Consider the following 461,373-nt stretch of genomic DNA (forward strand, 5'->3'; position numbering starts at 1 on the left):
AGGACGCAGCGAAATATTAATATCTGCTCTTAATGAACCTTCTTCGAGTTTTCCGTCTGATATTTCTAGGGCATTAACAGTTTTACGAATCATATCAATATACGCTACCGCTTCATCAGCATTTTGTATTACCGGATAAGTTACTATTTCAATTAATGGAGTTCCAGCTCGATTGTAATCAAGTTTAGTTCCTTCGTGATCGTGAATTTGTTTAGCTGTATCTTCTTCCAAATGGATACGTTCAATCAAAATTTCTTTTAATCCATTTGGGGTTTTAATTGAAATTTTTCCATTTTTTCCAATTGGTCTGAAAAACTGAGTGATTTGATACCCCTTTGGTAAATCAGGGTAAAAGTAATTTTTACGATCAAAGTGAAGTTCATCATCAATTTCCATGTTTAATGCTTTAGCAAAAGCAAGAGCAAATTTAACTGCTTGTTTATTGACCATTGGTAAAGTACCAGGATATCCTAAATCAATTTGATTAGCACAAGTATTTGGAGACAGGTTAAAATCTACTTTAGCCGGAGAGAACATTTTGGTTTGAGTTTTAAGTTCAATATGAATTTCAATTCCAATAATTGTTTCAAAATTATTCATTTGTTTCTCCTAATGTTTTTTCAATATATAAAGCATAATTTAATAATTTATTATCTTCATACAAAGCTGCATCAATAGTTAAATTAAATGGCATTGCATCTTTAGTGCCGAGTGGAATTGATAGAGAGGGATTCCCAGCTAAATTTGCACCAGTTAAAATATAATCCATGACATCATATGACTTTTTATCCTCAATTAATGGAGAAATTGAAGCAAACGAAGGGTAAATAAGTACATCGCCCATTTGATGAAGTGATTTTAAATAATCTCTAATTACTCTACGCACTCGCATTGCTTTAATAAAAATTTCTTCTTGATTTTCACTGTATAAGAAGTAACTTCCTAGTACCAAACGCTCGCTCACCATAATTCCAAAGTTTTGACTTCTGGTTTTGGTCATAATTTCAATATAATCCTGTCCGTTAATTTTATTTCCAAAGCTAATTCCAGTTAAATTAGCTAAATTTGAAGAAGCTTCTGAAAAACTAATCACTTGATAAACAGGTTTAATACATCTGAGAATATCTAAATTTGGTTTAACTAACTCAACTTGAATGTTTTCTTTTTGAAGTTTACTAATTAATTTATCAAATGCTTGATTAACCTCAGGGTCACAAAATTCAGAAAAGTCTAAGGCTACAATTTTTGATGGTTTTGTTTCTACAAGTTCATTTAATTTCACTTGTACTGTGGTCATATCTTTAGAATCAACACCGTATAAAGTTTTAGAAACTAAATAAATATCATTAACATTATGAGCAAAATAAGCCACTGTATCAAGCGATGAAGCGTAAGCAAATAATCCATACCGAGAAATAGCTCCGTACGAAGGTTTAAAACCAATAATTCCATTATATGAAGCTGGAAGTCTCACACTATCACCTGTATCGCTTCCTATTGCAAATGAAATATTTTTACTAAAAGTAGCAACTGAACCAGAAGAACTACCTCCTGATAATCTTGTATGGTCTTTTGGATTGGTAATTAATCCAAAAGCACTATAGGTTCCAGTTCCACCTAAAGCTAGTTCATCATTGTTAACAGTTGCAACTAATAAAGCGCCATTTTTTAATAATTTTTCAACAATTGTTGCATTATATGAAGGTTGAAAATTTTCTAGAATTTTTGAAGAAGAACGAACAAATCCAGTTTTGGTTGCATAGACATCTTTCAAAGTAAAAACAGCATTATCAAGCAAACCAGTTCCTAATTTTTCTTTTTCAAAAACCTTTATTACTGCATTATTTGTGTCTTTTTGTAATTCTAAAGAAGCCTTTTTAAAATCTCCTAAAACTTTTAATTTGAGATTCATTATTTCACCACCTTTGAAGTAATGATAAAATCTTGGTCTTTGTCTTTAGCATTTTTTAAAATATCTTCTTTAGAAATTGAAAAACTATTATCAACACAATCTTCTCTTAAAAAATCAACAAGAGGAGTTTCATTAATATGCGAAAGTGGTGCCACATTATCTAAATTAAGCTTGTCAAATTTCTTTAATTCATTCTGAATATTATTTCAATTTTCAATAATTTTATCTAAAACTTGTTCAGTTGGTTCGATCATTAAAGAAGCAACAATTTCTTTTAATTTTTCTTTAGTAATTTGTTTCATCATTCTCCTATCATTTAATTGGTGATCAAAACTCTTGATTGTTTAAATAGCTTAATTCACCAGGTAAATCTTGAAATTTTAAATATCAAGAATGCAACATTAAGCGATTAGCTTTTTTACCACCGTACTTTTTATCTCCGTAAATTGGAGCATTTAGGTATTTAAGTGTTAATCTAATCTGATGTTTGCGACCAGTTAAAATCTGAGCAATTTTGCGATTACCCTCAAAGTAAAATTGAGTAATTCCTTCTTTTGAATTTTCTCTTGGTCTATTTGAAATTTTACTTTTTTGAGTTTGAACATCTTTGTAAAAGTAGAGTTTAATCGTTTGTTTATTCGGAATAAAATCAGACATAAATTGGTATTTTTTAATAAACTTATGGTGCATTTGATTTAGTATTTTAACACTTTGATAATTCTTAGCATAAAGAATAATCCCGCTAGTTTCTTTATCTAATCTTCCAACATGACTAGGGGTAAAACTATCAATTTTTTGAAAATTTAAATACGCTAAAACTTGTTTATCAAGACAATTTCCATCTCCGTGAACGCTAATTCCACTTGGTTTATTAAGAATTAAGATATTTGCGTCTTCATAAATAATGTCTAATTGTTCGTTAAAGTGATTTAAGTCTAATTCATCTGATTTTTGTGGGTCGTAGATTTGGTAAACAGTGATAATATCGCCCTCATTAACCTTATAGTTTTTATCAATCTTACGATTTCCGTTAATTTTTATGTCTTTTTTACGAAATATTTTTTCAATTTTACTTATTGGTAAATTGGAAAAATATTTTTGTAAGACTTTAAAAATTGTCCGTGTTGAATCGTTTTTTGTTGCTACAAATTCAATCATTTTACCTCTCTTTCTTGTTTAATTAAATAAAAAAAGCACCCGAGATTTTTAGTCTTCTCTTTGGCTTGTAAATAAATCAAAATCAGAGTTTTCACTTTCTAAATCATCAACGTAATTGAAGTCATTCATTTTTGGTAAATCACGCATGGTTTTAATACGAAAATGATCAAAAAATTTATTAGTTACTCCATACAAAACAGGATTTCCTGGTGTTGGAGAAATTCCAACCTCTTCAATAATTCCTTTTGCAACGAGTGTATTAACCACTTGTTCTGAAGCAAGTCCTCTAATACTATTAATTTGACTTTTAGTAATTGGTTGTTTATAAGCAACAATCCCAGCAACTTCAATCGCTGAATTAGAGAGTCTTTGTTTTTTAACAACATTAACCATTTTTGAAACATAATCTTTAACTGTTTCGCGAGTTGCTAGTTTATAAATCTCATTAAAAGAAACAACCTTTAGCCCTCTGTCTTGTGAATTAAAATCCTTATGAAAATCGTCCATTACCTTTTTAGCCTCAGCAATTGTGTTTAAAGAAAAAATTTCTTTCACTTGTTCAAGATTTAAACCATCATCACCTTGAATATATAATAAAGCTTCTAGTATTTTATTTTTCATTAAATTCACTTCCTTTTTTAATTATAAGATCTCCAAATTGATGTTCTTGTATAATGATTAATTGTTGCTGACGAGCTAAGTCTAAAATTGCTAATAGAGTAATGACAAAATGACCAATTGTTGGTTGAGTAAAGACCATTTCAAAAGTGACTGTTTCATTTTCTTTGAGTAAATTTTTAATAAAACGAAATTGATCTGCAGGAGTTAATTTAATAGTTTCTAGAGTGGTTTGACGCAATTTTTGTGCATAAACACGCTCAAACATTTTTCTTAATACCGTGATTAGTTTGGTTGGATTTGAATAACCATCCAAACGCGAATCATCAGAATCAGCGATAAAATCTTCAATATTACTTGGTTTTTTAATAAAAATTTCTTCACGCTGAACACGAAAACTTTTTAATGCTTCTTTTACTTCTTTAAATTGTTGATATTCGACAAGCTGATTAATTAGATTTTCTTTTTCTTGTTGAATTTCTTCAACATGTTCAGGTTCTTTAAGCACTGTTTTAGCTTTTAGATCGATTAAAGTTGCGGCCATAAGCAAGTAATCACCGGCAATATCAATTTCATTTTCTTCAAGTTGCTTAATAATTTGTAAATATTGAGTTGCTAATTCAGCAACATCAACATCAAAAATACTCATCTTTTTATCTTTGATTAAAGCAAGTAAAAGATCTAAAGGACCATCAAATTGATTAATTTTAAAAGTATATTCTTGGACACTATTGTTCATTGTATTTATTCATTTCTTCTTGAATTAAGTTTTTAATTCTTTGAGCTATTGCTTTAGCATCTTGGGTTAAGTAATTTGCTGGTTTAATTGGTTTTAAGAAAGAAACTGTAATTTTTAATCTTCCTCTTCTTTTTTTATTTTGAGCGTTTAAAGAGTTGATAATAGCAACCGGAACAATGGTTAAATAATTGCTACCAGCAACTTTAAAAGCCCCTGATTTAAACTCTCCTAATGTTTCTTGTTGAACTCGAGTTCCTTCAGGAAAAACCACACCAATAGTTTTATTAATTTTAATAAATTCACCAAATTCATTTAATTTTTGCAAGGATTCTCTAAAATTATCTCGATCAATTACAGTTGAATCAGTAAGATACAGCAATCTTTTGACGAGAAACTTTTTCTCAAGCTCCTTTTTAGCTAAAAAGTTAACAATTCTATTTTTACTTCCTGACTCAAAATCCTGTTTTTCAAGAGCCGCTAAAAGAGCAACTGGATCCATATTTGATTTATGATTAGCTGCAATTAATGTACCACCACTTTTAGGAACATTTTCAAACCCAACAATTTCTAAATCAATGTTATTAAGTTTTAAAACTTTTTTAGAGAGTTTTAATAAATAATCATTTCGAGCCTGAGCACTGACTGACTGGTCGTCTTTTTTATATTTTCTGTACATTGAAGAGATTTTTCTTATTCGGTGCAATCAAGGTAAAAAAGTAAAAATCTTTTTTAAGGTTCGACTAAATGCTATTTTCTTCATACTTTTCCTTATTTTTAACAACCATAGCAATCACGTAATCATCTTCATGTGAAATACTAATACTAAAGTTGTTAAAAGTTCATTTACTATTAATTTTAATGAGATTAATTTTAGAAAATTGATCATAACTATTATCACTTTTAAAAATAGCTTCTTTAATGGCTCAACTTCTTGCTAAAAATAAAGGTTGCTGTTCGAGTGGTGTGTTTTGATATTGGAATATTTCTGCTTGAGATAAGATTTTTTTAACTAAAGATAATTTTGCGTCCTTAAAACGTGAAATTTTTGCTATATCCACCCCTATATTCAGCATATTTTTATTATATAGAAAAAACACATTTTTAAGTTAAATGAGATATAAAAAAGTGCTCAGCACTTTTATTTAAACCTGGACACGCAAATTGGAGAGCGTGTCTTTTTAATTTATAATTAAAACGAGGTATATTATGAGTCAATTGAAACCTGAACAATGATTAAAGTGGTTTGAATATTATGAAAAGTATCAAAATAACGAAATATCAAAAAGTGAATTTAAGTTTATCTCTATAAAGGAATTTAATAAGAACTTTCAAGATGATCAGATAAGAAGATATTTCAATCGTAAATACAATGATTTTTTAAAAAACAATGATGTGATTTATAGTAAAACTGGTAAGTCACCAAAAAAGGTAAAGGTAGTGGGAGACCAAAGAAAAAACAAAAATCGATTGAACCAAAGTCCCTATGGATCAGATAATTAAAATTCTTGAAATTTACGAAGAAACTTTCGAGGAAAACAATATAAATGTTGACATTAGTAAAATAGAAAAGAAGGAATTTGCAAAAAGCTTGCATTTAACCAATTTAGAATTAGTTCGTCAACTTATTATTATCAAATTAAGAATAAGCAAAAACCAATCAAGCACAACACAAAACAATTGCAAATAGAAGAAATTATTACTAAATCTTTCTTTGAAAACAAAGAAAATTATGGAAGAGAAAGATTATCTGTTTATATTAAAAGAAGATACAATATTTACATAGAACCCAGAAAAATCGGCTGAATCATGAAAAAATTAACTCTTATTTGTCAAATTAGAAAAGCAAGAAGAAAACTAGAAATCAAAAATACAAATGTACAATATCCAGATTTAGTAAAAAGAGATTATAACGGTAAAAATGCAAATATAATAGTACTGATGTAACATATATCAAAGCGCCAAATGACGTGAATGAAAATCACGTTTATTTATCTGTAGCTATTCATCATCGAACTAAAAAATTATCAATTGACAAATTGCTAAAACAAACGATGTTAACTTAGTATTGTCTCATATTAAAAACATTAAATTTAATGATAAATGAATCATCCATTCTGACCATGGGGTTCAATATTCTTCTAAACTCTTTGTTGATACAATTAAAGAAAATAACGGAATAATATCAATGGGTAGAGTCTGAAATTCATTAGACAACCGAGAGGTAGAATATTTCTTTTCAAACATTAAAAGCGAATGTTTGAATAAATTAAATTACAGCAAAATAAATTATCAAGAACTTAAAAATGAAATAGAAAATTACATCAATTGATATAACACTGAACGATATCAATCAATATTAAAATGAAAAACACCTCAAGAAGTTTGAGGTGAAACTATAAATATTTAAAAGATTCCAAAAAACTTGTCCAGGTTTATTTTTCGATTGTTAAGTATATTTTAAAGTTCCCAAAAACCTCTTTTTTGTCTTGTTTTTTTTGAAATAATTCATATTCAAAGAAATATTCTTTTCCATAATCAAATTTATGTTGAATAATTTGAGTGTAAAAATCCATTTCTCTACCAATCCCTTCAGGAGTTTTTAACTCAAAAATATTCAAAGCACTTTGGTTTGGGTCTAACATAATATAAAGTGTTGTAGGACCGGCAAAAATATTAATTATTTGATTTGAAATCTCAATCCGATTAGCTATATTATGACTCGGTTCATAGAAAGAAAGCACCTCAAATTCTCCATCTTGTGTGATTTCTAATGGAGCACTAAATTCAATTTCTTTTTCATTATCATTTTGAAATACAACTGATTTAAATTTAATTTTCATATTGATTTAACCTTTTAAAAATTATTTCTTTACCAAATAAGTAAATTGCTTTTGCTAATTCTGGTCCGTGTTCTGCATTGGTGGTTGCAATTCGAATAGGCATGAATAATTTTTTACCTTTTACCTTTAATAATTGTGAAGTTTGGTCAATTGTTTTCTGAATATTTTCAACCGAAAATTCACTTAAATTCTCTTTAACGAGTTTAAAAAATGTTTGAATTACTAACAATTGCTCAGAGTCAAATTCATTCTTTTGAACTTGAACATTTTGATAATTATGCAAATGTACTTTTAATTCATTTAAAGTGGAACAGCTTTCTTTGAAAGTATTAACAAAAAGATTTAGTCATTCTAGTGAATGTTCGTTTGAGTTTAAATAAGGAACAATAACTGAAGTTTCAAGCTGTTTTAAATATTGTTTTGAAAATCAGTTCATTTTATTAATATCAAATTTAGAAGGAGACTTTGAAAGTCTTTCAGGATCAAATTTTTTAATCAGTTCTTGTTGAGACATTAGTTCTTGAGCATCAGCAGAAGTTCAACCTAAAAGGGATAAGAAATTAAAAATTCCTTGAGACATATAACCTTCTTTTTTGTAATCTTCAATAAATTGTTTAAGACTTGTGTCTCTTTTTGAAAGTTTTTTACCTTCCATATTAGTGATGATAGTTAAATGTCCAAATTGTGGAGTTTCTCAATTTAAATATTGATAAACAACGAGTTGCTTAGGAGTATTTCCAATGTGCTCTTCTCCACGTAAAACGTGAGTGATTTCCATATCATGATCATCAATTACTACTGCAAAATTATATGTTGGGTATCCATCCGATTTAACAATAACCCAATCAGCTATCTCGCTTGAATCAAATGAAATTTCTCCTCGAACAATATCATTCCAAGTAAGCTTTTGATCTTTTGGCATTTTCAAACGAATTGAATATTGTCCATTTGCTTCTCGATTTTGTTTTTCTTGGTCACTAATTTGCAATCAATTTGGATTATATCTAAATGAAGAAAACCCTTTTTTATCCGATTCTTCTTTTTGTTTCTCGAGTTCTTGTGCTGTATCATAAGCTTTATAAGCAAACCCTTGATTAATTAATAATTGAGCAATTTCGTTATAACGATTTAATTTTTCACTTTGTCTATATGGTTTGTATTTTGGATTTGGATTTAATGGACTTTCATCAGGGATAATTCCAAGCCACTCTAGATTGTTTAATTGTGATTCTTCGCCTCCAATTACGTTTCTTTTTACATCCGTATCTTCAAGACGAAAGATAAATTCACCATCAAAATGTTTAGCAAATAAATAATTAAAAAGAGCAGTTCTAGCCCCGCCAATGTGTAAATAACCGGTTGGACTTGGTGCATATCTAGTTCTAATTTTTTTCATATGTCTCCTTAAAAAGAAAGTATATAAATTATATAATATACTATTTTTATAGTTTGCTTAATTCGATAAATTAAACAACATTTTTACATTTTCAATTTATTTATTCAATTTACCATAAAAAGTGGTGTAATTATAGAAGACCCATTTTTAAAAGGGTTTTTAATTTTTTATAGAGGAGGTTGATTTGTTTTTTAATAAAAAAGATCAAGATTCAGAATCAGAAAAACCTCGAATAATCGAAAAAGCCAACACTGTTTATCGAAAAACCAAAATGTCTAATTTTGGTTTAAAGTTAAATTACTTTTATTCATACTTACCAATGTGAAAATTAATAGCAATTACAGTAGTAACTGCAATTTTCTTTGGTGTAATTAGTGTGTTTTTTGTTAAAAATGTTGGAATTTATAATTTTGGATTAGCTGCCTTTGGACAAGCTATTGCTCGATTAATTGTTGTTAAAATTGCTGGTAGTGTTTCACCTGCTTTATCTAATGCAATTGATCAATTGGTTTTTTGATTAGCATACATAATCCTAAGTATTCCGATTTTTGTGCTTGGATATCGAAAAATCGGAAAATTATTTGGAGATTTAACTGTTATTTTTCTTGTTGTTTCTTCGCTTGTTTCGTTTGGGATTGGTTTTATAGACGGATCAAATGATGTTTATTTAATTGGAGATTTTGCTAATCAAAATGTTAAAGACTTAATTAAAGAAATTAGTACTCAAAAACCGAATAATCCAATTTCAGAAAGCTTATTAAAGCTCTCCCCTCTTTTACCTCTCAGTTGACAAGAAGGCGGGAATATTATCGCTTTAATCATCATAGCTATTGGATATGGAGTTATTTTAGCTTGAATTTTCGCACTAATTCAAATTATTGGTGGAACTGCAGGAGTTACAGGAATTATTGGGGAATGATATTCAAATAAAACTCAAAAATCATTTGGTGTTATTTCAGGGTACTTAAACATAGTAATTATTTTTATTTCTGTTGCTGTCGGTTCTTGATTGCCAGGTTCATTATATATTCAAGAAATTTCCAAATTCTCAAATGGAGCAATATTATCAGCACAATCAATCCAAACCCTTGAATTCTTAAAAACAAGAGCTTGAAGTTTTGAGTTTTATTTATCTCCTAACTTTATTGCTACATTTATTACTAATATAGCTTACATTATTGTTTTAAATAAAATTTACCCTAAATTCAAACTTGTTAAGGTTGAAATTTTTTCAAAAAAATATGATTTACTCGAAACAAAAATTTCCAACGATCGAAAGATTGTTATTAAATTAACCTCATTTGTAACCCAATCAGACAAAGATCAAGAATTTACACATGTTTTAAAAACGGTTACATTATTTAGACAAGTACCAAGAATTCTTAAGAAAATTCACCAATATGATCCGGATGCTTTTGTTGCTATTTCAGAGGTTTCAAGTATTGATGGTTATATTTATTTACCAACCGAAAAATTTTAAATAAAAAATGGTAGGACCATTTTTTATTTGTAAAATTGTGGATATAAGTCTAAATTAAACGAATTGTTTTCATTATTAAATTGATTAATTAAAGAATAATCAAAGCCCTTTAAACCACCAATTTTTATATTATTTAAGGTCAATATTTTCTTATTTTTTCTTAAATCAATCATGTCTAAAATTAATTTAACTTGACCTAAATGTTCCTGGTCGGTTTGAATACTTTTTATTTCAAGATAAAGTGGAGTGTATCCTTGAGAGTTTTCAAAATTAAATAAATAAGAATTTAAAATTACAGCTACTTGAGCAACTATTCAATATAATGGATCTTGCCTTAATAAATTATCACCAAATTGACTTGGTTCAAAATCCTTCATTTTATTTCCGTTTCAAATACTAGCATTATCTTTATTAAGATATAAAAAATAGTCAAATATTTTTTGAACTTTTTGTTCAGAAAACTTTTCTAAATCTAAAGATGAATTTATTTTCATTTCATTATCAACAGCAAATTGAGCAAAATTGTTCAATGAATAATCAGGAATGTCTTCAAAATTTAAATTATCAGTTGTATAATAACCGCTTAAAATGTGGTGATGTTTACTGAAATCAATTGAATATCACTTATAAGCTTGTTCTTTAGAATCATGAACTTGAACCGGAAAAACTAATGATGAATTATTTAAAGGTAAATGATCAGGAATTTGGAAGGATTTATCCAAATCTATTGACAATTTTTCTTTTAAATTAGGAGAAGAGATATTAAGATAATCCTTCAAGTATTTGAGCAATACTAAAAGTCCTTTAGAAGAAATTTTTCTTAATATCGAAGTATTTTCAATAATTGTTTCATAAGAATCGATTAGTAAAGGATTATTTTTAAACAAAAGATCAATATCATTATATTTTTCATTTAATAAAACTTGAGAGTCATTAATTGTTAAATCAAAGTTTCGATTTCAAGTTTTTCTTTGATTAAAATCACGAAAATTAGGGAGAAAAAATTTCACTTGTTTTCAATTAGGATATAAATCTTGATTTTGTTTATTTTTTAAGGATATTAAGACTGTTTTATCATTGTTAAAAATCATTTTTACATAATCTAATTCTTTGATATTAAATGCTTTTAGATAAAAAGTGAAAATTTTTTCAAAATATTCTTGTTGTTCTGGATTTTGTAAAAAAGCTTCAAACCTAATATTGGCTAAACTTATTCAATTAGGGAGTGCAAGTTTAAATAAATTTTTATTTGCGATAATATCAAAAATAGCATATTGAAGATTTGGAAAAAAGGATAAGTTATCAAATTGTTCTTTTTTCACCGTATTTAAAGAATTTACTGAGGAAAAAATTCTTAACTCTTGAGCATTAATATTATTATTTTGATAAAGTAAAGCAAGATTTTGGTTTAAATCTTTTAAAAAGACTTCTTCTTTTTGCTTTCTTAAATGCTCAATTTGAATGCTATTGTTTGATTTACTTTCCTTAAAAATTAAATTATTTTTAATTAAATAATTTAATTGTTCTTTATTAAATATTCAATCAAACAATTTCGGGTTATATTCCTTATTTTCTTGTTGAGAATTTGAACACGAAACACTAAAAAGTAGTGCACTATTTATTGATAAGCTAGCAAACAAAAACTTTTTAAATTTCATATATTCCTTTATAGTAATATTATAGCAACAATATTAGAATAATACCTTAAATCGTGCATAAAAAAAGATGCCTTACAGCATCATATGGTGCGCGAGGAGGGACTCGAACCCTCATGCCGGAGGCACTAGAGCCTAAATCTAGCGTGTCTGCCAATTTCACCACCCGCGCAGACACAACATAAAAGTTGCAAAAAGTTAAAAAAAAGGCATTCAATTGCCTGGTGCCGTCTATAGGGCTCGAACCTACGACCTACTGATTACAAGTCAGTTGCTCTACCAACTGAGCTAAGACGGCATGGTGGAGAATAAGGGACTCGAACCCATGACATTCGCCTTGTAAGGGCGACGCTCTCCCAACTGAGCTAATTCTCCAAAAATGGCAGTCTGTACGGGGATCGAACCCGTGCGTGCATGGATGAAAACCATGTGTGTTAACCTCTTCACCAACAGACCATAATGGCGCCGATTATTGGGATTGAACCAACGACCAACTGGTTAACAGCCAGCTGCTCTACCGCTGAGCTAAATCGGCAAGTGTGTTTAGCTTTTAAATTATAACAAGAAATTTATTTTTTATAAATATTTAAATAATATTTTCAATAATGCACAACGCCCGTCATTCGTTGCTTTATAATATTAACATAAAAAATTTAAAAATTAAAAAAATTCTTTTTCATATGTTGAAAAATTTAAAATTATATACATTTAATTGTTTAAGAACTTTATAATATTAATAACATATTTATATATTTAATTTACAGGAGTAAAAAATGACAATAAAAGGTATTGGTGCTTCACAAGGTGTTGCAATAGCTAAAGTTTTCAAAATTGAAGAAATTGAACTAAGCTACAACAAATCAACAACAAATCCTGAAGCTTCACTTAAAAAATATAATAATGCACGAAACACAGTGATTGAAAAAATTAAAAAATCAAAGGAACTTGCTAAAGATCCAGAACATGCTGCTATTTTTGATGCTCACTTAAATTTTGTGACCGATGAATACGCAATTAGCAGTATTACTGATTTTATTCAAAATGAAAATTACTCATCTGAATTTGCTATTGAAAGTTTTTATAAACAATTTGCTGAAATGCTTTCAGGTTTAGATGAATACATGCGTGAAAGAGTTGCGGATGTTTATGATGTCTCAAAAAAACTTATTCAAGCTATTCTAGGGATTGAAGAACGCGATTTAACTGGTATTAATGAAGAGGTTATTATTGTCGCTGAAGATCTTTCACCCTCACAAACTGTGCAATTAGACAAACAATTTGTGAAAGGGTTTGTAACTAACATTGGTGGAACCACTTCTCATACAGCAATTATGGCTCGTAGCTTAGGGATCCCTTCAGTAGTAGGAACTAATGTGATTATGGAAAAAGTTAATAATGGAGACATTTTAGCTTTAGATGGAAGTACAGGAACAGTTGTTGTTTCTCCAAATGAAGAAGAAATTGAACATTTTAAGAGAGAAGAAAAAAAATACAAACTTTATCTTGAGAGATTAACAAAATTAAAAGGCCAACCATCAGTAACTGTAGATGGACACCACATTGAAATAGCTGCAAATATTGGAACTCCTAAAGATTTAGAATCAACTTTAAGCAATGATGCCGAAGGAATTGGGTTATTTAGATCAGAATTTTTATACATGGATAATGATAATTGACCTTCTGAAGAAGAACAATTCCAAGCTTATAAAACTGTTGTGGAAGGAATGAAAGGAAAAAGAGTTGTCATTAGAACTCTTGATATTGGTGGAGATAAAACTCTTAAATATTTTAAATTTCCAACTGAAATGAACCCATTTTTAGGGTATAGAGCAATTAGATTTTGTTTACAAAATCCTGAAATTTTCAAAACTCAGCTTAGAGCTTTAATTCGAGCAAGTGAATTTGGTAATGTTGCAATTATGTTCCCAATGATTACTAATGTTAAAGAGTTTTTAGATGCAAAAGAAATGTACTTTCAAGCATATGAAGAAGTGTACTCGAACAACAAAAACATTGCTCCAAAAGATAAAATTCAAGTCGGATTAATGATGGAAACTCCAGCGGCAGCAGTCTTATCAGATCAATTCTGTAAATATGCAGATTTTGTGTCAATTGGTACAAATGACTTAATTCAATATTCAATGGCCGCTGACCGCATGAACGAAAATATTTCGTACTTATATCAACCATTAAGCCCTTCAATTTTAAGACTCATTAAAATGATAATTGATGGAGCTCACAAGCATGGTAAATGAGCAGGTATGTGTGGAGAAATGGCTGGAGACCCTAAAGCCCTTCCTCTTTTATTAGGTCTTGGACTTGATGAATTTTCAATGTCAGCTTCAAGTGTACTTAGAAGTAGAGAACTTTCAAGAAACTTAAGCTACCAAGAAATGAAACAATTAGCAAATAAAGCAATTGATTTAGACACTGAAAGTCAAGTAATTGAATTGTTAGAACAGACATTGAACAAATAGGCTATGGCCTATTTTGTTTATAATTTAGTGTATGAGAAATAGTTTCACAACTCAAATTAAAAGAGAAATTATTAAGGGTAAAAAAACTAAAGATATTGACCCCTTTTTATTAGGTCTTTTAATTGTTTTTGCTCCTTTAAATCAACACAGCAAGCAAATTGAAGTTAAATATACTACTCAAGAATTTAAAAATGAGATTATAAAGTTACTTTCAAAATTAAAAGTACCATACACATTACCACAAAATTCAGGTAAAAAAATTATCATTAACACTGACGATCCTTTTTTTGAGCAAAATCTTTATGATGTTATTTCACTTCGGTTACTTGATTTAACACAATTTTTTGGTGGTGTTTTCTTTGCTGGAGGTACTATTTCAAATATTGAATCCAAATCATATTTTTTATATCTCAGTGCAGAAAATAAAGATAATTTAATGAATGTGCTCGAAATACTGAACATGTATGAATTTAATTTTAGATATCAATTTAAAAATAATAAACACACTATTTATATTCGGAGTATTGATAGAATCATTGAATTTTTATCAGCAATAGAAGCAAAAAAAGCTTATTTTGAGTATTTAGATCTTAAAATTAAGCGTGATATGAAAAATATGATTAATCGCATTAACAACTTAGATTTTGCTAACTTAAAAAAAGTTGCTTCAAGCTCAATTAACTATGTTGAATTGATCAATTATGTTTACAAATATAATTTAGAAAGTAAATTTAATGAAAATGAACTAGTTTTTCATCGTTTACGTTTAGAAAATCCTGGACTTTCGCTTCGGTATATTGTGGAAATTCTTGAAGATGAACATAATATTTTCATCACCAAAGCGGGACTAAATCATTGAAACCGAAAACTTAAAAAAGTTGTCCAAGAACATCAAAAATTAAAAAATAAATAAACAATTCATAAAATTACGGATTTAATTTAATTTGTTATAATTTTTAAGATTTAGTATAATTATGTCTATACAAAACAACTTTTATGTTAGGAGCTGTTTATGAATGAAAAATTACAAAAATACAGCAATGCCTATGAGCATTATAGTAAACGAAAAGTTAAGAATAAAATTATGGATAAAGCCGTAAGAATTAGTCTTATCAAAAAACTAAGAAACTTAATGTTTGGTTCAGCGATTGAAAACGAAGAACAATATGAATCTAAAGAATGAAGCAAAACAGCAAAAATTTTATTATGAATCTTTTGTATTGTTTCACTTGTTTTACTTTCAGTTTTCATTGCATATTTAGCTGATTTCTTTATTTACAAAGATACTGAATTCGATGGTCTTTTATTAACAAAAGCTCAAAGATTCCACGGAATCTTATGAAGACACTTTTAATCAAATAATTCAAAAACAAAAAGCAGAGAAAAAATCTGCTTTTTGTTTTATTCCATTTTTCGAAAATAAAAATCAGCTGATCAGACTGATTTGTATTATTTTAAACTAAACCTTTGTTTTTAAGGGTTTTAATAGTTTTAGCTGAAACTCTAAGAGTTTGCTTACGTCCACCAATATTAACTTTAATTTTTTGTAAATTAACATTGAACTTACGTTTTGAAGCGTTCATTGCGTGTGAACGAGTATTTCCTGACATAGGACCTTTACCGGTAAGGACATCTCTTCTTGCCATAATTTTTCCTTTCTAATTAGCTAATTATATACGGTTTAAATAAGTAAAAAAATTATACTAAAAAACAACAAAATTCCAACAATTTACTCAAACCCACAAAATTAGGTTAAATAAAGCGTTATTTTCGCACAAATAATAAGCTATTAGTGTCTTTTTGTTATAATTAAAAAATATCAATCTCATTATTATTTTAGCGTTCAATTTAATAATTTTGCATAAGGAGAACAATGCAGCAAGTTAATATATTTGCCCTTGGTGGGCAAGATGAAAATGGCAAAAATTGCTATATTTTTGAACATAACAACAATATTTACATTGTTAATTCGGGGGTTAAAATTCCTATTAATTCAAGTAATGGAGTCGATGCATTGATTCCAGATTTTACTTATTTAGAAAAAAATAAAAAGAGAATTAAAGGTATTTTTATCACTGATATAAAAAATGAAAGCTTTAGTGCACTTCCTTGGTTAGTAATGAAAATTCCTGGAATTAAAATTTATACTAGTGCGTTTAACAAAATTATCATTATTGATAGACTCAAAAAGTACAAAATTGATGAAAAAAGTTATCAAATCCAAGTTATTAACACTGACATTAAATTTGATGATTTAATCGTTAGTCCAATTAAAGTGGCCGGGAGCATTCCTGAATCGCTAGGTTTTAATTTCACTACTCCAACCGGTTCTTATGTGTTCATGTTTAATTTTGTTGAAGGAAATTTAGGTCTTTACGGAAATTTAAACTTTCAAGAGCTTGGTAAAAATCTTTCAAAAAATTCAATTAATGCACTTATTTGTGATGCAGGAAGAAGCAATGCTTTAGGTCGTGCAATTGAAAAACTAGAACTCCCTGATTTTATTAAACAAGTGTTTTTAAAAGCTAGTAATGAAGAAAGAATTATTGTTGGAGCTTACGATGAAGATATGGTGCAACTCCAACAAATTCTTAATATGGCCTTAATCACCAAAAGACCTGTGTGTGCGTATGGAAAAACATATGGTCAATTTATTTATTTAATTAGCAAAATTTCAAAAGATTTTCCGCTTCCTGAAATGTTTGACTATCGTCAAATCAATAAATATAAAAATGCTATTGTTTTAGTTACTGGCTCAATTGAACGTTTATTCCTAAGATTTGTCCGTATTACTGCTAAACGTGATGTGTATTTAAAACTTAAAAATACTGATAATGTAATTATAATGGCTCATCCTGTGAATGGACTTGAATCATTTGCGGCCGCTACATTAGATGAAATTGCTAAAATTACATCTAAAATTTACGACATTTCAGAAAGCCAATTTTATAAACATCACCCAAGCAAACAAGATATTGCTAATTTAGTGCGAGCACTCAAACCCAAATATTTATTACCAGCACAAGGTTTATATCGTTATTTAGTGGATGCTGCTAATTTTATCAATAGTGATGAAATTTTATCAAAGCACACCAAAACCATTGTGCTGTTAAATGGTAGAATTGCACATTTTACCGATGAAAAACTTTTCAGTCAGAATGGAAAAGTTAGCGAAATTGGAGATACTATTATCGATGGATTTGGAATTGGTGATATATCTTCAGAAGTAATCGCAGAGCGTGAATCACTAGGCCGTGAAGGAGTGATTATTATTAATTTACTATATTCAACAAAACAAAAACGAATTGCTAGCGAATTGTTTATTGATTACATTGGAGTTATTGATGAAAAAGATAAAAGCGAAGTTAATGAACTCATCAAAACAGTCTTAATTAATGTTATTGAAACTAAAGAATTTACTTCAATGAAGGATTTAAACGAAAAAATCCGTAAAGCAATTCGTAAGAAAATTTATAAAGTAACCGAAAAAGATCCAATGGTGGTTTTGGGGATTAATAACATTTAAAAAGTATGACAAAACGAAAGCTTAATAATTTATTAAATTTATCTTTAATTGAAAAAGAAGCTAACAAAACTCTTTTTACAGTCACTACCAAAAGAAAAATCTTGATAATATCACTTTTGTTTGTTAATGTAATTTTTCTTTTGCTCACAATTACAGCAACATTTGTGAATAATTCAATTTTAAATATTATTTATAAGTATTCGCTGAATCTTACGTTTGGTAATCTTATTTATCCTCTTATCATTTTGCTTTTTATTTGATGAATCGTGCTGTTGCTTGAACATAAATACTATCAAGATACATTTGCTTGATTAAACAAACACCAAAAGATTTCTTACGAAACATTCAAGCAAATTATCTGCAAGTTTTTGTGGTATTTATTTATAGTTATTGCTATTAGCGATTATTTAATTTTATATTTTCTTAATAATACTGATAAAGAATTTGAAATGAAATACACCATAAAAAGTGTACAAATATTATTTGAGAATGGTTTTTGAAAGCATGTAGCACTTAGTAAATATGCAACTTTTGATTTTCGACATATTGGATTTATTATCGAACCCTTAATTAATTTACTTTATTTAATTGGTTTTTCCTGAATTAGTGTTTTGGTCTTTTTAATCGTATTAATCGTGCTTTTTGGATTAGATATTTATTATGTATCTTTATTCAAAAGACCAATTCAAAAACTTAATCAGTTAAATCTAAGAGAATATTCGCAAAAGGTTCAAAGTCACACAGAAATCATTTGTAATACACCCAATTTTCAGGTTTATATTGATTTTTTATTTAATGCAAGCAAGATTTTTAAAATTGAATATTGAAATTTATCGTTTTTGAAAGTTGAAAAATTAATTCTAAAGACTTTGAAAAGACAAAATATAAATGATTTAACATTTTTAAACGTTAAATCACAATTAAAGCAAGAAGATACATAAACAAAACTCAAATTAATGTTTAATAAACAAGAATTTGAATAAACGAAATTTAAACATTTTAACTTAATAATGAAAGGAAAATCATGAAAAAATTACTTTGAAAACAAGCACAAAAACTTATTGAAGCAAACAACAATAATTTAATTTTTTTAGCATTTACAGTTGAATGGTGTGGAGATTGCAAAATGATGAAACCAGTTATTAATCGCTTATCATCAAAATATGCTCAATACAAACAACTTTCATTCATTGAAGTTGACGCTGAAGAAGCAAATTTATTAAGAGATCCTAACACTAAATGAGAGGTTTTAAAAGTTCCAACATTTGTGTTACTTAAAGGGAATAAGATTGTCGAAAAAGGATATGAATACATTCCTGAAGAAGTTTTAATTGAATGAATTGAGAAACGAATTTCCTCTACTTTTTAGGCTTTCAGCGCATTTAATATATAGAAAAAATACTATGATACAACAAAATATGGGGTAAATTTTAAAAACCCTATTTTTTTGCTTATCTTTTTTGTCTTTTACCTTATAATTAAAAAGCAACTATAACTATGAACTATAAGGTTGTTAATGAGCCATAAGTTGTCAAGGACTCATTAAGTTTTTATAGGGAGTTAAGTTCAAAAACGAACAAAGGAGACAACATGAACAAATTAAACGTCAAGGTAAAAGGATTTGATCATGCACTTGTAGATAGTGCTGCTAAAAAGGTGTATCACACTGCTAAAGCTGCTAATCTAAAAGTTAGTGGTCCAATTCCGCTTCCTACTAAAAGAGATGAAATCACAATTCTTAGATCAGTTCACGTTAACAAAAAATCACGTGAACAGTTCGAAAGTAGAACTCACCAAAGATTAATTGTGGTTGATGAAGCTACTCAAGAATTTACTGATAAATTAAACAGACTTGAACTTCCATATGGTGTTGCAGTTCAAGTAAAAACTTCAAAATAATTAAAATTAAGGAGAACATATGAAAGGAATCTTAGGCCGTAAAGTTGGAATGACCCAGATTTACACTGACCAAGGATATTCAATTCCAGTCACTGTAATCGAAGTTCAACCAAATGTTGTATCAAAAGTCTTGACTCAAGAAAAAGACGGTTACGTGGCTACTCAACTTGCTACAGTTGATAAAAAACCATCACGTGTTAATAAACCTGATGCTGGTCAGTTTAAAAAAGCTAATACAACACCTAAGCGCTACGTAAAAGAAGTTCGTAATATGTCAGGTTATGAACTTGGACAAACAGTATCAGCTGACATTTTCCAAGCTGGAGAACTTGTTGATGTAACAGGAACTTCAAAAGGAAAAGGATTTGCTGGAACTATTAAAAGACATAACCAACACATTGGTCCTAAATCACACGGGGGCGGAGGTGGAAGTCAGCCTGTTAGACAAACCGGATCACTTGGAGATATTTCAGGGAACCGTGTTTACAAAGGAATGACTATGCCTGGGCACCTTGGACATGTTAAAACCACTGTTCAAAACCTTGAAGTGGTTAAAGTGGACATGGAAAATGGATTACTTTTAATTAAAGGATCAATTCCAGGACCAAAAAAATCACTTGTTGTTGTTAAACAAGCAGTTAAAGGATTACCAAACAAAGAAGCTATTAAACTTGTTGATATTAAAGAAGTTCTATTGATGAACGAATTAGTTGAAAAAGCAAAAAAATACCACATTGAAGTTACCGTTGGGATGCATTCAAATGAGCTTGCACAATTAATCGCTGATGCTGAAGCTAAAGAAGAAGGAGAAAAATAAGATGGCTCAAACAAAATCTAAAGCTAAAGTTTCTTCTACTCCAGTAGCAGTTGCTAATGATGCAACAATGGAAAAAGTTCAATTTGATGCAAAACTTCCAGCAAGTTTATTTGCCAGCGAAAAAATTTATGAACAAGCTATTTTTGACACTATTCTTTCAGAAAGAGCTTCACGTAGACAAGGAACTCACCAAGTTAAAAACCGTGCTGAAGTTTCTGGTTCAGGGAAAAAACCTTGAAGACAAAAAGGAACCGGTCGAGCACGTCATAGCTCAATGCGTTCACCAATTTGAGTTGGTGGAGGGAGAGCGTTTGGTCCTCAATCAGAGAAAAATTACTCACTTAAAGTTAATAAAAAAGTGAGATATAATGCTTTTATTTCAGCACTTACTTTACTTGCACAAGATAAAGCAGTGCTTGTAGATGATTTAAAATTACAAACCATTTCAACTAAAGCATTAAACATTAAACTTAAAGAATTAAAATTAGCTCACTTAAAACATGTATTAGTTGTTACTGAAGATTACAATGTGTTTAAATCAGCGAACAACTTACCTAATGTTCAAACTTCAAAAGCTCATTCACTTAGTGTTGAATCACTTGTTGGAGCCGATGTGATGATTATTTCACACGAAAGTTTATCAATTTTAGAAGGGAAGGCTAGATAATGGAATTAACAAAAGTTCTTCAAGCTCCTGTGTTAACTGAAAAAACATATCAACAAATGTCAAATGGAGTTTATACCTTTAAAGCTGATTATCACGCAAATAAATTTCAAATTGCTAATGCAGTTGAGAAAATTTTCAAAGTTAAAGTTGAAAAAGTTAACACTATTAAAGTTGATAAAAAACCCAAAAACGTAGGACGTTTCCACGGATTTACCAATAGATATAAAAAAGCTATGGTAACTCTAGCTCCTGGACAAGAAATTAACTTCTTCCCTAATGAAGATGTTAATCCAACCAAAGAAAAAGAGCAAAAAGATAAAGAGGAGAAAAAAACATTAGCTTCAGATGTAGAAAGACGTGTAGCAGCTAAACTTGCTTCAAAAAAACAAACAACAATGAAAAATAAAGCAAAAACAACCAGCTCTAAACCATCAATGCATCGTAAAGTTGGGGGTGGAGAATAATTTTGCTTATTCAAAACCATACAAATAATTAAACAAAGCGGAAATATGCTTGCTTAAAAGAAAGATCCGCAACTATTTTTAAGCAAAGGAGAAAAGACATTTATGGCTATTAAATATCATAAGCCAACTACTAATGGTAGAAGAAACATGTCTTCTCTTGATTTTAAACAAAATTTATCTGGTCATGCACCTGAAAAATCACTCCTTGTGATTTTGAAAAATAATGCAGGTCGTAATAACCAAGGTAAAATTACTGTTCGACATCACGGAGGACGTGTTAAAAGATTCTACAGAATTGTAGACTTTAAACGTAATAAAGATAATATTCCAGCTGTGGTTAAAACAATTGAATATGATCCAAATAGATCAGCAAACATTTGTTTACTTGCATATGCAGATGGAGAAAAAAGATACATTATTGCACCTAAAGGAATTAAATTAGGTCAAAAAGTGATTTCAGGAGAAAATGTTGATATTGTTGTTGGTAATGCCTTACCATTAGCAAATATTCCTGATGGTACATTTGTACACAACATTGAAATGCAACCAGGAGGAGGAGCAATTATTGCTCGTTCAGCTGGAACTGCTGCCCAAATTCTTGGGAAAGATGACAATGGAAAATACGTTGTATTAAAACTTAAATCAGGTGAAACACGTCGTATTTTAGCTCGTTGTCGTGCAACAATTGGTACTGTTGGAAACGAAGAACATTTACTGGTTAATGTCGGGAAAGCCGGAATTAACAGACACAAAGGAATTAGACCTACCGTTCGTGGTTCAGTTATGAACCCTGTGGATCACCCACATGGGGGAGGGGAAGGGAAACAACCTGTTGGTCGTAAAGCCCCTCTTACCCCTTGAGGTAAAAAAGCTCTTGGAGTGAAAACTAGAAAAACTAAGAAATCTTCAAATAAACTGATTATAAGAAGAAGAAAGGATGCTAAATAATGGCACGTAGTCTGAAAAAAGGTCCATTCGCTGATGACCATTTACTCAAAAAAGTAGATGCCATTCTTGAAGGAAAAGCACCTAAAAAACCAATCAAAACTTGATCAAGACGTTCAACTATCTTCCCAAGTTTTGTTGGTTTGACTTTTGCAGTACACAACGGAAAAGTATTTAATGAAGTATATGTAACCGATGATATGGTCGGACACAAACTTGGTGAATTTTCACCAACCAGAACATTCTCAGGTCATGGTGCAGATAAAGGTAAGAAAAAATAATGCAACAAGCCAAAGCACACGTTAAACTACAAAGAGTTAGTGTTTCAAAAGCTAAACTTGTCGCTAATCTTTTCCGTGGGAAAGATGTGAAAATAGCACTTTCTTTATTACACAATACCTCAAAAAAATCTGCTCGTATTTTCATTAAATTACTTAATTCAGCGATTGCAAACGCTACCAATAATCATGGAATGGACGCATCAAAATTATTCGTTAAAGAAGTTTATGTTAATGAAGGTCCAACCTTAAAAAGATTTCAACCAAGAAGCCAAGGTCGTGCTTATTCAATTTTTAAACGTACATCAAACTTATCAATTGTTTTAGAGGAGAGAAACTAATGGGACAAAAGGTCAATCCAAATGGATTCCGTTTTGGAATTACCAAAACACACAATTCAATCTGATTTGCTGAAAAAGCACAATTTGGAAACAAATTAGTTGAAGATGCTAAAATCTATAAGTTTTTTGATAAATATGTACGTGAATACCAAATTGGTAAAGTAAATGTTCAAAGAAACCAAAAAAATAGAGTTAATGTTGTTTTACATTCTGCTAAACCTGGAGTAATTTTAGGTTCAGAAGGAAAAAACATTCAAGAATTAACTCTTAAACTAAAAAAATATTTAAAAAACAAACACCTTGATGTTAATTTACAAGTTATTGAACTTAAAAACCCAGATCTTAATGCTAGATTACTAGCTGAAATGATTGCTCAAAAACTTGAAAACCGTGAAAGATTCCGTACCGCTCAAAAAATTGCTATTCGTAGTGCAATGCGTAATGGAGCTAAAGGAATTAAAACTGCCGTTTCAGGTCGTTTAAATGGTGTTGACATGGCTCGTACTGAAGGATATTCAGAAGGAGAAATGAAACTTCACACCCTTAGACAAAACGTTGATTATGCTACTGCTACAGCTCGTACCACTTATGGAGCTATTGGAGTTAAAGTTTGGGTTTCATTAGGTGAAATTTTGGAAGGAGATAAATAAAATGCTTCAACCAAAAAGAACCAAATATAGAAAACCATTTCTAGTAAAACACGACAAACGTAGAGCTACTAAAGGAAACACTGTTGCTTTTGGGGAATTTGGTCTTCAAGCTGTAACTAGTGCTTGAGTTGATGCACGTCAAATTGAATCAGCCCGTATTGCTGCTACTAGACATATGGGTCGTGAAGGAAGTGTTATCATTCGGATCTTCCCGCATTTTTCAAAAACTTCTAAACCAATCGGGGTTCGGATGGGATCAGGAAAAGGTGCACCTGAAAAATGATATACTGCTGTTAAAGTTGATACTGTTATGTTTGAAGTATCAGGAGTTTCAGAAGAAATAGCTCGTGAAGCTTTAAGACTTGCAGGACATAAATTACCGGTGAAATGAAAAATTATTACAAGAGAACACGAAGGGAATAACTAATGCTATATAAAGATTTATTAAACAAATCAGTCTCAGAACTCCAAACATTAGTAAGAGATCTTAAAGCTGAACTTTGAACATTAAGATTCCAAAACACCACCGGTTCTCTTGATCAAACCCACAAAATTGATCTTATTAAAAAAGATATTGCTAGAGCACTCACAGCCTTAAGTGAAAAAGGAGCTAAATAATGATTGAAAGAAATACAAGAAAAACATTAGTTGGTACAGTCGTTTCAGCTCACAAAACACCTAAAACCATTATTGTTGCTGTTGACACTTATAAAAAACACCCACTTTATTCAAAACGTTTCAAATCAACTAAACGTTTTGCTGTTCATGACGAAAATCACCTTGCTAAATTAAACGATTCAGTTGTGATTATGGAAACACGTCCACTTTCAAAAACCAAACACTTTCGACTTGTTTCAATTAAACAGTCTAATGAAGGGAGCAAATAATGCTATTAGAACTATCTAGAGCAAATGTTGCTGATAATTCAGGAGCCAAAGAAGTTGGAATCTTTAGAATTCTTGGTTCAAATAAAAAAGTGGCCAAAATTGGTGATGTGGTTATGTGTTCAGTCAAAAAAGCCATTCCTAATGGTGGAGTTAAACAAAAACAAGTAGTTAAAGCAGTTGTGGTACGCTCACGTTACGGAATTTCGAGAGAAAATGGATCATATATTCGGTTTGATGAAAATGCTGTAGTACTTTTAAAAGAAGATGGAACTCCAAGAGGAACACGTGTTTTTGGGCCAGTGGCTCGTGAAATTCGTGAAAAATATCCAAAAATTGTTTCTCTTGCACCTGAAGTTTTATAATTAAGGAATTTTTATGAAAGTTAAATTCAAGAAAAACGACGAAGTTATTGTAATTGCAGGAAAAGAAAAAGGGAAAACAGGAACCGTTTTAAAAGTATTACACGACAAAAACGCAGTTATTGTTAAAGATCTTAACATTGTCACCAAACATAACAAACCTTCACAACAAAACCAAGATGGAACTATTACCACCAAAGAAGCTCCAATTCACGCTTCAAATGTAGCATATCTTGTTAAAAAAGAAACTAAAGACAAACCAGCACAATATAGTAAACTTGGTTACAAATTTACCAAGGAAGGCAAAAAAGTTAGAGTAGTTAGAAAAACTAAGAAGGAAATTTAATTATGCTCAAGAATATTTATTTAGAAAAAGCAGTTCCTGCACTTAAAGAAAAATTTAATTACTCTTCACCAATGCAAGTTCCACGAATTGAAAAAGTGGTACTTAATATGACAGCTGGAAAAGAAGTTTCAAACTCAAAAGCGATTGAAGAAGTTTTAAATGAACTTACTTTAATCGCTGGACAAAAACCATTTCAAACCAAAGCTAAAAAATCAAACGCTTCATGAAAACTTCGTGAAGGAATGCCTATGGGAGGGAAAGTTACCCTTCGTAGAGAGCGTATGTGAGAATTTTTAGACAAACTTATCAACGTTGCAATGCCACGTATTCGTGATTTCCGTGGTGCAAATCCTAAATCATTTGATGGTAGAGGTACCTTTGCTTTAGGAATTAAAGAAGAAATCATTTTCCCAGAAATTGAATTTGACAAAATCCGTCGGATCAAAGGACTTGATGTGATTATTGTCACCACCGCAAAAACTAATAAAGAAGCTAGAACATTACTTGAATTAATTGGTGTTCCATTTGAGAAAAAAGGAGATAAATAATGGCTAGAAAAGCACTTATTGAAAAAGCAAAACGCCACCCTAAATTCTCATCTCGTGCGTACACACGTTGCGAATTATGTGGTCGTCCACATGCGGTTTTAAGAAAATACAAAGTATGTCGTATCTGCTTTAGAAACCTTGCACACGAAGGTAAAATCCCAGGTATGAAGAAAGCGAGCTGATAATTATGTTTATTACAGATCCAATTTCAGATTTAATCGTGCGTATTAAAAACGCTAACGCAAGAAAGCACAAAACCGTAGAAATTCCATTCTCAAATAAAAAAGAAGCAATTGTCAAATTAATTCAATCAGAAGGTTACATTCATTCTTATTCAGTTGAAGGTGAAGGAATTAATAAAAAATTAGTTCTTACCCTTAAATATAAAGGTTCTCAATCAGCAATTATTGGAATTAAAAGAGTTTCAAAACCTGGACTTAAAGTTTATGTTAAGTCATCAGAAATTCCTACTGTTTTATCAGGATATGGAACAGTGATTATGTCTACTTCAAAAGGACTAATGACTGGAAAAGAAGCTAAGAAAGAAAATGTTGGTGGCGAAGTCGTTGCCTACATTTGATAGAAGGGAAGTGTTATGTCACGTGTTGGAAATCGTATTTTAACAATTCCTGCTGGAACTAGTGTTACTGTTGATGGGACTAAAGTAACCGTTTCAGGAAAATTAGGAACTCTTAGTAGAGAATTTAGTTCAAAAATTGCTGTTTCAGTTCAAGACAACCAAGTTACCACAGTTCGAGCAAACGAAGAAAAAACTACTAAACAATTACACGGAACCACCAATGCTCATATTGCCAATATGATTACTGGTGTTTCACAAGGTTTTACCAAAGAACTTGAAATTAAAGGGGTTGGGTATAAAGCTACATTAAAAGGAACTCAATTAGTTATTTCAGCTGGATACAGTCACGAAGTTACCTTAGAAGTTCCTGCCAATGTCAAAGCTACTTTAGCTAAACCAACTGAAATTACCTTGTTTGGAATTGATAAACAAAGCGTAACTTCATTTGCTGCTATTGTGCGTAGTGTGCGTAAACCAAGTGTGTATTCAGGTAAAGGAATTTCGTACAAAGGCGAAAAAATTAGACGTAAAGAAGGGAAAACTTCTTCTAAATAAGAAGCAAGTTAGGTGAATAACATGGCAAAATTATCAAGAAATAAAGCTCGCAAAGCTAAACACATTCGCATTCGTCAAACACTTAGCGGAACTTCAGATAAACCACGTTTAAGCGTCTATAAATCACACCAAAACTTTTATGCACAATTAATTGATGATTCAAAAGGAGTTACACTAACTAGCATTTCAACTCTTAAAGATTCAAACTACTCAGGAAACATTCAAGCTGCTAAAGAACTTGGAGCTAAAATGGGTCAAGCTGTTCTAGCTCTTGGAATTAAAGAACTTGTTTTTGACCGTTCAGGTTATCTGTACCATGGAAGAGTCAAAGCATTTGCTGAAGCCGTTCGCGAAAAAGGAGTTAAATTCTAATGGAAAATCAAAAACAAGCAACCAAACCAGTTGTTGGAACTAAAGAGGTTAAATCACCACATCCAAAACCTGCTAAACCAACAACCCCTCCAGTTGAAGAAAGAAGAAACTTTAGAAATCCTAAAGTTAAAACCGATAAACGTCCTAACAAAGATGACCGTCCAAGAAGAACCCGTGGATTTGAACAACCAGTTTCAGAATACTCAGAAAAAGTTATTGATATAGCTAGAGTTACCAAAGTTGTTAAAGGCGGAAGAAGATTTAGCTTTAGTGCCTTTGTAGTAGTTGGAAACAAAAAAGGTAGTGTTGGATTAGGACACGGAAAAGCTAATGAAGTTCCTGATGCAATTAAAAAAGCCATTAAAGACGCTCAAAATAACCTTATTGACGTACCACTTGTTAATGGAACTGTTCCACATGAAATTCAAGCTAAATTCCTTGCTTCAAGAGTAATGCTTAAACCTGCTTCAAAAGGAAAAGGGTTAATCGCTTCAGGAACAGTGCGTGCAGTTACTGAATTAGCTGGATATACTGATATTGTGACTAAAACATATGGTTCGCGTTCAAAAGCAAACACTGTTAAAGCAACTCTAAAAGCTCTATCACAACTTAGAACAGTTGAGCAAATTGCTGAAATTAGAAATAAAGATGTAAAGGACTTAATCTAATATGTCAATTAAATTACATACATTAAAAGCAACCGAAGGTTCACGGAAAGAAAAACACCGTAAAGGTCGTGGACATGCCGCTGGAAAAGGAAAACAAGCTGGTAAAGGACAGTCAGGTCAAAACAAACGTAAAGGACACAGATTAGGATTTGAAGGGGGTCAAACTCCTTGATTCCGTAGAATCGGAAAACGTGGATTTACTAACGTGAATCATTTAGAATTCCAAGTAGTTAATTTAAAAGATTTAGAAGCTAAATACCAAGATGGTCAAGAAGTAACTATTGAATCATTATTTGCAAACAACCTTATTAAAAGAACCTTACCAATTAAAGTTTTAGGGAATGGAACTTTAAGTAAAAAATTAATTGTTCGTGTTCATCGAGTTTCAAAATCAGCGCAAGAAGCAATTATTGCTGCTGGTGGACAAGTTCAAGAATTATAATTACATTCAATTTCATTAAACACAGCTTGCTGTGTTTTTATTTATCCTTAGTATAAAAAAATCATCTCAATTCTGAGATGAATGATAGTTCTTAGAGAGATTAAATTAATTGTTTACATTCTTTTTACGGGTATAATTGTAAATTTTTTCGACTAGTTCTTCTTTAGAAAGTTCTTCATATCCATAAATTCCTAATAATTTAGCCATTTCGTGCAATTGCTTTGTTTTAAGTCCAAGGAGCTTATTAATTTCTTTTTCTTTTTCTAATTCAAAAGCACTTTTTGTATTTTGATTTGTTGCACTAGAGTTTGCATTATTTCATTGTTCTGGATTTTGTGTATTTGAATTAAAGTTATCTTGATTAAAAGGGAAATCAAATCCAAATGGACTTTGTTGCGAGAATTTTGTAAACTGTTCATAATGTTTCTTTAATTGTTCTAGTCTAAAAGCTCTAACAAATGCAATTTTAATTGTGTATAAATGAGCTGAAACAATAATAATGGTAATAATTGATGATAAGAAATTAGTAATCATTAATGCTAAAATAGCAACAAATGGTTCTTGAGTAGCTATACTCCCTAAACTCGCAAATCTACTAACTCAACCAAAAGATCAACATGAAGTAACGAAAATAAAGATATTGCTAGTGTGCAGTCTCATAAAATTTTGTTCTCTATAACCAATATATACAGAGCGAACAAACAATACGTTTGCTATCAGTAAAATTATTGTTGGAAATATATTAGATAAAAATAGTGAATTTCATTCTCCAGCACTTGTTTCAATTTTTGCATTATTTGGTGAAACTGCAGATGCTATTTCAAAAAACTTGTTAATAATATCATTCTTATATACTACTATTAAAATGTTTATAACCACATTTAATAGGAATAAAATAAAAATCGCAATTCCATTTAGGATGATAAATTTTCTAAATTGACTTTCTTTATTCCATAATTCTTTAATAGAATTTAGTTCTTTAAATTTTGTATCGTAAATACCAAACATTTTTCCCCTAACTAAATAGTTGTGTAAAATCAAAGTTTGCTACATCAAATTCTCTTGGTGGTTTTGCATATAAAACAATTTTATCTTTTGTAATTGGATGTACAAAAGATAATTTATAGGCATGTAATCTTTGATTAAAATCATCAACCTTTCTTCCGTATACCGGATCCCCATAAACTGGATTTTTAATATATGATAAATGAACTCTGATTTGATGGGTTCTTCCAGTTTCAAGTGTGCATTTAACCAATGTTTTAGGTAAATTATCAATATAAAAGGTATTTAAAGTTTCTACATGAGTAATTGCTTCTTTAGCATTATTGTTGGTTACGCACATCATTTGACGGTTTTTAATATTTCTACCAATTGGTAAGTTTAATTTTAATTTTTTCTCTTCTAAAATTCCATCAACAATCGCAACATATTCTCGACTAATATCATGATTCTTAAAATCGCTTGATAGTAATTGATGAATGTGATTGTTTTTAGCAATAATTAATAGTCCACTAGTATCTTTATCTATTCGATGGACAATTCCAGGTCTGAGCAATCCATTAGTATTTGATAAATTGTTTTTAAAATGATAAAGCAACCCATTAACTAATGTTTGATCTAAATGACCTGGTGCTGGATGGACAATTAACCCTGAAGGTTTATTAATCACAAATAAATGTTCATCTTCATAAACAATATCAATGTCCATTTTTTGCGGTTCAAGTTTAATTTCTTTGTCTAAAAGCTTAACTATTTTAATCTCTTGTCCTTCACGGACAATGTATTTAGGTTTAATTACATTATTATCATTAACATAAACTGCTCGTTGTTGGATTAATTCTTTAATATCATTACGCGAAATTTGACTATGATCACTAATATATTTATCAATTCTTTCTTTATATTGAACTTTAAGCAATATCATGTTATCTTAATTATACCGATTTTAAAAAAATAAGAAAATAAATTTAGCAAATTACCACCTCCTTTGCTAATTTAATTTATTGAAAATTTTTGAAAATTTATTCATTTAAGGACAAATTTTCAATAAAAAATCAACTTTCTAAATGTAGTATGTAGTTTATTAATTTATAATTAAAATAATATCAAAAATTTATCAAGCATAGGGAGATAAAGTGACTCAAAAAGAACGTAAGAACATCCTAAAAAATATTGAGGTTTGAAAAAATAGACTGCTTGATTTGAGCATGAAAAACCAATCGATTAATTACCGAAAAACAAAATCACAAACTGTTGAAATTCTCAGTCCAAGTATTGAGACTTTTTTAAACAAATATTATGGACTGAAAAATCTTCAATTTGCCAATTTATTTGGAAATGTACCCAATGAAGATGAAGAAGAAATCGGAGTTAGAAGAGTTAAAGGGAAGCGTGTTTCGTTTGGAATTGAACTTGAACAAAAAGATAAATATTTCAAAAATGAAATATTACCTTTAATTTCAGCTTTTCAGAAAAAATACAAAGGAAACTATTTATGTTCAAATCTTTATGATGGTGCTCAAAATAGAAACCTTTCTAATTTGATGAAAAAGTCTAATTTATTTAAAGAAGAAAACGGGATAAATGTTTTATATTTTGCTGTTGGTTTTTTAGAATGATACGAAAATAAAGAATCTGATGATAAACACTTAGCACCAATTTTATTTATACCAGTTGAGTTGTCAAAAGATGCATATAATTCACCTTATAGAGTCAATTTTCTCGATGATGAATTCTTACTTAATGAATCATTTATTCAAAAATTAATTAATGATTACAACATTAATTTAAACTTTAAATTCGAAGCTGAAAAATCAAATTACGAGCTTTTTGTGGATTATAAAAACTTTATTCTTGAACAAATTCAAAAGCTCAATGACAAGAGATGAAAAATTATTGAAGAAATTGATTTAGGAATTTTTTCTTTCTCTAGAATTAACATGGTTAAAGACCTTGAAGAAAATACTGAAAAAGTAATTAATAATCAGTTTGTTAAACTAATTTCAGGTCTTAATGATCCAGTTGAAAACATTCAATTTACCGAAAAAGACATTGATGATGTTGTGGATCCTTCACAATATTTTCATACTTATAATGCCGATTCATCTCAAGAAATCGCTATTCAAGCAGCTATTGCTGGGAAAAGCTTTGTTCTTCAAGGGCCACCAGGAACTGGAAAATCACAAACCATTACCAATATTATTACCGAATTAATTGCTCGAGATAAAAAAGTTTTATTCGTTGCCGAAAAACAAGCAGCTCTTGAAGTAGTTTACAATAATTTAAAGAGAATTGGATTAAACGATTATGTTTTACCAATTCATAATACTAAATTAGATAAAAAAATTGTTTTACATGAGCTTGCTTCAACTCTTGAAAAAGGTCAACATAACATTTCGATTGAAGATAATTTTCATAAAGATGCAGTTAATAAATTTACTATTTCACACCATGAATTATTAAATTATCCACAAGGTTTACAAAATATTTTTCAACCAATTAACAAATCAATTTATCAACTTTATGGAGCTTATTTTAAATATGCTAAACACCCTGAAATTGTGTTTGACATTCAGGATGTTGAGAAGGTTTCTGAAAAAGAATTATTAAAACGCAGAAAGTTAATCGATTCATTCCATAATGCCTTAAACATTAATGATTTTGATATTTCAAAAAACGATTGATATGGATTAATTTACGAAGAAATGTCACTAAAAATGAGGGAAAAAACCGGTGACAACTTAATTCAATTTAGAGAAACCATGCATAATGCGATTGCTTTTGCGAACCAATATCCATTCTTAAGAATTAAAAAAGATATCTTCTTAAAGAGTGCTTCAATTTATAAGGACGTACTTAATCATTTAACTAAAATTTCGTCAATTAATTCAACTATTATTTCAAACCCTAACATTGAAGTAGATGTTGAACATTATAATTCGTTAGTTCAAATTCGCGGACAAATTGAGGAATTAAAATCTCGGATTAAACATAAATATAATCTCGAAGTAATTAATTTAGATGCGGTAAATTACAAAAACCAACTATCTTTTTTTAGTACATCTTCAAAAAGATTCTTTTATCCAGGGTATAAAAAAATCAAAAACAGAATTTATACCTACAAATTAAGTGATGAAAAATTAACATATACTGAATTAATTAACCTTTTCAACATTATTGAAGAAATTCAAGAAAAAGAAAAAGAATTTAACGATATTAGCAAACTTGTTAGTTATCGTGTGCCCTTGAATGAATTTTCGTTCTTAAAAAGCACCCATGAACACATTGATTGATTTAATACCTTTAAACAGTTATCAAATTATCTAGAATGGGATTCTAAAGATATTTATCATCTTTTTGCATTTGCTCTTTTACATAAAGACAAAGCAATTGACTTAGCAACAGAATACAACAAGATTTATCAAAAACTACAAGAACACATTAATATCTTTAAACAAGACTTTAATACTGAATTTTTTGATATTGATTCATATACCTTTGAAACACTTGATAAAAAATTAGATAAAGCCATTCATAATCATGAACATTTAACCACAATTTTAGAGTTTAATCGTGTTTATAAATTAATGAAAGAAAATCATTTACAAGAATATGCTGATGCATTAATTCAAAGAAATATTAGAGAAGATTACTTTGCAATTTATCTTAGAAGATTTTATTTACTATTGATTGATAAATACCAAAGCGAATTATTCCCAGACTTTAATGGTGAAGTCATGGACTCGATTCGCAAAACTTTTGCTCAATCAGATGCCATTATTCAATCAATGGCCAAAACTAAAGTGGAAATGTCAATTATTGAAAAAATTCCAAATTACAATAGTATTGAAGGGCTCAATTCAGAAGTCTCAATTCTAAGAACCGAAGCCAATAAATCAAGAAGAATTATTCCGTTCAGATTATTGTTTGATAAAATTCCAAATTTAATCACTAAACTTAAACCATGTTTAATGATGTCACCACTTTCAGTTTCATCTTTACTTAAAAACTCAAACTTAGAGTTTGATGTAGTTATTTTTGATGAGGCCTCACAGGTACGCCCCGAAAATGCTATTGGTGCTTTGTCAAGAGCTAAACAGTTCATTATTTCAGGAGATAAGGAACAACTTCCGCCAACAGATTTCTTTGCTCATTTTGACGAAGATGATTCATTAGATGACAATTCATGGGACACTACTGCTTTTGATTCAATTTTAGAAGTAGCCAATATTGTCTTACCAACTATTAAACTTAAATGACACTACCGTAGTAAGTTTGATGAATTAATTCATCCTTCTAATAAAGAAATTTATAATGAACTAATTACCTTCCCAGCTTCAAAAATTCCTGGTAAATTTGAAGGGGTTTCACACGAACATGTTCGTGGTCAGTTTATCGATTCAGTTAACCAAGTTGAAGCTGATAGAGTTGTTGAATTAGTGATTGAGATTATAAGAAAATACGGAACTAGAAGAACTATAGGAGTAGTTACCTTTAACACTCAACAAAGAGATTTAATTGAACGGAAAATTAACTTACTCAGACGTAAAACAACTGAATTTGAGCATTTCTTTAATGCTTGAGAAATTGAAAAATTCTTTGTTAAAAACATTGAAACAGTGCAAGGGGATGAAAGAGATATTATTATTCTTTCTGTTGGTTATGGACCTAATGCTAAAGGAATTATGACCATGAACTTTGGTCCATTGAACCAACAAAACGGATATCGTCGACTAAATGTTGCTGTAACTCGTGCAAAAACAGCTGTAATTGTTGTTTCATCATTCTTAGAAAATGATATTGATTTATCCAGAACCAATTCGCGTGGAGCTAAATTCTTGAAAAATTACATTCGTTATGCTTCTTCAAATAATAAGCAAATCGAAGAAACTCAACAATATGTATCTGAATTTGACTCACCATTTGAAGATGATGTGTACAATGAACTAAAAGATCTTGGTTATAATGTAGTTAAACGGATTGGTGCTTCAAGTTACAAAATTGATTTAGCGATTTTAGACCCTAAAAAACCTGGACATTATATTCTAGGAATCGAATGTGATGGTTCAGTTTACAAAACTTCACGTTCAAGTAGAGATCGAGAAATTCTTAGACAAAGAGTGCTTGAAGGTAGAAAATGAAATGTTTATCGTATTTGATCAGCTGATTGATACAAAAATAAAAACAAACAAGTCGAAAGATTGAATAAGTATATTGATCAATTAATCAAAAATAAAACTACTAAATCTATATCAAATGATATAGATGCTCTTAAAATCAATGTCCCAGTTGAAATTAAACAAAAAGAAATTCAAAAAATCCAATTTAATCACTATCCAAATTATGATGAATTATTTGCTCAAATTCAAAAATCTAACCCTCAAACCAGAACCGATTTTATGTGAGCTTTGATTAGTGAATTGAGTCCAGTCCACTATGATGAGTTAAAAAAATTCGTTCCACGAATTTTTGGACGAAAAACTTTTACTGCTATTCTTAAAGAAGAGCTTGATGCAATGTTAAATGAATTATCACAAAAAGACTTAATTGACTTTGAAGCTGATTTTATCGTAGCAAAAGACCAAACCATTGAATTTAGAGAGTATGATAAAAATTCATCTAAACGTGATTTTTCTCGGATTCACTTAAGTGAGGTTGAACACTTTTTAAAAACTTTCATTCACGCAGCTAATAATTTAAGCTTAAATGAAATTATGATGACTTTTAGTAAATATTGTGGATTTAATACAGTCACTCCTGTATCAAAAGACCTTATTTTAAGAGCTATTGATAACTTAATTAAGAAAAATTTAATTCAAGTTAACGATGATGTTATCTACCTTTACAAAGAAAACAATCTTTAAAAAATTAAGCAACTGCATGAGCAGTTGCTTTTTGATCTAATCATGTAATTGGAATACTTTTTGCATTAATTTTATTAGTTTTTTCAGTTTTCTAAGAGCAGTAATAGTACAATTAAATTGTTATATATACTTGTTTAATAAATTTAGTAAAAGGAGAAAAAATGCTTATAGGAAATTCACAAGTTGCTAAACAAGCAATTGAAAAATATGATTCAATTATCATTTTTCATCATATCCGACCTGATGGTGATTGTTTAGGTTCCCAACACGGTTTAGCTGAGCTAATTAAAACCAATTATCCCGAAAAGAAAGTGTATTGCATTGGAGATGACGTTGGTGTTTTAGATTTTATGCAATATAACTTTACTGACGAATCACAAATTGATTTTACCAACTCACTTGGAATTGTAGTTGATGCATCATCTGGTGATCGAATCGAAAAAGCTCAATTGTTATATGAAAATAAAACTACAGCAAAATTACGAATTGATCACCACCCTAACGATAGTGATATTAAGTATGACTATCTTTGAGTTGATGAACATTATGTAGCTGCTGCTGAAATGATTGCAATGTTAGCATATGAATCAAATTGGAAGATATCAATTAAAGCTTCTGAATACATTTATTTAGGAATTAATACTGATTCAGGGAGATTTTTATATCCAGATACCAGCGCTCGTACCTACAAATTAGTAGCCTTTTTAATGGAAAATGGATTTCATCCAAAAAAAATTCTTAAGGAGCTCTCAAAAAGAACTTTTAAAGGAATTAAATTTATTGGTGAAATTCTTACCGGATTTAAAAAATCAGGAAGAGTACTTTACTACGAAATTACCCAAGAAATTTTAAAAAAACATGATTTCAATTCACTTGAGGCAGCTATTTATGTGAATGAACTAGCCAATATTGAAGACAATTCATGTTGAGCTTTATTTATTCAATTAGAAGATGGAACTGTTCGTGGTCGTTTGAGATCAAATGGACCATTGGTAAATAAGGTTGCTAAAGATTTTAAAGGCGGTGGACATGATAATGCCGCTGGAATTACTTTAGATTCTTGAGAACAAGTCCAAGAAGTTTTAGAACAATTAAACAAAGAAATTATTAGATATGAAAGTGAGACAAAATAATGCAAATAGGTTCATTAAAAGAAGCAGTTAGTGAATTATTAAAATATGATTCGATTGTGATTTTTCATCACATTCAACCAGATGGAGATTGCTTAGGTTCGCAACACGGACTTGGAGAAATGTTAAAAACTAATTTCCCTGAAAAAAAGGTGTATTGTGTTGGAGATGCCAATGGTTTATTCCCTTTTTTAAACATTCAAATGGATGAATATCCTAGTGATGAAATCCTTAAAAAATCATTAGCAGTGATTGTTGATGCTAACTATAAAGAAAGAATTCACAGTCGTGAATTGCTTGATAAAAATATTTTTGCTCGGGTTTTACGAATCGATCACCACCCAAATGAAGATGATTTAGGTGATAATGTAACTAGATGAGTTGATAGTTCATACATTGCCGCTGATGAAATGATTGCTCAAATTGGACATGACTCAAACTGGAAAATTACTCCAAGAGCAGCTAAATTCTTATATCTTGGGATTATTACTGATTCAGGAAGATTTTTGTTTAGCAACACAAGTGCAAGAACTTTAAGATTAGCGGCCTTTTTATATGAACATGGACTTGAACCAGATTATGTGCATGTTAATGTTTATAAAACAAGTATAGAAGATATCAAATTTAACGCTTGATTAACATCAAGTTTAAAAACTCGTCAAGGTGTTGCTTATATTCAAAATACCTATCAAGACACCATTGATAGAGGTAAAACACCTGAACAATCATCTCGTCCTAATTTAATCGCAAGTATTGAAGGACACCCTATTTGAGCACAATTTATCGAAGGATCAGATAAAAGAATTCGTGTTGAACTCAGATCAAATGGCCCAATTGTAAGAAATGTTGCTCTTAAATATGGTGGCGGAGGTCACTTAAAAGCTTCAGGTTGTGTTTTAAATTCATGAGATGAAGTTGAATCAGTTATTAATGATTGCGTTTTAGAAGTTCAAAAATACTTACAAAAAGAAAGTAGATAAAATTGATGTACTGAAAAGACACTAAGGGTTCTTTAGAAGTTATTACTGGCCCAATGTTTGCTGGTAAAAGTGCTGAATTAATTAAACGTCTAACAATTTTAAAGATTGCTCAAGTTAAATTCTTAGTTTTTAAACCAGATTTTGACACTAGATTCGGTGATGATGTAATTGTAAGTCGAACCGGATCAAATGTTAAAGCAATTTCTATAGCAAATGCTAATGATGTTTGAAAATATTGAGATGATAATGTTAAGGCGGTTGCTTTTGACGAAGCTCACTTCTTTGACGAAAATATTTTTCAAGTTATTAATCGATTAATTTCAAAGGGTGTGAGAGTTATCGTTTCAGGTCTTGATATGGATTTTGCGGGAAAATCCTTTTCAATAACCTCTGAGCTCTTAGCTCAAGCTGATTATGTGTCTAAGCTTAAAGCAGTATGTATGAAGTGTTTTGAACAAGCTTCTCTTTCGTATCGTAAAGTTAAATCAAAAGAAAGACATCTTCTAGGGGATTCAGAATATGAAGCCAGATGTCGTCAATGTCATAAAGTTAAATAAAACATAATAAACAAAAATGCACAATTTTTTCGTGCATTTTTGTTTATTTATAACCCAATTTAGCTAATTCTTTTTCGTTATTATTTCATTTATCAGCGATTTTAACTTTTAGATTTAATATTACCTTACTTTGGAATTGATGCATCATTTTGTATCGAGCATTTTGACCTATTTCTTTAATTTTTGATCCTTTAGCACCAATAACCATACCTTTTTGAGATGCTTTTTTAACATAAATAATTGCTTCAATTTGAATTAAATCATCTAATTCTTCAAACTCAATAACTTCAATTGCGATTGAATGTGGCAATTCTTCATATAGAGAGTTAATTGCAGATTCACGAATGATTTCTTTTGCTAAAAAACGCATACTTTTATCTGTAACATAATCAGCATCATATTGAGCATGGCCTTCATATGTATAAGATTTAATCATTTTGATTAATGAATCAATCGATTTCAAATCATTTTTCGAAGTAGAAAGAATGTGTTCAAAGTTATATTCCTCGATTTCTTTGATTTTTTCTACCAATAATTGTGGATTTTTGCTAATCTTATCAATTTTAGTAATTACTGCAATTTTGTGTGGGACTTTAGAAATTTTTTCTAAAATCATTTTATCCCCAACTCCAATTTTTTCATCAGCAGGAGTAAGAAATAAGAGAAGATCAATATCTTTGGTGGTACTAAAAGCGTTTTTATTTAAAATTTCACCTAATTTATTTTCAGGTTTATGAATTCCTGGAGTATCTGTAAAGATAATTTGATATTCATCATCATTATAAATACCAGTGATTTGATCTCTTGTTGTTTGTGCGACATCTGTTACAATTGCTACATCATAACCCACAATAGCATTTACTAAAGTACTTTTACCCACATTTGGACGACCAATAATTGAAACAAAGCAAATTTTCATTATTTAATATCACTTTCCACAATACTGAAAGGAACTAATTCAGCTACTGTATTAACTCTTACTTTTGTTGTATCGTTTGAGTATTGATAAACTTTTGCTTGAGGCAGCATAAATTCAGTCATAACTTGTCTGCAGCCCGCACACGGACTGATAATTCCTTCTTTTTTACTAATAATATGAATTTCCTTAAAAGTACCAACTTTTGCTCCGTATGCAACTGATCCAAATAATGCACTTCTTTCTGCACAAATCCCTGAAGGGTATGCAACATTTTCAACATTAACCCCATAGTATTCATTCCCGTTTTCATCAATTGCACATGCAGCAACCTGAAAATTTGAATAAGGAGCATACGCTCTTTTTAACAACTCTTTTAATTTTTTAATCTCCATTTTTTACTCTCTACCAATTTTTAGTGGTTTAAAAATTTTGTCAACAATTTTGTTCATTTCAATTCTTTCTTTTTCATCTTCGTGGTCATAACCAGCTAAATGTACCAAACCATGTGTAAATAAATAACAAAACTCTCTTTTTATTGAATGGTTAAATTCAATTGATTGTTCAACCATTTTGTCATAACAAATAAATAATTCACCCAATAAAACAAATGGCAATTGGTCATAAAGAGGACGATCATAATATCCAAACGAAAGAATATCGGTAACATAATCTTTATTCCGATATTCTTTGTTTAAGAGTTTAATTCTTCTTTTAGAAACGACTTTTACATCTAGAAATATTTGTTTGTTAATTTTGAAGTATTTAGCAAAATTTTTAAGAATCTCATTCATTTCATAATCAAAATCAATATTGTGTCTAGTTCTATTATCAAAAGAAATTTCATGAATAGGTTTCTTCATGTTGAAATTATAAACTTATTTAGGGAAAATGTGTTTTAAAATATACTGTCAAAATGTTGTTTTACCAGAATTATAGGTGCAATAAATTTCAAAAATATTATTTTCTTTCATTTTTAAAAGTAGCGAAGGAGATGTGATTTTGATTTGATTCTCATTCAAAACATAACTGAATTGATATGTAGATAATTCATTTTTCAATTGAATATTTAATTCTGGATTAGAAATAATTTCGTCAGCTTTAACTCCATTTAAGAAAATATCATCATATTCTCTTCTGATATAGACCTTTTTATAAGAATTTATTTGATAAGTGAAAGAAACATAAGACATAAAAACAAAAATTACCAATAACAATAATAGTATAAAGATAACAAGACTATATTGAGACGTGGTTTTTCTCAAGATACACCTCTTTTGAATTTTCAAATATAAATTTATTGTTATGACTTATTTCGATAATTAGTGATTGATTAATTTTGTTATTTAAATAAATTTTTATTTCATTAAAAAATGAATCGCTTAAATTATCAAAGGCTTCATCAAACAGATAAAGTAAATAATTTTTGCTAATAATTTTTAGAAAATTAACAACTTGAACTTCACCACTTGAAAGTTCACAAAATCTTTTGTTTTTAATGGAGTTAATTTTATTTATCAATTCATCCGAAAATTCATTCAATAGTTTGTTTATGTTCGAAAAATCAAGATACTCATTTATAAAAGTTTGAGATAAAGGACTCTTATTTCCAATGTAAATAATGTTACTTTTTACAGCTATATTATCAAAAATATTTGTTTGAACATTATTAATCTTAATTATTCCATTGCTTGGATTTAAATTTCCACTTAGTATTGCTAAAAGTGTTGTTTTACCAATACCGTTTATCCCCTTTAAATGAGTATTTTGGTCAATTACTAAACGTTGAATATTTAGAGCATTATTATTTTGTTCATATTGAAAATCAACATAAGATAATTCTATTTTTTTAATATGAGTAAATTCATTTGATAAATCTTGAATTTGAGAATTGATTTTTGGTTTGAAAAAACGAAGCAATATTTTAGCTGTTTTATATTTAATATGCAAATTAAATAAAGGTCAAAAGTTTTGAGTTGATTTAGTTAGTAAACTAGCTGCTGTTAGCACAAAGATTAAATCCACTAAAGTTATATTTCCTTTTCAAATTTCAAATGAACCCAAAAATAAAACAATAAAAGGACCCAGAGTTTCAATAATTGAAGAGATAGAAAATACAGTTTCAGAAAGATAATTCGTTTTTAAATAATAGTCTTGCATTTGCGAAAATTGTGTTTGTATATTTTTATAAAGCTTATTTTCTATCTCAATAACATTAATAGAATTGACATAATTGTAATATTCTTCGATATTTGATGAAAGAGCAATATTTTGCTCTAATATCTTTTTGTAAGAATTGTTATACCAATTTTGCATAAATAAACTGATAAAAAAGTTTATCAAACAATAAATAATCAAAGTGTAAAGCAATATTAAATTAATTGTATAAATCATCAATGAACCAACAAGTAAATATATTAAATTGGCAATAACTGAAGATATAAAGGAACTTTTATAAGCTCAAATTGTGTCAATAGCAGAAATTCTGTTTAAAAATTCACTTGAGTTTAATTTACTTATTTCTTTATAATATTTACTTTTCAAACTTTTTAATAGCTCTAATTTTTGATCATTTGAATAATTGGTAATTTTAGTTAAAGATCATTTATTCGTTAAATATTTAAACGTTTGTTGAACAATTAAGATTCACAAAACAAAAACTGCACAAAAATACAAATATATCTCTAAATTATAGGGAATGATTTCGGAAAAAATATATTTTGTCATCAATGGAATAAGTAAAATAACAAACAATTCTAACAACTTGCTTAAGAAGTTAAACACTTGCATTTTTGTAGCATTAAAGCTATTTTTTAGTGATGAATAATTCTGAATTTGTTCATTTTTTGAACTATTATGAACTTTAATAGCTGAAAAAGCTACAATAATATTTAAGAAAATTTTTTTAAATTCTTCTAAACTCATTTTTATCTTTCCTTGAGCAGGATCTATGTAAAAAATATGGGAATTAGTACACTTTTGAATAATAATCATGTGTTGATTATTATCTTTGTTTATGATTGTTGCAAACGGGAATTCTTCAGAATTTAATTTTGTTAGTGTCTCAATATCGCAATTCAAAACTTCAATACTTAGTGAGTATTGATTAATTAGTCTTTGCAAGCTCTCAAGTGAGATACCATTATTTTGATAAGTTGCATTAATTTTCAGTTCATCTAGGGGAACTTTTTGACCATGAATTAGTTCGATAAAGTATTGAGCAACCACCAAAGAACAATCTCGAGAATCTTTTTGATATTCCATAGCTTTTATAAAATAAATTTAAATCCAAAAATTTGTAAAAAAAGAAAATAACGAGTTTTTTCTATCTTCAAAATTTGCATAAAAAAGTTTATAATTTTAATAGCACACTTAAGAGGTAATTTATGAAAAAAGTAGTTGCATTTGCAAGCGATCATGCTGGTTTTAAGCTAAAGCAAGAATTAATTAAGTATCTTGAGTCATTAGGATATGAAATAGTTGATTTAGGTCCTAAAACTGACCAAGTTCCGGTCAGTTACGCAACTCAAGGAAAAGAACTTGCTGAATATATTGATACCAAAAAACCTGATTTTGGAATTGGGATTTGCGGAACTGGATTGGGAATTTCGTATGCTTTAAATCGGCACAAACACATCCGAGCAGCTAGAGTTGTTTCGATTGAGGATGCAAAACTTGCTAAACTTCATAACAATGCCAATGTTTTGGTCTTTGGGGGTCGTCAAATTTCTACACAACAAGCTCAAAAAATCATTGATGAATATATAGCGACTCAATACGAAGGTGGAAGACACCAACAAAGAATTGATGAATTAGATATGTAATCTAAAGTCATATTTTTCAACAATATAAAGGAAAATACTCTTAAATTTGTTATAATCGAAAATATAATTATTAATTTTATTAATTTAGTTAGGAAAAATATGAAAAGAAAATTAGCTTTATTCTTATCGTTTTTTGGTGGAGTAATTGCTCCTTTATCTCTTGCTGTATCGTTTAGTCCAGCAACAAAAATCACAACCACACAAGCAACAAGTACAACTCCAGTCACTCAACCAGAACAAAATCAACCAGTTTTAACACTTCCTGCAGAAGAACTAGCTAAAATATCTTTAATTAAAGAAACAGTTTCAACCAGTGAAAAACTATTAAGAATGTCAGAAGGAGTTCTTGTTCTTTCGAAAAATTCAATTAAAGACAAAACATCAGATCAAGCTTCAAGCGATGATGTTTACCTTGAATTTGGAAGTCTATTTTCAGATTTTTCAAAAGAAATTAATAAGAAAATTACTCTTGTTTCTTCAGAAGGAAACGAAGCTAAATTCTTAGTTAGCCTTTCTAAAACTCTTTCAAATGGTCAAGTTGTTTCTTTTGCTAGAGAAGTAATGATTAGTGGATATAAACAATAAAATTTATTTTAAAGATTAAAAAAACATTCACGAGAATGTTTTTTTATGCGAAATTTGTTTAAATAAGTTTATCAAAGATATCATCACCAGTTTCAAGTACAATATCAACTCCAAAGTTTCGAGCCACAATATTTCCTAATGTTCCAAGTCCATTAAAAGTATCTAATACTTTTGGAGATGTAAATGATTTTGAATAAATAGTTGCTGGCAAAAATTCTCTAGTGTGATTAAATCCAGGATAAAGTGGATCATTTCCGTGATCACTAGTAATAATTAATAAATCATCTTCTTTTAAACAGTTAATAAGTTTAGTCAGTTTAACGTCAAAATCAGCAATATTTTGTGCAAATCCGTGCACATTACGTCTGTGTCCAAAGTGTGAATCAAATTGTACTAAATTAGTAAAGATAAATTTATTTTCACTTTGCTCTAAAACAAGCTCAATAGTTTTATCCATTCCAACCGCATCGCTTCCGCTAGGAATGTGTCTAGAAATTCCTTGGCCCACAAAAATATCATTAATTTTACCAACTGAAATAACTTCAACCCCCTTTTCAACCAATCTGTTTAAGATTAATTTAGGAGGTTTATTAGCATAATCATGACGATTAAAGGTACGAGTATAATTACCGGCTTGACCAACATATGGACGAGCAATAATTCGACCAACATTTCATTCAGGTCTAGATGAGCAAATTTCACGAGCAGCCTTAGCGTATCTGTATAAATTATCTAATCCAGTTCATTCTTCATGAGCACAAATTTGGAGCACTGAATCCATTGATGTATATACAATAATTGAACCATTGTCTTTCTCTTGTTGAGCTAGTTCGTTAATAATGTCTGTTCCACTAGCTGCTTTATTTCCTATGATTTTACGTCCATCAAAAGCTTTTTCAAGTTCATTAATAAGTTCTTGTGGAAATCCATTTTCAGTAAAAGTAGGGAAAGGTTCTAGTGTCTTAAATCCCATCATTTCTCAGTGTCCAGCTAAAGTGTCTTTAGCATTTGAAACTTCTTGCACTTTAGCTACATAAGCAAGCGGATTTTTAACATGATAATTACCTTGTAAATCGCTAATATTTCCAATTCCTAATTTCTTCCATGTCTCAATTTTAAACTCATCAGCCATTGATGCCGAACGAATGGTATTGGCTCCACTATCACCAAATGATTTTTGATCTTTGTCACTACCAATTCCCAAACCATCAGTAATAATCATGAAAATTCTTTTAAATTTTGGCATTAATTCTCCTTTGCAAAATTCTTATTTAAATTTTAAACATTTTTATACAAAATAGACGAAAAACAAACAAATGATTGTATAATTTTATCGCTGTTTATTGTCTTAAGCAATAGGCAGCAAAAATAAGTTTGTTTTTTAGGTTTAAAATCACAACAATTTTTATTTCATTAGTCGTTATTTTCAAAAAGCACATTCTTATTTATAAAACCTTTTATTAAACTAAATTATCACCAAGTTTAAATAAATATCGCCCTTCTTTCTATAAGGTTTTATAAACGATTATCTAAAGAAATTGTGTCTTTTGATTTTTAAAAAAAGTGAATAAATAATCAAAAAGCAGCCCAGCTGCTTTTCTTTTTGCTTTATTTAAATAAGGCTTTTTGTTTATCGGATAGTTTATTGTACTTGATAATAACAATTGCTTCAGGACCAGTGTGGATTGAAATAACTGGTGGGATATCCGAAATTAGTGGTTCAATGTGATATTTTTGGGTAATGTGGTTAATAAAAGTATTGATTTCTTTATTTTGTGAATGCAAAATAATTAATTGAGTGTTATTTATTTGTTCTTGGTTTAAATTATCCAATTTAGATTCAATTGAATTAATTACAGTTCTTAAAAAAACGCGACCAATTCCTTCTTTTTCTAACTTACCATTTTCAAATTTAATTATCGGAACAATTTTTAATAATGTTGCAACAGCTGCTGCACTAGCGGTTAAACGGCCACCCTTGACTAAAAAATGATTATATTTAGGAATTAAGGTGACTGAAGCTGGATTTTGATTGTTCTCAATTATTTTAATTGCTTTTTCAACTTCAAAACCACGTTCAATTAATTCTTCAAACTCAATCACTTTTAAGCTAATTAACTGAGCAACATATAGTGATTTGATTATATAAACGTTTTGAAAATCACTAGAAAAATTAATCAAATTTTGATATTCCCCTGATAAATGTTCTGAAAGTGGAAATACTACTACCGCTTGATATTCTTGCGAAAGTCTCTTAAACAAGTCAATCACATACCCAATGTTAGTTGAACTTGTTTTAGCTCCACTTGAATCTTTAGAGAAAACATTAAAAAGATTCTTGCTGGTTATATCAATTCCATCAAGATAATTTTTACCATCAATTTGAATGTTTAGTGGAAGATAAAATCATCCACGCTGTTTAGCTTGCTCTTCTGTGAGTCCACACGAAGAACTTACAACAATAGCTATCTTTTTCATATGTTCATTAATTATAAAAGATTTAATGTAAAATATAATATTATGATTTTAGTCCATAAATTAAGTGATCAATTTAATAATTGTGCAATTGTAACTATTGATACACGAATTAAACCAACCAAGCAAATTAAGCATGAAAATTATGTCTTTTTTGTCAATAACAATAATCAAGTTAATTCAATTAATGTTTTTGATGATAAAGAATTACTTAATTCGAGTGAAAAAAGTTTTTTCGCTTTAAATGAGCATATAAGTCAAAAAATTAAACAAATAGCAAGCAGGCTTAACCTTATTGTTAATGATGAGAAAAAGTTTGTTTATGCTCAAATAATCAAACGTGAGTCACATCCAAAAAGCGAAAAACTATTTGTTTTAACTTTATTTGATGGTACAAAAGAGTTTCAAGTTGTAACCAATACTCTTAATTCGACACAAGATAAAATTCTTGCTGTAGCACTTCCAGGTTCAATTAATGCAAGTGGATTAGAAATTGTAGCAGGTACAATGCTTGATGTTAAGAGTGAGGGAATGCTCGTTGGATATTCAAGTTTAGGATTACCAGGTGAAGGGTTGCTTTTTACTAAAAAGGAAAACATAGGAGAAGAAGTCATTTTTTAAATTATGAATATTATTGAAGATTTACAAAAGCGTGGTGTTTTTAAACAAATTTCTAATTACGATAAATTTCTTAATCTACCTGAAAATAGTGGAGTTTATGTAGGATTTGACCCCACTGCAGAAAGTTTGCATTTAGGAAATTACATTCAAATAATTAATCTGTTAAGATTTAAAAAATATGGATATAAAATCATTGCTATTTTAGGTGGAGCAACCGGAATGATTGGAGATCCATCGTTTAGAGACTCTGAAAGAGTTTTACTTAATGAGCAACAAATTAATCATAATAAAGCAAAAATTAAACGTCAGCTTGAAAAATTTGGTTTTACCGTGGTTGATAATTATGAATTTTACAAAGATATGAGTATTATTGACTTTTTGAGAGATGTTGGTAAATTAGTTAATATTGCTTACATTATGTCAAAAGATTCCATCGCTTCACGGATTGAAAGAGGATTGAGTTTTACCGAGTTTTCATATCAATTAATTCAAGGTTGGGATTTTGTTCAGGTTTATAAAAACCATAATGTTAAAATACAATTTGGTGGGTCGGATCAATGAGGAAACATAACCACTGGACTTGATATGATTTCTACATTATTCGGTTCAAATCATCAAGCAATCGCTCTCACATCACAACTTTTAACTGACCAAAATGGACAAAAATTTGGAAAATCAACTGGTGGTGGAAATAATTGATTAGACCGAGAAAAAACTAAACCATATGATTTATATCAATTTTTAGTTAATCAACCAGATTCAGAAGTGCAAAAATTATTAAACTGATTAACTTTTATTGAGAGTGATCAAATTGAGCAAATTATGCAAAAACATTTTGAACAACCCTCTTTAAAGTTAGCTCAAAAACGTTTAGCGTACGAGGTTATTAAAGATATTCATAGTGAGCAAGATGCTAAAAATAGTGTTAACATTAGTGAAATCTTATTTAATAAAAATTTGAATTTAAACAATTTTACATTGAGTGATATTAAAAGCATTGAAAATGATTTAAAAACTCTTATCATCCCTTCTAATACTAATTTAGTTGAGTATTTAATTGCAAATCAAATTCTTAAATCAAAACGCGAAGCACGTGAATTTATTCAAGTTAAATCGTTAAGAGTTAACTTAGAACCAATTAGTGAGGATTATCATCTCAATTCTAAGTTTTTTGATAATCAATACGCTTTTTTAAATATTGGTAAAAAACAATTCTATTTAATCAAAATTTCTCAATAAAACTTGCATGAGTAAGTTTTATTTTTTTCTTATATTACCAAAAAGGTATATAATAAACATATTACTAAATAGTAATATAAGGAGAAAAATGAATAAAAAAATTAAGTGACTGTCACTTGGTTCAATCTCATTAGCACCGATTTTTGTTGCTATAAGTTGTAATTCACAGTCGCAAACACAACCAAAACCAGGTACTACAGTATCAGAAAACGTTTACAAATCAAGTAAATTAAATCAATTAAGTTCTCAATTTTCAAATTCTAAAATTAACGGATTACCAGAAAATGATAAAAAAGTAATTAATTCTTTAATCGAATTATTAAAAGATAATGATCAATTAATTGATACATATACCAAAATCACTAAAAATGAACCAGATTCATTAACTGGAAAACTTGGAGAAGTCTTTAATTTAGTTGATGGAAAGAATAATGAAAATTCTATTATTAAAATTACCCAAAAAATTGCTTCAAAAATTAAACCAAACCTCAAGGAAGGTAAAGAAGCACTAAGTCAAATTAACAAAACTTTTGAACATGTTGTATTTAATAAACTTGAAGATTTAACTGCTGATTTAAGAGAAGTTTTTGGAGAATATCCTAAAGACAAAATGGAGGAAAGTTTAATAAAATTAGCGCAATATGTGATTCAAAAATCTGACAATAAATCAGAAATTCAATATGCTAGTGAAGGTAATCTTCCTTCAAATCAGTATTTAAGTAATGTTTTAAATGAACTTAATCAAGAAATTGCTAATGTTTACTTTGACGAACATTATTTTGACGAAACCCAAAAAAATAGAACCCCTGATTCAATCTTAGAAAAAGATTTTTCATCTGACACAAAAGAAGATAAACACGACCATGAACAGGGAGAAAATCATGATGAAAATGATAATGTTAAAAAATCAAATCAACCAAAGTTCGAAGCAAAACATTTATTAACTCAACTTAATGAATACAAAAAAACCGGTTCTTTTTCAGATAAACTTAAAAACTTTACTGAAAAAATAGAAACTCAAATTCATGAAGATATTAATCTTCCACCTAACCCAGAAACCATTGATTCTGAAGAAGATGTCATGAAAAAACACTCGCACGATCACGATCATGAACACGAACATGAAACTGATGAAGAAAGTCACTCACACTCACATGCTTTAGCTAATTTAATGTTTGATTTTTATCAATCAGCTCAAATTTTAGTTGAAAAAGTTTCAATAACCGAATTAATTGAACAACTTAAAAACTACAATAAAAGTTTAGATCAAAACCATAAAATTGATACTGAAATTCAAGAATTATCTGTTGGTTTAGAAAATCTTAAAAAAGAATTTTCAACTTCGTTAGCACAAAGTGAAAACGAATTTATTAAATCAACTATGGTACAAACTGAAAAATTAGAAAAATTAATTCAAAAAAGTGCTCAATTAGCAAATATTAAACTTAATAATACAAAAACAAAACTAGCAAACGAAGAATAAAACCAATATGGTATGGAATTAATACCACTATGGTTTTTCTTTTTTTATGATAAAATTTAAGTGCTAATTTTAAATACATAATTCTAGTTAAATAGCTAGAAAAGGTTATTTTAGCACTAAAAATCATTTTTTAAATAATTAAGATATAAAATTTTATTTTAAAAAATATATTTGATCCCAATTTTTTGGGTTTTTTTGTTTTAATAGTATTTTTTTGCTTTGAAAAGATAATATATTTTTTGATTTATTTAACCAATTTATTCTTAATTTGTTAATTTTTAGTTTAAAACAGATTTATTTTTATACATTCAGAATTGTACAAATAATTTGATTTAAGTTATTTGTACAATTATTTAAGAGAAAGGTTATTTTTTATATATGTCCAAAACTAAGATTATTGCTCTAACTGGTGGAGTTTTTTCGTCCTTGGGGAAGGGACTTGTTTTAGCTTCGATTGGTAGGATTTTACATACTCAAAAATTTAAAGTCGCTACCTTAAAGCTTGACCCTTATTTAAATATTGATCCTGGAACTATGTCTCCAGTTCAACACGGTGAAATTTTTGTTACTCATGATGGAATGGAAGCAGATTTAGATTTAGGTCATTATGAACGTTTTTTAGATTATCCAATTTCAAAAACATCTTCACTATCAGCTGGGCAAATTTATCACCAAGTATTAACTAAAGAACGCGAAGGTACTTATTTAGGAAAAACAATTCAAATCGTACCACACTTTACAAATGAAATTCATGAACGAATTAACAAAATTATTGATAGTGATCCTGATTTAGATTTCTTACTTATTGAATTAGGTGGAACTGTTGGTGATATTGAATCTTCACCATTTATTGAAGCTTTGCGTTCATATAAGTTTTACGATTCATCTCGTCAAATTTGTTTTATCCACGTTTCTCCGTTGATTAGGTTAAATATTGGAAATGAAATTAAAACCAAACCAACTCAACATTCAGTTATGAAACTAAGAGAACACGGAATCATCCCAAACATTTTAATTTTACGTACCAGTTATCCATTTGATCAACAATTACATGAAAAAATTGCTTTATATTGCAACATTGATAATGACAAAATTTTCTATTCACAAGATGTTGACAATATTTATCTATTACCTCAATTGTTGTACGAGCAAAAAATTCACACTAAAATATTTGAATTTTTTAAATTAGATGATCCAAGAACTAAGAACGATTTATCATCATGACTAACCTTTACTGATAGCATTGTTAAACCTAAAAAAAATACCTATAATGTGGCTCTTGTTGGAAAATACGTTCAATTAGCAGATTCATATTTATCGATTATCGAATCATTTAACCTTGCCAGCTATCATTTAGGAATTGATCTTAAATTAACTTTAATTGATGCTACTAAGATTGAATCATATAAGCAAGCACAAGAAATGCTTGGTTCTTATGATGGGATTTGTGTTCCATATGGTTTTGGAAGTCGAGGAATTGAAGGAAAAATGTTTGCCATTCAATATGCAAGGGAGCATAAAGTCCCATTTTTAGGAATTTGTTTAGGAATGCAATTAGCTGTAATTGAATATGCTCGAAATGTATTAAATCTTGCTCAAGCTAATTCAACTGAATTTGACGTTCAAACGCCACACCCACTCTTTACTATTCAACCAACTTTTCATAACACCAATCGTTTTGGTGGTACCTTATCTTTAGGAAGTTCTCAAGTTACCATTAAACCAAATACCTTAGCAAGCAAGGTTTATCAAGCTCTAAATATCGTTGAACGTTACCGTCATAGATATGACTTTAATCCACAATATTTAAAACAATTCAACGATGGAAATTTTGTTTTTTCAGGAATTAATAGTGCTGGAGCAGAATCTTTAATTGAATTAAAAAACCATCCATTTTTCATTGCGTGTCAATTCCACCCAGAGTTTTTATCTAAACCACTTAAACCACATCCTTTATTTGTTGGTTTATTAAGTTCATTAATGAAAAAATAATCAATACATCCCGTATTTTTGGGATGTTTCGTTTCCGTGTATAAAAATATAATTGAAAATTAAGGAAGAATTATTCTGAAACTTTATCTATATCATGTTCTGAATTTTTCTTTAATATGGTAAAATTTAAATGCTAATTTCAAACGGACAGGTTCTAGTTGAAAGACTAGACTATGGTGGTTTTAGCGCTAAAACAATCGTAATTTGACAACACGTTTATTTTGAAAAAAACATATTACGAAATTATTTATACAATCATAAAATTTTATTAACAAATAAATAAAATAGAAAGGATATTATTATGGCAAAACTAGAGTTTGATCGTAGTAAAGAACACGTTAATGTTGGTACTATTGGACACGTTGACCACGGGAAAACTACATTAACAGCTGCGATTGCAACTGTTTTATCTAAGAAAGGGCTTTCAGAAGCACGTGATTATGCTTCTATTGATAATGCACCTGAAGAAAGAGCGCGTGGAATTACCATTAACACTGCTCACATTGAATATGAAACTGAAAAACGTCACTATGCACACGTAGACTGTCCTGGACACGCCGATTATGTTAAAAACATGATTACAGGAGCCGCTCAAATGGACGGAGCTATCTTAGTTGTTGCTGCAACAGATGGTCCTATGCCTCAAACACGTGAACACATTCTTTTATCAAAACAAGTTGGTGTTCCTCGTATTGTTGTTTTCTTAAACAAATGCGATATGCTTGAAGGTGATGAAGAAATGATTGAGCTTGTTGAACTTGAAATTCGTGGACTTCTTTCAGATTACGGATTTGACGGAGACAATGCACCTATTATTCGTGGATCAGCACTTAAAGCACTTGAAGGTGATGCAAAATACGAAGAAAAAATTATGGAACTTATGGATGCTGTAGATACTTACATTGAAACACCAGTTAAAGAATTTGAAAAACCATTCTTAATGGCTGTTGAAGACGTATTTACTATTACCGGACGTGGAACTGTTGCTACTGGACGTGTAGAACGTGGAAAATTAACACTTAACGAAGAAGTTGAAATTGTTGGTCTTAAAGCTACCAAAAAAACAGTTGTTACTGGGATTGAAATGTTCCGTAAAAACCTTAAAGAAGCTATGGCTGGAGACAATGCAGGTCTTTTACTTCGTGGAGTAAACCGTGATGATGTTGAACGTGGACAAGTTCTTGCTAAACCAGGATCAATCGTTCCTCACACTGAATTTGAAGCTGCAATCTACGTGCTTAAAAAAGAAGAAGGTGGACGTCACACTCCATTCTTTAAAAACTATAAACCACAATTCTACTTCCGTACAACTGATGTTACTGGAGGAGTAGAATTTGAACCTGGACGTGAAATGGTTATGCCTGGAGAAAATGTTAACCTTAAAGTTAAACTTATTGCTCCTATTGCCGTTGAAGAGGGAACTAAATTCTCTATTCGTGAAGGTGGACGTACTGTTGGTGCGGGATCAGTTACCAAAATTCTTAAATAATAATGTAACCAAAAAGGAACAGTTCTCACTGTTCCTTTTTGTATGATTGTTGATTAGTTAAAACAACCCACCAAAACCACCAGATTTTAATTTTGAACGCATTTCAACCATCCGTTTAGACATAGCATCAAAATCTGAGAGTAATTTATTAAACTCTTGAGCACTTCTTCCACTTCCTTTGAGAATTCTTTCCTTACGTGAAGCGTTTCGAAGCAACTTAGGATTATTACGCTCTTGAGCAGTCATTGAGCTCATTAACACTTTGTATACTTCTAGTTTCTTTTCAGCTCCTTCGAGTTCTTCCTCTTTTATTCTATTAGCAAATTGTCCTGGAAGCATTTTAAGTATTTTTGAAAACTTACCTAATTTTTTAATTTCATTAATTTGATCAAGTAAATCGTTTAAATTAAAACTCCCTTTAAACATTCGCTCCATCATATTACTTGCCTTATCAACATCAATTGAGCTTTCCACTTTTTCAATCAAACTTAACACATCACCCATTCCTAAAATTCGATCAGCCATACGGTCTGGGTAGAATAAATCTAAATTGGATACTTTTTCTCCAGTTCCGATAAATCTAATCGGAAGATTAAGCACTTGTCTGAGTGATAATGCTGCCCCTCCACGTGCATCTGAATCAAGTTTAGTAATAATTGAACCTGTTAACTTTAAATGTTCATTAAATGTGGTTGCAACATTAATAATATCCTGTCCTGAAAGAGCATCAGCTACAAAGAAAATTTCGCTTGGTGAAGCGATTTTTTTAACTTGCACTAATTCTTGCATTAATTTTTCATCAATTGACAATCGACCAGCAGTATCAATAATAATAAGATCGTTTTGGTTCTCTCTAGCATGCTCAAGTGCATTAGTTACAATTTGTTCTACTGGGGTGTTAGTTCCTTGTTCAAAATAATCTACATCAATACTTTTAGCTAAAGTTACTAATTGATCAACAGCAGCCGGACGATAAATATCAGCAGCTACTACTAGTGGTTTTTGAACATATTTTTTCTTTCTTAAAAAGAAAGCTAATTTAGCACTTGCAGTGGTTTTTCCTGAACCTTGCAACCCACACATCATAATAATGTAGGGTTTTTTATTAATTTGAATTTCTTGAACTTTATCACCTAATATATGCAATAATTCTGAGTGAAAGATTTTTACCATTGTTTGGTACGAGTTTAATTTACCTATGACCTCACCTTGATTTAGAGCTTTTTCTTTAACATTATTAATAAACTCTTTTACTACTTTTAAGTTAACATCAGCTTCAAGCAGTGACATTTTCACTTCGCGAATTACTTCTAAAACATCTTGCTCGTTTAGTTGCACTTTTTTCGAAAGCTTAGCTAAACTTTTTTGTAATCTTTTTTCTAAAAAATTAGTCATGTTCTAATTATACTTAATAAAGGATTAAACTGATATTTTCTGACTCTTAATTTATTAATTTTGTAAAATTTTGCTAAAATATATTTACTATTTAATTAATTTATTAATCAATCCAAAAAGGAATAATATGCGTAAAGTTGTTAGAAGAAAAAACAAAGAACGTGCTGAAAAACGCGCCCATAAACTTGCACTTGAATTGGCACGTGAAAAAAGAAGAGCACTAAGAGCACAAGAAGCAAACTAATAAAACAATAATTAATGATGTCAAAAAGCAAACAAACAATTAAGTTTGTTTGCTTTTTAGTTCTTGAATAATTTGATTTATTTCTTCAATATTTGCGTCTAAAATTCTGGTTTTATAAGTATCTTTTTCTGGTTGCGAACCAGTATTATTTAACTGAATTGCTTCTTTTTTCAGGTTAATAAGCAATTTAACTTGTTTAAATAATTTTTGAAATTTTTCTTCAGCTATTTGAGTGGAATCATTTATCCCAATAGCTGATAATTCGTTTTGATATTTATTAGTTAACGATGAAGAAAAGAAATTTGAATCATTGATTAATTCTTGAATATTAGCTGAATTATATTTAGGAAATTGTTCTGTTTGTGGTTGGTCATTGTTATTTTTGTTATATTTTTGTCTTAAAACAACAGTATAAGTAATAATTCCAACTCCAACAAGTGTGGTTGCAAAAACTAAAGCAACAATCGGAAATATTCTTTTTCATTTCATAGCTTAAATTATAAATTATTTAACTTATAAACACAATTTTTAAGTCTCAACAAACTTAAAATATTAATCAGACTTGAGCTCATCTAAAAAATAATCAAAAATTTCTTTAATTAAATCGTGTGGAATTGCACTTGCTGGACCAGCTTCAGAAAGTTGTTCATTAACCATTTTATTTCTTTGATTGTAAACTTTTTCACTTCGCATCACAAAATCCATTCCACCCATTCCAGAATTTACATTTCGAGCTTTAATCATTTTTCGTAACGAAGCAAGTCCGATCATGCGACTATCTAATGAACGAGGTACTTTAATATCAGGATCATCCTTTAAAACATAATATTTTACTCCATCAATCTCTCTGATTTCATAAGGAGGCTCAATTCTACCTTTTTTCAGACTCATTTTGACATTTGAAATAAAATTAGTTGGTTTTGATGTGAAAAATCCGTATTTTCCTAATGAAGCTTCATTAATAAAACAAGTTTTAGGATTGTAAAAATCCTTGCGATTGTATTTAATGTACTTTCACATTAGTGAGTGTTTAGGGTTTTCAATGTATCACACTTTGGGTTTATAATATTTAATTAATTCAATGGTATTATTAATACAACGCTCACCTAATCTTTTAATAAAAAGCTGTACCTCAGCTTTGAGATTTTTGGTGAATCCACCCTTTAATTCTTCGAATTCTTCAATGCTTCGTTCAGTTAATTCTGTTCGAGTTCCGTCTTTATATTTTCAAAAACAAGTTCCACCATGTTTCATATTTAACACACAGCTAAACGATTGACACAAAGGACTTGCAACGATAATATCCGGCTTAGGATACTGTTTGAATATCTGGACAATATTATCTTGCGATAAATCAAATTGATAGTGATTTGGACGAGTGGGTTCAGTTACGTCAAAAGTATGTACATCGAAAAGCTCTAAAAGATTATTTTCTTTTAGAGCATTGTATACACTATTTTGACCCCCACCAAAGAGGTCTCAAACCACTAATTTCTTCATATTATCTCATTTCGTTATGGTAAAAGTTAATTAAATCATCAATACTTTTTAATTTAGTATTGGTTTTTAAATAATTATTAAACTGTTCCTTTTGTTGTTCGTTAAGCGAGTTAAAGATATTAATAATTGTTTCTCTACTTAAAGCTTTATCAGAATCATGAATGCTATTATGACATATTTGACAAAGAGGGAACAGGTTAATTTTGTTGTGAATAATCTCTCAATCTAAATATTCTTTAAAATTCATTTTAAAATATTTGCGAGGAACTAAATGATGGATATCTAATGGTAAATTCAAATTAGTTCCTTTTAAAGCTTCTTTTGTAGCAATTCAATTTATTTTCATTCGACACAAATCTTTATTAAAATTGTGTATTAAACAAGAATTGTTAAAATATTTTATTAAATCCTCTTTATCTTCTCTTTGAATAGGTGGATCAAACCTTTGAATGTTAGTGTATGTATTATAACTTTTAGGGTCTATTTTTTCAATAAAATTTAACATTTCGATTAAAAAATTTACATCAAGATGATTATCTAAAACAGAAATAAAGTAGAATTTTTCTCTAGCCTGGTTAGTTTTTGATTTTTGGGTTTTCTTTGCTTGCAATCCAGGGTTTTTCCAAAAGCTCATTAATTCGCTAAAATCAAAATTTATAAAACTATTACTAGAATTTGTTGAATGCGGATAATCCTTGAACGAATTTGAAGAAAAAATTAAATATTTATATATATTTTGAATTTTTAAACCAGAAATTAATAAACATCTCTTCCCACTTTTTGCCAAATTTAAAAACGAATCACTTCTAATTCTGGTTTTATTTGGTGTTTTGCTATTACTCATTGATTGAATGTTAACATATAATATTTCTTGTGCTTGTAGTTTAAAATTATCAATTAAAATCTTGAAAAGATTTGAATTCTCAAATTCTTTTTTTTGTTATTTTATGAACTTTTAAAAAGTTAAGTACATCTTCGTATGTTCTAGTCATATTCACTTAATTATAAACAAAATGTATTTAGATTATTTACTATGTTTTTTAAACAAAGATGATAAAATAAAAAAGCAATAAACATTTTAATTGCAGAAAGTAGAATTCACTTCTCACCTGATGGCCAATAGCCTTGGGTTTTGCTACAATTAAATGTATCAACAAATGGTCAAAAGTTTTTTGATACCTTTTTTAGTAGAGAAGTGGGGAACCACTTTATTTTATTTTTAAGGAGTAATTATTCAAAGTCAAAGAAAACAAAAAAGACCTACTGCCGAGCACTACGTTGACCGTGCTATTCCATTTAAACAAGTATTTTTAATTGGTTCAAATGGTGAACAATTAGGTGTTTACTATACAGTAGATGCTATTGAAAAAGCAAAAGACGAGCGTAAAAACTTAGTTTTAATTGCAACTGAGCCAAAACCAATTGCAAGGATTTTAGATTACGGCAAATTCAAATACGACCGTAAAAAGAAACAAAAAGAAGTTAAAGAAAAGCAAACTAATGTTCAAAATCGCGAAGTTCGTCTCACTCCTTTTATCGGTGATAATGATTTAATGGTTAAGAGTAAAAAAGCTCGCGAATTCCTGCTTAAAGGCGATCGGATTAAAGTTTCACTGAAATTAAGAGGACGCGAAATCGGAAGAAAAGATTTAGGGTTAGCAACCTTAGATAAGTTTTTCAAAACACTTGAAGATATTGCTGAAATCACTAAAGAAGCTAAACTAGTTAACGATCGTTTCTTAGACATGAATCTCCAACCAAATAAACAAAAAATCGCTAAATATCTTAAAGAATTAAATTCTAATAAGCAAAACGAAGCTAAAGAAGGAGAAAATAATGCCAAAGATGAAAACTAAAAGTGCTCTTAAAAAGCGTATTAAAGTCACTGGGACTGGTAAAGTTTTAAGAGAACAAGCTTACCGTTCACATTTAGCACAAAATAAATCAACAAAACAAAAACGTCATGCAAGAAAATCGGTTCTAATGTCAAAAAGCGACCTTAAAAGATTTAAACAAATGTTCTAATTTTGATTGTTTTATTTATTTTTAATCACATATGAATTTAAAAAATCATACATAGAAAGGAAATAATTATGGCAAGAGTTAAAGGTGGAACAGTTACAAGAGCAAGACGTAAAAAATGATTAAAGTTAGCTAAAGGGTACTTTGGACACAAATCAATTGGTTATAAAGTTGCCAAACAAGCCGTTGTTAAATCATGGACATACGCTTTTAGAGACCGTAAACAAGTTAAAAGAAACTTTAGAAAATTATGAATTGCACGGATTAATGCAGCAACCAGAATGCACGGAATGAGCTATTCACAATTTATTAATGGATTGAAAAAAGCAAATGTTAACATCAACCGTAAAATGCTTTCTGAATTAGCAATTGATCAACCAGATACATTCAAAACACTAGTTGATTTAGCTAGAAACTAAGCAAATAATGAGACAAAAGCACAATTTGTGCTTTTTTGTTACCTTTATGTAAAATTTATTATTATTTAATAGATGTGAAAGACAATTCTCTTTATTAAAAGTTTATTATTAACCTTACTAAGTGTTTCATGTGCTAGTGCACATATTTATATTACACCTGAAACAAAAGTTTCAGTCCCTTTTAATGAACAAACTAAACTAAACAAAGGTCAAGTACTCCAAATTTACGATGGAGATACAATCTTAGTGAAAACTGATAATGATACCGTTTCATTACGTTTTTACGGGATTGATACACCAGAGACTTTTAAAGATTATGCTGAGCAGAAATTAGCTCAATATGAAGATTTTTATGCCCAAAAAGCAACTAAGTATTTACAAAGTTTAATTTCAATTAATTCAAATATTTATTTCAGCAAGGAAGGGATTGGTAAATATAAACGTACAATTGCAATTTTATATACTAACCCTAATCCTAAGAATATAAAAGAATCACTAAATTATAAACTGGTCGAACAGGGTCTAGCTCGTGTTGCTTATATTTGCTCAAGCAAATGTTCACAATATAATGTTAAAAACGATTTTCAAAGAGAATTTTTATCGCAAATTTTACAAGCTCAAAGCAATGCAAAAGAGCATAAAAAGGGATTTTGAACCCACTTGGTTAAAGAAGTGTTTTATAAGAAATGAACTCAAAAATAATTGTTTTGAAGCTTAATTTGTAAAGCTTAGAACCTTTTGTTTTTACAAAAAAAGAATACAATTTATATTAATGTTAAAAGATAAACTTAGTTTATTTAATAAACCAAAACGATACTATTATTTATTTGGACCAAAGTTTCGTGATCTTGGTCTTTTTCAACGTTGATCAATTAAAAAAATGGTTGTTGTAGCAATGCTAATCGCTATTTCAGTAGCATTTACCATTATTTCTTCACAAATTGTTCCAATTGCTTCAATTCCAAGTTTTAAAATTGCTTTTATTGGGTTACCAGTAAAAATCACAGGGTTCATTTTTGGACCTATTATTGGTTTTTTTGTGGGATTAATTGCTGATTTATTATCACTTTTATTTGTCCCTCCAGTAACTTATCATGTTTTATATACACTAGCAACTGCAATGAATGGTTTAATTGCAGGAATTGTTGGTTGATTCTTTATTCGTTTTTTAAATTATGTTTTTAATAAGAAAATTAAAGCCCGTAATTATGAATATAAAATTTGAAGATTAAGTATTAAGCTAAATTTAGTAATACAAACTAAAGACGATAAAAAAATTCAAAAAATTTCAGCTCAAATTATTAAATATCGTAATTTAAGAGATTTTGTTTTACGTTATGGAATTAGCGAAAGATTAAAAACTATTTATATGATTATTTCAACAGTAATTATTATTAGTATCATGGTTTCTGTCATTACTATTGGATTACAAATTCCTGATGAATCGTTCAAAAATATTCCTGTAATTAAAGGAAAAATTCCTGTTTTAACTTTTATGATTACAGGTTATAGCGTAATGTGTTTATTTGTAATTATTGGGAAATATTACATTGGTGCAACCAAATATTTTGTTTTTGCACCAATTATTGTCTTTTCGTCAATTTTAGAGTTTGTTAACCTTCCGATTTTAGCACTAGCTGATTCGCTTGGATTAGGTAATGGAACCAATGAATTATTATTCTGAATTATCAGCCGAACTGTTTTTAGTCCGATTAAAATTTGATTTAACATTTTTGTTATTTACTTTTCATATTCAGTCATTTATAGATTAGTAAACAAAAACAAAGATAACACTTACAATTAGCATTAAAAAATATGGAAAAAGAAAATTTAATTTTAACAATTTGAAATATGTTTGATTATTCAACTCAAAACGGAATGAACCGTTTTTTGAATATTCCTCGAATTGATATTTATAAAAACACTCCAACAGCTTTTTATATTGATTCAACATATAACAATTTTTCTTATTCATTCTTTTGAGAAAATTTTATTAAAAAAACTAACAATACTATTTCGTTTTGATTTCAAGAAACTGAAAACAAAACCCAAAATGTTTTATTTAAAAAAGAAGAAATCAAAAAATATGTCAGCTATTTCAAACTCAAAAATATCATTCAAGAGCAAGAAAACCATTTACCTATTTACAAAATCTGAAAAGATTGTCTTAAAGATTACAATAATGACCTAAGTGTAAAAGTTGAGCTCAAAAAGATTTTTACTCTTTTTGAAATTCCGATTAAAAACGCTTTTTATAGCATTTTATTTCAAAAATCTGAAAATATTATCAATTCAAATTCTGAAATAATTCGAACCATGCAGTTTTTGCAAAACAATATTAAAACCAAAGAAACAACCCTTACTAAAAAACATTTATTAGAATTAATAGAAAGTTTTAATAAAAAAATTATTCTCATTCAAAATGAATTATTTAATCAATATTTTGAAATTTTTGACGAATTAATTTCGCACTTAAATATATATGAACAAAACGAATGGTTAGAAAATAAAACAAATCAAGAACGAGAAATTAAAGATTATCAAATTCAACTCAAATATTTGAATGACATTTCTCGTTCTTCAATTCAAAAAGTTTATAATGACTTAAAAATAAGAAATACCTTAATTGAAATTGATTTTTATAAAAAATATAAAAATAACATTTCTTGACAAGGAACCAATCAAATTAAAGTTATTAAAAAACATTTAAAAAATCAACTGCAAACTTTAAAAAATCATCCAAAGAGATATGGAAGTGACCTTTTTGCTAAAACTCATTTATATCGAAATCACTTTTATATCAAGTCAGTTTTAAAATTATGAAATGCTTATGAACACAAAATTAAATTTGCTTCAAATGAGCAAATCACCCAACTTGATAAAATGATTATGAATGAGAGATTGTTTTTTAATGTTGTAAGTACTAAAAATATTTATCATGCTTCAATTCTTAAAAAATATTTTACTTACAAGACCATTGAAAATGATTTTAACAAACTTGCTCAACCGATTTATGAAATTTCAGAAAACAGCCAAACTCAAATTCAAGACAAAATTAATAATTTGCAAAGAAAGTTGTCTAAACTCACTAAAAGTCATTTCGAACAAACTCCACTTAAACGCAATGTAGCTAAAATTAAATCACTTGAAGAGAAAATTAAATTAGCTCAAGCTGATTTAAGGTGAAATAAATCATCCGAACTTAGGTTATACAAAAGCAAATTAAAAACTAAAAATTTAAAAATCAAACATTTAATGACAAGTGTAAAGAAAACTCTTAAAGGTTCTATAGCATTTTTTAAATATATCAGTGAACTAATTCACATACATCATGATAAAAATGATATTTTATCTGACCAAGAATATATTAACTTTGAAAACTTTTTCACACAATATATCGATATAGAAATCTTTAATGACTTTATTATTTTACTTAGTAACTTTAGTTTAAACAAAAACAAAGATAGCAACAAATTTATTAATTATTTTTTAGGAGTTTCTAAATTTGTTAAATCGATTAAATATTTATCAGTCAATAGCATTAACTTATTTTATCCATTCAAAGAACTCAACTTTTTAGAAGTAGCCAAGTTAGAATTGGTTAAATATTATCTCAATGAAAACAAAATTATTTTCATTGAAGATGATCCTGACATTAAAAACCATAACATTAAAAACGAGTTTTTCAGAGTCTTTAAAAACATTGCTCAGGACAATGATATTAATTATATTTTTCTCACTGAAGATGCACCATTTTTGTTTGAAAATTTTGAACATGTTCACATTTTTTACAACAATACAGCAATTGAAGGTGGGAACATTAAAAGTATTTTACAAAATCCTTTACATCCACTTACTAAAAAAATTATTAACAAAACCGCAACTAAAAACAATTCACTAAATAATATTTTGGAAGATTATATTTTTAATGAATTAATCACCCCAGATCGCAGCAATTACCATTATATTTACAGTAAATATGGTAATTACAAAAAATGACAAAATTCGCAAATTGACGTTCAAAAAAACTTTACCAATTTCCAAGAACAATCAATTAATATCAAGTTGGATAAATTTATTGATGAAAATCTTTCAAGCTTTTTTGAAAACTTGGAATTTGAATTAACCAATTTTTCAAAACGCAAACCGCTTATTCGTAGATTTTTACCCAGTGATTTCAAGGAAAATAAATCAAATCCAGTCGAAAATGAGAACTCATTTTAATACCAATGAATTGGTATTTTTTCAATTAATCCAATAAAGATTTAAAACTGGTAAAATATAATTACAATCTATATTTAAAATAGATATGTCGTAATTGAACAAATTACAAAGGAGCAACAATGACACCACACATTAGTGCACAAAAAGGAGAAATCGCTAAATTAGTGATTATGCCTGGAGACCCCAAAAGAGCCGAATTTATTGCTCAAAATTACTTAGATCCTGGGTATAAATTAGTTAATTCAGTGCGTAATATGCTCATATTCACTGGAACATACAAAGGAAAACCAGTCACTATTGCTGGAAGTGGAATGGGCTGCCCTTCGATTGGAATTTACTCATACGAATTGTTTAAATTTTATGATGTTGATACAATTATTAGAATTGGATCAGCTGGTTCATATTTAAAAGAGCTTGGTTTATATGAATTGGTTTTAGCTACCGAAGCATATGCAGATTCAGATGCATTCAGAAGACTTGCACTTGGAAAAGAAGGTAATATTGCATATCCTTCACAAAAAATTAACAAGCAAATTCAAAAAATAGCTCAAGATTTAGATATTAAACTTAACTTAGGAAGAGTTCATTCTTCTGATGTCTTTTACTCAGTAATTCCGCTTGCAAAAAGAATTGAATTATCTAAATCAATTGCTGTTGAAATGGAATCATATGCACTGTTTACCAATGCAGAATTAACTGGTAAAAAGGCCGCTTGTTTATTAACTATTTCTGATAATTTAATCACTAAAGAAGAAACAAGTGCTAACGAACGGCAAACAGCGTTTACCAAAATGATGGAGATTGCTTTAAATTTAGCTAAATAAAATGCGTGTAGTTGACATTATTGACAAAAAGCGTCTCAATCAAGAACTTAATGAGGATGAAATTAAATTCTTGATTAATTCATATGTTCAAGGAAGTGTCCCGGATTATCAAATGAGTGCTTTTTTAATGGCGGTTGTATTTAATTCAATGAGTAGCAAAGAAATTGCTTATATGACTAAATATATGATTCATTCCGGTGATACACTTGATTTAAGTTCGATTCCAGGGATTAAGGTTGACAAACATTCTACTGGAGGAATTGGTGATAAAACCACTTTAGCTGTTGCTCCAATTGTAGCAGCTTTAGGTGTTCCAGTAGCTAAAATGTCTGGTAGAGGACTTGGTCATACTGGTGGTACCATTGATAAACTCGAATCCATTCCTGGATTTCACGTTGAATTAAGTGAACAAGAATTTTTACAACAAGTCAAGTATTATTCGATTGCTATTATAGGACAAAGTAAACAATTAGTTCCAGCTGATAAAAAACTATATGCTCTGAGAGATGTAACAGCTACAGTAGAATCAATCCCGTTAATTGCTTCAAGTATTATGAGCAAAAAGCTTGCAACCGGAGCAAATGCAATTTTACTTGATGTAAAATGCGGGAATGGAGCATTTATGAAAGACCTTTCTTCAGCCCGTGAACTTGCTCAAACCATGATTAATATTGGAAAAGAGCTCGGTGTTGATGTTCGTGCTGAAATCACTAACATGTCTCGACCAATTGGATGTGAAATTGGAAATAAAAATGAAGTTCTCGAGGCAATTAGAACCTTACAAGGAAACGGATCAAGTGATTTTGTTGAGTTAGTTTATTCGTCCTGCGCAACTATTTTAATGCAAGCCAAAGTGACCAATAATTATCATAAAGCACAAAAAATGGTTCAAGAAGTCATGAATAATGGTCAAGCTCTTGAAAAGTTCTATCAGTTCATTGAGCTTCAAGGTGGAGATGTAAATGTACTCAAAAGTGAGCAATTTTGGAATCCTAAGTATAAATTACAAGTTTTTGCACATCAATCAGGATATTTAGAAATTTTTAATGCTCTGACTTTTGGGATTGTTTCAATGAAACTAGGAGCCGGTCGAGCTACTAAAGAAGCAAGTATTGACTTTGAAGCTGGAATTACCTTGAACAAAAAAACTAATGAATATGTTCAAGTTGGGGATCTTTTATTTACTCTTTATTCTTCAAATCCAATTCATTTACAACTACTTGATGAACTTAAAAGCGGATATAAATTTAATCCTGCACCAATTCCAAACCAAATTATTTTAGAAAAACTACAATAAAGGATAATAATGAATTACAATCAAATGATCGATCATACTTTGCTTAAAGCTGAAGCCACAAGCAAAGACCTTGATAAATTAATTAATCAAGCCAAAGAATATAACTTTAAAACCGTTTGTGTGAATTCAGCAAACGTTAAATATGTGAAAGAAAAATTAGCTAATTCATCAATCGGAATTACAGCAGTAGTTGGTTTTCCGCTTGGAGCAATGATTACTCAAGCCAAAGCTTTTGAAGCTAAACTAGCTATTGATCATGGTGCTGATGAAATAGATATGGTAATTAATATTGGTCGCTTTAAAGACGGTGATTATGAATATGTTCTTAATGATATTAAAAAAGTTAAAGAAGCTTGTGGAAACAAGATTCTTAAAGTAATTATCGAAACAGCATTACTTACTAGTGCAGAAATTAAAAAAGCCAGCGAAATTGTCCTAAAATCTGGAGCTGAGTTTATTAAAACCTCAACTGGATTTAGTTACCGTGGTGCTACTCTTGAAGATATTCAAATCATGAAAAGTATTGTCGGAGATAAAGTATTCATTAAAGCAGCTGGTGGAATTAGTAATATGAACGATCTTATTGCTATGCACAATGCTGGAGCATCCCGTTTTGGAACTTCACGCTCAGTAGCAATCATGAACGGAAAAGACGAGAAAAAAGGATATTAAAAATGCAAAATTGCATTTTTAATGTAACATTTTGACAGAATCACGCTTGATAAAGTTATAATAATTATATCAACAACAAACATAGGAGTATCATTATGGCAAAAGTTTTATTTTTAGAAGGAAACCTTAGTAAAAGCGAAGTTTCATATTCTTCACAAATGCTTTACGAATTCAAAAACCAATATGCACAAGCTCATCCACAAGATGAGTTGGAAATGATTAATTTAAATGACACTGAATTTGCAAAAACTTTCTTGCACTTAAGTAATTTTCCAACTTTTTGAACTGAAGTAAATGCTGACAAATGGATTAGCAAATTAAAAGAAATTGATAAGTTAGTTATTTCATGTTCAATGACTAACTTTGGACCAAATTCCGTGGTAAAAAACTTTATTGACGGAATTGCATTAGCTGATAAAACCTTCTCGTACAAATATTCAAAAAAAGGTGAAGCGATTGGATTACTTGATCATCTTTCAGTAATGATTGTTGCTTCTCAAGGAGCACCAAGAGATTGGTACTTATGAGGTAGCCACATTGAATGATTAAAAGGGACATGAAAATTCCTTGGAGCTCACACCATTGATACTATTGAAATTGCCGGAACTAAAATTGAACCAATTAAAAGTTTAAAACCAGCTGAATATGCTTTAAGTCAAAAAGAACAATTAGCCGTTAAAGCACAAAAGTTTTAATCAAATTTATCAAAATCCTATTGAAATAGGATTTTGATAATGTTTCCCAGTTACAGGTGTTAAAAAAACATTAATATCTATTAAATGTGGATAAATAAATTAAAAATTGCTATGGATCAAATTGATTTTAAGAGCAAAAATAGTATTGGTTAAAAACCAATACTATTTTTTAAATTATTTTGCTTGATGTTGAGCAACAAATTGTTTAAGTTCATTAACTTTATTTAAACGTTCTCAAGTAAAATCAACATCATCACGTCCAAAATGTCCATAATACGATGTTTCAAAGAATTTTGGTTTGCGTAAATCAAGTGCATTGATAATTCCTTTAGGAGTTAAGTCGAACAATTGTTCCACAGCCTGTTCAATTAAACTTACATCGACCTTATTAGTTCCAAAGCATTCAACCATAATTGAAACTACTTGAGCTACTCCGATTGAATATGCAATTTGAATTTCAACCCGATCAGCTAAACCAGCAGCAACAATATTCTTAGCAATTCAACGAGCAGCATAAGCCCCTGACCGATCCATTTTAGTAGCGTCTTTACCCGAGAATGCTCCTCCACCATGCCGAGCTGCTCCTCCGTAAGTATCCACAATAATTTTTCTTCCAGTTAATCCAGTATCTCCTAATGGACCACCGATAACAAAATTCCCTGTTGGATTGATTAATAATTTCTCAGGTAGAGATAAATTATATTTTTGAACAGCTTGAGTCAGAACTTGATTTTTAATAAAATCTTCAAATTGTTCTTTATTATATTTAGCTGAGTGTTGGATACTAAATAAAATAGTATCAATTTTAGTTTGCTCAGGATCAGTATAATCTAAAGTTACTTGCGATTTCATATCGGCTTTAGCTCATTTAAATTGTCCACTCACACGATATTTATCAGCGATTTTGACAATTTCATTAGCTAGCATAATTGCAAGTGGCATATATTGAGGGGTTTCATTAGTAGCATACCCAAACATAATCCCTTGGTCTCCAGCACCAAGCTCTCCATCTTCTTGTTTGCTAAGTTCAACCCCTTGGTTAATATCACTTGATTGTTCTTTAATATCAACAATAATGCTGGTTTTATATGAGTAATAACCCAATTCACGTAAAATGTTTTTAGCTATTTCAATCACGTCAACATCAACTTTAGATTTGACCTCACCAGCAATCACAATCATATTTCCTGATGCTAAAGTTTCTATCGCTACTTTAGCATGTGGATCTAAGGTTAAATATGAGTCTAAAATGGCATCAGAAATTTGATCACACACTTTGTCTGGGTGACCTCTTCCAACCGATTCACTTGTAAATAATTTTTGCATAAAAAAATCTCCTTATTAAATTTGTTTAAAATTAGCAGGAGAGATTAGAAGAAAGCATGTTGGATTTCTCCCTGACTATCCACCTTACTTAAAAGGTTGGCAACGGTCAATGCTGTCAAGCTACCGTACTCTTAATGCTAATTTTGATTATAATTATAACATCAAAAATGCTTATTTACCAAAAGCTTTTTTATTTAAAAATAGTCAAATTTAAATTTAAATTTTGATAAAATAAAAGTGGCATTGAATTGCTACAAATATTTTTATGAGTAACATCTAAACAAAGGAGCATTAAATGATCTTTGCTAAAGCAACTCTTTATCAAGTTAAAGAGGAAAAACTTAAGGGTTTTATTGATTATATTTACATTTTAACCAAGAAGACCCGTATGTTATCAAATAATTTATCATTTGAATATGGTTTTAATGGCAAGGATATTGTTCTATTCGAAAGATGAACTAGTTTTTTAGAATACCAGAATCACATTAAAACTCAAGAGTATTCAAAAGAACTTTCAACCTTAGAAAAAATGTCAAAAGATGTTGTTGTTCTTTACCAAGTTGACACAGTATCATAAATAGCTAGCATCACTTTCAGGGTGAATCATTTTGCTAGCTATTTTTATTATTTTATTGTGTTAGTTTACTTTTTAAAAGCACTTAAGCACGTTCTAAAATTTGGTACTTATAAATTTGTGGAAAAGATATGGAAATAATGGAAAATAAAATCCACAATTTAGATTTTAAAAAAATTCTTATTGATATAATGAGTATATAAAAAATAGACTAGAAAAAACATAAATACAAAAGACACAAATTCACAAGACAAGGAGAAATTTAATGACTTCAAAATTTAAAAAACTTATTTTAGGAGCTTCATCAGTTCTTGCTAGTTCAAGTTTTATGCTCTCAGCAGGATGTTCAACAACACCATCATCTAATGAAGGAGGTTCTGGTAATGAATTTTCATCAAATCTTACTGAAAGACAAGTTAATTCAAAATTAGGAGCCAACCCAGATAACAATAGTAAACGTTTTGATGCAAAGGAATCAGACAAAATTAAAATTGGTATTACTTGATCTGATGGTAGACCACAAAAAAAGGCGCTTGAAGCAATTATTAATGTATACAATGATTTAGTAAAAAATAAATCTGCTGATGTTGCTAAAGATGCTAAAGAAGTAGAAATCCAATCATTAGGTTCTGGATATTCGGCAGCTGATGATAAATTACTTATTGATCTTAACACTAAAAATGAAAATCTTTATAATTTAATTTTTAATTATCCCCCTATTGCTTCACTTTTAGCTCAATATAATATGCTTTTAAGTTTTAATGATGAACTCCCAGAATACAATACTGATATTTCTCAATTCTCAGATCTTTTCTCAAAATCAAATGATCAAATTGAAAACGTTAAAAATCAATCAACATACGTGATTCCATTCGCTAAAAGTACACATGCTTTTGCAGTAAATGCACCTGTACTTAATTATTTAATTGATGAAATGGTTAAAGCAGGAGCTAAACTTGCAACTGATCAAGCAACAAAAGACTTTATTGCTGAATTAAAAACAAAAGGTGAAGGCGACAAACCAGGTGTTATTAAAAAATGAGGAAGTCCAAGAACTGGAGTTGCTATTACCAATCTAGAAATCTCAAAAGCAACATTTGAAAACTATAAAGATCTTTTAAATTTTGCTAAAGAAGCTCAAAAATTATTTGAAAAATCATATAACAATGGTAAAGCTGTTGATGCATCACCACACGTTTTTGGTATGACAGATCCTGTTTCTTTTATGCAAGAAACAGTTTATTCAGAAGTTGGTGCAAAAGATGAAGATTCAATTTCGTATTCAACAAGAGTAGGTGGAGTAATTAAGACTAGATTTACTGGATTACAAGGTAATGGACCAGCTAATGCAAAGTTTAACGGAATTTACAATGAACTTGTAGATGCAGTAAAAACTGGTGCAGTTAAAATATGACCTGACGGACAATATCCATCTGATCAACAAATTCAACACAATGTAGCATTTTCAACTGGTTCAACTTCAGGTTTTGAACATAACTATGTTAGAGATGGTGTCTCAGCTTTTATTAACGGTGGAACATTAAGGGTTGTAGATGATTCGACTAATAATGGAGATATTATTTCTATAAATTCAAAAGAAAGCAATTCAAATGGAGATAAATTAGTAAAATTTGGTAAATTTAACAATTTAATTTACAAACCAAACTATCAACCTAAAGCATTTAACAAAGAAACTAAAAAATCCGAACCTGGTGATGAAAAATATAATTTAATTCTTGATACTGAACAAGATTTAACAGATTTTAATAATGCAATTTCTAATTGACAAGAAGGTGATTTGCTTGTTAAAATTAGCAACTATAATAAGGATAATAGCGAATTCAAAAGTATCATAGAAAAAGCAAAAACTGAAAAAGCTTATGCCGGAATTGCTCGAACCGCACTTTTAGATAAAGATAAAGCTCCAAAATTCTTGTTACTTTATATTAAAGGTGGAGCTAATATACAAAAAGTCACAGATAAAAACAATAAAGAATCTGTAAAAGTAACATACAAAGATAATATATTAAAGGACATACTTAATAAAATAGGATTTACTAAAGAAGGTCAACAAGATCAATTAAACAAAACTGAATTAATCACTTTAAGAGAACCGTTAAAATGAAAAAAAGAAAATAAATACAAAATCGTTTTTGGACAAGGACCTTTTCTTATGGGAATACACACAAACCGTAGTGGAGATCGTGCTACCAAAGCATTTGTTAAATGATTAACTACAAGCAAAAAATACAACTTCACCTATGATCCTAATGGTAAAAAGGAAGTAATCAATGGCACTCCTATTGAAGTGTTTGATAAAAAAGCCTCATATTTAACAGCAACTAAAGATTTGAGCAATGCTGATCAATTATTTGCTGGTGAAAATAAATTCCTTGAAATGGCTGCTGGATTATACAAAGAAGCATCAACTTCAAAAGACTTTAAGGTTTATGAAGAACCAGCTTCATCTAGAGGTCAAGCGTTCAGAGATAGCGTTAACGCTGCCTTTGCTTCGATTCAAAAAGCAGCTAACAACAACAATAGTACAGCACTTGATTACAGTAACTTTATCGCAAAAATCAATTTCCCTAAACAAAATTAATATATTGGGTTAAATTCAACAAAAAATAAAATTTACTTAGATAAATTTTATTTTTTGTAAAATAGGAAAAATTATGAAAATTTTGAAAAAATTATCTCGTTCTTGGCTTTGTTTTTTAGGTACATCATTACCAGTTTCTATGCTAATTTCGTGCTCAAACTCATTAAATAGTACACAAGACACTAAACCAGTAGATTTACCAAGTTTCCAAGATAGTAAACAAGATGTTAAATTTGATTATTCTCTTTTACCTAATGGTTCGCTATATTATTTTGATTATGATAAACAAAAAATTAATCAATATATAAAACAAGGTCCTGCGAATCAACAAAACCAAAGAAGAGAAGAATACATTAGAGCATGACAAGAAGCGTTTGAACAGTATACAGATGATTTTAAAAAAAGAAGTAAAAATAAATTATCACCAAACTTAAGTGTTAAAACAGCATTGAAAAATTTTTCATTGAATAGTGACCAATTTAATAATTTAATTCCATCTTTAGATGAACAATTTTTAGGAAAAACTGCAACATGAAAATTTAAAAATTTCTCTTATTCAATTAATAAAAAAGAATACGTTGAAAAAAGTAAAACAGAAACAGAGTCGGATAAATTAGTATCTCAACTTCAACAAGATACTGAAATTCCAATTGAAGTTAATTTGCAATATTCTTTATTTGTGGATGATAAAGAAATTCAGGATATGTCAATTACAGTTCCTCATCAATTCCAAACACAATTAACCAAAAAATTAGGAGATGTATACAAAAATTTAAATATTAACTTAGATGAATTACCTAAAGTTAATATTAATTGAGAAGCTCCAGGAATTAAAAATAATTATTTTGATGGAAAAATTGTTTCTGTAGCTGATGGAGACACTTTGACTATTGAAGTTACTGATGATAAAGACAACAATTTAGGAATTAAAGTTGGAAAAAAAGTAAAAATTAGACTTTCGGGAATTGATACACCTGAAAAGGCACTTGACCAAGGAAAAACAATCGCTTCACCATTTGAAAAAGCATTTGCAGAGATTTCAACTCAGTTTGCTAATAAATTAAATAACACTGAATTAAAAAGTGGAGCTAAAGTTGGTGATAAGGTAAGATTAGCATTTTATGGTGGTATAGATGCTTTTGATAGAGTCTTAGGTGATGTGTTTTTTGGTGACAATTATGAATACTCATACAACTTATCAATTGTAGCTCAAGGATATACATTACCATATGTAAATACTGATGAATGAAAAAATAATATCAACGAGACAAATACTTATGCAAATTTATTATTCCCATCAATTTATAAGTATTTCAATCAAGCTATTGATGATAAAAAAGGATTTTTTGAGTTCTTTAACTCCCCAAATGATGTCCAAAACTTTGTCTATAGAATTAAAACAAACGGAAAATGAAGACCTTTTTGATCAAAAACCGAACCAGATTCTCCATCTGGTAGAGTTGTAGATTTCTTAGAAAAACACCAGTAAAATAAGGAACTAAAATTAAATAGAATATGAAAATTATAAATAGAATTAAAGACTATATCGGTCTTTTAACAGTTAAAGATTCGCAAGATTATCAACAAGTACTGGATGAATATAAGCAGCAATATTCAAAAACAAATCAAGAGAAAATTCCAGCAATTGAGCTTAAAAATCTTAATATTGATTTTGGTGAAACATTAGCTGTAGATAATGTTTCATTCAAAATTCCAGAAGGTAAATTAGTAACCCTTTTAGGACCAAGTGGAAGTGGTAAGACAACAACTTTAAATGCTATTGCGGGTCTTTTAACTGCTACATCAGGAAAAATTCTCTTCCGTGGTAAAGATGTTACCGATTTTACTCCACAAAAGAGGAAAATTGGTTTTGTGTTTCAAAACTATGCTCTTTATCCGCATATGAGTGTATATGCGAATATTGCCTTTCCGCTTAAAAACGATACCGAATGACAATATAAAACATTTATGAAACGGATGAAAGCTCGAAACGACATTCGTTGCATTTATCTAAAAGCTTTAGGAGCAAGTGAACAGGAAATTGCACAACTTCAAGATGCATACCTTGATTGAAGAATTGCTCAAAAAGTTGCTACTACAAAATTAGATGAAAAATATGCTCAATTAGTTGCTGAATACGAAAAAGCTAATACTGAGTATAAAGTTGTTCGTGTTCACGAAATCTCTGAATTATCTTTATTATCAAAGAATGTGTTAAAAATTCATGAAGATATTCGCAATGATACTAAAAATAAAATTAGAGAAATTAAAGAGCAATATAAATATGCACTTGCTAATAATGAACTAATTGAATCAGAATTAGTTCCTTCTCAAGTTGTAGAAAGTTTTGATCAATCTCTTTTAAAATTTCAAAAAAACTTAGATGAAGACAAAGCAAAAGAGCTAGAAGCTCAACTGCTAGAAGCTAAGACAAAACTTTTAATTGAAGATTTAAGTAAAGTCACATTACAACATCGAATTTCAATTATTAAATTAGAAGAAAAAATTCAGAATCTAATCTCTAGATATAATTACGAAGTTAAATCAAAGAAAATTCTTGAAAAATATAAAATTCTCAAACAAGAAACAGATATAGCCAACAGAGAAGCAAAGAGTGCTTTTAAAAATGCACTTAAAGAAGATCAAGAATACCTAAAATTAGTCGATTTAAATAAAAATCTTAGATATTATGCTCAAAAGCGTTTCATTAATTTAATCAATCAAATTGAAACTAAGTATTCTTATAAAGAAAAACTCAAAGAAGAAAAAGCTTTAGGCAAAAGCATTTTATCTGAAACTGAACGTGAACAAGTTAAAGAGTTGGCTAAAAATGATATTCCTTTACGTAAAGCAATTCATAATGAAGTTATGGAAGTGGCTAATCGGGTTGAGATTGTTAAAATTCTCCAGAAAAAACCAACCCGTCTTTCAGGAGGGCAACAACAAAGGGTGTCAATTGCTCGAGCAATTGTTAAAAAACCACAAATTCTCCTTATGGACGAACCGCTTTCAAACCTTGATGCTAAGTTGAGAATCTCGACTCGTCAATGAATTAGACAAATTCAACAATCACTTGGAATTACGACTGTATTTGTGACACACGACCAAGAAGAAGCTATGTCAATTTCAGATATTATAGTGTGCATGTCGACAGCTAAAGTGCAACAATTAGGTTCACCAATGGAACTTTATAATAAACCAAAAAACCAATTTGTAGCACGCTTCTTAGGAATGCCTGAAATGGGACTTTTCCCCTCAGAATATAAAGACGGAAAACTTTATGTTGCTTCAAAACATATTAAAGGCGTTAAAATAGCAAACAAAGATCAAGCTTTATTAAATGTTGGTGTTCGTTCAGAAGACTTTGTCATTAAAACTAAAAAAGACAAATATGATTTTACTGGAACTGTTTTAGTTAAAGAAAACTTTGGGAAAGAAAGTAAATTAGTTATTGAGATTGAAAATATTGGACAAATTAACTTTTTAATTGATAATAATGACAATTATCAGATCGGTGATTCAATTTACTTTGATATTCCACTAAAAAAACTGCATATTTTTGATGCATTAACTGAGGAGAGAATAGAATATGAGTTTAATTAATCCTCAGTCATTGTCTAAAATAGCCCAAAAAGTACCATTTTCTTATAAATGGGTATTAAAGAAAATGTCTTTGCTCAAGGGAACTTTATCTTATTCGATTTTAGACAAAAAAACTAATATAGCTGTTCCTTTATTACTTTTATCACCTGGAATTATTCTTCTTTTAGGTTTCACTATCATTCCAATGGGACTAAATATTTATAATTCACTAACTGATAAAGATGGTAATTTTACTTTTCAAAATTATGCAACTATTTTAACCGATTCTCGGTTTGCTATTGGAGTTAGAAACTCCTTTATTTACGGTATTTTTACTCTTCCGATAATTATGGTAATTTCACTGGTAATTTCATCGATTATTGCTAAACTATATCGCAAATACGCACGCGGATTTTGACAAACAATCTTCTTTATGCCATATGTCACTAATGGTGTAGCCATTTCGCTTATGTTCATTCAATTCTTTAGTCCAAACGGGATGTTAAACTCAATTTTAGGGATCAAAACTCCTTGACTTGAATCGGGTGAACAAGGGGGATTTGAAGCTTTAATTGCTATTATGATAAATGGAATTTGAAATGGATTAGCTTTTAATATCCTTATTTATACTACCGCTATGCTTTCGGTAGATAAAAACTTATACCGTTCAGCTTCAATTGATGGCTGTTCAGAAGTTAAACAGTTCTTTGCAATTACTCTTCCTTCAATTCGTGGAACTATCAATTTTATTGTGACTTTAGGAATTATTGGTGGATTAAAAGTGTTTCCATTAGCATTATTTGATAATAACGCAAATCAAGCCTTTAATAACGGTGGAGCTTCAATCTTGTTGTTTGTGTACCTACTCACTAAATTAGGAGAAACACAATTATCCGGAGCTGCAAGTATTGCATTGTTTATTATTGGTGTAACGTTTTCATCAATTATTCGTGGTGGTTTCTTATTAACACAAGTTACATTAAATAACTTAGGAGAAAGAAATGTTTGAGTTAAGACTAAGAGCTAAACAATATTTTATTAATAAGAAACTTAGTAAAAACCAAGAACGAGTTTCTTCTCAAGTTCGTGAAAAAAATCTTTATGCAGTAATTTTATCTAGTATTGCTAAATTACTTGTTCTTTGTTTTTTTGGGGTTTTAATTATTTTCCCGTTTGTGTTTATGATTTTAGTTTCGTTTATGAACGATTCAGAAGCAGACTCACTTCAAATTTCGTTTACCTTAATTCCTTCGTTTTCGAAAGGTTCAACTTATATTCCTAGTCATGGGATTGAAATTAAGGATTGAGCTGACATTGCTAAAAATACTTATAATAGAGCATTAAGTAGTGGGTACTGAAGTGCTTTCATTCTTACTACAGCCAATGTGCTTGTTTCAGTCTTTTTAAAAATATTTGTCACATCATTAATGGGATATGCCTTTTCAATTAGAAATTGAAAAGGAAAGGGAGTGCTTTGATTTGTTGCACTTGCACTTCTTGTCCTACCCGAAGTTGCACTTCTTTCAGGGCAATACTATGTTATTTTAAAAACAGGTTTATTTAAAAACTTCTTCTTGTTTGTCATTGGAGTTGCTGCTCCTTTTGCTGCTAGTGTTTTTAATACTGTTATGTATAAAAATGCCTTTGAAGCAATTCCGGGTAGAATTAAAGAAGTTTCGCTCATTGATGGTTCTTCAGGAGTTAAATACTTTTTTAAAATTGCTCTTCCAATGGTATTACCAACCACAATTACCGTTATCATTCTTACTGCTTTAGCTTCGTGAAATGCATATTTATGACCATTAATTATTTCTAATATTGATGGTACTAGTTATGAGGTTATTTCAGTGTGATTATTTAAAGCTGGATTAGATCCTGAAGACACTAATGTTGCTCAACCACATGTCTCAATTAATGTTAAATTAGCTGCTAGCTTAATAGCTATTTTACCAATGTTCATAGTTTACTTATTTGCTAAAAAATGAATTATGAGAGCTGTGTCAAGACAAGGATCAACAATTAAAGGATAAGTATGAAAAATTACAAGCGAAAAGTTATTATTTGAACAATTTTGTCAATATTTTCTTTAATCATGATATGTGTGCTTTCATATGTGATTAATTTTAGTCAAGCTACTTTAAATGCTACAGCCAAAGTTAAATTAGATTTATCGATTTTATCAACATACAATCTGGTTATAGCTTACTCAATAGGGGGGTTGTCATTCTTTTGTATTATTTTTGTGATTGGTTCAATCATTTCGTATGCTGGAATTAGATCATGAAAATATTCAGAAATGTTTTAAAGTATGAAAAAGAAAAATATTTTTAAAACCCTAATTGCAGCGTTTAGTGTTAGTGTTGCCTCAATTAGCACGGTTTCGTGTCTTTATGAATCGCACCCAACTGTTATTTTTGCAAAGTCATATGCCTACAATAATCCTTTTCTTAAAAAACCACGTATTGCTTCTAAATATGGAAACAACTCGTTAATTAAATTTGAAAATGATTTATTTAATAAACCCAATTTGTTTTTATTCTTAAAAGATGTTAATTACCTCTTTGAAGGTACTTATACTATTAGTAACGAAGAATTGCAAAAAACTATTAAAAACGCAGTTATAGTGAGTGATAATCATTTTGAAAAAAATCCACAAGCAATAAAACAAATTACCAAACCTCAAATTTTACAATTCTTTAATCAAGAATTTGATGAATTAACCCAATTATTAGATAAATATCAACAAACTTCAGGAGCTAAAAGTTTAAAAGATCTATTATTGATTAATTATAGCCTTGATAAAAATAAAGGTAAATATAGTGATGAAGAAAAAGAAATTTATGATAAATATACATCAATAAAAGATTTTGCTTTTTTTGATGTTCGGGATGAAAATAAAATTGCTACTGAAGCAAAAGTTAGAGAGGTTGTAGAAAATTATTTAAAAGATACTCCATTTTATTCAGTATATTTAGAAAATAAAAAAATTCCATCTAATGATTCTGAGTCAATGTTTAAAGTTGAACGAAATAAATTAAATGAAATAGTTAACATTTCATTTTTGTATAACAAAAATAAAATTCCGTACAATTCAATTCCGTATAATCGCTTTCTTGATGTTGCTAAAATAATTAAACCTAATTTTAATGCTGTAGAGTTGCAAGATTCAATTGGAGCATATTTAAAAGTGTTTGAATACATGAAAGAACAACATTTTACGATTGATGATAAAGCATCGTATGGTATGGGAATTGGATTTGAACCTACATTTTTACTAGAAGGAACAAATCCTACTGATGGTGAAAAATCAGATAGTTTTAAATTATTTTCAGATCAATCAAATATTAATGCTTTAACTCCTCAAGCTGAAAAATTAAGAAAAGAATTTTTCGCAGACCCAGATAAATTCTTTGATTCGCATTTAGAGTTGATTAATTATAGTTCACTTGATGATATTTTACGTAAAGTCAAAGACACTAAGAATAACATTGAAACAAATAAAGACCCATCTGTTATACCCACTTTAAGAACTTTATATAATAAATTTTCAAATGAAGCCATTGAATTGCAAAGTAAATTAGATAATTTTTTAACTGCTTATAAGAATCTTAAACTCGCTCAAGAACAAAATGCCCCACAATCACAAATTGCTCAAGACCAAGCTAGAGTTGAAGAGTTAAAAAAACCTTTTCTTGATGATATTCAAAAAGCAAGAGATATTCTTTCAAATGGAACTGAAACTGCTCGAACCAATATTCATCACTTTGTAGAGCTTTATGCTTACTTTTTGTTCACTCTAGGAACCTATAAAGTTCAAATTATCAAGGGTACTCACCAATACCCTAACGATACTGAACCACGTGTAACTTATTGATTAGAATTTTTTGATAAAAAAACTAATCAATGATACATGGTTGATCTTTACAAAGGGTATTTATCATATCAAAAAGATTCGCCATTTAGCTACGTTCCAGAGAATGAATTATACACTCAATTACCAAGTGGTTATACTATTGACCCAGAATTTGTGCAAGTTGCACATGTTAAATAATATGATTAAACCAAATTCAACGAATTTGGTTTTTTATTTAAATAATCTTACTCGATAATATAAAGATTTAAAAGTTTGACATTTCAGCTTAACCTTGAGTTATAATAATTTTAAGATTATGCTTAAGATTAAGAAAATGCTACTTGTTTTTAGTTCTTTTTTACCAATCAGTTTAATAGCTTGCAATGTAACAAATTCAATTCAAATCAGTGATAATATTCCTATTTCTGAAAAACCCACCCCATTAGACCCAAATCCAATATTCTCTCAAGAAAACCAACCAAAAGATCCAAAAAATAAACCAAATCAACCAGTTCTTGAAATTCCAAAGGAAAAGAGCGACAATGCACCAATTATTTCAATCCCAGAAAAACCTAGAATAGCTAGACCAACAAGAAACATAGAATGAATTTCACCGCGTTTAAATCAAACTCAAATAAATCAGTTAAAAAAGTGAAAAACTAAATTAGATAAAATAAGCTTAGATGCTAAAACCATTCCTTTATCACAAGAATTTTTTGAATCAATAAACAAATTTGTTAGCTTTATAAAGCGAGCAAAGTTAGATGGTGATTGAACCTTATTAAAAAACATAAATCCAGATGATTTCTTAGAACATTACAGAGTTTTTAAAGAAGAGTTTTTAAAGAAGAGTTTTTAAAACCAAATGAATTAGTTTCTAGCAATCAAGATAAGCAAGAATGAATAAAGGCCTTTAGAAATATATCTAAAAAAATTTCAACTGTATATGGGTATGAAGACATAAAAAATGATTTTTACATTTATAAACTCAAACAACTAATTAATTTATATGAAAAACATCCATACTATCTGCAACCCCTTGTAAGATTAAAAAAACTCTTATCTTATTATCAAAATCATTATCATGACATTGTTAAATTTCAATGAGGAATTGATGAAAATAACAATTTTTCCTTAGATCCAAGCAAGTACTATAGTGGTGGATATACTTTTACTTTTCTTGATAATGAATTTATTCTTAATTGAATTAAATACTACCATCGTTGAAATTGAATTTTTGTCAAAGACAAAGATAAAATCACTAAAATTCAAGATCAAGATATTCAAGCTTTACAAATAAATCCAGATTTTAAAGATGATCCAATTCTGATTGAATATATCAAAAGACAAATCAATTTTCAACCAGAAAGATATAAAGGAGCTTTACGAATTGATTTAAAACACCCTGAAAATGTTGATTATAAGCAATCCAAAAAATTTGCTGATAATTTTGACATGCTTTATAATTCTGAAAATTACAAAGAATACCAAAAGCAAAAAGAAGAAATACCTGCACATCTTAATCAGATAAAATCAAAATATAACTTTACCAATAAAGACGATTATACATTTATTCAAATAGGGAATAAAGAATATTCAGAATTTGTTTCAATGAAAGGGATTGATTATGAAAAATTTGTTAAATATAGAAAAGAACCAGATTTTGTAGAAAATAAAGTTCCTTACAATAATTTATTGTGAAAAAAACCTAATTTATTTTCTGATGGATTATATCGATTAATAGATACTGAATTAATTAACCCAAAGCACGAAAGAGTACAAGAACAAGATTTGAAAGTAGATTTTTCGTTTCGATTAACCGATCAAGAAGCAAAAGATCTTGACAAAGATGTTTGAATTAATCCAATTCCAGAATACAAAAAATGATTTAATCATTGAAAAGAAGTTTTACCTAATATCATTAATAAAAATTGAGATACTAAAACTAAGATTAAGGCAATAGCTTATTATATTGCTACAAATACAACCTATTTATCTCCAATGAAAAAGCGATTTAACTACAATGGGTATGGATTTTATAATCCTGCTCAAATTTTCACTAATGACCCAGAAATTCAATGTGTTGGATATTCAATGAATGTGGCCGCTGCACTTACCATTTTAAATATTCCGGTCAGAATTATGACCGGAGGATATTTTGGAGATCCCTTGTCAACAGTTGCAGATGGTGGACATGCTTGAAATGAAGTGTTTATCGATGGTAGATGAAAAATAATCGATTTAACCAATTGAGATAAAATAGAGACCTATCACAACACATACGAACTCAATGATGACACTGATTTATTTTTAGAACGTAGTTCTGAGTGAATGAATCAATATAAACTTGATATAGACTCTTATGAAACAACGATAATGCTTTATCAAAATCCCAAAGAATATGAATATCAAGATTTACCTGATAGTCTTTAGTTCGCAAGCAAAAACTAAACTAACTTAACATTTATAAATACTCTTAAAGTTAGTTTAATCACCCAACTTTAAGAGTATTTAATTTTTTATTAAATAAAAGCCTGATGTTTTCTAAGTATTTTCCTTTTAAAACAAAAAGAGCGGAAAATTATTTTCCGCTCTTTTTTAAGAAAATTAAAATTTCGTTATTTTGATTGATTAATTGAAATTATGCTATTGTTAATTATAAATTCCTTAATTTTATCTTTTAAATCGACTTCTTTGTTTTGTTCTACTCATTTAGCGATTGTTAGTGAGTAATTTTCGTTAAAATATTTTTTGATTTCAAGACCTGATTGATCTAAATATTTATCATCCGTTCATTTTAAGTAAAGACCACAAAAGAATCTTAAAAAATAAACAGTAAAAGAGAAAATAGCTCTTTTGTTACCGTTTCTTAATTCATGTTTTTGAACTAAGGTTCAGATAATGTATACTAATAAATCGATAGTATTTTGTTTAGTTTGATCTTGTTGTACATAGGAAACATAAGCATTATATGCTCCTAGAACAGAAGTTAAAAATTTATTCATTGATAATTTATCAAACGGTTCATCAGATAATTGACTCGCAAATTCAAATGCGTTTATAATTGTATATTCTAATAATTTGTCAAATGTTTCCTCGTCTAAGTACCCAAAAGACATTTCGATTAAAGCGTTATTATAACCGCTTAAAGAATAATAAATTTTATTACCTCCAGATTGCTTGAAAAACCTAATTTTATTTGTTTGAAAATTATTTGATAAATACAATTCTTTTTGAGCATTCAATGATTTTTCGTTTAAATAAACAACTAAGTTTTTTCATTTAATAGGTTGTTTGTGCATATTTTAAAAAAGATATGAATTTATAATTACATTTTCCCAAGGTTTTTAATCACCTGAGCATAAACTTCTTTAGCTGGATGTTTTTCAAATGCTTCATTTTGTCTTTTTGCATTTTCTAAAAACATTTCATAAGTTATATAATTAGCTTTTTTATTCTTGTTGTTCATAAAACTCCTTTTACATTAGTTTTTAATTAATATTAAAGCTTAAAACCTTATATATTTAAATTTTAAACAATTATTTTCATATTAATTTAATAAAAACTTTTTTAAAAAATCAAAAAAGAGAAAATTAACGTATTAGTCTCATTTTGCTTTATATTTTTTAAATTTTGTCCTCTTAATTTAAGCTTACTTAATTCATTTACTAGTTTATGTTTTATAATTAAAATAACTATGGCAGAGCTTAAAATACTATTTTTCGGTGATGTTTTTGGACAACCAGGAATCAATACTCTTCAGGCAACATTACCAGAATTAAAAGAACAATATCAACCTGATTTTATTATCGCACAAGGAGAAAATGTTTCAGGTCGCAAGGGCCTGAATTTAAACGATTATCAAAAACTCAAAGAACTTGGAGTTAATGCAATTACCATGGGAAATCATGTTTGAGCTAATGAAGAAATTTTTTCTTTTATTGAACACAGTGATATTATTCGACCCTTGAATATTAATCAAGGATACCCTGGTGTTGGAGCAAAAGTTTTTAAGATTAAAAACAAAAAACTTTTAATTATTTCACTGATGGGAATTACATTTAATCCCTTGTATGCACCTTGAAAACAAGAAACCGCTAATAATTTTTTTGATGCTTTTGATGCTGAAATTCAAAAGCATGAATATGATTATATCTTTGTTGATTTTCATGGTGAAACTACCAGCGAGAAGAATGTCTTTGGATTATATGCAGATGGAATTGCGCATGCAATTTGTGGAACCCATACCCATGTGCAAACTAGCGATGCTAGAAAATTACCTAAAGGAACGCTATTTATCACTGATGTAGGAATGTGTGGACCGCAAGATAGTGCCATTGGAGCTAATTATGAGCAAGTATATAATAAGATGCGCTTTAATTCAAAACAACGGTTTGAGGTAAGTCCCAACCCAACCCAACTCAATGCTGTTCTTTTAACTTTAAACACTAATAAACAAAAAAATAAGATTAAAACTATCAATTTGAGAAATGTATTAGCTTAGCTAATTTTTTTATCCATTTTTTCAAAAAAATGTTTTTGTAAAAATTTTTTATATGTATAATTAAAAAGCTACAATAGCAAAAAAGTTCTTTGAAAACTAGATATATAACAATACATGACAGTCAATTTTTTCGAGAGTTTGATCCTGGCTCAGGATGAACGCTGGCTGTGTGCCTAATACATGCATGTCGAGCGGAGTTTATTTATAAACTTAGCGGCGAATGGGTGAGTAACACGTACTTAACGTGCCCTTTAGATTGGAATAACGCTGAGAAATTAGCGCTAATGCCGGATACTTATTATTAACGCATGTTAGTAATATCAAAGGAGCGAATGCTTCACTAAAGGATCGGGGTGCGGAACATTAGCTAGTTGGTAAGGTAAAAGCTTACCAAGGCGATGATGTTTAGCGGGGTTGAGAGACTGAACCGCCACACTGGGACTGAGATACGGCCCAGACTCCTACGGGAGGCAGCAGTAGGGAATTTTCCACAATGAGCGAAAGCTTGATGGAGCGACACAGCGTGCAGGATGAAGGCCTTCGGGTTGTAAACTGCTGTTATAAGGGAAGAAAAAATAATAGAGGAAATGCTATTATCTTGACGGTACCTTGTCAGAAAGCAACGGCTAACTATGTGCCAGCAGCCGCGGTAATACATAGGTTGCAAGCGTTATCCGGAATTATTGGGCGTAAAGCGTCTGTAGGTTGTTTATTAAGTCTGGCGTCAAAACTTGGGGCTCAACCCCAAATCGCGTTGGATACTGATAGACTAGAGTTATTTAGAGGTTAATGGAATTCCTTGTGAAGCGGTGGAATGCGTAGATATAAGGAAGAACACCAATATGGCGAAGGCAATTAACTGGGAATATACTGACACTGAGAGACGAAAGCGTGGGGAGCAAACAGGATTAGATACCCTGGTAGTCCACGCCGTAAACGATGATGATTAGCTGATGGACACCATTAGCGCAGCTAACGCATTAAATCATCCGCCTGAGTAGTATGCTCGCAAGAGTGAAACTTAAAGGAATTGACGGGGATCCGCACAAGCGGTGGAGCATGTGGTTTAATTTGAAGATACGCGTAGAACCTTACCCACTCTTGACATCTTTTGCAACGCTATAGAGATATAGTTGAGGTTAACAAAATGACAGATGGTGCATGGTTGTCGTCAGCTCGTGTCGTGAGATGTTCGGTTAAGTCCTGCAACGAGCGCAACCCTTATTCTTAGTTACATGATCTAAGGAGACTGCCCAGGTAACTGGGAGGAAGGTGGGGATGACGTCAAATCATCACGCCTCTTACGAGTGTAAGCAACACACGTGCTACAATGGATAGTACAAAGAGAAGCAAGATGGCGACATGGAGCAAATCTCAAAAAACTATTCTCAGTTCGGATTGAAGTCTGCAACTCGACTTCATGAAGTCGGAATCGCTAGTAATCATGGATCAGCTACGCTACGGTGAATACGTTCTCGGGTCTTGTACACACCGCCCGTCAAACCACGGGAGCTGGTAATGCCTGAAGTCGGTTTTGTTAACTACGGAGACAACCGCCTACAAGCAGGACTGGTGACTGGGGTTAAGTCGTAACAAGGTATCCCTACGAGAACGTGGGGATGGATCGCCTCCTTTCTACGGAGTACAAAGATAATTCGTTGAAGAATTATTTACCTGAATAAGACTATTTTAAATACCGTTATGTACATTGTCAATAGTCCAATGATATATCTAGTTTTGAGAGAGCTTACTCTCATATGTTCTTTGAAAACTGAATAGTAAAGATATTAATTAATATAACAACGACATCAAAAAAACATTTTTTAGTCAATTTGTTTTGTGATACCGAGTTGAGAATTATTAGCAATAATAATTTATTAAAATGTCTTTGAATACATCAACAATAGGAAAATACATAACTTTTAAATAAGTAAGAGTTTGTGGTGGATGCTTTGGGTCTGGAAGTCGATGAAGGACGTGATTACCTGCGAAAGCCTCGTGGAGCTGGATATACGCTACGATACGGGGATGTCCGAATGGGGAAACCTAATTAGAGTAAAGTCTAATTGCTAAGCAATGAATATATAGTTGCTTTTGACGAGAGACGTTGTGAACTGAAACATCTTAGTAGCAACAGGAAAAGAAAATAAATAATGATTCCACTAGTAGTGATGAGCGAAAATGGAAAGTTCTCAAACCAACATATGTTGGGGTTGTAGGACTATCTACATGAAGTTACAAAATTTTGTCATAGCAAAATTAGTTGGGAAACTAAAGCACAGAGGGTGAAACTCCCGTATGCGAAATGACAAAATCTTCTGATAGCATCCTGAGTAGGGTGGGAGCGTGAAACCCTGTCTGAATTAGTAGGATCATCCGGTAAGATTAAATACTAACCAGACACCGATAGCGAACTAGTACCGTGAGGGAAAGGTGAAAAGAACCCCGGGAGGGGAGTGAAAGAGATTCTGAAACCACTTACTTACAATTAGTCAGAGCCCGTTAATGGGTGATGGCGTACATCTTGCAGTATGGATGGCGAGTTATGTTATCATGCGAGGTTAAGTGGACAAAAGCGGGTCAGTAGAGAAATCGAGTCTGAATAGGGCGCATTAGTATGATGACATATACCCGAAACCAGGCGATCGATTCATGAGCAGACTGGAAGCTTGGTAATCCCAAGTGGAGGGTCGAGACCGTAGTACGCTGAAAAGCGCCTGGATGACTTGTGAATAGCGGAGAAATTCCAATCGAACTTGGAGATAGCTGGTTCTCCTCGAAATAGCTTTAGAGTTAGCGTGTGATGTTAAACTTTGGTGGTAGAGCACTGAATATGGAATAGTACCGCGCCTAGCGGTACTGACTATAATCAAACTCCGAATACCATTGTGTATTATCATGCAGTCGGAACCGGGGTGCTAACGTCCCGAGCTCGCGAGGGTAACAACCCAGATCGTCAGTTAGATCCCAAAATTGTGTTAAGTCAGAAAGGTTGTGGGGTTTCATAAACAACTAGGAGGTTGAGCTAGAAGCAGTAATCCTTTAAAGAGTGCGTAATAGCTCACTAGTCAAGAGACCCTGCGTCAATAATGTAACGGGAGTAAACACAATACCGAAGCTCACGGGTACATTTATGTACGTTAGAGGAGCGTTCTAAACGCAGTGAAGTCAGAGCGTGAGCACTGGTGGAGCGTTTAGAAGTGAGAATGCTAGGTATGAGTAACGATTCTGTAGTGAGAATCTACGACGCCTATTGGGAGAGGTTTCCTGAGCGAGGTTCGTCCACCCAGGGTTAGTCAGGACCTAAGGAGAGGTGAAAAGCGTATCTGATGGACAACAGGTTAATATTCCTGTACTTTCTGCAACAAGTGATGGAGTGACGGAGAAGGATAGCACTACCCATTAATGGATTTGGGGTAAGCTTTAATTGGTGAACATAGTTAAATGCGTGTTCTATAACCAAAAGGAGTAATGCATGAACTCGTAAAAGAGTTTAATTGTGTGATTTCATGCTTCCTAGAAAAGCTTCTAAGCGTTATAAAGTTGCAGATACCTGTACCGAGAACGGACACACGTTCCCAAGATGAGTATTCTAAGGCGAGCGAGAAAACTAGTGTTAAGGAACTCTGCAAAATAACCCCGTAAGTTCATGAGAAGGGTGCTTATATTTAATAAACTGCACAGTAAATTGTGAGGGCGACTGTTTATCAAAAACACAGCTCTCTGCTAAACCGCAAGGTGAAGTATAGGGGTGAAGCTCTGTCCAGTCTTGAAGGTTAAGCGGATGCGTTAGCTTAATGCAAAGCGTTGAAGTGAAGTCCGGGTGAACAGCTAGTATGACTATAACTAGTCCTAAGGTAGCGAAATTCCTTGTCTACTTAAATACTGACCTGCACGAAAGGCGCAATGATCTCTCAACTGTCTCAACACTAGACTCGGTGAAATTATGGTTCCAGTGAAAACGCTGGATACCCGCATCAAGACGAAAAGACCCCATGGAGCTTTACTACAACTTCGTATTGAAACTTGTACCTAACATGTGTAGGATAGGTGGGAGACTGTGAGATTAAAACGCTAGTTTTAATGGAGTCATCCTTGAAATACCACCCTTGGTATGTTGAGTTTCTAACCTGCTACTGTAATCCAGTAGGGGGACAGTGCGTGGTGGAGTAGTTTGACTGGGGCGGTCAGCCTCCTAAAAGGTAACTGGAGGCGTTCAAAGGTACACTCAATATGGTCAGAAACCATATGTAGAGCGCAAAGGTAAAAGTGTGCTTGACTGCGAGACCTACAAGTCGAGCAGGTGCGAAAGCAGGACTTAGTGATCCATACTGTACGTCATGGAACTAGCGGTCGCTCAACGGATAAAAGTTACCCTGGGGATAACAGGACTATCTTGCTTAAGAGATCGCATCGACAGCGAGGTTTGGCGACCTCGATGTCGACTCATCGCATCCTGGAGCTGGAGTCGGTTCCAAGGGTTTGGTACTGTTCGCCAATTAAAGCGGTACGCGAGCTGGGTTCAGAACGTCGTGAGACAGTTCGGTCCCTATCTGATGTGGGCGTTGGGATATTGATGAGATCTGCTCTTAGTACGAGAGGACCGGAGTGGACGTACCGCTGGTGTTCCAGTTGTTTCTTAAAAGCATAGCTGGGTAGCTAAGTACGGAAAGGATAACCGCTGAAAGCATCTAAGTGGAAGCCTCCTCAAAGATAAGTATTCCCTTGAAATTCCTTATAGACTATGAGGTTGATAGGATGGAAGTGTAAGTGTAGTAATACATTCAGCTGACCATTACTAATAAATTGATCGGTTTAAAAGTTAAGATGAATTCAAAGTCATTTTAATAAGTTATTATCGCCAAATTACTATTCAGTTTTGAGAGAGCATACGCGTCATAGGACGCATTTTTTATGCTTTTGTGAGATTAAAACGCTAGTTTTAATGGAGTCATCCTTGAAATACCACCCTTGGTATGTTGAGTTTCTAACCTGCTACTGTAATCCAGTAGGGGGACAGTGCGTGGTGGGTAGTTTGACTGGGGCGGTCGCCTCCTAAAAGGTAACGGAGGCGTTCAAAGGTACACTCAATATGGTCAGAAACCATATGTAGAGCGCAAAGGTAAAAGTGTGCTTGACTGCGAGACCTACAAGTCGAGCAGGTGCGAAAGCAGGACTTAGTGATCCGGCTGTACGTCATGGAACGGCAGTCGCTCAACGGATAAAAGTTACCCTGGGGATAACAGGCTTATCTTGCCCAAGAGATCACATCGACGGCAAGGTTTGGCACCTCGATGTCGGCTCATCGCATCCTGGAGCTGGAGTCGGTTCCAAGGGTTTGGCTGTTCGCCAATTAAAGCGGTACGCGAGCTGGGTTCAGAACGTCGTGAGACAGTTCGGTCCCTATCTGATGTGGGCGTTGGAATATTGATGAGAGCTGCTCTTAGTACGAGAGGACCGGAGTGGACGTACCGCTGGTGTTCCAGTTGTTTTGCCAAAAGCATAGCTGGGTAGCTAAGTACGGAAAGGATAACCGCTGAAAGCATCTAAGTGGGAAGCCTCCTCAAAGATAAGTATTCCCTTGAAATTCCTTATAGACTATGAGGTTGATAGGATGGAAGTGTAAGTGTAGTAATACATTCAGCTGACCATTACTAATAAATTGATCGGTTTAAAAGTTAAGATGAATTCAAAGTCATTTTAATAAGTTATTATGCCAAATTACTATTCAGTTTTGAGAGAGCATACGCGTCATAGGACGCATTTTTTTATGCTTTTTACCCCTAAAAATGTCAGTTTATAACTTTTTTACAACATAATAAGTATTTAGAACATTAATAAAAATTTTCTAAGTTAAAATGTTTATGCTATAATTAAAAGACAAGCAAACGAGCTAAAATATTTTTAATAAAAATGTTTTACAAAATAATATTTTTAGATATAATAAATATGCACTTATTAAAGTGATAAGTGGAGAAGTAGCTCAGCTTGGCAGAGCGCTACGTTTGGGACGTAGTGGTCGCAGGTTCAAATCCTGTCTTCTTCACCATTTATGGGGGGTTAGCTCATTTGGCTAGAGCGCCTGCCTTGCACGCAGGAGGTGGTGGGTTCGAATCCCATACTCTCCACCATTTATGGCACTGTAGCTCAGTTGGTTAGAGCATCCGGTTCATACCCGGAAGGTCATGAGTTCGACTCTCATCGGTGCTACCAAAAAACCAACGCTGTATTTTGGACCTATAGCTCAATGGTTAGAGCAACCGGCTCATAACCGGTCGGTTACAGGTTCGAGTCCTGTTGGGTCCACCATGTGGGTGATTACCCAAGTCTGGCTGAAGGGACTAGTCTTGAAAACTAGCAGGGGCTTCACGGCCCGCGGGGGTTCGAATCCCTCATCACCCGCCATTTGTTCTTTGTTTAAATTTAATATCGCGGAGTGGAGCAGTTGGTAGCTCGTCGGGCTCATAACCCGAAGGTCATAGGTTCGAATCCTGTCTCCGCAACCATTATGGTCCAGTGGTAAAGTGGTTAATACGCCTCCCTGTCACGGAGGAGAACGCGGGTTCGATCCCCGTCTGGACCGCCATTTATGGCCCTGTAGCTCAGTTGGTAGAGCAACAGATTGAAGCTCTGTGTGTCGCTGGTTCGATTCCTGCCGGGGCCACCATTTAAAATCCTCTTTTTTACTTGCTAATTGATTTAGTAATTAAAAAAGAGGATTTTTCTATTCATGCAAATAGTTAACATAAAACTAATTTAACGAGTGTATATCATTTTTGCTTTTTTGGTATAATTTAAATTAAATTTAGTACTTAAGGAGGGAGCAGTGAAACGATTATTTAAAAAGCTATTATTCTTTAATAGTGCGATAATTCCTGCTTCTTCGTTTTTTTTAATTTCGTGTACTCAAAGTCAACAATTTCAAATTCAAGAGCAAATTGCTAGTACTCTAGCTCAAACTCCTTATTATCAAATAAGACCTATTATTTATATTCCTGATAAGGATAAAGATTTAAACAATTACACTGCCGAAGCACTTGATTGCATGCGTTTTATTCAAGGAAACTCATTTAAGAGTAATGGTTATACTTATCGTTCAGAAGTAATTAGCGTTTTTCAAAACGTAGCGAGTGATAGTGCTGAGATTAAAACTCGTTGAACTATTGATGAATTACCTAATATTATTAGTTATCCAAAAACCTTTAACATTAGTGGTTTTAAACCTATCCCAATTAATCATAAACATTATATTCGAACCGATCAAATTCACATTTCAAATCAAGAGTGTTTAAACAAATATAATGGACAAACAGGAGCATAAAATGATCGATTATAAACAAACTTTAAATATGCCTAAAACTGCTTTCGAAATGAGAGCAAATTTAACTATTAAAGAACCTAAATATCGTCAAATGTGGATTGATAAGCAAATTTATCAAAAGCTCTTACAACGTAATAAAGCAAATCAAACATTTATCTTACATGATGGGCCCCCATACGCAAATGGAAATTTACATTTAGGTCATGCTCTCAACAAAATTTTAAAAGATATTATTGTTCGTTATAAAACTATGAGTGGATTTTATTCACCATTTATTGCTGGATGGGATACTCACGGATTACCAATTGAGCACAGAATGCTTAATGAAGCTAATTTAAACCAACACGAATTATCAGTCTCGCAATTACGTGCTAAAGCAACTCAATATGCTTTAGAACAAGTTCAAATTCAAAAAGAGCAATTTAAACAATTATCTTTACTAAGTGATTTAGAAAACATTTATATCACTTTAGATAAAGAATATGAAGCTAAACAATTAGAATTATTCAAAAAAATGGTCATGGACGGGTTAGTGTATAAAGGACTTAAACCAGTGTATTGGTCACCTTCATCACAAAGTGCTCTTGCTGAAGCTGAAGTTGAATACCAAGATGTGGTATCACCTTCAATTTATGTGGCTTTTGAAATTGTTCACTCTGATTTTGAAATCATTAATCCTGGAGATTATGTCATTATTTGAACTACTACTCCTTGAACTTTAATTGCTAATGCTGCTGTTGCACTGGGAGAAAATATTGAATATGTTAAAGTTTCTGTGAAAAATAATAATTATATTATTGCTAGTGAATTGCTTGAAAAAGTTGTTCAAGTTCTTAATTGGGAAAATTACCAGGTAATTAACTCATTCTTAGGAAAAGATATTAGCAATGTGCAATATAAAACACCAATTTTAGATAATATTGCTCCCCTTGTATTGGGACACCACGTGGTTACAGATGCAGGAACTGGCTTAGTTCACATTGCTCCTTTATTTGGTGAAGATGACTTTTTAATTGGTAAAAAACATAATCTCAATATGATTATGCACATTTCTGATGATGGTCACATTGAAAACACAAACACTCAATTTGACGGAATGTTCTATCATGATGCTAATAAGTCAATTTCAGAATTTTTAGGTGATAAAATGCTTGCATTTGCTCGCATGAAACACTCATATCCGCATGATTGGCGTACTCACAAACCAATTATTTTCCGTGGTACTCCACAATGGTTTGTTTCAATTGATAAAATCAAAAATCAAATCATTGAACAAATTAACACTCAAATTACTTCATATCCAGATTGAGGTAAAAAACGATTACTTTCAATGATTGAGAACCGTTCAGATTGAACTATTTCACGTCAACGCTCATGGGGTGTGCCAATTATTATTTTCTATGATGCAGACAAAAATCCTGTTTTAGACGAACAATTATTCGATCATGTTATTAATTTAGTTAAACAACACGGAACTGATGTGTGATTTAATTGAATAACCGAAGAGCTTTTACCAGAACAATACAAAGGTAAAAACTTTACTCGCGAAATGGATATTATGGACGTGTGGTTTGATTCAGGTGTTTCTTCACTTGCAGTAAATATTGATAATCAAACCACTCCATATGATGTGTATTTAGAAGGAAGTGATCAATATCGTGGATGATTTAATTCATCAATTATTAACGCAGTTGCTTGAAATGGGAAAACCCCATATAAAAACTTAATTTCACACGGATTTGTTCTTGATGCTAAGGGTGATAAAATGTCTAAATCTAAGGGCAATACCATCTCTCCAATGGATGTAGTTGCTCAATCAGGTGCAGACATTTTGCGTTTATGAGTTGCTAATAGCGAATATTCAAATGATGTTTCAATTTCAAAAGATATTCTTAATCAAAACAGCGAAATTTATCGTAAATTACGCAATACTATTCGTTTTATGCTTGCTAATTTACAAGGATACAAATTCCAAGGAAAGATTGAGCTCCAAGGAATTCATCTCTACATTAATGAACAATTGAAAAAAATTAAAAATAAAGTAATCAAAGCATATGATGACTATAAATTTATCAATGTGATTAAGTTAATTAATCATTATGTAGTTGAATTATCAGCCTTTTATTTATCAATTATTAAAGATATTTTATATGTAAAATCACTTAATGACCCTCAAAGAGCCATGGTGTTACATAATTTATACTTGATTAATGAATTTCTAATCACATCTTTAGCTCCAATTCTTCCAACTACCGCTGAAGAAGCGTATGATTTTTTTGAAAAAGAAAACAAACACGAATCAGTCTTTTTTGAAAGCTTTTTCACTAAACAAGAAAACATTAACACTAAGATTCTTGAATTATTTAAAAATGAATTCTTCCCTCTCAAAGATCAAGTTAACATTCTCATTGAACAAGCAATTCAAAACCAAGTAGTAAAGCGTTCAAATGAATTAAAACTAATTCTTCCAGAAAATGTGAGCGAATTTATTAAAAATCTTGATTTAAAAATGCTCATGCAAGTAGGAGATGTTCAATACGGTTCTAAACTCAGTGTGGAAAAATTTGATTCAAATAAGTGTTTAAGATGTTGAAATCACTTTTATACTAATCAAATGCAAGGTGATATTTGCATTAGTTGTGCAAAAACAATCAATAGCTTAGGAACTGCAAATGAATTATAAAATTCCATACCAATTAATGATTAAATGGATTAAGAACATTAAAATCAATCGCAAAGTTATTTTATATAACTTTATTCTTTTTGTGAGTGTTTTTACTGTTTTATTATTAATTGATCAACTGACCAAAACTTTTATTTTCAAACACGGGAATGTATACGCTATAAATAGCAATGGAGAATTTATATTACCTAATGGTAAAATAGGAAGACCTGAAGATATTTATCCATCCGAACCAAGTTTATGAACTAATTGAAAAATAATTGGATTTCGAAGCGTATGGCACCATGGGGTAACTCTAGTAAAAAATCCTAATTTTACTCTTATTCAAATTATTAGTGTTCTTATCTTTCTTTTAGGATTACATTTACCTTTGTTTACAAACAAAAAGCATAAAATGCTCTTTACTTGTTTAGCAATTATTGCTTCAGGTGCATTTGGTAATGCCCTTGATCGTTATATTTTTCTTGATCATGTGAAAGATATTTTTTACTTTCCTTTTTTTGATAAAGGTACCTTTAATTTTGCTGATGTATGCATTATTTTAGGAATGATTATTTTAATTGCGTATCTAATCATTAGCTTTATTGTTGATCTTGTTAAAGAAAGTAAACAAGAAAAAGAAGAAGAACTTGAAGAAAATAAATTGATTGTTCAAATTAGTGCAACTCAAAAAGAATTAAATCTTTTAACCAACAAACATATTTTACCGACCCGTCGGAACAAAAAACTTTTAATCTCACGTCGAAAAACCAAAATTTCTCGACACAAACACACTTTAAAATAAAAATATGAATTTAAAAAGTAAACACTATGAAAAATGAAAGAAAAAAATTTATAACAATATCTACAAATGAACATTCTATAGATACTGATTCAACGAGTGATTTAAAATTATTAGATTACAAAATGGGTGAGTATTTACTCAATAATAAATCTGAAAGAATAAATCTTAAAGAGATTTTTCAACGTTATTGATGAAAAGTGCTTTTAGTTTTACTCTCATCATTTCTATTTGTTTTTGCTATTCAAATTTTCCTTACTCGAGGGGATACAGTTCCTACCGGATTTAGTGGTTTTCCAACCTTACTAATTATTCTATATCCTAAAATTGGTCCATATTTTGCATTAATCTTTTTTGGGGTCAATTTACCTTTATTTGCAATTTTTTGAAGAAAAATTAAGAAAAGCTTTTTATATCTAACTATGCTCTTTTTAATCTTTTCAATTTTAGCTAATATTGTTTTAAGTAATGACAAAGTGGTTGAATTCATTACTTCTGTTGTTAACTTAGTTCCTGATACCTTACGTCCTGAAGAATTTTTTGACTCTAATGGTGTGATTAAACAGAATCTAAAACAAGGTTTTGAACACTTTGGTGTTCCAACTGATGGTTTGGATAAAGTTAAAGAATACATGAACGATTCATACCAAAATAAAATTGATTTACTTAAACTTCAATGATATAACGAAGGTAAAACCTGACCATTCTTCCTTTACTGTGCGATTGGAGCTTTCTTTGTAGGACTTTCGGCAAGTATTGCATGAATGGGAGGAGCTTCAAGTGCTGGAACTGATATTATTGCTTATTACTATGTAACTAAAAGAAAAAAATCAGTTGGAGCAGCCATTGGTATTGTCGCAACAACAATGGGAATTATGTTCTTAGTAGTTTGAGCCTTTCTCCAACCTAATATTGCTTCAGCAGACCAAATTAATTATCGAACTATTATTGGAGCTAGAGAATTAGCCACCTTCTTATTCATCTTAGTTGCTAGTGCAACCATTTCAATAGTTTATCCAAAATACAAAAAACTTAAAATGGTGATTGTCTCAACTCAAATTGATAAAATTGTCCAATACTTTAAAACCATTGAATACTGACATAGTTACCAAATTGTTGACTTTAAGTCAGGATATGACGGACAAAATAAATATAAAATTGAAACGGTTGTCTTATTATTTGAAAGCAAAAACTTAATTCACGATCTCAAATTAGTTGATCCAAACGCTTGAATTTCACTTACACCGGTGAATTCAATTATTGGAAAATTTGATACTCAATACGTGGATCAATAAAAACCATATAACCACAAAAGACCTAGTAAAAAATATTACAAGGTCTTTTTTATTTATTTAACTTTTTACTACTTTTTAATATAATTGATTTTAACAATTGATATTATGAACAACTCAGTACAACAAAACAATACCCAATCAAGCTCAGATGTATTAAGCAAGAATAATTTTATCCAAACAGATCATTCCAAGTGTAGTTTAATCTTATCAGATTACAAAATGGGTGAATATTTAGCTCATCATAAGCCAGTTAAACTAACTTTAAATGTCCTTTTTCAACGCTATTGGTGAAGAGTGTTATTAGTCCTTGTATCAGCTTTTTTATTTAACTTTGCGATTCAAATTTTCTTATCTCGCGGAGATACAGTTCCTTCAGGATGAACAGGGATTCCGACATTGCTTCAAATTTTAATTCGTCAATTACGTCCTTATTTTGCGTTAATTTTCTTAGCAGTCAATATTCCATTATTTATTATTTTTTGGAAAAAAGTCAAAAAAAGCTTTTTATATTTAACCCTAACCTTTATGGTCTCACAAATTTTAGCTAACCTAATTTTCACCCAACCAATTATTTATGAATTTATTACATCAATCATTAACTTAGTTCCAGATGATATTAATGTTAATGTTTTCTATTCAGATCCAACTAGTGGAGCAATTCATCCAAATTTAACTAGTGCAATAGAAAAAATCGGAATTCAAACAAGTGCTAGTGAAGGATTTAAAGATGGAATTTATTATCTCAAACCTGAAAACTTACAAGCTTGAATTAATGATCATTACACTGATAAAATTGCTTTATTAAAAATTCAATGATACAGCGAAGGACGCACCTGACCATTTTTACTTTATTGTGCTCTAGGAGCCTTCTTTGTCGGGATTTCAGTTTCACTTGCATGAAAAGCTGGTGGCTCAACTGGTGGAACTGATATTATTGCTTATTACTTTGTGACCAAAAGAAAAAGTTCCATTGGTGGATTATTAAGTTTGTTTGGAATTATTACAGCAACTATCTTTTTACTTATTTGAGGATTTGTCCAACCCAACATTGTAGCTAAAACCCAAAAATACACTACTATTTTTGGAGTGAGAGAATTATCAACATTCACTTACATTTTAATTAGCAATATTGTGGTTTCAATAATTTATCCTAAATACAAAAAAATTAAAATGGTGATTGTTTCAAGCGAAATTGATAAAATCGTTGAATACTTTAATACCATTCACTACTGACACAGTTATCAATTTGTTAGCTTTAAATCAGGGTATGATGGACAAACTAAAACTAAAGTAGAAACAGTCGTTTTATTATTTGAAACCAAAAACTTAATTAGTGATTTGAAATTAATCGATCCTAATGCTTGAATTTCAACCATTCCAGTTGGAAATGTGGTCGGAAAATTTGACACTCAATATGTTGAGCAATAATAGCTTTTTGAGCTATTATTTTTTTATTTTACTTTTTAAACCAAAAATTTATTACTTAATGAGAAAGGAGGGTTAAAATGAAACTCAATCAATTAAGTAAACTTGAATATAATCAATATCAGCACATTTTTCCAGGATTTGCAATTACAGCTTTACTTACTGCAATTCCATTAATTATTAATTCCATTGCTCCAATTGTTGGATTGATTAAATCTTCACTTTCAGTTAGCGGAGAAATTAAAGACAAAACTAATTCATATAAATGAGATAATTCCAAAAGCCTTGAAAAATCAAGCTCAAATAGTTTAAATAAATACATTAGTTTCTAAGTTCTTAGTGTATAATTACAAATGTTACTCTAAGTAACCGTACCAAAAAGGTTTTAAGTGCATTTAGCCACCTTAAGGACGAGCCAACTTTGGAGGTATTTGCATGATCGCAATTATCGAAACAGGTGGTAAACAATTATTGGTTAAGGAAGGTCAAACCATCTTTGTTGAAAAACTAGAAGGAGAAGAAGGAGCAACAGTTTCATTTGATAAAGTGTTGCTTGTTGATTCAAAAATTGGTCAACCTTATGTTCCAAACGCAATCGTACAAGGTATAATCGAAAAACAAGGTAAAGCAAAGAAAATCGTGGTATATCGTCACAATGCAAAGTCAACTCACAAGAGAAAACTTGGACACCGTCAACCATACACAAGAATTAAAATTACATCAATTCAAGGATAGGACTTAGAAAATGGCAAAAACAAAAGCCGGTGGTTCGACTAAGAACGGCCGTGATAGTCATAGCAAGAGACTCGGTGCTAAGTTAGGTGATGGACAATTTGCAAGTGCAGGTTCAATCATTTACCGTCAAAGAGGAACTAAAATATTCCCTGGTGTAAATGTTGGACGTGGTGGAGATGATACCTTATTTACTAAAATTACTGGTTATGTAAAATACGAAAGCAAAAGAAACAGAAAATATGTTTCAGTTTACCCTGAAAAGCAAAACAAAATGTCATAATTGACATTTTGTTTTTTTATTCAAGAATCATACATTCACTAATCATGGTTACTAATTGAACACCATTTTTAATCAATTGGTTGTTGTATCCATTGATTTTTTGGGACGGAAAGCAAAAAACATCTTTATTTAAATTTGCAAAAGCTGAGATTAAATTTTCTGCTTTAGTATTATTTTGCGTTGAGAAAATAATTAATCTTTGACACAAAGCTGCAATAAATAGATTGCTAGTTTTAAAACTGGATCTTCGTGGATGATCAAAAAAAGGTGTTAATGTGATATAAAGTTCATTTTCAGTAATATTTTCTTGGTCTACTTTATTTAAATCACTTTTAAGCACGTAAATAATTTTAGCTCCTAGTTTTTTGAGCTTATCAATAAGTGGTTTTTCACTATTAAAATAATTAGTTACAATCACACAATTACGGACAATTTTCAAAATATTTGAGCTCATAAAAAGATCATTTTCTTCTTCACTAATCAAATAAACCTTTTGTTCGTGAGCTAGCAAATCAAAATTTCCTTTAGCAAAAAATCCGATCGGTGGATATTTATAAAAAAGCAAACTATCTGGAAATAAATCATCATACATATCAATAAACCTAATTTGGTACTCTTGATATAAATTAGATATTTTCTCAATCTCTTCATCCACATTTTTCAGTGGTTCTCGCATATTTTTGTAAATAGTATATGTATCACTTTTGAATTTGTGAGCAAAATATAATAGTAATTTATTCATAAAACCTCATTAAAACAATAAGTATTTTGTTAAAATACTCAAATAATAAACAAAAGCGATATTTTTACACTTTATCAGTAGATTCAACAGCTTGATAAATTCATTTGCAAATTTGGACTTAAGCAGAATTTAATATAATTTAACTATACTTAAAAGACCAATATAAGGAGAAATCATGAAAATTGCATTTTTTGACGCAAAAGGAAAACGTAATAAATATTTAGATCAATTCAACAATAATCAGCATGAATTTATATATTTTAAAGAAAATCTTACTTTAGATACCATTGATAAAGTGAAAGGATTTGATGCAATTGGTGGATCGGTTAACACTAAATTTAATAAAGAACTTTTAGAACAATTACATAAAAATGGAGTTAAATTTTTACTTCAAAGATCAATGGGATATGACAATATCGATCTTGAAGCAACTAATAAATTAGGAATTGAGGTATTTCGAGTTCCTAATTATTCAGCTGAAAGTGTTGCTGAAATGGCGGTTTTAATGCTTATGACACTCAATCGTAATTTACTAATTGCCCACAAAAGAGTTTCTGCTTATAATTTTACAAGTACTGGACTACTCGGGAAATGTATTAATAATTCAACTGTTGGGGTTATTGGTAGCGGAAGAATTGGACAAGCGTTTATCAAAATTATGCAAGGAATGGGAGCGAAAATTTTGGTATTTGACGAACCGCTTCAAGCAAGCAATCCTGAATTAGCTCAAAAATTAGGATTTGAATTTGTCACTTTTGACCAAATGCTGAGTCAAAGTGATTTTATTTCGCTCCATGCTCCGTTACTCCCTTCAACTAAACACATTATTAATGCTAAAGCGATAAGTAAAATGAAAGATGGAGTCATTATTGTTAATACTGCTCGTGGAGAAATGATTGATACTAGTGCAGCATTAGCGGGTCTAAAAAGCGGAAAAATTCGTGGACTAGCTTGTGATGTGCTTGAACGTGAACAAGGAAGATTTTTCATTGATCATTCCGCTGATAAAGATGAGTTTGAAAAACTCGATCCAGAATGAAAAGAACTAATTCAAATGGATAATGTCCTTATCACACCACATTATGCATATTTAACCGATGTAGCACTTAGTCAAATTGCTAAAATTACTTTAGATAATGCTAATGCAGCTCAACGTGGAGACTTTACCAATACATTAAAATTAATGCCAGATGGTAAAGTTCATAACGGTTAATATGAAATCATTAATTTTCAAAAAGCTCTTTTCTTACTTTAAACTCACTTCCAAGCAAAAAGCTAATGCACTGGTTCCAATTGATATTTATACTTGACTTACCCACGGATTAAGTGAATTTTTTGGAACCTTATTACTTTGTTTTGGACTTGCGGGACTAAGTATTAATATTTCTGGTCATACACTTGAAAAATGAGCTTTATTAAACAATGGACTGGTTGGTTTTTTTACTGGATTTATTGTTTTAGGTCTTTGTTTATTAATTTTTATTCGCTGAAGTTGTGATCTGAATCCGATTGTAAGTATTACTCGGTATTTAAAAGGAATGCATAATGGATGATACACTTCATATAAAGTATTTATCCAATTTCTCGCTTCAATTGTTGCTGGAAGCTTTATCTTTTTAATCGGAACATCCACCAATGCAAACGGATTAGCTAATCAACCAATTGATACATACGCAGCAGCTCAAAAAATCTTTTTAGTTGAAATTCAAACCATTAAACCAAGTTTAAACTTAGGGATTATAGTGATTTTTTTAACTGAATTATTGATTTGTTGTTTATTATTATTTGCCTATTTTTCAGCCATAATCAAAGAAAAATATCGTATTTTCATGATTTTGGTAATCATTTCAATGTCAATGTTACTTGGAATAAGTGGTGGGAGTTTTGCAATGAATCCAGCTCGCGGATTAGCTCAACAACTTCCAACATTATTCTTATATAGCACTGGGAATGCTCATGCTGAGCAAGTTATTAATAGTGTTTCAATTGCAACAGTGACCATGATTTTAGCTGATTTATTTGCAAGTGTATTTTATGTCTTTTTACAAGGATTTAATGAACATTATTTCAATCCATTACTTCATAAAATCATTAAATTTAAAAATACTCAAACTAAATCATTAATCTCAAATAATGAATTAAAAAAACTTACCGATTCATCACAAGAACAAAAAAGTTAACTCGTTTAAAGAAGGTTATGAACCTTCTTTTTTACGACTTTGTTATAATATAAAAACAGAGAAAATATGTCCGACCAACTTAATCAAATATTTCAAGAAAATGATCATTCAACATCATGAATAGACAATGGAATAACAGCTACAATTATTGCAATTGTACTGATTTGTTTCTTGCTTTTAAGTATTATTTTTGCTTATTTAATCTTAAAAACAAGACAAAAGAAACGAAAAAAAATTGGATTTAAATTTGAAGAAAAAGTCAATGCTTTGGTTAAAAAACTAACCAAACATAGTTTATTTACTCATGTAAGTGGTGCTTTATATCAATATAATTCCAAAATGTATGAAGTTGATGGTTTATTAGTAAGCGAGTCATTAATTGTAGTTTTAGAATATAAAGCTTTTAATGGAACCATGACTGGTGATGGAGCAAGTGAATATGTCGAATTAAGTTCAAGTGGTGGAAAACGAATGAGCTTTAAAAATCCTGTTTTACAAAATGAAAAACATATTCAACATATATGGAAAACAATTGGAAACAAAATTCCAATAGCTTCATTAATTGTGTTTCCAAATGATTTAAAAATCAAAATGTCTAATTTAGATAAACACGTTATTTTAACGAATTTATTAACTCTTAAATATCATTTAGCTACTTTAGAAAAAAGCGCCAAGCAATTACCACCCAAGGGTAAAAAGGATGTCATTCTTCATACTCTAAAAATAGCTAAAATCAAAACTCATATAGAAAATAATCAATTTAAGCAAATAATTAATAAGGAGAAAAATGTCTAATTTAAAATCAGCAATTCAAATAGTAGCAAGTGAACTTAATATTACCCCAGAACAAGTACAAGTGGTCTTAGATATGCTTTCAAGTGGAGATACAGTAGCTTTTATTTCCCGTTATCGTAAAGATGTCACCGGGGGACTTAGTGATGAGCAAATTTATAAAATTGAAGACTTACACAAATACCAAAGTGAACTATTTAAGCGTAAAGAAGCAATTTTAAAAATTTTGCAAGAGAAGAATTTATTAAGTGAAGAGTTAAAAAATAACATTCTTCAAGCTCAAAGTAAAGCTGAGCTTGAAGCAATATATCAGCCATATAAAGAAGGTAAAATCACCAAAGCTAGCGAAGCAATTGCATTAGGACTTGAACCTCTTGCTAAAAAGATTTTATATAACAAAAACAAAGATTTTTCTCCGCAAAAAGAAGCTCAAAAATATTTAAATGATAAAGTAACTTCAATTGAACAAGCACTTGAATTAGCTAATTACATCATTGCTCAAATTTTTTCTGAAGATTTAGAATTACGAAAAAAATTCAAAGAACGAATTATTCAATATGGATTTATTAGTACCCTAAAAAATCCAAAAGTTGAAGATGAACATGAAACTTTTAAAATCTATTATTCATATAAAATCCCAATTAAATTAATTAAAAACCATAATGTAATGGCAATTAACCGAGGGGTAGAGAATAAAATTCTTAAATTAAGCTTTGAATATAAGCAAGAATTCTTATTAGACGATATTTTGTGAAAATATGATCGATACAAAATTAATCGTACTTTAGTTGAATTAGCCGCTCAAGATGCTTTAAAAAGATTAATTTTACCGAGTTTAGAAAGAGAAATTTTTAACGATCTTTTTGCTCAAGCTGAAAGCAATTCAATTATTTTATTTTCAAATTTAGTTGAAAAGATATTAAACGGACCTTCTGTTTCAGGACATAACATTATTGCGATTGATCCGGCTTTTGCAAATGGATGTAAATTAGCTCCTTTAAATCAAAACGGAGAGCTTTTAGATGAAGTAGTGAAAATTTTTCCTCCCTTTGCTGCCAAATTTACATCTGCAAGAAATGTGGATAATGCTACAAAAATCACTCTAAATTTAATTAAAAAACATAATATTAGCATTATTGTAATAGGAAATGGCACTGCTTCTAGGGAAACTGAAAAATTCATTAGCGATTTAATTGCTCAATATCAATTAAATGTTAAATATGCAATTGTTTCTGAAGTAGGAGCAAGTGTATATTCAGCAAGCAAGAGTGCTCGTGAGGAATTTCCACATTTAGACGAGCAACAACGAAGTGCTATTAACATTGGACGTAAATATTTAGATCCTTTAAACGAACTGATTAAAATTGATCCTAAATCACTTGGAGTTGGACAATATCAACACGATGTAGATCAAAAAGAATTACAACGTTATCTTGATTTTAAGGTTCAAAAGGTGGTTTCTTCAATTGGAGTGGATTTAAATACAGCTACTAAGGAAATTCTTACTTATGTCCCAGGTTTATCAAATAAACATGCTCAAAATATTGTTGAATATAAAAAAGAAAATGGAGTTTTTAATAACCGAAACGAACTTAAAAAAGTGAAAGGAATTGGTGCAAAAACCTTTGAGCAAGCAATTGGATTCTTGCGAATTTTCAATTCGAAAGAATTTTTAGACAAAACTTTTATTCACCCAGAGTCATATGCACTCACTAAGCAAATTATTAGCGATTGTGGACTTGAACCAAATGAAAATGGAATCAATGTTTCACATTTAAACATTGATGAATTGGTTAATCTATATGCAAGTAATGTGTACCAAATTGAATTAATTTTAAATGCTCTCAGTTCACCAACTAAATTAATCCGTAATTCTAAAGATGGTTTTATTTTAAAAGATTCTATTATCAATGATGAATATATTCAACCTCAAATGCACATTCAAGGAACTGTTTCTAATGTTACTGATTTTGGAGTATTCTTATACATTGGAATTAAAACCAGTTTATTTATCCACAGCTCAAAATTACAATTAAATAAAGACCAATCTCCAATTGACCTCTATTATCCAGGGATGGTGTTAAATTGTATTATCGAAAGTGTTGATTTAAAAAACAAAAAAATTTCAGGTATTTTAGCTAATTAATTTTTATTCAACTAACAAATACTCAAAGCAGTATTTGTTTTTTTACAATTAATAACATAATTAGGTCTTTTATTTTATCACTTATTCGCTAAAAATGTGGAAAGTGATATAATAAAATTAATATTTTATTATAAAGGACTAAATATGGCTCAAAATAAAAATAAAAACGAAGAAGAAATTAAATTATCTTTAGAAGAAGATAAAGAATACGAATACGAAGAAAACAATCGAGTTGTTTTTAGAAAAAAAACAGCAAAATTAATTCAAGAAGAATTTGAAGAGGAAATTCCTCAATTAAAAGAGCAATATCAAGTTCAACCCCAAATTATTGAAGAAGCAACCGAAAGTGTTGCTCCAATTGCAATTGATAATGAAATGAACACTTCGTTCTTAGAATATGCTATGAGCGTTATTGTATCACGTGCTTTACCTGATGCCCGTGATGGACTAAAACCAGTGCATCGTAGAATTTTATTTGATATGAGCGAACTTGGAATCACTCCTTCAAGTCAACATCGTAAAAGTGCTCGTATTGTTGGAGATGTATTAGGGAAATTTCACCCACACGGTGATTCTTCAGTCTATGAAGCTATGGTGCGGATGGCGCAAGACTTTTCAATGCGTTATCCACTAGTTGATGGTCATGGTAATTTTGGTTCAATCGATGGTGATGAAGCTGCTGCTATGCGTTACACTGAGGCAAGAATGTCTAAAGTAGCTGCTGAAATGCTTGAAGGAATTAAAAAAGACACTGTTGATTTTGTTGATAATTACGATGCTAGCGAAAAAGAGCCTGAAATTTTACCTTCTCGTTTTCCGAATTTACTAGTTTCTGGAGCTACTGGAATTGCTGTTGGAATGGCCACAGAAATTCCACCACATAATTTAGGTGAAGCCATTGATGCTACTATTGCTTATGCTAGAAACAAAGACATTAGTACTAAAGAATTAATGGAATATATCAAAGGACCAGATTTTCCAACTGGAGCTATTATTTTAGGAACTAAAGGCATTTATGATTCTTATGAAACTGGAAAAGGAAAAATTCCAGTTCGTTCAAAATGTCAAGTACAAGAATTTTCAAACGGTAAATCCAAAATTATCGTTACAGAAATTCCATATGCCATTAAAAAATCAACCATTGTTCAAAAAATTTCTGAATTGCACAAGGATAAAGTCATTGAAGGAATTTCAGATTTACGGGACGAATCCAACCGTGAAGGAATTCGGATTGTAATTGATGTTAAAAAAGGAGTTAATCCACACATTCTATTAAATAAACTATATCAAAAGTCATATTTACAAACCAATTTTAATGTTAATATGGTTGCTCTAGTTAACGGGGAGCCAAAATTATTAAATCTTAAAGATGCACTTGAAGTTTACTTGCAACACCAAAAAAGAGTGGTTACTCGTCGTTTACAATTTGATTTAAACAAAGCTCAAGAAAGAGTTCATATTCTTGATGGTTTAAAAATTGCTATTCAAAACATTCGTGAAGTAGTTGACATTATTCAATCAAGTAAAACTGATGCTCAAGCACAAGAACGTCTAGCACAACGTTATGAATTAAGCGAAAAGCAAACTAAAGCTATTTTGGATATGTCACTCAGAAGACTAACCGGTCTTAATTATGAAAAAATGACTCAAGAAATTGATCAATTACGTCAAGAGATTGCTTACCTTCAATCAATTTTAGAATCTGAAGAAAAATTAATTCAACTTATTATTGATGAATTGAACCAAATCAAAGAGCAATTTAATGATGAACGGAGAACTAAAATCGATTCTTCAGCAGTTGGTGTTATTTCCGATGAAGATCTTATTGCTGAAGAGCAAATTGTCATTACCAGCAGTGTGAATGGATATGTAAAGCGTGTTTCTTTATCTGAATATAACACTCAAAATCGTGGTGGAGTTGGTTCAATTAGTATGAAAACTTATAATGATGATGATATTAATACCATCATTCATACCAGCACACATACTGATTTATTATTATTTTCAAACAAAGGAAAAGCGTACAAAATTCGTGCTCACCAAATTCCTCAAGGATCAAAACAATCTAAAGGAATTCCGTTTATTAACATTATTCAAAATCTAGATGTCCAAAACGGAGAAAAAATTATTTCAATGCTTGATATTCCTGATTATAGCGAAAATACTTATTTAACAACGGTTACTAAAAAAGGGATTATTAAGAAAAGCCCGCTTATTTCATTTATTAATGTACGAAGAAATGGACTTAACGCTTTTAAACTTAATGAAGGTGATGAATTAGTTCGGGCATTTATTGCTTCAAATGATGATTATATTTTAATTGCTAATAATCAAAAAAGCATTGTAGTGTTCCGTGCCGATTCACTTCGTTCACTTGGTCGGGTTGCGATCGGAGTTAAAGCAATTCATCTTGAAGATGATCAACACGTTATTTCAGCTTCATCAAGCTCAGATGGAGAGTACATTCTTTCACTTGGAAGTCAAGGATACGGTAAATTAACTAAGAGTGATGAATTTAGAATTACTAATCGTGGAGCCAAAGGAGTAGCTGGAATTAACTCAGATAAAGCTGGTCATTTAGTCTTTGCACGTTTTGTTTCACTAGCAGATGAATTAATCATTATTACTACTAGTGGTAACACTATTCGAATTAAAATTAATCAAATTTCACTCACTTCACGTAATACCAAAGGAGTCAAAATAATTAACCTTAAAGAAGGTGATGAAATAGTTGCTGTTGATGTCATTAAATCAGAAGAACTAGAGCAAACCCAAGAAGAAAAAAATCAGGAAATTTAATTTCCTGATTTTTGATTGCTTTCCATAATTCGTTCAATTATCTGTTCTAAACTAACATCATTACTTTGAATTGAATTTAAAAATTCTTGAAATTGTTTAATCGAACTACTTCCTTGAACTTTTCCAAAATAATTGTCTTTTGGTTTATAAACTAGCATAGTTAATGTCCTAATTTCGTTATTAGTAGTAAATAATTTTTCTTCTTGTAGTTGTTTAAATCGTTTAACATATTGATCATAAGCATGGAGCAATCTCTCAGTTTTTTGTGGGTCAATATCATTTTTAGCTGATTTAATTTCGATTATTACAATATGTACTTTCTTTAGGATTAAATATAAATCAGGAAAACTTTTTCTTACTTGAACATCATCATTTGTTTCCTCTATATACTCATATGAAACTCCCCCAGATGTCTGATTTCGATTTCATAGAGTCATGTTTTGAAGTACTTTTTTCTTTAATCTTAAAACCCTATTTAATTGTTGTAAAAATAAGGTTTCACTATTGGAATCTAGAAAAAGTTTATTATATTTATTTGTTTCATAGGGGAACTTTTCTTTGATGTTTTTAGTGATTTTGTATATATGTTTCTCATTGAATTGATCATAAATTTGTGAATAATCCTGGGCAATTTCCTTAATATCAATATTATATTGAGGATCCATATGTATATTTTTAACATATTGATGATACTTTTCTTCAATTAAATGGATTAATTTTTTATAAATAATATACTCAAATCAATCTTGATCAAAATAATCAAATTTGATGTTTTTTGATATTTGTTCATATTTTTTAAGCAGATAATTTGGTTCTAAAATATTAAAATATTTTTCCTTTAGAACCCTGTGTTTGTTAACAAAAATACGTAATTCAACTTTATTATATAATTTTGAAATAATATATACACTTTGCTCATTCTCAGATTTTTGAAAAATATTCTCCTCTCCGATTAAAAACCCATTGTCTTTATAATATTTTATAAATTCAAAAAGAAATGATTCTATGTCAGATTTATTAATTAAAAAATCTAATTCATTTTGATAAGCTATTCTATCAAAACTCTTTTGGTTGTTTTTAACATTGATTTTTCCGGTAAATAATTTAAAATTAAGTTCTTTGATTTCGTCCTTGAGTTTTCAAGAAATTACACTATTATTAATTGTTTCAGATACATTTGAATAAATATAACATTGATTTGCGATACTATCATGTTCTAGAATTTTGTTAGGATTTGGATTACGTTTAATTCTTCCGATTGTTTGTATATTGAGAATTTTTGAGTAAACTCTTCTTAACTGAACTAACATACAAGCACGAGGAATATCTCATCCGGTTGCTGGTCCAACTTTAAAGAAAATAACATCAATACCAGAATTATTAGCTGATAATTTTTTTAAAGTAATTTGCTCTCTAGTATTGGTTGAAGTTTTTTGTTCACTAAAATACTTAGCTCAAGTTAAACCGTTTTGTTCAATAATTTCAATGTATTTCCGAATATCTTCTTCTAATTGTAAATCAGCTTTTGAATTACCTGAACCCTTACTATTTCTCAATTGAATTAACATAGCTGGATTAATTCCTCTGAGATATTCATTGTTATCATCACCATATTGTTGCTTAATTTCTTTAAATTTTTGACAAGCCACATGTAAAACTTGTTCATCATCTACAGAGTCTAAGTCCTGCAAATCAACATTAAAGTGAACTTGTTTTTTTAATAATTGCTTGGTTTTATCTGTAGCTAAGTCGTTTTCAGTAATTTCAACAAGATTTATATCATCATGGGGAGTGGCAGTCATTTGAATTGAAAACGAAGCAACATCATTGGCTAATTTTTCGAAATTAGCAATTCCTTGATCATTTACAGCTCGTTCGTCAGTACCAATATGAGCTTCATCACGAATGTAAATAAGTTCAACGGAATTATCGTTCTTAATTTCTTCAAAGAAAGCATTTATAATTTCATATTGTGTAAAAATTCTTCCACTTCCAAATGATGATTTACCAACAACCATAACATCACAACCTTTATGTGTAAAATTAAGATTGTAATCTCTTTTTCTACTTTTTTTATCACTAGAAGGTGATTGGACATTTTTGATAATTAAGTTATTATTATCCAATGAAGATTGATATTGATTGAGTTTATCAGTAAATTGCAAAGGTAAATTTGCAGAAGAAATGGTTGCAATTAAGAAAAATAATTTCTTGTCAATAGTTTTCTTGTTTAGAATTTCATCTATTACATTTGCAATCATGAAAGTTTTCCCACTTCCAGTTGGAGCTTTAAAAATTATCTTTTTGTTCTTTGGGTTTAAAAATCTTTTTTCTCAAAAATGTAATATTTGACTTACTGCTCTTTTTTGAATTTCTGATAGCTGAAAGTCCATTATTGTTCTCCCATAGCTTTTAAAGCTCTTAATTTTGTTAAGATTTTATCGCTTGAGAGAGAAAAGTTTTTAATTCCAAAATCAACAAGCATTTGATTTACATCATGGAGCAAATTATCAAGTTTTTCTTCACTTTGTAAACCCATATTTTTATATTTAACTTCAAAAACATCTAAGTTTGAATTGAATGATTTATTTTTATCTATTCATTTAAACTTTTCTTTACTTTTATGACCTTTTCCCTTATTTATTCGATAAAGTCGCTCGTATGTTATTTTATAAGCAATTTTATTCTGATTATTTGTTACAAGAGTATAGCTTCTATTACCACCCTTTTTTCTATTTAATTCCAAAACAGCTTGTCCAGTTGTCCCTGAACCAGCATAAAAATCTAAAATTCTTGAATTTTCAATTGAAAAAATATCGATTAAATGAATTAGTAATTTTACTGATTTTGGATAGTCAAACTGTCTTCCGGTTAAAATAGCCCCAAGTGCTTCAGTACCATTTTGAGAGTTTCCGTGTTCTTTTTTATCAATTAAAAGTGTATTTAAGTAATTACCAGTGAATATACCAAATATATCAGTGTCTCAATTATTATCTATTCCCTCATTTAATTTATCATTATAAATAACAGAAATTGGAGTCACTCCTTCTTTAGCCTCAGAAAGAAATAATTTTCGTCTAAGCATTTTACCTTCTGAATATATTCTGTTATCTGCGATCATTTCGTATATTTCTTCTTTAGTAAATGCTCAAGACTTATCTTTAGTTGGTCTGTAAATTTTACCTTTAAATTCAATTTCAAAATCTTTTTCAGGAATATATGCTTGCGCTGTTAGAGAAACTCTATCTCAAGGACCTCGAGGGTCGTTATCTCTATTTTTATATTGTCCTAATTGCTCCTTTGTTCTTTTGATTAATTTAACATTAATTTTTTGAAGATTTTTAGCATATGCAACAACATATTCATGATTTGTTGATATAAATTTTGCATTGTTTTTAGGTGCTTTTACTCTTGCGAATACAAAATTAGCAACAAAGTTTTCTTCACCGAAAATTGTGTCCATTAGTACTTTTAGGTATGCTTGTTCATTATCATCAATTGAAATTAAAATAACTCCTTGTTCACTAAGAAGTTTATAAGCAAGTTCTAAACGCTCTTTAAGCATATTTAATCAACCGTTTCGACTGAATTTATCACGGTATATAAATTTCTTAGCGTCAATATTTTCTTTATCATCTGCAATTCCGTTTCCTTCCAGTGCAGATCTTTCAGTATTGTATGGAGGATCGATATAAATTACATCATAACCGTAATTATTCTCTCTCTCTCTCTCTCTCTCTCTGCTTCTATAAAAATAAGATTTTTAAGAGCATCAAAATTTTCCCCAATAATGAGGGTGTTTTGTGTAGAGTTTTCATCACCTTTAAAAGAAAACTCTTTGTTTTTAGTAAGGTACGAGATAGTATCTACTTTACTTGTTGGAGCTACATCGAAAGTAAATCCGATTTTAACTCTTTGAATCAGCAATTGATATACTTGTTGAATTGTTGATTCATTAGCATTTTTATTATTTGCAACATCAACTAAAATCTGTTTGATTAGTTCTTTTTGATCATTGTTCAAGTTACTTTTGACAATTTGATCAACTTTTTCATGGTAACTTTTTACCAAATCTTTTAATTTATTCATTTATCCTCCATAAAATTATGTAAAAATTATACCTATTTCAGCACTGTAATAATAACGTTTGTCAAATAAAATACTAAAAAAAGAAAAGAATAACCTTTTGACAAGTTATTCTCTAAGTTTTATTGATTTATTAGCATTCTTAAGTAAATCAATTTCATTTGGAGTTAATAATCGATATTCCCCAGTTTTAAGCTTTGGATCTAATTTCAGTCTACCAAATGAAACTCGCTTTAAGGAAACAACTTGTTTTCCAATTGCTTTAAACATTAGTTTGACTTGATGAAACTTACCTTGGTATATTGTTAGAAAACAAGTATTTTCACTAATCTTAGAAAGTTTGCCCGTAACTCAAACATCTTTTGATATTTGAACACCTTGTTCAAATATCTTAGGATTTATATCTTTTAATGAAGTGTTTAATTGAACGTAATAAGTTTTTTCAACGTGGTTTTTAGGGGTTAAAAGTTTATGACCAAGCTCTCCATTATTAGATAAAATAATTAATCCTTGTGTATCTTTATCTAAACGTCCTCAAATTTTGAGTTCTTTTTTAGGAAACTGATCATCAATTAAATCTAAAATTACTTTTTCATGCTCATCAACATTAGCACACAAGTAACCAGAAGGTTTGTTTAACATAATGTAAATATCTTTAATTACATTTAAAGGTTGATTATTGATACAAATTTGGTCGTTTATTGAAATCTTTTGACCAATTTTTGCAACTTGGTTATTCACAAGGACTTTTGCTTGAGTAATTAACTTTTTAATTTGCGATCGTGAGTAATTAGTGTTTTGAGAAATGATTTTTTCAATCCTATTCATTAGTTCCTAATATTTGATTTAATTTTTCTTGCAATTTTTGTGCTTGCTCAGTATTATTTATAAATTTAAATAAATTAATTGATTCATTTAAAACTCAAATTTGTTTGAGTTTATCACTAAATTGACCAAAATTAATTTCTAAATCATAGTTAGCTCAAAACTTAATGTATAGAGCATATAAAAGTTCTTTATCAGTTGGTGAATCAATGTTAAATTCATCTAGATATTGATTAATAAATTTAAATCCTGAAGTTAAAACCGGAGCTGCATTTGTGCTATTTTGAATCGCATTATAAAGCATTCTTCCTACCATTGTAAGAATTTTTAGGTCTAATTGACCTTGTGAGATTGTACTATTATTTACAAAATCATTATCTTTAATTAATTCTTGATTTGCTTCATAAAAATTACTTTTAATAAATGTTTCAAGGTTATCATTATACTTAAATTGATCTTGTAATTTGGTAATTGTTTGAGTGATATTTTGTGAGTTTAATTGCACTAATTGTGTTGAAAAGTTTTGAGTTTTTAAAACTGCTTCAAGATTAATTGTAATTTGACCATTATATTTAAACAGACAGGTCTGACATGGAATTTTTTCTTTTGTTTTAACATAATGAATGTGATTTAAAGGGATAGGTTTAAATCCACGCATACGATAAGTTGTCGAATAACTGGCTGATAGATTGGAATTTTTAACTTTTCAAAGCACCTTGACATCAGCAACCCCTGAACCAGGATTTTGAATTACTTCAGCAACGCTAGATGTTAAAGTAATTCCTTGACTTGGATTATTAATTTCCACACCGATTAGTTTACCCATACAATCTAAAGCTTCTGAAGTGTAATCTTTTAAAGTATCACCTTGCTTTAAAAATTCTACTTTTGGTTCTTGATTTTTTAATGGAGTTGCCTTTAAAATTTCCACAATTTTATTAGTTTGTTCAAATTCAGCTTGCTTATCTTGTGAAGCACAAGAAATAGCTAAAAATGCACTATTTAACAAAGAAGATGGAATAATCAAGTGTTTGAATAATTTTTTCATAATATATTATTTTAATTGATATCTTAATTTTGAAAAGAAAAAAGAAAACACGTCTTGGTACCTAAGACGTGTTTTAAACCTATCTAAAAATATATTTGATTTTATCATCTTAAATTTGCATATAAGCAGAAAATATTCAAATTTAAGTTATACTAAATCTTTATATTTTGTTTGTTAATCGATTTTGATAATAATTAACTAACTTTTATTAACTTGTAATCTTTAACTTTTTTACTTTTCAACCTTATGAGACGCGAACGAGCTAAAATAACGATTGATTTTTTGAGAATTGTACGAAATAATACTTTTAATACCACGAAAGGATTTCAACGAGACAGAATTTGAGACCGGGAACGCTTGAGAATGTTTTTTAACTTATTATTAAATTTTATGAACTATTCAATAAATATATAAAGGAAATTAAAAAAATGAAATAAACAAAATTTATACTCTAAAAACCCTAAGAAAGGATCCAAAAACGATCAGGGGACCTATTTGATACGAAATTTTGGACTTAGAAAAGAAGGAGGTATCCTATAATCTATAATTTATCAATAAGAAAGGAGAATATTACATCAACTTTGATGAACCGTGCACTTAAAATAATTTTAAAATCAAATGAAAGAGATAACACTCTTTAGAAAATTAAAAAAGGAGTAATGAAAACATAAAAGTAATAATTGTTAAAATAGAACAAATTAATAAAAAAGATAGTGACAACCATAGTTTTATTGTCATTAAAATTATATAAAAGTTTCTCGTTAAGAGAGTTAAAACACTTGTTTAGTTAAAAAATATAAATTTTTTAACTTTTACAAAAAATAAGCTCATTTTTTGAGATTATAGGTTCTTGGATAATTTGTTAAATTAGATTATTTTTATAATTTTTGATTTAAATACTCATTATTGGAATTAAAAATCAGAACAACAAGTTCTGATTTAGGATTATTTTTTGAGTAAGTCAAACATGTTTTTCTTGTATACTTCAACACCAGGTTGATTAAATGGATTTACTCCAAGTAAATAAGCGCTCATGGTGACAGCTCGTTCAAAAAAGATAAATAAAGCTCCTAAAGTTTGTTCGCTAAAATCTTTAATAGTGAAATGAATATTTGGAACGTTTCCTACATTTTTATGTGCGTTAATTGTGGCACTAAGTACAGTATTGTTCACATTATGTAAATCTTTTCCGTTTAAATATCCAAGTTTATCAGGATCGTTATAATCTTGCTGCAAGGTGATATTTTGGTGAGGGTGTTCAACTGATAAAACCGTTTCAAATAAGATTTTATTTCCATCTTGCACCATTTGTCCCAGTGAGTGTAAATCAGTTGAATATAGTGCTGAAGAAGGTCATAAACCTTTACCATCTTTTCCTTCGCTTTCACCAAATAATTGTTTCCACCATTCAGCAAAATATTTCATTTTAGGTTCATATGCAACCATTAATTCAACAATATATTTTTGTTTTACGTGTAAATAATATCTTAATGCAGCATATAAATAAGCTGGATTTTTACTTATTAAGTCACTACTTAATTCTTGGTTGGTAATTGCTGCTCCTTCAAGAATTTCACGCACATTAATCCCGGCACAAATAAATGGAAAAAGTCCAACAGCAGTGAGAACTGAAAAACGTCCACCCACATCATCTGGAACAATAAGTTTGGTGTATCCTTTTTGAGTTGCAAGTTCATTAAGCAATCCCTTGTCCTTATCAGTAGTAGCAACAATAAAATTAGCTGCTTGCTCAATTGGGAGATTTTGTTGCTTCATTTGCAATTCAAGCAACATACGAAACTCTCTAAAAGCCACTGAAGGTTCTAGGGTAGTTCCGGATTTAGAAATGATATTAATTGCGAATTTTTTATCTCTAACATAATTAAGTTTAGACACTAATGCACTCGCTGAAAGGTCGTTTCCAGCAAATAGCAGTTCCATTCGTGGTTTTTTGAGTGAATAAGGTCCGTAAATGAAATCATATCCAGTTTTAGCACCTAAATATGAACCTCCAATTCCAATTACTACAACTACTTGAACTCCTTCTTTTTCTCATTGTTCAGCCTTTTGGTGCATTAATTCCATTTCTTTTTGGTCATAATTATGCGGTAAATCATACCAACCCAACCAATCTTTTTCAGCAACAGTTTTATTTAAAACATCATGATGAATTTGCGAAACTTTTGCTTGTAAATAACTTAACTCACTCAAAGCGTTTTTTAAAGCATGGTGAGTATTTAATTTTAAATATTTTAAGCTCATTTAATCCTTCTTTCAGGTTTGGTTATATTTATTATAATTATATTACAGTTGCTAATCTTTAAGTCGCACGATTAGTGAAAATAGCTTGTTTTTAAAAATGTAAAAAATTTTCAAAATAGAACTCAAAAAGGTATAAAATCTTATAAGCAAACAACAGGAGGCGCATTTGAAGCAGTTTATTAGAAAAAACACTGTGGATGTGGCTTTTTTATTTTTTTTATTTCCAATCTGAACAATTCTAGCTATTGTAGCTTATTGACACATTGGAAGTTTCTTTGGGTTTGCTATTGGTTCTTTAATTGCTTATTTATCAACTAAAATAAATACTATTATTTCGCTTTTGCTTAGTTTTAGATCAAAAAGACAAGATGCGATTAGATTGATCATACTTAAAAACTTTATCTTTTTTTTTATTATTGGATTAATTATTTATTTAAGTATTCAAATTAACGGTATTTATGTTTTGAAAAATCAAGCTAAACCAATCTCTAAGTGAGCATATGTTAATAATCCGATCAATATTATTGCATTATTAATCGGAACTTCGATTATTATTCCAATATACACTTTAGAGAACATAATAGAAAAATATTTGATAAGGAGGTGAAATGAATAATATCGCTGATAAACTATGAAATTGAAATCAACCTCAATTATTATCGCTTATTATTACTGTTTTAATTGTGCTAATCTTTTCAATTGTTGCATATAAATCAATTAAAAAAGTAAAACCTAATCAAGCTCCTAAAGGTGCAGCACTAATTACAGAAATGTACTTAGCAAGCTTAGACCAAATGATTGATGAAAGCATTGAAGATAAAATGCCTAGAGCTAGACATTATATAGTAACTTTATTTACAATGCTTTTAGTTGGAAACCTTCTTTCGTTGTTTGGTCTAGAGCCAATTTCAACTTCATACTCAATTCCACTTACATTATGTATTGCAACATGATTAGGAATTTTTGTGGTTGGATTTATTTATCAAAAACTCAGATACTTAAAAAAATATCTTAATCCTTTTGAAGCAATTGGAGCTATTGCTCCACTAATTTCGCTAGGATTTCGTTTATACGGAAACTTAATTGGCGGTGGAGTGGTCTTATTCTTACTCTATTCATTGTTTGGATATTTATGAGAATTATTACCAAATTTAAGTGGGCACCAATGATATTTCATCGCCCCAGTGATTACTCCAGTCTTTCACTTTTACTTTGATATTTTCGATGGATTAATCCAAACGTACGTGTTCACAATCTTAACATTAAGTTATTGAACAAACGAGGTTGGGGAAGAACAAGCTTCACAACCAGTAAAAAATAAAACAAATAGTTTTAAACGTGTTAAAGTTAGCCAAAAATTAAAGGCAATTTATTAATTATTAGGAGAAATTATGTTATCAAACATTACAAAACTTTTACAAGAAGCAACCGGAGCTGTTACAAATGCAGTTAATAATGCCACTGCAGGAGCAACTGAAACTGCAAAAGAAACTGCAACCAATGTAGCTCAAAATGTCCAAAGTTCTGGATTTGGTTCAATTGAAGCTGGTCTTGTCGCTGTAGGTGCAGGGATTGCTATGATTGGTGCATTTGGTTCAGCTATTGGCCAAGGATTCGCTGGAGGGAAAACCATTGAAGCCATTTCAAGAAACCCAGAATCTGAATCTAAAGTTCGTAAAATGTTTATTATTTCTGCTGGGATTACAGAGTCAGCTGCTATTTATTGTTTAGTTATTTCATTTTTAATCTTCTTCCTTGGAAGAAGATAATTTTAAGGATCCACAATGATTCAAAACGCAGTTAAATTGTTAGCTGAAAATAATTCATTTGATCAATCTACTTCACTTCAACAAGGAATTGCAGAGAAATTTGAAGCAATCTTTCCAAGTATTCCATTAATGATTGCAACAATTATTGCATTTATTGCAATTTCAATCATTATCTATGTCTTTTTACGTAAACCATTGCAACAAATGCTTAAAAAACGAAAAGAATTTATCCAAAGCAATATTGATGAATCGATTAAATTTAAAGAAGATATGATTGCAAAACTCAATCAAGCCAATGAGAATTTAGAAAATTCAAATAAGCAAGCTGAAGTTATCATTAATCGAGCTAAATTAAAAGCTGAGCAAATTGTGCTTAATTACATTGCTAAAGCTAAAAACGATTCTAAACAATTAATCGAAGAAGCACATTTAGATATTACAAAGCAACAACAAGAATTCGAACAAAATTCCCGTGAAATTGTGGCTCAAACTGCCAAACAATTAGCTGAAAAAATTTTGCAAAAAGAAATTTCTCAATCTACCCAAGAAGAAATTATTGAAGCATTTTTACAAGATGACAATCTTAAAGGGTTTGAATAATGCTCGATAAATCTAGTGTTAAAGGATATGTAATTGCTATTTTCGAATTAGTCAAAGAATCAAATAAACTTGAATTAATTCACCAACAAATGAATCAATTACTCGCTATTATCAAAAGCAATTCAGAGCTAATTCCTTTTTTAAACAATGATTTAATCGAAAAATCAGATAAGATTGAATTAATTGATCAAATTCTGGTTGATTTTGATCAATTAATTGTTAATAGTGTTAAAGTGATTATCGAACGAAAAAGCACTGGTAGATTAAAAAAAATCATTACTCATTATTTAAAATTATCTAACCAAGCACTAAACATTTCATTTGTCAAAGTAATTACAGCTAAACCAATTTCTAGTAATCATTTAGCAAGAATTAAAGCTAAATTACAAAACCAATATAAGAAAACTTTTGAAATCAAACATGTTGTAGATCCTTTACTAATTTCAGGATTTAAAATTGTTTTTGATAGCAAAATTATTCAAAGTAATTACCAAAACGATTTAAATGAACTACTTGGAGCTATAACTAACAAAAAATCTAAAGGAGATAAATAATGGCTATTAAACTTGATGATATCTCAGTGATTATTAAAGATCGTATTAAAAATTATGATTTGAAAATTGATCAATCTGAAATTGGGAAAGTTGTGTCAATTGGTGATGGAATTGCTCTGGTTTCTGGAATTGAAAAAGTGATGAACTCAGAAATTGTGGTTTTTGAAAATGGAGTTTACGGATTAGCTTTAAACCTTGAAGAAGAAGTAGTGGGAATTGCTTTATTTGGGGAAGCTAACTCAGTTTCTGAAGGTGATGTAGTTCGGCGTACAAATAAAGTTATTTCCGTGGAAGTAGGAGATGAATTACTAGGTAGAGTGGTTAATGCACTTGGGCAACCAATTGATGGTAAAGGCGAAATTAAAGTAAGCAAAACCAGAGAAATTTTCAAAGTCGCTAGTGGAGTTATGTCTCGAAAAGAAGTTAATCAACCACTTGAAACCGGGATTATCGCAATTGATTCAATGATTCCAATTGGAAAAGGACAAAGAGAACTTATTATTGGTGATCGTCAAACTGGAAAAACTGCTATTGCAATAGATACCATTATCAATCAAAAAGGAAAAGATGTGTATTGTGTGTATGTAGCAATTGGACAAAAAAACTCTACAGTAGCACAAATTGTGAAAAAGCTTTCTGATTCAGAAGCTCTTCAATACACTACCATTGTTGTTGCTGGAGCGAGTGAATTAGCACCACAACAATATATTGCTCCATATACAGGAGTGACCATTGCTGAAGAATGAATGTCAAAAGGAAAAGATGTGCTCATTGTTTATGATGATTTATCAAAACACGCTACAGCATATCGTACTTTATCTCTTTTACTTAGAAGACCTCCAGGACGTGAAGCGTATCCAGGGGATGTATTCTACTTACACTCACAATTACTCGAACGTGCTGCTCGTTTAAATATGCATTATGGTGGTGGTTCGATTACTGCTCTTCCAATTATTGAAACCCAACAAGGCGATATTTCAGCTTACATTCCAACCAATGTTATTTCGATTACTGATGGACAAATTTTCACTCGTGAAGCATTGTTTAATTCAGGTCAAAGACCTGCAGTAGATGTAGGTTTTAGTGTTTCTCGGGTAGGTTCAGCAGCTCAAACTAAAGCTATGAAAAGCGTGGTTGGTTCACTCAAATTAGAATTAGCTCAATATAATGAAATGCTTGCATTTGCTCAATTTGGTTCAGATCTAGATGATTCAACAAAAACTATTTTAGACCATGGAGCTAAAGTTTATGAATTGCTCAAACAAGAGCAATATCATCCAATTTCTCAAGCTGCTCAGGCAATTATTTTAGTTGGAGTCAAAGAACGCATTATCAACCCACTTCCTAAAAACAAAATTCACGAATACCGTGATTTAGTGCTTAAAGAAATTGAAAATAATAAACTGTTAAACATTACTTATAAAGAAATAGTTGACTCAACAGTCATTTCATCAGAAAACTATGAAATTATCACTAAAGCTTTAGTCAAGGTTGTGAAAGATATTATTAAAACCATTCCAAATTATGATGCTAAAATGTACAAACCAATTCCAAGTAAATTTTTAAACTAAAGGTGCATTATGTCAAATTTAAACGCACTTAAAAATCGTATTTCAGTTGTTGGTAATACTAAAAAAATTACTAAAGCAATGCAATTAGTAGCAACTGCAAAATTACAAAAATCAAAAAAAGATTTAGAAAATATTAGAAATTATAAAAATTTACTTGAAGACACATTTAATGAGCTCATGAAGAATGTTTCACTCAAGGAATTAAATGAAATCTTTCCTTTTCAAAACGAGAGTTCAAAAAACTTATTCATCATTATTTCATCAGATTTAGGACTTTGTGGTTCGTATAATTCAAATATTTACACTCAAATTAATCAGCATTTAACCAGCGAAGATTTAGTTATTTTTGTTGGAGCTAAAGCTTACTTATACACACATTCTTTGGTTAAAAGTAAAAACATTGTGCAAAAATACTTTGCTTATGGAGATAATTTTAATTACGCTCTTGCTGATTCGATTAGTAAGGATGCACTTGAATTATTTTTTGCCGGAAAAATCAAAACAATTAACATCATTTACACTGATTTTGTCAATAATATTATTCAAGAAGCAAAAACTGTTCAATTATTCCCGTTTATTGTCCAAGGAGATAAATCTTCAATCACAGCAAATGTTGAATTTTATCCAAATGCTGAAACCATTTTAAAAAATTCAATTCCACTTTTTATTAGTAGTATGATTTATTCATTTGGAAATATTTCCAAAATTTCAGAAATGGCCTCAAGACGCAATGCCATGGAAAATGCTACTGAAAACGCTAATGAACTAATTAAAGAATTAGGATTAGAATTTAATAGAAAACGTCAAAGTTTAATTACTCAAGAAATTACCGAGATTGTCTCTGGAGCAGATGCAACTCAAAATTAATTAAAGGAGAAATCATGTCAAAAAACAAAGGTGTTATTGTACAGATTTTAGGGCCAGTTGTCGATGTACGTTTTACAAATGGTAAACTCCCAAAACTTTTAAATGCTTTAATTGTGGAAAAAGAACATCAATTATTCACTTTAGAAGTCGCACAACATATTGGTGATGATACTGTTAGAACCATTTCAATGGTTTCGACCAATGGTCTTCAACGAGGAATGGAAGTACTTGATACTGGGAATGCTATTTCCGTTCCTGTTGGGAATGATGTTTTAGGAAGAATGTTTGACGTTTTAGGAAATCCAATCGATGATCAAGAAATTAGTAAAGATGTAGAGCGTTCTCCAATTCATGCTCCAGCTCCTTCATATGAAGAGCAAAAAAACTCAAGCGAAATTCTAGAAACAGGAATTAAGGTCATTGACTTGTTAATTCCATATGCAAAAGGTGGAAAAATTGGACTCTTTGGTGGAGCTGGAGTTGGAAAAACTGTGCTTGTGCAAGAGTTAATTAATAACATTGCTACTGAGCATAATGGACTTTCAGTATTTGCTGGAGTTGGTGAACGTACTCGTGAAGGAAATGACTTATACTACGAAATGAAAGCAGCTGGTGTTTTGGATAAAACAGCTCTAGTTTTTGGACAAATGAATGAACCTCCAGGAGCTAGAATGCGTGTAGCTTTAACTGGGTTAACTATGGCTGAATACTTTAGAGATGTTCAAAATCAAGATGTGCTTTTATTTATTGATAACATTTTTAGATTTACTCAAGCTGGTTCAGAGGTTTCTGCACTTTTAGGAAGAATGCCCTCAGCTGTTGGGTATCAACCAACTCTTTCAACTGAAATGGGACAATTGCAAGAACGAATCACTTCAACAAGAAGAGGGTCAATTACTTCTGTGCAAGCTGTTTATGTTCCTGCTGATGATTTAACTGACCCAGCCCCAGCAACCACCTTTACTCACCTGGATGCTAAAACTGTGCTTGATCGTGGAATTGCTTCGCTTGGGATTTATCCAGCTATTGATCCGCTCGAATCTTCTTCTAGACTCCTTGACCCATTAATTGTGGGGATTGAGCATTATCAAGTGGCTCAAGAAGTGGTTAATATTCTTCAACGTTTTAAAGAGCTCCAAGATATTATTGCCATCCTTGGGATGGGAGAACTTTCTGAAGAAGATAAGAAAATTGTCGCTCGTGCTCGGAGAATTAGAAACTTTTTATCACAACCATTTACTGTTGCTGAAAAATTCTCAGGAATTAAGGGACAATATGTTCCGTTAAAGGAAACCATTCGTAGTTTTAAACTTATTTTAGCAGGAAAATTTGACGAATATCCCGAAGAATTGTTCAGATATGCCGGAAGCATTGATGATGTAATCCAAAGAAATGAAAAAAGATTAAATAATGGCCAATAAAACTTATTTAACAATCACTACTCCTAATAAAATTTTCTTTAGTGGTGAAACTGAAATTGTGACCTTAAAAATCGCTGACGGTTATATTGGTATTATGCCTAATATTACTCCTATTTTCTCAAGTATTGAAACTGGGAAATTAACCATTGGATATTCAAATAATCCTAATTCAATTAATTGCTATATTGGTAGTGGTTTAATTTATGCTGATAAAGAAAAAGTTAATATTATTACCGACGATATTATTAAAGCTGATGATATTGATCTTGAACGAGCCAAAAAAGATCTTGCTGTTTATGAAGCGGCGATTCAAAAAGCTAAACAAGCATCCTCAGCTGATACTCAAAAATTTGAGGTTAAACTTAAAAAAGCAATTAATCGGATTGATATTTATAATCAATATCACAAATAACTAGTTCGCTAGTTATTTTTTATCACTTTTTTTGATAATATAAAAATATGAGTAAATTTTTAATAGCTATTAAATCCAAAATTAATTCAGATGCTAAAAAGCTTAAGTTAGTTTTATTACTTGACAAGCTTTTTAGTGGTTTAATTTTACTTTTAAATTTATCGTTTTTAGGATTAGCAATCACAGCTTTAGTAATTATTAGTTTGCAATCTAAAACTCAAAAAATCACTGATACAACTTCATTTTACATTCTAATTTCGCTAGTAGTATTCATTATTGCCTCGTTTATACTTACTTTAGTGATTGCTATTTACAAGGTTAATGGTCATTTTAAACGTTATAAAAAAGTCAAACAAACAGCTATTGATCTTAGCGTTAAATACAAATACAAGGTCATCACCAAAGAAGAATTTATTAATTATTTACAGGCATTAATCCAAAAATTGAACAAAAAAGAAAAAATCATTGTTAAAAATATAGTCACCAAACAACTGACAGGAGCAAAATAATGAATGTAACTCAAATTCATGAAAAGATAAGGAGAGAAAATTATCTAAAACTCCTTATTTCAGGTTTTTTCTACTATACACTTAATATTATTTCGATAACCTTGGTGTTTTATATTGGGATAATTGGAGTTATTTTCATTGCTTCAGTTAATGATCAATATCAAAGTGGAATCAATCCATACAAAGTAATGTTTCCAAATTTAACCAAAGGAGCTAATTATATTTTACTCACTAGCATTATTAATGCCGTAATTTCACTAATTTCGGGATTATTATCATTTTTTGTAATTAATGATTATTACAAAAAACAAAAATCAATTCGTCAAAAACTTCAACTTGAATACTTATTATATTTAGATAAGGTTTCTTTTTATAAAGAATTATCAACCAAAGAAAGAGAATATTTATTTTATAAACGAATCTGTTTTTTAGCTAAAAAAGACAAATATGACCGTGAATCGTTAATTAACAAAGAGGTTAAACATGAACAAAAAAGAAAATAAAATCAATGAGCATGAATTATGTGATGACATTATTAAAAATGCCAATAAAAAATATTTAAAAAGCTATTATATTTTTGTTATTTTAAATGTTGTTTTAATTTTTATCACCGCTGTTTCGATTATCTTAAACTTATTTGCTTTAAGATATAATCCTTTCCCAGAAAAGACCATGATTTATTTCATTTTATTATCATGCATTTCGGTAGTCATTGCTTTTTTAACTTCAGTACAAACTTTTTTAAGTATTAAAGATCAAAAAGATTCAATCAGTAATAATATTCAAATTAAAACCCAAATTCTTGCTAAAATGAGCTCAAACGAACCAATTACTCGCGAAGAAATTGATAATATGTTCAATACTCTTTAAAAAAGAGATAACCAAAAATCTCTTTTTATTTTACAATTTTGGGATTGAAATAATTGTTTATAATATATAACAATATTATGACAAAGAATAAGTGAGCCATTTTTAGTGATGTTGACGGAACAATTTACTCGTTCCCTGATAAACAATTAACTCAAACTACCCTAGATAAAATTATTGAATTAAAAGAGAAAGGAGTTCCATTTATTTTAAATACTGGGAATCCTCCATACAAAAAAATTCAAACTTTAGCAGATAAAACTCATGCACCCTACATTGTTTCTTCTAATGGTGCTCTAGTTTTTGATAATGTAAATAAAAAGACCATTTTTATCGAAAAAATGCCTCTTGAAGAAGTGAAAAAAATCTGACAAATTGCTGAAGAAATCAACGCAATGCTTTATTACTTCGGAACTGATCAATACTATGTAAAAAATATGCCTAAAAAGTGATTTGATTTTTTAGTTGATTTTACTGAATACAAAGATTTTAAAACCCACGGAGAAATTGTTGAAGATATCCATAAAATTGAGGTATACGGTGAACCTGAAGATGTTGAAAGATTTTATAAAATTGCTCAAACTAGAGATATTAATCTTAATATTATCAACTTAAATACTCACATTGAAATTACTAAAAAAGGAATTTCAAAGGCTAGTGGAATGAAATGAGTTTGCGAAAATGTATTAAACATGGATATTAAAGATGCCATGAGTATTGGAGATTCTCCAAATGATATTTCCATGTTAGAGGTATCTAATTATTCATATGCAATGGATAATGCTGACTCGTTAACTAAAAAAAGTGCTAAATTTTATACCTCAGACGTTAGTCAAGATGGATTAGCTGAAGCTATTGATGATTATTTATACCGTAGTGATTTTGAATTGAAAAGATTAGTGTCACAAAAAGGAAAAAAATAATTAATGCTAACAACACAACAAACTATTTATTTATCTATTATTGCAATAGCAATATTAGTTTTTTTTATTCTTTTAGGACTTTTAATTACAAATTTAGCGATTAAAAGATTTGTAAGTAAGCTTGAAAATAATTATTTAACTGTGTCCAGAGAGCAGAATAATTTCTTTAATTCGCTAAAGAGATTTCGAGCATTAAAAGAGCAAAATACTAACTATAAACAGAGCTATCAATCTTTATTAGAACTTGAACAAGTTGTGAATATTCAAAAAGAAAACATTGATAAAATCTATGATCAAATATATCAATTAATCAAGCTAAAAAAACTTATTACAGCTAAAAAAGTGTTTAAACAATTTCAACAAGCTTTAAGTGTTTTTCTTCAATCTACAGCAAGCTCACTAAAAATTATCCAAAAAGTTAACTCAAATTGAAATAATTATGACGGAGATATCACTGATATTTTAAACAAATTATCTATAGCTAGAGAATATCTTAATAAAAATAAATTTATATTTAAAAATACTTATGACTTTATAAAAGTTCAAATTGATCAATATAGCCAAAGAATTAGTTTTATCGATAATCAATGAAATAATCAAGCTAAATTTGAAAATGTGGGAAACTCAATTTCAAATTTACTGATAGATTTAGAAAATTTATTTGAATATTTAAACAATTGTAAAATTATCGAATTTTCACTATTTCATGATTTACCAACACTCTTCAAAGAACAAAAAATTCAAGATCCCAATAATTGAAATAGCAAAATTTTTCCATCAAGGAAAAAATATTTTTATAAAGTTCAACAAAAATTCACACAATACCAAGTGGATGCGATTAAAACAGAAATTATTAATTTTTATAGATATTTTCATGAACTAGAGATTGATAATTTTAAAACCAAAACATTGTATTTTTTAAAAAGCGTAGTGTATGAGCAAGTCCAAAATCTACATTTTCAGGTTGAAAAGAATTTTTATCAACTTAATATAAATGATGAAATTCTTAAAAAAGATTTAAAATCAACAAGTATAAATTTACAAAAATTAGAGCAAAAAGAATTTGATGATTTTATAGATTTAGGAATTCATGTAGTCAGAGTTCTTTGAGCGATTAATGAAAAAATAATTAATATAGAATTTAAGAAAGCTTATGAACAAATATTAGAAAATAATTTTGAACAAGAAATTAATACAAGCTTAAATTTATATTTTGAAATCATGCAAAATAAATATTTATTTGCCACTGAATATCAAGAAAATCTTCAACAACTTAAGAACATTTATGAACATTATTTTACTGTTGACCACCCTTTTGTTAAAGTAGAAAAGGTTTGAAATAGATGAATTGAATTGATTAGTTATTTTGTTGAAGAAATTGCAATTAATGAGCAATATGAGTATTTTTTCGATTTAACCTATGACTTTATTAATCAAAGTGATAAAAACGTTTTGCAAATTAATGAAGAGTTAAAGCATCAGATTATCTTTTTAAAACAAAAGCATCAATATAAAGAATCGTTTAAATTGTTACAACAAATTCTTAAATAAAAAGGAGGATCCTTATGTTTAGTAAAATTTTAATTCGTTATGGGGAGTTAGTTCTTAAAAAGAAAAATCGTAAACAATTTACAGACCAATTAAGTGCTAATATCCACAAAATTACCGGACAAAAACCAAGAGTAGAGTTTGATCGCATGTATTTAGATTATTCACTTGAATCAATGAAGAAACTTGAATATGTTTTTGGAATTAGTTCTTATTCACCAGTTATAGTTGTAGAAAATAATGTACAAAAATTTAGAGAAATTGCATTATCTTTAATTAAACCATTTACCCAAACTTTTAAAATAGCTGCTCGTCGAAATTACAAACAGTTTGAATACAATTCAGATCAAATTAACCATTTATTAGGTTCTTATGTTCTTAAAAACACTAATTTAAAAGTGAATGTACATTCACCAGACCAAACAATTTATGTGGAAGTTCGGAGCAAAGAAACTTATATTTTTAGTGAATATTTTGCTGGACTGGGTGGATTACCAACAGGGAGCAGTGGGAAAGGTTTACATTTAATTAGCGGAGGGTTTGATTCTCCGGTTGCTGCTTATTTAATGATGAAACGGGGGGTAGAATTAGAATTTTTATCTTTTCTAACTCCACCACAAACTGATGAAAAAACTCGAGATAAAATTTTGAACTTGGTTAGTGTTTTATCGAGATATCAAGGCTCAAGTATCTTGCATTTTGCTGATTATTCGAAATTAATGAATTATATTTCTCTAGTTTCTAAAGAAGCATACAAAATCAATTTAATGCGTCGTAGTTTTTATCGCATTGCTGACCAAATTGCAATGAATAAAAAACTTTTGTGCATTTCCAATGGTGAAAATTTAGGTCAAGTTGCTTCGCAAACGCTTGAATCATTAAACGTGATTAGTTCAGTGACTCAAAAAGTGATTTTAAGACCATTGATTACATATGATAAAAATCAAATTATTGATTTATCTAAACAAATTCACACTCATAATATTTCAATTATTAAAGCAAATGAAACCTGCGAATTATTTGCTCCTAAAGCTCCAGTAACTCGTCCAACAATTCAAATCGCAAGTCAATTAGAAGGTGAATTAAAAATGTTCAATCAGCTCGAACAAGAGCTAATTGAGCACGGAATTGAAACTTTAAAAATATTACCTAAATACGAGTAGAACCAAAAAACCCAAGTGCAAGAAGAGTGATTAAGGTAACTAGTGTAGCTAAAATAACTAAAATAGAGAGCACCCCGAGTGCATAACCCAATCTTTCTTTAAAGTGAATTTTAATATCTTTATCGCTAAAGTTTCCTACCTTTTGGATTATTTCTTGAGCTTTATCTAAATTATCTTGAGTACTTTCTTCTTCAATGTGCTTAAGTTCTTTAGTAAGAGTATTTTCGTTTTGAATTCCTAAATTAACTTTTTTATCGATAAAATCTGCATCATCGGCAGTTTGGTCTAAGGATTTTAACCTATTAATAAATTCTTTTGTTTTTAATAGAATTTGTTTCAAAGGTTTCATAGTGTATATATTTTACCAAAATAAATTGAAAAAAGCACCTTTATAAGGTGCTTTTAATGGTCACTTTTGAAATGGTACGTCCTAGAGGATTCGAACCTCTGACCCAATGGTTAAAAGCCATTTGCTCTACCTGCTGAGCTAAGGACGCAGGTTTGGTGCCCAGGACTGGACTTGAACCAGCACAGTCTTTCGACCGAGGGATTTTAAGTCCCTTGCGTCTACCTATTCCGCCACCTGGGCCTATTCGTATTGGTAGCTTTTCAATTATACACTTTTTTAAATAAATTAAGCATTTTTTAAATGTTTTTTATTTAACTCAGTAAAGTGTATTAATATTATACCACTAGAGCAAAAATTAAAATTAAATTTTTACATATCTTTTATATTATAATTAGATTAATAATTCTTATAAAAGATGAAAAATAACAGAGGAAAATTATGATTAACGTAAACGAATTTAAACCAGGAATCACTTTTCAAGATGAAAGTGAAATTTACGTTGTGCTAGAAGCTCAACATTCAAAACAAGGACGTGGACAAGCCAATGTAAAAGCTAAAGTAAAGAATCTTAGAAGCGGGTCAATTACTATCAAAACTTATACTGGTGGTGATAAAGTTAAACGTGCTCATATCGATAAACGTAAAATGAACTATTTATATTCAGACGGAAGCAATATTATTTTAATGGATAATGAAACTTATGAACAAGTTGAAATTCCAGTGAAAAATGTTGAATGAGAATTAAACTTTTTAATTGAAAATAGTGAAGTTCAAATTCGTAAATTCCAAGATGAAGTACTTGACATTGAACTCCCAATAAATGTGGATATTAAGGTTGTTGAAGCACCTGATGCAGTCAAAGGAAATACTACCACTAACCCACAAAAGAAAGTAGTTTTAGAAACAGGATTTGAACTTGACACTCCAATGTTTATTAAGGAAAATGATATTATCACCGTATCAACTGAAACTGGAAAATACGTAGGAAAAGCTAATAAATAATGAATTGAATTAATGTGTTTTACAATCACCAACAAGAATATATAGTTAAAGAGAGTGCTATTTTAGATGCAATTAATAATGTTTTTAGTGAATTTAAACATTTTAAATTGCTTAAAACTCCTAAATTAAACATTGATGAGCAACATTCGAATGTAGACATTTATTTAGATCTACAGGTAACTAAAAAGGCTTCTAATAATTTATATTCTTGTGTCGAAGAAATTACTAATTTAATCGAACATTCAGTAAAATTACTCATAGATAAAAAACCTCGAAACATTCAAATTTCTCTTAACAATTTATAGCGAAAATAGCATCTATAAAGTATGATATACACCCCTTTTAAGTTAGCATTTGCTGTCTAACTTTTGGGGTGCATATCAATATAGATGCTATTTTAATTCACTTGATTAATTTTATTAAATTTAAGTGCATTAGGAATTGCTTTGCTTTTAGAAGGGTTTTTCATACTTAAAGCTTGTAAAATTGGGGTTGCAACAATATCGTTATTTAAAATACCGATTGCTAGTCCACTTTTACCTTGAATTAAATATTCAACCGCTTTAATTCCCATTAATGAGGCTGTAATCCGTTCTTGCGCACTTGGAGCTCCACCACGTTGAATATGGTTCAGTGGGTTAATTCGAGTTGCTCAACCAGTAGCTTTTTCCAATTCGCTTTCTAATTGTTTTAAATCATAATATTTCTCAGAAACAACAATTAAAACACTTCTGCGACCTGGTTGTTCAACTAATTCTTTGGCTTTAGCAACAATTTCTTGTACACTAGGACGATACTCACTTGTTGCGATAATTTCAGCTCCAGTAGCTAGACCTGAATAAAGAGCTAAATCACCACAATGATTTCCCATTACTTCAACAATCATAATTCTTTTATGTGAAGTAGCAGTATCACGAATTTTATCAATTGCACTAACAATTGTGTTTAAAGCTGTATCATACCCAATAGTAATATCTGATGAAGCAATGTCATTATCAATAGTTCCTGGCAATGCAATGGTTTTTACCCCAGCTTCATGGAGTGTTTGTGCACCCATATAACTACCATCACCTCCAATAACCACTAATGAGTCAATTTGGTGTTTTTTCAAATTTTCAATAGCCACTTCTCGCACTTTTGGATCCTTAAATTCAGGGAATCGTGCTGAATAAATAGCTGTCCCACCTCTTGAAGTGTATTGTGAAAGTTTTAAAGTATCAGCTTTGTGGATTTGATTGTGATATAGACCTTTATATCCTTCAATGACAACATAAGGGTCTAAATTATTTGCTTTAGCACTTTTAGCTATTGCTACTACAGCAGAATTCATCCCAGGAGCATCACCTCCCGAAGTTAAAATAGCAATTTTTCTCATTTGATTTTTCCTTATTTTATTATTTAATACTATCAATTAAGTTTTTTAATAAACAAACTACAGTCATTGGTCCAACTCCACCAGGAACTGGAGTCATTGCTGAAGCTTTATTTTTGACTGATTCGTAATCAACATCACCATAAATTTCATCAGGAATTTTTGCATCTAAGTTGGTTCCAACATCAATTACAATCACCCCTTCTTTGACGTTGTTACTTTTAATATAGCGAGCCACACCAATAGCAACAATTAAAATATCAGCGTTTTCTATACCCTTAATTCCTGTGTTTTCGTCAAAAGTTGCCACACTAGCACCACGACGTTTGATAATGTGAGCAAGTGGTTTACCCACTAAGTGACTACGACCAACTACACAAACTTTTTTATTTTCAACCTGAATATTATATTCGTGCATGAGTTCTAAAACAGCACGAGCTGTTGCTGGAACAAAATGTTTACCAGCTTCATTATATAAAGCAAATTCGTTTTTAGTGCTTAATCCATCAACATCTTTATCATATGGAACAGCATCTAAAATAACTTGTACTGGAATATGAGGAGGAAGTGGAAGTTGGACAATAACCCCATCAGCCCAATCGTTTATATCATCCATTTTTTGTAATAAACGATTTTGAGATATTTTTTCAGGAAACTTAAATAATTGGCCTTCAACTCCAATGTATTCACATTTTAAGAGCTTTTGTTGAACATACTTATCTGAAGCAGGATTATCACCGACTTGAATAATGGCCAAACGTGGCTTACGGTGATAGCTTAATTCAGCTAGTTCTTTTTTAAGTTTATCTAACTCTCTCTTGGCTAATTCTCTTCCACTTAGTATTTGCATTTTAATTCCTCCTGATATTTAGCTAATTGTTCTTGATATTTTTGCAATTTATCTTTTTCAGCTTGCACTTTGTCTTTTGGGGCTTTCTTAACAAAATTTACATTGCTTAAAATATTGCTTGCTCGCTTAATTTCACTTTGAACAAATTTGATTTTTTCTAGCAATAGTTGCTTATTCTTTTCTTTTAAACTCGCTTGCATTTGAATAAATAAATTATTATCACTTAATGAAATTAGAAAATCTGTGTTTTCAACATTATTTGCATATGCCATTGAGTTAATAATCTCGATCATGTTTTGATCTAAAGGTTTTTGTGTGTGATAATTAATCATTTCTTTTTTAGAAATTTGATTTAATTCACGGTATTTTCTTATCTCAGTGACAATTTCAATAATGTTATCAATGTATTGAGTTTGTTTGCTACTCCGAATTATTGGAATTTGATTATCCAGTAATTCAGCACCAAAAAGTTCACTATAAATTCGATCAGTGATAAATGGCATAAATGGATGTAAGATAATTAATGTTTTTCTTAACACTTCCAGTGCATGTTTTTTGGAAGGATTATTTTTAATCATTTCTATATATCACCCACTTAAATCATTGAATAAATAATGTTGAATTTTGCTTCCGACAATAGCAAAATCATAATTTTTCATAGCTTTATTAATCTCTTTATTTAATAAAGCTAATTTATGATTAATTCAATAATCTGGATCACTTTTAACCTTATTTGTATTATTTAACGAATTAATAAAGTTAGCAATATTTCATAATTTATTATTAACCCTTCAAGCACTTTGGACTTTTTCGGTTGAAAACTTAATATCCATTCCAGGTGAAGTGTTTGTAATTAAAAACCATCTTAAAGCATCTGAACCATATTCTTGAATCATATCCATTGGATCGACCCCATTATTCAGGGATTTAGACATTTTTTGTCCGTATTGATCTCGGATTAATCCGTGAAATAATAAGTGTTCAAAAGGTTTTTTGTGCATAAATTCTTTACCGAATAAATACATTCTAGCGACTCAAAAGAAAATTAAATCATATCCAGTGACTAATAGCGAAAATGGATAGAATCGAGCTAAATCTGAATTTTGATTTGGTCAATTTAAAAAGCTAAATGGAGCAATTCCTGAAGAAAATCAAGTGTCTAAAACATCAGGGTCTTGTATTCAACCTTTACCAGGGGATTTTTCTTGAACTTTAATATTCCCATTTTGGTCATATCATGCAGGAATTTGATGTCCTCATCAAAGTTGACGAGATATGTTTCAATCATGGACGTTTTGAATTCATTTTTTTAGAGTTGCTTTAAAGCGTTTTGGATAAAACTTAACAGCTTGTTTGGTGTCAAGTTCATCTAAAATAAGTTTTGCAAAATGATCCATTTTAACAAATCATTGTGGGAGAACCAAAATTTCTACTGGTGTTTTTGAACGTTCGCTTAATCCTACATTTGAAACAGTATCTTCAATTTTTAAAATTTTATTATTATCTTGGAGGTATTCTGCAATTGCTTCACGAGCTTGGAAACGCTCCATTTTATCAAAAAGAGTACCTGGAGCGTTGATAAATCCATTTTTATCAATAGTTTCAACAATTTGCAAATTGAGTTTTTGAATAATATCAATATCAGCTTCAGCGTGAGCTGAAAGTTTCATTACTCCAGTTCCAAAATTTGGATCAATATAATCGCTTGCTAGCACAGGAATTAATTTATTTGTCAGTGGATGAATAACGTTTTGTCCTAAAAATTGTGAATATCGTTTATCTTTAGGATTAAAAACAAGTGCCACATCACTTAGTAATGTTTCAGTTCGAACTGTAGCAATAGTTAAATAATTGTTCGAATTTTCAAGCTGATAATTAATATAATACATTTTTTGAGGAGTGGGTTGATTATTAACTTCAATATTTGAAAGAGCAGTTTGAAGCTTAATATCTCAATTAATTGCACGTACACCGCGATAAATAAAACCTTTATTGTATAAATCGATAAAAACTTTATTAACTGCTTGATTTGCACCTTTATCTAAAGTAAAGCGTTCTTTCGAATAATCCAAAGCTAGTCCAACTTTAGACCATTGTTGACGAAAAACTTGAGCATATTCATCTTTTCATTCTCAAATTTTGTCAATAAACTTTTCCCTTCCTAAGTCATGTCGAGTAAGTCCGCTAGTTTGATAGAGAACATCTTCAACTTTACTTTGAGTTGCAATTCCGGCATGATCCATTCCAGGAAGCCACATCACATCAAACCCTTTAAGTTTTTTATAACGAATGATTGTGTCTTGAATATACACATCTAATGCGTGTCCAAGATGTAATTTACCAGTAACATTAGGTGGAGGAAGGAGGATTGAAAAAGGTTTTTTGCTTGAATCATGGGTCATAAAAAATTTATTTTTAACCCATTTTTGTTCAATTCCGGCTTCAACTTTTTTATGATCATATATTTTATTCATACTCACCCCAAAAAAGAAAAAAGCACTGCTTTTTCTAAAAAAACATATAATATTAATTAATGTTATAATTATACCTTAAAAAGCGTATTTTTAGCTTAAAGGAGCTTATGAAAACCAAATCATTACTTAAAATCGGAGCACTTAACTTATCGTTTGTTCCTTTGATAGTTTCTTCATGTTCTAATTCAAAAACACCTGAAATATTAAAAAGGGAAGCAAAAGCGTATGACCTTATTCCTCCAGTTACAGAAAATACCCCTTTTAAAGATGCTTTAACTAATTTAAAAGAAAGTCTTGAATCATTTATACCTTTATCGTTTAGTTTTACAAATAAAACTAATACTCAGGAAAAACAGGCATTTAATATTGCTGATACAAATTTTGTCAATGAAGCTGAAAACTTATATAAGAGTGCTGAGATTATTTTAAGTCTAATAAATAAAGATAATTTCTTTGGATTAAATCGATCACTTGTTTCTTCTGTTGTTGAGTTTTTGGATAATTATGATAAAGTTCAAGAAATAGCTAAGAAAATATCATCCAGTGGAAAATTTGAAAAAACTAATTATTCGAAAAACTTTGAAATAATTTCAAAAAATTATATTAATACTCTCTTTTTGCTACAAAAAAACCAATTGGATTGATTAAAAACCCTTACTTTTCCTATTATTGATGAAGCAATTCAAAAAAATTCACTAACTAAAGAAAAAAAGGATAAACTGTTAGATTCAAAAAACATTTTAGACCAAATCGTTAAAGATTACAGAGCTGCTAAAACCTATTTTTTAGAAAATCGTATAGATGATAGTAAAGAAATTAAACCACTTAATGATGATGAAAATTTCAATAAACCATTAAATCAAGCATCTGATAAGAGAGAAGAATATTTAAAAACATTTTCAGAATTAGCTGTTAAAGGAAATATAGCCCGAGCTCAAACAGTAAAAAGTTCATTTGCCTTACCACGTTTTACTCGAGCTGAGTTTTTTAGCCCAGAAAACGAATATGAAAAACCTAAAACCTTACAAACATCAACCAATAAAAATCCTAATTCAGAGACTATAGAAGAAAATATTCAACGTATTTTTGGTAATAATGCTGATGAATTAAGAAAATTCATACAATTGCAATCTAAAGAAGAAAATTTCCTTGGTAATCATACTTATTTAGATGACATTAAACCAGATACTCCATTTAAATTTACACTCCCTAACGAAGTAAATGGAGTATCGTTTAAAAGCGAACATTCTGGTTGAATCTACAAAAAAGAAAACGGAAAATATCCAGTTTTTGATTTTGATGATGAAGATGATGCAAATTATACTCATAAACTTAGTGATGTTTTAAATCAATATAATGGTGATTATTTAATTAGAATTAATTTAAACTCTGCATATTTAGAACGTCTCGGAAAGGCCAATAGCTGGTTGTATGATGAGTTAAATAAAAAACTTATAGACCAATTTAAACAAAAAAATCCTGAAATCTTAAAAGATATTGTAATTAAAACGCTTGCTCAATTTCAATTTGTTCCACAAGTATCTAAAGATGGACAATTGGATTTGCGTTTTCAACTTGTTGATAAAGATTTTAAAGTTTTTAAAGAACCGGAATTTTATTTTGGTTTAGATGCAGTTAAACCTATTTGAGGTTACTTTATTACTAAAAATAGAGTGTCCCCAGAAGATATATCATATGATTTTTATATTTCACTCACCAAAGAACAATATGCAAAAGCCTTTATTAGACCAACAAAGCCAGACCAACAAATTTCAACTAATATTCAAATTATTAATTAATAACAAAAACCCCTTGAAGGGGTTTTTGTTATTTGTATTGAGAGTGGTATAACTCAAAATAAAATCCTTTTTTATCCAATAATTGTTGATGATTGCCACTTTCAACAATTTCACCATTATTAACTACCATAATGACATCAGCGTTTTTAATTGTTGATAAACGATGAGCGATAATAAAAGAGGTTTTATTTTGAGTTAAATGACGAATTGAATTTTGAACAATAATTTCAGTCCGCGAGTCAATACTTGAGGTAGCTTCATCTAAAATGAGCAGGTTTTTATTACTTAAAATAGCACGAGTGAGTGAAATAAGTTGACGTTCACCTTGTGAGATATTTTGACCATTATTTTCGACTACAGTATCATAATCATTAGGAAGAGTCATAATAAAGTGATGAATATTAGTGAGTTTAGCCGCTTGAATGACTTGCTCCCTTGAGACATTATGGTTTCCGAGCGTTAAATTGTCATAAATAGTTTCATTAAATAGGAACGAATCCTGAAGCACAACAGTCATATGTTCACGTAACATGCTAGTTTTAATGTTACGCAATTCATTTCCATCGATTAAAATTGATCCTTCATTGTAATCGTAAAACTTGCTTAATAAGTTGATAATAGTGGTTTTTCCAGCTCCAGTTGGTCCAACAAAAGCCACAACTTGACCAGGTTTAACTTTAAAAGAAGCATTCTTAAGTTGATAGGTTGATGAATCATCTAAATATTTAAAATAAACATTTTTAAACTCCACTTCACCTTTAATATTATCAATTTCAATATTTTCGGGTTCACGTGGTTTAAAATTAAGTTCACTTAATTTGAATACCCGATTTGAAGAAGCTGTTCCAACTTGAAGCGAGAAGACAATGTTTAAGATTCCGTTAAATGGAGTAATAAAGTTTCAATTTAACGAGACAAAAGTAACAATCAAGGCCGCAGATGCAGTTCCATCCGAATTAGATCCAAATCCGGCAATTCCATATACACTAATTCCTTTCACAAAAAATACAGCAGCTATTGCTGAAATAACTAAAACTAACAAGTTTGAAACCAATTGAAATCACACCTCAAAAAAGCGAGCTGATGTATCACCTTTAAAAGCAATATTACGAATTTCTTTAGTAATTTGTTTAAGACCTTTATACACTTGTTCTTGACGATCAAATGAATTAGTTACTTTAGTGTTAGTTAGCATTTCTTCAACGTATCCATTCATTTTTCCGAATGCATTTTGATTAGCTACAAAGTATTTTTGTGATTTTCCTACCACAATAAATGAGACAAAAAAGAGAAATAATGACACAGGAACCACAATAATTGTGAGCACTGAAGAAACAAAGAGCATAGCAATAATGCTTAAGAGAATGTTTCAAAAGTTAGTAAATAATTGCGTGGTAATTTGAAACAAAGTGTCATTAACACTATTAATATCATTAATGATAATAGAAATAAGATTTCCAACTTGTTGCTGGTCATAATATTTAATTGGTGTTTTGGAAAGTTTGTGCATAATTTGTGCACGGAGTCTAGTTCCAAGTCCATAACACACTCGAATATATAAATAGCTTTCAATATACCTAAGAACACCGTAGACAATAAAAGCTCCAGCCAATGCACTTAAATAAAGTGAAAAGGAAGTTCAATTAAAATCTTGTAATTGCAGTTGACCTTTAGCATAAGGTTCAAAAAACTTTTGGACAATAATCCCAATTAAGGCACTCCCTGCAACATAAAAAACAGCATTGAAAAAAGCAAAAATATTTCCTAATATCAAACGTTTTTTTTCGGCTTTAAGATAGTGAAAAATCGTCTTTAGTGTTTTTAACATTGAAAAGGAAGTATCATAGTACTTATCAATGTCACTGATTTTTTTCTTACTTGACATTTATCTATAACTCCTTTTAATGCATGGTTTGGTTTAAAAATACTTGATTGTATCAATTACATGATTCAAGTAATTGATTATGAGTTCCTTGTCCAATAATTTTACCTTTTTCAAGGACAATAATTTCATCAGCATGTTTAATCGAATTAATTTTTTGCGAAATAATGATAGTAGTGCATTGATAATATTTTTTAATATTTTCAATGAGATTTTTAGTAGTAATGTTATCTAAAGCTGAAGTTGAATCATCTAAAATAAGCACTTTAGGATTTAATAACAAAGTACGAGCAATCGAAAGGCGTTGCTTTTGTCCACCTGAAAGGTTTTTGCCACCTTGAACAATTTCGTGATCAAGTCCTTTTTCAAATCCATAAACAAATTCAGCAGCACACGAAGCTTTTAGTGCAGTATCAATTTCCTTCATGCTCGCATTTGGTTTGGCAAATAATAAATTATCACGAACAGTACCAGTGTAAAGTAATGCTTCTTGGTACACAATTCCCACATTTTGATGGAGATCTTTTGTGTTAATTTGATTAATTGGAAAATTAGATAAAGTTACTTTACCCTCTTTGAGATGCATATTGTTGACAATTAAATTAGCAATAGTACTTTTACCTGAACCAGTTGGTCCGATAATTCCTAAAGAACCTTGTCATGGAATTGTGAAATTAATATTTTCAATTGCGTATTCTTTAGAGGTATCAAAATATTTAAAATTAACATTTTCAAATGCAATGGTTAAATTATTTGGATTAATTTTATGTCCCCTTTGGACAAATAAATTAATGTGATGATGATCATGGATTTCAAAATAACGTTTTGCTGAAACTTTAGCTTTAACCATTGTTCCAAAGAATTGTGCAAAAACGATAATTCCAAGCGAAATCAAGACTTCATATTCAACAAAAATATTAATTTTAGCAATTAAGTTAGGAATTTCATCTGGTTTATTATTTAATTCCAAAAGTCTATATCCACCAATTAAGTAAATTAGTGCTATTAAGGCATTGATAATTACAAAAAAAGCAGGAGTTCCGATTGAAATATATTTTCAAACTTTGCTTTCAACCTTGTATCAACGATTATTTGATAAATCAAATTTAGCTCTTTGTTTGCTTTGTAAATTGTATACTTTAATTACCCGAGCACCATTGATTGTTTCACTAACATCTTTAGTAATATTATCTAAATTAATTCTGTTTTTTGAAATTAATTTACCACTTTTAATAAAAATAAAAATTAATATAGCAGCATTAATTGGAATAGCAATAATAATTACTGAAGACATTTCTAAATCGGTTAAAAGAGCAAAGATTAAACCAATAATAATAAATAAAGGGGCCTTAATTAATGCACTGGTAGCACTAATTAAAAAGTCTCAATATTGAGCAATATCATTTGAAATCCGATTAATTAAACTTTCTTTAGTTAAGTTAGAAATATCTTTTAAGCTTAATTTTTGGTACTTTTTAAATAATGCATTGCGATAAAACATTGAAGCTTGTTCACCGGCTCAAGTTGTAATTAAAACCGCCACAATATTAGCTAATACCGTCAAAATGATAATAGTTAATGTTATAGCGGTTAATTGAGTTAAGAGAACACTTTGACTTGAGTTGTGCATTATCGTTGTGTTAAATAGCTTGACAGTGAATTCTCCACTTTTTCCGCTTTGAGTTAGAATAGCAAGAAATTGCGCAAGAAAAATCGGAATAATCATAGTTCCAATAATATTAATTAAAATGCAACAAACACCATAAAAAAATAACATCTTAATTTTTAACGGCAATAGCTTGAACATTTTAAGCATACTTTTTCTCCTATCTAGCTTATGTTTTATTATATCAAAATATAGTTAAATTATCAATATATGAGAGTTTATTTTACACGATAAATGAGCACAAAAATCAAATTTAAAAATTAATATTTTTTAAATTAATTATTCATCTTTTTAATAAAATTGATACTATGAAAAACTCAATCAAATTTATTATCAAATTATTAACAAAATTTGTGTTAATAAATTTTTGTTGTTTGCAATACCCTAACTTAAGATTCATCACTGTTGAATATAGTGATGACATTTTTGATACTGCCTCCCCTATTGTTTTAGTTAGTTAATTAAAAGAATAGAAAGGAAACATAATAATAAATGGAAACAAATAAAGCACATTCGCCACAATCTAATGGCGATTTTAAAACCAGAAATCGTGCTAAAAGTGACAATATTGTTGAATTAATTGATGTTGTTAAAGAATATGATGAAAAAACCGTTTTACAAGAAGTAAATTTAAAAATTAGAAAAGGTGAATTTGTTACCTTGCTTGGTCCGAGTGGAAGTGGGAAAACCACAATTTTACGACTTCTTGGGGGATTTGAATGAGCTACACGTGGAGAAGTCAAATTCAATGGACTTGATATTAAAGATCTTCCTCCGCACAAACGAAACTTATCAACTATTTTTCAAGATTATGCATTATTTCCACATTTAAACGTATGAGGAAATGTTGCTTTTGGACTTAAACTTAAAAAAGTTCCTAAAGAAACTATTAATGAAAAATATATTGAACTTTTAAAACAAAAAACTCAAAAGTGAACTAAAATTGCTCAAGAAAAAATGCAAAAACTTGATCAATTACAATTAGAGTACGAACAAAAGCTTGAAACTTTAATTCCAGGAACTAAAAAATGGAAAAAGATTCAAGACTGACTTGATGATTCAGATTTTACTTATTCATATTGAGAAAGTTATGTGCAACAAAAGCGTTTAAATTTTGAAAACAAATATTTTAAACGTAAAATGACTCGGCAAGAACTTGAAGATAAAATTAGTAAAATTCTTGAAGTTGTTGGACTTAAAGGAAACGAAGAAAAAGCAATTTCTCAATTATCCGGAGGGATGAAGCAACGTGTTGCTCTTGCTCGTTCACTTGTACTTGAACCTGAAATTTTGCTTTTAGACGAACCACTTTCAGCTCTAGATGCTAAAATTAGACAAAAAATGCAAGTGCTTTTAAGAAGTATTCAGAAAGACCTTGGGATTACCTTTGTTTTTGTAACTCATGATCAAGATGAAGCACTTGAGCTTTCAGATCGTGTTGCTGTCATGCGTGATGGTAAAATCGAGCAATACGATACTCCAAAGATGATTTATGATTATCCAGTTAATATTTGAGTAGCTAAATTTATTGGAGATTCAAACATTTTTGACGCTAAATTTGTGGAAGAAGATAAAGTAAAACTTCTAGGTAAAGTATTTAAAACTATTCATCGTCAAAAAGATTTTCAATCTAATCAAATCCTTGATGCACTTATTCGTCCAGAGGATATTAATATTACAACTGAAACTAAAAATCCACAAGATAAAATCATTGGAAAAATTTCGCACATTACTTATCGCGGAAGTTACTATTACATCACTGTTCAAACTCAAGATAAAACTCAAATTTATGTTGAAACAGCTGATAAATTCGAACAAGGACAAACCGTTTATTTAAGTTGAACCATTGATTCAATTCATTTAATGAAAAAAGACAGTAAGTGAGATTACCAAAAAAATGTTTTTTAACTTAATCAATAAACTGAATCTTAGTAACTTGAATAAAAAAACTCTCTTGTTAATTCCGTATTTTTTAGTAGCTTTATTTTTGATTTTATTACCAATGATTTTAATTTTATCTAAGGCTTTTGCTAATAATGGTGATGGATTTAATAATTGAAATCTTATAGCAAGTCCACATACTTGAAATATTATTTGAAGAAGTTTATTAATTGGAATTTTTGCATCAATCATTTGTTTAATTATCGCACTTCCATATGCATATTTTGTAGCTACAAGTAAATCAATACTCTTTAGAACCTATGCAATTAGTTTAATTGTATCACCCCTAATTATTTTCACAATTGCTCGTATTTATGCTCTTAGAAGTTTATTTCAGCTTATTTTTGCTGGTAATATTAATTCACTTAACTCGCTTTGATTTATCATTTTAGGATTGGTTTATTTAAATCTTCCTTTAATGATTATGCCTTTATATACTGTGTTTAGAGATATGCCTAAAAACATTGTTGAAGCAAGTAGTGATTTAGGAAATAATACTTTACAAACCTTTTTTAGGGTAATTATTCCTTACGGAACTAAAGCAATTTTAAGTGGATTTGCAATTATTTTTCTTGCCAGTGCAACCACTTTTATTGTGTCAAAAAAATTACTTCCAAACTCATCGCAACTTCAATTAATCGGAGATGTGATTAATGAAAAAATTAACCCAGGGAATGCTTTTAATCTTTCGTCAGGCTCAGCCTTAGTTATTGTAGTTAGTAGCATTTTTATTTCTATTTATGCTTTTGTGTTAATTGTCCCAAGAATGATTTTCTTTTTCAAAAAAGGAGCTAAATATGAGTAGATTGGTTGCGTTTGTTAAACGTTTTTATGTATATTTAATTCTTTTTTGTGTCTATGTACCATTGGTATGTGGAGCTATTTTTAGTTTTAATAAAACAATTAAAGGTCAATATAATTCAGTTTGAGTTGGATTTACTTACGAAGGTTGAAAAACCCTTTTTGATGAACGAAGAGATGTAGCTTTTGTTAATACTTTATTAATTGCTATTATCGTTTCTTTTTTAGTTGTTGTTTTATCAATTGTTAGTTCTTATGCTTTGTATCGACAAAAAAATAAATTAATCAAATCTTTTGTTAATTCAACCTCAAAAATTCCGCTGGTTAATCCTGATAATGTGACCGCTCTAGGGTTAGTGCTAGTCTTTGGGTTGTTTTTTGGAATTATTGGAGTTGAAAGAGAAGGGTTAGTTAGAGTAATTGTTGGACATACTGTTATGACTTTACCTTACGGACTATCTCTTGCTATTCCACGGAGCGAAAAGTTCAATAATAACTTATATGAAGCTGCACAAGATTTAGGTTACAATAAATTTTTTGCTTGGTTAAAAACTTACTTTATGTACATGATACCTTCAATTGTTTTAATTGTTGTAGTTTCGGTAGTATTAAGTTTTGATGATTATATTATCACTCACGTAGTTTCAAATGTTTCAACTCTTGGGACTAAAATATATGAAGGTGAATTTAAACCTTGAGGATTAGTGCTTGGAACAATTATTTTATTCTTTGTTATTGCTGGAAATATTTTTTACACAGCATTTAAGGTTAAAAAAGGAAAATAATTGATGAGAATAAAATTATTAAAAAAAATATTATTTTCAAGCATTCCTTTTGCACTAACCGCTGTTTTAGGCTCAATTTTATACTTTAAACATAACAATAGCTTTAAACCAAGTTTTTATAATTACAAATCATATATGTCAAGTGATAATATTAAAAATATTGGAAAAAAATTTGAATATAAAGAATTCGATTCGCTTCAAGAATTTACTCGTTCATTAATCGATAATAAAGCAATTGCTGGAATTGGAAGTGATTTTCAAGCAGCTGAATTAATTAATAATAAGAGATTATCAACTATTGATTATTCAGTTCTCTTTGATGACGCAAGTTTAAAAAATAACAAACAAAGAACTAAAAAATATTTGCAATTACTGATTCATCCAATAGTTTGAAAGCATTTAAATAGCTATGATGAATATTTAAATAAAGATATTCAAAACACTAAAACTCAAGATGAACAAATTCACTTATGAGAATACTTTTTTCCTTATTTTATGCAAGATTCTGTTATTGCATATAATATTGTTAAAAATCCAGTTAAACCTGAGAATGTTACTCAAGATGGTGCAATTGACTTTTCGAAATATCAACAACAATACAAAGATAAACTTTTTGACATGTCAACAATATTAAAAATCCTTAGTCAAAATAATTTTCAATATTGAAATATAACCGATGCAAACAGGGATAACATGGTCTATGGTTCGACTTATTGAACCTCACCGGATAAAAATGGTGATGAAAGAATCAATAAACACTCAGGCGCAGTAACTGAATTAACTTATGCTAAGTTAATTGATTCTTTTGTAGAGTTAATAAAAGATAATACTGGTTTTTCAGTTAATAATACTGAACACATTAACTTTTTAGGCGATGGATTAGCAATTGTTAATAATTTAATTCATCCAAAACTAAAAACTAATGTTGCAATTATGTACAATGGTGATGCTATTGATTCATACTATGGTTCTGATAATATTGATGGTGTTGAAGATGGAAATATTCGAATTGTGCGACCAAAAGGAAATTTGCTCTTAGTTGATGGGTTAGTCATTTCTTCTAAAATAAGCACTCAATCAGCACAAGAGGTAATTAAAAATCTTAGAGGGAATATTTATCAAGAATTACCAAAAATTGCAAAAATAATTCGTGAATTAGAAAAAGAAAACCCACATTTTTTAGATACAATTAACTCACACACCATTAAAATTGTTCAAGAAAAAATCATTGCTAATTACTGAAAAGATCTTCAACAAACATATTTTGAACAATACTTTAAAGATTCAGAAGAATATATGTTAAAAAATCTGCAAACCTTTATTCAAAATATTTACAAAGATATTGATTTATCAAGTTCACAAAATCTTGATAAATTTAATCAATTTTATAATACAAACTCCAGCAAAGATTCAGATTTTGCAATTAACCCTTATCCATTCTTTGTTGGTGAATATTTAAAGACTCAATTTAATGCTCAATTTGAGTCTTTATCAACAAAAATTGCTAACTTTTATCAAAGTGATAATGCGACAAATCATGAAGAATTCCTAAAAATACTTAAATCACAATTAAGTAATTCTTCAGGATTTGACTTTGTTTTAAGTATTTTAATTAATGAATTTAAAACTTGAATTGAATCAGAAGGTTTTAGCGACAAAACAAAAAAATCTGCTGAACAAATAAAAGAATTTTTAATTGATATTGTTGCTTGAAAAATCGCACTTGTAGATATTTCTTCAGATCAATTATCGAATCAAATATCAGAAAAATGAAAAAATCTTCAAAACTATGATTTTATTAATTATGATCCAACCTTAAATATGGATTATGAATTTATTCGTCGAAATTATTTTGCTAATTATATTGATAAAATCGACCAAAACGCAATTAAGATTTATGATATCCAAGTAAATGATGGAATTGATCGTGTTGCAATTAAACCAATTGATAATCAATTACGAAGTTTAGTTGCTGATTATTACTTTAAAAAGACCAAAAATTAAGCATATAAAAAATGCTTAATTTTTTATTTTTGAATCAGCAAAAGAAATACATGTTTTTACAATATAAAATATTGTAAAATTTTAACATGAAAAAACTTAGATTCAACTTTTCTCGGATTTTGTTTTTTATCTTCTTTTTTGCACTATTTGCTGGTTTTATTAGTGCAGTTATTTTCTTAATTTCACACGTTAATTATTTATATTTTTATTTATTAGTGGGAGTTATTTATGTACTTAACACTTTAATAGTGTTTATTATTTATACCCAAAGAAGACCAACTGGAGCTAAATTAAGTTGAATCTATTTTATTTGAATTTTCCCTGTTGTGGGTCATTTACTTTTTTTAGTCTTTGGATTAATTTTTAAAAATAAAAATGAACAAAAAATTGCTAAAGAACCTAAGTTTCAAATTAGTTACTATCAACAAAATAATGATTTACAATCATTACATCGCTATCCAAATGAATTATTTCATTTAGAAAAGTTAGATAATAATTTTTCATTACCTGGAGATATTGAATTTTTTGATGAAGGATATTATTTTTATGAAGAATTATTCCAAGCATTAAGAAATGCTAAAAAAAGCATTTATATTGTTTCGTACATTATTAAAAGTTCAGAAATCTTTGATCAATTAGAAAAAATCATTAAACAAAAACTCAAGCAGAAAGTAAAAGTTAAATGAATTTTAGATGATTTTGGAGTAACTGTGTTCCCAAAACGCAGAATTAAACGACTTAAAAGTAAAGGTCTAGAATTTCAAATTTTAGGAAAAATTTACTACCCACTAATTAATTCAAATAGCTTTTCAAGAAATCATGAAAAACTCTTTATTATTGATTCTGAGTGCGTATTTACTGGAGGAAACAACATTTCAGATGAATATGCTTCTTTATCAAAAAAATATGCTCATTGAGTTGATATTAATTACAAACTTAGTGGCCCAATTATTAATAAATATAATTTACATTTTGCTAAGTTTTGAAAAATTATTTCAGGAAAAGATATTCCAGACTTACAAGAAAGTTTATACAGAGAAACAAAGGATATTTCTGTTTATAAAAACGACGTTATTCAGGTAAGCGATTCACCAAATTTAGATTATTCAGTGGCTGAGTATTATTGAATTAAGCTTATTAGTAACGCTAAAAAAAGCATTAAAATTGCAACTCCATATTTTGCTATTTCTGAATCCTTAAAAACAGCAATTATTTTAGCTTTAAAAAGTGGAGTAAAAGTAACTATTTATTTCCCTGGTCTACCAGATAATAAATGAGTGCACAAAATTTCTCTTGCAGAATTATCGAGCTTAAAAAAATATGGTTTGATAATAAAAATTTATAATCAAGTTTTTATGCATTCGAAAATGGGTCTAGTTGATGAACAAATAGCTTGAAGCGGTTCAACAAATATGGACAATCGAAGCTTGTATTCACAATATGAAAACATGGATATTTTCTGTGGACAAGCTGTAAGTAAAATTAATCAAATTTTTAACTCTTATGATTTAAGATCGTTAGAGCTACACGAATTACCAGAATTTAATTCTAAGAATAATAAATTTGAAAAATTTATATTTGATTGATTAAAACCTCTAATTTAATATAATTTAAATTATTATGATAATTTAAAGAGGTTTTAAATGAAAAAGAAATTAATATCAAGTTTATTGCTCTTAAGTTCACTAACTACTGGTTTTGTATCAGTATCTTGTTCAAATCAAGAAACCCCCGTGCAAAATCCATCAAAACCCCAACCTGATCCAGGTCATCCAATGAATGGAGGTGGAGGAACAAACAATATGACACCCCAGAATCCACCGGATCAAAACCCACAAAACCCAGGAGTAAAACCTACTATTCCGATAAAAACTCCCTCAAATCCAAAAGATGAAAACCAACCGAAAAATCCTGGTTCTGATGGTTCAATACCCTCGAATCCTCCTGAAAGCAAGAATCCAGCACCCCAACCACCTACTGGTTCTTTTGGGAGCTCAAATAATCCTGGAACAGATATCAATAATCATGCTTTTGATATTTCATTCGACACTAGGGAAAGGTCGAATAAAGAAAAAGGAGAAAGTGATTTTGTTAATGGTTTAATTAAAATTTTTGAATTTATTAAATCAAAAAACTATGATCCTAAATTAAAAATAACAGTTAATTACACACGACAAGATACTGAAGATAATAGAAAAACAATAAAAAACTTTTTAATAAAAAATAACAAAACATATTCTATTTATGATTTAATTGGTGATGATAAATTTGATCTAGCTTATTCAAGTGAACCTATGCCTACACGAAACGGTTCACATGATTCCATTAATTTCTTTAAAAATAATTTCGAAAAAATTAAAACAGATTTGATAAATGCAGCAGAAAAATTTCCTCCTGATGATTCAAGATTTAATTCTTCTCAAATTGGTGGTGCACTTTATTTAGAATATACAGGTTTTTTTGCTCAAGGTGCAACGAAAGAAGAAATTCAATAGAAAAATGAACTCGTTTTGAGTTCATTTTTTTGTTTATCTAACCGAATTATCTAACTTCTAAGATTGAATCTTGTAGAGATACTTCTTTATCTAATTCTTTAAATTCAATTGTTTTGTGTTTGCTTTCGTCTAATATAACAACAATTACTGAGCTATTTAAGTTTTGTTCTTGTAAAAGTTTTAAATCAACTTGAGCGAGTAAATCACCTTTTTTAACAACATCTCCAACTTTAACAAAGCTTTCAAATCCTTGTCCTTTTAAGTTAACAGTGTCAATTCCAATATGGATTAAGATTTTAACGCCTTGTTCAGTTTCAATACCATAAGCGTGTTTTGTATCAAAGACAACGTTCATTGTACCATCAACTGGTGCATATACTTTTCCAATTTGCTCATCTGAGAATTGAATAATAAATCCATCACCCATTAATTTTTCTGAAAAGACACCGTCTTTAAGTTGAGTTATATTCATTACTTTTCCATTAGTAACCGAAGATACAGTTACTGGAGTTTCAAGTAATGGAAGGTTTTCATGAGGATGAGTTTCCATATGTATTTGCATAGCTTTTTTACTCATCATTTTTAGTTCTTCCATTTTTAGTTTTGAAATTGCATCACGTGAATTTCTAATCTTAATATTTAATTGCTCAGCAACAGGTCCAAAAATAGCCTGAACTTGTTTTTGTCCTTCACGTTTAATAGCTACAGCTCCATATTGTTTAAGTTTTGCTTCGTCAACAATTGATGAATCTTTAACGTCATATCTTAATCTTGAAGCACAGTTATTAAAGGCTGTAATATTATCAAGTCCACCAAATGCTTCAACTATTCCTAAAACTTGTGGATCAATTTCAGACATTCCTTTTTGAGCATCTTTACTTCTTTGGTAATCAGCTTTAGTAAATAATCTTACTGTTTCTCCTCGACCAGGAGTTTTAAGGTCTTTACGTTTGATTCATCAGTAGAAGAATCCAAAGTAAATTGGGATATAAGCTAAACCAACAACAAATATTCAGTAGAAGTGAGTTCCTTTTTGAACCGGAACCATTCCATAGATGATTAAGTCTAAGAATCCACCTGAGAATGCTTGAGGAATGTGCACGCTAAGTAGATTTGCTAACATAAATGAAAGTCCACAGAAGAATGCATGAAATCCTCAGAACAAGAATGGTGATAAGAATAAGAATGTAAATTCGATTGGTTCGGTCACTCCTGTTAAAAGAGTTGTAACCGCACTAGGTACTACGGCACTAATAGCTACTTTTCTATTTTCTTTAGGGGCCGCAAAAATCATTGCAGCAGCTGCGGCCGGAAGTCCTAAGATCATAAACGAGAATTTACCATCTAAAAATCTTCCTGCTTTAATTCCGAGTTCTTTAGACATAAAGTCAAATAGAGGAGTTGCAGCACTATGATCAAATACTTTTGTTTGTTCGTTATAAATTGGATAAACAACTGTATTAAAATTGAATTTAATAATATTAATAGACATTGTTGAATCACCAACGTATTTGTTTGGTTCTGCTGAAACAGCTCTAATTAGTGTGTTTAAGTTTTCATACGCAGAACCCTTATTGGCATTTGCAATTTCAGCAATAATTCCTTGTTTTTGTCCTTCAAGTACTTTAAGTCAGTTGTTAAGACCAGCGTTTAAATCACCTCCAGCATTTGAGTATCAGAGTGGTGAATAGAAAGCGTGGTGAAGTCCAAAAGGAACCAAACTTCTTTCTATAACACCAAAAATTAACGACTCAAAACCATAAGGTACTTTTCCAAGTGAGTTTCCGAATACACTTAACCCAAAACCGACTCATGGTCAAAAGATTAAGAAGACAAAAGCAAGTAAAGCACAGGCAGGAACGCTAATAATAGCAACGAATCTTTTACCCGCAAAGAACGAGAAAATTTGATGGAATTGAACAGTGTGGAATTTATTGTAAAGGTATTGAACTAAAAGTCCAACAGCTAAACCACCAAAAACAGAAGTTTGTAATGATCTTAAACCAATTGTTGTTCCCACAGCACTTTTAATAGCTTGCGGATCCCTTCCTGCTCCTCCGAATAGAACATTAAATCCTTCGTTTGTTTTTTGTTTTGCTTCTATTAACACTTCTTTGTAGAAGAAGTTCAAATTTTTTCCTTCGTTTGTAAGAATTGAAGTAACAGGTGTACCATCAATCGCAAGAGGAACTATGTTTCCGTTTTTTTGTATTTCATAAACTGTATTATCTTTAATAAACACATCAAAACTTTTGTTGTCAACAGTTCCGTTAGTAGATATTGGTATTGAAAACGTATAAACATTATAGTTTCCGTTTTCGAATGATTGAGTAACTGGTGTGTTAACTGGAGTAATGAATACAGATTGAATTGCTATGAATACACCAAAACCAATAATCGTTGCAAAGACACCAACTCCGGCCTCGTCAGTAAACGCTATAACAAAAGCAGCAGCGAATAATAATGGTAATAATGAAAAAATTGGATCACCTAAACTTTGAATAAATAATCCAAATTTTTTCAAACCTTCGTATTCACCAGCATTACTTGCTATAGCAGCCCCAACACCGAGCCAAAGACCAGAAATAGCCATAATGGAAATAGGTAACATGAAAGCACCAGAAATTTTACCAAGTGTTTTTCTTAAATTACTATTTCCACTATTGTCTAAATTCTTGTTCTCTTTTTTCTTTGAAAAGATTGATTTAAACTTATCAAAGAAATTACTAAGTGAATTAGTCATTTTTTTCCTTTCTATTTTAATTTCAATTCTAATTATAATTAATAATGATTAAAATAGGTATATTTGCACTCTTTTTTACGAAAAAAATGGAACAATTTCCATTTTTATGAGTAATTTGTAAGAATTTTTATAAATAGTGAGATGCTAATAACAAATGAACAAATAGAAAAGAAAATCGGTGAGTTATATTTTAAACGGTTTCAAGAAGGAATGTATAAACCAGTGTTTTCGTAGCGAAAATGTTTTTTTTCAGGATGGTTTTCTCTAAATTGTTTTAATTGTTTTTCTTTAAAAGCTCTCAGTGCTTTAAGCGATGAAATTTTGTAATAAAAAATAAATAAAATCCCTAAAAGAAAAAATAAAACACTAAAGACAATGTAAATAACTAGATCCATAGTTCCTTTCTACCTTTTATCATTCGGGATGATAAAAGGTTGCTCATTTTGATTATTTTGCAAATGAAGATCAAAAAAGTCGTGCAATTGTGGATCAACAACATCCACATTTAAAAAGATTGGTCGAATTGAATTTTGATTTTTGAACGAAAAAGCTTTAAGAATTTGAGCTTGAATAACAAAAGCACTATTAATATTTTGCTTGTATTCAGCAAAATATTTCACCGGAATAATTTCCCCTTCAATATACACTAAAGAACCCTTGGTTAAATAATCACGAACAAATGATGCAGTTTGGTTTCAACAAATAATTGGAACGAAATTAGTCTCTTGCCCTTTGTTTGATACAGCAATTCAAAAGCGAGCATGATCAACACGATTCATGGTTTTGGCGTAAAAAATCATTGAGCTAATCCGACCTAAAAGCATTGCTTTGTTCATAGTGCAAAATTATTATATCAAATTTTTAAGCTCAAAAATCGCAATAAAAAATGTACCTAAGTACATTATTGTTGTTTTGTTTTGTTAACAAATTCATCTAAACGTGAGCGTTTTCTTGCTCCTTTGTTAGGGTGGAAAACACCTTTAGACACAGCTTTTGCAATTACAGAATGAGCTTTAGCAACTAATTCGGTCGCTTTTGAATCATTAGCTAAAACAGCTTCACGTGCTTTACGAATAGCGGTTTTAACTCTTGATTTCATTGCTGAGTTTTTTATCCGAGCAGCTTCCATTTTTGCAATGCTTTTGATTTTAGATTTAATGTTTGCCATTTAAATCCTCCCTTTTTCTAAAATGTTGAAAAATCTTCTATATTATACAAAAAATAATCCCTTTAGGGATTAATTTTTAAATTTTCCATAATAGTAATCATCAATAAAGGTTCGCAATTGATCCGAAACAGGATTAATGGCTTTATGAGATACAAAAGCGTGTTTTCATTGATCTTTAACAGTAAATATTTCAATCGCTTTTTTATCGATTGTATTATCTTCAAGAACAAAATAATTCCGCTTGATTAATTCAAATTCTACTTCCTTACTTGGGGTATAGTTAACAAAATTAAAATTTTCTAAATCAGGATATTTAACTATAAAAATTTGCTCATTGTATCTTTTCTCACTAAAATTAATAAATGATAAAAGATAAATCAATTGATCAATATATTCATTTAATGGAGCTGTAGCTTGAACAGTTTGATTAATTTCATTTCGTTGATTGTATAAATTCAAAACACTTACAAGCATTTGCTTTTGAGTGTTATTGATTTTAGAAAGATAATTTGTGTAAAGTTCTTTAAAGTTATACAAATTATCATCATTATAAAGAGTCTTTTGATAAATTTGGACTAAAGCACTAATTATTTGCTCTTTAGTGTTAGTGTCTTGTTGATCGAGAAAAAGATTTTGTAAATACTCTTTATAGTAATTAGAGATAATTGCAACGGATGCTTGTTGTTTAATTTGAGGATCAAATTGAGTTTTATTATCAGTGTTTAGTTTGTTATATTGAGATACTATTTGACCTAAATTTGGATAAAAAGTTTTCCGCATTAATCGATAAATTGGGTCTGTATGTTCTTTTTTCAGTGCTTTAGAAATAATTACACCATCAATCAATGTTAAATTATCTTCAGGACGAATAATGGAAATTGTACCATCTTCAACTTTAGAATTATTATCGCTCGAATATCAAGCATCTAAAGCATCCCCATTGAACATTAAAGCTACATCGGTTGGTTTTGCTCCATCATTTTTCGGTCAAATTAAATCGGTTAAAAGTTTAAGACCATCTGGATTTAAACTAACATGCTCAGGATTTGCAAATCCATATCCTGTTGATTTTTGAACTAATTCGTTAAAATTATTAATTAAAGTTTTGTAATTATTTTTAGTAACAGGCTGACCATATAATTGTTGATTATCTTGCTCAAAATTATTAGAATGTTCTCAATAAGACGACCCAAAAAGAACATTATTTCGCACTGCGTCAGTAATAGTTAAGTTTTGAAAACCATTGTTAAATAAAGTGTTAAAAATATTAAAAAATGAATATTTTTTAAAATTTTTATGCTCTTTTTGGAATAATTTTTCTTTGTTTTGCTCTAATAATTTATCAACTTTGTTCTCATCTTTAAAAAGTTCACCATTTTGGTTGATTTTACTCGGATTAATTCCAATGACAACATCTTGGATATAATAAGGAACCATATATTCTCACAAATGACGAGGTGTTTTAAATGGTTTATTGCTTTCATCGTACTTTAAATATTCATCATATGAAATCAAATGTTGTCAAGCACTCGGAGTATATATGGTTTGCAAAATAGTTTTTAGTTCTTGTTCATTTTGAATCGGTTTATCTAATCCAAGCAATTTATTAAAGTCAATTTTTTGAAGCAAATCTTTTTTAATCAATGAAGCAATTTGAAAATCACTTCCAATTCCAGCGTAAGTTTTATTATTGATAATTGCACGTGAAAATTCAGCTACCTCATCAAATTCTTTGTATTCAAAAGCATTATCAATTGTTTTGCGATTTGTAGGACTAATATAGGATTTATAATTTCAAAATGAAGGGTAAAATGGGTGTTTTTGTTTATATATTATAGTTGTAATTGCAATTGATATTATTGATGTGAAAGAGATCAAACCAATTATTATTTGTTTAATTTTGCGTTTTAAAGTGAGGTTAATCTTATGTTTTTTCATCATTCCTTATCTGTATGATTTTTTATATGTAATATTTTAAAAAATAAATCTTAAAAAATCTAAAAAAAATTACTTTTTTATCTGCGAAATTTGAAGATAAAAGCAAAATTAGTTTTCTTTACGAGTATAATTTAAACTATGAAAAAAGAATTAAAACAAATTCAAATTTGGAAATCATTATACAAAAACGCAAATTTGGACCTTTCTTTTTTAAACTCTGATGCAAACACAATTTTAAATAATGAGAAATTTTTCCATAAACCTAAACCATCTCATTTAGGAATTGAATTTAACGGAGATTCTTTATACGGATATAGTAACTTAAATTACTTTACAATTGTCTACTTAACCAAAGCTTTTTATGAATTTTATCTCTCGAGTAAGAATTCTCCCAATATTGCAATTTATTTTGATTCTAGTATTGAGCAAAATATTAGATCTAAAGTAGTTTTATATTTAAATGCTAAAAAATGCAATGTTTTTGTATTTGAAGATCAAGAAGTAACTCCTAATATTGTCAAAACGTTAACTTTTAAAGATATGGAAATGAGTTATTTATTTTTTGAGAAAAACATCTTAACACAAAAAAGTTATATATCCATTTATCATGATGAAACTGAATTAAGTGTCTTAGATCAGCAAATTTTAATTGATCGTTTTTATAATGATCAAGAAATAATTAATTTTGGATATGATGATATTCCGACTTATATTAATTTAGAAAAATTATTATTTCTAAATCAAAGTGCTAATAAATCAAATCAAATAGGCTCATTTTTTAGGAACGAAGAATTTAAAACTGTTATTTTAGTACAAAATGCTAACGAAGCTAAATATATCAAATCCTTTCTTAACCAAAGTAAAATTAAAGCAAAAATTTCAAGTAATTCATATTTATTTAATTACTATAATTCAATTAAAAGATCAATTTTTAAGCCTTTGTTTATTTTTGATAACTTTTTAAAGTATGAAAGTATTTTTTTAATCAGTGCTGATAATCGTTTGAAAGTTTTTATTAAGCAAAAGAACAAATTTAGGCTCTTAACCCAAAATCAAATAGCATATTTGTTTATTAAAAACGAAATTTTAAATTGAAGAAAATCACTTTTTAAAAAAATTATAGTTCCAATTGCATGTCCACAAATTCTGATTGAATTAATTGAATCATTCAATTTTACACCTGTACCAATTAATTCATATTCACATACTTGAGAATTAGTTTTTGGGTTTGAAAACAACACTTATTTATGTCAACATCAAAAATTATTACGCTTTAGCAATATTTTAATGCTCTTAGCACTCATTGATATGTTTTCTCGTTATAAACAAAACAATAATTTACTCAATTTAAAACTTTTCAAAATGAAAGAGCAATTTGCTAAAAGTCTTTTTCTTAGCAAAAGCTTAAAGATAAATCTAGAGCAATTAAAGATTGTTAAAAACAATATACTCTCTAAAAATGGGCCGATTAGTAAAAAAATAAATATTGTAAGTATAGAGCAGATTAATTATCATTTACAAAATCAAGAATATTTGTGAACTATTAAAGCCAAAAGTAATCGAACAAGTTCAAATATCTTTGCACACTGAACTATTAGTTATAATCATTTAAATGGATTGCTAAAAATTGATAGTGAATTTAACCTGGATAAAACAGTTGGTTTACTTAACAAATGAAAACTAAAACGTATTAACAACAAATTAATCAAAAGATTTAAAGCAATTTTATAGAAACAAAACAAAAGCACAATTTAGTGCTTTTGTTTTAATTATCATTACTATTATATGGACGGAGGTTTTCAATATTAGTTTCAACAATCACGTTTTGACCAAAGGTTTCCACAATTACCTCGGCTAGATTTGAATCTGAACTAATACTTTTAATAGTTCCTTCAGTTCCTTTGTATGCTGTGCTTTCAAATACGACCACATCACCTTCTTTTAGAGCAAAATAGTTTCTGTCAGTTTCAAAGCGTTCAAGAGCTTCTTTTTCCTTGATGAGCGATTTTTTAATTTCTCGTTGAGTTACCGGAGTTGGTTTAGCTCCTTTACCCGAAGAACCAACTAACCCAGTGACGTATTGAGTGTTTCTAATCACATATCAAGCTTTATCAGTCATATCCATTTTGATAAAAATATACCCTGGATACATGTTCACTCATTTAATTTTATATACTTCACCACTTAGTTTTTTTTCTAATTCTTTATTAGTTAAAGTTGGTTTTTTAAAAATTTTAAACGCACCATCTTCGGTAGCGTTTGCATCAAAGTTATGAGCAACTTGCTCAGCGATAATTCTGTTTTTTAACGCTTCTACAACCACATCTTCTTTTCCGGTGATGGTTGAAATCATATATCAATTAAATTTTTGCACAGGTTCTCCTTTAGATTAGACTATTTGATGTTCATATTTGAGTAAAAACAAATGAAACGAGAAAGACAAAAGCAGTAACAACTAAAGTAAAAATCAATATTTTGATAAATGAAGAAATATTAGTTTTATTTGAAGGTCATTTAACTCTTTTTATTTCTTTAACTATTTTTCGAAAGAAATATCTTTTCCGTTTAGGTGGTTTGATTTCCTCTTCTTCATTGGTAAAAAGTTTATTCATTTTTTAAACCTCTTCTTTATGAGATGTGTGTTCTTTGCAGATTGGACAAAATTTTTTTAAAACAACTCGTTGCTCATTTCCGTTGCTTTTATTGGTCACATAGTTCTTTCTGCGACAATTTTCACATGCAATTGATATTTTACTTTTCATGTCTTTTTATTATACAATAAACAGAAAAAACTCACTTTCAAATAAAAACATATTTAAATTAGTTTTTTGTTAAAATAAAAATACTATGACATTTGAAAAAGAATATGAAATTATTGTTGTTGGTGGAGGGCATGCTGGTGTTGAAGCGGCTTTTGCTAGTGCAAATAAAGGACATAAAACAGCTTTAATTATCTTTGATAAAACTCGCATTGCAATGATGCCTTGCAATCCATCCATTGGAGGACCAGCTAAAGGAATTATTACCAGGGAAATTGATGCATTGGGTGGAGTTCAAGGATACTTTAGTGATTTAGCAATGATTCAAATAAAAATGCTCAATGAATCTAAAGGACCAGCAGTGCGTGCAATTCGTGCTCAAATTGATAAAGATAAATATTCTGAACTAATTTTAAAAGCTGCTGAAGCTCATCCAAATTTAGAAATTATCGAAGATACAGCAATTGAAATTTTAGTTAACAAACACAATCAATTTCAAGGAATTAAACTTGAAACTATTGGAAATATTAAAGGATTAAAAGGAATTGTTACCACTGGAACTTATATGAATTCACGCATATTACGCGGAGAAGAGGTTAAAATTTCTGGTCCAGATAATTTAAAAACTACCCCAAAATTAAGTCAATCAATGGAACAACTTGGATTTGTTCTTCAACGGTTAAAAACCGGAACTCCATGTCGAGTGTATGCTGATTCAATTGATTTTTCCAAAGTTGAAAAGGAACAACTTGATGATTCACAATTGCATTTTTCAAATCGTTCAAATGTTAAACTTGATAAACAAGTATCTTGTTATTTAACTTATACCACTGAGAAAACTCATCAAATCATTCGTGATAACATTCATCGTTCAGCAATGTACTCAGGATTAATCGAAGGAGTTGGACCAAGATATTGCCCTAGTGTAGAAGATAAAATTATGCGTTTTCCAGATAAAGAACGCCATCAAATTTTCTTTGAACCTGAAACTGCTGATGGAACCATTATCTATGTTAATGGATTAAGCACTTCATTACCAATTGATGTTCAAGATCAAATGATTCGTTCAGTTCCTGGACTTGAAAATGCTCGAATTCAAAAATGAGGCTATGCTATTGAATATGATGCAATTGACCCATTACAATTGCTTCCAACATTAGAAACTAAAATTATTAAAGGTTTATATACCGCTGGACAAATTAATGGAACTAGTGGTTATGAAGAAGCGGCTTGTCAAGGACTAATTGCTGGAATTAACGCTGCTCTAAGTTTGGAAGAAAAAGACCCATTAATTTTATCTCGTTCTGAAGCGTATATTGGGGTTTTAATCGATGATTTAGTTACTAAAGGAACTAAAGAACCTTATCGTATGCTCACATCTCGTGCGGAATATCGTTTATTATTAAGAAATGATAATCCAGATTTAAGACTTGCTAAACACGGAAACGAAGTTGGGTTGGTTTCGAATGAAAATTATCAAAAAATTGTTGATAAATACCAATTAATTGATCAAAAAATAGAGCAATTAAGCAAGGAATTTATTTCATCAAAAGACCCAGTAGCGATAAAATATGGTATTTTAAACGGAGTTTCATTACTTAAAGTAATTGCTCGTCCAGATGTGGAGCCAAGTTTAATTTTAGGTGATTTTCCATATATTGGAGAATTAACCACTAAAGTTAGATTAGATGGATATATCAAAAAACAAGAATCACATGCTCATAAAATTAGCAAGTTAGATAATTTTAAAATCCCAAGCGACATTGATTATACAAAAGTACAAAATCTAGCTACTGAAGCTCGCCAAAAGCTTGAGCAAATTAAACCTTTAACTATTGGTCAAGCATCGCGGATTAGCGGAATTAATCCAGCAGATATTCAAATGCTTATGTTCCATATTCAGACAATTTACGGTAAGAAATAATGAAAATTAACATTATTGCTATTGGAAGTTTAAGTAAAGAATTTCAAGTTTTGTATAATGATTATGTGAGGAAAATTTCATTTTTTGCTAAGATTAATTTAATCCAAATTAAAGAACAAAAAAATGATAATATTACTCAAAAAATTACAAAAGAAACTGAGTTAATTTTAGAAAAAATACCCAAAAATTCTCAAGTTATTTGTCTTTCCTTGCAAGGTAAACAAGTTTCTTCACAAGAATTTGGCAATTATTTCTTAGATACTGATAACATTACTTTTATCATCGGTGGTTCAAATGGAGTTATTGAAGAACACTTTAAAAATAAAATTTGTTTTTCGAAAATGACTTTTCCACACCAATTATTTCGAGTTATGTTAGTTGAACAGATATATCGCTCATTTACCATTAAGCACAATATTCCTTATCATAAGTAAAATATTATTTGTTAAAAATATCAAAAAGTCAACATAGAACTTACTTTAAAAAAAGTAAGTTCTTTTTTTCACAAACCTAAAATATGTGTTAAAATATTTTTTTCGTTCTTATTTTTGTTCTTAATTTTTTATGAAAATAATTCTCTAACGTTAGATTTTATAAATTTTCGTTCTTATATCTAAACTGATAAAAATTAACAATTCATTTTTATTGATTTACCAAAATCATCGAAAACTCATAAAAATAACTTTGAGGTGTATTATGAAAAATCCAAAAAAAGTACTCACTTACTTAAGTGTGACAACCGGGGTAACTGCAGGTGCTAGTTTGGTATCTGTAGGTGTATTGTTATCATTACACAGTTCTTATAAAGCACCCCACCAACAAACTTACTACTTTATGGAACTCCAAAAACAAATCACAAAGAGTTCAAATGCATTAAAATTACTTTCACAAAAACAACAAAATAACGACAAAACCACAAAACTTTCCTCAGAAGTTGATTATGCAAATCGACTTTTAACTAACGAAAACTCAAGCATTGTATCAATGCTTGAACAAAGAAACAAACTTAAAACAGAAACCATAAAAACACTTTTAAGTGTTGAAAATGATCTTAATCAAACAAGAAATCTTGTTGATGAATATTGTTCATTAGTTAAAGATGAGGATTTTCAAGAAGCTATTTTAACTTCAAGAAATCAGGTAATGACCCAAATATCATTCCAAGAAAATAAATCAAACGCTCTTAATTCATTTTTTCAGGCACTTGATCCACTAATTTTGCAAGAAAACGAATTTTTAATTGGTTTAGAAACCAAAATTTGGACTAATCATAAAGAGCTTATGAAAAACAATTCTAGTAAATTTAGTACTCAGGAAAAAAGTGCTCTTTTATCAACTATTGATCAAATTTTATCTTTATTAGCTCAACCGACATACTCACGAGATGCATTAAATGAGTATGAAAAAGTTTATGATCAAATGGTTGATAAGCTTTCTCTTATCAAAGAACAAGAGAATGAATCCCTTAATAAATTCTTAGAAAATGTGATTAGAGTTGAAAATGAATTAAACGATTTAGCAATCGATCGTTCAATTCTTGATAATTTCATTCAACAAATTAATAATTATAAAGATATTGCTCTAAACCCAACTCCAAGCTTAGCGATTGATAAGGTCTTAGAAATTGATTATTTAAATAATTTATTTAATAATCAATTAGAGATTTTAATCAAAGCAACACCGGATATTAACAAACTAAAAGAAACTTTATTTTTAAGTTTGGAGAATTTAAAATCGGTTTCTTCGAGTTCAAATGTTCAAAAATTGGTAAATTTGCAAGCGAACAAAATTTTAAAGGGAAAAAATAAAAGCAATATTGAAGTTTTAAACAGTATTTCACACTCGATTAATTTAATTAGTGCAGTGACAAATATTGAAAACTTAAACAAAACTATTCAAAATAAAATTCACGAATCTTTAAAAAGCAAAAATCTTAATCAAGCAACTGCTCAAATCTTTAATGCACAATTAAAGGATATTTTAAATTTAAAACTAAATAATATTGATGAATATTTGCTTAAACTTAATAAACTTTACAATGACATTAATGATAATGTCCTTTTAACTTCGCTATTTAAAAATTCTCTCACTAAATTAAATGATCAAGTTTTACAATGTCTTGATAAAGGATTTAATGTAGATAAGAAAATTCTAAGTCAAATGACTTTTGATATTTCTCGCTTACTTAATTCAAATCCTTCGATTAATGAATTAAATAATACTTTAAGAACTCAAATTAATCAATTTAGAAAAATCAACCGTGCTGAATTAAAGAATTGATATGATTTTGCACTTTCGATCCTTAACACTGATAATGATGTTGATTCTCAAATCAAAGAAAAATTTGATTTTCTAAATTCTAAAGCTCTTGCATTTATTTCAAAAAATTCAGTTCCTATCAAAGAAGAAATGCAAGTTTTAATTAAACAATATCGTGAAGAATTTGCAAAAAGCAACATCAGTAAAGAACTTTCAAATATTTTGCTAAAACACACTCAAGCAAAAGAACAAGTTATAAAAGTGTTTGCTAATCAAAACTTAAATATTAATTCAAAAATTGGAAATCAAATTATTAACCAAATTGACGAATTACAAAAACAAGCTAAAATTCTGTCTAAAAATCCTAATTTATTATCAACACAAAAACAGGAACAATTATCAAAAATTATAAATCAACTTAACAATATTCAACAAACTGCTCAAATTTTTAAAAATATTGAAGGAGAAATTTTAATCGCAGATCAATTATTAGCATCTTCAAGTGATAAGAAATTAGAGCAAAACATTTTAAAACAAGAAACTTTTGAACTTGAACAAGTCAAAAATAAAATACTCGAGTCTATTGAACAAACAATAAATATTGATGATTTAAATGATTTATTTGTTCAACTAAATCATGCGATTGAAGATTATAAAAATAGACAAGCTCAATATCAGGGTGGAGAATTCTTAAAAGAAAACATTAAAGAAATTAATCGTGTTTTCTTTCCTTATTCATTGGGTGGAGCTCCTACTCGTATGCAGTCAAAAATGATTGATCAAATTAACATATATCACCGAAAATTGTCTCAAAAAACTTTAAGCATTCAAGACAGAAATAGTATTGTTCAAGAAGTTGATGACTTGATAAAATCGCTAAATTGAGCTAAAGAGTTAGAGTTGAAACACAATCAATTAAAAGATTTAGTGAACAACAATGAAACTAAAGATTTTGGTTCATTCAAACTAGAAGCAGAATTTAACCAAGTGAAAAAATTTAGTAATCAATTAGATCAAGAAATAGATAATTTTTCTACTTTTAAATTTGATAAAAAACAAATTCAAATTAAATTAAAAAATCTTAATAATGAATATGAAAAACTGTCATTAGCTATTGCAATTGGACTTTTACAAAAAGCAAACCAAGAAATTCAAGATAACAAAATTAACGATAGTAAATATGAAAATAAAAGTATATATAACCAAATTAATGCTTCAATTGTGGAAATTCAGAATCAAACAAATAATTTAATTAATAACCCTGATAAAACTAAAGATGAAGTGAATGAGCTAACAAAAACTATAAAAAGTTATTTACCTTTAGCTCAAGCTCTTAAAGCAAGTGCAAGTAAATTGATAAGTATTGATCAAGACCTAAACCCAATTACTTATACTAGTTTAGTTAATTCAATTATTAAAAAACCAATTTATGGTGAATTAAATGAGCCAACTAATAGTTTGATTAATTTTGGAGATTCAGAACAAGTAATTAAACTGAAAACTCAAATTTTAAATGATGAATTAACAAAAGTTCCTGAACGACTTGAGGCTGAAAACAAGCTAAAATCGCTGAAAAAAGTTTATTTAGATAATCAACGCAGCCACGTTATTTTTGATTATGCAATTACAATGTTTGACGATAAGATCGATAATTACAAAAACCAAATATCACAATTTTACATAAGCAATGCTAGTTTATTAATGTTGCGTGATGAAATTGATTTTTACATTAAAATAGAAACAGCAAACAAACAAGCGATCCAAAAACAATGAGATGATGTTCAAACACTTAAAACAAATTTAAAAAATAAATACGAGCAAGCTAAAAAAGTTGATGGTTTGTCTGACACAATTTATACAAATGCAATTTTTGCTGAGTTTGATACTTTAAAAGATAAGCAAGATAAAAATGGGAAAAATATCACTTCAACTCAGCAATTGCAAGATAAACTTAATCAACTAAAACTTGCATATGCTAAAGATTGTTTTGTCAATGTTTCAGACCAGTTAAATGAACAACTTAAATCATGAAATTCTTATTCAAGTGAAATTAAAAGCAATTATATTAATGTCTGGACTGAATTAATAACTAATTGAAACAAGACAATTAAACAAACAGTAATTCAATATCAAGATAATTGAGAAATAGCAAAAATTAATCAGGATTATCAAAAAATATTATCTTTAAATGCACTAATTATGCAGTTAAAAGTAATTTTTGATTATTTGAATTCTCATTCATATAAGTTTTCAGAATTTAAGACTCAAAAACCTATAAACTCTTTATTATCTAAACTTAAAAACAAAAATAATTATTCAGGTGATTCATACATCCAAAACGCACAGAGCATTATTGCACTAAGAGATGAGTTGAGAGACTTATATTTTGATAATGTTTCAATTCAAGATGTTCAATCAGGTCAAGAATCAAAAATTAATCAATATAAGCAAGCAATAAATGCAAAACTTGCATTAGCAAGTGGAAATATTGATTCAAATTTACAAAAACAAATTAATTCTAAATTAATGGATTTAATTAATAAAACCAAGTCAATTAAAACTAAAAATGATTTAAGTAAGATTGATTATGAATTAAGCAATATTCAATTTAATGATCAAGCACTCAAAAAGCTTGCAATAGTTACTAATCAAGCTCAAAAATTAGTTGAACGAAACCAAAATATTCCTTCTGAACAAGTCGGAAAACAATCAATTATCAATTTAATTTCAAATTTATATAGCTCTTATTCAAGCAATTATTTAGAGCTAATGGCTTCACAAACAAGTTCAAAAGCAAAAGAACTTGAAGATAAAATAGCATTATTTGAAAAATTTACTCAAGTGTACGAAAAAGTAAATGATGCAAAAAGTAAAATTCCAAGTGATTATGACAAAATACCAGAAGCAAAAACTAAACTTGAAACATATTATGACTTTTTAATCACTAGCTTAAATAGCGGATTGATTACTCAAGCTAAACTTTTAAATTTTGAAAATTCTTTGGTTTCAGTAAATAAATTAATCACTGTTCAGGTTGATAAAATAAACATTCAAAATCATGTATCAAATGAATCTGAATACACTAATTATAAATACAAAAATAAACAAAGCTTTAATTATGGATTTATTAAAGATGCTCAAAATCTTGCTCAAGTAATTTTAAAGAGCATTCCGAATAATCAAAATAATGCAACTGATATAGACACTGTGCTTTATCCAACTTTAGTTAATCAATTTCAAAATATTCATAACTTATATATTGCTCGTAAAAATTCTCTTAATTTTATTTATAAAAACAAGAACAATGCTATTGATTCAGGAATTAAAACTAAACAAGTTAGAAAACTTAGTTTGAATAATCAAATTAATCCACAATTCTTAGAACTAAAAGAAAAATTAGATGACTTTTACCACGATCAAGCACAATTAATTGCAAATGCACATAGCATAAATGAATTAACTAATATTAATTTAAATATAGCTGAGTTTGATCTGTTCTTTGATCAATATATGCAAATTGCCCAACTCATTAACATAGCACAAAATAAAATGAAAGCTATTAGCAATCATTCAAATCAAGCAAATGTTCAGGATACATTAACTAAATTAAACGATCAAATTAATAAAGGTAAAAGTTCTTACTTTAATAACAAGAATAACAAAGAACTTGAACAAAATATTTGACTTTTAGACACGTATATTGCACGTTTAGAATTAGCAAGTACAATTGCACAAAAACTTTCTCAACTAGATAATTTTAATTCTAAACAAGGAGAAAACGAATTTTTAAGTCAGCAAGCTAAAGTTCCATTGAAAAACATATTAAATCAAGTTTTTCAAGAGTTAAAAACTAATCCAAGTCTTGAAAATAAACAAGCTTATCAACTATTATTAGATAAATACGTTAAAGGTGTTTCGAATTATTCATATGCTATTGCCTTGATTAATTCAAAAATTCTTCAATCAAACATTTATAAAGCTCAACAATATTTAAACTCTTACAAAATTAAGATTAAAGCAAACCCAAATTATGAACCTTTAAATATTCAAACTTTATATTCAAGGCTAGAAAGTAAAATTACTCAAGCTTTAAATTTTTTACACGGTACAAATGGTGATGAAACAGAAAAATTAAGACTATCAAGCGAGCTTTACAATACCAATAATGGTGTTTTAGACTTAATTCTTCAAGCTCAACAAGCTAAAGCTAGAACAATCTATCAAAAGCATTTAAAATTAAGTCAATTTATTGCTCATAATTTTACTAATAGCAATAATTCTGTGATATTAAGCGATTATCAAACTATTGCTTTAGATCCAATTCAAACAATTGATGTTTCTAGTCCAAGTAGATTAGAATCGTTTAATAATGATTTAGTGTCAGCGCAAGATAAATATGATGATCAAATATTAGCGATCTTTAAATGAGAAGCTAATCGTTATAACTCATATAAAGATAAATTTAATCAATTTTATAATTTCTTAAATAATCCATCAACAGCAAACGTGGATAAAAAGTTAATTTTGGAAGTAAGTGGAATTACTCAAAGTGAATTAAACTCATTTAATCGAGCAATAAATCCAGAATCATCAGATACTCTCCATAATAATGCTAAAGCATATGCTCAAAGACTTAGTCAAAATGATAATAATCTTAAAGCTTGATTAAAAACTTTTAAGCAAAATGAACCAATTCAAGTACTTGCTAATGTTGCAAATGAGTTTGCTCATTATTATTCAAATCTTATTTCAATTAAATCAATTCCTTCGATTTTGATTAATTTCAGTAACTTGAATAGAATAAAAGAACAATTAAGTGATAATGGAAATATAAATATTCGCAAATCACTTAAAAGCACAAATTCTGAGACTAATGAGTTAGCAAACAAAATTAATAAATTTATAAATGAACTTGATTTGTTCACAACAGATAAGCAAAACAGCATAAAAAATAATTCTTTCCAAGACAATATTTCATTTGCTTCTTCAACTCCACAAGAGATTTTAAATCGAAGAAGCACATACTTTAATACATATAAAGATGTTGTGATATCTCTAGCTAAAGCAAAGGAAAAATTACATAATTTAGTCTTTGGAGAATCAGAATCAGACAAAGCAACCTTACAAAAAGCTTTAACTAATTATATAAAAGGAACCGAGCAATTTAAAGGTAGAGCAAATCTTAATCATTTGATTGAAAATATTGCTAATTCAGAACAAATCAAAGAAATTGATAATGATCCAGAAGATAAATTCAAAGTTGTAAAAACCGAATACAACAAACTTGCTAAACCAGCTTTAGAAAGTGTAAATGAGTTAAATTCATTGTCAAAAGACACTGCTAGTGATGCACAAATTTATAATTCAATTACTAAAGGATATGATTTAGCATACAAGTTATTTGAATGGACAAATAATTCAAGAAATACTAGTTTATTTTTTGATTTTCTCATACAAAAAGAAAATCAAAAAGCTAACTTTGAAGATATTGTAGCCAAAGAAAGTACTACATTAGAAAAATTTAGGGATACACTTGAAAATAATGATATTGAAGAAGAAACTATTCAAATTGATGGAAAAGAATATAAAGCTAAGAAAATTAGTTCACAAATTAATGCAAATGGTTCGAATAAAATTGGTGATTTGTTTAAAAAATTTAACAGTCTTAAAAACACTAAATTAATTTTTAACTCACAAAATATAGAGGTATATGTTTATAAATCAACAACTAATAGTAATGATAAATATATCACTTCACGTTTAACTGTTGATCCTAGAATTAAAAAAGGTTTTATAAATCTTTACTTTAGATATATTAAACCAAGTTCATTAACTAAGCAAAATAGTGCTTTTTCAAATGTTGAAAGTTTTGGAATTAAGTTTGAAAATGTAGGGATTTCATTTAAAACTTTAGATACCTTTGTAATTACTAAAGATAATATCAAGAATCAACAAAGTCTTGAGGAAACTCTTTTCACAGCTGAAGAAGCAGGGTGGAACAATCTTCAAGCACCGTCTCGTATATTCAGTGCTTTTAATAAATATTCACTAGCTAAAGCAATCGATGATAATGTTGAGTTTTATACCGAAAAGATAGACGAAGACATTAATGCTGAAAAATCTAATACAACAACCTCCTCACCTGAGTTTAGAATTAAGGTTAAATTAACCGCTCCTTATCAAAATTTTAAACAGTGAGGAGAAAAAATCTATTGAAAAACACTAAATCCGAATTTTGTGTCTGATAGTGGTCTCCAATATCAAAATAGCGATAATTACGTAATAGGTTTTATTAATAAAAATCAAAGAAATTTATATAACTGAAACGATAATTATCAATACAAATATAACCAAATTAAAGACAAAGATAAAAATTTATTATTCTTACCATTTATCATTGGAATACCAATGAAGAGGGATGGTGAAACCGAAAGAGTGTTAATGGTGATTTCTTGGCAAATTTTAATGCGTTTTGATAAGAATGCTACTAAGGATCCACAAAAAATATCACTCGGTAATGAACAAGTTTTAAAGCGTGTTTTCTTCTTTAAAAGAAAAAACCCTAATGGTTGAAATTACAATAAAACTAATACTGATGATGGTTTATTCACATATATAATGAGCAGAATTAAATATAGAGATCTTGAAGGTTTAACATTCAAAAAAATGGACGGTCAATTTACAAGTGGAAATTCAAGACTATGAGCACAAGATCCTAATATTGAAATGAAAGAAGATATTTCTGGTAAAGATCGTGGTCCAGGAACTAATGATTTTTATAAAGCAATTGGAGAACAAGGTTTCTTCAATATTAAATTTAAATTACATTAATTAAGTATTAAAGGAGTAATATGGTTAAAAACAAAAATAGTAAACTTAAAAAATCTCTTCTTTATTCAGCACTTTTAGTAGTACCAGCAACCACTGCTAGTTTAGGTGCAACTTTATTTACAATTCACTCAAAAGAAAATATGTCTCAGTCAACAGTTTATGGCAACTTTCTTGAAAGTGAAAGCATATTTAAAATTTATTCACCATATATAAAAGCTGATAAACAAGCAAAAGAGAAAATTGAACATTCTTATAATCAAGCTAAAAATGATTGAAAATCAAAAGAGAAAAGATTAGTTGAAAAATTAGATATTCTCGATAAAACACAAGAACTTGTTTTTGATTTTTATATTAATCATATCAACAAGATTCAAATCCAAGACCATGAACCTTTGGTATTTTGAAATAAAGTCATTTCCAACCAAGAAGCCCGGATTAGAGAATTAGATTTAAAGCAACAATTTTCAAACCAAAAAGAAAGTAATCGAGCTCATTTTTTTAGTCTAGTAAATACTAATAATATTCAAGCAAAACAAGATTGTTTAAAGAAACTTTCAAACCAAATTACTCAATTAGTTTCATCACAAAATGACATTTTAAATCCATTTATTAATCTTCTTGAGACTTCAACAAACAAGTTAGACAATTTACCTTTTAATGGACTTAAGAAGGAATTAAATTCAACTTTAATTCCATTATATTCACGGATTATTAGTTCAAATGTTCGTGTAAATGAAGTGGAAATTGCATCCCAAGAGACACATAATCAAGTTACTAAATTAGAGCAAATGCTTTTAAATTCTAAAAATGAGATCGATCAAATTAATCAATATTTAAATTTAATTCAACCTTTTGTCAATAATTTTGCTTATTCACAAAAAGAAAAAGATAATGTTCAAAACTTTCTAAACGCAACTAAAATTCAATTAGATATTGCATCTAATAAAGCCGATATTAATCAAATTTACAACAATATTATTACCTTTTATCAACAAATTTCCGATACACAGAAAAGTGTTACAGAAATTAAACAAGTCATATCAAAACTTAGTGATTATGTTGCGCAATTCAACCCTTTACTTAATTATAATAAGCAAGTAATTAACTCACTGATTATTAAAACAGCTTTAATTAACAACAAAAAACAACTCATTTCAGCTAAAAGCGATTTGTTCGGTGAATTTTACACACTTCAGTTTTCAAGTCAATTACTTGATGAATTAAATCATAAAATTAAGCAAGCATTTGACAATCACATTATCAATAAAGGTAAATTTAATTCATTAAATGGACAAATTCAGAATATTGTAAATCAAAGAATGAATACTAAAAAGCTTTCTCATCAATTATTTACCTTTTACAACTCTTTCACTAAAGAGTTTGAAGAATTAACCGTAGTTAATAAAGAATTAAAACTCATTCAAACACAAATTTTGCAGATTAATAGACTGAAGTTTACCAGTGAACATATCAAAAGCAAGTTAAATAAACTCAATAATGAAGTAGTGAAAACTTATTCAAACATAGTAAGTGTTTCATTTATAAAAGCAATTAAAAATCAACTTAATGAAGAATTAAGAAACACCTTAAGAGCTAACCTAAAGGAATTAATTAGTTTGTTTGAAACTCAAGTTAAATTGGTCAGAGATTTAAACAATGCCAACAACAAAGAACTTTTAGAACAAGCACAAGAGTTTAGTACTCATTCACTTGAAATGAAGAGTGATTTTAATCCAGTCTCTTCAAGTCGACTAATTGAAAGAATTGTTCTTTACAATAACAAAATACAAAACTTAGTTAATGTCTATAAGCAAGCTCAAGTTCAAAATCTTGCAAACTTTGCTAATGATTATTTAAAAGAAGTCTTGTCGAATAATAATGCTAACTATATTCCTACAATTAATGAACAAAAACGGATTGATTTATACAATATTTACAAAGATAAACTAAATCAAATTCGTGACCAAATTAGCAAAGGTAAAGGTGAATTATCTTTAGAAATTGAGCTTGAAAATATTACTCAAAAGCTCTATAATCTCACTTACACTGGAACACATTTTCGTAAATTATCACAACTTGAGCAAGCAGCTAAGCAAATGATAAAACAAAAACAAACCCATGCAATTTCAACCTTAATTAAACCTTACATAGATAATGCAGTTAATCTTTGTTCTCAAGTACAGGGTTTATTCGAAAATCCAAACACTACTTTAGAACAAGTTTTAAGCTTGCATCAGCAATTAGATCGAGCATTAAAAGATTTAAACCAAGCTGATATTAAAATTTTAATCCAAGCTAAAGTAGAAGAATTAAAAACAGAAATTGACATCAATTATCAAGAAAATTATTCAAGTTTGGGTGCAAAAATGTTGTTTAACCAATACACTCAATTACTTGATCAAATCCAAGATTCATTAAATCAAGATACAATTCAAAAGATTCCAACTAAAGTTAATCATTTAGTGTCATTAATTCCTGATTTATATCAACTTGAAGTTAATTCAAAAGAATTATCTAAAATTATTTCGCTCAAAAATTCATCTCTTTATACTGGAACTAAAACCAGGGGAATTATTAATTTTGCAAAAGAAGAGATTAAAAAAGCAAGCCAGATAATCAATTCAATCAACTTAACTCCTGAACTTGTGAGTTTACAAGAATTACAAAAAAGCAAAAATAAACTACTTGAGCTTCAAGTTTTGATTGGAAATACTTATAACCAAGAGAAAATTAGCACAATTAACCAAGAAATTCAAATGAGTGCTCCAACCCAAAGCGGTGGAGCAAATGATATTTATCAAGAAAACTTAACTAAACTTGATAATTATTTAAGCAATCAAAAATCAGCTGAATTAGCTGATAAAATGGAAATATTAAAAGAACTTGCTAATGTTTCAGCAAACTTATTAGCTTTATATAATTTGTATAATGTCGATGATTCAAAAGATTTATCACTACATATTTTGAAACTATTAGAAAATAATTTTCTATCTGGTCAAGATACAAGAGAACAAATTCTTGTTAAAATCAAAAACCTTAAACAAGCTTGTCAAATTATTAAAGCTAAAAAGACATTTTTAGAAGTTGCTCAAAAATTAAAGAGTATTTTACAAGAAAATCAAGATTGGAAGATCTATAAAGAACTTAAAGTTGATAGTGATTTAATATCACAAAAAATCAACTCAATTATCAAAAATGATGATTTAACAATAGAGCAAATTCAAGCCGAAAAAACTGATTTTGAAACTAAAATTAAGTTATATAAAAATCAAAAAATTAATCTTTTAAGCTCATTAAATCAAGTTATTAGTCTAGTGGATAGCAAACAAATTAACTTAGATAATAACATTATTAAACTAACTAGTGCTAATGAAAATTATCAATTTAACACTTATTATCCAAAAGTTAAAGAACAGTATGAAAGTGATAAAAACTCTATTCACTGAAATAATGTTGATAATAATGACATTAAGAATTATTTAACAAAGCTTGAAATTGGTTATTTAAAAGATTTTGCTTTAAATAATCTTAAAGATATTCAAAGCATTGTTAATTCAATTAATTCTAATAATTTGCAATTAAAAAACAAAATTGAGAATGCTCAAAAATCGTTTGATAATTGAGTAAAGAGCAAACTAGAATCAATTAATCTAACAATGGAAGAAATTGAACACATAAATCAAAAGATTACTCAATTTTTAAATTTAATATCACTTCAAAAACAAGTTTTAAGTTTTATTACTCAAAATCAAAATCAATCATCTCAAACTCTTCAAAACGCTATTAATGCTTCAATTGTGGATATAAGTAAATTAGACAATATTAATTCTCAATATTTAGCGTTAAACCAAAATTATCTTAGCCAAGCAGGGTTAAATGAAATTAAAGCTAATATTCTTGCAATTTTAGAAAATGATGATTTAAGAAATGGTGCATACGGAATTGTCAAAAGTTTTTACAATCAAATCGCGAGCACCTTTGATCCTATGTCTATTACAAAGATGAATAGTTATGTAGATAGTGTCAAAACTTTAGCTAATTCAAGCACATCTTTAGAACAATCTAAAGAATTACTAAATCAAGTTATTTCAGTTAAAAATAAGATTTATTCAATTGCTCAATTAGCAATAAAGGTAGGAATTAGTCTAAACACTCTTATCAATATAAACACTAACAATGTATATTTATCAAAACTTAACGAACTTATCAACCAAGCAAGAGAAAATTATTTTACTCAATCACATGATAACAACATTGAGTATTACCAAAATCTAAGCAATCAAATTTACTTTACAACTCAAAAGTTAATCGCTTTTGATGTTTTAAGCTCAAAAATTAGTCAAATTAGAAATATTATCAATAAGTCAAGCTTTAATTTAAGAAGTTTAAATGGTAAAAATGGTTTAGAAAAACTAAAAGAGTTTAATGATTATTTAAATGATTTTGAAAAATCTGCTTTAAACCAAGAATATAATTCCCAGGCAGTTACTAAAATTAACGACTTAACATTTAAAGTAAACGAGTTAAAAAATATCATTCAAGCAGATGAAGAAACATTACTTTTTGGCACAAGTTTAGCAGTAAATAATTTTGCTATTTCAAAAACAGATTTAGATGATGTGCTTAAAATAGTTTGAGATAGTTTACCAAAAGATAATCATCAAAGTGCTCAAGAATATCAATCTGCAACTCAAAACATTGTTAAAAATATTTACGCTCAAACAGCATTAATTAAAAGTCGCAACATTTACCGACATGAGAATGCAATTAAAATTAACTCTTTGAAAGAAGACTTGTTTGAACCTTTAGTGCACAATGATTTTAAAATTGCTTTAACTAAATTTCTAGATAATCTATATAAGCAAAACCAAATTCAAAATACTTTGACCATAGCTCCAAATCAAAGTGGAGAGTTAAATATTATTCGTCAAAAAATTAATCTTGTTCAGGAAAAGTTAACAACTTTAAAAACACTAGCAAGTAAGGTTTATCAACTTAATGAATTAATCAAGAAAATCAATACTAATCAAACATTAGTAAATAATGTTAAAAGTCAAGCTCTTGAGTTAATTCAACGAGCTCAACTTTATTACGATAATACTGATAAAATGAGCTTAGAAGGTGAAAATTCAATTGAAAAAATCCTTGAACAATTAGAAAATATTCACTTGAGATTAAGCTTATTAAATACTTATGATCAAGTTAAAACTAAATGTGAAACAAACGAGCTTTTAAGCGACAATGAAAAGCAAGTTATTAACACTAAACTAAACCAATTTATTACTTTATACAATGCTCCAAATGCTAATTTAAAGCAATTATTTAATACTTACTTTGCACCAGCAGAACAAGTTCACTCAAATAAAGAGAAAAATTTACTCATTGAATATGCATTAGATAATGCTATTAAACTTAAAGCAGAGTACAAACGAGCCTTAAATTATATTACTTTCCAAGATGCTCAACTGGATAATGCAGCTGTAACAATTAAGTTTAACCAACTTAATGCATTGATTAACGGTGCAAATGGTGTTATGACTACTCTTGGTAATGTGAATAATAATGAACAAGCTAAAGTTCATTTACTTAACGTTATTAAAAGTAATATTGATCAATTAATTAATGCAAAACGTGAACAAGTTAAAGAAACATTAACCTTGAATAATGAACTTAAAAGCTATTTTGATAAGATAGTTAGCAAGGTAAATCCAAATACGACAATTACTTATATTGATGGGTTTATTCAAAAAGGAATAAATGATTTAGAATCAATATCTTCAAGTTTAAATGATCTTTCATACTTGCAAGCAAATGCTTATTTATCACCAGCTCAATCAGTGACCAAAGCACAAATTTTTGATTTATACAATAAAGTTAAAGCAAAACTAGTAAACATTCAAACTAATGTTCTTAATTATGTTGATGAATTTAGAATTGATAAAAAAGCAATTTGAAGTGGAGCGAACTTACAATTATCAGCTTATAAACCGCTTTTAGCACTAAAAGAAAAAATTGCATATGCTTTAAGTTTAGATTTTAGCAACATTAATAATTATTCAAGTAAAGTTGATCTTTTAATAAACCTCATTGAAGGAGATTATCAAAAAACTATTAATGATTTTATTAAGTATGTTAAAGAACAATTTGCTCAAAAATTTGTGTCTGCTAATTCAAAAAACGGAACTGGTTTTTATGTGAATTTAATCAATAAATTAGACCAATTAAAGCAAAATATCAAGCAAAAAGGAAAAAATTTATACAAATATAATCAAGTTGAAGAACTTGAAAATCACTATGATAGTTTTAAGAAAGAGTTTGAAAATGCTAATAACATTTATGCTTTATTAGCATCTAAAAATAATGCATCATCATTAGCTAATTTTGCTAATCTAGTTAATCAATTAAACTTCAGCTTTTTAAATTTACAAAAAGCAATTAAAAACACTCTTGCAAAAACAATGTCATTTAATCCACTTGAAAGTGTTTTTGCTGATCTTTATCAAGAAATAAAGTATCAAACCACATCAACTGATACTAATGAAATTAAAAAGCAATTTAACGAGTTTAAAAACTCAATTCAAGTAAAAATTGAGCAAATTGATACATCAAATAATTTTGATTTTGGTTCACTAAATCAGAATAGTAATTTAGCTCAACAATTATTTGAGCTAATCCAAGTAATAAATGAATATAATGACTGGATTAAAAAAGATAAAAACAATAGCTTATTATTCAAACAACTAGAAGCAAATCCAAGCATAACCAATCCACTTGCTCCAAGTGAAGATGGATTGAATCAAAAATATGATCAAAAATATAAAGTCATTATTGCTAATGAAAATATTACCAGAAAGAAATTTACTCAAACTTTTGAAAAATTAGCAAATAACAGCTCAAATGACTTGGTTGAAATTGATAATAATGATAGCTTCTTAGCAATGTTTAAGCAATTTGCTTTTACAAGTAAGGACATTGAAAAAGCAAGTGATTTAAAATCAATTTTCTCACCATTAAAACTCAAAGTTTACATTAAAAAATATGATCCAAATGGTTGATTTAATCTTATCCCTTCAAGTAAAGAAGAAGTAGACCGTCAGTCTCTTAAAGCAAAAATTGTGTATAAATACGAAACTAATTATGTTGATGTAGGTCAAGAACAGGTTGAAAAAGAAGTAGTAATAACTTTTAAAACTCTTGATACTATTGCAATTCCAAGAGAAACATCAAGTATCTTCATAAGCGACCAAGAAAAAGTTGGAATTAATGCTAAATATGAAGTAATTGATGTTGATGAAGCTGGTTGAAATATTGCTCAGGTCACTGATGCAAATAGTGAGCAAGCTAAAAAAGTAAAGGAGCAAGTGATTACCAAAGTTTATAACAAAATGAAAAGTGCTATTTTTGGAATTAACAAGAATAATAGCAATCCCACAAAGGATGGAGAAATTGTTCAATTTAAACCAGAGTATCAAAATTCGCTTAAGGACACTGAGCAAAATATTAGATATACCACAAATTCTACAAATTCAAGATTGAGTGCATTTTTAGATAAGAATAATCGAGATAAGAATGCTCAATATGGATTTGATTTTGAAAATCAATTATCAATCCCGATTACTTATAATGTTTCATTAACTTCTACTAAAGACCATGAAATCTTAAACATCATCCCACTTGATAAAGAAAAAGGATTTGCTTTCTTACAGCTCAATGGTGGTGTTATTACTGGGTTTCCAACATATGGTAAGAGAAATGGGCAAGAAAAACCTGAGTCATATGAATACTTTTTACGTGCACGTGATGGCGGTGATGTTTATAACATTTATAACGACCATGCTTGATGATGAACAACTCCTATTAGCAAACTTCCAACTGGACTTAATCTCAACTTATATACGTTTAATATTGATTATGATCCAATTACAAGAAAAGTTTATTTCTACAATTCATGGACTGAAAACACTCTTCTAGTGATTAATAAAGATAAACTTGCAGCTTCAATTAAAAGTTATATGAATAATAATTCTCTTAAGCAAAGTGAAAAGCAATTCTTACAGACTTTATCAAATAAATTTGGAACTCAACCAAAGAATTATCGTCCAACCCCAGATGAATTAGCAAAAACATTTTCAATTTTTGCCTCGTTTAGTGATCAAGTGTTTAAAAATGTTATTTCAAATGCAAATCGTTGATTAATAACCTTTATTTATGAATCACTTGGAGCAAATCCGATTTTACCAATTACTGGTGGAGAAAGCACAGTATATCGAACAAATAAAGATGATCCAACAACCGCAACCTTAAAACCATTGCCTAGTGCTGATTATAAACAAAAAACAAATGAGCTTATTAAAGCTTCAGCAAGACAATCATTATATGCTGCTTGAATTAACTCGTTCTGATTCAAAATCCGTTAACCAATGGACAAATACATAGGAAAAAAGCACATTTATGGAAAAAAGCATCAACCTTTAAAATTCGATGCTTTTTTTCTGCAAAAATTTCCACATTAGTGGAAATTGGTGTTTAAAAACGTTCGATTTACGTGCTAAACATGATATTTACTATATAATAAAAAATAATAAATTATTTATAGCGATTAATATAAAAAAATGAGGTGTATTATGAAAAAATCTAAAAAAGTACTAACTTCTCTAGCTGTTACAGCCGGTGTAACTGGAGGAGGAGCTTTAGTATCTGCTGGAGCATTGTTATCTTTACACAATTCAGTCAATGTTAAACGTAAACAGACATACTTTTTTATGGAATTGAAGAATCAAGTTGAAATAACTCAGTCATCATTAAAATCGCTCACACAAGAACAATTAAGCAATGAAAATATTAAAAATCTTTCGCTTGATGTTGATTATGCTAACCAACTTTTAGCTAATGAAAATTCTTCGATTGGTTTGATGCTTATTCAAAGAAACAAACTTAAACAAGAAACTCCAAAAGCACTGCTTGATGTTGTTAATGATATAGAACAAGAAAAAAATCTTGTTAATGAATACTATTCTTTAGTTAAAGATGTTGATTTTCAAAATATGACTTCAGGAGCCAAAGATAGAGTAATTCAAGCACTTTCTTCTCAATCAAACAAAGCTCAAGCACTTGAGTCCTTTTTCCAAACCATTGATAAGTTTATTGCTCTGCAAAATGATTATCAATTTGAATTAGAAACTAAAATTTGAACTAATCACGAACAATCAGTCAAAAATATTTCAACCAAATTTAGTGCTCAGGAAAAAAGTGCACTCAATTCAACCATTGAACAAATTTTATACTTACTTCATCAACCAACATACTCACGTGATGCTATTGATGAATATAACAACATTTATGAAGAAATGATTAATAAGTTATCTTTAAACAAAGAAAAAGAAAACACATCACTTAACAATTTCCTTGAAAATGTAATTCAAGTTCGCAAACAAGTTAATGAACTTAAAATTGATGATTCACTTAAAAACAACTTTTTAGAACGGATTGATAATTTTAAAGCAATTGCTTTAAACGATTCGCCAACATTAGCTATTACCAAAGCTGAAGAAATTGTTTATTTAAACGGTTTGGTGAACAATTCGTTAAGTGCTTTAATTCAAGAAACCCCCGATTTAGATAAATTACGTGTAAAACTTTCACAAGATTTAGCTAATCTCCAATCAAATAATTTTATTCCTGCGGTTCAAAATTTAATAACTAATCAAATTGAAAAAATTCAATCAAACCCAACTCAAACTCCAACTGACCTTTTAAACAGCATTGCTCAAGTAAATGATTTAACAATTACTGTTAAAAATATCGAAAAATTAATCGATACCATTAACACTAAAATCAATCAATACTTAAATGAAAAAAACCTTGCTCAAAGTGATGGACAAAAGTTTGAAAAACAATTAAACGATATTGTTGAGTCAAAATTTGATAATACTAACGAATATCTCACTCAATTAAATCAATTGCACAATAACATTTATGACAATGTGCTTTTAGGTAGTGTTTTTAAAAACTCGCTCAAAAAGATTAACGACCAAGCAATTGAAGCACTTGATAAAGGATTAAATGTTAATAAAGATGTTTTAAACAAAATGTCAAATAATATTTCAAACCTACTTAACTCAAATCCTTCAGTTAAAGAGCTTAATGATACTCTTAGAGTTGAAAGTCATCGTTTAAGAGATATTAATCTTACTGAATTGAAAAATTGATTTAACTTAGCTGAGCAAATTTTAAATACTGATCTTGAAATTGATTCAAGCATTAAAGAAAAATTAAGATTTTTAAATACTCAAGCAAGCAAACAATTTCCTGCAGAAAAGGCCGCTATTCGTGGAGACTTACAAATCTTAATTGCTCAATACCGTGAAGAAATTGCTAAATCTCACATTAGTGAGGGTCTTCAAAAGACCTTATCAAAATACGGTGATACTCGTCAAGCTCTTTTAAAAGTTTTCCCAGAACAAACCAATGGTCAAATTGATTCAGTTTTTGGTGCTAAATTGTTTGAACAAGCTCAAGAACTGGCAAAACAGGCAAAAATTACTGCTCAAAACCCAAACTTAACTCAAGTTCAAAAAGAAAGAAGATTCCTTGATATTCAAAATTCATTAGATCAAATCGAGAAAAATGCTCAAACTTTCAAAGAACTTGAAGCTAAAGTAGCTTTAGGAGAACAAACTATTGAATCTTCAAATGGTAAAAAATCTGAACAAGCTTACTTAGAACGTGAAGCTTTAGCAATTACTCAAATAAAAACCAAGATTCTTCAAGCTTTAAACGATCCTTCTAGTGTAAGTGATTTAAATTCTTTATCTGATCAAATGGATCAAGCAATTAAAGATTACAAAGATAAACAAGCCGAATATCAAAGTGGTCAAGCTCTTAATGATTACTTTAAACGAATCAATGATCTCTTTGCTCCTTATTCGCTTGGTGGGAAACCAACTTCAATGCAACAAAAACTGCTTGATAAACTCGGTTCTTATCAAAAAGCACTCACTTCAACTACCTTAACTAAAACTGAACGTGATTCAATTAATGATCAAATTCTCAAATTAATGGATGTAGTCAATTCAGCTCGTGACCTTGAAGTTAAAAATAATGATTTAAAAAATCTGGTTAAAAATACTGAAAATAATGATTATGCAACCTTTAAACCTACTTTATATTTTAATCTTGCTAAAGCACTCAATCAAGAAGTAGATACCTTTTTAGTTGATTTATTTAATCCTGATTTTGATTCAGTTAAAATCAATAGTTATATTCAAAGTTTAACTAATCAATATTTATCTCTTGCTCTAGAAATTTCTGGTGCTTTGTTACAAAAAACCAATAAATTAATTCAAGATAACAAAATTAGTGATCAAACTTTAATCAATCAAGAACCTTACAATCGCATTAATGCTTCAATTGAAAGTATTAATACTCAAGTTAATACTTTATTGAACATGCAAAATAGAACTCAAGCTCAAGTTGATGAACTTGAAAATACCATTAAGCGCTACTCAAAGCTAGCTATAGCACTCAAAGCTAGTGCTGATAAATTAACAACTATTAACCAAACAACCAATCCAATTGCTTACAAAGCACTAAAAGATTCAATTATTGATAAACCTAATAATGGAGGTGCTAACGAACCAGCTAATAGTTTAATTGCGTTTGGTGATCTTCCTGATACTATTGATTTTAAAACTCGAATTTTAACTGCTGAATTAGATAAAAATTCAACTCGAATTCAAGTTGAGAATAAATTAAAGAATTTACAAAATATTTATGGAGCAAACGAGCGTAATCACGCTATTTTTGATGATGCAATTCGAGCTTTTGATCCCAAAGTAGTTGATTATCAAAATCAATTAGGACAATTTTATGCAAGTAAGGCTAACCTGACTACTTTAAGTCAAGAAATTGATTTTTTCATCACTCGAGAAATCACCACTAAAAACGCAATTCAACAAGCTTGAGATAATGCTATTGCTTCTAAAAATCGCTTAAAAGGTGAATACGATCAATTAAAACAAACTGATGGAATTACTAATTCACCCAAAACAGATACTGTCTTTAATGAATTTGATAATTTAACAAATGCAGTTGATTCAAATGGTAAAAAAACTACTTTAACCATGAATCTACTTGCTAAATTAAACCAACTTGAACTAGCATATGCTCAAGATTCATTTACCCATACTGCTCAACAAATTAGCACTAATCTTAATCCGTTTAATTCATATTCAACCCAAACTAAAAATGGTTATAGTGATAGTTGAAAAAATATTCTTACTACTTGACAAGGTGCATTGACTCAAACTGTTAATAATTATTCAGTTGATTTAGATTTAAGCAAAATTAAGCGAGATTATCAAAAAATCTCAGCTTTAAACGCCTTAATTGTCCAACTGAAAGAAATTTTTGACTATTTTGACAATAATTCTTTATCTGATCCAAGTCAAAAGAACATTGATGTTTTAACCACTCAACGTCCAGGAAACACACTCTTTGCTAAACTTAAAGATACTAGCACATATACAAGCGCTACTAGTGATATTTTATATAATCAAACTCCAATTAGTATCATTACTCTTAGAAATGAATTAAGAAACGTTTATCTCGATAATGTTTCAATCGAAGAAGCAAAAGCTTCACAATTAACTAAAATCAAAACTTACAAAATGAGTATTGATGATGCACTAAATATTATTGCAAATAATATAGATACTGCTTTAAAAACTCAAATTGATAACAAGCTTGATGATTTAATTGTTCAAACTAATGCAGTTCAAACCAGAGACCAATTGACTAATATTGATGATATGCTCAGTGACATTCAGTTTAAAGAAGAAAGTTTAAAACTTCTTGCTAAAAAAACTAAACAAGCTCAAACCCTCACTGCTAAGAATAATTCAATTCCACAAACTCAAACCGGTAAACAAGCTCTTGTGACTGGAATTAGTAATACTTACACAGGGTACACAAATAATTATTTAAATCTTAATTCAGATCAATTAGTTACTAAAGAAAAAGAACTTGAAGATCAAATTGCTTTATTTAATAAATTTGTTCAAGTATACGATTCAGTTGATCGTGCAAAACAAAGTTTCTCAGTTACATATGTTGAAGGTACTGGAGCTCAAGGTACTGCTGCCGCTGGACGCACCAAAATGATTGGATTTTTAGACCATTTAATTGAGCAATTAAATCAAGGAACAACTACTCAAGCTAAATTATTTACTGTCCAAAATACTTTAGATGTTGCACAACAATTATTAACCTTACATGAGGAAAAAATCAATATTATTAATACTCAAGTTGCTAATGAACATAAATATGATAATTTCACCTATAAAAGTGGAGCGACAGCCGCTAATTATGGGTTTGATCACGATGCTAAATTACTAGCGGATACTATTTTAGCAAGCATTCCTGATAATAATAAAACTGCTACAGATATTTCAACCCAATTAAATCCAAATTTAACATCTCAATTTAAAAGTGCACTTGATTTATATTTAGCTCGTAAAAACGCTTTGGATTTTATCTACAATAATGGTAATAATCCAGCTGATAAAGGAACTAAAACTAAAGAAGTTGATCAATTAATTAACAATATGGGTCAAGTTGAGACTAAGTATGCAACCTTAAAAGGAAAAGCTGACGATTTCTTCCATACTCAAGCACAAAAAATGAAAGATGCAACTGATCGTTCAACTATTGATGCTGCTATTTTAGAAGCAGTTGAAACTGACGTTTTCTTTGAAAAATATAAAACCATAGCTGAGCTTATTGATACTGCAAATCAAGCTACAAATAGTATTGCTACAAATCTTAATTCTGATGTAAACGTTACTGCTTCAATTAATAAACTGAATACTGAAATTACTAAAGCTCAAGGATATTATTACACATCTAAAAACGCTCAAAATCTTGATAATAGCATTTTCTTACTTGATACATATACAGCTCGTTTAAACTTAGCAATTGCAGCTGCTAAAAAGCAAGCAGAATTAAACACATTTCCTTCGACTCCAGGAAATGGTGAGTTTTTAAGTCAAGGAGCTAAGACTCCGCTAGCAAGCATTATTAATCAAGCATTTACTGATTTAACCACAATTCCAGAAACCAAAGATAATTACGATAAATTACGGGAAAAATATCTCACAGGTTCAGCAGATACTTCATATAGCATTGCCTTTATTAACTCAAAAATTCTCCAATCAAATATTCAAAAAGCTCAAGAATATTTAAATTCTTATAATACTTTAAGTAATAATGGTAATAATGATTATGAAACAGTTCCTATTAAAGCTTTATACACTAATTTAGCAAATAAGATCACTGAAGCAACTTCAATTTTAAATAATACTGCACATAATGAAACAGATAAATTAAGAGTAGCAAATGAGATTTATAATTCAAACAATGGAATTTTGGATCAAATCTTTGCTGCTGAGCGCGAAAAAGCTAAACAAGCTTATGCTCTTCATTTATCGCTTGATAAATACATTACCAATAACTTTACTGACCCGAATATTTCTCCAAGACGGTCAAATTACGAAAGGGATGCTCTAAAACCACTTGAAAGTATTGACATTTCAACAGCACAAAAATTAGAAACTTTTAATACTAAACTAGTCCAAGCACAAGAAGAATATCAAGACCAACGGGTAGATTTATTAAAATGAGAAGCTAATCGTTATAACTCATATAAAGATAAATTTAACCAATTTTATGATTTTATCAACACTGGAACTAGCAATGGAACTAGTAAAGAATTTGTGCTTGAAGTAACTGGAATTAGTCAAGCTGAATTAGACCAATACAATAGCTTAATTAACCCTCTTGTTTCAGATACGATTCGAACCCAAGTTAGAGATAATGTTAATCGAGCAAACGGAATGAGAAATGATATTAAAAACTGACTTAAAACTCAAGTTGATAACACTGTAATTGAACAAGTGGTTAATGCTGCTGATGAGTTGTATAACTTTTATTTAAATCACATTTCAATTAAATCAATCCCTTCGATTTTAGTTAAATTTAGTAATTTAACTAAGTTTAAGGATGAATTAACTGATAATCCAAATCCTGCAATGGAAAATGTTCGTAAATCACTTAAAACCACTCATTCAGAAACTGGAACATTAGCTACTCGAATCAATGAGTTTTTAACTGAAATGAATAGCATTTCAAATACTGCTCAACAAGATATTCGCGATGAAGTTCTTGAACCCAACGTTTCATATGCTAATGGAACTCCAGCTAATATTACTACTCAAAGAAATAATTACTTTATGCATTACCAAAACTTAGTAATCGCTCTAGCAAAAGCTAAAAGCAAGTTACTGGAATTGGTCTTTGGAACTAATGCACAAGATACTAATACTCTCCAAAAAGTACTCACTAAATTCCTTGATGGAGCTAATAATTACGATGGTCGTGCTAGTTTAACTAATCTGTTGAAATATCTTGCCACTCCAACTCAAGCTAATCCCAACATTGCTCCTGCCCAAGATCGATTTAGATCAGCTAAAACCGAGTATGCTAAAATCTCAAATCCTTCAGTACAAAGTAAAAATGAATTAAATGCTCTGCAAAAAAACAGTGCTAGCGATATTGATATTTTTGGGGCAATTACCAAAGGGTTTGACTTAGCATTAAGATTATTTGAATGAACTACCGATTCTGAAAACACAGATTTATTCTTTGACTTTTTAACTCAAAGTGTAAGTGGTACATTTAATTATGCCAACATACTTGCTAAAGAGGAAACAACCTTAGAAGCCTTTAAAAACGTCATTACCAACAATAGCATTACCGAAGAAAATCTTAATATTGAAGGAACTACTTTTAAAGGAAAAAAACTCAATCCTTTATTTAATCCTAACGGAACTGGAATGCTTGGTAATTTATTCGACAGATTTAACATTCTTAAAGGAACCAGTGCAATTTTTAACACTTCTAATGTCGATGTGTACATTATCAAACCTAATACTACCAATGCTGAATATGTTGCTTCACGTTTAACTTCAGATCCTCAAGTTCGTAAAGGATTTATCCAACTTTATTTCAAATTCCACAAACCTAATAATATTACTGATGCTAATAGTTCTTTTAGTAATGCAGATGGTTTTGGAGTGAGATTTGAAAACATTGGAATCTCATTTCATACCTTAGATGCTTTATTAATCACTAAAGAAGACATTCGTGATTCAGCTCATTTAGATCAAAAACTTTTTACAGCTGAAGAAGCTGGATGAAACAACCTTGAAGCACCATCTCGTATACTAAGTGCATTTAACAAATACTCACTTGTTAAAGCTATTGGAGATAATACTAAATTTTACGTAGAGAAAATTAACGAAGGTATAGATGATCCAATTTCTGCAAACACTAACTCTACTCCAAACTTTAGGGTTAAAATTAATTTTTCTAATCTATATAAGGGATATCAACAAATTGGAGTTCAAATTTTTTGAAGAACCTTAAATCCAAACTTTGTTTCAGATACTGGAATTCAATATCAAAACACTCCTGCTTATAGCACTGGACTTATTTCTCAAAAAGATCAAAATCAATATAATTGAGCTAATACCTACCAATATCGTTTTAATGCTCAAAAAGATCGAAACAAAAATCTACTATTTCTTCCGCTTGTTATTGGTGTACCAATGTTTTTACCAAATTCGAACGGTGAAATAGTGTTAATGGTGCTTAGTTGAAAAATCTTAATGAGATTTGATAAAAATAATACTTCAAACCAACAGATAATTTCACTAGGAAGTGACGATTCTTTAAGACATGTCTTTTTCTTCAAACGTACCAGTGCAGGAAGACGACATTTTACTGGTCAGAGAGAAAACGAGGACTTTTTCGAATATACAATGAATAAAATTAGTTTCAGGGATTTAGAAGGATTATCGTTTAAAGACTTGAGTAATTCAAATTTATGAGGACCTGATCCATATGTTGAAACAATGGATAATCTTTCTGGAAAAGGTGGAATTGGAACGCCAGAATTTTACAATGCCATTGGACAAAATGGATGATTTGATGTTAAAATTAAACTTCACTAATTTAAGGAGATAATCATGATAAAAGTTAAAAAAACTAATATTAAAAAAGCAATTCTAATTTCATCCTTAATTACAGCTCCAGCGGCAGTGGGTTTGGGTGCGACATTATTTATGATTCACTCAAAGGAACAGGTCAATGGATTAACAGTATATGGAAACTTCCTTGAAGGTGAAAATAATTTCAGACTTTATTCTCCATTTATTAATGCTTCTCAAGAAGAAAAACAACAAATCGTTGATACTTATAAACAAGCTAAAGAACAATGAAATTCAAGAGATAAAGGATTACTGGAAAAACTAGCTATCCTTGATAAAGCTCAAGAAACTGCTTTTAATTTTTATATTGATTACATCAACCAACTTGAATTTAAAGACCAAGAACCATCAACTTTTTGATCGAAAATTATCCTTAATCAAGAAGCAAGAATTCGTGAACGTGACTTACAAGAACAACTAACTCAACACAAAAAAGACCAAACTTTAAAATTCTTTAATGTTCTTTATAGTGCTGATAATGCACAAAAACAAGAATATTTAAAAAATCTTTCTAGTGTGATTAGTAATTTAGTTGTTTCACAAAACGAGAAATTAAAACCATTTATTCAATTGCTTGAAGAAACTTCAAATCAAATTGATACTCTTCCATTTCAAGGACTCAAAAAAGGTGTTGTTTCATCATTAAATCCTTTATATTCACGGATTATTAGTGCTGATATTCGTTTAAACGAAGTGGAAATTGCTTCACAAGATACTAATAAAGAAGTGTCTAAACTAAATCAAATTCTTGATACCTCAAAACGAGAAATTGATGAAATCAATCAGTATTTAAAACAAATTGAACCATATGTAAACAATACTGCTTATAATCAAACCGAAAAAGATAATGTTAAAAAATTCCTTAATTCAACTAAAATTAACTTAGATTTAGCTTTAACTAAAGCTAATATTCAACAAATTCATGATAGTGTTATTACCTTTTATCAACAAATTTCAGATACCCAAAAATCTGTTTCAGAAATTAAGCAAGTTATTCGTGAATTAAGTGATTATGTTAATCAATTCAATCCATTATTAAAATTTAATAAAGACGTTATTAATCAATTAATCACTCAGGTAACCAATATTAACGACAAAAAAGAACTTATTTCTGCTAAAAGTGATTTATTTAGTCAATTTTATGCTTTAAAATTCACGGATCAATTAATTCAAGAATTAACTCAAAAAACTAATTCGACATTAGAAAATAACATTATCAATAAAACTAAGGCCACTTTAATCAATTCACAAATTCAAGCGATTATTGACCGCAATTTACCGACCAAACAGCTTGCTGATGAGTTATTTGCTTTTTACAACACTCAAACTCAAGAGCTTGAAGATTTAACCTATCTAAATAATGAATTAAAACTAATTCAATCACAAATTGAGCAAGTTAAGAACTTTAAATTTAGTAATGAAGATATTAAAAATCAACTCAATGAGCTCAAAAACCAGGTAATTAAAACTTACTCAAGTAATGTTACTGTTCCTTTTTTAACTGCGGTTAAAAATAAATTAAACGAAGCGTTAAGAAACATTTTAAAAACTAATTTAAAACAATTAATTGCTTTACTTGATACTCAAATTCGAATTGTTAAGAATTTAAATAAACCAATTAATGCAATAGTAATTGACGAAGCTGAAAAATTAAATCAAGCTTCACAACCAATGGTGGAAGATTTTAATCCAATTCCTTCGATTGATTTAATTAAACAAATTCAACTTTACAATATTAAAGTTCAAAATTTAATCAATGCAAATAAACAAAGTAGTGCTGAAGATTATTCAAAATTCACCAATGATTATTTGAAAGAAGCTTTTTCAAATAATGATCCTTCATACGTATTTAGCCAACGTGAGCAAAAACGGATTGATTTATACAACTCTTATAAAAAACAACTCGATGATTTCCGTGCACAAATTAATAATGGAAAAGACAATGCTGAACTTGAATTAAAAATTGAAAGCATTGCTCGTAAATTACAAAGTCTTACTGATACAGCCAGTGATTTCCGTACGCTTTCATTACTTGATAAACAAGCTGAACAAACCATTAAAGAAAAACAAACGAATCCAAACGCTATTTTCTTCCAACCATTTATTGACCAAGTGGAAAGAGCTCGTTCACAGCTTGATGAATTATTCGCTAATCCATCAGCTAGCAAAGAACAAATCGCTCAAGCACATGAAGTTTTAGCAAAAGCTCTCAAAGACTTAAATGAAGCTGATGCTAAGATTTTACTTGAGCAAAAAATTGCTCAATTAAAAAGTGCAATTGATAATAATTACCACAATGACCTTTCTAGTCCTGGAGCAGTCACATTATTGGATAAATACAATCAATTGGTTCGAAATGCTCAAGATGTTTCCGACCAAGAACGTACTAATAATTCAATTTCATTGGCTAATAAATTAATTGATATTGTTCCACATTTATATGAAATGGAACTGAATAAAAAACGTTTATTACAAATTATTGCTGAAAAAACTTCAGCTCAATATACTGGAAATAAAACTAATCAAGCTATTAGTGTTGGTCAAGCAGAAATTGTTAAAGCCGATCAATTAGTTGCTCGATTAAACAGTGGAGATATTATTCCAAATGCTCAAGCGTTTGAAATTGAAAATGGTGAACTCTTTAAACGTGGAGATGAAATTTTACTTGTTTATGAGCAAGAAAAAATCGAAAAAATCAATGAGCATATTCAAGCAAGTGCTAGAACACAAACTGGTGGAGCTAATGCTATTTATAATAACTCACTTTCAAACGTTAACAATTTTGCTAATGTTCAAAAAGCTCAAATTAATTTAGAACTCGCTAAACAAGCTGGTCAAAAAATGGAGCTTTTAAGAGATTTAGCTGATCTGTCTTCACAATTATTGGATATTTATAATCAATATAATGGAACTAATGCCACTCAGTCATTAGCTGATTATGTTGCTTCAGTTCTCAGTAATAATGATTTATCAGTTGGAGATGAAGATAGCACAATTAGTGCTAAAACTAAAGCTTTAGGTAAAGTTAAGGATGTTGTTCAAGCTAAAAAAGAATTTTTAGACGTAGCAAGCAGACTCAGAGCTATTTTTGAAACTAACAAAGATTGAAAAATTTACTCACCTCTTAAAAGTGATATTAGTACTACCAATCAACAAATTGATACAATTATTTTTGATAACAATTTAACTGTTGACCAAATTAATTCTCACAAAACTCAGTTTGAAGCTAAAATAAAGCTTTACGAAACTAGAAAAATTAATTTACTTAATGAATTTAATCAAGCAATTGATGCTGTGGATGCTAAACAAGTTTCAATCGATGCTGATATTGCTAAGTCTTCAAGTGTTCATCCACACTATAGTTTTGCTACTTATTATAATGTTGCAAAAAATGAATATGCAAATGCTAAAACTATCAATCAAAAACCTTTTGTTGACACTAATGATATTAAAACATATGCAAGTAAATTAGAAATTGCTTTTGAAAAAGACAATATACTAAATCAGCTTAAAGATCTTGAGAATACTGCTAATCAAGCAAATTTTGGAAGTACCAATTTACACAATAAAATCAAATCTTCACTTACTAGTTTTGACAATTCACTTAAAGCTTCTTTAGCTTCAAACAATTTAAGCTTAAGTGATGTAAAAGAAATTCAAAGAAAAATTGATCGCTTTGTAGAATTGTTTAGTTTACAAAAACAAATTGCTGATTTTGTTAGTCAAACTCCAAGTCGAATTACTAATTTAACAACCTCAATTGAAACACTAAAAAACGATACTGAAAGTTCATTAATTGCTATTTCTGATACTTATGATGAAATTGATTCTAAATACCAACATTTAAAAACTACTTTTGATAATGAAGCACCTATTCAAGAAATTAGAGAACGGATTATCAATAAACTTGATAGTGATGGTGCTAATACTGGAATTAAGGGTATTAAACAAATACTCACTGATGCACTCGGTGCTACATATGATACTGATATTAACGCTAAACTAAAAACCTATCTCGATAATGCTCAAAGCATAGCTAAAACTAGCACATCTAGAGATGAATTAAACCAACTTTCAACTCAAGTTGATCATGTTCGTGATGAAGTTCCTGCACTTGCAAGTCTAGCTAAAAATGTTGCTAGTGCACAAAATATTCTCACCACTAATAGTAATACTCACAATTCAAATCTAGTTAATGCTTATTCATCTAAACTCAGAGCTTTTAATACTCAAGCTAAAAATAGCTACTTTAAAGCTCAACCAACTCAAGGTGGAAATAATGTTGCCTTTTACACTGATTTAAGTACCAAAATTGATTTTACTGGTAAAAAATTAACCGCTTCAAGTGATTTAGCTAATAAATTAAACGACATTAATACTATTCTTAATAAAGCTACATTTAATCTCCAAAACCTTAATAATGAACCCGGATCAAGTAAACGAGCTGAAATTAATGCTTATTTAGAGAGTTTTGAAACAGTTGCAAATAATGATGAATATACTCAAGCTGCTGTAGATAAAATTACTTTACTTAGTGCTAAAGCTGTCTCGTTTAAAGATCTTATTAACGCTGATGATGAATCTCTTGCTCAAGCCAATAATCTAGCTACAAGCAATTCAGCGACTTCAATTGTGGATTTAAATGATATTCTTTCATTAGTGTGACATAGTATTCCAAGAACCAATCCTTATCCTAATTCTGTACTCGGAAAACAAGCTGGGAATACTTATTCAGTTAATGATTTATTTGATTTAGCCAGTGCTAATACTAAAAACGCTCAAGAATATAATGCTCTTGCTGAAAAAATCGCACTAGAAGTGCGCACTCAAACTCAAAGTATTTTAATGCGAAACACATATCGTAAAGAAACTCATACTCAAATCGAGAATCTCAAACAAACTCAATTTACTGCATTGGTGCATAATGATTTAAAAAATGATTTACTATCATTCTTAGATACTTTAGATAATCAAAATAATAACAGTAAAACATTCAATGATGCTCCAAATAATCTAGGTCAATTGAATCAGATTAGAGCTAAAGTGACCATAATAAATAGCAAATTAGATCAATTGAAAACACTAGCTGAAAAAGCATATCAATTAAATGATACTGCTAATAAAGTTATTAGCAATGATTCATTAGTAACTCAAGCTAAAACCCAAGCTCAAGCACTTATTACTCAAGCTAAAAGTTACTTTAATAATACTGAAAAAATGAATCAAACCGGAAATGATTCTATTCCAAGTCTTAGTACTCAAATTGAAGATCAAAACTTTAAATTAACATTACTTTCAGAATATGAAAATGTCAAAAACCAACTTGGTAGTGATACTGTTCTTGAACAAAATGAAAAAAATGTTATTCAAGCTAAATTAGATACCTTTAAAAATGAATTTAATGTCCCAAATTCAAATGCTCGCAACTTATATAACACTTATTTCAGAACTGTTCAACAAGGCGATACTGCAGATGCTAAAAATAAATTGATTAAATATGTACTCGAAAATGCAATTAATCTGAAAAAAGAATATAATCGTGCATTAACTTTTATTGCGTTAAAAGATGCAAATCTTGATAGTGCTACAGTTACCACTAAATTTAATGAAATTAATAATTTAACTACTGGAGCTAATAGTGTTTTAACTAAACTTTCACAAACCAACAATAATGAAGAAAATAAAATTCAACTTCTTAGCTCACTTAAAGCTAATATTAGTGCATTAATTCAAGCTAAAAAGGATCAAATTACTGAACAATTAAATTCTAATAATGAAATTAAAACATTCTTTGATTTAACTAGTCCAAGCATTGCTGCTGGTAGTACATATGTTGAAGGATTCCAAGAAAAAGGAATTGATCAACTTACAACCGCTAATAATAACAAGGATAATTTAACTTATTCTGAAGTAAATATTTATTTAGCTGATGCTAAATCAGTAGCTAATTTACAGATTTTTGATTTATATAATAAAGCAAAAAATGCAGTTGAAAATATTCAAACCACTGTTAACGATTATGTTAATGCTTTTGCTCCAGGTCAAACCGCAGTTCGTTCTGGTTCAAATTTAAGTAATGATTCTTATACTAATATTGTTGGTCTGAAAGACTTAATTGATAATGCTTTAAGTGCTAATTTTAGTAATATTAACAATTATTCAAGCAAAATTGATGGATTAGTTGGAATTATTAGTGGAAATTACCTGGATGTTTTCAATGAATTTACAACTAGTCTTCAAGATAAATTTGCAGAAAAATTTGGAGATGGAAATCAAGGTAATCCGTTAGGATTTTATACTAATTTATTCAGTACTTTAGACCAATTAAAAACCAATTCAGTCAGTGGAACTCAAAACTTATACGAATACAATCAAGCTGAAGAACTTGAAAATAAATATGATACTTTTAAAAATGAGTATCAAAGTGTGCTAGCCCAATATCAATTAATCAAATCAAAAACCGATGCTGGATCACTTGCTAACTTTGCGACTCTAGTTGATAAATTAAATAAAGAATTATTGGTTTTTGAAACAGCCATTAAAAACACCTTAACCAAAGCATTAACCTTTAATCCACTCGAAGATGTCTTTGCTGATTTATACCAAAACATTCGTTTTTCACAAACTTCTCCATTCACTAGTGCAATTAAGACTGCTCTTGAAACTTTCAAAACTGAACTGAGAAATTTCATTAATAGTTTTAATACTGATGCAGCTACTTTTGACTTTACAAGCATTGATTCAATTTCTCAATTACCAAGTCAAATATCTCAATTGATTCAAAAATTAACTGAATATAAAGATTGAATCAGACAACCAAGTAATAAAAAAATGTTATTAAATGCTGGATTAGAACAAAATCCAAGCAAAATCAATACCTTTAAACCACTTGATGCAACTCTTGATGCTGAATTTGATAAAAAATACAAAGTTATTAGTACTAATGCTCAATTTACTAGAAAGAAATTTGAACAAAGATTTAATGACATTGTTGCATCAGCAGCTCCACAAAGACCTGGAGCAAGTGGTGGAGCAACCCCACTCAATAAAGTCGAAATTGATAATAATAATTTATTCCTTGAAATGTTTGATCAATTTGCTTTTACCGACAAAGATGTCAAAGATGCTAGTGATGTTAAATCAATCTTTTCACCACTCAAATTAAAAGTATATATTCAAAAATTCAGTGTAAATGGATGATTTGAATCAGTTATACAAACTCAAGATGAAGTTGACCGTCAATCACTCAAAGCTAAAGTTGTTTATTCATATGAATCCAATAATACTGATATTGGACCTTTAGAAATTGTTAAAGATGTAGTTATAACCTTTAGAACGTTAGATACTATTGAAATTCCAGGTGAAACTTCAAGTATCTTTATTGACGGCAACAAAGTTGGAACAAGAGCTCGACTTGAAGTGATTGATGTTGATGAAGCTGGATGAAATATTCCACAAGCTTCAAATAACGCTGCCACAAACAACCAAACTAAACAGCAAGTTATTACCAAAGTGTACAACAAAATGAAAGCAGCTATTTTCGGATTAAATAGCCAAAACACAACCCCAAACACTGATATAATCACTCCAAATAATAACTATATTAATAGTTTAACAAGTACCCAGGACCCAAATCTTACTAATGTAAGATATACCACTAATAATAATCGTGCTCGTTTAAGTGCTTATTTAGATAAAAATAATCGTAATTTAGCTAATCGAAGATATGGATTTGATTTTGAAAACCAATTATCAATTCCGATTACTTATAATTTATCACTGACCTCAACTAAAGATTATGAAGTTTTAGATATTCTCCCTATTGATAATGAAAAAGGATTTACTTTCCTACAATTAAACGGTGGATTTGTAACCGGACTTCCTGGAGCTGGTAAATCTGACCCTAGTTTAACTAATAAACCTGAATGATATGATGCTATTCTACGTGGTAGTGGATCGGGGTTTGCTAACATTTACAATAATGGAAATAGATGATGAGAAACTGCCCCTGATCATCTTCCAACTGGAATTAATTTAAACTTATATTCATTTAATATCGATTATGATCCAAGCACAAGAAAAGTGTATTTCTATAATTCGTGAATTGAAAATGCACTCTTTGTGATTAGTAAACAAGAATTTTTAAATGCTGTAAATCAATACAAAAACAATAATAATTTAAGAGCTTCTGACCGTACATTTTTAACTAATCTAGCAAATAGTTTTGGGAATAATCCAGCTAATTATCGTCCAACACCTGAAGAATTATCAAAAGCTTATTCAATTTTCACCTCATTTAATGGTAATATTTTTGACAATTCTAATGCAGACCATTGACTTCCAACTTCGAGAAATACAGCTCTAGGAGGAAATCCAGTGTATGCTATTTCAGGTGGACAAAGTACTGTGTATCGAACTGATCCAAATAATCCATCTACTACTATCTTAAGACCAGTTCCTACACGTGATTTTGCAAACACAGGAAATCAATTAGTTAAAGCTTCAGCTCGAAACTCATTATATTCAGCTTTAATCAATAAATTCTGATTTAAAATTCGTTAATAACCATTTCTAAACAAGAACAAAAGGTTTTGTTCTTGTTTTTTTTGACTAATAATTTCAGCAATATACTAGCTTTAGAAACAAAAAACCAATAATAATAAGCAAAATGTGGAAATGTTTTGATATTTCAGCGTTAAAAACAGGGAAAAGCATAAAACTTAAGTATAATTTTAGTATATTAATTAATCTAATTAAAGTATTGGGTAATTAATATAAAAATTAAAAAGAGGTTATATAAATTGAATAACTTAGAACAAACCAAAACCAAAGATTATTCAAAACAATCAATCATCCTGTGGATGATTGTTATGCTTGGATATCTTTTATTCGTTGTAGACTGATTTATTATTGCTAAGGTAGGTGGAAAACCAACTGCAATTGGATCAGCTGCTCTAAATCCTGGATGAAGCTCGAGCTTTTTTGTTGAATCAGCTGGGCAAATTGCTAATGGAGCAACTAATTGGACAATTACTTTATTAAGGGTAGTCGGTTCAATCCTTTCAGGGATTTTAGTTGTAAAATGGGGACACCGTAAAGCAGTTATCTTTATGATTGCTGTTATGTTACTATCATTTCCAATTTTATTTATCGGAACACCACTTGGTGGTTCGAACCAATTAACACTAGTTCGTGCTTATAATCCAAGCGAAGTAGCAAAAGCTGGTGTGACATTAACTGGAGCTAAAGCTGGTGATTTACTCGGACCAGTTAAAGACTTACAAGATGGGACTTTAATGCTTGCTGATGGAAGTATTGCTAAAGCTGTAGTTGGACTTGATGGAAAAGTAATTGGAACTTCTTCTTCAATTGCAGGATACTCATTATTTATCATTTTCAGAACCTTTGTAGCTGTAGGTGGAACCACCTTGATTGCATACTCGCAACCAATTATTGCAACTATGAAATCTGATCGAACCAAATCATTATTAAATAACTCAAACCAATGAGGATTTAATGGGGGGGTTATTGTTACCTTTCTTCCATTCCTTTTTCTTTCGTTTACTACTTTTGCACAAACCTATTGATTAGCATTTGTGTTAGGAACCTTAATTTTAATCTTCACCAACTTAGTAGTATTCTTCTTTTTATCAAGACCAATTCAACACCTTTGACCACAAGCTAAAAAAGATAGTGATGAAAAACTTGATATTAAGGGATTATTATCTAAAAAAACAACTTGAAAATATATCTCAATGTTTGGAATTTGATTAATTCTTGTTGTTATTCCTTTAACAGGAACATACTGAAATGCATTAAAACAAATTAGTCCTCTTGGATTTGAAGGTGAATTAGAAGGTGGACCTTTCACCTTTAATGCGGCCTTTTTAGGTTTAGTGTGAGTGTTAGGATTATTATTTGGATTTAGCTGTATTGCCGCCTTTGCTAAAACCATTTACAAACGAAAAGCATTTTTAACTTTAACTTATTCAGCAAGTGTCTTTTTCCTTGTTTTAGTAGTTATTACTGCTGCTACTTTAGGAACATCAAGTACTACTGGAATGGTTTTAATTGCTTTATTTACCTTTATTGGTGGTGGATTTGCTTGAGGTGCTTCAGGAATTACTCTTGTACTCCCACATGAATCTAAAGAAATTGACAAACGTTATATTGCTTTAATCTTTGGATTTATCTGAGGATTTGGATATTTAATTTACACTATTTTTGACGCAAGTAATACTGTTATTTATGATCTTGGTAAAAACTCAGCTCTTCCACTAAAAGACCCACATAGACATTATGTTGGAGCTACCATTGGATTAACACTATTCATTCTTGTGTGTGCTAGCGTAGTCTTTATTATTCGTACCTTACCGGAAAGTTACTACAATAAAGATGGTCAATTAGTGCAATTAACCAAAACCTGAAGATGAAATGATTGAAGATTTATTGTTGCTAATAAAGCTAAAAATCGTCATGCTGAAATCTTAAAATAAAGTAAACTAAAAACATACAATCACAAAAACAGGAGCAATCCTGTTTTTGTTTGATAATTTATCACTTATTAGTTAATTGGTTTTATAATTTAAGTATGTGAGGTAGAAAAACAAGAAGAATTTTACAACTTGAAGAATGATTAGCTCAGCGAGAAACAATAATCCAAGAGCATGAATCTTTATTATTAAGCAAAGAGACAACAATCAAAGAATTAAATGATTACGTTCAAGCCCAAGAACAAGAAATTCAAAAATTAAATAAAAAATGAACTTATTTTTTCGAATTAGGTCGTACCCTTGATTTAATAAATCCTTGAATATCTACTTACGTAGAATTATTAAATAAACTTAAAAGTAAATATGGGTTAACTAATTTTGAAAATTATAGTGAATTGCATATTAAAGATTATGTTCAGAACGAAAAGATTGATGAATTAGGTGTTTGAAAATATCAGCGTCATCATATTCATGAATTTGTTGTTAGTGGAGCGATAATTATTCAAAATGAAGAATGATATCACCAAGGTTTATCATTAATTGTTTCTTTTGAAGAACATTGTTTATTGCATTACATAATTGTCATGGCAGGATTCACTAACCCAAATGATGGAATGTTGTTTCAAACTAAAACAATTCAAAGATGAGATCAAATTGTAAAAGAACAATGTGAAATTTTTGGAATTAAATACGTAAAGAATTGAACCAAGTATTTAGTAAGTAATAAAAATTAAATAATATTTAAAAAACTGAATTAGTAACTAATTCAGTTTTTTTTATATCTTTTAATTGAACTATTTTTCTTGTTTGAGTTGATTTAAAATAGCATCAATTTTCATTCCATGGTTAGTGACTTGATCAAGCTCAAAAGTAATTACAGGAACTTTACGTCATGTTAAACTTTTAGCTAACATGGAACGAACAAATCCAGAAGCATTATTGAGTGCTTGAATTCCTTTTTTAGTGCTTTTAGCTAGCGAAACAAATACTTTTAGGTGCGATAAATCAGCAGAAAGCTTTGCATCCACCACCACTGGATCAACCACATTGACATTATTAATATCACGAGCTAAAATATCAGCAACTAGTTGCATGACTTGAGATTCTTTACGAGATAAATTCACGTTATTCATAGTTTAATTATACTTATTTATCAAGATAATGATGCTTATTAAACTTGTATTAAAAAATAAATACAAGTTTAATAAATTAAACATTAAATATTTAAAAGCTCTGTCGGATCAATTTTAAATTGAAGCATATTCGCTGTAGGTCTACCGTTATCTCCACCTTTTCTCTGCATTGTGACTTTTCCAATTTTTACAGAACCTTTAGGACTGATTTTAACTTTTCCATCAGATAGATAGTTATTAATTACCTGATTTATATCTTTTAAAGCTCATTTAAAATCCTGATTTACTTTTTGTGCAACCAAAACTCATTCTGCTGATAATTCTCCTCTTCCTTTCAATATATCTGATATTATTAGCAATTTATTGTTGTTCAATCAATCTAATAATAAGCTTCTTTCGCTCTGAGAAAATTCATCAATAAACATCCTTCTTTTGTCTCTTGTATCTAGCTTATAAGGTGGTAATTCACCAGTAAAGTATTGTAATATTTGATATACATTTAAAGGAATATTTCACAATTCTCGATAGCTTTTCAATCATCTTTTATCAACTTGATTAAAACCTTTTTTATTGCTCACTAATTTAACTTGGATATTTTCATATTTTAGGATTTTCTCGGAAAACATTTGAATTCTTATATTTATATCTACCTTATATCCATTGTTAATCACAATCGCTTTTAAATATTTAATTTTATCTAATTGATATTGCATTATCGACAATCAATTTTGAGCTTGTTTATCGTTTTGTCAATTATTGAACTTTTCGACAATGTATTTTTCATTTTTAAAACCTTCTTTTGCAGTTTTAGAACCCAAACTAATTTTATCCATATTCACCTATCTGTTTATATTTTTCAGCATTGCTTTAGCAATACTTTCAATAACAGTAACAGTCATTGCATTACCTGCTTGAGACAATATTTTATTGTTGTTTAATTGATGTTTTTTGACTTTTTGAGCAATTTTTTTAGGAAAACCTTGTAATAATAGTGCTTCATATCCATTAACTTTTATTAGTTTGTTATCTTTAATATATAGTAAACCATGACGACCATTTCTTAGTGTTGGAAAAACTTTTTCATAAAACCTTAAATCTGATTGGCGCCAATCAATAACATAGTTTTCTAAGTTTAAAATCTGCTCATTAGTATATTTATTTTGATTATATTTATTTGCTAAATATTTTTGAAAAGTGGGGTTGTTAATGTCTAATTCTAAATCATTATTTTGATCTATAAAATAATTAAACGGTTTATCGGAAGAATGTTTAATTGGAAATGTAAATCTTCCATTATCATATTCTTTTTTAAAACCAACCAAATAAATTCTTTCTCTCATTTGAGGAACACCAAAATTAAGACTATTTAAAACTTTTGCATAAACATTGTAACCAATCTCCTCAAGTTTAGATTTAATTATTTTAAATGTTCTTCCTTTATCATGATTTTCAAGTCCCTTAACATTTTCTAGGATGAAATATTTTATATTCTTTTGTTTTAAAATTTCAATTAATGAATATATTATTAAACCACGTTCATCATTAAAACCAGTACGTTTTCCTGCAATTGAAAAACTTTGACAAGGAAAACCCGCAATCATAAAATCAAAATCAGGAAGTTGACTAATATCCAATTTAGTAACATCACCATAATTTTGATTATCATCAAAGAAAAGTTGGTATGTTTGAGCAGTTACTTTATCTATTTCACTATGTCCAACACAAATTAATCCGCTCTTTTCAAGCCCGATTCTTCCTCCACCAATTCCTGAACAAAAATCAAAAAATTTCAACATATATTTCCTTTATTTTCTAATTAAGAACCAGGTATTTTTTTAGGTTTTCCTGTGTCTAAAACACTTTATTTTAATTATACAGAATATTTTTTTTACATTTAAACCTGGACATGCAAATTGGGGTGTGTCCAGGTTTATTAATTTAAAAGTATCTATTTTATTCTCGGAATAGAATTATCATTTATAAGATATTTATATTTATTATCATCAATAAATTTACTGAAAAAATAATCAATTTTATTTATTATAGTCGGAAAGTCTAAAAATTTCACCTCTGAAAATTCGTTAGTATCCAAACCTATATTTAAAACATGTTTATAATCATCAAAATCATAAATTTTAGGAAGAAAATTAGAGGACAAATTTTCCATTATTCTTTTGGTTTTTGCTAATATACAGATATATTGAAATTCTTTATCTATATATTGTGTATTATTATTAGGATGAGCCATAGAATAATGTTGATTAGGGGTTATCGAAATAAGATTTTCAACATAATCTGCTATTTCCGGATAAATAGATTGAGGAAAAATGTGATGAGTTTGAGTAGCTTCAAGAAATTCTGTTTTTTGTGCTACTTCTGAAAGAGAGCGATAATACTTTTCGTTGTATTTTTTAACAACCTTTTTAGCTTTATTGACTGCATATTTAGAAAGAGCTCATGATTTAATTTGATTTATCGAAGGTTCATATTCCTCTCTGGTTAACGATTTACCTTTTCCGCTTAATTCATCTCTTCAATTAAATCTATTATATTGTAAATCACTTAATGTAATAATTTTAGATGATATTCTACCTCTTTCGGTACCCAATTTCTTTAATTTAAAAGACAAAGGATTAATAATTTTTGTAAATATTCTTCCACATTCTGTTTCTTTGTTAATTTTTGTATTTTCTATTGTAAATTGAATAAATTTATTTCTTAATTCTTTATAAGATTCCTTATTTTGTAATTGAAAAAAGTCTTCAAAATATTTGTACAAATCACTATCTTTCAAAACTTTAGTTATATATTCACACAAAAAGTTTAGTGCATTTATAGGTTTTAAGGAGATAAAGTATAATAGCTCTCTATTATGAATTTTGTAGTAATATCTATTGTTTTCTTTTCTTGTTAATAATATTTTGCTATATGACAATAATTTGATTGGTTGACCAAAATATTTATCATATTCATTAGATGCTTTCAACTTTGGATCAGGTTTAGAAAAAATTTCTATAACATTACTTCTTGAATATTCGCTATATCATATGTCTGAAATACAAAATTCAGTGTCATTTTTCTCTGTATATTCAATTATACAATCGGCAATTATAGTTAGAACATCAAAGGTGCATTTTTGATCTATTCACCTTGCGTCTTTAGTTTTTCTAACATCATAATCATGTTGATTTAAAAAATCACTAAATATATTCATATTATTACAATTCCTTATTAATTCCAAATCAATAAACACTCATATTATCTATGTTAAGTGATCGTGTTTGAAAGTTCGTGGCAATTGAATAAAATTGTCTAAATTCATTACTAGAAATATATTTTCTTTGTCTTTCGTTCAATACAAAATCATATTTCTTTTGTAATATCGCTACCGAACCATTTGTAATATAACCAATTTCCTTTTTTAAAAGTCTTGGATAGTAAGTCATATTAGGAGCTAAATAAACATTTTTTTCATTTATGAATTTATAAGTTGTTAATTTTTTAGCTATTTCTTCATCTACATAGCAATCATAATCGGGAATATTTATAATTTGAGAACCATCATCACTTATGTTTTTAGACTTTATTACTCTTATTTGATTCTTTTGTTTTTTATTTACTAGAATCTTATTTGTAATTTGTCGATCTCTAAAAACAGAGAAAACATTAAATATAAATTTTTTATAAACGTTATCAAAAAAGTTGTTTCTGTAAATCACCCAATAAGGAAGTTCATTTGAAAAAATATAGTTTTTTTTCTGGTTTATTTCAATATTTTTAGTAATTGATTTTATAACTATATTTTCTGTTTTTTTAGACGTAATAATTATATTAACTGTTTCAATTAGCACACCTTTAAAACCTAATTCACCAAAATCAATTATAGATTTTATATTTCTTTTTTTTAATTTATCTCTCGTTTCTGTATATTCTGCAGTGTTCAATAAATTTTTAGGTAATATTAATGATATATTTTCAGAATCGTTTAACGCCTTTTCTAAAAACAGACCAGCCAAATTAAAAAGTTTATTGCTGTAATTAAATGTCTTTTTATAGTTTTTGAGTTGATCTAATTTCATTTTTGTAAAAGGTGGATTTCCTATTATTAAATCAAATTTATTTTCAAAATTAGTCATTAGATAATCTTTGTTAACATATTCGATTTCAAAATTATCAGGCACAACACCTTTATCGAATATTATTTTTAAAATATCAATTATATCTGAATCGATATCAACAACAACAACTTTAACTTTTTCTATATGCGAATATTTTTTAAAGATAATTGGTAAAAAATTCCCTGAACCTACAGATGGTTCCAGGATTGAGATTTCTTTTTCTTTAAAATCAGGAAGATAAGATGCTATATTGTTTAATACTTTTTTTGGTGTATAAAACGCAGAATTAAATTGTCTTTTTGTGTTCGATAATTCAATAATTCTAGTTAAATTATTAAACAAAATTTTTTTCTTATTATTTTTAACAAATTTTTTTAAATTACTAATTTTATATAATTCTTCATCTTGAATTAATTTCTTTATATTTTTTATACTTATTTTTTCTTTATTTAAGTATATTTTTATGTTTTCTGCTATTTGTCTAAAAACTTCTGTCGGTACAGCTTCACCTATACTTTGTCTAATGTTTAATTCTTCTTTTTTTGATATTTTTTTCTTTTCATCATTCGATTTGGAATTTAATTCTTCTAAAGATAAATCTAATCATTTAAATTTCTCTGGAATTGTCATCATTTTCATTAGTTCACTGATAGAAAAAACTCTATCCTGTGTCGGGTGAATTGTATTTTGACTTGCTATTTGATCACTCCTTGTGTGAACACAAGGTGCAACTCTGTCAAAACATTGTCTTGTATATTTGTCCCCGTTTTTAGATTTATTAATTAATATTTGTCCATTTAAAATTTTGTGAGGTTTTCTTCAATCTTCAATATTATCGAATGCACTTTGACCTTCTTTTATACCACTTATTCAGTCTCTCATGTGAATTGGGTACTCTCGAAAACTATGATAAAAATTGTTTTTATCATATTCACCTCAATTAAGTATTGACATATTACCAATGACTTCTCTTAAGGTTTTTTCTTTTCTGAAATTTGGAAATAATTCTAACGGTATAATATTCTCGCTTTCGGATTTGTGAACACCAATGACAAGTGTTCTTGTTCTCGAAGAATTAGAACCATAATTTTTAAAATTTAAAACCTTTTTTTCAATTAAAAATTCAGAAGACAATTCCGATTCTATCATTTCGCCAATAGACACAGTTTTATCATTGTATTTACACATTGTTTTTCAGAAACTAGAAACATTTTCGAAAACAAAAAATCTAGGAAGAATTTTTTTTGTAATTTTTACACTTTCAACTATAAGACTATTTCTATTTATTTCGTTATCTTTTTTCTTGTGATTCGCTACACTCATTCCTTGACACGGGGGAGTGGCTATAACAACATCAACTCTATCGTTTCCTTTTCTTTTTCATAAATTTATTTCATCATAAATTTTCTTTTTTGTTTGTTCAATAGTGATATCTCCACTTATATAACCAGATTCATATTTACATTTATTATTTATCCTTTGAATTTGCAATCTTTTATTTATTAGTTCATTTGTAGCGATACACTCAAAATCCTCCATTTTAAATCCATAACATCCAATTCCGGCCGAGGAAAATAATGATATATATGTTGGTTTATTTTTAATCACTTTTTGCCTCCGTTTAATTAAATAAAATTTATTTATATTATCAATAACTTTTATAAATAAAAACAATTATTAATTTGTTTTAAAAAAACAAATTAATAATTTTTAACTAATTATAACAAAAATATAATTAGTTGATCAACCCTTAAAGTTAAAATTCATTTTCTAAGTTTTGTACAATTAACGAAAATTAGATAAAAATTATTTAAGGAAATTAATTCTGTATTTTGAGTAGCTAAGTCTTTTTAATTTAACTTTGCTTTTATTACAGTAATAAAAAAATAAATTTACCAATAGCACTTTAAGCTTGTTAATCAAGATAAAATACTTTTTATTTACGCAAAAAATTTCTGATTTTAAGAGTTAAAAGAAATATTCATGCCTTTTTTAAATGTCAAACTTCCAAAAATTTTAGTAATTAGTAATTAAAACTTCTATTGTTTCATGAGAACTAGCTTTGGATTGATAATTTGAATTATTGTAATTAAAATTTAAAAAATGAATCTTACAACCTAGTGCCCATTTAGTTAAAGTAAGATTCATATAACCTTTGTGGACAAGTACATTAGAAAGAGCAAACTTAATTCCTCTTTCATTCAGTTTATCTAATTGCATAATCAGTTGAATTTCATCTTCGTATGTTCAACCACCATTTTCGTTATAACTTGCCAAGGAAATTAAGTATGGTGGATCAAGATAAACAAAATCATTAACATTATTAATATTTTCAAGAACATTTATAAAGTCTTTATTCATAAACTCAATATTTTTGTTTTGCAGAGCTTTTCAAAAATTAATTAATTTATTTTGCATTTTCAAATTGAAATCTCTTTTACCGGTTGGGGTGTTGAAAAGACCAGAACTATTAAATCTAATTTGATTATTAAATCCATATACTAATAAAAGATAAAGCATTAAATTTTTATTCGGTTTAAAAACCTGATTATTGTAATCCTTTCTTAATTTTAAATAAGCATCATTGTTAATTAATTTAAGTCCAACTGAAGAATCGGTTTTGTAATATTTATAATCAAATTTTTGAGTGTTAGACAAAACATATTGAGATATTAAGGTCTGAATTTTTACTAGCATTTTATCTATATCATTGTTTTTAATGTATTTGAAAAGCTCGATTAATGGTTTTTGGATATCATTAATAATAATTTTGTTTGCTTGAACATTTATTGCAACATTAGCTCCACCTGCAAATACATCATAAAAAGTGTCAATGTTTTTAGGAAAAAAAGGAAGGATTTGGTTTAATAATTTATATTTTCCACCAGAATAATTAATCGGAGATTGAATATATTCTTTCTTTTTCTTTACTGTACATAAGTAAAACAATTCTTTATGGTCTTGAATTTGTGTTTTCCCAGTTGTAAATACCCTAAAAGGAGTTTCGAATAATTGGACTGAACCCCTTTTTAGTAAACTGTGCAAAATTTGGTCACTTGAAATTTTAGCGTTTGAACGACTTGCTCCTTTTTGATCCATATTATTATAAGAAACCAAGATATATTTAGCATTAATATTTTGAATTAAATCATCAAAAACTAAGGGCGCTTTTGATTTGGAATACATTGATTTAATATGGTCTCTATTAACCATTTTTTTAGCAACACCGACAACTTCAGGTTGCTCTCAGTTCACAATGTTTTCAAGAACATGATATGCATCTCCGTATTGTCTTGAGTTGTAAGGTGGATCAATGTACACTAAATCTGCTGATATTTCTCTTACTAATTCATTAGCATCCTTGCAAAAAATTTCATGTCTAATGTTCTTTTCAAGTCTTGGTATTTTAAGAACAATCTCTTGAACTGTATCCATTTTCTTTCGATATGTATCATAATGTCCAAATGTATTAGCAACCTTATCTATAGCATAAACTAATGAAGTTAGTAGAATTGCTTTTTCGCGTTCGTTAAGCTGAAAATTTTCAATTTCTTGACGAATATATCAAATTTTTCTTGCGTTTTGCAACGAAAAATACTTATCACCAAAATTAATTGAAACGTAATTATCTTGAGAAACTTGGGTTTTATTAAGTTGGTCTATTATCTGTGTAATTTTATCAATATCAATTTCTTGATTTCCAAATCAAGTTTGATAAGCGACAAAGTTAGATTTAAGTATATCGTTGACAATTACTTTTTTTCTTTAGAACGGAATAAATTGGCCACAACTCCAGTACCAGCAAAAAGATCTGCCACAGTTGAAATATTTGATGTATTTTGCTCAATAATCTCATTTATAAAACTTAATAATTTTTGTTTAGAACCCAAATATCTTCTATTTGAAATATGCAATTGATTTTCACGTGAACAATCGTGACAATCGTCAAATTTTTGTGATTTTTGAGTTGTTTTTGTCTCATAATAATTCACGTTAAAACCTCCATCTTTTTAAGCTAATAAAAGGATTATACCAATATTCTTATTGTAAAAATTGTGTATCTTCATAATTACAATTTATATTTGATAATTTGTAATTCACTTTGCTTTTTATCAACAAAAACAAAGAGACGGAAATTTCGTCTCTTTAAATTTTTATTGTTTTAAATGTAATTATTTAGCTTTAGAGTAAGTAATTAATTTAGGATTGGCATTGTATTTTCTACCTTCCTTAGCTTGTGATTGTCCATTTAAAATAACAGCATCAGCTGAAAAAGAGTTGTTAATTTTGAAAATACTTTGACCAACACCATAATAATCTACTGGAACTTGTAAAGCTTCAAATTGTTGAATTTTTTGTGGATTAAACCCACTTGATACAACGATTTTATAATCATTTGCTCCAGCATCATCAAGTGCTTTTCGCAAACGAATAATTTGCTCAGGATTAACACCAAATTGTGGTGTTTGATTATCAAACATATGGTCGACCATATTTTTAGATGTATCAATTCGCACACCTCAAACTTTATTTCCGAGTGCATTTCACACCTTAAGCGAATCATTGATTACATCATTATTATAATCAACCAGAGCAATTAATTTTGAATTTGGAAAGTGCTTGTGATAAGCTTGCGTTGCTTGAACAACATCACCTCCAAATCCTTGGATTAAAACATGGGGCATAGAACCAAATACTTGTTCATCATTTTGGATTTTTAATCCCATTTTTTGAGCTAATGTGGAAACTAGTTTTGCTCCACCTACTGATACAGCGTATCCATCAATTTCTTGATTAATATAATGGTCAGCTCGATCTCCCATAAAGATAATTTCTTTATGCTTGGCTGCTTTTTTACAATGATACATATTAGTTGCTAATGAAGTATTTCGGGATAAAATTCCATCAATCAAACCCTCTCAAATCCCAAATTCATGGTACGGACCGATTAATTCTAACACTACATCCAGACTATTAATATGAGAACCTTCTGGGAGGTACTTAACAATATATTTACTGGTATCAGTTTCTTCTTGGAGTAACTGGAGCACTTCATTTATTCCGGCTAATATTGCATCGTCTTTTCGCTGGAAAAATTGCATAGTAATGATATTATTTGGACGTTCTTGTTGCAATATTGCTTTGGTTTTTGCAAAGTAACTTGCAATATATTTTTCTTTATTTAACATTGAAAACTCCTTGGAGTTTCCGACTATTTTGTTTCTTTATTCAGACTATACTGTCGGTTTAGGAATTCCACCTAATCGTGCTTAAAAAAGTACAAAGACTATTACTTCCGGTTTAGATTTTCACTAAGTCAGGAAACCTATTAATTTGTATAAGTATTATAAACTTTTTCTTAGCTAAAATTGCTTTTTCAACAAAATTAGGATTAAAAAAGCAGAATTTTTACACAATGATTTAATGCACTTAAAAATTTAAAATGTTAAAATTTAAATGATTAAATAATTATATTTACAACTTAAAGGATGAAAAATTATGATTAAAACACTTAATGATATTTCGGTATCAGGTAAAAAGGTAATAGTGAGAGTTGATTTAAACGTTCCAGTTAAAGATGGTGTAATTACTTCGGTTAAAAGAATTCAAGCTGTTGTGCCAACCATTAAAAAACTTGTGTCAGAAAATGCTAAAGTTATTTTACTCTCACATTTAGGAAGAGTTAAAACACCAGAGGATTTACCAAAGCGTGATTTAACTCCGGTAGCTGTTGAATTAGCAAATCAATTAAATCAAACTGTTACTTTTGTTAAAGCAACTAAAGGTGAAGTTGTTGAAAAAACTATTAACGAAATGGAATTTGGGGAAGTAGTCTTACTTCAAAATACTCGTTATGAAGATTTAAACAACAAAGCTGAAAGTAAAAATGATCCTGAACTTGGAAAATATTGAGCTTCACTTGCTGATGTGTATGTTAATGATGCTTTTGGAACTTGTCATCGTGCACATGCTTCAAATGTTGGGATTAGCACATACATTAAAGAATCAGCAATTGGTTATTTAGTTGAAAAAGAAATGCTCGCAATGCATAAAGCAATGGACAAACCAGAACATCCATATGTGGCTATTGTTGGAGGTGCTAAAGTTTCAGATAAAATTCAAGTTTTAGAAAACCTAGCTAAAATCGCTGATAAAATGATTATCGGTGGAGGAATGGCATATACCTTTAAAAAAGCTCAAGGCTATTCAATTGGTGATTCGCTTGTTGAAGATGATTTTCTTGAACTAGCAAGAGAGTTTCTTGCAAAATATGGTGATAAAATCGTCTTGCCTCTTGATCACTTATGTACTCGTGAATTTGCTAATGTGCAACCCGAAATTCAAGGATATGGAATTGAAGAAGGATTTATGGGAATGGATATTGGTCCTAAATCGATTGAATTATTCAAAGAAGTGCTTCAAGGTGCTAAAACCGTTGTATGAAATGGACCAGTTGGAGTTACTGAATTTGATAACTTTAAAAACGGAACATTAGAAGTGTGCAAAATGATTGCTTCACTTGAAGGAGTTTATTCAGTTGTTGGTGGAGGTGATTCGGTAGCAGCGGTACAAAAACTTGGAATGGAAGATAAATTCTCACATGTATCAACTGGTGGAGGAGCAATTTTAGAAATGCTCCAAGGACGTAAATTACCAGGAATTGAAGCAATTCAGAAAAAAAGTTTCTAATTTAAGATTAAAATCTAAACCTTTGGGTTTAGATTTTATTTTGCAAAAAATAAATGCTTTAATGTATTATTTAAATTATGAAAAATATAATTGACGTAAAAATTGAAATTCAAAAAGATTCACGAATTAAATATGAATACAATCGCAAAACTGGACAAATTGAAGTTGATCGTATTTTAAGAGGTGATTTTGTTTATCCAGCTAATTATGGATTTATTCCTAACGCACTTGACTGGGATGGTGATGAGCTTGATGTGCTTGTGTATTCATCAGAACAATTTGCTGTTGGCTCAATGCTTAAAGCAAGAATTATTGGAGCGATGAAAATGATTGATGATGGAGAAACTGACACTAAATTAATCGCAGTACATGCTGATGATTATCGTTTAGATCACATCAAGGAACTTGACGATTTACCACTTCCATTTTTAGATACAGTGAAACAATTTTTTAGCACATACAAAAACTGGAAACGTGTCGGAATTACCAGTGTAAATGGTTTTGAAGATACTCAATGAGCTCTTAATGAATATGCTGAATGTGTTGAATTAATGAATCAATATGGTTCAATGGATAAAAAAGAATTCATTAAATTAATGCAAGAAAAGCACCCAGAAAAATATACTAAGTAATAAACAAAACTACAGAATTTTGCAAAATTCTGTAGTTTTTTTAAGGTATGAAAACTAAAACAAAATGCCATAAAAAAATGGCGGAACAGAGAGGATTCGAACCTCCGCGGGAGTTGCCTCCCCTACAGTCTTAGCAGGACCGCCTCTTCAGCCACTTGAGTACTGTTCCACGTTTAAGCTTTATAATTATACCTAAAAAAAAGAGATATCAAAAGAATAAAATTTAATACCCTTTTAAATATTTTTTGAGGTGTTGAAAAAAAGTTAAAATATTTATATTTTATTAGACAAAAAAGCTATAATTTAACTATGAAAACAAAGAAATATAAATTACTTAAAAATTGTTTACTGTTAGCAACACCACTTACCGTTTTTGCAGCATCAGTGTCATGTTCTAATTCAAATGAATCAAAACCAGCACCTGCACCAACCCCAGCTCCAAGTACCCCAGGAAATGGAACAGCTGATCCAAATAATGGAGGAACTCAAGGTGGAGGAACTCAAGGTGGAGGAACTCAAGGTGGAGGAACTACACAACAAACCCCTCCAACAAACCCAAACCCAGGAACCTCAACTGGATCGGGTACAGGTACTGGTGAACAAAAACCAGGTGAACAAGCCAATTCAGGAGAAGCTACAGGTCCAACAACAGGTGAGAAAAAAGATGAGTCTTCAACTACTGGTAAACCTCAAACTGTTGAATCTCAATCGTTAAAAGCAGAACTTTCAAAACTTTCACTTTATAATCAAGAGTACAATCAACAAGATTATGATGCTTATTTTACTAATTTAGAAAATAGAAAAGAAGAGTTCACTAACAAAAGTTATGGAGCAGGTGATGAATTTCATAAAGAAATTCCAGCAAATCCAGGATTCACTGATGCTCAATTCACTAATGATTTAACTACTTTAAAATCATATTATTCACAAGTTCAAGAATTATCAACTTTATTAGAGACTAAACCTGAAGCAGTTTCAAAATTTTTAGAATATAAAAAAAATGATTCTAATTCAATTTTTAAGGTTTCTGGTGATACTGTTTCAGTTGATTTCCAAAAAATAAATGCTCTTTCAAATAAATTCAATAATCAAAACTTAGAAAAAGTAAAACAAAATAACGTAGGACCAATCAAAAATTGAGCACCTATCCCTCCATTTTTTGGTGGTAACGGAATTAACATAGGTAACGGAAATATTAGTCTAAATAAATAATAACAAATCATTTTGTATGTTTAATAACCAATAAATACACTATTTATTGGTTAAAAATTATAATGAAACAAAAGGAACAATATGTAATATTGTTCCTTTTGTTCATGATTTTATTAAATCTTTAAATGTGAATACTGTTGATTATCTTTGTATATTTCTGGATAGTATTTTGATAAATAATGCAATGCAATTTTTTTAAGACTAATTGCATTAACCAACATTTCTGGTCTAATTAAGTTTTGACTTTCAATTGGGTAAAAGTTTTGTGCATAAGCATATTCTTCTTTGAATTCTGACTCTGTAATCTCAATGTTTAATTTAAGTCTAAAAAGCATTTGTCAAAAGAAATTATAAATAGTTGCAACAACATAATCAGCTGGGTTCCCTTGAAAATCAGGTTCAAATTTAATATGTGTCAGGTCGTTTTGAACTAAATCATCAGGGATTTCAACAACCTTGCTATTTTGAATTACTTGATTAATAATGTTGGTTCCATATTGAAATAATGCTTCATTATAAATTTGAGTTCGAGTTGTTTGATAAATATCATCCTTTACATCTTGTAAATTCTTAAAGTTTTTTCCTAAGATATCTTTAGCGTTTTCATCAGTAATAGGTTGGTTTTTAATGTATAATGCATTATCAATTTCAAAAATCAAAAGACGACCTAATTTATCGCTTTCAAATTTTTCTCCAATCTTTCTTCCTAAAACTAAGTTTTCTAAAGGTTGATTCTCACGTTTAGAAGCATAAATAGTGTTCATATGTGCTTGTTGATTATCTTTATCGCTCACTTTAACTGTTACTAATTGACCTTCTTGAATTTGTTGATCTTTTTCTAGATAAAAACGAAACGCATAATCTTTAATAAAATTTTGAATGAATTTTTGAATGGTTTCTTCATAATTTTCTTGCATATGAAACTTGTCTTTTGGTTCAAAATCAACATTAAAATTATCAATATCTTCATAATAATAAATTTTAAATTCTACATTTAATTTTTCAGGAGTGCATTCTTTTTTAATATCCATTGGTCTAAAGTAAATAATATTATCTTTTTTACTTAAATAAATGTTTCAAACTTTTTGCATTTCAGGCATTATGAACATGTTATAAGCATATTCTAAAATCTTATCCTGGGTAATTTTTAAATCTTTATCCTCTTGAGCTTGTTTTTGGAGTGCTTTTAAGGCATTACTTTGATAATCAATTCAAGTAACTAAATCAATGTGTATTGGGTGTGTTAAAAATTTCATTAATCCTCACTTCTTTATTCTTAATTTTACTAACATATTGAACATTTACTTACAAAATGTCAAATTAAAATAAAAGATGCTTTATTGAGCATCTTTGAGTAAGAGATTAAACGATTTTTAGAACAACTTCTTTGGAAGAATGTTTACCGTGTAAATTATCTCTTTCTACGTGTATAATCTCGATATTTTCGTTAGCCTTGGTATGGGTACCGTGTTTGTGCCCTCTGCGATAGCTTTTGATTAATCCGCTTAAATCATCAAGTGAGTTTGCTTGAGCAACAATTTCTCCACTTGCAACTAATTTAGCTTTATATTTGTACATATTTATTAAACCTCCGAAAATGATTATATCTACATTTTAATTATATAAAATTATGGTTCGGATTGATAAAAATGGAAAATTTAGCATATTTTCCAGGGGTTAAATCTTAGTTATTAATTAACCAAATTACTTTAAAAAATCCAAAGTTAAACGAACTATTTCTGATTGTTAAACACTTTTTAAAGTAGTTCAATATTATTTTCAGAACAGTATTGTTTAGTTTGCTCGTCTCAAGTAGACACTTGAACTTCACCAATGTGTTTTTTCTCTAATAAAAACATTGAAAGTCTACTTTGTCCAATTCCTCCACCAACTGTAAATGGAAGTGTGCTTTGGTAAATTCCGTTATGATATTCACCGATTTTTGAATCATCAATATTTAAGTATTCTTTTTGTTTAGCAAGTGCACTGGCATCAACTCTAATTCCCATTGAAGAAATTTCTAAAGCTGCATCATTGACTTTATCATAAACAATTAAATCCCCATTGAGTGTTCAATCATCATAGTCAAAAGCTCTTTTTGAGTGCTCAACACCATCAGGAAGTTTATATCCAACCCCAATAACAAAGAATGCTTTATGTTTTCTAGCAAATTCATTTTCACGTTGTTCAGGAGTTAAATTTGGATATAAATCATATAGTTCTTGTGCAGTGATAAAGGTTAGTTCTTCCGGTAAATCATAAACAAGTTGAGGAAAGTCTAAAATAAGCTCTCTTTTAACAAATTTAATTGATTCATAGATTTTTGAAACAGTAGCTTTTAAAAAAACTACATTCCGATCTGATTGGTCAATAATCATTTCTCAATCTCATTGATCAACATAATATGAGTGTTTATAGTCAAGTTGTTCTTCGCGACGAATGGCATTCATATCAGTGTAAATACCTTCGTACTTAGCAAAATGATATTTTTGAAGTGCAGTACGTTTCCATTTTGCTAGTGAGTGTACGATTTCGTGCTCTTGGTTAATTCCTTTTGGGAAAAAGGTTACTGGAGTTTCTCCGTTTAATCCATCGTTAATTTTTGAATCACTTTTAACAAACAAAGGAGCACTAACTCTGGTTAAGTGTAAGCGTTTGTGCAATTGCTTAGTGAAGTCAAATTTTAAATCTTGAATTGCTTGTTGAGTTTGTTTAATATTTAATTTTGATTTATACATTATTGTTCCTTATTTTAAGATATCTTCTAATTGCTTTTCGTTTAAAATTTTAACACTTAAAGAGGAAGCTTTATCTAATTTACTTCCAGGATTTTCACCAGCTAATAAATAACTTGTTTGCGAGCTCACTGAAGAAGAAACTTTAGCTCCATTTGAAACTAAAAGATTTTTGTAATAATCACGAGGTTTTGATAAAGTTCCAGTGATTACAAAAGTTAAACCTTGTAATTTAGTTCCTTTTTGTTGTTTTTGATAATTTAATAAACGATCTAATGTAGTTAATAAAGTCTGATTTTGTGCTTGTTTGACAAAAAGTTTAATATTATCAACTATAACATTTCCAATGGTATTAATTTGAGTTAATTGTCCCAAATCCATGTTCATTAAATCGGATAATTGTTCAATTTTATCAGCGATTAATTCAGCTACTTGAGCTCCAACGGTTTTAATACCGATAGCAAATAATGCTTTAGCTAAAGTGGTATTTTTTGATTTTTCAATACTTGCAATTAACTTAATCACTTTTCTTTTTCCAATTTTAGGCAAGCTTTCTAATTGTTCTTTTTTAGTGTTAAGCTCAAAAATATCTAGGATGTTTTTTAAAAGATTTTCCTTATAAAACAAGCGAATATTTTCTTCACCTAAATCAACAATGTTTATTGCATCACGTGATACAAAATGCACCAATGAGCGAATGATTTTTTCTTGACACTTTTCGTTTTCACACATTTGGTCGACTAATTCTTTGTTTTCAACCAATAAACTATCACACGAAGGACATTTTAAAATTTTAGCAAAAACATCTTTGGTATTTTTTTGAACTAGTCCAATTACTTTAGGAATAATTTCACCTGATTTAATCACTTTAACTAAGTCTCCAATATTTAATTTCATATTGCTAATGTATTCATAATTATGAAGTGTAGCTGATTGCACAGTGGTTTGATTTAACTGTACTGGACTTAGTTTAGCTAAATAAGTGATTTTACCTGTGCGTCCTACTTCAGCACTAATATCTAAAATTTGGGTAATTGCCTCTTCAGTTTCATATTTAAACGCAATTGCATATTTAGGAAATTTTGATGTAAATCCTAATTGTTCTCATCAAGTAATTTGATTAACTTTAATCACAAAACCATCGCAATCATAGGCCAGATTAGGTTTAATATCTTTAAATTCATTTATTTTTTCAATCGCTTGATTAATATTATTAGCCTGATATATGTACTCATTGGTAATGAAACCATGTTCTTTTAAGAACAGTAATACCTCAATTTGAGTATTAATATTATGAGATTGAGGATCAACTATTTCATAAACAAAATAGTTTAAGTTTCTTTGTTTTACAATTGTTTCATCTAATTGCCTTAAGGTTCCACTAGCAGCATTTCTCGGATTGGCAAATAATTTTGGAACGCTATTTTGATACTTAAAGTCAATTCAATTACTTTGAGCAAATAAATTTTCCACTTGCTCATTAAACTCAATAAGCAAGTGTAAATTTTCTTGTAAATTCGCTTTTAATGCTTCACCTTGATTTAATAAAGTTTGAAATGGTTCTAATTTATCAAGCAATAATAAATTTTGTTCAGTTTGATTTAAAAATGCTTTTAAATTTTTTAAAGCATCCAAAAACTTAGTTTCTTGAATAATTCTTTGATTTGCTTGATTGTAATTTTGCTTACTTAAATACACTTCTCCACGAATTTCAATATCATTTGGATAATCAATCTGTAATGGAATTCCTTGTATTTGCTTGATATTTTGAGTGACCACTTCACCTGTAATTCCATCACCACGAGTTACTGCACGAATAAGCTCACTATTAGAGTAATGGAGTGAAATTGATAAACCATCAATTTTGGGTTCAAGACTATAAGTATGTTGGTCTAAGCTCACTTTTTTCACATCATTGTCAAATTTAATAATATCTTCAATTGAATAAGCTTTATTAAGCGAAAGCATTGCTTTTTCGTGTGCGAACTTAACAAAGCGATTTGAGTTAGTGGCTCCAATTTTTTGAGTTGGAGAATTTTTACGCACAAATTCTGGGTATTGAGCTTCAAAAGATACCAATTCTTGATATACTTGATCATATTGAGCATCTGAAACACTTGGGAAATCCAAATCATAATATTCATAATTTCATAAATTAATTTGCTCAATAAGCTCATTCATTTTCTTTTTGATAAAATTTACTTGCTCTTTAGTGTAATTTTTCATTCTTTAATTATAAACAAACGACTTATATTTTGGTAAAATTAATAAACAAACAAAGGAGCAAAATGGGAATAAAAGCAGGAATTGTGGGTCTTCCAAACGTTGGTAAAAGCACCCTTTTTAGTGCACTTACTAAAAAGCAAGTAGAATCATCGAATTATGCTTTTACTACCATTGAACCAAACGTTTCAACTGTAGCTCTTAAAGATGAGCGCTTGGAACAACTTGCTCAAATTGTTCAACCGAATAAAATTGTCCATGCAACCTTTGATTTTGTTGATATTGCAGGTCTTGTCAAAGGAGCTTCCAAAGGTGAAGGTCTTGGGAATAAATTTTTAGCTAATATTCGTGAAGTTGATGCAATTATCCACGTTATTCGCTGTTTTGAAAATAAGGATATTGTTCATGTAGCCGATTCGGTTAATCCAGTTAGAGATAAGGAAATTATTAATTACGAACTCATTTTAGCTGATTTAGAAACTATTAATAATGTCTTAAATAGAGTTGCTAAAAAAGCTAAAAGTGGAGACAAACAAGCTCTTATAGAGCAAGGGGCGGCTCTTAAAATTAAACAAGCACTAGAAAGCGAAATTCCTGCTCGTGATGTTGAATTAAACCAAGAAGAATTGCACTATATTAAAGGTTATCATTTATTAACCTTAAAACCAGTTATTTATGTTGCAAATTTAAGTAATGAGCAAATCACTAATTACGAAAATGATTTACTTTTTAGTGCTTTAAAACAGTCTTTAAGCTCTAAAGATAAATTAATTCCTATTTCTGTTCAACTTGAAAGTGAATTAATTTCACTTGAAGATGAAGCAGAAAAAAATGAACTTTTACAAATGTACGGAATTGCTAAAAGTGGGTTAGATATTTTAACTAGAGAAGCATTTGATTTACTTAATTTAGAAACTTACTTTACAGCTGGAGTTGTTGAAGTTAGAGCATGAGTTTATCAAAAAGGATGAGCGGCTCCAAAATGTGCCGGAGTGATTCATAGTGATTTTGAGAAAAAATTCATTAAAGCAGATATAATTAGTTTCGCGGATTTTATTGATTATAACGGAGAGCAAGGTGCTCGTAATGCTGGAAAACTTCGTTCTGAGGGAAAAAATTATATAATGCAAGATGGTGATATTTGTCATTTTAAATTTGGTAAATAACCATTTTTTATGGGGGTTTAGTATAATGGCATTATAGCAGTCTCCAAAACTGATGATAAGGGTTCGATTCCTTTAACCCCCGCCAAATGTGTAAATGTTGATACAACTGTATCAGCTTTTTTATTTTAAACACAAAAAGATAAGAACAATCTTATCTTTTTGTGTTCTCTTTCATCCAAAAGCTACACGTAAATGGTTCGTATAATTGACCACTTCGTTTATCGGTAATACTTTTAAAAGAATAGTTGATTTTCAACAAATATTTTTGATCATTATAAATTTTAGTAATTTGGTTTGGTTTTGTTATACATGATATTTTAATTTTGGGATTTTCTTGTCCGTAATATGTGTCTTCTTGCATTTTTTGTAAAGCTATATTTCATATCGTTTTACTTGAATAAAAATTATTATTAATCATTTCATCTTGCTCTAGATTAAGATTTAATGAAAACTTTATACAAAGCCAGTTACTTATAAACCTACTAAACGAGAATAAAGCTTTAATTTTATCTACAAAAAAGAAAATACTTTGATTAGTGGATAATAAATTATCAACATCAAAATAAATTTTAATTTGTGTTTTTGCAATTAATTTCAGAACTTTTCTTTGCTTATTTAGTTTAGGAAAGTCATTTTCATTTCAAAGAAACATTAATTTTTGAGCTTGTAGGATGTTTGGTTTAAGCAATTTGACAAATTTATAATTTACCAAATATAAAGCTTGAAAATTACCATTAAATAATCTTTGGAAAAAATCAAATCGAATTATCTCAAATTTTGTTTTTGTGTTGTATTTTTGTTTAACAAAATCAAGGATAACAAAATTTTGAATATCAACTGATTTTGATAATTTATCGATAAATGTTTTGATTTTGAATTGTTCATATTCACTTAGAATTACTGAATTGCTTATTTTTATGTTGAATCTTTGCTTATTTAAACTTCTAATAAATTCAGATAAATAATCTAAATTATCAATTTTTTCCATATTTAAATTTTCAATAATTCACAACGATAAGCTAATTTGTCTAAAGTTAATGCTCATCCAAGTTTTAACTTCTTTTTTATGTAGTGCTTTAATGAAATTAAAATAAATGAGTATTTTGTTTTTAAAGTCCCTATTAAGAATTTGATTCTTGGAGCTATAATCAATAATAAAAGTGAAAATATCATTCAAAACAACTTCAAATAAACGATTGGACTTAGAAGTTAAATCTAAAACTTCTTTTAAGTATTGATGAATTTGATCGGGATTGAGATGACTAAAAATTTTTTTATCAATAAAGATTATATTTTTGTTTAATTTATTAATCATTCAATCCCTTATTAGAAAACGATTTAATTAAAAAAGTTTCAAAAATAATTTGATTATCAACTTGAGTAGATTTAAATAATTGTTCAAGTTCAGCAAGTTCAAATATTATGTTAGTAATTTCTTTTTTAGTATATTTTTGCAATATTATTCTAGCTTTTTTTATCCTAAATTCGTGGACTTTCAAAAATTCAGCTATTTTTATAGTATCTCAATGTAATTTTTCTAAATGATATATCTTATTAGCAAGGATGAAAACATTTGCAATTTGAGACACTAAAGATATCTCGTCATTTCCCTCATATTTTTTTTGTTTATAGTTTTTTCAAATAAGTGCAAAATCTTTAGTTTCAATTGAATTAGCAAAAGAAAACCGATCATCAAGAATATATTTCCCAATTGATTTATCAATTACATCTTTAGTGATAGTTTTAGTTTCTATGAGTAATTTATTAATTTCTTGAATAGTTACGCTTAAATTATTTGGAAGTTTTTCGATTAAATACATTAAATTAGATACTGAAATTTCAGCACCTCTTGCTTTGATATATTTATTTAATTCTCCAGGAAGACTTTTCTTATCAATCTTATTGCAATGAATTATTTTTTTATTTTGTTCAAAAGCTTTTGTAAGTTTAGTTTGTGGTAATTTGTCTTTTCTTAAAATAAAAACTAATTTATTTATTTGCTCTTGTGGAATTAAATTAATAATTTTTTCTTCAAAAAAACGTTGTTCACTTGTTAGATTTTTATTTAAAAATAATGGAAAATTTTCCACAATAATGAGTCTTGGTTCATCAAAAAGTGAACTAGTTTCTAAACTGTTAAAAATATCACTGATTTGATATTTTTCACTAAAAACAACATATTGTTCTTTATATTTTGATTTTAATTGATCCAGTTTTTGATCGATAAAAAAGTTTTCTTCACCATAAATTAAAAGCATGTTTTAATTATATATTATTACTAGAGAGCTTTAATTTTCTAATTAATAATCAATAAATGAAAAGTACGTTTAAAGACTTAACGCTTCAAAACAAATATTGATTGGTTATCTCTAGGAGAATGTAAAATGAGATTAAGACAAAGAAATTACTTAAAAAATCAAAGATTCAATAAAGCATTGCAACAAATGGTCTTAATCAGAATCCAAAAAACAACAAAAAGACATAAAGCTCAATAATTGGAGTTAAAAGAAGAGAAACAATAAATGATATAGGATAAAACTTTTGGATAAAAAGAAATACTAGTAAAGCTGAAAATGCTCAAATCATAAAATAATTATTGAGTATTTGTTTATAATTTGAAGCTTTACAAGTGTTTAAATAGATAAAAGCACTTAATAAAAATGAAAATCAAAATCCTAGTGAATAAGAATACCAGGGATTTAGTGTTAACGAGATTAAGGCAACTCATATAAGCATTTTGAGTTTTAATTCTTTGCTTGGAGTAGCATTTTTCAGTGAGTATATTTCTAAAAAGACAATCAATAAAATTGCTTTAATTGATGAAATAGTTCAATTACAAAAGGCAAAATATATCACCATAACAAGAAAAGGAATTCACTTAAGTAGTTTTACTTTACCAAAGATTATTTTAAGAAAACTAATAATTAAATTAAAGTGCATCCCACTTAAAACAATTAAATGTACAATCCCTATAAAGTTATATTGAGCAAGTACATCATCTTGAGAATAACCAAATAAAAGGGTTCTGACCAGTTGTTCAAAGGCTTGATAATTAAATCAATCTAATCCAAAAAACCACGATTTTCAAGTGTTTTGGTAAAACATAATGGAAGTAATGTTTAACTGATGGAAAACTCCTTTATCTTTAAAAAACGAGTATTTAGGATCTAATAAAATAACTTTTGCTTTAATTGAATATTGAGCATTGAGTGTTAATTGACTCCATGTAGCTTTTTTAAAAACTAAATAATCCCTAAAATAAGAATCTTGAAAAATGAGTGTTTTTGGTGAAATCTTTTTTAAAGTAAACACTTGAGTTTTTTCTGCTAAAACAATGGAATTAATATTAAACTTTCAAAAAACAAAAACACTTACAGAAAACAAAGTGAGTAATATAATTCACTTTCAATGCACAGTAGAATTTAATAAGATGATTAAAACCACTAAAATTCATATCATCAGACTTGAATAATTTATTTGAATTAATCAAGTCATAGTTAATGGTGCAATTAAAAAGAGCAATGTAATTATTCCAGAATTAGGAAGCTTTGTAATTTCTTTAAATTTACTGGTCCAATTCCAGAAATTTTGAGTATATCATCTCAAGTTGGGGTTCCTTTATTATTCTTTTTATAGTTTAGTAGTGTTTTAATTATTCTAGTTGAAATATCTAAGCGTTCAATTTGTTTAGCTGAATTAAAATCTTTTCACTTGAGAAAATAATTCTTTAACGGAACAAAGATAGGTTCTTTAGTGGAAGCTAATTCATTCAAATTAAAGCTAGAAATGTCTGAATTAGAAATCATTTTAGCTTTAAAAAAGAGCTCTCGATATGTTAAAGGAGTATTGCTATAAATAATCCCTGAGTTTTCTACTGCACCTGAAATACTGTATTTATATGTAGTTTGTTCTTTAGGTTGATTTGGTTTAATGTGATTGAATTTGGTCAGGTAAATCCAAGTTAATGGAAGAGCCATGATTGGAATGATTATAAAAATTAATTTATTCAGTTTTCATTTCATCGCACTTATGTAATAAGAAATTTATTCAAGTGCATAAAAAAGAAATTTTACAAGCTTTTTTCTTTATTTTATGTGGTAAAATAATTTTACATCGGCCAGCAGCTGCATTTATGTAGAGGAAAGTCCGTGCTAACACCACCTGCAATGGTGGTAGTGTTCATGTTAGGTCTAATAAACCTAAGCCTAGACGACTAGTGCCACAGAGACGAGCAAAGTGAAACGCGGTAAACTCCATGAGTTAGAAACCCAAATTATGGTAGGGGAATTTTGACTAGGAATCCAACAAAGTCAAAAAGTGTATCTTGGTACATTAGATAAATTGCTGGCACTGCATTGCAGTACAGAACACGGCTTATAGATGTTAAAAACAATCCATATGGATTGTTTTTTTGCGAATAAAATGAGCTCATTGAGCTCATTTTATTCAAAATAAAGTGGAATATATACAAAACATAATAAATAATAAAAAGTATATGTATCGTTAAGAATATCACTGTAATAACTTAATATAACTCTTTGCTTATCAAGATGAATTCTAGCATTAATTTTCATAAAACTAGCAATTCCAGCAAAATCAAAAATCACTGATTTTTCTTGATTACTTGAAGTTAGTTTAAAGCTACTAATTAATGTTCCTTGTTTATCTTGTGTTCTTTTCACTAGCAATTCTTGTGCGTAAGGAGAAAAGATTCTAAAGATTGATTGACGATCATTTGAAGTGAGTTTAAATGTAGAATTGAATTGTTTATTTTCTAATTCAATAGTTTTTAGAGTGTTAAATAATTTATTTTTCAAAGTAAATTTATTATTATCTAAAGATCAATCAAAACTTTTTTCTCCCATAAAATCAGTATATATTTTTATTACACCACGAAAAACGTTTTCCTGTTGTTTTCCGTTTTTTGAATTCACAGTATATTGTCAGTGTAAATAATAATATTCAATTGGGTATTTATTATCTATTAACCAAGTAGCAAGTCGAGTTGCAGAAACTAGTGTAGGTGGAGTTTCGCAAACGGGTTTAACTAATTGCAAATCACCTCTACTCAAACCACCAACTGGATTTAAATTTAATTTTTCTAAAAAATGAGAATCATTAGGTTCTACATATTCAATTTCTGGGGAAATATTTTTGAATGCTTTTTGATAAATTTGCTCTGATCTTGATAGTTCCCTAGTGATACTATTGTTAATATTTTGTTTAGTTTTAAAAAATTTGCCTCAAAAAATTGAACCGATAATAATAAAAATAACAGCAAGCACAAAAACAGCTATCATTCCATATAAACCTACTCTATTTGAGTTGTTTAAAAGAAATTTTAAAGTACCAAGTATTGCACCGACTAATAAAATTCCACCCAAGAAGAACGAAAATATAAAAACAGTTTTCATCTTTCTTAAATCGTCAATTAATTTATTAGTAAAATATTTGTCGACTTTCTCAACAATTAACGGATAAATGGTTTCGTCACATTTACTTTTAAAAGTATCAAAATCTAAATATTCTTTGATAATTTTCATTTTATTAACCTATTATATTAAAAGTTAAATTTAACATCTTCTCTTTTAGCAGCTGAAGCTTGATATAAAGGTTTAGTCGAAAGACCTTCAAATGAAGCAACTACTGAATTTGGTCAGGTAAAAATTGAGCTATTAAATTCATTAACATCCATATTGTAAATTCTTCTAGCCGCAGCAATTTCTCTTTCTAAGTACGCTGATTGTTCCATTAATTCTTTGAATAGATTTGAAGATTTAAGATCTGGATAATTTTCAGATACAGCAATTAAACGTCCAAAAATACTGCTGTTTAATGATTCAATTTGACTTGCGTTAGCAGTTGGGTTTGAGTAAATTAATGAACGCATTTGAGCGAATTGATTTACCATATCTTCTTCTTGTTTTTTATATGCTGAAACTGCATCAGCAAGTTTGGTGAGTGTATCAAAACGTTTGGTAAGTTGTACATCAATCCCTGAAGCAGAATTGTTGATTTTGTTTTGCATTTGTAAAAATTTATTTCTTTTAATTACATAAGGAATACCTATTGTAGGAATAAGAAGTAAAATAAAAATAAATTTTCCTAAAAATCCTGATTGAACTTTGATTGTTCTATTATCAGCAGCAGGATTAAATTCTTCAGTATTTACTGGGTTTTGGTCGAATAAGTTTGACATTTTTTGAACTCCTAAATTATTTTTTAATAATATATTGCAATTATAAAAGAAAATTACAAAATAGCACATTAATTGCACAATATTTATTTTATATTAAAGCAAATATTATTAAAAAAGATTTTAGATTTTAATTTTTAATAATATAATATCTTACACACGAATTTGTTAATTCGTTTATTTTTAAGTTTTCTTTTTTATATTTATAACATATTTTATATAATGATAAATATCGAAATTAATAATAAATGCAAATAGGGTTATAAATATGAAGAAGATTAAAAAAAGTTATGTTATTTTATCAATGGTATTAGGGAGTGTTTCAACACTTTCGCTTGCTTCTTGTACTACTTCAATTACAAAATCTGATAATAAACCAACTTCTCCAAATACAGAAGCTTCTGGCACTTCAAAGGGAAATAATTTACAAAATAACCAAAATCCAAACAATAAAATAAAGGACGAAAATTCAAAAGAAAAAGGAAGCCAAGAAAAAGGAAGCCAAGAAAAAGGAAGCCAAGAAAAAGGAAGCCAAGAAAAAGGAAGCCAAGAAAAAGGAAAGCAAGAAAAAGGAAAGACAAGAAAAAGGAAGTAAGAAAAAGGAAGCCAAGAAAAAGGAAGCCAAGAAAAAGGAAGCCAAGAAAAAGGAATAAACAATTCTAGAGAATGAGCTAATAAACTAGTTGATAAATTTGAAGTTGTTTCTTATGATAATATTAAATCCGAAGTAGAGTATAGTCAATCCAAAGATTATGAAACAGTTAGATTCAGAAAAGGGAAAAATAACATTTTCATTAATTCAGCAGGTCAACAAAAAGAGTTAATTAGACTTAAACCAGAGTTTGATCTTTCGAAAATTACTTTCGAAAGATATGAACCAAGAAAAACCAGAGGTAAAAATAATAAAAAAGCTCAAGCATATGATTATTTAAGTGGTTTGATTGACGATGAAAAACAAACGATTACTATTTCATATCAGTACAATAACCAAGAAGAGCAATTGATTATTAATTATGCTACTTCTACCTCAAGTACTATTGCACAAGCTCCTTTAATTCAAGAAACCAATGATGATTCTCCAATTACTAATTTAACCACTACCAGCGATGAGCATTATTCATACACATACAATCCTAATGATAATTATTATGCATCCTTAAACGGTCTTTCAGGAATGCAATTATTCCAAAAAATCACCCAATTACAAACTCAAAAGCATAGAAATACCAATTATAATCAATTACCTAATTTTTATAATTCGACAAGTGCATTTAAAGATATATATTTTGAAAAAGATAACAGTATTTTGGATATTTATTCAGAAAATCCAAATGGAAAAGATCCGTATGTTTTTAAAAGATACGCAACCAAAGGAGGAGCAAACGAAGGGGATGGAACCAATCGTGAGCACTTAATTCCACAATCGTGATTTGGTAAAATTGAACCGATTAAAAGTGATGCTCAATTTGTATGACCAACTGATATTAAGGTAAATGCAATTCGAGCTAACTATCCACATGGAATGGTTGTTAGTTTGAATCAAAAAACTCAAAATGGTTCAAAACTAGGTACAAATGCAAATGGAGAAATAGTCTTTGAACCAATTGACACATTTAAAGGGGATGTAGCTCGAGCATATTTGTATTTTGCAATTACTTATAATCAAAATGATATTCTCCAAGGAACACATAATATCTTTCAAAAACCATATCCGTACATTAAATCTAATTTCTTAAAAACTTATTTACAATGAGACCAACAAGATCCAGTTGATTTATTTGATGTCAATCGAAATAATGCTATTTATAAATATAATGGATTAAGAAATCCGTTTATTGATTATCCTCATTTAGCTCAAAATCTTTTTGGTGAGCACCCCAAACCATTTGTTAATCAAGGTGTGCTGCTTAATGTCCAACCAATTACCAAGTAATGAAAAAGTAAGTTCTCACTTACTTTTTTTCTCAGTGGAATTTATTTCACTGATTTTTTAAAAATATACAAGTATATTTTTCAAGTTTTCTTTTAAAGAATATAATATTAAATTAAATATATAGAGCTAATTTTACAGAAAGGAACATATGGATGAAGTCTTAAATCGGAATAAATGGATTTTTTGACAATTACTCAAGGGTTATCGTGGCTTAACTCTTGTCAATATTTTATTAGTTATGCTTGAAACAGTTTGTAATGTCATGCTCCCACTTTTAATCGGACTATTAATTGATCATGGATTGCAAGCAAAAGGCAAAGATTCCTTAGGAAATGATATAAATACCACCAATTTAAACGAAGTTTTAAAATATGGTGGTTTATTAGTCTTGTTTGCTTTTTTAGGTTTATCGCTCGGATTAACATCAGGTTTTGTTGGTTCAAAAGCCTCAGCCGGATTGAGTAAAAATATTCGCTCAGCACTCTTTGCTCAAGCAAGCAAATTTTCATTTGAAAACATTGATAAATATAGTGTAGCAACATTAATTAACCGGATGAGTAATGATGTTACTAATATCACCACTGCTTTTAATCAAATGATTCGAATTCCGTTTCGAGCGACTTTTTTACTCATTTTAAATTTAATCTTTTCAATTACCGTTAGCCCACAATTATCGCTAATGTTTTTGGTGATTTTACCTATTTTAATCTTTTTTACTAGCTTGATTTGGTGAAAAACTTATCCAGTTTTTAAGAAAATGTTTGTTGTTTACGATGATTTAAACCAAAAAATTCAAGAGAATTTACAAGGAATGAGAACCATTAAATCGTATGTAACCGAACAAAAAGAAGCTAAAAGCATTTTTGAAAAAGTGACTAAACTTACTAAAATTAATATTTACGTTGAACACGGATTGGTTTTAGGAGTTCCAGCTTTTATGCTTCCAATTTTTACAGCAACACTATTTTTAGGTGGATATGGAACACATTTAATTTTAGATCGAGTAATAAGCACTGGAACATTGCTTTCGTTTTCGTCATATATTTGACAAACATCAGTTGCAGTAACTATGTTCATTGGGGTAATTGGTCAAATAGTTATCGCTGCTCCAAGTGCACGAAGAATTAGTGAAGTAATTCGAGAAATTCCTTCAATTGATGAAAATTTAAATGGTTTAACTACCATAAATAGTGGAAATGTGGAATTTCAAAACGTTTCATTAAGATATTCAAGTAATCGAGGAGAAAGTTTAAGAAACATTAATTTTAGCATTCCATCAGGTCAAACACTAGGAATTGTGGGAAGAACAGGAGCTGGAAAAACATCATTAGTTTCATTGATTGGACGTTTATATGATGTCTCTGAAGGTCAAGTACTTGTTGATGGACATAATGTCAAGGAATACAACATTCATTCATTAAGAGATGCGGTTTCAGTTGTTCTTCAAAAAAATAATCTTTTTAGTGGAACCATTAGAGAAAATTTGCAGTGAGGTAATCTAAATGCAAGTGATGAAGAAATTTATCAAGCTTGTAATCAAGCAGGAATTTTAGATTTTGTGCTTTCACTTGAAAATAAACTTGACACAATAGTTTCTCAAGGTGGTGCTAATTTTTCAGGTGGGCAAAAACAACGTCTTTGTATTGCTCGTGCACTATTAAAGCGTCCGAAAATTTTAATTTTAGATGATTCAACATCAGCTGTTGACACTAAAACTGAAAAACACATTCGTCAATCTTTAACTAATTCAATCAAAGATTGTACTAAAATCATTATCGCTCAAAGAGTTTCGTCAGTAATCGATGCTGATCAAATTATTGTTATTGATCAAGGTGAAATTGTTGCTCGAGGAAACCATCAACAATTAATTGACAATAATGAATTTTATCGCTCAATTTACAATGCTCAATTAAATGCAGGGGGTATTAATGAGAATTAATTTTCAAGGAAAAGATAGTTTAAAAAACACCCCAACAGTTAAATTAAGTTATGCAGAAAAGAAAAAATTCTTTTTTAGACTGATTAATTTAGTGTGAAAAGATCATAAAATGATTATGAGTTTTGTTCTTGTTTTAATCGTTTTATCAAATGTTGGATTACTCTTTAATCAAGTTTTTTTAGGAAAAATTTTAATTGACGGATTATTAACTGATCCAAAAACAGGTGGAATTATTGCTAAAGAAAAATTTGATTGGATTAAGTTTTATTGGATGATGGCTCTTGGAGTAGTTTTATATACTGCTGGAGTGTTATTTAATTTTTTATACCAATGAATTATTGTTAAAATTACCTTTAAAACTATGGCTAAATTAAGAATGGATTTATATGTCCATTCGCAAAAATTACCAATTAAGTTTTTTGATCAGAATCAAAAAGGAGAAATTTTATCTCGTTATACTAGCGATATTGATACACTTAGACAATTTATTTCTAAATCAATTCCAGTCTCAATTAATGCAGTGATTACATTAATTAGCTCATTTGTTGTGATGATGTGATTGAGCTGAATTTTAACCCTAATCACTATTACTTTAGTTTTTGTAATTTTATATGTAATGAAATTTTTGGGTCAAAAATCAGGGAAATACTTTAAAAAACGTCAAGAAATTAATGGTCAATTAATCGGATTTGCTGAAGAAACTTTTAGTGGATTAAAAGTGGTAAAAACTTTTAACCAAGAAAATCAATCGGTTGCTAAATTTGAAAAAATTAATAATGCTTATTACAAATCTGAAAAGAAAGCTAATCGAATTGCTAATTTATTATTCCCAATTGCATTTAACTTAGGATTAATTATTTTTGCTAGTGTTTCTATTATTGGTGGAGTAATTATTTCCAATGAGTCAAGTAGAAACTTTTTTGGTCTAACCGTTGGGATTTTATTCTCGTTTGCACAATTTTCAAGGTCATTTGCATTCCCGTTATCTACTGTGGCTGAACAATCGAATGTTATTATTATGGCTTTAGCTGGTTCAAAAAGGGTTTTTGATATTTTAGATCAAGAACCTGAAATTAATCAAGGAAAAGTCACCTTAGTTAAAATAACTAAGGATTTAGAAGGTAATATTATTGAAAAAGATACCGAAGATCTTTTCAGCATTTACGCATGAAAAATACCAAATCAAAACGGTGGGTTTGAATATAAAGTAACTGATGGGAAAATTGAGTTTAAAAAAGTTTCATTTGGATATGATTCAGATAATTTAATTTTAAAAAATATTTCATTAATCGCACATCCAGGACAAAAAATTGCTCTTGTTGGACCAACTGGAGCTGGAAAAACCACTATAACCAACATTTTAAACCGTTTTTATGAAATCCAAGAAGGTGATGTTTATTTTGATGATATTAATCTTAAAGATATTGACAAAACTTCACTACGTCAAGCCATTGTTATGGTGCTTCAAGATACCCATTTATTCAGCGAAACAATCAAACATAACATTGCTTATGGAGCAGATACTGTCCAAGAACAATTGTTGTACACTAGTGCTGATACTGCTAATATTTCCTATTATATTAATAATTTAAAACACAATTATGAAACTGTTTTATTTGATGGTGGAAGTGAATTATCACAAGGACAAAGACAATTACTTTCAATTGCTCGAGCTGCATATCAAGACGCTCCAGTGGTCATTTTAGATGAAGCAACTTCAAGCATTGATACAAAAACTGAACAATTAGTTCAAAAAGCAATGGATAAACTCATGTCTAGACGGACAAGCTTTGTGATTGCACACCGTCTTTCAACTATTAAAAATTCAGATGTGATTTTAGTACTTAAAGATGGAACAATTATCGAACGTGGAAGTCATGATCAATTAATTGCTCAAAATGGTTATTATTCAGCTCTTTGAGCTAATTCAAAGATTAATCAATAAGAAGAATGATTTAAAAAGCAAGAATAGTCTTGCTTTTTATTTTGATTTTTGTGGATATTGAGAAATTAAAAAACAAAGCTACTGAATTATTGGTAGCTTTGTTTTAAGAAATCTAACATTAATTTTTTTAATAATTTAGCTTATTCTAAAAGTACGTTTTCTAAGACATCAACTGATTTTAGAATCAATCATCTGAATTATTTTTTAAATTTTTTGAAGATTTCTCATCTTGATACTTTTTTTCTTGGTCACCTGCTTGAGGGTATGTAAGAAATTCATTCACTTCTCTAGTCTCTCCATTTGAAGAATACTCTGAGGTTTTTCCAATGAATGAATGGTGTTCATGTGAGTGTGATTTTTCTTCGTGTGAACTTCTTTTTTCTCCAAAGACATTTTCGAGTTTTTCAAGTTCTTCAGGTAATTTATCCGAAGGTTCTTCAGTAAAATAATTATTAAAATTATATTCTTGAGTTTGGGTTTGACGATCAAGGGGATGATATTCAACTTCATGAACTATTTCGGTTTGTTTTTGCACTACTGTGTGGATTGGATCGTTCATTGAATCACCTAGCACACTTGGTTGCTCTTGAATGTGAGTTTGTTCTTCTTTATGGTGTAAAGGAGCTGTATAGCTATTAAACACCATTTGTTCATCACTTTTTAGTGTTGAAGCGTTTTTTTGTTGTTGAAACTCATTAAATTGAGCATCTGCAAATGAAACAGCATCATTATCTTGAATGAACGGTTGTGTAATGGTTTTAGCATTTTGATCATTGCTTCCAGTTACAATAATTGAAACTTTAAATAATTCAGCATTATCTTTAAGATCAACTGGTTCATATCCAATAATTGTGTCAATTCCACCTTCTTCGCTATCTCTTGAAGCTTGGAAAATTTTATATACTCGATCAACAGCACGGTCAATTTCGTTAAGAGTAGCTTTTTTATCAGTTTGAATGTTAATAATCATTCTTGAAGCTTTTGTGATTGGTTTTTCATAAAGTTTTTGTTCAAAAGCTTTTTCTACTGCTTTTTCAGCACGATCTTTCCCAATTGCTGTAGCAATTCCAACCATTGATAAACCACCATTAGTTAACATTTTTCTAACGTCAGCATAATCAATGTTAATAGTTCCAATTCTATATAAAACATCATGGATTGCTAAAATAATATTTTTAAGGGAGATATTAGATAATTGTAATGAATCACTAATTGGTACATCTCCATAGTTTCGGCTTAGTTTGCTATTTGATAAAATGATGTATGAATCAACAACTTGAGCAAGTTTTTGGATTCCTTCATCAGCATATCTTCTTCTTTTTGGACCTTCATAATCAAATGGAGTTGTAATTATTGCTAATGTTAAAGCTCCATTGTTTTTAGCTGCTTCAGCAATAATTGGAGCAGCACCAGTTCCAGTTCCTCCACCAAGTCCAGCAGCGATAATCACCACATCAGCGCCACCGATTTTTTCTTGGATTTCAGATAAACTTTCTTTAGCGGCTTTAGCTCCAACTTCAGGATCAGAACCAGCTCCTAAACCACGGTTATCTTTACCTAAAGCAATTTTGTTTTGGCAATCATTTGAAGCTAGGGCTTGAGCATCAGTATTTGCAACGATAAATTCAACATTTTTGAATTGCTCTTTATTCATCATTTGAATGGCGTTGTTTCCTGCACCACCAACTCCAACAACTTTTAAGACAATTCCAGCGGTGTTACGATCAATGATTTCTTGATTTTCCTGGTTTGCATTCTCAATTTTCTTTTGATTTGCATGCAATTCGTCGTACATATTTTCTCCTTCTTAAAGTAATTTTCAATTGGCAAATAATTCTCTAAAAAGGAGAAATCTTTGCTTTTTGGTATGTTTTACGTCATAATGACTTGAAATGGTATGAGCATTATGATGTTCTTTAAACACAAAAGCTTGAACAAGATTCATAATGCTAATAGTAATTGGTTCTTGTGTTTTTTGAAGTTTATTGCTTAGTGAAGCTTGATTTTTTCATAAAGTTAAAAATCCTAAATTTGAAGGTAAAAAGTATTTTTTCTCGAAATAATTATTCATTCAATCTGATTCACCACTAAAAGAAAGAGTGTTTAATTTTTCAGGATCAATATACCTTTTTCCGACAAATTCTTTCATTTCTAGCTCTAAAAAATCAGTGTACATTTTTAAATAAATATGAGCTTCACTTAAATTTTGATCAGTTCAAATTTGAGTATTATCATTTTGATTAATAATGTATTTGACTTTATTTGTGATGTGTTTAAAAGTTATGTTTTGCTTGTGAGCTATTTTATGAATTAAATTATCAGTACCCACTAGTAATTTTCTATAGCTAATAATAGCTCCATTGTAAACTAACTTTAATAAAGTACAATCTTTATTATTTTCAATTGATAAATTAACTCCATACTCATTTTTCAAAGCTACTGAACGAACTTGACTGGTTAAAAAAACATGAAATTTTTGAGCAGGTATGCTTTGAAATAACTTGAGTATTCTTATGTATTTGTTACTGTAATTTTGGTAACAAAAAGAAGTTTTAGCGAGTATTTTAATAAATTTTTTACCCTTTGGAAATTGATGATAAACCTTAATTTGACCATTTGATTTATATAATAAATATTCATAAGTTATTTTAGTTCCAATTAATTGATAATTGTGAGTCTTGATAAACTCATCAACTTGTTTTTGAACTAAGTGCTCAACAGCCTCTTGAGCATCATCTAACTTAGCAATATCTTGGCTTTCCAGGGTAGTTTTAATCAACTTAACATTAATATTTTCAAATTGTGAATCATCAATAATTACATTAATACTAAGGTGTTTGTTTTCAATTAAAGAAAGTTCATTGTCTATATCTTTAAGTAATTTTTCAATATCACCAACATTGCTTGGCCGAGTAATGTTGAGTTGTGGTTTGGTTTTGACTAAGTAATTGCCATTTACTTGTTCAAGTAAATCAAATGCTATTTGTTCATTTGAAATATGAAAATTACCAAATAATCTAATCACAATGCTCCTTTCGTAATTATTTTCTATATAACACCCTTAGTTTTGCGCTTCTTGAACGTTTGTTTTCTTGAATCTCTTCATTTGAAGGATATATTTGTTTAGCGATGTAATCTTTTTGTGTAAAGATTGGTAGTTTAGCCGGAACTTTATCTTGGATAAGATTTTTAAAAAAGTTCTTTACAATTTTGTCCTCAATTGAGTGAAAAGTTATTATCGCAAGAACAGCATCATGCTTAAGCAAACTAATTGCATCATTAAGCATGATTTTTAATGATTCTAATTCATTATTTACTTCAATTCGAATGGCTTGAAAAACAGCTTTAGAAGGATTTTTTTCTCGAATTAATTTTGCTGGATATGCACGTTTAATGGTGTCAACCAGTTCAAGTGTGGTATTAATTGGACGATTTTCTACAATAGCTTTCGCAACTCTTTTAGAGAGCTTTACATCAGCATAATCTCATAGAATTTGTGCTAATTTTTCCTCACTATACTCATTGACTACATTTCATGCACTTAATGCTTGAGATGTGTCCATTCGCATATCTAATTTGGCATTTTTATTATAGCTAAACCCTCGCTCTGAATTATCAACTTGAGGAGAAGAAATACCTAAATCAGCAATAATTCCATCAACAGCAGTTACCCCTCGCTTAGCTAATTCTGATTTTATATTTTGGAAATCACTTTTAATTAGCTCAAAACACGAGTTTGTTTTACTCAATCGATGTTTTGCGTATTCGATCGCAAAATCATCTTTATCAAAACAATATAACTTACCGTTTGATAGCTTTTCTAAAATTGCTTGAGAATGACCTCCCATTCCCAATGTGAGGTCAACATAAATGCCATTAGATTTAATTTTTAATTGAGAAATTGTTTCATTTAGAAGAACTGAATAATGCAATTTATTATTCATTATCTTCCATTTTTGAAATTTCTTCAGCTAGTTTTGCAAGATCACCATCTTGATAAAGATTTTCAAATGCTTGAAAAGCTTCTTTTGATCAAAGTTCAATGATTGAACCAGTTCCTACAAAAACAACTTCTTTTTGGATAGAAAGTTTATCAATAATAAACTTAGGAAGCGAAATTCGACCTTGTTTATCAAGATTAACTTCAACAACATTGCTCATAATAATTCTAGTTAAATGTCTAACTTTTGAATTGAACTGAGACTTATTTTGAAGTTTTTTGGTGTACGCACTAAAGTTTTCAATACTTCTAAGCTCAAAGTTATTATCAAGCCCTAAAGTGATAAAAAAACTACTTCCAAGTTGGTCTTTATATACCGATGGAAGTACCACACGGTTTTTGTCATCGATTGCTCGAGTGTGTTGTCCGTACATACCACTTCCCCCCACTATCCACCATTATTTTACAACATTAATATCTACTTATTTTAAAAAAATAAAAATTTTCAATTTTGTCATCAAAATTATGGAAAATTATCCAAAAAATCTCAAAATTTTTTCAGATATTAAGGAAAAATCTTATTACTAAAGTGGAGAAGAAAAATATCACCTTTGGAAGGTGATATGACAATAATAAAAAACTAAGCTTTATTATTTGAACCAAATTCATGAATTTTATCTCTAACAACCTGACACATTGCCTTATAACCAGGGAAATAAAGTTTTCTTGGATCAAAATTTTTCCCTTGTAAATCTTGACCTGAAATAATAAATTCTCTAATTGCTTTGTGGTTTGCTTGTTGCAATTCGGTATTAACGTTAATTTTAGTAACTCCTAAAGAAATTGCTTTTTGAATTTGGTCAGATGGAATACCGCTCCCTCCGTGAAGAACAATACCAATTCCAGCTGCTTGTGAAATACGTTCAAGGGTTTCAAAACTTAATGATTTTCAAGTTTTTGGATATGGACCGTGAATGTTTCCGATTCCAGCAGCTAAAACGTCAATTCCTATCGAAGACATTTTTTGGGCTTGTTCAGGATCGGCAAATTCACCATCTCCAACAATTCCATCTTCTTCTCCACCGATAGTACCAACTTCAGCTTCGAATGAATATCCTTTTGCTTTTGCAATCTCCACAAGTTCAGATGTTTTTTGGTAATTTTGTTCAAAAGGTAAATGCGATCCATCAAACATTACTGATGTAAATCCAGGTGTATTTAAAGCCTTTTTAACCCCTTCGTATGAACCGTGATCAAGATGTAAAGCAACCGGAATTTGGATGTTAAGCTCTTGGATAAGAGCTTGAACCATTTCGCTTACAACTTTAAATCCACCCATGTATTTTAAAGCTCCCTCGCTAGTAGCGATAATTACAGGCGAATTTTCCTCTTGAGCAGTTAATAAAACTGCTTTTGTTCACTCTAAATTATTAATATTAATGTGTGGAACTGCGTATTTTCCTTGTTTTGCTTTTTTAAGCATTTCAGATGCATTTACTAATGGCATACTTATTTACTCCTTTTTTAGAAAATTTCTATATTTTTACTTTGTCATGTTCCGTCTTGATTTCTTTCAAAACGTCTGTCAACAGTTAATAATGTGTAAAGCTCACCGATTTTACGTTCTCTAACTTTTTCGTATGAAATTTCTTCAGAAACAAAATTCAAAATCCAGCTTTCTTTGAGTTCGTCCTCAACGACTTGAAAAATTTCTTCAAATGCAAATTTTTGTAAAGTGTCCTTTGAAATTACATCAATTGCAATATCTAACATTGTTCTCATACAATCCTTTCTCAATTGATTTTATTAATATTTTAAACTAGTTCATTCAAACTATTGCTTATTTATCGAAAAATCAAGATGTTACATTTTATCTGGTGCACTCACACCAATTAAATTTAAACCAAGTTTTAAGGTATTTTTAGTTGCTAAAACAACATATGCTAAAGTATTTTCATTTTGGGAACCGATAATTTTAGTTTCAGCGTAAAAACTATTAAATGACTTAGCTAAATCAATTAAATATTGAACCATTAAATTGACCTTATATGTATTAGCAATGGTCTTGATTAATTCAGGGAATTTATCTAATTCTAGTATTAATTTTTGTAATTTAGCTGATGTTTTAAACGATTCGTTGATACTAGTTAAATTAATTTTATTTAATAGTGAAACTGCTCTTGAATGTGCGTATTGAACAATAAAGACAGGGTTTTTTTGGTCTTTTTGATTTGATAAGTTAATATCAAAATCAAATTTACTATTAACTTCTCGACTGAGCATGGTAAAACGAACTGCGTCAGTTGAACTTTCTTCAAGTAAATCACTCAAAAAGACACTCGTTCCTGCTCTTTTGGACATTTTGTATTCTTGTCCATCTTTGAGCAGTCTAACTAATTGAACAACCAAAATTTCAACTTTATCATCCGAATAACCTAAACATTTAAGTGAAATCTTCAATCTATTAATATAACCTGAGTGATCAGCCCCTCAAACATTTAAAAGTTTTTCAGCTTTTTGAGCTTTAGTTAGGTGATAAGCAATATCTGGAAGTAAATATGTATAAGAACCATCTTGTTTGATTAAAACTCTATCCTTATCATCGCCAAATTTTTCAGTTTGTAAAAATAAAGCACCATCTTTAAGATAAGTATGTTCTTTTAAATTATTTAAAACTAATTCAATAGCTTTTTGTTCATACAATGATTGCTCACTGAAATATGTATCAATTGTCACGTTAAAATCAGCTAAATCTTTTTTAATTTTATCTAAAAGAATCCCGATGCAAACTTGTCTAAATTCTTTTGTGTCTGTTTTATGTACAAATTGGTCATTATATTGCTTCTTAATTTCATTAGCAAGTCAGATAATATCTTCACCTTTGTATGAAATTTCAGGGAATGGCATTTTAATTCCGAAAAGATCATGATATCTAACTGATGTTGATTCAGTTAATACATTAATTTGATTCCCGGCATCATTAATGTAATATTCTTTTTCAACATTATGTCCTGCGTGAATTAAAATTCTACCTAAAGAATCTCCAAAAGCAGCACCACGGGCATGACCTACGTGCAAGAATCCTGTAGGATTCGCTGAAACAAATTCTAGGTTAATTTTTTGACTTAGAACTTGATTTTTACCATAGTTTTGATTTAATTGAGAAATTTGATAAACCTTTTTAATTAATACTTGATTACTAATTACCAGATTGATAAAACCGGGTTTAGCTACATCTATCTTTGCAAAAAATGTGTCTTTTTGTAGTTGTTCTTGAATTTTATAAGCTAAATTCAAAGGAGAATCATTAAAATATTTTTTGGCTATAAAAGCAACATTAGTAGCGAAATGATAAGTTGTTTGTTCTTGATTTAAATCATCAGGAACATTAGGTGAAGAAAGATTGTAATTTAACGATTCAATTTGCAATTTTTCATCTAGGACTTTTTCGTTTTTTAATTGTCTTAAAATGTTGTTAATTTTATCTTTTACTTCCAAAAATAGGGACATATTCCTCCTTATAGTCTTTTAATTATATAAGAAAAAAGCGATTAAAACCATATATAATTATATTTATGTTTTACAAAATTTATGTATGTGGTCCAACGGTTTATAATAGTGTACATATTGGGAATATTAGACCCATTTTATCAATGGATCTAATTTTAAAAGCAGCAAGAAATTTAGGCAAAAAATTTTATTTTGTCCACAATATTACAGATATTGATGACAAAATCATCAATCGAGCAATGCAAGAAAATGTTTCTGAAAAACAAATTGCTCAAAAGTACGCTCAAGAGTACCTTAGCTTACTTGAACAATTAAATGTAAACACTATTTCTAAAATTGAATATGTAACTGAAAATTTACAACACATTGATAAGTTTATTAAAAACCTAATTATTAGTAAAAACGCATACATAGATAAAGATAAGAACGTATGATTTGATGTTGAAAAAAATCAAAAACAATATGGTTTAGTTTCAAATCAAAAGCTTGAAAATATGATTTTTGAAGATACTCAATATCAAAAGAAACATCCGTCAGATTTTGCTTTATGAAAAACAAAAACACCTGGAATTCAATATCCATCATCATTTGGATACGGTAGACCTGGATGACATACTGAATGCTGTGTGATGATTTATAAAAATTTTGGTTCACAAGGGGTAGATGTTCACGGAGGTGGTACTGATTTAATTTTTCCGCATCATGAAAATGAAAATATTCAATTTCAAGCCTTGACCGGAAATAAAATAGCTAAAAAATGACTTCGCACTGGAACATTAAATTTAAATGGAATTAAAATGTCTAAATCATTAAACAATGTGATTTTAGCAAAGGATTTTATAAACATTCATGGTGCTGATGTTTATAAATTTATTTTACTTATGAACTCAATTACTGGGATTATTAATCTAGATGATAATGCTATTTATAATGCAAATAAATTAATTAATAAGATTACTAAAATTTATTTTAAAGTATTTAGATCACAAGTTTCAAACATTTCATATGACCAAGAAACATATAATCAAGCTATGAATTTTATTCTAGATTTAAATTTTTCTAAATTTATGAATTTAACCCACGATCTTATTAAAAAAGCAAACAATAATCCCAAAGACGCATTAACTTTGATTAAAATTTTTAATTCAATGGATTTTAATTTTAAAAATATTAATTATCAAGAATGTTTAGACTTATACAAACAATGAGAAATACTCAATTCCCAAAAAAAATACGAACAAAGCGACCAAATTCGAAGTCTTCTAATTAAGAAGGGAATTTTTTAAATGAATAAATTCATAATCAGTGGTAAAAACTCTGTGCTTGAAGCTTATAATAATAATTTACCCATTTTAAAAATTTTATTATCCAAAAAAGAAAATGCAATCTTCTTTGATAATAAAAAAACAATCATTCAAATTGTAGACACACAAGCTTTAAATTCAATTACTAAAGAAAACCACCAAGGATTTGTTGCTTTTTTACAAGAGATTAACTATAAAGATATCAATTATTTAATTAAGCATAAACCCAAAGGTGTTTTAGTACTCGATAAAATCCAAGACCCACATAATTTAGGAGCAATCATTAGAACTGCTAATGCAGCCGGAATTAAAGATATTATATATCCTAAAGAAAATTCTTGTGATCTTAATGCAACAGTATTAAAGGTCGCAAGTGGTGGATTTGTCAATATGAATTTTTACCGTGTTAATTCTATTAGTGCAACAATCACTAAGCTCAAAAAAGTAGGTTTTTGAGCTTATGCTACAATTTTGACCCCAAATTCTCTCAACCACACCAAAGTTAATTACAATACACCTTCACTTTTAATTATCGGTAATGAAGCAAGCGGAATTTCAAAAAGTGTTCTTGCAGTTTGTGACCAGAATGTTCACATTAAACAATATGGAAGCGTTCAATCGCTTAATGCTTCTGTGGCTACAGGAATAATTCTTTTTGATTTTGCTAGCAAAATAAATGAAGAATAAATCCTACGTTTACCGCGAAGATTTACGAGATGAAATTATTAATTATTTTAAATTACATAACTTTATAAAAATCAGATGATCACATTTATTGAGCTTAATTTACGAATTTATTAAATATAAAATTCGTTCACTAGCACGCAAAATTTTATATTTACATTCATTTAACAACGGTATTTGTGAAGATGAAATTCAAAATTATATTTACTCAATTTTGCTTGAAATTATTGAATATTGAAAGAATTTCCTACATATTCCTTTTGAAGCATATTTTTGAAATACAATCAAATTGAAAATGATAAATTATATTAACAAAACCAATAATCGACAGTTTGATTTTGAGGAAAAGGTAGCTAATAAAATTAGCAATTTAAGAGGAATTTTCTACAATTATGATTTGAAAAATTCAACTAATGATAATTGTAAAATTTATAATTTAGATTTTCTTAAAATAATTGCTTCAGATTCTGAATATGAATTTTTAAAAAGTTCAATCAATAAAGAATCATCTGAATCTGAACTTTATTCTACATATCAAAAGAATAAAATAATTCGTTCAATTAATTTTAAAATTCAACAGTTTCAGAAAAATAATTATTAACACACAGGAATCAAGATGGAAGATAAATTTGCTAACATACACATTTTTAGCACCGATACAGTTACTGGAATTGGTGGACCGATTAGTTCTAGAACTTTAGACTTATTGTACGAGCTTAAAAATCGACCACGATATAAAAAAATCATGATTTTAGTATCATCAATTAAACAAGCTCAACAATTTAAACAATGGAATAACCAAGCAACTCAAGTGGCTCAAAAATATTGACCCGGAGCTTATAGTATCATTGTTAATGACCAAGGTTTTCGAATGCCTAATAATCAATTATTATTAGATTTTTTAGACCAAAATGGACCAATGTATGTGACTAGTGCAAATTTATCCGGAGATAAACCAATTACTCTTAAGCAAGCAAAGGATATTTTTCCACAAATAAAAAATGTGCATGATTTTGGTCAATCCTCAGGAAAACCAAGCACATTAATTAATTTAGATAAAAATTTTGAAATAACAAACAGAGATTAATTCTTAATAATTTAAATAACAAATCAATATTGCTAGTGAAGTGCTAAATCCAACGATTATAAATGAATAAAAACTTTTATAAGTGTGATTTTGTTGCTCTTGCTCTTGTTTTTGTTTGATTGCTAAATCACGAAGTTTAGCATCATCAGCACTCAAATTTCTTAACATTGCTTGTCTATCTTTGTGTTTGGTAATGTTTTTTAAAAAACTATTTTTTCCAACTACTACAACTAAATTTACTAAAAAAGAAATAGCAAAAGCGATAATCAGTGCATCGATTAATTGTTGAGACTTTGAAAAATCATATCCTCTATAGTATGCTAAAAGAATAACTATACCCACTAAAATAGCGTGAAAAAAGATTATTAAATAAAATTTAATTGTTCTGATTTCATGTGCAAAGCGGTGCACTAAATAATTTAATAATTTTTTCATCTCTTCTTTCTAATTGAATAATTAAAATTTAATGTATTTTAGATTAACTTTAAAGCTTGCAACTCTTTGCAAGCTATTTTATCTAATTATAAACGATTAAAAGTTGCTCTGTCCCCAAAAAAGCAATTGCTTTTTTATTTAAAATAAATTATTATAATTTATAAAATATGCCAGAATATCCAGAAGTAACCGTTGTTAGAAAAACTTTACAAAATGAAGTTAAAGGATCAAAAATTATTGATGTGAAAATTTTTGATTCTAAATTTATTAAAAATGCTTCAGCACAAGAATTTATTGATTTTGTAAAGGGCGAAATTATTAAAGATATCTCAAATGTTGGGAAATTTTTAGTTTTTCATTTAAGTAATAATAAACGTTTTCTTTCACATTTAAGAATGGAAGGTAAGTACTACATTAGAGATGTTCAAGTCTTAGAAAATTATCATTACAAGCATGATTATTTATACTTTTATCTTGAAAATAAGGGAGTTTTAGCTTACAATGATACTCGAAAATTTGGAAGTTTTGAAATTTTAGATGCTTCACAAAATCATTTAAGTATTCACGAAATTAAAAATTTAGCTCAATTACCTGGATTTGTAAATGTTGACCAGCTTTACCAAAAGCTACAAAAATCAAATAAATCAATTAAAACTATTTTGCTTGACCAATCACTAATTTTAGGAATTGGAAACATTTATGCTGATGAATCCTTATATCATTGCAACATTTTTCCCATGACAAAAGCTAAAGATCTTTCAAAAGAGCAACTCACTCAATTACTTAACGCTGCTCAAGTAATTATGGATGCAAGTATTCATGCTGGCGGAAGCTCAGTGCACTCATACAAAGCAGTTAATGGAGTAATAGGAACATTCCAAAATGAGCTCAAAGTGTACGGACAAGCTAAAAAAGTTTGCATGAAGTGTAAAAAATCTGAAATTAAAAAAGTCAAATTAGATTTTAAACCAAACGGAAGAGGGACAAGTTATTGTCCTGTGTGCCAGAAAGATCCTTATGAATAAAAAATTAATTATAGTAGTTGATATGCTTAATGGGTTTACTCATTTTGGGTCTTTAGCTAGTGAGAATATTCAAAAAATCATTTACCCAATTGAGCAAGAGCTTGCTAAAGGAGATGATGTAATTTTCGTATGTGATGCTCATAGCGAAAATGATTTAGAATTAAAACAATATCCAATGCATTGTAAAAAGAACACCCAAGAATCCCAAATAGTCCCAGAATTACAGCGTTTTGTCACTGAAAACAATGTTTATTATAAAAATACAACTAATGCATTTTGAGAATTGTTAACATTAAATATTTGGAATAAATATGACCAATTTTTAATTGTTGGATGTTGTACAGATATATGCGTTTTACAATTATCTTTATCAATTCGTACTTATTTTAATAAGATTGCTATGGATAAGGAAATTATTGTTTCTTCGTCTTTAGTTGCTACTTATGATTCGCCGAATCATAATGCTCAAGAATTTCATCAATTTGCTCTTAAATTAATGGAACAAGCAGGAGTAAAAATCATTTAAAATGTTTAAAAAGGTTTCAATTGACCTGCACGGTTATGAGTGAATTGAGGCTCAAAATAAAATTTTGCTTTTAATTGACGATTTAAAAAAGTTTAAGGTTGACCAAATTTTGTTCATCACTGGAAAAGGAACACGAGCATTAATCACTCAAACCACTAAGTTACTTGATGATTATTTTGTTACTTGAGAATTGGTTAATAATAATGGTGCAGTTTTAGCTTATTTACCCAGTCAATTTGATCAATGTGAATATGAGCAAATGTTTGAATCGCAAGAACAAGCCAGTCAACAAGATGTAGAAAATATTTTTAACGAATTTTTACAAACACTTAAAAACGTAAAATAAGCTATAATGAATTTATGAAAGCCAAAAAAAGTTTATTTAAATTAGCAATGAAAGATGCAAAAGGTCAACTTAAAAAAGGAAACATTTTTATGTTGGCTACAGCATTTATTTTAGGAAATGTTTTTGGGGCATTAGTTTCATCATTTGCCAATGACATTTTAATGGGGATGATTACTTCAATTGTTGGACAAAACGATTTAGATAAATTAAGTTACAAAGCAATTAAATATGGAAAATTTCTCGGAGCTTTAATTTACTTTGTGGTCGTTTCATTGTTTGTGTTTGTCTTTTTATGAGTTTATTTTAGTGTTATGAGACTCAAAAAAACTTACTTAGACAATAACGAACAACCTAAAGAACCAGAAAAAAAACCTGCTCCAACCACTGATGAATTAATCCTAGCAGAATTAAAAAATATTAATCAAAAACTCAATAAAGAATAAGGCCTAAATCAAGGTCTTATTTTAATGTTAAGTTTATTTTTTTTAAAGTTAAAAAAAGCTATAGCTTTTTTAAGTTAAAAGTTATAATTTAAAAATGAATAATGTAGTAGTATAAAAGGAGAAATATGTTAAAAGTGATTTCACACCCATTGATTGATATTAAACTAAGTAAAATGCGTTCAGTTGAAACTGGCCATTTAGTGTTTAAAAACAATCTCAACGAAATTGCATCACTTATGGTTTACGAAGTGATGCGCGATTATCAAACCAAGCAAGTTGAAATTATGACCCCATTAAATGTCAATTTTGCTGGTAAAGATTTTGATAAAGAAATTATTATCGTCCCAATTTTACGTGCTGGATTAGGAATGGTTGATGGTTTAATCCAATTAATGCCTCAAGCTAAAGTTGGACACATTGGAATATATCGAAACGAAAAAACCCTTCAACCAGTTGAATATTTTTACAAAATGCCTGAAGTAAGTAAAGATTCAAAAGTAATCGTGGTTGATCCAATGCTTGCCACAGGAAATTCAGCAGTTGATGCTATTAACACCCTTTACAAAGACGGATTTACCAATGTTGAATTAGTTTGTTTAGTTGGAGTGCAAGAAGGTGTCAATAATGTTGAAAAACATTTTGGGAAAGATTTTAAAATTTATCTTGCAGCATTAGATGAAAAACTAAACGAACATGGTTATATTGTTCCTGGTCTTGGTGATGCAGGTGATCGTATTTTTGGAACTAAATAAGAATGCAATCTAAATCAAAATCAAAAACACAAACCGATTATCGGTTTGTTTGTTGCTCCCAACCCATTAAATCTTGGAAACAAAAAGATTCGCAAACTTACATTAAATATGGAATTAATGATTACCGTGATATTTCTAAAATTGTTTCTTGTGGTCTAATTCTTGCTTTAGCACTCATTTTTAGTGCTATTAGTAAATTTACACCCAATGTTTTTAACTTTTTGCAATTTAATTTTTCGCTCATTCCAATTTTATTTGGATTTTACGTTGTCGGGTGGAAATATGGATTAGCTATTATTTTTATTAACTTTTTAATCGCTCCTTTATTTAGCTCGTCAGGACAAAGTTTTGATATTCGCTACTTAGGTCAATTTAATTTGCTTATTTTGCATTTAGTCTTTGTCTTTGTGCAAATCTATTCATTTAAATATATTTTAAAATTAGTCAATTTAAGAACAAAAGGGAATCATAATCAAAAAAATAAATTATTAAAAATCTTAATTGCTTATGCGCTCTCAATCACTTTTACTACCATTATTACTACATTAACCTTAAGCACTATTAACACTTTCTTTATTAATTTAGCTTATTTCCAACTCTTTTTTAAAATTCCATTTTCACTTCAAGCAACGATTGATTCATACCCAAGTTTTAAATTTTTATTTTTAAATATTAATAATTATTTTGCTGGTTCATACACTTTATACGTTATTTTCAATATTATTAACCTTTCGCTTAATTTAGTTATTATTACATTGATTTGAGCTTTAGATTGAAAAACCCGTGTCATTAGTAATTTAAAATACAAGCATAATATTTTTTATTAATTTTACATAAGGAGATTTATGGACAAAGAATATAACTTTTGAGATATTGATGCTAAATGGCAAGCGTATTGAAATCAACATAAAACTCATGAACCACTCGAGAACTTTAATTTACCAAAAAAATACATTTTAAGCATGTTTCCGTATCCAAGCGGAAAAATTCACATGGGGCATGTGCGTAATTATTCAATTGGTGATGTCATAGCTCGATTTTATCGTCGTAAGGGATTTAATGTTTTCCATCCATTTGGATGAGATGCTTTTGGACTTCCAGCCGAAAATGCGGCTATTAAACACCAAATTCATCCTTCAACATGAACATATCAAAATATTCAAGCAATGGATCAAGAAATCCAAAAGCTTGGAATTTCGGTAGCGTGAGATTATGAACTGATTACTGCTGATTCAAGCTATACTAAATGAGAGCAGTTTCTTTTTATCAAACTGTGAGAAAAAGGTTTAATTTACAAGCAAAAAAGTTCTCTTAATTTTTGTGAAAATGATAATACTGTTTTAGCTAATGAACAAGTGATTGATAATAAATGCTGACGTTGCGATAATCAAATTATCCAAAAGGAATTAGAAACTTATTACCTTAAAATTACTGCTTATGCTGATGAATTATTGCAAGATTTAAAAACTCTTCAACAACACTGACCAGATCAAGTTCTTTCAATGCAACATAATTGAATTGGTAAAAAACAAGAATACAAATTACTACTTAAGGTAACCAATATCCTTGATAATAGTACACTTGAAATTCCAATTTACGAAAGTGATTTACAAAATGTTCTCAATGCTGATTTTATCGCTTTAGGTAATTCGCACATATTGGTAAAAAACTTACTTGATCAACAAGTTTTTAATCAACAAGAAAACCAAATAATTGAACGAATTAATTCCAATCTTAATAATAAAATTTTTATCGATAAGCTCGCTTTAAAATTACCTTATCGTGCTCAAATTGAGAATACTAATATTAGTTTAGATTTATATTTAACCGATTTTGCAAGCATTAATTTAAACAAAAATATTCAATTTGTCACCAATACTAATAAAACTCATTTAGCTTTTATGCAAGCTAACCAAATTGCAATTGTAGACAAGCAAAAACGCACAATTGCTCAAGAAAAATTTAATCTTGAAACAAAATATAATTTAAGAGATTGAGGAATTTCACGTCAACGATATTGAGGGACTCCAATTCCTTTGATTCATTGTCAAAAATGCGGAACATTACCTGTAAATATTAATCAATTACCAGTTACATTACCAGAAAATGTAATTTTTAATGGACAAGGCAACCCGCTAGATAGTGCTCTTGAATGGATTAATACAACCTGTCATGTTTGTGGTTTAAATGCAAAACGCGAAACCGATACTCTTGATACATTCTTTGAATCAAGCTGATATTTTTTAAGATACACCACTCCTCCTCAATTGCGTGAAAGCACAATTTTCAGTAATAAACATTTAAATTATTGAAATCAAGTAGATGAATATATCGGTGGGATTGAACATGCTATCTTACATTTATTGTATGCGCGTTTTTTTACTAAAGCTTTAGCTGATTTAGATTTAGTAACCTTTAGAGAACCATTCCAAAATTTACTAACTCAAGGAATGGTACTTAAAGATGGTGCTAAAATGTCCAAATCTAAAGGAAATACCGTTGAACCTTCGACTATTATTGATAAGTATGGAGCTGATACAACTCGTTTATTTATTTTGTTTGCTGCTCCACCAAGCAAAGAATTAGAATGAAGCAATGCAGGAATTAACGGTTCGTTTAAATTTATCAAACGATTATGAGAACGTTCATTTGAAGTTGATTCAAAATGCGATTTTAAAAATATTATTCACTCACAATTGACCGAACAAGAACAAAAAGCACGTCATAAACTCTATTTAGGACTTGTCAAACAAAATGAAATTTTTTTAAATCGTCAAAACGAATACGCTTTTAATACTTTAATTTCATGAACAATGGAAACACTAAATGAATATGATAAAATTAATAATCAAGTATTAATTACTGAAATGTTTTATGTTATGCTTAACATTCTTGAACCATTTATTCCGCATTTTGCTTGAGAATTATCGCACCAATTTTTTAATTTAAAAAATTTATACGATTTTTCTATTGATTCAGCAGCACTAGAAGTTTGGCAAATTTCATATGCTGTTACTATTAATGGAAAAGTTCGTTGCGAAATTTTAGTTGATAAAAATACTCCTAAAGAGCAAATTCTACAAATTGCCAAGCAACAAGCTCAAAAATGATTGAGCAATGCGACCATTGTTAAAGAAATTTTTATTCCAAACAAATTAATCAATTTTGTTGTGAAACAATAAAACGAAAGAGAAAACCAATGCAAACCAAACCAAACAAAAAAAATAAAAAAGTTCATTACATTACCACTGATATGGATAATGTCGCTTTCCCAGGAGCGATTCACTCCTTTAGTATTGATATAAAAAAAGAACCAGCTAATAAAGCAAGGTTAGAATTATTTAAAAAATTGTATTTAGTGACACATTCAGATACACTGAATGAGTTTACTGAAAATTTAGCAATTGTCTATCGTGCAGGTCAATTTGAGAGCTATCCAGAAGCAAACCAAACCATGCAAGAATTTGAAATTGGTAAAGATATAGATACTGATTTAAACTTATATTCAACTGGTTTATATGTAAAAGTGATTGAAATTTTAGAAAATAATAATGAATACATTATCATATACAAAGCATTAGCACAATTTGATGTTTATAACGTCAAATCAGCTATTGATTTAATTACTGATAATGAACCAAATAAAGAAGTAATCACTAAAAATTTAGCTTTGGGGAACCCAGATTTTGAATTAACAGCTTTTTCAGATTTAAAAGATCATATTAAGGATTTACAAAAAAATAATTTTGCTAAATTATTTAACGAATTTATTGAAAAAACTAATGGTGGTAAAGCTGAATTTACCAATTCAATTTTTCAACGTATTCCAACTGATAAAGAACACGCAACCACAATTAAAGCAATTATTAAGTTTTATAGTAATTATCCTGACTATAACACATCTAACCCAAGAAGTTTAGAATTTGAAACTGAATTTACCATTTTTAGTTTTCTAAGCAAGCTAGTGGCTCCAAATATTTTAAAATACAAATTCTTATACGAATTTCATTGAGATTCATTTGATGAGTTTAATAAAACTGTACAAAAAAACATTTTATTTTTAGTTTCAATTGAACATAAAATCAACCGTAAAATTGCTACAAAACTTAACGAACAGCAAGATGATTATATGCTCAGAGAGCGTTACAAAACGCTTAAAGAAATGGTAGTTAAGGATGAAGATTTAGACGAATATCAAGAAATCCTTAAGAATACTAAGCTCTCAAAACGCTATCCAACTTGAATTCAAAAATCAATTGAAAAGGAAACTAATCGGATTTCTGAAATGATGATTACTTCTCCTGAAGTTAATATCACTAAAACTTACATTGATTTAATGAAAAAACTTCCTTGAAGATTAACGCAAAAAGAAAAACTTGACATTGGTAAAGTGCAAGAAACTTTAGATAAATATCATTATGGACTTGGTGAAGTAAAAGATCGCATCATTGAACATATTGCAGTATTAATGAAAGCAAAACGAATAACCGATGGAAATAACAAAAAACGAATTAGTATTGATAAAAATACTGAAATTGATCTTTCGTTATTTAAAGAGAATGAAAACGAACTCGTTTCATTTAACAATGTTCCAATTTTAACTTTAATTGGACCTCCAGGGACTGGAAAAACTTCATTGTGTAAAGCTATAGCTGAAGCTCTTGGAAGAAAAATGGTTAAAGTTTCATTGGGTGGAGTGCGTGATGAAGCTGAAATCCGGGGACATAGAAAAACATATGTAGGAGCTATGCCTGGAAAAATTATTAAAGCAATTCAAAAAGCCAAAATCTCAAACCCGATTATTTTGCTTGATGAAATTGATAAAATGTCTTCAGATGCCATTAAAGGAGATCCAGCCAGTGCTATGCTTGAGGTACTTGATCCTGAGCAAAACACCAAATTTCAAGACCATTACCTTGAGCACGAATATGACCTTTCCAAAGTTATTTTTATTGCAACTGCTAATTACTATGAAGGAATTCCCGAGGCATTATTAGATCGGGTAGAGTTAATTGAGGTTCCAGCGTATACTTTAAGTGAAAAAATGCAAATTGGACGCAAACATTTGTTACCAAAAGTAATTGAACAATCATACATTAACGAAGAATTATTTGACCTTTCTGATGATATGCTTAAATACATTATCAAGCATTACACTCGAGAAAGTGGAGTTCGTGGATTGAAAAAAGTTCTTGATAAAATCGCTCGAAAAATTAGTAAGCAAACCGAATTTGATAAAAACATTACTCACTTTACTATCGATACTAAAGCATTAGATGAGTTTTTAGGTCCAATTATTTATAATACCGAAAAACCTGAGCCTGAGTATGGTTCGGGAGTGGTCAATGGACTTGCTTATACATCTTATGGGGGTTCATTACTTCAAATTGAAGTGAACATTTTTCCTGGAAAAAGCGAGCTCAAACTAACTGGTTCACTTAAAGAAGTAATGCAAGAATCAGCCATGATTTCGCTTTCATATGTACGAGCTAATGCTGATAAATATGGAATCCAAGACTTTAATTTTGATGAAAACATCATCCATATTCACGTCCCAGAAGGAGCTACTCCAAAAGATGGTCCAAGTGCTGGGGTCACCTTTACAACAGCTATTTTATCAGCAATTAAAAATCAACCAATTCCTACAAATTATGCTATGACTGGTGAAATTACCCTACGTGGAAGAGTGCTAGAAATTGGTGGATTAAGAGAAAAATCATTTGCAGCATATCAAAATAAAATTAAATACGTTTTCATTCCAACTGATAATCAAAGAAACTTGTTAAAAGTTTCTAATGAAATTAAAAGCAAAATTGTTTACATTCCAGTTGAAACTTATGATGACATTTATAATGTTCTTTTCCTTGGACAAGAACCAAAACAACAAATTATTACACCTGAAAATGCAGAATAATTCTGCATTTTATTTTTCTAACATATTATTCTATTTGAAAGAATATTTTTATGATAAAATTATTTATAAATTCTTTGTATATAGTTACAAAGAATAAGAACTTTAATATCTATGAAATGTGGATAAATGTTTTTAACTTGTAAAATTTACTCTATTTATAAGTTTAAAAAAGATTTTAATTCAGCGAAGAGGACTTTAACATGAGTACAAGTAATAATCAAAAACCTTTTAACTCAAAATCATTTTTGTCTTTTGGGATTAATTATATTGCTGGTTTTGGATTTGTTGCCACTGCAATGTCACTATTTTCACTTGGAGTATTGTGGATTTTAGTTTTTGCAATCTGTTCTTTGATTGCTTTTGCCGTCATGTTATCTTTTTCAAAAATGTCAGAAAATTTGAGCGACCGTTTTGGAGGTCCATATATTTACGCTAGTGAAGCATTTGGACGAAAATCTCTGGCTTCAAGAATGTTTGTCTTTCTCACTGGTTGGAATAATTATCTCGGACCTTTAATGTATTCTGCTGCGGCTCCTTTATTTCTTATTGCAGTTTTTGCTGATTTTATAGATACAAACAACCCTGGAGCAAAGTGGGGTTTAATTATTGGCGGATTAGTTATTTTTATTTTCATAGTTTTTATCTCAACTTTAGGTTACAAATTAAGCAAAGGATTGGTTTTATTTTTTGCTAGCATTAAGTGATTAATCATTGCAACTTCAATGGTTTTTGCTATTGTTTTAATCGCTCAAACAGCCGGAATTGGATTTTCAGAAAACTACGTTTTATCATATAAGAACACACCAAATCAAATCAACTTATCTAAATTCATTACCATAACCACTTCTTTTTTCTTTTCTTATGTTGGATTAGAAGATATTTCAACTATGTCTCCCGAAGTTAAAACTAAATCATTTAAGAAAATTTTAAATTTAATTTTCATTATTGTTTTTGTAATTTACGGAGTTGGACTATTAATTTTTAGTGGTTTACCAGTTGGAGATAATACATCACCAACAGCAACAAAGATTAAAAGTTATTCAGATATTTATCGAGCTGTTGGTGGAGTCACTGCACTTTCATTTTTTGCCATTGGTTCACTTTCAAACTCAATTGCTTCAAGGATTTCGATTACTTTAGCAAATTCATTTAAACTTGTTCCTTTATCAGAAGATGGTTATTTGCCTAAATATTTTCTTGTGAAAAATAAGAAAAATAAATTTTCAAGAATCATTTATTTAACTTTAATTCTTACATTAACTTTAATGTTTTTAATCTTTTTTGTCTCACTAGCGAGTGGTTCAAGCGATTTTAATTCAGCAGTTTCTAAATCTGCTTCCATTGGTGGAGCAAGTGCCCTTGTGCAATATTTTTTAGCTTTTATTACCTTTTTTGTTTATCACTACAAAGGAAAATTAAAAGACAAAAACAATTGAAAAAATATTACTTCTTTAATTATTCAATCCATTTCCTTAATTTTAGTTCTAATTATTTTGTTTTTATTCTTTTTTCCAATTGACACAAAAATTGTTAATGGAAAAAACGTTGTGTTCTTAAATTGAACTATTCAAAATACCCTTAATATCACCCTCTATCCATTGGTTTTATTACTTGGTTATCTTTTGTTTTTTCTTGCTGAACGAAATTCAAAAAACCAAACTCAAAATAATTTAACTTCAATTCAAACTTCTCGAACCCATACTTTAAAGCGAAAACACCAATTTTTCAGTATCTCTTTATCAAATAATCTTGATCAAGAAAACACACAAAAGACCAATTAAAAAGCTAAATTTTAAGGCTTTGTAAAATAAACATTGTTTATTTAAAATGGTAAAATTATTAAGCAAATTATTTATTATTAATTAGAGTTTATTATGAGTACAGATATTAATAAAAAACCTTTTAGTTCCAGACAATTTATTGGGTTTGGAATTAACTTTATTGCCGGATTTGCATTTGTTGCAATTGTGTTATCGTTATATTCAATTGGACCGTTGTGAATTTTAGTTTTTGCAATTTGTTCCTTGATTGCTTTAGCTGTTATGCTTTCGTTCTCAAAAATGTCCGAATCCTCACCTGAACGTTTTGGTGGACCCTATATTTATGCTAGTGAAGCATTCGGGAGAAAAACACTAGGGGCTAGAATGTTTGTGTTTTTAACAGGATGAAACAATTATGTTGGTCCTTTAATTTCTTCAGCTACAGTTCCTTTATTTTTAGTTTCAGTCTTTGCTTCTTTTATTGATACCAATAATCCTGGAGCAAAGTGAGGTTTAATTTCAGCTGGATTATTTATCTTTGTCTTTTTAATCTTTATTTCAACTTTAGGTTATCAATTAAGTAAAGGATTAATTTTCACTTTTGCTTTTATTAAATGATTAATTCTTTTTAGTTCACTTATTTTTGCTATTGTTTTAATCGCTCAAACAGCCGGAATAGGGTTTTCGGAAAATTATCTATTAACTTATAACAATAAACCAAGAGAGATTAGTTTATCTAAAATTGTGGCAATATCAACTGCGTTTTTCTATGCATATGGTGGTTTTGAAGATCTTGCATGTATGTCTCCTGAAGTTAAAACCAAATCTTTTAAAAAAGATTTAAACATTATTTTTATTATTGTTTTCATTATTTATGCACTGGGAATTGTTGTTTTTAGTGGTTTACCAGTTGGTGAAGGTTCTTCGCAAGCATCAATAAGAATTAAAAATTATGCAGATGTTTATCGTGCTATTGGTGGAATTGTCGCACTTTCATTTTTTTCCATTGGTTCACTTTCAAACTCAATCGCTTCACGCATATCAGGATCATTAACCGCTTCATATAAATTGGTTCCTTTATCAGAAGATGGTTATTTACCTAAATATTTTCTTGTGAAAAACAACAAAAATAAATTTTCAAGAATCATTTATTTAACTTTAGCTTTATCATTAGGGTTAATGGTACTTATCTTTTTTGGATCATTAATTAATGACAAAACTGATTTTGATTTAGCTGTTACCAGAGCTGCTGGAATAAGTGGAGCAAGCGGATTATTTCAATATGTGCTCGGTTTTATTACTTTTTTTGTTTATTATGGTAAAGGAAAAATTAAGGATAAAACTAATTGAAGAAATATCAGTTCATTAATTATTCAAATTATTTCTCTTATTTTGATTTTGATAATTTTATTAATATTCTTTTTCCCAATTGATACAAAAGTTGTGGACGGAAAAACAATCGTTTTTTTGAATTGAACTATTCAAAACACCCTTAATATCAGTCTTTATCCAGTTGTTTTACTACTTGGATATATTATGTTTTTTATCGCTGAGCACAATGCTAAAAAAAGCAATCACAATAATTTAACTTCAATTCAAAATACTCGTGCTCATGCATATAAGCGAAAATATCAATTTTTTGTCCTTGATTCATCTAATCAACTTAAACAAGACAGCAATCAAATCAGTCAAAGTTCCTAATAATTGAACATTTAAAGATAAAAATGCATTTTTCGTTAAATACATATTCCTAACCAGGAATATGTATTTTTATGATAAAATAAAGATACAATTTGTATTAAATTAAAAAGTAGTCAAAAATGAGTAAAATAACTTCATATCAAAACAATCAAGCAATTTATGATCAACAAAAAGCCCTAGAATATTTAGATACCATTAAAACATTTCTCAAAAATAAGGTCAAAAAAGCTAATGCTCAAGGAGTTGTGGTTGGAATTAGTGGAGGAATTGATTCTTCACTAGTTTATACCATTGCCAAGCAAACCTTCCCTAATTCAACCATTGGGGTAGTTATGCCAATTATCAACATGACACCAAGTGATTTAAAACACATTAAAGAATTAGAGCAAGCAACCCAAAGCACTTTTATGGTTAAGGATCTCACCCAAACCTTTAAAAGTATTTTAAGCGAACTTAATGTAACCAATCATTTAGCAATTGCTAATATTAAACCTCGTTTACGTATGACAACATTATATGCAATTGCTCAAGAAAATAACTCATTGGTTTTAGGAACTGATAATGCTGATGAAGTGTTTGTGGGATATTTTACTAAATATGGAGATGGCGGAGCTGATTTATTACCAATTAGTAAGCTAACTAAGGGAGAAGTGAGATTTTTAGCTTCATTACTTAATGTTCCACAAAGTATTTTAGATAAAGCTCCTTCAGCTGGACTTTGAGAAGGACAAAGCGATGAAAATGAGCTTGGTTTTTCATATGAGCAATTAGATTTTTACATTAATCATTTAAACAATCCTCAAAGCATTCAAAAACATATTGAACCAAAAATTGTTGATAAAATTGAAAAATTACACAAGAATTCACAACATAAACGAGATAGAGTTTATACACCCAAAAACGTTAAATAGGAGATAAAAATATGGCCGGACATTCACATTCAGCAAATATTGCTCACCGCAAAAATGCTCAAGATGCTGCACGGGGAAAAATTTTCCAAAAACTTTCTAAAGAAATTTTTGTTGCCGCTTCAGGAGCTGGAGGACCAGACCCAGAAAAAAACCCAGCCCTTAAATTAGCAATTTCAAAAGCTCGAAGCAAAAATATGCCTAAAGATAACATTGAACGTGCGATTGCAAAAGCTAAGGGAGATAAAGGAGCTTCTGCTTTTGTGGAAACAGTATTCAATGCCACTGTTGCTGGAGGAGCAACTTTTATTGTAGTAACACTTTCAGATAATTTAAATCGGGTAAAGTCAAACGTTCAATCATATTTCAATAAACAAAATGCAACTTTAGGAAAAACTGGACAAGTTCCATTTGCTTTTGATAAAAAAGGAATTATTGAAATTGATAAATCTTTAGTTGATGAAGAAACTTTAATGCTTATTGCTCTTGAATCCGGTGCTGAAAACATTGAAACTACTGAACAAAGTTTTGTTATTACCTCTTTGTCTGAAGATTTTACTAATTTAAAAAATGCACTTGAAGAAAATTTATCAATTAGCGATTTTATTCAATGTGAAGTAACATATTTACCAAATATGTACGTTGAATATGATTCAGAAAAGCAAGCGAAATTGCTTGAATTTGTTGTTAAACTCAAAGAAGATGATGATGTTCAAGAGGTTTATCACAACATTGCAATTACTCAATAATGAATCAATTTTTAGTAGATATTTATAACCAATTATGATTTTTAACTTCAAGTTCATGAGCAGCTAAATTTATCATTGTGCTCATTTTTTTAGCTATATTACTCTTTATTCCAATTACTATTTCGTTTTTATTTCCTTTATTAAAAAAACAGCTTAAACCAAGTTCAAAAGTTTATTTATATGCTTTTACTACTGGTTTTTTTCTCATCATGTCGACCTTTGGTTTTATGCGTGAATCGCTTGAAATTTCTTCGGTTTATTCAGATGCTCAAATTCCAAGTTCACAAAATAATCGCAGTTTGCTTATTTATGGCTATAACATTTTACTTGTCGGTGGTGGAGTCTTTTTTGGGGTTCTGATAGCGTACTTTGTTAAATTTGTTATTTCATATCGAATTAATCAAAAACTCATGCAAGTTCGTAAACTCCAAGTGTTTGTCCATGAACATTCAGATGAACATGGACATGTACACACTCATGAGCATCCGACCCATATTTTTAGTAATGAAGATAGTGCAGAAGTAATTCAAGATACACTAACAGATAAAGTTGCAGCAAAGTTTAAAGTCATTGCACTTGTTCTTTTGCTCACTCACCGTATTCCAGAAGGTCTATTACTTGGATATAACATTAACCTATTATTAGAAGGAAAAAGCAACTCACTTTCGTTCGTGTTTATTTTTAGCTTGATTTTGCACTTAATTCCCGAAGAAATGGTTTTTTACTATCGTTTAAGAGATAGTGGTTTTAGTAAGTGAACATCACTTGCTATTTCGATATTAGGATTGTTTTTATTTCTTCCATTTATGCTCATTGGAGCATATTCAGGAAATTTTATTGATTCACTTTGAGAAGCTCGATCATTTATTTTTGCTGCTATAGGTGGAATCTTTTTGTTCACTTCCTTAGTGGAATTTTTCCCTGAATTTTACCATTATAATATGGAGAAAAAACGTTGATTTAAAGTGATTTTAACTCTATTTATTGGGGTAATTAGTGCAGTAGTATTGCTCTCAATTCACACTCACCAAGTATCTTAAACAAAAACCTGCACTGCAGGTTTTTTTATCTTTTAAGCTTTAATGATATTAGCTATTTGAATATAACTTTTGGTTATTTAATAAAAAGTCGTTTGTTTCTTTAAAATTTAATTTAGGTTTAATCTCTATTTGAGTGCTTTTTGGTACTACAAGTATTTGATAAAAAATATTCGGTGTTTTATTGTCAAGACGATTGAATTTTTCTTCACTATTATTTAAAAAATTAAAATTCAATTCTCTTGCATTAACCAGTGCTACTTCTATTTTTGATGAATTAGAATTTGATAATTTAACCAATTGATCTGGAGTGTTTAGCGAAAATGTCTTTCCTGTTTGAATTGAACGTTGCACGATAATATTATAATTTTCTAGTGCTTTGTCTAATTTATATCCTCCTAAGTGATTTTTCTCAAAATCGTTTAGGATTGATGAATTAGTTAAAGATTTCCCTAGTTTTTGTGCAACTTTTTGAATCGGATTAGTAATAAATTCATTAAAGTCATTAGTGTTTTTGATAATCTTTATCTCAGAATTTAAAGGTAATTCACTTACAGATTCATCAGTTAAATTATTTAATATTGAATTTTGTATAAATAAAATTTTTTCTTTGTTTTGTATCTTGTTTATTTTTTCTCAAAGATCATCATTATAATATCATTTATAAAACTCATCTACATCATAACTATATTTATCGTAGAGATTACTTAATAATTGTTGATTTTCTTCTTTAGTTGTCTTTTTGACTGTAAATTCTTTATCTTTAGGAATTACAATAACATTAAATACACTTCTATTAGGTTTAAATGAGCTTGTATTGATATCATCAAATTTCTGATATTGCTCAATTTCAAACGGATTGATTCATAAAACATTTACATGGTTTTCTGTTTCTTCTTTGAGAGCGTATTTAAAACCAATACCAGAACGATTATCAATTGATTCTAAAATGAGAATCTTGTTATCTTTTAGCACATTCTCAATACTTTGTCCATTTAAAAAATCATTTTCAAAGATTTTTGTAATTTTCTCATCAGAAAGAGTTTTATCAAGGTTGAGTTCTTGATATAATGAATTAATTTTATTAATAATGTGATTTGAAAAATCTTGTTTTGAACTTATTAATTGTTGATTATCTTTTAAAAAATTGTATTTAAAGTATTTTTTATAGTTATCCTTTAATTTTTTAGGATCCTCTTTATCATAGGCTCTTTTACTTAAACTTTCAACAAATTGATCAAAAATCATACTATTATTAATTTTGACACCCTGATCATCTTGTTTTATTCTAATTAAATTAATAAAATAAGGTATTTTATTAATCATTTTTTCTAAATAAAGTTTTTTATCAATTTTTTCATAATAGCTTTTGTTATTTAATAAAAAGTCATTAGTTTCTTTAAAGTTTAATTTAGGATTAATTTCTACTTGTGAATCTTTAGGAACTACAAGTACTTGATAAAAAATCATTGGTTTTTTATAAAACGATTGAGAACTTACTTTAAAATTAAAAATCAATTCTCTTGCATTAATAAAAGCTAAGTTTATTTTTAATGAATTAGAACTGGGTAATTTAACCAATTGATCTGAATAGTTTAATAACAACTCACTTCCTTTTTTAACTGTTCGCTGTACTAAAATATCAGAAGTTTTAAGAACGTCATCTAATTTTTGACCATTCAAATAATTTGTTTCAAAATCATTAATCACTTTTTCTCTAGACAAAGAGGTTTTTAGTTTTTGAGCAACCTTTTGCATTGGACTGGTAATGAATTCATCAAAATTATTAAAATCTTTTATATTCTTTACCTCAGAATTTAAATATAATTCATTTAAAGATTCATCGTTTAAATTATTTAGCAATAAATTTTGTTTGTATGTAATTCCTTGTTCGCTCTGTATTTTATGTATTCTACTCGAAATACCAGAGTTATAATATCAGTCATAAAATTGTTCTGCTTTGTAATTATATTTGTGATATAAATCACTCAACAATTGATTGTTTTCTTCTTCACTTGTATATTTGATTTCAAACTGTTTATCTTTTGGAAGTAAAATAACATTAAAAACGTACTTTTCAGGAATAAAGTCTGTTGTTTGAGTAAAACCACCAATTTGCTTAATTTCAAATGGATCGATTTTTAGAATATTTATATGATTTTCTGTTTCTTCTTTGAGAGCATATTCTAGTCCAATAGGGGAACGATCATTATTTGATTGTAAAACAAGAATCTTGTTGTTTTTCAATACATTTTCAAGACTTTGTCCATTTAAAAAATCATTCTCAAAGATTTTTATAATTTGTTCATCAGAAAGAGTTTTAGGTAGTTTAAGTTCTTGATATAATGAATCAATTTTATTAATAATATGATTTGAAAATTCTTTTTTTGAATCTATTAATATTTCTCTGTTTTTTAAAAAATCATATCTAATATATTTACGAAAATTTTCTGTTTTTTTCTCATCAGTTACATCCTCGTCTACAGATAAACCTTTATTAAATAAATCTTGTACAAATTGATCAAAAATTATACTATTATTAATTTTGATGCCCTGTTCTTCTTGTTTTAATCTAATTAAATTAATAAAATAAGGTGTTTTTTCTCTTAAACTTTCTAAGTAATCTTTATTTTGTAAAAAACTAAATGAACAAGATGCAGTAATCATTGATAATACTGGTGTACCAATTAAAGTAATTTTAAATAATTTATTCCTCAACGACATATGTAAATGCTCCTTTATCAGGTACTGAATTATTAAATAAAGCAGATTTATATTTTTTTACTGCAAGTCTATATAGACCACCATCAGTAACTTTATATTCTAATAACTCATCATTAGATTCTATCGAAGTAGAACTCTTAACAGTTTCTCAACCTATACCAGATACATATTTTTGTAGCAATAAATCATAATCTGAAAATTTAGTATCTTGTCTTTTTAAAGCTTCTGCTTGTTTCAATCATTCAGTATTACGGTGTGTTTGATATCAATTTGCAGTTTCTCTGTTTAATCGATCACCTTCAATTGCATTAGCGACTATACCACCAATAGGGAATAAGAATCATCATCAATTTACATTAGGATTATAGGTAGGTAGATTTTCTTGTTTCTTAAGCAATCCAGCATTAAACATTCAAGAAAGTGAAGCTTTTACGGTTTTGCCTGACAAAACATAAAATCGTGATTCAGCAACTATATTATCATTATGTTTATCATTAAAATTAACACTAAAATGTCTTAAATTATCAGTAGCTTTTTTCATTTTTTCAAAGTCAGGAATCCCTGCACCGTATTTATTGCTAAAACCATTTGATTTTTTTACTTGTTCATCATCATTAGTAGAAATTGAAGAAGCACTTAAAATACTTTTAATTGCTGGAATTCTATAATCATCATTATCTAATCATGGTCTAATTCGCAATAATGTCGATATAAGTCCTGTCACAACAGGGGCAGCAAAACTTGTACCTTCTTGAATTCCTTCGAAACCTTTAAATTCATAAGAACCAGGAGCAACTACAAAAGGTTTAGCTAGACCATCTAAAGATGAATCAAGTTTATAACTTGAATAATCAGCTAATTTATTATCACGAATATCATTTTTATAAGTCCTATCAAGTGCTCCAACAACTATTGAATTATATGATAATGAATATTTGTTTATTCAACCACGTTTTATATTAGTTTTAGGAATTGTATTTTTGCTGTCATTTCCGGATGAAAAAACATTAACAACACCATATTTTCTTGAAAGATAGTCAACTATATAAGCTCATTCTGCATAGGTTTTATTTTCTCAATCCCTTGCTGCACCATAGCTGTGATTAATAATTTTGACTTTTTTATTTCTCACTAACCCTTCAAGCCTCATTTGTCATTCAGCATCTGTTGTAAATTGAGAAAAATAAAGTTTTGATTGGACATCAATACCTTCATCTCCACTTGCAATTGAAGAAACCTTAATTCCATGATCGATTTTTTCATTTTCTTTACCTTCTTCTTTTACTAACGATTCAACTTCATTATGATTAAAATTATTAGTTAAATATTTCGAAGGTATAAAGTTTTTACCAAACTCTAAAACACCTACTGAATGTGAATTTCAGCTAGCTGATTTTATGTCAAGATCTCTCTGTTTACTGAAATTAACCGTTCTAAAAACATCATTTTTATTTAAAATGTCGTATCTCTTAAAATAAGCAAAAGGATCATAACTAAAATTATTATTATAATTGTATAAGTTGGAATAACTTAATTGTTTTGTATTGTTAGAAAGATTATTTTTGTATATGATAAATTTGTAAATATTTTGATTTTCTTGCAATTTTTTTACAAAATTTTCCCTCTCGCTTTCGTTATTAAAGTAGAACCAAACAATTGGTGTCTCTTTACTTACTATAAAATCTTTAAATTTTACTTTTTTGTCTTTAATTAAATTAACAAAATTGAGATTTTGTTTTTCTAAATATTCTGAATTTGATAACTCATTGAAATTATCATATTTATGATTTAATAATAACTTTAATTCAAAGTCATTATTAACATTTGTAGCACTTGAATTTGTTGATTGGTTTTGAAAAAAGGCTTCTCTTACTTCAAATTTTGGATTTTTAATTCCTTCATACCACTCTTTTTTATTTGTATTTAAAATTGCATAAACTATAGATGCAGAAACAATAGCTCCTAAAGTTAAAATAGCTGATGCATTGGTAATTCATTTTATTTTTCATTTCATTTTATTGCTTCCTTTTTATTTGTTGTGTTTTATATTTAATAATAAACATACAAAATAGATTTTTAATATCTTTATTACTATACTTAAATTATAAAACTTTCAAAAAGACCTAAAAAAAGTTCCACAAAATCTTTATAAAAATGTGATATTACAAACTAGGACAGGAAAATTGGACTTCCTATCCTAGTTTAATTAGGGTTGTTTTTATTTCTTCGATTTATGCTCATTGGAGCATATTCGGGAAATTTTATTGATTCACTTTGAGAAGTTCGATTGTTTATTTTTGCTACTATAGGTGGAATCTTTTTGTTCACTTCCTTAGTGGAATTTTTCCCTGAATTTTACCATTATAATATGGAGAAAAAACGTTGATTTAAAGTTATTTTGACCCTATTTATTGGGGTAATTAGTGCAGTAGTATTGCTCTCAATTCACACTCACCAAGTATCTTAAACAAAAACCTGCAGTGCAGGTTTTTGTTATCTTTTAAGCTTTAATGATATTAGTTATTTGAATATAACTTTTGGTTATATACTAAAAAGTAGTTTGTTTCTTTAATGTTTAATTTATAATTTCTTTCTAATTGACTATTTTTCGGTACCAATAGAACTTGATAAAAAATCTTTGGTGTTTTATTGCTAATAGGATTTAGTTCGTCCTTATTGGTATCTAAAAAATTCAAATTAAATTTTCTCGAATTAACAAGTCCTAAGTTTGTATTTGGTGAACTAGGATTTGGTAATTTGACTAATCGATCTGGATTATTTAATGAAAATGTGTTTCCTTTTATAATTGACCGTTGTACTATAATATTAGAATTCTTAAGTACATCATCTAATTTTTGACCGTTTAAATAATTTGTTTCAAAATCATTTTCGATCACTTGATTAGTTAAAGATTTTCCTAGTTTTTGAGTCACTTTTTGCATTGGATTGGTAATAAATTCATTAAAATTATTAGCATCTTCTATAATTTCTATCTCTGAGTTTAAAGGTAATTCACTTAAAGATTCATCAGTTAAATTATCTAGTAGTAAATTTTGTTTGTATAAAATTCCTTGTTTGTTTTGTATAACATTTATTTTTTCTGAAATATTTCAATCATTATATCAATCATAAAAATATTGTGCTGTTCCACCATACTTAAAGTGTAAATCTTTTAATAATGAATCGTTTTCTTTTTTAGTGGTCTTTTTAAGTGTAAAGTCTTTTTCTTTTGGAATTAAAATAACATTAAAAATATTTCTATTCAGTTTACTAAGTGGTCCTATATTCATATTATAAACTTTCTCTTCTTGAGTAATTTCCAATGGATCGACTCACAAAACATCTACATGTTTTTCTTTTTCATCTGTCAGAGCATATTTAAAACCAACAGGAGAACCATTATTAATTGATTCTAAAATGAGAATCTTGTTCTTTTTTAGTACATTTTCAAGATTTTGTCCATTTAAAAAATCAGTTTCAAAGATTCTTGTAATTTCTTTATCAGAAAGAGTTTTATCAAGTTTAAGTTCTTGATATAACGAATTAATTTTGTTAATAATGAGATTTGAAAAATCTTGTTTTGATCTGATTAATTGTTGATTATCTTTTAAAAAATTGTATTTAAAGTATTTTTTATAGTTATCCTTATTTTCGAAAGCTTTTTTATTTAAGATTTCAACAAATTGATCAAAGATAATACTATTGTTAGTTTGAACTTCGAAGGGATGTTCTAACGATCTTATTAAATGAATAAAATAAGGTCTTTTCTCTTTTATAGCTTCTAAATAAAGTTCCTCGTCACTTTTTTGGTAATAAATCTTGTTTTTTAATAAAAATTCGTTTATTTCTCTAAAGTTTAGTTTATTTTTAATTTCCACTTGAGCACCTTTCGGAACTACAAGTACTTGATAGTAAATTTTTGGTTTTTTATCATCGTATATTTCGCTATTACCTAAATTAAAGAGGAATTCTCTTTCATTAACGAAACCTAAATTTATTTTTGATGGATTAGGATTAGATAATTTAACCATTTGATCTGGATAATTTAATGATAATATATTCCCTTTTTTAATTGCTCGTTGCACTATAATATTAGAATTCTTTAGTACATCGTCTATGTTTTTTCCATTTAAATAGTTTGTTTCAAAATCACTAATGACCGCCTCTTCACTTAAAGGGTTGTTTAGTTTTTGAGCAATTTCTTGCATTGGATTGGTAATAAATTCATTAAAATTATCAACATTTTTTATAATCTTTAATTCAGGATTTAAAGGTAATTTGTTTAAAGACTCGTCATTTAAGTTATTTAAAAGTAAATTTTGTTTGTTTAAAATCCCTTGTGTATTTTGTATTTTGCTTACTGCTCATGGAATACTAGCACCAAAATGTCAGTCAAAAAACTGTTCTACTTTGTAATTATATTCGTGATATAAATCGCTTAATAATTGATTGTTTTCTTCTTTAGTTGTATATTTAAAATTTAACTTTTTATTTTTCGGAAGTGAAATAACACTAAAAACAGGTTTTTCAGAAATAAAATTTTGTGCTTTAATATTACTATAATTTTGATTAATTTCAAATGGATCAATTCTTAAAATATTTATCTGGTCATGACCCTCTTCTTTAAGATTATATTCTAAACTAGCAGCTGAGCGATCATCATCTGATTGTAAAATTAAAAGATTGTTATTTTTTAAAACATCTTCAATGCTTTTACCATTTAAAAAATCATCTTCAAACATTTTTGTAATTTGTTCATCCGAAAGAGTTTTATCAAGCTTAAATTCTTTGTACAATGAATTAATCTCTTTAATAATATGATTTGAAAAATCTTCAACTGAACTTATTAATATTTTTCAATCTTCTGCTTTTAAAAAATTATAACGATGATATTTAATTTTTTCCTCAGATGTATAGGAACCATGATGCGTATTAAATAAAGTTTTAACAAATTGATCAAAGATAATGCTGTTATTTGTTTTGATTCCTTGTTCTTCTTGTTTCAATCTTATTAAATTGATAAAATAAGGTGTTTTTACTTCTAAGTTTTCTAAGTAGTTTTTCGATAAAAAACTAAGTGCGCAAGATGTAGTAATCATTGATAATGCTGGTGTACCGATTAAAACTACTTTAAATAATTTATTCTTCAATGACATATGTAAATGCTCCTTTATCAGGTACTGAATTATTGAATAAAGCAGATTTATATTGTTTTACAGCAATTCTATATAGACCACCTTCGGTTATTTTATATTCTATTAGCTCGTCATTAGAACTTCCTGATGTAGAACTTTTAACAGTGACTCAATCTTTACCACTTTCGTATTTTTGTAACAATAAATCATAATCAGAAAATTTAGAATTTTGCCTTTTTAAAGCTTCTGCTTGTTTCAATCATTCAGTATCACGGTGTGTTTGATATCAATTTGCAGTTTCTCTTTTTAATCGATCACCTTCAATTGCATTAGCAACTATACCACCAATAGGGAATAAGAATCATCATCAATTTACATTAGGATTATAAGTAGGTAGATTTTCCTGTTTATTAAGCAATCCAGCATTAAACATTCAAGAAAGTGATGCTTTTATAGTTTTACCTGAAGAAACATAAAAACTATTTGACTCATTAACTATCTCGCGTTTATCGTTAAAATCAACGCTAAAGCGTTTTAAGTTATCAGAAGCTTCTTTCATTTTTTCAAAGTCAGGAATCCCTGCACCATATTTATTGCTAAAACCGTTTCTTTTTGTTGTTTGTGTATTGTCATTAGTAGCAATTGCAGAAGCACTTAAAATGCTTTTAATTGACGCAAGTCTATAATCATCATTATCTAATCATGGTTTAATTCTTAATAATGTTGATATAAGACCGGTTACAACAGGTGCTGCATAACTTGTTCCTTCACTCGTTGTACTTTTAAATTCATAATGACCAGGAGCAACCACAAAAGGTTTAGCTAAATCTTCTACAGATGAATCGAGTTTATAATTTGAATAACGGTCTATTTTATTATTACGAACATCTTGTTTATAATTTTTATCAAAATTTTCAACAACAATAGAGTTATACGATAAAGCAGAATTATTTATTCAACCATGTTCGATTTGACTTTCAAAATCTATTCCATCATCGTTTTCATTTCCGGAAGCAAACACATTAACAACACCATATTTTCTTGAAAGAAAATCAACTATATAACTTCATTCTGAATAGAATCTATACTTTATATCATTAATAGCTCCATAACTATGATTGATAATTTTGACATTATTTTTAATGAGTTCTTCCAGTTTTCTTTGTCATTCAGCATCTGTTTCAAATTGAGAAAAATAAAGTTCAGAACGAGTATCAATACCTTCATCACCTCCTAGAACAGAAGAAACTTTAATTCCATGTTCTCTTATTGTTTTTGTTTTATCTTTTACTAACAAAGTAAAACCATTATGACGAAAATTATCAGTATCAGATGCTGGAGAATAATCTTTATTATAAACCTCTAAAACACCTACTGAATGCGAATTTCAACTACCCGAATCTAAATCACGCTTTCTTTGTTGACTAAAATTAACTGTTTTAAAAACATCATTCTTGTTTAAAATATCATATTTAGTTAAATCATTACCACTGTTATAACTAAAATTATTATGATATGAACTTGAATAATTTAATTGTTTTTTATTATTTGGAAAATTATTTTTGTATACAATAAATTTGTAAATATTTTCATTTTCTTGTAATTTTTTTGCAAATTGTTCTCTTTCGCTTTCATTATTAAAGTAGAATCAAACAATTGGGGTTTCTTTACTAATTATAAAATCCTTAAATTTTACTTTTTTGTCTTTAACTAGATTAACAAAATTGAGGTTTTGTTTTTCTAAATATTCTGAATTTGACAATTCACTTAAATTATCAAATTTATGATTTAATAATAATTTTAATTCAAAGCTATTTTTAACATTTATAGATCTTAAATTTGTTGATTGCTTTTTGTAAAAAGTCTCTCTAATTTCAAATTTTGAATTATTAATTCCGTCATACCATTCTTTTTTATTGTTATTTACATTAGAATTTGCATAGGCTATCAATGTAGAACCAATAGCTCCTAAAGTCAAAATGCTTGACATTTTTATTATCCATTTTGTTTTTGTTTTCATTTTATTTCTTTCTTTTTACTTTTGCAGTAATTTAATATTTAATAAGAAACATACAAAATAGATTTTTTCAATATTTTTTCTTACTATACTTGAATTATAGAACTTTAAAAAAGAAATAAAAAATTCCTCATAAAAGTTTTATAAAATACTAAGTATTCAATGATTGACTTATTTTTAAGTAATCAAAAATGCTTTTGACAGCAAAAAACAAAGGATTTAGTCCTTTGTTTTTGTCTAATTTTAGATATTTATCACATAAGCCAAGCAAACCTTTTGCTTATTTAGTTGATTTTCTTATATCCTGAGTTTCCCAGTTACAGGGTTTAAAAAACCGTTTATATCCAATAAATGTGGATAAACGGTTTTTTATTTGCTATTAGTTATAAATTTTGAATCATCAAAATTAAATCTTCATATAATTTTCAACTTTTAGTAGTTGATTCGTTTTTATCTTTGAATATTCTAACAACTTCATCTGTGTGAGAATCTTTAATTGATGTAAATGTTAGAGTATTTAATGCTTCTAAAATATCAAATTCACTAAATTTACTAATCACTCCATTTTTTAAATAGAAACGTTTAAGTTCATAGATAAGATATTTTAGAACAAATAACGAAATAAAGCACAACAAGATATGACCTTCAATGTGTTCTGGTGTGTATACAAACATTGGTCTAATTGAAATATTTGATTTTAAAAGTCTAAAATTACTTTCAATCATTCATTGATTAAGATAAATTTGAATAATTTCACTAGCTTTGAAATCTATTAGTGATGTTTCGTAAACGTAAATACCGTCAAATTGTTCATCATAACGAACTTTATCAATGTCAAGAACATATTTTGTTTCATTTGTCAGTTTAAAGTATTTTGCTTTCTTAGAACCTAAAGCTTTTTTAACGTTGACAGTACCATCTTTGTTTTGCATTTTATAAAAGTTGTCTATTTCTACTTGTCTATTATGTTTATCTACTTGAGCTCGTTTTTTACTTACTGAAATTACTTGCTTTCTGTAATAAAGGGTTGGATTATCCTTTTGGTGCTGAACTACCATTTGACGCTCTTTGTATTTATAATCATCATTTTGAACAATGTAATCACTATTGTTTAAAAGATATTCTTTATATTTTTTAGAACTAACTTTAGCACGATACGAAATAACAAAATTAATCTTGTTTTTCTCTAGAAATTTAATATTTTCAACCGAGCTCATGCCTCTATCAGCGACTAAAATAAGCTTATTTTGTGGAAATAATTTTTTATATTCATCTATAAAAGGAATTAATGTTTTTACATCTGCTGTATTTCCAGGAAAAACCTTATAAAAAACAGGAATTCCTTGTTGATTACAGGCCATTCCTAAAACAACTTGATCTTCTTTAAATTTTCCATCCTTTGAATAACCAGGATATTTTAATCCGTCTCTTTGAAAACTTTCAAAATATATTGTTGTAGCATCAAAGTATAAAAGTTCATTTGAACCTAAATTAGAAAGAATTTGGTTAGTTTTATAAATTATAGTTTCTTTGTTTTTGACTAAAATATCTAAAAAACGATAAAAGCTATTTTTTGAATAATCAAGATCCAAGGTTGAAAAATCTCTTTTTTTGTAGGTTTGAATAATACTATTAGGATTTGAAATTCTTGTACTTATCATGTACTTAAAAATTTCATCCATACCTTTGTGCTTTCCGAAAAACATGTTTTCAGTTAGCTTCATTTTATCGATGAATCTATTAACAATCTCAAAACCAGCAAGAGCTTTTTCAGTTTTTGTTTCTTCTTTAGAATTTAAAGCATCATCAATAACAAACTTTAAAAATTCGGGTTTGGTTTTTTCATCATAGATTTTAATTACTCTTTTAATGATAGATTCATAATCTTTATTAATTGCTTTTAAATTTTCTTCATTTCCTAAACTTAAAATATTAAAATTCTTCCTTGATTTGTTTTTATAACCGATATATCCAATATTTTTGTATCTCTGTCCCCTTTTTCCATATGTAGTAAAAAGCATTAGTTTCATAAATACATTATACCATAACTAATAGCAACTAATACCTAAAAAATTTATTTTTTTATATTACGTAGTAATATAACTCTTTAAAAAAGAGTAAAAAATCCTGAGATTCTGGGAAACTCAGGAAAATGCTTTTGACAGCAAAAAACAAAGGATTTAGTCCTTTGTTTTTGTCTAATTTTAGATATTTATCACATAAGCCAAGCAAACCTTTTGCTTATTTAGTTGATTTTCTTATATTTTTCCGGAATGGAATTGAGATTAATATGACAATATCCAAATGGATTTTTGTTAAGATAATCCTGATGATAATCTTCAGCAAGAGTATCATCAAGGACGTTTAAAATTTCAATGTAATTATCCTTTTTCTCTTGAGCTTTAAATTCATTATTTAATAAATTAAAAATATGTCTTGTATCTGGGTCTTTGCTATAAATTCCGATTCGATATTGAGCTCCTTTATCATTTCCTTGCTTGTGGTATGAATATGGATCAATAATGCGTAAAAAGAGTTCAAAAATATCTTTTTCGCTCAATTTAGTACTATCATACACTACTTTCACTGCTTCAACATGCGAAGAATTGTTACATACTTGCTTGTATGAAACCCCTTCAAAACCACCATTGAGATAGTGGACACTAGTTTTTAAGACTCCGTTTATTTTTTGAAAATAAGCCTGGACACCTCAAAAACATCCACCAGCTAAATAAACTTCTTTTTGCATAATAACCTATACTTTCTCTTGTTTTTAAACAAGAATAATTTAAAAACGTTAAGTATTATTTTACTAAGATTTTAATTCAAAACGTTTACTTAAATATTATAAATGACATTATTTAAGTAATAAATTTTATCGTTAGTGCATGTGCCTAATATCGTTAATTCTGGAAATTTTTAGATTTTTTTCCATATCCTGAGTTATTTTAACCTATTTTTTCACTTAATTTTAATATTTCTAATTCATTTTCGTACAGAAAGAATATCATTATTTATGTATCTACATATTTTTGGTTTTCCAACTATGATATGAAGATGAATTAATTAAAAATACAAAAACAAATTTTTTTATTTTTTTAATTAGAAAAATATATAAAAAAGGAGGATAATGAAAAAATTTGCAAGAACTGTATTAGGAGATATTGATCCAAAAGAATTAGGTGTTGTGGATTGTCATGATCACTTAATTAAAAACTATGGACCTGAAGCACATGAACATCCAGATTTTGTAATGCTTTCAATTGATGCAGCAGTACAAGAAATGGAAGAATACATTGCTAAAGGTGGAAAAACCATGGTTACAATGGATCCACCTAATGTGGGTAGAGATGTACATAAAATGTTAGAAATCGCTGAAAAACTAAATGGTAAAGCACACATTATTATGGCCACAGGATTTCATAAAGCTGCTTTTTATGATAAAGGAGCTTCATGACTTGCTTTAGCACCAATTGATGAAATTGTCAAAATGGTTAAAGCTGAAATTGAAGAAGGGATGGATGAACTTAACTACAGTGGACCTGTAGTGAAAAGATCTAAATCTAAAGCCGGAATTATTAAAGCTGGAACTGGATATGCTGCTATTGATCGACTTGAATTAAAATCACTTGAAGTAGCTGCTCGTTCAAGTATTGAAACTGGAGCACCAATTTTAGTGCACACCCAACTTGGAACTATGGCTTATGAAGCGGCTCAACACTTAATTGATTTTGGAGCAAATCCAAGAAAAATTCAATTATCACACTTAAATAAAAATCCAGATAAGTATTACTATGAAAAAATTATTAGCGAACTAGGTGTTACATTATGTTTTGATGGACCTGATCGTGTTAAATACTACACAGATGCTACTTTGGCAGAAAACATTAAATATTTAGTTGATAAAGGATATCAAAAACACATTACTTTATCACTTGATGCAGGTAGAATTCTTTACCAAAGACACTATGGGTTAACAAAAGGAAAAGAAACCTTTGGTTTAGGATACTTATTTGACAGATTTATTCCTTTACTTAAACAAGTTGGAGTAAGCGAAGAAGCAATTCAAGACATTTTAGTAAACAACCCAAGAGAAATCTTAACATTTGATGAAAAAAGAACTTTTGATCCTTCAAAAGTTAACCCAAGAGTTTTAGAATTAAAAAAACTTTTAAAAGTTAGTTAATCATTTTAGCTAACATCCATTTTAAAAAATCTTTAAAAGGAAAAATTAGATGATTAATAAATTAGACAACAAGAAGAAAAAAGGTCTAATCATTGGTTGGTCAGCATTTGTTATTATCAACCTTATCATTATTTTGGTTACTGTTTTAGTTAAAGCAGGAGTTCCAACTTATTATGATGATAAAAAAGAAGTAATAAAAGGTATTGTTGCTTGGTCGAGCGATGCTTTTAGTAGAGCTTTTTCGTTCTTATTTAATAATGTTTACTTAAACAACTTCTTTAGGTTACCGGCTGTCCTACTTGGTTTCCTTACCTTTATTGGATACCTTACCATGGGAAGAGGTTTAAGACAATCAATTATTGGTGCTCTTAAGACAATTGTTGGATTCTTACTTTTAAATATCGGTTCAGGAGCCTTAGTTGGTTTAGCTAAACCTGTTTTCCTTGGAATTCAAGCAATTGGTAAAGGTAATACAGGAATTGTTCCTCTTGATCCATATTTTGCTCTTTCAAGTGCTGATACATTCTTTAAAGGTGTTGTCACAGGAACCGATTACACTTCAATTATTTCATTTGCCTTTATTTTAGGTTATGCAATTAATATTGTAATGGTAGCTCTTAAAAGATGAACTAACACAAACAGTTTAATGATCACTGGACACGTTATGATTCAGCAAAGTGCTGTTGTTACTACAATTCTTTATATTGTTCTATTCGGTAATTTAAGAATCTTTACTGGTTCAATTCCTGTTGGACATCAAATTGGAACCATTGTTATTTCAGGTCTTGTGCTTGGAGTATACTGAGCAACTGCTTCAACTGCCACTATTAAAGGAACTAATGTAGTTACTCAAAATGCTGGTTTTTCAATTGGGCACCAACAAATGTTAGCAATTACTACTACATATAAATTAGGAAGATTCTTCGGTAACAAGGAAGATTCAGCTGAAACTAAAAAATTACCTTCATACTTAAAAATCTTTGAAGACAATATTTTTACTCAAACAATTATCATTTTAATCTTGTTCTTAGTCTTATTTACTGTTTTATTATTAGTAGCACCTAGCGGAACTGTAATTGACAAACAATGAAATAGTTTCGTAAATCCTAATACTATTGACGATGAAGTAGCAAAAGCACAACTACTTGATGGTTTAACAGATAAAAGATTAAAATCTGACTTAAACTTTACTATTTGAAACGGTGCATTTGGATCTAGTGCAAACTTTGTTGTTAACATTATTGGTGGATCGCTTAAAATTGTTGCGGCATTACTTGCAATTATTACTGGTGTTAGAATGTTCATTACTGAACTTCAACAATCATTCCATGGAATTAGTGAAAAAATCATTCCAGGAGCCGTTGTAGCTGTGGATGTAGCAGCTGTTTATGGATTTGCGATTAACTCAGTAACTTTTGGGTTTATTTCTGGGGTTATTGGACAATTTCTTGGGGTAGGAGTTGTAATTGGATTATCAACAATTCCAGGACAAAACTTCACCTTTATTGCCATTCCATTATTCATCACCTTATTCTTTAACTCTGGTTCGCTTGGAGTTTACGCAAATGCTAGCGGTGGGTGAAAAGCTGCATTAATCCTACCAGGATTAATCGGATTCTTAGAAATTATCATTATTTCATTTGCATCAAGAGCAGTTTCAAACACAGCGGGTGGTATTCAAGTAATGCGTGGTACCGAAATTACTCACGGAATCATTTCGCCAGTACAAACTGGATTCATCGGTATGGCCGATTGAAATATATTCTTTGGTTTATTAATGTGAATTTCATCATACAATTCTATTGTTGGTTGAATTTTAGTTCCACTAGCAATTATCGGTATGATTGCACTTGGATTAATTTCAGACAATGGTTCACAAACTAAACCAACATTCTTACAAAAAGTTCTTAGAATTAAACCAAAATTAGTTAATAGCTAATTAGGAAAAAGATTAGCTTATGCTAATCTTTTTATTTATAATTTAAGTAATTAAATCAAACTCAAACAAAGGACAAATATCATGGATAAAAAATTAAAAATTATCGCAGCATGCGGAAACGGAATGGGAACTAGCATGCTTATTAAATTATCAGTTCAAAATATTATGAAAGAATTAGGAATTGATGCTGAAGTTGATGCTCTTTCAATGGGACAATCAACCGGAATGACCAATTCAGTTGATATTATCATTTCTTCAAAACACTTATCAAGTGAATTTAACCACAACCAAAAAGCTAAAATCGTTGGAGTAACCAATTTAATGGACAAAAACGAAATTAAAGAAGCTCTTAAAGTTGCACTTAAAGAATTAGGTTTTTAATTATGGGAAAAATTAATTTAGTTGAAATTTTAAAAAAATACGACACAGTTAATGTACAACTAAACGCTAAAGATTGAAAAGAAGCTGTTAAACATTCAGTTCAACCTTTAATTGATAAAGGTTTAGTTGAAAGTAGATATTATGATGCTGTTGTAGAAAATACCATTAAATATGGACCATATTACATTGTGGCTGATTATTTTGCTATGCCACACGCTCAAAGTGAGGCTGGAGTACTTAAAAATTCATTTTCATTAGTGACATTATCTGAACCAGTTTACTTTGAAAATGACGAGCGCCCAGTTAAATTATTAGTTGCTCTTGCAGCTACTAGTGCTGAAGTGCACACTTCTGAAGCTTTACCCCAAATTGTGAAAATCTTTGGTGACCCTGCTAATGTTGAAGCAATTATTAAGGCCACAACCAAAGAACAAGTACTCGAATTAATTACTAAAATCGACCAACAAGCATCAGATTTATAAAAAAACAAAATAAGAGAGGAAGAAAATATATGGCTTTACCTTTATTACAAATTGCTCTTGATAATTTAACTACTCAAGACGCCATTGAATCGGCTCGAAAAGCTGCTAAATATATTGATGTTATTGAGGTAGGAACTATTCTACTGGCTTCGGAAGGAAAACAAGCAATTGCTGATTTGAGAAAAGCGTTCCCAGACAAAATTATTGTTGCTGATGGGAAAATTGCTGACGCAGGAAAAGTATTTGCCAAAATGTTTTACGAAAATGGAGCTGATTATATCACTGCCATTTGTGCTGCTGAAAACGCAACCATGGATGATTTAGTCAAATATTCAAAAACTTTTGATGGAAACAAAGAAGTTCAAGTGGAAATGACCACAAACTTTAGCTGAGAACAAGTTGAGAGTTGGAAACAAGCCCAAGTTCCTCAAGTCGTGTGACACCGTGCTCGCGATGCTCAAGCGGCTGGAGTTAAATGAGGAGAAAAAGACATTGAAACTGTGCGTAGATTAGCACAAATGGGATTCAAGGTCACTGTAACTGGTGGAGTATCAGTTGAAGATATTAAATTATTTAAAGATATCCCAATTTACATTTTTATTGCTGGTCGTTCAATTCGTGATGCTAAAGATCCTGAGGCTGCAGCTAAGGAATTTAAAGATGAATTTAAAAAATACTGATCATAATCCAACTCGTTTTTTAGGAATTTACGAAAAGGCCATTAATAATAAATTTGATTGAGCCACTAAAATAGATATTGCCAAAGCAGCTGGTTTTGATTTTATTGAATTTAGTGTCGATGAATCAGATTTTCGTCTTGCAAGATTAAATTGAACCAATGAGCAAATTAATGAGCTCAGAGAATTATTAATTGCTAAAGACTTTTATTTCAATTCAATGTGCCTGAGTGCACATCGTCGTTATCCATTTGGTTCAGCAAATCCACAAACACGGGCTAAAGCACTAGAAATTATGGAACAAGCCTTAATTCTAGCTAAAAAACTGGGAATTAGAATTATTCAGCTTGCTGCTTATGATGTATATTATGAACCTTCAAACCAAAGTACTAAAGAAAACTTTATCAAAGGAATGAAACTAGCAGCTCAGCTAGCTCAAAAATACAGTATTACTTTAGCCTTTGAAACTATGGATACTCCTTTTGCTGGAACTATTAGTAAATGTTTATCATTTTTAAAACAAATTGACTCACCAATGTTTTACATTTATCCAGATTTAGGAAACTTAAATCAATTTACCAAAGATATTGAAAACGAAATCTTTCTAGGAAGTGATAAAATTGTTGCTTTTCACTTTAAAGATACCCTTCCAGATAAATTCAAAGAGGTCCCTTGAGGACAAGGAACTGTTGATTTTGTGCACTCGCTTAAACAAATCAAACGCAATAATTTAAATGTTCCCATTTTAATTGAAATGTGATCAAAAAATCAGGATGATGAAACACCTGAGCACAATATACAATTGCTTAAACAAGCTAAAGAATTTTACCAAACCCAATGAAAGAGAGCTAAAGGTGAATAAAAGCGAAATTGAACAATTAAAACAACAAGTATATGAAGCAAATATGCTTTTATACAAATATAAACTAGCCATTCATACTTGAGGAAATGTTTCAGGAATTACCAAGGATCGTAAATTAATGGTGATTAAACCTTCTGGAGTGAGCTATGAAAGTATGACACCAGAAGATATGGTGGTTGTGGACATGGATAATAATGTCATTGATTCCAAATTAAATCCATCAAGCGATACTCCGACTCATACCTTACTTTACAAAGCTAATTCTAATATTCAAGGAATAGTACACACTCACTCTCCTTATGCGGTAGGATTTGCTCAAGCCGGGAAAGAAATTAAATGCTTTGGAACTACACATGCAGATAATTTTTATGGTTCGGTGCCATGTACTCGTGAACTTACTGATGAAGAAATTAACGGAGCATATGAACACAACACTGGGTTAGTCATTATTGAACATTATCAAAAAAACAATCTTAGTTTTGAATCAACTAGTGCTACTCTAGTTAAAGAACACGGTCCATTTGTGTGATCGATTAAAAATCCTATTGATGCTGTGAATTTAGCTCTCACCTTAGAAGAAGTTGCCAAAATGGCAATTAACACTCTTATTATCGATCCGCACAAAGAACAGGCTAATAAAACCTTACAAGATAAACATCACTTTAGAAAACATGGTCCCAACGCATATTATGGTCAAATTAAAAAATAGTGATTATGATTACCTCTTTTTTGATTTAGACGGGACCTTACTAAATTCAAAAAAACAAATTTTACCTAGTTCTCAACAAATTATTGAGTCTCAAAAAAAACTCAATAAAAAAATGTCAATTATTACCGGTCGCCCACCATATTTAGCTAAAGAAGAATTTTTGACATTAGATTTACACTATCCAGTTATTTGCTGTAATGGTGCATTGATTTATGATTTTAAAAACAATCAAATCATTGATAAACATCCAATTAATGTTCAATCTGCTCAAGCTGTTTTTGATATTTTAATTAATAATAATGTCACCTTTTTAATTTACACTACTAAAATGATGCTTGGATTTCATAATCGTAATTCTTTACCCAAGTGGTTTGAATGAATTATCAGCACAAATAATGCTCGCAAAGTGCAAAATCAATTTCATTTTGAACAAAAAACTTATGCTCAATGAAACCAAGAACAATTTAACATCAATGAGCATGAAATTGTTAAGTTTTTAGTGATTAAATCTGATAGTGAAACAAAGGATCATGTTAATGCAGTTATTCAATTAAAAGAGATACAACACATTTACATGATTAATTCACAAGAGCGTGTCTTTGATATTATGCCAAGTAATATTTCTAAAGGTCAAGCTTTGCAAAAATTAGCTCAATTATATAATATTGATCTTAATAAAACGATTGTTTTTGGTGATGAAGAAAATGATGTTGCTATGTTTAAAGTAGCTAAATATTCAGTAGCTATGGGACAATCTAAAGATTTTGTGAAGCAACATGCTCAATTTATCACTGATTCAAATGATAATGATGGAATCTATAATTTTTTAACACAGATAGGGGAAAATGAGATACGTTAGAAGAGTTAAAATTAATAAGATGGATAATGGTTTTTGATTGGTGCCATCAATCCAGAGACTTTTAACCCCTAAATCTAGAAATTTTGCCATCAAACATGCTCGAACGCTGTTTGATTTAATCGAAAAAAACGGTTTTGAGGACGATGATATTATCTTTTCTTTCAACGGAGATCCTCAATTTCAACTCTTTAATTCATTAATGAGATACCGCGGATATAATTTTGAATTACCATTACACAAAATCAAACAAATGAATGATAATGAATATATTGATTGAGAGGTAATTCCTAATTTAACCATTCGCTTTAATTTTAAAAGCATTCAAACCATTTATTCAGGATATATCTTCTTTTTCAAAATTAAACACTTTGAGTATTTATACACCAAGTATAAGCATAAAGATGATAAAGTTATTTTAGAATGAACTCGTTTTGGTTTCCACGCTCTTTAAATCACAAAAATCATTAGCACATGCTAATGATTTTTTAATCCCTAAAAACGTGTATAAAAACAGAATTATTATAATTCTGTTTTTATTAAACTAGGACAAGTTTTTTAGACTTTAATAAAAAATATTATAAGCTTCTCAAATTTCTTGTTGATTGTTTTCTTTTCGGTCTCCCACTACCTTTACCTTTTTTAGGTGATTTGCCAGTTTGACTGTAAATAACGTTAGGATTTTTTAAGAAGAGTTGATACTTTTTTGATGCAGTTCTAAAAACTTCAAGGTCATTAAAATTTTTCCCAAACTCTTGGGTCGCAATTTCGACAAGTTGTTTTTTGTGATTTCAAAAGTTCTATATTTTTGTAATATTCAAAATATTTTAATCATTGTTCCGGAGTAAATTGTTTCATATGATTCCTCTAAATAATTATAAATAAAAGGACAGGATGTGTAAACCTGGACACGCAAATTGGAGAGCGTGTCTTTTAATTTATAATTAAAACGAGGTATATTATGAGTCAATTGAAACCTGAACAATGATTAAAGTGGTTTGAATATTATGAAAAGTATCAAAATAACGAAATATCAAAAAGTGAATTTAAGTTTATCTCTATAAAGGAATTTAATAAGAACTTTCAAGATGATCAGATAAGAAGATATTTCAATCGTAAATACAATGATTTTTTAAAAAACAATGATGTGATTTATAGTAAAACTGGTAAGTCCCCAAAAAAGGTAAAGGTAGTGGGAGACCAAAGAAAAAACAAAAAATCGATTGAACCAAAGTTCCTATGGATCAGATAATTAAAATTCTTGAAATTTACGAAGAAACATTCGAGGAAAACAATATAAATGTTGACATTAGTAAAATAGAAAAGAAGCGAATTTGCAAAAAGCTTGCATTTAACCAATTTAGAATTAGTTCGTCAACTTATTATTATCAAATTAAGAATAAGCAAAAACCAATCAAGCACAACACAAAACAATTGCAAATAGAAGAAATTATTACTAAATCTTTCTTTGAAAACAAAGAAAATTATGGAAGAGAAAGATTATCTGTTTATATTAAAAGAAGATACAATATTTACATAGAACCCAGAAAAATCAGGCTGAATCATGAAAAAATTAACTCTTATTTGTCAAATTAGAAAAGCAAGAAGAAAACTAGAAATCAAAAATACAAATGTACAATATCCAGATTTAGTAAAAGAGATTATAACGGTAAAAATGCAAATATAATAATACTGATGTAACATATATCAAAGCACCAAATGACGTGAATGAAAATCACGTTTATTTATCTGTAGCTATTCATCATCGAACTAAAAAATTATCAATTGACAAATTGCTAAAACAAACGATGTTAACTTAGTATTGTCTCATATTAAAAACATTAAATTTAATGATAAATGAATCATCCATTCTGACCATGGGGTTCAATATTCTTCTAAACTCTTTGTTGATACAATTAAAGAAAATAACGGAATAATATCAATGGGTAGAGTCTGAAATTCATTAGACAACCGAGAGGTAGAATATTTCTTTTCAAACATTAAAAGCGAATGTTTGAATAAATTAAATTACAGCAAAATAAATTATCAAGAACTTAAAAATGAAATAGAAAATTACATCAATTGATACAACACTGAACGATATCAATCAATATTAAAATGAAAAACACCTCAAGAAGCTTGAGGTGAAACTATAAATATTTAAAAGATTCCAAAAAACTTGTCCAGGTTTATGTCCAATTTTCCTGTCCTAGTTTATTTTTAATTATTTTTTTAAGATTGAGAACTTCCTGTGTTTGAACTTGTTCCTGAGTTAGTTGTTGTACTCATTGATGAACTTGATGATGAACCATTCATTCCTTCGGTTGTTCCTGAGTTAGCCATTGTGGTGCTTCCTGAAGATGTTGATTGACCACTGCTTGAACTTGTAGTTCCGCCTGATTGTGTAGAGGAAGTACCTGTCCCTGATGTTTGAGATGAATTTGAATTGCTATTAACAGGTTCTGCTGGTTTTAAACCAACTAAACTTCCACCATTATTGTTTTCGCCTGTTGTTGAACCAGCAGCTGAACCTGAATTGGTTTGTCCACCAGTACCTGTACCCGATCCGTTTGAGGTTCCTGGATTTGATTGTGTAGTTCCTCCACCTTGGTTTCCACCAGTATTTGGATTGGTTGTTCCAGTTCCGGTTCCAGTTCCGGTTCCAGTTCCGGTTCCAGTTCCGGTTCCAGTTCCGGTTCCAGTTCCGGTTCCAGGGGTAGGTTTACTTTCCTTAGAATTGCTACATGATACTGATGCAGCAATAAAAGCCATAGGTGTCCCTAAAAGCATTAAACTTTTCAATATCTTATTTTTATTCATAGTTAATATTATATAACTAATTTAAATAAAGAGTAAATTTAACTTTTTATTTAATCAGACTATTAATTTTTTACTACATATAAAAAAGCGAAAGAGCAAAATTTGTGTATATCGTGTATAAAAACAAGACAAGAAAGAACTTTGAATGAATATTTAAGGAAACTCTTGTTTCAAGGTTTTTTGTCTAAATTTAGGATGGATATCATAGTACTAATAAAGTTTTTAATTTTATAATGAATCAATAAATTTGTTAATTGATTCTTCGAATTCTTTGGTTCTATATTCTTTATTAAAAAATGGTAAACCTATAATTTTATATATTCCTTGTTCAGAATTTATCAAATTAATATTTCTATTTATTTCTAATATCAATCTCTCTTTTCAAGCGTCATGTTCTAATAAATGCGACCCTTTTGCTTCTATAAAACCTTGATGTGTTAAGATAGTATCACCATTTTTGTTTTTAACAAAAAGCAAAAAATCAGGTTCAAACCGTTCTCCATTTTCAAATGAAAATAAAGCTAATTCTGGTATTCTTTCGTTTTTGACAACAAAAAATTCATCTATTTTCTTTTCAATTAATTTAGGTTCAATATATACTTTAAAGTATTTAAGAAACTCTTTTTCTTCACTTGTTCCGTAATTATCTTCAAACGGATATCATTTTTGATCTTTTAAATTTAATCGATATTGTTCGTTTATATTATTGTTTTGAGAATAACCTGTTCCACCGTTTTTATCGATTTTTTCAAGATAAATCTTTTTATTTTTTAATACTTCTTTCAATTTAACTGATTTAAGTTCTTTAGAACCAACATATTCATTTTTTGAAGATGATATGTGTGAAGAAATTTTTTCAAGAGCTGATTTAACCGCAAAAAAGATATCTTTTCCTGTCAGTTTGTTTTTATAATAATTAATTTCAAGATTAGAATTTCCAAGATATGCCTGAGAAGTTAAAAATTCTTTTAAACTAGTTAATTGTGGGTATTTTGCTTTTAAAAAATTAAAACTTAATCCCTCAAAGAAATCAATTGCTCCAAGCAAGATATTTAAAGGAACTTCATTAAATTTAAGAGATATTCTATTCGAAATCTCTATGAAATTTATTTCGTTCTTTTCGTCAAGTAAATTGTTGATAATTCCTTTTCCTGATGAAACAGTGTATGTATAAGTTTTGTTCATTAAACTAGGTTCTAATGAATTTATTTTATCTCTCTTCTTGGGCTGTCTTGTGTTGGTGTAAACAAGTGTTTGTTTGTAAAAATCACTAATGACAAACTCATCTTTAAGTTTATATTCAAGTGTAATTGGTTCAGATGCTTGCATACCTGTTTGAATTAGAGCTTGTTTAAGTTCAGAAATGTATCTTGAGTCATTTTTACTATGAAAATACATTGTTTCTAATAAGCGATTTTTATTAGTAATATCCAAATCATATTTTCTCTTAAATTTATCTTCAGGATTGTAAACAACAAATGGACAATAACGAGCCCCACGACCAATTAATTGAGCTTCTTTAATCGTATATTTTCCAATTTCTCCCGCTTTACCACTTGCTTGTCTTGTATCATATAAACGAACAATATCAAATAGATTTAACACGTCTCAACCCTCATTGAGCATATCTACAGTAAATATAACTCTGATTGGATTATCAGAGTCCTCGAGCGAATTAACTAACAATTGATTCTCTTTATTATTATCAGAAGCACCATTCATAATAATGGTATTTTCCTTTATAAAGGAACTTTTAATTGAGTGTTCTAAAATTTCTAAACTATCATCTTTCTGCTTGAAGTAATTAATGGCATTTGTTAGAGCTTGTACTCCTACTAGTTCCAAGTTTTTCAACTCATGGGCAGTTAATTGTTTTAGTTTAGTAAAAAAGTGCTCGTAAAATTGTTCGGATTCAACAATTTTTTGTGCTTTAAGCATAATGACGGGTTTAATATTAAGTTTTAAATCAGCAAACAAGAATTTTCGATATTCACTCATCACAAGTGCAATTAAAGTTCGAGTTCATAAATCTGTATCAGTAGCAAAATTTTGAAAATCTTTAGTGTATCCACTTTGTCTAAAAGATATTAATGGATAATTAAACACAATTTTATCTAGATATTTAGCTTTAACATTTTTGTCGTTTAGATCGCAAGTAGCAGTAAATTCAAGCATTATGTGTTCCTTATTACTAGAAAAAACAAAATTTACCGAAGATTCTCAACTATTTTTCTCTTCTTGCTGACTTTTGGTTAATTTTTTGGTTAAAGAATTTATGTGATGACTTTCATCTGAAATAAAAACAATTTTATTATTTTGAAAATCTTCCGCTGTTAATGAATTTTCTTTGGGTTCAGATAAGTCAATATGGAGTTTTTGAGTAGTGGTAAAAATTATTTCAATGTCATCATTATTATCAAAAATATTACTACTGAAATTATTAACTCTTTTTATATTTATTTTTTTCCCTTGAAATTGTACATTTTCGTTAAATAAGTATTTGTTTGAGCGTGGATTAGTAAAGTTTTCAATCGTTTTTTCAAGCACATTTGTTTGATTAACAAAGAATAAAAATTTCCGATATCCTTTAGTATAAAGAAACAAAATCAATCCGGCCATAATAATTGTTTTTCCGCTACCAGTAGCCATGTGGAATAGTGTATGAATCTTTTCCTTTGAGTAATTTTCTTGATAATGGCTTAAAAAATTTCGAAAAGCATTCAATTGATATTCTCTTAATTCTATTTTTGTAGATAATCCCTTTTGGATAATTTCTGGAATTTTAATTTCTTTCTTTTTTTCTCTAAAAAAATCCAATTTTTCATGTAAGAAATGGTTATTCATTTTAAATCTCCTCATAAAATGATTTAGTGAATTTTTTATCCGATTCATTGACATTAAATGTTTGATCGTCAATATCAGAATAATTTACATATAATTTGTTTTTATTTACAATAGAGATTAGTGCTTTTTTCTTTTGTTCTAAAGTTAATTGTTCAAAGATGTTATCAATTTCTTTTAATTCTTTTTGCACAATATATGGAACAATACGATCATCAGAATATATTTGATTTTTAATATTTAAAATTGTTTCTTGGTTTGCTGATTGAATTTTATTTATAAATTCCTGAGCATTTTCCAGCAATTCACAATATACAAATGACCCTCCGCCTTTTCAATTGTATTTTTTCGAGATTCCATAATTCTCACCTTTAAGTACATTTTTCATTCTTTCAAGTGTGACATTGGTAATATAGTCCATTTGCTCAATTCCTATATATTGACGTTTCATTTTATGAGCAACTGCAGCTGTAGTTCCAGAACCTAAACAAAAATCTAAAACAATATCATTTTCCTTAGAAAATATATCTAGGTAAAATTCAATATATGATTCTGGTTTTTTACCGTTTCTAAATGAAACACCGCCTTCATTAGACATTTGATTGTATTGTTTTTGATAATCTAAAAAATTAGGATAAGGTTTTAAAGTTTTGTCACTAGAAAGAGGCACTCCTTGATAATAAGCTCCGTTGTTACGATTTACTCTTGGAGACTGAAAAATCCGATAACCTAGACCGTCATCACCTATCGAAGGTGCAACAAAAATAAGTCCTCCTTTATATTTTTGAGGATTTGATTGTATTAAAGGTTCAATATATTGGGTGTAAAACCTTCCGCTACTATTTCCTTCGCGTAAACCCCCACCAATGTTATATTTTCTTAATCCACCAATATGCCCTTTACTTTTGATGATTTTAACTTGATTAGGTTTATAAACGGAAATTTCAACTTGACCATCTTTTAAAGATACTTTTTCAAATGGTTCTTCAAGAAAAGATACATCATACTGATAATCATCAATTGTTTTGTCCTCTTCTTGTTTAGGCATTTTGAAATTAGCTTTTTTAGAGTAAACTAAAGTATATTCAATGACATCATTGAAATCTTTATCTCCTTTTAAAACCCTACCAGGATTTCGAACTAATGTATTGAAATCTAAAATATGTTTTCCATCAGCAAAAATTTCATCTACTAAAACCCTTAAATAAGGAAATTGATGAAAGCTTATTTGAATTAAAATTACTCCATCATCAGAAAGCAATTGTTTTGCAATTTCTAATCTATTTTTCATAAAAACCAATCATGTTGAACGGTTAAATGAATCATTATATGCAAAACCATCACTCCCTGTGTTATAAGGAGGATCAATATAAATACATTTAATTTTACCTTGGAATCGCTTAAGTAAACTTGTTAATGCAATTAGATTATTACCTTTAATGATTAAATTATCGTTTTCATTAAAGGTAATATTTTCTTCAATCTTTATATGATTAGAGTGTTGAACTCCGGTGTTGAACTCCGGTGTTGAACTCCGGTGTTGAACTATATCTTCTCTTGTTAGTGAAAACTTTAGGAGCAAGCAATTTGCTTACATTTTCAAGAGATATTATTTCATTGTAAAATATTTCATTTCTCTTTTCTTGATCTTTTTCTTGACCACCTTCAAGAACACAATCTTTATATGGAAAATCTAAAACAACATCATTAGTTTTTGAAATGAAATTTCCATTATTAGAAAGCCCGATCTTATTTGCATAGCTTGTGTATGAATCCGGTAAAAATTCCTTAGATTCGATAAAACGGGCAAATTTTTGTTTATCAAAAACCAATGTGTCATTAATTTGTGTAAAAAAAGCATTTTTAACAACTTCATTATCTAATAATAAACCAATTAATTGCTTATCCATTTTTATCACATCACTAGAAACAATGGTTTTAAGTAATTTTCCGTCTTCTGCTTGATATTTATCTTGTGTTTTTAATAGATCTTCAACAAGTTTAAATAAGTTTTTATTCATTTTTCTCCCACTTTAAATTACTTTTTAAAATATGAATATTCTTATATCATTTTTAATATTTTTCAGGTATGTATTTAATCAAATTTATACCATAGATTTTACTTTTGAGATTGATTTTAGTGGAAATATTATTTAAATATACAAAATATGTTGTAATACCTTAATTAAGGTATTCTTTTTAAAACAAACATTTTTAATTTATAAAAAACTTAATGATTTTTATGCATTAAAATTATCTAGAATTTACTGAATAAATACAATATTTAAGCAATTAAATACATTACATAACTTTAACAATCTTCAAAAATCAAGGGGTCGCAAGTATTTAACAAAGTTTTATCTTTTGTTTTGTAGAAATTTTTTATGCATTTTAAAGCAAACACAAAACTTATAGCAACATATATTGTATAATTCCTTTCAATATATATTTATTTTTAAATTCTATTAAAAGCTATAAAAAAACAAAAATACAATTCTTTATTTACCCAAAAAGTTTGTTTAAAATAGTGCTATAATTTAAAGCATATAAACTGAACAAATAAAATACATTGAACAAATTATGATTAATAATATTGGAGATTCAACATGAAATTAAAAAAGAGACTTTTTGTAGCATCACTTTCAATAGGGACTTTACCTTTGTTAGGGATTGCTTGCAATGCTACTCAAACAAACAAAGAAAATTATTCTTCAACCACTAGTCCTACTGTAAACAGTGAAACATCAACCAAAGTAACTTTAACTCAAGCGGTTACTACTAATAATACCGATAATATTGCGACCAATAAAATCGATGAAGAGCAAAAGAAAGTAGTAGATAGATATAAAAAACTTATCAAAGATGCTAAAAAACTTGCTACTCAAAGCAACAATTCAGAACTATTAAATTTAGAATTATTATGATTCTATTTAGCTTCTAATGAAGATGAAAATCAATTCTTTTTAAACATTAATACCATTAAAAACTTTTTCGCTACTTTAGCAAGTAAAGATGAAACTGCTATGATTGAAACTAAAGAACAATATGAATTTTATGGTCTTGATTTATTTGTTCAAATGGAAGCTAAATTCAACAAAGCACTTAAAGATATTTCAGGTCTTAACGAATTTGATTCTCCAGAAACATCTCCTTTTGTAGCTAACGATTTAAATCAAGTAAAAGCTCAAGTCGATGCTCTTAAAGCTGAAGTTGATAAATTACAAAACCTTTCAGGTAATGCTGATGCTATTAAAGATAATGCTGATTTTGAATACACTCATGTTACATCTAATGCTAACAATACCAATAATGATAACAAATATAAATACGTAATTGCTTTAGTAAGTAGTGCAAATCAATATAATCAAGTTAAAAAACAAGTTGAATTTGAAACTAAATATACAGGATTAACCGAAGAACAAAAAAGCAATGTTTTATTATTGAAACATTATCTTGAAGCAACTAAAGATGATCAAGACGGAACAAAAAAAGTTGCTTTCCTTAAAGTTTTAATTTCATCTGTGTCTAACCAAGGTAGCTCAAGAGATAAACAATATCCTTTAGACGAAGAAAACAAGGATATGCAACAAGTTTCTGAATTTTACAAATTTGTAAATTCAAAAGCTTCAGCACTTGATGTTAATAGCACTGAGCAATACCACGCTGCACAATTAGACCAACTTAAAAATCAAGTAGCTAAATATAGTGCAGTACTTAAAAAAGTTTATGAATTTTTCTTTGATTACAGCATTAATAGACTTTCAGGTTCTTATGATAACAAAAAAACTTCAAGCGAATTAATGAGTAAAGTTACAGAAAGAATTAATAAATACAAAACATACAGAAACTTAGATTTATTTACTAATCTTGGTTTAAAATCACTTGCACAGGATAAAGCAAAACTTGATGCTTACTATGACCAACTTGAAACCTTAAATAATGCACCAAACGCTACAAGTGATGCAGCTACAGAAGAATTATTCTCAAGTGTTTCAGATCCTGAATACTTCAATAGTAATCTTGGTGCAGAAAAAACCACTGTTTTCTTAATGTTAAGTAACCTAGAAAGATTTGATGCTCTATTTAAAAGATTTGAAGATAATAAAACTCTATTAGATGAACTAAAAGATCAAGCAAATAAACTATTACCATACGTTAGTGATGTGAACGGTGAAGAAAATGCTGAACGTTTAAACAAAGAATTTGGAGACCATTTCTTCGCTTCACCTTTTGATAAAAACAAATTAGCTAAAGATCTTGAAGATATTAAATCACTATACAAAAAAGCTCAAGAATTATATAAACAATTAAAAGAAGCTGATTCATTTGACAAATTAAAAGAATTTCAAACAGCATTTAAAGACGCAGCTAAAGGATTTGACGCAGCTAAAAAAGTTTATGATACAGCATTAGAAGATTTAAAAAATGCTGAACAAAACAGTAGAAAACAAGTGATAATTAACAATAAAGCTTCATTTGAACAAGAAAAAGAAGACTTCCTTGATTTATATGCAGAAAATGCTGGTGTTTCAGATCCAGCGGTAGTAGCTGCATATAAGTTGGTAAACAATGTTAGATTTTCGCTTTCAGCTTTATATATCGGGAAAGACGTTAATAAAGACGATGAAAATAATAAAAAAGCACAACTTGAATTAGCGCAAGCATACATTAATCTTGTTGGACCTGCTTTATCAACACCACTTAAACCTCAAGATAATTTAGGATATGACTTAATTATTACTTTAAAAACTGATATTGATAAAATTTGATTCTACTCAGAATCACTTAGAACAAAATGAAATCAAGTTTATAAAGCTTATGTAAATGCACTTAATGCATATCATGCAAAAACAGCTAATCCTACTCCTGCACCAACACCAACTCCATCAAATACTAATTAATCAACTCAAACCATTTTTACACAAAAATCAGAGTAAAAACTCTGATTTTTATTTTAATTTTTTATATACAAATTAAATATTTTATTGTATAATTAATTAGCAAGTTAGCAAGCAAATTTTGTTATTTTGGCACCATAGCCAAAAGGCCAAGGCACGAGTCTGCAAAACTCTGATTACGGGTTCGAGTCCCGTTGGTGCCTCCAATATTATGCGCCCGTAGCTCAACTGGACAGAGTGTTAGGTTACGGCCCTAAAGGTTGCGGGTTCGACTCCTGCCGGGCGCGCCATTTCATTTTAAATGCTTTTAATTTTTGCCACATTGAAAAATGTGGTTTTTTAATCAAAACTAATTAAACAATCAAGTGTAAAAAATAACCCTGGGGTTATTTTTGTTTGATAATCCTACGATATACCAATTTAGGTATGCTTTTTTGGGTTGAACTTTTAATTCGTAAAATTCTTCGATAAATAAATCCAATGGTTGGTGCAATAAATAAACTAATTGCACATAAAATAATGTTAAAAATGACAATTAAATATTTACTATCTCCCTGGTATCCCAATGGACGATAAAATGATACTTGCGAATAGATAACTATTCCCCGACTAATTTCAGAATCATCAACCTTAAAGTTAGTATAGTATTTATAACCAATAAAATAAATAGCAATAGTAAAGAGGTAATAAAAGAGTGGGAAAATAATTAAAGCTCAAATATGAAGATTATCAATTTCAAGTTCTTTACGGAGCAAAATAAGCATAACCATAGCAATAAATGGAGCCACCGCATGGTATATAACTGATTTAATTTCGCTAAATAAACTTAATTTTGTAAATTGCTCAGGATCAATAATGACACTTAGTCAATACATTGAACAAGTAATGCTAATATATACAATCGAAGCAAAAAACATCACTTGAGCTTTTTTGGATTGTTTATAAAATGGGAAAGTAGCTAAAGTAATTGCTAAATACACATTGGTCATAAAGGTAAATCAATAAGTTGATCCACCCCAAAAATCCTTGGTAGCATTAGGGTAAATTAAATTTTCTTGCTCAGGAGTAAAAATTTGCTTATTAGTTTCTATAATATGCTTAACTGCAGTAAAAACTTTAACATTTTCCAAGGAGACAAAGTGTCATTCAAGCAGAGTTAAAATAACCACATCTAAAATAAGGGCAATTCCAATCGTGTAAACCATTCAATCTAAACGAGTAAATTTTTTATATTTTTTAACAATTTCCTCAATACTTTTATGCATATTTAATTAAATTATATAAAAAAACGCCTAAGCGTTTTCTAAATGGTCAAGATTTTACTTGTAATGGTGCCCAAGACAGGACTTGAACCTGCACGGATTGCTCCACTAGATCCTTAGTCTAGCGTGTCTGCCAATTTCACCACTCGGGCCTGTTAGCTTATAAATTATAATACAAAAACACCAAATTCAAACAAAAAGCTTGTCCTTTTTGAGTTCTTATATAAGCAATCAGCCATTATTAATCACCAACTTTCACCTGATTTAAAAAAACTGATTATTTCTTTTGATAAAAAAATTTTCTAGGTATAATTAAAAAGCAAACACACTTATTTTGCGTTTTAAGTTCTTTGAAAACTAGATATATAACAATACATGACAGTCAATTTTTTCGAGAGTTTGATCCTGGCTCAGGATGAACGCTGTACTGTGCGCCTAATACATGCATGTCGAGCGGAGTTTATTTATAAACTTAGCGATGAATGGGTGAGTAACACGTACTTAACGCGCCTTTAGATTGGAATAACGCTGAGAAATTAGCGCTAATGCTGGATACTTATTATTAACGCATGTTAGTAATATCAAAGGAGCGTTTGCTTCACTAAAGGATCGGGGTGCGGAACATTAGCTAGTTGGTAAGGTAAAAGCTTACCAAGGCGATGATGTTTAGCGGGGTTGAGAGACTGAACCGCCACACTGGGACTGAGATACTACCAGACTCCTACGGGAGGCGAGCAGTAGGGAATTTTCCACAATGAGCGAAAGCTTGATGGAGCGACACAGCGTGCAGGATGAGCGCTTCGGGTTGTAAACTGCTGTTATAAGGGAAGAAAAATAATAGAGGAAATGCTATTATCTTGACGGTACCTTGTCAGAAAGCAACTTGGTAACTATGCGTCAGCAGTACGCGGTAATACATAGGTTGCAAGCGTTATCCGGAATTATTGGGCGTAAAGCGTCTGTAGGTTGTTTATTAAGTCTGGCTGTCAAAACTTGAGAACCAACCCCAAATCGCGTTGGATACTGATAGACTAGAGTTATTTAGAGGTTAATGGAATTCCTTGTGAAGCGGTGGAATGCGTAGATATAAGGAAGAACACCAATATGATGAAGCAATTAACTGGGAATATACTGACACTGAGAGACGAAAGCGTGGGGAGCAAACAGGATTAGATACCCTGGTAGTCCACGCTGTAAACGATGATGATTAGCTGATGGACACCATTAGCGCAATGAACGCATTAAATCATCCGCCTGAGTAGTATGCTCGCAAGAGTGAAACTTAAAGGAATTGACGTGGATCCGCACAAGCGGTGGAGCATGTGGTTTAATTTGAAGATACGCGTAGAACCTTACCCACTCTTGACATCTTTTGCAACGCTATAGAGATATAGTTGAGGTTAACAAAATGACAGATGGTGCATGGTTGTCGTCAGCTCGTGTCGTGAGATGTTCGGTTAAGTCCTGCAACGAGCGCAACCCTTATTCTTAGTTAAATCATCTAAGGAGACTGCCCAGGTAACTGGGAGGAAGCGTGGGGATGACGTCAAATCATCACGCCTCTTACGAGTGTAAGCAACACACGTGCTACAATGGATAGTACAAAGAGAAGCAAGATGGCGACATGGAGCAAATCTCAAAAAACTATTCTCAGTTCGGATTGAAGTCTGCAACTCGACTTCATGAAGTCAGGATCGCTAGTAATCATCGATCAGCTACGCTACGGTGAATACGTTCTCGGGTCTTGTACACACCGCCCGTCAAACCACGGGAGCTGGTAATGCTCGAAGTCGGTTTTGTTAACTACGGAGACAACCGCCTACAAGCAGGACTGGTGACTGGGGTTAAGTCGTAACAAGGTATCCCTACGAGAACGTGGGGATGGATCACCTCCTTTCTACGGAGTACATACATAATTCGTTGAAGAATTATTTACCTGAATAAGACTATTTTTAAATACCGTTATGTACATTGTCAATAGTCCAATGATATATCTAGTTTTGAGAGAGCTTACTCTCATATGTTCTTTGAAAACTGAATAGTAAAGATATTAATTAATATAACAACGACATCAAAAAACATTTTTTAGTCAATTTGTTTTGTGATACCGAGTTGAGAATTATTAGCAATAATAATTTATTAAAATGTCTTTGAATACATCAACAATAGGAAAATACATAACTTTTAAATAAGTAAGAGTTTGTGGTGGATGCTTGTAGGTCTGGAAGTCGATGAAGGACGTGATTACCTGCGAAAGCTCTCGTGGAGCTGGATATACGCTACGATACGGGGATGTCCGAATGGGGAAACCTAATTAGAGTAAAGTCTAATTGCTAAGCAATGAATATATAGTTGCTTTTGACGAGAGACGTTGTGAACTGAAACATCTTAGTAGCAACAGGAAAAGAAAATAAATAATGATCCCACTAGTAGCATGAGCGAAAATGGAAAGTTCTCAAACCAACATATGTTGGGGTTGTAGGACTATCTACATGAAGTTACAAAATTTTGTCATAGCAAAATTAGTTGGGAAACTAAAGCACAGAGGGTGAAACTCCCGTATGCGAAATGAGCAAAATCTTCTGATAGCATCCTGAGTAGGGCTGAAGACGTGAAACCCTGTCTGAATCAGCCGGACCATCCGGTAAAGCTAAATACTAACCAGACACCGATAGCGAACTAGTACCGTGAGGGAAAGGTGAAAAGAACCCCGGGAGGGAGTGAAAGAGATTCTGAAACCACTTACTTACAATTAGTCAGAGCCCGTTAATGGGTGATGGCGTACATCTTGCAGTATGGATTGGCGAGTTATGTTATCATGCGAGGTTAAGTGGACAAAAGCGGGTCCGTAGAGAAATCGAGTCTGAATAGGGCCGCATTAGTATGATGACATATACCCGAAACCAGGCGATCGATTCATGAGCAGACTGAAGCTTGGTACGATCCCAAGTGGAGGGTCGAACCGTAGTACGCTGAAAAGCGCCTGGATGACTTGTGAATAGCGGAGAAATTCCAATCGAACTTGGAGATAGCTGGTTCTCCTCGAAATAGCTTTAGAGATTAGCGTGTGATGTTAAACTTTGGTGGTAGAGCACTGAATATGGAATAGTACCGCGCCTAGCGGTACTGACTATAATCAAACTCCGAATACCATTGTGTATTATCATGCAGTCGGAACCGGGGTGCTAACGTCCCGTACCGCGAGGGTAACAACCCAGATCGTCTAGCTAAGATCCCAAAATTGTGTTAAGTCAGAAAGGTTGTGGGGTTTCATAAACAACTAGGAGGTTGCTTAGAAGCAGTACCATCCTTTAAAGAGTGCGTAATAGCTCACTAGTCAAGAGACCCTGCGTCAATAATGTAACAGGAGTAAACACAATACCGAATGCCCACGGGTACATTTATGTACGTTAGAGGAGCGTTCTAAACGCAGTGAAGTCAGAGCGTGAGCACTGGTGGAGCGTTTAGAAGTGAGAATGCTAGGTATGAGTAACGATTCTGTAGTGAGAATCTACGACGCCTATTGGGAGAGGTTTCCTGAGCAAGGTTCGTCCACCCAGGGTTAGTCAGGACCTAAGGAGAGGCTGAAAAGCGTATCTGATGGACAACAGGTTAATATTCCTGTACTTTCTGCAACAAGTGATGGAGTGACGGAGAAGGATAGCACTACCCATTAATGGATTTGGGGTAAGCTTTAATTGGTGAACATAGTTAAATGCGTGTTCTATAACCAAAAGGAGTAATGCATAGAACTCGTAAAAGAGTTTAATTGTGTGATTTCATGCTTCCTAGAAAAGCTTCTAAGCGTTATAAAGTTGCAGATACCTGTACCGAGAACGGACACACGTTCCCAAGATGAGTATTCTAAGGCGAGCGAGAAAACTAGTGTTAAGGAACTCTGCAAAATAACCCCGTAAGTTCGCGAGAAGGGGCTTATATTTAATATACTACAGTAAATTGTGAGGGCTGACTGTTTATCAAAACACAGCTCTCTGCTAAACCGCAAGGTGAAGTATAGGGGTGAAGCTCTACCCAGTGCTTGAAGCGTTAAGCGGATGCGTTAGCTTAATGCAAAGCGTTGAAGTGAAGCTCGGGTGAACGGCTACTGTAACTATAACGATCCTAAGGTAGCGAAATTCCTTGTCTACTAAATACTGACCTGCACGAAAGGCGCAATGATCTCTCAACTGTCTCAACACTGAACTCGGTGAAATTATGGTTCCAGTGAAAACGCTGGATACCCGCATCAAGACGAAAAGACCCCATGGAGCTTTACTATAACTTCGTATTGAAACTTGTACCTAACATGTGTAGGATAGGTGGGAGACGGTGAGATTAAAACGCTAGTTTTAATGGAGTCATCCTTGAAATACCACCCTTGGTATGTTGAGTTTCTAACCTGCTACTGTAATCCAGTAGGGGGACAGTGCGTGGTGGGTAGTTTGACTGGGCGGTCGCCTCCTAAAAGGTAACGGAGGCTGTTCAAAGGTACACTCAATATGGTCAGAAACCATATGTAGAGCGCAAAGGTAAAAGTGTGCTTGACTGCGAGACCTACAAGTCGAGCAGGTGCGAAAGCAGGACTTAGTGATCCATACTGTACGTCATGGAACTAGCAGTCGCTCAACGGATAAAAGTTACCCTGGGGATAACAGAACTCATCTTGCCTAAGAGATCGCATCGACAGCGAGGTTTGGCGACCTCGATGTCGTACCATCGCATCCTGGAGCTGGAGTCGGTCTCAAGGGTTTGACTGTTCGCCAATTAAAGCGGTACGCGAGCTGGGTTCAGAACGTCGTGAGACAGTTCGGTCCCTATCTGATGTGGCGTTGGAATATTGATGAGAGTCGCTCTTAGTACGAGAGGATCGGAGTGGACGTACCGCTGGTGTTCCAGTTGTTTCTTAAAAGCATAGCTGGGTAGCTAAGTACGGAAAGGATAACCGCTGAAAGCATCTAAGTGGAGGCCTCCTCAAAGATAAGTATTCCCTTGAAATTCCTTATAGACTATGAGGTTGATAGGATGGAAGTGTAAGTGTAGTAATACATTCAGCTGACCATTACTAATAAATTGATCGGTTTAAAAGTTAAGATGAATTCAAAGTCATTTTAATAAGTTATTATTCCCAATTACTATTCAGTTTTGAGAGAGCATACGCGTCATAGGACGCATTTTTTTATGCTTTTTTACTCGTAATATAAATATATTAAGCATCCTTAATTATAATTTTGCGACCTGAAAAATAGTATTTAATATACTGAAAAAATAGATACAAATTTAATAATTAAAGATATAATATAGAGTATGAAAAAAATTCAATTATTCAAAAAATTATTCATTTTATTAGCTCCTGCTAGTGCTCTAGCAACTGCTGTTTCGTGTTCAAGTGTTCAATATTCAAACACATCAAGTTCAGAAGTTAAAACTCAACCTTCTAAATCACAAATTACAACCACTCTTCAAGAAAATGTTCAAACAACTCCAGTAAATCAAACACAACCAGATGGTACTACACCAACTACCCCAGAACCTACAAAGCCTACTACACCTACACCAACAACTCCAGGTTCTACTGATACAAAACCTCAATCACTCTCAAAGGAAATTTCAGGAATTTCACGTTTCATTAACGCAAAACAAATTACACCTACAAAACCTACACCAACACCAATAGCTATTACTTCTTCATTCTTTCCAGGTTTTCCTTCGTTAAAATTTTCTAAAGAAGAAACCGAAAAATTCAAAGAAAGAGAAGAAAAAATTGAAAAAGGTTTATTATACTATGCTCCTGGGTTTGAACACTTATTCCCACAAATTAACTTACCTTTTGATAGATATGAATTACCTACAACAACTTCTGAAACTACACAAAACAACAATTAATTTTTCTTTTACATAATTAAAAACGATCAGACTTAAACTAGTTCTGATCGTTTTTAATCAAATGGGGTTTGATTATTAAGTAAAGATAAAAAGATTTTTGTTCAATATAAAAACGCAATGACCATACCACATGATTCTTCTTTAGTATTCTCGATAATCACGTTCATTCATTTAATATCTGGATTAATCGATTCACAATAATTGAGAAATGCTTTTTGTGAAGCTCTTTGAAAATCACTGAGTGTTAACAAATCAAAATCACTTAAATTATCAATGCTATTAATGTCCGATGTGAATTGAAAATCGTAATTAGGATAATTAATTTCAAAATTAATTAAAGCTTTTGAATTATGGTTATTTCCACTAATAATGGTTTGAATCCCAAACGAGCTATCATCTGTAAAGTCCAAATAATCATATCAAGCATCAAGATGAGGATTCAAAGTATTAAATTCGTACGCAAACAATTTACAAAGCTTTTCGGTTTCTTTAAAATTAGAAATAAAGGTAATTGTGCTAAATTTGTTCGTGTGCAAAAATCAAGCAAATTTAAAAGCATCATTATCTTTAATTTCATTATTAACAAACCGTTTTAATATTTTACAATACCCACGGACAAATTTTTTAATATCAACTCCTTGAGTTGCGATTAGAAATAAAACCAAATCAGAAAAAGCAACAAATTTATGATGAATATCATCAGTGGTAAAAAAGATATTAGCTCGAATTAATTGCTTATAAAACTCACTGAGTGATGTGTTATATTTTCCGAGATAAAAAATATTATTGTTTAAGATTTTTTCATCATTATTTGGACTTAAAAAGGTATTTGTGAATTGATAGTAACTATTCAGTTCTTGATAGCTCCCAAAATAATCAGTATAAATAAAACCAATTTTACAATCTTGTTTATTTTGAAGAAATTCAAGTTTTCGAGTCAATCAATCACTAGAATGATTAGTATCAACAAAAACACAGTTAATTTTATATTCTTGATATGGATCAAAGACACTTAAGACAAAGCTTTTAATTGCTTGATATTCTTTTTTAATTTGCACACTTGCAAAAATAATTAAATCAGTAAATCCTTTTTGATAAAAATGATTAACTAGCTGAATAATTTTATCTACTCCTGATAGATAAAAATTTTCAGCAATTTCAGAAAAAGCTAAATATTCAGAATTATCAAACTTTAAAGAATTTAATTGATTTAAAACTCTCTTAAAAGTTTCAAAATCATACAAAGTTTCTGAGTCTGCGTTTTTACTTTCAAACCGAATATTTGAGCGTCTAAGTTTTGGAATTTGCATTAATATCCTCTAGAGTTTTATTTAATAAATTACCAAAACCTTTTTTAGTTTCTTCTAATTTAAAATAAAACGGATCAACACAAAAATTAGGATGATTCATAATAAATGAACCAAAACCTTTTTTAGTTTTAGGGTTATAATAAGAAATATAAAAATTAATTACATCATTAATTTTAAAAATATTTTTAATTTTACTTTTGGCCTTATCACTAATTTGATTAGCAAAAATAGTGTAAACATCACCATTTTTTGTAATCACTTTAATTAATGAATCAGTAATTTTAGTTACTTTTCCAATTCCAATCTCAAGTTTTTTCTTATTCATTCTTCAATTATATTTTGTTTTTACTTTGAGTTTAAAAAAACTTAATCAACAATTAATTCACCATAACACTAAGAAAGCATGTAAAAATATTAATTTTTATCTTTATAAAATGCGTGCAAAAATTTAAAAATAATTTATAATTTAACATATACTTACTTAATACCAATTTTAATAAAGATTACACTGCTAATAATCCAGGGAGTGTAAAGGAGAATAATAAATGAAAAGATTACAATGTTTATATAAACCACAAAACAACAGAGAATATCCTTGAGCATTAAAACATCCTAAAGTATCGCAACCACTTGCTCTTTTCAAAACTCGTAGAGATGCAATGAACTGATTCTTGTCAAAAGAATTAGAGTGTGCAACTTGATTCCAAACCGAAGAGAAAATTTGAGGTGGATTAGTTCTTGCTGAAAAAGTTGGTGATAATTTTGAATACGAGCTTAATGTTGATAAATTTGATGGTGGTTTAGATTACGAAAAAACAGCTGATGAATTAAATATTTTCACTGATTCTGGTTTAAGAGACAAAAGAAGTTCAGCACAACAATTAAGATATTTAACTGATTTTAAACCAGTTTACAAGGACATGGAAAACATTGAACCTTACTTCCCTAAAGATGATGATTTTGTCGCTCCTAAAAAATCTAAAAAAGACTTAATTATTGAGTCATTAAACAGAGAAATTGAAAAATTATTACTTGAACTTTCAAAATCAGGTGACAAATATTCAAGCGAAATCGAATCATTAACACTTAGATTAAACGATGAAAAAACCGATAAATCTGAACTTTTAAAGGAAATTCAAGAATTAAAACGTAGAAGCGAAGTAGTTGAAGTTCCGGTTGTTGAAAAGGAAAAGGTTGTAGTAAAAGAAATCATTAAAGAAGTTCCAGTACCAGTTGAAAAAATTCTTTACAGAGAAAAAGAATGTCCAAGCACAGGAACTGGATCATGCCAAAGAACTGTTAGATTTGCTCATATCGAAGAACTTGAATTGAATAGACAAATTGAAGCACTTGGTTTATATGCTCACAAATTACAATTAATTAATGATCAAATTAAAGAACCTGTTAAGATTTCAGAACATGAATTTAGCGAAATTAGAAGCAATTACGTTCCAGCAATTAAGTTTACTTTAGATTTAGAAGAAAAAATAATCAATCCATCACGTAACACTGAATTAACTTTTAAAATCGTTTCACAAATCATTAACAAAGAAATTGATATTTTATTAAGCAATCTTAAAGTAGATAAAGATCTTGAGTATTCATTAGAACATGCTATTTATGTTTTTGATACCGATGAAAAAACCAATCTTACATTACAACAAGCACTTTCATTTGTTGAATATAAAGATCTTTATGTATCTTTTGTTTCAAAAGAAGATTACAAACACGCTATTTTTGTGCACGAAAGTTATGAACACTCTAGAGAACTTGTTCTTTTAGAAACTTTCAAAGACTCTAAAAAAGCTAGTGGAGTCCAATTAAAATCAATTAATAAGGTTGGACTTGGATTGATGGTTTTAGGACATTTAATCCTATTTATTATATTGGTTATTCTTGCAGTTGTAGTATCTCAATAATGACACAAAACACCTGAAAAACGGTGTTTTTTTCTTGGATTTAGTTCATGTGATTTTTAATTAAAAATGGTAAAATATAAGTTATGCTTAAAGACAAGATGCAAGAATTGGTCAATCATTTAAAAAGCACAGGTTTTGTGTACCAAGGAAGCGAAATTTATGGTGGTCTAGCAAACACTTGAGATTATGGACCAATTGGATCTTTGCTTAAGGACAACATTGAAAAACTGTGAAAACAAGAATTTATTTTCAAAGAAAAAAATAATTTTTTAATTGATTCTAAAATTTTAATGAACCCACAAGTATGAGTTACATCCGGTCATGTTGCTAATTTTTCTGACCCATTAATTGAGAATAAACACAACGGAAAACGTTACCGTGCCGATAATTTAATTTCACAAATTGACCCAACTTTAGTTCCTGAGAAAATGACTTTTACCCAAATGCAAGAATATTTGCAAACACATTTAACCACATATGAAGGTTCTCCAGCGATTTGATCTGAAATTAGACAATTTAACTTAATGTTCGAAACTTCGCAAGGAGTATTGGTTAATTCTAAATCTAAATTGTACCTACGTCCTGAAACAGCTCAAGGAATTTTTGTTAACTTTAAAAATGTTCAAAGAAGTATGCGTGCTAAATTACCATTTGGAATTGGACAAGTCGGGAAAAGTTTTCGTAATGAAGTTACTCCTGGGAACTTTATCTTTCGCACGAGAGAGTTTGAACAAATGGAACTAGAGTTTTTCACCAAACCAGATCAGGCCAATACCTGGTTTGAATACTATGTTAACAAAGCATATGAATTTGTTAAATTACTTGGAATTAAAGAGCAATCAATTCGGATTCGAGCTCATGAAACCCAAGAACTAGCTCATTATTCCAAAGCAACTAGTGATATTGAATTTAACTTTCCGTTTGGTTGAGGCGAATTATTAGGAATTGCGAATCGTGGAGATTTTGATTTAAAATCACACATGCAAGCAAGCGGAGAATCGCTTGAATATTTAGATCCTCAAAGCAATGCAAAAATCATTCCTTATGTCATTGAACCTTCAATTGGATTAGATCGCTTGATGTTAGCTATTTTAATTGATGCATATCAGGTCCAAGAATTAGAAAATGATTCACGGATTGTACTCAAATTAGACAAACAAATTACCCCATATAAAGTGGCTATACTTCCGCTGGTAAAGAAATTAGACCAACCAGCTCAGCAAATTTATCAGGATTTAATTAACTCAGGAATTTCAACAACTTATGATGAAGCTGGTTCGATCGGAAAAAGATACCGTCGTCAAGATGCGATTGGAACTTATTGATGTGTCACTGTTGATTATGAAACTATAAATGATCAAATGGTCACACTAAGAAACCGTGATACTATGGAGCAAATTAGAGTTTCAATTAATCAATTAAAAGATTACTTATAAAAAGAAAGGTCTAATAATGAAAAACATTTCAAGCAGCACCATTGATTTAATTATTAGATCTTCAAATATTGTTAATATTATTTCCCAATTTATTTCCTTATCCAAAAAAGGAAATAATTATGTTGGTATTTGTCCTTTTCATGCTGATCGTTCTCCAAGTTTAACAGTATCACCGAGCAAAAATATTTATAAGTGTTTTGCTTGTGGACATTCAGGAAATGTGGTTTATTTTGTCAAAGAATACAAAAAAATAACTTACGCTCAAGCTTTAGAATTTTTAGCTCATGAAGCTAATTTACCAATTGATTTTACACAATTTAAAGCAGTCGAAAAAATCGCTCGAGATGAGCAAAAACAAAAACTATATGACTTATTAGACACAGTAAATTCTTATTTTAAACTCAATATCACAAACGAACAAGCACAAAAATTTCTTAACTTTCGTAAAATTAATCAACCCCAAATTATTGAAAAATTTGACTTAGGATATGCTCCATTAAGTAATTACACGGATATTTTAAAAACCAATCAATTATATTCAGATTTAGATTTGAATAAAGCTGGAATTATTAATGATGATTTAAATTTAATCTTTAAAAATCGGGTGATTTTTGGAATTAGAAACCAACATAATGAAATTGTTGGTTTTAGTGGACGCTCTCTAAGTGATGATAAAAAGTACGCTAAATATTTAAACTCCCCTGAATCAGAGATTTTTAAAAAATCTCACATTCTTTATAACTTTAATAACGCTCAAGAAAGTGCTTTTGAAAAACGAGAAATTATTATTGTTGAAGGATTTATGGACGTGATCGCTCTTTATCAAGCACAAATTGTCAATGTAATTGCATTAATGGGAACAGCATTAACCAATCATCATTTACGCTTATTAAAAGATCTCAAGGTTATTTTATTTTTAGATAATGATAGTGCTGGTCAAAGTGCAACGATTAAATCTTTGATTAAACTAATTGAAAATAAATTTGAAGTTGAGGTAGTGATTAATAATTTTAATAAGGATCCTGATGAAATTTTAAATAACCATGGAGTAAGTGTTTTGGTTGACATTTTAAACAATTCTCGCAAAAATGGTGCTCACATTGTTTATGAAAATCTCAAAACTTTATATCGCTTAAATCATGGGAACGTGGATATTAATTCAGTTAATTTTGGTTTATTAAAACAAAATTTAGTTAATATTTTTGGAAACGCTTTAACTAAAACCCAAGAAATTATCCAAGAACGTTTTGTTAATGAATTTAATATTCAATTAACATTAAACAATAACAAACCATTTATTAATAATTCAAATGTACCTAAACATCCATTGATAAGAGAGTACAAACGAACTAACTTTTCACTTGAAAAATCAGTTATTTACGGAAATGTCAAAATGGAAGTGCTCTTGGCGTGCTTAGCTAATTATCAACTCAGGGATTTAGTAAACAAAGATATAGAAAACCAAAATAACGGGAAACTTGATAAAGTGCTCAATCAATTTTCAATCTTTGCCAATGAAATGTACTTTCAAAATGATCAAGAAGTTAATTTAGAACAAACTTTTCGAGAAATCTTATCACTAAATTTAAATTATCATATCACTGACCAAACCCAAAATCAAGTCATCAAAGAGCAATTTATCAATAAAATTCAAGAGCAAATTGTCCTTGCGTATCAAAATTTAAACCCTCAAGAAGTTACTAAAGAAATTAATGAATATTTAATCAATCATCAAGAACAAATCAATAGTATTAGTGCAAAAAATTTTGAACACAATTTATATCTTAAATTATTAACCAAAAAATTACTTTTTAAAAGAAGTAAAGAATATCATAGGTTATTAGACAAAATCGAGAGTAAGCATGGGCATGTACCTACATTTGCATTAGAATCATGAACTAAGCGGAAACAAATAAAAAAATAATTGGAGTATTATGGAAAAATATAAGTTAGTATTAGACATTTTAGATAAAGAATTAAAAGCTAAAAAGAAAAAACATTTCAATCAAGAAGAAGTTTTTGATTTTTTATTGAAAAAAAATATTATTATTGACGAAGAAAGTTCAGACGAATTATTTGACTTACTAAGACAAAAACAATACATCAAAGATGAAGTGGATTTTGGGGATGAAGATTTTGCTTCATTAAAAGATATTAAGTTTCAAATTGAAACTGATAAAACTCCAAAGAAAAGTACCAAAAAAGCACCTAAATCTAAAAATCAAAAAACCGATTCAAGTGCACAAAAAACCCATGATATAGACGAAAAACTCGATTTTGACGATACTTTATTAGATGAAGATGAAGATTTTGACGATGTTATAGATGATGAAGAATTTTTGGATTTAGAAAACTTGGATGAAGATTTTAGTTCAAGCGATGAAAATATTGATGATGAAGAAGAAGATGAAGAAATCGAGAGTGAGATTGACGATGATTTTGATAGCGAAATGGGTGAAGATGATGAAATTGATTTAAGCAACTTAAGTCTAAGTGATTTTGAAGCTGAAATTGATTTTAATGAAGATGATTTAACAAAAAAACGTAAATCATTACAAAATAAACTTACCGAAACTAATGACATTGTTAAATGGTACATGCGTTGAATTGGGAAATATGGTGAATTATTAAGTGTAGAAGAAGAAAAACGTTTAGCTACTTTGATTGAAAAGGGTGGTTTTAGAGGTAAAAAAGCTCGGGATAAACTGATTCAAAGTAACTTACGATTAGTGATTAATAATGCGAAAAAGTACAAAAATAGGGGACTTTCGTTTATTGACCTTATTTCAGAAGGTAATGCTGGTATTTTAAAAGCTGTGCAAAAATACAATGTACATAAAGGATTTAAATTCTCAACTTATGCCACTTGATGAATTCGCCAAGCAATTACACGTGCTGTTGCCGACCAAGCTCGTACCATTCGGATTCCAGTACACATGGTTGAAACAATTAATAAAATATCTAAAATTGAACGCGAATTGCAACAAGAATTAGGGACCGAACCAAGTGATGAACAAATTGCTGAAAGATTTGGTCAAGGATATACTCCAGATAAAGTTCGTTACATTCGTAAAATTAATATTGATCCAATTTCACTCGATAAACAAGTAGGAAAAGAAAATGATTCAAGCTTTAGTGACTTTGTTAAGGATGAAAATGTAATTAATCCGGTTGATTATGTAGCACAAGAAGAACTAGCTGAAGTGCTTCAACAAATTATTGATGATACTTTAGAACTAGATGAAAAAGAATTAATTTGCAAACGATTTGGAGTTGGTAAAAACGATAAAGGTGAAAGCTACCGAATTCACTCGCTCGAAGAATTAGCACGTGAACGTAATGGAGTTTCAAAAGAACGGATCCGTCAAATCGAAAACAAGATTTTACGTAAAATTAAATCTAATTCCAAGCACGGGAAAAACCTTAAAGACTTTCTTAAAAACTAGCTAATGAAAATTAAACAATTTATTGATTATTTAAATTCTAAATATCCTAATGAGAATAAAGAAATTTGAGACCCCTCAGGATTTTCGATTAAATTCAATCAAGCCACAAAACTAACTGGAGTTGTATTAGCAATTGATTTAACCAAAGAAGTTTTACAAAGAGCTATTGAGCAAGAGTGTAATTTAATTATCACTCATCATCCGTTTTTGTTCGAAACAAACAGACAAATAGAATGAGCAAAATCACCCTACAAACAAGAGCTTTTAAATCGAATAAAACAACATAAAATTTTCGTGTATTCAATGCATACGAATTATGATGCTGATTTATTTGGAACCTCATATCAAATTGTTAAATATTTAGGACTTGAAAATCATTTTGAATATGGTTCACCAAAATATAGTGCTTGTGTTAGTGTGAATTTAACTTTTAATCAATTAATATCTAAAATCAAAGAAAAATTAAATCTCCACGATTTTCGGACTAATTTTAGTAAAAATAATTTCAATCAATCACTGAAAAGAATTGCATTTTTAAGTGGAAGTGGTTATGTGGGAGATATTAACCAATTTCATTATCGTAATTATGATTTAATTATTAGTAGTGATTTTAAGTGAAGTGATTGGGTTAATTTTGACCAAATTCAAGCTAAAGTTCTCGATATTCCTCATTTAGATGAACAAGTTTTTGCTTGACATATGCATGAAATTATTTCTCAAAAATTTCCAAAAATCAAAGTTTTGATAGTTAATCTTAAAACTCCTTTTTACAATCTCAACTAAGATAACAATTGTTCAAAAAATTGTTATTTTTTTATTAAGAAAAAAAATCTTTGAAAATTTCCTGTTTTTGTTTATAATAAGAGTTTTCTTAATTTTCTTTTTGGTATAATTTTCATATATTTTAATATTATACTTATTGAAAAAACATTAAAAAGAAAGGTCTTATGAGCAAAAGAAGTTACAACAAAAAGAGCTACTTAAATAAAATTCATGCTTGATGAAGAGCTGCTAATTACTTAAGTCTCGGTCAAATGTACTTAAAAAATAATCCGCTCTTAATTGAAGAGCTAAAACCAGAAGATATTAAACTATATCCAATTGGTCACTGGGGTACCATTCCAGGACAAAACTTAATTTATGCACACTTAAATCGTGTAATTAACAAATATGACTTGGATATGTTCTACATTGAAGGTCCAGGACACGGTGGGCAAGTTATGATTTCAAACTCATATCTTGATGGTTCATATACTGAATTATTCCCTGAAATTACACAAGATTTAAGCGGAATGCAAAAATTATTCAAACATTTTAGCTTTCCAGGTGGAACTGCTTCACACGCAGCACCTGAAACACCAGGCTCAATTCATGAAGGAGGAGAGTTAGGGTATTCAATTAGTCATGCAGTTGGTGCAATTTTAGATAATCCTAATATTATTGCAGCAACAGTAATTGGTGATGGAGAAGCCGAAACTGGGCCATTAATGGCCGGATGGTATGCTTCAAGTTTTATTAACCCAGTTAACGATGGAGCGGTATTACCAATTTTACACCTTAACGGTGCAAAAATTTCAAACCCTACAATTTTAGCCAGAAAAAGCGATAGAGAAATTTCGCAACTTCTTGCTGGATTTGGATGAGAAGCTATTTTTGTTGAAGCAAACGTAGGTGATGAAGAGAAAATTCACTCACTCATGGCTTCAAAATTTGATAAAGCTATTACAAAAATTTTAAAAATTCAAGCTAAAGCACGGAAAGGAACTGCCGAAAGTGCAACCCGTCCAATTTGACCTGCTTTAGTTGTGCGTACTCCAAAAGGATGGACAGCACCAAATAAAATTGATAATTTAACTATTGAAGGAAGCTTTAGAGCACACCAAGTTCCTCTTGGTGTGAGTGCTGAGAATCCAAAAAAAATACCTGAATTAAAAAAATGATTACTTTCATATAAACCACACGAATTATTTAACTCAGACGGTTCATTTAAACAAGAATTTGCTCAAATTGCACCTAAAGGTCTTAAAAGAATGGCAATGCATCCGATTACTAATGGGGGTGTAAATCCACAACCATTAGTGCTTCCTGATTGAACTAAATTCGCTCTTAATAGCAAAAGAGGTGAAATGAAAGCTCAAGATATGGTAACTGCAAGTTCGTATCTTGCTGAAATTATTCGTCAAAATCCTAAAAACTTTAGAGTCTTTGGACCTGATGAAACTAAATCAAATCGTTTATTTGATGTTTTGAAAGTAACTAATCGACAATGAATGGAAAAAATTTACCACGATCTTGATGAATCACTTTCTCCTGCGGGAAGAATTATTGATTCACAGCTTTCAGAACATCAAGCTGAAGGAATGCTTGAAGGATATGTTCTAACCGGAAGACATGGATTTTTTGCTAGTTATGAATCATTCCTAAGGGTAGTTGATTCAATGCTTACTCAACACATGAAATGAGTTGCTAAAACCAAAAAAGTAAGTTGAAGAAACGATTATCCATCTCTTAATATCATTGCAACCTCAACAGCTTTCCAGCAAGACCACAATGGATACACTCACCAAGATCCAGGTATTTTAGGACATTTAGCAGATAAAAAACCAGAATTAATTCGTGAATATCTTCCTGCTGATTCAAACTCACTTTTGGCTGTTTTAGAAAAAGCATTTAAAGAAAGAGATGTAATTAATTTAATTGTAGCTTCAAAACAACCAAGAGAACAATGATATTCAGTTGCTGAAGTTGAACAAATGGTTAAAAATGGATATAAAGTAATCGAATGAGCTTCAACCACTAAACGAAACGAAGAGCCTGATCTAGTGTTTGTTGCTTCAGGGACTGAACCTAATCTTGAGGCTCTTGCGTCAATTTCATATCTTCATAATTCATTCCCAAACCTAAAAATTAGATTTGTCTATGTTCTTGATTTACTTAGATTAAGACATCCAGATGTAGATCCTAGAGGGATTTCAGATGCTGAATTTAATTCAGTCTTTACTAAGGATAAACCAATTGTGTTTGCATTCCATGGATTTGAAGGTTTATTAAGAGATATTTTCTTCCTTAGAGATAATAAAAACTTATATCCACATGGATACAGGGAAAATGGTGATATCACCACATCTTTTGACATCCGTTTAATGTCGGAAATGGATCGTTTCCACATGTCAATTACTGCTGCCAAAGCTGCTCTTAAATCACAATCAATTAACTTTGTTAACCGTATGAAAAACAGAATTGCTGAGCATAAAAAATACATCCAAGAACATGGAATTGATATACCAGAGGTAAGAAACTGAAAATGAGAAGGGTTAAATAAAAAATAATATGCTTAAGTAAGGTTTACAACTAGGAATGTATCTAGTTCTATAAACCTTACTTTTATATTATTGTTTTGCTATAATAAAGAAATGAGAACTCCAGTGCATAGTGCAAAAGAAGCTGAATACATTTCAAAATTAATTAATATTAAGAATACATATAATGATATTAATAAATATATTGCTTCAGAGTTGTTGATTCGTAATAAACAAGGAATTTATATCGAAAAAGCCTACAAATTTTGTATTGAAATCGGAGTTTCACCAAGCGCATTTACTTTTTTTGCTCGTAAAATCGGTTTAATTAATGTTAAAGAAATTTTATATATTCACAATTCTTTGATTGAAAATAGAAAAGTTAAAACCAAAAAAGAAAAAAACAACCTAGCACATGATGTTGCTCAATTAATTAACTCAAGCAATAAAATTTTGTTAATTGGAGTTTCAGGAGCAACATGAATGAATATGGATTTTCATATTCAATTATTACGTATGAATAAAAATGCTATTTATGTCACTGGTAAATATGAACAAGTTGGATTAAGCAAAATTCTCACTCCTCAAGATTTGATTATTGTTAACAGCATTTCGCTTCAACACGATTGGATGATTAATATTATGCAAAATAGTTGTGCTAAAATTGTGCTTATAAGTTCATGACTACCCAAAAATATAGTTAATAAAATCACTATTTTTGTCGAAATAATTACCAATGAACGACAAGATGGACTAAGGGTTTTTACTAGTGAAGCTCGTGAAAAATCACTTAATTTTTTCAATAATGTATTAAGAGAATTACGTGAAGATTCAGATAATTTTAATTATTTAACCAAAAGTTCATATCGTAATTAAAATAAATATCCACAAAAATACGACAAGAAATTTTCTTGTCGTATTTTTATTGAGTTTCAATGCTGGTGTATTTTTGATAAATCATTTGCTTTATAACTTGAGGATTGTTTTCAGTGTAAAGCAATTTAACTAGTTCATCATCTAAAGACCATAAACTAATCATTTGTAATACATCAAGTTGACAATCACTATCTTGTTTAGGAGTACCTAAAATTAATAATAATTTTACATCTTGTTTATCACTGGCATGCCAATCAACACCTTCTTTAATTCGAGCAATCGAAATAAACGGTTTAAGAACTGTTGATGAGACTCCATGAGGAACAGCAATTCCGCCGTTTAATGCAGTCGTCATTAAATTTTCACGATATAAAAGAGCATCAAAAAACTTTTGAGCATTTTCCACATATTTATTTTTTTCAAGCAATTCAGATACTTTATAAAGAGCTTGATCATGATCTTGTGCAACTATATCAAGAAAAATACTATCTTCTGAAATTAAATTTTTAACTAATAATTCCATGTTAAATCTCCTCTTTGCTTGGCATTGATGTTAAACAAATTGCTCCTGGACCTGTGTGAATACCGATTGCTGCTGGAGTAATTTCTTTATTTAAAATTGGTAAATATTTAGTAGCTTGGTCAAATTTTGTATTAATATCTTTGTCAAGTCCTCAAATGATTTGGTACGAAGGGTTTTTTAAATTTTTGGCACTTTCAGTAACTTTTTCGATTAATTTTTCAATTGCACCTTTTTGAGTACGTTTGAGAGCAGCAACTGAAACAGTTCCTTGAGAATCATATTTTAAAAGTGGAACCATTTTCATTGTAGTAAGTAATAATTTTTTAATTCCTTGTAAACGACCACCTTTAATTAAATGCTCTAGATTAGCTGGTAAAATGTAGGTTGAACACTTATTTACAAAGCTTTGAATACTCTTTTTAACCTGATTAATATTTTGAGTTTTTTGATAAATTTCCTTAGCAATTTCAATTACTCTTCTAATTTGTGAACCAACTAAATTGTTTTTAATGATATGAATATTATTATGCTCTTGTGAAAGTGAAGCAATATATTTAGGAGTTGAAGATAAATGCTCACTTACTCCGATAAAAATAGTATCATCATAATTTTGTGTACAATAATTCAATGTATCTTGTATTAAAGATAACTTAGGTAATGATGTTTTGCAAGATTGCGATTGTTCAATTTGCTCGAGCAAATTGATATTGTTAATTGTCTCTTCATTAATCATTTGACCATTTATTTCTACTTGTAGCGGTAATAGATGATAACCTAATTCTTTTGCTTTAGCTTGGGTAATACAAGCAAATGAATCAATTATAATACCTAATTTTTTCATAGCATTATTATACTTTAAAAGAGTTTAAATAATAGCTTTAAAAGTATTATTAGAAAGAAAAATGCACAAAAATTTTTATTTTGATTAAATTTTACATAATTCTTATTCCTTGATTGTAAGGAGGATTATGTTAATTAATAAAACAATTTTAAAAAGAGTACTATTTATCACTGGAGGAGTTTCGGTCTTTGGAGGAAGTATTTTAGGAACTGCCCTTGGGATTTTGAAACACAAAAATTCACAATTAAAAACCAAAGAAGGAGAAATTGTTTCGCTCAATGCTCAAATAAAAACTCTTAAAACTGAAATTTCGGTATTACAAGAAGAGAATAACAAACTTAAAAATGAAGTTTCTTCCCTTGAAAGTATACTAAAAATAGTCAATGCAGCTAATGATTCATCAAGCGGTGAAACAAATGGTTTATTAAGCAAATTAATTAGCACCACTGAAGAAACATCAACTCAATTACTGAAAAATAAAGATTATCAGCAATATTTAAAAACTCATTTAAATAAACTTAAAAAATCTTTATTAGTCAGTGTTGAAGTACTCTTAGATAAATTAAAAAAATTAGATTTAGCAAATTCAAATGATTTTAAAAATAAATTTTTAACCACAAAAATCAAGCAATTAGAAGAATTGATCGCTAATATAAATAAACTAGAACTTTCCAACACTGACAAATTCAAGGATAATGCTCATTTCTTAAACGAATACCAAAAAAGATATCATGATTACAATTTAGAATTAATTGATAATCTCAATTCACAAATTAATCAAAGTAAAAATGAAATTAATGAATTAAATTTAAAAATGAGTTCTACATCAGAAAAACTTCAACAAACTGTTGCTAAAAGCATTCAAACAACCTTGAATTTAAATGAAAACATCACCGTTTTAAAGAATTATGTTGATTTATTGCTAGAAAAATCACTCAAATTAAGTTCTCAAAAGGTTGATGATGAATTTAAAGATAATTTAGACAAATTATCTAAATCTTTAGGTAATTACCAAACATTTTTACAAGAACAAATCGAAATAACACGTAAATCGCTTCAAAAAGCAGTTAGTGAAAATGATTATTCAGATTTATTAATTTTAGACACAGATATTTATTCGTCCAAAATTAAGTACTGAACTCAATTAACAACTAATTACAGTAGTTTAGCAATTAATATTTATCTAGACTTTTATGAACAAAGTCTTAAAACAATTGGTGAGAAAAATGCTGAATTAGAACAAATTAAGCAAGAAAAAGAGCAATTAAATGATGAACTCAACCAAGCAAATAGGGATAAAACTGCAGCATTAGCTAATTTAAAAAAGCTAAAAGAAAGTCTTACAACATCATTCAGAAATTCATTAAACAATATTATCATTTCACTTAAAAATATTGATGCTGCAATTAAAGCTTCAGATGCAACTCAAAGAGATCAGTTATCACAACGTTTAAATCAACAAATTGTTAATTTAGAAGCTTTAAGAGAAGAATATTCGAGCGATTCATTTATCACTCGATACGAACCATTTGTTGAAAGTGCACTTAAAACGGCTGATCAAGTAATCCAGGAATATAAAGATAATATCTTAAATAAACTTAAAAAAGATTATAAAACCACCAAGGAGCAACTTGATAAAAGTAATAAAGAGCTCATTGAAATAAAAAATTTATTAAGCTCAAAAAGTGACCAACTTTCTGTAGTTAATGCTCAATTACAAAAAGCTAACCAAAGTCTTTCAGAAAAAGAGAAAGAATTAACAAAAACCACAAAAGAATTACAAGAAACACGGACATTTTTGGCTAATGTGAAAAGTGAGAAAAAGAAATCTCTAGCTGAACTTTCATCCACAATTAATGAATTCGAAAGAAGATACAGTTTATTAAAAATAACTGCAAACAGCATTATTGAAGAAGCGGTTAAAAACCGAATAAATGTTAATAAATTACGTTTATTAATCAATAAAGTTTTTTCACCAAGAAACTCACAAGATTTCACTCAAATGACTAATTTATCAAAAGAATACCTTGCACATTATTCAAGTATGTTAGATGAAATGGTTCAATTGCATAGACAAGTTATTGCTCAAAAAATTGATGAACTAGGTCAAAAAGATAAAATAATCGCAACTAAAGATAAAAGTATCAATGATTATGACAATATACTTTCAAAAATTAAATTACAACAAGATAACAAAAAATTACAAGAAGAGAATTTACAACTTCAAATCGATAATCAAAAAGAGCAAATTGATCAATTAAACGATACAATCGATAGACTCAAACAACAATTTACAGAAGGATTAAACTTATCAAAAAGCAAAACAGTCATCAATACCAAAGTACATGATGATTATGCAAAAACAATTAAATTTAACAAAATTGATCCGCTTGCTAAACATGGAGCTATTCCGCTCATTCTTACTCATGATCAAGTCGATACATATCAAATTAAACCAGGTAAAACAATTAGAATATTTTATTATAATAAAGCCTTAAAAAGAATGGAAAGTAGGGTTGTGACTACACAATATCCATCGGTATCAATACCTAATGAACTATCTGGTATTGATAATATGGTATTTTCAAGCTTGTATATTGAGACGTGAGATACTGCTACTACAGGAAGTTTTAAAGAGGAGCATTACGAATACTATAAAGCAGATGTCAAAACATCAGGTACTTATTTTGAAATTTCTTATTTAAATGGAACTTTAACCGTTAAAAATCACGTAAGACTCGAAATTAGAATAGGTAAGAGTATTTCAACATTACCAAAAGATACTGATAGAAACTTAAAACATGAAGGAGCAAGATTTCATGGTGGAACAGTTAGTTCTAATTTAGTGTTTGTGTGTGCAATTTCTGAATAAATTTAGCTTATTTTTCATCTTCTTCATCAATATCTAATTGCTCATCGATAGTTTCAAAAAGCATCTTTTTAATCTGATTAATTTGCTTATTAATTTTAACTTGTTCTTTTTTGCTTTTAGTTAGCTCTTGGTTATTAGTTTCTAATTCATGATTTGGATTGATTAAATTACGTTTTTCTTTGTTAGAAAGGAATTTTATTTTAAGCTTACTTAATCGAGCATCGCTCTTTTCACCAAGATAAAGAATAGTTGGAATAATAATTGGATTTCTCCGTTTTTCTTTATAAAATAATCCAGATAAACGTTCAATAACAATTTGATCAAGTTCTTGAGTAGTTCATTTAGGGTTATTTTTAATGATATATAAAATAGCACCATGTGCAATTCGTTTTGCTTCTTCAACTAGTTCTTTAGAATTTTTAACAAAAAAACTTCCCCGAGTTATGATTTGTGGACGAGAAACAATGTTATTTTTCTTTCTATCGATTAAAAAGGTAATGTTTAAAAAACCGCTATCCTTAAGTTGTTGTCTTTCGCTTAACATTTTTCCAGTTACGCTTAAAATTGAATTACCATCAATATATAAAGGTCCATAATTAACTTTTTTATTGGTTTTTGAAATGGTTTGATTATACATTTCGTAGATTGTTCCTTTTTCAATTACGATCACATTTTCTGGTTTAACACCATTATCAATGGCGGTTTGTCCATGAACAATACTCATACGGTATTCACCATGATATGGTAAAAAGTATTTTGGTTTAGTGAGTTGAAAAATTTTATCATGCTCTCATTTATAAGCGTGTCCTGATGTATGTAAATAACCATCACTTCCATTTTCTTTAATGATTGCACCCAGCTTATATAAACGATTAATTAAAAGCTCAATAACCATACGGTTTCCTGGGATTGGACTTGAAGAAAATAAAATTAAATCACCTTTAGTAATTTTAACTGAAGCATGTTTTCCATAGCTCATTCTTGAAAGAGCTGCAAGTTGCTCTCCTTGTGAACCAGTGGTTAAAATTAACAAGTCCGAATCTTTAACATTTGAAAGTTGTTTTTTATCAACAAAAACATCATTAGGAACATTAATATATCCTAATTTGCGACCAATTTTAACACCTTGAATCATTGAACGACCAAAGGTAATTACTCTCTTTTTTAATTTAGCGGCTAGTTCAATAATTACTTTTACCCTAGTTAAATTGGAAGCAAAAGTAGTGACAATAACTTTTTTCTTAGCTTGTTTAATATGATTTTCAATATCAATTAAAATATCGCTCTCACTTGGAGAGTGATTAGGTCTCATTGCATTTGTTGAATCGCTAAGTAGTGCGGTTAATTGTTCATCACCTATTTGCTTTAAACGTGCAAAATCAGTTAAATTACCAATTGGAGTGTAATCAAAACGAAAATCTCCAGTACACATTAATGAACCATGTGGAGTGGTGATTCGAACTCCAAATGCATCTGGAATTGAGTGTTGAGCAGTCCAAAAATCAACGCTAACATGACCTTCAAATTTATGAACATCTCCCTTTTGAATTTCAATAAATTCAACAGGTTTTTGAATTTTGTGTTCATCAAATTTTAATTTCAGATACTGAATTGCAATGCGAGGAGCAAAAATCTTGTTTAAACTAGTCTGTTGTACTAAATAAATCACACCGCCGATGTGATCTTCATGTCCGTGAGTGATGAATAAAGCTTGAATCTTTTTATTTGGTAACTTTAAATATGAATAATCAGGAATAATTCCTTTTACACCGGTATTATATGTGTCTGCGAACTTAATTCCTGCATCAATTATAAAAATATTATCCTCTTGTTCAATTAGTAACGTTGATTTTCCGATCTCTTCAACACCACCAAGAGGAATAATTCTTGTTGGGTTCATAAAACTCCTAAGTTTTTATATATTGTACATTATGGATTTGAATGTGAATTTAATTAAACCTTAAAAGGTCTAATAACTTTTTAATTATAAACGAGTATATGAAAATTAACTTATAAAAATTTCATATTTTTAAAAAATGTTTAAGTATTTTGTGGTTATTAGTTCTATTTTGTTATAATTCCAAGTAATATCATTCATTCAAAATCATTCAAAAACCAAGGGAAGTAAAATGAAAAAATCTTTAATTAAATTTTCAAGTTTTTTAGTTGCTTTAGCAATTCCATTTACTGCTTCAGCTTCATATTTAGCAACCAAAAATTTCCAAGCGCAAGAAGCACCACAAAATCCACCAACAACACCTAGTGCACCAGGAACTGGACAAACAACCACTCCAGTTGCTAATGAAAATACAAGCACACAACAAGAAACAGTTCTTAAGGTACAACAAGAACTTTCAAAATTCTTGCAAACTGTTCAAGTTTTCTTTTCAAACAATGAAGTTCAATTTACTAAAAATGCATCACAACTTCAAAAAAGTGATGTAGCATTAAAATACCAATTAAGTGGGTATGAATTAATCAACAGAGAAAACGTTACTGTAAGTTTTGATTTATTAAGTAATAAAGGCTTTAAAACAACATTAGCAAATAAAAACACACTTAAATATGTAAATGATCTTGCTGATAGCGGAAAAGCAGTAGTTGCTGTTTATGCTACATATAATAAAGATAAAACTCGTGCAAGTCTTGTTTCGTTCAAGCATCTTGAAGGATTACAAAAAGAAGCAAATCACACAGTATTAGTTAATGTAGATTCAATTTATGAAAGTGTTAAAGAAACTAATGAATTTAAAGTTTCTACAGACCAATCACTAGAGCAGACCAATCAATTCTTAAACGATAATGCTACACCTCAAGGTTCATCAAATTCAAGATTACCAATTGTATCAGTACAACACTACAAATCGTTTGATGTTAAAGATTCAAATGATCAAATAATTGAGTATGGATTTGGATTTTCAAGATTTTCAAATAAATCCCAAAATCACATTTTCAATCTTAAAAAAGACTTTTTCGAAACCATTCAACTTGTTAATAGAAAAGGAACAGTTGATTCTAAAAGTGCTGAAAATAAATATATCGTAGCTGATTATGATATGTCAAAAGGTGTAATTACTCTACACATTCAGAAAAAAGATGGTTCTTCACAAGATCTTAAAATTTACATTAAATAATGATTACAAAATTGAACTTTTAAGTTCAATTTTTGTTAATTAAATTTATATTTTACATCTTTGCTATATAATTGTTAGATATGAAAAAGCACCCACTAAATCCACAATTTTTAGACCAAGACGATATTGAGTTTAATTTACTCAAAACATTAGCTTTAAATGATAATACCAATTTAGAAATAGATTTTAAGTGGTTGCATAAAAAACTTAAACTTAAAAATTCTCAAAATAATATTGACAATAATTTTCAAACCCCTGTATCACTTAAATTGAATGATTCATTGATTTTAGAACAAAGAAACTTAATTCAAAGCAATCTTGATCAAGTTAAAATTAAACTTCAAGAGCAAGAAGTGTTTTGATTGGATAAAGTTGACTTTAATACGAATGAATTTAATGATATTTTAAAAAATTATTTAAATAATGATTCAGATTCTAAGAAAAGTCAAAATGATGAACAATTAGAAAATATCATCGTAATTAACAAATTTCAAATTTAAATCCAGGGGGTTTTATGAAGGTAAATATTGCAATTGATGGCCCAGCGGGAGCTGGCAAGTCCACTGTGTCTAAAGAAGTTGCTCAGAGACTAAAATACACATTTATCAATAGCGGAAGTGTTTATCGAGCCATTGCTTATAACGCTTTACAACAAGGAGCTAATCTTAAAAATAAAGATGAAGTTTTAGCAACCTTGAAAAGAGGAATGATTCAACTTGAACCTGATGAAAATGTGATTCTAAATAATCAAAATATCACAAAAATTATTCGGAGTGAAAACATTTCATTAGCCACTCCAATTGTTGCAAAAATTCAACAGGTTCGAGATTTTGTTGTCGAATTCATACAAGAAATGACTAAAAAAGAAAAGGGATTTATTATTGACGGGCGTGATACAACCTTTAAAATAATGCCTCATGCTGAATTGAAAATATTTCTCTGGGCCGACCCTAAAGAACGAGCTCAACGTCGCTATTTACAAAATCATGAAATGGGTTATGAATCGAGTTATGAGGAAGTGCTTTATGATATTAAACAACGAGATGCCCAAGACATGAATCGAGAAATTGACCCACTTCATAAAACTGAGGATTCAGTTTTAATTGATTGTACAGAAATGGAAATAGAAGAAGTGATTCAAAAAATTATTGAATTAGTTCATCAAACAATAAAGGTCAAATATGCGTAATACTATTGCTATTATTGGAAAACCAAACGTTGGTAAAAGCACCCTTTTTAACCGTTTAATTGGAAAAAAGGTATCTATTGTACACGACCAACCTGGTGTTACTAGAGATCGCTTGTACGAAAAAATTAACTGAACAGGAAAAGAAATTAAAATTATTGATACAGGTGGAATTGAAATTGAAAATCGTCCATTCCAAGACCAAATTCAAATTCAAGCTAAAATAGCTATTCAAGAAGCTGATGTGATTTTATTTCTCTTTGATGGAACTAGTCAAATTACTAATGACGATCTCTTTATTATGAATATTTTACGTAAAAGCGACAAACCAATTATGGCTGTTGCTAATAAATTAGAAAGTAACCAAGATTTTGATTACAGTTGATATAAACTTGGAGTTGATGATATTTTTCCAGTTTCAGCATTGCATGGTGAAGGTCTTGGGGACGTCATGGACAAAGCGGTTGAATTGCTTGATTTTACTGATGTAAAAACTGAAGATTTATTTAATTTAGCTATTATCGGTAAACCTAATGCTGGGAAAAGTTCACTATTAAATAATTTATGTAACGAAAACCGTTCAATTGTTTCAGAAATAGCTGGTACTACTCGTGATAGTGTTAAATCAATTGTTCAAATTAATAATCAAAAATACAATATTATTGACACAGCTGGAATAACTAAAAAAAGTAAATTAATTGAAAGTGTGGATCATTATGCATTAATGAGAGCAATGAGCTCGCTTGCTGAAGCTGATTTATCCTTAATTGTCCTTGATGCTACTCAAAAAGAAGTTTCACACTTTGACGCACGAATTATTGGATATGCTCTTGAAAACGAAAAACCCATTATTATTGTAATCAATAAATGGGATTTAATTGAAAAAGAAACCAATACAATGGCTCAATATGAAAAAACTTTACGTAATAAATTTCATTTTGTTCCTTGGGTTCCGTTTGTTTTTATTTCAGCTAAATACAATCAGCGGATTAATAAACTGATTCAAACTCTTACTGAAGTTAGAGAAAACCTCCAGCGAGATATTAAACCATCACTTTTGTCCAATTTAATCCTTGAAACTCAAATGATCCAAAAAGCTCAACCTTATAATGGTGGAAGATTAAACGTTTATTATGTTCGGAAAGGACTTGCTAAAATACCTACCTTTACATTTTTTGTCAATAATAAAAAATATCTCCATTTTTCATACCAACGCTTTTTAGAAAATCAATTAAGACAAAACTTTAATTTTAAAGGGTGTCCATTAAAATTAATTTTTAAAAACAAAAACGGACTAGAATAAAAAATGATAAGAATTTAACTTCTTATCATTTTTAAATAACTAAATTAAAGCTAAAATTGTGGTAATAAATTTATTTAGCCTTTTTCTCAAGACGTTTGTTAAATTTATCAATTCTACCTGTTGCTTTAGCTTGTGAACGGTTTCCTGTGTAAACAGGGTGGCATCCTGAACAAACGTCAACACTAAATTGTTTTCTTACTGAACCAAATTTAAAGGTTTTTTGGCAAGTTGAACAAGTAACATCAACTGAATGGTATTGTGGGTGAATATCTTTTTTCATGTGTTATATTCTCCTTATTATTTAGAATAGAACTCAACAATTAAAGCATCTTTAATTTCTGAGTGCATTTCTGTTCTTTCTGGTAAACGATCAAATGTTACGCTAAATTCTTTTCTACTCAATCATGCTGATGCAGCTTTTGCTTCAATTGAAGCAAGTACTTGTTCATTTTTAGTTAATTTATCTTTCATTTTAACTACATCACCTACGTGGACAAGCATTGAAGGAATATCAGCTTTTTTACCGTTTAAAGTAAAGTGTCCGTGGTTAACTAGTTGACGTGCTTGTCTACGGGTTGAAGCAAATCCCGCACGATATACCACATTATCAAGTCTTGATTCAAGGAGTTGAAGTAAGTTAGTACCAGTAACTCCTTTTAATTTCATGGCTTTTTGATATGCCTTACGAAGTTGTTTTTCGCTAATTCCAAAAGTGTGTTTTACTTTTTGTTTTTCATAAAGGTGAAGTCCATAATCTGAAAGTTTGGTTCTTTTGTTCCCGTGTTGTCCAGGAGCATAAGTTCTTTTTCTTCCCTTAGCAAACTCTTTTCCTGTTTCAAGAATTGAGTATCCTAAACGACGAGAAATTTTAAATACAGGTCCTGTATATCTTGACATGTTTTTCCTCTTTTCTGCATAAAAGAGAAAGTTTATTTCTAATTAGCTAATTGTGCTTTAATGAGTTCAGTTTTGCAGCGTACTTACTATCAAATTTAAAACAAAGCAAAATTATCACTAATCATAATAAACTGCTGTAATTTATGCTTTTTTATTTTACCAAAAAATTCAAAAATTAGCATTTTTTTATCTGTACTTTATCTATAAAAAAATGACAAAAATGGTAATATTTAAAAGTATATAAATAAGTTCTTAATAATAGCTATTTTTTCTTTGAAGGAGCCCTAAATGGAAAATGTAAAAACAAGAAGAAGAAGTCGTATTGAAATTATTCAGATTTTATATAAATTTGAACTTTTTGATGAACCAATTAATATTATTGAAGTGTTTGAGAATTATGATTTTTTAGACCAAGTTCAATTAAAAAAAATCAAATCAATTGCTCAAAATTACACTTTTATTAAAAAAAGTTTAATGAGTTTAATTAATGAAAGTTGAACGTGAGAACGAATTTCACCATTAACCAGGGCTATTATTATTAACGGTGCCAGCGAATGTTTTTATTTACAACCTAAAATTGTGTTTAATGAAGCAGTGGAAATTACCAAGGTGTTTTTTGAACCAAACCCAATTAAAGATGAAAAGGGTAAAATTATTAACCAACATGATATTAGACAGTACAGATTTGTGAATGCTATCTTGCAAAACTTTTACAAATTTTTAGTTCAAATGGAAGTTAGAATCAACAATGAAAATTCTTAGAATGTTCAAAAATTATTTAAAAATTCGCAAACAACGAGCTTATTTTTATTTTTGAAAAAATCGACTTAACTTTACGGTTAATAAATTTACCCAAATGGGGTTAATTAATAAAACCTTAGCTGAAGATTGGATTACATTTGATGGGCATAAATGGAATAATTTAGACGATTTTATCGAGCAATTTAATGTAAATTTATCATTTCCTGATTATGTCTCAGACCAACACCAAGAAATGATAAAAAACTTTTACATTTTCTTTTTTTATCAACTTGCCTACAAAACCAATCAAAAGAAAATTAAAATTGTCTTTTTAAAAAGGCAACCCTATTTAAAAAAAGATAAATGTAAAGTAAATCATTTCAAAAGAGTGCATTATTACAAATTTTTAGACCAATTTACCCAGTTTGAAAATTACAATTTAATTCTTAGAGAAATTTTACAAAAAATCTTATAGGAGATCTGTATTCATGGATTACAAAAAAGACTTTCCGGCCGCTCAAAAAATTACTTATTTTGATTCAGCGGCCTTAGTATTAAAACCAAAAATATCCATTGATGCACTTACTAATTATTACCAAAATATCTCTATTTCATCTCGCACAGCTGATACACCATTAGGAAATTTGGTGAATAATACTATTAATTCAGTGAGAAAAAAAGTGGCTCAATTAATCAATGCTCATGAACGAGAAATTATTTTTACCAGCGGAACTACTGAGTCTTTAAATTATATTGCCAATATGCTTGAGCAAATTATTAGTAAAGATGATGTTATTTTACTTAGTGCTTATAACCATTCTTCCAATATGATTCCGTGAATTGAATTAGCTAAAAAAAAGCAAGCTAAAATTCACATTAGTCAAGATTTAGCTAATTCAATTACTGACAAGACAAAAATTATTGCTTTTGCTCAAGAAACTAATAATTTTAAGCAAGAGCAAGATATGGAACTTATTTATCAAAAAGCTAACCAAGTGGGCGCTTATGTGATTAACGATTGTGCTCAAAGTATTGCACACCAAAAGTGTTCGCTACAAAATTCACACGTTATTGCATTTAGTTGTAATAAGTTTTACGGTCCAACTGGAATGGGGGTTTTAGCAATTCAATATGATTTGCTTAAACAACTTAAACCCACAAAATTCGGTGGTGGATCAGTTAGTGAAATTAATCCAAACCAAACCTGAACTATTAAAGATACAATCGCAAAATTTGAACCAGGCACCCCTGATTTATCCGGGTTTTTCATGTTTGATAAATCACTAGATTATTTTAATAATATTGGTTATGAAACAACACAAAAAATTTTGCATGAATTAAGTATTTATTTACATGCTCGCTTAAGTAAACTTAAAAACGTTCAAATTTACACAAACCCAGGTGATTATATTACTTTAATTAATGTTAATAATATCAATGCTCAAGATGTAGCGACATACTTAGGAACTAAAGGAATTTACACCATTGCCGGTATTTTTTGTGCACATTATTTGCGTAATATCAAACCAAATTATTCGTATTTAAGAATTAGTTTAGGGATTTATAATACTAAAAAAGACATTGATAAATTAGTTTATCATTTGAAACATGGAGGTGATTTTTATGGATTTTAACCCTAACCAAGCTCGAGAAATTATAATGAAACATTACCTTAATCCAAGCAATAAAAACCCTTCATTTGCAGCTCAAGGAAAGACTTTTTTTAGTACTACATGTGCAGATAAGTTAATTTTAAAAACTCAATTTGAAAATGACATTTTAACTCAAGCAAGTTTTGATGGACATGGGTGTGCTATTTTTATTGCTTCAACTGATATTTTATTATCGACCTTAAAAGACAAAACTAAAGCTCAAATTGAACAAATTTTACAAACTTACAAAAGCTTTATTATGCAAGAAAACTTATCAAAAGAACAAATTAAATTATTACAAGATTTATGAGTTTTTTACAATGTTAAAACTCACCTTAATCGCACAAGTTGTGCACTTTTAAGTGCTGAAAATATCTTAAAATAGCCAATGAAAAAATCTTTTATTTTTCACATTGATTTTGATTCTTATTTTGTTAGTGCTTTACGTTCAATTAGACCTGAGTTAAAAGGTAAACCCGTTGCTGTTGGTAAATTTGGACCTGGGTTTGTCGCAACTTCAGTTAGTTATGAATTGCGGTCAAAAGGGGTTAAAGCCGGAATGCTCAATTATCAAATTTCAAAAATAGAACCTCAAACAATTTTTGTTGAAGGGCATTTTGATATTTTTACCAATATTTCAACTAATATTTTTCAATATTTAAGCAAAAATTATTCACCTTTAATTAATGTTGCTTCAATTGATGAATGTTATTTAGACTTAACCGATCAGGTTTATAGTTTTGAACAAGCATATAAACTGGCTCAAAAAATCCAAAACGAAGTTTTAAGGATTTTTGATATTCCAATTACAATCGGAATATCTTACAATCTCTTTTTTGCAAAAATGACTACAAACATTTCTAAACCGTTTGGAATCGGGATAACTACACCACAAAACTATGAACAAAATTTTTTTAATCTAGATATTGGAAAATATTACGGAATTGGTAAAGCTTTTGCTGAAAAATTAAAAAGTTTAGGAATTAAACGAATTAAAGATTTATTAAGCAAAAACATAAATGATTATCAAATGAAGAATATTTTTGGAATTATTTATCGTCAATGAATTGAAAATTTAAATCCTAATCGCTACGATAGAATCGTATTAAAGAATTCGCTTCCCAAAGGCATTGGTAATGAAATTACGTTTATCCATAAAAACATTGATTATGAGGAAATTCTTAACCAATTACGTAATGTAGTTTCACTTGTTTCACTTAGATGTAAAAGACAAATGTTAGTTGGAAATGTGATTGTACTAGTAGTTCGTAATGAAAATAAAAAATGAGTAAGTAAACAAGAGAAAATCACTCAATATACCAATGATTTTGAAATTATGTTTACTAAAGCTAAACAATTATATCTAAGCAATTTTAGCGAGAGCAAAATCATTGGAATTGGAATTAGATTAAATAATTTAATTTATGAATTTAATCAAGAAATTAACTTTAACTTATTTGAGGTGTCAAATAACCAAAATTTAACCAAATTAAGTCATTTAATTTCTTCAGTAAATCGAAAATTAAATAAACCAATCTTATATACTTTAAAGCAGTATAATGATTTAAAGAATTTAGAAAATAAAACGAATAAATTTGACCTAGAAGGTTTTACTTTTAAGAAAAGATAGGTGGGAGAGATGAAGAAAATTGCAATTTATGGTGGAAGCTTTGATCCTGTTCACAAAGGTCATATTAGTGTAGCAAAATATGTAATTGAACAATTACAACTAGATGAATTATATTTTGTTCCAGCAAATAATTCCCCATTTAAGAATAAGCAAAAATATAATAATCCAATACATCGCATTAACATGCTCAAGCAAGTACTTGAAGATAAAATGTTTATAAGTGATTTTGAAATTAAACGGGGTGGGACATCTTACACCATTGATACGGTCAAATATTTTAGTCACAAATTTAAAAATGATCAATTATTTTTAATTATTGGAAGCGATCATTTACCAAAATTAGATAAATGAAAAGAGATTGATCAAATTGCTCAATTAGCAAAAATTGTGGTAATAAAGCGAACTAAAAAGATTAATAAAATTAATGCAAAAAAATATAATGCATTAATTTTAAATAATCCGTTATGAGATTTTTCTTCAAGCGAATTCAAACAAGGTTATTTGGATAGTGTGAACGACAAAGTACTTGATTACATTCAAACACATGGATTGTATTTAGAAAAAATCATTCATTCAATGTTAAGCGCTTTAAGAGCTAAACATTGTATTAATACTGGACATTTTGCTGCTGAAATGGCAAAAAGATTTAATGTCGATGCTCGAAAAGCTTACCTAGCCGGAATATTACACGATATTGCTAAAGAGTGAGACGAACAAGAATCAAGAGCGTATTTAGCACAATTTGAACCTGAGTATGCAAATGTTCTTAGTCATGAACTCCACCAAGTGTGTGGTTATACTTGAGTTAAGCACCAATATAAATTAAAAGACATTGAAATTTTACATGCTATTTTAGTGCATACAACCTTAGATGATCACACTGAAGAAAACATCATTTCTCCACTAGACAAAATCTTATTTATTAGTGATAAAATTTCACCAGGACGCAGATTTGTTGGGGTCCAAAAACTTCGCGAGCTAGCTTTTAAAGATTTAGATTTAGCTTTTAAAAAAGTGGTGGAATATGTTTATCAATATAATATTGACAAAGGTGTTAAGTTTTCTCAACGACAAGAACAAATATACAGAAAGTATTTAAAATAAATATGACAGCAAATTTACAAAGGGTCCAAAAACTCCTTGCTCAAGCCGGAATTGCTTCACGTCGTGAAGCGGAAAACTTAATTAATGCTCACCGAGTAACAGTTAATGGAAAAGTGGTTCATCTTGGTGATAAAGCTTCTTTTAAGGATAAAATTTTAGTTGATAATAAGCCCATTTTTCGTGAAGAAAAGGTTTATTTTGTATTAAATAAACCACCTAAAACCGTTTGTACTCTTAAAGATAATTTTAACCGTACTATTGTTACTGATTTAATTAATACTCCTTACAAAATTTTTCCAGTCGGAAGATTAGATTATGATACAACTGGAGTACTTTTAATGACAAATGACGGGGATTTAGCTAATAAATTAATGCATCCAAGTTATCAAATTATCAGAGTATATCGTGCTCGTTTAAATGAACCATTAACTAAAAATGAACTCAAAAAACTTAATGGTCCATTGATTATCAATAATACTCAATCAAATCAACAAATTCTTCAAGCTGGACCGAAAAGCTATTTTGTGATTCTTAAAGTAGGAACTTATCATCATGTTAAGAAAATTTTTGAAACAGTTAATAAACTAGTTATTAACCTTAAAAGAGTTGAATATGCAGGAATTACTGTTGAAAAACTACCAATTGGTCACTATCGCAAATTAACATTTAAAGAAATTAAGGATTTAAAAAACCTTGTTCGTTTAAAAGGAGAACAAAATGCTCAAAAAGATTAAATTTTTATTAATTCCCACATTTATTGCTACTACAACAATATCATCAGTTGCGTGTACTAGTGATTTTGATAGAGAAAATAAAAATAATTTAGCTAGTTTAAAACTTCAAGCCCAGGAAAATTTACAACAATATAATCGTTATTTTAATTCAATTAACTCATTTTTTACAAACCAAAATGCTCAACCAAGTCAAAACTTTGCTTTTTATTATAAAGATATTCAATCAAAAGCTCAAAGTTTTGTTAATGCACTAAATGAGTTTAATAAACTGATTAAAGATACCAATCAAACATTTAATTTAAAAAATCAAATCAAGGAACAATTCTTCAAAGAATTAAATTTACAAGAAAATGAAATTAAATCTTATAATGATGCATTTTTCCGTTTTAATGCTATAAATGAAGAATTAGGATTAATTGTTCAAGATCGTGTTTTTAAAACTGAAACAAATATTTTCCTTGATTTTCAAAAGCAATTAGATTTTTTAGTTAATACTAAGTTCGGTATCTCTCCACTTTATGATGAATGGTTTAGCAATTCAAAACTTTCTGAAGCTAAACAAGAATATAAAAACAAATGGTATAACGAAAACTTAAAATCAATTAACTATGGTCAATTGCAAAAAAGAGTTCAAGTCGATGGTAATAACAATACAATCATAGAACATACTCATGCAATTGGAAACGTTGTCAAAGAATGAAGTGTAGTGGTTGCTAATGTTAATGATTCAAGTGCGATTAAGGAAATTAAAAGCTTAATTGATTTTTTAAATGAAAACAAATCAAGAATTAATAATGACAAAGTTTCTGAAACTTTAGCATTGATTAACACTAGCTATGATCAATTTCTAAATTCAGTTAAATCAATTACTGATCAGTTTGATGGTTCATATCCATCAAGCACATTAGTTGGGTTTTTTGATGAAAATTCAAATTTTTCAAATTTATTTAAAATTTGACAAAAAACAAACGAATTGTATGTTAATTTAAAAGGTTAGTTTTGATGTATAATTAAAAAAATAATACAATTAACAATAGTTCTAAAAGCTTCCTTTTGCTTTCACAAAAGGAAATCTTATGAAAAGGAAATTGATTAAAACAATACTATTTTTACTAATTATCCTAGTCCCTGTAGGAATCGGAGTAGGTGTTTGAGGTGCGTATAATGGACCTTGAGCAAAAACTAAAGTAGTTGCCAGTCCAAACAATCAAAATCAGAATGTAGAACCACCTTCTGCAATAGAAAAAGAAATATTAGATGAATTAAACAGCATTCCTGAAGAAGAACATCCAGATTCGGGAATAACTCCAAATAATCCAACTCCAACCACCTCTACCAACCCAAAACCAACAAATCCTCCTGCAAGCATATCAACCGATAAGACAACACCACAACCACAACCAATCTTAAAACAAGTAAATGACCAAGTAAGCTTTGATTTACAGTTAAATATTATTGACAAAGACAAAGCAAAAGAATCTAAAAAGCAATTTTTATCTCAATTGTCGCAATTATTTGACTATTTAGAAACTAAAAATTTTGATGAAGAAGTTAAAGTTAATATCAACTTCACATTACTTAAGAAAAAATCAACCCTTTCAAAGAAGAGTGTTGAATATAGTTCTAGCAAAGTTTATACAGCTGGTCAATTAATGAGAAAATCACGTTTTATCAATTTTTTAAACAGCATTCTTGATAAGACTTCTCAAGTTACCGGAACAGTTAAAGATTGATTTAAAAATCATTATAAAAAATTTTTTAGAGGATTTTTAATCGGTGCTTCAGTGGTCAATACAACAGCTGGTATTGCCTTAGCAGCCGGACTCAAAGCAAGCATTGTTACTTCTAAAATTATTTCGTTCTTTATCGATCGCTTATCAGAAGGGGTCACACCAAGAGAGATCTAAAAAACTTATTTACACATTTTTAGGATATTAAAGTTTTTCAAATCAATCCGAGAAATCGGGTTGATTTTTTGTTGTAAAATAGCTTTAATTTACAAGTAAATTAAAGGATTAAGAAATAAAATAAATTAGTATAATTAAAAATACATTATGAAATCAACCAAACAAATATTCGATTTTAAAACCACTGAAATGAGAATTGCTCAAAGAGCGCTTAAAGAGATTAATAAGTTAGAAGAACAAGTTTCCAAACTAAGCGATCAAGAGCTCAAAGAAACCACTAATATTTTTAGAGAAATGTTAAATGATGGTTACACCCTTGAGCAAATTAGAAACGATGTTTTTGCTGTTGCACGTGAAGCAACTAAAAGAGTACTTGGAAAACGTCCGTTCGATGTGCAAATGCTCGGAGGGATTCTTTTAGATTTAGGTTCAGTTGCTGAAATGAAAACTGGAGAAGGAAAAACCATTACTTCAATTGCTCCAGTGTATTTAAATGCACTCTTAGGGAAAGGAGCTATTGTTTCAACTGTTAACGAGTACCTTAGTGAACGTGATGCTAAAGAAATGGGTGAAGTTTTTAACTTTTTAGGGTTAAGTGTTGGAATTAACAAAGCTCAAATGCAACCAAATGAAAAGCGAAAAGCCTATGCAGCGGATATTACTTACTCAGTCCATTCAGAGCTCGGTTTTGATTATCTTAGGGATAATATGGTAGAAAAAATGAGCGAAAAAGTCCAAAGAGGGTTGCAATTTTGTTTAGTCGATGAGGTTGATTCTATTTTAATTGACGAAGCAAAAACTCCGCTTATTATCTCGGGTGGACAAACTCAAGATTCATCAACATATTTTCAAGCTGATCAATTTGTACGCACTTTAGCAAGTGAAGATTATTTAATTGACGAAGAATCAAAAGCAATTACATTAACTCACTCTGGGATTGCTAAGGCCAATAAATTTTTCAATGTCAAAAGCATTTATGATATTGAAAATTCAGAAACTGTGCACTTAGTCCAAAACGCTTTACGGGCACACAAAATTATGCGTAATAATGTTGAATATATCGTTCGTGAAGGAAAAATTGAACTTGTCGATGGTTTTACTGGAAGAATCATGGAAGGTCGAAGCTATTCAGAAGGTCTCCAACAAGCAATTCAAGCCAAAGAAATGGTTGAAATTGAACCTGAAACCCAAACTTTAGCTACCATTACCTACCAAAACTTTTTCAGAATGTTTAATAAACTATGTGGAATGACTGGAACCGGAAAAACCGAAGAGCAAGAATTTATCGATATCTACAACATGAGAGTAAATGTCGTCCCAACTAATAAACCCATTATACGGATTGATGAACCAGATGCTATTTTTGCTTCGTCAATCGATAAATGAAATGCCGTAACTGCTAAAGTGCTTGAGTTATATCAAAAAGGTCAACCAGTCTTAATTGGGACTGCTCAAATTGAAGATTCAGAAGAACTTCACAAACATTTACTCCAAGCTGGTGTTCCTCACACAGTTCTTAACGCAAAGCAAAATGCTTCTGAAGCTGAAATTATTTCACATGCTGGAGAGGTTAAAGCAGTTACCATTGCTACAAATATGGCTGGTCGGGGAACTGACATTAAACCTTCACCAGAAGCCTTAAAACTCGGTGGATTGTACGTAATTGGAACTGATAAAGCTGAATCACGTCGGATTGATAATCAACTTAGAGGACGTTCAGGGCGTCAAGGGGATATAGGGACTAGCAAGTTTTATATCTCAATTGATGACCCCTTAATGCAACGTTTTTCAAATTATGATTCATTTAAAGAAGCTTATGCTGATGCTCATGGAGCTGAAATCACTAATAAAAACTTGCGTTTTGCCTTTAATCATGCTCAAAAGAAAATTGAAGGATTTAATTATGATTCGCGAAAATCAGTGCTTAATTATGATGATGTTATTCGTCAACAAAGGGACTTAATTTACTCGCAAAGAGATTTGATTTTAGATGCAACAGATCCCAAATTTATTATTGAAAAAATGATTAAACACACCACTAATTCAATTGTTAACTTCCCGGCTTATAAAGGAAAATATTCGTATAACTATCATGAGTTAGTTAACTTTTTAAACCAAAATATCGGTGGATTGATTGCGTTTGAATTTTCACTCAAAGAAATTAGTCACATTTATGAAAAAGACCTTCCTGAGTATATTTCCAATGTCATTATTCAAGCATACGATAAATGAAGAACTAATGCTTTAAAATCATATTTAGATTTAGAAATTTTTGAAATCGAAAAACAAATTATTTTATCAACTTTAGACTCAAAATGAAAACGTCATATTAATAATATGGATAAATTGCGTTCAAATGTGAATTTAGTGCAATATTCGCAAAAAAACCCATATCAAATTTATACCCAAGAAGGAACTCGTATGTTTGAAGATATGGTTGAAAATATTGCCTTTGATGTTATGTTACAAATTTTCTCAAACCGTCTTGGAGCTCATTCGATTATTACTCGTGAAATGGAAGAAGACCCTGTTTTTCAAGAAATTTATCAATCATTCACTCGAAACAATACCGATTTGAACAAATCCCCAAGTGAACGTGAGCAAGAAATTGTTGATCTTTATAAAAGTGTTAAAGCTCGCATGGAAGAAATTACCGCAAGCTTAAGCATGTATGATTATAACCCTGAACCACAAGAAAGTTCAATTAGTATGAATGACAATCAACCTGAACAAACAAATGATATTATTGATCATCCACTTGAAGACACTTCAGTTCAAAATGTTCAAGAAGATGACAATGGAGAAAAATTATCAATTCTTCCAATTAATGAAGCGTTTAATAATACATTAAATCCCAATTATCAAGTTCCAGGTAGTGATTTAGATAATCCATCAAATAAAGAAGCTCAATAATTTTGAATTATAGTATAATGATACTGAGCCGACATTGAGTTTTGAAATTCTTCAAAAGTAGTGTCAAAAAGTCTGTTTGTTCAGACTTTTTCTTTACATTTTAAGAGCATTTTTATATAATAACAAGTAATATATCCTTAAGGAGTAATAAGATGTTAGAAGTACAGAATTTAAGCAAGATTTTTAGTGATAAAAAACTATTTGAAGGGGTTAATTTAAAATTCACTGAAGGGAACACATATGGAATTATCGGTGCTAATGGGGCTGGAAAATCAACTTTTTTAAAAATTCTCTCAGGTCAAATCGAAGCAACTAGCGGAAATGTGATTATCGAAAAAAATAAACGTATTTCTGTTCTTTCGCAAGATCATAATGCTTATGATAATTTAATCGTTACCGAAGTTGTAATCATGGGTAATGATCAACTTTACTCAATTAAAGAGCAAAAGGACGCTATTTATGCCAATCCTGAAGCAAGTATGGAAGATTATGAAAAAGCGGCTATATTAGAAGAAAAATTTGGTGAATTAGGTGGGTGGACTGCTGAAAATGATGCTCAGGAATTACTATCAAACTTAAGTATTCCTAAAGATAAATGAAATGCTCAAATGAAAGATCTTAGTGCAAATCAAAAAATTAAGGTACTTCTAGCAAAAGTATTATTTGGAAATCCTGATATTTTAATTATGGATGAGCCAACTAACCACTTGGATTTACGTAGCATTAAGTGACTTGAAAATTTTCTAATTGAGTACGATAATGTGGTAATTGTGGTTTCACACGATAGTGATTTTCTCGATTCAATTTGCACTCATATTGTTGATATTGATTTTAATGAAGCTAAAATTTATACTGGAAATTATTCGTTTTGAAAACAATCTTCTGAATTAGCTCGTGAAATGATGAAGCAATCAAATCTTAAAAAAGAAGCTCAAATCGAAAAGCTTAAAGATTTTATTGCTCGTTTTAGTGCCAATGCGTCCAAATCTCGCCAAGCAACATCACGGAAAAAATCGCTTGAAAAAATTCAACTCGACGAAATTAAACCGTCAAATCGAAAATATCCTTATGTGCGTTGAGAAATGAACCGTGATCATGGGAAACAAATTGTTACTGTTGAGAATCTAACTTATGTTAATGAACACGGTCAAACCTTGTTTGAAAATCTTAATTTCAGCTTAAAACCTGGAGAAAAAATGGTTATTATTGGTGAAGATGATATTGCTAAAACTAAACTTTTGGCAATATTAGCCGGTGAATTAAAACCAACTAGCGGAACAGTTACTTGAGGACAAACCATTAAAACAAGTTATTTTCCTAATGATAATGCAAAATATTTTGACTCAGATTTAAACATTTTAGAATGAATTTCAAAATGACCTTTAGAAAATACTCTTGAAGAAAATAAAGATGTATCAGATTCGCGTATGCGAGGATTTTTAGGAAGAATGCTCTTTTCAAGTGATTCAGTTTTTAAAAAAGTTAACGTCACTAGCGGGGGAGAAAAAGCTCGTTTAATGTTTTCGAGAATGATGCTTCTTGAAAGTAATTTTATTATTTTAGATCAGCCACTAGATCACCTAGACACTGAAAGCATTGATTCAGTGATTGAAGGTGTTAAACAATACCGTGGCGGAGTTATTTTCACCACTTATAATCGTGCATTTGTCAATCAATGTGCTGATGTTATTTTAGAACTTAAAAACCCACAGGAAAGTTTCTTATTCCGTGGAACTTTAGAAGAATACGAACAAGCAATGGAGTATTAGTGAATCGTTTTTTTGTCCAAGAAAAAGTCAATGAACATTTTATTCTATCTCCAGAAACCCTTAAACATTTAAAAGTCATTCGTGCTGAAAATAAGCAATTTATTTGCATTTATCAAAGCGAATTTTATTTATGTATTTTAGAAAATAATCGTGCTAAAATCATTGAAAAAATGACTAATAACCACGAAAATCCGTTTGAAATAGTTTTAGCAATATCTATTATCAAACTCGAACGCTTTGAATGAATGCTTCAAAAAGCAACTGAATTAGGAGTTAGCACTATAATTCCAATGCAAACACAATATTGCAATAATGATTTAGTTAAATATAAATTCAATAAAAAGATTGAACGCTTTAACACTATTTTACAAAACGCAGCTGAACAATCATTTCGCAACAAAATCCCGAACTTAACTCCAATTCATAGCTTTGAGCAAGCACTTAATTATCCAATTAAAAATAAATATTTAGCTCACGAAAAAACTAACAATACTCAAACATTAAATCAACAAATTAATCATGAATGTATGTTTTTGATTGGACCTGAAGGCGGATTTTCAAACAGTGAAATTAAACAAGCGCAAGCTTTAAATGTCCAGATTGTATCATTAGGTAGCCGGATTTTACGCTCAGAAACCGCTGCTCTTTATTTACTATCGCAAGTTAAAATGTATTAAAAACCATTTTTGGTTATACAAAAATGGTTTTTACATCTTTAAGTAATGATTCTTGCTTTAATGAATTTGTTTTGTGTTTGTTTTTCAACTGAATGAATAATTAACATTTTTTCAATTTCAATACCAACTGAAGGAAAATCAATAAAAATTTTAGCTTTATAATTTTTAATTCGATCATAAATTGACTGATAACCAATATCAGTTAATTTTAAATTTGGAATTCCTTGAACAGTTAATGAAATATATGATTCATGGGTTGAGCATACGACATTTGAAATTTGCTTATTGCGTGTTAAAGCAATAAATGATTTAACAGTATTGGAATTATTAAATGAAACTTCAGTTTTTTCGTAATTAATTCCTTTTTCTTTGCAAGCGCGTTCAAACCCAGCGAAACGATCTTTTTTCTGGATTGAAGATAATTTAGCATCTTCTAAAAATAAGATTCGTGGTTTGATTTTTTCTGAAGTGTCTAAGGTGTTAATTAATGCAACAGTCAAGTCGTAAAAGGCATTGGTTTCATCAATTTTAATTCAATTTAAGCCAGTTACTTGGTGGTCATAAATTACAATTGATACATCAGAAATTTCGCGTAAAAAAGTAAATAAGTTTTCATCTCGCTCTGGGGTGAAAATTACCATTGATGTTGGTCTCATAGAAAGAATATAACGTACAGTTTCAATATATTCTTCAGTTGTCCTACCAGTGAAAGTTATATTAACTTTACGATTGTTTTTCTTACACGCTACTACAATTCCGTTCACAATGGATAAATAGATATTTTGAGTTCATTCAGGCATAATAATAAAAATCGAGTGGTCTCGTCCACGAATGAGTCGTGCACCATGATTTGGGTAATATTGATACGATTTAACAATTTCTTCAATTGTCTTTCTAGTTTTTCCAGATACATATCCGCCGTTATAGTATCGACTAATTGTTGAAATTGACACTCGAGCTTTTTCCGAAATGTCCTTATATGAAATCTGTTTACTTTTACTCATACGCTTATTATATATGAAAATTTTTCTGTTTTTTTTCATATTTTTTAAGGTTTGCATAAAAAAATCTTCCTTTGGAAGACTAAATTATTAACGTGAAAGGCCTTTTTACATATATTTTGGCAAGCAGAGACCTAATGTCTCACCCTTGTTTTGCAACAAGCATTAGTAAAATTATAGCACAAAAATTTTAATTTAAATATTTTTATTATTTAATAAAGCTGTCTTTATTCCCTAAATAATACGCAAATTTAGTAAAATATAACAATATGGATAAAAATAAGATTCGAAATTTTTCAATCATTGCCCACATTGACCATGGTAAAAGCACACTTGCTGATCGGATTTTAGAACTAACTAATACCGTTGCTAAACGTGATCTGAAAGCTCAATTTCTTGATTCAATGGACCTTGAACAAGAACGTGGAATTACTATTAAACTTAATGCTGTGCAATTAAAATATCAAGATTATATTTTTCATCTTATTGACACACCAGGGCATGTTGATTTTACTTATGAAGTTTCGCGTTCATTAGCAGCTAGCGAAGGAGCACTTTTATTAGTTGATGCTACTCAAGGAATTGAAGCCCAAACCTTAGCTAATGTGTATTTAGCACTAGAAAATAATTTAGAAATTATTCCAGTAATTAATAAAATTGATCTTCCTAGTGCTGATGTTGAGCTAGTGAAACGTGAAATTGAAGAAGTAATTGGAATTCCGACTGATAATGCCATTTTAGTTTCAGCAAAAACCGGACAAGGAGTAGATGAGCTTTTAGAAGCCATTGTTCAATATATTCCTTATCCGCAAAACGCTGATGATAATGAACCACTTAAAGCATTAATTTTTGATAGTTATTTTGATCCATATCGTGGAGTGGTACTTTTAATTCGGATTTTTCAAGGTCGCCTTGCTGTTGGTGATAAATTTAAATTCATGTCTCATAATACTAAAGCTGAATATCACGTCATTGACCTTGGGGTTCGCAACCCACACGAAAGTAAAAAAGATTTTCTATCTGCTGGAGAAGTTGGTTGAGTTAGTGCAGCCATACGTGATGCTAAAGAAGTTTCAGTGGGAGATACAATCACTTTAGTAGAAAACCCAACTGAGCAAGCTCTTCCTGGTTATAAAAAGATGAAACCAGTCGTGTTTACTGGATTTTATCCAATCGATACTCGTGATTATTCACTCTTAAAAGAATCACTAGAAAAAATTTCGCTTTCAGATTCTTCAATTACTTGAGAACAAGAAACTTCAAAAGCCCTTGGTTTTGGATTTAGGGTTGGTTTTTTAGGAATGCTTCACATGGAGATTTTACAAGAACGCTTAGATCGTGAATATCAAGTTGGAATTATTGCAACAGCTCCTTCGGTAGAATATAAAGTCACTTTTACTAATGGTAATGTTGAATTTATTTCTAATCCAACAATGCTTCCAGATCGTACTTTTATTGAATATATTGAAGAACCATACATTGAAGCAAGTGTTTTTGTACCAAATGAATATATCGGAAATGTGATGGACTTGTGTCAAAATCAACGTGGAGTATATAAAGCACTTGAAGTGATTGATGATAAGCGAACTCGGATCATTTATGAACTTCCACTTGCTGAAACTATTTTTAACTTTTTTGATCGTTTAAAAAGTTCAACCAAAGGGTATGCTTCCTTTGAATACGAATGAATTGGATATCGAATTAGCGATTTAGTTAAAGTGGATATTTTACTTAACGGGGATAAAGTTGATGCTTTTTCAATTATCACTCACCGTGATAAAGCTTATGAGGCAGCTCGAGAATTAACTAAGAAACTTAAAGATGCAATTCCTCGCCAAAATTTTGAAGTTCCAGTTCAAGCTACCATTGGTGGGAAAATTATTGCTCGTGAAACTATTAAAGCATTTCGAAAAGATGTTACCGCTAAATTATATGGTGGGGATGTTACTCGAAGACAAAAGCTTCTTAAAAAACAAAAAGAAGGTAAAAAACGCATGAAAAAACTTGGTTCAATTGAAGTTCCTCAAGAAGCGTTTTTATCAATTTTAAAAACAAATACCGAACCAAATAAGTAGGAGAAAACATGAAAAAACCTAATTTAAAAGATGATTTTTATGAATATACTAATCAAGCTTGATTGAAAAAAGCAAAAATTGAACCCGATAAACCTTCAATTTCAGCCTTTGGAGAGCTAGATAAAAAACTTAACAAACAATTAATTGCTCTAGCTGATGAATTAGCCTTAAATACAAATCAATTAACCGGTCCAATGAGTGAATTTGCTAAGTTTTATAAAATGTTTAAAAATTACAAAAAACGTAATTCATTAGCAATGACTCCAGCTAAAGCATTAATTAGTGAAATTGAACAATTGAATAGTTTTGACGAATTAGCACAAAAATTAGTCTCAAAACGTTCGCAATGAAGCTATTTACCAATTAGTTTAGAAGTAGAAGATGACTTTGTGAATTCATCAATAAAGGTCTTATGACTCGGTGAGCAATCAATTATTTTACCTTCAAAAGAATATTATGAAAAAGCTGATGCTAAAAAACACTTAAAAGTGTTCAAAGAAATGAGTATTAAACTCTTAAAAGCTTATGGATATACTCAAACTAAAGCAAATGAACTAGCAAGAAGTGCAATTGAATTTGATAATTTAGTTAAAGATTATGTCCTTAGCTCGCTCCAAAAGGCTGATTATACTAGTTTATATAACATGACTCCATTAAGCGAATTACAAAGCGTTTCAAGTTACTTTAACTTAGAAAAAATAGCTAAAGAAATTGTTGGTGATAATGTCTCAAGCATTGTGGTAACTAATAAAAATTATGTTCAAAATTTAAATAAAATTTACAATCCATCCACATTTAATGGGTATAAAGCGATGTTAATTATTAACAATTTAATTAATGCCTGTGCTTATTTAACTGATGATTTAAGAATTATTGCAACTGAACTAAGAAAATCAATCACTGGAATTGATCGAGCAATGAGTAATAAAAAATATGCTTTTAAAAGCTCAGAAAAATGGTTTAATAAACCATTTGGACTAGCTTATGCTCAAAAATATTTTGGACCTCAAGCTAAACAAGATGTTAAGAATATGATTACTAAAATGATTGAGATTTATAAAAATCGTCTCAGTAAAAACGATTGATTAAGTCAATCAACTAAAGAAAAAGCAATTTTAAAGCTCTCTAAACTTGATGTTATGGTTGGATATCCAGACAAAATCCGTCCTTACTATGAACAATTCAAAGTTAAAACATATGCACAAAAATCAAACTTACTCGAAAATGTGCTTGAGTTTCAAAGAATTATGCAAGCATATCAAGATTCGCTTTATTTAAAAAGTGAAAGCAAAGAATACTGAGAAATGTCACCAGCTTTAATTAATGCTTATTTCCACCCAATTAAAAACCACATTGTCTTTCCAGCAGCCATTTTGCAAGCTCCATTTTACAGTATTGAACAAAGTTCATCAAAAAACTATGGTGGAATTGGAGCAGTAATTGCTCATGAAATTTCACATGCTTTTGATAATAATGGTTCACAATTTGATGAAAATGGTTCATTAAATAATTGATGAACCGATGAAGATCGAACTAAATTTAACTTGAAAAAAGAGCAAGTAATTGAATTGTTCGAGGGATTTGATACTGGAATGGGACTGGTAAATGGAAAATTAACCGTTTCAGAAAACATTGCTGATTTAGGTGGGTTTGATTGTGCACTAGAAGCTGCTCAAGGACAAAATGATTTTAATGCAAAAGATTTTTTCACCAATTGAGCAACTATTTGACGTAACAAAGCCAAACCTGAATATATGACTTTATTATTAAAAACTGATGTTCATGCCCCTGGAAAAGCCCGTGCTAATGTCCATTTAAAAAATAATGATTTATTCTACAAGGTTTATAACATAAAACCACAAGATAAAATGTATATTGTACCTGAAAAAAGGGTAAAAATTTGATAATAAACATTTAAGACAAGAAAGATTTCTTGTCTTTTTTACTCATTTTTAAGTACTTTCAACCATTTATTTAATATAATAAAATTATGTACGCAAAGAGCAAGTTCAAATTATGGTTTTATACTTTCATTACCTTTGGTTTAATTTGGATTAAGTGAAAAAAACAGCTTAAACACCAAAAAAATACTATCTATCAAGTTGATAAGTTACCCTTTAATAAAGATGTTTTTTTAGCTTGTTTTGCAGACCTCAAACAAATTAAATCACTTGAATTAAAACCTTCACGAGTTAATATTATTTTTTATCAATCTCCACAAGTTAACGTGAAAAAACTTAAATCACTCAAAGGAATTACTGGTATTTTAGTTAACTCAAGCAAACTATCAATTATTTTAGGTGAATTCTCGCAAGCAACATATAATTTGCTCCATCAAGCATCATCATTGCAAGGAACTTAAAATGAAGCGACTAACTAATTTATTTAAATTTTTATCCAGCGAATCTAAATTAAAAATCATTATTCACTTATATATGTGTTCTAAAGCAGAATGCGATGTCCAAACTCTTTCGGAATTGTTCAACATTCGTCAAGCAAATTTATCTAAACATCTTAGTGCACTTCGTAGTGCTAATGTGATTAAAACTAAAACCAAAGGGATTTACGTTTATTATTATATAAACAAAGATTTTTGTAATCAAAACCACGAATTATTGGATTTAATTGCCAAAGAACCTAGTTTACAAAAATATGCTTGTTCTTGTAATAATCAAATGATTCATAGTCATTAAATTAAAATATAAGCATGGATTGTAAAATCCATGCATTTGTCCCAAATTATATTTTATATGTCCCAATTGATAATAAGCAAGCTAGTGAAGAATTTGAATACGATTTAAAAGAAGCTAAAGCACGTGATTCATACAGAAAATGAGATAATGTAAAACACATTCGCGAAAATTTTAGAACACCTAAAAAAGGAACAAAACAACCAAAAAAAATATATGGAGATGGTTTTTGAGGAATAAGCATTAAAAGAAAAGAAAGACTAAATAGACCAGATGGTCAAAACATAAAATTTTCAGTAGTAATAACTTTAAAAGAAGTTAATGGAAAAAATAGATATAAAGATTTTATTCAACAAGCTTACGCAAATAATTGATTTGTCAATAAAATTGATATTGAAAGTCAAACTGAAATTTATAACCTTTCTCAAACAGAACTAAAACTTGAATAAAATACGTATAAACTTGGAAAATGTAACAACATACAAAAGAGCGAAAAGTTATTTCGCTCTTTTGTATGTTGTTTTTAATCGTGAACGGGTTGTCTTTTTCTGATTCTTCTTTTGTAATTCGATTATTTTCTTTTTTTCTTTAAGAAGTTTTAGTAAGAATACATATATGTATTATTCTTTCAGGGGTGACATCAGGGGTGACATCAGGGGTGACATCAGGGGTGACATCAGGGGTGACATCACTTTATCTTCCTATATTTGATGTAGACTTTGTTTTTATTGTTCTTTTTCTTGTTTTTCTTCTCAATATCCTTTTTGCCCGTCTTGAACATATTTAATATTTTTGATTTTTTTAATTGTACGATTTAATTGTTCTAATACTAAATCCTGTAAAAGAAGCTAACTCTTCTTTTGTGATTCGATTGTTTTCTTTAATTTTCTCTTTAATGAAGTTTATAAGTAATATACCTTTGTATTGTGATTTTTGAGGGACATTGGTTTCGCCTCCTACCTTTAGTGTGGATATTTTTTGAATTGGAATAGTTGTTCTGAAAATATCACCATCTTCAAAAATTGGATTTTCACCAGAATAAAGGCTAGTGTATTTTGAAGTATTTCTCATTCCTGAACCAAGTTCATCGACAAGACCTATTTCTCTAAATACTTTTGAAATTGATGGATTTTTTGGATCAGAAAAAAATTTTTTAAAATTTAAAACTCCATATCCTTTTGATATGTTACTATTTTCGATCACAATATTTTTATCACTTATAGTCATTGTAGCTGCTAAACCGCTTGAGTAATCTCTGTGAGCGAGTGTGTTAGAAATAATCTCACGTAAAATTAAATCTCGGGCATTAATTCTTTGAATACCATCAAGCACAAATAAATCATTTAAATGTTTTTGTCCAAAATCCATTAATTGCTCATAGCTATCAATTAAATTAGTAGTAATTACTTTCCGATCATCATAACGTTCTGTATTGTTTACTCTAAAAATAGCATCATTTTTATAATGAGAAAGGACTGAAGCGATTAAATTATCTGTTCCGAATAATAAAATAGCGGCTAAAGTAATTCCCTCTTCTCTTGTATCAGAGTCAATTAAAATTAGGCCAGCACTTCGTAAAAGCTCTTCATCATTCATATCTTTTCATTTATGATTTTTATTTGTTGCAGATGCCATTTTACGTGCTTTTTCAATTAAGTCTTTATTTAAATCTTCAATTTTAAGTTTAGGATACACTCTATCAACAAAATATCGGTGTTGTCTGCTAGCATATAATTTAAAAATTGCTTCTTCATTGTTTGTGATATTAATATCAGCTTCATTTGAACGAATAAATATTTGACCATTATTCCGACGAATTTGTAAGCCTTTAGGTACATTGATATAAATAATCTTTTTGTCATCAACGTCAATAACTTCAGGAACTAAATTAAGAGGTGGATTTATTTTTTGAGCACTATTAATTGTGGTGATAAATTCAGTGATCATTTTATCTACTGACTCTGGATTTACTCCATTAATTTGTTTATTATCATCAACTCCTAATATAATATATCCACCAAAACCATTATTAAATGAACACACTGTGTTGTAAACATTTTTATTAATTGCTTTTTCTGACTCTTTAAATTCAATATCAATTCCTTCGCCTTTTTGGATTAATTCCTTTAATTTATCTACATCCATATCAACTTCTATTAAATATATTGATATCATTTTAATTATATAAAAAATTCATTTGTCCTTAAAATATGGATTAAGCATGGATTAATCTTCTTTACATTCGTCCTAATGTAGGTTTATCCTGAGTTTCCCAGTTACAGGGATTAAAAAACCTTTTACATCTATTAAACGTGGATGAAAGGTTTTTTATTTGCTATTAGTTTATAAATTTTGAATCATCAAAATTAAATATTCATAGAAATAATATTTTTCACTCTCAAAAACATTATTTCTTTTGAAATTTTCAATACCCTGTTTTTCCTGTTTTTGTAAATTTTAGATTTTTTATTTTTTAATCCTATAAGCAATAGTTTTAACACTAACTCGTGCACAAAAAGCTAACTAAGCTCGTGTAATTTTATTATCTTCTTTTGATTTTCTCTTTAACGAGTTTAGAAATAATATACCTTTGTATTGTATTTCATGAGAAACATTGCTTACTGCTCTTACTTTTAGTGTAGATGTTTCGGAACTTTTGTAGATCAGGTGGAAAATTAAAACTTTTAGCAATCTCATGTAAATATCCTAGTCCAGTTTTTCTTCATTAGGATAAGATTATGTTTTATTCGTGATTTTCTAAGTCATCACAGCTAAAACCTTCATAAGTATTAAATGCTAATTTATATAAAGCGACTAAAATATCAGTATCTATATTCTTTAACTCTTCAATAACTGTATCTTTTTCAACCCGAGATGTTTTATTTTGAGAGACGATTTTACGAATTGTGATTGGTAATTGTTCACAAAGTGATTTAAATGAATTTTTGTCTCCAGTAACTAATTCATAAAATTTATCAATTGATATTCTTCTAATATATTCATTAGTAGCTTGCTTAATTTTATCTACTGTGATTACTCAAGGTATATTTTGTGATTTTTTAGCTATAACTTCAACTAATGCACAAACACTTCTATTTTTATCTTTTGCATTTAATAAATGATTCTGCATTTTTAGAAATGTTTTTTGTGATGATGAACTATTCATGGTGTTGTGTTTATTTTTCATTTCGACATAATAAGTTTTATCATCACTGTTAAATATTATGTCTCAACCTTGTTTTGGTACTATGCAATTTTTGATGTACTTAAATATATTTTGGTGAAAATAACCAATAACATTAGTATTGGTTTTGTCTCTTTGTCTATGTATTTCTCATTTAATAATTTATTCAAAACTCTTATTAAAAACGTTTTTGTCAAACAGTAATTTAATAGGATCAATTAAATTACTGTTTAATTTCTCTAAATTTATTCCTTTTAATGCTTCTTGATACTGTTTTATAGTACTAGCAACGTGCTTTTCAAAATCTTCTTGTAGAATGAAATTAAGTTTAAATTCTTCCGTCTTTTTGCATTTTCTCCAATTGTTCAAATATTTTTAAACCGACTTCTTTTGCTAAATTGCACGGAACAGCGTTTCCTACTTGTCTATATTGAGAACTAACAGTTCCTGTGAAAATCCACTCATCTGGAAATGATTGAATCCGTGCATTTTCTCTTACAGTGAACGGTCTAACTTCAGTTGGGTGACAACGATCAGTTTGTTTCATTTGAGGTGTAGTTAAAACGGTTAGTGATGGTTCGTTTAGACTTAACCTTCTCAAAATACCAGTGCGTCCACCTTCCATATCTCAACATGATTTCATGTAGCTTTTAGCAATATTAGCAGGAATATCTTTTCAATAACCACCAGGAGGAACTAACTTAAATATTTCCTCCTTGGTTTTTGAATAACGTGCTCCTATACTTGGGGGAACATTATCTAAAACGTCAGAAAGTACAGGTTTATATTCGTGCTTCAAAGGAAAGGTAAATGAGTTATTTTTGGCTAAATCATTTCTAATACCAATAACAATTAAACGCTCTCTTTTTTGTGCGACTCCATAATCTCAAGCATTAAGTACATTATAAAATATTTCATATCCTTGACTTTTAAAAATGTTGATTATGGTTTTGAACGTTCTTCCTTTATCATGCGATAAAAGTCCTTTTACGTTTTCAAATAAAAACATTTTAGGTTGTAATTTATCCAAAAATACAGCATAATGATAAAACATTGTTCCACGAACGTCGTTAAGTCCAAGTCTTTTTCCGGCATAACTAAAACTTTGACAAGGAGCTCCTCCTGATAATAAATCAAGTTCTCCCTTTTTAAAATTAAATTCTTTTTGTAGGTCTCTTTGAGCAACAAGTTCAATATCTTCACAAATAACATTTCATTTAGGTCGATTGGTTTTTAAAGTATTGGCAGCACTTTTATCGTATTCAATTAACCCAATATGTTTAAAACCCGCTTGTTCAAGTCCTAAAGCCAAACCTCCTGCACCAGCAAAAAGTTCGATACTTTTGAATCTATTACTCACACGCCCTCCTTTATATTTAGATTAATTGCAAAAAGCTCAAAAGTAGTTTTGAGTTTTTACTACTATAATAATAGAAAAATACTAAGTAGTTTAAAAAAATAAAGATAATTTGTATATTATCATCAATTCCTATTAAATATATTAATTGATATCATTTTAATTATATAAAAAATCCATTTTTCCGTAAAATATGGATTAAACACGAATTTATCCATTTTAGAATCACCTAATTTAAGTCCATTATTTTACTAAGTTCATTGGCATTATCTAAAAGTAAGGTTTCATTTAATTTAATATAGTTTTTTTCAATAGTTTCAATCCTTTTATGTCCAGTTCATAGTTTAAGCTTGCTTAAACTAATATTTTTCAAGACAGCATCAGTAATAAAATGTGTACGGAGACTATGCGAACTAAGTGGAGCTGAGAAATTAGCTCCTTGAAGATGATTTAAATGATTGGCAAATTTAGTGAAAAAACGCATAGTATATGCATAACTAAAACTACGTGGATTGAGTTGCTGATAAATATTATATAATCCTGAACTGAGTTGAAATGGGCGCTGATTACCATTTTTAAAAGCTTTCATAATACAATAATAAGTGTTGTTTTTGGTATTAAGTTTAAAATTATTGCTTTTAAGCACAGCAATTGCTTCAGCTAAACGACAACCGTTATTAAACAAAAATTTAAAGATAAATTTTTGGGTTTGATTAATTTTTTTAAGATACTGTGATGGAGTTGGATTTTCTAATTGTTCAAAAATAATTTTTAGTTCATGCTCAGTAAATGCTCTGCGGTGCACTTGTTGAGTGATATTGATTTTGGTTAAAGCATTTGGATCAAGCTTAGGATAATGAGCTGGTAGACTTGCATTTAAACTTTTAAATAAAGCTTTAGTAAAATTAATAATTGTTTCTTTAGTTCGTTCACGTGCATTTAGAGCACGAAAATAATTATTAATCGCTTGATAATCATATAAATTAAAACTAATAATGTGTTTACGAAGAAGTGCAAACTTATTTTTTAAAGTAATTAAATTGTCATGAAGTGGTTGTAAATGCTCAAAAAGCTCTTGAGCTGTAAGTTTTAAAAATGGTTTCATATTGACCTTTCAGATAATAATTAAAAAAATATTTTAAAGCCATCAATTAGATCTAGCAGAATAATTTTGATATTGTATTAAATATAAAAGGATTAAAACTTTAGCTTACGGTTGCTAATACGAACAAAGATAAATTAACTTATTCGCAAGTGAATATTGCTTTACAAAAAGCACAAGCCGTGTTTAAAACTCAAATTTTTGAATTGTATAAAAAAGCTCATGACCAAGTGCTTAAAATTCAAAACAAAGCAAGTGATTATTGAACTGATTTTGATGCTACCCATGTAAGCACTCGGAACGGAGCTGGAATTAGTACTAATGATTATGCTCCATTGTTACAATTAAAAGGATTAATTGATACAGCATTGGCTCAAAGTTTAGATTCAATAGATAATTATGCAAGCAAAATTGATGCTTATATTAATGCAATTACTCAAGGAAACACCAATATTATCAGTACCTTTGTTAATACTGTTAAAGAGCATTTTAATGTGAAATTTTCAAATACAACACAATTAAAAGGTTTTTATCCACGTTTATTTGAAGCACTAGCTCCACTCACTAAAGCAGTTCCTGGAAAAACTCTTGATCATTATCAATATAATGATTTAGGGTCGCTCGAAGCTCAATATGACGTGCTGAAGAGTCAATATGATGTCATTAATATTTTTTATAACAATATTATTAACAAGGATGATTCCAACTCACTAGCCACCTTTGCAATGCAAGTGGATCAATTAAACCAATTGTTTGTAAACTATAATAATAGTGTTAAAACCCAAGTGGATGCTATTTTACTTAAAAACCCATTAATTCCAGTCTTTGAAGATATTTATACTGGAGTTAGTTATGATGATAATAATCCAGCAACTGAGCAATTGCGAAATGATTTTGCTACTTTTAAACAAAATATTACGAATTGAGCATTACGAATTCATGAAATTGTAGCTAAAAACTTTGATTTTGGTTCACTCAATGACCGAAGCAACCAAGGAAATGATATTTTCGGAATCCTAAACATGTTGCATGAGTATAAGGATTGAATTTTTGATAATAAAAATGAATTGCTCCACCCATTAGAAATTGATCCTAATCGAACTAACCCTCTTCCAGCGATAGGAACTGGACTTGATACTAATTATGATAAAAAATACAAAGTCATTACTGCTAAGGACAATTACACTCGTAAGCAATTCATGGAACGCTTTGAAGAAATTGCTCAACGAAATGCAATTAACAATGCTTCAGGGAATAATAATTTAGTGCGAATTGATAATGATAATAACTTTTTAGAAATGTTTGAGCAATTTGCCTTTACTAACAAAGATATCATTGTTGCAAATGATGTTAAATCAATCTTTTCTCCATCAACCTTTAAAGTGTTTATTGAAAAATATGACACTAATAATAATCAATGATTCCAAGTCGTTGATCGTCCGAATGTACCTGAAGTTGATCGCAAGTCACTTAAAGCTAAATTAGTCTATCAATACGATTCAAATATTCCTGGTTTTGGTCAATTGCAAACCACTAAAGAGGTGGTATTAACTTTTAAAACATTAGATATAGCTGAGCTACCAGCTCAAAATTCATCTGTATTTTTTGTTCCAGGAGTTGGGTTTGATCAAAAATACGGATATAAAGCTAAAGTGGAAGGTTTAGATGTAGATGAAGCTGGTTGAAATATTGCTCAAGTAACAGACAAAAAGGATCCAAATTATGAGAAAATTAGAAAAGAAGTTATTTTAAAGGTGTACAACAAATTTAAAGCAAGTGTCTTTGGTTTAACCAATTTTGGTCCAAGTCTTGCGTATACTCAAGTTAATAGTCAAGGAGTGTTTACTGAAAAACCAGACCAATACGCTAATACAATTTATAATAATACATTACATTTACCTGAATTAGATACAGTTGATTCAATTGAAGATTCCTTAAATCAAAATCAAATTAGTGCATATTTTTCATATGCAGATACAAGAAAATATAACAATTATCCATATTTCTTTGACTTTGCTAACCAACAAAATATTAACGTAACTTTTAATACTTCGTTAAGTGTTAATAAAGAAGATGAATACTTAAGAATATATCCTGTTGATGAAGAACAAGGATTTGCGTTTTTACAAATCCAAGGTGGTCGTTTAACTGGACCAGTAACTAAAGGGGATAATAGTGCAGATCCGCATTCTCCACAAAGATATGATGCAAGAATTCATGGAAATGATTACTTTGCATATCGTGGTAATAAAGAATGATGAAATATTCCAACCAATAAATTACCAACCGCTGTCAACCTAAACTTGTATAAATTTAATATTGATTATGATCCAATTGCAAGAAAAGTTTATTTCTATAATTCGTGATTAGAAAATGAAGTATTGTTACCTGATCCGAGAACCTTTGGGCAAAAAATTAGTCAATTCCTAGCTTTAAATTTACATTCAAGAAGAGACGATACTCGCTTCTTGAATACGATAGTTCAAGGATATACCACACAACCAAATACATATATTCCTAGTCCGAGAGATTTAGCTCATGCAATAGCTATCACTTCAGCTAAACCTCATCTCATTTATTCTGGTGCAAGCGGTACAGGACAAAGTGGTTTTGGATTCTTACAATTACCAAAAACTAAGGATACGGCATTAGGGACTTCACCAATTTATCCAGTAAATGGGGGTCAAGCTCCTCTTTACCGTATTGATGCTGATAACCCTAAAACAACTGAATTATATCCAATATCAAAAAATGCTTTTTCAGGAAATATTGATATTGAATTACTAAAGAAATCAGCTTATGCACCGCTTTATTCAGCATCCATTAACAAATTCTGATTTAAAATCAGAGAACGTTAGATTTTTAAACGATTCATACAAGATATAAACTAATAGCAAATAAAAAACCGTTTATCCACATTTATTGGATATAAACGGTTTTTTAATCTCTGTAACTGGGAAACTTAGGATAAGTTAAAAAGACATGCTCTCCAATTTGCTGTTCAGGTTTATTTATTATTTAACAAAGCTTTTTTCATAGCAATAGCAACAGCTTTAATCATAGGTACAGCAACTGAATTACCAAATTGTTGATACATTTGAGTCCTTGATACAGGAACAATAAAATCATCTGGGAAACCCATTAATCTTTTTAATTCTAGTTCACTAAACATTCTCAGTCCAGTTTCTCCATCTTTAATAAAAGTACCTGTTAAACGTTGGATTTTATGATAGCTAGAACATAAAGTATTAACTTGAATTTCTGAATCAAAGTTAATAATTTGCGGTTTCCCATCGTTCTGCTTAAATAAATAACTTGATTGTAAATGTTTTGAAATCGAATAACCCTTAGGATTATGTTCTAAAATCTCTTTTATTGGTTTTTTATAGTTTTTGTCTCCTTCAGGAATTTGGAATTCATTAATATTTAAATCATGTCTAAATCCAATAATTAAAACTCTTTCTCTTCTTTGAGCTAGTCCGGAATTTTGAGCATCTAAAACTTTATAAAAAACTGTATATTTAAGTTCTTTTAAATTTTGAATAATAATTTTAAAAGTATTCCCATTATCACTACTTAACAGTCCTTTAACATTTTCAAGTAAAAACATTTTAGGACGTTTTTCTATTAAAATACGTAAGATATCAAAAAATAAGGTTCCTTGCGTTTGGTGAGCAAATCCTTCTCTTTTTCCAATATGGCTAAATGGTTGACAAGGGAATCCAGCTAATAAAACATCGTGATCAGGAATACTAGATTCATGAATTTTAGTAATATCTCCAAATGGAATTTCACCAAAATTAGCTTGATAAGTCTTTATAGCGTATTTATCTCATTCAGAGCTAAATACACATTTAGTATTTTTGTCTTCAAATCCTTTTCTAATTCCACCGATACCAGCAATAAATCAATAAAAGTTAATTGATTATTCTTGTGATTCTTGTTTGGAATATTAAATTGTAAAACGTTTTGTTTTTCTTGTAATGATTGAATTCCTGTTTGGATTAATTGAGAAATTTTTTGACTAAATGAATTAGTTCCCTCAATTTATAATTGTTCAATTTGTAAAATTTGGTCATTTGATAAATATACATTTTTTAGCTGTTTTTTTCTCTCAAACACCCATACTCTTACGACCAGAACCTTTTCTTACACCACCACGCATAATTAAATCCTTGCTTAAGTTACTATTTATAAATTTATCCGTATATAATCCTGTGTTTTTAATTTAGAAAAAACACCCTTTTTTAATATTAAAAAAGGGGTGTTTGGATTTTGATTTATATCTATCTAACTAGAAACTAACGTTCTCTAATCTTAAATCAGAATTTGTTAATGGATGCTGAATAAAGAGGTGCATAAGCTGATTTTTTTAGCAATTCGTCATCAGCATTTCCTGAGAAGGCATTTTTTGATATTGGAACTAATTCAGTTTGTGTTGGGTCACCGGGATTAAGTCAGTAAAAAAGGGTTTGACCTCCATTTACTGGGTAAATTGGTGAAGTTCCGAACGCAAAAGCAGCTTGAGTAGGTAATTGATGAACTACACGACCACTTGCTCCTGTACCACTTGCTCCGAAATATATAAGATTTGGGTATGCTGATGCAATAGCTATTGCATGAGCTAAATCTTTTGGGCTAGGAATATATGTATTTGGTTGTGTGGTATATCCTTGAACTATTGTATTTAAAAATTGAGAATCTTCAGTTCGTAAAGTGACATTATTATTGGTTAATAAAGTTAAAAATTCATTAATTTTTTGTCCAAAGTTTGTTGGGTTGGGTAACAATACTTCATTTTCTAATCACGAATTATAGAAATAAACTTTTCTTGCAATTGGATCATAGTCAATATTAAATTTATACAAGTTTAAGTTGACTCCAGTTGGTAATTTATCGGTTGGAATATTTCATCATTCTTTATTCCCACGATATGCAAAGTAATCATTTCCATGAATTCTAGCATCATATCTTTCCGGAGAATGTGGATTTCCGTTTGGATTTCCTTTAGTTACTGGTCCAGTTAAACGACCACCTTGGATTTGTAAAAACGCAAATCCTTGTTCTTCATCAACAGGATATATTCTTAAGTATTCATCTTCTTTATTAACACTTAATGAAGTATTAAAGGTAACGTTAATATTATGTTGGTTAGCAAAGTCAAAGAAATATGGATAATCATTATATCTTGTTATGTCTGAATATGAAAAATATGAACTAATCCGATTTTGACTTAAAGAACCTGTAGTTTTAATTGAATCAACTGTATCTAATTCAGGTAAATGTAATGGGTTATTATAAACTGTGTTTTTATATTGGTCTGGTTTTTCAGTAAACACCCCTTGATTATTAACTTGAGTATATGCAAGACTTGGACCAAAATTAGTTAAACCAAAGACAGTTGCTTTAAATTTGTTGTACACCTTTAAAATAACTTCTTTTCTAATTTTCTGATAATTTAGGTCTTTTTTGTCTGTTACTTGAGCAATATTTCAACCAGCTTCATCTACATCTAAACCTTCCACTTTAGCTTTATATCCGTATTTTTGATCAAATCCAACTCCTGGAACAAAAAATACAGATGAATTTTGAGCTGGTAGCTCAGCTATATCTAATGTTTTAAAAGTTAATACCACCTCTTTAGTGGTTTGTAATTGACCAAAACCAGGAATATTTGAATCGTATTGATAGACTAATTTAGCTTTAAGTGACTTGCGATCAACTTCAGCTACATTCGGACGATCAACCACTTGGAATCATTGATTATTATTAGTCTCATATTTTTCAATAAACACTTTAAAGGTTGATGGAGAAAAGATTGATTTAACATCATTTGCAACAATAATATCTTTGTTAGTAAAGGCAAATTGCTCAAACATTTCTAAAAAGTTATTATCATTATCAATTCGCACTAAATTATTATTCCCTGAAGCATTGTTAATTGCATTTCGTTGAGCAATTTCTTCAAAGCGTTCCATGAATTGCTTACGAGTGTAATTGTCCTTAGCAGTAATGACTTTGTATTTTTTATCGTAATTAGTATCAAGTCCAGTTCCTATCGCTGGAAGTGGGTTAGTTCGATTAGGATCAATTTCTAATGGGTGGAGCAATTCATTTTTATTATTAAAAATTCAATCCTTATACTCATGCAACATGTTTAGGATTCCGAAAATATCATTTCCTTGGTTGCTTCGGTCATTGAGTGAACCAAAATCAAAGTTTTGAGCTACAATTTCATGAATTCGTAATGCTCAATTCGTAATATTTTGTTTAAAAGTAGCAAAATCATTTCGCAATTGCTCAGTTGCTGGATTATTATCATCATAACTAACTCCAGTATAAATATCTTCAAAGACTGGAATTAATGGGTTTTTAAGTAAAATAGCATCTACTTGGGTTTTAACACTATTATTATAGTTTACAAACAATTGGTTTAATTGATCCACTTGCATTGCAAAGGTGGCTAGTGAGTTGGAATCATCCTTGTTAATAATATTGTTATAAAAAATATTAATGACATCATATTGACTCTTCAGCACGTCATATTGAGCTTCGAGCGACCCTAAATCATTATATTGATAATGATCAAGAGTTTTTCCAGGAACTGGTTGAGTGAGTGGAGCTAGTGCTTCAAATAAACGTGGATAAAATCCTTTTAATTGTGTTGTATTTGAAAATTTCACATTAAAATGCTCTTTAACAGTATTAACAAAGGTACTGATAATATTGGTGTTTCCTTGAGTAATTGCATTAATATAAGCATCAATTTTGCTTGCATAATTATCTATTGAATCTAAACTTTGGGCCAATGCTGTATCAATCAATCCTTTTAATTGTAACAATGGAGCATAATCATTAGCACTAATTCCAGCTCCGTTCCGAGTGCTTACATGGGTAGCGTCAAAATCAGTTCAATAATCACTTGCTTTGTTTTGAATTTTAAGCACTTGGTCATGAGCTTTTTTATACAATTCAAAAATTTGAGTTTTAAACACGGCTTGTGCTTTTTGTAAAGCAATATTCACTTGCGAATAAGTTAATTTATCTTTGTTCGTATTAGCAACCGTAAGCTCATCAATTGCATGTGCTTTAAAGTTAGAAACATACGGATCAGCAACATTATTTGGATTAAAAATAGTTGTATGTTGATCCACGTATCCTTTAACCTCATTATCTTTGGTTAATTGACGGCTAATTTGATCTTTTTTAGCTTGAATTAATTGATTAATTTTAGTGGTTAAATCATTTGTTAAAGTAATCTTGGTTGCTTCATTATTATTAGTATCTTTATTAGCATTAATTGGTCCATTAGCATTTGAAAGTTCTTGTTCAATTGCATTAAATTTACTAATTACATCAGTATCGTCAATATTAGTATCTTTAAAAGTTAAATATTCTTGAGCTTGGGTGTAAGCTTTTTTTAGTGCAATAGCATTTTCAAGCACATATTTAATCAAGTTATTTTTTACACTAGCATTTTCGTTAGCTCCTACAGTATTCACTTCTCTAAAGTATTTATTAAATAATTCACTTGGAGTATGAGCTTGGGCTCCAGTAGCATTATATTCAGTATTAAAATTATCTAACTTGGTTTGAATAACTTGTTTTTCTTGAGTATTAAGCGATTTATCATTATGGAATAAGTTCGAAACAATTTGATAAGTTGATAATAAATTCAAACGTTCATGTGCATCTTGAATTTGAGCTTGTAAATTAGCAATAGAATCATTTCCAGTAGCATTCATTTTCTCTGTATCATTGTAATAAGCTGCTGCTTGAGTGCTTAATTGAGTAGCTTTTTGTTTAGCACTAGTAACTGTAGCATCAGTTGTGATGATACGATTGTTTAAATTGTTTAGTTCAAAGACTTTTTGAGCTAAGGTTTTTAACTGGTCAAAGTGATTTTCAATGATTACAACTTTAGCGTTAACTTTATTTAACTCACCTGTTTCATTAGGACTAACAGTGTGTGAGGTAGCACTATTATTAGTATTTTCTAGTTCGGTTAAATAAGTTAACAATGAATCTTTAAATTCATTGTGCACTAAAGCGGTAAATGGTTTGTTACGAAGAGCTTGGATTTTAGCATCAGTGGCTTTACGGTAAGTATTGGTTTTTTTGATTTTGTCATGCTCAGTAATAATTTCACGATTCATCTTTTCGCTTAAAGCATTATATTCCTGAGCACCAATCACATTAGCACCAGTTAGATTAAATAATTGACTTACATCATAAGTATTTCCAGTTTGTTTTCCAAGTGTGAAAGTACTATTTGAACTTGCTTGAGGAATAGTATCTCACACTAATTTAAGTAATGATTTAATATCAGTAGCATTAACTGGAAGCGAAGCATCAGCTCATTGATTAACAGTCGCAAGAACAGTATTGTCTAAATCAATTAAATTTTTAAATGATTGTGCTTTTTGCACTAAAGTATCAATATCAGCTACTGCTTGAGCAGTAAAAGTATCATTTGTTGCACTTGTTTCAAATGAAGTCAAGTAATCGTGTAATTGAATTGATTTAGTTAAACCACTTTGATTATCAATAGTTCGTAAATTAAAGACTGGATTATCAATCACAGTTCTAATTTCTTTCAATTTGCTTGCGAGTTGATCTGCTTTAGCAATTTTTTGACCAGTAAAGTTCACTTTATTAGCTAATTCATTGTAAAGTGTATTATTATCACTTGTGCTATCTTTTAAGTAGCTATCTTTAGCTTGAGCAATATATCCATTTAGTTTAGATGAATAAGAATTAACTAGAGCTGAATTATGATTGGTTAGAGCATTTAAATGGATTTGAGCTTGCGAAACAGCTTGAGCAAGCTGAGCAAGTGCACTCACCTCTCGTTTAGCTTTATTAACTTTATCTAGTAATTTTTGTAATTCAGGCGCAGTAACATTAGCTTTGGTAGCTTGTTCAATGCTAGTAACAAAATCATTGAGTTTGGTAGTAACACTTGGATCGTATGCAACACCTAATGCATCGGTAAGTTGTTTAACCAATCCATTAGCACCTTTGGTTGGATCATCATTTTTTAAAGCTAAAATAATAGCTTCACGTAATTTTTCAATACTTAAATTCTCTTTGTCAAAAACAGCTTTTAATTGATTTAAACGAGTTGTTAAATCATCATAATCACTATCTGAAGTTGGAAGTGTATTGTTAAAGGTTTCTTTAAGAGTTTTAATCGAAAGGGTTTGTAAATCAGTTCGTGCTCCAGCAACCTCTAATTCTTGCACGTGATCAGCAACTCGTTTTTCAAGTGAAAAAATTTCTGAGAATTGTTCCACTTTTTGGACTAATTTTTGTGCTTGTGCAAGCGTTAAATCATTTAAAGATAATTGAACATTTAAATAACTTTCAAATTTAGTCAATGCTCCTTTAGCACTATTATGTAAATCACTCGAACCATAATTATTTGAATTAGCAAATGTTTTAATATCTTTGAGTTTGTTTGATGCTAGTTCTTTTTGGTACGCAACATCTAGTTTTAAGTCATATTTTTCAATATCGTGAGTATCAACATGTGCACGTTGATTTACTGTTTTATCGGTATTAAAAGTATTTTTAACAACATTATAATAAGTATCAAAAGTATAAGTAGGATTGCTTTGTTTTAACTTAGCTATATTAGCATCTAATAATTGTGAAATCTTTTTCTCAATATTGCTTACAGCTTGGTTAAATTGTTGTAATAATAATTCTTTTTGACGAGTAAAGCTATTAATATTAGCTGATAGTTCGACTTTTTTAGCACGAACTTGCTCAGCAGTAAGATTATTATCAAAAATAATTGAATTAGTTTGCTCTTTGATTAATGAAATTTGACGGTTTAAAGAAGCGTAAATTTTTCAATTTTTATTAGTGTTTAAAATTGCTTCTAAATTATGATATTCGTCTAAATATTCTTTTTTAGCACGAATAATTTCTTGCGCATTAGTTAAAGTGACAGTTTTGTTAACAATTATATTATCTTCATCAGTGCTTAAAAGCTCATTATTTGATAATAAATTATTAATATATTCAGCTAAACTAGTGGTATTTCCAGTATTGTATTGATTATAAAAGTCTAATAATTGTGATGAGACTTGAGCTAAATCATTTAGTTTTTCGAGTTTTTGAGCAGCTTGAGTTGCTCTATCAAGAATTAATTCAGATTTTTTAATAGTAGCATAAGTATTAATATGTTCAAGTGATGTTTTATAACGAGTATTAGCTTGAGTGGTTTGGGTTTTAGCAGTAGCTTGAATTTGATTATTGAGTTTTTCGATTTTATCTTGCTCATAAGCAAGTAAAATTTCATTTCCTCTAAGCAAAAGCTGGGTTTTAGCATTTTCAAACGCTTGCAGATTCGGAATGTTTGAACGATCATTCAAACGAGCTACTAAAGCATCAGCCAAAACAATTTCGTCCCGTCCAGCTTGAATTGCTTGAGTAGTTTTATCACCCTTGTATGGAGCTGAATTTTTGTCTCCAATAATGTCTAATAAACGTTTTTTATTTAATTCTAAATCAAAAGCAACTGGAGTAATTTGAGTTAATTGATTTGCTAAATCAATGTTTTGGTTCGTTTGAGCTGAGTTAGAAACATCTTTAGCATCTTCAAGTAATTGTTCATATTGTTTACGAATAGCATCAGCTGCTGGACTTGAAGCTCCGTTTGGTCATTTTTGGTCAATAGCATTTTTTAAATCTTGGTTTTTTTGATCAAAAATAACTTTAGTATCAGCTTGATTTAAGTCTTTAAGAGCTTTATTAAGTTGATTAATTAAGTCTTGAATTTGTTCTTTAGAAGCATTAGGGTCAGCAAAAACAGCTCCCAGTTGTGAACGAACTTTTTCTAATTCATCGATAAATGGTTTTAAAATAGCTGCATTTTCACTATTTAATTTACGATTAATAGTTTCTTGAGCTAATTTATCTAAATTTGATAAATCCCTAAAATCTTTAGCTGTGTCAGTGAGGTTTTTTAACTTAGCAGTAATTTCCTCTAATTCTTTGAAAATTGCTGGATTTCCATCCCCTTTATTGATAATATCTCTTAATTCATCTAAACGTTTTTTGTGCTTGTTATATAAATCGATTCGTTTTTGTTCATTTTCAGTTGGAACATAATTGGGATTATTATCCGAAAAAACTACCCGTAAATAATCATCAGTAAAATCCGAAATACTTTCAGTAAGGGTTTGCTTGTAAGCATTAATTACGTTTTGAAGTTTAAAATCATATATTTTAATTTGTTCAATTAAAGTTGCACTTGGAACTAATGAAAAATCTTCAGTCATTGGAAGCGTTTGTTCATTAAGTTTTTTAACTTCATCTAAAATAGTTTGGTTAGCTGGATTATCTAAGTTTTTAAGTAATTTAGATTGTTCATCCATTTGATTGATTAATTGCTTTAAATCATCTTTAAAGATTAATCTCAATGCTTCATTGAGTTTTTTATTAACTGGAGCTAAATAGGATGAGCTGACATCGTTAGAAAAACTTTTCACAATTTGGTTTTCTAATTCGGTCAGTTTATTTTTAATATCCTCATTAGTAAATGCTAATTCTTTTACTTGTTTACTTTGTTCTTGTAATAATTTAAGCTCATTATTTAAATAATCAAGCGAATCTAATTCGTTAATTTGCGAATTATAAAAAGCAAACATTTCGCTAGCTAATGCTTTATTGTTAAGTTTTCTGCTTAAAATAGCATCAATTTGTGAATTCGCAATTACGGCTTTACTTTGTGAAATTAAATTTTGTTCACTAGCAGTTTTAACCTTGTCTTTGAGTTCTGAAATTAATTCATTAACAAATTTAAGTGAATAGTATTCACTAAAAACATTTGCTTTAGCTGAAATAAGTCCATTTTTATCACTAATAACTAGTGCACTATTAATTTGTGCACGAATGAGTGCTTTATTATATTCTAAGAGTGGATCAAATTCATCAATATATTGGTTTAATCCTCGAATTACATCCTTAATTTCTGAAGCACTTCGACTAGCATCAGAAATTTGTTGATAGAAAGTAACCAAGTTGGTGCGAATTGAATTAATATCAGCTTTATTCAGTGCTAAATCTAAATTAATTTTAGTTGAATCAAGGAATTCTTTAACGTTTTCTTTTTGTTTATCTGTGTAGGTCACACTTTCAGTGTAAGGTTCAATTAATTGTAAATACTCTTTAATATCATTAATATCACTTTGAGAACTTTCAAGTACTTGATTAAGTTTTTTTACTTCTTTATTAGTATCTTGTGAAGCAATTTGAACCTCGTTTAAACGAATATCACCACTAATAATTCTTGAATAAAGTAATGATAATGAACTGGTTGGTTCTTTTTTGAGTCCTGGGAATAAAACTTGATCCAGTTTATTTGAAGTTTCTTGTAATAACTTAATATATGGTTCAAGTTTTTGGTTTTGTTCGACTACTAGTTTGGAAATTTCTGTTGATAATGTTCTTAAGTATTGAGCTAATTGCTCACTACTTGCAGTATAAAGTACACTAAAGAATTTGATTGATTGGTCTTCTTTTAATTGAGTTAATTTGTCTTTAAGATCTAATTCACGAATCCGACCTTCTTGATTGTTAAGTACCTTAGTTCAAAAGACAGTTGGTTCTTTGTCTTGAAATTTAGCTAAATTGAAATTATCAATGTAAAAGTTAAAGCTAGTCTCTTGTGCTTTATCAAGAGCAATTAGTTTTTCACTGAGTGATTTATCTTTATCTTTTCAAATATTTTTAGCTTGTTGATATCCTTGGATAATATCAGCTTTAGCTTGATCACTAGTTTGGAAATATGGAGCATAAATTTTAAATAAATTTTCTCCCTGGAGCATGTTTAAATAAACGTTATTATTGTCCACGGCCTCATTTGAATGAATTGACAATAAAGTCAGTCCTAAACCTATTGCTACTGGTGCAGCAATAGCTGAAGTGATTAATATTGCTTTTTTAGTTTTTTTCTTTAACATGTTGTCTCCTTACTAATGAAGTTTAAATTGAATATTAAATACTCCATTACCAATTGCTTGATAGAATTCATCTGTTCCAATTCCTTCTCCACCAACTGGTTGAATGACGGTATTATCTTTGTCAATTAATCGATCTTTGTTTCATAATTCAGATTCATGTAAATCATCAAAACTTAATCCAACTAAGTCACGATATTTGATTTTATTCATTACGTGTTGATAAAATTTAAGATCTTGTTGAGTTGCATCGGATAATATTCCGGTACCTGAACGTTTAAAAACAAAGACATGACGTAATACAGCATCACTTCCAAGTGAAATATTTTCTTTGCTATTAACAAGATTTGAACTAAATCGATTAACAATTTGTCATGATAAAACCATAAATTCATTTTCTTTAGTTTTCTCATTTTGAACCGGGATTCCAATTACAAGTGGTAAAAAGACTATGTTTTTGTCTTGGTCTTTTTGTGCTTGATATTTATATTGATATAAACTATCTCAATTAGATAAATTATTGTCATGGTCATTTAGAATTGAACGACGATACCTGGTGCTTTCTTGATATTGAACATTTTCACCACTAGTAACATTTGGGTCTAGGGTTTTTCAGAAAATAAAATCTCGAATTTGTTTATATCCCTTGAACGGTTTTTCTAAGCGAACTTTAACTTTAAATTCATCAGGGGAATCTTGGAATGCAGTTAATGTTGGAGTCCCAGGATTAATTGGACCTGATGGTGGATTAGAACCAGCATTATTACCTGAAGTAACATAATCTACAAAGTAATCTTTATCAGAATTAGAGGTTGCTTTTTTAAGTGTTGAATAGCGAGTAAATGCATCAGCTAAAAAATATGGAGCTTGTAAGTTAGTTCATCCAGCTTCTTCAGCGGTAAAAAGTGGTTGATCTAATGCTTTTTCGTTTTTAATATTTTCTTTATCAATAACAAAAATATCTAAAGTTTTAAAAGTAATTCCAACATTTTCAAACTTAATTCCAAAAGGTTTTACGTCATTAAAAGCACTATTATCTTGAGTTACTGTACTTGTTGGTAAATTAAATTCAAAATAAAGATTAATATATCCTCTACGAATTAATGGATCAGAAATATTAGCTTGTTTAATGTATGGTATATCAGGTGCACTTTGATTATTTTTACGTGGTTTATACATGTACACTTTAACATTATCACGATTAAAGACTGTTCCATTTCCTTTAAGAGCGTTGAATTTTTTGAAAATATGTTCTAATGCAGCATTAACAAGTCCTGGTTGAGAATTATTAGTGAGTAATTTAGCATCATAAGAAATGTGATTAATCACTATTTGTGATGTAGGAACGGAACTATCATTTAATTCTCTGATTGTCCGTTGAATGATTGCATCATCACTAATTTGAATATCTTCAAAATTAAATTTATTATCAGGAGTTTTCTCAAATAATCATTCAAAGAATAAATTTTCGTTTGATGAAATATCCATTCATTCTTTCAGGGTAAGTGTAGTTGAGAACGCTTTAATTAAGGCACTAAAAATATCTGAAATACTTGAAGTGGTTTTATCAAGTTGACCAAAGACAGTTTCAGCTTGCTTAGCTGGATCTGAGAATTTTTTATACTGTTCTTTAACAACAGCAAATTTATCATTAGCACCAGTTTGGTTTAATTGCGAAGCATCAGCAATGTATTTTAAAATATTATCTAAAATTGCTCGTCCAGCATAATTAGCATTCCCAATTAAATATTTGTGCAAGAAGTTTTTCAATGAATGTTCATCTGTATCACTAGTTCCAAAGACTAACGCTTCAAAACCTTTTTCAATTTTAGCAATTGATTCAACAATTGTTTTGTAATTACTTAAATAATTAGCACGTTTTGTTAATATATCTTGTGGTGTTGTACTCGAAAAATCAACATTACTTTCATTAACATCATTTTGTAATTGCTGTTCAATTTGTGGATTGACATTATTTAAACCAGAGTTAATTTTACCTCGATTATCAGAAATATTAGCATCTTGTAAAGCTCCAATTTCTTGTAAAGCATATCCAACTGTTTTTTTACCATTACTATTAGAAGGTGTTAGTTCATCATTAATACCTTTATATTCTGCTCAAGAAAGTAATAAATTCGGTACGGATGAAATAAGTACAATTTCTTGAAAATCAGATAAAAATTCATTAGCCACTGAGTGGAGCTCTTGAATGACTGAGTTGACATTAATAGTGTCAAATCAACTTAAAATATCTGAATCAGTACCTGTAAGGTGAGTAATATATTCAATAGCATGTGCATAAGGAGTGTCTGGACTTGTTCCTTGTAATTTCGCACTAGCACTATCTAAATCAGATTGACTAATTCCAGTAACTTTTAAAACTAAAGATTTATCAATTCCATTAAGATTGTTTTGGTTTAAAAAATTAGTATAGTCTGAGAGTTTTTGATTAAACGAATTGTAACGGTTTGCTTCTCATTTATAAACAGCTAAAGCTTGTTGTTTATATTTTTCTATCGCACTATTATAAGCAGTATTTAATTGCACTAATTTGTCCGGAGTTGAAGTGTCCGGAGTTTCTAGCGGATCAAGTGCAACAGTTTTATAATCATTCATTTTAGGTGAAATTCCTGCATTTGTGTTGATATATGCAGTGGTCATATATTTATCCAAGGCTAAATGGATATTGAAACGATCACGCATTTTATCATTAATAGCTTGGAAAATTTTATCTAAAGCTCCATTATTTGAATTATACAATTCAGATGCTTTAGCTAACTTGTCATTTTCATTATGATTATTTTCATTTAAAGTGGTAGTAGCATTAGTGATTTTAGTTTCTAATTCATTGTAAAGATCTTTAATATTTTGTGGTTCATATTGTGGATTATTAGCTAATTGTGCTTTATATGAAGTCAAGTATTGTTGTGCTTTAAATATAGCAGCTTGAAGTTGTTTTGAATGTAAGAAAGCTGTTGGATATGATTCAAGCGATGAACCGGTGATGTATTGTTGTAATAAACGATTGTAATTTTCCTCTGTTTCAAGACTAGAATCTGCTTTGAGTTGTTCAAACGGTGTATTTAAAATCTTTTTCAATGGAGTTTTAGCATCATTGGTTAAATATTCATTATTCCCTTCAGTAGTATTAAAACTATCCAATTCATCAAGTGCTTTAGCTACTTGTACCGCTAATTCAAGTCGAGCTATATAAGTTTTTAAAAAGAAGATATTATTATCTAAAAGAACAACATCTTTTTGGTTGTAGTAATATCTTTCACCTTTGGTAATTTCAGCGTTCAGCTTGTTCATAGAATCAGTGACATTATCATTTTGTTGAACGCTAGCATTATTATTGCTGATTGCAGCTTGTGCGGCTTTAGCTTGTGCGATTAGTTGAGCAATTTGTTTATATTTTGGAAAGAAAACATTAGTTTCTGAAACACTTCGAATTGCAGTATCAATTGCTGAAATGCTAGTTGCATCTTTAATACTTTGTGCTTGAGTGTGGAAAAACATATCAGCTTTACTTTTTAAAGTTGTAAATTGAGAATCAATTGCATTAGTTGTTGCATTAGTAATCATTTCAATTTGTGTGGTACGAATACCTTTTTGAGCTTGGACTTGTCCAGTTTTGTAAATTAAATCCAGTGCTCCTTTACGAGCTGAATAAATATCGTTATGATGTGCAAACGAATTAACTAAGTTTGGATATAAAGTATTTTCAATATCTAAAGCAGTTTGGTTTGTGTTTGGAATGCTCATTAAAATATCATCAGCAAGAGTTTGAGCATCTTTGGTGAATCCAAAACTTTCACTATTGGTTCCATCATAGTTAAAGTTTTGGTATGAAGAATCTTGATTGATAGTACCTTGAATAGCAATCTTACCAATTTGGAGGGTGGTTAATTTATTTAGTGCACTTAATGAAGACGATACATCTAACAACTTAGCACGAGTCACTGGGGCTGTGTTAAGCATAGTGAGTAAGTTATCATAATAAGCAATCATTTTTTGTTTACCCTCTGCACCAGTTCCATGAGTTCCAGTTCCATCTGGATAAGAATTAGGAACGGTTGCTTTTTGGGTAGTTGCTTTTTTGTACACAGTGGTAAAGTTATCGAATAATTCACGTTTTTCTTGTAAATCATTTCCATAACCAATTAATTGCTGTACAGTTAATTTCAAGTAATTGTCAGAGTAATTGTCAGATATAGTCTTAATTGAATCTAGAATTGATTTCTTACCTGTTTCGTTTGCAGGAACATTAGGGTTTGCATTCACTAAATCTTGTGATTGTTTGGTTTGACGAGCTAATTCAATAAAATGTTGCTCTTTTAATTTTAAATCACTTAATTCATTGTCAATTGAAACTAATTGAGTTCTGTCAGTAACACTATTATTTTGAGTTAATAATGTGTCTAATTTAGCTATGATTTGAGTCTTTAAATTAGTATCAATATCGGTGTTTGAATTGAGTGTGTTTTCAATATTTTTTTTATAATCGCTAATTTTTTTAGCTTGAAATGCTTTAGCTTTTTTCAAGTCAACAACCTCAAAGAATGCATTTCTTAAACTATTTTTTATGACAATGGTTTCATCTGGACTTTTTCCGTATAAAACATCTTCTGAGTCAGAAGTGTAATGGTTAGTATTGCTTAATTGAATAAATAATTGATTATTTGGATTTTGGGTATTAATAATTTGATAATTGTTTTGACCTGCACCAGTTTCGGTAATATTAAAGAGATCAAAAATATCTTTAAGTTGGTCAATTAATAAACCAATTGAACTAAGTTTAGCATAATCATTTTGAATTTTTAATAAATCATCTAAATTTGTAAAAGCTTGCACTTTCTTATTTATAGTATTAACTCAACGAGTAATTCCAGTTTTTCATTTAGTTGGATATAAATCTTTAAATGAAGAATCATAAGTGTCAAATGAAGTTAATTTAGCAGTAATTTCACTTGATTTTTTAGCAAAAAGATCTTTTGCATAACCAAGCGGAAGTTGATTGAGTTTTTCGTACAATTGATGGGTTTGGGTTGTAAACTTATTATTTGCATCTTTTTGGTCTTTTAAAGTATCAAAAGCAGTAAAAATTTCTTCTGTTTTAGGAATTGAAGTTAATTGATCTCCCATTTTACGTTGATTGTAATCTTTTTGCAATTGAGTTTTTAAAGCTATTGCTTTATCTCAATCAGCTTGAATAGCGTTTTTAGTTTGAGTTTCAAGGTTAATTTCAAGGTCAATATTATCACGTAAAATCTCTAAATCACCTCGACTTGAATAGAATTGATTTAATTGATTAGTAAAATCAGTGATTTTAGAATTTCAATTTTGGATTGCAGTATCAAAAATAACCCGATTTTTTTCATCATTACCATAAATATTTTTAAGCTTATTAATATTATTTTCAACTTCAATTCGGGTATTGGTTTTAGCTAATTCGTTAGTTAAAATACGGGTTTTAAACTCAATTACAGACACTGAATCACCATAATTAATTAAACTATCAGTTGGTTCGTTAACTCCTCCGCCACTTGGTTTTTGGGTAATTGAATCTAATAAGAGTTTGCGTGATAATGGATTGGTGGCTTCAGAAACTTGAGCTAGTTTATCAGCACTTGCTTTGAGTGCTTTAGCTTGGTTAATGTAATTTTTTAATTCATTATTTAATTCATCTACTTGTGCTTGAGTTTTACTTGAAGAAGCAATTAAGGTTGTAGTTTTAGTATTAAGCGATTCAATTGAAGTATTAATTGAAGTATAAGGTGTTTGAGTTGTTAAGTTTGAGTCTGTGATTTTAAACGCTTGAATCTGAGCATTAGTTTTCTTTAATAAAGCAACTGAAATTTCAAGTGCTAGAGTATTTGCTTGAGCTTGAACTTGTAAAACTTTAGTTTCAATTTCACTACGATTAAACGGAGCTTGAAAAGCTTGAATAATATAATCATCAATTTGTTTAGTTAAGGTTGTAGCTTTAGTATATTCACTTTCAGGTTTAAAAGTAGCAAAATCAAAAGATTGTGTATCTTTGATTAAATCTTTTAATCCATTATTATTTACTTCAAGGTCTTTAAATGATTTAACTACATCAATTAATTGAGTAATCTTGTCATTAATTGCATCCCGTTCAGGATTGGTTAAATTAGGATTGGATAATTGATCCTTGTATTCATTTAAACGATCAATGATTTTTTGTTGAGTTGGAGTTTTTTTACCAGGTGGAGCATACGGAGCAAACACATCATCAATTTCTTTAAACTTATCATCTAAAGCTTTAGTTGATTGATAAACTGCTTGTTTGTCTTTGTAATCTTTAATAGCTTGATTTAATTGATCAACAATTTGATCGACGTTTTTAGCATTTGAAGCATTGTTTAAAGCATCAAATCCTTGATTTTGAAGTTGTTTAATGATTAAAGCTTCTTTTTGTAAATAAGCTTGTTCAGCTGGTTTTCCATGTGAAGATGCTAAAGCACTATCACCGGCTGCAATTGATGCTTCAAGGTCTTTATAGCTTTGTGCATTATTAGCAATATTATCTAATTGATCACGAATATTTTTTAATTGTTCTTTCTTTTGTTCTTCAGTAAGATTTGGATTACGTGAAACAATTTCAGCTTGTTTTTTTAATTCATCAATTTGCTCGATTAACTTAGTTCCAAATGGTGAGTTAACAAGTCCTTGCTCTCCTCCAAAAATATTTGACACTTGTTCTTTGATTTGCTCGTGTTTTAATAAAGTTTTTTGGAGCTCATCGCTAATTTTAGCTAATTCAAGTTCTTTTTTATATTCCCCGATTAGATATTGTAAATCTTCACGAATAGCAGCTGAATCATCAGTAATTAAAGGGGCAGCTTTAGTGTTTAATTCAGCTAAGCGATCTTTAATTTCTTGAATTGCAACGCTAGTTCCGCTAATGGTTCCAAGTGCAACTTTGTATAAATTTCTTAACTCAACACGGTTAATTTGTCTTATTTGGTCACTTTTAACTCTAAGAGCTTGATTTAAATCTTTTAACGAAGCAGAATTATTAGTTAAACCATCAATTGAACTAATAATTTCTGTAAGAGTTTTTCGATCGCTTCCAGGAAGTTCAAAACCTTTTTCCAATGATACAATAGCTTGCTCTTTAAGGGTTTTAAGGGAATTTTTAAAAACAGCACCTAATAAGGTATTGTCATAAATTTTGTTATAAAGGTCGTTTAAATTTATTAAATATTGATCAATATTTTCGTGTTGATCAGCAATAATGGTGTTTAATTGTTCATTAAAAGCTTGAGCATCAGCTTGGGTGATGCTTTTGTCGTTAACATATTGAGTAGTTTTATCTTTAATAGCTTTGATTAAGTCTTGTAAGTTTTTAATCGAACTTTGTAAATTATTAGTTTGTGAAATGTAATTTAAAACTTCTTCAGGGTGTTCTTGAGCTTGTTTTTGGATTTGTTCCACTTGTTTAAGAATTAAGTTTTTAAGCTTTTCGTCCACATTCATTAATTTGAGTGCTTGAAGAAGTTGTGATAATTGTTCAAGGTTTTTAGTTTGATCAAGCTCATCGCTAGTAATTGATCCAAGTTGATTATTAACTAAAGTATCTAAATAAGAAATTTCTTCAGCTTTAGTTAAAGATAGAGTTGGAACAGGACTTAAGGCCATTTGCTTATATTTTTCAATACGTTCAAAAAAGTCCTCTTTAATTTCTTGTTTAACGTTTAACAAACCAATTTCATTTCTAACTCTAATGACATTGTCTAAAAAACGTTTTAAAGTTTTGTTTTCATCAGTTTTACTTACACTGAGTTTTTGCACAATTTGATCATAAAGTTTGCTATACTCAATCAATGAATCACGTGAATATTGAGGTTGAGCAAGTAAGTTGAAAATTTGTTCAATAGTCGAAAGCAGAGTACTTTTTTCTTGTGCAGTGAGTAATTCTGAGCTATTTTTTGCAATTTTGTCAAATTCAGTTCAAATTTTAGTTTCAAGCGCAAACGAAAAATCATTTTGACGTTTTATAAATTTATCAACAACATTATAAAAATTATTTAAAGTCGAAGTATTATCCGAAGAATTCAAAGCACTTAAAACAGTCTCTTTAGCAAGTGATATGCTCTTTTGAAAGTCAACATCTTTAACTAAAGAATAATACTGTTCAACTAGTTTTTTAACTTCTTGAACATCTTTAACCACACTAAGTAATGCTTTAAGAGTGTCTTGCTTAAGAATATTTCTTTGGTTAAGCATTAAAGCAATTGAAGAATTTTCATTAGCTAACAATTGTTTTGCATAATCAATTTCATTAAAAAGAGCTTTTACTACTTCAGGATTGTCTTTGTTTTTTTCTGATACTGAGTATTTATCTAGTTTTTCTTGGCTGTCTTTAAGTTCTTGTTGAAGTCCAGCAAAGAAATATGTTTGAATATGTGGGACTTTGTAATTACTGTGAAGCGAAAGCATAAACCCAGCAGCTACTAAAGCACCAGCTCCAGCAATTCCAGCAGCAGTACCTAATGCAATAATTGTTTTTCTTTGATTTTTCATATTTATCTCCAAAAATTTAATATTTTTAAATGTTTGTTTATCTTAGTAAGAATACTACTTTTAAATATATTCTATTCGAGTTATATGAAATAAAAGTGTATCTAAATAACTATACACTATATATATATATATATAGAAAAAAGTGTAATAAGCAAAGACAGAATCATCAAAAGGAATTAAATAATTTATTTATAAATTTAAAATTGATCATCTAACCACGTTTTACAGGTATAAAAGTCAATAATACTTATATTTAAATAGTTAAAAATTAATAATTTAATCAAATCTTAATAATTGAAAACATATTCGGTAATAATTGTTTTTAATCGTCATTTATGACTGATTCTATGACAATTTGTAAAAATTACAATTTCTTTAAATTAAAAAAGAATGGAGGTAATCTTAATTTTTAACTCACATCAAAGAATTTTTTTGTATTTTAAAAACAAGTTTAAGATCTTAATTGATTAATTAAATGATGTTTGTTCTTTTGTTTTTGAACAAATTTAATAAAAAATGATTTAGGTTTATGAAATAAAATTAGTTATTTATTTATAAAGAAAGTATCAAAATTAAATAAATATTTCACTCAATGATGATAAAAAATCAAACAAATTTTAGCTATTTGGATTCTAACCAAGAATCCAAATATAGTTACACTTTTTTAAGTTATATTAAGAAATTTTACAATATTTCTAATAAATTAAAAGTTAAAAAAGCTAATTTATGGAATAATTTCCAGGAATTAAGAAAATGATTTATATGATTTTGTATACAAAATCATAATCTATGATATCTTAAAAAAATTATTTATTGAATATTTTTTATATTTTTTGAATTTTGCTAACATGCTCTGAATTTCATTACTCACGTTTTTAGCTCAATAATGATAAAATATTAAATATAAAACGGATGATTACCCAAGTCTGGCTGAAGGGACTAGTCTCGAAAACTAGCAGAGGTTTAACGACCTGCGGGGGTTCGAATCCCCCATCATCCGCCATTCCAAATATCAAAAGCTGATAAATTGTATATCAGTTTTTTTATTGCTCAAGGTAATTCAAAAACACAAAAATCAAGCACTTCAAATCCTGTTTTTGTACGATATTAAATAAGTACTGATTTTTTATCTTATAATAAAATAATCAGAACTAAGTAACTTAGTTCAAACGTGAAAAGAGGTAGTGAATATGGATTATCAAACAATTGCATTAGATGCATTAAAAAGAAAATTTCCAAATCATACTCAAACTGATAATCAGGTTGTTTTTGATATTAATAAAAATAAAATAGTAATTGACTTTGCTAAAAATAAATGATTTATCGAAAATTTTGATAATCTGGGACACGAAAGAATTACAAACTTGGGTAAAGAAGAGAATTGGTCGGTAATTATGTTAGTGTCATTATTACTTGATAAAGGGTATAAGTTAAAAGATATTCACCTTGAAAAAAGGTGACAATTAGGAAGAGAAAATTCAGGATATTGTGACGTTTTAATCACAAAAAACAATAAACCTTATTACTTATTTGAAGTTAAAAGTCTCAGAGAATTAAATAAGTATGTCTCACTAAGTAATGATAAATATACTAAACAAATTTTCACTTATCTTTTTCAAGAAAAAAATATTAAAGTAGGAAGTTATTATAGTTATAACTTTCTAAGTGATACTAACGTTTTTTATAATATTTTCATTGATAATTCGCTAAAAAACGCTGAATCTATGGAGCAAATGTTTGATAATTGAAACAAAATTTGAAACAAAACAGAATTTATTCTAAATAATAATTTGTATGATTATGAACTCAAAATTCTCACATATAAAGATTTAAAAAGAATTGACCACAGTAGTGTTAAAACTATTTTTAACAAGTTTTTAACTATATTACGTCAAAATAGCGTCTCAGATAAATCCAATGCATTTGATAAAATGATTAACCTTTTTATTGCTAAAGTGTTTGACGAACTGCAAGAAAATAAACAATTTAAAATTAATAACCAGACAATTGTCGGAACACGTTTTCAATATATTGATAATTTAGATGATGACTTAAGTTTTTTAAAACGTCTAAATGACTTGTACAAACAAGGTATGAACGTTTATATGAAAAAGGAAATTATCGATTATTCAGACGATCAAATTGAAAGCATTTTATCACTAAATTCTAACACAGAGCAAAATCTGATACTTCGTAAAATGATTGATGATTTACGACTAAAAAAGAATAATGCCTTTTCGTTTATTGAGGTTTTTGATGATAAAACATTTGCTGAAAATAATCAAATTTTGAAGGAATTAGTTTTATTACTTCAAGAATATAAATTTAAATATAATAATAAACACCAATTTTTAGGTGATTTCTTTGAAGAACTTTTAAACACTTCATGAAAGCAAGAAGCTGGACAATTTTTCACTCCAATGCCAATTGTTGATTTTATGATTCATGCACTTCCTATTAAACAAAAAATTCTTAGTAACATTCAAAATTCTGAGAATGAAATTATTCCAAAAATGATTGATTATGCTAGTGGAAGCGGACATTTTATTGTGGCATATATGGATTATGTTCAAGATTTTATTAACTCTATAAAAATCAAGGCAACTCAAACAGTTACTAAAAAACTTAATAGTTATAAAATCAATCCATTTAGCTGAGCTAGTCAAGCGATCATAGCTATTGAAAAAGATTATCGTTTATCCAAAACTACTAAAATTTCAACCTTTTTAAACGGTGATGGAGATGCAATTATTATTAACGGTGATGGAATTAATAAATTTAATTCGTCTGAATATGCAAATACTTTTCTATATTCAAATGAAAAAGAGAATAATATTTTTGATTTTGTTATCGCAAATCCACCTTATTCGGTTTCAGGTTTTATGAAAAACGTTAAACTGAACGGAATTAATCACCAAGATTTTGAATTATTAGCTTTTTTAGACGATAAAGCGTCTGAAATTGAGATTTTGTTTATTGAGCGCACTAAGCAATTGCTTAAAGAAAATGGATACGCTTCAATTGTGCTTCCACGTTCATTTCTAACCGCATCTCAATATTTACATGCTCGAAATTACTTGTTAAAACATTTTAAAATTGTTTCATTATTCGAAAGTGCTGATATGACATTCAGCGGAACAACAACTTCTCCGATTATTTTATTTTTACAAAAAATAGAGCAAGATTTAAATAATCTAAATTATGATTTATTGATTATTAATTCTCCAAAAATGGTCTTTAAATCTAGTGCTGAAGAAAAGAATTTTTTAGGTTATTCTTTTAGTTCTAATCGAAATAAACTAGGAATTAGTATTTTAAATAATAATCTTGTTTTAAATTATTCTCCTATGATTAATGAGTTTATTACCACTAATAGTGTGAAAAAGTTACAAAAATATGCTTTTATTAAAAATATTAAAGATATTTTAGTTCAAAATAAAGAACAAAGTGCAAATTTAATATATCCACGCTTTCAAGCTCCTTTGGGTGGTTTTGTCTCGATAGGTTCAATTGTTGATGAATTTAATCCTGATATTAATATTGAACATTTAGATAAAGAAAAGATTAAATACATTGAGATTTCAGACCTAAAACAAGGGAAAATTGTACTTCAAAACAATAAGAAAGTCCGTTCAACTCGTTTAGCTCAAAAGGGAGATATTTTGCTTTCAAGCATGCCAAATAGCAATAAAATAGCAATTTGTGATGATACGTATTATATTTCAAGTGCAATTTATGTGCTTAGAATTAAAGACACTAAAATCAGAGATAATTTATATGAATATATTTTTCATAACAAAAATAAAATTATTGATGATATGAATGTTTTTTTAGATGGTTTTAAGATTACATATGGAAAAATTAACGAATATAACCTTAAAAACAATGTTTACGTTAAAAAAGATCAAATTTTTTAATCTCAAAAAACAAAAATTAAAGTGATAATTCTTAATAATCACTTTAATTTTTAAACTTGATTTTTTATATGCACAAACTGATATTATGCTGTATAAGTTTTCTTATTCTTTTAGTTTGTGCGTCCAAAATTAACTAGTATTTAGGTATAATTAAAATACTTTTTTGTAGAAACAATTAGAAAGGGTTGGTATGAGAAACAGTTTGAAATACGTCAATGGTAAAACAATGATATTAAATCATAAAAACGTTTTAGATCAATACTTTACCAAACCTGAAATTGCTCAAGATTTGTATAACAAAACTAAACAAATTATCTCTAAATATGAGGATATAAGTAAATATACTTGAATTGAACCTAGTTGCGGAGAGGGAGTTTTTTTGGATTTACTTCCAAAAGAAAGTTCAATTGGAATTGATATTGCACCTCAACGTGATGGTGTTGTCGAGAGTGATTATTTAAAATATAAGCTACCTGAAAATAATTTTATCGTTATTGGAAATCCTCCATTTGGTCATAGAGGTGTACTTGCACTTGAATTTATTAATTACTCAAAAAATGCTGATTTTGTGTGTTTTATTCTTCCAATGTTCTTTGAATCTAAAGGAAAAGGAAGTGTTCGTTACCGAGTAAATGGTTTAAATTTAATTCATAGTCAAGTGCTTCCTCGTAATTCATTTTACACTACTAACCAACAAGATGTTGATGTTAAATGTGTCTTCCAAATCTGATCAAAAAACTATACCAATCCTAAGATTCATAATTTTAATTGATATAGTTTACGAGATAAAAATCCTTTTTCAAAATATTTAAGTGTGTATACTGTTTCGACCGCAAAAAACCGTGAGTGTGGGAAAAAATGAATTTTTGAAGAAAAGGCTGACTTTTATCTAGCTTCAACTTTTTATAAAACTAATAAAGTAGTTTATGACTTTAAAGATGTCAAATATGGTAGTGGGGTTGCGATTAAAATCAATACTACTAAAACCCGAGAAATTGCTAAAATTAAACGAATATTCCAACAACAAGATTGAGTCAATTATAGCTCACTAGCAACTAATTCATGTCGGCACATTGGAAAAAGTCATATTTATGAACTATTGCTTGATAATGGATTTAAAAAGGAAGATTAAATGAGCGAAAAAGAATTATTGTTAAAAGTAATTGAAGCTAAATACATCGAGGAAAAACTTGATCAAAAAGATAAAAACAATATCTTTTGAAAAATTCAAGAGTTTGAAGCTAATGCGATTGGAACTATTGGAGAACGTTTTATCAAACAACTTTTAAGCAGTTGAAATATTAATTTTAAAGATGATAAAGAGGATAAAATAGTTCATAATGAATATGATATTTGAATTGAAAATCCTTATAAAATTTTGCTAGAAATCAAAACTGCACGGATGGGTAAAAAGAATTTAACCTTTCAATTCAATGGAATTAATCCTAGTTATAATTATGATTATTTGATTTGCGTTGGAATTACTCAAAACGATGTTTTTTATCAAATTATATCTAAAAACAATCAAATTAAATATGTGCACGATAAAACAAAACGTGGTTATTGGGTGCAAATTAATAATAATGAGAAAAAACTGGTTCAAATGAACCCAGGAAATGCAGTTAATTATAAATTAACTCTTAATTTAAATCAAATGAAACAAATCCAATATTTTAAACAAGAACTCTTTTTTCTTTTAAAAAATAATTAAACATTTTAAATTTCTATGTGACTTTGAGTTTGGTATTGATTAAAATGGTTCGTTGTTAGGTGAATATAGATTTTGTTTTTTGACCTTTCTAATTATTTTTAAAACAAAAAAATCACTAAATCCAATAATAAAAGAGGAACCTTTTTGCAGATTTAGAGATTTTATATAAGATAATTATTTTATTTTTTAAACAGTTTGTTACCAAGCTTAATGTATTGTGTAATTAGTTTTTCTACATAACTAAAACCAAGTTGATAAAAGTTGTTTGAATTTAAATCCACACGAACTTTTTCCAAAATTTTAAGTGGATCATCACTTCCACCAGCACTAAGGAAATTCTCAATGTAATTTTGCAATGCACTTGCTCCATTTTGTTTATATTGAGCAAAGAAATAATTAGCTACTAATTGTCCAATAGCGTACTTATAAACGTAAAAATCGTAATAAAAGTGCGGAACATAAATGCAAGCAAAAGTATTTTTCTCTGAGTATTTAAAGTTTTTAATTAAAGTATATTTTCTACTGTTATTAAAATAAATTTGGCTGAGTGATTTAAAGCTCGAAGAAGCTTTTCCAGCTTCAATTGCTTTATATAAATCATATTCATAATTTGATCATTCGACTTGTCGCATGACTGTGCCGATAAATCCATTAATCATGGTATTGAGGATTTGAAATTTGAGTTTGTCGTTATTTGAATGTTGTAATAAATAATCAAAAAGCATTAATTCGTTGAAAATAGAAGCAATTTCAGCTAGAAAAATTGGATATTCGCTATTAGCAATACTTTGACGAGTGTCGGAAAAATATGAGTGCATTGAATGCCCTAATTCATGCGCTAATGTTTCCACACTTTCTAAATCACCATTAAAGTTCATTAAAATGTATTTCTTTTCAATACCGTATGATGAACCAATTGAATATGCTCCTGAACGTTTCGAATGAGCTGGCATAAAATCAACTCAATTCTCGTTTAAAGCTTTATGAATTTGAGTATTATATTCAGCTCCAAATGGTTTAAAAGCTTGAGCAACTAAGTCTTTAGCTTCATCAATAGAATAAGAGGTTTTAACTTTAACTAATTCTCTGCGTGCATCTCAGGGATGATATTTTTCCTTGAATTTAAGCTGATAAAACTTTCTATGAGCTTGTTTGAACTTATAAAAAATGTTTTTTCTGCTTGAGACTTCTTGGTATAAACGTTGTAAAATGTCATCACTTACTTTATCACCATAAGTAAGCATTTGAGTTGCACTAGCGAATTTACGTAATTTAGCATCAACAGTAATACTTTTAAAGTGTTGATACAAAAGAGAAGCTAACGATTCTTTGTGCTTTAAGAATGCGTTAATATAGTTAAAATGTGCTTGTTTTCTTAATTGAGCATCGTTAGATTTTAAAAATTCAACTCGATTAGTTGGATTAAGTTTGTATGTTTTTCCTTTTAAATCTTTAATGGTTCCATAATCTAATTCACTATTAGTTAAAATAGAGAATACTGAGGCTAAAGATGATTTTCCAAAGGCTTGCTTTTGAACAAATTCTTCCACTTCATCTGAAAGTTTGTGCTCATAATCTAAAAGGGTATTTTCAATTGCATGTTTATATTCTTTGAGCGATTCATGCTCTTTTCAAACTTTCATTTTGTCTATATTTTGGTAAAAGCGATTGGTTTCACTTCCGAATTGTTCCATTAATTGTTCATTGAGAAAATCAAAATCTTCAGCTAGCTTTTTAAATTGTGCATTAACCACGTTAGTTGAAATGTAATTAGATATATAATTTTCAATTCTATATTCTAGAGCGGTTAATTGTTCAGAAAGCTTAATATCATTTAAATATTGCTCTAGTGAATTATATTTAGAATCTTTAATTGCAATTCGTTGTTCAAAAACTTGTTTGTATTGCTCAATTAAATGTTCAATACTTTGTCCTTGTAAAATATGTTCCAAATCAAAACGATATTGCTTGGGAATATCTTCATATTTACTATATTGCTTTATCTTCATAGTATAACACCTCAAAAATTGAAAAACAAGGATTGTTGCAAGCGATAAATGTTGCAAAAATCCTTGTTAAATATGATTAACAAAATTTTACAAATATTTAGCGCCAATGGTTACCCAAAGAGTAGAAATCTTTTATGTTTTTCTACCAACACTCAAAGTTGCCACTTTAAAATGTTTCGGCTTTTATACCCTTTCACTAATTTACGCATGCCTGCTAGATTAGTTACTGATGTTAAAAGCTCCTCTAATGTTTTGCATCAAACCTAAAGGTTGTCCTTTAAACAAATACATTTGTTTGTTTTTCATTGATAATTATAAACTAAATTGATTTTTTTCAAACAAAAAGAATAAAGCATCAATTTGATGCTTTTATGATTGAATAGGTTTATTTAGAAACGAATTTTTAAAACTTAAAGTGTCTGAGGTTCGCACTTTAAAGAGAATATTTGGGTCTCTTAATCCATCTTTAGCTTCATTTTTTGCAATTGGATAAATAGTAAATGAGAATTGTGCATTACTGTTTTCTTTTGGATTAACTATTTTACCAAGACTATCAACTTTTGGAGCATTGCTTCCAACTCCACTTTGACGATTGATATCTTTTGAATTGATATCAATAGTCGGAACTCGAATTGATGTTCAATTATGTGTTTTTTGATCGCTTGGATTGTATTTATCTAATTTAGTTTCAAAATAATCTTTTTTAGAATTATAAAATCCATTTGCATTTCAGTTTTTAGTTCCTGATGCAATCACTGAAATATGCACTTGAGGCATTCATGAACCATTTTTACGATATTCGCCAGTATAACCAATAATTTGTCCTTTAGTTACCTTAAGTGGGGTTTTAGGAGTGATTGCTACTTGCTGTTTGGTAGTTGAATCTAATTTGGTTGCATAATGATCCACGCTAGCAGTTTTCCCACTTCCTAGTTCAATTTGAGCTTGAGAAATACCTAAAGCAGTATTATTCAATGTTTTCTCTTGATCCAAACGTAAAAAACTAAGATAAGCATATTGTGAATCCTTAAAGTAAAGTTCTTTTTCTCGTGGTGAAAGGTTTAAATCAGCAACCTTAACTCTCATTAATAAAGCAGTTCCAAATCCTAGAGCATTTTTAGAATCATTCTTCTTATCATTTCACACAATTGCTAGAATTTCACCATCATATGGAGCAACAATTGGTGTTTTGCTTGGAGCAAGATAATCTTCACCTAAACTGAGAATATATGGATATGAAGGACTTTTTGAATAAAACGATCTTAATTCATCATATCCACCACTAAATAAGTTAGTTCCATACTGCGTGAATAATTGTTCATTAACGTGACTTAATTGTGGTAATGTAAAGTCGTTAAGCACAAAGTTATATGCTTTTAAATTGTTTTCTACAAAATCATTTTGTAGAAAATTAGCATATTTGCCAAGTCCTATGTGTTTAGTGAAGGTAAATTCTTGTGAATCGCTTGCACTTGTTATCTTAAAAGTAAATTTAGCATTCTTAGCGTCAATACTTTGATAATTAATTAATTTTAAATCACTAAATTGCTCTGGCTTATAAAAACTCAAATCACTTAAATTTAAGTTTTTAAAATTATATTCAGCTAAATTACTATCCTTAATATTGACCTTAATCAATCTAGCTAATTGTTCATTGAGTAAAAATGAACTTAAAGCAGTATTGTGATAGTCAAAATCAAGCGATACATCTGTTCCAATATTGAGTTGTGATTGATTGTCAATTTGTGCAATAATTTGTTCTTGTGTTGGTGAAGTTTGACCATTTTGCTTTAATTTATTAATTGCTTCTTGCACTTGGTTTTGATTATTTGAAAGTGCAACTCTCAGTGAAATTAATGCTTGATTTAAGGTTGAATTAAATGAAACATTATTGACAAAAACGTTAGTAATGATATGCTCATTTGTTCACAAATCATTAATTTTATCCTTAACTTGGGTTGGTAAATTAATTTTAAAGATTTGATTTAGCTGTTCATTTGATAAATCACTTAACTGATATTTGCTAGTTAGTTCAGTAACAACACTTTGTTCTCCAAGTGTTAAAGTTGGTTTGTTTGTGCTCAATAATTGTGTTAATTCGGTTAATTTACTTGTTAATGTTTTTAAATTATTATTTGTATTAGTTCCGAGATTATCAATAACAAAATCAATAATTCTGCTTTCGTATAAGCCTTTATTTTTGTCTAATGTATGACTAATTTCAATCGGGATAATTGTTTGAGTAATGTTATTAGGGTTTTGACGAATATTGTGATGTTGAATATTAAATGCTAATTGTTCAATTAATGCTTGATAATTTGGAAATGTTTGTTTAATTAAGTTTTTAAGAGCTGAATCACTAAATTGAACATGTTGACCAATATAATTGTTATTTACAAAATCATTAAATTCAATATCAGCTAAATTAGTATTTTGTGGAAATGATAAAAATGTTAAAGCAGAAGTATGATTAAGTTTTGCTTGAATTTCATCAAGAATATTGCTAGATGAAACTTGATTAGTTAGGGTAATATTGTAATTTACAGTTGATGGCGTTGGTTTAATAACAGGATTATTATTATTATTATTAGTTGGACCTGTGTTTGAGTTAGTAGCTGGTTTAGGCTCAGGCTGGTTTATAGGTTTGCTCGATTGATTTTGTGATTCATTCATTGAATCACTATTTTCGGACTCTTTAGTTTTATTTACGATTGTTGGATTGGGTTTTGATACATTGGTATTAGTTGGTTTTGAAGGAGCATCTGAAGAAGTTGTTTTACTTGCTTGGACTGGTTTTTGAGTTTTAGGAATGGGATCGGAATTTTTTGTTTCTTGAGGTTTTGATGGTTTGGGGTTATGGATGTTTGTTTTCTGTGGGGCGGAAGGTTTAGGAACAGGAACTGGAACTGGATTTGGATTTTTAATTTCTTGTTTTGGTAGAGTAGGTTTTGCAGGTGTTATTGGGGTTGATGGTTCTGTTTTTGGTTGCTCAGGTTGAGTTATTGGAGTAGGTTTTTTCTCATCTTGTACTGGTTTATTATTATCAATTGATGAACTGGTACACGAAGCTAAGACAAGAGTTGTTGAAACACCACTTAATACCGAAATTGGTAAAATGAATCTTTTAAATATCCTATATTTTTTCATAATTTATATTCCAATCATGTTATTTGATTATATTTTAAAAAGTACCCAAAAAAGCATCTATGTAGATGCTTTAATGTTAACTATTGTTCAATTTTAAATAATGAATCAATATCAAAAGCGTAAGTTTCTTTACTACGAATTTTAAATAAAATGTTTGGATCTCTTAAACCGTCTCTAAGTTCTTTATCTTGAATCGGAAGAACAGCAAATTCATAATTACCTTTACCGTCAGCTTTTGGGGTTAGAGTTTTTCCGGTTTTAGGGTCAATCGCTGGAGATTTTGGATTAGTTTGATGAGCAAAATCGGTTGAACTGCTTAAAACACCTTGAGCTCTAATTCCAGCTCAATTAAATTTTTGACCTTCAGGAGTGTATGATTTAAGTTTTGATTCATAATAATCTTTTCGTTTAGAATAAAATCCGTTCTCGTTTCAGGTTTTAGTTCCTGAAGCAGTTACCGCAATATGCACGTGTGTCATTCAACCACCATTTTCGCTAGTTTTACCAATATAAGCAATAGTTTGTCCTTTGGTAACTTTAAGTGGATTGGTTGGTGTGATTGGTACTTGTTTATTTTTTTTAGGGTCAAGCACGGTTGCATAAGTATCTATAGTAGTAGTTTTACCTGATGTGGTATCTCTTTTTTCAGAACTAATTCCTAATTCTTGATTATTAAATGTAAGTTCTTGATCAAGGTGAATCATTCCAATGTAAGCGTACTCTGAATCTTTAAAGTACATTTCTTTTTCGCGTGGAGAAAGATTTAAATCAGCCACTTTAACTCTCATTAAAAGTGTTGTTCCAATTCCTTCAGCAAGATTTTTAGCTTGATCAACATAATCATGATAAACAATTCCTAAAATCTCTCCATTGTATGGAGCTATTATTGGGGTTTTTTCGTTCGCTAAATAATCCTCTCCTAAGTGAAGTTGATATGGGTATCTTGGTGAAGAAGCATAAAATCCTCTTAATTCATCATATCCACCACTAAGAATTTTGTTTCCGTAAAGACTGAAAATTTGTGCATTAACTTTAGTTAGATCTTCTCTAGTAAGTGGTCCAGTGATAAAGTTATATGCTTTTTGGTTTTCTTCAACTAATTCTTGTTTAAAAAATTCAGCAAATCTTCCTAATCCAACGTGTTTGGTAAATGTGTATGTTTGCTTAGTTTTAGCATCTGTGGCTTTAAAAGTAAATTGTGCGTTTCTTGAATCAATAGCTTGAAAACTTTCAACACTTAAACTTGAAAATGCTTCTGGTTTATAAAAGCTAAAATCGTTTAAATTCATCGTTTTAAAATTATATGTAGCTACAGTTCCATCTTTAATATTAACCTTCACCAAACTTGCAAGTTGTTCGTTAAGTAAAAAATCACTAAGTGGGGTGTTGGTATAGCTAAAATCAACTTTAACATCAGTTCCAATGTTTAATTTAGATTGTTTACCGACTAACTCAAGCAATTGTTCTTTGGTTAATTGTTTGGAAGCGTTTTCACGTTCTTTAAGAATTTCAGTAACTTGGCTTGAATCATCTGAAACTGCAACTCTAAGTGAAACAATTGCTTGATTTAAGGTTGAGTCAAATGAAACATTATTAACAAAAATGTTAGTATCAATTTTATCTGCATCTCAAAGTTGATTGATTTTTTCTTTAACTGAATCAGCTAAATTAATTTCAAATAATTGGTTTAATTGTTCGTTTGATAAATCTTCTAAACGATAGTCTTTAAGTACATCTAAGACTGCTTGTTTATCACCCTTAACTGATACGCTTGGTTTATTAGTGTTCAATAATTGTGTTAATTCATTTAATTTATTTGTTAATTTTTCCAACTTAGGATCAATGGCTGAACCTAAGTTATTAATGGTAAAATCAATAGTTCTAAATTCATATAAATGTTTATCGCTATTTAAATCATGAATAACATCAATTGGAATAATGGTTTGGTTGATATTATTAACATTTTGACGAATATCGTGATATCTAATTTTGAATTTTAAAGTGTTAATAAAAGTTTCTTTGTTTGGAAATTGCTTTTTAAGCATGCTTTTTAAGGTGTTTTGGTCAAAATTAATATATTGTCCAATGTAATTATTACGTACAAAATCATTAAATCTAATTTTGCTTACATCCACATTTTCTGGGAATTTAAAGAATTCTTTTGAAGAAGTTAAATTTAATTTTTCTTGAAGTTCATCAAGCATATTGCTTGATGAAATATTGCTTGTAATGTCTGCTTTTAATTGATTAGAGTTTTCAACACTAGCACAAGAAGCTAGCACAAGAGCACTTGAAACACCACTAAGTACTGAAGTTGGTAAAATAAACTTTTTAAATATTCTGTATTTTTTCATAGTTTTATCTAACTTAATCCTCTCTTTGGATTGTGCTTTAGAGCACATATATGTTTTGTTTAACAATTAATCGACTATAAATTAATTGTTAGTTCAATACAAGTCTTATTTAGTTTTATATTAGCTTAAAAATTTAAATTAAAATTTAATGCACATTTTGGCATCAATAATTAATTTTGGTACTTTATTTATGTGCATGTAGTGAAATTTTATTGCTCTTAACTTAAATTATTAAGCAATAAAGAATGATAAATGGGAAACTAATAGAAACGAAGATCAAACTTCTAAAACCAGAAAAGACTTGTATTAAATTGATAATAATTATTTCTGATTTATATCAACTACTATTATACAAGAATAACCAAATATTAATTAATTTTCAAATTAAAAGAGCACCTAGTGTTTAGGTGCTCATAAAATGTGATTATTCATTAAGTTTAAATAATGCATTAATATCAAAAGTAAAAGTTTCTTTACTACGGATTTTGAATAGGATATTCGGATCTCTTAAACTATCTCTTATTTCAAGTTTTTGGATTGGGAAGATAGCAAATGAATATTTAACTCCGCTATCAATTCCTTTTTTGTTTGCATCTAAAATCGGATCTCCAGTTTGAGGATTAATTTTAGGGGTTGCTGAATTGGTTTGACGTTTTTCATCAAGTTGGCTATAGTATACTCCTGGTACTCTAATTCCAGCTCAACTATGTTTGCTTAAGTCTGGATTTTGTGGGTCATATTTATTTAATCTATTCTCGTAATAATCTTTTTTAGCAGATCAAAATCCATTTTCATTTCAATTCTTGGTTCCTGAAACTACTGTGGAAATGTGAGCATGAGTCATTCAACCACCATTTTCACTTGGATCACCAATATAAGCAATTACTTGTCCTTGTTTAACTTTAAGTGGGTTTTTAGGAGTAATTGCAACTTGTTTGTTGGTTTTTGGATCAAACACAGTTGCGTAAGTATCAACAGTTTCATCTGATTGTTCGACTATTTTATTGTTAACAATTCTTCTAATTTTGCTGGTTTGATCAATTTGTTGCGAACTAATTCCTAATTCTTGGTTTTTGAAGGTTAACTCTTGATCAAGGTGAATAATTCCCAAATAAACATATTGAGCATCTTTAAAGTACATTTCTCTTTCTTTTGGAGAAATATTTAAATCAGCGGTTTTAATTCGCATTAATAAGGTTGTTCCAATTCCTTCACCAACATGTTTAGTTTTATCTTTGTAATCATGGAACACTATTCCAAGAATTTCACCATCATATGGAGCAATAATTGGTGTTTTTCGTGGAGCTAGATAATCTTCTCCAAGGTGCAATTGATATGGGAATTTTGGTGAAGAAGCATAAAATCCTCTCAATTCATCATATCCACCACTAAGAATATTGCTTCCGTATTCGCTAAAAATTGATGGATTAACTTTAGAAAGATCTTCTTTGGTTAATGGTCCAGTGATAAAGTTATATGTTCTAGGATTTGCTTCTTCAAAATCTGATTTAAAAATATTAACATATTTCCCTAATCCTAAACGTTTAGTAAATGTATATTCTTGTTTAGTTTTACTATCAATTACTTTAAAAGTAAAATCGGCATTTTTAGCATCGGTTGCTTTAGTTTTTTCAAGCTTTAAACCTGAAAATTGTTCTGGTAAATAAAAACTAAAATCGCTAGGATTCATTTCTTTAAAGTTATATGTAGCAACTGAATTGTCTTTAATGTTAATTTTAATTAATGAAGAAAGTTGTTCGTTGAGTAAAAATGAACTTAAAGCAGTTTGTGCATAATCTAATTCAACCTTAACATCATCTCCAATATTAAGATTTGAAAAACTTCCAAGTCCTGTAACAAAATCAGCTCGAGTGAGTTTTGGATCTTCAGGTTTACGATTTTCCAAAACTTTATCTACTTCGGTACTATTATCCGAGATTGCAACTCTAATTGATACAAAAGCTTTGTTTAAAGTTGAATCAAATGATATTCCATTGACAAATATTTTAACCATATAATGATTTTTGTCTCAAAGGTCATTTATTTTTTTATCCACAACTTCTGGTAATGTAAGTTTGAACAATTTATTTAATTGCTCATTTGATAATTCATCTAAACGATAATCTTGTAAAACTTGCTGAACTACTTGCTCATTTTCGACTTGAATTGTTGGTTTATTTTGCTCAACTAATTGAGTTAAATTATTTAATTCGGTAGTAAGTTTTTGTAATTTAGGATCAGTTGCTGAACCTAAATTATTAACCACAAAATCAACAGTTCGATATTCGTATAAGTGTTTTTTACCTTGAAATTCGTGGATAATTTTAATTGGAATTAGTGTTTGATTTTTATTGTCAATGTTTTGACGAATACTGTGATACATAATTTCAAACTTGAGACTATCAATAAATTTGTCTTGATTAGGGAATTGCTTCTTAAGCAGGCTTCTTAAGAGCTCTTGGTCAAATTTTACAAATTGACCAATGTAATTGTATGTGATAAAGTTTGCAAATTTAATTTTGCTTACATCAACATTTTCTGGGAACTTAAAGAATTCTGAAGATGATGTTAAATTAAATTTGCTTTGAATATCATCGAGCATGTTGCTTGATGATATTTCTTTGCTTAAATTAATTTTTGGTTCTTGTGATGTACTGCTAGCACACGAAGCAAGAACTAAAGTACTCGAAACTCCACTAAGTACTGAAGTGGGTAAAATAAATTTTTTAAAAATCCGATATGTTTTCATGATTAAAAGTTTAATCCGTCTCCTTTAGTTAATTGATAAATTCCAATACTAATAAAACTTACAACAAATGGAACAGCAATTGTTAAAGCACTAGAAATTAGCATATGGAAAGCGTAATTTGAGTAATCATTTTGATAAAAGCGGGGGGGTTTTGTTGCGTGAAGGTTGGTTTTGTTTGCTAAAATTCCATAAATCAAGTTAATTGCACTGATAAATAAATCAATAAAGATATTAAAGGCAAAAAACCCAAAATAGCTAGAAATAAGAATAAGAGCAAAAACTACTACACATAAAGAGACAATAACATCATAGTGACTAAGTCCGTATTGAGGGTTTTGGATATAAAAAATAAATCCTAAAGTAACGCAAAATACAATGATAAAAATTGTTTCTTTAATTGCATATAAACCTGGACAAGTTTTTTGGAATCTTTTAAATATTTATAGTTTCACCTCAAGCTTCTTGAGGTGTTTTTCATTTTAATATTGATTGATATCGTTCAGTGTTATATCAATTGATGTAATTTTCTATTTCATTTTTAAGTTCTTGATAATTTATTTTGCTGTAATTTAATTTATTCAAACATTCGCTTTTAATGTTTGAAAAGAAATATTCTACCTCTCGGTTGTCTAATGAATTTCCGACTCTACCCATTGATATTATTCCGTTATTTTCTTTAATTGTATCAACAAAGAGTTTAGAAGAATATTGAACCCCATGGTCAGAATGGATGATTCATTTATCATTAAATTTAATGTTTTTAATATGAGACAATACTAAGTTAACATCGTTTGTTTTACCAATTTGTCAATTGATAATTTTTTAGTTCGATGATGAATAGCTACAGATAAATAAACGTGATTTTCATTCACGTCATTTGGTGCTTTAATATATGTCACATCAGTACTATTATATTTGCACTTTTTCCGTTATAATCTCTTTTTACTAAATCTGGATATTGTACATTTGTATTTTTGATTTCTAGTTTTCTTCTTGCTTTTCTAATTTGACAAATAAGAGTTAATTTTTTCATGATTCAGCCGATTTTTCTGGGTTCTATGTAAATATTGTATCTTCTTTTAATATAAACAGATAATCTTTCTCTTCCATAATTTTCTTTGTTTTCAAAGAAAGATTTAGTAATAATTTCTTCTATTTGCAATTGTTTTGTGTTGTGCTTGATTGGTTTTTGCTTATTCTTAATTTGATAATAATAAGTTGACGAACTAATTCTAAATTGGTTAAATGCAAGCTTTTTGCAAATTCCTTCTTTTCTATTTTACTAATGTCAACATTTATATTGTTTTCCTCGAATGTTTCTTCGTAAATTTCAAGAATTTTAATTATCTGATCCATAGGAACTTTGGTTCAATCGATTTTTTGTTTTTTCTTTGGTCTCCCACTACCTTTACCTTTTTTGGTGACTTACCAGTTTTACTATAAATCACATCATTGTTTTTTAAAAATCATTGTATTTACGATTGAAATATCTTCTTATCTGATCATCTTGAAAGTTCTTATTAAATTCCTTTATAGAGATAAACTTAAATTCACTTTTTGATATTTCGTTATTTTGATACTTTTCATAATATTCAAACCACTTTAATCATTGTTCAGGTTTCAATTGACTCATAATATACCTCGTTTTAATTATAAATTAAAAAGACACGCTCTCCAATTTACGTGTCCAGGTTTATATCCTAAAACTGTTGGTTCTTCTTTTTTGAAAATATCAATCAGGGTGAGTGATTTTATTTCCTCATTTTTAGCATTAATTCTACTCAAATACATTTTCATTGGATAAAATAGAGCTAAAAAGACACTTAGAGCTAAAATAAAACCAAAAAACTCTCCAGCAATTAAGTAGGCAATTCCTTTGTATTGATAATTAAATGAGTATGTTTTACCTCTAAATTTGAATCCTTGCAACACGGATTGCATAAATACAAAAATTGGGTTTCCAATTGGTGTTGGTGAACTATTGAATGAATATTTAGAGGTTGATCATACTTGAATATACATTACAAATGTAGCTAATGTAAATGCTGCTGAAAGAAAAAGTTTTTGGTGTTTAATTTTAAACGCTTTAGCAAGAAAAATGAATATTAACACAAGAAAAACTAATAGAAAGGAAGCTAACGCTTCAGCAAAGAACCCTTGACTACTCCATCAAACAGATAATAATTGTTTTGGTGTCATAAATATCTCTAATTATATTAAATTAACAAAACAAAAAATTTAATTTCATAAAAAATACACCCCTTTTAAGTTAGCATTTGCTGTCTAACTTTTGGGTTGCATATCATTTTAACCTGCTTAAGTAATTTTTATGCCTCACAATCTGGGTCGGCTTTACCGATTTCAATTCAATGAGATAGTAAGTTCTCTCATTCTTGGGGGGTTGAGCACTTTAAATACTCAATTTGATCGGCATCAATTGATAAATTATATTGTGGAGAGACTCCACTTTGAGTGTGGTGTATAAACCATTGTTTAACTTTTTCAATATCATCTTGAGCTTCGGCATAATTAACCATAAAATCAAAGGCTTTAATTTTACGTTTTTTTAAATCTACTAGCTCAGGATGCAAATAATCACCTTGATCTTCTTTTAAAAATAGAGCAATGATTTTATAACGCTCTGCGTTCATTAAATAAGCGTAAAGTTGTGCTTGCTTACGATATGAAGGATCAACTTCTTTGTTTCATTTTTCTATCTTAGATTCTCCAGCAGTTTTAATTTCTAAAACACAATTTTTACTTGGTAAAAACCCATCTGGAACTCCGATAATGTAATCGTTTTTCCCTTCAAAAAAGTTGTAATTATAATCATGAGCTTGATAATTTAAAATTTGTTCATTGGGATAAGCGGCTCGAAAAGCATCAAAGATACGGGGTTCTAAAATGGTTCCAGCATTAACATATTTTTTAGCTAAAACCGGAAGTTTAATCCGAGCAATATGACAAAAAGCTGAAAATTGTGATTTAAAACCACCAGTTAAAAGCACATCTCCAATCGTGCTTCCACCAATTTTTTTAAATCCTTTAAATTTATCAAAAGTTAATAATTCGGCATGAAAATGTGGGCTTAAAGTAACAATTTTCTTTTCTTCATCAATGACATAGTGAACGTTATTGTAGTATTTTCGTTTAACCATATTATCTCGCTAAGTAATTGTCATAAATGATTTTAGCGTACATATTTACTTTTTCAAAGTTAGCTGTTCAGTGTTGATCAATTAAAATGTTTTCAGGAATGATGTGATCAAAACACAAATTAACAATCTTATCAAAGCTAGTTTCGGTTGAATTATCATCAACTCCAGGAACAAATTTGGTTGCATCAAAGAATTTTTGAATCCGAATAGCATTAACTGAAACTTTTGCATTTTCTCCAACCATTTGTTGTAATTCGGTTAATGAACCTTTAAAAAAATCTAGTTCATTCGGAAAACGTAAATCATCAATTAAAAAAAGTGAGTTTTTTCCTTGTTTATTAACTTCTTTAATAATTTCTCTAATTTTATCCATTACTCGAGAACATCAAATGTTGTTATCAATATTACGTCCTACTTCACCCATTGCAATCCAAAGTGGACGCACAATTTCCTTGTTTTCTCCATCTCATTTAAGTTCAATTAAAATTGATTCAGTGATTTTTTTAATTGCTTGGGCAAAAGAGAGAATGTACACATTCCCTTTATAATCTTTTTCTTCGGCAAGTGATGCGATTGCTTTAGATAAAAGACCCTTTCCGCTTCTTCTTTTTCCGTTAATTAAAATAATTGAATGTCTGTTTTTTTTAACTTCCATAACCCTTCCTCTTTGACAAAAAATGCACTTTTAATTATTATAAATTAATGTATTTGAATTTAAATCAAACAAGCTAAAAAATTTTTTTAGTTCGTAAAAATGTGGATATTTAGTAAAAATTAAATTTATATTTAATAAAATATATTTTTTAGTTTGTGATGTAATTTCTGAGTGATTGATCATGTTTTATATAAAAAAATGTCCTTGAAATTGTTCTTGTGATTATGAATAAATGATTGATGAAAATTATTCAATTATGCTTAATTCATCTCTTCGATTGAAGTTTTGATGTATTCTTTTTCGCTAGGAGATAAATTATATTTATTAAATAATTGTTCATCGACTGCGCCTATCGACTGCGCTCAGTCTATGTCTGAGCGATTAGTAAAATTTTGCATTGGTACAAATTCGTAAACATTTTGATAAACATTTTGCGAAGATTTCATTAATGAAACTAAAAATCTAAAAAACTTGGTTTTAATGTATTTTTGTAAATTTTGTGCTTCTTGTAGTGTTTTAAAATTACCAATTGGAATCAACGAATCTGTGCATGCTGTTTTTTTACACCCGATATAGGGTTCTCTTAGAATTTTTTTATCTTGTGGAGGAATTCCTGCTGATTTAGCAATAAAGACTTTGTAATTATTAAATATCTCTATATTCTTAGTCACCTTATCTAAAGATATATATCTTATATTATTGTGTTTACACCTTAACTCATAACTGTTTTCAAAAGGTTCTTCCTGTGAAATTCTTTCAACTTCATCTGGTTTACCAACTATTCCGAATGCATTTCTTCCTTTTGTAATATTAGTTAAAGGAGCAAAATTTTCGTTTTTTACTTTATTTAAAATTTCGTAATGATATTCATTTATTAAAACTATATCTAAGTTATCTAAAAAGAGTTTTCTATTTGTCTTTTGAATTTTACCTGAACTAGAATACTTGACAAAATCAATTGTTTCATTATTGAATTTATTAGCTAAAAAATAACATACTCCTCCAGCAATTTGAACATTTTTAAAAATACTGTCCGAGTTTTCGAAATAATGCATTTGAGAAATATTGTTCTTTCACTTTAAATAATCACGAAGTTTTAAAAAAGAACCATCTTGGGCTTTACCTGTGAATCATCTTGCGGGGATGATTAAAGAATTATAACTATCTGATATTTCGTTAATTAATATTACATAATATGGAAATAATTGTTTTGAAAGGGAAAAATTTTTATTTTTGGTGCTTATCGCTTCTTGATATGGTGGATTCCCTATGACTACTCCAAATTTAATATCTCCACTTTTTTCTTGTTCGTCTATTAATTTAATTTGGCTAAATTTCTTATTTTGCTTAAGCAAATTGTTTATCTTTTTATAATCCATTTGACCATCCTTATTTTTTATTTTAGTTAGTTGTTTTGAATAAAAATTAGTGGAGATATTGTCTATATTTAAATCTAAAATTTCATAAAACTTTCTGGTGAATTCATATGCTATTGGAGATGTAGGTATTGAATATATTAAATCTTTAATTTTGTTGTGCTCATATTTATATTTAGTTTTTAGTAGCTCATATACAGAAACTGCATACTCACCAGATTTGCTAGCAATATCAAGAAATTTGTTATTATTTAAAACTATATTTTTTATTTCTTCAATAGGTACTAATTCAATCATTTTTCTGCAAATTTTTAAGGGTGTCATAACTTCAGATTCTGAAATTCTATCGAATTTTCGAATAGATCTAAATGCTCTTTCAAGTTTCGAGAGACTCTCGTCAAAATTAAGAGTTGATATATTTTCAATCTTATAATCTAAAACCCTTCTCTTAAACGGATTCATTAATTTAGATATTTTCTTGATTATTTCTTTTTTCAATTCTAAATTTTCAACAATTCTCTTATTTTCTTCTTTGTCTATCACATTTAAAATAGCATCTATTGAATCAACTTTATCTTTAGTTAAAAAGGAAAAAAATAATAATCTTTGATAGTAAGTCCTGATTTGACTTTCGAGTTTTCGTGTTTCTGAATCAGTCCTCAATTCACTATAAGAAGGTTCGTTTTGGTTTTTTGGATCATGATTACCAATATTTTCATCTAAGTCATAAATTTCTAAGTCTTCTTGTGGGCCTTGAACCGGATCAATTTCCAGTCCTTGTTTTGAATTAAAACTTCCTTGACTTTGAATCACAATTCTAACATCCGAATCATTAAGTATTGACAAATCAATCGGAATATCTAAAACTTCATCCAAAATACTTCTTTGATTATTGTATTCACTAACTATTTTTAGAATATCATTGGGTTCTACTTGATGAATTTTATTTTTATTCATCACAATAATTGGAGAAATGCGTAGTTCTTGAGCTATTCTATCTCTTAATTTACTATTTCCATTTTGTTCAAAATTAACATTATAAATGAAAGATTTTTGCTCTTGCATTCTAAACATTCTGTTTGGATCAAAATCTACAAGCAATGTTTGTGGCTTAAGATTCTCTTTAATTAAGTCACCATCTTTATTTTTTAATATGCGAATATATTGATTTTGAAGTCTAAAAATAGACTGATCATACTCTTGTGGTGAAGAACTATCCTTCAAATAAAGCATAGTATCTCATTGTTCCACGGTTGAACCAGTTAACATTCTATTTACTGTAAGCGTTAAAGTTTTTTTATTCTCTTTTTCACATTTTCGAATTTTATTTTTAACATCAATTGGTTTCTTATATTTTCTTCTTGCACTTAAACCTGAAATGTTTATAATCTCATAATCACCTAAGTTTTTAAAAATGCTCTTATTGGATTTAATGAGTTCTTCCATCGCATCACAAGAAGCACAATATGGTAGCACCATAACCATGTGTCTACACATATTACCTTTTTTAATTCTGTCATAATCCAAAAATCCTAGTAAATCTTCATCTTCTTTACTGCCATCAATTACCTGTAGCAAATCAAGTACTTCGTTTTGACTTATGAATTTTTTATACATTTCTTTTTGGTCTTTTATAATTGACTGTGGTTCAAATAAATCAGAAAGAGAAACGCTGATTTTTGTGCTTTTTAGCTCTTCCATTTTTCTACGTGAAGATTCGTTTGGGTTAAAAGCAAACCGAATCATTTGAGGAAAACCATAATAGGGATTATCTCATTCATTAACATTATCCTTATATAAATTATCTTTATTTCATTGTTCTTGTTCTTTAAAAATATCAGAAAATTGTACAAATGAAATAACATCTTCTTTTTCAAATTCACTACCCATTAAGATCTGATAAGGAGTGCCTGAGAGATGAAGTTTAATTTTTGCTTTTATAGAGTTAACTTGTTTTTCAGCTATTTCAAGATCAATCGTTTCATCATCTAATTTTTTAATATATTTTTGTTCAGACTTAGAATGAGATGTGTTTTCTATTTTTTGCCCAAAGGATTGAGCCCGTGCTCCAAAATGGGTTTCGTCAATAATTAATAAATCAAATAATTGATTTAATAATTCTTTGTGCTTAGCCTTAGTTTTGTTACCTTGAAGATCTTGTAATGTTAAAAATATAACTACTTTTTGATTCGATAATGTATCCTTAATTGCATTTGGATTTCTTGATAAATTCTCTGAATCTAAAAAACGATAATCTTTAAAATTACCAGCACTTTCAACTGTTTTCTTTCATTCTTCCTTAACATCTGCTTTGGCTGATACAACTAAAACTAAATTAGCCTTCATTTCTAATGCACAACAAAGTGCGGTAAACGATTTACCAAAACGCATCACTGCATACATTAGCAGATTGGTTCTTCCTTTTTGTCAAGCTTGTACAAATTTATCAACAGCTAATTGTTGATTTGGTCTTAATGTTCAAGATTCTCCTCTTTGATATTGGAAGTCTTGAGATGCTTTGTTATCAGTTTTGTAATATTTATATTTACCAGTATTCCTATTATAATTATCTTTAATATCTTCAATTGCTTTATCTATTTCCTGAGATATTGTATCTTTAAAAAATTCTTTACTGTAAAGAATTTTACTCGATAATTCTTTCTCTTGCAAACGTTGCTTATTTAAATCTTGTTCTAAAAATTGATGAATTGAAAAGTCTCTAAAGTAAATATTATCGTTAACAAGTGCTTTGTTTTCATATTTTTGCTCAAGACAGGGATAAATAAATCTTCATTCATTTAATCGAGTTAAAACCCCACGATAAGTATCTCCGATTTTTAAATAATTTGGAATGGTATTAGTTGAAAAAGCATATATGTATGGTTCAATTCGTCCTTGAATTATCTCATCTAATTCTTTCAAATTTTCAATCCTACTTTTGTTCATTGATTTTTAGCTCTCCTTAATTAAATTTTTAAAAATGACTTTCTTTTTGCTTCTTCAGTTTTTTATAACACATCATGTACTTGAATTAATTTCTTGTGAATTTGGAACTGCAAACGTTAATCCGTCCATTTGCCACAAATTTCACGATATAATTCTTGCTATTTTAAGCAATTCTTTATCACTAGGTTCTCTTTTAAGGGCATCTTGCATATAATCGATATAGCTATCTAATAGGTTTTGCCGAGCTATGAGCAAATTGTCACCTTGAAGTTCAAATCCATATACGCTTTCAAAAGCTCTTTGAGCTCATTTTAATCATTCTGTTTCGTTGTTAGTGTTTTCTTTGACAATTCGCATTTTGCGATCTAAAAGACCAATTCGCTCATTTATAGGGATATATGCTCCAGTAACTGTATCGTATCGACTGACTAAATATGGAGCTTCACCGCAAGTGATTTCTAATCGATTTTCATCAATATATTTTTTTCACGTTTTAGCTTTATTATCCGGAAAAACAATTTTTCTCTTAATTGCTCTTCAACCTTTGGATGTTTGAAGATTAAAAACATTCTTACGACCAAATCAAGCATGATCGACAAGATTATTCATTTTATTACATAATCAACTCGGGGTAAAAACTTCTGCTTTAGTTCTAGTTCTTAAGGTCTGATTCTCTCGAGATTTAAGAACTCTAGGTTGAATTAAATTTTTATTAACCCCAGTAATTAATTTATATTCAATGGTTGAGTTTGGAGAATATAAAGAACCTAAATGTTCATAATCATTACTTGCTCAGATAATGTTTTTCCCTGTTGTACAATCGAGTAAAAGAGTTTTTAGAATTTTCTCATTTCATTTTTGTTCTTTTTCATTAGTTGAAAAATTCATCTCGCTCCTTTAATAAAATCTTGATTATGCCAGTACTGAAATTTTACAAGAAACAGTGATTTATTATTTTTTTTATGAAAAAATTAAACATGTTATTCATAACATGTTTAATTTGCTTATTTTAAATTAATTAATTCCCCACCAAAAATAGCAGTTTTAAAATTTTCTCCATAAACATCTTTTAATCGTGAACGATATGATACCTTTTGATGTTTGTATAAATCACTAGAAGTATGGTCAATTAAATTAAATGGTTGAATCATGGTACCAGTACGATTTGATAAAATTGGCATGTTTAATGCAAAAGGTTGAAACAAGGCAGTTGAAAATGATTTAATTTGGCCTTTATCATTAACAAATTGTTGGTCTTCGTTTAAATGACCAAGTAATAAACCAATCGGGAGAGCTTGTTCATTAATAATTAATGAACCTGAAGAACCTGGTTTAGGCCCATTTTCAATATCAAAACTATTCATAAATCCGTAAAATTTCATTCCAACTTGATTATTGAAATATGCTGAATCATCATCAAAAGATTTCAAGTGGAAAAAGTCTTCATATTTAAAGTTTAATGGGAGGGTGCTGGATTGAGAACCTAAAATATTTCTTTCTGAATTTTTAATTGTTTTAAAAATTGATAAGTTCCCACTTTCTAATGAAGGATATCCATAAGAATATAAGTTTTGCGGAGCTAAACCATATTGATAATTATTTAAGTATTTAGAAACTAAATCACTCACTTCTTTAGCGTTTTTGTTATGTGATAATTTTGAAAGGTTTTGTACAGTTGCGTAATCTAAAGTTGCGTATGGAATGGATTTATTATCAAATAAATACGAATTAGTGTTTTGGGTATCTTTGAATTTGAGAATACTTTTATTCACTTCATTAATTGCACTTTTAATTTTTTGTGCTAAAAAAGGAAGCACAATATTATTTGGATAATATCTTTGAGCATATAAAACGTCTAAATCCACATCCATTTCAATGACTGAAAAATCAGAGAAATATTGTCCAACTGAAGCTGGTACTGTTTGTTGATCCATGAAATTTTGTGCTAAAAAGAAATTTTTAATTGTAACATAAGGATTATTAAAAGGAAACAAAACATTAATTCAATTTGCTGGAGCTAATGTTTGATTTTTATCATAAGCATTAGCGGCTCAACCAAGCGAAAATCCATAAGGAATATATTTTTCTAATTTTTTAGGTTGTTGATAGATTTGATAATCGTTTTTTGTAAATAATCCTGAAGCTACGTGATAATTGGTTGCAAAATATAATTTAAATTTTCTTTTACTAATATGTGCATAATCCAATAACCACATGGTTCCACTATTAGCATGTCTTATTCCAAGACTAGGATGCTTTGGATCTGGTTCTGTATAATATCATTTCAATGAAAAGGTTCGTTTTTTAATTGATTGAATGTACTCATCATTATTTTTAAGATAAGTTTCTTTTGACGCTTGAGTGGGTGTAAATTTAACTAAACTTTCTTCTTTGACTGGAGTTAGAATTGGTTTAGGTTTAGGTTGTGGGGTTGGTTTTACGACAGGTTGAACAGGTTTAGGTTTTTCTGGATCCAATGTTTCTTGAGGTTTTGACGGTTTGGGTTTAGGAGTATTTATTTTAGCTGGAATTGAAGTCTTTGGTGGGTTTGATGGTTTAGGAGCAACAGGAACAGGAACAGGAACTGAATCTGGTTTTTTAATTTCTTGCTTTGGTGGAGTAGGCTTTGCAGGTGTTATTGGGGTTAATGGTTCTGATTTTGGATCTTTTATCTCTTTGTTTGGATCGACTGGTGTTTTTGGAGTATTACTAGGATCTTCAATTGGTTCAATTTTTGAAGGGTCTTTGTTTGAACCATTTAAATTAGGATCAGGATTAGGATTTGGTATTGGTTCAGTTCGTGGATTAAGTGGCGGAGTTAAAGCTTGTTCACTTGATTGAACTGGATTATTCAAATTACATCCTATTAAACCAATTGGCATAATAGGACTTAAAACAAGTAATAATTTCTTAATCTTTAACATAGTATCTTAATTATAACTTTTTATTTAATTATTTAAAAAAATGGAATTAATCAAATAAAAAACACACTTTTTTAAAAAATGTGTGTTTAGTTCAATCGTTTATTTCTGTTTAATTTCGACAATTTTATAAGCTTTTCGACCTAGTTTTTTGGTTTTTTCTTTATCTTTTCTAACTTGGAAGATTCTTCCGTTAATTTTGTATGCGATACGGTCTCCAGCTTCACGATTGGTTAAAATATGAGCTGGAATTTTGTCCTTACCATCTTTAGATTTAGGATAAATATGATGCATGTCCCAACCAAATTCTGATTTAGCATCTGCGTATGCTGATTTTTTAATTTTTCTTCCGGCAAAATCAAGTGCTTCTTCTTTATCACCAAAATATTCTTTTCATAGGGTTTCATTTGTCATTTCTTTCTCCTTATTAATATTTAATTATGTTTATTTTATTATTTGTATTCCAACAAGAAAAACATTTGTGTTTTAGCAATTAACCAAATTTTAATGCTAAAACCACTATTACAATAACTACAAAACCTATACCGGCTAAAAAGTGCATTTTATAACTCCTTTTCTTGTTTTATAAATATTTTAATCCCTTTTAAAAAAATCCCTTTTACTGAAAAAATGTGGAACATTTTTCAGTTTTTAAGTGCTTTAAGTAATTATTTTTTATAAATTGAAGATTTAAATTGATTAAATTTGCACAAGAGTGAATTCATTATTATAAGATTTTATGCAAGTATTAATGAAAATTTAAGTTCGAATTGATAAAATTATTATAGAAAGGAAGTAAATGAAAATAACAAGTTTATTTAAGAATGAAGATACTATTTTCATTGATAAAGAATTTGACTCAAAAGACAAAGCAATTTTGTTTTTGAGTCAGGAATTAGAAAAGAAGAAATACGTTTCAAATGCTCAACGAGCATATGAGCTTTTTTGAGAACGTGAAAAACAAGCATCAACTGGAATTGGTGATCAAATTGCGATGCCACATATTGGATCATCGATTGTTTTAGAAAATACATTAGTTTTTGCAAGAGTAAAAAATTTAAATTGAGAATCCTTAGATAATCAAGATGTTAAATACATTTTTGGAATTGTATTATCTAATGATGATCGTGAAAATAAGCATATATTAATTATGCAAAGGCTATCTGTACTATTAATTAATCCACAATTTAAGGAACAATTAGCTCAAATTAGCACTCCTAAAGAGTTCCTAGAACTTGTTGATAAATTTGAACAAGAAACAAGTGAAAATCAAAAACAAACATCTAATGATTACTATGATATAGTCGCTGTAACTGCTTGTCCAACCGGGATTGCTCATACATTTATGGCTAAACAAAAGCTATATGAACAAGCTCAACAAATGAATGTTTCAATTAAAATTGAAACCCAAGGAGCTGATGGAGTTGATAACAAATTAACAGCTCAAGAAATTGCTAATGCCAAAGGAATTATTTTAGCTGTGGATCGTGAAATTGAAAAATCACGGTTTTCTCATAGTAATAATGTCCTTGAAATTTCAACACAAAAAGCAATTCACAAACCACAAGAACAAATTAATAAAATCCTTAATAACCAAGGAACTAAATTGCAAGGTGTAACCCAGAGCAATGATAATAATGAGGCAGCCATGACCTTTGATGGATTTGCTGGTAAAATGTGACGTTCATTAATGTCTGGAATTTCACACATGCTCCCATTTATTATCTTTGGTGGAATCATGTTAGCGATTGGTTTTGTTATTGATATGATTATCGGAGCTTCAAATGGAGTTGATTTAAACTCTGCAGACTTTTTAAAAAACTTTGGATTTAATTATTCAGCTTCAAACTTAGTCTTTTCAATTGGTAAAATTGCTCTTGGACTAGCTGTACCAGTGCTAGCAGCTTATATTACTTATGCTTTAGTAGGACGTCAGGGATTGCTGCCTGGATTTGTGATTGGAGCTATTGCTAGTGGACAATTAGCAAAAACATATAGCTTTTTAGCTCCAAGCATTGCTAGCTCAGGGGTTGCTAATCCTGATGGTTTCTTAGGAACTGGATCAGGGTTTGTTGGAGGAATTTTTGGTGCTTTTTTTGCCGCAGCTATGGTTATAATATTTGCTAAATACATTTTTGGTAAATTGCCACAAACCATGCAAGGAATCAAAAACATTCTCTTTATTCCTTTATTTGGAACTTTAGCAATTTCAATTTTATTTTGAGCAGTAAATATTGTCCTTATTTACATTAATTTAGGATTAGTTTTATTCTTACAATTATTCCAAGGAAAACCATACTTAGCTTGATTGCTTGGATTAATTCTAGGAATTATGATGGCCACAGATTTAGGTGGGCCAATTAATAAATCAGCATATATTTTTGGTACCTTATCAATTGCTTCAAGTGGTCCAAGCGGCAGTGTAGCTATGGCTGCTGCAATGATTGCTGGAATGGTACCTCCACTCGGAATTTCACTTTCAATGTTTATTAGTAAAAAGTTATGAACAAAAGAAGATCGTGAAGCTGGTAAAGTTTCGAATATTCTCTTTGGACTTTCATTTATTTCAGAAGGAGCTATTCCTTATACATCAAAAAATCCAAAAGTACTTGTCCCTGCTAATATTGTCGGTGGAGCTGTTGCTGGATTAATTTCAGCAGCTTTAGGAGTGTCAATTATTGCTCCTCATGGTGGAATTTTTGTCATCTTTCTCGCTAAAAGCACCTTAGTAAATGGTCTTGGATTACAAATTTGACTAGGAATTTCATTCTTTATTCTTTCATTAATTGCAGGAACTTTAGCTTCAGTAGGAACTATTTGATTAATGAATTACATTAATCGTAGAAACTTCAATTTAACTAACAAATTTAAGTTAAAAAAAGACCAACCAACAAAGGCAGTTAAATAGTGATTTATACACTAACACTCTCACCATCTGTGGATTTGTTAATTAATTCAAATGAATTTGAATTAGAGAAAGTAAATCGTTATAAACAATTTATAATGCTACCAGGTGGAAAAGGTTTAAACGCTAGTGTTATTTTGACACGTCATGGGTTTGAAAATAAAGCTATTACACTCTTTGATAAACAAACATTTACCCAACTTGAACCGATTTTTCAAGCTGAAAAATTAGATATTATTAATATTAACCTTGAACAACAAACCCGAATTAATATTAAATATTATGGTAAAACTACTAATTTTGAGCTTAATGGCCCTCGGGCACAAGTTACTAATGAGCATTTGGAGCAAGTTTTAAACATTCTTAAAACTTTAACTCAAAATGATGTCTTAATGTTAATGGGAACTGCTCAAGAAGAGCAATTAATACAGATTTTAAAAATTTGTAACCAAAGAAAAATCAAAGTGATTTTAGATGTAGAAAGTGATAATTTTTTACAATTACTTGAGTATAAACCATTTTTAATTAAACCAAATAAGCAAGAGCTCGAAAAAATCTTTAATGACCAAAATTTTGATTCTAAAGAGAATTTGATTCAAGCAATGAAAAAATTACAAACATTAGGTGCAAGTAATGTGATTGTTTCGCTTGGTGAATTGGGTTCGTTTTTGCTTAGTGATCAAAATGAAATTTTTCATGCTCAAAACAGTACTTTAATCAAACTAGTTTCAGCCACTGGAGCTGGTGATACGTTAATTTCTATGTTTGCAGCTTATTATTTAAATACACAAAATGCACATGATTCGCTTCGTTGAGCAAGTGCAGCAGCTACTGGAACCGTTCAAAGTGCTTGATTAGGTGAACAGAAATTAACCTTATCAAATTATGAATTCATTTTAGTTAATAAAGAATAACAAAATCACTAATACCTCTACTTAATTAGGTATTAGTGATTTTTAGAATATTAAATTATTGAGTTTAAAGACTTTTAGGGAGATCTTGGTATTCGTATTGTGGAGGATTTTTAAAATACAACAATGTGTTTTCGTATGAGTTAAGGTCTAATCTAAATTGTTTTCTTCATTTATGTTCTGAGTTACGTTCTAGAAACAAATCAACATCATCTTCAAGTTCGTAAGTTTTACCTTTTTGGTCTCGATGTTCTGAATAATCAAATCAGGTTAAATCAACAATTTTTCAACGATTATCAATAAACACTTCGTTTCAAGCATGATATCCACTAGATACGATTGAACTTGGAGTTCCAAAGTATGCACCGCCAACAATTCTTACTGGAATGTTCAAAATAGTCAGTGCAGCAGCTAAGTTCATACTGTATCCAACACATTGAATTTCTGGGTCATTAGTGAAAATTTGAGTTGGATTATAAAAACCGTATCCATTATAATTGTAATGAACTCCTTTTGGAGCACTAAGATATAGCGAATTTGCAACAATATAATATGAAATTGCTTTAATTTTGGTTTGAGTGTCTCAGTTTTTATTAATGATTTTAGGTAAAACTTCTTTTCACTGATTAAATCATCTTTTATATTCTGGAATTGGATTAATTCAAGGGTCTACACTTCGTCGTTTTGCTTGTTCCTTAGTTAATGAGGTGGTTTTATCATAGTGAATTTTCCCTAGTATTGGATCGCTTTGTTCAAATGAAGTATGCTCAGGAGTAATTAAATCACTATCAAGAGTTCGATAAAGAGCTTGTGAAAAGAGGTTTGGTTTTGCAAATAACAAATCATTGTAAATGTTTGTATATTCAAAAACATAATTGTAAGTTTTTACATCAGCATATTTTTGATATTGATTAAATTTATCAAAATCGAAATTAGCAATTGAACTATTCTTTCAATATTTGTAATATTTATCATCTAATTTAACAACTCCACTCCCTTGAGACTTTTTAATAGCAAATTGGTATTTTAAATTAAGTTGATTAATATTTTCAACAACTTGTTTGATCTGATAAGATGAATTCTTAATTTTGGTTTGGTTTTGGGGATTTGAAACATCTTTATAAGTGACTTTATCAGGATTTTGTGGATTAAGTAATCAAAGATCAGAATATTTATCCGTTGCAAAATTGATTTGTCTTTGAATATAATCACTAATCACTTTGTTGTTTTGAAACTTTGGATTAATTGCTAAGGCTTGAATATCTTGATCGGTAATTTTGTTAATTTGTTCACTGGGTTTAACAAAAATTCAATTTCACCGTTTGTAGTATTTCAATCAACTAGCAACATATTGATCATTAATATTCACTTTTCAAAAATTACCACTATGATATTTGCTGGGTTCTAAAGAAAAATGATTGTCTTTATCAATTCCTCATTGAAAAAGAACAGTTTGATTTGAATTGTTCTTATAATTATCTAAAATTTTTTTGAGTCTTGCAAGTGGTTGTAGATAATATGGATGCTTTTGATATAAATCAATTTGCTCTTGCAATTTGCTCTTATAAAAATCTTTTAACAGTTTTTCAAGCTTATCATTAATATCTGTTTTTTCAAGGTTTATTGACATTTCTTTTAGCTTTTTGATTCATTGTTGTCTTTCTTGATTTGAGGATAATAATTCATCAATATTAAAAAAGACTTTTTGGTATTGATTAAAATTATCAAATAAAACTTGAGAATTTGAGCTAATTATTCGCGAGTAATCCATGGAAGTTTTAGCTTGGTTAAGTTGATTAATATAATCATTTAAAGATGTCAAAAACTCTTGTGACACTGGAATGTTTTGACTTTGTGAAATTATTTCATTAAACTTTTGTTTAATAGATTGTAAATTATCTTGTTCTTGTTTAGAAATAAGTTTTATTTTTTCAGGTGGGTTTGCTTCTTTTGGTTTTGGTGATTCAGGTGCAGAATTTTGGGGGTCTTGACCTGGTTTTTTACTATCTGTAGTGGGTGGATTGGTTGGAGGAGTTACTGTGTTTGGAGGAACTGGAGAGGGAGTTTTTACTAATCGAGTTGAAATATTTGAAGGATTACAACTCTGTAAGAGTAATGTAAAAATAACTGAAGATGCAATAATTGCTCGACTAGTTAAAATTGGTATTCATTTTGTCTTTTTAGAGTTAAGCAATCGAAACAATTTCATCTTAATTAAATTATAAAGAAAAATCACAATTTATAATTGTGATTTTACGTGGGTACTTAATAATTTGTAAATTATCTTTTCATTGATTCAAGAGAAAGTTTAAGACTAGCTGCACGTGCTGCTTCTCAAATAATTTCTCCATATGTTGGGTGGGGGTGAATAGTGTGTGCAATTTCATGCACGCTTAATTCTTGTTCCATTGCTACAGCAATTTCAGCAACATAATCGGTTACATTTGGACCAACCATTCAAGCTCCAAGAATTTCACCAAATTCTTTGTCAACAACAAGTTTGACAAATCCAACATTATTCACCGAAGCAATTGCTTTTCCTAAACGTTCAAATGAATATTTTGAACTAAAGACATTTTTACCTTGAGCAATAGCTTGTTCTTCGGTAAGACCAATAAAGGCAATTTCTGGACTAGTGTAAATGCATCCAGCCACTGATTTAGGGTGGTATTGACCTTTATGTTCATCACCTAAAATATCAAATACTGCAGTCATAGCATGTGCATAGGCTACGTGAGCAAGCATTGCTTGTCCAGTCATGTCTCCGATTGCATAAACTCCAGGAACATTGGTTCTAAGGTGCTCGTCAACAAGCACTTCACCACGTGAACCAAGTTTAATTCCGGCTTCTTCAAGTCCTTGAGTATTTGGTGTACGACCAGTAGCAGTAAGGATTAATTCTTGTTCAAGAACTTTTTGTTCTCCTTTAACTTCTACATAAAGTTTATCATTTTCAAATTTTTGAGTTTGAGCGTCAAATAAGACTTCAACTCCAAGGTTTTTGAGCATTTTAGCTACTTCAACTGATACTTCTTTATCAGCAGCAGGAAGTAAACGATCTGTGTTTTGAATAATGGTTACTTTAGTTCCAAGGACTGAGAAAATGCTTGCAAATTCAAGTCCAATTACCCCTCCACCAATAATGGTTACTGATTTAGGACGTTTTTCACTTCAGTTAATTGCTTCTTTTGAAGTAATAATTTTATTATCTTTATATCCTTGCTCAAATCCAGGGATTTTCATTAATTTGTTAGCTGAAGAACCCATAGCAAGAATTAAATGTTTTGCACGGTATACTTTACCTTCAACTTGAACAACACGATCTCCGATAACTTTAGCTTCTCCAACTAAGGTTTTAGCTTTAGAAGCTTTCATTAACATTTGAACACCCATTGAAATTTTGCTTACCACGTCAGCTTTACGTTTGTGCATTGCAACTCAAGTTTCGTCTTCAGAAACTTGTTGCTCTTTGCTTAATACAATTCCGTATTGACCTGAGTGTTTAATGTGTTGTACAATATCAGCGGTTTTAAGAAGAGTTTTAGTTGGAATACATCCAGTGTTTAAACATACTCCACCCCAATTAACTTTTTCAATAATTAAGGTTTTTAACCCGCTCTTACCAGCTTCTTCAGCGGCTAAATATCCACCAGGACCTGACCCAACGACAATGACATCATATTCTTCGTCAACTTTACCTGTGTATGGTTTAACATCACCAGGTGTTGTGCTTGATGTTGGTTGTGTAGGTTCGAGAGCTTTTGGTTTTTCTTGTACAATTGGAGCTGCTTTTTTAAAGAAGTTAAGGTCGATTAAATCATTGTTTACTACTGATTCACCGACAACGCTAGCTCCGCCTTCTGATGGTTTTTCTTCTTTAGCAGGTTCGCTTGTTGGAGCAGAAGCTTCAGCACTATCTCCTGAACCATCATCAATTAAGAAAATTTCTTGACCAACGTGAATAACATCACCTACAGCCATCATAATTTGAGCGATTTTTCCATTTACTGGAGTGGTGATATCTGAAGTAACCTTATCAGTTTCAACGCTAAAAAGATTATCTCCTTCTTTAACTTCTTGTCCAACTTTTACATAAATTTCAGCAACTGTACCTTCGTGAAGACCTTCACCAATATCAGCAAATTGAAACTTATACATATTAGTACACTCCTAAAACTTCAGGTTTTTCAAGTAATTCTTTTACTCTTGAAGCAAAACGACCAATTTCTGCTCCATCAATTCAACGGTGATCAGCTGCAACAGTAATATACATCACTTTCCCGGGTACTACTGCACCATTTTTTACTACTGGTTTATCAATAATTGCACCAACTCCAGCAATTGCAAGTTCTGGATAGTTAATAACTGGAACTCCGAATAAACTTCCTACACTTCCATAGTTAGTGATGGTAAATCCAGCACCTTTCATTTCGGCAGGTTTAATAGTTTTTTCACGGGCTGCTTTAGCTAAACGAGCAATTTCTTTGGCTAAATCTAAAACTGATAATTGGTCAGCTCCAGGAATTACTGGCACCATTAATCCAGCTTCAGTATCAACAGCAAACCCTAAGTTAATCACACCAGGAAAGTCTAATGTTGATTTAGCTTCATTGTATTTAGCGGTAAATTTAGGAAATTCTTTTAAAGCAACTGAAACTGCTTTTAAAATATATGGTAAAAAGGTAAGTTTTACACCGGTAGTTTTGAGCACTAAATCTTTAATTGATGAACGTAAATCTCAAAGTCTAGTCATATCAATTTCATGAACTAAATTAACATATGCAACATTATCCCATGAATTAGTCATAGCTTTAGCAATTGCTTTTCTAATTGGAGTAACTGGTTGTGAGTATGGTTCTCCAGTTACAACTCTTGGTGCTACTGGGGTTGGGGTTGGAACAGCAGCTCCAGTAGGAGCCGCTGTTGGGGTAGGTGTACTTACTGGTTGTGGGGCACTTGGAGCACTTTGTTTTGGTTGAGCTGCAAATGCTTCTAAATCAGCAAGTAAAATTTTTCCGTTTTCTCCGCTTCCTTTAACAAGAGAAAGGTCAATACCAAGTTTGGTCGCTTTTGCACGGACAATAGGGGTAGCTTTAATCATTATTTCTTTTCATCTCCTTCTCTTTTAAATATTACATTTCATATGACATAACTTCTTTAATTTTGTCAATGATTTTTTCATCATTAATTGCGTGGAAACTTTCTCCTTTAGGAAGAGGAACGGTAATATCGTATCCAGTTAAACGGAACATTGGAGCTTGAAGGTACTCAAAAGCTTTTTCGTTAACTCTAGCCATAATTTCAGCTGATACTGAGAAACTTCTTACTGCTTCATGTACTACAAGTAATCTTCCGGTTTTCTTCACTGATTCAACAATAGTTGCATGATCAAGTGGTTTAATAGTTCTTAAGTCGATAAGTTCTACTGAAATTTCTGGATTTGTAGCTTGAAGTTTTTTAAGAGCTGAAAGTGAATCGTGCACTTGAGCTCCGTAAGTTACTAAAGTTAAGTCGCTTCCCTCAACTAAAACATTAGCTTTTCCAATTTCAACTTCATAGTATTCAGCAGGAATTTCTTGTTTTCCAGCACGATAGATTTTTTTGTTTTCAAGGAAAATAACTGGATCTGGATCGTTAATAGCTGCTAAAATTAATCCTTTAGTATCATATGGGAATGCAGGCATAACAACTTTAACACCTGGAACGTGTGAGTAAATTGCTTCAAGAGCTTCTGAGTGGTGTTCAAGAGCTCTAATTCCTCCACCCATAGGCATTCTAATAACAATAGGTACGTGTAAACGTCCTCTTGAACGGTTTCTTAATCTAGCTGCTTGAGTGAAAATTTGTTGCATAGCTGGGAATGAAAACCCTTGGAATTGAATTTCACCAATTGGTTTTAAACCTGCTAATGATGCACCAATAGCAACCCCAGCAATAGCCGCTTCAGAAATAGGGGTATCAAAAACTCTATGAACTCCGTATTTTGCTTGAAGACCTTGAGTAGCACGGAAAACTCCACCTTCAAAACCTGCGTCCTCTCCAAATAAAACAACATTTGGATCTCTTTCCATTGCAAGATCAAGAGAGTGAGTTAAGGCTTCGATATTGTTAAAAACTTTTGTATCAGACATTAGTTAGCTCCTTTTTTTGATCAATAATTAATAGCTTCTTGTTTTTGTTCTTGTAAGTATTCTGGAAGTTTATCGTAAGTGTAGTCAAAAATATCTTCAAGTTTAGTATTAATTTTGGTCAAGCTTTCTTCGTAAGTTTTTTTAACAAAATCTAGAGATTCAGCTCAAATTTTAGTTTTAAGTTCTTCATTGAAAATACCAAGGTCAGTTAAGTATTTTTCAAAACGGTGCATTGGTTCTCATTTTTCGTGTTCTTTTTCTTCGGTTTCAGTTCTATAAACTCTTGGGTTATCTGAAGTTGTATGTGGACCTTGTCTTCAGGTTACAAATTCAACCACGATTGGTTTGCTTTCATTTCTAGCATATTCAATAGCATCTTTAATAGCTTCATAGCTAGCTAAAAAGTCGTTTCCATCAACTCTAATTCCAGCACATCCATAAGCAGCTGCTTTAACTGAAAGTGTTGAAGATACTGATTCAAAGTGGTTTGGTGTTGAAATAGCTCATTGGTTGTTGTTAATACAGAATACTGCAGGTCATTCTTGGACAGCGGCAAAGTTAATTCCTTCTGAGAATTCTCCTTCAGTGGTTCCACCATTTCCGATAAAAGTAACTGCAACTCCACCTGTTTTGTGGTGTTTCATTCCATATGCCATTCCGGCAGCATGTGAAATTTGTGCACCAATAACAATGTTAATTGGAACTACGTTAACTCCTTCAGGCATGTAGCAACCTCATTCGTTTCCGTTTCAGTAAAGCAATTGGTTGATCATTGGTACACCAAGTGCTAACATTGTTGCATTTGATCTAAAAGCTGGAACTAACCAATCTTTTTTATGATCCATAGCATAAGCTGTTGCTACTTGAAGTGCTTCTTCTCCAAAGTTTGGAGCAAATGTTAACATACGTCCTTGTCTTTGAAGTTGAAGCATGTATGTATCTTGTTGTCTTGATAAGACCATCCATTTATATGCTTCAAGTAGTTGATCATTAGATAATGGAGATTTGTATTTTTTATCGATTAAATCACCGTTAATATCTAAGATTCTAATCATTTCATTAGGATCGGCCATAACTGTGTATTTACCGTCTTTATCTAATGCATATTTGTATTTATGTGACATGTGATTCCTTTCATTCATTTCTTTGTATTCTAATTATACTAATTATTTAGTTATTTTCTGATAAATAGAATATTAAAAGGGAAACAATTCCAGTATTTTATTACAAATTTTCTTTGATGATTTTAGCAATTTTTACCCCGACTACTTGTGCTAATTGTTCTTGAGTAGCATTATAAATTGACGCAAAGTCTTTAAAATGTTTGAGTAGCTTAATTTCTGAGTTAATTCCTACTCCTTTAATTTGTGAAAGTTTGCTTTCAAGCGAAGCATTTAAATATTTGCTTCTAAAATACTCTTTAGCGTATTGATCAACTTTACTTTGTAAAAGGCTTAAATAATTAAATAAATCTAGGTGCTCAATTTTTAATTGCTTATTATTTTTAAGCACAATTTCTCGGGTACTATGTTTATCATCTTTAACTAAACCAATTAAATTGATTTTGTTTTTATCTAAAAAGGAAGTACTATCTAACGCTTTGAAAAAAGCACCAATTTGAGCAATCCCTCCATCAACAACAAACAAATCATCATATTGATAATCTTTGAATAAAAATTGATTAATGTTCAAATAATTTTGAACATTGTAAAACATATATTCAGTATCAGCACGCTTGCTTTTAGTTTCGATCAGTTTATTAATATCAAATTTTCGATTTAAAGTTTTAATGTTTCCGTGAACATCAAAAGCCATTCCAACACCAACAATGAAATTATTATTCAAGTTAGAATTATCAAAAATAAAAATGCGATGAATTGGTTTGTTTAAGGATAATAGTTGTTCAAGCTTTTTAAAACATTCTTGAACTTTAAGTTGCTGAGATTGTAGCTTTAAGTATTTTTGTTCAAAAGAATATTTCAAATTATCATAAGCTTGATTGAGTAAATTTTTTAAGGTTCCAATTTTGGGAAATACCATTTTTTTACTTAAAAACCCAAAATCTCAATGTTCATATTTAGAATCTAAAACAATTAAATCAGCTTGAGGATGTTTGGAATAATATTGCTCTAAAATTTCGTTAATATCGTTTTGTTCGTTAACAAGTGAATCGATAAAAAAATAACGATGAGCCACTTGCACTCCAAAACAAAAACTCATTTCAAACACATGTATGGTATTGTCAATATGTTTAAAAACAAATACATCAATATTCTTTTTGTTGCTAATTTCGCTGACTTGACGTTTTTTCATTTGTTCAAGAAGTTGAATTGAATCACGATATTCAATTGCTATCTCAAAATCCATGCGTTGAGAAGCTTGGTCTCGTTTGTGGTATAGTTGTTTAATAAAATCATTATTTTTTAGTTTAAGGACATTAATAATTTGATGATAAGTTTCTTGTAATTCTTGCTCATTTCACTTAGTAATTTCAAGCCCATTATGGAATAAAAAATTTCTTACGAGCACATTTATTAGCTCTTTTCGTTTAAAACCAGCTGTAATTGGACCATAATAAAAAGTATTAGAAGTATTCAAATTAATCTTTGGAGAAGACTTAATTTGGATCTTTTTGTTTTTTATTGCCACTTTGATATAGCTATAAGTTTTATCATCTTTGAGATTGATATTGTATTTAGGTTTATATTTTTCTATGTATTGTTTTTCTAAAATTAAAGCACTGGATTCATTGTCTTTAACCACAAAATCAAAATCGCTAATTTCGCTAACAAGTTTAGTAGTTTTGTATGAATTAATACTTCCTTTAAAATATTGGTGCATGCGTTTGAATAAATTATTGGCTTTACCAACATAAATAATTTGATTCAGTTCATTTTTTCATAAATACACACCAGGTTTTTTGGGAACTTGTGCTAGACGTTCGTGTAATAATCTTGTTTTATCCATAATTAATGTAATTATATTAAAAAGATAAGCACGTGCTTATCTTTTTGCTTGAATATTGTGGATATTATTTTAATTTAGCAAAGTGTGATACTGTTCTTACAAGTTGTGAAACATATGACATTTCATTGTCATATCATGCTGAAATGTGGTAAAGGTTTTTACCGTCAGCTCCCTTAACAATTTTGGTAAGCTCAGCATCATAAATTGAACCATAGTGTGAACCAATAATATCTGATGATACAATTGGATCAGTTTCGTATTTTAAGCTTTCATTAGCTGCTTTTTCAAAAGCTGAATTAATTTGTTCAACTGAAGGTTGTTGTTTAAGTTCAACTACAAGCTCAACAAGTGATCCGGTAATGGTTGGAACTCTTACTGCTGATCCATCTAAAATTCCAGCAGCTTGAGGAATAACAAGTCCAAGTGCTTTAGCAGCTCCTGTTGAGGTAGGAATCATGTTAAAGGCAGCAGCTCTAGTACGACGTAAATCACTGTGAGGTGCATCTTGCAATCTTTGGTCTCCAGTGTATGAGTGCACTGTAGTCATTCATCCTTTTTCAACTCCAAAGTTTTTTACAAGCACATCAACTACAGGTGCTAAACAGTTAGTAGTACATGAAGCAGCTGAAATTACGCTATCTTGAGGAGTAATTGTATCATGGTTAACATTGTAAACAATGGTTTTAACATCTGAACCAGCTGGTGCTGAAATAACTACAGATTTAGCTCCAGCTTCTACATGTAAAGCAGCAAGGTCTTTTTTTACAAATCTTCCGGTTGATTCAACCACAAGATCAATTCCTAATTTACCCCAAGGTAATGCTTTTGGGTCTTTTTCTGCATACACAGCAATTTTTTTACCATTTACAACAATCGCTGCTTCTTCTGCGTGCACATCAGCTTTTAACATTCCAAAAGCTGAATCGTATTTTAATAAGTGAGCTAATGTTTTTGCATCGGTTAAATCATTAACTGCAACTACTTGAACATCTTTATTGTTAGTTTCAAGTAATCTTCTTAAAAACAATCTTCCGATTCTTCCAAAACCATTAATGGCTACTTTTTTCATAATAATTATCCTTTCATCTAAGTAATATTAAATACTTTTAATAGTATTATATTACATTCTATTTTTAATATGTAATGATATGTGCAATTTTAATAAGCACCCTGAAAGTTAGATTAAATGTAACTTTTGGGGTACTTATTGATATAAATATATATTTTTAATTTTGATAGTATTCTTCAAGCTCTAAAAAATACTTGATATTTTCTACGTAATTAGGATTGTAAAATTCTTGATCCTCATAATTTGAATATATTAACATTAAATAGTGAACACATCTAGCTTTTTGTTTATCTCAATTTAATTTAGCATTAAGAATATCTCGGTTTAAGAAAAACATTTGCTTACTATTTTCAAATAAATTCGTATCATCAAAACTAAGATACAAATTTTTTGTTGTTTGAGAAATTCTTATGCTAGCTACATAATTAGCATCATATTTAAGGTTTTTTATTGCTCCACTATGATTAATTGGATCTTGGTTTTGTGAATTTAATTGGATTTCAAATAAACTGATTTGTGCATTTATCTTAAGTTTTTGAGCAAGTTCATTGATTTGCTTAACTTGTTTATTTCGTCAAATAATAAAGTAAAATCATCATCCTACTTGCGTGAACAAAAGAATTAAAACTACTCATCCTAAATAAAACATTTCAGGATAAATAAAATCAATTAGCTCCATTCAAATTAAAAAACCAAGCAAGAAAACAGTGTATACAATAATAGGTAAAATTTGTAGGAATATTCTAACATTTCCTCTTTTAATCATTCACGAAATAGCACTAATTCCTTGAATAAAAAATAAATGAACATCAAAATTATTTTCTAAAGCAAAGTTGATCTTTTTCCTGCTAATAATTAGAATGTGATTTTCCATTCTCTCTCATCAAATAAAAAGATAGTAAAAGATACAATAAAAGAAAAAGAAGCAATGAAATCCCAAAACAATTCAGTAAGGTAAATAACTTATTCGTTCCATTTGATTTCCTCATAGTTTTTCTTCATTGTTTTATTTTCAAAGACAAAATAAGGAGCTTTAAAGTTGTCTATATCATAAATATAAATATACATAATATCTTTAGCGTCTTTTTGATATACCCTCTTGATTTCACTTTCATTAGCAATTAAAGTTTTTCTAATTTTAGGAAAAGTATCTTGAACTACTCAAGTAAACATGTGTCCAGAAACAAAAAACTTTTTCTTTTTGCTTTTGACCTGAGGACGAACCACTTGTATGATATTGCGTTTTTTAGCTATTTTTTCTAAACGTCAAAATCTTCAAACTTGCATTGAAAAATAAGCAGTGTATATAATACAAAAAGGTAATCCTCAAATATACATTATGGTTATATGTGTTTCAAATTCAATTTCATTTATGCTAACTACATTAGAAATAATTGATAAAATAATACAAAAAGCAAGTAGAAAAAGAGAAATTATTCAAATACGTAAAACTCATTTTTTAACCGGAACTATGTTGCTTAAAAAAATAAAAATAGCGTTTCTAAGTTTAACATCTAAAAATCAAGTTGCTTGATTAAACTTAATTTTTTCACAGACTAGATTTATTGTATGTGCATATAATTTGAGCTTTAATACGTTTCTGCCAACTCAATACATTACAGAAAAAGTATAAGTGATAAGAATTGACATTCCAATCCAAAAAAAGAAATCGATCATTAATTACCCTAAATTATCTTCTCAGTAATATTACTTAAGAGAACCGAAGAAATTTGAGCTACATTTGCAACAGGTTCTCCAATTTTTAAAAAAATGTTTTTCATAATTTAGTTTTTCCTTTGATTTTTTGCAGTACATAATAATTATATTTTATTTAAAATAAATATAAATGATACAAACACCCCAAAAGTTAGACAAAATATACTTTTGGGGTGTTTATTTAAATTTAATTACTAGTTTTTAACACAATCCGTTTTTTAGATTCAAATTGATAATCAATAGCATATAAAGAACCATTTGCAAACTTTAATTCAATAGCATTAGCTATTGGTGTTTTAGAAGCGTAATAAACTTTTAAACGCTTATTATCAAGGAATAAGTATGCTCCAGGATTGCTCGAAAAAGCTCGTATTTGATTAAAAGCTTGTTCATTGGTTAAATTTGAATCAAGTAAAGCATCTTCTTTGTTTAATTTATGAGCTAAAGTTACTTGCGATTCATCTTGAATTCGTTCAGTAAAGTTTCCATTTAGATAATCGTTTAATCATTCAACAATATGTTTTGTTCCTAATTGGGACATTTTTTCAAACATGCTATCTGATGTATCACTCGGTAAAATGTTGATTTTAGCTTCTTTGATAATGTTTCCTGCATCCATGCGATCAATCATGTAAATTAAATTAAGTCCAGTTTGAGTATCTCCGTTTCAAATACTATGTTGAATTGGAGCGGCTCCTCGATATTGAGGTAATAATGAACCATGAATATTTAATGAAGCTTTTTTAGCTAAATTTAAAACCTTAGTTGGAACATATTGTCCAAAGGCACAAGTGAGCAAGATATCATAATCTAATTCTTGTAATTGGTCATAAATTTGACCAATTTTTTCAGGTTGAAAAAGTGGAATTTTATATTTTTGAGCTAAAAGCTTAGTTGGGGTGGGTTCAAATTTATACCCACGATTTGCTGGTTTATCTGGTTGTGAAACAATTGCAACAACATTAAAATTTTGAATGACTTGTTCAAAAATTGGAACTGAAAATTGTGGTGTTCCAGCTAAAATTATTTTGATATTTTTATTCAACTCACACATCCCCTTGAGTTAGATTTTTAATAGCTATTTTAAACTCTTGTAATTGTCCTTTAGTAAAAGAATCATCAATATTTTGTTGATCTAAAATACTTTCAATTTCACTTTGAGAAATTTTCGAACCAAAGCAAGTGAATTTATTATAACCCATGCGATAGTTAATAATTTTAACAAAGATTTTGAAAAACCACTTTGGAAGTCGATCAAATCCTAAATTATCAAAAATGACCGCATCGCATTTCATAATTGTGTTAATAATATAATCAGCATTTTTATCACTTGAATCGCTAAAAGATGACTTAATTTCATCTAATAAGTATTCAATATTCACATACACAACCTTGAAATCTTGAAAAGCAATATCTTTAGCAATTCCTGAAAGTATTTGATGACGAATATTCCAATTATACGAATGTAAAAAAAGTCCTTTTAGTTGATTTAATTGTTCCAAACTTTTGAGTGCTTGTTTAAACTCTTTTTGATACTCATGTAAATCAAAAAAGTCCGATTTACGGATTTTTTGCTCAGAAAAAGGTTTATAAGTTTTATTAATTCCTAAGTTTTCAAAGACAATGTTGTTATATAGCAAGTATTGACGATATTTTTCATTATTAGCAAAATAACGTTTAGTTTCAACAATTCCCTTTTCATTACGCACTAACTCAATTCGGTCAATATATTCTTCTGGATGCTCTTCACGTAATTTAATGTTCATTAAATCAATAAATTTGAAAAAAATCTCATCATCATTCATTTGTAATTGCTCAATAATTTGTAATAATGACGAATCGTTTTTAGCTTTTTGGATCAATTGTTCTTTAGTTACGGATGGTTTTTTAATCATGGATCCTCATTTTAAAGTGAATTAAGGTAAATTTTTTTAATATAGTTTTTTGAATGGATTGATTTTTTGTAAATTTTGTGATCAGAATATTTACCATCAAGATAATTTTCAGCTCTTTCAAAAGTTAAAATATTTTTACTTGATAGTTCTTTTAAAATACTATTCACTTGTTTTAAAAGCACAACATTTGAGGTTAAATAACTAATCAACATAACAAGGTTAATCACTTTATATTCAAATCCTAGGGTTAAAAATTCTTGAATAATTTCATTTGCGTTTTCTTGTAATTGATTTTTTGACAAGTAATTGTAAAAATGAATTGGTTCATAGGTATGTAATGCTTGATATTCGTTTTGAATTTCGCTATCTAAAAAATGAAGTGGCATTTTTAATTCAATGTTTTTCAAACTTGAAAATGAATTGTTTTGAATGCTTTGTTCAATTCTTTTACCAGCTTCAATCACCAAATCAATACTTCGAGTGCTTTTTGGAGCTTTCATTTCTCCAAATACTTCCAAAAAGTTAGCACTAATATCTTGCATGTGTTCACTTGGAACACTTCTTTTAATTACATTGCTTGCGAGTAAATTATCAACCACATCAGTTCCTAAGCAGTTAATTAATGCATTTTTCAATAAACGATTGTTTTTAACTTCTTCTTTATTTAATGGTCTTTTTATTAAAAACATTAATTTATTGGTTTGTTCATTAAAATAAGTTTTAAGCAGTCCAATGGCTTCGAGTTTAGCTCTAGATTGAGATAATTCACTCATTTCAATACATAAAAAAGAACAAATTCCTGAAAAAGCATATTCAGAATGATAAAGTTTATCAACCTTTATTTTATTATATAGAAAATTATATAAAGTAACAGCTTGCGAACCAATAATTGGGAGATAAAAATTTAAAATATTTTCTTGATCACTTGGAGTTAAATCCTCGTTTCTCTCGATTATAAAATAATTGTAATGAATGTTTTGCATTCTCTCCCCCTTTAAAATTACCAAAGTCAATTTTTGGTCTTTGTATATCAATTTTAAAAGAGATAAAAAAGGATTTTGTGAAAAAAATATTTTAATGGATTTATTCGTTTAATTCGGTAGACATATCCACAAGCTATAAAAAATAAAAAGTGAATTTTAAGTCTAAAATTCAGGAAAAAACACACTTTTTTCAAAATTATCCCAGTTATTCACAACTTCTTATTTTTTGTAAAATTTTAATTTTTGGGGGTTAATATTCTCTAAAAAAGGTAATTTTTTAAATAATTTTTTAGCTAAAAATTGAATTGCTCGGTTAATTGTTGACAAACGTTTTTTTAGGAACAAAAAATAGTTAAAAATAAGCATAAAATCGAAAAAACAAAAGCTTTTTTAAAATTATTTGGATAAATTTTGGACATATTTTTTGATTTGCTCTGGGTTATTTAATCAAATCTGTTCAATTAAATTAAATGGTTCTTTTTTCAAAAAACTTAAATCATTTAATTGATCTAATAAATGAAATTTTTGGACACTAACCTTGCGTTTAGAACAAAAATGCATCCTCAAATCTTGATTTAAATCTAAAACAATTATTTTTTGAAAAAGCTTACTAAAATTAACATGCTCACTGTTTAAAACTGGAACTTCAATATAATCGTATTCTTTTTTAATTAAGTAATCATAGACTGCTTGATGAATGATTTTTTCTAAGTGTTTAAACAAAGGATTTTGAGTTTGAATTAACTTTATAACTGCTTGTTTATTAATTGAATTATTTGAAACAATCTCTTTTAAATGAGATTGTTTTATTTGTTCAATAAATTGATTATTTTGATAAAATTGATCAACAAAACGATCGCAATTAAACACTTTATACCCACGATTTTTAAGCTCATTTAAAAATGTTGATTTTCCTGAACAAATTTTTCCACTAATTGCAATCATTAAGATAATTCCTTAAGATACTTAGTAACTGTATTAAGTTCTAGCTCTTTAAGCATTTGAGTGGCAGGTTCTAATTGAATATTTAATTTTAAAGCGTCTTTTTCAGTTTGAAATTCTACAACATTAAAATTTAATTGAGCTAAATCATAACACATTTGCCCCTGGTTTTGGTTTGCAAGTAATTTGTCTTTTAAAGATTTACTTAATTGGTCTAAATGTTGATAAATTTCATGAAAAGAATCAAATTGTTCAAGCAATTTAATAGCAGTTTTATCTCCAATTCCTTTAATTCCAGGTAAATTATCACTAGGATCACCTTTTAGTGCTTTATAATCAACAATTTGCTTTGGATAAAGATTGTAAATATCATAAAAGTTTTCATTGGTAATTAATTGATAATTACTTTGATTATCTTTATCAATAATACTTGTTGTTTCATTAACGAGTTGTAATAAATCTTTATCACGTGAAAAAATGAACTTTTCAAGATTATCATCATTAAATTTACGCGAAGCTGTTGCAATTAAATCATCAGCTTCAGCTCCATTAATTTGGAGATGAAAAATGTTTAATTTGCTCAATAATTGCTTAATTAAGTCAAATTGAATAAAAATTTCTTGAGGAGCTTTCGTGCGATTTGCTTTATATTCAGGATAAAGTAAATGTCTTTGGGTTTTTACACTAGCATCAAAAGCAATGAATAAATATTGCGGTTCATAAAAGCGAATTAATTTAATTATTTGTAATAAAAATAAATTAATTGCATTAGTAGGCACTCCTTTAGTTGAACGCATAATTACGTTAATATCTCCACGATAAGTAGCGTAAAAAGATTGAAACATTAAATAGTTCCCATCAACTAAGAGCATAATCTCTTTCCTATTCATTTTTAACTTCCTCTCAACTTTTAATTGAATAATATCCTTTTTCTGCTAGTATTAAATTCACCAAAATGACTCTTGGAGTTGGAAAATCGATTAAATCTTTTGCAGAATCTTCAAAAATATAAACTTTATCAATTACTTTTGAAGAATCAGATATTTTGGCCTCAATTTTACCTTTAGCATTTACTTTAACACTATGTAAAAAGACGTAAAAGAAATTGCTTTTAGTTTTTTGTAAATCTTGGAGTCTTAAATCTCTTTCGTATTTTTTAGTTGGATAAGCATTAAATATTGAACCAAGTAATTCGCTTTCAAGCTTAATTTCAAGGTTTACATCTAAATCAAACTTTTGGATTTGTTTTTGGTCAAATCCAGTGCTACTGAAAAATTTTGCTAATTTTTCATCTAAAGATTCTTCTGATTTTGAATAAAGGTCTTTAAAAATCTTAGCTCCATTATTAATAGAAGGAAGTGCATTAATCAATTCAACTACATTTCCAAAATCACGAAAGACATTAGCTTTAATTAAAGTTTCAATGGTCGAATCACCCACACCTGAAACTTTTAGCCTCAAAATACCGGCGAAAAAGTTACTAATCGGTCCACCACGTTTTAATTCTTGAGCAATTTTTGCTACTGCATTCGGCCCAATACCTTTAATCATTAAAAACGGTAAATAAATTTGCGATTTACTATTTTGAGCATTTTTAAAAATAATTTCACTTTTAAATAAAGCATGATTAATTTTTGGAGAATGAATAATAATGTTTTGTTTAGAAGCATTATTAGCACTATTTTTAATAGTGCTCAAATCACCAGTAGCATTATCAATAATCACTTTATAAAAAATTTCTGGATAACGGGCTTTATAAAAAGCTAATTTGTATGTAATAAATGAATAAGCTACTGCGTGTGCCTTATTAAATCCATACAAAGCAAATTTTAAAATTTGATTATAAATTTTTTCAAGCACACTTTGCTCAATGTTATTTTGAGCACCTTTTTGGTAAAAAATTTGCGAATATTCGCTTAAATCGTGGGCATTTTTCTTGGAAATTGCTCGACGAAGTAAATCAGCTTCAATAAAAGACATTTTTGCTACTTGTTGAGCAATTTGCATAATTTGTTCTTGGTAAACAATAATTCCAAAGGTTGGAGCAACAATTTGGTCATAAATTGGGTGAATGGATTCAACTTCTTGCTCGTGCTTTTTAACTTTAGCATAATCAGGAATGAACTCTTTAGGTCCAGGACGATAAAGCGAAATAATTGCATAAATATCTTCAAAAGTATCAACCTTAACTTGTTTAATAACTCTTTTCATTCCAGGAGATTCGAGTTGGAAAATTCCGTCAGTGTTTAATGAATTTATCAAATCAAAAGTTAATGAATCATTATATGGATTAAAATTTAAATTAATAACATGATCAAAACGGAATTCTTCCTTAATTTGACTCTCAATTTGATTAATTACGGTAAGATTTTTTAATCCTAAAAAATCAATTTTAATCAATCCGTATTGCTCTAAATTATTCATTTCAAATTCTACTTGATTGAGTGGAGCAGATGAATGACGCACTGGTATAACACTAGTTAATGGACAATTGGCGATAATAACTCCAGCAGCATGAATTCCGCTTTGTCGAGGCATTCCTTCGATTTTTCGTGCATATAAGTGTAATTTTTCATGTTTGTCAACAAGCATTTTATACTTAGGGTTACCTTCGTAAGCAACATCTAATGAAACATCAAATTTAGTTAATGAATCACAAATTTTATCAATTTCACTCAGCGGAATCTGGAGCACTCTTCCAACATCCCGTAAGGATGATTTAAGGGCTAAGGTTTGAAAAGTTGAAATTAATGCACATTTATCTTTTCCAAAACGTTTTCCAATGTATTCGAGCAATTCGTTCCGACGATCATCTTGAATATCTAAATCAATATCTGGAAGCGATACCCGAGCAACGTTTAAAAAACGCTCAAACAAAAGTCCATATTCAATCGGGTTAACATTAGTTATATCCAATAAGAATGCAATAATTGACCCTGATGATGAACCCCTTCCAGGCCCAATTTCAATTTTGTGCTCTCGAGCAAAATCGAGTACATCTTTAATCACTAAAAAGTAATTAATAAAATTAAGTTTTTCAATGGTAGCAAGTTCATAATTAATTCGTTCATCAACTAAATCTTTACCGTGTTTTTTAACTAATTGAACATATTTATTTTTGTTAAATTTATCTAAAAGAGTTTGTTTAGGATTATCAAAAGAAGCTAATTTAATTTCACTTGAAATAGTAAAAGGTTCAATTAAATTCACAAATTTTTCCATTTGTTCTAGCACTGCAGGTTCAACGTTTGCAAATTCATTTTCATCAAAATAATCAGGGTGTTCAAACTCATTTTGAGCATGTTTTTTTTGAGCAATTTGATTTAAAATGTGTAAAATTTCATTTTCTTGTTGGTATAAAACTTTTTTTAGCGGTGCATAAACGGTTTTAAATTCGCCCACAGAATGTGGGGAATTGAAATAAAAATTATCAAATACGTGTTCAAGCTCTTCGATTTGAAAACCATTAACTGGGTGATTGATAAGTAAAATATTTGGATTATTTAATTGTTCAAGTGATACACCAATATTTTGCGAACGAGTTAAAATAAGTTCATTAATAAAGACGTATCCTTTGTAATTTTTAGCGTAAACTAAAATATTTTTTTCATTATCTAAAGTTAATTCAATTCCAGCAATTAATTTAAGATTATGTTTTTGAGCAAACTCTAAAAACATAGGTAAAGCAAAGAAATTTTCTTTATCAGTTAAGGTTAAGTACGGACTTTTGTGCTGTAAAATAAGTTCAAATAGTTCATTGACTTTAATTGTTGAGCTTAAAAAAGAATATTCAGTATTAGTGTGCAAAATGATTGGATGTTTCATATTGATATTTTACAATTTTATACATATTTAGTATTAATAAAGCGTCATTAAATCGCAAAAAATAAACTCAAAAGAGTTTATTTACTTATAATAAGCTTTAATTTGAGCTTTTTCAACTATTAAGGGATCTAAATTTAAATCAGGATCTTCATAAACAATTTTAATCCCATTTTTTTGTGCTAAATGAACTACATTAATGCAATCATAAAACACATAAGTTTGATTTAACCGTGAAGATATTTCTTTGCTAATGACAATAACCTTGAGTTTAGTATAGTTAAGGACATTAATTAATGGTTTGTCAATTCGATTAACATATAAAGCAGTTGGAATGTTAAATTGATAATTAGATTTGATTTTTTTTCGTAATTTTTCATAATCAAACAAGTTTTTGTACGCATACACTAAATATGTCGGTGAAGTTGCTGAATCCACAATTGGAGAGTTCAAAAAAACTTCTTGTGAAATTTTAACCATATTAGAACTAATTGGAATTTTTAAATTTTTATCATTAAGTGTGTGTTTAATATTTTGGTATCAATTATTTTCAAATAAATAATTTAAATATGGAATTTTTTGAAAAATTTGTAAATATTTAGAATCAAAATTGCTAAAATCAACTTCTCTCACTGACAAAATAGAATCCCGTTGACTTTTGTATACCTTGATTTTGTGCTCTTTAATATTAAACTCATTATGATTATTGAGTTTAATATACTCATTATAATTAAAAATAAAGTCCTTAAAATTATCACTTAGAAAAGCTGATGCATCTAAATTGACAAAATTTGAAGCTTGTTCATGATTATTGAGAATGTTGAATAACGAATAACGAATTTTATTGAGTAGTTCAAAATTACTACTGCTTGGATTGTACGCTTGTTCTAAAATAAAAGCAGTAGCTCCAAGAAAATATTTATTGGCTAAAAAGTTTTTATTGAGTAGTTCAACACTTTTAAGTAAAGATATGTATGATGAATTTCCCTTTTTATTAAACACAAAATAAATAAATCCATCTTGAATGTTAATATATGACTTTTTATAAGGAATTCCAAAATTTTTATAAATATCAATAATTTCAAGTGGTTGAATTTCATTAATGTAAAAATATGGTTTTAGAGCAAATGCTAAAATTACTTTCTTTTGAATGATATTATTAATTTTTTTCTGACTATTAATTAATTTGGTTGCGTTTTTACGTTTGTATAAACGGTTTCGATTTCAAATGATCGAACAATGAAAGAAACCATCGTTTTTGGCAGTAATTTTAAGTGAATAAATAGTTTTATAATTAAAAAACTTATCTAAACGGAGCACTAATTTTTCAAAAAAAGTCAAATCAAGTGCGTTAATCATTTCTTGATTTTGCTCAAATTGAATGACTAAATCATTTTGAAATTCAGGACTAAGGTTTAAATATGAATTAAGCTCATTAGCAGTTTTTTTATTCAAAAAACTTAAAAAAGTTTCAATTGAAATGTAGTTAAAAGTCTTAAATTCACTCTTTTTAGCGTCGAAAATTGTAGAAATAAATAAATATTTCTCTGAAAAACGTAACACTCGCTTGTTAATATTATCAATCCGAAAAAGAATTACCCCTGAAAACGATCTAAAGTAATACAACAATAAGATAGTAAATGCAACACCACCAATAAAAAGAAAAGCTAAAAAGGAAAAAATTAAAATTAAAATAAGTCCCATTATGATGAAATAACTCGAATCGCAGGATGGTCTTTATTGAGTGTTTTTTGTTTTTTGTCTTTAACAAATCGTACAATAATTTCACTTCCTTTAACTTCGAGTACTTCTCCCTCCCCAAAAGTTACGTGTGAAATAATATCTCCCACAATAATTCTATTTTGTTTTTTCTTGTCAATTTCATCAGTTTGAAGATTGGTATCAAAATTTTTATGTAAAATTATTTCATCTAAATTAATACCCATTTCCTTAATGAACCGTGATGGAGATTTGGGTGTATCACTCCCAATTAAATGTCCACGTGAATCGCTGATAAAAAGATTTTTACGTGCTCGAGTAATAGCTACATAGGCCAATCTTCTTTCTTCTTCGATTGGAGAATCTTCGCTATTAAGGTAGCTAATTGCTTTTTCTTCATTATTAATCACCTTAATGCTTGGAAAAATTCCTTCAGTTAAACCAACGACAAAAACATTATCAAATTCAAGTCCTTTAGCTGAGTGAATGGTCATTAACGAAACATAATTATTACTATTATCCCCTTCATCAGTTGCTGAAAGAAGCGAAACCATATTTAAATAATCTCCTAAAGTACCCTTTGGATTATTTTGTTCTCAGTTTTTAATTGATTCAATTAACTCTTTAACATTATCTAGTGCTGAACCGCGAATGTTTTTGTTGTTTTCAATATGTTGATAATAGTTAATTTCAAGTAAAAATCAGTTAATAACTTCACTGATTTTACGAACTTTAATTTTCTTTTGTGCAGTTAAAATGAGCTTAAAGAAAGGATATAGTTTATCCTTGATAATTTTTCCTGGAATTGGTAAATGTTTAATATCTTTAACAATAGTATTAAACATGGTTTCACCATGAGATATAGCATATTCTTTAATTTTGCTTAATGTGGTATCTCCAATTCCGCGGACTGGGACATTAATAATCCGTTCAAGTGCAATATCTGAGCCATCAAAAATTACTCTTAAAAAAGCAATAACATCCTTAATTTCACTTCTTTGGAAGAATTTAACTCCATTAAAAATTTTGTGATTAATGTTTTCTTGAATTAAAGCTTCTTCAAATGGACGTGAATAATAATTAGCACGATATAAAATGGCAATATTTTTAAGCTGGTTTTTAGCTTTTTTGAGTTCATTGATTTTTTGTACTACTCAACGAGCTTCAGCTTCAACACTAAATCCATGGTAAAAATCAATATCATCACCATCATCATTTTGAGTGATTAAATTTTTGTTATAACGAATTTGGTTATGTTGAATTAATTTATTAGCAGCATCTAGAATTTTTTTAGTCGAACGATAATTTAAATCTAAAACAACAGTTTTGCTATTTGGATATTCTTTTTCAAAATCTAAAATTAAATTAACTTCAGCTCCACGTCAGTTATAAATGGTTTGATCAGGATCTCCGACAATAGTTAAATGGGTTCCTTCACCAACAATTTTATTAATAATGTCATATTGCATTCTCGAAGTATCTTGGAACTCATCTATTAAAATGTATGAAAATTGTTTTTTATAATATTGAGCAACATTGGGGTGTTGAATTAATAATTCATGGGTCTTGGTAATTAAATCATCAAAATCTAATGCTCCTTTAAGGGCTAGTTCGTCCAAATACCCTTGATACACCTTAACAATGGGATCGTGTAATTTAAAGTTTAACGCTTCAGCAAATTGATAAATATCATAATTTTTATTTTTAGCTCAACTAATGTATTGCACCATGTTTTTATAACTGACTACTTGAGTGGTGATTTCATAACGTTTGTATAATGAAGCTAAAATTTGATTTTTATCCACTTCATCTAGGATTAAAAAGTTATTATTGTAGCCGAGTAAGTGGATAAATTTACGCAAAATATTGCTGCATAATGAATGAAAAGTGTAAATTCTTAAATCCTTATCATCATATAAATATTTACTAATTCTCTCTTGCATTTCATTACAAGCTTTATTAGTGAAAGTGACAGCTAAAATATTGCTTGGTGAAATTCCAAGATCATTGATTAAATAAGTGACTTTACGAGTTAAAACTTTAGTTTTACCACTACCAGCACCAGCGATAATTCTTAAGTTAGTATCAAAATACTCAACGGCTTCACGTTGAAAATCATTTAAATCAGCTAATACATTATTTCTCTTTAAATTCATGTTTTTCCCTTTCGTGATCGTTAAAGTATTCAAATTTGGGTAGCTCAGAGTAATATGGAATTAATTTGATCTCTTGGTTGGTGATGATAGTTTTATATTGATTAATTACCACTCGAGTATGAGTAAGACGATCAATAATGCTTAAACGACTTTTATTCACAATTATCGAGATATTAGCAATAAAATGTAATAAAAATCAATAGCTAATTAAAATTGCAATAATATTCTTTTTGAGTTCGTTTGCAAAGCCTGGTTTTAGATTAGGTAATTTTTGTACATCAAAATCTTGCAATTGAATTAAGATTATAAAAAACGCAAAAATAACAATCCAAAACGCTCCATTAAACAAATTGCGAACAATAAAGGTTTTTAAACTCATTTTTTGGTTTGAATTGTTGAGTATTTTAAGATTAAACATTTTTTGAAGGAGTGTTTGTTGATCAAAAAACATAGGAACAATAATAAAATAAAGTATTATCCATAAAATGCAAAGTGAAAAACTTCCGTAATAATAAGCATTATTTTGAAATTTTTCTTGATTAGGGATTAATAAATAAAAAATAGCAAAAATCACCAATGCTGAGATTAAAAAATCCAACAGGTTACAAATAAATCTTCTTCAAAAACCTGAATTTTCGTACATTTTATTCTAGCTCACTCAAAATTTTAGTTTTAATATTTCTCAACTTACGAATGGGTGTTTTGAGTAATTCAGTTTCTGTACAAGATTTAAGCATGTAAATATTTTGTGTTTGAAAGTTTTTAAACTCAGTACTATTTTCTAACTTTAAAATCTCTTGTTCGTGTTTTTGGACAATTAGTGAGCTTCGGGTTTGTTGAATTTGCTCTTTAGATTTAAAATTACGATATGCAAATGTGGTTGCATTTAAAAGTCCGTACATAATAATTTTCAAGTAATAATATTGAGCATACATTAATTCTTGCTCTAAGTCTAAATGAGCTTGTTGAGCTAAAGTTCGAATTCGATTAAAACTTTCAAGCTCATTTTTTGTGCTTAAAAGAATATTAGCTCCGTAATGTTCTTTTAAAATTCGCTCATCAATATATGTATAAGTATTTGCGTTAATTAATAATAAATAATTAATCTCGATACATAATTTTGAATCACTATTCCCAATAGGTTGGTAATCTAAGATTTTTTGAATTAATGAACATTTAAAAAACTTATTAAAAATAAACGGAAATGAATAAGCAATCACTTGTTTTTCTTGTGAAATTGTTAAGCTTTGATTATGTGTTAATCTTGCTTGAGGTTTTCATAACACTGAACCAATAATTCTTGGTTTAAGTTCAATTATATCGGTATTATGTGTTTCTAAGTGTTCGAGCAATCGTTCTACATAATAACGTTTAAGTGGTGAATCTGAGTTAATAATGTAAACATATTCTCCATTTGCAACTCTAAATGCCCCCATTAAATTAAATTGATATGACTTAGTTTTACTGTTAAAAAGGACAATTAATCTGTTCTTAAAAAAGGTCTTATATTTAGCGATAATTTCAAAAATCTGCTTGGTTTTTGTATTCTTATTTACGCACAAAATGATTTCAAAATCTTGTTTTTCCTGCAGAGTTAATGAACGTAAAAATAATTCAACATCTTTTACAGATTCGCTCAAGAGCGAGATAATTGATAATCTCATTGCACCCCTTCATCTAATAAAACACTTATAATTAATTTTACCATATTATCACGTATTTACTTTTCGAGACAAAGTAAAAGCAACTATTCAGTTGCTTTTGTTTTAGGGGTATATTTACGTTTTGCACGATTGAATTTAAAGGTATTTTGACCAGGGATACTACGAGTGTAGCGACACTGTGGAAAATTCTTGCATCCGATGAATTTTTGGCCTTGTTTGTTTCTTCGTTCAATTAAGATTCCGCTATCATCAGGACAAGGTTCATCGAGCTCAACCTGTTCAATTTTAGAAGCTTGCATGCTTTGCTGAGCTTGTTCAAGCTCTTGAGTAAATTTATCTCAAAAATCTTGCATAACATTGTTTTTGTCTAATTTATCTTCAGCAATTTGATCAAGTTGCTCTTCAACGCTAGCAGTATATGATTCATTAATAATTTTAGGGAATGAACCAATTAATTTATCCAAAACCACTTTTCCAAATTCAGTTGGTTTGAGTGTGTTTTCAAAAATCTCAACATATTCACGGTCTTTAATTACTTTAACTGTTGAAGCAAAGGTTGAAGGTCTCCCTACCTTGATATTATCAAGTTTTTCGATTAATGACCCTTCATTATAACGAGGAGCAGGATTGGTTTGATGATCTTCAAACATAAACTCACGCACATCAATAAGGTCACCTTTTTTATACTCAGGATCCATATCGCTAACTGGAGGTTCGCTATCAATTATGTAATAACCATCAAAAACAACCTTTGAAAAGTAGTTTTTGAAAACATGTTCACCATTTTGATAAGTGTAAGATGAAATTTTACGAATCGGTTGAGTCATTAAACTTTTTAAAGTTATTTCTCAAATTAATTGATAAATTCTTACCTCTTGATCGCTCATTTGTGGATAGACAACTTTTGCTTGAGTTGGTGTTAATTGCACATCAGTTGGACGAATGGCCTCGTGAGCGTCTTGATCTCCGCTAAATCCTTTAATTTCGCTTGCTACATAATCTTTTCCGTATTTAGAATTTATATACTCTTGAGCTACTTGAACAAAAGTATTACTGAGACGAGTTGAATCAGTTCTTGGATAGCTGATAAGTCCACCATCACCATATCCTTCGTATAATTTTTGACACACAGCTTGAGTTACTTGAGCTGAATATTGACTCTTTTTATATAAAACTGATTGTTTTAATGGTTCAACTTTAGTAAGTTTACGTTGACTTTGTTTAATCTCAGTAACTAATAAATTTTTTAGAGCACTCTGAAAATATTTTTTTAACTCTGGTAATTGTTCTTTGAAGATTCATTCACGTTTTTCAGATGGATTATCTAAATTAACATAAATAGCTTCATTAACATTATCAGCAAAAAAAGCTCTAAGCTTGCTGTAATATTCTGGTATAAAACTTTCAATTTCACGTTCGCGATCTACAACTAATTTCAGAGCAATTGATTGTACTCTTCCAGCACTTGGATTAGTTGGTGAATTGAAAATTTTATTTTTCATTAACGAACTTAAACGAAAACCAATGATTCGATCCATCATCCGACGAGCTTTTTGAGCTTGAACTAGAGGCTGATTAATTTTTTCTGGATGTTCAAAGGCCTTTAAAATGGCATCTTTGGTAATTTCGTTATATTTAACACGATAATATTGATCTTGCAATTTAAAATAATTTACAAGATGTTCTCCAATAGCTTCACCTTCTCGGTCCGGGTCAGTTGCAATATAAACTGTATTTGATTTTTTAATTGATTCTTTGAGTTTTTTAGCAACTTCTCGCTTGGTTGAATCCAGTGAATATTCTGGTTCTCAACTTTGCAAATCAATCCCTAATGAGTATGCTCCAGAGGTTTTTAACTTTAAAATATGTCCCACGCTAGCAACTACTTCATAATTATCTCCAAGATATTTTTTAATAGTGCTAACCTTATTCGGTGACTCGACAATGACTAAATTACTTTTTTGCATTGTTAAAATCTTACATGAATTTTTAAACTTATCAAAAAATAAAAAAGCCCTGTTTTTGTGGATAAAGATAATTATCACTACTTTTGCTAACTGGTATTAATCTAAAAAATAGTTATTTGCTAGATAATTTAAAACACTTAATAAAAGGTTTTTAGTTTATAGCAAAAATGATAAAATAAATAAGAGTATTTATATATACTCCTTGGCCGTTTGGCCCAGAAGACCATAAGGAGATAACATGAACAAATATGAAATTATGATGATTGTTGATCCTAAAGCTAATTTAGAAATTACTCAAAAACTTCTTGTAGATGTTTTTGGAAAGAACGTAACTAAAGTTGAAAAACTTGAACGTACTGAATTAGCATATAAAATCAACAATGCTCAACATGCTCAATACTTACTTGCTCAGGTTGAAAGTCAACCTACATTAGTTGCTGAATTTACCCGTAAAGCTAACATTGTTAAAGAAATTTGAAGATATTTAGTTTTAAACCTTGATACTGAAAGAGGCTTTAATAAAGAATTTAAAAATGTTGGTAAGAAAAAAGTAGATCCTCGTGTTAAAAGAGAAAGAACTGAAAGAAGTGAAAACACTTCAAGTGAAGAAGTTAAAAAACGTACTCCAAGATTAGTTCGTACACCAAGAACTCAAGAATAATTTAAGGATTTAATATATGTATAACAAAGTTATTTTAATTGGACGTATGGCCAATATTAAAGATTTAAAGCAAGCTCAAAACGGGAATAATTTTGTCTCATTCAGTGTTGCAGTGAATAGAAACAACCGTACAACTGTTAATGATAAAGCAAACTTTATTCCATGTGTTGCTTTTAAACAAAACGCTGATTTTATTAATAAATATCTCACTAAGGGTTCATTGGTAATGATTGATGGTTCAATTAGTGTAAGCGAATATCAAGATCGCAACGGAAATCGGAACACTAGCTTTGATGTTATAGTTAATCTTATTACTCCGCTTGAATCTAAATCACGGAGAGAAGAATTAGCTCAAAAAAATCAAGGAACTACTCAATTCACCACTAGAAACGAAATTCCAGTGCAAACCCCTGAAGAATACAACCAATTTAACCAAAATAACGATTATACATTTGACCAACCAACTTCGTCAACATCGATTTTTGATGATGAAGAAGATTGAGAATAGGAGAGAAAATGGCTGTTATTAACAAACGTAAAAAAGGATTTACACCAAGAAAGAAATTCTGTGAATTTTGTTCAGAGAAAATGACATATTTAGATTATAAAAATGTTGAATTATTATCTAAATATATTTCAGCAAATGGGCAAATCAAATCAAAAGCTAACACTGGTGCTTGTGCTAAACACCAACGTAAATTAGCTACTGCAATTAAAAGAGCAAGATTTATGGCTTTAATGCCTTATAGCATTGTTAGAGTTAGAATGCAAAAAATTGCTTAAACTCATCCAAATTCAGTTATAAGCTGAATTTTTATTTATCAATCGACAAGAAAATACTCACTAATTAGTGAGTATTTTTGGTTTTAATTTAATTAGCGAATTTTAAATCAGAATTTGTTAATTAACGCAGAATAAAGCGAATCAAGTGCTGAACTTTTTTGAAGTTCTCCATTAGCAGGACTATAATCTACTGATGGTGCACGTCTTTGAGTTGCTGTGGTTGGATTGTTAAGACTTGTTCGATGGATGATATTTTGTCCACCAGTGAGAGGAAATATTGGTGAACCACCTAAAGCTGTGTTATTTGAAGCAGATGTTGGTAATCAATTGTTAGCTGAATATCTTTTATAAAAAATATTATAGTACAATGAAAAAATTTCGTACGCTCTAGACAATTCTCCTGGTTCTGGGGTGTATAATGGTATATTTGAATTAGTACCAAAACGAGTTGATAACCCATCTAAAAATGTTTTATCATCTTGTCTGAGTTCATTTTTAACTTTATAAACATCAATATTATTTTTGAAATTGTATTTATTAATTGGATATAAAGTATTTTCTAATCACGAGTTATAAATATACACTTTTCTTAAAACTGGGTCATAATCAATGTTAAATTCATATAAATTGACATTAAAACCGGTTGGAAAGACTGTTGTATTTCATCAATCGTTTGATCTGTTATAAATATTTTGTCCACCATTAGCAGTTTTATTCAATTTGCTATCATAAGTTCCTGGTCTCCCAGTACCACTATTTTTCCCATTAGTTGGAATTCCAGTAATTCGACCACCTTGAATTTGCATAAATACAAACCCTTTTTCACTATCTTCTGGAATAATTAATAAACGTTCATCTCGTTTTGATGTAGCTAAGGAAAGAGCAAATGTAATTGGAATTGTGCTTTGATTATCAATATCAAATCCATATTTAGTAGTGGTATCACGATTGCTATTGTCTATATAAGCACTTAATCTTGCATTGCGACCACTTGCAATGTAATTTAAATTCACATGTTCTGGATCGTTAAGAGTTTTGAGGCTAGTTAAATAACTATTTTTAGGGGTAATTATACCGGTATTACTTGGAATATCTGAGTTAGTATTATCAAGGCCAAAAATAGCAGCTTTCATTTTGTTGTAAACTTTTTTAATTACTTGTTCTTTAACACTTGCTGCATTACTTGCATTTGAACTAGCAACTTGTGCAATGTTTCAACCAGCTTCATCAACATCAATTACTTCGTATTTAGCTGCTAGTCCAACTTGTGAGTTATTATTAATAAAAATACTTGAAGTTCCGCTAGCAATTGAAATAGTATCAAGTGTCTTAAAGGTTAAGACAACTTCTTTCTCCATTTGCAATTGACCAATATCGGTAATATCAGATTCGTATGAATAAACCACTTTAGCCCGAAGTGATTGACGATCTACTTCAGCATCATGTGGAGCAACAAGGTCAAATCAACCATTAGGACTATATTTTTTAATATACACTTTAAATTTTATTGGTGAATAAATTGATTTTAAATCACTTGCATTGGTAATATCTTTCTTGGTAAAAGCAAATTGATCAAACATTGCTAAGAAAGTATCATTATTCCCAATTTCGATTAATTCTGTATTTTGGTTATTTTGCGAAGCAACAATACTATTAAAATTATTAACAAATTTACTTCGTGTATATTGAGCATTAGAAGTAATAACTTTATATTTTTTATCAAATGTAGCAGCTAAACCAGCTTCAATTGGTGGAAGTGGATTAGCGATTTGTGGATTAGCATCTAGTTGCGAAAGTAACAGATTTTTATGTGCGCTTTCTTTGATTCAGTCTTTATATTGTGTGAGCGATTGTAATAAAGCGGATAAATTTGTATCAGCATTACTATCTTTATTTAGAGTTGAAAAATCAAAATTAGCACTAGTATTAACATCATTTAATTTAGCAGTAATAGTAGCTTTAAATGTGTTGAATTGGTTTTTGATTTCATTAGTATATGTTGAAGAATCTGAATAGCGAATTGTTTCAAAAATATCAGCAAAAACAGCTTGTAAAGGATTTTTGCTTAATGCTTGATTAACTGCATTTTTTACATTACTTTCTAATTCAAGGAAACTTTGATTCAATTTATCAAGCGAAGCTGCAAATGCAGATAAAGAACCTGAATCACTTTTGGTTTTAATTGTTGGATAAATTTGGTTGAGCGTTTCAAACTGATTGATAAAAGCATCATATTCATTTTCAATACTTTCAATTTGATTGTATTTAAATAAATTTACACTTTGACCAGTGACCATATTTTGTTTAAGCATGTCTATTTTGGTTTTTAATTTGACATAAAATCCTGGTTTATCGCTTGTAGAATTATTTGTTGGTTGTGGATTGAATTTTTGCTCAAATTCTTGTTTAATCACATTAACAAAATTATTAATAACACTTGCATGATTTCCGTTAATAATTCCCACTAAAGAATTAATTTTGCTCGAATAATTTTCAGCACTATTAAAATCGGCATTTAAAGCGTTATCAATTTGGGTTTTCAGTTGCAAAATTGGTGCGTATTTAACAGTATCAACTTGAGCTCCATTACGAACTTGAGTTTTTGAAGCCTCAAAATCGTTATAGTATTGTAAAACATCGTTTTGAATATTTTCAACCACATTAATTGCTTTATTATATAAATCAAAAATTTGGAGATTAGCAACTGCTTTTGCATTAGCTAAATAAACATTAACTTGCGAATACGATAAATTACCCTTATTGGTATTTGCACTATTAAGCTCATTAATTCCTTTTTGTTCAAATCCGTCAACATAAGTGATATTAGCACTTGAACCTTGAGTAGTAAAATTACTTTTAACCGAATCAAAGAAATTTTTAATTTCATTATTAGCATCTAATTGTTGTTGAATTTGCTCTTTTTTCGCATCAATTAATTGTTCGATATTACTTTTAATGGTATTTGTTAAATTAACTTTAAACTCTTCATTGTTATCATTTGCACTTAAAGTATTCACCACTCCAGTTTGACCATTAATTAAGGTGTTAATTTGAGTAAATTTACTTTGAACATTATTACTATCTAAGTTTGCATCTTGTAGTGCAAGGTAACTGAGTGCATCATTATATGTTTTTTGTAGCTCAATTGCATTATCAAGAGCATATTTAATCAAACTATTCTTAGCACTTGCTGGTTCACTGGCTTGAACTTGAGTTACTTTTCTAAAGTATTTGGTAAATAATTGTTCAGGTGTGATGACATTATTATTATATTCAGATACAAAATTATCTAATTTAGCTTTAATCACATTCTTTTCAGGAGTGGTTAAACTCATTTCAGCATTATATTGATTAAAGACTTGCTCATAAGTTGATAATAATGTTAGTCTAAAATGTTGTTGCTCAACTTGTTGGGTGATTTGTTCAATGGCTTGAGCACCGGTTTGATTCATTAAATCAGTATTATTATAATAACTCATAGCCTTAGTGATTAATTGAGCAGTTTGATTTTTAGCACTAGTAATTAAGGGAAGTGAGCTTATGATAGTGTTATTAAAATTGTTTAATTGATACACTTTTTCAGCTAAAGTTTTTAATGCATCAAATTTAGCACTAATAATTTGTACTTTGGTTCTCACAACATTTAATTGACCACTTTCGTCAGGCGAAACGCTTAAGGAAGTAGCATTATTATTATCTTGTTCTAAAGTGTTTAATAAAGCTAGTAAACTATTCTTTAAATCATTATGCACAATTGGAGTAAAGTCTTTAGCTTTTAATGAATTGATTTGACTATTAGTGGTAGTTCGATAGTTATTACGGGTTTGAATATGAGCTTTTTTGGTTCCAATTTCTGTGATGATTTTTTCACTTAAAGCATTGTATGCTTGCTCATTTAATGCACTTGATGAGCTTAAATCAAATAAATCATGCACTGAATAAGTGTTCCCGTTTTCTTTCCCTAAGGATGAATTAGGATTAGCACTTGCACTTGGAATACTATCTCAAACTAAAGCTAAAACATCTTGAAAATCTAAATTAACAGTTGAGGTATTAGTTTGAGCTAAACTGCTTGCATAAACTAAAGTTTCATGATCAATATCAATAATGTTTTTGAACGAATTAGCTTTTTCTTTGAGAGCATTGATTTTATCAACACCTTGTTGATTGTAATCATCATTTTTAGCAGCTGTTTCAAACGAATTAATATAATCATTTAATTCATTCAGTTTATCAAAACCAACACGACCGTTTAGACTTTGTAAATTAAAATCAGCTTGATTAATAATATTTCTAATTTCTTGTAATTTGCTTGCTAAAGCATCTGAAGCGATTAATTTTTCTCGAGTAAAGTCAATTTTATTGCTTAAATCTGTGTAAAAAGCTACATTATTAGTTTGACCAGGGTCAATAGTTTCTCTGAAATAATTTGCTTTAGCTTGAGTGAGTAATTCATTTAATTTTTGAGAATACGAACTAATTAAGTTTGAATTATTATTAGTTACATTACCAAGTGCATCCATAGTTTTGGCCACATTTTTAGCAAGAGTAGCAATCGCATTAATTTCACTTCTTGTTCGATTAACTTGGTTTAAAAGATTAACTAATATATCTTTAGAAACTGCTGTGCTAGCTGAATTTTTAATATTATCTTTTCAAGTGTTTAAACGAGTAGTTAATTCTGAATCATAATTAGCTCCTAGAGCATTAGTTAAACTTTTAACAATACCTAAAGCTCCTAAGGAAGGATTATCATTTTCAATCTGGAAGATAATATTTTCTCTAAGTTCTTGAATTTCAGCTTCTTTAATATAAACTGCATTTAACTGTTCATATTTTGTATTGATTTCATCAAAATTATCTGAAGCAATTGGTAATGTATTTTCAAGACTTTGTTTTAATTGCTCAATTGATAGGGTTGTAGCATTAGTTTGAGATTGATTTTTATTAACATAATCAGCAATTCGTTTTTCTAAATTAAATAAATCTGAATAACGATCAATTTTCTTATTAATGTCTTTAACTTGTTCAAGAGTTAGATCGTCTAAGTTAAGATTATTTTTTACACTACTATCAAAGTTAGTTCAACCACTTTTAACTTTAGCGTGTGAATTACTAGTACCAAAATTTTGTGCATTTGCACTAGCTTGAATATCTTTAAGTTTATTTAAAGCACTATCCTTTAAAAAACCAATTTCAAGTTTGGTTGCATAATTTTGAATGTCTTGGGTATCAACATTGACTTTTTGCGCTGGAGTTTTATCATGCTCGTAAGCTTGTTTAACTTTTTGATAATAAACATCAAATGAGTATGAATTATTATTTGTGATAAGTGCACTTATATCATTATCTAGTGAATCTTGTTTTGCATCAGTTGTACTAATTGCTTGATTAAATGCGTTTAAAAGGTCGCGTTTTTTATTCTTGTACACATCAATTTGAGTTTGTAAGCGAGCTTTTCGTTCTTGAATTTGCTCAATACTCAAATCATTATTAAAAATAGTTGCATTGGTTTGTTGGAAGATTAAATTAATTTCACTACGCAAACCTTGATAAATTTTTCAGTCTTTATTTTCATCTAAAACTGCTTTTAATTGTTCATAAACGTCTAAAAATTCTTTTTTAGCAACAATTACTTGCTGTGCTTTAGATAAAAGGTTAGTTTTTGCAAGAATCTGTTCATCAGTGTCTCCAACTGATAAATCATTGGTAGTTAAGATACTTGAAATATAATCTGCTAAAGGTACAGTTGTTCCTGCGTTATATAGATTATATGAATCGAGTAATTGTGATGAAACGTGAGCTAAATTTTCTAATAGCTCCATTTTATGTGCTGCTTGGGTAGCTTTGGTAATGTCAATTTGAGATTTTTGGATGTTAGCATAATTGTTGACACTTCTTAATGATGCAAGATATAAATCATTAGCTCCACCTTTAGTACTTTTAGCACTAGCTTGAATGGATTGATTAATCAGTTCAATTTTATCTTGCTCATAAGCAAGTAAAATTTCATTTCCACGATTAAATAATTGACTTTTTTCTTGCTCAAAAGCTTGAACATTAGGAGTGTTGCTTGGATTATTTAATTGACTAATCAATAAATCAATATTAACAATTTCTTCATTTCCCTTATCGATAAAATTACGGGTTTTAGTGTCTGTATACTGAGCAGAAGTTTTGTCTCCAATAATATCAAGTAAACGCTTTTTATTAGCTTCTGCTTCGTATAAATGTGGAGTTAAATCAATTAATAAATTTGCTTTAGCAATTGAACTATTGCTTTTTTGTTGATTTGAAGCATCTTGTGAAGCTTGGACTAAATCGTTATATTGTTTTAATAAAGCACTAGCTCCTGGAGAACTAAAATCGTTTTGATAGGCTTGATCAATGGTGTTTCTTAATTGATTAATTTTTTGTTCTAACAAAATTTTAGTATCAGCTTGATTTAAATCTTTAAGTGCTTGAGCAAGTTTTTTATGTGCTTGTTGGATTTGATCAAAGGTTGCATCAGGATTACCGAATAAATTATCAACTTGATTACGTGCTTGTTCAAGCTCACTGATAAAAGGAGCTAGCGCAAGTGAATTAGGTCCAGTACTTTTATCTTGAATGGCTTGCTCAGCTTGCTTATCTAAATTAGATAATTGTCTAAAATCATTTCCTGTATCAGTTAAATTTCTTAATTTTTGCGAAACAACTTCAACATCTTGTGCTATTTTTGGATTTCCACTTCCAGCATTAATTTGCTCACGTAATGAATCTAATTGAGCTTTATATTGATTGTATAAATTAATCCGTTTTTGTTCTTTAGGAGTAGGAAGATATGTTTCATCATTATTTGAAAAAACTATTTTTAAATAATTATCAGTAAAAGTTGAAAAATTTTCAGCTTGAGTTTGTTTATTAGCATTAATTAAGTTTTGAAGCTTAACGTTATAAAGTTTGATCTGTTCAATCAATCGAGCTGAAGGGGTTGGATCAAAATCTTGAACCATTGGTTGTGTTTCTTGGTTTAATTTTTGAGCTTCATCCACAACTTTAGCATTAATTGGATCATTTAAATTGCTAATTGTTTGAATTTGTTGGTTCATTAATCCAATTAATTGCTTTAAGTTGCTTTTAAGAATATTTCTTAAAGCTTCATTAAGTTGATTTTTAACTAATGTTAAATAGGTTGAATTAACATCATTAGAATAAGTTTTAATCACTTGATTATTTAGTTCATTTAATTGACCAGCAATATCTGAACTGGTAAATGCAAATTCTTTTACTTGGACAATTTGGGTTTGAATTAATTTTAATTCATTATTTAAATAAGTTAGAGTTTCAAGCTCTTTATCGCTTGGATTGTAAAAAGCAAATAATTCACGAGCCAGTTGTTGAGCTGGTAAATGCTTATCGACAATGGTATCAATTTGAGAATTTAACAATGTTGCTCTTTTTTGGATGATAATGTTGTTATTAAGAGCTAAATTAATTCTCTTTTTAAGATCAGTGATTAAATGGTTTGAGAATTTAAGAGCATAAAATTGACTAAATAAGTTTGCTTTAGCAAAAATAAGCTCTTTTTTGTCATTAATAAGTAACACCTGATTAATTTGCTGATTAACCATGTCTTTGTTAAAACGCAAAATCGGATCAAATTCATTTACATAACGACTTAAATCTTTTACAACTTGTTTAATTTCATCAATATTTCTTTGTGTATCTGAAATTTGTTGGTAAAAAGTCACTACACTATTATGAATTTGATTAATATCAGCTTTATTTAGTGCAACATTCAAGTTAATTTTAGTTGCGTCAAGGAACTTTTGAACATTATCTTTTTCGCTTTGTGAATAAGCTGCATTATTCACATAAGGTTGGATTAATTTTAAATATTCATTAATTTCATTAATCTCAATTTGTGAACTAGATAAAACATCGTTTAATTTAGTGACTTCATTATTAGTATCTTGAGAAGCAATTTGAATTTCATTTAACCTCACATCAGCAGAAACAATTCGTGAAAAAAGTGGAGTTAATGAATTGAAAACATCTGTTTTAAGACCCTGGAACGGAAGAACATCCAATTGAGAAGCTGTTTGTTCTAATAAATCAATAAAAGGACTTAAAATATTGTTTTGTGATGCAACTAATTTAGAAATTCCTTGAGCTAGAGCAGTTAAATAAGCACGTTTTTGCTCATTGTTTGCTTTAAATAAATCGTCAAAAAACTTAAGTTTTTGATCTGATTTAAGTTGAGTAAGTTGATCCTTGAGATCTAATTCACGAATCCGAGCCTCTTGATTAGTTAAAATTTTTTGTCAAAAAATTAAAGTTTGATTTTGATCCATTGAAATTTTATCAAGATTATCAATATAAAACTGAAACGCAAATTCTTGTGCTTTGTCCAGTGATACTAATTTATCTTTAAGTTTTTTATTTTTATTATTTCAATCATCCTTAGCTTGTTTATAGGTATTAATTACTTTTTCTTTATCGCTTGAGTTGATTTGGAAATATGGAGAATAAAGTTTAAATAAGTTTTCGCCTTCTAAAAAGTTTCCATACACTGTTAAAGTATTAACTTGCTCTTTTGAGTGAATTAGTGATAAAGTTACCCCGGCACCAATCGCAAGACCTGCAACTATTGTTGGAATTAAAATTACAGTTTTAGTTTTTTTATTCTTAAATTTGAGCATAATTCCTCCTTATTTAGTGTAATTTGAAACGAACGTCAAATCTTCCGTTAGTTCCAATTGCTTGATAAAAGTCTGTATATCCAACTCCACCTTTACCTGAATTAGTTGTATCTTTTTCAACATATGAATCGGTATTTCACAAGCTTGAAGACCTTAAATCATCAAATGTAAATCCAACAAGGTCTCTAATTTTAATTTTACGCATTACATAATCGTAAAATTGTGGGTCTTGTTCAGTTGGAGCTCCAGAAGCTTTACCTGCTGCTTTTCTTTTAAAGAAGAAAACATATCTTAATACATCGGCTTGTCCTAAAGAAATATTTTGAGTATTTTGTGAAATGTTTTTATCAAAGCGATTTAGTATTTGTCATGAAACAACCATTAATGCAGCTTCACCATTAGCATTCCGAACTGGAACGCCAATGATAATTGGTAAAAACAAGAGATTTTTACCAGCATCTTTTGCAGCGTCATATTGATATTGATAATTATCTTTTCAGTGAATACTATTGTTTTGAGTAGAAGACACAATTCCTTCTCAATAGTTAGGTTCATTTTGTAATTGAATTCCACCATCTGATGCAAAGTTAGGATTTAGAGTTTTTCAGAAAATAGTAGTTCCTGATTGAGTATACCCTTTGTAAGCAGTTGATAATTTTAATTTAACTCTAAAGTTAGGTGATGAATTGGTAAAGTTAGATGTTGTTGCATCAATAGCATCATTAACTCCTTCGGTAAAGTAATCAACATTTTGATCAAGGGCTTGTTGAGTTGAATATTTACTAAAAGCATCTAAGAATTTTGTTGGAGCTTGAACATTGTTTCATCCTGCTTGTTCAGCTGTAAATAGAGGTTGGATTAAATGGTTTGTATCTTGAATATTATCTTTATTAATTTGGAAAATATCCAGGGTTTTAAAATTAATTCCAACATTTTCAAACTTAATTCCAAAATCACTGACAGCACCAAATGCACTATTAGTTTCAGTTAATGAATTTGGCTTATGAAATCTAAAGTACAAATTCACAAATCCACGTTTAATTGAAGGATCTGAAGTTAAACGTGATTTAAGGTACTGAGCATTTGCATCAGTTGCTGATTTATAAACATACACTTCAACATTTGTTGTATTAAAGAATGAATTAGCTCCTTTAAGAATATTGAAAGTGTCAAATAAATTCCCGATTAACCCTGCTCCTTGAGCAGTGATTTGATCATTGATTTTTTTAGCTTTATAATTGGTTCCATCAATACTAATGCTTTGTTCAGTAATGTTTGTATTATTTAGCACGTTATTAAAAGTTTCTAATGAAGTACTATCTTTTGGAACAATATTTTCATAATTTAATTTTCCATTTTCACTTTGAACTAAATAATCAAAAAATAAATTAGTATTATCAGGATTTGACATTCATTTGAACAATTGAAGAGCAGTACTAAATCCATTGGTAATTGCACTATAAATATCAAAATCGCTAGCACTAGCTTGTTGTAAGTTAGTAACTTGGTGCTCACTTTGAATTGATAAACTTGAAATTTTGTTATATTCATTTTTTAATTCAGTAAATTTATCCGCATTGGGAGCTAAATTTGGTACAAGTTGAGTTTGTGAAGCGATAAATTTTAACAAATTTTCAATGTTTGCTCGTCCATCAAACCCGGTTATTCCTTCGATAAATTTATTCAGTAATTTTTGAAGCGCATTCGGATCGCTATTATTTGTTCCAAAAATTAATTGCTCTAATTTTTGTTTAGCTGATGCTAACGTTAATACAGTACTTTTATATTTATTGAAATAATCATTTCGCTGAGTTTGAATATTTGCTGGAGTAGCACTAGCAAATGAAATGTTAGATTCATCATTTTCATTTCGAATATCTTGATTTATTGTGTTTGATAATGAACCAATTTCATTGGTATATTGATTAATTCGAGTTTCTAAATTATTATCTTGTAAATGAGTTTGCTTTAAAGTATAACGAACATTTTGGTTATTTTGATTATCGGTGAGCTCATCCTTAATTCTTAAATTATTGCTAATTGATAGTAAAATTGAAGGAATTGATTTAATTGAAATTAAATTTTGATAATAATCAAAGAATTCACTCGCTACTCTTGAAAGGGTTTCTAAAACACTATTATCAGTAAAGGTTTTTAATCAAGTATCAGTATCATTTTGGTTTAAATGAGAAACATATTGTTGAGCATTAGTATGTAAAGTGTCACTAGCTTGTGGATGAATTGCATTATTAAATTGGTCTAGTTCAGCTTGGGTAATTCCAGTGACTTTTAGAATAAAACTTTTATCAGTACCTTGAATAGATGGAGCGTTTAAAAAAGTATAGAATTGTTGAAATTTTTCTTTGTAAGAATTATAACGATGTGCTTCTCATTCAAAAATTAAGCGTCTTTGGTTTTGATATTTGTCAATTGCATTTGTTAAGGTAGTGTTAAAATTAAACAATTTATCTGCACTTGAAATATCAATATTTTTAATTGAATCTAAAGCAACTTGCTCATAATCTTGTAATTTTGGAGTTGCATTTGGATTAGTATAGTGACTATTAAGGTATTTATTTAATTCTGTGTTTTTGTTAAAGATTTCTTTTGCCTTAGCAGTTTCGGCACGTAAAATTAAATCCAATGCTCCACTGTTTGAATTATACAACTCAGAAGATAAACGTAATTTAGCATCTTCATTATGAACATTATTGTTTAGTGCATTAGTAGCTTGAGTAATTTTATTTTGTAATGCTGTATATAAATCTTTGATATTTTGTGGTTCATAATTAGGATTGTTAGCAATTTGAGAGTTATATTTGTCTAAATATTGTTGAGCTTTGTAAATATTAGCTTGGAGAATTTTTGAATTAATCAAAGCAATATTAAATGAATTATTTGAAGAACCGGTGATATATTTTTCTAATAAACGATCATAATTATCTTGAGTTTCTAAAGATGGATTGTTATTTAATTCGGTAAAAATTTGTTCAATAATAGCTCTTAAAGGAGCTTTAGCTTCATTAGTTAAATATTCAGCAGGACCAGGATTGGTATTTAAATCATTTAATTGAGCAAGTTTTTGCGAAGCTTGTAAAGCTAATGTTAACCGTTGAGTGTATGTATCTAGTAAGAAAATGTTTTGATCTAAATTTGCATTATTTTGCTCAGTGTAATAATAATTTTCACCTTGAGTAATTTGATCAGTTAATTTAGCTATTGATGCTTGCACGTTTTTTTCTGATTTAATATTAGCATTTTGATTAGTAGTAATATTGTTTTTCAGATCTTGAGCGGTTTGAATTAGTTGAGCAATTTGTTTGTATTTATCAAAGAAAACATTGCTTTCAAGCACGCTTAATATAGCACTATCAATTTGAGCATTGGTAGTGGCATTTGCAATTGCTTGTGCTTGAGTGTGGAAAAACTCATCAGCTTTAGCTTTTAAGTTTGTATATTGTGGTTCAATGTTATTACTAGTGACCATTTGCTCCACTTGTTTAGTTTTAATTCCTTTTTGAGCATCAACATTAGCTTGTTTATAGATTAAATCTAAAGCATTATGACGAGCTAAATATAAATCATGAGCTTGTTTAAATGAATTAGTTAAAGTAGGAATTAAAATCGTTTCAATTTGACTAGCTTCTTGATTTGTGTTTGGAATACTTGCTAAAATAGTATCAGCAAGTTTTTTAGCATCACTATCAAATCCATAATCAAAGTGAGTATTTGGTTTGTAATCAAAATTCTTATAATCAGTATTAGTTAACACTTGGTTTTGGATTTGTAATTCATCTTTTTGTAACATGATTAACTTATCCAGTGAATTAAGTGTATTTTCAACGTTGAAAAGTTTACTTTGAGTTACTGGAGTAGTGTTAAGCATAGTGGTTAAATGGTCGTAATATGCTTGCATTTTGGTTAAACCATCTTGAGCACTTCCTTGAGCACCAGTTCCTGTTGCATATTGCAATTTCATTTGAATGCTATTTTTTTTGGTTTGAACCAAATTATAGACTTGATCAAATTTATTAAAAAGCTTGATTTGTTCGTCAAGTTGTCTTTCTTTAGAGACTAAATCAATTGGCAATACACTTAAATAATCATTAACGTAAGCATTATATGTATTAGTAATCTCGGTGATAATTGATTGTTTTCCAGTTTGGTTACTTGGAATGTTTTTATTTCCATTGACCAAATCTTGTGCTTGTTTGGTTTTGATTGCTAATTGTTTTAGACTTTCTTGTTTAAACTGAATTGCACTAAGTTCATTATCAATATTGACCAATTGATTTTTCATAGTAACAGCACTTGTTGCAGTTACTAATGCATTTAATTTGGTATCAATTTGTGTTTTAAGATTTGAATCAATATTAGTTTGTTTATTGAGTTCTCCATCTATACTATTTTTATAATTATTAATTTTGGTCTTTTGTGATGCTTTGGCATCATCAAGCGATACAGTATCAAAATATAAATCACGAAGCTCGTTTTTTAGTGCTAAAATGCTATCTGGAGTTTTAGCATAAAAGAATGCATCATTTGCATTTGCATATGTACTAGTTTGATTTAGTTTAGCAAATAATGTATTATCAGGATTTTGGGCAGTTAAAACTTGAATATTCTTTTTAGTATTATCTTGTTTTGATGTATTGTTAAAATAATCAAAAATATCTCTTAATTGGTCAATTAATGAATTTAGAGCTGATACTTTTGCATAATCATGTTTAATTTTAATTAAATCAGAAAGATTGTTATATCCATTAATTGTGTTAGTTAATGCATTTTTTCAACTAGTGATAATATTTTTTCAATTATTACTGTAATTGTTCTGAATTTGTGCATCATAGTTATTAAACGAACTAAATTTAGTATCTAATTCTTGTGCGGTTTTAATAAATGAATCTTTAGTATATGCTAGTGGTAATAAATCTAATCGGTCTAATAATTGTTGGGTTAAAGTACTCTTTTTACCATTATTATCAGTAGCATCTTTCAAAGTATCAAATTGAGTAAAAACAGCATCAGTATGAGTTGTGTTAGTTACTCCTTCTGCAGCTTTACGTTGGTCATATTCGGTTTTTAAACGGTCTTTTAATGCTAATGCATTATCTCACGCTTGATTAATTGAAGCTTTAATACTTTGTTCACGATTAGTAGTAAAATCAATGTCATCACGTAAAGTTGATAAATTAGATATTGAAGCATAAAATTGAGCAATTTTGGTTTTATAATCAGCTACTTTAGCATTAAATTCACTAATTGCATGATCAAAAATAGCTCGATTACGCTCAGCACTTGTGTAAACATTTTCCAAAGTTTTAATATTATTTTCAGCTTGTAAACGAGTGTTGCTTTTTCCAAGTTCATCAGTTAAAATTCGGGTTTTAAAATCAATCACTGATACTGAATCACCAAAATGAATCAAACTATCATTAGGTTCATTTAATGTTCCACCATTAGGTTTATTGATAATTGAATCTGATAAAGCTTTATAAGTAATTGGATTGGTATTTTGGGTAATGGTTTTTAATTTATCTGCACTATTTTTGAGAGCTTGAGCTAATTTGAGATATTTTTTAATCTCATTTGTTAAATTATCAACTTGAGCTTGGGTTTTATTAGAATCACTAATTAAATCTCTGGTTTTAGCATCAATAGTGTCAATTGAAGCATTGATTTGACTATAAGGTGCTTGATTCTTGAAATTTTGGTCATTAATTTTATTATCAATAATTTCTTGATTTGTTTTTTGTAGCAAAGCAACTGAAATAGCTAATGCTAAATCTTGTTGCTGAGTTTGTAAATCATGAGCATATTGATCAATTTGAGTTTTATCAAAAGTTGGTTTAAATAAAGTTTCAATATACTTATCAATTTTAGCGTTTAATTCTTGAGCTTTAGTAAACTGATTATTTGGTTTAAAGGTTGCATAATTTTCATTTTGAGTGTCATTAATTAATGCTTTAAGACCATTATTTTTAACTTCAAGTTCTTTAGCTGATAAAACTACATCCATTAATTGGGTAATTTTTTGATTAGTTTGATCACGTTTTTCGCTGGTGATGTTTGGATCTGAAAGTTCTGATTGGTATGAAGATAAAAGATCAAGAATTTTTGCTTGCATTGGTGTTGGAGCACCGTTTAATGAATATGGAGCAAAAATGTCATTAATTTGCTGAAAATTATCCTTTAAAGCTTGGCCGCTTTGATATTGAGCTTGTTTATCTTTGTATTCTGCAATAGCATCATTCATTTGATTAAGCAATTCATCAACATTAGTTGCACTAGAAGCTTGATTTAAAGCGTCAAGAATGTTTTGTTTGACTTGAGTGATTTTTAAAGCTTGAGCTTGTAAATAAGCTTGTTCAGCTTTTTTATTATCTGAAGATTTTAATGTCGCTTCTCCTTGAGCAACTGCTTGTTCAAGATTTTTAAAAGTTGAAGCATTTTTTGCAATATTGTCAAGTTGGTTTTGAATTTGATTAAATCTACGTTCTTTCTCGCTTTGGTCTAGATTTGGATTTGAAGCTGTAATTTCAGCTTGTTTTTTAAGCTCTTGGGCTTGAGCTAAAAGTTGTTTTCCAAAAGCAGAATTTAATTGTCCATTAGTATTATCAAAAACACCAAAAAGAGCATCTTTGGTAGTGTCATATTTGGATAAAACATTTTGCAATCCGTCACTAATATTTGCTTGTTCAACTTCTTGACGGTATTGTGCAATTAATGTTTGCAATTCTTCACGAGTAGCTGTAGAAGTGTCTGGAATTAAAAAAATTGCTTTAGAATTTAAAAAACTTAATTTATCTTTGATTTCTTGCGAAATGAGATTATTATCTTCTAAAAACGATATTGATAATTTGTATCAACTTTTTAATTCTTCCCGATTAATTTCTCTGAGTATATTACTTTGAATTCTTAGTGTATCATTTAACTCTTTAACTGAAGCACTAGAATTAAGTAATGATACTAATTTCAAGGACATTCTAGCAAGGACATTCTTATCAACATTTCTTCCATTATTTTGTGTATATAAAATTTGATCATTTAATTTTTTGAGCGAATTTTTAAACACTGAACTCAACAGAACATTGTCATAAATATTATTGTAAAGTTGATTTAATTCTTGCGAATATTGGTCAACATTATCAAAGTTTGATTCAATAATTTGATTTAATTGTTTTTCAAGGCTTTGAGCATTAGTTCGAGAAATGCTTTTATCATTTACATACTCATTAATTTTATTTTTAATAGTATTTACTAAATCTGAAATATTTTTCACGCTAGTTTTTAAATTGCTTGCTTGGGCAATACTATTTAAAATGTCACTTTGACTTTCTTGAGGATTGTGTTTAATATTTTCAATTTGTTTATTAATTAATGATTGAATATTAGCTTCAAAAGCTTGTGATTTTAAATCACTTAATTCTTGAGATAAGGTTTGTAATAATTGCTTTGTATCAGGTGTTTCTAAAATTAAGGTATTTAATTGATTGCTAACTAAATTATTTAAAAATTCAATTTCTTTTGCTTTAGATATAGCCAAAGTTGGTGAATCATTATCAGCAATTCTTTTATAATTTTCAATTCGTTCCAAAAAAACGTTTTTAAGCGAATTATCAATGTTTAAGTTTTTAACTTCATTCCGAACACGAGTAATATTTTTTAGAAAAATGTTAAAATTTTGAATTTCTTGCTTTTTACCTTCTCTTAATTTAGTGATCATTTGATCATAGATTTTTTCGTATTCTCCAATCGAATCTTTAGAATATTCAGGTTGATTGAGCATATCTAAAATCTGATCAATAGTTGATAAGAGAGCACTTTTTTCTTGTGCACTAAATAAAGATGATTTATCTCTAATTAATTGTTCATGATTGGTTCAAATTTTAGTTTCTAAAGCAAAAGAAAACTTGTTTTGTTGTTCGATTAGGTTATCAACAACTTGATAAAAATTGTTTAATGCTACATTTTTATCGCCTGATGAAAGAGCACTGATAACTTTGTCCTTAGCTTGTTTTACAATATTTTGAAAATCAACATCTTTGACTAAAGAATAATATTCATTAATTAAATTAATTGTTTGTTCTTGGTCTTGAACAACGCTTAATTGAGCTTTAAGGGTTAATTGCTTGAGTTTGTTTCTTTGATCAAGCATTAAAGCAATACTTGAATTTTCGTTTTCTAAAAGTTGTTTAGCATAATCAAGCTCTGAAGAAAGTTCTTTAATTTGTTGATTGGTTTGATTATGTTGTAACTGTGTTTCTAGGATATTTGAAGTTTTGTTCACTTGTTGCTCTAATTGTGCAAAAAAGTATGTTTGTTTACGTTGAACTTCAAAAGAATCGTGTAGAGAAAACAAAGTTCCAACAGATATTATCGATGCAATTCCACTAACACTGCTAGCTACAGCTAGTGTGGTTATTGCTTTTTTTGAATTTCTCATAAAATAAACCTCATAATTGTTTGTATCAATTGACTTTTGTATTTTGATATTATCAAATTTTGATTAGTAATCAATTTTACACTAAAAAAGACTATACTAAATTAAAAATGAATAATTGTCATGAATAATTAATTACGTAAATTTGATATTTACTAATATTAAAATACAGTAATCTACATCTTTATTATATTATTTTAAATAAAAATCACAAAAACCACACTAAAAAATAATGTGATTTTTGCGATTTAAATTAAATAAATTATTTTTTTAACGAAGTTTAAATCAAAATTCTCCAATAGTTGCTGCGTTTAACACTCCACGAGCTGATTCTTTAAAAAGTGAATTTTTAGCATTTCCGCTACCTCATGAATTTTTTGGAAGTGGAGCTATAACAGCGGTTTTTGGATCACTAGGAGTTTTTCGATAAACTAAGATTCCTCCACCTGTTATTGGATTCACAGGAGCTCCTCCTAATGAGCTTGATGAGGAACCTGATAAAGGATTAGTGTTTGAATCCAAGTATACTTGATTGGGGAATGTTGAATAGATTTGGAATAATCGAGCTAATTCAGGTGCAGGTGTTGTGTAACTTGCAGGTACTGAACCGATTCTAGTTGAAAGATTATTTAAAAATGTTTGATCTTCTTGTTTAAGTCCTTGTTTAACTTTTTGTTTATCAAGTTCACTTTTTAATAAATTTCTATCAATTGCATATAATACGTTTTGGAATAATGAATTATATAAATATACTTTTCTTGTTAATGGATCATAATCAATATTAAATTCATAGACAATAGCATTATATCCAGCTGGAATACGTTCATTTGGGGTGTTATATCAGTGGGTACTATCATTTCAAATATTTCTAAATCCATTACCACTATCTCTTAAGATTGCGTCATAATTTTCTGGTGTCCCTGCACCACTGGTTCTTCCTTTAGTAGGAAAACCAGTAATTCGACCTGGTTGAATTTGTAAAAACGCAAATCCTTTTTCACTGTCTTTAGGGACAATCACCAATTTTTCATCATCTTTATTAGTGGTTAAGGTGATATTAAAGGTCATTGGAATTGAAGTTAAGTTTTCAAAATCAAATCCATATCTGTCACTAGCATTACGATTGTTTTTATCGATAAAAGCACTTATCCGTGAAGCACTTTTACCATTAGTAGTGGTGGTGGTTGAATACAAACGTACTAAATCTGGGTTTGTACTGTTAAGTCATGAATTTTTATAGGTACTATTTGGTTCAATAATTCCATTTGTTGTGGTTGAATTAGTGTTATTTAAGCCAAAAATAGCTTTTTTCATTTTGTTATACACTTTAGTGATAACCTCTTCTTTAACACTATTATAATTATTAGCTTGTGCATTAGTTACTTGTGCAATGTTTCAACCAGCTTCATCAACATCAATTACTTCAAGTTTAGCATTATAACCAGCTTGGTTTGCACTGTTGATAAAAATACTAGTGGTTCCGTTGGTGATTTGGATTTTATCCAAGGTTTTAAAGGTCATCACTACTTCTTTTTCAATTTGTAATGGACCAATATCTGTAGTTTGTGATTCGTATGAGTAAACTACTTTAGCACGAAGTGATTGACGATCAACTTCATCTTCAGTTGGAGCTACTGTATCAAATCAGCCACTTGCATTGTATTTTTTAATATATACTTTAAATTTAATTGGTGAATAAATTGATTTCAATTGAGAATTGTTAGTTACATCTTTGCTAGTATAAGCAAATTGATCAAACATTTCTAAAAATTCAGGATTATTGTGAATTTCAATCATATCTACATTAGCATTATTTTGTGATTTTGAAGCAACAATGTCATTAAATTTAGATATGAATTTTGAACGAGTATATTGTTTATTAGTTACAATCACCTTATATTTGTGATCAAACTTTCCTAAAGTAGTTAATGTAGGTATGTTTGGTTCAAAATCATTACTTTGATTAGGATTATCATTTAACGAATTAAGTAAGAGTTGTTTATTTGCATCTTCTTTAATTCAATCTTTATATGCAGTTAATGATTGTAATAAGTCAAATAAAGTGTTAGTTAAACCAGAATTTTTATTTAAAGTACTAAAATCAAACGAAGAACTAGTATCAACATTGCCAAGAGTACCTTGTATTCCAGCTTTAAATCCAGCAAATGAATCTAAAATTGCTTGAGTATCAGGGGTCGGAGTATCACCAAGACGAATTTTTTCAAAAATATCAGCAAAAACATCTTCAAGTGGGTTTTTACTTAATGTTTGTGTAACCGCGTCTTTAAAGCTTTTTTCTAATTCGATAAAGTCATGGTTTAAGTTATCTACAATTGTAGCAAAGTAAGCTAATGAACCTGAATCATTTTTAGTAATAATCGAGTTATATACTTGCACTGCTGAATTAATTTCATTTACAAAAGCATCATATTTATTTTCTAAGCTCTCAACTTGGTTATATTTGTATAAATTCTCAGTTTTACCAGCAATATTATTTTTTAATGGATCTAATTTTTCTTTTAATTTAATATAAAATCCTGGTAAATCAGTTGAGTTTGGTTGAGTAGGTTTTGGTGCAAATTTATCATTAAATACTTGTTTAATTGCATTAGCAAAATTATCTAAAGTAGTTTGATAATTACCATTAATAATATTTACTAATGAATTAATTTTCCCTGAATAATTATCAATGCTATCAAAATTAGCTCCAAGCACGCTATCAATTGAAGCTTTTAAAATTGCAATTGGTTCATATTGAGTTGGACTAACTTGTGCACCAGCACGAACGTTAGTCTTAGTTGCGCTAAAGTCATCGAAATATTCTGAGACTGTGTTTTTAATGTTTTCAACAACATTTTTGGCTCGATTGTATAAGTCAAAAATTTGTAAACTAGCAACAGATTTAGCATTACCTAATGCTACGTTAACTTGTGAGTATGATAAATTGTCTTTATTACCTTGAGCAGTGGTTAAATCATCAATTCCTTTTTGTTTGAAATTATCTACATAAGTAATCGGGTTTCCACCTTGTGGAGTGAAATTGCTCTTTACTGAATCAAAGAAATTTTTAATTTCATTATCACTAACTAATTGCTCATCAATTTGGTCTCTTTTTGCTTGAATTAATTGTTGAATATTATCATTAATAGTTTTAGTTAAAGCTATTTTAGCTTGTTCATCATTATCACTAGCATTTAATCGAGCATCAACTCCAGTAGTTGCATTATTAATTAATGAATTAATTTGAGCAATTTTACTGGTGACATTAGTATTATCTAGCGATGCATCTTGTAAGCTCACAAGACTCTTTGCTTGAGCAAATACTTTTTGTAAACTAATAGCATTTTCAAGTGCATATTTAATTAAACTATTTTTTGCAGTATCTGGATCACCAGCTTGAATCACTTGATCAATAGTTCTAAAGTATTTATTGAGTAATTGAGCTCCAGTGAAAGTATTAGAGTTATATTCATTAACAAAAGTGGTTAATTTATTATTAATTACAGCTTTAGCACTTGGTGATAAGGTATTATCTGCATCAGCTTCATTTTTAACTTGTTCGTATTTAATGAGTACGTCTAATTTAGCACTTTGCTCATCAATTTGACTAATTAAACTGCTAATTGAATCACTACCAGTAGCATTCATTTTGTCTGTATCATTGTAATAAGATTCAGCTTTAGTAATTAAGTCTTGGACTGCTTGTTTGGCATTATTAATTAATGGTAAGCTTGAAACAATTCTATTTTTAAAATCATTGAGCTCATGTGCTTTTTGTGCTAAGTTTTTGAGCTCGCCAAGTTTACCTTGAATGGTGGTAACTTTAGCACGGATAACATTTAATTGGCCTGATTCATCTGACACAGTTAAAACAGTTGCAGCATTATTTTCGCTATCTAATTGGTTTAAATAAGCAATTAAACTATTTTTAAGCTCATTATGAACTAATGGTTCAAAACTTGTTGTTTTTATGCTATTAATGGTGCTATGAGTAGCTTCTCTATACGCATTACGAGCTTGAATTGCGGCTTTTTTGTTTCCAATTTCAGTGACAATTTTATCAGTTAAAGTGTTGTAATCTTGTGCGTTTGAAGTATTTGCGCTAGCTAAATCAAATAAATCATTAACTGAGTATAAGTTATTTGGTTCTTTTCCTAAAGTTGTATTGTTATTGGTTGTATTGGTTGGAATACTGTCTCAAACTAATAATAAGATTGCTTTTAAATCCACTGCTGAAGTAGAGGAATTATTTTGAGCCAAAGTGGTTGCGTATCTTAATGTGGTTAAATCAGTGTTAATTACATTTTTAAATGAGTTTGCTTTTGCTGTTAGTGTATTGATTTTGTCTACTCCACTTTGGGTGTAATCATCATTAGTTGCTGCACTTTCAAACGAAGTCAAATAAGCTTTTAATTGATCAAGTTTAGTTAAACCTAAAGCTCCATCAACATTTCTTAAATTAAATTCAGAACCATTAATAATGGTATTAATTTCAGCTAATTTGCTTGCTAATTGGTCTGAAGCATTGAGTTTTTGAGTGCTAAAATTAATTTTATTGCTTAAATCATTGTAAAAATCAATATTATTGGTTGCACCATTATCTACAGTGGTTTTGAAGTAATTTGCTCGTGCTTGGTTTAAAAGAACATTAATTTTTTGAATATAAGTGCTAATTAAGTTTGAACTTGAATTATTAACACTATTAATAGCATTTTGAGCATTAGCAACATTTTTTGCTAGTGTAGCAATAGCACTAACTTCACCTTTAATTCGTTCAACTTGTTTAAATAAGGTAATTAATGGAGGTTTATCAGTAGCTGTGTTAGCTGTGGTTTTAGTACTATTAATAAAATCAGTTAATTTTGTTTTAACATCTGAATCATAAGTTGAACCCAATGCATCATTGAGTAATTTACTAATTCCATCTGGTTTACCATTTGTTCCATCGCTTTCAAGCAATTCGATAATATCTTCACGAATTTGTTGAACTTCAATTTCAGCAAAGTAAAGATTATTTAACTCAGTAACTTTAGTATCTAAGTCAGCAAAAGTATCGGATGAAATTGGTAAACTATTTTCTAATCCATTGGTTAATTTTTCAATTGAAAAAGTCTTATTTCCTTGAGCGCTTGTATTTTTAGCAATGTAATCAGCAACCTTTTTCTCAACTCTAAATAAATCGTCATAACGTTGAATTTTCTTAATAGTTTCAAGGGTTTGTTCTAAGGTAAGACTAGCTAAATTAAGACTATTTTTGACGCTAGTATCAAAAGTGGTTTGTCCTCTTTTGACTTTAGTATGTAAATCACTGGTTCCAAAATTTGGATCATTGGCATCATTAGCAATCTTTTTAAGTTTATTTAACGCAAAATCTTTTTGATATCCAATTTGTAATTTAACTAGGTAATTATTAATATCTTGGGTATCAACATTTTCTCTACGAGATGGAGCTTTATCGTTTACATATGCAGTTTTTACCGATGAATAATAATTAGTAAAAGTGTAACCAGGATTATTATTAGCTACTGATGCTACATCAGCATCTAAAGCTTGCTCTTGCTTATCAACTTGAATAATTGCTTGATCAAATGCATCTTCAAGGTCTTGTTTTTTGGTTTTGTATAGATTGATTTTAACTCTTAATTGATCTCTTTGTTCTTGGATTTGAGCCACAGTTAAATCATTATTGAAAATAACCAAATTAGCTTGTTGCAAGATTAGATTTATTTCTTCTTTTAATGGTGCATAGATTTTTCAATCTTTGTTTTTGTCTAAAACTACTTGTAATTGTTGATAAACATCTAAAAATTCTTTTTTAGCACTAACAATACTTTGAGCTTTGGTTAGCGTATCAATTTTAGTTTGAATTTGTTCATTATCATCACCAGTTGATAAATCATTGCTTTGTAATAAATTAGCAATGTAATCAGATAAAGTGGTGGTTGAACCATTATTATATAAGTTATATGAATCTAATAACTGTGACGAAAGCTGAGCTAATTGATCAAACAGCTCCATTTTTTCACTAGCTTGTTGAGCACGTTGATAATTAAGTTGTGATTTTTGGATTGTAGCATAATTATCAATTCTTGCTAAGCTAGCTTTGTAATTATCATTTGCTCCACCTTGAGTGCTTTTAACACTAGCTTGAATCCTTGCATTAAGTTTTTCAATTTTATCTTGCTCATAAGCAAGTAAAATTTCATTTCCACGTTCACGCAATTGTAATTTAGCGTTTTCAAATGCTTGGAGGTTCGGAATATTAAGTGTTGAATTTAAACGCTCAATTAATTGGTCAATATTAGCAATTTCTTCATGACCTTTAACAATTGCGTTTTGAGTTTTTGTCCCAGCATATTGAGCTGATGATGTTCTCGAGATAATATCAAGTAACTCTTTTTTATTAATTTCAGCATCAAATAAAGATGGAGTTAATTCGATTAATTGATTAGCTTTTTGAATAGATTCATTAGTTTTTTCTTGGTTAGAAACATCTTGAGAAGCTTGGACTAATTCTTGATATTGTTTTAAGAGTGCTTTAGCACCTGGTGAACTTAAATCATTTCCGTATTTTTGGTTAATCGCGTTTCTAAAATCACTAATTTTTTGATCAAATAAGGCTTTAGTGTCAGCCTCATTTAGAGCTTTGAGTGCTTTAGCTAAAACATCTTGAGTTGATTTGATTTGGTCTTGTGTAGCATCAGGGTTAGCAAAAAGAGCATCAAGCTGTTCACGTGCTGCTTGAACATCTTTAATAAATGGTTCAAGCACGATTGAGTTTGGACCATCTTTTTGGGTCTGAATAGTTTTTTCTGCTTGTTGGTCTAATAATGAAATTCCACGGAAATCATTTCCAGTATCACTTAAACTTTTAAGTTTTTGTGAGATAACTTCAATTTCTTGAGCTAGATTAGCATTTCCATTTCCAGCATTAATTTCTTTCCGAATTTGGTCTAAACGTGTTTTATATTGATTATATAAATCAATCCGTTTTTGTTCACGTTCGGTCGGAACATAAGTATCATCATTATTTGAAAAGACAATTTTCAAATAATCATCAGTAAAACTTGAAAAATCTTCAGCTTGGGTTTGTTTGCTTGCGTTCATTAAGTTTTGAAGCTTAATGTTATATGTTTTAATAACCTGAATTAATTGAGCTGAAGGAACTGGGTCAAAGACTCTAGTAAGCGGAATTGATGAAGTATTGAGTTTTCTTGCTTCATCTAAAATAACATTATTTACTTGAGTATTTAAACCTTCAAGTTGCTTAATTTGTTGATCCATAAGATCAATTAATTGAGTCAAATTATCTTTTAAAATCTTTCTTAGTGCTTCGTTAAGTTGATTTTTAACACTTGATAAAAATTGTGAGGTAACTTGATTTGAATAAGTTTTAACCACTTGACTATTAAGCTCTTTGAGTTGACTTTTAATATCTTGACTAGTAAATGGTAATTCATTAATTAGCGTAATTTGTGATTGAATGAGTTTTAACTCATTGTTTAAATACTCTAAACGATCAAGTTCTTGGTTTTCTTGGTTATAGAAAGTAAATAATTGAGTGGCCAATTCTTTAGTTGATAAATTCTTATTAACAATAGTATCAATTTGTGAATTTAGCAAGGTTGCTTTTTTAGGTTCAATGATATTGTTCTTGAGAGCTTGATCAATTTTTTGTTTTGACTCGCTAATGATTTGATTTGAGAATTTAAGAGCATAAAATTGAGAAAATAAATCACTTTTAGCTGAGATAAGCTCTTTTTTATCACTAATGGTTAATACTTGTGTGATTAATTGCTTAATCATATCTTTGTTAAATCTTAACTTTGGATCAAGTTCATCAATATAATTAGTTAATTCTCTAATAACTTGCTTAATATCAGCAACAGATTTTTGGGTATCTGAAATTTGTTGATAAAAGGCTAATACATCATTACGAATTTGATTCAAATCAGCTTTATTTAAAGCAATATTTAAATTACTTTTGGTTGCATCAAGGAATTTTCGAACATTATCTTTTTCAGTTTGAGTATAAGCAGCATTATTCACATAAGGTTCAATTAATTTTAAATTCTCATTAATATCGTTAATATCACTTTGTGAACTTGAGACAATTTCTTCGAATTTTTCTACTTCTTTTTTAGTATCTTGCGAAGCAATTTCCACCTCGTTTAATCTTAAGGTGCTACTAATAATACGTGAGTATAAAGGAACTAATGAATTAACAGCATTCTTTTTCAATCCTTCAAATGGAAGAGTATCGAGTTTATTACCAGTGTCTTCTAAGAGTTTGATAAATTGTTTTAACTGATCATTTTGTGAAACAACTAACTTAGTAATCTCGGTTGATAGCATGTTTAAATACTTTGTTCTTTGTTCTTTACTCAAATCAGTAAGATTTTTTAAAAACTCAATTGAATGATCTTGTTTCATTTGAGTAAGTTGATTTTTTAAATCAAGTTCACGGATCCGAGCTTCTTGATTATCTAAAACTTTTTGTCAAAAGGTTTTTGATTGATCTTCTTGATCAACTTGTAATCGCTCTACATTATTAATATAGAAATTAAAGACTACTTCTTGGGCTTTATCTAAGGTGGTTAATTTGTCTTGGAGATTGGTTTGTTTATCATTTCAGGTACTTTTAGCTTGGTTAAATTGTTTCATTACTTGTTCTTTATCACTGTCAGAAGCATTAATGTAAGGTGAATATATTTTAAATAAATTTTCACTTTCAAGAAAGTTTCCAAATACTGTTGATGAATTAACTGCTTCTTTTGAGTGAATTAGAAACAAGGTTACACCTAAACCAATAGCAACAGGTGCTACTATGCTTGATGAAATAACAAGTGTTTTAGCTAATTGTTTATTTTTAATTTTAAGCATGATATTCTCCTTTTTTAGTGTAATTTAAGATTAATCTCAAATTTTCCAGTTGATCCAAGAGCGGTTACAAAATCAGAGTATCCAACTCCACCTTTACCTGAATTAGTTGTATCTTTAACAATATAAGGATCTACACCTCATAATTTTGAAGGACTTAAATTCTCAAAACTTAATCCAACAAATTCTCTAAACTTAATTTGTTTCATGATGTATTCGTAAAGTCCTGGAGTAGTAGCTGTTGGTCGATTAGCTTGAGTAAGACCTGTTTTTTCTTTAAAAAAGTATACATATCTAAGTACGTCAGCATTACCTAAAGAAATATTTTGGGTTGTGGAGGTAGGGTTTTTATCAAAACGGTTCAAAATTTGTCATGAAATAACCATTAAAGCATTATTTCCATTGGCATCTTGAACTGGAACTCCAATAACAATTGGTAAGAATAATAAGTTTTTTCTTGCATCAGTAGCTGCATTATAATGGTATAAGTAATTATCTCTTCAATTATATTTTGTATTATCACTTGCATTAATTACAAAATCACTTCAATTATTTCATTGACGTTCAATTCCTTTATCGTCAGCAAAGTTAGGATTTAAGGTTTTTCAGTAAATAGTGTTTCCAACTTGAGTGTAACCTTTGTATGGATTTTCTAATTTAACCTTAATTCTAAAGTCAGGTGATGATGTAGTGTTTGCTGAAGCTGGTGCATCAATTGCTTCAGTAATATCTTCTTTAAAGAAGTATTTATTATCTTGTAATAATTTTAAAGTTGAGTATTTATTAAAGACATTGAATAATCTTGCAGGAGCTTGGAGATTATTTCATCCAGCTTGTTCAGCAGTAAAGATTGGAGCGGTTAAAGCATTTGTATCTTGAATATTTCTTTTTCCAATGCTAAATAAATCTAAAGTTTTAAATAAAATTCCTACATTTTCAAACTTAATTCCAAAATCTTCTACCGTTCCAAAAGCACTATTAGCATCAGTAACTGAACTTGGTTTGTGGAATTTAAAGTAAAAGTTAACAAATCCACGTTTTACTGAAGGATCTGAGGTTAAGCGTGGTCTAATGTACTGAGCTGAAGCATCAGTAGCTGATTTATAAACGTATAAATCGACATTATCAGGATTAAATAAGTGATCAGTTCCTTTGAAAATGTTGAATTTATCGAATAAATCACCGATTAATCCGCCTCCATTAGCTCTAATTTGTGTATTAATTTTCTTAGCTTTATATTTAGTTTTATCAATAGTAATCATTTCCTCGTTAATTGCAGTATTATCCAAAGTTTCTTGGAATTTTTCTACTGTGGTGCTTTCTTTTGGAATAATGTTGGCATAATTAATCACTCCATTAACAGTTTGGGTTAAAAAGTCAAAGAATAAATCAGTATTGTTAGAATCAGTGACTCATTCAAATAATTGCAATGCACTATCAAATCCTTTGGTAATAGCACTATAAATATCAAAATCACTTGCAGTATCTTTATTTAAATTAGCTAATGCTTGCTCAGTTTCGTGTGAAGGGTTTGCTACTTTAGTATATTCATTTTTCACTTGAGTGAATTTATCTAAATTAGCACCAATATTGGGATCTGCTTGATCTGTGGATGCTATGTATTTGAGTAAGTTATGAATATTAGCTCTTCCATCAAATCCGGAAACACCATCAATAAATTTAGCTAATATTTTTTGTAAAGCATTTGGGTCTGAAGGATTAGTTCCAAACACAATTTGATCAAGTAATTCTTTCCCTTTAGCTAAGGCTAACACAGCTTGTTTATATTTGTCAAAGTATGCGGTTCGAGCCATTGTTGTTGCAGGTGTTGTTGCTTGAGCAAATGAAAGTGATGATTCATCATTTTCATTACGCACTTCATTTGGGGTGGTATTAGTTACATTGACTAATGAATCAAGGTATGAATTAATTCGAGTAGTTAAATCTTGTGTTGCTATATTTGCTTGGATTAATGTGTAACGAACATTTTTAACTGCATTATCATCAATTAACTCATCCTCAATCCGTTTAAGGTTGCTAATTTCTAAAATAACGTTTGGAATTGATTTAATTGAAATGAGGTTTTGGTAATAATCTAAAAATTCACCTGCTACCCTTGAAAGAGTTTGTAAAACACTATTATCACTAAAGGTTTTTAATCAATTCAAATTAGCAGTATCACCTTGACTTAAACGAGCAGCATAAGTTTGAGCATTAGTATGTAATGTATCACTAGCTGATGGGTTGATTGTACTATTAAATTGATCTAACTCAGCCTGAGTAATTCCAGTAACTTTAAGAATAAAACTTTGAGCCACATTATTTGTATTTGGAGAACTTAAGAAACTGTAAAATTGGTTAAATTTATCTTTATATGAGTTATAACGATGAGCTTCTCAGTTGAAAATATCTAATCTTTGTTGATTGTATTTTTCTTGAGCAGTATGTAATTTGTCGTTAAAGTCTTTTAATTTATCAGGAGTATAAATGTCAATTGTTTTAATTTGTTCTAAAGCAACTTGCTCATAATCAGCTATCTCAGGAGAATTATTTGAATCAGTGTAATTTAAACTTAAATAACGATTTAATTCTAAGTGAGCATTGTAAATAGCTTTGGCTTTAACTGTTTCAGCTTTTAAAACCTCATCTAAAGCACCATTATTTGAATTATATAGCTCTGATGCAAGAGTTAACTTATTAGCTTCATTATGTGTGGCATCATGTAAAGCATTTTTAGCTAGATTGATTTTATCATTTAATGCTGTATATAAATCTTTGATATTTTGTGGTTCATAATCTGGATTATTGTTTAATTGAGCAGTGTATTTATCAAAATATTGTTGTGCTTTGTGAATATTAGCTTGTAAAATGACCGAGTTAACAAAAGCAATATTATATGAACTATTTGATGATCCAGTAATGTATTTATCTAATAATTGAGCATATCCCTCTTTAGTTTCAAGGGTTGGATTTTGAGCTAAATCAGTAAAAATACTATTGATAATATTTTGGAGTGGTGTTTTAGCTTGAGTGGTTAAAAATTCAGTATCAGCAGGAGTAGTATCAACATCTGCTAATTCACTGAGTTTTTCAGCAGCAGTTACAGCTAAATTTACCCGAGCAACATATGTGTCTAAAAAGAAAATATTATTGTCAAGATTTGCAATACTTTTTTCTGTGTAATAATATGACTCACCCTTGGTAATTTGTTCATTTAATTTAGTAATCGATGCCATGACATTATTATTAGTGCTAATGTTAGCGTTTTTAGCATTAACTGCGTTTTTAACTGTATTAGCAGCATTGATTAATTCAGCAATTTTCTTGTATTTATCAAAGAAAACATTAAATTCAACTACTTGTAAAATCGCTTGATCAATAGTAGCTTGATCAGTTGCATTAGCAATAGCTTGAGCTTGAGTGTGGAAGAATTCATCAGCTTTTGTTTTTAAAGTACTGTATTGCGAATCGATTGTATGATTGTTAGTAATTTTTGCTATTTGTTGTGGTTTAATTCCGTTTGAGCTAGTTCCTGGAGCATCTTTATAAATAAAATCAAGAGCACTTTTCCGAGCAAGATATAAATCATGGATATTTTTGAATTGAGTTACTAAAGTTGGGTAAAGAGTGGTTTCAATATCAGTAGCACTTTGAGTAGTAGTTGGAATGCTATTTAAAATAGCATCAGCTAGTTTTTTAGCATCATTTTCAAATCCGTAGTTAAAGTTTTGGGTATTAGTGTATGCAAAGTTTTTATAATCAGAATTAGTTAAAACATTATTTTGTTCTTGTATTTTATCTCTTTGCAATTGGATTAATTTTTTCAGAGTAGTTAAAGTATTTGAAATGTTAAATAGTTTAGCTACAGTAATTGGATCAGTATCTAATTGAGTAGTTAAACTATCATAGTAAGCACGCATTTTATTCATTCCTTGGGTACCGCTTTGTGCTTGGGTACCATCAACGTATTGCGCAGCTATACTATTTTCATCATCAGTTACTTGAGCGTAAACTTTTTCAAATTCCTTGAATAATTCAATTTGATCTACAAGTTCTTTATCTTTAGCTAATAAAGTAACTGTATCAAGACTTAGATAATTATTTGCATAAGCATTATATACAGTTTCCATTCCACTAAGAAGTGAATTTTTACCAGTTGATTGCATACGTGCCTTTTGATTATCAGTGACTAATTTTTTAGCCTTTTGCACGGTAATTGCAAGTTGTTTAAGGTTTTGTTCTTTAAATTGAATTGCATTGAGCTCGTTATCAATGGTGATTAATTCACTCTTGCTATTTACACTATTAGTGCTATTTACTAATTGATCTAATTTACTATTAATTTGCGTTTTTAAGTTTGCATCAACAACCATCATACCATTAGCATTTAGCATATCAAGTTTCTTACCAATTGTAGTTTTATAATCAGTAATTTTTTGGACTTGAATTAATTTAGCTTCATCAAGTGAAATAGCATCAAAATATAAATCTCTTAATTCATTTCTTAGAGCAATGATGCTTTCAGGGGTTTGTGAATATAAAGTGCTTTGGTCATAGTTTTGATAAGTTGATGAGCTAGCAATTTTAGTAAATAAATTAGCATTGTTTGGATTGTTTTGTAAAACTTGATAGTTTTTCTGACTGGTATTAGTTTTGGAATTTTGATCAAAGTACCCAAAAATAGTAGTTAATTGAGTAATTAATGAGTTTAATGAAGAAAGTTTTTGGTAATCTTTTTTAATAGCGACTAATTTAGATAGGTCACTATAACTATTAACTGTATTTTTAATAGCTTCATTTCATTGAGTAATGACATTTTTTCATGCATTACTATAATTGGTTTGAACATCACTTGAATAAGTGTTAAATGGATCAAGCTTAGTAGTTAAGTCGCTTGAAGTTTTAGTAAATAAATCTTGTTCATAAGCTAATGGTAATAACTCAAGTTTACTTTCAAGTTGACGAGTTAAGGTAGTTTTTTTACCAGTGCTATCCATTGTATCTTTGAGTGCATCAAATTCATCAAAGATTGCTTGGGTTTTGGTAATTGTAGTTAATCCATCAGCATTTTTACGTTGATTGTAATCAGTTACAGCACTAGTTTTAAGAGCAATAACATCATCTCAAGCTTGTTGGATTGCATTTTTGGTTTGCATTTCTTTAGTGGTGAAGAATTTAATATCACTGACTAAAGTAGCTAAAGTTGATTGAGAGTCATAAAATTGAGCTAATTTAAGTTTATAATCAGCTATTCTAGTATTTAAAGCGCTAATTGCATCATCAAAAATAGCATGGTTTTTCTCATTGGTTCCATAAACTGCTTCTAAGTTTTTAATTGCACCTTCTCCATTGATTCTAGTATCAGTTTTAGAAAGTTCGTCTCTTAAAATACGAGTTTTTAAATCAATCACTGAAGGTGAATCATTTAAGTTAATTAAAGTATTTACTGGATCATTAGCAGTTCCATTGCTTGGTTTATTAATAATTGAATCTTTTAAGGCTTTGTAAGAGATTGGGTTATCGTTTGGATTAAGGGAACTTAATTTATCAGCACTAGCTTTAAGAGCTTTGGCTAATTTAGTGAATTTTTTAATATTATTTTCTAATTCATCGACTTGAGCTTGGGTTTTAGTTGAAGAATTGATTAAATCAATAACTCTAGCATTAATAGTTTCAATTGAATTATTAATCTCTGAATATGGACTGTTAGTATTAATATTAGTATTAGAAATTTTATTATCTAAAATTTCTTTATTAGTCTTTTTCAATAAGGCAACTGAAATCGCTATACCAAGAGTTTGTTGTTCGTTTTCAAGTTTTTGAGCTTGTGCTTGAATTTGAGCTTTGTCAAAATTAGGACTAAAGAGAGCTGATAAAAAAGTATCAACAGTTTTATTTAATGCTTTAGCATTAGTGTATTCTGTATCAGGTTTAAAACTTGCATAATCTTGAGATTCAGTATCACTAATCAAGGCTTTAAGAGCATTGTTTCTAACTTCGAGTTCTTGTGCTGATAAAACTGAATCCATTAAAGTGGCTATTTGTGCATTAATTTTATCTCTTTGTTCATTAGTAATGCTAGTGTTTGATAATTGAGTTTGGTATGAGCTCAGTTTATCAATAATTTTCTTTTGGGTTGGGGTTGGAGCTCCGTTTAATGTATACGGAGCGAAAATTTCATTAATTTGTTTAAAGTTATCTTGTAATGCTTGTTTTGATTGATATTCAGCTTGTTTGATTTTATACTCTGAAATAGCATCGTTCATTTGATCAAGTAAACTAGCAGTATTATTTGCACTACCAGCATTGCTTAAAGCATCTAAAATGCTATTTTTAACTTGGTTAATTTTAAGTGCTTGGGTTTCTAAAAAGGTTTGTTCAGCACTTTTCCCATTTGATGATTTTAAAGTTGCTTCACCTGATTGAACGGCTTGTTCTAAGCTGACAAAATTTTGAGCATTTTGAGCAATATTGTTTAATTGAGCTTGAATTTGATCAAATCTGGATTGTTTTTGAGCTGGTGATAAATTTGGATTTGAAGCGGTAATTTCAGCTTGTTTTTTCAGTTCTTGTGATAATTGGTAAAGTTTTGAACCAAAGTCTGAAGTAATTTGATCATTAGTAGTACCAAAAACACCAAAAAGTTGATCTTTGGTTTCTTTAAATTTAAGTAATGAATTTTGTAATCCATCGCTAATGTTAGCTTTTTCAAGCTCATCACGATATTGGCGAATTAAATTTTGTAATTCTTCTCTAATTGCAGTTGAATCTTCAGTAATTAATGGAGCTGCTTTAGAATTTAAAAAGACTAATTTATCTTTAATGTCTTGAGTAACTACATTATCACCAGTAAGAATTGAATTAGCATATGTCACTCAATTAGCTAATTCTTTTTTATTAATTTCTCTCAGTAAATTACTTTGAATTCGCAATGCATTGTTTAATTCTTTAACTGAAGGATTGTTGTTAAGAAGTGCAACTATTTGAGAAGACATTCTGCTTAAGACATTCTTGTCAACATTACGTCCTTTGTTTTGAGCTTCTAAGATTTGATCGTTAAGTTTTTGAAGTGAACCTTTAAAAATGGTTCCCAATAAGACATTATCGTATATATCATTGTGTAATTCATTGAGTTTTTGTAAGTATTCATGAATGTTGCTTTGATTGGTTGAAATAATATCTTGTAAGGCTTGTTCAAAGGCTTGAGCATCTGGTTGAGAAAGGTTTTTAGCATTTAGTTCTTGATTAATTTTATCAGTGATAGTCTTGATCAAACTCCCAATGTTTTTTAATGTGGTTGATAAATTGGTAACTTGAGCGATGCTATCTAAAATATCAATTTCATTTTCTTTTGGATTGTTGGCAATTTTCTCAATTTGCATTTGAGCAATTTTGTCAATTCTTGGGTCTAATTGAGTTGCTTTTAATGCACTTAGTTCTGAACTTAATCTGGTAAGTAATTTATCTTTATCAGGGGTTTCTGAAATTAAAGTATTTAATTGATTATTAACTAAATCATTTAAGTAAGAAATTTCTTCAGCTTTAGTTAGTGCTAATGTTGGCACTGGATTTGAAGCAATATTTTTATAATCATCAATCTGCTTTAAAAAGTTTTCTTTAATTTGATCATTAACATCTAAAAGGTTAATTTCATTTCTAACCCGAATTATATTTTCAAAAAAGTTATTACGATTTTTACTTTCTTTAGCTTTATTTAAACTCAACTTTTCAATCATTTTATCGTAAACTTTTTCAAATTCAATGACAGCATCACGTGAATATTCAGGTTCGTTGAGTAAATTTAAAATTTGTTCAATAGTTGATAAAAGAGCACTTTTTTCTTGAGCAGTATAAGTTGTTTTATCTTTGATTAATTGTTCGTGATCAGTTCAAATTTTAGTTTCAAGTTCAAATGAAAATTGATTACTTTGATTGATTAATTTATCAATCACATCATAAAAAGAATTAAAAGCAGTCTCTAGGTTCGAAGAAGAATTGATTGCACTTAACAGTTTATCCTTAGCTGACTTGGCTATACTTTGAAGATCTACTGATTTAACTAAAGATGTAATCTCGTTAATTAGAGTTGTCATTTCAGCACGATCTTGAGTAATACTAAGTAATGCTTTAGGGGTTAATTGTTTCAGTTTGTTTCTTTGTTCAAGCATTAAAGCAATTGAAGAATCTTCATTTGATAAGAGTTGGTTTGCATACTTAACTTCATCTGAAAGTTCTTGAATTTGTTGAGAGTCTTTATTTTCCTTTTTAACTGCTTGTAAAACCTTATCAGTTTTATTAACTTGTTGTTGAAGTTCCATAAAGAGATAAGTTTGCTTTGGACTTGCTTGGTATGAGTTGTGTAATGATAACAATACACCCACAGATATTAAAGTAGCACCTGCAGTCATGCTACCGGCAATACCTAAAGTGGTTAATGTTTTTTTGGAATTCCTCATAAAATGTACCTCAATTTTTTGTTAGTATAAAATTAGTAGCTTTTATTATACCAATTTATTTTTTATATATTTTACCATTTTTCACGTTCTATATATATATATATATATATATACTATATATAGAAAAGTTTATATAAAGTTGTTATATATCAATTCTAGTGAATTGATAAAAAGAAAAAAACACCCATATTAGTTCGAAAAATGAGTGTTTTCGGTTTGATTAATTACTAATTATTTATTTCTTTAAAAACTCGCTCATAGGTGGAAACTTTTCCAATGCAGGGAACAATCCTGGATCAATAAATCATTTATAAACATTATAAAGCTCGTTTCGATTAGCGGTTTGTCCTTGATTTCCAAAGTAGTGAAAATCTCTTTTCACAATGTTAAATGTATCAGAAATAGGGAAATTATTCGGATCTACAAATAATAAAGCTTGCTCTAAATTAATCTTGAAAAAACCTTGGAGCATCACTAATGTTGCTAATAATGTTGTTGATGTTGGTTGAATTCCGAATAGCTTGGTTTTGACAGTGTTGTTAACAAAGTCATCCTTGCTAAACAAAATTGAGTCTCCGCTTTGAATTCCTTGCATATCTAATGCAAGCATATTTTCTCACGATATAGATGGGTCTAAAATAATTGCATTCTTTTCATGTCCATTAGTAAAATGCTTAATGTATTCAAGAGCCTGAGCACCTTGATAAACCGGATGAAGTTTATAGAAATAATTATACTGTTCAGGTGGATATAATTCCAAAATTTTAGTAAAGTAAGTATGTAATTCAGTTCGAGATTGAGTATCGGAAATGATTCTTCAAGGACCGCCTTGATCTTGTCTAAATAAGCTTGATCCGATAAAAACAAGGTTTTTCTTGCTTTTGTCTAAGTTTTCTTTACCTGAAATAATTAAATCATCAAATTTTTTTCCACTGAAATTAACTAATTGATTGTAAGCGTTTAAAAATTCAGCTTCATTTAATTGGGTTATTTCTTTAGTGACGTTTTGATAATTAAGCGGATAATCATAAATATTGATTTTAGCTCATCCAAATCCACTAGCCTCTAAATCATCATTAAAGCTCTTTGAATATTGACCTGATAAATTGTAGATTTTGAACTTTTCTTCTAAAGGATAAAAGTAATGATAATCAATTTGTTGTGGGTTATCGGTTTTTAAACTATCTCAAGCTTGTAATAACTCATCTTTTGAATAATGTTTGGTTTGGTTTTTTACTCATTTAATGTAATTATTGTTGATAAAAGAATATGGTTGAGCGTTTCCGTCACTCAAAATAACAATTTTATTAGCATGTTTAAGCATGAAGTTACGAGTTTGAGCATCTAAACCTGTATAAGAAATATCGGGAATATAAAAATCAAATAATTCTACTCCAGCATCTAAATAAGGTTTTAAATATGCTTGGAATTCACTCAATTTTCTCGGTATTATTGAATAATCAGTGAATCGAAAATCTTGTAAATATTTGGCATTATCAAGCAATAATAACTTCCCAAAATTAACATTAAATTTTTGTTCATAATCTTGTAAAGCAACATCACCATATTTTTCAAGCAAGGGAGCAAAATTGAATCTTTGAGACGTGTGTTTGAGGGTTTTTGCATACGAATTAACAGCTGAATCAATTAGATAAACAACATCATTAAATGGTTTTGATCTTTTTTGGTTTTTAATTAATTGTAATTGAGCAACCATTGCAATAAAACTGCTAACAAAAAATTGTGATGCATTTCGAGAAATAAAAACGCTCGGATATTCATTTTGTGCTGAATCTAGGATTTCGTTATTAAATTTTTGAAAATTAAGTGTTCTAGTTTCTTGGTCGTTTAATTCTAAATTAGGATTTTCTTTTCCTGGGTTAGTAGAAGGATTACCAGGTTTGGAGCTAAGGTTTGGAGCTAAGGTTTGGAGCTGGATTTGTATTAGTGCATGAAATTGTGCTTAGTGCGGTAAATGTAAATAAAGGAAATGTGAGTGTTCATTTTTTAAACATATAAAATAATTTTTCTCCCTTTTTTGTTTGTATTTAGCTTAGAAAATAATTATACAATAAAGCAAAGGGAAATTTTTCCCTTTGTTTTATCAAGGAATAAAGAGGTAGTTTTAGTAATTAAATTTCTTCACTAGTGTTAAGCAATTTAAAAATGTGAGTAACATCAGCAATTTCACCAATAATAGTTACTAAATCTTCTTGTTTTAGTTCGGTGTCCCCTTGAGGACGAATAGTCACTGCTCCACGTTTTATGAGTACAATCGTTACACCAAAACTATTAAAATTCAGGTCTTTGATTTGTTTATTACTAAATTTTTCATTAATCACTTTAGTTGTTCCAAGCACAAAATTATCACCAAGTTCCTGAAGATTAGCACTATAATCGATAAAGTGTTTATTTCCGGCAATTAATGCGGTTCTAATTCCAGCTTCTTGTTCGGGTCGAATAATAATATTAACTCCAATTTGATTGAGCACTCGAGCGTGACGTTCATTAATAGCACGCACAATTAAGTTTTTTACCCCTTGCTCTTGCAAAGCGGCAACAATTTCAATATTATCTGAAACAGCCACAACTACTGTTTCAATGTTTTCAATTCCAATTCCTTTGAGTGCTTTAATTTCGGCCGCATCAGCAATAACTACTCTTTGAACATCGTCAACAAAATTACGTGCTGATTCTTCGTCTTTATCAATCACTAAAACGCTTTTATTCATTGCAATTAACTGGTCAATAACAGCACGACCAAAGCGACCAGTACCAATCACTGCAATATCGTTTTTATACTTAATTCCCATAACTTTTATCCAATCGCAACATCTTCTTCAATGTATTCATAATATCTATTGTATCTTTTTTTGCGTTTTCATACAAACATTAGCGAGCTGACTCCAAATTGTCCAATAAACATAACAATGGTGAGAATAATTTTAGATGTATCATTAAGCACTGGTGTAATTCCTAGTGAAAGTCCAGTTGTTCCAAATGCACTACAAATTTCAAAGACAATTTGTTCAAGTCGATAGCTTTGACTTGAAGAGCGAAAAGCATTTTGAGCATTTAGTGTCCCAGAAGTTTGAGCACCATTTTTAGTATATACATCAAACGAAGTTACACAAATCATGGTTGCGATTAGAATTAAAATTAAGCTAATGATAAACACTTTAAGTGCATTAAAACAATTATCTTTATTAATTGACCGTCTAAATAAACGAATTTTTGAATCACCCTTAAAGGTGGCAAAAATAGTTAAAATCACCAGAGCAAAGGTCGTGGTACGAATTCCTCCTCCTGTACTTGATGGAGCAGCTCCAATAAACATCATAATGGAATAAGTAATATAACTATTAAAGGTAAAGTCAGATAGTGAAGCAGTGAAAAATCCAGCACTTCGAGTTGATAAGCTAATAAAGAAAATAGCAAAGATTTTTTGAAATGTACTTCCATACATTGGACCATTTGCTAAAATGCTTTCAATTGTTGGTTTAAATGAATTAACTGTATCTGAAGCTACATTTTTTCCAAAACGATCCTTTCATTGAGTATCAAATTGAGAACCATTAGCAATATAAAGTTGATAAATGTTTGCTTGTTTTTGATTGACATAATATTTATTTCAAATAGTATTAAGATCTTTTGAAGCTATTTCAAAAATCAAGGAAATAGCAAAACCAATAACAAAAACCCCTAAATAGACAATGAGTGAAATTTTAGAAAATAAGGTGAAATTATACGGTTTAGAATTCTTTTTGACCTTATGTTTGAATCATCCGTAAATATCGTAAAGAACTGGATACCCCAATCCTCCGATAACAAATAAAATAACAAAACAAATTTGTAAGAAATAATCACTATAATATGGCATTAATGAATCTTTGGAAATAATGTCAAATCCAGCATTATTAATCGCAGAAATAGTGTGAAAAAATCCAAACCGAAATGCTAGTGACCAATTACCTTTAGGTGATTGGAACGCTTTATAATCATCACTTGAATTTAAACTTGGGTTAGCATCTTTTAAATATCCTGCAATTCCTCGAGTGGTTGAATTATCATTAGCATAATAAAAGTAAATTGACAATAAAAATCCAAACGTAATTCCGATAACAAATAAAAATTTAACCGAAGCAATTACTAAATTTAAAACTTTGGCTGTATCAGTTCCTCCTCGTTCAGATTGAACGAGATTTGCTTCACTAAGCGAAATGTTTTTTTTGCGAAAAATGAAGTTAAAAATAAATAATTTTAATGCAAAAATTCCAATTCCTCCACTAAAGATTAAAATCGCAATAAGCATTTGTCCAATGACATTAAATTGTGAATAGGTCGCTTTAACTGTTAAACCTGTATCACTAAAAGCACTCGAGGCAGTAAAAAGAGCATCGACAAAAAATAAAGGTTTAACTGCTCTTCCGGTCACTGGATCAACTTGATTTTGAGAAATGGGACTTCATAGTAATAATGCTGAAATAATGACAACTAAAAAATACACAAATAACAAGTATTTGAGTTTTGATGTATTTTTTTTGAACTTGCTAATTTGATCAAAAGGACGAGTAAATCAACTTTTTTTAAATCAGCCTTTAATATTGTCCATTACAACCTGCTTGTTAATTATTTATCTTTTTGATATTTAGCGTTTTGCATTGACCGCATGATTTGTCTAATTTGAGTTTCTGAAGCGGTGCGTCCCATTTGTTTGAACATTACCCGAAGCATTTTCTCTGACACAGGTGGATTTTCTTTAATTTGCTTTTCAAACATTTTACGAGCTAATAGAAAAGTAATTAGAGCAGTGATTAATCCAACACCAATTACTATTCCAATTATCATTCCTACTAAACCTGCAGTACTTAATTCAACCATATTGATTCCTTTGTGTATTGATAATTATTATTTTAATTGTAGCATATTAATAATAAACTACTTGTATTGCATTTTGGTGTATTCTTGTTGTGAAAAGTCTTGCAAGAATTTAACCAGTAGATCACCAGCAGCCATTAAATCAGAAATTGAGCATACTCCAATTGGACTATGTAAATATCTTTGTGGAAGCGAAATAGTTAATGTTGCCGCTCCACCGCGAGCATATTGAAGCTCGTGAGCATCAGTTCCACCACCCATGGCAACAAATTTATAAGCTGGGATTGAATATTTTTTAGCAATATTATCAACATATTGGACTAACTTAGGATCCATTAAGGTTCCACCATCTTTAATTCTAAGAGCTGCACCAGCAAAAAGTCGTGTTGTTCCAGAAATTGTTCCAATTGTATCATGTGAACTAGTAGTGTCAAGTGCAATTGCAACTTGTGGATTAATCAAACTCACTGAAGTTTTAGCTCCACGAGTACCCACTTCTTCTTGTACAGTTCCTACTAAGTATAAATCTACATCTAAATCTAAATGAGCTACTTGTGATGCAACATAATCAAGTACGGTAATTCCCGCACGATTGTCCATTGCTTTTCCACCGATTAAATCTGGGTTTTTGAATAAAATAGTCTCTCCAGAAAGATATACTCGATCCCCTATTTGAACATTATGTTCGAGAGCTTCTTGTTTATTTTTAAAACCAAAATCTGCATAAAGTTCATTATTAGTAATTGCTTTGGATACTTTTTCTGGTTCAAGAATGTGAATTGATGTGTGTCCAAATACCCCTAAAAATTCTTCATTAAGTGAGTTGATTAATTTAGCTTTAGTTCCAATGACTACACTTGGTCATATCCCTCCAACCGGTGAGAGCAATAATTGCCCTTGTTTGTCAATTTCACGGACTAAATATCCAACTTCATCCATATGAGCAGCAATCATAACTTTAGGTGCGTTAGGGTTTTTGCTTTTTTTATGCATAATGAGTGAACCAAAATTATCTCGAGTAAATTCAAATGCATTTGAATTGACATTTTGTTTGAGTGCATTAACCACTGGTTCTTCAAAGCGAGACATAGCTTCAAGTTCCATATATTGAATTAATCTTTGCTTAAATTGCTCTTTATTCATTATTATTCCTTGTGATTGTTAGTTTGTTATTAATTATATTGTATTTAAAATCTTGGTGAGCAATTTGATATTCGTATTTGTCAATTATTGGAAAAACACTACGAATAGCTTGCATAATAAACTCATAAACCATAATCATAGCACGCACATCATTTTCACAGTATTTTTCTAATTCGCCTTTAATGTAATTTCATTGGGAATCGCCGGTATATCCGTGATAACGTAAAATTGCTTCATTCATAGCCATTGTTCCTTTTTGAATCACTAATTCAGTATAAGGAACAATTAATGTTTTGAGTAGTAGCTTATTATGTGTGATAAACTTTTCAACTTTTTTAATCGAACCTTGGAGCATAAGTTCATCTAAAAACATTAGCGTTTTATATTTTAATTGTGGATTTAAAGCTTTTGTTTGTTTGCTTGGAACAATAGTGTTATTTTCAATTTTAAAAGTAAACAAGCTTTCATCGTTGCAAAATTCTGGATAAGCTTTGTTTAAATCGCGATATTTAAAGCAATCATACAAATCAATTGTATTGAGATTTATATGTTGAATCATTGCTTTAAATGTGTGTAAATCTAAATTTTGTTCTTTAAATCAATTACTAAATTGATCGTTTGAATGATTGTTTATAGCTTGTTCAACGAGATTATAAATTTCTTTATTACGAGTATTTTCGTAAGTTTTATTATAAACAATAAATAAATCAGCTCCATTAGCATAAATTAATAAAATTAATTGTACTAAATCTTGAAGAGTAATATTTTTGGTATCAACTACATGATTAACTTTATTAGTTTCAATCCCATTGATTGTCTCAATAATTGAAACTTGGGAAACAATTTGCTCATATGACTTTGAAGTTTTTAGAATTGGAAATAAATCAGAAAATCCTTCATAGTCGTATCAAATAATCCGTTGATCTTTGATGTGAATTTTTTTAATCACATCTAAAATACCAATATTAAAATAATTAATTAGCTCGCTAGCAACTTGTTCTGTTTGCTGAATATGTTGATAATTTTGGTATTTCAAACCCAAAGATTTAAAAAGTGTCTTACTTAAAGTTCATTGTTCAATTCCAAAAACATAAGTAATTAGTGCTAAAATTTCTTCGTTTTTAATAAATAAATTGGGAAGAAAAACCACATTTAAAGGTACTGGAGCTATAATTAAGCTTTCTTGGATAAATTGTTGTAAGATTTGTTTGTTTTCTTTGAGTGAAAAATCAATTTGAGTAAAATATGCAATATCACTATAATTAGATTGATTTGAATATTTTTCATCTGCTCGAGCAATCAGTTGATAGTATCAATCAATACTTTCAAATTCAATTACTTTAGTATTTTTACCTGTGTTAAAAATAACTTTAAAATCAGGTTTATTTTTATTATTATGATAATTGTTTAAATCATCTGGTAAATGCTCTAATTCTTGGACTTTAAAATTTGTGATAGGTAATTCTTTTTTAATTGCAACTCCATAAAAAGAATAAAATCTTTTGTTTCAATTAGGACTATCTAAAAATAAAGTCCCATCACCAGTTCGAGCTAAAATTTGCTTATAAAAGTTTTCTTTATAATTTAACTTAATATTGCTAGGTGGCAAACTTTTGCTTAAATGAGCTGAAAAACTCTCGCTAAAATTAATTTCTTTTGCTTGGGTTTGGTGAAGTTGATTCATGACTGGATCAATAATAATTAAGCTAGCATCTAAAATTTCATGCTCTTTTTTAGCTGTGTTAATTAAATAAAAGAATTTATAAAAATTCTCTAAAGGTGATTTAGCTGAATAACCTAAAAGCACCATTTTTTTGCTAGTTTTATCAAAAATAAAACAATCAGCAACATACTGATAAGTTTGCTGATTTGTTTGAAAAATGTGAGAAAAATGTGGATCAATAATTATTTGTATATTGTGATCATTAAGTAATTGATTAGTTAAAGTGATTTTTTGCTCTACTTTTAAATTACTTGGTATATATCCAATTTGATCCATTTGGATTTGATATCTATGGGCATAAAATTCAATTGCTTTAGTTTTAAGTTTTCTAAAATTTTGCACCGAAATGAGATCAATATTATTAATACTTTGATTGGATTGGTCTTGATCAAGCGATTCCATATCTCCAAAATCAAAATCAGGAACTTCATCATTTTCAGTAAATAAGTCTGATTCTTCTTGTGTAATTATTCGCTTTTTATTCCACTGTTGTTCAAAAGCTTGATTTAAAGATTGAACAAAATCATCTCCAACTCAAATTAGCGCTGGATTGTTTCAAAAAACTCTTTTAAATAAATTTCACTTGATGATTTTCTTCATGTTAGTTCCTTTTAGTTTTAGTTTATAAATTTCTATCATTAAAAGAGAAGTAATTAAAAATTACTGATTTGCACTAATTTCCTTAATTTGTAACAAAATATTTCTTAATCGAATTGGAAGAGTTTTCCCTGCTTGTTCTAAATCCTCTTTAATGTTTTTAGAAAAAATAGCTCATATTTTTATGTTTCTTTTCGTGATATATTGCTTCATCGACATTCTTATTGCTTCAATTAAAATTACCAATTCAATTGAATATGGTGTAATGTATTTGCTTGGTGTATGCTTAAAAATAATTTCTCAACAATCATATTGATAAACCGCATTTCCTCCGTTAGAAATAAACACATATTCATTTGGTAATTGATTTGATACACCAGTATAATTTAGTGTAACTTCACCCCCAGGAGCAATGGTTCAACCAAATTTTTGAGCAACTTCATAGGCTGATTGATTAACATACTTCTTTAAAAGTTTACTATATTCAGGTTTTGTATATAAGCCTTCAATCAATCTAACTATTTTTCTTTTTTTACTAATCTATTAAGAATAGATTTAATAGTGTTTTTGTTTGCGATATTATAAAAATCTCTGGCAATATAGATTTTTCCAGGATTATTAATCATATCGTTTTCTATTTTGTTAGTGATTGTTTCCATTATTCCTCCTACGCTTTAAATTTATTAAATTTAATTTTTTATTCTATCTCTTGATATTCTTTTATCTTGTTATTTAATTCAGTTTCATAAACTTCTAGCTCATCAATAATTTGTTCAAAAGTAGGAATTTTTCCAAATAACATGCTTTTCATTTCAATATAATCATTTTTAAAAATTTTTATAGCTTCTTCATTTGGGACTAATTTAACCTGTCCTAAAAATATTTCGTCATAATTTGCAAAATTACTTGCATAAAACTTTTTCTTATATTCAATTGCTGAGAACAATAAGTCTAATTCACTTAAACTTCTTTGTCTTAATTCTGTTTGGATTAACTTGTAAACATCATAAAAATGTCTCGAATATCTAGGTGGATGGTTACCATTTGTTCGATTTGATTCTCTGTGCAAGATTGCTACTTTGTCGTACAGAGTTTTTATTGAATCAGTAACTAATACAGTGATTGATTTATCAAATAAATTCGGATAATATTCGGATAATATTCGGATATATAAGGTTTGATTTCTTTCTTAAGTAGTGGTTGTGTTTCAGATAAAGTCCCTACTTCTAATAAAATGACTTCTAAAATAGAACCATCAAAAAATTGTTTCGGATACTCAAAACATAATCCATGAGGATTATTTTCGTGCATATAAAATTTAAATTTTTCAACAGGAAACATTTTTTTAAAATCTTTTTCAAATAAAGGAATAAGTTCGTATTTTAAAAAATCTTCAGTTTTTTTATTAATTTGTTCATTAAATTTTAATTGTTTTTTCTTACTTCTCTCTTCATAAGGTTCTTTTTCTGTGTATCCTAAAATTCTTCAATCTAATCATAAATCTATATCTTCAGAAAATCGTTCAATCACTTTAAATGCTTTCGAAAGGCTTGTCCCACCTTTAAACACAATAGCGTCTTTGTATTTAAAATGATTAAATAGATAATCTAAGAAGAAACAAACTCACAAATCCTTTTCTATTATAGCGGATGAAGTATTAATTTTTTCTGATACATAATCAATCATTAATTCTCTGTGTTATTCAGATAATGATAAAAATTTACTTATCTCCATTAAACTCCTTAATTTTTAGTAATACATCTCTAAT

The 461,373-nt window shown here is 29.3% G+C and carries 325 protein-coding genes, 21 tRNA genes, 4 rRNA genes, 1 other RNA gene, 5 pseudogenes and 2 riboswitches (2 of these 358 only partly in view); of the genes and pseudogenes, 198 read left to right on the top strand and 158 right to left on the bottom strand.

The features are described 5' to 3' along the window. The 8 genes in view from gatB to AC1RP9_RS00860 are tightly spaced (at most 48 nt apart) and all read right to left on the bottom strand, a layout consistent with a single transcriptional unit that may run on beyond the window. A protein-coding gene (gene gatB, locus AC1RP9_RS00825; protein WP_481822511.1) for an Asp-tRNA(Asn)/Glu-tRNA(Gln) amidotransferase subunit GatB crosses the window boundary here: on the bottom strand, nt 1–600 show its 5' portion. It extends 828 nt beyond the left edge of the window; only the first 600 of its 1,428 coding nucleotides appear in the window; its start codon is at nt 598–600; the stop codon falls past the left edge of the window. Next, a complete protein-coding gene (locus AC1RP9_RS00830) occupies nt 593–1,912 on the bottom strand; it encodes an amidase family protein (RefSeq protein WP_481822512.1) in 1,320 nt (439 codons plus the stop codon). Before AC1RP9_RS00830 ends, gatB begins: the two co-directional genes overlap by 8 nt. Further along, on the bottom strand, nt 1,912–2,214 hold the full coding sequence (locus AC1RP9_RS00835; RefSeq protein ID WP_481822513.1) for an Asp-tRNA(Asn)/Glu-tRNA(Gln) amidotransferase subunit GatC: 303 nt from the start codon (nt 2,212–2,214) through the stop codon (nt 1,912–1,914). The genes AC1RP9_RS00830 and AC1RP9_RS00835 overlap by 1 nt, the downstream gene beginning before the upstream one ends. 7 nt (nt 2,215–2,221) lie before the next feature. After that, the gene (locus AC1RP9_RS00840; protein ID WP_481822514.1) at nt 2,222–3,070 is read right to left on the bottom strand and encodes a pseudouridine synthase; all 849 of its coding nucleotides are present in this window, start codon (nt 3,068–3,070) and stop codon (nt 2,222–2,224) included. 48 nt (nt 3,071–3,118) lie between these two features. Continuing rightward, entirely contained in the window at nt 3,119–3,691 is a 573-nt protein-coding gene (gene scpB, locus AC1RP9_RS00845) for an SMC-Scp complex subunit ScpB (RefSeq protein ID WP_481822515.1), read from the bottom strand. Continuing rightward, a complete protein-coding gene (locus AC1RP9_RS00850) occupies nt 3,681–4,427 on the bottom strand; it encodes a segregation/condensation protein A (protein WP_481822516.1) in 747 nt (248 codons plus the stop codon). The genes scpB and AC1RP9_RS00850 overlap by 11 nt, the downstream gene beginning before the upstream one ends. Further along, nucleotides 4,417–5,187 carry a lysophospholipid acyltransferase family protein gene (locus AC1RP9_RS00855; RefSeq protein WP_481822517.1) on the bottom strand — a complete coding sequence of 257 codons (771 nt, stop codon included), beginning with the start codon at nt 5,185–5,187 and terminating at the stop codon, nt 4,417–4,419. The genes AC1RP9_RS00850 and AC1RP9_RS00855 overlap by 11 nt, the downstream gene beginning before the upstream one ends. Continuing rightward, the gene (locus AC1RP9_RS00860) at nt 5,168–5,500 is read right to left on the bottom strand and encodes a 4'-phosphopantetheinyl transferase superfamily protein (protein ID WP_481822518.1); all 333 of its coding nucleotides are present in this window, start codon (nt 5,498–5,500) and stop codon (nt 5,168–5,170) included. Before AC1RP9_RS00860 ends, AC1RP9_RS00855 begins: the two co-directional genes overlap by 20 nt. A gap of 133 nt (nt 5,501–5,633) precedes the next feature. On the opposite strand from AC1RP9_RS00860, the pseudogene AC1RP9_RS00865 reads away from it, so the two are divergent. Further along, nucleotides 5,634–6,834, top strand: a pseudogene (locus AC1RP9_RS00865) (IS3 family transposase). A 25-nt stretch (nt 6,835–6,859) separates the two neighbouring features. Here the strand turns inward: AC1RP9_RS00865 and AC1RP9_RS00870 are convergent. Beyond that, nucleotides 6,860–7,267, bottom strand: a complete 408-nt coding sequence (locus tag AC1RP9_RS00870) for a hypothetical protein (RefSeq protein WP_481822519.1) — start codon at nt 7,265–7,267, stop codon at nt 6,860–6,862. Beyond that, nucleotides 7,257–8,663, bottom strand: a complete 1,407-nt coding sequence (gltX, locus tag AC1RP9_RS00875) for a glutamate--tRNA ligase (RefSeq protein WP_481822520.1) — start codon at nt 8,661–8,663, stop codon at nt 7,257–7,259. The genes AC1RP9_RS00870 and gltX overlap by 11 nt, the downstream gene beginning before the upstream one ends. Nucleotides 8,664–8,847: 184 nt before the next feature. Here gltX and AC1RP9_RS00880 point away from each other — a divergent pair, with 184 nt between their 5' ends. Beyond that, a complete protein-coding gene (locus AC1RP9_RS00880) occupies nt 8,848–10,143 on the top strand; it encodes a DUF2179 domain-containing protein (RefSeq protein ID WP_481822521.1) in 1,296 nt (431 codons plus the stop codon). Nucleotides 10,144–10,166: 23 nt separating this feature from the next. On the opposite strand, the gene AC1RP9_RS00885 is transcribed toward AC1RP9_RS00880, so the two are convergent. From AC1RP9_RS00885 to AC1RP9_RS00910, 6 genes are all read right to left on the bottom strand, one after another. Continuing rightward, entirely contained in the window at nt 10,167–11,801 is a 1,635-nt protein-coding gene (locus tag AC1RP9_RS00885) for an MAG3240 family lipoprotein (protein ID WP_481822522.1), read from the bottom strand. Between the two features lie 85 nt (nt 11,802–11,886). Then, nucleotides 11,887–11,970, bottom strand: a tRNA-Leu gene (locus AC1RP9_RS00890). Between the two features lie 50 nt (nt 11,971–12,020). Further along, a tRNA-Thr gene (locus AC1RP9_RS00895) sits at nt 12,021–12,096 on the bottom strand. Nucleotide 12,097: 1 nt separating this feature from the next. Continuing rightward, nucleotides 12,098–12,173, bottom strand: a tRNA-Val gene (locus AC1RP9_RS00900). A 5-nt stretch (nt 12,174–12,178) separates the two neighbouring features. After that, nucleotides 12,179–12,254: transfer RNA gene (locus AC1RP9_RS00905), tRNA-Glu, on the bottom strand. Nucleotides 12,255–12,258: 4 nt separating this feature from the next. Beyond that, nucleotides 12,259–12,333, bottom strand: a tRNA-Asn gene (locus tag AC1RP9_RS00910). A 238-nt stretch (nt 12,334–12,571) separates the two neighbouring features. Here AC1RP9_RS00910 and ptsP point away from each other — a divergent pair. The 3 genes from ptsP (at nt 12,572) to AC1RP9_RS00925 (ending at nt 15,629) form a co-directional block, all read left to right on the top strand. Beyond that, on the top strand, nt 12,572–14,275 hold the full coding sequence (gene ptsP, locus AC1RP9_RS00915) for a phosphoenolpyruvate--protein phosphotransferase (protein WP_481822523.1): 1,704 nt from the start codon (nt 12,572–12,574) through the stop codon (nt 14,273–14,275). Nucleotides 14,276–14,306: 31 nt separating this feature from the next. Then, nucleotides 14,307–15,188 carry a DNA-binding protein WhiA gene (whiA, locus tag AC1RP9_RS00920; protein ID WP_481822524.1) on the top strand — a complete coding sequence of 294 codons (882 nt, stop codon included), beginning with the start codon at nt 14,307–14,309 and terminating at the stop codon, nt 15,186–15,188. 99 nt (nt 15,189–15,287) lie between these two features. Continuing rightward, the gene (locus tag AC1RP9_RS00925) at nt 15,288–15,629 is read left to right on the top strand and encodes a hypothetical protein (RefSeq protein ID WP_481822525.1); all 342 of its coding nucleotides are present in this window, start codon (nt 15,288–15,290) and stop codon (nt 15,627–15,629) included. Between the two features lie 100 nt (nt 15,630–15,729). On the opposite strand, the gene rpmB is transcribed toward AC1RP9_RS00925, so the two are convergent. Further along, on the bottom strand, nt 15,730–15,921 hold the full coding sequence (rpmB, locus tag AC1RP9_RS00930) for a 50S ribosomal protein L28 (RefSeq protein WP_481822526.1): 192 nt from the start codon (nt 15,919–15,921) through the stop codon (nt 15,730–15,732). 227 nt (nt 15,922–16,148) lie between these two features. Between rpmB and AC1RP9_RS00935 the strand changes: the two genes are divergently transcribed. From AC1RP9_RS00935 to rplO, 23 genes and pseudogenes are all read left to right on the top strand, one after another. After that, nucleotides 16,149–17,801 carry a ribonuclease J gene (locus AC1RP9_RS00935; RefSeq protein WP_481822527.1) on the top strand — a complete coding sequence of 551 codons (1,653 nt, stop codon included), beginning with the start codon at nt 16,149–16,151 and terminating at the stop codon, nt 17,799–17,801. Between the two features lie 5 nt (nt 17,802–17,806). After that, entirely contained in the window at nt 17,807–18,742 is a 936-nt protein-coding gene (locus AC1RP9_RS00940; RefSeq protein WP_481822528.1) for a hypothetical protein, read from the top strand. Between the two features lie 83 nt (nt 18,743–18,825). Continuing rightward, nucleotides 18,826–19,170, top strand: coding sequence for a thioredoxin family protein (locus AC1RP9_RS00945; protein ID WP_481822529.1), 345 nt, complete (start codon nt 18,826–18,828; stop codon nt 19,168–19,170). A gap of 221 nt (nt 19,171–19,391) precedes the next feature. Beyond that, nucleotides 19,392–19,700, top strand: coding sequence for a 30S ribosomal protein S10 (gene rpsJ / locus AC1RP9_RS00950; protein ID WP_481822530.1), 309 nt, complete (start codon nt 19,392–19,394; stop codon nt 19,698–19,700). A 19-nt stretch (nt 19,701–19,719) separates the two neighbouring features. Further along, a pseudogene (gene rplC / locus AC1RP9_RS00955) lies at nt 19,720–20,379 on the top strand (50S ribosomal protein L3); the annotation flags it as partial. A gap of 139 nt (nt 20,380–20,518) precedes the next feature. Continuing rightward, nucleotides 20,519–21,184 carry a 50S ribosomal protein L4 gene (rplD, locus tag AC1RP9_RS00960; protein ID WP_481822531.1) on the top strand — a complete coding sequence of 222 codons (666 nt, stop codon included), beginning with the start codon at nt 20,519–20,521 and terminating at the stop codon, nt 21,182–21,184. Next, nucleotides 21,184–21,648 carry a 50S ribosomal protein L23 gene (gene rplW / locus AC1RP9_RS00965; RefSeq protein ID WP_481822532.1) on the top strand — a complete coding sequence of 155 codons (465 nt, stop codon included), beginning with the start codon at nt 21,184–21,186 and terminating at the stop codon, nt 21,646–21,648. Before rplD ends, rplW begins: the two co-directional genes overlap by 1 nt. Before the next feature lie 102 nt (nt 21,649–21,750). Next, nucleotides 21,751–22,596, top strand: coding sequence for a 50S ribosomal protein L2 (rplB, locus tag AC1RP9_RS00970; protein ID WP_481822533.1), 846 nt, complete (start codon nt 21,751–21,753; stop codon nt 22,594–22,596). Continuing rightward, entirely contained in the window at nt 22,596–22,874 is a 279-nt protein-coding gene (gene rpsS / locus AC1RP9_RS00975; RefSeq protein ID WP_257043741.1) for a 30S ribosomal protein S19, read from the top strand. The genes rplB and rpsS overlap by 1 nt, the downstream gene beginning before the upstream one ends. Then, a complete protein-coding gene (rplV, locus tag AC1RP9_RS00980) occupies nt 22,874–23,212 on the top strand; it encodes a 50S ribosomal protein L22 (protein WP_481822534.1) in 339 nt (112 codons plus the stop codon). The genes rpsS and rplV overlap by 1 nt, the downstream gene beginning before the upstream one ends. Next, nucleotides 23,212–23,862, top strand: a complete 651-nt coding sequence (gene rpsC, locus AC1RP9_RS00985) for a 30S ribosomal protein S3 (RefSeq protein WP_481822535.1) — start codon at nt 23,212–23,214, stop codon at nt 23,860–23,862. Before rplV ends, rpsC begins: the two co-directional genes overlap by 1 nt. Nucleotide 23,863: 1 nt before the next feature. Beyond that, nucleotides 23,864–24,289, top strand: a complete 426-nt coding sequence (gene rplP, locus AC1RP9_RS00990) for a 50S ribosomal protein L16 (protein ID WP_257043744.1) — start codon at nt 23,864–23,866, stop codon at nt 24,287–24,289. After that, nucleotides 24,289–24,480 (top strand): 50S ribosomal protein L29, encoded by a 192-nt coding sequence (gene rpmC / locus AC1RP9_RS00995; protein WP_481822536.1) that lies wholly within the window; start codon nt 24,289–24,291, stop codon nt 24,478–24,480. The genes rplP and rpmC overlap by 1 nt, the downstream gene beginning before the upstream one ends. Further along, nucleotides 24,480–24,749, top strand: coding sequence for a 30S ribosomal protein S17 (gene rpsQ / locus AC1RP9_RS01000; RefSeq protein WP_257043746.1), 270 nt, complete (start codon nt 24,480–24,482; stop codon nt 24,747–24,749). Before rpmC ends, rpsQ begins: the two co-directional genes overlap by 1 nt. Beyond that, nucleotides 24,749–25,111: a 50S ribosomal protein L14 gene (rplN, locus tag AC1RP9_RS01005; RefSeq protein WP_257043748.1), complete on the top strand. Its 363-nt coding sequence runs from the start codon at nt 24,749–24,751 to the stop codon at nt 25,109–25,111. The genes rpsQ and rplN overlap by 1 nt, the downstream gene beginning before the upstream one ends. 13 nt (nt 25,112–25,124) lie before the next feature. Next, nucleotides 25,125–25,454, top strand: coding sequence for a 50S ribosomal protein L24 (gene rplX, locus AC1RP9_RS01010; protein ID WP_481822537.1), 330 nt, complete (start codon nt 25,125–25,127; stop codon nt 25,452–25,454). 2 nt (nt 25,455–25,456) lie between these two features. Further along, entirely contained in the window at nt 25,457–26,002 is a 546-nt protein-coding gene (rplE, locus tag AC1RP9_RS01015; RefSeq protein ID WP_481822538.1) for a 50S ribosomal protein L5, read from the top strand. Beyond that, nucleotides 26,002–26,187, top strand: a complete 186-nt coding sequence (locus tag AC1RP9_RS01020; RefSeq protein WP_257043751.1) for a type Z 30S ribosomal protein S14 — start codon at nt 26,002–26,004, stop codon at nt 26,185–26,187. The genes rplE and AC1RP9_RS01020 overlap by 1 nt, the downstream gene beginning before the upstream one ends. Before the next feature lie 2 nt (nt 26,188–26,189). Beyond that, the gene (gene rpsH / locus AC1RP9_RS01025) at nt 26,190–26,585 is read left to right on the top strand and encodes a 30S ribosomal protein S8 (RefSeq protein ID WP_481822539.1); all 396 of its coding nucleotides are present in this window, start codon (nt 26,190–26,192) and stop codon (nt 26,583–26,585) included. Between the two features lie 12 nt (nt 26,586–26,597). Then, a complete protein-coding gene (gene rplF / locus AC1RP9_RS01030) occupies nt 26,598–27,137 on the top strand; it encodes a 50S ribosomal protein L6 (RefSeq protein WP_481822540.1) in 540 nt (179 codons plus the stop codon). 21 nt (nt 27,138–27,158) lie between these two features. Beyond that, nucleotides 27,159–27,509, top strand: a complete 351-nt coding sequence (gene rplR, locus AC1RP9_RS01035; RefSeq protein ID WP_481822541.1) for a 50S ribosomal protein L18 — start codon at nt 27,159–27,161, stop codon at nt 27,507–27,509. Next, on the top strand, nt 27,509–28,177 hold the full coding sequence (gene rpsE, locus AC1RP9_RS01040) for a 30S ribosomal protein S5 (protein WP_481822542.1): 669 nt from the start codon (nt 27,509–27,511) through the stop codon (nt 28,175–28,177). The genes rplR and rpsE overlap by 1 nt, the downstream gene beginning before the upstream one ends. A 1-nt stretch (nt 28,178) precedes the next feature. Continuing rightward, the gene (gene rplO, locus AC1RP9_RS01045) at nt 28,179–28,619 is read left to right on the top strand and encodes a 50S ribosomal protein L15 (protein WP_481822543.1); all 441 of its coding nucleotides are present in this window, start codon (nt 28,179–28,181) and stop codon (nt 28,617–28,619) included. 105 nt (nt 28,620–28,724) lie between these two features. On the opposite strand, the gene AC1RP9_RS01050 is transcribed toward rplO, so the two are convergent. Continuing rightward, nucleotides 28,725–29,627 carry a hypothetical protein gene (locus AC1RP9_RS01050; protein WP_481822544.1) on the bottom strand — a complete coding sequence of 301 codons (903 nt, stop codon included), beginning with the start codon at nt 29,625–29,627 and terminating at the stop codon, nt 28,725–28,727. 7 nt (nt 29,628–29,634) lie between these two features. Beyond that, nucleotides 29,635–30,546 (bottom strand): RluA family pseudouridine synthase, encoded by a 912-nt coding sequence (locus tag AC1RP9_RS01055; protein ID WP_481822545.1) that lies wholly within the window; start codon nt 30,544–30,546, stop codon nt 29,635–29,637. A 211-nt stretch (nt 30,547–30,757) separates the two neighbouring features. Here AC1RP9_RS01055 and AC1RP9_RS01060 point away from each other — a divergent pair, with 211 nt between their 5' ends. The 4 genes from AC1RP9_RS01060 (at nt 30,758) to AC1RP9_RS01075 (ending at nt 38,152) form a co-directional block, all read left to right on the top strand. Then, on the top strand, nt 30,758–35,485 hold the full coding sequence (locus AC1RP9_RS01060) for a DUF4011 domain-containing protein (RefSeq protein WP_481822546.1): 4,728 nt from the start codon (nt 30,758–30,760) through the stop codon (nt 35,483–35,485). A 161-nt stretch (nt 35,486–35,646) separates the two neighbouring features. Beyond that, nucleotides 35,647–36,618, top strand: coding sequence for a bifunctional oligoribonuclease/PAP phosphatase NrnA (nrnA, locus tag AC1RP9_RS01065; RefSeq protein WP_481822547.1), 972 nt, complete (start codon nt 35,647–35,649; stop codon nt 36,616–36,618). After that, the gene (nrnA, locus tag AC1RP9_RS01070) at nt 36,618–37,595 is read left to right on the top strand and encodes a bifunctional oligoribonuclease/PAP phosphatase NrnA (RefSeq protein WP_481822548.1); all 978 of its coding nucleotides are present in this window, start codon (nt 36,618–36,620) and stop codon (nt 37,593–37,595) included. Before nrnA (AC1RP9_RS01065) ends, nrnA (AC1RP9_RS01070) begins: the two co-directional genes overlap by 1 nt. 5 nt (nt 37,596–37,600) lie before the next feature. Then, nucleotides 37,601–38,152 carry a thymidine kinase gene (locus tag AC1RP9_RS01075; protein WP_481822549.1) on the top strand — a complete coding sequence of 184 codons (552 nt, stop codon included), beginning with the start codon at nt 37,601–37,603 and terminating at the stop codon, nt 38,150–38,152. 43 nt (nt 38,153–38,195) lie between these two features. Here AC1RP9_RS01075 and era read toward each other — a convergent pair whose 3' ends face one another. The 5 genes from era to AC1RP9_RS01100 are packed head-to-tail and all read right to left on the bottom strand — an operon-like array spanning nt 38,196 to nt 42,332. Further along, nucleotides 38,196–39,071 carry a GTPase Era gene (gene era, locus AC1RP9_RS01080; protein WP_481822550.1) on the bottom strand — a complete coding sequence of 292 codons (876 nt, stop codon included), beginning with the start codon at nt 39,069–39,071 and terminating at the stop codon, nt 38,196–38,198. After that, the gene (gene cdd, locus AC1RP9_RS01085) at nt 39,071–39,463 is read right to left on the bottom strand and encodes a cytidine deaminase (protein WP_481822551.1); all 393 of its coding nucleotides are present in this window, start codon (nt 39,461–39,463) and stop codon (nt 39,071–39,073) included. Before cdd ends, era begins: the two co-directional genes overlap by 1 nt. A 3-nt stretch (nt 39,464–39,466) precedes the next feature. Further along, nucleotides 39,467–39,931, bottom strand: a complete 465-nt coding sequence (gene ybeY, locus AC1RP9_RS01090; protein WP_481822552.1) for an rRNA maturation RNase YbeY — start codon at nt 39,929–39,931, stop codon at nt 39,467–39,469. Nucleotides 39,932–39,946: 15 nt separating this feature from the next. Then, nucleotides 39,947–40,357 carry an MAG1140 family protein gene (locus tag AC1RP9_RS01095; protein WP_481822553.1) on the bottom strand — a complete coding sequence of 137 codons (411 nt, stop codon included), beginning with the start codon at nt 40,355–40,357 and terminating at the stop codon, nt 39,947–39,949. Then, a complete protein-coding gene (locus tag AC1RP9_RS01100) occupies nt 40,308–42,332 on the bottom strand; it encodes an Mbov_0121 family peptidase domain-containing ABC transporter (protein ID WP_481822554.1) in 2,025 nt (674 codons plus the stop codon). The genes AC1RP9_RS01095 and AC1RP9_RS01100 overlap by 50 nt, the downstream gene beginning before the upstream one ends. A gap of 122 nt (nt 42,333–42,454) precedes the next feature. Here AC1RP9_RS01100 and AC1RP9_RS01105 point away from each other — a divergent pair, with 122 nt between their 5' ends. Continuing rightward, on the top strand, nt 42,455–42,892 hold the full coding sequence (locus tag AC1RP9_RS01105; RefSeq protein ID WP_481822555.1) for an RpiB/LacA/LacB family sugar-phosphate isomerase: 438 nt from the start codon (nt 42,455–42,457) through the stop codon (nt 42,890–42,892). Between the two features lie 99 nt (nt 42,893–42,991). Continuing rightward, nucleotides 42,992–43,477, top strand: coding sequence for a hypothetical protein (locus AC1RP9_RS01110; RefSeq protein ID WP_481822556.1), 486 nt, complete (start codon nt 42,992–42,994; stop codon nt 43,475–43,477). Between the two features lie 58 nt (nt 43,478–43,535). On the opposite strand, the gene AC1RP9_RS01115 is transcribed toward AC1RP9_RS01110, so the two are convergent. Then, nucleotides 43,536–44,723 (bottom strand): phosphopentomutase, encoded by a 1,188-nt coding sequence (locus AC1RP9_RS01115; RefSeq protein ID WP_481822557.1) that lies wholly within the window; start codon nt 44,721–44,723, stop codon nt 43,536–43,538. A gap of 362 nt (nt 44,724–45,085) precedes the next feature. Then, a complete protein-coding gene (locus AC1RP9_RS01120) occupies nt 45,086–45,955 on the bottom strand; it encodes a DegV family protein (protein ID WP_481822558.1) in 870 nt (289 codons plus the stop codon). Between the two features lie 42 nt (nt 45,956–45,997). Between AC1RP9_RS01120 and tapR the strand changes: the two genes are divergently transcribed. From tapR to tuf, 5 genes are all read left to right on the top strand, one after another. Then, the gene (gene tapR, locus AC1RP9_RS01125) at nt 45,998–46,573 is read left to right on the top strand and encodes a TyrS-associated PheT N-terminal domain-related protein TapR (RefSeq protein ID WP_481822559.1); all 576 of its coding nucleotides are present in this window, start codon (nt 45,998–46,000) and stop codon (nt 46,571–46,573) included. 3 nt (nt 46,574–46,576) lie between these two features. Beyond that, nucleotides 46,577–47,812, top strand: coding sequence for a tyrosine--tRNA ligase (gene tyrS / locus AC1RP9_RS01130; RefSeq protein ID WP_481822560.1), 1,236 nt, complete (start codon nt 46,577–46,579; stop codon nt 47,810–47,812). 88 nt (nt 47,813–47,900) lie between these two features. Then, nucleotides 47,901–49,295 (top strand): hypothetical protein, encoded by a 1,395-nt coding sequence (locus AC1RP9_RS01135; RefSeq protein ID WP_481822561.1) that lies wholly within the window; start codon nt 47,901–47,903, stop codon nt 49,293–49,295. A 378-nt stretch (nt 49,296–49,673) separates the two neighbouring features. Beyond that, entirely contained in the window at nt 49,674–51,287 is a 1,614-nt protein-coding gene (locus AC1RP9_RS01140; protein WP_481822562.1) for a CTP synthase, read from the top strand. A 301-nt stretch (nt 51,288–51,588) separates the two neighbouring features. Then, a complete protein-coding gene (tuf, locus tag AC1RP9_RS01145) occupies nt 51,589–52,776 on the top strand; it encodes an elongation factor Tu (RefSeq protein ID WP_481822563.1) in 1,188 nt (395 codons plus the stop codon). Nucleotides 52,777–52,833: 57 nt separating this feature from the next. On the opposite strand, the gene ffh is transcribed toward tuf, so the two are convergent. The 4 genes from ffh to AC1RP9_RS01165 all read right to left on the bottom strand — a co-directional run bounded on the left by ffh (nt 52,834) and on the right by AC1RP9_RS01165 (nt 56,759). Next, a complete protein-coding gene (ffh, locus tag AC1RP9_RS01150; RefSeq protein WP_481822564.1) occupies nt 52,834–54,171 on the bottom strand; it encodes a signal recognition particle protein in 1,338 nt (445 codons plus the stop codon). Nucleotides 54,172–54,454: 283 nt separating this feature from the next. Beyond that, nucleotides 54,455–54,904: a hypothetical protein gene (locus AC1RP9_RS01155; protein WP_481822565.1), complete on the bottom strand. Its 450-nt coding sequence runs from the start codon at nt 54,902–54,904 to the stop codon at nt 54,455–54,457. 63 nt (nt 54,905–54,967) lie between these two features. Further along, complete coding sequence (locus tag AC1RP9_RS01160) at nt 54,968–55,915, bottom strand: hypothetical protein (protein WP_481822566.1); 948 nt, start codon at nt 55,913–55,915, stop codon at nt 54,968–54,970. A gap of 1 nt (nt 55,916) precedes the next feature. Beyond that, nucleotides 55,917–56,759 carry a hypothetical protein gene (locus tag AC1RP9_RS01165; protein ID WP_481822567.1) on the bottom strand — a complete coding sequence of 281 codons (843 nt, stop codon included), beginning with the start codon at nt 56,757–56,759 and terminating at the stop codon, nt 55,917–55,919. Nucleotides 56,760–57,147: 388 nt separating this feature from the next. Here AC1RP9_RS01165 and infC point away from each other — a divergent pair, with 388 nt between their 5' ends. The 10 genes from infC to AC1RP9_RS01215 all read left to right on the top strand — a co-directional run bounded on the left by infC (nt 57,148) and on the right by AC1RP9_RS01215 (nt 66,068). Next, nucleotides 57,148–57,771 (top strand): translation initiation factor IF-3, encoded by a 624-nt coding sequence (gene infC / locus AC1RP9_RS01170; RefSeq protein WP_481822738.1) that lies wholly within the window; start codon nt 57,148–57,150, stop codon nt 57,769–57,771. Beyond that, nucleotides 57,752–57,940: a 50S ribosomal protein L35 gene (rpmI, locus tag AC1RP9_RS01175; protein WP_036434280.1), complete on the top strand. Its 189-nt coding sequence runs from the start codon at nt 57,752–57,754 to the stop codon at nt 57,938–57,940. The genes infC and rpmI overlap by 20 nt, the downstream gene beginning before the upstream one ends. A 68-nt stretch (nt 57,941–58,008) precedes the next feature. Beyond that, entirely contained in the window at nt 58,009–58,356 is a 348-nt protein-coding gene (rplT, locus tag AC1RP9_RS01180) for a 50S ribosomal protein L20 (RefSeq protein WP_481822568.1), read from the top strand. Nucleotides 58,357–58,428: 72 nt separating this feature from the next. Next, a complete protein-coding gene (locus AC1RP9_RS01185; RefSeq protein WP_481822569.1) occupies nt 58,429–59,058 on the top strand; it encodes a thermonuclease family protein in 630 nt (209 codons plus the stop codon). Between the two features lie 70 nt (nt 59,059–59,128). Continuing rightward, nucleotides 59,129–60,160, top strand: a complete 1,032-nt coding sequence (locus tag AC1RP9_RS01190; protein ID WP_481822570.1) for an ECF transporter S component — start codon at nt 59,129–59,131, stop codon at nt 60,158–60,160. Between the two features lie 11 nt (nt 60,161–60,171). Continuing rightward, nucleotides 60,172–62,580 (top strand): MAG1360 family OppF-related protein, encoded by a 2,409-nt coding sequence (locus AC1RP9_RS01195; protein WP_481822571.1) that lies wholly within the window; start codon nt 60,172–60,174, stop codon nt 62,578–62,580. Between the two features lie 119 nt (nt 62,581–62,699). After that, a complete protein-coding gene (gene deoD / locus AC1RP9_RS01200; RefSeq protein ID WP_481822572.1) occupies nt 62,700–63,404 on the top strand; it encodes a purine-nucleoside phosphorylase in 705 nt (234 codons plus the stop codon). Between the two features lies 1 nt (nt 63,405). Continuing rightward, entirely contained in the window at nt 63,406–64,701 is a 1,296-nt protein-coding gene (locus AC1RP9_RS01205; protein WP_481822573.1) for a pyrimidine-nucleoside phosphorylase, read from the top strand. 9 nt (nt 64,702–64,710) lie between these two features. Next, nucleotides 64,711–65,373, top strand: a complete 663-nt coding sequence (gene deoC / locus AC1RP9_RS01210) for a deoxyribose-phosphate aldolase (RefSeq protein WP_481822574.1) — start codon at nt 64,711–64,713, stop codon at nt 65,371–65,373. Nucleotides 65,374–65,468: 95 nt separating this feature from the next. Next, nucleotides 65,469–66,068 carry an FMN-dependent NADH-azoreductase gene (locus tag AC1RP9_RS01215; protein ID WP_481822575.1) on the top strand — a complete coding sequence of 200 codons (600 nt, stop codon included), beginning with the start codon at nt 65,469–65,471 and terminating at the stop codon, nt 66,066–66,068. A 174-nt stretch (nt 66,069–66,242) separates the two neighbouring features. On the opposite strand, the gene metK is transcribed toward AC1RP9_RS01215, so the two are convergent. Then, nucleotides 66,243–67,394 (bottom strand): methionine adenosyltransferase, encoded by a 1,152-nt coding sequence (gene metK, locus AC1RP9_RS01220; RefSeq protein ID WP_481822576.1) that lies wholly within the window; start codon nt 67,392–67,394, stop codon nt 66,243–66,245. Between the two features lie 295 nt (nt 67,395–67,689). Between metK and AC1RP9_RS01225 the strand changes: the two genes are divergently transcribed. The 10 genes from AC1RP9_RS01225 (at nt 67,690) to AC1RP9_RS01270 (ending at nt 80,438) form a co-directional block, all read left to right on the top strand. Continuing rightward, nucleotides 67,690–67,971 (top strand): antibiotic biosynthesis monooxygenase, encoded by a 282-nt coding sequence (locus tag AC1RP9_RS01225; protein WP_481822577.1) that lies wholly within the window; start codon nt 67,690–67,692, stop codon nt 67,969–67,971. Nucleotides 67,972–68,233: 262 nt separating this feature from the next. Further along, nucleotides 68,234–70,570, top strand: coding sequence for a P68 family surface lipoprotein (locus tag AC1RP9_RS01230; protein WP_481822578.1), 2,337 nt, complete (start codon nt 68,234–68,236; stop codon nt 70,568–70,570). Nucleotides 70,571–70,643: 73 nt separating this feature from the next. After that, nucleotides 70,644–72,059, top strand: a complete 1,416-nt coding sequence (locus AC1RP9_RS01235) for a thermonuclease family protein (RefSeq protein WP_481822579.1) — start codon at nt 70,644–70,646, stop codon at nt 72,057–72,059. A 26-nt stretch (nt 72,060–72,085) separates the two neighbouring features. Next, entirely contained in the window at nt 72,086–74,173 is a 2,088-nt protein-coding gene (locus AC1RP9_RS01240) for an ATP-binding cassette domain-containing protein (protein WP_481822580.1), read from the top strand. Continuing rightward, nucleotides 74,160–75,179 carry a carbohydrate ABC transporter permease gene (locus AC1RP9_RS01245; RefSeq protein WP_481822581.1) on the top strand — a complete coding sequence of 340 codons (1,020 nt, stop codon included), beginning with the start codon at nt 74,160–74,162 and terminating at the stop codon, nt 75,177–75,179. The genes AC1RP9_RS01240 and AC1RP9_RS01245 overlap by 14 nt, the downstream gene beginning before the upstream one ends. Further along, a complete protein-coding gene (locus AC1RP9_RS01250; protein WP_481822582.1) occupies nt 75,154–76,182 on the top strand; it encodes a carbohydrate ABC transporter permease in 1,029 nt (342 codons plus the stop codon). The genes AC1RP9_RS01245 and AC1RP9_RS01250 overlap by 26 nt, the downstream gene beginning before the upstream one ends. A gap of 2 nt (nt 76,183–76,184) precedes the next feature. Continuing rightward, complete coding sequence (locus AC1RP9_RS01255) at nt 76,185–76,457, top strand: hypothetical protein (protein WP_481822583.1); 273 nt, start codon at nt 76,185–76,187, stop codon at nt 76,455–76,457. Between the two features lie 3 nt (nt 76,458–76,460). Then, nucleotides 76,461–78,203 carry a hypothetical protein gene (locus AC1RP9_RS01260; protein WP_481822584.1) on the top strand — a complete coding sequence of 581 codons (1,743 nt, stop codon included), beginning with the start codon at nt 76,461–76,463 and terminating at the stop codon, nt 78,201–78,203. A gap of 118 nt (nt 78,204–78,321) precedes the next feature. Then, complete coding sequence (locus tag AC1RP9_RS01265) at nt 78,322–78,864, top strand: hypothetical protein (protein ID WP_481822585.1); 543 nt, start codon at nt 78,322–78,324, stop codon at nt 78,862–78,864. A 596-nt stretch (nt 78,865–79,460) separates the two neighbouring features. Further along, nucleotides 79,461–80,438 carry a transglutaminase-like domain-containing protein gene (locus tag AC1RP9_RS01270; RefSeq protein ID WP_481822586.1) on the top strand — a complete coding sequence of 326 codons (978 nt, stop codon included), beginning with the start codon at nt 79,461–79,463 and terminating at the stop codon, nt 80,436–80,438. A 185-nt stretch (nt 80,439–80,623) separates the two neighbouring features. Here the strand turns inward: AC1RP9_RS01270 and AC1RP9_RS01275 are convergent, their stop codons facing one another. Then, nucleotides 80,624–81,307, bottom strand: a complete 684-nt coding sequence (locus AC1RP9_RS01275) for a hypothetical protein (RefSeq protein WP_481822587.1) — start codon at nt 81,305–81,307, stop codon at nt 80,624–80,626. Nucleotides 81,308–81,333: 26 nt separating this feature from the next. Next, the gene (locus AC1RP9_RS01280; protein WP_481822588.1) at nt 81,334–81,474 is read right to left on the bottom strand and encodes a hypothetical protein; all 141 of its coding nucleotides are present in this window, start codon (nt 81,472–81,474) and stop codon (nt 81,334–81,336) included. 228 nt (nt 81,475–81,702) lie between these two features. Here AC1RP9_RS01280 and AC1RP9_RS01285 point away from each other — a divergent pair, with 228 nt between their 5' ends. From AC1RP9_RS01285 to rpmA, 19 genes are all read left to right on the top strand, one after another. Next, nucleotides 81,703–82,509: a TIGR00282 family metallophosphoesterase gene (locus AC1RP9_RS01285; protein WP_481822589.1), complete on the top strand. Its 807-nt coding sequence runs from the start codon at nt 81,703–81,705 to the stop codon at nt 82,507–82,509. 126 nt (nt 82,510–82,635) lie between these two features. Beyond that, nucleotides 82,636–84,144: ribosomal RNA gene (locus AC1RP9_RS01290) — 16S ribosomal RNA — on the top strand. Nucleotides 84,145–84,429: 285 nt separating this feature from the next. Further along, nucleotides 84,430–87,332, top strand: a 23S ribosomal RNA gene (locus AC1RP9_RS01295). Together the 16S and 23S rRNA genes form the textbook arrangement of a ribosomal RNA operon. Nucleotides 87,333–88,481: 1,149 nt before the next feature. Beyond that, a tRNA-Pro gene (locus tag AC1RP9_RS01300) sits at nt 88,482–88,558 on the top strand. Nucleotides 88,559–88,563: 5 nt separating this feature from the next. After that, nucleotides 88,564–88,640: transfer RNA gene (locus AC1RP9_RS01305), tRNA-Ala, on the top strand. Nucleotides 88,641–88,645: 5 nt separating this feature from the next. Then, nucleotides 88,646–88,722, top strand: a tRNA-Met gene (locus AC1RP9_RS01310). Nucleotides 88,723–88,742: 20 nt separating this feature from the next. Then, nucleotides 88,743–88,818, top strand: a tRNA-Ile gene (locus AC1RP9_RS01315). 3 nt (nt 88,819–88,821) lie between these two features. Further along, a tRNA-Ser gene (locus tag AC1RP9_RS01320) sits at nt 88,822–88,914 on the top strand. A 25-nt stretch (nt 88,915–88,939) separates the two neighbouring features. Beyond that, nucleotides 88,940–89,015 (top strand) — tRNA-Met (locus AC1RP9_RS01325). Between the two features lie 4 nt (nt 89,016–89,019). Further along, nucleotides 89,020–89,095, top strand: a tRNA-Asp gene (locus AC1RP9_RS01330). 5 nt (nt 89,096–89,100) lie between these two features. Beyond that, nucleotides 89,101–89,176, top strand: a tRNA-Phe gene (locus AC1RP9_RS01335). Nucleotides 89,177–89,335: 159 nt separating this feature from the next. Then, the gene (locus AC1RP9_RS01340) at nt 89,336–89,830 is read left to right on the top strand and encodes a hypothetical protein (protein ID WP_481822590.1); all 495 of its coding nucleotides are present in this window, start codon (nt 89,336–89,338) and stop codon (nt 89,828–89,830) included. Nucleotide 89,831: 1 nt separating this feature from the next. Next, nucleotides 89,832–92,513, top strand: a complete 2,682-nt coding sequence (gene ileS / locus AC1RP9_RS01345) for an isoleucine--tRNA ligase (RefSeq protein WP_481822591.1) — start codon at nt 89,832–89,834, stop codon at nt 92,511–92,513. Further along, a complete protein-coding gene (locus AC1RP9_RS01350; RefSeq protein ID WP_481822592.1) occupies nt 92,503–93,297 on the top strand; it encodes a signal peptidase II in 795 nt (264 codons plus the stop codon). The genes ileS and AC1RP9_RS01350 overlap by 11 nt, the downstream gene beginning before the upstream one ends. A gap of 26 nt (nt 93,298–93,323) precedes the next feature. Further along, on the top strand, nt 93,324–94,589 hold the full coding sequence (locus AC1RP9_RS01355) for a YitT family protein (protein ID WP_481822593.1): 1,266 nt from the start codon (nt 93,324–93,326) through the stop codon (nt 94,587–94,589). Between the two features lie 105 nt (nt 94,590–94,694). Beyond that, nucleotides 94,695–96,017: a YitT family protein gene (locus tag AC1RP9_RS01360; protein ID WP_481822594.1), complete on the top strand. Its 1,323-nt coding sequence runs from the start codon at nt 94,695–94,697 to the stop codon at nt 96,015–96,017. A gap of 77 nt (nt 96,018–96,094) precedes the next feature. Next, on the top strand, nt 96,095–96,346 hold the full coding sequence (locus AC1RP9_RS01365) for a hypothetical protein (protein WP_481822595.1): 252 nt from the start codon (nt 96,095–96,097) through the stop codon (nt 96,344–96,346). A gap of 103 nt (nt 96,347–96,449) precedes the next feature. Continuing rightward, nucleotides 96,450–96,749 (top strand): 50S ribosomal protein L21, encoded by a 300-nt coding sequence (gene rplU / locus AC1RP9_RS01370; RefSeq protein WP_481822596.1) that lies wholly within the window; start codon nt 96,450–96,452, stop codon nt 96,747–96,749. A gap of 10 nt (nt 96,750–96,759) precedes the next feature. Beyond that, nucleotides 96,760–97,029 (top strand): 50S ribosomal protein L27, encoded by a 270-nt coding sequence (gene rpmA / locus AC1RP9_RS01375; RefSeq protein WP_257043813.1) that lies wholly within the window; start codon nt 96,760–96,762, stop codon nt 97,027–97,029. Nucleotides 97,030–97,045: 16 nt separating this feature from the next. Here the strand turns inward: rpmA and AC1RP9_RS01380 are convergent, their stop codons facing one another. Beyond that, nucleotides 97,046–97,771: a DNA-processing protein DprA gene (locus AC1RP9_RS01380; RefSeq protein WP_481822597.1), complete on the bottom strand. Its 726-nt coding sequence runs from the start codon at nt 97,769–97,771 to the stop codon at nt 97,046–97,048. A gap of 175 nt (nt 97,772–97,946) precedes the next feature. On the opposite strand from AC1RP9_RS01380, the gene AC1RP9_RS01385 reads away from it, so the two are divergent. The 5 genes from AC1RP9_RS01385 (at nt 97,947) to gyrA (ending at nt 105,688) form a co-directional block, all read left to right on the top strand. Further along, the gene (locus AC1RP9_RS01385) at nt 97,947–98,984 is read left to right on the top strand and encodes an NAD(P)-dependent oxidoreductase (RefSeq protein WP_481822598.1); all 1,038 of its coding nucleotides are present in this window, start codon (nt 97,947–97,949) and stop codon (nt 98,982–98,984) included. A 1-nt stretch (nt 98,985) separates the two neighbouring features. After that, entirely contained in the window at nt 98,986–99,951 is a 966-nt protein-coding gene (locus AC1RP9_RS01390; protein ID WP_481822599.1) for an MIP/aquaporin family protein, read from the top strand. A 66-nt stretch (nt 99,952–100,017) separates the two neighbouring features. After that, nucleotides 100,018–100,746: a nuclease-related domain-containing protein gene (locus tag AC1RP9_RS01395; protein ID WP_481822600.1), complete on the top strand. Its 729-nt coding sequence runs from the start codon at nt 100,018–100,020 to the stop codon at nt 100,744–100,746. After that, complete coding sequence (locus AC1RP9_RS01400) at nt 100,739–102,889, top strand: helix-hairpin-helix domain-containing protein (RefSeq protein WP_481822601.1); 2,151 nt, start codon at nt 100,739–100,741, stop codon at nt 102,887–102,889. Before AC1RP9_RS01395 ends, AC1RP9_RS01400 begins: the two co-directional genes overlap by 8 nt. Nucleotides 102,890–103,033: 144 nt before the next feature. Continuing rightward, the gene (gyrA, locus tag AC1RP9_RS01405; protein WP_481822602.1) at nt 103,034–105,688 is read left to right on the top strand and encodes a DNA gyrase subunit A; all 2,655 of its coding nucleotides are present in this window, start codon (nt 103,034–103,036) and stop codon (nt 105,686–105,688) included. Here the strand turns inward: gyrA and AC1RP9_RS01410 are convergent. The 6 genes from AC1RP9_RS01410 to AC1RP9_RS01435 form a co-directional block, all read right to left on the bottom strand. Further along, the gene (locus AC1RP9_RS01410; protein ID WP_481822603.1) at nt 105,685–108,081 is read right to left on the bottom strand and encodes a DEAD/DEAH box helicase; all 2,397 of its coding nucleotides are present in this window, start codon (nt 108,079–108,081) and stop codon (nt 105,685–105,687) included. The genes gyrA and AC1RP9_RS01410 overlap by 4 nt on opposite strands. Continuing rightward, on the bottom strand, nt 108,081–109,385 hold the full coding sequence (locus tag AC1RP9_RS01415; protein WP_481822739.1) for a site-specific DNA-methyltransferase: 1,305 nt from the start codon (nt 109,383–109,385) through the stop codon (nt 108,081–108,083). The genes AC1RP9_RS01410 and AC1RP9_RS01415 overlap by 1 nt, the downstream gene beginning before the upstream one ends. Beyond that, nucleotides 109,385–109,777, bottom strand: a complete 393-nt coding sequence (locus AC1RP9_RS01420; RefSeq protein ID WP_481822604.1) for a hypothetical protein — start codon at nt 109,775–109,777, stop codon at nt 109,385–109,387. Before AC1RP9_RS01420 ends, AC1RP9_RS01415 begins: the two co-directional genes overlap by 1 nt. Before the next feature lie 105 nt (nt 109,778–109,882). Next, nucleotides 109,883–110,602 (bottom strand): pseudouridine synthase, encoded by a 720-nt coding sequence (locus AC1RP9_RS01425; RefSeq protein ID WP_481822605.1) that lies wholly within the window; start codon nt 110,600–110,602, stop codon nt 109,883–109,885. Then, the gene (locus AC1RP9_RS01430) at nt 110,595–111,647 is read right to left on the bottom strand and encodes a hypothetical protein (protein ID WP_481822606.1); all 1,053 of its coding nucleotides are present in this window, start codon (nt 111,645–111,647) and stop codon (nt 110,595–110,597) included. Before AC1RP9_RS01430 ends, AC1RP9_RS01425 begins: the two co-directional genes overlap by 8 nt. 945 nt (nt 111,648–112,592) lie before the next feature. After that, complete coding sequence (locus tag AC1RP9_RS01435) at nt 112,593–113,909, bottom strand: glucose-6-phosphate isomerase (protein WP_481822607.1); 1,317 nt, start codon at nt 113,907–113,909, stop codon at nt 112,593–112,595. A gap of 166 nt (nt 113,910–114,075) precedes the next feature. Here AC1RP9_RS01435 and AC1RP9_RS01440 point away from each other — a divergent pair, with 166 nt between their 5' ends. The 15 genes from AC1RP9_RS01440 (at nt 114,076) to thiI (ending at nt 126,113) form a co-directional block, all read left to right on the top strand. Beyond that, nucleotides 114,076–114,525, top strand: a complete 450-nt coding sequence (locus AC1RP9_RS01440; protein ID WP_481822608.1) for a hypothetical protein — start codon at nt 114,076–114,078, stop codon at nt 114,523–114,525. Continuing rightward, nucleotides 114,518–115,285 (top strand): F0F1 ATP synthase subunit A, encoded by a 768-nt coding sequence (locus AC1RP9_RS01445; protein ID WP_481822609.1) that lies wholly within the window; start codon nt 114,518–114,520, stop codon nt 115,283–115,285. The genes AC1RP9_RS01440 and AC1RP9_RS01445 overlap by 8 nt, the downstream gene beginning before the upstream one ends. Before the next feature lie 15 nt (nt 115,286–115,300). Further along, the gene (gene atpE, locus AC1RP9_RS01450) at nt 115,301–115,678 is read left to right on the top strand and encodes an ATP synthase F0 subunit C (RefSeq protein WP_481822610.1); all 378 of its coding nucleotides are present in this window, start codon (nt 115,301–115,303) and stop codon (nt 115,676–115,678) included. A 15-nt stretch (nt 115,679–115,693) separates the two neighbouring features. Beyond that, a complete protein-coding gene (locus AC1RP9_RS01455) occupies nt 115,694–116,278 on the top strand; it encodes a F0F1 ATP synthase subunit B family protein (protein WP_481822611.1) in 585 nt (194 codons plus the stop codon). After that, a complete protein-coding gene (gene atpH, locus AC1RP9_RS01460; RefSeq protein ID WP_481822612.1) occupies nt 116,278–116,832 on the top strand; it encodes an ATP synthase F1 subunit delta in 555 nt (184 codons plus the stop codon). Before AC1RP9_RS01455 ends, atpH begins: the two co-directional genes overlap by 1 nt. Next, nucleotides 116,832–118,403: a F0F1 ATP synthase subunit alpha gene (atpA, locus tag AC1RP9_RS01465; RefSeq protein ID WP_481822613.1), complete on the top strand. Its 1,572-nt coding sequence runs from the start codon at nt 116,832–116,834 to the stop codon at nt 118,401–118,403. The genes atpH and atpA overlap by 1 nt, the downstream gene beginning before the upstream one ends. 9 nt (nt 118,404–118,412) lie before the next feature. After that, nucleotides 118,413–119,270 (top strand): ATP synthase F1 subunit gamma, encoded by an 858-nt coding sequence (gene atpG, locus AC1RP9_RS01470; protein WP_481822614.1) that lies wholly within the window; start codon nt 118,413–118,415, stop codon nt 119,268–119,270. Nucleotides 119,271–119,284: 14 nt separating this feature from the next. Beyond that, complete coding sequence (gene atpD, locus AC1RP9_RS01475) at nt 119,285–120,691, top strand: F0F1 ATP synthase subunit beta (protein ID WP_481822615.1); 1,407 nt, start codon at nt 119,285–119,287, stop codon at nt 120,689–120,691. Next, entirely contained in the window at nt 120,681–121,103 is a 423-nt protein-coding gene (atpC, locus tag AC1RP9_RS01480; protein WP_481822616.1) for an ATP synthase F1 subunit epsilon, read from the top strand. Before atpD ends, atpC begins: the two co-directional genes overlap by 11 nt. 47 nt (nt 121,104–121,150) lie before the next feature. Then, the gene (locus tag AC1RP9_RS01485) at nt 121,151–121,612 is read left to right on the top strand and encodes a hypothetical protein (RefSeq protein WP_481822617.1); all 462 of its coding nucleotides are present in this window, start codon (nt 121,151–121,153) and stop codon (nt 121,610–121,612) included. Further along, nucleotides 121,612–122,115 carry a DUF4231 domain-containing protein gene (locus AC1RP9_RS01490; protein WP_481822618.1) on the top strand — a complete coding sequence of 168 codons (504 nt, stop codon included), beginning with the start codon at nt 121,612–121,614 and terminating at the stop codon, nt 122,113–122,115. Before AC1RP9_RS01485 ends, AC1RP9_RS01490 begins: the two co-directional genes overlap by 1 nt. Continuing rightward, a complete protein-coding gene (locus tag AC1RP9_RS01495) occupies nt 122,096–122,482 on the top strand; it encodes a hypothetical protein (RefSeq protein ID WP_481822619.1) in 387 nt (128 codons plus the stop codon). The genes AC1RP9_RS01490 and AC1RP9_RS01495 overlap by 20 nt, the downstream gene beginning before the upstream one ends. 77 nt (nt 122,483–122,559) lie before the next feature. Continuing rightward, nucleotides 122,560–123,402: an HAD family hydrolase gene (locus AC1RP9_RS01500; protein ID WP_481822620.1), complete on the top strand. Its 843-nt coding sequence runs from the start codon at nt 122,560–122,562 to the stop codon at nt 123,400–123,402. Between the two features lie 3 nt (nt 123,403–123,405). Next, nucleotides 123,406–124,953 carry a hypothetical protein gene (locus AC1RP9_RS01505; protein ID WP_481822621.1) on the top strand — a complete coding sequence of 516 codons (1,548 nt, stop codon included), beginning with the start codon at nt 123,406–123,408 and terminating at the stop codon, nt 124,951–124,953. A gap of 14 nt (nt 124,954–124,967) precedes the next feature. Continuing rightward, nucleotides 124,968–126,113, top strand: a complete 1,146-nt coding sequence (gene thiI, locus AC1RP9_RS01510; RefSeq protein ID WP_481822622.1) for a tRNA uracil 4-sulfurtransferase ThiI — start codon at nt 124,968–124,970, stop codon at nt 126,111–126,113. Here thiI and AC1RP9_RS01515 read toward each other — a convergent pair. The 3 genes from AC1RP9_RS01515 to AC1RP9_RS01525 all read right to left on the bottom strand — a co-directional run bounded on the left by AC1RP9_RS01515 (nt 126,100) and on the right by AC1RP9_RS01525 (nt 126,702). Continuing rightward, nucleotides 126,100–126,453: a hypothetical protein gene (locus tag AC1RP9_RS01515; RefSeq protein WP_481822623.1), complete on the bottom strand. Its 354-nt coding sequence runs from the start codon at nt 126,451–126,453 to the stop codon at nt 126,100–126,102. The genes thiI and AC1RP9_RS01515 overlap by 14 nt on opposite strands. Nucleotides 126,454–126,534: 81 nt before the next feature. Then, nucleotides 126,535–126,610: transfer RNA gene (locus AC1RP9_RS01520), tRNA-Lys, on the bottom strand. A 5-nt stretch (nt 126,611–126,615) separates the two neighbouring features. Beyond that, nucleotides 126,616–126,702, bottom strand: a tRNA-Leu gene (locus AC1RP9_RS01525). Nucleotides 126,703–126,900: 198 nt separating this feature from the next. On the opposite strand from AC1RP9_RS01525, the gene efp reads away from it, so the two are divergent. Both efp and AC1RP9_RS01535 read left to right on the top strand, forming a co-directional pair. Continuing rightward, nucleotides 126,901–127,464, top strand: coding sequence for an elongation factor P (gene efp, locus AC1RP9_RS01530; protein ID WP_481822624.1), 564 nt, complete (start codon nt 126,901–126,903; stop codon nt 127,462–127,464). After that, complete coding sequence (locus tag AC1RP9_RS01535; RefSeq protein ID WP_481822625.1) at nt 127,464–127,769, top strand: MMB_0454 family protein; 306 nt, start codon at nt 127,464–127,466, stop codon at nt 127,767–127,769. Before efp ends, AC1RP9_RS01535 begins: the two co-directional genes overlap by 1 nt. A 92-nt stretch (nt 127,770–127,861) precedes the next feature. Here the strand turns inward: AC1RP9_RS01535 and pfkA are convergent, their stop codons facing one another. Genes pfkA through AC1RP9_RS01550 form a run of 3 tightly spaced genes read right to left on the bottom strand, consistent with a single transcriptional unit; the run spans nt 127,862 to nt 132,160 of the window. After that, entirely contained in the window at nt 127,862–128,839 is a 978-nt protein-coding gene (gene pfkA, locus AC1RP9_RS01540; RefSeq protein WP_481822626.1) for a 6-phosphofructokinase, read from the bottom strand. 19 nt (nt 128,840–128,858) lie between these two features. Further along, nucleotides 128,859–129,686: a bifunctional 5,10-methylenetetrahydrofolate dehydrogenase/5,10-methenyltetrahydrofolate cyclohydrolase gene (locus tag AC1RP9_RS01545; RefSeq protein WP_481822627.1), complete on the bottom strand. Its 828-nt coding sequence runs from the start codon at nt 129,684–129,686 to the stop codon at nt 128,859–128,861. Then, nucleotides 129,674–132,160 carry a valine--tRNA ligase gene (locus AC1RP9_RS01550; protein ID WP_481822628.1) on the bottom strand — a complete coding sequence of 829 codons (2,487 nt, stop codon included), beginning with the start codon at nt 132,158–132,160 and terminating at the stop codon, nt 129,674–129,676. Before AC1RP9_RS01550 ends, AC1RP9_RS01545 begins: the two co-directional genes overlap by 13 nt. Before the next feature lie 107 nt (nt 132,161–132,267). On the opposite strand from AC1RP9_RS01550, the gene AC1RP9_RS01555 reads away from it, so the two are divergent. Beyond that, complete coding sequence (locus AC1RP9_RS01555; protein ID WP_481822629.1) at nt 132,268–133,959, top strand: hypothetical protein; 1,692 nt, start codon at nt 132,268–132,270, stop codon at nt 133,957–133,959. Nucleotides 133,960–133,987: 28 nt separating this feature from the next. Here the strand turns inward: AC1RP9_RS01555 and AC1RP9_RS01560 are convergent, their stop codons facing one another. Together AC1RP9_RS01560 and AC1RP9_RS01565 are read right to left on the bottom strand one after the other, a co-directional pair. Then, the gene (locus tag AC1RP9_RS01560) at nt 133,988–135,844 is read right to left on the bottom strand and encodes an ABC transporter ATP-binding protein (protein WP_481822630.1); all 1,857 of its coding nucleotides are present in this window, start codon (nt 135,842–135,844) and stop codon (nt 133,988–133,990) included. A gap of 16 nt (nt 135,845–135,860) precedes the next feature. After that, a complete protein-coding gene (locus AC1RP9_RS01565) occupies nt 135,861–137,657 on the bottom strand; it encodes an ABC transporter ATP-binding protein (protein WP_481822631.1) in 1,797 nt (598 codons plus the stop codon). A gap of 342 nt (nt 137,658–137,999) precedes the next feature. On the opposite strand from AC1RP9_RS01565, the gene AC1RP9_RS01570 reads away from it, so the two are divergent. From AC1RP9_RS01570 to AC1RP9_RS01595, 6 genes are all read left to right on the top strand, one after another. Next, nucleotides 138,000–139,415, top strand: coding sequence for an ABC transporter ATP-binding protein (locus tag AC1RP9_RS01570; protein ID WP_481822632.1), 1,416 nt, complete (start codon nt 138,000–138,002; stop codon nt 139,413–139,415). A 28-nt stretch (nt 139,416–139,443) separates the two neighbouring features. Continuing rightward, nucleotides 139,444–140,253 carry an ABC transporter permease gene (locus tag AC1RP9_RS01575; protein ID WP_481822633.1) on the top strand — a complete coding sequence of 270 codons (810 nt, stop codon included), beginning with the start codon at nt 139,444–139,446 and terminating at the stop codon, nt 140,251–140,253. Beyond that, nucleotides 140,246–141,034 (top strand): ABC transporter permease, encoded by a 789-nt coding sequence (locus AC1RP9_RS01580; RefSeq protein WP_481822634.1) that lies wholly within the window; start codon nt 140,246–140,248, stop codon nt 141,032–141,034. Before AC1RP9_RS01575 ends, AC1RP9_RS01580 begins: the two co-directional genes overlap by 8 nt. Nucleotides 141,035–141,037: 3 nt before the next feature. Next, nucleotides 141,038–143,038, top strand: a complete 2,001-nt coding sequence (locus tag AC1RP9_RS01585; RefSeq protein WP_481822635.1) for a type 2 periplasmic-binding domain-containing protein — start codon at nt 141,038–141,040, stop codon at nt 143,036–143,038. A gap of 86 nt (nt 143,039–143,124) precedes the next feature. Continuing rightward, nucleotides 143,125–144,642, top strand: a complete 1,518-nt coding sequence (locus AC1RP9_RS01590) for a phospholipase D-like domain-containing protein (protein ID WP_481822636.1) — start codon at nt 143,125–143,127, stop codon at nt 144,640–144,642. A 39-nt stretch (nt 144,643–144,681) separates the two neighbouring features. Further along, on the top strand, nt 144,682–145,533 hold the full coding sequence (locus AC1RP9_RS01595; protein ID WP_481822637.1) for a hypothetical protein: 852 nt from the start codon (nt 144,682–144,684) through the stop codon (nt 145,531–145,533). A gap of 46 nt (nt 145,534–145,579) precedes the next feature. Here AC1RP9_RS01595 and AC1RP9_RS01600 read toward each other — a convergent pair whose 3' ends face one another. The 5 genes from AC1RP9_RS01600 to AC1RP9_RS01620 form a co-directional block, all read right to left on the bottom strand. Continuing rightward, nucleotides 145,580–148,276 carry a PTS sugar transporter subunit IIABC gene (locus AC1RP9_RS01600; protein WP_481822638.1) on the bottom strand — a complete coding sequence of 899 codons (2,697 nt, stop codon included), beginning with the start codon at nt 148,274–148,276 and terminating at the stop codon, nt 145,580–145,582. A gap of 104 nt (nt 148,277–148,380) precedes the next feature. Further along, nucleotides 148,381–148,671 carry a hypothetical protein gene (locus AC1RP9_RS01605; protein ID WP_481822639.1) on the bottom strand — a complete coding sequence of 97 codons (291 nt, stop codon included), beginning with the start codon at nt 148,669–148,671 and terminating at the stop codon, nt 148,381–148,383. A gap of 9 nt (nt 148,672–148,680) precedes the next feature. After that, nucleotides 148,681–149,112 (bottom strand): single-stranded DNA-binding protein, encoded by a 432-nt coding sequence (locus AC1RP9_RS01610; RefSeq protein ID WP_481822640.1) that lies wholly within the window; start codon nt 149,110–149,112, stop codon nt 148,681–148,683. 65 nt (nt 149,113–149,177) lie between these two features. Continuing rightward, entirely contained in the window at nt 149,178–149,444 is a 267-nt protein-coding gene (gene rpsT / locus AC1RP9_RS01615; protein ID WP_481822641.1) for a 30S ribosomal protein S20, read from the bottom strand. Between the two features lie 69 nt (nt 149,445–149,513). Further along, on the bottom strand, nt 149,514–151,382 hold the full coding sequence (locus AC1RP9_RS01620) for a hypothetical protein (protein WP_481822642.1): 1,869 nt from the start codon (nt 151,380–151,382) through the stop codon (nt 149,514–149,516). Nucleotides 151,383–151,520: 138 nt separating this feature from the next. On the opposite strand from AC1RP9_RS01620, the gene AC1RP9_RS01625 reads away from it, so the two are divergent. Continuing rightward, entirely contained in the window at nt 151,521–153,113 is a 1,593-nt protein-coding gene (locus tag AC1RP9_RS01625) for an MAG5620 family putative phospho-sugar mutase (protein WP_481822643.1), read from the top strand. Between the two features lie 34 nt (nt 153,114–153,147). Here the strand turns inward: AC1RP9_RS01625 and nusG are convergent, their stop codons facing one another. The 3 genes from nusG to rpmG are packed head-to-tail and all read right to left on the bottom strand — an operon-like array spanning nt 153,148 to nt 154,144. Further along, entirely contained in the window at nt 153,148–153,756 is a 609-nt protein-coding gene (nusG, locus tag AC1RP9_RS01630) for a transcription termination/antitermination protein NusG (protein ID WP_481822644.1), read from the bottom strand. A 10-nt stretch (nt 153,757–153,766) separates the two neighbouring features. Beyond that, nucleotides 153,767–153,994: a preprotein translocase subunit SecE gene (gene secE / locus AC1RP9_RS01635; RefSeq protein WP_481822645.1), complete on the bottom strand. Its 228-nt coding sequence runs from the start codon at nt 153,992–153,994 to the stop codon at nt 153,767–153,769. 3 nt (nt 153,995–153,997) lie between these two features. Continuing rightward, nucleotides 153,998–154,144 (bottom strand): 50S ribosomal protein L33, encoded by a 147-nt coding sequence (gene rpmG, locus AC1RP9_RS01640; RefSeq protein ID WP_481822646.1) that lies wholly within the window; start codon nt 154,142–154,144, stop codon nt 153,998–154,000. A gap of 85 nt (nt 154,145–154,229) precedes the next feature. On the opposite strand from rpmG, the gene mnmG reads away from it, so the two are divergent. From mnmG to AC1RP9_RS01680, 8 genes are all read left to right on the top strand, one after another. Beyond that, nucleotides 154,230–156,065, top strand: coding sequence for a tRNA uridine-5-carboxymethylaminomethyl(34) synthesis enzyme MnmG (gene mnmG / locus AC1RP9_RS01645; protein WP_481822647.1), 1,836 nt, complete (start codon nt 154,230–154,232; stop codon nt 156,063–156,065). Continuing rightward, nucleotides 156,065–156,499: a 23S rRNA (pseudouridine(1915)-N(3))-methyltransferase RlmH gene (locus tag AC1RP9_RS01650; RefSeq protein ID WP_481822648.1), complete on the top strand. Its 435-nt coding sequence runs from the start codon at nt 156,065–156,067 to the stop codon at nt 156,497–156,499. The genes mnmG and AC1RP9_RS01650 overlap by 1 nt, the downstream gene beginning before the upstream one ends. 262 nt (nt 156,500–156,761) lie before the next feature. Then, complete coding sequence (locus AC1RP9_RS01655; RefSeq protein WP_481822649.1) at nt 156,762–165,155, top strand: hypothetical protein; 8,394 nt, start codon at nt 156,762–156,764, stop codon at nt 165,153–165,155. Between the two features lie 20 nt (nt 165,156–165,175). Then, nucleotides 165,176–173,572: a rhoptry family protein gene (locus tag AC1RP9_RS01660; protein WP_481822650.1), complete on the top strand. Its 8,397-nt coding sequence runs from the start codon at nt 165,176–165,178 to the stop codon at nt 173,570–173,572. A gap of 207 nt (nt 173,573–173,779) precedes the next feature. Beyond that, entirely contained in the window at nt 173,780–182,224 is an 8,445-nt protein-coding gene (locus AC1RP9_RS01665; protein ID WP_481822651.1) for a hypothetical protein, read from the top strand. A 15-nt stretch (nt 182,225–182,239) separates the two neighbouring features. Then, complete coding sequence (locus tag AC1RP9_RS01670; RefSeq protein ID WP_481822652.1) at nt 182,240–190,822, top strand: hypothetical protein; 8,583 nt, start codon at nt 182,240–182,242, stop codon at nt 190,820–190,822. Nucleotides 190,823–191,061: 239 nt separating this feature from the next. Next, entirely contained in the window at nt 191,062–192,756 is a 1,695-nt protein-coding gene (locus AC1RP9_RS01675; RefSeq protein WP_481822653.1) for a hypothetical protein, read from the top strand. A 95-nt stretch (nt 192,757–192,851) separates the two neighbouring features. Beyond that, nucleotides 192,852–193,487 carry a hypothetical protein gene (locus tag AC1RP9_RS01680; RefSeq protein WP_481822654.1) on the top strand — a complete coding sequence of 212 codons (636 nt, stop codon included), beginning with the start codon at nt 192,852–192,854 and terminating at the stop codon, nt 193,485–193,487. A gap of 60 nt (nt 193,488–193,547) precedes the next feature. Here the strand turns inward: AC1RP9_RS01680 and rbfA are convergent, their stop codons facing one another. The 8 genes from rbfA to AC1RP9_RS01720 form a co-directional block, all read right to left on the bottom strand. Continuing rightward, nucleotides 193,548–193,886 carry a 30S ribosome-binding factor RbfA gene (rbfA, locus tag AC1RP9_RS01685; RefSeq protein ID WP_481822655.1) on the bottom strand — a complete coding sequence of 113 codons (339 nt, stop codon included), beginning with the start codon at nt 193,884–193,886 and terminating at the stop codon, nt 193,548–193,550. Nucleotides 193,887–193,969: 83 nt separating this feature from the next. After that, the gene (locus AC1RP9_RS01690; RefSeq protein ID WP_481822656.1) at nt 193,970–194,719 is read right to left on the bottom strand and encodes a hypothetical protein; all 750 of its coding nucleotides are present in this window, start codon (nt 194,717–194,719) and stop codon (nt 193,970–193,972) included. Nucleotides 194,720–194,725: 6 nt separating this feature from the next. Further along, a complete protein-coding gene (gene dcm, locus AC1RP9_RS01695) occupies nt 194,726–195,682 on the bottom strand; it encodes a DNA (cytosine-5-)-methyltransferase (RefSeq protein ID WP_481822657.1) in 957 nt (318 codons plus the stop codon). A 152-nt stretch (nt 195,683–195,834) separates the two neighbouring features. After that, on the bottom strand, nt 195,835–197,100 hold the full coding sequence (locus AC1RP9_RS01700) for a hypothetical protein (protein WP_481822658.1): 1,266 nt from the start codon (nt 197,098–197,100) through the stop codon (nt 195,835–195,837). Nucleotides 197,101–197,104: 4 nt separating this feature from the next. Continuing rightward, on the bottom strand, nt 197,105–199,612 hold the full coding sequence (locus AC1RP9_RS01705) for a DNA cytosine methyltransferase (RefSeq protein ID WP_481822659.1): 2,508 nt from the start codon (nt 199,610–199,612) through the stop codon (nt 197,105–197,107). Between the two features lie 408 nt (nt 199,613–200,020). Further along, the gene (locus AC1RP9_RS01710) at nt 200,021–201,757 is read right to left on the bottom strand and encodes a Dam family site-specific DNA-(adenine-N6)-methyltransferase (RefSeq protein ID WP_481822740.1); all 1,737 of its coding nucleotides are present in this window, start codon (nt 201,755–201,757) and stop codon (nt 200,021–200,023) included. Further along, a complete protein-coding gene (locus AC1RP9_RS01715) occupies nt 201,757–201,996 on the bottom strand; it encodes a DNA adenine methylase (RefSeq protein WP_481822660.1) in 240 nt (79 codons plus the stop codon). Before AC1RP9_RS01715 ends, AC1RP9_RS01710 begins: the two co-directional genes overlap by 1 nt. Nucleotides 201,997–202,176: 180 nt before the next feature. Beyond that, nucleotides 202,177–203,193: a nicotinate phosphoribosyltransferase gene (locus tag AC1RP9_RS01720; protein WP_481822661.1), complete on the bottom strand. Its 1,017-nt coding sequence runs from the start codon at nt 203,191–203,193 to the stop codon at nt 202,177–202,179. 25 nt (nt 203,194–203,218) lie between these two features. Next, nucleotides 203,219–203,335: riboswitch (FMN riboswitch) on the bottom strand. A gap of 168 nt (nt 203,336–203,503) precedes the next feature. Here AC1RP9_RS01720 and AC1RP9_RS01725 point away from each other — a divergent pair. Next, nucleotides 203,504–204,694 carry a phosphoglycerate kinase gene (locus tag AC1RP9_RS01725; RefSeq protein ID WP_481822662.1) on the top strand — a complete coding sequence of 397 codons (1,191 nt, stop codon included), beginning with the start codon at nt 203,504–203,506 and terminating at the stop codon, nt 204,692–204,694. 77 nt (nt 204,695–204,771) lie between these two features. Further along, a complete protein-coding gene (locus AC1RP9_RS01730) occupies nt 204,772–205,326 on the top strand; it encodes an inorganic diphosphatase (protein WP_481822663.1) in 555 nt (184 codons plus the stop codon). A 78-nt stretch (nt 205,327–205,404) separates the two neighbouring features. On the opposite strand, the gene AC1RP9_RS01735 is transcribed toward AC1RP9_RS01730, so the two are convergent. Next, nucleotides 205,405–205,495: transfer RNA gene (locus AC1RP9_RS01735), tRNA-Ser, on the bottom strand. A 140-nt stretch (nt 205,496–205,635) separates the two neighbouring features. Between AC1RP9_RS01735 and AC1RP9_RS01740 the strand changes: the two genes are divergently transcribed. After that, nucleotides 205,636–206,538 carry a hypothetical protein gene (locus AC1RP9_RS01740; protein WP_481822664.1) on the top strand — a complete coding sequence of 301 codons (903 nt, stop codon included), beginning with the start codon at nt 205,636–205,638 and terminating at the stop codon, nt 206,536–206,538. 113 nt (nt 206,539–206,651) lie between these two features. On the opposite strand, the gene AC1RP9_RS01745 is transcribed toward AC1RP9_RS01740, so the two are convergent. From AC1RP9_RS01745 to ligA, 4 genes are all read right to left on the bottom strand, one after another. Further along, on the bottom strand, nt 206,652–207,794 hold the full coding sequence (locus AC1RP9_RS01745) for a trigger factor-related chaperone (RefSeq protein ID WP_481822665.1): 1,143 nt from the start codon (nt 207,792–207,794) through the stop codon (nt 206,652–206,654). 106 nt (nt 207,795–207,900) lie between these two features. Continuing rightward, complete coding sequence (locus AC1RP9_RS01750; RefSeq protein WP_481822666.1) at nt 207,901–208,116, bottom strand: MAG6790 family protein; 216 nt, start codon at nt 208,114–208,116, stop codon at nt 207,901–207,903. A gap of 179 nt (nt 208,117–208,295) precedes the next feature. Beyond that, nucleotides 208,296–209,276, bottom strand: a complete 981-nt coding sequence (locus AC1RP9_RS01755; protein ID WP_481822667.1) for an aspartate--ammonia ligase — start codon at nt 209,274–209,276, stop codon at nt 208,296–208,298. 9 nt (nt 209,277–209,285) lie between these two features. Beyond that, complete coding sequence (gene ligA / locus AC1RP9_RS01760; protein WP_481822668.1) at nt 209,286–211,499, bottom strand: NAD-dependent DNA ligase LigA; 2,214 nt, start codon at nt 211,497–211,499, stop codon at nt 209,286–209,288. A 62-nt stretch (nt 211,500–211,561) separates the two neighbouring features. Here ligA and ychF point away from each other — a divergent pair, with 62 nt between their 5' ends. Both ychF and AC1RP9_RS01770 read left to right on the top strand, forming a co-directional pair. After that, complete coding sequence (gene ychF, locus AC1RP9_RS01765) at nt 211,562–212,662, top strand: redox-regulated ATPase YchF (RefSeq protein WP_481822669.1); 1,101 nt, start codon at nt 211,562–211,564, stop codon at nt 212,660–212,662. 11 nt (nt 212,663–212,673) lie between these two features. Next, nucleotides 212,674–212,747, top strand: a tRNA-Trp gene (locus AC1RP9_RS01770). A gap of 66 nt (nt 212,748–212,813) precedes the next feature. Here AC1RP9_RS01770 and AC1RP9_RS01775 read toward each other — a convergent pair. The 4 genes from AC1RP9_RS01775 to AC1RP9_RS01790 form a co-directional block, all read right to left on the bottom strand. Further along, complete coding sequence (locus AC1RP9_RS01775) at nt 212,814–213,977, bottom strand: hypothetical protein (RefSeq protein WP_481822670.1); 1,164 nt, start codon at nt 213,975–213,977, stop codon at nt 212,814–212,816. Next, nucleotides 213,970–214,920, bottom strand: coding sequence for a DNA polymerase III subunit delta (gene holA, locus AC1RP9_RS01780; protein ID WP_481822671.1), 951 nt, complete (start codon nt 214,918–214,920; stop codon nt 213,970–213,972). The genes AC1RP9_RS01775 and holA overlap by 8 nt, the downstream gene beginning before the upstream one ends. A 7-nt stretch (nt 214,921–214,927) precedes the next feature. Continuing rightward, nucleotides 214,928–216,121 (bottom strand): ComEC/Rec2 family competence protein, encoded by a 1,194-nt coding sequence (locus AC1RP9_RS01785; protein WP_481822672.1) that lies wholly within the window; start codon nt 216,119–216,121, stop codon nt 214,928–214,930. 68 nt (nt 216,122–216,189) lie between these two features. Beyond that, a complete protein-coding gene (locus AC1RP9_RS01790; protein WP_481822673.1) occupies nt 216,190–216,684 on the bottom strand; it encodes an MAG0490 family ComEA-like DNA-binding protein in 495 nt (164 codons plus the stop codon). An 87-nt stretch (nt 216,685–216,771) separates the two neighbouring features. Here AC1RP9_RS01790 and rnpB point away from each other — a divergent pair. Further along, an RNA gene (gene rnpB / locus AC1RP9_RS01795) (RNase P RNA component class B) lies at nt 216,772–217,044 on the top strand. 60 nt (nt 217,045–217,104) lie between these two features. On the opposite strand, the gene AC1RP9_RS01800 is transcribed toward rnpB, so the two are convergent. After that, entirely contained in the window at nt 217,105–218,205 is a 1,101-nt protein-coding gene (locus tag AC1RP9_RS01800; RefSeq protein WP_481822674.1) for a hypothetical protein, read from the bottom strand. A 17-nt stretch (nt 218,206–218,222) separates the two neighbouring features. Beyond that, nucleotides 218,223–218,861, bottom strand: coding sequence for a LemA family protein (locus tag AC1RP9_RS01805; protein WP_481822675.1), 639 nt, complete (start codon nt 218,859–218,861; stop codon nt 218,223–218,225). A gap of 265 nt (nt 218,862–219,126) precedes the next feature. Here AC1RP9_RS01805 and AC1RP9_RS01810 point away from each other — a divergent pair, with 265 nt between their 5' ends. From AC1RP9_RS01810 to AC1RP9_RS01825, 4 genes are all read left to right on the top strand, one after another. Then, entirely contained in the window at nt 219,127–219,453 is a 327-nt protein-coding gene (locus tag AC1RP9_RS01810) for a hypothetical protein (RefSeq protein ID WP_481822676.1), read from the top strand. A 342-nt stretch (nt 219,454–219,795) separates the two neighbouring features. Then, the gene (locus AC1RP9_RS01815) at nt 219,796–220,791 is read left to right on the top strand and encodes an endonuclease (protein ID WP_481822677.1); all 996 of its coding nucleotides are present in this window, start codon (nt 219,796–219,798) and stop codon (nt 220,789–220,791) included. 148 nt (nt 220,792–220,939) lie between these two features. Continuing rightward, nucleotides 220,940–222,730, top strand: coding sequence for an ABC transporter ATP-binding protein (locus AC1RP9_RS01820; RefSeq protein ID WP_481822678.1), 1,791 nt, complete (start codon nt 220,940–220,942; stop codon nt 222,728–222,730). Continuing rightward, nucleotides 222,720–224,675 (top strand): ABC transporter ATP-binding protein, encoded by a 1,956-nt coding sequence (locus AC1RP9_RS01825; protein ID WP_481822679.1) that lies wholly within the window; start codon nt 222,720–222,722, stop codon nt 224,673–224,675. The genes AC1RP9_RS01820 and AC1RP9_RS01825 overlap by 11 nt, the downstream gene beginning before the upstream one ends. A 178-nt stretch (nt 224,676–224,853) precedes the next feature. On the opposite strand, the gene AC1RP9_RS01830 is transcribed toward AC1RP9_RS01825, so the two are convergent. The 7 genes from AC1RP9_RS01830 to argS all read right to left on the bottom strand — a co-directional run bounded on the left by AC1RP9_RS01830 (nt 224,854) and on the right by argS (nt 232,125). After that, nucleotides 224,854–226,470, bottom strand: coding sequence for a cell division protein FtsZ (locus AC1RP9_RS01830; RefSeq protein ID WP_481822680.1), 1,617 nt, complete (start codon nt 226,468–226,470; stop codon nt 224,854–224,856). 12 nt (nt 226,471–226,482) lie between these two features. Then, nucleotides 226,483–227,700 carry an MAG3720 family protein gene (locus AC1RP9_RS01835; protein WP_481822681.1) on the bottom strand — a complete coding sequence of 406 codons (1,218 nt, stop codon included), beginning with the start codon at nt 227,698–227,700 and terminating at the stop codon, nt 226,483–226,485. A gap of 16 nt (nt 227,701–227,716) precedes the next feature. Next, complete coding sequence (gene rsmH / locus AC1RP9_RS01840; RefSeq protein WP_481822682.1) at nt 227,717–228,619, bottom strand: 16S rRNA (cytosine(1402)-N(4))-methyltransferase RsmH; 903 nt, start codon at nt 228,617–228,619, stop codon at nt 227,717–227,719. Next, nucleotides 228,612–229,049: a division/cell wall cluster transcriptional repressor MraZ gene (locus AC1RP9_RS01845; protein ID WP_481822683.1), complete on the bottom strand. Its 438-nt coding sequence runs from the start codon at nt 229,047–229,049 to the stop codon at nt 228,612–228,614. The genes rsmH and AC1RP9_RS01845 overlap by 8 nt, the downstream gene beginning before the upstream one ends. A gap of 206 nt (nt 229,050–229,255) precedes the next feature. After that, the gene (fba, locus tag AC1RP9_RS01850; protein ID WP_481822684.1) at nt 229,256–230,122 is read right to left on the bottom strand and encodes a class II fructose-1,6-bisphosphate aldolase; all 867 of its coding nucleotides are present in this window, start codon (nt 230,120–230,122) and stop codon (nt 229,256–229,258) included. Between the two features lie 17 nt (nt 230,123–230,139). Continuing rightward, nucleotides 230,140–230,388, bottom strand: coding sequence for a DNA-directed RNA polymerase subunit delta (gene rpoE, locus AC1RP9_RS01855; RefSeq protein WP_481822685.1), 249 nt, complete (start codon nt 230,386–230,388; stop codon nt 230,140–230,142). A gap of 90 nt (nt 230,389–230,478) precedes the next feature. Next, nucleotides 230,479–232,125 (bottom strand): arginine--tRNA ligase, encoded by a 1,647-nt coding sequence (gene argS / locus AC1RP9_RS01860; RefSeq protein ID WP_481822686.1) that lies wholly within the window; start codon nt 232,123–232,125, stop codon nt 230,479–230,481. 65 nt (nt 232,126–232,190) lie between these two features. On the opposite strand from argS, the gene AC1RP9_RS01865 reads away from it, so the two are divergent. The 4 genes from AC1RP9_RS01865 to AC1RP9_RS01880 are packed head-to-tail and all read left to right on the top strand — an operon-like array spanning nt 232,191 to nt 235,200. Next, nucleotides 232,191–233,411: a class I tRNA ligase family protein gene (locus tag AC1RP9_RS01865; RefSeq protein WP_481822687.1), complete on the top strand. Its 1,221-nt coding sequence runs from the start codon at nt 232,191–232,193 to the stop codon at nt 233,409–233,411. Next, nucleotides 233,412–234,116 carry a 23S rRNA (guanosine(2251)-2'-O)-methyltransferase RlmB gene (gene rlmB, locus AC1RP9_RS01870; protein WP_481822688.1) on the top strand — a complete coding sequence of 235 codons (705 nt, stop codon included), beginning with the start codon at nt 233,412–233,414 and terminating at the stop codon, nt 234,114–234,116. It begins immediately after the preceding gene. Next, nucleotides 234,106–234,714 (top strand): hypothetical protein, encoded by a 609-nt coding sequence (locus tag AC1RP9_RS01875; RefSeq protein WP_481822689.1) that lies wholly within the window; start codon nt 234,106–234,108, stop codon nt 234,712–234,714. Before rlmB ends, AC1RP9_RS01875 begins: the two co-directional genes overlap by 11 nt. 15 nt (nt 234,715–234,729) lie before the next feature. Continuing rightward, entirely contained in the window at nt 234,730–235,200 is a 471-nt protein-coding gene (locus AC1RP9_RS01880; RefSeq protein WP_481822690.1) for an L-threonylcarbamoyladenylate synthase, read from the top strand. 3 nt (nt 235,201–235,203) lie between these two features. Here AC1RP9_RS01880 and AC1RP9_RS01885 read toward each other — a convergent pair whose 3' ends face one another. Continuing rightward, nucleotides 235,204–235,635, bottom strand: coding sequence for a hypothetical protein (locus tag AC1RP9_RS01885; protein ID WP_481822691.1), 432 nt, complete (start codon nt 235,633–235,635; stop codon nt 235,204–235,206). A gap of 167 nt (nt 235,636–235,802) precedes the next feature. Here AC1RP9_RS01885 and mutM point away from each other — a divergent pair, with 167 nt between their 5' ends. The 13 genes from mutM (at nt 235,803) to AC1RP9_RS01950 (ending at nt 250,799) form a co-directional block, all read left to right on the top strand. Further along, the gene (mutM, locus tag AC1RP9_RS01890) at nt 235,803–236,660 is read left to right on the top strand and encodes a bifunctional DNA-formamidopyrimidine glycosylase/DNA-(apurinic or apyrimidinic site) lyase (RefSeq protein WP_481822692.1); all 858 of its coding nucleotides are present in this window, start codon (nt 235,803–235,805) and stop codon (nt 236,658–236,660) included. Next, a complete protein-coding gene (locus AC1RP9_RS01895; protein WP_481822693.1) occupies nt 236,653–237,186 on the top strand; it encodes a cysteine hydrolase family protein in 534 nt (177 codons plus the stop codon). The genes mutM and AC1RP9_RS01895 overlap by 8 nt, the downstream gene beginning before the upstream one ends. 1 nt (nt 237,187) lies before the next feature. Next, a complete protein-coding gene (locus tag AC1RP9_RS01900; RefSeq protein WP_481822694.1) occupies nt 237,188–237,532 on the top strand; it encodes a Smr/MutS family protein in 345 nt (114 codons plus the stop codon). 14 nt (nt 237,533–237,546) lie between these two features. After that, complete coding sequence (locus tag AC1RP9_RS01905; RefSeq protein ID WP_481822695.1) at nt 237,547–237,975, top strand: MscL family protein; 429 nt, start codon at nt 237,547–237,549, stop codon at nt 237,973–237,975. Between the two features lie 125 nt (nt 237,976–238,100). Continuing rightward, a complete protein-coding gene (upp, locus tag AC1RP9_RS01910) occupies nt 238,101–238,727 on the top strand; it encodes a uracil phosphoribosyltransferase (protein WP_481822696.1) in 627 nt (208 codons plus the stop codon). 2 nt (nt 238,728–238,729) lie between these two features. Continuing rightward, entirely contained in the window at nt 238,730–239,554 is an 825-nt protein-coding gene (locus tag AC1RP9_RS01915) for an MPN527 family putative ECF transporter permease subunit (RefSeq protein ID WP_481822697.1), read from the top strand. 18 nt (nt 239,555–239,572) lie between these two features. Continuing rightward, entirely contained in the window at nt 239,573–241,909 is a 2,337-nt protein-coding gene (locus AC1RP9_RS01920) for a class I tRNA ligase family protein (protein WP_481822698.1), read from the top strand. Between the two features lie 17 nt (nt 241,910–241,926). Continuing rightward, a complete protein-coding gene (gene lon, locus AC1RP9_RS01925; protein ID WP_481822699.1) occupies nt 241,927–244,641 on the top strand; it encodes an endopeptidase La in 2,715 nt (904 codons plus the stop codon). A gap of 200 nt (nt 244,642–244,841) precedes the next feature. Next, nucleotides 244,842–246,422 carry an APC family permease gene (locus AC1RP9_RS01930; RefSeq protein WP_481822700.1) on the top strand — a complete coding sequence of 527 codons (1,581 nt, stop codon included), beginning with the start codon at nt 244,842–244,844 and terminating at the stop codon, nt 246,420–246,422. Between the two features lie 93 nt (nt 246,423–246,515). Then, a complete protein-coding gene (locus AC1RP9_RS01935; RefSeq protein ID WP_481822701.1) occupies nt 246,516–248,102 on the top strand; it encodes an APC family permease in 1,587 nt (528 codons plus the stop codon). Nucleotides 248,103–248,221: 119 nt separating this feature from the next. Then, nucleotides 248,222–249,013 carry an NAD(+) synthase gene (gene nadE, locus AC1RP9_RS01940; RefSeq protein WP_481822702.1) on the top strand — a complete coding sequence of 264 codons (792 nt, stop codon included), beginning with the start codon at nt 248,222–248,224 and terminating at the stop codon, nt 249,011–249,013. An 11-nt stretch (nt 249,014–249,024) separates the two neighbouring features. Further along, nucleotides 249,025–249,759, top strand: coding sequence for a YebC/PmpR family DNA-binding transcriptional regulator (locus AC1RP9_RS01945; RefSeq protein WP_481822703.1), 735 nt, complete (start codon nt 249,025–249,027; stop codon nt 249,757–249,759). Continuing rightward, nucleotides 249,759–250,799 (top strand): ZIP family metal transporter, encoded by a 1,041-nt coding sequence (locus AC1RP9_RS01950; protein WP_481822704.1) that lies wholly within the window; start codon nt 249,759–249,761, stop codon nt 250,797–250,799. The genes AC1RP9_RS01945 and AC1RP9_RS01950 overlap by 1 nt, the downstream gene beginning before the upstream one ends. 48 nt (nt 250,800–250,847) lie before the next feature. On the opposite strand, the gene AC1RP9_RS01955 is transcribed toward AC1RP9_RS01950, so the two are convergent. From AC1RP9_RS01955 to msrA, 6 genes are all read right to left on the bottom strand, one after another. Further along, on the bottom strand, nt 250,848–253,520 hold the full coding sequence (locus tag AC1RP9_RS01955; protein WP_481822705.1) for a hypothetical protein: 2,673 nt from the start codon (nt 253,518–253,520) through the stop codon (nt 250,848–250,850). Then, nucleotides 253,504–255,534: a S8 family serine peptidase gene (locus tag AC1RP9_RS01960; protein WP_481822706.1), complete on the bottom strand. Its 2,031-nt coding sequence runs from the start codon at nt 255,532–255,534 to the stop codon at nt 253,504–253,506. Before AC1RP9_RS01960 ends, AC1RP9_RS01955 begins: the two co-directional genes overlap by 17 nt. Before the next feature lie 502 nt (nt 255,535–256,036). Continuing rightward, nucleotides 256,037–258,676 (bottom strand): hypothetical protein, encoded by a 2,640-nt coding sequence (locus AC1RP9_RS01965; protein ID WP_481822707.1) that lies wholly within the window; start codon nt 258,674–258,676, stop codon nt 256,037–256,039. Beyond that, nucleotides 258,660–260,675, bottom strand: a complete 2,016-nt coding sequence (locus tag AC1RP9_RS01970; protein WP_481822708.1) for a S8 family serine peptidase — start codon at nt 260,673–260,675, stop codon at nt 258,660–258,662. The genes AC1RP9_RS01965 and AC1RP9_RS01970 overlap by 17 nt, the downstream gene beginning before the upstream one ends. Nucleotides 260,676–261,055: 380 nt before the next feature. After that, nucleotides 261,056–262,693 (bottom strand): IS1634 family transposase, encoded by a 1,638-nt coding sequence (locus AC1RP9_RS01975; protein WP_481822709.1) that lies wholly within the window; start codon nt 262,691–262,693, stop codon nt 261,056–261,058. Between the two features lie 224 nt (nt 262,694–262,917). After that, on the bottom strand, nt 262,918–263,421 hold the full coding sequence (gene msrA / locus AC1RP9_RS01980) for a peptide-methionine (S)-S-oxide reductase MsrA (RefSeq protein ID WP_481822710.1): 504 nt from the start codon (nt 263,419–263,421) through the stop codon (nt 262,918–262,920). A gap of 381 nt (nt 263,422–263,802) precedes the next feature. Here msrA and AC1RP9_RS01985 point away from each other — a divergent pair, with 381 nt between their 5' ends. The 10 genes and pseudogenes from AC1RP9_RS01985 to AC1RP9_RS02030 all read left to right on the top strand — a co-directional run bounded on the left by AC1RP9_RS01985 (nt 263,803) and on the right by AC1RP9_RS02030 (nt 272,928). After that, entirely contained in the window at nt 263,803–264,858 is a 1,056-nt protein-coding gene (locus AC1RP9_RS01985) for a phospho-furanose lactonase (protein ID WP_481822711.1), read from the top strand. Nucleotides 264,859–264,907: 49 nt separating this feature from the next. Next, complete coding sequence (locus AC1RP9_RS01990; RefSeq protein ID WP_481822712.1) at nt 264,908–266,797, top strand: PTS ascorbate transporter subunit IIC; 1,890 nt, start codon at nt 264,908–264,910, stop codon at nt 266,795–266,797. Between the two features lie 81 nt (nt 266,798–266,878). Continuing rightward, nucleotides 266,879–267,178, top strand: a complete 300-nt coding sequence (locus tag AC1RP9_RS01995) for a PTS sugar transporter subunit IIB (RefSeq protein ID WP_306429069.1) — start codon at nt 266,879–266,881, stop codon at nt 267,176–267,178. A 2-nt stretch (nt 267,179–267,180) separates the two neighbouring features. Then, nucleotides 267,181–267,660 (top strand): PTS sugar transporter subunit IIA, encoded by a 480-nt coding sequence (locus tag AC1RP9_RS02000; RefSeq protein ID WP_481822713.1) that lies wholly within the window; start codon nt 267,181–267,183, stop codon nt 267,658–267,660. A gap of 29 nt (nt 267,661–267,689) precedes the next feature. Next, nucleotides 267,690–268,346 (top strand): 3-keto-L-gulonate-6-phosphate decarboxylase UlaD, encoded by a 657-nt coding sequence (locus AC1RP9_RS02005; RefSeq protein ID WP_481822714.1) that lies wholly within the window; start codon nt 267,690–267,692, stop codon nt 268,344–268,346. After that, nucleotides 268,321–269,199 (top strand): L-ribulose-5-phosphate 3-epimerase, encoded by an 879-nt coding sequence (locus AC1RP9_RS02010; protein ID WP_481822715.1) that lies wholly within the window; start codon nt 268,321–268,323, stop codon nt 269,197–269,199. The genes AC1RP9_RS02005 and AC1RP9_RS02010 overlap by 26 nt, the downstream gene beginning before the upstream one ends. Continuing rightward, a complete protein-coding gene (locus AC1RP9_RS02015) occupies nt 269,192–269,908 on the top strand; it encodes an L-ribulose-5-phosphate 4-epimerase (RefSeq protein WP_373457086.1) in 717 nt (238 codons plus the stop codon). The genes AC1RP9_RS02010 and AC1RP9_RS02015 overlap by 8 nt, the downstream gene beginning before the upstream one ends. After that, entirely contained in the window at nt 269,871–270,767 is an 897-nt protein-coding gene (locus AC1RP9_RS02020) for an HAD family hydrolase (protein WP_481822716.1), read from the top strand. The genes AC1RP9_RS02015 and AC1RP9_RS02020 overlap by 38 nt, the downstream gene beginning before the upstream one ends. Continuing rightward, the gene (locus tag AC1RP9_RS02025; RefSeq protein WP_481822717.1) at nt 270,754–271,218 is read left to right on the top strand and encodes an MPN499 family protein; all 465 of its coding nucleotides are present in this window, start codon (nt 270,754–270,756) and stop codon (nt 271,216–271,218) included. Before AC1RP9_RS02020 ends, AC1RP9_RS02025 begins: the two co-directional genes overlap by 14 nt. A gap of 507 nt (nt 271,219–271,725) precedes the next feature. Continuing rightward, nucleotides 271,726–272,928, top strand: a pseudogene (locus tag AC1RP9_RS02030) (IS3 family transposase). A 68-nt stretch (nt 272,929–272,996) separates the two neighbouring features. Here AC1RP9_RS02030 and AC1RP9_RS02035 read toward each other — a convergent pair. From AC1RP9_RS02035 to AC1RP9_RS02050, 4 genes are all read right to left on the bottom strand, one after another. Beyond that, on the bottom strand, nt 272,997–273,584 hold the full coding sequence (locus AC1RP9_RS02035) for a hypothetical protein (protein ID WP_481822718.1): 588 nt from the start codon (nt 273,582–273,584) through the stop codon (nt 272,997–272,999). Between the two features lie 228 nt (nt 273,585–273,812). Then, nucleotides 273,813–276,428 (bottom strand): DEAD/DEAH box helicase family protein, encoded by a 2,616-nt coding sequence (locus tag AC1RP9_RS02040; protein WP_481822719.1) that lies wholly within the window; start codon nt 276,426–276,428, stop codon nt 273,813–273,815. A gap of 1 nt (nt 276,429) precedes the next feature. Continuing rightward, a complete protein-coding gene (locus tag AC1RP9_RS02045) occupies nt 276,430–278,007 on the bottom strand; it encodes a site-specific DNA-methyltransferase (protein ID WP_481822720.1) in 1,578 nt (525 codons plus the stop codon). Continuing rightward, nucleotides 277,919–278,446 (bottom strand): site-specific DNA-methyltransferase, encoded by a 528-nt coding sequence (locus tag AC1RP9_RS02050; RefSeq protein WP_481822721.1) that lies wholly within the window; start codon nt 278,444–278,446, stop codon nt 277,919–277,921. Before AC1RP9_RS02050 ends, AC1RP9_RS02045 begins: the two co-directional genes overlap by 89 nt. Nucleotides 278,447–279,031: 585 nt before the next feature. Between AC1RP9_RS02050 and AC1RP9_RS02055 the strand changes: the two genes are divergently transcribed. From AC1RP9_RS02055 to AC1RP9_RS02065, 3 genes are all read left to right on the top strand, one after another. After that, nucleotides 279,032–281,326 carry a hypothetical protein gene (locus AC1RP9_RS02055; protein ID WP_481822722.1) on the top strand — a complete coding sequence of 765 codons (2,295 nt, stop codon included), beginning with the start codon at nt 279,032–279,034 and terminating at the stop codon, nt 281,324–281,326. 128 nt (nt 281,327–281,454) lie between these two features. After that, nucleotides 281,455–281,529, top strand: a tRNA-Cys gene (locus tag AC1RP9_RS02060). Nucleotides 281,530–281,536: 7 nt separating this feature from the next. Then, nucleotides 281,537–281,613 (top strand) — tRNA-Arg (locus AC1RP9_RS02065). Nucleotides 281,614–281,709: 96 nt separating this feature from the next. On the opposite strand, the gene AC1RP9_RS02070 is transcribed toward AC1RP9_RS02065, so the two are convergent. Together AC1RP9_RS02070 and AC1RP9_RS02075 are read right to left on the bottom strand one after the other, a co-directional pair. Next, entirely contained in the window at nt 281,710–282,588 is an 879-nt protein-coding gene (locus tag AC1RP9_RS02070; RefSeq protein WP_481822723.1) for an MAGa3780 family membrane protein, read from the bottom strand. A gap of 64 nt (nt 282,589–282,652) precedes the next feature. After that, nucleotides 282,653–282,737: transfer RNA gene (locus tag AC1RP9_RS02075), tRNA-Leu, on the bottom strand. A gap of 235 nt (nt 282,738–282,972) precedes the next feature. Between AC1RP9_RS02075 and AC1RP9_RS02080 the strand changes: the two genes are divergently transcribed. The 3 genes from AC1RP9_RS02080 (at nt 282,973) to AC1RP9_RS02090 (ending at nt 288,468) form a co-directional block, all read left to right on the top strand. After that, a 16S ribosomal RNA gene (locus tag AC1RP9_RS02080) occupies nt 282,973–284,482 on the top strand. A gap of 285 nt (nt 284,483–284,767) precedes the next feature. After that, nucleotides 284,768–287,672, top strand: a 23S ribosomal RNA gene (locus AC1RP9_RS02085). 217 nt (nt 287,673–287,889) lie between these two features. Then, on the top strand, nt 287,890–288,468 hold the full coding sequence (locus AC1RP9_RS02090) for a hypothetical protein (RefSeq protein WP_481822724.1): 579 nt from the start codon (nt 287,890–287,892) through the stop codon (nt 288,466–288,468). A 53-nt stretch (nt 288,469–288,521) separates the two neighbouring features. Here the strand turns inward: AC1RP9_RS02090 and AC1RP9_RS02095 are convergent, their stop codons facing one another. Together AC1RP9_RS02095 and AC1RP9_RS02100 are read right to left on the bottom strand one after the other, a co-directional pair. Then, nucleotides 288,522–289,778: a hypothetical protein gene (locus AC1RP9_RS02095; RefSeq protein WP_481822725.1), complete on the bottom strand. Its 1,257-nt coding sequence runs from the start codon at nt 289,776–289,778 to the stop codon at nt 288,522–288,524. After that, nucleotides 289,759–290,103: a hypothetical protein gene (locus tag AC1RP9_RS02100; protein ID WP_481822726.1), complete on the bottom strand. Its 345-nt coding sequence runs from the start codon at nt 290,101–290,103 to the stop codon at nt 289,759–289,761. The genes AC1RP9_RS02095 and AC1RP9_RS02100 overlap by 20 nt, the downstream gene beginning before the upstream one ends. Nucleotides 290,104–290,323: 220 nt before the next feature. Here AC1RP9_RS02100 and AC1RP9_RS02105 point away from each other — a divergent pair, with 220 nt between their 5' ends. The 7 genes from AC1RP9_RS02105 to AC1RP9_RS02135 all read left to right on the top strand — a co-directional run bounded on the left by AC1RP9_RS02105 (nt 290,324) and on the right by AC1RP9_RS02135 (nt 300,754). After that, on the top strand, nt 290,324–291,697 hold the full coding sequence (locus AC1RP9_RS02105) for an MAG3090 family protein (protein WP_481822727.1): 1,374 nt from the start codon (nt 290,324–290,326) through the stop codon (nt 291,695–291,697). Nucleotides 291,698–291,780: 83 nt separating this feature from the next. After that, entirely contained in the window at nt 291,781–293,133 is a 1,353-nt protein-coding gene (locus tag AC1RP9_RS02110) for a glycine--tRNA ligase (protein ID WP_481822728.1), read from the top strand. A gap of 16 nt (nt 293,134–293,149) precedes the next feature. Next, a complete protein-coding gene (dnaG, locus tag AC1RP9_RS02115) occupies nt 293,150–295,057 on the top strand; it encodes a DNA primase (RefSeq protein WP_481822729.1) in 1,908 nt (635 codons plus the stop codon). A gap of 10 nt (nt 295,058–295,067) precedes the next feature. After that, nucleotides 295,068–296,579, top strand: coding sequence for an RNA polymerase sigma factor (locus AC1RP9_RS02120; RefSeq protein ID WP_481822730.1), 1,512 nt, complete (start codon nt 295,068–295,070; stop codon nt 296,577–296,579). A 3-nt stretch (nt 296,580–296,582) separates the two neighbouring features. Beyond that, complete coding sequence (locus AC1RP9_RS02125) at nt 296,583–297,362, top strand: Nif3-like dinuclear metal center hexameric protein (protein WP_481822731.1); 780 nt, start codon at nt 296,583–296,585, stop codon at nt 297,360–297,362. A gap of 164 nt (nt 297,363–297,526) precedes the next feature. Beyond that, nucleotides 297,527–299,908 carry a phosphoketolase family protein gene (locus AC1RP9_RS02130; RefSeq protein WP_481822732.1) on the top strand — a complete coding sequence of 794 codons (2,382 nt, stop codon included), beginning with the start codon at nt 297,527–297,529 and terminating at the stop codon, nt 299,906–299,908. 84 nt (nt 299,909–299,992) lie between these two features. Beyond that, nucleotides 299,993–300,754: a phosphoheptose isomerase family protein gene (locus AC1RP9_RS02135; protein WP_481822733.1), complete on the top strand. Its 762-nt coding sequence runs from the start codon at nt 299,993–299,995 to the stop codon at nt 300,752–300,754. 46 nt (nt 300,755–300,800) lie between these two features. Here the strand turns inward: AC1RP9_RS02135 and AC1RP9_RS02140 are convergent, their stop codons facing one another. Continuing rightward, complete coding sequence (locus AC1RP9_RS02140; protein ID WP_481822734.1) at nt 300,801–301,277, bottom strand: PTS sugar transporter subunit IIA; 477 nt, start codon at nt 301,275–301,277, stop codon at nt 300,801–300,803. A 1-nt stretch (nt 301,278) separates the two neighbouring features. Continuing rightward, nucleotides 301,279–302,118 (bottom strand): DegV family protein, encoded by an 840-nt coding sequence (locus AC1RP9_RS02145; RefSeq protein ID WP_481822735.1) that lies wholly within the window; start codon nt 302,116–302,118, stop codon nt 301,279–301,281. 127 nt (nt 302,119–302,245) lie between these two features. Here AC1RP9_RS02145 and AC1RP9_RS02150 point away from each other — a divergent pair, with 127 nt between their 5' ends. After that, on the top strand, nt 302,246–304,990 hold the full coding sequence (locus AC1RP9_RS02150) for a hypothetical protein (protein WP_481822736.1): 2,745 nt from the start codon (nt 302,246–302,248) through the stop codon (nt 304,988–304,990). A 7-nt stretch (nt 304,991–304,997) separates the two neighbouring features. On the opposite strand, the gene AC1RP9_RS02155 is transcribed toward AC1RP9_RS02150, so the two are convergent. Continuing rightward, nucleotides 304,998–306,890, bottom strand: a complete 1,893-nt coding sequence (locus AC1RP9_RS02155) for a ribonuclease J (RefSeq protein ID WP_481822737.1) — start codon at nt 306,888–306,890, stop codon at nt 304,998–305,000. Nucleotides 306,891–307,119: 229 nt separating this feature from the next. Between AC1RP9_RS02155 and AC1RP9_RS02160 the strand changes: the two genes are divergently transcribed. The 4 genes from AC1RP9_RS02160 (at nt 307,120) to der (ending at nt 310,613) form a co-directional block, all read left to right on the top strand. Then, entirely contained in the window at nt 307,120–308,124 is a 1,005-nt protein-coding gene (locus tag AC1RP9_RS02160) for a hypothetical protein (protein ID WP_481821725.1), read from the top strand. Between the two features lie 80 nt (nt 308,125–308,204). Next, nucleotides 308,205–308,624 carry a hypothetical protein gene (locus tag AC1RP9_RS02165; RefSeq protein ID WP_481821727.1) on the top strand — a complete coding sequence of 140 codons (420 nt, stop codon included), beginning with the start codon at nt 308,205–308,207 and terminating at the stop codon, nt 308,622–308,624. Nucleotides 308,625–308,638: 14 nt separating this feature from the next. Beyond that, complete coding sequence (cmk, locus tag AC1RP9_RS02170) at nt 308,639–309,313, top strand: (d)CMP kinase (RefSeq protein WP_481821729.1); 675 nt, start codon at nt 308,639–308,641, stop codon at nt 309,311–309,313. Further along, nucleotides 309,306–310,613, top strand: a complete 1,308-nt coding sequence (gene der / locus AC1RP9_RS02175) for a ribosome biogenesis GTPase Der (RefSeq protein WP_481821731.1) — start codon at nt 309,306–309,308, stop codon at nt 310,611–310,613. The genes cmk and der overlap by 8 nt, the downstream gene beginning before the upstream one ends. 70 nt (nt 310,614–310,683) lie before the next feature. On the opposite strand, the gene rpmE is transcribed toward der, so the two are convergent. Next, a complete protein-coding gene (gene rpmE, locus AC1RP9_RS02180; RefSeq protein ID WP_481821733.1) occupies nt 310,684–310,893 on the bottom strand; it encodes a 50S ribosomal protein L31 in 210 nt (69 codons plus the stop codon). Between the two features lie 17 nt (nt 310,894–310,910). Then, nucleotides 310,911–311,510 carry a 30S ribosomal protein S4 gene (gene rpsD, locus AC1RP9_RS02185; RefSeq protein WP_481821735.1) on the bottom strand — a complete coding sequence of 200 codons (600 nt, stop codon included), beginning with the start codon at nt 311,508–311,510 and terminating at the stop codon, nt 310,911–310,913. Nucleotides 311,511–311,798: 288 nt separating this feature from the next. On the opposite strand from rpsD, the gene AC1RP9_RS02190 reads away from it, so the two are divergent. From AC1RP9_RS02190 to AC1RP9_RS02245, 12 genes are all read left to right on the top strand, one after another. Continuing rightward, nucleotides 311,799–312,272, top strand: coding sequence for a transcription antitermination factor NusB (locus AC1RP9_RS02190; protein WP_481821737.1), 474 nt, complete (start codon nt 311,799–311,801; stop codon nt 312,270–312,272). Beyond that, nucleotides 312,259–312,726: a hypothetical protein gene (locus tag AC1RP9_RS02195; RefSeq protein ID WP_481821739.1), complete on the top strand. Its 468-nt coding sequence runs from the start codon at nt 312,259–312,261 to the stop codon at nt 312,724–312,726. The genes AC1RP9_RS02190 and AC1RP9_RS02195 overlap by 14 nt, the downstream gene beginning before the upstream one ends. A 13-nt stretch (nt 312,727–312,739) precedes the next feature. Beyond that, nucleotides 312,740–313,885, top strand: a complete 1,146-nt coding sequence (locus AC1RP9_RS02200; protein ID WP_481821741.1) for an aminotransferase class V-fold PLP-dependent enzyme — start codon at nt 312,740–312,742, stop codon at nt 313,883–313,885. After that, the gene (locus tag AC1RP9_RS02205; protein ID WP_481821743.1) at nt 313,875–314,288 is read left to right on the top strand and encodes an iron-sulfur cluster assembly scaffold protein; all 414 of its coding nucleotides are present in this window, start codon (nt 313,875–313,877) and stop codon (nt 314,286–314,288) included. Before AC1RP9_RS02200 ends, AC1RP9_RS02205 begins: the two co-directional genes overlap by 11 nt. A gap of 3 nt (nt 314,289–314,291) precedes the next feature. Beyond that, a complete protein-coding gene (locus AC1RP9_RS02210; protein ID WP_481821745.1) occupies nt 314,292–315,533 on the top strand; it encodes a Y-family DNA polymerase in 1,242 nt (413 codons plus the stop codon). A 9-nt stretch (nt 315,534–315,542) separates the two neighbouring features. Further along, the gene (locus AC1RP9_RS02215; RefSeq protein ID WP_481821747.1) at nt 315,543–316,637 is read left to right on the top strand and encodes a nicotinate-nucleotide adenylyltransferase; all 1,095 of its coding nucleotides are present in this window, start codon (nt 315,543–315,545) and stop codon (nt 316,635–316,637) included. A gap of 2 nt (nt 316,638–316,639) precedes the next feature. Further along, nucleotides 316,640–317,371 (top strand): pseudouridine synthase, encoded by a 732-nt coding sequence (locus tag AC1RP9_RS02220; protein WP_481821749.1) that lies wholly within the window; start codon nt 316,640–316,642, stop codon nt 317,369–317,371. After that, nucleotides 317,355–318,368: an MAG0770 family lipoprotein gene (locus tag AC1RP9_RS02225; protein WP_481821751.1), complete on the top strand. Its 1,014-nt coding sequence runs from the start codon at nt 317,355–317,357 to the stop codon at nt 318,366–318,368. Before AC1RP9_RS02220 ends, AC1RP9_RS02225 begins: the two co-directional genes overlap by 17 nt. Before the next feature lie 79 nt (nt 318,369–318,447). Continuing rightward, nucleotides 318,448–319,278 carry a hypothetical protein gene (locus AC1RP9_RS02230; RefSeq protein WP_481821753.1) on the top strand — a complete coding sequence of 277 codons (831 nt, stop codon included), beginning with the start codon at nt 318,448–318,450 and terminating at the stop codon, nt 319,276–319,278. A gap of 147 nt (nt 319,279–319,425) precedes the next feature. Beyond that, a complete protein-coding gene (secA, locus tag AC1RP9_RS02235) occupies nt 319,426–322,191 on the top strand; it encodes a preprotein translocase subunit SecA (RefSeq protein ID WP_481821755.1) in 2,766 nt (921 codons plus the stop codon). A gap of 152 nt (nt 322,192–322,343) precedes the next feature. After that, nucleotides 322,344–323,960 (top strand): ABC-F family ATP-binding cassette domain-containing protein, encoded by a 1,617-nt coding sequence (locus tag AC1RP9_RS02240; protein ID WP_481821757.1) that lies wholly within the window; start codon nt 322,344–322,346, stop codon nt 323,958–323,960. Next, a complete protein-coding gene (locus tag AC1RP9_RS02245) occupies nt 323,960–324,637 on the top strand; it encodes a 16S rRNA (uracil(1498)-N(3))-methyltransferase (protein ID WP_481821759.1) in 678 nt (225 codons plus the stop codon). The genes AC1RP9_RS02240 and AC1RP9_RS02245 overlap by 1 nt, the downstream gene beginning before the upstream one ends. Before the next feature lie 38 nt (nt 324,638–324,675). On the opposite strand, the gene AC1RP9_RS02250 is transcribed toward AC1RP9_RS02245, so the two are convergent. Beyond that, on the bottom strand, nt 324,676–325,641 hold the full coding sequence (locus AC1RP9_RS02250) for a LacI family DNA-binding transcriptional regulator (RefSeq protein ID WP_481821761.1): 966 nt from the start codon (nt 325,639–325,641) through the stop codon (nt 324,676–324,678). Nucleotides 325,642–325,907: 266 nt separating this feature from the next. On the opposite strand from AC1RP9_RS02250, the gene lepA reads away from it, so the two are divergent. The 5 genes from lepA to AC1RP9_RS02275 all read left to right on the top strand — a co-directional run bounded on the left by lepA (nt 325,908) and on the right by AC1RP9_RS02275 (nt 330,852). Further along, nucleotides 325,908–327,713, top strand: a complete 1,806-nt coding sequence (gene lepA / locus AC1RP9_RS02255) for a translation elongation factor 4 (RefSeq protein ID WP_481821763.1) — start codon at nt 325,908–325,910, stop codon at nt 327,711–327,713. An 8-nt stretch (nt 327,714–327,721) separates the two neighbouring features. Beyond that, a complete protein-coding gene (locus tag AC1RP9_RS02260; RefSeq protein WP_481821765.1) occupies nt 327,722–329,620 on the top strand; it encodes a M13 family metallopeptidase in 1,899 nt (632 codons plus the stop codon). A gap of 83 nt (nt 329,621–329,703) precedes the next feature. After that, nucleotides 329,704–330,075 (top strand): hypothetical protein, encoded by a 372-nt coding sequence (locus AC1RP9_RS02265; RefSeq protein ID WP_481821767.1) that lies wholly within the window; start codon nt 329,704–329,706, stop codon nt 330,073–330,075. 1 nt (nt 330,076) lies between these two features. Then, a complete protein-coding gene (locus tag AC1RP9_RS02270; RefSeq protein WP_481821769.1) occupies nt 330,077–330,406 on the top strand; it encodes an ArsR/SmtB family transcription factor in 330 nt (109 codons plus the stop codon). A 14-nt stretch (nt 330,407–330,420) separates the two neighbouring features. Then, on the top strand, nt 330,421–330,852 hold the full coding sequence (locus tag AC1RP9_RS02275) for a hypothetical protein (RefSeq protein ID WP_481821771.1): 432 nt from the start codon (nt 330,421–330,423) through the stop codon (nt 330,850–330,852). Nucleotides 330,853–331,204: 352 nt separating this feature from the next. Here AC1RP9_RS02275 and AC1RP9_RS02280 read toward each other — a convergent pair whose 3' ends face one another. The 4 genes and pseudogenes from AC1RP9_RS02280 to AC1RP9_RS02295 form a co-directional block, all read right to left on the bottom strand. Beyond that, a complete protein-coding gene (locus AC1RP9_RS02280; protein WP_481821773.1) occupies nt 331,205–332,578 on the bottom strand; it encodes an AlbA family DNA-binding domain-containing protein in 1,374 nt (457 codons plus the stop codon). A gap of 568 nt (nt 332,579–333,146) precedes the next feature. Beyond that, a pseudogene (locus tag AC1RP9_RS02285) lies at nt 333,147–333,956 on the bottom strand (Eco47II family restriction endonuclease). Then, nucleotides 333,916–334,947, bottom strand: a complete 1,032-nt coding sequence (locus tag AC1RP9_RS02290) for a DNA cytosine methyltransferase (protein ID WP_481821775.1) — start codon at nt 334,945–334,947, stop codon at nt 333,916–333,918. The pseudogene AC1RP9_RS02285 and the gene AC1RP9_RS02290 overlap by 41 nt, the downstream one beginning before the upstream one ends. A gap of 226 nt (nt 334,948–335,173) precedes the next feature. Further along, nucleotides 335,174–336,049 carry a tyrosine-type recombinase/integrase gene (locus tag AC1RP9_RS02295; protein WP_481821777.1) on the bottom strand — a complete coding sequence of 292 codons (876 nt, stop codon included), beginning with the start codon at nt 336,047–336,049 and terminating at the stop codon, nt 335,174–335,176. A gap of 149 nt (nt 336,050–336,198) precedes the next feature. On the opposite strand from AC1RP9_RS02295, the gene AC1RP9_RS02300 reads away from it, so the two are divergent. Further along, nucleotides 336,199–338,904, top strand: a complete 2,706-nt coding sequence (locus AC1RP9_RS02300; RefSeq protein WP_481821779.1) for a hypothetical protein — start codon at nt 336,199–336,201, stop codon at nt 338,902–338,904. Nucleotides 338,905–339,053: 149 nt separating this feature from the next. On the opposite strand, the gene AC1RP9_RS02305 is transcribed toward AC1RP9_RS02300, so the two are convergent. The 3 genes from AC1RP9_RS02305 to AC1RP9_RS02315 all read right to left on the bottom strand — a co-directional run bounded on the left by AC1RP9_RS02305 (nt 339,054) and on the right by AC1RP9_RS02315 (nt 357,567). Continuing rightward, nucleotides 339,054–339,968: a DNA cytosine methyltransferase gene (locus tag AC1RP9_RS02305; RefSeq protein WP_481822741.1), complete on the bottom strand. Its 915-nt coding sequence runs from the start codon at nt 339,966–339,968 to the stop codon at nt 339,054–339,056. 379 nt (nt 339,969–340,347) lie between these two features. Continuing rightward, nucleotides 340,348–349,020 carry a coiled-coil domain-containing protein gene (locus AC1RP9_RS02310; RefSeq protein WP_481821781.1) on the bottom strand — a complete coding sequence of 2,891 codons (8,673 nt, stop codon included), beginning with the start codon at nt 349,018–349,020 and terminating at the stop codon, nt 340,348–340,350. A gap of 12 nt (nt 349,021–349,032) precedes the next feature. Then, nucleotides 349,033–357,567 (bottom strand): AAA family ATPase, encoded by an 8,535-nt coding sequence (locus AC1RP9_RS02315; protein WP_481821783.1) that lies wholly within the window; start codon nt 357,565–357,567, stop codon nt 349,033–349,035. A gap of 910 nt (nt 357,568–358,477) precedes the next feature. Between AC1RP9_RS02315 and AC1RP9_RS02320 the strand changes: the two genes are divergently transcribed. The 4 genes from AC1RP9_RS02320 (at nt 358,478) to AC1RP9_RS02335 (ending at nt 363,195) form a co-directional block, all read left to right on the top strand. Continuing rightward, nucleotides 358,478–358,570, top strand: a tRNA-Ser gene (locus tag AC1RP9_RS02320). Between the two features lie 187 nt (nt 358,571–358,757). Further along, nucleotides 358,758–361,484 (top strand): HsdM family class I SAM-dependent methyltransferase, encoded by a 2,727-nt coding sequence (locus AC1RP9_RS02325; RefSeq protein ID WP_481821785.1) that lies wholly within the window; start codon nt 358,758–358,760, stop codon nt 361,482–361,484. Between the two features lie 226 nt (nt 361,485–361,710). Next, nucleotides 361,711–362,616, top strand: a complete 906-nt coding sequence (locus AC1RP9_RS02330) for a hypothetical protein (protein WP_481821787.1) — start codon at nt 361,711–361,713, stop codon at nt 362,614–362,616. After that, on the top strand, nt 362,617–363,195 hold the full coding sequence (locus AC1RP9_RS02335; RefSeq protein ID WP_481821789.1) for a hypothetical protein: 579 nt from the start codon (nt 362,617–362,619) through the stop codon (nt 363,193–363,195). A 179-nt stretch (nt 363,196–363,374) separates the two neighbouring features. Here the strand turns inward: AC1RP9_RS02335 and pepF are convergent, their stop codons facing one another. From pepF to AC1RP9_RS02400, 13 genes and pseudogenes are all read right to left on the bottom strand, one after another. Beyond that, nucleotides 363,375–365,204 (bottom strand): oligoendopeptidase F, encoded by a 1,830-nt coding sequence (gene pepF / locus AC1RP9_RS02340; RefSeq protein WP_481821791.1) that lies wholly within the window; start codon nt 365,202–365,204, stop codon nt 363,375–363,377. A 90-nt stretch (nt 365,205–365,294) separates the two neighbouring features. After that, a riboswitch (Lysine riboswitch) is annotated at nt 365,295–365,459 on the bottom strand. 114 nt (nt 365,460–365,573) lie between these two features. After that, on the bottom strand, nt 365,574–368,351 hold the full coding sequence (locus tag AC1RP9_RS02345; RefSeq protein ID WP_481821793.1) for an MSC_0775 family lipoprotein: 2,778 nt from the start codon (nt 368,349–368,351) through the stop codon (nt 365,574–365,576). Nucleotides 368,352–368,431: 80 nt separating this feature from the next. Continuing rightward, a complete protein-coding gene (locus tag AC1RP9_RS02350; protein WP_481821795.1) occupies nt 368,432–370,705 on the bottom strand; it encodes an MSC_0775 family lipoprotein in 2,274 nt (757 codons plus the stop codon). 424 nt (nt 370,706–371,129) lie between these two features. Further along, nucleotides 371,130–373,454, bottom strand: coding sequence for an MSC_0775 family lipoprotein (locus AC1RP9_RS02355; RefSeq protein WP_481821797.1), 2,325 nt, complete (start codon nt 373,452–373,454; stop codon nt 371,130–371,132). Between the two features lie 2 nt (nt 373,455–373,456). Continuing rightward, nucleotides 373,457–373,894: an MAG4940 family membrane protein gene (locus AC1RP9_RS02360; protein WP_481822742.1), complete on the bottom strand. Its 438-nt coding sequence runs from the start codon at nt 373,892–373,894 to the stop codon at nt 373,457–373,459. Then, nucleotides 373,887–375,087: pseudogene (locus AC1RP9_RS02365) on the bottom strand (DDE-type integrase/transposase/recombinase). The gene AC1RP9_RS02360 and the pseudogene AC1RP9_RS02365 overlap by 8 nt, the downstream one beginning before the upstream one ends. Nucleotides 375,088–375,104: 17 nt before the next feature. Beyond that, entirely contained in the window at nt 375,105–375,653 is a 549-nt protein-coding gene (locus tag AC1RP9_RS02370; protein WP_481821799.1) for an MAG4940 family membrane protein, read from the bottom strand. 128 nt (nt 375,654–375,781) lie between these two features. Then, nucleotides 375,782–376,612 carry an MAGa7180 family putative nuclease gene (locus AC1RP9_RS02375; RefSeq protein WP_481821801.1) on the bottom strand — a complete coding sequence of 277 codons (831 nt, stop codon included), beginning with the start codon at nt 376,610–376,612 and terminating at the stop codon, nt 375,782–375,784. Between the two features lies 1 nt (nt 376,613). Then, on the bottom strand, nt 376,614–377,267 hold the full coding sequence (locus tag AC1RP9_RS02380; RefSeq protein ID WP_481821803.1) for a hypothetical protein: 654 nt from the start codon (nt 377,265–377,267) through the stop codon (nt 376,614–376,616). A 260-nt stretch (nt 377,268–377,527) separates the two neighbouring features. Then, entirely contained in the window at nt 377,528–381,589 is a 4,062-nt protein-coding gene (locus AC1RP9_RS02385; protein ID WP_481821805.1) for an Eco57I restriction-modification methylase domain-containing protein, read from the bottom strand. A 6-nt stretch (nt 381,590–381,595) separates the two neighbouring features. Next, on the bottom strand, nt 381,596–382,477 hold the full coding sequence (locus AC1RP9_RS02390; protein ID WP_481821807.1) for a hypothetical protein: 882 nt from the start codon (nt 382,475–382,477) through the stop codon (nt 381,596–381,598). A 116-nt stretch (nt 382,478–382,593) separates the two neighbouring features. Continuing rightward, the gene (locus AC1RP9_RS02395) at nt 382,594–384,513 is read right to left on the bottom strand and encodes an MIP family Ig-specific serine endopeptidase (protein ID WP_481821809.1); all 1,920 of its coding nucleotides are present in this window, start codon (nt 384,511–384,513) and stop codon (nt 382,594–382,596) included. Between the two features lie 99 nt (nt 384,514–384,612). Further along, entirely contained in the window at nt 384,613–384,924 is a 312-nt protein-coding gene (locus tag AC1RP9_RS02400) for a hypothetical protein (protein ID WP_481821811.1), read from the bottom strand. Nucleotides 384,925–385,309: 385 nt separating this feature from the next. Here AC1RP9_RS02400 and AC1RP9_RS02405 point away from each other — a divergent pair, with 385 nt between their 5' ends. After that, nucleotides 385,310–387,418, top strand: a complete 2,109-nt coding sequence (locus tag AC1RP9_RS02405; RefSeq protein ID WP_481821813.1) for a PTS fructose transporter subunit IIABC — start codon at nt 385,310–385,312, stop codon at nt 387,416–387,418. Further along, entirely contained in the window at nt 387,418–388,329 is a 912-nt protein-coding gene (locus AC1RP9_RS02410) for a 1-phosphofructokinase (RefSeq protein WP_481821815.1), read from the top strand. Before AC1RP9_RS02405 ends, AC1RP9_RS02410 begins: the two co-directional genes overlap by 1 nt. 64 nt (nt 388,330–388,393) lie before the next feature. On the opposite strand, the gene AC1RP9_RS02415 is transcribed toward AC1RP9_RS02410, so the two are convergent. The 20 genes from AC1RP9_RS02415 to topA all read right to left on the bottom strand — a co-directional run bounded on the left by AC1RP9_RS02415 (nt 388,394) and on the right by topA (nt 415,357). Next, nucleotides 388,394–390,535: a transglutaminase domain-containing protein gene (locus AC1RP9_RS02415; RefSeq protein ID WP_481821817.1), complete on the bottom strand. Its 2,142-nt coding sequence runs from the start codon at nt 390,533–390,535 to the stop codon at nt 388,394–388,396. A 71-nt stretch (nt 390,536–390,606) separates the two neighbouring features. After that, a complete protein-coding gene (lpdA, locus tag AC1RP9_RS02420; RefSeq protein WP_481821819.1) occupies nt 390,607–392,484 on the bottom strand; it encodes a dihydrolipoyl dehydrogenase in 1,878 nt (625 codons plus the stop codon). A gap of 1 nt (nt 392,485) precedes the next feature. After that, a complete protein-coding gene (locus AC1RP9_RS02425; protein ID WP_481821821.1) occupies nt 392,486–393,427 on the bottom strand; it encodes a 2-oxo acid dehydrogenase subunit E2 in 942 nt (313 codons plus the stop codon). Between the two features lie 31 nt (nt 393,428–393,458). Next, nucleotides 393,459–394,457 carry an alpha-ketoacid dehydrogenase subunit beta gene (locus AC1RP9_RS02430; RefSeq protein ID WP_481821823.1) on the bottom strand — a complete coding sequence of 333 codons (999 nt, stop codon included), beginning with the start codon at nt 394,455–394,457 and terminating at the stop codon, nt 393,459–393,461. Continuing rightward, entirely contained in the window at nt 394,457–395,581 is a 1,125-nt protein-coding gene (gene pdhA, locus AC1RP9_RS02435) for a pyruvate dehydrogenase (acetyl-transferring) E1 component subunit alpha (protein ID WP_481821825.1), read from the bottom strand. The genes AC1RP9_RS02430 and pdhA overlap by 1 nt, the downstream gene beginning before the upstream one ends. A 100-nt stretch (nt 395,582–395,681) precedes the next feature. Beyond that, entirely contained in the window at nt 395,682–397,424 is a 1,743-nt protein-coding gene (uvrC, locus tag AC1RP9_RS02440; protein WP_481821827.1) for an excinuclease ABC subunit UvrC, read from the bottom strand. A gap of 64 nt (nt 397,425–397,488) precedes the next feature. Continuing rightward, a complete protein-coding gene (gene gap / locus AC1RP9_RS02445; protein ID WP_481821829.1) occupies nt 397,489–398,493 on the bottom strand; it encodes a type I glyceraldehyde-3-phosphate dehydrogenase in 1,005 nt (334 codons plus the stop codon). Between the two features lie 157 nt (nt 398,494–398,650). Beyond that, entirely contained in the window at nt 398,651–399,367 is a 717-nt protein-coding gene (locus tag AC1RP9_RS02450; RefSeq protein WP_481821831.1) for a hypothetical protein, read from the bottom strand. 89 nt (nt 399,368–399,456) lie between these two features. After that, nucleotides 399,457–400,170, bottom strand: coding sequence for a hypothetical protein (locus AC1RP9_RS02455; protein WP_481821833.1), 714 nt, complete (start codon nt 400,168–400,170; stop codon nt 399,457–399,459). Between the two features lie 226 nt (nt 400,171–400,396). After that, complete coding sequence (gene fmt / locus AC1RP9_RS02460; RefSeq protein WP_481821835.1) at nt 400,397–401,263, bottom strand: methionyl-tRNA formyltransferase; 867 nt, start codon at nt 401,261–401,263, stop codon at nt 400,397–400,399. Continuing rightward, complete coding sequence (locus tag AC1RP9_RS02465) at nt 401,247–402,104, bottom strand: hypothetical protein (protein ID WP_481821837.1); 858 nt, start codon at nt 402,102–402,104, stop codon at nt 401,247–401,249. Before AC1RP9_RS02465 ends, fmt begins: the two co-directional genes overlap by 17 nt. Nucleotides 402,105–402,115: 11 nt before the next feature. Beyond that, nucleotides 402,116–403,087, bottom strand: coding sequence for a replication initiation and membrane attachment family protein (locus AC1RP9_RS02470; RefSeq protein WP_481821839.1), 972 nt, complete (start codon nt 403,085–403,087; stop codon nt 402,116–402,118). A gap of 396 nt (nt 403,088–403,483) precedes the next feature. Beyond that, nucleotides 403,484–404,032, bottom strand: a complete 549-nt coding sequence (locus AC1RP9_RS02475) for a dephospho-CoA kinase (protein WP_481821841.1) — start codon at nt 404,030–404,032, stop codon at nt 403,484–403,486. Beyond that, nucleotides 404,032–404,919 carry a 5'-3' exonuclease gene (locus tag AC1RP9_RS02480; protein ID WP_481821843.1) on the bottom strand — a complete coding sequence of 296 codons (888 nt, stop codon included), beginning with the start codon at nt 404,917–404,919 and terminating at the stop codon, nt 404,032–404,034. The genes AC1RP9_RS02475 and AC1RP9_RS02480 overlap by 1 nt, the downstream gene beginning before the upstream one ends. Next, a complete protein-coding gene (gene dnaE / locus AC1RP9_RS02485) occupies nt 404,912–407,854 on the bottom strand; it encodes a DNA polymerase III subunit alpha (protein ID WP_481821845.1) in 2,943 nt (980 codons plus the stop codon). Before dnaE ends, AC1RP9_RS02480 begins: the two co-directional genes overlap by 8 nt. A gap of 81 nt (nt 407,855–407,935) precedes the next feature. Further along, complete coding sequence (locus tag AC1RP9_RS02490) at nt 407,936–409,555, bottom strand: MHO_4530 family protein (RefSeq protein ID WP_481821847.1); 1,620 nt, start codon at nt 409,553–409,555, stop codon at nt 407,936–407,938. Further along, nucleotides 409,555–411,726, bottom strand: coding sequence for an ATP-dependent helicase (locus AC1RP9_RS02495; protein WP_481821849.1), 2,172 nt, complete (start codon nt 411,724–411,726; stop codon nt 409,555–409,557). The genes AC1RP9_RS02490 and AC1RP9_RS02495 overlap by 1 nt, the downstream gene beginning before the upstream one ends. Continuing rightward, nucleotides 411,707–412,369, bottom strand: coding sequence for an RDD family protein (locus tag AC1RP9_RS02500; RefSeq protein WP_481821851.1), 663 nt, complete (start codon nt 412,367–412,369; stop codon nt 411,707–411,709). The genes AC1RP9_RS02495 and AC1RP9_RS02500 overlap by 20 nt, the downstream gene beginning before the upstream one ends. A 1-nt stretch (nt 412,370) precedes the next feature. Then, on the bottom strand, nt 412,371–413,390 hold the full coding sequence (locus AC1RP9_RS02505; protein ID WP_481821853.1) for a glycosyltransferase: 1,020 nt from the start codon (nt 413,388–413,390) through the stop codon (nt 412,371–412,373). 83 nt (nt 413,391–413,473) lie between these two features. After that, nucleotides 413,474–415,357, bottom strand: a complete 1,884-nt coding sequence (topA, locus tag AC1RP9_RS02510; RefSeq protein WP_481821855.1) for a type I DNA topoisomerase — start codon at nt 415,355–415,357, stop codon at nt 413,474–413,476. Nucleotides 415,358–415,595: 238 nt separating this feature from the next. On the opposite strand from topA, the gene rpsF reads away from it, so the two are divergent. The 3 genes from rpsF to rpsR are packed head-to-tail and all read left to right on the top strand — an operon-like array spanning nt 415,596 to nt 416,801. Then, entirely contained in the window at nt 415,596–416,018 is a 423-nt protein-coding gene (gene rpsF, locus AC1RP9_RS02515) for a 30S ribosomal protein S6 (RefSeq protein WP_481821857.1), read from the top strand. Nucleotides 416,019–416,034: 16 nt separating this feature from the next. Next, nucleotides 416,035–416,526, top strand: coding sequence for a single-stranded DNA-binding protein (locus AC1RP9_RS02520; RefSeq protein WP_481821859.1), 492 nt, complete (start codon nt 416,035–416,037; stop codon nt 416,524–416,526). Between the two features lie 8 nt (nt 416,527–416,534). Continuing rightward, complete coding sequence (gene rpsR / locus AC1RP9_RS02525) at nt 416,535–416,801, top strand: 30S ribosomal protein S18 (protein WP_481821861.1); 267 nt, start codon at nt 416,535–416,537, stop codon at nt 416,799–416,801. 92 nt (nt 416,802–416,893) lie between these two features. Here rpsR and AC1RP9_RS02530 read toward each other — a convergent pair whose 3' ends face one another. The 15 genes from AC1RP9_RS02530 to AC1RP9_RS02600 all read right to left on the bottom strand — a co-directional run. Continuing rightward, nucleotides 416,894–425,485 carry a rhoptry family protein gene (locus tag AC1RP9_RS02530; RefSeq protein ID WP_481821863.1) on the bottom strand — a complete coding sequence of 2,864 codons (8,592 nt, stop codon included), beginning with the start codon at nt 425,483–425,485 and terminating at the stop codon, nt 416,894–416,896. A gap of 13 nt (nt 425,486–425,498) precedes the next feature. Then, nucleotides 425,499–433,931 carry a rhoptry family protein gene (locus tag AC1RP9_RS02535; RefSeq protein ID WP_481821865.1) on the bottom strand — a complete coding sequence of 2,811 codons (8,433 nt, stop codon included), beginning with the start codon at nt 433,929–433,931 and terminating at the stop codon, nt 425,499–425,501. A gap of 267 nt (nt 433,932–434,198) precedes the next feature. Next, entirely contained in the window at nt 434,199–442,811 is an 8,613-nt protein-coding gene (locus AC1RP9_RS02540) for a hypothetical protein (RefSeq protein ID WP_481821867.1), read from the bottom strand. A 14-nt stretch (nt 442,812–442,825) separates the two neighbouring features. After that, nucleotides 442,826–451,264, bottom strand: a complete 8,439-nt coding sequence (locus AC1RP9_RS02545; RefSeq protein ID WP_481821869.1) for a hypothetical protein — start codon at nt 451,262–451,264, stop codon at nt 442,826–442,828. A 235-nt stretch (nt 451,265–451,499) separates the two neighbouring features. Beyond that, nucleotides 451,500–452,981, bottom strand: coding sequence for a hypothetical protein (locus AC1RP9_RS02550; RefSeq protein WP_481821871.1), 1,482 nt, complete (start codon nt 452,979–452,981; stop codon nt 451,500–451,502). Nucleotides 452,982–453,396: 415 nt separating this feature from the next. Further along, nucleotides 453,397–454,077 (bottom strand): potassium channel family protein, encoded by a 681-nt coding sequence (locus AC1RP9_RS02555; protein ID WP_481821873.1) that lies wholly within the window; start codon nt 454,075–454,077, stop codon nt 453,397–453,399. A gap of 5 nt (nt 454,078–454,082) precedes the next feature. Beyond that, nucleotides 454,083–455,876 (bottom strand): potassium transporter TrkG, encoded by a 1,794-nt coding sequence (locus AC1RP9_RS02560; RefSeq protein ID WP_481821875.1) that lies wholly within the window; start codon nt 455,874–455,876, stop codon nt 454,083–454,085. A gap of 17 nt (nt 455,877–455,893) precedes the next feature. Then, on the bottom strand, nt 455,894–456,145 hold the full coding sequence (locus AC1RP9_RS02565; RefSeq protein WP_481821877.1) for a YneF family protein: 252 nt from the start codon (nt 456,143–456,145) through the stop codon (nt 455,894–455,896). Nucleotides 456,146–456,202: 57 nt separating this feature from the next. After that, complete coding sequence (locus AC1RP9_RS02570) at nt 456,203–457,285, bottom strand: M42 family metallopeptidase (protein ID WP_481821879.1); 1,083 nt, start codon at nt 457,283–457,285, stop codon at nt 456,203–456,205. Next, nucleotides 457,278–459,608: a UU173 family protein gene (locus tag AC1RP9_RS02575; protein WP_481821881.1), complete on the bottom strand. Its 2,331-nt coding sequence runs from the start codon at nt 459,606–459,608 to the stop codon at nt 457,278–457,280. The genes AC1RP9_RS02570 and AC1RP9_RS02575 overlap by 8 nt, the downstream gene beginning before the upstream one ends. A gap of 60 nt (nt 459,609–459,668) precedes the next feature. After that, nucleotides 459,669–460,118, bottom strand: coding sequence for a DUF6088 family protein (locus AC1RP9_RS02580; protein ID WP_481821883.1), 450 nt, complete (start codon nt 460,116–460,118; stop codon nt 459,669–459,671). 5 nt (nt 460,119–460,123) lie between these two features. Beyond that, nucleotides 460,124–460,264, bottom strand: a complete 141-nt coding sequence (locus AC1RP9_RS02585; RefSeq protein ID WP_481821885.1) for a hypothetical protein — start codon at nt 460,262–460,264, stop codon at nt 460,124–460,126. A 38-nt stretch (nt 460,265–460,302) separates the two neighbouring features. Next, nucleotides 460,303–460,779: a nucleotidyl transferase AbiEii/AbiGii toxin family protein gene (locus tag AC1RP9_RS02590; RefSeq protein ID WP_481822743.1), complete on the bottom strand. Its 477-nt coding sequence runs from the start codon at nt 460,777–460,779 to the stop codon at nt 460,303–460,305. After that, nucleotides 460,716–461,291, bottom strand: a complete 576-nt coding sequence (locus AC1RP9_RS02595; protein ID WP_481821887.1) for a nucleotidyl transferase AbiEii/AbiGii toxin family protein — start codon at nt 461,289–461,291, stop codon at nt 460,716–460,718. Before AC1RP9_RS02595 ends, AC1RP9_RS02590 begins: the two co-directional genes overlap by 64 nt. A gap of 34 nt (nt 461,292–461,325) precedes the next feature. After that, nucleotides 461,326–461,373, bottom strand: the 3' end of a protein-coding gene (locus AC1RP9_RS02600; protein WP_481821889.1) for a DUF6088 family protein. Its footprint extends 561 nt past the window's final position; 48 of the gene's 609 nt are visible here — the last part of the coding sequence; its start codon lies off the right edge, out of view — the gene reads right to left on this strand; the stop codon is at nt 461,326–461,328.

The organism is Mycoplasma sp. 3686h (genome assembly GCF_056781225.1).